This window comes from Natronospira proteinivora (genome assembly GCF_024170465.1).
GTDB lineage: Bacteria > Pseudomonadota > Gammaproteobacteria > Natronospirales > Natronospiraceae > Natronospira > Natronospira proteinivora.
Window position 1 is genome coordinate 456,995 of the sequence record NZ_JALJYF010000001.1, and the last position, 454,981, is coordinate 911,975.

At 59.0% G+C, this 454,981-nt stretch carries 426 protein-coding genes, 5 tRNA genes, 1 other RNA gene, 6 pseudogenes and 1 riboswitch (2 of these 439 cut by a window edge); of the genes and pseudogenes, 284 read left to right on the forward strand and 154 right to left on the reverse strand.

Going from position 1 to position 454,981, the window contains the following annotated elements; translation table 11 throughout:
* The 3 genes in view from J2T60_RS02140 to J2T60_RS02150 are tightly spaced (at most 26 nt apart) and all read left to right on the forward strand, a layout consistent with a single transcriptional unit that may run on beyond the window.
* A protein-coding gene (locus J2T60_RS02140; protein WP_253444781.1) for a chemotaxis protein CheW crosses the window boundary here: on the forward strand, positions 1-292 show its 3' portion. The gene continues 242 nt to the left of window position 1, outside the view; only the last 292 of its 534 coding nucleotides appear in the window; its start codon lies off the left edge, out of view; it ends in the stop codon at positions 290-292.
* 21 nt (positions 293-313) lie between these two features.
* Positions 314-535: a hypothetical protein gene (locus J2T60_RS02145; protein ID WP_253444784.1), complete on the forward strand. Its 222-nt coding sequence runs from the start codon at positions 314-316 to the stop codon at positions 533-535.
* Between the two features lie 26 nt (positions 536-561).
* On the forward strand, positions 562-957 hold the full coding sequence (locus J2T60_RS02150; protein ID WP_253444787.1) for a DUF2802 domain-containing protein: 396 nt from the start codon (positions 562-564) through the stop codon (positions 955-957).
* 9 nt (positions 958-966) lie between these two features.
* Here the strand turns inward: J2T60_RS02150 and J2T60_RS02155 are convergent, their stop codons facing one another.
* Entirely contained in the window at positions 967-1,272 is a 306-nt protein-coding gene (locus J2T60_RS02155) for an EscU/YscU/HrcU family type III secretion system export apparatus switch protein (RefSeq protein ID WP_253444789.1), read from the reverse strand.
* Complete coding sequence (gene fliK, locus J2T60_RS02160) at positions 1,269-2,576, reverse strand: flagellar hook-length control protein FliK (protein ID WP_253444792.1); 1,308 nt, start codon at positions 2,574-2,576, stop codon at positions 1,269-1,271. The genes J2T60_RS02155 and fliK overlap by 4 nt, the downstream gene beginning before the upstream one ends.
* 325 nt (positions 2,577-2,901) lie before the next feature.
* On the opposite strand from fliK, the gene J2T60_RS02165 reads away from it, so the two are divergent.
* From J2T60_RS02165 to J2T60_RS02220, 11 genes are all read left to right on the forward strand, one after another.
* Positions 2,902-3,429 carry a chemotaxis protein CheW gene (locus J2T60_RS02165; RefSeq protein ID WP_253444795.1) on the forward strand — a complete coding sequence of 176 codons (528 nt, stop codon included), beginning with the start codon at positions 2,902-2,904 and terminating at the stop codon, positions 3,427-3,429.
* Between the two features lie 86 nt (positions 3,430-3,515).
* Positions 3,516-5,312 (forward strand): methyl-accepting chemotaxis protein, encoded by a 1,797-nt coding sequence (locus tag J2T60_RS13285; protein WP_301288294.1) that lies wholly within the window; start codon positions 3,516-3,518, stop codon positions 5,310-5,312.
* A gap of 162 nt (positions 5,313-5,474) precedes the next feature.
* A complete protein-coding gene (locus tag J2T60_RS02180; protein ID WP_253444798.1) occupies positions 5,475-6,299 on the forward strand; it encodes a CheR family methyltransferase in 825 nt (274 codons plus the stop codon).
* An 88-nt stretch (positions 6,300-6,387) separates the two neighbouring features.
* The gene (locus J2T60_RS02185; protein ID WP_253444801.1) at positions 6,388-7,038 is read left to right on the forward strand and encodes a chemotaxis protein CheD; all 651 of its coding nucleotides are present in this window, start codon (positions 6,388-6,390) and stop codon (positions 7,036-7,038) included.
* The gene (locus J2T60_RS02190) at positions 7,035-8,141 is read left to right on the forward strand and encodes a protein-glutamate methylesterase/protein-glutamine glutaminase (RefSeq protein ID WP_253444803.1); all 1,107 of its coding nucleotides are present in this window, start codon (positions 7,035-7,037) and stop codon (positions 8,139-8,141) included. The genes J2T60_RS02185 and J2T60_RS02190 overlap by 4 nt, the downstream gene beginning before the upstream one ends.
* Before the next feature lie 173 nt (positions 8,142-8,314).
* The gene (locus J2T60_RS02195; protein WP_253444807.1) at positions 8,315-9,364 is read left to right on the forward strand and encodes a class I fructose-bisphosphate aldolase; all 1,050 of its coding nucleotides are present in this window, start codon (positions 8,315-8,317) and stop codon (positions 9,362-9,364) included.
* 62 nt (positions 9,365-9,426) lie between these two features.
* The gene (locus J2T60_RS02200; protein ID WP_253444810.1) at positions 9,427-10,242 is read left to right on the forward strand and encodes an ABC transporter ATP-binding protein; all 816 of its coding nucleotides are present in this window, start codon (positions 9,427-9,429) and stop codon (positions 10,240-10,242) included.
* Positions 10,239-11,021, forward strand: a complete 783-nt coding sequence (mlaE, locus tag J2T60_RS02205) for a lipid asymmetry maintenance ABC transporter permease subunit MlaE (RefSeq protein WP_253444814.1) — start codon at positions 10,239-10,241, stop codon at positions 11,019-11,021. Before J2T60_RS02200 ends, mlaE begins: the two co-directional genes overlap by 4 nt.
* A gap of 3 nt (positions 11,022-11,024) precedes the next feature.
* Positions 11,025-11,483: an outer membrane lipid asymmetry maintenance protein MlaD gene (gene mlaD / locus J2T60_RS02210; RefSeq protein ID WP_253444817.1), complete on the forward strand. Its 459-nt coding sequence runs from the start codon at positions 11,025-11,027 to the stop codon at positions 11,481-11,483.
* Between the two features lie 3 nt (positions 11,484-11,486).
* Entirely contained in the window at positions 11,487-12,194 is a 708-nt protein-coding gene (locus tag J2T60_RS02215) for an MlaC/ttg2D family ABC transporter substrate-binding protein (RefSeq protein ID WP_253444820.1), read from the forward strand.
* Positions 12,187-12,495 carry an STAS domain-containing protein gene (locus J2T60_RS02220; protein ID WP_253444823.1) on the forward strand — a complete coding sequence of 103 codons (309 nt, stop codon included), beginning with the start codon at positions 12,187-12,189 and terminating at the stop codon, positions 12,493-12,495. The genes J2T60_RS02215 and J2T60_RS02220 overlap by 8 nt, the downstream gene beginning before the upstream one ends.
* 7 nt (positions 12,496-12,502) lie before the next feature.
* Here J2T60_RS02220 and J2T60_RS02225 read toward each other — a convergent pair whose 3' ends face one another.
* On the reverse strand, positions 12,503-13,255 hold the full coding sequence (locus tag J2T60_RS02225; RefSeq protein ID WP_253444826.1) for an MlaA family lipoprotein: 753 nt from the start codon (positions 13,253-13,255) through the stop codon (positions 12,503-12,505).
* A 238-nt stretch (positions 13,256-13,493) separates the two neighbouring features.
* Here J2T60_RS02225 and J2T60_RS02230 point away from each other — a divergent pair, with 238 nt between their 5' ends.
* Positions 13,494-16,079: a M14 metallopeptidase family protein gene (locus tag J2T60_RS02230; protein ID WP_253444829.1), complete on the forward strand. Its 2,586-nt coding sequence runs from the start codon at positions 13,494-13,496 to the stop codon at positions 16,077-16,079.
* 109 nt (positions 16,080-16,188) lie between these two features.
* Here J2T60_RS02230 and J2T60_RS02235 read toward each other — a convergent pair whose 3' ends face one another.
* Complete coding sequence (locus J2T60_RS02235) at positions 16,189-17,709, reverse strand: M48 family metalloprotease (protein WP_253444832.1); 1,521 nt, start codon at positions 17,707-17,709, stop codon at positions 16,189-16,191.
* Between the two features lie 226 nt (positions 17,710-17,935).
* Complete coding sequence (locus J2T60_RS02240) at positions 17,936-19,288, reverse strand: OmpP1/FadL family transporter (RefSeq protein WP_253444835.1); 1,353 nt, start codon at positions 19,286-19,288, stop codon at positions 17,936-17,938.
* A gap of 190 nt (positions 19,289-19,478) precedes the next feature.
* Between J2T60_RS02240 and J2T60_RS02245 the strand changes: the two genes are divergently transcribed.
* Positions 19,479-20,558 (forward strand): AI-2E family transporter, encoded by a 1,080-nt coding sequence (locus J2T60_RS02245; RefSeq protein ID WP_253444838.1) that lies wholly within the window; start codon positions 19,479-19,481, stop codon positions 20,556-20,558.
* A 37-nt stretch (positions 20,559-20,595) separates the two neighbouring features.
* Here J2T60_RS02245 and J2T60_RS02250 read toward each other — a convergent pair whose 3' ends face one another.
* The 3 genes from J2T60_RS02250 to J2T60_RS02260 are packed head-to-tail and all read right to left on the reverse strand — an operon-like array spanning position 20,596 to position 23,066.
* Positions 20,596-21,996 carry a PhoH family protein gene (locus tag J2T60_RS02250; RefSeq protein ID WP_253444841.1) on the reverse strand — a complete coding sequence of 467 codons (1,401 nt, stop codon included), beginning with the start codon at positions 21,994-21,996 and terminating at the stop codon, positions 20,596-20,598.
* 36 nt (positions 21,997-22,032) lie between these two features.
* Positions 22,033-22,512, reverse strand: coding sequence for a peroxiredoxin (locus J2T60_RS02255; RefSeq protein ID WP_253444844.1), 480 nt, complete (start codon positions 22,510-22,512; stop codon positions 22,033-22,035).
* Positions 22,513-22,535: 23 nt separating this feature from the next.
* Positions 22,536-23,066 (reverse strand): glycine cleavage system transcriptional repressor, encoded by a 531-nt coding sequence (locus J2T60_RS02260; protein WP_253444847.1) that lies wholly within the window; start codon positions 23,064-23,066, stop codon positions 22,536-22,538.
* A gap of 268 nt (positions 23,067-23,334) precedes the next feature.
* Between J2T60_RS02260 and dapA the strand changes: the two genes are divergently transcribed.
* The 10 genes from dapA to J2T60_RS02310 all read left to right on the forward strand — a co-directional run bounded on the left by dapA (position 23,335) and on the right by J2T60_RS02310 (position 31,167).
* Positions 23,335-24,210 (forward strand): 4-hydroxy-tetrahydrodipicolinate synthase, encoded by an 876-nt coding sequence (dapA, locus tag J2T60_RS02265; protein ID WP_253444850.1) that lies wholly within the window; start codon positions 23,335-23,337, stop codon positions 24,208-24,210.
* Between the two features lie 72 nt (positions 24,211-24,282).
* Entirely contained in the window at positions 24,283-25,689 is a 1,407-nt protein-coding gene (locus J2T60_RS02270; RefSeq protein WP_253444852.1) for an alginate export family protein, read from the forward strand.
* Between the two features lie 75 nt (positions 25,690-25,764).
* A tRNA-Ser gene (locus tag J2T60_RS02275) sits at positions 25,765-25,855 on the forward strand.
* 230 nt (positions 25,856-26,085) lie between these two features.
* The gene (locus tag J2T60_RS02280) at positions 26,086-27,012 is read left to right on the forward strand and encodes a class I SAM-dependent methyltransferase (protein ID WP_253444854.1); all 927 of its coding nucleotides are present in this window, start codon (positions 26,086-26,088) and stop codon (positions 27,010-27,012) included.
* A 122-nt stretch (positions 27,013-27,134) separates the two neighbouring features.
* Positions 27,135-27,232, forward strand: an RNA gene (ffs, locus tag J2T60_RS02285) — signal recognition particle sRNA small type.
* Between the two features lie 253 nt (positions 27,233-27,485).
* Positions 27,486-29,231: a DNA polymerase III subunit gamma/tau gene (gene dnaX, locus J2T60_RS02290; RefSeq protein ID WP_253444857.1), complete on the forward strand. Its 1,746-nt coding sequence runs from the start codon at positions 27,486-27,488 to the stop codon at positions 29,229-29,231.
* 8 nt (positions 29,232-29,239) lie between these two features.
* A complete protein-coding gene (locus tag J2T60_RS02295) occupies positions 29,240-29,569 on the forward strand; it encodes a YbaB/EbfC family nucleoid-associated protein (protein WP_253444859.1) in 330 nt (109 codons plus the stop codon).
* Between the two features lie 9 nt (positions 29,570-29,578).
* Complete coding sequence (recR, locus tag J2T60_RS02300; RefSeq protein ID WP_253444862.1) at positions 29,579-30,175, forward strand: recombination mediator RecR; 597 nt, start codon at positions 29,579-29,581, stop codon at positions 30,173-30,175.
* A gap of 30 nt (positions 30,176-30,205) precedes the next feature.
* Positions 30,206-30,553 carry a histidine triad nucleotide-binding protein gene (locus J2T60_RS02305; protein ID WP_253444865.1) on the forward strand — a complete coding sequence of 116 codons (348 nt, stop codon included), beginning with the start codon at positions 30,206-30,208 and terminating at the stop codon, positions 30,551-30,553.
* Complete coding sequence (locus J2T60_RS02310) at positions 30,538-31,167, forward strand: M15 family metallopeptidase (RefSeq protein ID WP_253444867.1); 630 nt, start codon at positions 30,538-30,540, stop codon at positions 31,165-31,167. The genes J2T60_RS02305 and J2T60_RS02310 overlap by 16 nt, the downstream gene beginning before the upstream one ends.
* Positions 31,168-31,179: 12 nt before the next feature.
* Here J2T60_RS02310 and rsgA read toward each other — a convergent pair whose 3' ends face one another.
* Positions 31,180-32,097 carry a ribosome small subunit-dependent GTPase A gene (gene rsgA / locus J2T60_RS02315; protein WP_253444871.1) on the reverse strand — a complete coding sequence of 306 codons (918 nt, stop codon included), beginning with the start codon at positions 32,095-32,097 and terminating at the stop codon, positions 31,180-31,182.
* A gap of 74 nt (positions 32,098-32,171) precedes the next feature.
* Between rsgA and orn the strand changes: the two genes are divergently transcribed.
* The 4 genes from orn to J2T60_RS02335 all read left to right on the forward strand — a co-directional run bounded on the left by orn (position 32,172) and on the right by J2T60_RS02335 (position 36,032).
* Complete coding sequence (gene orn / locus J2T60_RS02320; protein ID WP_253444875.1) at positions 32,172-32,738, forward strand: oligoribonuclease; 567 nt, start codon at positions 32,172-32,174, stop codon at positions 32,736-32,738.
* The gene (locus J2T60_RS02325) at positions 32,738-33,343 is read left to right on the forward strand and encodes a DUF938 domain-containing protein (RefSeq protein ID WP_253444877.1); all 606 of its coding nucleotides are present in this window, start codon (positions 32,738-32,740) and stop codon (positions 33,341-33,343) included. The genes orn and J2T60_RS02325 overlap by 1 nt, the downstream gene beginning before the upstream one ends.
* A gap of 8 nt (positions 33,344-33,351) precedes the next feature.
* Entirely contained in the window at positions 33,352-34,308 is a 957-nt protein-coding gene (locus J2T60_RS02330) for a threonine ammonia-lyase (RefSeq protein WP_253444880.1), read from the forward strand.
* Positions 34,309-34,442: 134 nt separating this feature from the next.
* A complete protein-coding gene (locus J2T60_RS02335; protein ID WP_253444883.1) occupies positions 34,443-36,032 on the forward strand; it encodes a bifunctional GNAT family N-acetyltransferase/carbon-nitrogen hydrolase family protein in 1,590 nt (529 codons plus the stop codon).
* A 15-nt stretch (positions 36,033-36,047) separates the two neighbouring features.
* Here J2T60_RS02335 and J2T60_RS02340 read toward each other — a convergent pair whose 3' ends face one another.
* From J2T60_RS02340 to ppsA, 5 genes are all read right to left on the reverse strand, one after another.
* On the reverse strand, positions 36,048-39,056 hold the full coding sequence (locus J2T60_RS02340; protein ID WP_253444886.1) for an ATP-binding protein: 3,009 nt from the start codon (positions 39,054-39,056) through the stop codon (positions 36,048-36,050).
* Between the two features lie 81 nt (positions 39,057-39,137).
* On the reverse strand, positions 39,138-39,683 hold the full coding sequence (locus tag J2T60_RS02345) for a hypothetical protein (protein ID WP_253444889.1): 546 nt from the start codon (positions 39,681-39,683) through the stop codon (positions 39,138-39,140).
* Positions 39,680-41,275 (reverse strand): aldehyde dehydrogenase family protein, encoded by a 1,596-nt coding sequence (locus J2T60_RS02350; RefSeq protein WP_253444891.1) that lies wholly within the window; start codon positions 41,273-41,275, stop codon positions 39,680-39,682. Before J2T60_RS02350 ends, J2T60_RS02345 begins: the two co-directional genes overlap by 4 nt.
* Before the next feature lie 5 nt (positions 41,276-41,280).
* A complete protein-coding gene (locus tag J2T60_RS02355; protein WP_253444894.1) occupies positions 41,281-42,090 on the reverse strand; it encodes an SDR family oxidoreductase in 810 nt (269 codons plus the stop codon).
* A 502-nt stretch (positions 42,091-42,592) separates the two neighbouring features.
* Positions 42,593-44,965 (reverse strand): phosphoenolpyruvate synthase, encoded by a 2,373-nt coding sequence (gene ppsA / locus J2T60_RS02360; RefSeq protein WP_253444897.1) that lies wholly within the window; start codon positions 44,963-44,965, stop codon positions 42,593-42,595.
* A gap of 168 nt (positions 44,966-45,133) precedes the next feature.
* Between ppsA and ppsR the strand changes: the two genes are divergently transcribed.
* Positions 45,134-45,973 (forward strand): posphoenolpyruvate synthetase regulatory kinase/phosphorylase PpsR, encoded by an 840-nt coding sequence (gene ppsR / locus J2T60_RS02365; protein WP_253444900.1) that lies wholly within the window; start codon positions 45,134-45,136, stop codon positions 45,971-45,973.
* 212 nt (positions 45,974-46,185) lie between these two features.
* A complete protein-coding gene (locus J2T60_RS02370) occupies positions 46,186-47,139 on the forward strand; it encodes a hypothetical protein (protein WP_253444903.1) in 954 nt (317 codons plus the stop codon).
* 123 nt (positions 47,140-47,262) lie between these two features.
* Here the strand turns inward: J2T60_RS02370 and J2T60_RS02375 are convergent, their stop codons facing one another.
* From J2T60_RS02375 to J2T60_RS02400, 6 genes are all read right to left on the reverse strand, one after another.
* Positions 47,263-48,033, reverse strand: a complete 771-nt coding sequence (locus J2T60_RS02375) for an alpha/beta fold hydrolase (protein WP_253444905.1) — start codon at positions 48,031-48,033, stop codon at positions 47,263-47,265.
* Positions 48,008-49,705, reverse strand: a complete 1,698-nt coding sequence (locus J2T60_RS02380) for an amino acid ABC transporter ATP-binding/permease protein (protein ID WP_253444908.1) — start codon at positions 49,703-49,705, stop codon at positions 48,008-48,010. Before J2T60_RS02380 ends, J2T60_RS02375 begins: the two co-directional genes overlap by 26 nt.
* Positions 49,695-51,428, reverse strand: coding sequence for a thiol reductant ABC exporter subunit CydD (cydD, locus tag J2T60_RS02385; RefSeq protein ID WP_253444911.1), 1,734 nt, complete (start codon positions 51,426-51,428; stop codon positions 49,695-49,697). The genes J2T60_RS02380 and cydD overlap by 11 nt, the downstream gene beginning before the upstream one ends.
* Before the next feature lie 41 nt (positions 51,429-51,469).
* The gene (gene cydB / locus J2T60_RS02390) at positions 51,470-52,474 is read right to left on the reverse strand and encodes a cytochrome d ubiquinol oxidase subunit II (RefSeq protein WP_253444913.1); all 1,005 of its coding nucleotides are present in this window, start codon (positions 52,472-52,474) and stop codon (positions 51,470-51,472) included.
* Between the two features lie 32 nt (positions 52,475-52,506).
* Positions 52,507-53,904 carry a cytochrome ubiquinol oxidase subunit I gene (locus J2T60_RS02395; RefSeq protein WP_253444916.1) on the reverse strand — a complete coding sequence of 466 codons (1,398 nt, stop codon included), beginning with the start codon at positions 53,902-53,904 and terminating at the stop codon, positions 52,507-52,509.
* Between the two features lie 75 nt (positions 53,905-53,979).
* Positions 53,980-55,605, reverse strand: coding sequence for an alpha-D-glucose phosphate-specific phosphoglucomutase (locus J2T60_RS02400; RefSeq protein WP_253444919.1), 1,626 nt, complete (start codon positions 55,603-55,605; stop codon positions 53,980-53,982).
* Positions 55,606-55,654: 49 nt separating this feature from the next.
* On the opposite strand from J2T60_RS02400, the gene J2T60_RS02405 reads away from it, so the two are divergent.
* Positions 55,655-56,128 carry a DUF1249 domain-containing protein gene (locus J2T60_RS02405; RefSeq protein WP_253444922.1) on the forward strand — a complete coding sequence of 158 codons (474 nt, stop codon included), beginning with the start codon at positions 55,655-55,657 and terminating at the stop codon, positions 56,126-56,128.
* 64 nt (positions 56,129-56,192) lie between these two features.
* On the forward strand, positions 56,193-57,275 hold the full coding sequence (locus J2T60_RS02410; RefSeq protein ID WP_253444925.1) for a hypothetical protein: 1,083 nt from the start codon (positions 56,193-56,195) through the stop codon (positions 57,273-57,275).
* 79 nt (positions 57,276-57,354) lie between these two features.
* Here the strand turns inward: J2T60_RS02410 and J2T60_RS02415 are convergent, their stop codons facing one another.
* Positions 57,355-59,532, reverse strand: a complete 2,178-nt coding sequence (locus J2T60_RS02415) for a carboxy terminal-processing peptidase (protein WP_253444928.1) — start codon at positions 59,530-59,532, stop codon at positions 57,355-57,357.
* 202 nt (positions 59,533-59,734) lie between these two features.
* On the opposite strand from J2T60_RS02415, the gene J2T60_RS02420 reads away from it, so the two are divergent.
* Positions 59,735-60,019 carry a hypothetical protein gene (locus tag J2T60_RS02420; protein WP_253444931.1) on the forward strand — a complete coding sequence of 95 codons (285 nt, stop codon included), beginning with the start codon at positions 59,735-59,737 and terminating at the stop codon, positions 60,017-60,019.
* A 65-nt stretch (positions 60,020-60,084) separates the two neighbouring features.
* On the opposite strand, the gene J2T60_RS02425 is transcribed toward J2T60_RS02420, so the two are convergent.
* Entirely contained in the window at positions 60,085-60,375 is a 291-nt protein-coding gene (locus J2T60_RS02425) for a hypothetical protein (protein ID WP_253444933.1), read from the reverse strand.
* 16 nt (positions 60,376-60,391) lie between these two features.
* Positions 60,392-61,780, reverse strand: coding sequence for an SLC13 family permease (locus tag J2T60_RS02430; protein WP_253444936.1), 1,389 nt, complete (start codon positions 61,778-61,780; stop codon positions 60,392-60,394).
* Between the two features lie 95 nt (positions 61,781-61,875).
* Here J2T60_RS02430 and J2T60_RS02435 point away from each other — a divergent pair, with 95 nt between their 5' ends.
* Together J2T60_RS02435 and J2T60_RS02440 are read left to right on the forward strand one after the other, a co-directional pair.
* On the forward strand, positions 61,876-62,970 hold the full coding sequence (locus J2T60_RS02435) for a Gfo/Idh/MocA family protein (RefSeq protein ID WP_253444937.1): 1,095 nt from the start codon (positions 61,876-61,878) through the stop codon (positions 62,968-62,970).
* Positions 62,970-64,064, forward strand: coding sequence for a DegT/DnrJ/EryC1/StrS family aminotransferase (locus J2T60_RS02440; RefSeq protein WP_253444940.1), 1,095 nt, complete (start codon positions 62,970-62,972; stop codon positions 64,062-64,064). Before J2T60_RS02435 ends, J2T60_RS02440 begins: the two co-directional genes overlap by 1 nt.
* Positions 64,065-64,113: 49 nt before the next feature.
* On the opposite strand, the gene J2T60_RS02445 is transcribed toward J2T60_RS02440, so the two are convergent.
* A complete protein-coding gene (locus J2T60_RS02445) occupies positions 64,114-64,569 on the reverse strand; it encodes a hypothetical protein (protein WP_253444944.1) in 456 nt (151 codons plus the stop codon).
* Between the two features lie 173 nt (positions 64,570-64,742).
* On the opposite strand from J2T60_RS02445, the gene J2T60_RS02450 reads away from it, so the two are divergent.
* Entirely contained in the window at positions 64,743-66,347 is a 1,605-nt protein-coding gene (locus tag J2T60_RS02450) for an AbgT family transporter (RefSeq protein ID WP_301288295.1), read from the forward strand.
* Between the two features lie 83 nt (positions 66,348-66,430).
* On the opposite strand, the gene J2T60_RS02455 is transcribed toward J2T60_RS02450, so the two are convergent.
* On the reverse strand, positions 66,431-67,045 hold the full coding sequence (locus tag J2T60_RS02455; RefSeq protein ID WP_253444947.1) for a hypothetical protein: 615 nt from the start codon (positions 67,043-67,045) through the stop codon (positions 66,431-66,433).
* A 186-nt stretch (positions 67,046-67,231) separates the two neighbouring features.
* Between J2T60_RS02455 and J2T60_RS02460 the strand changes: the two genes are divergently transcribed.
* Positions 67,232-68,206 carry a hypothetical protein gene (locus tag J2T60_RS02460; protein WP_253444950.1) on the forward strand — a complete coding sequence of 325 codons (975 nt, stop codon included), beginning with the start codon at positions 67,232-67,234 and terminating at the stop codon, positions 68,204-68,206.
* A 27-nt stretch (positions 68,207-68,233) separates the two neighbouring features.
* On the opposite strand, the gene J2T60_RS02465 is transcribed toward J2T60_RS02460, so the two are convergent.
* The 3 genes from J2T60_RS02465 to J2T60_RS02475 all read right to left on the reverse strand — a co-directional run bounded on the left by J2T60_RS02465 (position 68,234) and on the right by J2T60_RS02475 (position 70,018).
* A complete protein-coding gene (locus tag J2T60_RS02465) occupies positions 68,234-68,704 on the reverse strand; it encodes a hypothetical protein (RefSeq protein WP_253444953.1) in 471 nt (156 codons plus the stop codon).
* Positions 68,701-69,240, reverse strand: coding sequence for a hypothetical protein (locus J2T60_RS02470; RefSeq protein WP_253444956.1), 540 nt, complete (start codon positions 69,238-69,240; stop codon positions 68,701-68,703). Before J2T60_RS02470 ends, J2T60_RS02465 begins: the two co-directional genes overlap by 4 nt.
* A gap of 91 nt (positions 69,241-69,331) precedes the next feature.
* On the reverse strand, positions 69,332-70,018 hold the full coding sequence (locus J2T60_RS02475) for a zinc metallopeptidase (protein ID WP_253444960.1): 687 nt from the start codon (positions 70,016-70,018) through the stop codon (positions 69,332-69,334).
* A 75-nt stretch (positions 70,019-70,093) separates the two neighbouring features.
* On the opposite strand from J2T60_RS02475, the gene lipA reads away from it, so the two are divergent.
* The 4 genes from lipA to J2T60_RS02495 are packed head-to-tail and all read left to right on the forward strand — an operon-like array spanning position 70,094 to position 73,297.
* Positions 70,094-71,098 carry a lipoyl synthase gene (gene lipA, locus J2T60_RS02480; RefSeq protein WP_253444963.1) on the forward strand — a complete coding sequence of 335 codons (1,005 nt, stop codon included), beginning with the start codon at positions 70,094-70,096 and terminating at the stop codon, positions 71,096-71,098.
* A 12-nt stretch (positions 71,099-71,110) separates the two neighbouring features.
* Positions 71,111-71,512, forward strand: a complete 402-nt coding sequence (locus J2T60_RS02485) for a fluoride efflux transporter FluC (protein WP_253444966.1) — start codon at positions 71,111-71,113, stop codon at positions 71,510-71,512.
* Positions 71,499-71,969, forward strand: coding sequence for a fluoride efflux transporter FluC (locus tag J2T60_RS02490; protein ID WP_253444969.1), 471 nt, complete (start codon positions 71,499-71,501; stop codon positions 71,967-71,969). Before J2T60_RS02485 ends, J2T60_RS02490 begins: the two co-directional genes overlap by 14 nt.
* Positions 71,966-73,297: an MATE family efflux transporter gene (locus tag J2T60_RS02495; protein ID WP_253444971.1), complete on the forward strand. Its 1,332-nt coding sequence runs from the start codon at positions 71,966-71,968 to the stop codon at positions 73,295-73,297. The genes J2T60_RS02490 and J2T60_RS02495 overlap by 4 nt, the downstream gene beginning before the upstream one ends.
* A gap of 43 nt (positions 73,298-73,340) precedes the next feature.
* Here J2T60_RS02495 and J2T60_RS02500 read toward each other — a convergent pair whose 3' ends face one another.
* Both J2T60_RS02500 and J2T60_RS02505 read right to left on the reverse strand, forming a co-directional pair.
* Positions 73,341-73,598 carry a hypothetical protein gene (locus tag J2T60_RS02500; RefSeq protein WP_253444974.1) on the reverse strand — a complete coding sequence of 86 codons (258 nt, stop codon included), beginning with the start codon at positions 73,596-73,598 and terminating at the stop codon, positions 73,341-73,343.
* A 73-nt stretch (positions 73,599-73,671) separates the two neighbouring features.
* Positions 73,672-75,207, reverse strand: a complete 1,536-nt coding sequence (locus tag J2T60_RS02505) for a flagellar assembly protein A (RefSeq protein WP_253444977.1) — start codon at positions 75,205-75,207, stop codon at positions 73,672-73,674.
* 300 nt (positions 75,208-75,507) lie between these two features.
* Here J2T60_RS02505 and J2T60_RS02510 point away from each other — a divergent pair, with 300 nt between their 5' ends.
* Positions 75,508-76,731: an EAL and HDOD domain-containing protein gene (locus J2T60_RS02510; protein WP_253444980.1), complete on the forward strand. Its 1,224-nt coding sequence runs from the start codon at positions 75,508-75,510 to the stop codon at positions 76,729-76,731.
* Positions 76,732-76,800: 69 nt separating this feature from the next.
* Here J2T60_RS02510 and J2T60_RS02515 read toward each other — a convergent pair whose 3' ends face one another.
* Positions 76,801-78,669, reverse strand: coding sequence for a phosphoenolpyruvate carboxykinase (GTP) (locus J2T60_RS02515; protein WP_445376031.1), 1,869 nt, complete (start codon positions 78,667-78,669; stop codon positions 76,801-76,803).
* Between the two features lie 46 nt (positions 78,670-78,715).
* Between J2T60_RS02515 and yoaA the strand changes: the two genes are divergently transcribed.
* The 11 genes from yoaA to phoU all read left to right on the forward strand — a co-directional run bounded on the left by yoaA (position 78,716) and on the right by phoU (position 92,955).
* Positions 78,716-80,695 (forward strand): DNA repair helicase YoaA, encoded by a 1,980-nt coding sequence (gene yoaA / locus J2T60_RS02520; RefSeq protein ID WP_253444986.1) that lies wholly within the window; start codon positions 78,716-78,718, stop codon positions 80,693-80,695.
* Positions 80,692-81,375 (forward strand): tRNA (adenosine(37)-N6)-threonylcarbamoyltransferase complex dimerization subunit type 1 TsaB, encoded by a 684-nt coding sequence (gene tsaB, locus J2T60_RS02525; protein WP_253444988.1) that lies wholly within the window; start codon positions 80,692-80,694, stop codon positions 81,373-81,375. The genes yoaA and tsaB overlap by 4 nt, the downstream gene beginning before the upstream one ends.
* 96 nt (positions 81,376-81,471) lie before the next feature.
* Entirely contained in the window at positions 81,472-82,173 is a 702-nt protein-coding gene (phoB, locus tag J2T60_RS02530; RefSeq protein WP_253444991.1) for a phosphate regulon transcriptional regulator PhoB, read from the forward strand.
* Complete coding sequence (gene phoR, locus J2T60_RS02535) at positions 82,170-83,459, forward strand: phosphate regulon sensor histidine kinase PhoR (protein ID WP_253444994.1); 1,290 nt, start codon at positions 82,170-82,172, stop codon at positions 83,457-83,459. Before phoB ends, phoR begins: the two co-directional genes overlap by 4 nt.
* 28 nt (positions 83,460-83,487) lie before the next feature.
* On the forward strand, positions 83,488-84,591 hold the full coding sequence (locus J2T60_RS02540) for an OprO/OprP family phosphate-selective porin (protein ID WP_253444997.1): 1,104 nt from the start codon (positions 83,488-83,490) through the stop codon (positions 84,589-84,591).
* A gap of 152 nt (positions 84,592-84,743) precedes the next feature.
* Entirely contained in the window at positions 84,744-85,853 is a 1,110-nt protein-coding gene (locus tag J2T60_RS02545) for an OprO/OprP family phosphate-selective porin (RefSeq protein ID WP_253445000.1), read from the forward strand.
* 264 nt (positions 85,854-86,117) lie between these two features.
* Entirely contained in the window at positions 86,118-87,089 is a 972-nt protein-coding gene (locus J2T60_RS02550; RefSeq protein WP_374728464.1) for a PstS family phosphate ABC transporter substrate-binding protein, read from the forward strand.
* Positions 87,090-87,353: 264 nt separating this feature from the next.
* Positions 87,354-89,600, forward strand: a complete 2,247-nt coding sequence (locus J2T60_RS02555; RefSeq protein ID WP_253447561.1) for an ABC transporter permease subunit — start codon at positions 87,354-87,356, stop codon at positions 89,598-89,600.
* Between the two features lie 35 nt (positions 89,601-89,635).
* Positions 89,636-91,300, forward strand: a complete 1,665-nt coding sequence (gene pstA / locus J2T60_RS02560) for a phosphate ABC transporter permease PstA (protein ID WP_253445002.1) — start codon at positions 89,636-89,638, stop codon at positions 91,298-91,300.
* Positions 91,301-91,397: 97 nt separating this feature from the next.
* A complete protein-coding gene (gene pstB, locus J2T60_RS02565; protein ID WP_253447564.1) occupies positions 91,398-92,210 on the forward strand; it encodes a phosphate ABC transporter ATP-binding protein PstB in 813 nt (270 codons plus the stop codon).
* Positions 92,211-92,235: 25 nt separating this feature from the next.
* Complete coding sequence (gene phoU / locus J2T60_RS02570; protein ID WP_253445004.1) at positions 92,236-92,955, forward strand: phosphate signaling complex protein PhoU; 720 nt, start codon at positions 92,236-92,238, stop codon at positions 92,953-92,955.
* Positions 92,956-93,067: 112 nt separating this feature from the next.
* Here phoU and J2T60_RS02575 read toward each other — a convergent pair whose 3' ends face one another.
* On the reverse strand, positions 93,068-93,970 hold the full coding sequence (locus J2T60_RS02575; protein ID WP_253445006.1) for a bile acid:sodium symporter: 903 nt from the start codon (positions 93,968-93,970) through the stop codon (positions 93,068-93,070).
* A 12-nt stretch (positions 93,971-93,982) separates the two neighbouring features.
* The gene (locus tag J2T60_RS02580) at positions 93,983-95,728 is read right to left on the reverse strand and encodes an AMP-binding protein (protein ID WP_253445008.1); all 1,746 of its coding nucleotides are present in this window, start codon (positions 95,726-95,728) and stop codon (positions 93,983-93,985) included.
* A 152-nt stretch (positions 95,729-95,880) separates the two neighbouring features.
* Between J2T60_RS02580 and J2T60_RS02585 the strand changes: the two genes are divergently transcribed.
* Positions 95,881-96,390, forward strand: coding sequence for a disulfide bond formation protein B (locus tag J2T60_RS02585; RefSeq protein ID WP_253445009.1), 510 nt, complete (start codon positions 95,881-95,883; stop codon positions 96,388-96,390).
* A gap of 27 nt (positions 96,391-96,417) precedes the next feature.
* On the opposite strand, the gene J2T60_RS02590 is transcribed toward J2T60_RS02585, so the two are convergent.
* On the reverse strand, positions 96,418-97,293 hold the full coding sequence (locus tag J2T60_RS02590; protein WP_253445011.1) for a pirin family protein: 876 nt from the start codon (positions 97,291-97,293) through the stop codon (positions 96,418-96,420).
* Between the two features lie 152 nt (positions 97,294-97,445).
* Between J2T60_RS02590 and J2T60_RS02595 the strand changes: the two genes are divergently transcribed.
* The 3 genes from J2T60_RS02595 (at position 97,446) to J2T60_RS02605 (ending at position 100,439) form a co-directional block, all read left to right on the forward strand.
* Positions 97,446-98,351 (forward strand): LysR family transcriptional regulator, encoded by a 906-nt coding sequence (locus tag J2T60_RS02595; protein WP_253445013.1) that lies wholly within the window; start codon positions 97,446-97,448, stop codon positions 98,349-98,351.
* A 131-nt stretch (positions 98,352-98,482) separates the two neighbouring features.
* Complete coding sequence (locus J2T60_RS02600) at positions 98,483-99,907, forward strand: SLC13 family permease (protein WP_253445016.1); 1,425 nt, start codon at positions 98,483-98,485, stop codon at positions 99,905-99,907.
* Between the two features lie 22 nt (positions 99,908-99,929).
* Complete coding sequence (locus J2T60_RS02605; protein ID WP_253445019.1) at positions 99,930-100,439, forward strand: SixA phosphatase family protein; 510 nt, start codon at positions 99,930-99,932, stop codon at positions 100,437-100,439.
* Positions 100,440-100,444: 5 nt separating this feature from the next.
* Here the strand turns inward: J2T60_RS02605 and J2T60_RS02610 are convergent, their stop codons facing one another.
* The gene (locus J2T60_RS02610) at positions 100,445-101,902 is read right to left on the reverse strand and encodes an MFS transporter (RefSeq protein WP_253445022.1); all 1,458 of its coding nucleotides are present in this window, start codon (positions 101,900-101,902) and stop codon (positions 100,445-100,447) included.
* 212 nt (positions 101,903-102,114) lie between these two features.
* Positions 102,115-103,086, reverse strand: a complete 972-nt coding sequence (locus J2T60_RS02615) for an integron integrase (protein ID WP_253445025.1) — start codon at positions 103,084-103,086, stop codon at positions 102,115-102,117.
* Between the two features lie 568 nt (positions 103,087-103,654).
* On the opposite strand from J2T60_RS02615, the pseudogene J2T60_RS02620 reads away from it, so the two are divergent.
* The 16 genes and pseudogenes from J2T60_RS02620 to map (J2T60_RS02690) form a co-directional block, all read left to right on the forward strand.
* A pseudogene (locus J2T60_RS02620) lies at positions 103,655-103,834 on the forward strand (HigA family addiction module antitoxin); the annotation flags it as partial.
* 23 nt (positions 103,835-103,857) lie between these two features.
* On the forward strand, positions 103,858-104,130 hold the full coding sequence (locus tag J2T60_RS13455) for a DUF3024 domain-containing protein (RefSeq protein WP_445376032.1): 273 nt from the start codon (positions 103,858-103,860) through the stop codon (positions 104,128-104,130).
* Positions 104,131-104,659: 529 nt separating this feature from the next.
* Complete coding sequence (locus tag J2T60_RS02630) at positions 104,660-105,844, forward strand: alpha/beta hydrolase (RefSeq protein WP_253445031.1); 1,185 nt, start codon at positions 104,660-104,662, stop codon at positions 105,842-105,844.
* A gap of 430 nt (positions 105,845-106,274) precedes the next feature.
* Positions 106,275-108,032: an ATP-dependent nuclease gene (locus tag J2T60_RS02635; protein ID WP_253447567.1), complete on the forward strand. Its 1,758-nt coding sequence runs from the start codon at positions 106,275-106,277 to the stop codon at positions 108,030-108,032.
* A 97-nt stretch (positions 108,033-108,129) separates the two neighbouring features.
* Positions 108,130-109,719 (forward strand): RNA-directed DNA polymerase, encoded by a 1,590-nt coding sequence (locus J2T60_RS02640; protein ID WP_253445034.1) that lies wholly within the window; start codon positions 108,130-108,132, stop codon positions 109,717-109,719.
* A 54-nt stretch (positions 109,720-109,773) separates the two neighbouring features.
* Entirely contained in the window at positions 109,774-110,271 is a 498-nt protein-coding gene (locus tag J2T60_RS02645; protein WP_253445037.1) for a hypothetical protein, read from the forward strand.
* A gap of 488 nt (positions 110,272-110,759) precedes the next feature.
* Entirely contained in the window at positions 110,760-111,917 is a 1,158-nt protein-coding gene (locus J2T60_RS02650) for a hypothetical protein (protein WP_253445039.1), read from the forward strand.
* Between the two features lie 100 nt (positions 111,918-112,017).
* Positions 112,018-112,551, forward strand: a complete 534-nt coding sequence (locus J2T60_RS02655) for a hypothetical protein (protein ID WP_253445042.1) — start codon at positions 112,018-112,020, stop codon at positions 112,549-112,551.
* Positions 112,552-112,623: 72 nt separating this feature from the next.
* Positions 112,624-113,418: a hypothetical protein gene (locus J2T60_RS02660; RefSeq protein WP_253445044.1), complete on the forward strand. Its 795-nt coding sequence runs from the start codon at positions 112,624-112,626 to the stop codon at positions 113,416-113,418.
* 87 nt (positions 113,419-113,505) lie between these two features.
* Entirely contained in the window at positions 113,506-114,381 is an 876-nt protein-coding gene (locus tag J2T60_RS02665) for a hypothetical protein (RefSeq protein ID WP_253445047.1), read from the forward strand.
* Between the two features lie 61 nt (positions 114,382-114,442).
* On the forward strand, positions 114,443-115,267 hold the full coding sequence (locus J2T60_RS02670; RefSeq protein ID WP_253445050.1) for an FRG domain-containing protein: 825 nt from the start codon (positions 114,443-114,445) through the stop codon (positions 115,265-115,267).
* Between the two features lie 562 nt (positions 115,268-115,829).
* Positions 115,830-116,618, forward strand: a pseudogene (locus J2T60_RS02675) (phytanoyl-CoA dioxygenase family protein).
* Positions 116,619-116,695: 77 nt separating this feature from the next.
* Entirely contained in the window at positions 116,696-117,163 is a 468-nt protein-coding gene (locus tag J2T60_RS13370) for an SRPBCC domain-containing protein (RefSeq protein WP_366518272.1), read from the forward strand.
* 131 nt (positions 117,164-117,294) lie between these two features.
* On the forward strand, positions 117,295-117,573 hold the full coding sequence (locus J2T60_RS02680) for a type II toxin-antitoxin system RelE/ParE family toxin (RefSeq protein WP_253445056.1): 279 nt from the start codon (positions 117,295-117,297) through the stop codon (positions 117,571-117,573).
* Between the two features lie 10 nt (positions 117,574-117,583).
* Positions 117,584-117,871 carry a HigA family addiction module antitoxin gene (locus tag J2T60_RS02685; protein WP_253445059.1) on the forward strand — a complete coding sequence of 96 codons (288 nt, stop codon included), beginning with the start codon at positions 117,584-117,586 and terminating at the stop codon, positions 117,869-117,871.
* A gap of 112 nt (positions 117,872-117,983) precedes the next feature.
* Entirely contained in the window at positions 117,984-118,742 is a 759-nt protein-coding gene (gene map / locus J2T60_RS02690) for a type I methionyl aminopeptidase (RefSeq protein WP_253445062.1), read from the forward strand.
* 180 nt (positions 118,743-118,922) lie between these two features.
* On the opposite strand, the gene J2T60_RS02695 is transcribed toward map (J2T60_RS02690), so the two are convergent.
* On the reverse strand, positions 118,923-119,744 hold the full coding sequence (locus tag J2T60_RS02695; protein WP_253445064.1) for an SDR family NAD(P)-dependent oxidoreductase: 822 nt from the start codon (positions 119,742-119,744) through the stop codon (positions 118,923-118,925).
* 98 nt (positions 119,745-119,842) lie between these two features.
* On the opposite strand from J2T60_RS02695, the gene J2T60_RS02700 reads away from it, so the two are divergent.
* The 3 genes from J2T60_RS02700 (at position 119,843) to J2T60_RS13375 (ending at position 122,159) form a co-directional block, all read left to right on the forward strand.
* The gene (locus J2T60_RS02700; protein ID WP_253445067.1) at positions 119,843-120,742 is read left to right on the forward strand and encodes a LysR family transcriptional regulator; all 900 of its coding nucleotides are present in this window, start codon (positions 119,843-119,845) and stop codon (positions 120,740-120,742) included.
* Positions 120,743-120,910: 168 nt separating this feature from the next.
* The gene (locus J2T60_RS02705) at positions 120,911-121,615 is read left to right on the forward strand and encodes an aspartate/glutamate racemase family protein (RefSeq protein WP_253445070.1); all 705 of its coding nucleotides are present in this window, start codon (positions 120,911-120,913) and stop codon (positions 121,613-121,615) included.
* Positions 121,616-121,769: 154 nt separating this feature from the next.
* Positions 121,770-122,159, forward strand: coding sequence for a GFA family protein (locus J2T60_RS13375; protein WP_445376033.1), 390 nt, complete (start codon positions 121,770-121,772; stop codon positions 122,157-122,159).
* A 21-nt stretch (positions 122,160-122,180) separates the two neighbouring features.
* Here the strand turns inward: J2T60_RS13375 and J2T60_RS02710 are convergent.
* Positions 122,181-122,463 (reverse strand): annotated as a pseudogene (locus tag J2T60_RS02710) (alpha/beta hydrolase); the annotation flags it as partial.
* A gap of 231 nt (positions 122,464-122,694) precedes the next feature.
* On the opposite strand from J2T60_RS02710, the gene J2T60_RS02715 reads away from it, so the two are divergent.
* The 5 genes and pseudogenes from J2T60_RS02715 to J2T60_RS13460 form a co-directional block, all read left to right on the forward strand.
* Entirely contained in the window at positions 122,695-123,009 is a 315-nt protein-coding gene (locus J2T60_RS02715; RefSeq protein WP_253445076.1) for a cupin domain-containing protein, read from the forward strand.
* Between the two features lie 123 nt (positions 123,010-123,132).
* Entirely contained in the window at positions 123,133-124,458 is a 1,326-nt protein-coding gene (locus J2T60_RS02720) for an amidohydrolase family protein (protein WP_253445079.1), read from the forward strand.
* A gap of 165 nt (positions 124,459-124,623) precedes the next feature.
* On the forward strand, positions 124,624-124,986 hold the full coding sequence (locus tag J2T60_RS02725) for a hypothetical protein (RefSeq protein ID WP_253445083.1): 363 nt from the start codon (positions 124,624-124,626) through the stop codon (positions 124,984-124,986).
* Complete coding sequence (locus J2T60_RS02730; protein WP_253445087.1) at positions 124,973-125,332, forward strand: hypothetical protein; 360 nt, start codon at positions 124,973-124,975, stop codon at positions 125,330-125,332. The genes J2T60_RS02725 and J2T60_RS02730 overlap by 14 nt, the downstream gene beginning before the upstream one ends.
* Positions 125,333-125,489: 157 nt before the next feature.
* Positions 125,490-125,636, forward strand: a pseudogene (locus tag J2T60_RS13460) (SDR family NAD(P)-dependent oxidoreductase); the annotation flags it as partial.
* 34 nt (positions 125,637-125,670) lie between these two features.
* Here the strand turns inward: J2T60_RS13460 and J2T60_RS02735 are convergent.
* On the reverse strand, positions 125,671-126,678 hold the full coding sequence (locus J2T60_RS02735; protein WP_253445090.1) for a LysR family transcriptional regulator: 1,008 nt from the start codon (positions 126,676-126,678) through the stop codon (positions 125,671-125,673).
* 27 nt (positions 126,679-126,705) lie between these two features.
* Between J2T60_RS02735 and J2T60_RS02740 the strand changes: the two genes are divergently transcribed.
* The 8 genes from J2T60_RS02740 to J2T60_RS02775 all read left to right on the forward strand — a co-directional run bounded on the left by J2T60_RS02740 (position 126,706) and on the right by J2T60_RS02775 (position 132,492).
* Positions 126,706-127,110: a rhodanese-like domain-containing protein gene (locus J2T60_RS02740; RefSeq protein WP_253445092.1), complete on the forward strand. Its 405-nt coding sequence runs from the start codon at positions 126,706-126,708 to the stop codon at positions 127,108-127,110.
* A 150-nt stretch (positions 127,111-127,260) separates the two neighbouring features.
* Positions 127,261-128,001: an SDR family NAD(P)-dependent oxidoreductase gene (locus J2T60_RS02745; protein WP_253445094.1), complete on the forward strand. Its 741-nt coding sequence runs from the start codon at positions 127,261-127,263 to the stop codon at positions 127,999-128,001.
* Positions 127,998-128,435, forward strand: coding sequence for a DMT family transporter (locus tag J2T60_RS02750; protein ID WP_253445097.1), 438 nt, complete (start codon positions 127,998-128,000; stop codon positions 128,433-128,435). Before J2T60_RS02745 ends, J2T60_RS02750 begins: the two co-directional genes overlap by 4 nt.
* A gap of 12 nt (positions 128,436-128,447) precedes the next feature.
* Complete coding sequence (locus J2T60_RS02755; protein WP_253445100.1) at positions 128,448-128,765, forward strand: DMT family transporter; 318 nt, start codon at positions 128,448-128,450, stop codon at positions 128,763-128,765.
* Positions 128,766-129,012: 247 nt separating this feature from the next.
* Positions 129,013-129,558 (forward strand): Spy/CpxP family protein refolding chaperone, encoded by a 546-nt coding sequence (locus J2T60_RS02760; RefSeq protein ID WP_253445103.1) that lies wholly within the window; start codon positions 129,013-129,015, stop codon positions 129,556-129,558.
* Positions 129,559-129,839: 281 nt separating this feature from the next.
* Positions 129,840-130,250, forward strand: coding sequence for a VOC family protein (locus J2T60_RS02765; protein ID WP_253445106.1), 411 nt, complete (start codon positions 129,840-129,842; stop codon positions 130,248-130,250).
* A gap of 80 nt (positions 130,251-130,330) precedes the next feature.
* Positions 130,331-130,981 (forward strand): glutathione S-transferase family protein, encoded by a 651-nt coding sequence (locus tag J2T60_RS02770; protein WP_253445109.1) that lies wholly within the window; start codon positions 130,331-130,333, stop codon positions 130,979-130,981.
* Between the two features lie 38 nt (positions 130,982-131,019).
* The gene (locus J2T60_RS02775) at positions 131,020-132,492 is read left to right on the forward strand and encodes an FAD-dependent oxidoreductase (RefSeq protein WP_253445112.1); all 1,473 of its coding nucleotides are present in this window, start codon (positions 131,020-131,022) and stop codon (positions 132,490-132,492) included.
* Positions 132,493-132,512: 20 nt separating this feature from the next.
* On the opposite strand, the gene J2T60_RS02780 is transcribed toward J2T60_RS02775, so the two are convergent.
* A complete protein-coding gene (locus J2T60_RS02780; protein ID WP_253445115.1) occupies positions 132,513-133,007 on the reverse strand; it encodes a MarR family winged helix-turn-helix transcriptional regulator in 495 nt (164 codons plus the stop codon).
* 79 nt (positions 133,008-133,086) lie between these two features.
* Here J2T60_RS02780 and J2T60_RS02785 point away from each other — a divergent pair, with 79 nt between their 5' ends.
* From J2T60_RS02785 to J2T60_RS02825, 9 genes are all read left to right on the forward strand, one after another.
* On the forward strand, positions 133,087-133,971 hold the full coding sequence (locus tag J2T60_RS02785) for an EamA family transporter (RefSeq protein WP_253445118.1): 885 nt from the start codon (positions 133,087-133,089) through the stop codon (positions 133,969-133,971).
* Positions 133,968-134,615, forward strand: coding sequence for an NAD(P)-dependent oxidoreductase (locus J2T60_RS02790; RefSeq protein WP_253445121.1), 648 nt, complete (start codon positions 133,968-133,970; stop codon positions 134,613-134,615). The genes J2T60_RS02785 and J2T60_RS02790 overlap by 4 nt, the downstream gene beginning before the upstream one ends.
* 83 nt (positions 134,616-134,698) lie before the next feature.
* Positions 134,699-135,271, forward strand: coding sequence for a Rossmann-fold NAD(P)-binding domain-containing protein (locus J2T60_RS02795; protein WP_253445124.1), 573 nt, complete (start codon positions 134,699-134,701; stop codon positions 135,269-135,271).
* Between the two features lie 104 nt (positions 135,272-135,375).
* The gene (locus tag J2T60_RS02800; protein ID WP_253445127.1) at positions 135,376-136,482 is read left to right on the forward strand and encodes a DNA glycosylase AlkZ-like family protein; all 1,107 of its coding nucleotides are present in this window, start codon (positions 135,376-135,378) and stop codon (positions 136,480-136,482) included.
* A gap of 516 nt (positions 136,483-136,998) precedes the next feature.
* Positions 136,999-137,322, forward strand: coding sequence for a DUF1801 domain-containing protein (locus J2T60_RS02805; RefSeq protein ID WP_253445131.1), 324 nt, complete (start codon positions 136,999-137,001; stop codon positions 137,320-137,322).
* A 326-nt stretch (positions 137,323-137,648) separates the two neighbouring features.
* Positions 137,649-138,548, forward strand: a complete 900-nt coding sequence (locus J2T60_RS02810; RefSeq protein ID WP_253445134.1) for an arylamine N-acetyltransferase family protein — start codon at positions 137,649-137,651, stop codon at positions 138,546-138,548.
* Positions 138,549-138,665: 117 nt separating this feature from the next.
* Positions 138,666-139,151 (forward strand): GNAT family N-acetyltransferase, encoded by a 486-nt coding sequence (locus tag J2T60_RS02815; protein ID WP_253445137.1) that lies wholly within the window; start codon positions 138,666-138,668, stop codon positions 139,149-139,151.
* 134 nt (positions 139,152-139,285) lie between these two features.
* On the forward strand, positions 139,286-139,534 hold the full coding sequence (locus J2T60_RS02820) for a hypothetical protein (RefSeq protein ID WP_253445140.1): 249 nt from the start codon (positions 139,286-139,288) through the stop codon (positions 139,532-139,534).
* A gap of 78 nt (positions 139,535-139,612) precedes the next feature.
* A complete protein-coding gene (locus J2T60_RS02825; protein ID WP_253445142.1) occupies positions 139,613-140,509 on the forward strand; it encodes a DMT family transporter in 897 nt (298 codons plus the stop codon).
* Positions 140,510-140,539: 30 nt separating this feature from the next.
* Here J2T60_RS02825 and J2T60_RS02830 read toward each other — a convergent pair whose 3' ends face one another.
* The gene (locus tag J2T60_RS02830) at positions 140,540-141,397 is read right to left on the reverse strand and encodes a substrate-binding periplasmic protein (RefSeq protein ID WP_253445144.1); all 858 of its coding nucleotides are present in this window, start codon (positions 141,395-141,397) and stop codon (positions 140,540-140,542) included.
* Between the two features lie 118 nt (positions 141,398-141,515).
* Here J2T60_RS02830 and J2T60_RS02835 point away from each other — a divergent pair, with 118 nt between their 5' ends.
* The 4 genes from J2T60_RS02835 to J2T60_RS02850 all read left to right on the forward strand — a co-directional run bounded on the left by J2T60_RS02835 (position 141,516) and on the right by J2T60_RS02850 (position 144,090).
* Positions 141,516-141,881: a DUF1801 domain-containing protein gene (locus J2T60_RS02835; protein WP_253445146.1), complete on the forward strand. Its 366-nt coding sequence runs from the start codon at positions 141,516-141,518 to the stop codon at positions 141,879-141,881.
* 13 nt (positions 141,882-141,894) lie between these two features.
* Positions 141,895-142,215 (forward strand): antibiotic biosynthesis monooxygenase family protein, encoded by a 321-nt coding sequence (locus J2T60_RS02840; protein ID WP_445376034.1) that lies wholly within the window; start codon positions 141,895-141,897, stop codon positions 142,213-142,215.
* Between the two features lie 111 nt (positions 142,216-142,326).
* Positions 142,327-143,661 carry a glycosyl hydrolase 53 family protein gene (locus J2T60_RS02845; RefSeq protein WP_253445150.1) on the forward strand — a complete coding sequence of 445 codons (1,335 nt, stop codon included), beginning with the start codon at positions 142,327-142,329 and terminating at the stop codon, positions 143,659-143,661.
* Between the two features lie 39 nt (positions 143,662-143,700).
* The gene (locus tag J2T60_RS02850; RefSeq protein WP_253445153.1) at positions 143,701-144,090 is read left to right on the forward strand and encodes a hypothetical protein; all 390 of its coding nucleotides are present in this window, start codon (positions 143,701-143,703) and stop codon (positions 144,088-144,090) included.
* Here the strand turns inward: J2T60_RS02850 and J2T60_RS02855 are convergent.
* Positions 144,078-145,085 (reverse strand): serine hydrolase domain-containing protein, encoded by a 1,008-nt coding sequence (locus J2T60_RS02855; protein ID WP_253445156.1) that lies wholly within the window; start codon positions 145,083-145,085, stop codon positions 144,078-144,080. The genes J2T60_RS02850 and J2T60_RS02855 overlap by 13 nt on opposite strands.
* Positions 145,086-145,260: 175 nt before the next feature.
* Here J2T60_RS02855 and J2T60_RS02860 point away from each other — a divergent pair, with 175 nt between their 5' ends.
* A complete protein-coding gene (locus tag J2T60_RS02860; RefSeq protein ID WP_253445159.1) occupies positions 145,261-145,983 on the forward strand; it encodes an MBL fold metallo-hydrolase in 723 nt (240 codons plus the stop codon).
* A gap of 87 nt (positions 145,984-146,070) precedes the next feature.
* Here J2T60_RS02860 and katG read toward each other — a convergent pair whose 3' ends face one another.
* Complete coding sequence (gene katG, locus J2T60_RS02865; protein ID WP_253445163.1) at positions 146,071-148,299, reverse strand: catalase/peroxidase HPI; 2,229 nt, start codon at positions 148,297-148,299, stop codon at positions 146,071-146,073.
* A 207-nt stretch (positions 148,300-148,506) separates the two neighbouring features.
* On the opposite strand from katG, the gene J2T60_RS02870 reads away from it, so the two are divergent.
* On the forward strand, positions 148,507-148,881 hold the full coding sequence (locus J2T60_RS02870; RefSeq protein ID WP_253445166.1) for a nuclear transport factor 2 family protein: 375 nt from the start codon (positions 148,507-148,509) through the stop codon (positions 148,879-148,881).
* Positions 148,882-148,943: 62 nt separating this feature from the next.
* Complete coding sequence (locus J2T60_RS02875; protein WP_253445169.1) at positions 148,944-149,453, forward strand: GNAT family N-acetyltransferase; 510 nt, start codon at positions 148,944-148,946, stop codon at positions 149,451-149,453.
* Here J2T60_RS02875 and dapE read toward each other — a convergent pair.
* The 9 genes and pseudogenes from dapE to map (J2T60_RS02920) form a co-directional block, all read right to left on the reverse strand.
* Positions 149,450-150,592: a succinyl-diaminopimelate desuccinylase gene (gene dapE / locus J2T60_RS02880; RefSeq protein WP_445376035.1), complete on the reverse strand. Its 1,143-nt coding sequence runs from the start codon at positions 150,590-150,592 to the stop codon at positions 149,450-149,452. The two genes, J2T60_RS02875 and dapE, sit on opposite strands and share 4 nt — an antisense overlap.
* Before the next feature lie 12 nt (positions 150,593-150,604).
* Positions 150,605-151,555 (reverse strand): pirin family protein, encoded by a 951-nt coding sequence (locus J2T60_RS02885; protein WP_253445171.1) that lies wholly within the window; start codon positions 151,553-151,555, stop codon positions 150,605-150,607.
* Positions 151,556-151,582: 27 nt separating this feature from the next.
* Positions 151,583-152,170 carry an NADPH-dependent FMN reductase gene (locus J2T60_RS02890; protein ID WP_253445174.1) on the reverse strand — a complete coding sequence of 196 codons (588 nt, stop codon included), beginning with the start codon at positions 152,168-152,170 and terminating at the stop codon, positions 151,583-151,585.
* Between the two features lie 31 nt (positions 152,171-152,201).
* The gene (locus J2T60_RS02895; RefSeq protein WP_253445177.1) at positions 152,202-152,549 is read right to left on the reverse strand and encodes a Spx/MgsR family RNA polymerase-binding regulatory protein; all 348 of its coding nucleotides are present in this window, start codon (positions 152,547-152,549) and stop codon (positions 152,202-152,204) included.
* Positions 152,546-153,370 (reverse strand): 2,3,4,5-tetrahydropyridine-2,6-dicarboxylate N-succinyltransferase, encoded by an 825-nt coding sequence (dapD, locus tag J2T60_RS02900; RefSeq protein WP_253445180.1) that lies wholly within the window; start codon positions 153,368-153,370, stop codon positions 152,546-152,548. Before dapD ends, J2T60_RS02895 begins: the two co-directional genes overlap by 4 nt.
* Before the next feature lie 116 nt (positions 153,371-153,486).
* Positions 153,487-153,867 (reverse strand): annotated as a pseudogene (locus J2T60_RS02905) (GxxExxY protein).
* A 158-nt stretch (positions 153,868-154,025) separates the two neighbouring features.
* Positions 154,026-155,228 (reverse strand): succinyldiaminopimelate transaminase, encoded by a 1,203-nt coding sequence (gene dapC / locus J2T60_RS02910; RefSeq protein ID WP_253445183.1) that lies wholly within the window; start codon positions 155,226-155,228, stop codon positions 154,026-154,028.
* 60 nt (positions 155,229-155,288) lie between these two features.
* Positions 155,289-158,003: a [protein-PII] uridylyltransferase gene (glnD, locus tag J2T60_RS02915; RefSeq protein WP_253445186.1), complete on the reverse strand. Its 2,715-nt coding sequence runs from the start codon at positions 158,001-158,003 to the stop codon at positions 155,289-155,291.
* Positions 157,993-158,793: a type I methionyl aminopeptidase gene (gene map / locus J2T60_RS02920; protein ID WP_253445190.1), complete on the reverse strand. Its 801-nt coding sequence runs from the start codon at positions 158,791-158,793 to the stop codon at positions 157,993-157,995. The genes glnD and map (J2T60_RS02920) overlap by 11 nt, the downstream gene beginning before the upstream one ends.
* A 296-nt stretch (positions 158,794-159,089) precedes the next feature.
* Between map (J2T60_RS02920) and rpsB the strand changes: the two genes are divergently transcribed.
* From rpsB to dnaE, 16 genes are all read left to right on the forward strand, one after another.
* The gene (rpsB, locus tag J2T60_RS02925) at positions 159,090-160,154 is read left to right on the forward strand and encodes a 30S ribosomal protein S2 (protein WP_445376036.1); all 1,065 of its coding nucleotides are present in this window, start codon (positions 159,090-159,092) and stop codon (positions 160,152-160,154) included.
* Between the two features lie 60 nt (positions 160,155-160,214).
* Entirely contained in the window at positions 160,215-161,096 is an 882-nt protein-coding gene (gene tsf, locus J2T60_RS02930) for a translation elongation factor Ts (protein WP_253445193.1), read from the forward strand.
* Positions 161,097-161,296: 200 nt separating this feature from the next.
* Positions 161,297-162,034: a UMP kinase gene (gene pyrH, locus J2T60_RS02935; RefSeq protein ID WP_253445196.1), complete on the forward strand. Its 738-nt coding sequence runs from the start codon at positions 161,297-161,299 to the stop codon at positions 162,032-162,034.
* 32 nt (positions 162,035-162,066) lie between these two features.
* Positions 162,067-162,588 carry a ribosome recycling factor gene (gene frr / locus J2T60_RS02940; RefSeq protein ID WP_374728480.1) on the forward strand — a complete coding sequence of 174 codons (522 nt, stop codon included), beginning with the start codon at positions 162,067-162,069 and terminating at the stop codon, positions 162,586-162,588.
* Positions 162,589-162,709: 121 nt separating this feature from the next.
* The gene (uppS, locus tag J2T60_RS02945; protein WP_445376048.1) at positions 162,710-163,471 is read left to right on the forward strand and encodes a polyprenyl diphosphate synthase; all 762 of its coding nucleotides are present in this window, start codon (positions 162,710-162,712) and stop codon (positions 163,469-163,471) included.
* Positions 163,464-164,267 (forward strand): phosphatidate cytidylyltransferase, encoded by an 804-nt coding sequence (locus J2T60_RS02950; protein WP_253445205.1) that lies wholly within the window; start codon positions 163,464-163,466, stop codon positions 164,265-164,267. The genes uppS and J2T60_RS02950 overlap by 8 nt, the downstream gene beginning before the upstream one ends.
* Positions 164,264-165,445, forward strand: a complete 1,182-nt coding sequence (locus J2T60_RS02955; RefSeq protein WP_253445210.1) for a 1-deoxy-D-xylulose-5-phosphate reductoisomerase — start codon at positions 164,264-164,266, stop codon at positions 165,443-165,445. Before J2T60_RS02950 ends, J2T60_RS02955 begins: the two co-directional genes overlap by 4 nt.
* The gene (rseP, locus tag J2T60_RS02960) at positions 165,442-166,806 is read left to right on the forward strand and encodes an RIP metalloprotease RseP (RefSeq protein WP_253445213.1); all 1,365 of its coding nucleotides are present in this window, start codon (positions 165,442-165,444) and stop codon (positions 166,804-166,806) included. The genes J2T60_RS02955 and rseP overlap by 4 nt, the downstream gene beginning before the upstream one ends.
* Positions 166,807-166,854: 48 nt before the next feature.
* A complete protein-coding gene (gene bamA, locus J2T60_RS02965) occupies positions 166,855-169,233 on the forward strand; it encodes an outer membrane protein assembly factor BamA (protein WP_253445217.1) in 2,379 nt (792 codons plus the stop codon).
* Between the two features lie 108 nt (positions 169,234-169,341).
* Positions 169,342-169,860 carry an OmpH/Skp family outer membrane protein gene (locus tag J2T60_RS02970; protein WP_253445219.1) on the forward strand — a complete coding sequence of 173 codons (519 nt, stop codon included), beginning with the start codon at positions 169,342-169,344 and terminating at the stop codon, positions 169,858-169,860.
* Entirely contained in the window at positions 169,860-170,894 is a 1,035-nt protein-coding gene (gene lpxD, locus J2T60_RS02975; protein ID WP_445376049.1) for a UDP-3-O-(3-hydroxymyristoyl)glucosamine N-acyltransferase, read from the forward strand. The genes J2T60_RS02970 and lpxD overlap by 1 nt, the downstream gene beginning before the upstream one ends.
* Positions 170,895-170,917: 23 nt before the next feature.
* Positions 170,918-171,355 carry a 3-hydroxyacyl-ACP dehydratase FabZ gene (gene fabZ, locus J2T60_RS02980; RefSeq protein ID WP_253447573.1) on the forward strand — a complete coding sequence of 146 codons (438 nt, stop codon included), beginning with the start codon at positions 170,918-170,920 and terminating at the stop codon, positions 171,353-171,355.
* Positions 171,355-172,125, forward strand: coding sequence for an acyl-ACP--UDP-N-acetylglucosamine O-acyltransferase (lpxA, locus tag J2T60_RS02985; protein ID WP_253445224.1), 771 nt, complete (start codon positions 171,355-171,357; stop codon positions 172,123-172,125). Before fabZ ends, lpxA begins: the two co-directional genes overlap by 1 nt.
* 31 nt (positions 172,126-172,156) lie before the next feature.
* On the forward strand, positions 172,157-173,329 hold the full coding sequence (gene lpxB, locus J2T60_RS02990) for a lipid-A-disaccharide synthase (RefSeq protein WP_253445227.1): 1,173 nt from the start codon (positions 172,157-172,159) through the stop codon (positions 173,327-173,329).
* On the forward strand, positions 173,326-173,943 hold the full coding sequence (rnhB, locus tag J2T60_RS02995) for a ribonuclease HII (RefSeq protein WP_253445230.1): 618 nt from the start codon (positions 173,326-173,328) through the stop codon (positions 173,941-173,943). The genes lpxB and rnhB overlap by 4 nt, the downstream gene beginning before the upstream one ends.
* Positions 173,940-177,464, forward strand: a complete 3,525-nt coding sequence (dnaE, locus tag J2T60_RS03000; protein WP_253445233.1) for a DNA polymerase III subunit alpha — start codon at positions 173,940-173,942, stop codon at positions 177,462-177,464. The genes rnhB and dnaE overlap by 4 nt, the downstream gene beginning before the upstream one ends.
* Positions 177,465-177,540: 76 nt before the next feature.
* Here the strand turns inward: dnaE and J2T60_RS03005 are convergent, their stop codons facing one another.
* Positions 177,541-178,764, reverse strand: coding sequence for a TolB-like translocation protein (locus tag J2T60_RS03005; RefSeq protein WP_253445236.1), 1,224 nt, complete (start codon positions 178,762-178,764; stop codon positions 177,541-177,543).
* Positions 178,765-178,991: 227 nt separating this feature from the next.
* On the opposite strand from J2T60_RS03005, the gene J2T60_RS03010 reads away from it, so the two are divergent.
* The 7 genes from J2T60_RS03010 (at position 178,992) to ispD (ending at position 186,477) form a co-directional block, all read left to right on the forward strand.
* On the forward strand, positions 178,992-179,948 hold the full coding sequence (locus J2T60_RS03010) for an acetyl-CoA carboxylase carboxyltransferase subunit alpha (protein WP_253445239.1): 957 nt from the start codon (positions 178,992-178,994) through the stop codon (positions 179,946-179,948).
* Positions 179,949-180,019: 71 nt separating this feature from the next.
* A complete protein-coding gene (gene tilS, locus J2T60_RS03015) occupies positions 180,020-181,357 on the forward strand; it encodes a tRNA lysidine(34) synthetase TilS (RefSeq protein ID WP_253445242.1) in 1,338 nt (445 codons plus the stop codon).
* A gap of 159 nt (positions 181,358-181,516) precedes the next feature.
* Positions 181,517-183,175 (forward strand): CTP synthase, encoded by a 1,659-nt coding sequence (gene pyrG / locus J2T60_RS03020; protein WP_253447576.1) that lies wholly within the window; start codon positions 181,517-181,519, stop codon positions 183,173-183,175.
* A gap of 22 nt (positions 183,176-183,197) precedes the next feature.
* The gene (kdsA, locus tag J2T60_RS03025) at positions 183,198-184,034 is read left to right on the forward strand and encodes a 3-deoxy-8-phosphooctulonate synthase (RefSeq protein ID WP_253445244.1); all 837 of its coding nucleotides are present in this window, start codon (positions 183,198-183,200) and stop codon (positions 184,032-184,034) included.
* A gap of 67 nt (positions 184,035-184,101) precedes the next feature.
* Positions 184,102-185,394: a phosphopyruvate hydratase gene (gene eno / locus J2T60_RS03030; RefSeq protein WP_253445246.1), complete on the forward strand. Its 1,293-nt coding sequence runs from the start codon at positions 184,102-184,104 to the stop codon at positions 185,392-185,394.
* 74 nt (positions 185,395-185,468) lie between these two features.
* On the forward strand, positions 185,469-185,801 hold the full coding sequence (gene ftsB / locus J2T60_RS03035) for a cell division protein FtsB (RefSeq protein WP_253445248.1): 333 nt from the start codon (positions 185,469-185,471) through the stop codon (positions 185,799-185,801).
* Complete coding sequence (gene ispD, locus J2T60_RS03040) at positions 185,794-186,477, forward strand: 2-C-methyl-D-erythritol 4-phosphate cytidylyltransferase (protein ID WP_253445250.1); 684 nt, start codon at positions 185,794-185,796, stop codon at positions 186,475-186,477. The genes ftsB and ispD overlap by 8 nt, the downstream gene beginning before the upstream one ends.
* Here the strand turns inward: ispD and J2T60_RS03045 are convergent.
* Entirely contained in the window at positions 186,474-186,971 is a 498-nt protein-coding gene (locus J2T60_RS03045) for a VOC family protein (protein ID WP_253445252.1), read from the reverse strand. The genes ispD and J2T60_RS03045 overlap by 4 nt on opposite strands.
* A 133-nt stretch (positions 186,972-187,104) precedes the next feature.
* On the opposite strand from J2T60_RS03045, the gene ispF reads away from it, so the two are divergent.
* The 4 genes from ispF to J2T60_RS03065 all read left to right on the forward strand — a co-directional run bounded on the left by ispF (position 187,105) and on the right by J2T60_RS03065 (position 189,619).
* Positions 187,105-187,599, forward strand: coding sequence for a 2-C-methyl-D-erythritol 2,4-cyclodiphosphate synthase (gene ispF, locus J2T60_RS03050; RefSeq protein WP_253445254.1), 495 nt, complete (start codon positions 187,105-187,107; stop codon positions 187,597-187,599).
* Complete coding sequence (truD, locus tag J2T60_RS03055) at positions 187,599-188,648, forward strand: tRNA pseudouridine(13) synthase TruD (protein WP_253445257.1); 1,050 nt, start codon at positions 187,599-187,601, stop codon at positions 188,646-188,648. Before ispF ends, truD begins: the two co-directional genes overlap by 1 nt.
* A complete protein-coding gene (locus J2T60_RS03060; protein ID WP_253445260.1) occupies positions 188,641-189,396 on the forward strand; it encodes an enoyl-CoA hydratase/isomerase family protein in 756 nt (251 codons plus the stop codon). The genes truD and J2T60_RS03060 overlap by 8 nt, the downstream gene beginning before the upstream one ends.
* Positions 189,397-189,472: 76 nt before the next feature.
* Positions 189,473-189,619: a DUF3096 domain-containing protein gene (locus J2T60_RS03065; RefSeq protein ID WP_253445263.1), complete on the forward strand. Its 147-nt coding sequence runs from the start codon at positions 189,473-189,475 to the stop codon at positions 189,617-189,619.
* A 16-nt stretch (positions 189,620-189,635) separates the two neighbouring features.
* Here J2T60_RS03065 and J2T60_RS03070 read toward each other — a convergent pair whose 3' ends face one another.
* Complete coding sequence (locus J2T60_RS03070) at positions 189,636-190,181, reverse strand: Smr/MutS family protein (RefSeq protein ID WP_253445266.1); 546 nt, start codon at positions 190,179-190,181, stop codon at positions 189,636-189,638.
* A 144-nt stretch (positions 190,182-190,325) separates the two neighbouring features.
* Between J2T60_RS03070 and surE the strand changes: the two genes are divergently transcribed.
* From surE to rpoS, 5 genes are all read left to right on the forward strand, one after another.
* Entirely contained in the window at positions 190,326-191,111 is a 786-nt protein-coding gene (gene surE / locus J2T60_RS03075) for a 5'/3'-nucleotidase SurE (RefSeq protein WP_253445269.1), read from the forward strand.
* The gene (locus tag J2T60_RS03080; protein ID WP_253445272.1) at positions 191,108-191,767 is read left to right on the forward strand and encodes a protein-L-isoaspartate(D-aspartate) O-methyltransferase; all 660 of its coding nucleotides are present in this window, start codon (positions 191,108-191,110) and stop codon (positions 191,765-191,767) included. The genes surE and J2T60_RS03080 overlap by 4 nt, the downstream gene beginning before the upstream one ends.
* Positions 191,767-192,348 carry a YqaA family protein gene (locus tag J2T60_RS03085; RefSeq protein ID WP_253445275.1) on the forward strand — a complete coding sequence of 194 codons (582 nt, stop codon included), beginning with the start codon at positions 191,767-191,769 and terminating at the stop codon, positions 192,346-192,348. Before J2T60_RS03080 ends, J2T60_RS03085 begins: the two co-directional genes overlap by 1 nt.
* A gap of 68 nt (positions 192,349-192,416) precedes the next feature.
* Positions 192,417-193,178, forward strand: coding sequence for a peptidoglycan DD-metalloendopeptidase family protein (locus tag J2T60_RS03090; protein ID WP_253445278.1), 762 nt, complete (start codon positions 192,417-192,419; stop codon positions 193,176-193,178).
* Positions 193,179-193,227: 49 nt separating this feature from the next.
* Positions 193,228-194,211, forward strand: a complete 984-nt coding sequence (gene rpoS / locus J2T60_RS03095) for an RNA polymerase sigma factor RpoS (RefSeq protein ID WP_253445281.1) — start codon at positions 193,228-193,230, stop codon at positions 194,209-194,211.
* Between the two features lie 26 nt (positions 194,212-194,237).
* Here the strand turns inward: rpoS and J2T60_RS03100 are convergent, their stop codons facing one another.
* Positions 194,238-194,621, reverse strand: coding sequence for an Mth938-like domain-containing protein (locus J2T60_RS03100; RefSeq protein ID WP_253445284.1), 384 nt, complete (start codon positions 194,619-194,621; stop codon positions 194,238-194,240).
* Between the two features lie 25 nt (positions 194,622-194,646).
* On the opposite strand from J2T60_RS03100, the gene J2T60_RS03105 reads away from it, so the two are divergent.
* The 4 genes from J2T60_RS03105 (at position 194,647) to lysS (ending at position 200,213) form a co-directional block, all read left to right on the forward strand.
* Positions 194,647-195,690, forward strand: a complete 1,044-nt coding sequence (locus tag J2T60_RS03105) for a hypothetical protein (RefSeq protein ID WP_253445287.1) — start codon at positions 194,647-194,649, stop codon at positions 195,688-195,690.
* On the forward strand, positions 195,687-197,435 hold the full coding sequence (gene recJ / locus J2T60_RS03110) for a single-stranded-DNA-specific exonuclease RecJ (protein ID WP_253445290.1): 1,749 nt from the start codon (positions 195,687-195,689) through the stop codon (positions 197,433-197,435). The genes J2T60_RS03105 and recJ overlap by 4 nt, the downstream gene beginning before the upstream one ends.
* 103 nt (positions 197,436-197,538) lie before the next feature.
* A protein-coding gene (gene prfB, locus J2T60_RS03115) for a peptide chain release factor 2 (RefSeq protein ID WP_253445293.1) occupies positions 197,539-198,646 on the forward strand; the annotation gives its coding sequence in 2 pieces (ribosomal slippage) (positions 197,539-197,622 and positions 197,624-198,646; 1,107 coding nt in all).
* Between the two features lie 58 nt (positions 198,647-198,704).
* Entirely contained in the window at positions 198,705-200,213 is a 1,509-nt protein-coding gene (gene lysS, locus J2T60_RS03120) for a lysine--tRNA ligase (protein WP_253445296.1), read from the forward strand.
* A 66-nt stretch (positions 200,214-200,279) separates the two neighbouring features.
* Here the strand turns inward: lysS and J2T60_RS03125 are convergent, their stop codons facing one another.
* The 3 genes from J2T60_RS03125 to ygfZ form a co-directional block, all read right to left on the reverse strand.
* Complete coding sequence (locus tag J2T60_RS03125; RefSeq protein ID WP_253445299.1) at positions 200,280-201,107, reverse strand: universal stress protein; 828 nt, start codon at positions 201,105-201,107, stop codon at positions 200,280-200,282.
* A 158-nt stretch (positions 201,108-201,265) separates the two neighbouring features.
* Complete coding sequence (locus tag J2T60_RS03130) at positions 201,266-201,703, reverse strand: hypothetical protein (protein WP_253445301.1); 438 nt, start codon at positions 201,701-201,703, stop codon at positions 201,266-201,268.
* 102 nt (positions 201,704-201,805) lie between these two features.
* Positions 201,806-202,750: a CAF17-like 4Fe-4S cluster assembly/insertion protein YgfZ gene (gene ygfZ, locus J2T60_RS03135; RefSeq protein ID WP_253445304.1), complete on the reverse strand. Its 945-nt coding sequence runs from the start codon at positions 202,748-202,750 to the stop codon at positions 201,806-201,808.
* Between the two features lie 157 nt (positions 202,751-202,907).
* Between ygfZ and J2T60_RS03140 the strand changes: the two genes are divergently transcribed.
* The 7 genes and pseudogenes from J2T60_RS03140 to J2T60_RS13380 all read left to right on the forward strand — a co-directional run.
* A complete protein-coding gene (locus J2T60_RS03140; protein ID WP_253445307.1) occupies positions 202,908-203,111 on the forward strand; it encodes a DUF1674 domain-containing protein in 204 nt (67 codons plus the stop codon).
* 46 nt (positions 203,112-203,157) lie between these two features.
* Positions 203,158-203,556: a succinate dehydrogenase, cytochrome b556 subunit gene (gene sdhC / locus J2T60_RS03145; RefSeq protein ID WP_253445310.1), complete on the forward strand. Its 399-nt coding sequence runs from the start codon at positions 203,158-203,160 to the stop codon at positions 203,554-203,556.
* A gap of 14 nt (positions 203,557-203,570) precedes the next feature.
* A complete protein-coding gene (sdhD, locus tag J2T60_RS03150) occupies positions 203,571-203,933 on the forward strand; it encodes a succinate dehydrogenase, hydrophobic membrane anchor protein (protein WP_253445313.1) in 363 nt (120 codons plus the stop codon).
* 5 nt (positions 203,934-203,938) lie between these two features.
* Positions 203,939-205,729 (forward strand): succinate dehydrogenase flavoprotein subunit, encoded by a 1,791-nt coding sequence (gene sdhA / locus J2T60_RS03155; protein WP_253445316.1) that lies wholly within the window; start codon positions 203,939-203,941, stop codon positions 205,727-205,729.
* A gap of 48 nt (positions 205,730-205,777) precedes the next feature.
* Entirely contained in the window at positions 205,778-206,560 is a 783-nt protein-coding gene (locus J2T60_RS03160; protein WP_301288300.1) for a succinate dehydrogenase iron-sulfur subunit, read from the forward strand.
* Positions 206,560-206,817, forward strand: coding sequence for an FAD assembly factor SdhE (locus J2T60_RS03165; protein ID WP_253445319.1), 258 nt, complete (start codon positions 206,560-206,562; stop codon positions 206,815-206,817). Before J2T60_RS03160 ends, J2T60_RS03165 begins: the two co-directional genes overlap by 1 nt.
* Positions 206,780-207,160 (forward strand): annotated as a pseudogene (locus J2T60_RS13380) (hypothetical protein); the annotation flags it as partial. The gene J2T60_RS03165 and the pseudogene J2T60_RS13380, both read left to right, overlap by 38 nt.
* Here the strand turns inward: J2T60_RS13380 and nadB are convergent.
* On the reverse strand, positions 207,134-208,873 hold the full coding sequence (nadB, locus tag J2T60_RS03175; RefSeq protein WP_253445325.1) for an L-aspartate oxidase: 1,740 nt from the start codon (positions 208,871-208,873) through the stop codon (positions 207,134-207,136). The pseudogene J2T60_RS13380 and the gene nadB sit on opposite strands and share 27 nt — an antisense overlap.
* A 204-nt stretch (positions 208,874-209,077) precedes the next feature.
* Between nadB and rpoE the strand changes: the two genes are divergently transcribed.
* From rpoE to acpS, 14 genes are all read left to right on the forward strand, one after another.
* On the forward strand, positions 209,078-209,650 hold the full coding sequence (gene rpoE / locus J2T60_RS03180; RefSeq protein WP_253445329.1) for an RNA polymerase sigma factor RpoE: 573 nt from the start codon (positions 209,078-209,080) through the stop codon (positions 209,648-209,650).
* A 14-nt stretch (positions 209,651-209,664) separates the two neighbouring features.
* Positions 209,665-210,276: a sigma-E factor negative regulatory protein gene (locus J2T60_RS03185; protein ID WP_253445332.1), complete on the forward strand. Its 612-nt coding sequence runs from the start codon at positions 209,665-209,667 to the stop codon at positions 210,274-210,276.
* Positions 210,273-211,286: a MucB/RseB family sigma factor regulatory protein gene (locus J2T60_RS03190; protein ID WP_253445335.1), complete on the forward strand. Its 1,014-nt coding sequence runs from the start codon at positions 210,273-210,275 to the stop codon at positions 211,284-211,286. Before J2T60_RS03185 ends, J2T60_RS03190 begins: the two co-directional genes overlap by 4 nt.
* Positions 211,283-211,750 (forward strand): SoxR reducing system RseC family protein, encoded by a 468-nt coding sequence (locus J2T60_RS03195; RefSeq protein ID WP_253445338.1) that lies wholly within the window; start codon positions 211,283-211,285, stop codon positions 211,748-211,750. Before J2T60_RS03190 ends, J2T60_RS03195 begins: the two co-directional genes overlap by 4 nt.
* A gap of 72 nt (positions 211,751-211,822) precedes the next feature.
* Positions 211,823-213,028 (forward strand): S1C family serine protease, encoded by a 1,206-nt coding sequence (locus J2T60_RS03200; RefSeq protein ID WP_253445342.1) that lies wholly within the window; start codon positions 211,823-211,825, stop codon positions 213,026-213,028.
* The gene (locus J2T60_RS03205) at positions 213,018-213,263 is read left to right on the forward strand and encodes a glutaredoxin family protein (RefSeq protein WP_253445345.1); all 246 of its coding nucleotides are present in this window, start codon (positions 213,018-213,020) and stop codon (positions 213,261-213,263) included. Before J2T60_RS03200 ends, J2T60_RS03205 begins: the two co-directional genes overlap by 11 nt.
* Before the next feature lie 269 nt (positions 213,264-213,532).
* Positions 213,533-215,326: a translation elongation factor 4 gene (gene lepA, locus J2T60_RS03210; RefSeq protein ID WP_253445348.1), complete on the forward strand. Its 1,794-nt coding sequence runs from the start codon at positions 213,533-213,535 to the stop codon at positions 215,324-215,326.
* A gap of 104 nt (positions 215,327-215,430) precedes the next feature.
* The gene (gene lepB / locus J2T60_RS03215; RefSeq protein ID WP_253445351.1) at positions 215,431-216,222 is read left to right on the forward strand and encodes a signal peptidase I; all 792 of its coding nucleotides are present in this window, start codon (positions 215,431-215,433) and stop codon (positions 216,220-216,222) included.
* 35 nt (positions 216,223-216,257) lie between these two features.
* Entirely contained in the window at positions 216,258-216,626 is a 369-nt protein-coding gene (locus tag J2T60_RS03220) for a DUF4845 domain-containing protein (RefSeq protein ID WP_253445353.1), read from the forward strand.
* Positions 216,627-216,644: 18 nt separating this feature from the next.
* The gene (rnc, locus tag J2T60_RS03225) at positions 216,645-217,304 is read left to right on the forward strand and encodes a ribonuclease III (RefSeq protein WP_301288301.1); all 660 of its coding nucleotides are present in this window, start codon (positions 216,645-216,647) and stop codon (positions 217,302-217,304) included.
* Positions 217,294-218,193 (forward strand): GTPase Era, encoded by a 900-nt coding sequence (era, locus tag J2T60_RS03230; protein WP_253445356.1) that lies wholly within the window; start codon positions 217,294-217,296, stop codon positions 218,191-218,193. Before rnc ends, era begins: the two co-directional genes overlap by 11 nt.
* A complete protein-coding gene (gene recO / locus J2T60_RS03235) occupies positions 218,190-218,996 on the forward strand; it encodes a DNA repair protein RecO (protein WP_253445359.1) in 807 nt (268 codons plus the stop codon). The genes era and recO overlap by 4 nt, the downstream gene beginning before the upstream one ends.
* 11 nt (positions 218,997-219,007) lie before the next feature.
* Positions 219,008-219,745, forward strand: coding sequence for a pyridoxine 5'-phosphate synthase (gene pdxJ / locus J2T60_RS03240; protein WP_253445362.1), 738 nt, complete (start codon positions 219,008-219,010; stop codon positions 219,743-219,745).
* A gap of 5 nt (positions 219,746-219,750) precedes the next feature.
* On the forward strand, positions 219,751-220,155 hold the full coding sequence (acpS, locus tag J2T60_RS03245; protein ID WP_253445364.1) for a holo-ACP synthase: 405 nt from the start codon (positions 219,751-219,753) through the stop codon (positions 220,153-220,155).
* Positions 220,156-220,189: 34 nt separating this feature from the next.
* Here acpS and J2T60_RS03250 read toward each other — a convergent pair whose 3' ends face one another.
* From J2T60_RS03250 to J2T60_RS03260, 3 genes are read right to left on the reverse strand one after another with little or no spacing between them, the layout of a single operon-like run.
* Positions 220,190-222,949, reverse strand: a complete 2,760-nt coding sequence (locus tag J2T60_RS03250) for a response regulator (RefSeq protein WP_253445367.1) — start codon at positions 222,947-222,949, stop codon at positions 220,190-220,192.
* A gap of 1 nt (position 222,950) precedes the next feature.
* Positions 222,951-223,940 carry an ABC transporter substrate-binding protein gene (locus J2T60_RS03255; protein WP_253445370.1) on the reverse strand — a complete coding sequence of 330 codons (990 nt, stop codon included), beginning with the start codon at positions 223,938-223,940 and terminating at the stop codon, positions 222,951-222,953.
* A gap of 19 nt (positions 223,941-223,959) precedes the next feature.
* Complete coding sequence (locus tag J2T60_RS03260; RefSeq protein WP_253445372.1) at positions 223,960-225,954, reverse strand: TonB-dependent receptor plug domain-containing protein; 1,995 nt, start codon at positions 225,952-225,954, stop codon at positions 223,960-223,962.
* Positions 225,955-226,083: 129 nt separating this feature from the next.
* On the opposite strand from J2T60_RS03260, the gene J2T60_RS03265 reads away from it, so the two are divergent.
* Genes J2T60_RS03265 through J2T60_RS03300 form a run of 8 tightly spaced genes read left to right on the forward strand, consistent with a single transcriptional unit; the run spans position 226,084 to position 232,718 of the window.
* A complete protein-coding gene (locus J2T60_RS03265; RefSeq protein ID WP_253445375.1) occupies positions 226,084-226,920 on the forward strand; it encodes a 3'-5' exonuclease in 837 nt (278 codons plus the stop codon).
* Entirely contained in the window at positions 226,898-228,220 is a 1,323-nt protein-coding gene (gene rlmD / locus J2T60_RS03270; RefSeq protein ID WP_253445379.1) for a 23S rRNA (uracil(1939)-C(5))-methyltransferase RlmD, read from the forward strand. Before J2T60_RS03265 ends, rlmD begins: the two co-directional genes overlap by 23 nt.
* 2 nt (positions 228,221-228,222) lie before the next feature.
* Entirely contained in the window at positions 228,223-228,729 is a 507-nt protein-coding gene (locus tag J2T60_RS03275; protein WP_253445382.1) for a CYTH domain-containing protein, read from the forward strand.
* The gene (locus J2T60_RS03280; protein WP_253445384.1) at positions 228,719-229,198 is read left to right on the forward strand and encodes a L,D-transpeptidase; all 480 of its coding nucleotides are present in this window, start codon (positions 228,719-228,721) and stop codon (positions 229,196-229,198) included. The genes J2T60_RS03275 and J2T60_RS03280 overlap by 11 nt, the downstream gene beginning before the upstream one ends.
* A 2-nt stretch (positions 229,199-229,200) precedes the next feature.
* Positions 229,201-230,229, forward strand: coding sequence for a beta-N-acetylhexosaminidase (gene nagZ / locus J2T60_RS03285; RefSeq protein WP_253445387.1), 1,029 nt, complete (start codon positions 229,201-229,203; stop codon positions 230,227-230,229).
* Complete coding sequence (locus J2T60_RS03290) at positions 230,229-231,368, forward strand: mechanosensitive ion channel family protein (RefSeq protein WP_253445390.1); 1,140 nt, start codon at positions 230,229-230,231, stop codon at positions 231,366-231,368. The genes nagZ and J2T60_RS03290 overlap by 1 nt, the downstream gene beginning before the upstream one ends.
* A complete protein-coding gene (locus tag J2T60_RS03295) occupies positions 231,352-231,951 on the forward strand; it encodes a hypoxanthine-guanine phosphoribosyltransferase (protein WP_253445393.1) in 600 nt (199 codons plus the stop codon). The genes J2T60_RS03290 and J2T60_RS03295 overlap by 17 nt, the downstream gene beginning before the upstream one ends.
* A gap of 26 nt (positions 231,952-231,977) precedes the next feature.
* Positions 231,978-232,718: an S-methyl-5'-thioinosine phosphorylase gene (locus J2T60_RS03300; protein WP_253445396.1), complete on the forward strand. Its 741-nt coding sequence runs from the start codon at positions 231,978-231,980 to the stop codon at positions 232,716-232,718.
* Between the two features lie 48 nt (positions 232,719-232,766).
* Here the strand turns inward: J2T60_RS03300 and J2T60_RS03305 are convergent, their stop codons facing one another.
* From J2T60_RS03305 to J2T60_RS03325, 5 genes are all read right to left on the reverse strand, one after another.
* Positions 232,767-233,597, reverse strand: coding sequence for a CsiV family protein (locus tag J2T60_RS03305; protein ID WP_253445399.1), 831 nt, complete (start codon positions 233,595-233,597; stop codon positions 232,767-232,769).
* Positions 233,598-233,599: 2 nt separating this feature from the next.
* Positions 233,600-237,100 (reverse strand): transcription-repair coupling factor, encoded by a 3,501-nt coding sequence (mfd, locus tag J2T60_RS03310; protein ID WP_253445403.1) that lies wholly within the window; start codon positions 237,098-237,100, stop codon positions 233,600-233,602.
* An 83-nt stretch (positions 237,101-237,183) separates the two neighbouring features.
* On the reverse strand, positions 237,184-238,068 hold the full coding sequence (locus J2T60_RS03315) for a carbon-nitrogen hydrolase (protein ID WP_301288302.1): 885 nt from the start codon (positions 238,066-238,068) through the stop codon (positions 237,184-237,186).
* Positions 238,065-239,156 carry an agmatine deiminase family protein gene (locus J2T60_RS03320; RefSeq protein WP_253445406.1) on the reverse strand — a complete coding sequence of 364 codons (1,092 nt, stop codon included), beginning with the start codon at positions 239,154-239,156 and terminating at the stop codon, positions 238,065-238,067. Before J2T60_RS03320 ends, J2T60_RS03315 begins: the two co-directional genes overlap by 4 nt.
* A 9-nt stretch (positions 239,157-239,165) precedes the next feature.
* Positions 239,166-239,468 (reverse strand): hypothetical protein, encoded by a 303-nt coding sequence (locus J2T60_RS03325; RefSeq protein ID WP_253445409.1) that lies wholly within the window; start codon positions 239,466-239,468, stop codon positions 239,166-239,168.
* A 145-nt stretch (positions 239,469-239,613) separates the two neighbouring features.
* Here J2T60_RS03325 and sfsA point away from each other — a divergent pair, with 145 nt between their 5' ends.
* The 3 genes from sfsA to lolD all read left to right on the forward strand — a co-directional run bounded on the left by sfsA (position 239,614) and on the right by lolD (position 242,305).
* Positions 239,614-240,318 (forward strand): DNA/RNA nuclease SfsA, encoded by a 705-nt coding sequence (gene sfsA, locus J2T60_RS03330; protein WP_253445411.1) that lies wholly within the window; start codon positions 239,614-239,616, stop codon positions 240,316-240,318.
* Positions 240,319-240,381: 63 nt separating this feature from the next.
* A complete protein-coding gene (locus tag J2T60_RS03335) occupies positions 240,382-241,632 on the forward strand; it encodes a lipoprotein-releasing ABC transporter permease subunit (protein ID WP_253445414.1) in 1,251 nt (416 codons plus the stop codon).
* On the forward strand, positions 241,625-242,305 hold the full coding sequence (lolD, locus tag J2T60_RS03340) for a lipoprotein-releasing ABC transporter ATP-binding protein LolD (protein WP_253445417.1): 681 nt from the start codon (positions 241,625-241,627) through the stop codon (positions 242,303-242,305). Before J2T60_RS03335 ends, lolD begins: the two co-directional genes overlap by 8 nt.
* 6 nt (positions 242,306-242,311) lie before the next feature.
* Here the strand turns inward: lolD and J2T60_RS03345 are convergent, their stop codons facing one another.
* Positions 242,312-242,842 (reverse strand): DUF2062 domain-containing protein, encoded by a 531-nt coding sequence (locus J2T60_RS03345; RefSeq protein ID WP_253445419.1) that lies wholly within the window; start codon positions 242,840-242,842, stop codon positions 242,312-242,314.
* 197 nt (positions 242,843-243,039) lie between these two features.
* On the opposite strand from J2T60_RS03345, the gene J2T60_RS03350 reads away from it, so the two are divergent.
* The 7 genes from J2T60_RS03350 to kdsB all read left to right on the forward strand — a co-directional run bounded on the left by J2T60_RS03350 (position 243,040) and on the right by kdsB (position 250,013).
* Positions 243,040-245,091, forward strand: coding sequence for a ComEC/Rec2 family competence protein (locus tag J2T60_RS03350; protein WP_253445422.1), 2,052 nt, complete (start codon positions 243,040-243,042; stop codon positions 245,089-245,091).
* Positions 245,092-245,211: 120 nt separating this feature from the next.
* On the forward strand, positions 245,212-245,829 hold the full coding sequence (locus J2T60_RS03355; protein WP_253445425.1) for a MotA/TolQ/ExbB proton channel family protein: 618 nt from the start codon (positions 245,212-245,214) through the stop codon (positions 245,827-245,829).
* A complete protein-coding gene (locus tag J2T60_RS03360) occupies positions 245,826-246,272 on the forward strand; it encodes an ExbD/TolR family protein (protein ID WP_253445429.1) in 447 nt (148 codons plus the stop codon). Before J2T60_RS03355 ends, J2T60_RS03360 begins: the two co-directional genes overlap by 4 nt.
* The gene (gene msbA / locus J2T60_RS03365) at positions 246,269-248,047 is read left to right on the forward strand and encodes a lipid A export permease/ATP-binding protein MsbA (protein WP_253445432.1); all 1,779 of its coding nucleotides are present in this window, start codon (positions 246,269-246,271) and stop codon (positions 248,045-248,047) included. Before J2T60_RS03360 ends, msbA begins: the two co-directional genes overlap by 4 nt.
* A 9-nt stretch (positions 248,048-248,056) precedes the next feature.
* Positions 248,057-249,052 (forward strand): tetraacyldisaccharide 4'-kinase, encoded by a 996-nt coding sequence (lpxK, locus tag J2T60_RS03370; protein ID WP_253445434.1) that lies wholly within the window; start codon positions 248,057-248,059, stop codon positions 249,050-249,052.
* Positions 249,053-249,054: 2 nt separating this feature from the next.
* Positions 249,055-249,243, forward strand: coding sequence for a Trm112 family protein (locus J2T60_RS03375; protein ID WP_253447589.1), 189 nt, complete (start codon positions 249,055-249,057; stop codon positions 249,241-249,243).
* On the forward strand, positions 249,240-250,013 hold the full coding sequence (gene kdsB, locus J2T60_RS03380; RefSeq protein WP_253445437.1) for a 3-deoxy-manno-octulosonate cytidylyltransferase: 774 nt from the start codon (positions 249,240-249,242) through the stop codon (positions 250,011-250,013). The genes J2T60_RS03375 and kdsB overlap by 4 nt, the downstream gene beginning before the upstream one ends.
* 17 nt (positions 250,014-250,030) lie before the next feature.
* On the opposite strand, the gene J2T60_RS03385 is transcribed toward kdsB, so the two are convergent.
* Positions 250,031-250,306, reverse strand: a complete 276-nt coding sequence (locus J2T60_RS03385; protein WP_253445440.1) for a hypothetical protein — start codon at positions 250,304-250,306, stop codon at positions 250,031-250,033.
* A gap of 96 nt (positions 250,307-250,402) precedes the next feature.
* Here J2T60_RS03385 and J2T60_RS03390 point away from each other — a divergent pair, with 96 nt between their 5' ends.
* The gene (locus J2T60_RS03390; protein WP_253445443.1) at positions 250,403-250,876 is read left to right on the forward strand and encodes a low molecular weight protein-tyrosine-phosphatase; all 474 of its coding nucleotides are present in this window, start codon (positions 250,403-250,405) and stop codon (positions 250,874-250,876) included.
* Between the two features lie 106 nt (positions 250,877-250,982).
* Here J2T60_RS03390 and rne read toward each other — a convergent pair whose 3' ends face one another.
* Positions 250,983-253,865, reverse strand: a complete 2,883-nt coding sequence (gene rne, locus J2T60_RS03395; RefSeq protein ID WP_253445446.1) for a ribonuclease E — start codon at positions 253,863-253,865, stop codon at positions 250,983-250,985.
* 502 nt (positions 253,866-254,367) lie between these two features.
* Here rne and J2T60_RS03400 point away from each other — a divergent pair.
* Both J2T60_RS03400 and J2T60_RS03405 read left to right on the forward strand, forming a co-directional pair.
* The gene (locus tag J2T60_RS03400; RefSeq protein WP_253445449.1) at positions 254,368-255,315 is read left to right on the forward strand and encodes an RluA family pseudouridine synthase; all 948 of its coding nucleotides are present in this window, start codon (positions 254,368-254,370) and stop codon (positions 255,313-255,315) included.
* Positions 255,312-255,968, forward strand: coding sequence for an HAD-IA family hydrolase (locus J2T60_RS03405; protein ID WP_253445451.1), 657 nt, complete (start codon positions 255,312-255,314; stop codon positions 255,966-255,968). The genes J2T60_RS03400 and J2T60_RS03405 overlap by 4 nt, the downstream gene beginning before the upstream one ends.
* A 13-nt stretch (positions 255,969-255,981) precedes the next feature.
* On the opposite strand, the gene J2T60_RS03410 is transcribed toward J2T60_RS03405, so the two are convergent.
* The gene (locus tag J2T60_RS03410) at positions 255,982-256,575 is read right to left on the reverse strand and encodes a Maf family protein (protein ID WP_253445453.1); all 594 of its coding nucleotides are present in this window, start codon (positions 256,573-256,575) and stop codon (positions 255,982-255,984) included.
* A gap of 162 nt (positions 256,576-256,737) precedes the next feature.
* Here J2T60_RS03410 and J2T60_RS03415 point away from each other — a divergent pair, with 162 nt between their 5' ends.
* From J2T60_RS03415 to J2T60_RS03430, 4 genes are all read left to right on the forward strand, one after another.
* Positions 256,738-257,310 (forward strand): YceD family protein, encoded by a 573-nt coding sequence (locus J2T60_RS03415; RefSeq protein WP_253445455.1) that lies wholly within the window; start codon positions 256,738-256,740, stop codon positions 257,308-257,310.
* Positions 257,311-257,411: 101 nt separating this feature from the next.
* Entirely contained in the window at positions 257,412-257,618 is a 207-nt protein-coding gene (gene rpmF, locus J2T60_RS03420; protein WP_253445457.1) for a 50S ribosomal protein L32, read from the forward strand.
* 118 nt (positions 257,619-257,736) lie between these two features.
* On the forward strand, positions 257,737-258,765 hold the full coding sequence (gene plsX / locus J2T60_RS03425) for a phosphate acyltransferase PlsX (protein ID WP_253445459.1): 1,029 nt from the start codon (positions 257,737-257,739) through the stop codon (positions 258,763-258,765).
* Positions 258,762-259,730 (forward strand): beta-ketoacyl-ACP synthase III, encoded by a 969-nt coding sequence (locus J2T60_RS03430; RefSeq protein WP_253447592.1) that lies wholly within the window; start codon positions 258,762-258,764, stop codon positions 259,728-259,730. Before plsX ends, J2T60_RS03430 begins: the two co-directional genes overlap by 4 nt.
* 12 nt (positions 259,731-259,742) lie before the next feature.
* On the opposite strand, the gene J2T60_RS03435 is transcribed toward J2T60_RS03430, so the two are convergent.
* The 5 genes from J2T60_RS03435 to gspC form a co-directional block, all read right to left on the reverse strand.
* Positions 259,743-260,567: a bifunctional nuclease domain-containing protein gene (locus J2T60_RS03435; protein WP_253445460.1), complete on the reverse strand. Its 825-nt coding sequence runs from the start codon at positions 260,565-260,567 to the stop codon at positions 259,743-259,745.
* A 112-nt stretch (positions 260,568-260,679) separates the two neighbouring features.
* Positions 260,680-261,918, reverse strand: coding sequence for a type II secretion system inner membrane protein GspF (gene gspF / locus J2T60_RS03440; protein WP_253445462.1), 1,239 nt, complete (start codon positions 261,916-261,918; stop codon positions 260,680-260,682).
* Complete coding sequence (gene gspE, locus J2T60_RS03445; RefSeq protein ID WP_374728465.1) at positions 261,918-263,501, reverse strand: type II secretion system ATPase GspE; 1,584 nt, start codon at positions 263,499-263,501, stop codon at positions 261,918-261,920. The genes gspF and gspE overlap by 1 nt, the downstream gene beginning before the upstream one ends.
* On the reverse strand, positions 263,488-265,539 hold the full coding sequence (gene gspD, locus J2T60_RS03450) for a type II secretion system secretin GspD (protein ID WP_253445464.1): 2,052 nt from the start codon (positions 265,537-265,539) through the stop codon (positions 263,488-263,490). Before gspD ends, gspE begins: the two co-directional genes overlap by 14 nt.
* Positions 265,540-265,591: 52 nt before the next feature.
* On the reverse strand, positions 265,592-266,515 hold the full coding sequence (gspC, locus tag J2T60_RS03455; RefSeq protein WP_253445467.1) for a type II secretion system protein GspC: 924 nt from the start codon (positions 266,513-266,515) through the stop codon (positions 265,592-265,594).
* A 300-nt stretch (positions 266,516-266,815) separates the two neighbouring features.
* Here gspC and J2T60_RS03460 point away from each other — a divergent pair, with 300 nt between their 5' ends.
* The 3 genes from J2T60_RS03460 to clpA all read left to right on the forward strand — a co-directional run bounded on the left by J2T60_RS03460 (position 266,816) and on the right by clpA (position 271,874).
* Positions 266,816-269,098, forward strand: coding sequence for a CHASE2 domain-containing protein (locus J2T60_RS03460; protein WP_253445470.1), 2,283 nt, complete (start codon positions 266,816-266,818; stop codon positions 269,096-269,098).
* A 135-nt stretch (positions 269,099-269,233) separates the two neighbouring features.
* The gene (clpS, locus tag J2T60_RS03465) at positions 269,234-269,566 is read left to right on the forward strand and encodes an ATP-dependent Clp protease adapter ClpS (RefSeq protein ID WP_253445473.1); all 333 of its coding nucleotides are present in this window, start codon (positions 269,234-269,236) and stop codon (positions 269,564-269,566) included.
* 40 nt (positions 269,567-269,606) lie between these two features.
* Entirely contained in the window at positions 269,607-271,874 is a 2,268-nt protein-coding gene (gene clpA / locus J2T60_RS03470; protein WP_253445476.1) for an ATP-dependent Clp protease ATP-binding subunit ClpA, read from the forward strand.
* 122 nt (positions 271,875-271,996) lie between these two features.
* Here clpA and infA read toward each other — a convergent pair whose 3' ends face one another.
* The 6 genes from infA to trxB form a co-directional block, all read right to left on the reverse strand.
* Positions 271,997-272,215, reverse strand: coding sequence for a translation initiation factor IF-1 (gene infA, locus J2T60_RS03475; protein ID WP_253445479.1), 219 nt, complete (start codon positions 272,213-272,215; stop codon positions 271,997-271,999).
* A gap of 95 nt (positions 272,216-272,310) precedes the next feature.
* Complete coding sequence (locus tag J2T60_RS03480) at positions 272,311-273,036, reverse strand: arginyltransferase (RefSeq protein ID WP_253445482.1); 726 nt, start codon at positions 273,034-273,036, stop codon at positions 272,311-272,313.
* Between the two features lie 88 nt (positions 273,037-273,124).
* Positions 273,125-274,999 carry a methyl-accepting chemotaxis protein gene (locus tag J2T60_RS03485; protein ID WP_253445486.1) on the reverse strand — a complete coding sequence of 625 codons (1,875 nt, stop codon included), beginning with the start codon at positions 274,997-274,999 and terminating at the stop codon, positions 273,125-273,127.
* Between the two features lie 127 nt (positions 275,000-275,126).
* On the reverse strand, positions 275,127-275,858 hold the full coding sequence (gene aat / locus J2T60_RS03490; protein WP_253445489.1) for a leucyl/phenylalanyl-tRNA--protein transferase: 732 nt from the start codon (positions 275,856-275,858) through the stop codon (positions 275,127-275,129).
* Positions 275,855-277,012, reverse strand: a complete 1,158-nt coding sequence (locus J2T60_RS03495) for a GNAT family N-acetyltransferase (RefSeq protein ID WP_253445492.1) — start codon at positions 277,010-277,012, stop codon at positions 275,855-275,857. Before J2T60_RS03495 ends, aat begins: the two co-directional genes overlap by 4 nt.
* A gap of 5 nt (positions 277,013-277,017) precedes the next feature.
* Positions 277,018-277,995, reverse strand: a complete 978-nt coding sequence (gene trxB, locus J2T60_RS03500; RefSeq protein ID WP_253445495.1) for a thioredoxin-disulfide reductase — start codon at positions 277,993-277,995, stop codon at positions 277,018-277,020.
* A 286-nt stretch (positions 277,996-278,281) separates the two neighbouring features.
* Between trxB and ald the strand changes: the two genes are divergently transcribed.
* From ald to J2T60_RS03530, 6 genes are all read left to right on the forward strand, one after another.
* Positions 278,282-279,337 (forward strand): alanine dehydrogenase, encoded by a 1,056-nt coding sequence (ald, locus tag J2T60_RS03505; protein ID WP_253445498.1) that lies wholly within the window; start codon positions 278,282-278,284, stop codon positions 279,335-279,337.
* A gap of 269 nt (positions 279,338-279,606) precedes the next feature.
* Positions 279,607-281,907 (forward strand): DNA translocase FtsK, encoded by a 2,301-nt coding sequence (locus J2T60_RS03510; protein ID WP_253447598.1) that lies wholly within the window; start codon positions 279,607-279,609, stop codon positions 281,905-281,907.
* Between the two features lie 27 nt (positions 281,908-281,934).
* Positions 281,935-282,591 carry an outer membrane lipoprotein periplasmic chaperone LolA gene (lolA, locus tag J2T60_RS03515; RefSeq protein ID WP_253445501.1) on the forward strand — a complete coding sequence of 219 codons (657 nt, stop codon included), beginning with the start codon at positions 281,935-281,937 and terminating at the stop codon, positions 282,589-282,591.
* Between the two features lie 56 nt (positions 282,592-282,647).
* The gene (locus J2T60_RS03520) at positions 282,648-283,925 is read left to right on the forward strand and encodes a replication-associated recombination protein A (protein WP_253447601.1); all 1,278 of its coding nucleotides are present in this window, start codon (positions 282,648-282,650) and stop codon (positions 283,923-283,925) included.
* Positions 283,926-284,016: 91 nt separating this feature from the next.
* On the forward strand, positions 284,017-285,297 hold the full coding sequence (serS, locus tag J2T60_RS03525) for a serine--tRNA ligase (protein ID WP_253445504.1): 1,281 nt from the start codon (positions 284,017-284,019) through the stop codon (positions 285,295-285,297).
* A 50-nt stretch (positions 285,298-285,347) separates the two neighbouring features.
* Complete coding sequence (locus J2T60_RS03530; protein ID WP_253445507.1) at positions 285,348-285,791, forward strand: CBS domain-containing protein; 444 nt, start codon at positions 285,348-285,350, stop codon at positions 285,789-285,791.
* 12 nt (positions 285,792-285,803) lie between these two features.
* On the opposite strand, the gene J2T60_RS03535 is transcribed toward J2T60_RS03530, so the two are convergent.
* The 3 genes from J2T60_RS03535 to J2T60_RS03545 form a co-directional block, all read right to left on the reverse strand.
* The gene (locus tag J2T60_RS03535; RefSeq protein ID WP_366518293.1) at positions 285,804-287,747 is read right to left on the reverse strand and encodes an ATP-binding cassette domain-containing protein; all 1,944 of its coding nucleotides are present in this window, start codon (positions 287,745-287,747) and stop codon (positions 285,804-285,806) included.
* Positions 287,728-288,612, reverse strand: a complete 885-nt coding sequence (locus J2T60_RS03540) for a vitamin K epoxide reductase family protein (protein ID WP_253445511.1) — start codon at positions 288,610-288,612, stop codon at positions 287,728-287,730. Before J2T60_RS03540 ends, J2T60_RS03535 begins: the two co-directional genes overlap by 20 nt.
* A 146-nt stretch (positions 288,613-288,758) precedes the next feature.
* On the reverse strand, positions 288,759-289,433 hold the full coding sequence (locus tag J2T60_RS03545; RefSeq protein WP_253445514.1) for a Bax inhibitor-1/YccA family protein: 675 nt from the start codon (positions 289,431-289,433) through the stop codon (positions 288,759-288,761).
* A gap of 248 nt (positions 289,434-289,681) precedes the next feature.
* Here J2T60_RS03545 and J2T60_RS03550 point away from each other — a divergent pair, with 248 nt between their 5' ends.
* The 4 genes from J2T60_RS03550 to gloA all read left to right on the forward strand — a co-directional run bounded on the left by J2T60_RS03550 (position 289,682) and on the right by gloA (position 298,310).
* Positions 289,682-292,054 carry a helicase-related protein gene (locus J2T60_RS03550; protein WP_253445517.1) on the forward strand — a complete coding sequence of 791 codons (2,373 nt, stop codon included), beginning with the start codon at positions 289,682-289,684 and terminating at the stop codon, positions 292,052-292,054.
* 114 nt (positions 292,055-292,168) lie between these two features.
* Positions 292,169-294,397: a cyclic nucleotide-binding and patatin-like phospholipase domain-containing protein gene (locus tag J2T60_RS03555; RefSeq protein WP_253445520.1), complete on the forward strand. Its 2,229-nt coding sequence runs from the start codon at positions 292,169-292,171 to the stop codon at positions 294,395-294,397.
* Positions 294,398-294,464: 67 nt separating this feature from the next.
* Complete coding sequence (locus J2T60_RS03560; protein ID WP_253445523.1) at positions 294,465-297,761, forward strand: EAL domain-containing protein; 3,297 nt, start codon at positions 294,465-294,467, stop codon at positions 297,759-297,761.
* Positions 297,762-297,773: 12 nt separating this feature from the next.
* Positions 297,774-298,310, forward strand: coding sequence for a lactoylglutathione lyase (gloA, locus tag J2T60_RS03565; RefSeq protein WP_253445526.1), 537 nt, complete (start codon positions 297,774-297,776; stop codon positions 298,308-298,310).
* A 62-nt stretch (positions 298,311-298,372) separates the two neighbouring features.
* Here the strand turns inward: gloA and J2T60_RS03570 are convergent.
* Positions 298,373-298,460 (reverse strand) — tRNA-Ser (locus J2T60_RS03570).
* A 96-nt stretch (positions 298,461-298,556) separates the two neighbouring features.
* Here J2T60_RS03570 and J2T60_RS03575 point away from each other — a divergent pair.
* On the forward strand, positions 298,557-300,104 hold the full coding sequence (locus tag J2T60_RS03575; RefSeq protein ID WP_253445529.1) for an alpha/beta hydrolase-fold protein: 1,548 nt from the start codon (positions 298,557-298,559) through the stop codon (positions 300,102-300,104).
* Between the two features lie 9 nt (positions 300,105-300,113).
* Here J2T60_RS03575 and J2T60_RS03580 read toward each other — a convergent pair whose 3' ends face one another.
* The 9 genes from J2T60_RS03580 to J2T60_RS03620 all read right to left on the reverse strand — a co-directional run bounded on the left by J2T60_RS03580 (position 300,114) and on the right by J2T60_RS03620 (position 309,108).
* On the reverse strand, positions 300,114-301,757 hold the full coding sequence (locus tag J2T60_RS03580) for a complex I subunit 5 family protein (protein WP_253445532.1): 1,644 nt from the start codon (positions 301,755-301,757) through the stop codon (positions 300,114-300,116).
* The gene (locus J2T60_RS03585; protein WP_253447607.1) at positions 301,754-303,229 is read right to left on the reverse strand and encodes a proton-conducting transporter transmembrane domain-containing protein; all 1,476 of its coding nucleotides are present in this window, start codon (positions 303,227-303,229) and stop codon (positions 301,754-301,756) included. The genes J2T60_RS03580 and J2T60_RS03585 overlap by 4 nt, the downstream gene beginning before the upstream one ends.
* A complete protein-coding gene (locus tag J2T60_RS03590; protein ID WP_253445535.1) occupies positions 303,229-304,707 on the reverse strand; it encodes a complex I subunit 5 family protein in 1,479 nt (492 codons plus the stop codon). Before J2T60_RS03590 ends, J2T60_RS03585 begins: the two co-directional genes overlap by 1 nt.
* On the reverse strand, positions 304,697-305,011 hold the full coding sequence (locus tag J2T60_RS03595; protein ID WP_253445538.1) for a cation:proton antiporter subunit C: 315 nt from the start codon (positions 305,009-305,011) through the stop codon (positions 304,697-304,699). Before J2T60_RS03595 ends, J2T60_RS03590 begins: the two co-directional genes overlap by 11 nt.
* Positions 305,008-305,985, reverse strand: a complete 978-nt coding sequence (locus tag J2T60_RS03600) for a hydrogenase subunit MbhD domain-containing protein (protein ID WP_253447611.1) — start codon at positions 305,983-305,985, stop codon at positions 305,008-305,010. Before J2T60_RS03600 ends, J2T60_RS03595 begins: the two co-directional genes overlap by 4 nt.
* A complete protein-coding gene (locus J2T60_RS03605) occupies positions 305,985-306,278 on the reverse strand; it encodes a cation:proton antiporter (RefSeq protein WP_445376037.1) in 294 nt (97 codons plus the stop codon). The genes J2T60_RS03600 and J2T60_RS03605 overlap by 1 nt, the downstream gene beginning before the upstream one ends.
* Positions 306,279-306,283: 5 nt before the next feature.
* Complete coding sequence (locus J2T60_RS03610; RefSeq protein WP_253445540.1) at positions 306,284-306,556, reverse strand: MrpF/PhaF family protein; 273 nt, start codon at positions 306,554-306,556, stop codon at positions 306,284-306,286.
* A complete protein-coding gene (locus J2T60_RS03615) occupies positions 306,553-307,044 on the reverse strand; it encodes a Na+/H+ antiporter subunit E (protein WP_253445543.1) in 492 nt (163 codons plus the stop codon). Before J2T60_RS03615 ends, J2T60_RS03610 begins: the two co-directional genes overlap by 4 nt.
* Before the next feature lie 75 nt (positions 307,045-307,119).
* The gene (locus J2T60_RS03620; RefSeq protein WP_253445546.1) at positions 307,120-309,108 is read right to left on the reverse strand and encodes a hypothetical protein; all 1,989 of its coding nucleotides are present in this window, start codon (positions 309,106-309,108) and stop codon (positions 307,120-307,122) included.
* A 176-nt stretch (positions 309,109-309,284) separates the two neighbouring features.
* Here J2T60_RS03620 and J2T60_RS03625 point away from each other — a divergent pair, with 176 nt between their 5' ends.
* Both J2T60_RS03625 and J2T60_RS03630 read left to right on the forward strand, forming a co-directional pair.
* Positions 309,285-309,566 carry a hypothetical protein gene (locus tag J2T60_RS03625; RefSeq protein ID WP_253445549.1) on the forward strand — a complete coding sequence of 94 codons (282 nt, stop codon included), beginning with the start codon at positions 309,285-309,287 and terminating at the stop codon, positions 309,564-309,566.
* Positions 309,567-309,598: 32 nt separating this feature from the next.
* On the forward strand, positions 309,599-310,207 hold the full coding sequence (locus J2T60_RS03630; protein WP_253445552.1) for an inorganic pyrophosphatase: 609 nt from the start codon (positions 309,599-309,601) through the stop codon (positions 310,205-310,207).
* A 117-nt stretch (positions 310,208-310,324) separates the two neighbouring features.
* On the opposite strand, the gene J2T60_RS03635 is transcribed toward J2T60_RS03630, so the two are convergent.
* From J2T60_RS03635 to J2T60_RS03670, 8 genes are read right to left on the reverse strand one after another with little or no spacing between them, the layout of a single operon-like run.
* Entirely contained in the window at positions 310,325-310,954 is a 630-nt protein-coding gene (locus J2T60_RS03635) for a hypothetical protein (protein ID WP_253445554.1), read from the reverse strand.
* 9 nt (positions 310,955-310,963) lie between these two features.
* A complete protein-coding gene (sufT, locus tag J2T60_RS03640; RefSeq protein WP_253445557.1) occupies positions 310,964-311,512 on the reverse strand; it encodes a putative Fe-S cluster assembly protein SufT in 549 nt (182 codons plus the stop codon).
* Positions 311,513-311,523: 11 nt separating this feature from the next.
* Positions 311,524-311,967, reverse strand: coding sequence for a Fe-S cluster assembly sulfur transfer protein SufU (sufU, locus tag J2T60_RS03645; protein ID WP_366518273.1), 444 nt, complete (start codon positions 311,965-311,967; stop codon positions 311,524-311,526).
* Positions 311,967-313,217 (reverse strand): aminotransferase class V-fold PLP-dependent enzyme, encoded by a 1,251-nt coding sequence (locus J2T60_RS03650; protein ID WP_301288304.1) that lies wholly within the window; start codon positions 313,215-313,217, stop codon positions 311,967-311,969. Before J2T60_RS03650 ends, sufU begins: the two co-directional genes overlap by 1 nt.
* Positions 313,214-314,560, reverse strand: a complete 1,347-nt coding sequence (gene sufD / locus J2T60_RS03655) for a Fe-S cluster assembly protein SufD (protein ID WP_253445560.1) — start codon at positions 314,558-314,560, stop codon at positions 313,214-313,216. The genes J2T60_RS03650 and sufD overlap by 4 nt, the downstream gene beginning before the upstream one ends.
* The gene (sufC, locus tag J2T60_RS03660) at positions 314,557-315,312 is read right to left on the reverse strand and encodes a Fe-S cluster assembly ATPase SufC (protein WP_253445563.1); all 756 of its coding nucleotides are present in this window, start codon (positions 315,310-315,312) and stop codon (positions 314,557-314,559) included. The genes sufD and sufC overlap by 4 nt, the downstream gene beginning before the upstream one ends.
* A gap of 52 nt (positions 315,313-315,364) precedes the next feature.
* On the reverse strand, positions 315,365-316,825 hold the full coding sequence (sufB, locus tag J2T60_RS03665; protein ID WP_253445566.1) for a Fe-S cluster assembly protein SufB: 1,461 nt from the start codon (positions 316,823-316,825) through the stop codon (positions 315,365-315,367).
* Positions 316,826-316,849: 24 nt separating this feature from the next.
* On the reverse strand, positions 316,850-317,314 hold the full coding sequence (locus tag J2T60_RS03670) for an SUF system Fe-S cluster assembly regulator (RefSeq protein WP_253445569.1): 465 nt from the start codon (positions 317,312-317,314) through the stop codon (positions 316,850-316,852).
* Between the two features lie 150 nt (positions 317,315-317,464).
* Between J2T60_RS03670 and rarD the strand changes: the two genes are divergently transcribed.
* Together rarD and J2T60_RS03680 are read left to right on the forward strand one after the other, a co-directional pair.
* The gene (rarD, locus tag J2T60_RS03675) at positions 317,465-318,376 is read left to right on the forward strand and encodes an EamA family transporter RarD (protein WP_253445572.1); all 912 of its coding nucleotides are present in this window, start codon (positions 317,465-317,467) and stop codon (positions 318,374-318,376) included.
* A 9-nt stretch (positions 318,377-318,385) separates the two neighbouring features.
* Positions 318,386-318,928 (forward strand): nuclease-related domain-containing protein, encoded by a 543-nt coding sequence (locus J2T60_RS03680; RefSeq protein ID WP_253445575.1) that lies wholly within the window; start codon positions 318,386-318,388, stop codon positions 318,926-318,928.
* A gap of 214 nt (positions 318,929-319,142) precedes the next feature.
* On the opposite strand, the gene J2T60_RS03685 is transcribed toward J2T60_RS03680, so the two are convergent.
* From J2T60_RS03685 to J2T60_RS03695, 3 genes are all read right to left on the reverse strand, one after another.
* The gene (locus J2T60_RS03685; protein ID WP_253445578.1) at positions 319,143-320,552 is read right to left on the reverse strand and encodes a M20 family metallopeptidase; all 1,410 of its coding nucleotides are present in this window, start codon (positions 320,550-320,552) and stop codon (positions 319,143-319,145) included.
* 243 nt (positions 320,553-320,795) lie between these two features.
* Positions 320,796-321,614 (reverse strand): TatD family hydrolase, encoded by an 819-nt coding sequence (locus J2T60_RS03690; protein WP_253445581.1) that lies wholly within the window; start codon positions 321,612-321,614, stop codon positions 320,796-320,798.
* Positions 321,615-321,687: 73 nt separating this feature from the next.
* On the reverse strand, positions 321,688-322,470 hold the full coding sequence (locus J2T60_RS03695) for a M90 family metallopeptidase (RefSeq protein WP_253445584.1): 783 nt from the start codon (positions 322,468-322,470) through the stop codon (positions 321,688-321,690).
* A gap of 64 nt (positions 322,471-322,534) precedes the next feature.
* On the opposite strand from J2T60_RS03695, the gene J2T60_RS03700 reads away from it, so the two are divergent.
* Positions 322,535-322,951 (forward strand): DUF4389 domain-containing protein, encoded by a 417-nt coding sequence (locus tag J2T60_RS03700; protein WP_253445587.1) that lies wholly within the window; start codon positions 322,535-322,537, stop codon positions 322,949-322,951.
* Positions 322,951-323,358 carry an MAPEG family protein gene (locus tag J2T60_RS03705; RefSeq protein ID WP_253445590.1) on the forward strand — a complete coding sequence of 136 codons (408 nt, stop codon included), beginning with the start codon at positions 322,951-322,953 and terminating at the stop codon, positions 323,356-323,358. Before J2T60_RS03700 ends, J2T60_RS03705 begins: the two co-directional genes overlap by 1 nt.
* Before the next feature lie 133 nt (positions 323,359-323,491).
* On the opposite strand, the gene J2T60_RS03710 is transcribed toward J2T60_RS03705, so the two are convergent.
* Positions 323,492-326,698 (reverse strand): amidohydrolase family protein, encoded by a 3,207-nt coding sequence (locus J2T60_RS03710; RefSeq protein WP_253445593.1) that lies wholly within the window; start codon positions 326,696-326,698, stop codon positions 323,492-323,494.
* A gap of 152 nt (positions 326,699-326,850) precedes the next feature.
* Here J2T60_RS03710 and J2T60_RS03715 point away from each other — a divergent pair, with 152 nt between their 5' ends.
* The 3 genes from J2T60_RS03715 to J2T60_RS03725 are packed head-to-tail and all read left to right on the forward strand — an operon-like array spanning position 326,851 to position 329,091.
* A complete protein-coding gene (locus J2T60_RS03715) occupies positions 326,851-327,540 on the forward strand; it encodes a DUF4097 family beta strand repeat-containing protein (RefSeq protein WP_253445596.1) in 690 nt (229 codons plus the stop codon).
* Positions 327,540-328,235 carry a M48 family metallopeptidase gene (locus J2T60_RS03720; protein ID WP_253445600.1) on the forward strand — a complete coding sequence of 232 codons (696 nt, stop codon included), beginning with the start codon at positions 327,540-327,542 and terminating at the stop codon, positions 328,233-328,235. The genes J2T60_RS03715 and J2T60_RS03720 overlap by 1 nt, the downstream gene beginning before the upstream one ends.
* Positions 328,236-328,245: 10 nt before the next feature.
* Positions 328,246-329,091, forward strand: coding sequence for a sulfurtransferase (locus tag J2T60_RS03725; protein WP_253445603.1), 846 nt, complete (start codon positions 328,246-328,248; stop codon positions 329,089-329,091).
* A 172-nt stretch (positions 329,092-329,263) separates the two neighbouring features.
* On the opposite strand, the gene J2T60_RS03730 is transcribed toward J2T60_RS03725, so the two are convergent.
* Positions 329,264-329,998, reverse strand: coding sequence for an SIR2 family NAD-dependent protein deacylase (locus J2T60_RS03730; protein ID WP_253445606.1), 735 nt, complete (start codon positions 329,996-329,998; stop codon positions 329,264-329,266).
* A gap of 320 nt (positions 329,999-330,318) precedes the next feature.
* Positions 330,319-333,078 (reverse strand): aconitate hydratase AcnA, encoded by a 2,760-nt coding sequence (gene acnA / locus J2T60_RS03735; RefSeq protein ID WP_253445609.1) that lies wholly within the window; start codon positions 333,076-333,078, stop codon positions 330,319-330,321.
* Positions 333,079-333,646: 568 nt separating this feature from the next.
* Between acnA and J2T60_RS03740 the strand changes: the two genes are divergently transcribed.
* Positions 333,647-334,270 (forward strand): hypothetical protein, encoded by a 624-nt coding sequence (locus tag J2T60_RS03740; RefSeq protein WP_253445611.1) that lies wholly within the window; start codon positions 333,647-333,649, stop codon positions 334,268-334,270.
* Complete coding sequence (locus tag J2T60_RS03745) at positions 334,270-334,953, forward strand: hypothetical protein (RefSeq protein WP_253445615.1); 684 nt, start codon at positions 334,270-334,272, stop codon at positions 334,951-334,953. Before J2T60_RS03740 ends, J2T60_RS03745 begins: the two co-directional genes overlap by 1 nt.
* A gap of 12 nt (positions 334,954-334,965) precedes the next feature.
* Here the strand turns inward: J2T60_RS03745 and J2T60_RS03750 are convergent, their stop codons facing one another.
* The 3 genes from J2T60_RS03750 to J2T60_RS03760 all read right to left on the reverse strand — a co-directional run bounded on the left by J2T60_RS03750 (position 334,966) and on the right by J2T60_RS03760 (position 336,553).
* Entirely contained in the window at positions 334,966-335,886 is a 921-nt protein-coding gene (locus J2T60_RS03750; protein ID WP_445376038.1) for a glutaminase, read from the reverse strand.
* Positions 335,887-336,060: 174 nt separating this feature from the next.
* Positions 336,061-336,363, reverse strand: a complete 303-nt coding sequence (locus J2T60_RS03755; protein ID WP_253445622.1) for a hypothetical protein — start codon at positions 336,361-336,363, stop codon at positions 336,061-336,063.
* Positions 336,317-336,553, reverse strand: a complete 237-nt coding sequence (locus tag J2T60_RS03760; RefSeq protein WP_253445624.1) for a hypothetical protein — start codon at positions 336,551-336,553, stop codon at positions 336,317-336,319. The genes J2T60_RS03755 and J2T60_RS03760 overlap by 47 nt, the downstream gene beginning before the upstream one ends.
* Positions 336,554-336,787: 234 nt before the next feature.
* Between J2T60_RS03760 and J2T60_RS03765 the strand changes: the two genes are divergently transcribed.
* Both J2T60_RS03765 and yghU read left to right on the forward strand, forming a co-directional pair.
* Complete coding sequence (locus tag J2T60_RS03765) at positions 336,788-339,619, forward strand: AMP-binding protein (protein ID WP_253445627.1); 2,832 nt, start codon at positions 336,788-336,790, stop codon at positions 339,617-339,619.
* Between the two features lie 99 nt (positions 339,620-339,718).
* Entirely contained in the window at positions 339,719-340,597 is an 879-nt protein-coding gene (gene yghU / locus J2T60_RS03770; RefSeq protein WP_253445630.1) for a glutathione-dependent disulfide-bond oxidoreductase, read from the forward strand.
* 17 nt (positions 340,598-340,614) lie between these two features.
* Here the strand turns inward: yghU and J2T60_RS03775 are convergent, their stop codons facing one another.
* Entirely contained in the window at positions 340,615-341,814 is a 1,200-nt protein-coding gene (locus J2T60_RS03775; protein ID WP_253445633.1) for an RtcB family protein, read from the reverse strand.
* 723 nt (positions 341,815-342,537) lie between these two features.
* On the opposite strand from J2T60_RS03775, the gene J2T60_RS03780 reads away from it, so the two are divergent.
* Positions 342,538-343,086 carry a GNAT family N-acetyltransferase gene (locus J2T60_RS03780; RefSeq protein ID WP_253445636.1) on the forward strand — a complete coding sequence of 183 codons (549 nt, stop codon included), beginning with the start codon at positions 342,538-342,540 and terminating at the stop codon, positions 343,084-343,086.
* A 15-nt stretch (positions 343,087-343,101) separates the two neighbouring features.
* Here the strand turns inward: J2T60_RS03780 and hflD are convergent, their stop codons facing one another.
* The 7 genes from hflD to purB are packed head-to-tail and all read right to left on the reverse strand — an operon-like array spanning position 343,102 to position 348,854.
* Positions 343,102-343,722: a high frequency lysogenization protein HflD gene (hflD, locus tag J2T60_RS03785; protein ID WP_253445639.1), complete on the reverse strand. Its 621-nt coding sequence runs from the start codon at positions 343,720-343,722 to the stop codon at positions 343,102-343,104.
* A complete protein-coding gene (mnmA, locus tag J2T60_RS03790) occupies positions 343,719-344,870 on the reverse strand; it encodes a tRNA 2-thiouridine(34) synthase MnmA (RefSeq protein ID WP_253445642.1) in 1,152 nt (383 codons plus the stop codon). Before mnmA ends, hflD begins: the two co-directional genes overlap by 4 nt.
* A 46-nt stretch (positions 344,871-344,916) precedes the next feature.
* Positions 344,917-345,378 carry an NUDIX hydrolase gene (locus J2T60_RS03795; RefSeq protein ID WP_253445645.1) on the reverse strand — a complete coding sequence of 154 codons (462 nt, stop codon included), beginning with the start codon at positions 345,376-345,378 and terminating at the stop codon, positions 344,917-344,919.
* 31 nt (positions 345,379-345,409) lie between these two features.
* Complete coding sequence (locus tag J2T60_RS03800; RefSeq protein ID WP_253445648.1) at positions 345,410-345,907, reverse strand: DUF7931 domain-containing protein; 498 nt, start codon at positions 345,905-345,907, stop codon at positions 345,410-345,412.
* Positions 345,904-346,347 (reverse strand): GNAT family N-acetyltransferase, encoded by a 444-nt coding sequence (locus J2T60_RS03805; RefSeq protein WP_253445649.1) that lies wholly within the window; start codon positions 346,345-346,347, stop codon positions 345,904-345,906. Before J2T60_RS03805 ends, J2T60_RS03800 begins: the two co-directional genes overlap by 4 nt.
* Complete coding sequence (locus J2T60_RS03810) at positions 346,340-347,497, reverse strand: JmjC domain-containing protein (RefSeq protein ID WP_253445651.1); 1,158 nt, start codon at positions 347,495-347,497, stop codon at positions 346,340-346,342. The genes J2T60_RS03805 and J2T60_RS03810 overlap by 8 nt, the downstream gene beginning before the upstream one ends.
* Complete coding sequence (gene purB, locus J2T60_RS03815) at positions 347,487-348,854, reverse strand: adenylosuccinate lyase (RefSeq protein WP_253445653.1); 1,368 nt, start codon at positions 348,852-348,854, stop codon at positions 347,487-347,489. Before purB ends, J2T60_RS03810 begins: the two co-directional genes overlap by 11 nt.
* 143 nt (positions 348,855-348,997) lie before the next feature.
* Here purB and J2T60_RS03820 point away from each other — a divergent pair, with 143 nt between their 5' ends.
* From J2T60_RS03820 to J2T60_RS03850, 7 genes are all read left to right on the forward strand, one after another.
* Positions 348,998-350,386, forward strand: coding sequence for a class II fumarate hydratase (locus J2T60_RS03820; RefSeq protein WP_253445655.1), 1,389 nt, complete (start codon positions 348,998-349,000; stop codon positions 350,384-350,386).
* Between the two features lie 78 nt (positions 350,387-350,464).
* Positions 350,465-351,115, forward strand: coding sequence for a CoA pyrophosphatase (locus tag J2T60_RS03825; protein ID WP_253445657.1), 651 nt, complete (start codon positions 350,465-350,467; stop codon positions 351,113-351,115).
* Between the two features lie 36 nt (positions 351,116-351,151).
* The gene (gene mazG / locus J2T60_RS03830; RefSeq protein WP_253445659.1) at positions 351,152-351,931 is read left to right on the forward strand and encodes a nucleoside triphosphate pyrophosphohydrolase; all 780 of its coding nucleotides are present in this window, start codon (positions 351,152-351,154) and stop codon (positions 351,929-351,931) included.
* Positions 351,924-352,781, forward strand: coding sequence for a DUF432 domain-containing protein (locus tag J2T60_RS03835; RefSeq protein WP_253445661.1), 858 nt, complete (start codon positions 351,924-351,926; stop codon positions 352,779-352,781). The genes mazG and J2T60_RS03835 overlap by 8 nt, the downstream gene beginning before the upstream one ends.
* A 17-nt stretch (positions 352,782-352,798) precedes the next feature.
* Entirely contained in the window at positions 352,799-353,644 is an 846-nt protein-coding gene (locus tag J2T60_RS03840) for a mechanosensitive ion channel family protein (RefSeq protein WP_253445663.1), read from the forward strand.
* Positions 353,645-353,650: 6 nt separating this feature from the next.
* Positions 353,651-357,517: an ATP-dependent RNA helicase HrpA gene (gene hrpA / locus J2T60_RS03845; protein WP_253445664.1), complete on the forward strand. Its 3,867-nt coding sequence runs from the start codon at positions 353,651-353,653 to the stop codon at positions 357,515-357,517.
* A 215-nt stretch (positions 357,518-357,732) separates the two neighbouring features.
* Positions 357,733-358,668 carry a DegV family protein gene (locus J2T60_RS03850; RefSeq protein WP_253445666.1) on the forward strand — a complete coding sequence of 312 codons (936 nt, stop codon included), beginning with the start codon at positions 357,733-357,735 and terminating at the stop codon, positions 358,666-358,668.
* Between the two features lie 82 nt (positions 358,669-358,750).
* Here J2T60_RS03850 and J2T60_RS03855 read toward each other — a convergent pair whose 3' ends face one another.
* Positions 358,751-359,509 carry a slipin family protein gene (locus J2T60_RS03855; protein ID WP_253445668.1) on the reverse strand — a complete coding sequence of 253 codons (759 nt, stop codon included), beginning with the start codon at positions 359,507-359,509 and terminating at the stop codon, positions 358,751-358,753.
* 40 nt (positions 359,510-359,549) lie between these two features.
* Positions 359,550-360,947, reverse strand: a complete 1,398-nt coding sequence (locus J2T60_RS03860) for an NfeD family protein (protein WP_253445670.1) — start codon at positions 360,945-360,947, stop codon at positions 359,550-359,552.
* A gap of 56 nt (positions 360,948-361,003) precedes the next feature.
* Here J2T60_RS03860 and J2T60_RS03865 point away from each other — a divergent pair, with 56 nt between their 5' ends.
* Both J2T60_RS03865 and J2T60_RS03870 read left to right on the forward strand, forming a co-directional pair.
* On the forward strand, positions 361,004-363,319 hold the full coding sequence (locus J2T60_RS03865) for a patatin-like phospholipase family protein (protein ID WP_253445672.1): 2,316 nt from the start codon (positions 361,004-361,006) through the stop codon (positions 363,317-363,319).
* Between the two features lie 59 nt (positions 363,320-363,378).
* Positions 363,379-363,897 (forward strand): asparaginase domain-containing protein, encoded by a 519-nt coding sequence (locus J2T60_RS03870; RefSeq protein ID WP_253445674.1) that lies wholly within the window; start codon positions 363,379-363,381, stop codon positions 363,895-363,897.
* 138 nt (positions 363,898-364,035) lie between these two features.
* Here the strand turns inward: J2T60_RS03870 and J2T60_RS03875 are convergent, their stop codons facing one another.
* Together J2T60_RS03875 and amaB are read right to left on the reverse strand one after the other, a co-directional pair.
* A complete protein-coding gene (locus tag J2T60_RS03875; RefSeq protein WP_253445675.1) occupies positions 364,036-365,262 on the reverse strand; it encodes an ATP-grasp domain-containing protein in 1,227 nt (408 codons plus the stop codon).
* A 154-nt stretch (positions 365,263-365,416) separates the two neighbouring features.
* The gene (gene amaB / locus J2T60_RS03880; protein WP_253445677.1) at positions 365,417-366,958 is read right to left on the reverse strand and encodes an L-piperidine-6-carboxylate dehydrogenase; all 1,542 of its coding nucleotides are present in this window, start codon (positions 366,956-366,958) and stop codon (positions 365,417-365,419) included.
* 195 nt (positions 366,959-367,153) lie between these two features.
* On the opposite strand from amaB, the gene J2T60_RS03885 reads away from it, so the two are divergent.
* Positions 367,154-368,533 carry a class II 3-deoxy-7-phosphoheptulonate synthase gene (locus J2T60_RS03885; protein ID WP_445376039.1) on the forward strand — a complete coding sequence of 460 codons (1,380 nt, stop codon included), beginning with the start codon at positions 367,154-367,156 and terminating at the stop codon, positions 368,531-368,533.
* Positions 368,534-368,581: 48 nt separating this feature from the next.
* Here J2T60_RS03885 and rssA read toward each other — a convergent pair whose 3' ends face one another.
* Both rssA and J2T60_RS03895 read right to left on the reverse strand, forming a co-directional pair.
* The gene (rssA, locus tag J2T60_RS03890; RefSeq protein ID WP_253445680.1) at positions 368,582-369,571 is read right to left on the reverse strand and encodes a patatin-like phospholipase RssA; all 990 of its coding nucleotides are present in this window, start codon (positions 369,569-369,571) and stop codon (positions 368,582-368,584) included.
* The gene (locus tag J2T60_RS03895) at positions 369,568-370,488 is read right to left on the reverse strand and encodes a LysR family transcriptional regulator (RefSeq protein ID WP_253445682.1); all 921 of its coding nucleotides are present in this window, start codon (positions 370,486-370,488) and stop codon (positions 369,568-369,570) included. The genes rssA and J2T60_RS03895 overlap by 4 nt, the downstream gene beginning before the upstream one ends.
* Before the next feature lie 131 nt (positions 370,489-370,619).
* Between J2T60_RS03895 and aceB the strand changes: the two genes are divergently transcribed.
* The 38 genes from aceB (at position 370,620) to J2T60_RS04085 (ending at position 409,238) form a co-directional block, all read left to right on the forward strand.
* Positions 370,620-372,236 (forward strand): malate synthase A, encoded by a 1,617-nt coding sequence (gene aceB, locus J2T60_RS03900; RefSeq protein ID WP_253445684.1) that lies wholly within the window; start codon positions 370,620-370,622, stop codon positions 372,234-372,236.
* Positions 372,237-372,244: 8 nt separating this feature from the next.
* Positions 372,245-373,567, forward strand: coding sequence for an isocitrate lyase (aceA, locus tag J2T60_RS03905; protein ID WP_301288306.1), 1,323 nt, complete (start codon positions 372,245-372,247; stop codon positions 373,565-373,567).
* Positions 373,568-373,754: 187 nt separating this feature from the next.
* Entirely contained in the window at positions 373,755-375,086 is a 1,332-nt protein-coding gene (icd, locus tag J2T60_RS03910) for an NADP-dependent isocitrate dehydrogenase (protein ID WP_253445688.1), read from the forward strand.
* A gap of 94 nt (positions 375,087-375,180) precedes the next feature.
* Positions 375,181-375,849, forward strand: coding sequence for a UvrY/SirA/GacA family response regulator transcription factor (uvrY, locus tag J2T60_RS03915; RefSeq protein WP_253445690.1), 669 nt, complete (start codon positions 375,181-375,183; stop codon positions 375,847-375,849).
* Between the two features lie 3 nt (positions 375,850-375,852).
* Positions 375,853-376,506 carry a uracil-DNA glycosylase gene (locus J2T60_RS03920; RefSeq protein ID WP_253445692.1) on the forward strand — a complete coding sequence of 218 codons (654 nt, stop codon included), beginning with the start codon at positions 375,853-375,855 and terminating at the stop codon, positions 376,504-376,506.
* Positions 376,507-376,518: 12 nt separating this feature from the next.
* The gene (gene uvrC / locus J2T60_RS03925) at positions 376,519-378,336 is read left to right on the forward strand and encodes an excinuclease ABC subunit UvrC (protein ID WP_253445694.1); all 1,818 of its coding nucleotides are present in this window, start codon (positions 376,519-376,521) and stop codon (positions 378,334-378,336) included.
* A gap of 13 nt (positions 378,337-378,349) precedes the next feature.
* Complete coding sequence (gene pgsA, locus J2T60_RS03930) at positions 378,350-378,913, forward strand: CDP-diacylglycerol--glycerol-3-phosphate 3-phosphatidyltransferase (RefSeq protein ID WP_445376050.1); 564 nt, start codon at positions 378,350-378,352, stop codon at positions 378,911-378,913.
* Between the two features lie 77 nt (positions 378,914-378,990).
* Positions 378,991-379,066, forward strand: a tRNA-Gly gene (locus J2T60_RS03935).
* A 122-nt stretch (positions 379,067-379,188) separates the two neighbouring features.
* A tRNA-Cys gene (locus tag J2T60_RS03940) sits at positions 379,189-379,262 on the forward strand.
* 58 nt (positions 379,263-379,320) lie between these two features.
* Positions 379,321-379,408, forward strand: a tRNA-Leu gene (locus tag J2T60_RS03945).
* Between the two features lie 66 nt (positions 379,409-379,474).
* Positions 379,475-380,149 (forward strand): cytochrome c biogenesis heme-transporting ATPase CcmA, encoded by a 675-nt coding sequence (ccmA, locus tag J2T60_RS03950; RefSeq protein WP_253445698.1) that lies wholly within the window; start codon positions 379,475-379,477, stop codon positions 380,147-380,149.
* Positions 380,146-380,811: a heme exporter protein CcmB gene (ccmB, locus tag J2T60_RS03955; RefSeq protein ID WP_253445700.1), complete on the forward strand. Its 666-nt coding sequence runs from the start codon at positions 380,146-380,148 to the stop codon at positions 380,809-380,811. Before ccmA ends, ccmB begins: the two co-directional genes overlap by 4 nt.
* Before the next feature lie 113 nt (positions 380,812-380,924).
* Positions 380,925-381,689 carry a heme ABC transporter permease CcmC gene (gene ccmC / locus J2T60_RS03960; protein ID WP_253445702.1) on the forward strand — a complete coding sequence of 255 codons (765 nt, stop codon included), beginning with the start codon at positions 380,925-380,927 and terminating at the stop codon, positions 381,687-381,689.
* On the forward strand, positions 381,686-381,856 hold the full coding sequence (gene ccmD, locus J2T60_RS03965) for a heme exporter protein CcmD (protein WP_253445704.1): 171 nt from the start codon (positions 381,686-381,688) through the stop codon (positions 381,854-381,856). Before ccmC ends, ccmD begins: the two co-directional genes overlap by 4 nt.
* Positions 381,853-382,323 (forward strand): cytochrome c maturation protein CcmE, encoded by a 471-nt coding sequence (gene ccmE / locus J2T60_RS03970; protein WP_253445706.1) that lies wholly within the window; start codon positions 381,853-381,855, stop codon positions 382,321-382,323. The genes ccmD and ccmE overlap by 4 nt, the downstream gene beginning before the upstream one ends.
* Positions 382,323-384,272, forward strand: a complete 1,950-nt coding sequence (locus J2T60_RS03975) for a heme lyase CcmF/NrfE family subunit (protein ID WP_253445708.1) — start codon at positions 382,323-382,325, stop codon at positions 384,270-384,272. Before ccmE ends, J2T60_RS03975 begins: the two co-directional genes overlap by 1 nt.
* Positions 384,272-384,811 (forward strand): DsbE family thiol:disulfide interchange protein, encoded by a 540-nt coding sequence (locus J2T60_RS03980; protein WP_253445711.1) that lies wholly within the window; start codon positions 384,272-384,274, stop codon positions 384,809-384,811. The genes J2T60_RS03975 and J2T60_RS03980 overlap by 1 nt, the downstream gene beginning before the upstream one ends.
* Entirely contained in the window at positions 384,804-385,253 is a 450-nt protein-coding gene (locus tag J2T60_RS03985) for a cytochrome c-type biogenesis protein (protein WP_253445714.1), read from the forward strand. Before J2T60_RS03980 ends, J2T60_RS03985 begins: the two co-directional genes overlap by 8 nt.
* Positions 385,250-386,452, forward strand: a complete 1,203-nt coding sequence (ccmI, locus tag J2T60_RS03990; protein WP_253445717.1) for a c-type cytochrome biogenesis protein CcmI — start codon at positions 385,250-385,252, stop codon at positions 386,450-386,452. Before J2T60_RS03985 ends, ccmI begins: the two co-directional genes overlap by 4 nt.
* Before the next feature lie 95 nt (positions 386,453-386,547).
* The gene (locus J2T60_RS03995) at positions 386,548-387,390 is read left to right on the forward strand and encodes a DUF6279 family lipoprotein (RefSeq protein ID WP_253445720.1); all 843 of its coding nucleotides are present in this window, start codon (positions 386,548-386,550) and stop codon (positions 387,388-387,390) included.
* Between the two features lie 135 nt (positions 387,391-387,525).
* Complete coding sequence (locus J2T60_RS04000; protein ID WP_253445723.1) at positions 387,526-388,446, forward strand: MaoC/PaaZ C-terminal domain-containing protein; 921 nt, start codon at positions 387,526-387,528, stop codon at positions 388,444-388,446.
* Complete coding sequence (gene cobT / locus J2T60_RS04005; protein ID WP_253445726.1) at positions 388,418-389,560, forward strand: nicotinate-nucleotide--dimethylbenzimidazole phosphoribosyltransferase; 1,143 nt, start codon at positions 388,418-388,420, stop codon at positions 389,558-389,560. Before J2T60_RS04000 ends, cobT begins: the two co-directional genes overlap by 29 nt.
* Positions 389,557-390,330 carry an adenosylcobinamide-GDP ribazoletransferase gene (locus tag J2T60_RS04010; RefSeq protein WP_253445729.1) on the forward strand — a complete coding sequence of 258 codons (774 nt, stop codon included), beginning with the start codon at positions 389,557-389,559 and terminating at the stop codon, positions 390,328-390,330. Before cobT ends, J2T60_RS04010 begins: the two co-directional genes overlap by 4 nt.
* On the forward strand, positions 390,327-390,884 hold the full coding sequence (cobC, locus tag J2T60_RS04015; protein ID WP_253445732.1) for an alpha-ribazole phosphatase family protein: 558 nt from the start codon (positions 390,327-390,329) through the stop codon (positions 390,882-390,884). Before J2T60_RS04010 ends, cobC begins: the two co-directional genes overlap by 4 nt.
* Positions 390,881-391,468 carry a bifunctional adenosylcobinamide kinase/adenosylcobinamide-phosphate guanylyltransferase gene (gene cobU, locus J2T60_RS04020; protein ID WP_253445735.1) on the forward strand — a complete coding sequence of 196 codons (588 nt, stop codon included), beginning with the start codon at positions 390,881-390,883 and terminating at the stop codon, positions 391,466-391,468. The genes cobC and cobU overlap by 4 nt, the downstream gene beginning before the upstream one ends.
* A complete protein-coding gene (gene cbiB / locus J2T60_RS04025; protein WP_510184474.1) occupies positions 391,465-392,427 on the forward strand; it encodes an adenosylcobinamide-phosphate synthase CbiB in 963 nt (320 codons plus the stop codon). The genes cobU and cbiB overlap by 4 nt, the downstream gene beginning before the upstream one ends.
* Positions 392,400-393,398 carry a threonine-phosphate decarboxylase CobD gene (cobD, locus tag J2T60_RS04030; RefSeq protein ID WP_253445741.1) on the forward strand — a complete coding sequence of 333 codons (999 nt, stop codon included), beginning with the start codon at positions 392,400-392,402 and terminating at the stop codon, positions 393,396-393,398. The genes cbiB and cobD overlap by 28 nt, the downstream gene beginning before the upstream one ends.
* A gap of 72 nt (positions 393,399-393,470) precedes the next feature.
* Positions 393,471-395,708, forward strand: a complete 2,238-nt coding sequence (locus J2T60_RS04035) for a sensor domain-containing protein (protein ID WP_253445743.1) — start codon at positions 393,471-393,473, stop codon at positions 395,706-395,708.
* A gap of 35 nt (positions 395,709-395,743) precedes the next feature.
* A riboswitch (cobalamin riboswitch) is annotated at positions 395,744-395,983 on the forward strand.
* A gap of 151 nt (positions 395,984-396,134) precedes the next feature.
* The gene (locus J2T60_RS04040; protein WP_253445746.1) at positions 396,135-398,009 is read left to right on the forward strand and encodes a TonB-dependent receptor domain-containing protein; all 1,875 of its coding nucleotides are present in this window, start codon (positions 396,135-396,137) and stop codon (positions 398,007-398,009) included.
* Positions 398,010-398,012: 3 nt separating this feature from the next.
* Complete coding sequence (locus J2T60_RS04045) at positions 398,013-402,365, forward strand: cobaltochelatase subunit CobN (protein ID WP_374728466.1); 4,353 nt, start codon at positions 398,013-398,015, stop codon at positions 402,363-402,365.
* A gap of 6 nt (positions 402,366-402,371) precedes the next feature.
* Positions 402,372-402,812 (forward strand): MotA/TolQ/ExbB proton channel family protein, encoded by a 441-nt coding sequence (locus tag J2T60_RS04050; RefSeq protein ID WP_253445749.1) that lies wholly within the window; start codon positions 402,372-402,374, stop codon positions 402,810-402,812.
* Positions 402,809-403,105 carry a hypothetical protein gene (locus J2T60_RS04055; protein ID WP_253445752.1) on the forward strand — a complete coding sequence of 99 codons (297 nt, stop codon included), beginning with the start codon at positions 402,809-402,811 and terminating at the stop codon, positions 403,103-403,105. Before J2T60_RS04050 ends, J2T60_RS04055 begins: the two co-directional genes overlap by 4 nt.
* 41 nt (positions 403,106-403,146) lie before the next feature.
* Positions 403,147-404,010 carry a cobalamin-binding protein gene (locus J2T60_RS04060; RefSeq protein WP_366518275.1) on the forward strand — a complete coding sequence of 288 codons (864 nt, stop codon included), beginning with the start codon at positions 403,147-403,149 and terminating at the stop codon, positions 404,008-404,010.
* A 25-nt stretch (positions 404,011-404,035) separates the two neighbouring features.
* Positions 404,036-405,016 (forward strand): FecCD family ABC transporter permease, encoded by a 981-nt coding sequence (locus J2T60_RS04065; protein ID WP_253445754.1) that lies wholly within the window; start codon positions 404,036-404,038, stop codon positions 405,014-405,016.
* Between the two features lie 2 nt (positions 405,017-405,018).
* Positions 405,019-405,786, forward strand: a complete 768-nt coding sequence (locus tag J2T60_RS04070; RefSeq protein ID WP_253445757.1) for an ABC transporter ATP-binding protein — start codon at positions 405,019-405,021, stop codon at positions 405,784-405,786.
* Positions 405,787-405,805: 19 nt separating this feature from the next.
* On the forward strand, positions 405,806-407,131 hold the full coding sequence (locus J2T60_RS04075; protein WP_253445760.1) for a cobyrinic acid a,c-diamide synthase CobB: 1,326 nt from the start codon (positions 405,806-405,808) through the stop codon (positions 407,129-407,131).
* A 15-nt stretch (positions 407,132-407,146) separates the two neighbouring features.
* A complete protein-coding gene (gene cobO, locus J2T60_RS04080) occupies positions 407,147-407,758 on the forward strand; it encodes a cob(I)yrinic acid a,c-diamide adenosyltransferase (protein ID WP_253445763.1) in 612 nt (203 codons plus the stop codon).
* A 16-nt stretch (positions 407,759-407,774) separates the two neighbouring features.
* Positions 407,775-409,238: a cobyric acid synthase gene (locus J2T60_RS04085; protein ID WP_253445765.1), complete on the forward strand. Its 1,464-nt coding sequence runs from the start codon at positions 407,775-407,777 to the stop codon at positions 409,236-409,238.
* Positions 409,239-409,247: 9 nt separating this feature from the next.
* Here J2T60_RS04085 and J2T60_RS04090 read toward each other — a convergent pair whose 3' ends face one another.
* Together J2T60_RS04090 and J2T60_RS04095 are read right to left on the reverse strand one after the other, a co-directional pair.
* The gene (locus J2T60_RS04090; protein ID WP_253445768.1) at positions 409,248-409,463 is read right to left on the reverse strand and encodes a lipopolysaccharide assembly protein LapA domain-containing protein; all 216 of its coding nucleotides are present in this window, start codon (positions 409,461-409,463) and stop codon (positions 409,248-409,250) included.
* A gap of 75 nt (positions 409,464-409,538) precedes the next feature.
* Positions 409,539-411,047, reverse strand: a complete 1,509-nt coding sequence (locus J2T60_RS04095; protein ID WP_253445771.1) for a hypothetical protein — start codon at positions 411,045-411,047, stop codon at positions 409,539-409,541.
* Positions 411,048-411,201: 154 nt separating this feature from the next.
* Here J2T60_RS04095 and J2T60_RS04100 point away from each other — a divergent pair, with 154 nt between their 5' ends.
* Both J2T60_RS04100 and J2T60_RS04105 read left to right on the forward strand, forming a co-directional pair.
* Entirely contained in the window at positions 411,202-411,612 is a 411-nt protein-coding gene (locus J2T60_RS04100; RefSeq protein WP_253445774.1) for an antitoxin Xre/MbcA/ParS toxin-binding domain-containing protein, read from the forward strand.
* Positions 411,605-412,291, forward strand: coding sequence for an RES family NAD+ phosphorylase (locus J2T60_RS04105; protein WP_253445777.1), 687 nt, complete (start codon positions 411,605-411,607; stop codon positions 412,289-412,291). The genes J2T60_RS04100 and J2T60_RS04105 overlap by 8 nt, the downstream gene beginning before the upstream one ends.
* A 190-nt stretch (positions 412,292-412,481) precedes the next feature.
* Here J2T60_RS04105 and J2T60_RS04110 read toward each other — a convergent pair whose 3' ends face one another.
* The gene (locus J2T60_RS04110; protein ID WP_253445780.1) at positions 412,482-413,606 is read right to left on the reverse strand and encodes a phospholipase D-like domain-containing protein; all 1,125 of its coding nucleotides are present in this window, start codon (positions 413,604-413,606) and stop codon (positions 412,482-412,484) included.
* A 32-nt stretch (positions 413,607-413,638) separates the two neighbouring features.
* On the opposite strand from J2T60_RS04110, the gene J2T60_RS04115 reads away from it, so the two are divergent.
* The 6 genes from J2T60_RS04115 (at position 413,639) to J2T60_RS04140 (ending at position 419,586) form a co-directional block, all read left to right on the forward strand.
* A complete protein-coding gene (locus tag J2T60_RS04115; protein WP_253445784.1) occupies positions 413,639-414,376 on the forward strand; it encodes an endonuclease/exonuclease/phosphatase family protein in 738 nt (245 codons plus the stop codon).
* Between the two features lie 75 nt (positions 414,377-414,451).
* On the forward strand, positions 414,452-415,162 hold the full coding sequence (locus J2T60_RS04120; RefSeq protein WP_253445786.1) for a hypothetical protein: 711 nt from the start codon (positions 414,452-414,454) through the stop codon (positions 415,160-415,162).
* A 188-nt stretch (positions 415,163-415,350) separates the two neighbouring features.
* A complete protein-coding gene (locus J2T60_RS04125; RefSeq protein ID WP_253445788.1) occupies positions 415,351-416,067 on the forward strand; it encodes a TetR/AcrR family transcriptional regulator in 717 nt (238 codons plus the stop codon).
* A complete protein-coding gene (locus J2T60_RS04130) occupies positions 416,067-416,975 on the forward strand; it encodes a YiiX/YebB-like N1pC/P60 family cysteine hydrolase (RefSeq protein WP_253445791.1) in 909 nt (302 codons plus the stop codon). Before J2T60_RS04125 ends, J2T60_RS04130 begins: the two co-directional genes overlap by 1 nt.
* A gap of 57 nt (positions 416,976-417,032) precedes the next feature.
* On the forward strand, positions 417,033-419,060 hold the full coding sequence (locus J2T60_RS04135; RefSeq protein WP_253445794.1) for a 3-hydroxyacyl-CoA dehydrogenase NAD-binding domain-containing protein: 2,028 nt from the start codon (positions 417,033-417,035) through the stop codon (positions 419,058-419,060).
* Positions 419,061-419,136: 76 nt separating this feature from the next.
* Positions 419,137-419,586, forward strand: a complete 450-nt coding sequence (locus J2T60_RS04140) for an acyl-CoA thioesterase (RefSeq protein ID WP_253445797.1) — start codon at positions 419,137-419,139, stop codon at positions 419,584-419,586.
* Positions 419,587-419,720: 134 nt separating this feature from the next.
* Here J2T60_RS04140 and pgsW read toward each other — a convergent pair whose 3' ends face one another.
* From pgsW to fabD, 13 genes are all read right to left on the reverse strand, one after another.
* Positions 419,721-420,872 (reverse strand): poly-gamma-glutamate system protein, encoded by a 1,152-nt coding sequence (gene pgsW / locus J2T60_RS04145; RefSeq protein WP_253445799.1) that lies wholly within the window; start codon positions 420,870-420,872, stop codon positions 419,721-419,723.
* A gap of 19 nt (positions 420,873-420,891) precedes the next feature.
* Positions 420,892-421,467: a poly-gamma-glutamate biosynthesis protein PgsC gene (gene pgsC / locus J2T60_RS04150; protein WP_253445802.1), complete on the reverse strand. Its 576-nt coding sequence runs from the start codon at positions 421,465-421,467 to the stop codon at positions 420,892-420,894.
* The gene (pgsB, locus tag J2T60_RS04155; protein ID WP_253445805.1) at positions 421,464-422,666 is read right to left on the reverse strand and encodes a poly-gamma-glutamate synthase PgsB; all 1,203 of its coding nucleotides are present in this window, start codon (positions 422,664-422,666) and stop codon (positions 421,464-421,466) included. Before pgsB ends, pgsC begins: the two co-directional genes overlap by 4 nt.
* 5 nt (positions 422,667-422,671) lie before the next feature.
* The gene (locus tag J2T60_RS04160) at positions 422,672-423,025 is read right to left on the reverse strand and encodes a PilZ domain-containing protein (protein ID WP_253445808.1); all 354 of its coding nucleotides are present in this window, start codon (positions 423,023-423,025) and stop codon (positions 422,672-422,674) included.
* Positions 423,026-423,038: 13 nt separating this feature from the next.
* On the reverse strand, positions 423,039-424,112 hold the full coding sequence (locus J2T60_RS04165) for a DNA polymerase III subunit delta' (RefSeq protein ID WP_253445811.1): 1,074 nt from the start codon (positions 424,110-424,112) through the stop codon (positions 423,039-423,041).
* On the reverse strand, positions 424,109-424,774 hold the full coding sequence (tmk, locus tag J2T60_RS04170; RefSeq protein WP_253445814.1) for a dTMP kinase: 666 nt from the start codon (positions 424,772-424,774) through the stop codon (positions 424,109-424,111). Before tmk ends, J2T60_RS04165 begins: the two co-directional genes overlap by 4 nt.
* Positions 424,767-425,801 carry an endolytic transglycosylase MltG gene (gene mltG / locus J2T60_RS04175; protein ID WP_253445817.1) on the reverse strand — a complete coding sequence of 345 codons (1,035 nt, stop codon included), beginning with the start codon at positions 425,799-425,801 and terminating at the stop codon, positions 424,767-424,769. The genes tmk and mltG overlap by 8 nt, the downstream gene beginning before the upstream one ends.
* Positions 425,798-426,637: an aminodeoxychorismate lyase gene (gene pabC, locus J2T60_RS04180; protein ID WP_253445820.1), complete on the reverse strand. Its 840-nt coding sequence runs from the start codon at positions 426,635-426,637 to the stop codon at positions 425,798-425,800. The genes mltG and pabC overlap by 4 nt, the downstream gene beginning before the upstream one ends.
* Before the next feature lie 4 nt (positions 426,638-426,641).
* Positions 426,642-427,997 carry an aminodeoxychorismate synthase component I gene (locus J2T60_RS04185; protein WP_301288308.1) on the reverse strand — a complete coding sequence of 452 codons (1,356 nt, stop codon included), beginning with the start codon at positions 427,995-427,997 and terminating at the stop codon, positions 426,642-426,644.
* Between the two features lie 23 nt (positions 427,998-428,020).
* Entirely contained in the window at positions 428,021-429,265 is a 1,245-nt protein-coding gene (gene fabF / locus J2T60_RS04190) for a beta-ketoacyl-ACP synthase II (protein ID WP_253445823.1), read from the reverse strand.
* Between the two features lie 94 nt (positions 429,266-429,359).
* On the reverse strand, positions 429,360-429,602 hold the full coding sequence (acpP, locus tag J2T60_RS04195) for an acyl carrier protein (protein ID WP_253445826.1): 243 nt from the start codon (positions 429,600-429,602) through the stop codon (positions 429,360-429,362).
* Positions 429,603-429,899: 297 nt separating this feature from the next.
* Positions 429,900-430,631 (reverse strand): 3-oxoacyl-ACP reductase FabG, encoded by a 732-nt coding sequence (fabG, locus tag J2T60_RS04200; RefSeq protein WP_253445829.1) that lies wholly within the window; start codon positions 430,629-430,631, stop codon positions 429,900-429,902.
* Positions 430,632-430,664: 33 nt separating this feature from the next.
* The gene (fabD, locus tag J2T60_RS04205; RefSeq protein ID WP_253445832.1) at positions 430,665-431,600 is read right to left on the reverse strand and encodes an ACP S-malonyltransferase; all 936 of its coding nucleotides are present in this window, start codon (positions 431,598-431,600) and stop codon (positions 430,665-430,667) included.
* 347 nt (positions 431,601-431,947) lie between these two features.
* Here fabD and gspG point away from each other — a divergent pair, with 347 nt between their 5' ends.
* The 8 genes from gspG to J2T60_RS04245 are packed head-to-tail and all read left to right on the forward strand — an operon-like array spanning position 431,948 to position 437,558.
* Positions 431,948-432,376, forward strand: coding sequence for a type II secretion system major pseudopilin GspG (gene gspG, locus J2T60_RS04210; RefSeq protein ID WP_253445835.1), 429 nt, complete (start codon positions 431,948-431,950; stop codon positions 432,374-432,376).
* 11 nt (positions 432,377-432,387) lie between these two features.
* Positions 432,388-432,927: a type II secretion system minor pseudopilin GspH gene (gspH, locus tag J2T60_RS04215; protein ID WP_253445838.1), complete on the forward strand. Its 540-nt coding sequence runs from the start codon at positions 432,388-432,390 to the stop codon at positions 432,925-432,927.
* Positions 432,928-432,930: 3 nt separating this feature from the next.
* Positions 432,931-433,437, forward strand: coding sequence for a type II secretion system minor pseudopilin GspI (gene gspI / locus J2T60_RS04220; protein ID WP_301288309.1), 507 nt, complete (start codon positions 432,931-432,933; stop codon positions 433,435-433,437).
* Positions 433,434-434,099 carry a type II secretion system minor pseudopilin GspJ gene (gspJ, locus tag J2T60_RS04225; RefSeq protein ID WP_253445844.1) on the forward strand — a complete coding sequence of 222 codons (666 nt, stop codon included), beginning with the start codon at positions 433,434-433,436 and terminating at the stop codon, positions 434,097-434,099. Before gspI ends, gspJ begins: the two co-directional genes overlap by 4 nt.
* Entirely contained in the window at positions 434,096-435,046 is a 951-nt protein-coding gene (gene gspK / locus J2T60_RS04230) for a type II secretion system minor pseudopilin GspK (RefSeq protein WP_253445847.1), read from the forward strand. Before gspJ ends, gspK begins: the two co-directional genes overlap by 4 nt.
* 18 nt (positions 435,047-435,064) lie before the next feature.
* Entirely contained in the window at positions 435,065-436,300 is a 1,236-nt protein-coding gene (gene gspL, locus J2T60_RS04235) for a type II secretion system protein GspL (protein ID WP_253445850.1), read from the forward strand.
* A 2-nt stretch (positions 436,301-436,302) separates the two neighbouring features.
* The gene (locus J2T60_RS04240; protein ID WP_253445853.1) at positions 436,303-436,803 is read left to right on the forward strand and encodes a type II secretion system protein M; all 501 of its coding nucleotides are present in this window, start codon (positions 436,303-436,305) and stop codon (positions 436,801-436,803) included.
* Positions 436,800-437,558: a type II secretion system protein N gene (locus tag J2T60_RS04245; protein ID WP_253445856.1), complete on the forward strand. Its 759-nt coding sequence runs from the start codon at positions 436,800-436,802 to the stop codon at positions 437,556-437,558. Before J2T60_RS04240 ends, J2T60_RS04245 begins: the two co-directional genes overlap by 4 nt.
* A 42-nt stretch (positions 437,559-437,600) precedes the next feature.
* Here J2T60_RS04245 and J2T60_RS04250 read toward each other — a convergent pair whose 3' ends face one another.
* The 4 genes from J2T60_RS04250 to J2T60_RS04265 all read right to left on the reverse strand — a co-directional run bounded on the left by J2T60_RS04250 (position 437,601) and on the right by J2T60_RS04265 (position 442,601).
* Positions 437,601-438,425, reverse strand: coding sequence for a hypothetical protein (locus J2T60_RS04250; RefSeq protein WP_253445859.1), 825 nt, complete (start codon positions 438,423-438,425; stop codon positions 437,601-437,603).
* Positions 438,426-438,571: 146 nt separating this feature from the next.
* The gene (locus tag J2T60_RS04255) at positions 438,572-439,072 is read right to left on the reverse strand and encodes an alpha/beta hydrolase family protein (RefSeq protein WP_253445861.1); all 501 of its coding nucleotides are present in this window, start codon (positions 439,070-439,072) and stop codon (positions 438,572-438,574) included.
* Between the two features lie 30 nt (positions 439,073-439,102).
* Entirely contained in the window at positions 439,103-442,180 is a 3,078-nt protein-coding gene (locus J2T60_RS13385; protein ID WP_253445864.1) for a two-component regulator propeller domain-containing protein, read from the reverse strand.
* A 151-nt stretch (positions 442,181-442,331) separates the two neighbouring features.
* The gene (locus J2T60_RS04265; protein WP_253445867.1) at positions 442,332-442,601 is read right to left on the reverse strand and encodes a late competence development ComFB family protein; all 270 of its coding nucleotides are present in this window, start codon (positions 442,599-442,601) and stop codon (positions 442,332-442,334) included.
* Between the two features lie 161 nt (positions 442,602-442,762).
* Between J2T60_RS04265 and J2T60_RS04270 the strand changes: the two genes are divergently transcribed.
* Entirely contained in the window at positions 442,763-443,962 is a 1,200-nt protein-coding gene (locus tag J2T60_RS04270; protein WP_253445869.1) for an EAL and HDOD domain-containing protein, read from the forward strand.
* A gap of 9 nt (positions 443,963-443,971) precedes the next feature.
* Here J2T60_RS04270 and J2T60_RS04275 read toward each other — a convergent pair whose 3' ends face one another.
* From J2T60_RS04275 to fabB, 7 genes are all read right to left on the reverse strand, one after another.
* Positions 443,972-444,796, reverse strand: coding sequence for a GGDEF domain-containing protein (locus tag J2T60_RS04275; protein ID WP_253445872.1), 825 nt, complete (start codon positions 444,794-444,796; stop codon positions 443,972-443,974).
* 159 nt (positions 444,797-444,955) lie between these two features.
* Positions 444,956-448,063: an efflux RND transporter permease subunit gene (locus J2T60_RS04280; RefSeq protein WP_253445874.1), complete on the reverse strand. Its 3,108-nt coding sequence runs from the start codon at positions 448,061-448,063 to the stop codon at positions 444,956-444,958.
* Positions 448,064-448,099: 36 nt separating this feature from the next.
* Positions 448,100-449,299 (reverse strand): efflux RND transporter periplasmic adaptor subunit, encoded by a 1,200-nt coding sequence (locus tag J2T60_RS04285; RefSeq protein ID WP_253445877.1) that lies wholly within the window; start codon positions 449,297-449,299, stop codon positions 448,100-448,102.
* Between the two features lie 133 nt (positions 449,300-449,432).
* On the reverse strand, positions 449,433-449,951 hold the full coding sequence (locus J2T60_RS04290) for a phosphatase domain-containing putative toxin (protein ID WP_253445880.1): 519 nt from the start codon (positions 449,949-449,951) through the stop codon (positions 449,433-449,435).
* 38 nt (positions 449,952-449,989) lie between these two features.
* On the reverse strand, positions 449,990-451,420 hold the full coding sequence (locus tag J2T60_RS04295) for a phospholipase D-like domain-containing protein (protein WP_253445883.1): 1,431 nt from the start codon (positions 451,418-451,420) through the stop codon (positions 449,990-449,992).
* A 22-nt stretch (positions 451,421-451,442) separates the two neighbouring features.
* Entirely contained in the window at positions 451,443-451,976 is a 534-nt protein-coding gene (locus tag J2T60_RS04300) for a macro domain-containing protein (protein ID WP_253445886.1), read from the reverse strand.
* Between the two features lie 64 nt (positions 451,977-452,040).
* Positions 452,041-453,258, reverse strand: coding sequence for a beta-ketoacyl-ACP synthase I (fabB, locus tag J2T60_RS04305; protein ID WP_253445889.1), 1,218 nt, complete (start codon positions 453,256-453,258; stop codon positions 452,041-452,043).
* A 208-nt stretch (positions 453,259-453,466) separates the two neighbouring features.
* Between fabB and J2T60_RS04310 the strand changes: the two genes are divergently transcribed.
* Positions 453,467-454,897, forward strand: coding sequence for an aldehyde dehydrogenase family protein (locus J2T60_RS04310; RefSeq protein WP_253445892.1), 1,431 nt, complete (start codon positions 453,467-453,469; stop codon positions 454,895-454,897).
* 5 nt (positions 454,898-454,902) lie between these two features.
* Positions 454,903-454,981, forward strand: partial view of a pyridoxal phosphate-dependent aminotransferase gene (locus tag J2T60_RS04315; RefSeq protein ID WP_253445895.1) — the 5' end (the start) only. It continues 1,100 nt past the right edge of the window; 79 of the gene's 1,179 nt are visible here — the first part of the coding sequence; it begins with the start codon at positions 454,903-454,905; its stop codon lies off the right edge, out of view.

Below are 454,981 nucleotides of genomic sequence, written 5' to 3' on the forward strand. Positions count from 1 at the left end.
CGTGACCGTGGTTGATACTTGCAAGCGTTTTGGGCTTTCCAGGCCGGAAAGCGATACCATTCAGCAGATCATCGTGGTGGAAGCCGATGATCAGACCCTGGGATTGCAAGTGGATGATGTGACGGAAGTGATTGATATCCGTCCCAGCGAGGTGGAAGCTGCCCCCCAGTTTGAAAGCGATCAGGTGGCCCGTCATATTCAGGGCGTGGTACGCCGGGATCGGAATCTGGTTGTGCTGGTGGATGTTCGCCGGCTCATGCCCCAGCGAAGCGAGAAGCAGGCGGCAGTCTGAGCCGCGTCGGGAGGCCTTGCCATGGCAGATAATGTGGGTCCCACCAGTCCCATTGCTCCTACCAGCCCTGCCAGACGGGAGCTGACGGATGAAGAACGTCGCCGCCGGGAAGAGGCTCGTCGTCGGCGCAATGAACCACGGCAGGAAAAAGCGCCGGAGGAGGAAGGTGGAGAAGCACCTTCCGAAGGGGATTCGGGGCGGCATGATGACGACGATGGGCCCCATATCGACGAATACGTCTAAGCTTTTTTCACTGACCGGGGAATTCCATGTCCATTGACTGGACAGTCATCATAGGTGGCTTGATCATCGGCATCATGGGCTTGGCCCTGGCCTTGTTTGTGGTGGCCATCCGACGGTTGCGGACCGCTGAGCAATTGATGCGGCGTGTCCGGCAGGAGCTGGACAAGGGCGGCCGGGAGCAGGCGGAAATCAAGCCCTATGTCCTGCAATTGGGGGAACGCCTGTCCGGCATGGAGAAACGCCTGCGACATCTGGGGGAAAGAATGAGCCAAGTGGAATCGCGCGCCCAATCCGGCCCGGATTACGATCAGGCCATTCGCATGGCCCGCAACGGGGCCGGTCCCGATGAACTCATGCGCCAATGCGGACTGGGCCAGAGTGAAGCCAAGCTGGTGGTGGCGATTCACGGCGTCCAGAAATAGCAGTACTGTTCAGTCGCTGTCATTCTGCCAGCGATCTTCTTCCCTGGGGTCCCGGCCCGATACCCAATAGGCGAAGGCAATTACCTCGGCCACCGCCACATAGAGCTCTCGCGGAATCGTTTCCCCCACTTCCAGGCGGGTCAGAAAGCGGGCCAGATCTGGATCCTGGTGGATGGGGATGCCGTATTCCTCAGCCAGGGCCGTGATCTCGCGGGCCAGTTTCCGCCGGCCCTTGACTGAGACCGAAGGGGCCTGATTGCCGTCATAGTGCAGGGCCACCGCCATTTCGTTTTCCCAATGCCGAGACTCACTCATGCTTCACTCCGCCAGGCCCGCATGGGGAGGGCGGTTAGTCCCGGGGGCGGTGATCCCGCGCTGACACCGATTCGGTCCAGCCTGAGTTGCTGGGCCCGAAGTCGTTGCCGGAATTCCCCCAGGTGTCGCCTTAGTTTCTCGATGGTTTCGCCCGTCTCGGCATACAGAAGGACGGAGAGCCGCTCGCCCTGTAGTCGCAATTCCGCATAAAAAGGACCCAGTTCCGCCAAATGAACCGCCAGTGTGGCCGTCCAGGCATCCTCGCCGTTGCGCTTTGAGGCTTGTTCTTCGCGTTGTAGATAGAATTGCCAGAGATCGGAGCCGTCCTGGCGCTGGACCGGCACCTCAAACCAGAGCTGGGTCCGGCCCCCCTCGCTGTCGCCGCTTTGGGAGGCGGCTTGCTGCAGTTCACTGCGGCCCAAGGCCCCTTCGATTTGTCGGATAATGATTCGCAAGGCTTCCGGCAAGGACTGCAGCAATTGCCCCTGCTGCCCGGCGACCGGGCTCTGGAGGAGGGGGCTGTTGCCCGGTGGGGCACTGTTCCAGCCATTCCCGGGGGGAGGTGGGACGGCCCCGGCACGCAGGGTGGCCGGATTGCCGCTGTTTGGCGGGCTTGGTGGTGGCAAGCGCCCGGCGCGCACGGTCTCTCTCAGGTTCAAAAGGCTGCGCCCCAGGGCGATCTTCCAATCACGCGCCAATGGATCATGGCCACCAAAGCCCCCGGTTGTTGGAATTGAGGGTGTATTGGGGTTCAGCATGAGCCGGTTTTCGGCGAACAGGCCGCTATCCCGCAGTGCCTGGCGAACCCCATTGGCAGAGGACAGCTCGTTGACCGAGCGCATGGCCGTCAGCAGGGGAGCCAGTGCTTGTCTCAGGGCTTCTGGGGGACGGTTGATCTCGCCTGCCGACGGTTGGATGATCAGGCGCAGGCTTTGCAGCAGGTTGCGGCTGTCCAGCTGTCGAGCCAGACCTTCCCGAGCCAGGGTTTCCCGGGCCAGGGCCAGGCGGTCGGGGTTCGGTCGATTGCTCTGGCTTTGCCCCGATTGTTCCAGGATGCGCATGTCCAGCGCCGGTCGGACTTGGATCACCTCTAGTAGCAGACGGCTGCCGGGCGCGGGTCGGACATCGCCTCTCAAGGGTAGCGTGATCTCGCCCACTCTCAGACGAGCCCCTTCCGGGGTCGAGATGACACGGCCTTCCAGGATCTGTCCGGGCCTGAACCACGATGCTGGTCCCGACGCGCTGCCGCGGTGAAGTCCAGACGGGGCAGGGCGATGAGGGTCGGTGGGGCGAATCTCGGACATGGCGCTGTTCATCCAGAGAGTGATACCGCCAGTGTAATCCATCCCCGCAGGGTGGACCCAACTGGTTACAATTCGGGCACCGGGGTGCTTGGGATACCGGCTTTATTCAACATAATGCAAGAATGTACCTTTTCTCACATGACGGGCGGGTGGCTCAATCTGGCATGGATTGTGCTGTGATCTTGTCAGGGACGGGTGAAGGCCACTCATTTGACGGAAAGATGGCGCTGCAAGCTCAAGCTTTTCAGTCATCTGCCGTCAACGTTGATGACAGCGCTCAACCGTCGGGGCCAGACCGGGTCCCGTGAAGCAGGAGCCGAGATTGATGGCTGAACAAGACAGCTGGGAAGAAGGTGATAACTCCATGCTGGCCGGATTCGAGGAAGATGGCCGGCAGTTTCTCAGTTTCTCACTGGGGGGCGAGGACTACGGCATCGATATCTTCCGGGTGCAGGAAATCCGCGGCTGGTCGGAAGTCCGAAAGATTCCGGGATCACCGCCCTGGATACTGGGCATCCTGAAACTGCGCGGCAATATTATTCCCATCGTGGACATGCGGCTTCGCTTTGACCTGGAAGTCAACGACACCAATGAACGAACCGTGATCATCATTCTCAATCTCGGGGATGAAGAAGACAGTCAGGATGTGGGCATTGTGGTGGATGAGGTGGCCGATGTGATGGGAGCGGCCGAGGATGATATCCGGCCGGCTCCGCGCATGGGGGGCAATGTGGATACGGAGTATCTGGAAGGGATTGCCACGGTGCGCGATAGCATGCTGATGCTGTTGGACGCCCCGCGCCTGTTCCGGGGCTGGGAGCTGGAAGAGCTGCGCCAGCTGGGAGAGTTGTGATGCATAAGTGCAACCATTTTGAATCCAGCCCTCGGGTGGACTGGATGACTATCCAAACGGATTAGATAACGGTCAGGGGAATTGTGATGAGACTCAAGCTTTCCATTCGTGCCCGGCTGATGCTGTTCATCGCCATCGCCGCCCTTGCGTTGCTCATTGTTGGGGCCTTGGGCCTCAATGGCACCCGAACCGGGGAGCTCACGCTGGATCGGGTGATTGAAGAGAGCTATCTGCCCACCACTCAGATTTATGACATTTATGTCCTGAACAACGACCAGATCAGGGCTGTGGATCGGGCCCTGATTGAGGAAAATCCCAGTTTTGCCGAATCACAGCGCGAGGAGATTGAGGAGCGGGAAGCGGAAATCAATACCCTGCTGGCCGAGTATCGCGAGCGAGATATCTCAGCCGAAGAACAGCCGTTGTTGGATGCATTTTCCGAGGCCCGGGAGAATCAGCTGGATTCCATTCACCGGGTGCTGGATGCCATTGCCGATGAAAACATCAATCTGGCCATGAATCTGGAGTTCAATCAATTGGGGCCGGATTCTCGAGAAGTGGCAACGGCGGTGGAAAGTGTCGTGACCTACCAGCACGACGCGGCCCAGCGCTTGGATCAAGAGTCGGATCAGCAGCTGCGGAACCTGAACATCATCGCCGCCATTGCTATTGCCATGGGCCTGGCATTGTTGATCCTGGTGGGCTGGAACACCGTCCGCAATATCCGGGCAGCCATTATCAAGGCCAGTGATCTGGTGGATCGGATATCCGAGGGCCACCTTAATAACAAGGCGACGGTTGAGGTCCGTGATGAGATTGGTCTCATGATCGAGGACCTGGGTCGCATGGACAATCAGTTGGCCGATATCGTCGGCAAGGTGCGGGATTCGGCCACCGCCGTGGATACGGCTGCCCAGCAGATCGCCACAGGCACCGACGACTTGGCCCAGCGGACTCAGGAACAGGCGTCCTCCATTGAAGAAACCGCTTCCAGCATGGAGGAAATGACCTCCACGGTGAAAAACAATGCCGATAATGCTCAGGAGGCCAATCAATTGGCGTCCGGGACGCGCGACGAAGCTGAACGCGGTGGGCAGGTTGTCCAGCAGGCGGTGTCTGCCATGCGGGATATCGACGAAAGCAGTGGCAAGATTGTCGAGATCATTTCCGTCATCGACGAGATCGCCTTCCAGACCAACCTGCTGGCACTGAATGCCGCAGTGGAGGCCGCCCGGGCCGGTGAGCAAGGGCGCGGCTTTGCGGTGGTGGCCACTGAAGTCCGGAACCTGGCCCAGCGCAGTGCCAAGGCGGCCAAAGAGATCAAGGATCTGATTAATGACAGCGTGGGCAAGATCAAGAATGGTTCCCAGCTGGTGGAAGAGTCAGGCAAGACCCTGGAAGGCATTGTGGAGAATGTCCGAAGGGTGACCGAGATCGTGGCCGAAATTGCCGCTGCCAGCAATGAGCAGGCTTCCGGGATTGATCAGGTCAACCGGGCAGTGATGCAGATGGACGAGGTGACCCAGCAGAATGCCTCCCTGGTGGAGGAGACGGCGGCGGCCAGCCGTTCCATGCAGGAACAGGCCGCTCAATTGCTCGAACGCATGGCCTTCTTTAGCCTGGATGGCGAGAGTGGCGAGGCGCTGGTGGAAATGGGCCAGCGGGCGAGGCATCAGGCTCAGCGTCGGGAAGAAAAGGTCCAGGCTCGGCTGGAAGATACGGCCCAGGGTAGCGTGATTGATAATAATGAAGCCCGGCCGGGTCAGAGCCAGTCCCGTCATGGGGGACGGAAAGATCGAGATGGTAAGCATTCCACTGCTGCCGCTTCCTCTTCCACGGGCAAGTCCTCTGCTGGCAGTGATGACCATTGGGAAGAGTTCTGATGCCGTTCGAACGGCTTAAGGCTGTATCCTGATGGGAATGTTGCTTTAGGCTGACGGTGGCCGCTTCTATCGGCTACCGTCAGCTTTATAGGAAGAACACAAGGCTAGGCAATTATGCGAGGTTGATCGCAATCACTGTCGGAGGTCATGGTCGAGCCGCCTATGCAATCGTATTCCTTCTCCGACGCCGAGTATGACGAACTGCGGCGCCTGATTGAAAATCAGGTCGGCATTGCCCTTTCAGGCGGCAAGCGGGACCTGGTCTATAGTCGGGTGTCCCGTCGTCTGCGTTCCCGCAATCTGTCCTCTTTTGCCCAATACCTTTCCCTGCTGCGAAGTGGTGACGAGGAAGAACTGTCCGAGCTGGTCAATGCCATGACCACCAATGTGACCCAGTTTTTCCGTGAATCCCATCATTTCGATTACCTGAACCAGAAATTCTTTCCCGAGATGGTCGCCAGCAAGGGGTCGGATAAAACCATCCGCATCTGGTCGGCGGGCTGCTCCAGTGGTGAAGAGCCTTATTCCATTGCCATTGTGCTGGCCGAGTTTCTCGAGAACCATCCCGGTTGGAAAGGGGAGATCTGGGCCACCGATGTGGACGGGGCCATTCTTCGTCAGGCCGAGGACGGCATCTACGCCATGGATCGCCTTAAGAGTGTCTCGCGGGAACGCCTGCGCCGATTCTTTCTACGGGGAAGTGGGCCCAATGAAGGCAAGGCCCGTGTCGGCCGCACGCTACGTGACCTGGTCAGTTTTCAGCGCGTCAACCTGATCGAATCCTGGCCGGTTCGAACTGCCTTCGATGCCATCTTCTGCCGAAATGTCATTATCTACTTTGATCGTGGGCATAAAAGCCAGGTGGTGGATGGCTTTGCTGATCATCTCCAGCCCCATGGTTATCTTTTTCTGGGGCATTCCGAATCACTGCACGGCCTGTCCGAGCGCTATCAGTTGATCGGCCAAACCATTTACCGGCGCCGCTAGGAAGGTAGCTCGTGTGTGTGAGCTTGCCATGATGTAGGCTCAAGGAAAGCGACTCTGATCCGACCGCACACTGGCCGGGAGGGAAAGGATGCAACGAGTATTCGGTGGTAGTTCGGATGGTTTTTGCAGCTTTGACCCGCTGCTGGACCGTGAAATCACCCGCATTCACGCGGGTGGATACTGCGTGGTTCAGGGAGAAGCCGTGCTGAGTACCTTGCTGGGCTCCTGTGTCTCGGTTTGCCTTCGGGATCCGAAAGGCCCGGTAACGGCCATGAATCACTTTTTGTTGCCCGGGGAGCAGGCAAGACATTCCCTTGGGGGCGCCGGCAATAATGGTGATTACCCAGTTTCCCGTATGTTGGCGATGGCAAGACCGACGCCAGAAGGAGATTGTCGTTACGGGATTTATGCCATGTCGGCCATGATCGATAGCATGCTGCTCATGGGGGCGTGCATGGAACGGCTGGAAGCGAAGATTTTCGGGGGGGCCATGATGATCAATGCATCCCGGGATATCGGCGGTGTGAATGTGACGTTCGCCGAGGAAAAGCTACATAGCCTGGGCGTTCCGATTCTGGCCTCCGATGTGGGTGGGAAATACCATCGGGTTATACGCTTTTTCTCGGAAAGCGGTCGAGTGCTGGTGAGCCGGGGTAACGAGTCCCGCACGCTGGGCCGCTATACTGCGGCGGTGACGAATGCCCGGGGCGTTCAGACAGACCAGAGGAGAGAACATTGAGTGTCAGCGGCAAGATAAAAGTGGTGGTGGTTGATGACTCGGCCCTGGTCCGCAAGCTGCTGACCAGGATGCTGGAATCCGATCCCGGTATAGAGGTGGTGGGGGCGGCTCCGGATCCTTTCGCCGCCCGTGATCAGATCAAACGCCTGAATCCGGACGTGATCACCCTGGATGTGGAAATGCCGCGGATGGATGGCATCACCTTCCTGGAAAACCTCATGCGTCTGCGGCCCATGCCGGTGGTGATGGTCTCCTCCCTGACCCATAACGGCGCCAAGGTAACCCTGCAGGCCATGGAGCTGGGCGCGGTGGATTTTGTCACCAAGCCCGCCCGGGAATTGTCGGTCAAGCTGGAAGACTATGCTGCCGAAGTGGTTGAAAAGGTCAAGAATGCTGCCCGGGCCAGCATCCGCCCTCTGAGCACCTTCTCTGGGGAAGATCGGGACCGTTTCCGGGATCGGGTTCGCCAGTCCCTGCGCGAAGCGGGTGCTTATGAGGCGCGTAGCGCCGGCACCCGACAGAAGCTCGTGGCCATCGGTGCATCCACCGGCGGAACGGAAGCCATTCGGCGAGTACTCGAGTGTCTGCCGCCCAATTCGCCACCTATTGTCATCAGCCAGCATATTCCAGCCAATTTTAGCGGACCCTTTGCTGAGCGCCTGGATGCCTGTTGCAGCTTGTCGGTGAAGCAGGCCGCCGACCGCATGCCCATTTTGCCCGGGCATGCCTACGTGGCGCCCGGGGATTACCATCTTCGGGTGCAGCGGGATGGCGCCCGGCTGATCTGCCGCATCGACCAGTCGGCGACCGTGAATCGTCACCGGCCCAGTGTGGATGTGATGTTTGATTCCGTGGCCGAGGCCGCAGGCAGTGAGTCGGTGGGGGTGCTGCTCACGGGCATGGGGCGGGATGGCGCCCAGGGCTTGTTGCAAATGAAGCAGGCCGGGGCAGCGACCTTGGTCCAGGATGAGGCCACTTCCACCGTCTGGGGCATGCCGGGGGCGGCCAATCAGTTGGGAGCGGCGGACGAAGTCCTGGCGATTGAAGAGATTCCCGCCAGAATGCTCACCCTGGCCTCAGGAAAGGGTGCCCGCAGTGCCTGAAGGGTGGGCTTTGCCCCCCTGTCCGGGGGAGTACCGGCTCCTGCTCGGCATCTGATAAACTATCCAGATTGAATTCAACCGCCCCGGGTCGGGACATGGTCCCGTCTGTGGTGCCAAGGCCCGGCAAGGCTGTGGCCCGGGGTCAGTGGAAAACTCATTCTGGAGGAATAGGCATGAATGCGGAGCTTGCAAGCAAGTTGGATCAGCTCAAGCGGGTGGCGCGGGAGCTGGTGGCTCCCGGCAAGGGGATTCTGGCAGCCGACGAGAGTACCGGCACCATCAAAAAGCGGCTGGATTCGGTGGGCGTGGAATCCACCGAAGAAACGCGCCGTCGTTATCGCGAGATCCTGCTGACCACGTCGGGTGCGGAAGAATTTATCAGCGGTGTAATTCTGTTTGATGAGACTCTTCGTCAGTCCACCCGGGATGGGGTGCCGTTTTCCCAGCATCTCAAGTCCCAGGGCGTGATCCCCGGCATCAAGGTAGATGCCGGTGCCAAGCCCCTGGCGGGCCACCCGGGCGAGAAAGTCACCGAGGGGCTGGATGGTCTGCGGGATCGCTTGTCCGAGTACGCCGACTTGGGCGCCCAGTTCGCCAAGTGGCGGGGCGTGATCACCATCGATGCCGCCAAGGGCCTACCTAGCGACTACTGCCTGACGGCCAATGCCCATGCCCTGGCCCGTTATGCTGCCCTTTGCCAGGAAGCCGGTATCGTGCCCATTGTAGAGCCGGAAGTGCTGATGGATAGTGACAACAGCATTGAGGTCTGTGAAGACGTGACCAACCGGACTCTGAATACCGTGTTCCAGGCCCTATTCGAGCATGGTGTGGCCCTGGAAGGGATCTTGCTGAAGCCCAATATGGTTATTGCCGGCAAGCAGGCAAAGCGCCAGGCGGGGCCCCAGGAAGTGGCTGAAGCCACCGTGCGTTGCCTGAATCGTCATGTTCCGGCGGCAGTGCCTGGGATTGTCTTCCTCTCCGGCGGCCAGAGCGACGAGTTGGCCACCGAGCATCTGAACCTCATGAACCGCATGGGCCCCCATCCCTGGGAGCTGAGTTTCTCCTACGGCCGTGCCCTGCAGGCACCCGCGCTCAAGACCTGGGCCGGTGATGAGGGCAAGGCCGAGGCCGCACAGCGAGCCTTTTATCATCGGGCCCGCTGCAACGGTGCGGCTCGCCACGGTGAGTGGTCGGCCGAGCTGGAGAAAGAGCGGGCCGCCTGATCCGAAGGCCCCGGGCGTGACCCGGGGCTTTTTTTTGCCCTTGTCATGGAGCGTCAGCAAGCATGCAGGCAGAATCATCCAGTCCCCATATCGTCATGAAACAGGTCCGTTTCAGCCGCGGGGAACGTCCGATTTTCGAGGACGTGAGCCTCAGCGTGCCCCGCGGGAAGGTGACCGCCATCATGGGGCCCAGCGGTACCGGCAAGACCACCTTGCTGCGCCTGGTCACCGGTCAGCTTCAGGCGGATGCCGGCCATATTGAAGTGGATGGTCAGGTGGTGGATCGATTGGGCTTGAAGGATCTTTATGCCCTGCGCAAGCGGATAGGCTTTCTATTCCAGGCCGGCGCCCTGCTGACGGATCTGGACGTCTATGAAAATGTGGCTTTTCCCCTGAGAGAGCACACCCGGCTGCCGGAGGCGGTGATCCATCACTTGGTGATGATGCGCCTGCAGTCGGTGGGCTTGCGTGGTGCCGCGCGCCTGATGCCGGCGGAACTTTCCGGTGGCATGGCGCGTCGGGTAGGGTTGGCCCGGGCCATTGTGATGGACCCGGAACTCGTGCTCTATGATGAGCCCTTTGCCGGCCTGGATCCCATCTCCATGGGGGTGATCGTGCGCTTGATCCGCCAGGTCAATGAAGCCCTGGGCTTGACCAGCGTGATCGTGTCCCATGACATTGAGGAAGTCTCTCAGGTGGCGGATTGGGCCCATATCATTGCCGACGGTCGTATCGTGGCCAGTGGCACACCGCAGGAACTGCATCAGGAGGATTCCCCCTGGGTGCGCCAGTTCATGCATCGCCAGTCCGATGGCCCCGTGCCTTTTCACATGCCCGCCCCGGACTACGTCAGTGATCTGATGGAGGTGGGGGAATGACCACCATGTTGCAGGATTTGCGGGACAGTGGCCGGGGGTTTTTACAGACCCTGGGGGCCATGACTTGGTTTCTGTTACGGCTGTTGCGGGAAACGCCGTCGGCATTGCTGCGTTTTGGACTGATTTGGCAACAACTGTATCGACTGGGCGCCCATTCCCTGTTGATTATTGGAATATCGGCGGTTTTCGTGGGCATGGTGTTGGCCCTGCAGGGCTATCACATACTCAGCCAGTTTGGTGCTACCGAGTCCCTGGGGGTTATGGTGGCCATGACCTTGGTCCGTGAGTTGGGTCCGGTGCTCACCGCGGTGCTGTTTGCAGGCCGGGCGGGGACATCCCTGGCATCGGAAATCGGCTTGATGCGGGCCACCGATCAGCTATCCGGCATGGAAATGATGGCGGTGGATCCGGTCAAACGGGTTATCGTGCCCCGCTTTTTGGCGGGTGTGATCGCCGTGCCGCTGTTGACGGCCATCTTCAGTGCCTTGGGTATTTTCGGGGGCTATGTGGTGGGGGTGGGATTGCTGGGCGTGGACGCCGGGCCATTCTGGTCCCAGATGAACAATGCTGTGCAGGTGGGTACGGATGTAATGAGCGGCATCTGGAAGAGCGTGGCCTTTGGGGTCACCGCCAGCCTGGTGGCCGTGTATGAAGGCTACAAGGCACCGCCCACCGCCGAGGGCGTTAGCCGGGCTACCACCCGGGCGATTGTGATTACCGCGGTGGCCGTATTGGCCATCAATTTCCTGATTACGGCAATGATTGTGGGTGAGGGATAAGCCATGCGTCATAACAAGGCGATGGATTTCGGAACCGGTCTGTTTGTCTTTCTCGGCATTCTGGCCATATTCTTTTTGGTGACTCAGACCACCGGCATGCGGGGTCTGGGCGCGGGGGATGGCTACGAAGTCACCGCCCGCTTTGATGATATCGGTAACCTCAGGACCAGGGCCCCGGTTACCATGGCCGGGGTGCGGTTGGGGCGTGTGACGGATATTGAATTTGACGGGGATCGTCTGGATGCGGTGGTGACCATGACGATCAATGACCGTTACGATAATCTTCCTGCGGACACCACGGCTTCCATCCGAACCTCCGGCTTGCTGGGTGAACAGTTCATCGCTCTCGAGCCGGGAGGGGATGTGGAGGCTCTGGCCCAGGGGGATCAGATCATTCACACCCAATCGGCCTTGGTGCTGGAAAACCTGATTGGACAGTTTCTCTACTCGCAAGGAGAGTAAGCCATGCGGACCTGGAACAAGTTCACGTTGATGTCTGCTGTTGTTTCCATCTTTAGCGCCTTGACGCTGCTGGCCTGGACGCCGCCGGCCAAGGCCGAGTCCTTGCCGGATCCGGCCGAAATGGTGGAGCGGACGGCCAATGAGATACTGAATGAATTGAAAGAACGCCGGGAGGAAATGCAGGAAGATCCCCGGGAAGCCTATGAGTTTGTTGAAGAGATCCTGTTACCGGTGTTCGATGTTCCCTATGCCACCCGTCTGGTGATGGGGCGGCATGGTCGGGATGCCAGCCGGGAACAACGCCGTGCTTTCGGTGAGGCCTTTTATAGTTTTCTGGTCCGCAGCTACGCCGATGGCCTGATTGAGTACGACATCTCCGATGTGGATATTGAGGTAAGACCGGTTCGCGGTGAACCGGACCCGGACCGGACCCGGGTTCGCACGGTTATCAAGCGTAGCGATGGCGGGGATATTCCCGTGGATTACAGCCTGCGTTATACCGACGATGGCTGGAAGGTCTTTGATGTCACCATCGAGGGCGTGTCCTATGTCACCAACTATCGCAATTCCTTTGATAGCGAAATCCGTCAGCGTGGCCTGGATACCGTGATCGAGCGCCTTGAGGAGCGAGCCCGCAAGGCCGGGGAAGAATTGGAAGAGTCCATGGAAGAAGGCGCTGAGGATCAGTCCGACGAGGATTCCGATGAGTGAACCCAAAGGGGCCGAGCTGGCGCTGGAAAATGTCTCGGAAGGGCGTTACCGACTCAGTGGAGAGCTGAGCTTCAAGACTGCCGAGCAGGCACTTGCCACCGGGCGGGATTTTCCGCTGGCGCAATCCCTGTGCCTGGATGTATCCGGGCTCGAACGCGTGGATAGTGCCGGTCTGGCGGTGATTCTGGAATGGTGGCGGCTGTCCCATTTGGCGGGAGGAAGCCTCAGCCTGGAAGGGCCCTCTGAGCAATTAAAAAAACTGATTGCCATTAGTGAATTGGAACCGGTATTGCTGGGTTGAGCCGGGCTTACCAATCCCAGTCATCGTCATCATCGTCGTCCCAGTCCAATTCCTCCGGTGGCGGATCGCCGTCATAAATCAGATGGCGCCGCCGCTGGAGGTAGGCTTCCCGCATGGAAACGTAGGGATCGTACTCCTCTTCCAGGAAGCGGTCCGCCTCCAGCAATTGGGCCCGGGTATCCACGGCGCGCAGGAGATAAACGCCGTAACGTTCGGGCAGTGGAATCACCGAGTAGGTCGGGTCGATATAGGTGTCCACGGCCAGTCCCGAGGTATCCCGGACGGTGGAAGGCCCCAAGGCCGGTAATACCAGATAGGGCCCGGGGCCCACGCCCCACACCCCGAGTGTCTGGCCGAAATCTTCATTGGCGCGCTCCAGGCCCAACTTGCTGGCCGGATCGAACAGCCCGCCAATACCGATGGTGGTATTGATCAGGAAACGTCCCGTTCCCGAAAAGGCCTCACCAAACTTTCCTTGCAGGGCACTGTTGGCGATGACACCAGGATGGGAAAGATTATTGATGAAATTCCGCGTGCCCAGGCGGGCAGGGCGGGGCACATAGTCCCGGTAGGCCACTGCTACCGGCCTGACAGCCGTTCGGTCCACGGCGTCGTTGAAGGCATAGATCTTGCGATTGAAGCCCTCATAAGGGTCCCGGGGGTCCCTTTCTTCCTGAGTCTGGTTCCCGGCGCAGCCTACCAGGAACAGGGCAATGAAAAGCCCGCTGATCAGGCGGGAAACATTGTGATGGACGTCCATGGGTATTGGCTCGATACGAAAAAGAGTGCAAATGGTATCACGCTGTCTGGTATCTGACAGCGGATGACGCAAGCCTTGGACAATGCGAAAATCAGGGGTTCAGTCCGTGACCTGCTTAAGGGGTGGCGGATGAGGGGAGGGCACTACCCTGGTGGTGCGAGAAGGGGGAATACGCGGGGCCCCGGGTTCCGGAATGATCGGAGCATGGTGGCACTCTTCAGAAACCGAAGGAGTTGCAATGAAGATTCATCGCTATTTCCTCGCAGCCTGCCTGTTGGCGTTTGCGGGCAGTCTGCATGCTGAAAAAGATATTATGGAATGGTATCTGCCCTGGTCGGCGGATTATGACGAATCCATTCCCACGCCGGAGTCCGTGCTCGGTTATGAGCCCGGGGAATGGCATGTCAGTCATGATCAACAGATCCGATATTTCGAGCGTCTGGCCGCGTCCTCGGACCGGGTTAGCCTGGTGGAGAAGGAGCGGACCTACGAACAGCGCCCCATGCTTGTGGTCAAAATCAGCGCCAGTGAAAACCAGTCCCGACTGGACGAAATCCGCGAAGAGCGTTTGGCTGCTCTGGAGCCGGGTTCCGATGCAGATCTGAGCGAGCAGCCGGTGGTGAACTGGCTGGGCTACAGTATCCATGGGGACGAGGCCAGCGGCGCCAATGCCGCACTGGTGGTGGCCTGGCATCTGGCTGCGGCTCAGGATGACAAGACTCGTGCATTGCTTGACGACAGCATCATTCTCATTGAACCGGCCATGAATCCCGATGGGGTTCAGCGCTTTGCCAGCTGGGTCAATTCCCATCGTGGCCATACCCTGGTGGGGGACCCCCAGAACCGGGAGCACCGCCAGGCCTGGCCCCGGGCCAGGACCAATCATTACTGGTTCGATCTGAACCGGGATTGGCTGCCGGTTCAGCACCCGGAATCCAGAGCCCGTGTGGCCGGCTTCCACCACTGGAAACCCAATGTGGTGGGGGACTGGCATGAGATGGGGCGTAACAGCACCTATTTCTTCCAACCGGGTGACCCGGAGCGGAACAATCCCCGCACGCCGGAACGCAACTACGAGCTCACCGCCGATATCGCCGAGTACCATGGCCGGATCCTTGATGAACACGGGGAGACCTATTTCACCAAGGAAGTGTTCGACGATTATTACTATGGCAAGGGTTCTACCTTCCCCGATATCAATGCGGCGGTAGGGATCCTGTATGAGCAGGGTAGTGCAAGGGGTCATCTGCGAGAGACCATTTATGGCGAGCGCAGTTTCAAGGACGCCGTCCGTAATCAGGTGCTGACATCCTTCTCCACTTTGGAAGCGGCCTACGAGATGCGCGAGGAATTGCTCAGCTTCCAGCGGGAGTTTTTCGAAGACGCCCTGGAGGAGGCCTCGGGGGATCGTCGCAAGGCATTTGTCATTGGCGAACCGGGAGACCAGGCTCGCACGGCCGAGCTGGTGGAAATACTGCTCCGCCAGGACGTGGAAGTCCGCCCGCTGGGTTCTTCCATTGAGGCAGATGGACAGCGCTTCAATCCGGGTGAAGCCTGGGTGATTCCGCTGGAACAGCCTCAGTACCGTTTCATCCTGGCCATGATGGAACGCCAGCTGGAGTTCCCCAGCACCCGTTTCTATGATGTCTCAACCTGGACGCTGCCCCTGTCCTTCAATATGCCCATCGCCGAACTGTCGGCCCGCCAGTTGCGCCAGGTGGATGCCGGTGAACCGCTGACCCAGGCGCCGGATTTCGGTGGCATGGCGGATCTGAGCAGTGACAAGCCGGTGGCCTGGGCCTTTGATTGGGAGCCCTACTATGCGCCCCGCATGACCCAGCGTCTGCTGGAGGCCGGTGCCCGTCTGCATGTGGCCACGGAGCCCTTTGAGTCTCCGATTGGCGATGGGGAAACCCGCCGCTTTGATCGTGGTTCGATCATGATTCCAGTGGGGATGCAGGAAGACGGCGTGGCCGAGAAAGTGGAATCCATTATTCGCCGCAACTGGGCCCGGGATGGTGTGTCCGTTTCCAGTATCCAGGGCGGTTTGTCCCGGGATGGCGTGGACCTGGGTAGCCGGAGCTTCCAGCCGGTTGAAAAGGTTCGTCCCATGATCCTGGTGGATGATGGCGTGAACATGCAGGAAGCCGGGGAAATCTGGCATCTGCTGGATTTCCGATACGAAATCCCGGTGTCCCTGGTGAATCGGGATGAGGTTTCAAGCGCCGATCTGGATCGCTACACCCACATCTTCATGGTGAACGGAAACTGGTCCGGTTTCAGTGAGGAGGCAGAGAAAGCCCTTCATGAATGGGTCCGTGAAGGGGGCACCCTGGTGGCCCAGAAGAGTGCGGTGGAGTGGGTCTCGGATACCGGCCTGTATGAACTGGAATTCCGCGAACGGGATCAGGGCGAAGAGACTCGCAAGCCCTATGAGGCATTCAGCCAGGACATCGCCGCCCAGGTCATCGGGGGATCCATCTTCGAAGCGGAACTGGATTTGTCTCATCCCATGGCCTATGGCTATGCCCGGGAAAGTCTGCCCATATTCCGCAACAGCACTCGCTTTGTGGAGCCGGTGGAAAACCCCTATGTGCAGGTGGCCCGTTACACGGATGAACCGCTCCTGAGCGGCTACGTGTCGGATGAGAACCTGGAACTGGCCGGGGGTAGTGTGCCGGTGCTGGCCGACCGAGTGGGTTCTGGTTCGGTGGTGCTGTTCGTGGATAATCCGAGCTTCCGGGCCTTCTGGTTCGGCACCAATCGCCTGCTGCTGAACAGCCTGTTCTTCAGCGAGGCCTTTGGCCATACCCGTCGGCCGTAGGGCTTGGCAGGGTTGTTGACCCAAAAAAGCCCCCGTTCATTCGAACGGGGGCTTTTTTTTGGTTCTTCGCGCAGTTCCGAATAGGGTGGACCTTGTTCGGATGGCTGACTTAGTCGCGCTCGGGGTTTCTGGGGCGCGGGTCCTGGGCGCGTCTTACCTCTTGGGGCAGCATCTCCCATTCCCGCCGCAGCTGTGCCATCCGCTGCTCGAAACGCCGTTCTGCCCGGGGATCGATTTGCGGTTGAGCGAAGGCGAGCTGCATCTGGGTCAGTGCGGCAAAAATATTGCCCTGCTCCAGGTGAAAGCCAGCCATGTGGTAATGGGATTCTGCCTGACGGCCCATTTCGCTATGGGCACGGGCCATCAAGCGGTGGTGACGGGGCTGGACGCCGGGGCGCTCCACCAGCCGCTCGAGAACCTTCAGGGCGGCTCCGATTTCGTTCATATCCAGCAGGGAGCGGGCATAGCTTTCCATCAGGGTCTCATTATTGGGGAAAAGCCGTGCCGCCCGCTCATACACTTCCTGCGCTTCCTCCATTTTGTCCTGGGAAACCAGGTTTTCCGCCCAGCCCAGGTGATAGCTGATGATGTCCGGCGAAGCATTGGCCAGCTGAGAGAAGATGTGTGCCGCCTGCTCGTGGCGTGAACGGAACTGATGCACCAGCGCCTGTTGATATCGTTCCAGCTGGTGGGTGAAGTCCAGCTCCAAGGGGGAGCGGGCCGGGTTGAGTCGCACCAGCTCCCGTTGGCCTCGGGCGGCCATTTGGGCATTAATCCTTTCCCGGATCAGGTAGAAGCGACGGCTGGAGTCCCGGTGCTCACCATCCGCCTCATCTGCCCGATTACGGGCTTCCGTGATTCGGGATGAAGTCAGGGGATGGGTTCTCAGGTATTCAGGCATCGCGGCCCCGGCGGTGTGCTGGGTTTGCCGGTGCAATTTCTCAAAGAAGCGAACCATGCCCTGTGGGTCAAAACCGGCCTCGGTCAGTATACGAATCCCGACACGATCCGCCTCGTATTCGTGGGCCCGGGTATAGTTGATCTGCCGTTGCATCTGCAGGGCCTGGGCCGAGAGGGCCCCGGCCATGGCCGCATCGCTGTTGCCTGTTTGGCTTGCCACCAGTACGGCGGCGATCATGGCCCCCACCGTCGCCAAGCCGGAACCCCGCATGGCGTCCATCTGGCGGGCAATATGCCGCTGGGTCACGTGGGCGATTTCGTGAGCCATTACCCCTGCCAGTTCAGCTTCGGTGTCGGCGGCCAGGATAAGGCCGGCATTGATACCAATGTAGCCACCGGGCAGGGCGAAAGCATTGATGCCATCACTGCGCATGATGAAAAAACGATAGTGTTCACCGGGGCGGGAGCTATGAGCGGCCAGGTGTTGGCCCACGCTTTGGATATATTCCTCCACGTCCGGATCTTCCAGCATCAGCCCGGCATCACGAATCTGGCGCACGATATCCTTGCCGATTCGGGCCTCTTCCCGGGGACTGAAAATCTGGCTGCTGGCATCACCCAGATTGGGCAGTTGGGAAATATCGAAACCACTGCCTCCATGGGCGGTGCCGGCTCCAGCCAGCAGGCCGATGCCAACCAGGCTCAGCAGGCTTTGTCTTAATGCGCGCATGAGGTGCCCTGTCGTCTCCCTGTGGACGTCCTGCAGAAATCGCGGATCGCTATAGAGCTTGGGACAAGTTTTCTCCAGTCCGGTTTCATGCGGGGCCCCCTCCGGGGCAAATATCGCTGAATAGTCTCAGTCTAACAGCTGTGGGATGCGGTGCCAGAAAGCCGACCGACATGAAAAAAGCCCGCGGTAGCGGGCTTTTTTCATGCTCAGGCAAGCGTTTTCAGTCTCAGTCGAACAGGTAGCGGTAGGAAACCCCCACGATATTAGCGGAAACCTCGTAGGTCCCGACGATATTGTCGCCCTGGCTTCCATCATGATCCAGAGAGATGTCGTCATCCAGCATCAGATGGGTGTAGGCGAAATCCCATTCACTGTTGGGGGACTGCTTAAAGGTGGCACCGAAGGAGAACCAGGTCCGGTCGTCGTCCGGCAGGCGCGGCGTGCGGTACTGGTCGTCCACGGGGCTCTCGTCGTAGGCCAGACCGGCACGGAGGGTCCAGCGGTCATTGTGCCGGTAGTCAAAACCCACCGAATAGCGCATGTCATCCTGGTAATTCTGTTCTTCTACGGTGTCCTCACCACCCTGGGTTTCGGGGTTTCGGTATTCGACTCGTAGTTCGTCGAAGGTGCTCCAACCCATCCAGGTGACATCCCCCAGCAGGGTCCAGCGATCATCCAGTTCGTGGGCCACGCTGACAGAGAGGCTGTCCGGTGCTCGGAATCCAGCATCCACGCGGCCATCGGAGAAAGCAGCGGCGATCTGGGGTGGCACCTCTTCCGGTACGCCGAAGCGGGCGTCGCCGGTCAGATCATGCTTGACCTGGCTGCGGTAGTGAATGCCCACCCGGGTCTGGTCGCCTTCCCACAGGGCCCCCACGTTGAAGCCATAACCCACGCCATCGCCCTTGATTTGGGCACTGCCATCGGCTTCCTGAGGGCGCAGACCCAGGGCAGAGCAGGTGGTGGGGTCCACCTGGTCAAAGCACACGGCCCCGAAATCTACTGCATTGGTCAACTCCACTTCCATGTATTGGACGTTGAGGCCAAAGCCCAGAGACCACTGATCGTCAATCTTGTAGGACAGGGAAGGGTTGACGTTAATGATGGATACGTCCGAGAGCCTGGCCTGATAGCGGAAGATGGAGTCGTCATCGTAGCTGGTGGCCAGGCCAAAGGGTGCACCGATACCCAGGCCAAAGTTCCAGTCGTCATTGATGACGCGATGGTAGTAGAAATTGGGAACCGGGCTGGCTCCATCCCCCACATCACCGCCTTCGCCCCCCGAGAGTGGCTGGCCGGTGGCGTCGGTAGCGCTTTCCTTGGTGAAATCGCCCTGCAGGTCGATTACGGCAACCCCGAAAAGCAGCTCATCCCGATCCAGCCGGCTCATGGCGGCCGGGTTGAAGTAAATGGTGCTGGCGTCGTCGCCGAGGGCAGCGCTACCGGCGTAGGCATGGCCCAGACCCCGGTTGCCTTGTTCGATCAGGTGGAAACCAGCGGCCGAAGCCGTCATGGGGGCGGCCAGGGCGGCACCAAGCACAACGGCGATACTGCGGCGTAGCGTGTTCTTGTGCATCATTTTTCCTTCCTCAAGGTCGATTCCAAGACTCCTGAGCCTGATTTAAGCACAGGGAAAGCGAAAATGAAACGCCCGTTTACAACAACTGTCTTGTTGTGCCGCGGCGGGGGTGCAATCATCTGTGGGTCCTTTACAACAGATGTGGAAAAGGCCATGATTCTCCCTCAAATCCGGCGGGTGTGACGGGCAAATGATGGACGTCATCAGACAGTGGTTCCAACGGCATTTTTCCGATCCTCAGGTGGTGATTCTCGCCACGCTATTGCTGACCGGTTTTCTGGCCGTCATTTTTGCCGGCCAATACTTGGCGCCGGTGATGGCCAGTATTGTCATCGCCTATCTGTTGGAAGGTGTCATCAAGCCCATGCAACACTGGGGCATTCCTCGATTGCTGGCGGTCTTGTTCACCTTTACCATCTTTTTCGTGGTGTTACTGGCCATCCTCTTCGGCCTGTTTCCCGTGCTGACCCGCCAGGCCACCCAGTTTCTGGGGGAAGTGCCGGAGATGCTGACCGAGGGCCAGCGTCTGATCCTGACTTTGCCTGAACGCTACCCCGCGCTGTTCAGTGAAACCCAGATGGAAGAGTTTGTGGGCCAGATTCGTTCCGAGGCGGCCCGTTTCAGTGAGGATATGCTGCGCCAGACCATTTCTTCGGTGGTGGGGGTGATCACCTTTACGGTTTATATCATCCTGATGCCGTTGCTGGTTTTCTTCTTCCTCAAGGACAAGGAAGCCATCCTGGCCTGGGCCCGCAGTTACATGCCCCGCGAGCGGGGTCTGGCGACCCGGGTGTGGCAGGAAGTGGATGCCCAGCTGGGGAATTTTATTCGTGGCAAGTTCTGGGAGATCCTGATTGTATGGGTGGTTAGCTATGCCACCTTCCTGTTCATGGGACTCAATTTCGCCATGCTATTGGGCTTTCTGGTGGGTATTTCGGTCCTGATTCCCTATATCGGTGCCGCGGTAATGACCTTCCCGGTGGCCATGGTCGCCTATTTCCAGTTTGGTTGGAGTGCGGAACTGGCCTGGATTCTGGTGGCTTACGGCATCATCCAGATGCTGGACGGCAATGTGCTGGTACCGATCCTCTTCTCGGAAGTCATCAATCTCCACCCCATTGCCATTATTGTGGCGGTGTTGTTCTTCGGGGGGATCTGGGGCTTCTGGGGGGTCTTTTTTGCCATCCCCCTGGCCATTCTGATCCAGGCCATTCTGCGGGCCTGGCCAAGAAAGGGAGATGAGGAGGCAACCGCCTCCGAAGGGGCCTGATTGGCCCAGCGTTTCCCGGAGGTGGTTTTCCGAGGTTCTATAGTACCTCGGAGGCGTAATCCGCGAGCCGGGATCGTTCGCCGCGCATCAGGGTCACATGACCGGAATGGGCCCAGGTTTTGAAGCGGTCCACCACAAAGGTCAGGCCCGAAGTGGTCTCGGTGAGGTAGGGCGTATCAATTTGAGACACATTGCCCAGGCAGATGATCTTGCTGCCTGGACCCGCTCGGGTAATCAGGGTTTTCATCTGCTTGGGGGTGAGGTTTTGGGCCTCGTCCAGAATGATGTAGCGATTCAGAAAAGTTCGGCCTCGCATGAAGTTGAGCGAGCGGATCTTGATGCGGCTCTGGAGTAGATCATTGGTGGCCGCCCGGCCCCAGTCTCCACCCTCCTCGGAGCGGGTCAACACTTCCAGGTTATCCATTAGGGCCCCCATCCAGGGCGTCATCTTTTCTTCCTCCGTGCCCGGCAGGAAACCGATATCTTCACCCAGCGGTACGGTTACCCGGGTCATGATGATTTCATTGTATAGATTCTGTTCCAGGGCCTGGGTCAATCCCGCCGCCAGGGTCAACAGGGTCTTGCCAGTACCCGCAGCGCCGAGCAATGAAACAAAATCCACTTCCGGGTCCATAAGCAGATTGAGGGCGAAATTCTGCTCTGTGTTACGGGCGGTGATTCCCCAGACCCCATTGCGGGGAGTGCGGAAGTCCCGGACCATTTCCAGAGTGGCGGAGTCACCTTCAACGTGTCGTACGATGGCATGAAAGTCATCGCCGGCTGATACGAACTGATTGGGTTGCCATTCACTCACATTAGGGCCCTGGAGGCGATAATAGTTACGTCCTCCTTCGGTCCAGGAGTCCATGGCTTCCCCATGGGCTTCCCAGAAATCATCCGGAAGCTCGGCAAAGCCCGAGAACAACAGGTCCACATCCTCCAGGACCTTGTCGTTGTAATAATCTTCCGCACGAACCCCGACCACCGATGCCTTGATACGGAGGTTGATGTCCTTGGTGACCAGGATGACCTGGCGGTCCGGGTGCTTTTCCTGCAAGCCCAGGGTGGTGGCCAGGATGGTATTGTCCGGCTTGTTGCCGGGCAATGAATCCGGCAACTTCCCCGGTAAAGGTTCAGTCTGGAAGAACAGCCTTCCGGAGGGGACCGTGTCCGCGCCGGCCGAACGACTGATCATGGGTAGGGGCAGGCCACTGGCCACATTGCTTTGCCCGGCCTCATGCATGATCTCGTCCAGAAAGCGGCTGATCTGGCGTACGTTCCGGGCGGACTCGGACATGCCTTTCTTGTGGGCATCCAGTTCTTCCAGGACCACCATGGGGAGGAATACATCATGCTCCTCAAAGCGAAAGATGGCGGTGGGGTCGTGCATCAGTACGTTGGTATCCAGCACAAAACGCTTTTTCACATCGGCTCCCATGAGTCGCCTCTTGAGCGGAACAAATACAAGCCTGCCTTAACCGGCGGCTTCCAGTTCTTTTACTGCCTCCAGCACCTCTTCCACATGCCCCTTGACCTTCACCTTTCGCCATTCCCGGCGCAAGACGCCTTTTTTGTCTACCAGGAAGGTGCTGCGTTCCACTCCCAGACTCTTCTTGCCGAACATGTTTTTTTCCTTGATGACATCAAACTGGCGACAGAGGGTCTCTTCCTTGTCTGAAAGCAGCTCAAAGGGGAATTCCTGTTTCGCCTTGAAGTTCTCATGGGACTTAATGCCGTCCCGGGAGACGCCGAGGATATCGGTGTCCAGCTTCTGGAAGGCCGCATAGCGGTCGCGGAAATCCTGGCCTTCCGTGGTGCAGCCCGGCGTGCTGTCCTTGGGATAGAAGTAAATCACCAGGTTGCGGCCCTTGAAATCCGACAGGGACAGGGTCTGGTCTCCCGTGGCGGGCAGGCTGAAGTCTTCGATTTTCTTGCCAACTTCCAGCGTACTCATGGTGCGCATCTCCTTGTTTATTGCTAGTGCTTGATGGGTTCCATCAGGCCATCCAGGTTGAGCCGGTCGCAGAGTTCCATGAACTGATCCCGGATAACGGTCAAGGGCTGGACATCGGGGATGTGGACCGTCATCTGTATGGTGGCCATGGGTGTGTCGGTGTGGTCGGAGACATAGCTCTGGGTCACAACCTCGGCCACTTCAATCTGATACTGGGAGAAAAAGCCCAACACCTCATTCAGGGTACCGTTTCGGTCCCGTGCCACGATATCCACCGTGTAGGGCAGTTGCAGGCGGTTCTCCGGCGGGGCTTCCACCCGCCGTATCTGGATGGCCATGCCCAGTTCCCGCTCCAGGCGCTCACTGGCGGCTTCCACCCGGGCCAGGGTGTCCCAGCTGCCGGTCAGGCGGGCCACGAAGAGGATATGGCCATCAATCAGGGAGCCACGGCTATGGTTGACGGAGCAGCCGCTTTGGCTGATCTGGCGGGTCAGGGCTTCCAGCAGGCCCGGGCGATTGCTGCCGAGTGCGGAAATGATCAGTGACTGAGTCATAGCGTGTTCTTTGGCTCATCCGTGCCGGGTCGGGCCCGTCGGGTGGTCTCGGGCCGCCTCCGACCGTGGGTGCGAGCAGGTAGGCCGTCATGGGCCCAGATGCTCGCAGATACCGTTCAGTCTAACCCGGCGCCGATGCCCTGAAAACGGCTCTGGCCGCTTTTCAGGAGAACTCGGGGGCTATACACTGGCCCGGCTCAAGAAAACGGGAACCCCAGCGGACCCGATTTGTCCTGTGTAGGAATGCATATTTTCTGGGAGTCGAGCGATGTTTGGCGGAAGCATGGTGGCCCTGGTCACGCCCATGCGGGCGGATGGTGAGGTTGATTATGACGCGCTGGAGCGCCTCATCGAGTTTCATGTGGACGGGGGAACCGAGGCCCTGGTGATCGCGGGAACCACGGGGGAATCCCCCACCCTGCGAACCGAAGAGCATGCCCGCCTCATCGGTGAGGCCGTACGTTTGTCCAATCGCCGTATTCCCATTATTGCAGGCACCGGCTCCAACTCCACTCAGCAGACCCTGGAATTGACCTGCAAAGTGGAACGCATGGGGGTGGATGGCTTTCTGATGGTGGTGCCTTATTACAATAAGCCCAGTCAGGAGGGTCTCTACCGTCATTTCCATACCGTAGCTTCGGCGGTGGAGAAACCGGTGATCCTGTACAATGTGCCAGGGCGAACCAGTTGCGATCTGCGACCGGAGACGGTGGCGCGCTTGGCGACGTTGGACAATGTGGTGGGTATCAAGGAGGCCACCGGCTGCATGAACCGTCTGGCTGATCTTTGCCGGGAGTGCGGTGACAGTCTGGAACTCTATACCGGGGATGATGCCACTGCCCTGGATTTCATGCTGGGGGGCGGTATCGGTGATATCTCCGTGACGGCCAATGTGGCGCCCCGACAGATGCGCCAGTTGTGCGATGCGGCCAGGGCCGGGCGCGAGGACGAGGCCCGAGCCATTAACGAACGCCTCATGCCGCTGCATCGGGAGCTTTTCGTCGAGGCCAACCCGGTTCCGGTGAAGTGGGCGCTTCAGCAGATGGGACTGATTGATTCCGGCATTCGCTTGCCCCTGGTCCCCCTGGACGAGGCGCACCATGAGCGGGTCCGTTACGCCATGACGCATGCGGGCATCATCTGACATCACTCGGACGTCGTGCTCCACCCAGTTTGGTGGGGCTCCGTAACACTTGACTAAAGATCTTTTACATCCATGCCTATTCGATTTGCTTTCGCACTCCTTGGAGTGACGCTGTTTCTGAACGGCTGTGCCGGCACTTTCCAATGCGATGAGGATCGCGTGGAGCCTTATATGGAGGTGGACCGGGGCAGTGAGCTGGATCCAGGAGACCTGGATTTTCAGCCCGATCCCCGTGGACGCTTTGATATCCCTGGAGAGGAAAGGGTGGATCGTGCCCGGGCCAATCCCTGCCTGGCTCAGTCACCACGGATCGTGGATCCACCGACGCCGGAAGAGCGGGAAGTGCGTGAGGCGCAAGCTTTTGCGGATCTGCGCGTGCGGGTTGAAACATTAAGCCAGGATGGTTTTGACTTGGGTTCAACCGCCAACACCATGCGACTGCGCCTGGGGGGCACCACGCCAAGGGTGGCTGGCTTCGATGCTGGCATTGCCTTCCAAACCAACCAGGTTCTGGATGATATCCGCTATGCCGACAGCACCGGGGCGCAGCCGAATCGTCCGGTGATTCGTGACCCGGCGGATACCGGGGTTTCGGAAGGCTGGGGCCGTTATGTCACCGCTGGTGACGGGTTCGAGGTCAAGGTGGGTCGTCAGGCCTTGCGCCATGACAATCAACGATTCGTGGGCAGCAGTTCCTTCCGTCAGTTGGAGCAGACCTATAACGCCGCAGCCTTTCGCTTCGGCACTGGCGAGACCTGGCAGCTGGATGCTCAACATCTGAGCCAGGGCATCACGCCACTGGGCCCCAATAACCCGGACCGCTCTTTGGGCAAGATGGACGTGGGCGCAACATTGCTGGACTTCAGTCGCCAGATTGGTGACAGTCAGCTGGGTCTCTACGCCCATCATGTGGATTTTGATGATCAGCGCGTTTCCCATCAGAACTTGGGTTTGAGATTACATGGCCGCTTGCCCTGGACTGAACGTTTCGATTATCGCCTGGAACTGGCAGAGCAGAGCGATCTCCGTGGCACGGGCCCGGAGGACGGTCTTGGCTATTATCACCTGAAACTGGGGCAGTCCCTGGATGATTGGCGCTGGTACGCCGGCCAGGAACGCCTGGAAGGTGATGGCGAGCTCGGATATCAGACTCCCTTGGGCAGCACCCATGAATTTAATGGTTGGGTGGATCGTTTCCTGACCATTCCTTCCCTGGGCCTGGTGGATAATTACGCCGGTGTGGTGGTGTCGCGCTGGGGCTGGGATTTCGAGTCCCGCATGCATCAGTTCCGTGTCGAGAACGGTAGCGGTGGCTATGGCGAGGAACTAGGCATTAGGGCAGGGCGTAGCTTGGGAGACAATCTCCGGGTGGATATCGGTTATAGCCGATACTTCGGTGAAGACAACGATGCCCACGGCTATGAGGATTTGAGAGGTGATTCCCGTCGCAGCTGGATCAGTCTCGGTGCCGAGTTCTAAACTGGAAGCATTTTGCCGGATGGTCGCTGCCCTTGAGGACCGGTTCTTATACCGGTATGATACGCAGCTTCCTTCGGAGAGGTGTCCGAGCGGTCGAAGGAGCGCGCCTGGAAAGCGCGTGTACGTCACAAGCGTACCGAGGGTTCGAATCCCTCCCTCTCCGCCAGTCATAAAAAAAAGCCGCCCAACCGGGCGGCTTTTTTTATGACTGGCGGAGAGGGCGGCCCGACAATCCCGGGAGTGAGATTAACCCAAGTGGTTGGGTAGAAGCCTTCAGGGGTAGAATGTTTTCCGGATGGACAGAGGCCCCAAGCCCTGCTTAACTGATGGGACTGTCAGGGTACGCCTCGTCAGTCAGCCGGGGTAAGGCGGAGCGCCAGGAGCCATGGGTTCAGTATGAGTGAAGTATCCCAAAAACGTTTTAGCGGTATGGTTATTGAAAATCGATCTGCCAGACCGAATGACGCCTCGGCTTCCTACTATACTCCCCCATCCGGAAGAATCGACTGGGCGGCTCAGCCATTGCCTGATGCCTGGACGGATGGGCCAGAAGGGCGGGGCCTGCGAGGGTTTTGGCGGTTGATTACGCATCCCTTCCGGCGGCGGGGCAAGGTTCAATTGCCTCCCGGGCTGCCCGGTGCCGAGCGAATTCCCAAGTACGTCCTGCTGGAATTTCATCACTTGCCCAACGGCAACTATTCAAAACGTCTCACCCGCGGCTATGTCAAGGGTTTTGAAGCCTCTATGTTGGGAGAGATGAAGAAAACCCGGTCGCGCATGGCCCGGGATCTGGTGGCTTGCCAGTCCGTGGTGGATATTGGCTGTGGTGGTGCTCGCCTTGCCGGTCAGCTGGCGACGCAGGGGATTGATGATGTCCATGGCCTGGATCCGTCACCCTATATGCTGCAATACGGGGCCGAAGCCCATCCCTCTGTGACATTCGCACAGGGAGTGATGGAGGCCATGCCCCATGAAGATAATCGTTTTGACGGGGCCGCGGTGCTCTTTGTCTTCCACGAAATGCCACCTCGCTACATCCATCAAGGCCTGGCGGAAGTGGCTCGGGTGCTTCGTTCTGGCGGTTGTCTGGTGGTGGCCGAACCCTCACCGTTGCATTATCAGTCCGGCCTGGTTTCCGCCTGGCGGCATTTTGGCTGGCGAGGCTTGTATTTCCGAATCCTGGCCCATCTGGTACATGAACCCTTCGTCAAGGCCTGGCATCGTTTCGACCTGGTATCCGCAGCCGAGGCGCATGGCTTGAAGCTTGAGCAGGTGGATGAGGGAATGCCTATCAAGTACTGGCGATTTCGTTTGGCGGAGTGAGTTCTGATGCATCGATATGCTGCCCCGGGGGGGCAGCATTATCTTCCTCCCTCATGCTAGAATGCGCGTCCGCGTTCACCGGCCGTCGGCTGCTGAACGCCCACAGTTTCAATGGTGACCCGTATCGGCTCCCCCGCGACGGCCAGCCGCGAACCCCGTCAGGCCCGGAAGGGAGCAGCGGTAGCGGTGACGCCGGGTGCCGGGGTGCTAGCCGGTGCGGGTTGCCACCCTTTTTTTTGGGGGAGCCTCTCCTAGTCGGTTTTCTGCCTCTGAGGCGCATTCAGCGCCGCCGCTTCTGCGTTGCAAGCCTTGCTCGTAGCGTTGCTACTGTGCGGCGGCTTGCGCCTTGAATCGACGACGCTGAATGCGCCTCAGAGGCAGAAAACCGGCCAGGAGGGATGCGCTTTTGGGGCAGGCAAGGGGGTGGGCTGTGGTACAGTATTCGGCCATTTCCAAGTTGGCGAAGTGTCCCGATGACGTATCAGGTCCTGGCTAGAAAGTATCGTCCAGCCACCTTCCCGGAACTGGCGGGGCAGGAGCATGTGCTGCGGGCTCTGATCAACGCCCTGGACAATGACCGCCTGCATCATGCCTTTCTGTTTACCGGCACCCGCGGGGTGGGCAAGACCACCATTGCCCGCATTCTGGCTAAATCCCTGAATTGCGAGGAGGGCATCAGCTCCCAGCCCTGTGGTGTCTGCAGTGCCTGCCGGGAAATTGCTGAAGGGCGGTTCGTGGATCTGATCGAGGTGGATGCCGCTTCCCGTACCCGGGTGGATGATACCCGGGAACTGCTGGATAACGTTCAGTACGCGCCCACCCGGGGGCGTTACAAGGTCTACCTGATTGACGAAGTCCACATGCTCTCCAGCCATTCCTTCAACGCTTTGTTGAAGACCCTGGAAGAGCCGCCGCCCCATGTGAAGTTCCTGCTGGCCACCACCGATCCCCAGAAGCTGCCGGTGACGGTGCTGTCCCGTTGTCTGCAATTCAACCTCAAGCGTTTGCCGGTGAGCGTGATTCGCGATCAACTGGACCGTGTCCTGGCGCAGGAATCGGTGCAGGCGGATCCGCCGGCGGTGGACCTGCTGGCCCGGGCGGCGGATGGCAGTATGCGGGATGGTCTGAGCCTGCTGGACCAGGCCATCGCCTTTGGTGGCGGTGCCCTGGGCGAGTCCGATGTGCGGGCGATGCTGGGTACGGTGGAGCGGGATGATGTGTTCCGCCTGCTGGAAGCGTTGGCTGATCGTGACGGGGCCGTGGTTTTGGAGACTGTGGAAGCCTTGGATACCCGCGCCCCGGATTACCTCAGTGTGCTGGATGAGCTGGCCACTGCGTTGCAGCGGATGGCGGTATTGCAGATGGTCCCGGAGGCCGGTGAGGAATGGGATGGCCGGGAGCGCTTGGTCCAGTTGGCGGATCGCTTGAGCCCGGAAGATGTGCAGCTGTTCTATCAGATTGCGATTCTGGGTCGTCGTGACCTGCCTCTGGCACCCGAGCCCCGAGCCGGACTGGAAATGTGTCTGCTGCGCATGCTGGCTTTCCAGCCTGGGGACATGGCTGCGCCGCCCGTGGCTTCAACGAGCGAGCCTGGCGATCGGCCTGCCTCGCGATCGGCGCCGGCTGCCAAGGCGCAAACCGTGGCCCGATCCGAGCCGGGCCGGAGCCTGAGTGATGCGATGGCTGAGGTCACAGAAGGCCCTTCGGAGAAGCCCGGAGCGGTAGACTCCCAGAATCGCGCAGACGAGCAGGCGGACGAAGCGCCGGCATCGAATCAGGGATCGGAACCGTTGTTGACCGGGGGTGGTCAGAACTGGTCCGCCCTGGTGGACGGTCTGAGTCTGAAGGGGCTGTCCCGTCAGCTGGCCGACAACTGCGAGCTGGAGGGTTGGGAAGGTGACACCGTGTTATTGAGATTGGATGCGGTGGGGGAGCAGTTGCGTACGCCCACCGCCATCGAACGTTTGGAAAAGGAACTGGGCCGGTTTTTTGGAAAAACCGTCAAGTGCCGGATTCGGATGGGCGAGCAGGTCTCGGGAACACCCGCCCAGAAGCAACAGGCTCGCAAGGCCCAGCGTCAGGAGGAGGCGGAGGCCTCCATCCAGCGGGACCCCAATGTGCGGGCTCTGGAAGAGCAGTTTGGGGCCCGCGTGGAAATGCGTACCGTACGGTACCGCTCCGGAGATAGCGCGCCGGAGAATGCGCCAAAACAGCAATGAGGTGAAACATGAAAGGTGGATTGGGTGGTCTGATGAAACAGGCCCAGGAAATGCAGGAACAGATGAAACAGGCCCAGGAAGAGCTGGGTAAACTGGAAGTCATCGGCTCCGCAGGTGGTGGCATGGTGGAGGTGACGCTGACGGGCAAGCACGAAGTCCGTTCCGTGAAGATTGATGACAGCGTGGCCGGGGACGACAAGGACATGTTGGAGGATCTGGTGGCCGCTGCCTTTAACGATGCGGTTCGCAAGGTGGAAGCGGAAACCCAGGAGAAGTTCTCGGGGATGGCCGGTGGTCTGGGGGGCATGATGCCGCCGGGCATGAAACTGCCGTTCTGATTCAAGCCCATGTTCTCACGTCATGTGGATGCGCTGATCGATGCATTCCGGGTATTGCCCGGTGTGGGGCCTCGCTCGGCCCAGAGAATGACCTTCCACCTGCTGGAGCGGGATCGGGAAGGCGGTCAAGGCCTGGTTGAAGCCCTGCAACGTGCCCTGGAGCACGTGGGGCAATGTCGCCAGTGCCGCATGCTCAGCGATGAGGATATCTGTGGTATCTGCCGAAGTGAACGCCGGGACGCTTCCCTTCTTTGCGTGGTGGAGAGTCCAGCAGATGTGATGGCCATTGAGCAGGCCACGGATTATCGGGGGCGATACTTCGTGCTGATGGGGCATTTCTCGCCCCTGGATGGCATCGGGCCGGATGAATTGGGGCTGGATCTGCTGGAACAGCGTCTGGACAGTGGGGAGGTCGCCGAGATGATTCTGGCCACCAACCCCACCGTGGAAGGCGAGGCCACGGCCAGCTATCTGATGGATATGGCTCGCAGCCGCAATGTCCGAAGCAGCCGTATCGCCCATGGCGTTCCCATTGGCGGGGAGCTGGAATACGTGGATGGCGGAACCCTGTCCCATGCCTTCCAGGGGCGACTGGAAATCAAGTAGGGTCAAGCAGAAACCGTGAAGGGAGCAAAGATGAGTGACGATACCATTTTCGGCAAGATTGCACGGGGCGAAATGGATGCCGACATCGTGTATGAGAACGAGCGGATCGTGGCCTTCCGGGACATCAACCCCCAGGCCCCCACTCATGTGCTGATTATTCCTCGCAAGTCCATTCCCACCCTCAATGATATTGAGCCGGATGATGCTTCCCTGATGGGAGAGTTGTTCCTCGCTGCCAAGGAAGTAGCGCGGCTGGAAGGCTTGTCCGAATCCGGCTATCGTGTGGTGATGAACTGTGGTGAAGGGGCAGGGCAGAGTGTTTTTCATGTCCACCTGCATGTCATGGGTGGGCGTAAACTGAAGTGGCCGCCTGGCTGATGCGCTTTTTGTTACTCGCGCTCTGGCTGGCGCTGACCTCGAGCGTGGCCCTGGCCGGTGAACGCCAGACCCTGGAAGGGCAGTTCGAGTATCTGTCACACGTCGCCAGCAGTCATCAGCTACTGGGCATTCCCGCCCGTCGAGCCGCCGATTATCCCCTTTCCCTGCAATGGGAGGCGGAGGCGCTCGTGTCCGTGGGCCGAGGCCTTCACGGCCGAGAGCATTTTCTGGCACCCGAAGCGGCTGTGGCCTGGCGGGCGCTGTCTAATCGAGCGCGATCGGAAGGGCTGGCCCTGCATCTGGTTTCCAGTTTTCGCTCGGTCAATTATCAGACACGCCTGATCCAGCAACGTCTGGATGAAGGTCGTTCCCTGGAACGGATTCTGATCGGAACTGCACTGCCTGGCTACAGCGAGCATCACAGCGGTTGTGCCATTGACCTGGCCACTCCGGATAAACCCACGGTGCGCCAGTCATTCCGGGAAACCGAGGAATATGCTTGGCTACAGGCCCATGCCGATGAGTACGGGTTTCGTGAAAGTTATCCTCTGGGCAATGATAGCGGCTTGATCCCGGAACCCTGGCACTGGTTTTTTGAGGCCTGTGAACGTTGACTGGGCGGTGGCCTAGAGAAGGTCGGGATTTCTTTCCTTGAGTTGCCGCATCTGTTCCCGAAGGCGGAGGTAGCTCCGGTAGCGGCGGGCGCTGATCTCCCCGCTCTCCACGGAAGCACGCACCGCGCAACCGGGTTCCGCATCATGCTGGCAGTCGTTGAAGCGGCAGCCGACACTGGTTTCACGAATTTCCCGGAACAGCCCGGCCACTGATTCCGGCGCGATGGGCCAGAGGTGGAAGTCCCGTACCCCTGGGGAGTCAATGATTCCACCGGCTCCGCTGGGCAGGTCATGCAGGTAAGCGGTGGTTGTGGTATGGCGTCCCTCACCGTGTTTCTCGGAGATGGCTGCGGTTCGGGCTACCGATTCGCCCAGCAGGGCATTAAGCAGGGTGGACTTGCCCACGCCGGATTGCCCCACCAGGGCTGCGGTGTGTCGGGCCAGATGGGCAGTCAGGGACGACAGGCCATCCCCCCGGGCGGCGGAGACGGTAAAGACCGGATACCCCAGAGCTCTGAACTCGGATAACCAGTCCGGCGGGCCGTCCGGGGCCAGTTCCTCCTTGTTGAAGACCACGGCGGCATCCAGCCCCAATGCCTCGGCGGCGGCAAGGTAGCGATCCACAATACCCGGCTCCGGCGCCGGTTCGGGGGCGATCATGACCACCAGCAGATCCAGGTTGGCCGCCAGTACCTGCTTGCGGCGGCCCCCCCCGCTTTGCTTAGCCAGTTCCGATTGGCGAGGGAGGATTTCGCTGAGTACCGCCTCGTCCTTGTGGCCCAGCACCACCTGGACTCGGTCTCCGGCGACCGGGCGTAGCCGCTTGCCCTTGATGCTGCATTCTCGGGCCTTGCCATCGGCTAGTCGCACCAGGGCATGACTGCCGTAGCTGGCCAGTACCTGTCCCGGTTGTTGCTTTTCATGCCCCATTAAACTTGCCCCTTTACGGCGCTTGTGGCCTGTTAGAATGCAGACAAGCCTTTCACAATGAAATGGAGATTGTCATGGCTCAGGACGCGGAGAACCTCATCTGGATCGACCTGGAAATGACCGGTCTGGATACCCAGCGCGACAAGATCATCGAAATTGCCACCATCGTCACTGACAAGCATCTTAACACCCTGGCCGAGGGACCAGTGTTGGCCATTCACCAGCCAGCCTCCGTCATGGATGCCATGGATGAATGGAATACCCGGCAGCATGGCAAATCCGGTCTGACCCAGCGGGTGCTGGACAGCGATGTCACGGTGGAGCAGGCCGAGGGCGAGACCCTGAACTTCTTGCAGCAGTGGGTACCCGAGCGCAGCTCTCCCATGTGTGGCAATAGCATCTGCCAGGATCGCCGTTTCATGGCCCGGCTCATGCCGCGCTTGGAGGCCTACTTCCACTACCGTAATCTGGATGTGAGCACTCTGAAGGAACTGGCGCGTCGCTGGGCGCCCGAAGTGGCGGCCAGCTTCAACAAGGAATCCAGTCACCTCGCGCTGGATGACATCAAGGATTCCATTGATGAGTTGAAACATTATCGGGAGCACTTTCTTCGCATCGGTGTGCCCCATCTGGAGCCCTGATGAGCGTTGACATGGACCCGCCGGTTTCCCCGGCCTGTGAGCGCAACCGGGGCCCCATACTGGCGCATTTGCAAGCGGTATTCGACCAACCCGGTGAGGTACTGGAGATTGGCAGTGGCACGGGGCAGCACGCGGTTTATTTTGCCCGGCATCTGCCCCATGTGATCTGGCATGCCAGTGACCGGCCCGAGCATCATCCGGGGATCCGGGCCTGGATAGCAAAGACGGGACTTGCCAATCTGCGGGGGCCGCTGACGCTGGATGTGAATCAGGCTCACTGGCCCTTGCCCAGCGTGGACGGGGTTTTTTCCGCCAATACGGCGCACATCATGCACTGGCCGGAAGTAGAGAAGCTGTTTTTCGGCACCGGGACTTGTCTGCGAACGGGGGGTGCCTTCTGTCTCTATGGGCCCTTCGCCTATGACGGGGTACATACCAGTGAGAGCAATCAGCACTTCGACGCCAGCCTCAGACAGCGGGACCCGGGGATGGGTATTCGTGATCGATCCGATCTGGTGACTTTGGCTCGAAGTCATACCTTGATACTGGAGGCGGACCATGCCCTGCCGGCCAACAACCGGCTCTTAATCTGGCGAAAGGAGTAAGGAATCGTATGTCTTCCACCGTGACCTGGCCCAGCCCGGACTCCGTTCGCGAGGCCGAACGTCGAATTCGGCCCTGGATTGAAGAAACCCCGCTGCGTTGGGAGCTGGGTCTGGAGCGAGCATTGGGACGGCCGGTGGCGCTCAAGTGCGAGAACGAACAGGCGGTGGGGGCGTTCAAGTCCCGGGGCGCTTGTAACGCCGTGTTTGCACTGGACGATGCGGTGGCATCCCGGGGTGTGGCAACCCATTCCTCCGGTAACCATGCCGCTGCCCTGGCCCGGGCAGCGCATTTGCGGGGCATTCAGGCTCATGTGGTCATGCCCGAGGGGGCCGCGCGTCCCAAGCGGGAGGCCGCAGCGGCCTGGGGGGCGGAGATCGTCACCTGCCCCCCCACCATGGCGGGACGCATCCAGGCCCTGGCCCGGCTAGTGGAAGCCACGGGCGCCCATGTGGTTCATCCCTACGAGGACCATCATGTGATGTCCGGGCAGGGGACGGTGGCATTGGAATTGGAAGCCGCCCTTGAGCCCGGGGATACCCTGCTGGTCCCGCTGGGGGGGGGTGGCCTGATCAGTGGCATGGCCTGCTACCTGGCAGAACGCCAACCCGCCGTGAATATCGTTGGTGTGGAGCCGGCGGGCGCCGATGATGCTTTGCGTTCCTGGCAGGCCGGAAAGGTGATCGCGGTCGAGCCGAATACAGTGGCTGATGGCCTCAGAGCGACCATCGGACAGACCAACCTGGATATTGTTCGACGTCACGTGTCCAAGATTATAACGGTACCGGAAGAGGCGATCCGGGAGGCCATGGGCTTGATCTGGCACCATTCCGGCATGCGGGTGGAGCCTTCCGCCGCAGTATCGGTGGCGGCTCTGCTGGATAATGCCGCCCTTGCCCCGAATCGGGCACTCTGTGTGTTGACCGGTGGTAATGTGGAAGTGAATCGCTTCGATGTCTGGTCATGAAAACAGCGGGGAGGGTCGCTGACTATGCTGGCATGATCCTTCTGGCTCTGCTGCCGCCAATCTGGCGCCGAGCCATGGACCTCCGAGCCGAATAATACGGCCGGGAGGTTCTATATCTATGAAAGGAATGAGCAATGAGTGATAAGAATGACACGCGTGATTATGAAGAGCATCATCTTAAGCTACGCAATCTGAATCATGATGATTATGCCGATGTGGTGGAGATCATGGATCAGGTTTATGCCGGCATGGGGGGTGCCTGGGACCGGGATGAATTCAATGCTCTTTTGGCCCGGTTCCCGGAAGGTCAGATCGGCGTGGAAGACAAGGGAAAGATTATTGCCGCGGCCATCACCCTGATCGTGGATTACGGCCGTTATGGGGATCATCATAGCTACCGCCAGATTACTGGTAACGGTACCTTCTCCACTCATGACCCCAACGGGGATGTGATGTACGGGGTGGATGTCTTTGTTCACCCCGAATACCGGGGGATGCGTCTTGGCCGGAGACTGTACGATGCCCGAAAGGAGCTTTGCCGTAATCTCAACCTTCGCGCCATAGTGGCCGGCGGACGGATTCCCGGTTATCGGGCCCAGGCGGGGGATATCTCGCCGGAAGAGTATATTGAACTGGTCAAGCGCCGGGAGCTTCGCGACCCCATTCTGAGTTTCCAGCTGGCCAATGATTTCCACGTGCGGCGAGTGATCCGTGATTACATTCCGGATGATGATGCCTCCCAGGGTTTTGCGACCATTCTCCAATGGAACAATATCTTCTATGAGGACAAGAGTCCCTCGCTCATCGGCGAACAAAAAACCAATGTTCGGGTGGGGACCGTACAGTGGCAGATGCGCCGGGTGCGTTCACTGGATGAGCTGATGCAGCAAGCAGAGTTCTTCGTGGATGCCATGGGTGGCTACAATGCCGATTTTGTGGTCTTCCCAGAGTTGTTCAATGCGCCGCTACTGGGCTTCTTTGATCAGGGCAATCCGGCGGAAGCTATTCGTGGCCTGGCAAGCTATACCGAGGAGATAGCCGAGGAGATGCAGCAGCTTGCGGTTGCTTACAATATCAATATTGTCGGTGGCTCCATGCCTGTCTACGAAGATCAGAAACTTTACAACGTAGCCTTTCTGTTTCGAAGGGATGGGACCCAGGAGCGCCAGTATAAGCTCCATGTAACGCCAGACGAGAAAGCCTATTGGGGTACAGTGGGTGGCAGCTCGTTGAAGGTCTTTGATACCGATGTGGGAAAGATTGGCATTCTGGTCTGCTATGACTGTGAGTTTCCGGAACTGTCACGAATTCTCATGGACAAGGGCATGCAAATCCTGTTTGTACCCTACTGGGTGGATACCAAGAACGGTTATCTGAGAGTACGCCGCTGTGCCCAGGCACGGGCAGTGGAGAATGAGTGCTATGTGGCTATTACCGGCAGCGTTGGCAATCTGCCCAAGATCGAGAACGCCGATATCCAGTATTCCCAGACGGCCGTCTTCACACCGGCGGATTTCGCCTTCCCCCACGACGGGGTGGCCGCTGAATCCACACCCAACACGGAGATGACACTGATCGTGGACCTGGATCTGGAAAAGCTCAAGCAGCTGCGTAACGAAGGCTCTGTCCGAAACTTTCGGGATCGACGGCTGGATCTGTATCGCATCGACTGGCTGGGCCGGAATGAAGACGAGGAACGGGATCTGGGTGGCACCCAGCACTAGTGCTCCATTAGTGCTTCAGGTAGTGTCCTGTTGCCTCATCAGTTGACGGATCTTGCCCAGTAGTCGGCCAAAGTCGATGGGTTTGCTTTCATATTCATCGCAGCCGGCCTCCAGCGCCTGTTTTCGGTGGCTGTCCATGGCGTGGGCGGACAGACCGATGATGGGAACATGGTGCTGTCGTTTATTCGCTCGCAGTTGCCGCGTGGTTTCCCAGCCATCCATGGCCGGCAGACTCATGTCCATCAGGATTAGATCCGGGTGCTGTTCGGCCACCATTTCAAGGCAACGTTCCCCGTCAGGTGCCAGGTGCACCTCATAGCCTTCCAACTCCAGATGGCGGGCCAGCATATCGCTATTGACCGGGTTATCCTCCACTACCAGCAAGCTTCCCCGGGGTTGGCTTCCCAGGCTCGGAGCATTTTCTGCATGGTCACGGTTTTCCTGTCGCGTATTTTGGATCGTGTCATTATCTCCTTGGCTTGTATTGGCGGGCGGCTCCAAGGGTAGGGTAACTGTAAAGCGGGACCCATTGCCTGGCTGGCTCTTGACTGAAATATCACCGCCCAATAGCTGGCAAAGCCCCCGGCTCACCGACAGCCCCAGGCCGGTGCCACCGAATCGGTGGGAGATGCTCTCATCCGCCTGGGTAAAGGAATCAAAGACCCGCCGTGTCTGTTCCGGTGTCATGCCGATACCATTGTCCATCACTTCAAACAACAGATGATGTCCCTCTTGCCTGCTGTTCAGGCGGATTTCTCCATTTTCGGTAAACTTGGCGGCGTTCGCCAGGAGATTGAACAGGATTTGGCGGAGACGGACGGGATCGGTGTGGATTTTTTCAAGTGTCGGGTCCGTCTCTACAATCAGGCGGTTACCGTTTTCCTCCACCTGGGGCTGGATCATGCCGCAGACATCTTCCAGCAGTTGAGGGACTCGCGTTTCCACAACCCGGATTTCTGTTTTTCCCGCCTCGATTTTGGACAGGTCCAGCAGTTCGTTGATCAGGGTCAGCAAATGCTGTCCGGCTGAACGTATCCGCTGGGCATCACTAGTGAAGGCGGGTAGGGAACGACGATCCAATTCCCTGGTGAGCATTTCACTGTAGCCGATAATGGCATTCAGTGGTGTTCTCAGTTCATGGGACATGCGAGCAAGGAACTCGCTCTTGATGGCGTTGGCCTTTTCCGCATCTTCCACCGCCTGCTTGAGATTGCGCTCAGCGATTCGCAGGCGACAAATGGCCTCCTCGGCTCGCAGGTTTTCATCCTTAAGATGTTCCATGTGCCGGGCACGGCTCAGAGCGGAAATGGCATGCTCCCGAATTCGTGCGAAGCGTTCCGCATCACCTGGCCGGAAGGCAGACTGGTCTTCTCCATTGGTCAGCAGCAAAAAGCCCTGAATGCGCTGATCAATGGTGATGCTCATGGCCACCATGGAAACCGGGGGTGGTTTTACCCCCATGGTTTCTTCCTCGGTAATCGGTGGCCGGGGGTCATGCAGGAACACGCCTTCTGCAATTTCCTCCGCCCCTCGGCTATAGCGGTCCACCGCACTGTCATAGTCCAGGATAGTGGGATTGATTTCTGAGGAGAGAATCCCGTAGCTGCTGGCCACCTGAAAATGCCGGGTCACAGGATCCAGAACCAGAATCAGGCCTTGGTCCGAATTTCGGAAGAAGGACACCGTGCGCTGGAGCAACATCGCGAGCACATCACTGAAGTCTTCCCGGGAGTTAATGGCCGCTACAATGCTATCCAGGGTTGAGAGTTCCTTGTTCTTGCGTTCAATGGTGCGGTTGGCTCTGACCTTGAGCCGGTATCGGTTATAGGTAACGCCAATCAGCACCAGCATCAGGGCACTGCCGCCGATGGCGGTATTCCGGACCAGGGTGTCGAAACGGCGTTCCTCCTGAAGCAGGGCGATCTCTCTTTCCTTTCGGCTGGTTTCGAAGCGGGCGCTCATGGCCTCCATTTCCCGCTGGCGTTCTACATCAAACAACTCTGCTCGAAGCTCGCTGACTTTGCGGCTGTAATTCAGGGCGGCCTCGAAATCCCCTTGTTCTTCATTGAGCATGGACAGGGCGTTATAACCGACCCGCATCAGCTCCAGTGCATTGTGTTCTTCGGCAATCTCAATGGCATCATAGAAAAGACCCCGGGCCGTGTCCGGCTCCGTGGTGCGCTGGACTTGTGCCATGTTCAGCATGGAGCGGGCTTCGGAGACACGGTCGCCTACCTGACGTTGAAGCGCGACGGCTCGCTCCATCCATTCAAGGGCTTGTTCGGCTTGGTCCTGAAAGTGATAAAGAACGGCAATATTATTATAGGTTCCGGCCATGTCCCGTAGATTGCCGGTCCGTTGGCGGATGGCAATGCTGCGTTCATAGGCCGCCAGCGCTTCATCTACATTGTCATTCTGGCGCTGAAGGGTGCCTATATTGTTGAGCTGGGTGGCCATGCCGTCCAGGTTGCCGGCGGCCTCATGCTGGTCCAGGGATTGTTGGTAGTAGTCCAGGGCCCGCTTACTATCACCCTGAGCATCATGGATACGACCGATACGATTCAATGCCTCGGCCCGGCCACTCAGATTGCCGCTTTCCTCGAAATGGGCATAAGCCTGGTGAAATATCTCAAGTGCTTCACTGTACTGACCAGTGTAATAGAGGATCGCGCCCCGCTGGATGAGACTGTCGGCCAGACCATCAACATTGCCTGTCGCTTCAAAATGCGCTTGCGCATCATCCAGCAGGAGCAGCGCCTCGTCATAGCCACTCAGAACCTCGAGAGAACGGGCCATCTCGATACGAGCCAGGGCAGCTGTATCTTCATCGCCCTGGGCCATACTGTCTTCCAGAACATCACGGGACAGTTCCAGAGCATTGGCTGGCTCGCTATCCCTCAGCTCGGCGGCCTGATCCAGCCGCTCATCCGCCAGCAAAGCCGAAGGTGCGGTGGCAACGGAGAGCATGAAAAAAGCGATCAAGGGCATCCAGGCCATGCCTGATCGAGAAACTGGGTGGTGCATCCGCATCTTGTCTCCCTGGATGAAGGATGGCCATTATCTTTGGTATCCGACCACTGACAATACCATGGCCTGATTGTGCCATTACTGCAAGGGTTTACCGAGCCCCTGAAAGCCGAGGACCTGGACCTCCAAGATGGTGTGATTCCAGCGTTTGCGAACACTTTCCCCCGGCGGAATCGGAGGCAGAGGTAGGGGGTGGAAGCGGTCCTCTCCGGCCACTAGCTGCTCCGCCTGCAGGAAGAGTGGCCGATCCAGGGGGTTTTGTAATCGAAGTTCGGAGAAGAATAGGCCTTCTTCATTCACTTGCTGCAGTTTAATGCGAAATCGTGCCTCAGAGGGGGCAACAGCCGGTGCCCAACTGGGATGGATTCGCCCCGCCTTGTCTTCCATGAGTACAAGCGCATGTTGCTCCCCGCTAATCACGCTCAACCAGCCGCCGGCAAAGATGGGGCCGGCTGGCACCTGGACTGGATGGGGTTCGCCCGATTGATCCTGAAGCTGGATGACGGTGGCCGGGCGACAGGGTTGCCGCTCGCAGACACTGGACAGCATTTCCTCCCGGGGCGGCATTTGCTGGCAGGCCCCGAGCAATGACAGGCAGATCAAAAGGAACAGCCAACGATTCATGAACGCTGAAACAAGCTGGGCAGAAGTCGCAGGAAGCGGCCAAGGCCCTTGATGCGCGTTATCGGGCCCTGACCGTGGAAGCCGGTGACGGCCCCGGCCAGTCCTTGACGGGCGCGTTCACTGTAGGGAAACCACCAGGGTGCCCGTTGAGCCATGATCAGTCGTTCATCCACCACATTCTGCTCCCGGCTCATGCTCATGAAGCCGCTATAGCCATGGGTCCGTCCCAGTCCACTTTGACCGGGTCCCCCCCAGCTGATTTCCGGCATGCCGTGACTCATGAGGTGATCATTGAGAGTGACCGTGCCGGCCTTCAGACGTTGGGCAAGCTGACGGCCACGCCGGCGTTTGCCGGTCCAGATGGAGGCGGTCAGGGCGAAGGGGCCATGGTTGGCCTGGGAGATGGCTTCTTCCAGGCTGCTCACTTTCTGCACGGCAATAATCGGCCCGAAGGTTTCTTCCCGCATCAGGGCCATATCATCGTCAACGTCCGTCACCAATGTGGCCGGAAACCAGAAGCCGTTTTCAGGCAGCTGGGAGGACAGGGGAGACTGGGCCATAATGCGCGCCCCCTGGGCCACCGCGGCATCCAGTTGGCCCTGTACCTTGTCCCGTTGCTGCGCCGTGCTCATGGGACCCAGGTCCACGTCCGGATCGTCCGGTCGACCAACACGAATCCGGCTGACCTTCTCTGCCAGCGCTGAGACAAAGTCGTCATGGATCTTGTCCTGCACATAGATCCGTTCAATGCCGGCGCAGGCCTGTCCGCTGTTCTGGAGGCTGCCCCACAGGGCCCCATTCACACTTCTCGCCAGGGGTGCGTCGTCACAGACGATCATGGGGTCCTTGCCACCCAACTCGGCGCTCATGGGAATCAGGCGATCGCCGGCTTCCCGGGCCAGCAGCCGCCCCACGGGCACCGAGCCGGTGAAACAGAGTTTGTCCACGCCATGCCTGTCGTCCAGCAGGGCCTCACCGGCCGCCGATCCCGGCAGGATCAGATGCTGGAAAAGCCCCTCCGGTAGATCCAATTCGGCCACACCACGGCTCAGCGCCTCACCCACGGGAACCGTTTCCGGGGCGGTTTTGAATATAACTGCATTCCCGGCAAGCAACGCCGCACTGATTTCGTGCAGGGGGATGCCCAGGGGATAGTTCCAGGGCACGATAATCCCCACCAGCCCATGGGGCACATGGTGGATGCGGGTACGTTTGCCCAGATAGGCCGGATTGCTGAGCGCCGGCTTTGATTCGGCCAGCCAGCGGGGCGCCATTCGGGCGTAATAGCGAATGGCGTCGGCACCGGGCAGGATTTCGGTGGCGATGGCATCCTGCAAGGGCTTGCCGTTGCAGCTGGAGATGATCCTTGCCAGATTCTCCTGTTCCCGGGCCAGCCAGGCGGACAGGGGGCGGATCCGTCGGCTGCGTTCCCTGGCTGTCAGGGCGGCCCATTCCGGCTGAGCGGCGCGGGCGGCGGCAAAGGCTTTGTCCACGGCCGGTTGGGTCATCCAGGGATGTCGGGAGAGCACGCTGCCGTCACTTGGATTAAAGACCACGGCTTCGGTTTCGGTCTCCGATACCTTGCTGTCCATGGGGCTTACTCCCTGGGTTTACGGCCGGTGAATGCGTCCATGGTTTGACTGACACCGAGAAAACGCATCAAGCGATCGAACCATGCAAGCGGCAGCAGGCGGGCCGGCCAGGCGGTGTAGACCAGCCAGGGCATGATCAGCCGGGTCCGGCTCTTTTCGATGGTTTTCAGGGTGCGGCGAATGACCACATCCGGCTTGAGGATGGGTAATAGCCAGGGCCAGCGGGTTTGGACCCCTTCAAACATGCCGGTATCGATGAAAAAGGGGCAGATGATGGTGGTGCGGACCCGGCTGCCCCGGTGTTTCAGTTCCATCCGCAGGGCATCGTCAAAGCCCACGGCGGCGGCCTTGCTGGCGGAATAATCCACCAGGCGGGCTGTGCCGACAATGCCCGCCGCCGAAGCAACGGTCACCACATGCCCACGGTCCTGGGCCAGCATGCCGGGCAGTAGGCAGCGGGTGAGGTGAATGGGGGCCAAGGCATTGATCCGGAAGGTGGTTTCGATGGCTTGCCCCTCGGTTTCGTCCAGCCAGGTGCCGTTCACTACGCCGGCGTTGTTGATCAGGATATCCACGGGGCCCAGTGTGTCCTCCACCCAGGCGGCCAGGGCCTCGATGGCGGCCACATCGCTCAGGTCACAGACCCGGGGGTGGAATTCGCCGCTCATCTCAGCGGCCAGCTTGTTGAGTCCGACTTCGTCGCGGTCGACGCCGATTACCCGGGCACCGCGCTGCCCCATTTCCCGGCAAAGCCCGCGTCCGATACCGCTGGCCGCGCCGGTTACCAGCACCAGTGAGTTGTTGATCGCCGTCATGAGGGGGCTCTTTGTGTGAATGGCGGAGACGGTAGATTACACAGGCTGCCAGCCTTTTTGCCAGCAGCATAAGAAAGGGCTTCGCAGATTTCCGCAGGAAATAGCCGGGCCAGCATTATTGGGGACTTTCTACTTGGGCAGTTCGAACGAAACCGAAGCCAGCTCACCACCACGACTGCTTAAATTCAGGAGGATCGAGTGCAGGGTGGGACTGGCCAGGGCTGCGAGCGCGTAGGGATCTTGGCGAGTGGCCTAGCCCCGGAAAACCCCACCATGCGCTCGACCCTCCAGGCTGAAAGTGGTGGAGGAGGTGAGCTGACTTCGGCTTCGATAGGCTCGCCAAGGTAGATCGCTAGTCGAATCTTGCTCTAGGGATTCATTGTGAGCATCGTCATGGTCTGAGACTTTAGGGGAAACCAAAAAAACGCCGAACAGCTGAGTACTGTTCGGCGTCTGGCTTTACAGTTATTTCCAGAAAGTCCGGCCTTTATGGAAGGCCGGCTTATTTTTCCAGGGTCTGACCGGCCAGGTGGAGCCAGGTCTCGATCACCGTGTCCGGGTTCAGGGACACGCTTTCGATTTCCTGCTCCAGCAGCCACTTGGCCAGGTCCGGATGATCCGAGGGGCCCTGGCCGCAGATGCCGATGTACTTGCCCTGGTCCCGGCAAGCCTTGATGGCCATGGACAACAGTTTCTTCACCGCCGCATCCCGCTCATCGAACAGGTGGGCGATGAGACCGGAATCCCGGTCCAGACCCAGGGTCAGCTGGGTGAGATCGTTGGAGCCGATGGAGAAGCCATCGAAATATTCCAGGAACTCATCCGCCAGCAGGGCATTGGAGGGCAGCTCACACATCATGATGAGCTTGAGATTGTTGGTACCCCGCTTGAGGCCGTGTTCGGCCAGCAGCTCGGTTACCTGATGGGCTTCTTCCACGGTGCGGACGAAGGGAATCATGATCTGGACATTCTCCAGGCCCATGTCCTCGCGCACCTTCTTGAGTGCGGCCACTTCCAGATCGAAACAATCCCGGAAATCCTCAGAGATATAGCGGGAAGCGCCCCGGAAACCCAGCATGGGGTTTTCTTCATCCGGTTCGTACTGACTGCCACCCACCAGGTTGGCGTACTCATTGGACTTGAAGTCCGACATACGCACGATCACCGGCTCCGGCGCGAAGGCCGCCGCCAGGGTGGAGATGCCCTCGGCCAGCTTGTCGATATAGAACTGCACCGGGTTGGCATAACCGGCGGTGAATTCGCGAATGGTTTCCTGGGTCGCTTCATCCTGCCGGTCGAAGTTCAGCAAGGCCTTGGGGTGGACCCCGATCATGCGGTTGATGATGAACTCCAGGCGGGCCAGGCCGATGCCCTTGTGGGGGATGCTGGAGAAATCGAAGGCCCGGTCCGGGTTGCCCACATTCATCATGATCTTCAGCGGAATGTCGGGCATGGATTCCAGATCGATTTCATTGCGATCGAAGTCCAGCTCACCCTCATAGATGTATCCGGTATCGCCTTCGGCGCAGGAAACGGTAACGCCCTTGCCATCCTGGATGGTGCGGGTGGCGTTGCCGCAGCCCACCACGGCGGGAATACCCAGTTCCCGGGCAATAATGGCGGCATGGCAGGTACGGCCACCGCGATTGGTGACAATCGCTGCGGCCCGCTTCATGATCGGTTCCCAATCCGGGTCGGTCATGTCGGTGACCAGCACATCGCCGGGCCGGACCTTGTCCATCTCACTGATATCGGAGACGACCCGGGCCTTGCCGGCACCGATCCGCTGGCCGATGGCCCGGCCTTCGCAGACCACCCGGCCCTCGGCATTGAGCACATAACGCTCAATGGACTGGCCGGCCCGGCTTTTCACGGTCTCGGGGCGGGCCTGGAGGATGTAGATGCGACCGGTTTCCCCGTCCTTGCCCCACTCGATATCCATGGGGCGCTGGTAGTGCTTCTCGATGGTCACCGCCTGGCGGGCCAGTTCGTTCACATCCTCATCGCTGATGCAGAAGCGCTTGCGGTCGGCCTCACTCACATCCACCGTCTTGACGGACTTGCCGGTGCTGGCGGTATCGCCATAGACCATTTTTTCCATCTTGGTGCCCATCATGCGGCGCAGGATGGGGTCTTTTTTCCGCTCCAGGGACTGCTTGTAGACGTAGAACTCGTCCGGGTTCACCGCGCCCTGGACCACCATCTCGCCCAGACCATAGGAGGCGGTAATAAAGACCACGTCCGGGAAGCCGGATTCGGTATCCAGGGTGAACATCACGCCGCTGGCACCGGTGTCCGAGCGCACCATGCGCTGGATGCCGGCGGACAGGGCCACGTCCTCATGGGCGAAGCCGTGATGGACCCGGTAGGCGATGGCGCGGTCATTGAACAGGGAGGCGAAGACCTCCTTCATGGCCGTGAGCACATTGTCGATGCCGCGGATATTGAGGAAGGTCTCCTGTTGACCGGCGAAGGAGGCATCCGGCAGGTCCTCGGCGGTGGCCGAAGAGCGCACCGCCACGGTGGCTTCCTGGCCATCCACGGCCATGGCCTCATAGGCTTGGCGTACCGCCTCTTCCAGCTGGGGCGGGAAGGGGACTTCCATCACCCACTGGCGGATCTCGCGACCCACCCGGGTCAGCTCGGCCACATCCTCGGTGTCCAGGTTTTTGAGGGCCGCATTGATCCGGTCAGCCAGGCCCTTGTGCTTGAGGAATTCCCGGTAGGCCTCGGCGGTGGTGGCAAAGCCCCCCGGCACCGATACCCCCAGATCCGACAGGCTGCTGATCATTTCACCCAGGGAGGCGTTCTTGCCGCCCACCTGTTCCACATCGCCCATGCCGAGCGATTCCAGGCCGATAACGTACTCGTTCACTGGTCCTTAACCCCTTGTTACGAGATGGAAAGACTGGAAGACTGGCGCATTCCGGGGATTCAAGCCCACCGTCACTGAGTGGGGCGGGGCGAATCCATTCACTGTATTCAGAAGCCTGGCGCCGGCCGCCTGTCGGGCCGCGCCCATGCGCCGGGTGGGAGACCTGTCGTGACCGATACCCGGGAAAATACCCGTCGTACCGTCTTTTTCGTCTCTGACCGCACCGGGATCACCGCCGAAACCCTCGGTCACAGTCTGCTGACCCAGTTTGACGGCATTGATTTCAGGCCGGTGACTGTGCCATTTATCGGCAGTAAAGACAAGGCGGAAACCGTGGCCCAGCGGATCAATGAGACCGCCGCAGCCGAAGGGGTTCGGCCACTGGTATTCTCCACTCTGATTACCGACGAGTGCCGGGAAGTAATCCAGGCCGCCGACGGCATGTATCTGGATTTTTTCGATGCCTTTATCGGGCCCCTGGAAAAAGAGCTGGATAAAAGCTCTTCACACGCTGCCGGCCGGGCCCACGGGGTCTTTGACGCCGAAACCTACACCCGCCGAATCGACGCCATGAACTATGCCCTGGCCAATGATGACGGGGTCAGCACCCGACACTATGACCGGGCGGAAGTCATTTTGGTGGGGGTGTCCCGATCCGGCAAAACCCCCACCTGCCTGTATCTGGCTCTGCATTACGGGGTCTATGCCGCCAATTATCCCCTCACCGAGGATGATCTGGAGGATGGCATGCTCCCCAAGAGCCTAAAGACCCACAAGGACAAGTTGTTTGGTCTCACGATCGACCCCAAGCGGCTGCAGGACATCCGCCAGGAGCGCCGACCGGACAGCCACTACGCCTCGGTCCGTCAGGTTAATTACGAGGTGCGTGAAGCTGAAATCCTGTTCCGTCGCTATGGCATTCCCTTTCTCAATACCACCACGTCTTCGGTGGAGGAGATTGCCACGACGGTGATCCATAGTGCCGGGCTGCAGCGTCGTTTCTACTGACAACTCGATGATTCCCGCATAATGGGGGCCCTATTTGGGGGGTTGCCGGGTGTACGCAGATGCCGACAATGGAAGTCGCTGATCGTTGATGGCGAAGTCGCCTATCCATGTCCATACTGATTGGTGTGTCCTTGAGATTAGAGTAGACAAAACGATTTTGGGACTTTTAACGCAACGTTAAGGGCCGCTTGCACGGTCTTTTGGGAGGAACGATGAAGATTCGATTGATTCTGGCCATGATGGCTGCACTGTTTCTGATGGTGGGCTGTTTCAGCAGCTCCGATGATGACGATAATGGTTCATCGGATTTGGGCGATCGGGATCGGGCTGAAGCGGCTGCGTCTGCCAGTGTCCTGTCTGGTGCGCTGAATGACCCGGAGGATGACGATGATGATGACGGAGAGGGCTATGGGCCCATGGGTCAAATGGCTGGTGCTGCTAACACCATGAACCAGCGCTGTGATAGTGGCACGCTGGATGAAGGCGAGACTCCCGGCAAGGATGTCGGTTCCCCCTACACCGAGGGTGGCACCGTGGACGTGAGCTGGACCTACTATGATTCCTGTGTTCAGGGAGAGGGTGAAGACTTTGAGATGACCACCGATGGTTACCAGGAGCAGAATGCTCAATTCGGTGATGTGGGTTACTTCCGCTGGGCCGCCACACCGGACGACCCCATGGGGGAGGAAGGCCCCTTCATGATGGATTCCGGTTTCGGCTCCTTCCAGTTCAGCGGTTATATGCACGATTGCGAACAGTGCAATGGAAACCAGTTTGGTTCCGTGGGTGCTGTTACCTGGGAAATTGAGTCAGAGGGTGAATCCGTGGTCTTCGAATTCGGCCGTTCGGATGATCCTTTCGAAGTGGAGGGTCAATGGCTCTCTGATAGCGATGCTGAGCAGAGTGTCAGTGGCTACTACGGATTGAACTGGGAAGGTACCCCCTGCAATCTGGATGTGGAGTATGAAACGGTGGAGCCCCTGTACTTCCAGGATTATCAGACCTCGTCGGAGCAGATCATCTCGGGGCAGATGAACCTGAGCATCGGCGATAGCACCTTCCATGTGGAATATATTGATGGTCAGGCCTATATTGATGGCGACCTGGTGGAGCCGGATGTGGACAACCCCTGCGCCGGGGCCTTCCAGATCTCCATCGGCATGTAAGGATTATCCGGGCTTTTACGGCTCGAATTGGCAACCCGCTTGCCAATGATCGAAAAACAGCCCCCGTCACGGTGAATCCGGGACGGGGGCTGTTTTTGTGGGGTCATTTGATGGGTTTTTGGATTACATCACTTGGTGCAGGGCGTCGCTCAGGGCCTGATTGAACAGCTCGGGGCATTCACGATGGATGAAGTGCCCGCTGTCGGGAATGATGGTCTCGCTCATGAGGGAAGCGAGGCGTTGGCGGGTACTGTCAGCCACCAATGGGCTATTGATGGCGTGAATAGGGGCTTGGCCGTGATGGAAAGCCGATCTTGGGTCCCACTGGACCATGGCTTTCCAGAGACGGCGGGCCCGGTCGGCATCCATGGAACGCATCTTGTCCAGGATGGCTTTCTTTAGCGTAGCGGAGGCTCTCGCCCCACAGCTGCGTTCCACCATATTCTCCATGGCTTTGGAAAAATCCCCATCAAAGGCCGTGCCCAACCGTTCAATCGTGGATTTGCTCATGCCACCGTAATCAATCAGAAAACTATCCACCAGTACCACCGCCGCAACCCGGTCGGTTTGCCGGGCCGCCATTTCCAGAGCCACCGGTCCCCCCATGGAATGACCGATCAAAACAGCCTTGTGGCTTTTTGCTGCTGCCAGTACCGCCAGGGCCTGTTTTGCCAATTGCGGAATATTGTCTGCTTCCGGATGACCCGCCGGGGTCTGACCGTGCCCTGGCAGATCTGGCGCCAGGATCTCGTGTCGGCCTTTGAAATGTGCGATCTGCTGCTCCCAGTCAGCACCGTCACAGCACCAGCCATGGAGAAAGATCAGGGCAGGGGCGGGACCGGGGTGATGTCTGAGGCTGTCTGCGGTATTACTGCCTGTGGTGGAATTGTCCATTATGAATTTCCACGGTGCGATGAAGGAATGAAGTGGAGACCCAGCGGTCGGGTGCTTGGTGATCAAGCAGGACTAGCCCCCGTCCCTTCAGCTGTTGTTCCAGCCAGAACAGAACCCGTTCTCGGGTGTTGGCATCCAGGCCACGGAAGGGCTCATCCAATATCAGGGTTCGAGCCGGTGAGAGCACGATGCGGATCAGGGCTACCCGGCGTGTTTCACCCCCGGAGAGCGGCCGGGTTTGCTCGCCGACCCAGTCATCCAGGCCCAGGCCAGCCTGGTCCAGGCCGGTGGCGGACATTGCCGCCAACAAGGTGCTATCCGACAATGTGGGGTTGGCCATGGACAGATTATGGCGAAGAGTGGCCTCCAATAACGTACTGCGCTGCTCCAGCACTCCGATACGGGCAAATCGCTGCGCTTCGGGCCAATCCCCCACGGGACGGCCATTGAGATGGACCGAGCCGCCATCCGGCTCGATCAAGCCGGTCAGGAGTTGGGCAAAACGGGACTTTCCGCTGCCGCTGGGCCCCACCACGGCCAGTCTGCGTTCAGGCGGGATGGTCAGCGAGGCTTGGTCGAGAATAGGTCGGTCGGTCAGGCCACGGCGCAGGCTGACCGACGTCAGCGACCATTCTGCCGGTGGGGCTGACTCCTTGTCGGCCGTGCTCTGATCGGGCCCCCTATCGATAATCGGCATCTCATGACTGGCTGGGGAAAGGCGTCGGCAGGCAACCTGAATCCCTCCCCAGCGGCGCATGGCTGGTCCCAGGCCGCTGAACAGACCGCCAAGCGCCAACAGGCCCAGCACACTCATGGCCAGCCAGGCGGGTTCGCTGTTGTCCCGAAGCGCCAGTACCAACAAGCCCAGAAGGCCCAAGGCCGGAAGCAATTGCAGGGCCGCATCAAGCCGGGCGGCCTGCCTGGCCAGCCGGGACTCTCGCTGTTGAATCCGCTCTTCGCGCCGGATGACTTTTTGTAGCCAGCGTTCATCGGGATCGCTGAATTGCAGTTCCCGGTGAGCCGCCAGGACGTCACTGAGTTGACTGCGCTGATTGGCTTGATCCAGTGCCTGACGGGCCTCGCCATCGCTCTGTCGGCGCAGAAAACGGCGGATGAGCCCCATGGCCAGCAGCAGGGTGGCCAAAATCAGCAGACCCGCTGTCGGTCGGTCCAGCAGGGCCACAAACACAGCAAGGATTAATCCTGTGGCCAAGACCGTCAAAAGCGGGATCAGCAGACTGGCATGGAAATGCTCCAGGCGCTGGACATCGCCCATCAAGCGGGCCAGCAAGGGACCATCCCGCAATTGCGACAGCTGTTGAAAGGGGAGGCGGGCATGACGGAGAAAGATGCCCTGGCGCAGACGCGCCAGAATTCGGAATACGGCTTCGTGAACCAGCAATCTTTCCAGATAGCGGCCCACGGTCCGGCTCACGGCAAACAGGCGAATCAGGGCCCCGGGGGCGAAGATCTCCAGGGTGATAGCAGCGCCCAGCGCGGCCGCAGCGCCGGCCAGGCCACTGGCCGTGATCAGCCAGCCGGCGGTGGCCACCAGGCCCACCGAGGAGAGCCCGGCGATCAGCGCCAGGGCAAAGGCCGCCCATAACCAGCCTTGCCGGCCCCGGGGGAGGGTGCGGAGCAGGAAATCCAGTCTTGCCCGTTCAGTCCGCATGCCGCAGCCTCCCGTTCTCAAGCCACAGGCGACGGTGGGCGTGTTCGGCAGCGCGCGGGTCATGGCTGAACATGACCAGCGTGATTGAACCGGCGAGACGCTCCAGCTGCGACAGAATGGCCTCGGCATTGTCTGGATCCAGGCTGGCGGTCGGCTCATCCAGGATAATCAATCCGGCGCCACTGAGCAGAGCGCGGCCCAGGGCGATGCGTTGTGCCTCACCACCGGAGATGCCGGCGCCCCGTTCTCCCAGGACATGATCCAGACCGCCAGCGAGCTGTGCGGGCAGGCTTGCAAGCCCGAGTTGTGCCAGCACTTGCCGAAGCCGGTTTTCTTCGTGGTGCAGCCCGGGATCCAGGTTCCGGCGCAGACTGGTGGGTAGCAAATGCGGCTGCTGACCCAGCCAGGCAATGGCCGATTTGTGTTCGCCTTTGGTCCATTGGGCCAGCGGCTTTTTGCCAAGTGACAATGTGCCGCCTCGCGGCGGCAGCCAGCCCATCAGGCAGGCCGCCAGGGTACTTTTTCCGCTGCCCGAAGGCCCCTGAATGGCCAGCCACTCACCCGCCTGGACATTGAGCGAAAGCGATTGGAAGAGGGGGCGGGGCGCATTGGGCCAGGCAATTTCAGCCTCATCAAGCGCCAGGGAGAGTGGCGCAGGATTCCGGGGCTGCTGGATACGATCGGAGGCCGATTCAGCGGCCATCTCCACCAGGCCACGAACACGCGGGGCGGCGGCCAATGCCGCGGCCCGCTGGTGGTAACCGGCTGCCAGGCGTCGTAGCGGCTGAAAGAAATCGGGGGCGAGCAATAGAATGCTTAATCCGGCGTGGAAGCTCAGGGCCGTGGCTGGGCCGAATTCGATATAGCCCAGCAGAGCCAGACCGACATAAACAGCCAGGCTGGCGATGGCAATGGCACTGAAAAACTCCAAGACCGCCGAAGACAGAAAGGCAATACGCAAGACCTGCATGCTGCTTTCACGATAGCGTTCAGCGGATTGTCCAACCGCCTGGCCCTGGTTTTCGGTCTGGCTCGCCAATCGCAAGGTGGGCAGGGCCCGGACCCGATCGAGAAATTGATGGCCCAGGCGACGCAGCGTTTCCTGCTGAGCCTCGGCCAGACTGGCCGTACCCAGGCCAATCAGTGCGCTGAACAGTGGGATCAGTGGCGCGGCCAGGAGCAATAGCAGGCCGGCCAGCCAGTCCAGGTAGAAGGTGATGGCCAAAATGACCGCAGGTTGAACCATGGCCTGCAGCCGGGCCGGACGATACTCCCGGTACCAGGGGCTGATGTCGGCCATGGATTCACTGACGTCCGCTCCCAGGTCCGCATCACTACGCCCAAGCGCCAGTCGACGGGCTGGGTCCATGGCTGTTTTCAGCGCTTGACGGTACAGGCGTTGGCTAATGCGCTCGGACTGGATGGCAGCCCGGTGATCGGCCACGCTGCGAAGGCCGGCTCGCAGACAAGCCAATAAGGCCAATGCCGATAGCATGGGCCAAAAGGCAGAGGTTCCGGCATTCTGCAGCTCGCCCAGGGCTATCTGGACCAGGGCATGGGCCAGTAGTACCAAAAAGGCAATATGTGCCAGGCTCTCCGCCACGGTCAGGATCTGAACCGGCAGGGATTCCCTTGGCTCGGCCTGCTGGTTTAGCCAACGAGATTCCTGGCGTCTTTGTTCGCGGCTGGCCCGGTCCTGTTGTATTGCATCTGCCGCAATCATGCCTGGTCTTGGCTCCCGGCCGGGCCGATCAATGAAGGGGCCTAATGACCGTAACCATTTTGTCCACTAACTTTGCCGCGGAAGACCCAGTAGGTCCAGGCGGTGTAGCCCAAAACCACCGGAATGACGAAGAGAAAGCCCAGCAGCAGAAAGAGTTGTGAGCCCGGGTCGGAGGCGGCATCCCAGAAGGTGTGTTCTGGGGGCACCGCATAGGGCCACATGCTGATCAGCAGGCCGATATAGAACAACACGAACAGAGCCATGGTGGCCACGAACGGGATTCCTTCCCGGCGTTTGCGGATACTGTTGTAAAGCCAGGCCGAGACCAGCAAGGTTGCTAGGGGGAACATCCAGAGTATTTGAATATTGCTCATCCAGCGGTCAAATACCCGTTCATGGCTGAGGGGGGTCCAGATACTGACCACTACAAAAAAACCGAGCATCCCGGCAAGCAACCAGGGCGTCACCCGCCAGGCCCAGCGCTGGGTTTCCCCTTCGGTCTTGAGAATCGTCCAGGTGGCGCCCAGCAGGGCATAGCCGGTGACCACGCCAAGCCCCGTCATCACCGTAAAGGGCGTCAGCCAGTCAAAGGGACCGCCCACGTATTGAAAGCCTTCCACCTCAAAGCCCTGGATATAGGCACCGACCACCGCGCCCTGGGCAAAGGCGGCCACCGTGGAGCCGATATTGAAGGAATGATCCCAGAGATAACGTGATTGCTGGGCCTTGAAGCGGAATTCGAAGGCGATGCCACGAAAGATGAGCCCGGCCAGCAGCAGGAACACGCCAATATAGAGAGCGGGCAGGAAGACGGCATAGACCATGGGGAAGGCAGCCAGCAGTCCGGCACCGCCCAGGATGAGCCATGTTTCATTGCCATCCCAGACAGGGGCTACGGAATTCATCATGTCATCCCGGGCCTGGTCATTGGGGGCAAAGGGAAAAAGAATGCCCACACCCAGGTCGAAGCCGTCCATCAGCACGTACATGAGTACGCCGAAGCCCAGGATCACGATCCAGATCAATGTCAGGTCGATCAGTTCCATGTCGCTTGTCCTCTGCCAGAGGCCCCGGGGTATTAGCGTCGGGGCGCATCGTCCAGGCTGGTGTGTACATTCGAGAAAGGCCGCTTGGCTGTACCTTCGTCCTCGTCTTTCTGCGTGAACGACTCCGGTCCCGCCTTCATGACCCGTGACAGGTAGTACACGCCAGCGATGAACACCACCGAGTAGACCAGTACGAAACCCACCAGGGTGAACAGGGCCATTCCACCGGTCAGAGAGGGAGTTACCCCATCCTCCACGCGCATCATGCCGTGGACCAGCCAGGGTTGGCGGCCCACCTCGGTGACGAACCAGCCTGCCAGCACGGCAATGAAGGGTGCCGGAATCATCCAGGTATAGAGTCTCAGCAGGCGGTTGGACTGAAACAGCTTGCCCCTGAGCAATTGAACCAGCCCGGCCACGGCCGCAATGATCATCAGCAAACCCAGTCCCACCATGATTCGGAAGCTCCAGAACACCGTGGGCACATGGGGCCGGTCCTCCGGCGCCCATTCCTTGAGTCCCGGGACCTCGCCATCCAGTTCTTGGGTGAGGATCAGGCTGGCGCCCTTGGGAATGCCCACCTCCAGATAATTGCGTTCTTCGGTCTGGCTGGGAATGGCGAACAGCAGCAGAGGAGCGCCTTCCTGGGTTTCCCAAACCCCCTCCATGGCGGCGACTTTCTCGGGTTGATGTTCGAAAGTATCCAGGCCATGGAAGTCCCCCACCACCAGCTGGGTCGGAGCGATCAGGGCCATCAGCACCACGGTCATGGTCAGCGCCTTGCGGCTGGAAGTGAGTGCCTTGCCCTGGCGCAGGTACCAGGCGGAGATGCCCAGGACCACAAAACCGGCAGTGAGGAAGGCCGCCAGGGCGAAATGGGCAAAACGCCAGCCGAAGGAGGGATTGAAGATGGCCTCCAGCCAGGAAGTCATCTGGAAGATACCGTCCTGCACTTCCACACCCGCCGGGGTTTGCATCCAGCTGTTGGCGGAGAGGATCCAGAAGGAGGAGATGAAGGTTCCGATGGCTACCATGCAGGCTGCGAACAAATGGGTTCCGCGCGGTACCTTGTTACGACCGAACAGTAATACCCCCAGAAAGACTGCCTCCAGGAAAAAGGCCGTGACTACCTCGTAACTGAGGACAGGGCCCAGGAAATTGGCGGTGGCATAGGAAAAGACGCTCCAGTTGGTACCGAACTGGAAGGCCATGACGATGCCCGAGACCACGCCCATGCCGAAGACCACGGCGAAGACCTTGGTCCAGAAGCGGGATAGTTCCTCGTAGACCGGATTGCCAGTGCGATAAAGCAGGGCTTCCAGGGAGGCGATGAAAGCGGCAAGGCCGATGGTAAAGACCGGGAAAATGGCGTGGAAGCTCACCACAAAGGCGAACTGAATACGTGACAGGAAGACCGGATCAAGTTCCATGGCATCTTCTCCCATCAGACACTGGGCATCTTGCCATGACGCCCAGTGAGTCAATTAGTAATGGCTAATACTCTATCAAATAATTACATCGGCTGTCTCGCGTCCGGCAAGCGATTTCAGGCCGGCCACTTCTGCCGCCTTTTGCGCCAGAGGTGCCAGCACGGTTTGGCGGTCGCGGCGCCAGTCACCGTCGGCGGGCACAGGCTGTTCCAGGTAGATCCTCAGTGTAGCGCCTTTCGTCCCCGTGCCGGAAAGACGGAATACCACCCGGGCCCCGTCCGGGCAAGACAGCCGGATGCCCTGGTTCTCCACCCGGTGGCCGCTCACCGGGTCGGTGTAGTGGAAGCGGTCCATAAGGTGGCCGGGAGATTCGGTGTCAGGATGGCCTTGGTCGGCCTGTTTGCCCAGGTACTGGATAACTGCCTCGCCCTGTTCACTGTTCAGGGCAAAATCATGGCGGACGAAATAATGCCGTCCAAAGCGGCGCCAATGGGCTTCCAGGAGCTCGTCCACGGACAGACCCCGAGCCGCCATCATCTGCATCCAGGCCAGCACGGCCCACAGGCCGTCCTTCTCGCGGACATGATCGCTGCTGGTGCCGAAGCTCTCTTCTCCACAAAGGCGGATATGTCCGCCCTCCAGCAGACTGGCGAAGAAGCGCCAGCCGGTGGGGGTCTCATGACAGGGAATCTCCAGGGACCGGGCCACCTCATCCAGGGCCCGGCTGGTGGGCATGGATCGGGCAACACCCTTGAGATTGCCGGCCAGCGCCGGGATGCAGTCATGATTGGCCGCGATCACGGCTAGGCTGTCACAGGGGGAGACCATGCGATGGGGGCCCAGGATCATGTTGCGGTCCCCGTCACCGTCGGAGGCCGCGCCCAATTCGGCACCAGAGGTCTTGCGGAAGCCTTGCACGAAACCCGCTGCATCATGGGGATTGGGGTCCGGGTGGCCCCCGCCAAAGTCGTCTTTGGGCTGGCTATTGAGTACCGAGGCCATCGGCGCACCCAGGCGTCGGCAAAAAATTTCCCGGGCATAGGGGCCGGTGATCGCGTGCAGGGCGTCAAAAACAAATCGTTCCGGCTTTTCGGAAAGCCATTGGCGAATCCGGGGAAAATCAAACTGGGCCTCCAGCAGATCGGCATGGGCGCTGACCGGGTCCACCACGTCCAGGACCATGCCATCGATTTCATGTTGCCCGGTCTCGTCCAGGGAGGGCAGGGATAGCTCACTGATCCAGTAGCGCTCAATGGCCTGGCTGATGGCATGGATGCGATCGGTGAGTTCGGCGGAGGCCTGACCACCACCGGCCACATTGAACTTGATGCCGAAATCGCCATCAGGACCACCCGGGTTGTGGCTGGCGGTCAGTAGAAAACCGCCGGTGGCTTGCTCCTGGGCGATGAGGTGGGCGGCGGCGGGAGTGGAGAGAAGAGCACCTTGACCGACCACTACTCTCTGTACGCCATTGGCATGGGCCATGCGGATAATGCTGGCGGCCGCCTCCCGGTTGTAGAAACGGCCGTCTCCCCCCAATACCAGAGTGTCGCCCTTGAGTGCCGGGACGGCATCAAAGACGGATTGGACAAAGTTTTCCAGGTAATGGGGTGTTTGAAAGCGCTTGACTGATTTTCTCAGGCCCGCGGTACCCGGCTTCTGGTCATCGAATGCGATGGTGTCTACTTCCTTGAAAGACAAAGGATTCTCCCCGTGATATTGCGATTTTGGCCTGTGGTATATTGACCCCATGATCATCGAAAACGACAAGCAGGGTATCAAGCTCATCCCGCGCCGTAGCTTCGCCGGGCTAATGAGCCTGTATGAGGCCAATTATCGCAGATTGGGGATGCTGATTAAGCCCCTGGCCCGGGTTCCGGACTATGACCGCTCGCGAGTGGACGGGGATATGGATCTGCACCTGGAGTGCCTGGAGCGCTGCCGCTATACCAGTACCCTGCGCCTGACCTACTGGTTTGAGCAGGAGCGCCAGTGGCTGCCGGATCCGGATGTGATTGTCCGGGTCTATCACGATGCCCGAATGGCGGAAGTCACCTCCTGCTGCGAATACCATCAGCATCAGTTATTGCGTCCCTGGATCACGCCGGGTGGCGAAGAGATCCGTGAGCGCTGGGCGCGCAATCAGATGTTTCACAAATGGCTGGAGTTCTGCCTGGATAAAGGCCATGCCTTGGGTGAGACGGAAGAGATCGTGATGGGATAGGTTGGTAATTCCCAATTCCCGTACGATAATGGAACATTGAGAGGACCTCACAAGGAATGAGCGGATGCGGGATTGGTTGAGCAGTTTGCCCTGGGTCGGGTCTTGGTTTCAGCGCAAGGTTCCCGAGGAACGCCGAATCCAGGCGCCAAGCAATCCCCAGCTGACGGCGGAAAGACGACGCAGTGAACAGCTGGAGGAAGAGCTTGGTGCATGCCGGGAACGGGAATCCGTGCTGCGCAAACAGCTGACGGTGCTGGAAGATAGCAGCCAGTCTGATCGCCAGACTCTGGCCGCCCTGGAAGATATGCTGCGGGACCCCAACCGTGCCCAGAATGCCATCGTCTACTACCAGCTGCGGGAAATCTGGTTTGCCTGCCACCGGGAGTTGGTCAAGCTGGTTGAAGAGCTGGCCGGCAATATGGAGGAAGAGGAGCGTTATTTCCATCTTGAGCGCTTCCGTCAGGCCCAGGCGGATGAGCTGGGGCGTTTGGAGCGGACCTTGAGCGATGTTCAGGAAGAGTATCAGCTTCTGAATGAACGGCGCCGCAAGAAGCAGGAGGAACTCCACCGGTCCCAGCGCATCTGGCATTACTTCAAGCGAAAACGGCTGGAGGCGGTGGTCTCATCGCTTTCCGATGAGCTCAAGCCCATCCAGCAACAGATCAATGACACCCGTGAGCACATCAATGAAGTCCGGATGCGGGAAGCGCCACCCTATGCCGGTTTGAGTCTGGAGGGACGTCGTCGGGTGAATCTGGCGGCCATTGCCCTAGCCCAGTATCTCTACCTGCGATTTCGAAAGGATAATCTTGCCGATATGGCCCGTGGTGCCCGTATCAAGCCGGTGCATGAGGCTCATTTCGGCCCCCCCGAGGAATGCCTGACCATCATGAGGCAGATTCGGGAGGTGGAAGGTCGTTGGCGGTCGGATAAGGACCGCTCCGGCAAGGTACGTCGCCGGGCCCGCTTTTTGGCCAAGAAGGCGGTTTACAGCCGCGAGGGGCAAACAGTGCCGGACTTGCGTTGCCTGGATGATATTCAGCCGAGCATTTCCCAGGAAGGGGGTGAGGTGGTGGGCGATGCTGCGCCCTTGCCGGTCAACGTATTGGACATGGATCTCTGGGATCTACGAGAAGCCATGCGCTGATAAAAATGACTCAACGATGCTGGATACAAAAAAGGCCGCCCCAAGGGCGGCCTTTTTTGATGCGCATTCGATCCTTGGGTTAGCGATCTTCCCGGCGGGCCGAGAAGCGACTTTCATGATCCGCGTACTCCGGGAGCAGGGCGGCAAAGTCGGCCAGGATCCGGGCACTCTCGGTGAGCAGGATGTCTGGGTCGCCCGTAGCTTCCTCATCGCCATCCAGCTCACTCAGGGCAGCTTCCCCCCGGGCTGCCCGACGCACATTTTCCTGGGCCAGTCGGCGTTCACGAGCATCCTCCTGTGACTCCCGGCGCTTATCCAGGTTGAGCGACAGGGTACGGCGCTCCTGGACTTCACGGTAACGGCGAATATCATCCAGAAGATTGTTGAAATCCAGATCCTCACTGACCCGCTCACTGTGCATCTCGGTCAATTGCTCGACCAGGGAGCGGGGCAGGGGGTCACCGTCATATTCCAGGCTGGCGATTTCATCCCAGGCCAGGGCATTGGGTTTGGTGCTTTCACCAAAATCCTCCAGGGAAATAGCAGACGGCAATTCCAGATCGGGGATGACCCCACGATGCTGCATGCTGCCGCCGCTAACCCGGTAGAACTTGCCGATGGTGAATTTCAGCTGACCCACATCGTCGTCCTCGGAGAACCAGCGGTCCAGGTCCAGTAGATTCTGAATGGTCCCTTTGCCATAGGTGGGGGAGCCAATGATGACCCCGCGACCATAGTCCTGAATGGCCCCGGCGAAGATTTCCGAGGCTGAAGCGCTGAAGCGGTTGACCATGACCCCCAGGGGGCCATCCCATTCGGCGCCGTTATCGGGGCCTTCAGCCACTTCCAGTTCACCCTGGGTGTCCAGCATTTGCACCACCGGGCCGCCGTCCAGGAAAACACCCGCCAACTCGGTGGCTTCGATCAGGGAGCCGCCACCGTTGTTGCGCAGGTCCACCAGGACCGCGTCCACACCTTCCTCCTGTAGTTCACCGAGAAGTCGACGAACATCGCGGGTGGTACTGCGGTAATCCTCCCGGCCTTCCCGGCGCCCCTGGAAGTCCATATAAAAAGTGGGGATCTGGATCACGCCCACCCGGTAGCTCTGATCGCCCAGTGTCACATCCTTGATCTCTTTCTTGGCGGCCTGTTCCTCCAACTGGACCTCACTGCGAACCAATTCGATGGTCTTTTCCGGATCCCCCGGGACAGCGTCACCCGGCAGGTAGCGCAGCCGAACCTTGCTGCCTTCCGGGCCTCGAATCAGCTGGACGGCATCATCGACCCGCCAGCCGACGATGTCTTCCATGTCGCAATCCTCATGGGCGGCGACGCCGGTAATCCGGTCTTGAGGCCGGAGAGTACCGTCCTGGTCCGCCGGCCCGCCGGGCAGAATCTCGGTGATGGTGATGTATTCATCATCCGACTGCAGAGCCGCACCAATACCCTCCAGGCTGAGACTCATGCGAATCTCGAATTCCTCCACATTGCGGGGGGAGAAATAAGCTGTATGCGGGTCCAGGGCATTGGCATGGGCATTAATGAAAAGTTCGAATACCTCGTTACGGTCACTGTGACTGATATTGCGGCGCAGGTTGTCGTAACGACGAAGCAGGGTTTCCCGGGCATCATCCCAATCACGTTCAGCCATGATCAGGCCGATCACATCATTGGTGACCCGTTTTTCCCAGAGGGTGTCCAGTTCGGCCTCGTCTTTCGCCCAGGGTGCGTCTTCCCGGTCGACGGCCAGTTCATCCTCCCCTTCCAGGTCAGGCTTCTCATCCAGGTAGGACTGGGCAAAGCGAATTCTGTCCTCGCCCCGCTCACGGAATCGCTGGAAGGTTTCGAAAGCCAGTTTGATTCGCTCACCGGTGCCGTGACCATCACTATTGGCTACCAATTCGCGATGACGCTCACGAAATGCTTCCACATCCTCCGCCAGCAGGTAATGGCGGCCCGGGTCCAGGTTGTCGAGGAAATTATCGAAAACCTCCTCGGCCATTTCGGCATCGAATTCGTGGGTGTCCAGATGATGCCGTTCCAGCAGCCCTGCAATCAGGCGATCCAGGAACAGCTGCCGGTCACTGGGCTCCAGCGGCGCCCCGTTGCCATTGTCGGCGTCATCCATGTCATGGATGGAGCAGGGGCGTTCTTTAGCCTCCGAGCCACTGCTCTCGGCGAATGCAACCGGGGTGGCGGAAAGGGTGAGAAGGCCTAAAGCAATGAGGGTTGCAAAAAATCGCGTAAAGGTCAGCATCAACGTGGGACTCCCGTCCTGTGTGCGTGAAGCAATGTTTTCCATTGTTCCCAGCATATTGGAACCTGACGGGGATTTCGAGTTCCTTGGCTTTTCAGCTCCGCGCCAGGGCCGGCTTGGCAGCGGGGCGAGGAAGTCGGATAATGCGCAGCTGCTTCGCCGCTATTTCAAATCACACAGCCGATCCAATTGAGGGTTTTTCATGCGTCCGCTTGCCGTTTTGACCGGTATTATCCTGGGCTCCTGCTTTTCCATTTTCGTGGGCCTGTTGGTGGTGGTCTTGCTCTATTGGTTGAACGCGGAATACGACTACATTAGCCGGGACATCCCGCTTCTTCTGGGACATAGCGGCATCTTCTTCGGTTTGACGCTGCTGGCAGCGGCGGGTTTGTGGTCCCAGGTCAAGGATTCTGCCTGGCGTTGGTACGCCCAGGCCGCGTTGTGGGCCGCATTGGCGGCTACGGTGGTCTATTATTGGCCGGACTGAGCCGTCGGAGGTCGGGGCCGGCTGTGAGTCAGGGGGTTGAGCCGGCGTCTGCCACCGTGGCTGCCTTAAAGACCCAAACGCTTTTCGTAGATCTCCGCTAATATGCCGGTAACCGCCAGCCCCAGTTCCTGCAATCGTTCATCATCCAGATACCAGCGTTGCTGAAAGGCGATCTGCTCGGCCAGTTTCCGAGCTCGGTTCGGCGGGTGTCCCATCCGTTGGTATGAGCGGTAATCTCGGGCCAGTTGCGCCAAGGCCTCCACATCGGAAAGATTCTCCTCCGTCAGGGCTTTGAGCACCTGCTCATGAAGCGCTTTGAGAATCTTTTCCTGTTCAGCGTCCAATTGATATGGCATGGCGATGTTTGTCTTCTCAGAGTATGTAAGGCAGTAACACGGCGCAGAATGCCGTGATCAGTCCGGCGGCAATGAAATTGAGACCGAAGCCGCGTCGGGCCATCACCTGGATGGGGATGCGGCGGGTGCCGAAAACCACCGCATTGGGGGCCGTTGCCACTGGCAGCATAAAGGCGCAGCTGGCACTCATGGCGGCCGGAATCATCAGCAGGGCCGGTTCCAGTCCGGAGGCCAGGGCGGTGGCCCCGAGAATGGGCATCATCAGGGTCGCCGTGGCGGTATTGGAAGTGGTTTCGGTCATAAAGGTGATCAGGATACAGATGCCGAAAATCAGGGCGAGCAGGGGCCAATGGGTATAGTTCGCCAGGGCTTCGCCCAGGCTGGTGCTCAGTCCGCTGCTTTCAAAAGCCATGGCGATGGCAATCCCGCCACCAAACAGGATCAGCAATCCCCAGGGGATCTTTTCTGCGGTGGACCAGTCCAGCAGGCGACCACCGCGCCCGTCCGGTATCAGAAAACAGGCCAACACCGCGGACAGGGCGACGGTGGCATCTCCCGCATAACCATCACCGGGCAGCCAGGCGGACCAGCCGCCCAGGGGGGCGGATCGGGTCATCCAGGCTAATGCCGCCAGGGCAAATACCACCATCACTCGACGTTCGGCGATGGTCCAGGCGCCCAGGTGAGGAATCTCCACGTTCCGGCCAGGCCCCATGCGCCAGGTAAGGTAAACCCAGGTGGTGAGGATCAGCGTGATGGACAGGGGCACGCCCAGCCTCATCCACTCCAGGAAAGAAATCTCCCGGCCGGTGATCTCGCTATAGACCCCCATGAAGATCACATTGGGCGGTGTTCCGATGGGGGTACCAAGGCCGCCCACGCTGGCCGACCAGGCGGTTCCCAGCAACAGGGGGGTGGCCAGACCTTTCTCCTCGCTGGATTTGAGCACGGCCAGCACCACCGGTAACAGCATCAACAGAGTGGCAGTGTTGGATATCCACATGCTCAACAGGCCACTGGCCAGCATGAAGCCCAGCACCAGTCGAGGTCCGCCACGGCCCCCCACGGCATTGACCATGCCCAGGGCCAGGCGCCGGTGGGCATCATTCTTCTCCATGGCGGTGGACAGGATGAAACCGCCCAGGAGCAAAATAATGAGGGTATGCCCGTAGGCACCGGCCACCTCTCCATGGGGGAGGACACCCAGCAGGGGAAAGGCGGCGAAGGGAATCAGGGAGGTGGCCGGAATGGGCAGGGCCTCACTTATCCACCAGCTGGCGCAGAGCGCCGTTATGGCGGCGGTCCAGCAGGCCTCTATGGGTAGGCCCTGACGGTGGGCCAGCAGAAAGGCAAGTGCGGCCAGTAGCGGCCCAATAAACAGTCCCAGCCTACGTCGATCCCACATGACAGCCTGGCTCCTCCCAACCCCATGTCTCTGATCAATCAGTCGCGTATAATGCCGAGGTTTGGGTATGCAGCACAAACCGGGCCGGAGCAGGCATGAGTGAAAGCAGTCAAAAAGTACTGAAAGCCGCCGTGGTGGGGGTGGGCTATTACGGCTCCTTCCACGCCGAGAAATACGCCACTCTGCCGGGGTGCGAGCTGGTGGCAGTATCCGATCATAATCCAGATCATGGCGAGCGGGCCGCTACCGAGTATGAAGTCCCATATTTAAGTGACCACCGGGATCTGATCGGCAAGGTGGACGTGGTCAGTGTAGTGGTTCCGGCCAATGGTCATTATCAGGTGGCCCGAGACCTGCTTGAAGCCGGCATTCATGTGTTGGTGGAAAAACCCATTACCGAATCGGAGGACGAGGCCAAAGAGCTGATTGAACTGGCCCGGGAGAAGGGCCTGGTATTGCAGGTAGGGCATCTGGAGCGCTTTAATCCCGCCTTTCAGGCCTTGCCGGAGAACCTGCGCGCCCCCGATTATATTGAATCCCATCGACTCACTCCTTTTCCCAAGCGGAATGTGGATGTGAGCGTGGTGTTGGATTTGATGATCCATGATATCGATCTGGTACTGGCACTCACCCGTTCACCGGTCACCCGGGTGGAAGCCAAGGGGGTCTCGGTTTTCTCTGACACCCTGGATCTGGTCAACGCCGTTTTGCATTTTGAAAGTGGTGCGGTGGCTAATCTGACGGCTAGCCGGGCCAGCACTCAGCCCCAGCGGACCTTGCACCTGTTCCAGCAGAACGCCTATACCGTGCTGGATCTGCACAGCAAGGATCTGGTGATGCAGCACCGCCGGGAAGGGGGGGATGACGGTATCGCGGTGGAAGAATTGCGTTGTGACAATGCCGATATACTGCGAACCGAGGTAGATGCCTTTCTGTCTGCTGTTCGGCAAGGCAATGCACCAGTGGTGAGTGGCGAGGATGGCCTGGCGGCCCTGGCAACCGCCCACCGGATCATGGAGGTGGTGCGTCCGGATCAGGCCCCCATGGAGCCCCTGTCCATTACCAGGGTTAAGAATGGGGATGGCTACCAGAGCCATGTCACCCATGATGAGCACCCCGAGACCCGGGAAACCGTGTTTTCCCGAAGCTCCCTGGTCAAGGGGAAATCCGATTCCAGCAAGGAGTCCTGATGGTTCCGCTTTTCGACCCTAAACCCCAGCACGCCCAGGTGGCGGATGAAGTCCATGCCCAGACCCGCGCGGTTCTGGATAGTGGCCAATTTATTCTTGGTCCCAATGTGCAGGCCTTCGAGGAGGAAGCCGCCCGCTTCCATGATCTGTCCCATGGTATTGGCGTGGCTTCCGGTACCGATGCATTGCACCTGGCCCTGCTGGCTGCCGGCATCGGGCCCGGGGACGAGGTGATTACTTCGGCCTTTTCCTTTATTGCCGGGGTTGAAGCCATTTTCTATTGCGGGGCCAAGCCTGTTTTCGTGGATATCCGCGAAGACAGCATGAACCTGGATGAATCCACCATTGAAGCGGCCGTCACCGAGCGGACACGAGCCATCATGCCGGTCCACCTCTTCGGCCTGGCCTGTGACATGGACCAGATCATGTCGGTGGCCCAACGGCATGATCTGAAGGTCATTGAGGATTGTGCTCAGGCCTTTGGTGCCCGCTTCAAGGACAAGCCGGTGGGAGCCTTCGGCCATGCCGGCTGTTTTAGCTTCTTCCCCACCAAGAACCTGGGTGGCTATGGAGATGGCGGGCTGATTACCACGGCGGATGCGGTGTTGGATGAACAGGCCCGAGTACTGCGCAATCACGGCAGCCGTGAGCGGTATCACCACCATTGCGTGGGCTTTAATAGCCGTCTCGACGAAGTGCAGGCGGCGGCATTACGGGTCAAGCTCCGTCATCTTGAGGATTTTAACCAGTCCCGCCGAGATATTGCCGCGATTTATGATCAGGGCCTGGACGGATTGCCGCTCCAGACGCCTGCTGTTCCCGAGGGTTGTTACGCTGTCTACGGCCAGTACACGGTTCAGCTGGATCAGCGGGACAAGGTGCGGGAGGCACTTCAGGAGAAGGGAATCGCTTCGGCTATCTATTACCCCATTCCCCTGCATCGCCAGGCGGTTTGCGGGGATGAATACGCGTCGATTTCCCTGCCGGTCACCGAGCGGGTCTCGGAGCGCTGCCTGTCACTGCCCATGTTCCCCGGCATGAGCAAGGATCAGGCAGAGGAAGTGATTGCGGCCTTGTGGACGATTCTCACCTAGCCCGGGATAAGGCTGTCGTCCCAGGCGGGGCCCGCCTGGAACGACAGCCTTATTCGCTGGTCTTGCCCAGCCAGTGGGCATATTCCTTGATGAAGTCCCGGATAATGTCATCCATGCTCAGGGTGGCGGCGTCCTGACCCGCTGGCCCTTCCCGGTTGAGGGTGATTTCCGCCCGGCCAATTCGGGTATCCTTACCCGGGTCGCCGAATTCCGGGAAGGCAAAGAACATGCGGTGGTAGGCGCGGCCGCGGACCACATAGGAAAATTCCTCCCGGTCCCCGTGATAGACAGTCATGCTCACCTGATAGTCGCGGCGCTCAATCTCGCAGCGGCGATCATACTGCTCCAGCTCGCCTTTCAGGGCCTCAAGCGCGGGCAGGGCCGTGCGACTGATGAAGCGGGAGATGTCCCGGCGAGCCTTCTCCACAGAAGCATGGGACATCTCCGGCGGTGTGCTCATTTCCTTCTGGATTACCTGTTTCAGCTTCTCGCGCCAGTTGCTCATTGTTATCTCCTTTTTCCAGGCGTCGGAACAGTTCAGGAATCCGCTTGGCGTCGGACGCCCTTTGCATTCCATTCTAACCGCCCGACCCAATCCCGACCAGCGGGGCAGCGCTTGCCGAGAAGGGCCCCCGCCGGTAGCATCCCGCTTTTGGTCCAAAGCGCGGAAAAGGCCCCATGAGCAAGCAAGGCAGTGATTCCCCCGAGCCGTCCCGTCAACGCATGGAGGAGCGGGGCTGGTTTACCCGCTTTCTGGATACCGTGGAGTGGCTGGGCAATCTGCTACCCCACCCGGTGACCCTGTTCGCCATCCTCTGCGTGATCATGATTTTCATCAGCGGCGTGGCGGGCTTCTTTGACCTGTCTGTGCAGGATCCGCGACCCGGTGAGGACGGGGAAATCCGCACCAACAGCCTCCTGAACGGGGACGGCCTGCGCTGGTTGGTGGAGAACCTGGTTTCCAACTTTGTCGGCTTTGCGCCCCTGGGCGTGGTGCTGGTGGCCCTGCTGGGGGTTGGGGTGGCCGACAAGTCCGGCTTGCTGAGCGCAGTGATTCGCTCCATCGTTATCAAGGCCCCGCCGAAGCTGATCGTGGCGGCCCTGGTGTTCTCCGGGATTATTTCCAATACCGCCTCGGAGATGGGCTATGTGGTGCTCATTCCCTTGGCCGGGCTGATCTTTCTGGGCCTGGGGCGGCATCCCCTGGCGGGTATGGCGGCCGCCTTTGCGGGTGTCTCCGGTGGTTACAGCGCCAATCTGCTGTTGGGCACCATCGATCCCTTGCTGGCCGGTATTACGCAGGAAGCCGCCCAGCTCATTGATCCCAGCTACCGGGTGGATGCCACCGCCAACTATTTCTTCATGATTATCTCCACCTTCGTGATCACGGCGGTGGGGACCTTTGTCACTACCAAGATTGTGGAGCCGAAGCTGGGTAGCTATGACCCCTCGGTGGCCTCCGAGGACCTAAGCGACGAGACCAGCCTGGATCCCATTTCCGACACCGAGCGCCGGGGCATGAAATGGGCCGGGATCGCGGCGTTGGGCATGATTTTCCTCTTTGCCCTGTCGGTGGTGCCCGAATGGGGGGTGCTGCGGCATCCGGAAACCGGCGAAGTGGCCCATTCTCCCTTCCTCAACGGGATTGTGGCGCTGATCTTCATCTTCTTCCTGGTGCCCGGGGTGGTGTTCGGCGTGGTCACCGGGGAGATGCGCAATGACCAGGATGTGGTCAATGCCATGGCCAGTGCCATGAGTACCCTCGGGCTGTATATCGTGCTGGTCTTTTTTGCCGCCCAGTTTGTCTCCATCTTCGGGGAAACCAATCTGGGCCGGATTCTGGCGGTGTTGGGCGCCAATGGCCTTCAGAATATCGGTCTCACCGGGCCGTTGGTCTTCCTGTTCTTTATCCTGATGTGCGGCATGGTGAATCTCAGCCTGGGCAGTGCGTCCGCCCAATGGGCCGTCACCGCACCTATTTTCGTGCCCATGCTGATGCTCATTGGCTACAGCCCCGAAGTGATTCAGGCCGCTTACCGGATTGGCGACTCCACCACCAATATCATCACGCCGATGATGAGTTACTTCGGGCTTATCATGGCCTTCATGGTGAAATACGACCGCAATACCGGTATCGGCACCATCATTGCCATGATGTTGCCATTCAGTATTTTCTTCCTGATTACCTGGATCTGCCTGTTCTTTATCTGGGTATTCTTGCTGGGTATGCCGGTGGGGCCGGGGGCACCCACCTATTACGATATCGGTGGAGCCACGCCCTAAGCGTCAGGGATAGTCCGAGTGGCAGAAATAAAGCGGAGCCTGATGGGCTCCGCTTTTTTTTGGGGGGTGAGGAGAGCCTTGGCCTAGCGAATTGCGTCCCAACCCCAGGGGGCTTCGGGGGGCTCTACTGACTCACTCAGGTCAAAGGTAAGATGGAACACGCCTTCCCGACCTTCACGCTCTACCTGATAGTGGAGCGTATCGTCCTCCGTCGAGAGGGTCCAGAACCCGCCCACACTATTGGGTAGCATGGCGAGAGTTTCATCATCCACCGGGAATCTCAGGGTGTATCCGTCGGCCGGGGGGCGTGCCAGCCCACCGTAGCGGGATACCGTTTGTGGCGAACCGTCAGGGTCGCGGTGCTCATGCTTGAGACTAACCCCCCAGGCGTGGCGCTCCAGCACCCAGGTGCGGGAATGGTCATCCCCCACATGCAAGGGGATCAGCAAGCGGCTGTCTTCACAATGTTTGATATGCACAATCACGGTTTGATCCCTGAAGCCGTCATCTCCCTCCCGTCCAGATACCAGTTGACCCTCGTAGGCTTGGCCGCAATGGGGTTGAATGGCGGACCAGAAGGCCTGACCGGGTGCTTGAACCGGGGCAATGGCATCCTCACTCTGGGTTGGCGGGGCCCCGCCGCAGGCTGACAGGGCGATGCCGATGGATGCAGCAAGGGGGAGCAATCTCAGGGTCATAGGACCTCCTTATGGCTAAAATATGCCCTCATTGGGGCAGGGGGCTGTGGAGTCAGCTATCTTGACGGGTATAATAGAGACTCTTGGAACACCATGCATTATCAAGAACGGCACCACGGTGCGCCGTCGGCGCCGTTTGGCCTTTTCTGAATCCGCTTGTTCCACCGAATACAGGAACTCTTCCAAATGACCAAAATCGCATTCCAGTCCGCTGCCGATTCCGATTCCCGAGAGAATCTGGAAAAGACGCTACTGAACCCAGTGGTTCTGTCGGAGCTTGAATCCATTCGCGGAACGGGTATTGCCGAAGAGCTGGCCAACATCTATCCCGGTGACATGGCTCGGGTGGGAGCGGTCAAGCAGGGCAAGGAAGGCGAGCAGAAGGCCGAATGGGAAAAGCTCCAGCGCGGCGATGTGGTTCTGTTCATGCGCGATGACATGGTCTTTCTTTCCGGGATTGTCACCTATCTGGTGAAAAATCCGGATTTGGCCCGGGAACTTTGGGGCGACGATGAGCGCGGCCATACCCCCGAGTGCGTTTATTTCGTGGACGAGGTCAAGGATCAATTTATTCCCTGCAGTACGATCAATCGCATGATGGGGTTGGAGGAGACTTACCCGTGGCCGGGCTTCCAGGTACACCTGGAAGACGTCTCGGCGCCGGTGGTGTATGGCTATCAGCTGGAAAGCCATGTCTACTTTCCCATCGTCAGCGAGGATGAGTACAAGGAGATTGTTCAGGAGATCGACCGCACCCGTCCGCTGGACACGAAAGGCTGGAGCCGCCTGAGAAAGGAGGATGGTTTTCTCCGGGATCAGCTTTTCCGGGGCAAGGTGGTGGAAGAGTGTGGTATTTGCGGCAACAAGTATCCCACCCAGTTTCTAATTGCGGCCCATATCAAGGATCGCTGGCACTGCACCACGGAAGATCGCCTGGATTATCAAAACATTGCCATGCCGATTTGCAAGCTGGGTTGTGAGGAACTCTATCGGCGAAACTATGTAACGGTGATTGATGAGCGTGTGGCCGTTACCAAGGCACGGGTGGACAGTAAGGATCTGAAGTCCATTCTGGTCCGGCTACAGGGGCGGGTCTGCCCCTGGTTCAAGGGCAGCCGCAAATACTTCGATTGGCACACTCGCCTGGGTAAATACTTCTGAAGCAAGTCTGAATGGTGGGCCTGGTGTCTATTCCAGGCCCACATCACTGCGATAACCCCGCCACCAACGGAATTCATGCTGATTGGAGTAAAACCAGTCGGTAAATTCCGCCAGTGTCTCCCTGGGGTCCTCCCTCCCTTCGATTTCACCGGTTTGGTAATAGCTTCGCAGGCCCCTGAGTGAGCGCATATAGTCCAGCCGGAAACGACTACCTAAATCAGGGTGTGCCTTGGTCAGCACCGTATTCTGGACCTGGCTTGCCTTGATAAGGGCATCGTCCAGCGCATCGATTACAGGGGCTACAGCGTCGCCGTCGGGGTCCCAATCCGCGGGTAGCTGATTGGCCGCATCGGCGGCTCGCCGGGCATCTTCGAGCGATTCGAAGATCAGTTGGGCATTGGCCTTTTCACTGCCGCTCCAGGATACGCCCAGTTCGCAGGCTGTCAGCATCAAGGCCATGACCAACGCAACGCTCAGACCAGGCAGGGAGGGTTTCATGGGGATTCCTCGCAGTCGATGGTCGCCCGGGCAGTGATGCGGGCACCGCCTAGAGGCAGACTTTGGACACGGATCAGCCATTCTCCGTTGATACTGTCGGTTTCCAGGTTCGGATCACCGAATACCTGCCCCTGAATCTCTTCGATTTCCACCTCAATCACTGGACGACCTGATGGGCAATCCGGTTGTTCCACCCGATCACCCGATCGTTCATACCGGGCGTCCTCCACCCGGTCATCCACTTCCACCGCCACCACCCGGGGGGCTTCGGTTAAGCGGCCATCACTTTCACGGTCCATGTAATTGAACAGCTGATACCCCACCACGAACAGCAGCATGATGCCGTAGAGGAAGATCTCAAAGCTGCCACGGCCCTTGCTGATGGGGTCTTCGCTTTCTCCCTCGGCACGCTTGCGGCTGGGACGTAAGGTCTTGTCGGCTGTCTCCGGCGTCAGGTCACCTTGCTTGGGCGCCGACAGGTGACGGTTTTTGCCGTCCTTCGGAACCAGATCCCGGGGCTTTTGGCTGGGGTCCATCGGCGTCCTCTCATTATGACCATTAGAGTGCTATCTCATAACAGATGGTGGGTGTATGGCAAGGGCAATGCAAGCCCTTCCGTTTAGGGGCTCACGGACGCAGGATTCTCAGCCAGATACCCAAGTTGAGCAGGGCCCCGAGCGACTGGGCAACGTAGGTCAATGCTGCCGCCTGGAGGATTTGTCGCGCGGACGACTGGTCCTCCGGATGAAGGTAGTCACCTTTTTCCAGCAGGGGGAGTGCCCGCCCGAAGCTGGCATCCACTTCTACCGGGAGGGTGATCAAGTGGGTAAGCGCCAGAATCAGCATGCATCCCAGGCCCGCCACCACGCCCCAAAGCATGATACCCGGGCTACGAAGTAGCATGGCGAGGATGGGGGCCACCATGATCAGGCCGACGCCGAGGCGTTGAAAGGGCTGGGCCAGGCGAACCAGGCGCTGACGCCACTGAAACAAAGCCATGCCGTCCGCATGCTGAATGGCATGGCCCAGTTCATGGGCGGCTACAGTGATTGCGGTCAGGGAGCGGCCGTCATGGTTGTCCGGGCTCAATCGAATGGTGGCGGAGCTTGGGTCGTAGTGGTCCTGGCCGGGCCCGGTCCGTTCGACTTTCAGAGCCTCCAGGCCCAGCCGCTCGGAGAGGTGGTGGATCAGTTCGGCTCCGGTGCCGGGGTAGCGCTCCTTCGGTTCATGGTGACGCGCCATCACTCGTCTGACCCACCAGCTAGGCAGATAGGCGATGGCAAGGAATAGTAGTAGCAGGATAGGAACGATCATGTGGGTGGCAAGTTACCGCTGTGAATGAGAAAATACGAGTCCCGCAAAATCATCAAGACGCTATTGGAGCTCCCCATGAGCGATTTCAAGGGCATCCCGATTGTTCGCAGTGGTGAAAAAGTCCGTAAACCACAGGGCTTTACCGCGATCAAGGACGGCATGAAGGCGCGCAAGGAAAGCAAGCCTCTGCCCCGGGGTGGCAAACCCAGCTGGCTGCGTGCCCGGATTCCGGGCGGTGAAAAATACCAGGAAGTGCGCCGCAACGTGAAGGAAAATCGCCTGGCCACGGTCTGCGAGGAATCCAAGTGTCCGAATGTGGGTGAGTGCTGGAACAACGGCACCGCCACCATCATGCTCATGGGGGATGTCTGCACCCGGGCCTGTCGCTTCTGTTCGGTGGATACCGGCAATCCCCGCGGCTGGCTGGACCCGGAAGAGCCTGCCAATGCCGCCCGTTCGGTCAAGATCATGGACCTCAAATACGTGGTTCTGACCTCCGTGGACCGGGATGATCTGGATGACGGCGGTGCCCAGCACTACGCCGATTGTGTCCGGGAGATCAAAAAGATCAACCCCAAAACCGCCGTGGAGGCCCTGACGCCGGACTTCCAGGGCCGCAAGCATGACGTGGAAACGGTGGTGGATTCCGGCATCGAGGTCTTTGCCCAGAATGTGGAGACCGTCGAGCGCCTGACGCATCCGGTTCGGGACCGCCGGGCCGGCTATCGTCAGACCCTGGACATGCTGGCCCATGCCAAGCAATACAATCCCAAGGTGCTCACCAAGACCAGCCTCATGTTGGGCCTGGGCGAGACCGAGGAAGAAATCGATCAGGCCATGGAGGATCTGCGGGCCGTGGGCGTGGATATCGTCACCTTTGGCCAGTATCTGCAGCCCACCGCCAACCATCTGCCGGTGGAGCGTTTTGTCCCGCCGGCGGATTTCAAGAAATACCGCGAGTGGGGCTTGGCCAAGGGCTTTCTGGAAGTGGTTTCTGGTCCCCTGGTCCGTTCCAGCTATCGCGCCGACCGGGTCCTTGAGAAGAATAACGTGGGCATGGACGACGAGTCCGTGGCCTAAGGGCTTCGGCAGATGGGATTCTGGCTTTCCATCGCCCTTGGGGGCGCACTGGGTGCTATTAGCCGCTATTGGCTCGGTCACTGGTTCAATCATTTTCTGGGGCGGCGGCTTCCCTGGGGCACATTGAGCGTGAATGTCCTGGGGGCGGGCCTGCTGGGGTTTTTTGCTGCCTGGCTTCTGGGGCATCCGGGCGAGACACTGCTGATTCACTCCGAGAGCCCGCTCTGGGCCGGACTGGGCGTGGGTTTCTGTGGCAGCCTGACCACCATCTCCTCCTGGAGTCTCGAAAGCCTTCGATTGGCGCTTGATCGGCGCGCCGGGGCACTTTTCACTTACATCGCCCTGACACTCATTCTCTGCCTCATGGCCGTCACGGTGGGCTTCATGCTGGGAGGGCAACTTGTCCCGGATTAAGCGCCAAGCACCATTATCGCTCTGGATTGGTCTCGGCGGTGCCCTGGGGGCCTTGAGCCGCTTTTCGGTGGACCAGTTGTTGCATGACTGGGTGCTTGCCGGCTGGCTACCTGCATTTTCGGCCACGCTGGCGGTGAACCTGCTGGGCAGTTTTCTCATTGGTCTGGTGGCGGTGCTGACAGCCGAGCAACGCCGCGGTGGCCCGTCCATTCACCGGGCCCAATGGCGAGCCTTCCTCATGACCGGCTTTCTCGGTGGCATGACCACGGCATCACTTTTCAGCCTGGAACTGCTCTGGCATCTGCAGGCCGGCCTGTATCTGTTTGCCGGTGGCTATGCTCTGGCAACCATTCTGCTTTGTCCCACAATGGCCTGGCTGGGCTATCGCCTTGGCCGTCGCTGGCATCTTCGGCATCTTCGCCGCACCCGCGGCGCGCTGCCGGAGGCGCCGGAATGAATGCCAGCCTGTATTGGCGCTGCCGACATGCTCTGATTCTGGCGCTACCCGTGCTGGCGGCCATGGTGTCCCAGAACATCATGAACCTGGTGGATACCGCCATGGTGGGGACCCTGGGGGATACCGCGCTGGCCGCCGTGGGGCTGGGCGGGTTTGCCATCTTCATGTTTCAGGCCTTGGTGCTGGGGGTGGGGACCGGCGTCCAGGCCATGGCGGCCCGTCGCATGGGGGCCGGTGAGCAGACAGGCATGGCTGAACCACTCAACGCCGGATTGTTGTTCTGCCTGTTTGCCGGTCCGCTGTTGTCACTGCCGCTGTTTTTCGCCGTCCCGGCAATCTATCCCTGGTTGAACCCGGATCCTGCCGTGATAGAGGAGGGGAGCCCCTATCTTCAGTGGCGGGTTCTGGCGATTACCTTTATGGGGATGAACTGGGCCTTTCGCGGCTACTGGAATGCCGTGGACCGGGCAAAGATGTATCTGTTCACCCTGGTCACCATGCATGTCCTGAACATCATCCTGAATTTCCTGCTGATTTTCGGGAAGTTCGGTTTTCCGGAACTGGGCGTGACCGGGGCTGGCATGGGGACGGCGATTGCCACCGCCTTTGGCACCCTGATGCATTTTTATCTCGCTTACCGCCATGCCTTTCATGCGGGATTTGCCCGAATCTGGCCAAGGCCGGCGGTGATGAGCCGTCTGTTTCGGATATCCGCTCCCAGTGGCATTCAGCAGCTTTCCTTTTCCACCAGTTTCGTGGTCCTTTTCTGGATTATTGGCCAGATCGGTACCCGGGAGGTGGCGGCCGCCAGTGTGCTTATCAATATCATGCTGCTGGCCATCCTGCCGGCTATGGCCCTGGGACTGACCACGGCCAGCCTGGTGGGGCAATCACTGGGCCAGGGCTCGGTTCGATTCGCCCACCGATGGGGATGGGATGTGGTGCGTCTGGCACTGGTCATGCTGGGGGTATTGGCTTTACCCATGTGGCTGGTGCCTGAGTGGCTGTTATCCGGTTTCATTCATGATGAACAGACCCGGGCACTGGCCGTGACGCCTATGCGCCTGGTGGGTGTGTTCATGGTGGTGGAGGCCTTTGGGATGATTCTCATGCATGCCCTGCTGGGGGCCGGGGATGCCAAACGAACCATGATCACGGCGGTTTCCCTGCAATGGTTGGGATTTTTGCCGCTGGCCTGGCTGGTGGGGCCGGGTCTGGGTGGTGGCTTGCTGGCGGTCTGGTTGACTCAGGGAGGCTATCGCTTGGTGCAGGCGGTGGTCTTTGTCGGGCTCTGGCAGCGATTAAAGTGGGCCAGGGCAAAGGCCTAGTCCGGTGGTCTGCTTGCTGACGGAGAATCTGGAGTGGGTCGGTTCAGGCCCGGGTATCAATCAGTTGTCCAAGCGCTTCCTGGCTTTCACTGGCTGATTCCACCACGCGTACACCGGCCGCGGCCTGGGCTTCGTAACTGATATTGCCAACCAGGGCATCCGTGATTTCCTGGGGCTGGGACTGGCTCGCCTGGGTGCTACTGGTACTGGCGCTGGCAATGGTCCGGGCCGAAGCTGTCATACCAACTTCGGCTCGTTGAATGGCTTGCGCCCCGTTGCTGAAACTGTTGCCGATTTCCATACGCACCTCATCCGCCGGAAGCGGTTTACGCCCTCAGTATAGACCAAAATGTCAGCGGACAAGGGTTTCCTTCTCAGGCATTGGGATCGATTTCGATGCGGTTCAGCTTGCGTCGATAGGTGCCACCGCCGGCATCTGTGGTGAACTGCCGGGAAGCGGTCTCAATATGCATGAAAACCCTTGTGCAGACGGCTTCCTTGGCGATGATGGCGGCCTTTTCCTGCAGTCGGCGACGGATCATGTTCAGTCTTGCCTGTCGTTCCCGGTAATCTTCCGTTTCCTCGGGGGAAAGTTTGCCACTGGCCAGATGGGTTTCAATGGCCCGGATCGTCTTTTTCAGTCGGAACTGGTTGGCGACTTTCAGCTGGGTTTCGGCCCCGGAGGGGCTTCCCAGCTGGATGGCGCTGATGATTTCAAACGCTTCGTAGGTGCCCCCCAGAATGTGGCCTTTGCGGGTTCCCTGGGCGCCGACGATGATCCTTTCTCCGGCTTCCACATCACAATGAGCGAGCAAATCCTTCACCATCAGGTCGCCGCCACAGCGGACTTCCACATGCTCCAGAAAACGAGCTTCCACCGAGCCCTCGCAGTGGATGCAGGCGTTGTAACTGCTTCTTCCCGCTCGTCGCTGACCGATGACTCCACCCCGGATGGTGACATCACCACCCGCTTCCAGGGTGGCACCATCCACCATGCCGTTGACCTGGATATCGTCCCGGGCCCGGACCCGCATGCCCTGTTTGACTTCACCCCGAATGCGAACTGTGCCGTTGAAATCAATGTTGCCCGTGGACAAATCTACAGCGTCCAGGTCCAGCGTTGGGCTGACCATGACGGTGTCCTGCTTCCAGATCGGTTGTCCGTCGATGCTGGCCCGGAGAATATCTGGATCCGAGTCATCCAATTCCACGCCCTTGGCGTGGCTTTTGAATCGCTTGTCCTTACCTGGCTTGGGCGGAATGGGAAGGCCGTGTATGTCGGTACCGGGGGTACCTTCAGTGGGTGAGTGACGACGGATCAGATTCTGGCCCGCGGTGACGGTAATCACCCCGCCAAGATCCCGGAAGTCGGCTCGCTCGGTATCGTCAATACGTGGCCGTCGGTCTATCATGTCGGGCACCAGAGGCTCGAAGAAGGCCTCAGCGCCATCCTCCGGGGCCGTCCCTTCCGCCACCAAATGTTCCTTGTCGTCGGCATTACGAACGATGGTGGCGACTCGATCCATGTTCAGTCCATGATGAATATCTCTTTCTTTGAGTGCTTCCTTGACCGATTCAAGCGAGACGGGGTCTCCACCTGCCGATGGTGTCACTCGCAAATAGGCCTTGAGTCCATCGTCCTCCACACGCAGTTTGAACTCGCCATCCTGAGTATCACAAAGGGGGAAGTTTTCCACCGGGCCTTCAAGCACCTTGGTCAGGAAGGCCTTGACTCGGGATTCCGGCAAGGCGCAGTGACGAAAGCGACCGGTCTTGATGACCTCGTATAGTTGAGCCAGGGTCATTGTGGGCAAGGCCTGGCTGGTGCTGGCAAGCAGTTCTTTTTTCTCTGTATCCACTGTCAGATGGATATCTCCCGCTTCTGTATTTCTGTCCGATGGTGATTCCATAATGTCCCCGGTCTGATTGGGTGGCTTTCCCCAAAATGCGACAATCAAGGCAAGCTTCCTCACACGCAAGTTTAGGAGAAATACTACATATTGCAGCTATTTAAGCTACACTACGTTTGTCATAAGGAAGTAGTATCGCTGGTCTGGCAGGTTGTGAAAACCTGAAACCAAGGAGGGCTTATGATACGTGCACTGGTCGCCCGTTTTCGATCTGTTGGCAGGTCCGAAGTGCCCAAATCAGTTGACTCGTCAGGCCATGCTTCGAGGGAAGTTGCGCCACCGCGTCGTGGTGTTCCCGAATTGTTTGTAGGTCGCCAGCCCATCGTGAACAATCGACGGGAGATCGTCGCCTATCAATTGCTGTTCCGCTCTGATCTCGCAACCGACGTTGCCAATGTCCATGATGATATGGCGGCAACCGGTGATGTCCTGCTCAACACCCTGAACAACATCGGTCTGGAAAGGGTGCTGGGAAATGCGGTGGCCTTCGTCAAGGTCCCCGTGGACATGCTCGAGCATACGTTGTTGGAGATTCTGCCTCAGCGGAAAATCGTCTTGGAATTACCCCCCGATATTCGAATTGATGAGCCACTACTGAATCGTATGGTGGAATTGAAGCGCATGGGTTATCGATTTGCCATGGCGCACTTCCGCTTTGATCGCAACAAGAAAGCCTTTCTTGATCTGCTGGATTTCGCCAAGCTCAGCGTGGGAGAGTTGAGTGAAGCGGAACTGAAGCAAGAAGTAAAAGCGCTACGGGGGTATGGTCTGCGTTTGATTGCGGAAATGGTGGAGAGCGAAGAAGCCTTTGGCCGGGCCCGCTCCCTGTTCATGAATTATTACCAGGGCTATTTCTTTGCCCGTCCGGAAACCCTCCACATGAGGCGGGTGGATCCCCAGGCTCAGCGGGTGGCGCGACTGTTCAACCTGGTGCTGTCCGATGCCCCACGGGATGTTATCGAGATGGAGTTCAAGCAGGATGTTGCCTTGAGCTTCAATATTCTTCGCTACATCAACAGTCCCGGCATGGGTGTCCCCGAGGAAGTCCAGACCCTGCAGCATGCTCTGGTGATGCTAGGGCGGAATCGTCTCGCTCGCTGGTTGAGCATGATGATGATCCGTGACAACAAACAGTCCATGGCGCCCAAGGCCTTGTTGCGGACCGCCCTGATTCGTGCCCGGGCCACCGAGCTCATGGGCGCCCCGCAGGTTGGGGCCGCTTATCGAGACCACCTGTTCATGACCGGCATGTTTTCCATGCTGGATGTACTGTTCGGCATGAGTCTGGAAGAGGCGGTGGGGACACTCAATCTGCCGGGACCCATCCGGCAGGCCTTGGTGGAGAAATCAGGTCCCTATTACCCTTACCTTGAGCTGGCCCGGGCCTGTGATCATTTTGATGTGGAAGCCATCCGCGCCGGCTCCCGTCGTCTGGGTATTCCCTTGAGGCAGATCAACCGCATGCAGTCGGAGGCCATGAGCTGGGCCTGGCGAATGGATGAGGATATCAAGGCCGATGAATGACCGGGCCGGGAGGCACAAAAAAGGCCGGCGTTATGCCGGCCTTTTTTATGGGGAGAGCATTTCAGCGGGTCATGAACCGGACGCGGCTTTCCTGGCTTCCAGGGCGTCCACCACCTTGCGGAATTCCTTCATCAGCTGCTCCGGGGTCCGCTCTCCGAATTGACCCATGAAATCACCGATCTCGGCCATTTCCGCCCGCCACATGCCTTCATCAATGCTGAGCAACTCCTCCATGGCCTCGCGGCTCATGTCCAGTTCGGTCTGGTCGATGCCTTCCAGCGTGGGCAGGTAGCCAATGGGGCTGTCCACCGCCTCGGCATCACCATGGCATCGGTCCAGCACCCAGCGGAGCACCCTCAGGTTCTCGCCAAAGCCCGGCCAGATAAAGCCCCCATCGGCATCCTGGCGGAACCAGTTCACATGGAAGATGCGTGGCGGCTGACTGAGCTTCTGGCCGATGTTCAACCAGTGGGCAAAATAATCGGCGAAGTTGTAGCCGCAGAAGGGTTTCATGGCCATGGGGTCCCGGCGAACCACACCCTGGGCACCGGTAGCGGCGGCGGTGGTCTCGGAGGCCATGCCGGCACCCACCAATACGCCGTGGTTCCAGTCATGGGCCTCGAAAATCAAGGGAGCCACATCCTTGCGTCGGCCACCGAAGAGGATGGCCGAGATGGGCACACCGCCGGCGGCTTCGGCCTCCGGGCTCTGGCTGGGATTGCGGCTGGCGGATACGGTGAAGCGGGAATTGGGGTGGGCCGCTGCGCCCCGATTGGCGTCGAAGGGCCGGCCTTGCCAGTCAATGGCCGGTTTTCCTTCTTTCTTGCCTTCCCACCAGGGTTGATTGTCCTCGGTCACCGCCACATTGGTGAACAGGGTGTCCTCGGTAATCATGTCGTAGGCATTGGGATTGGTCTTTGGGCTGGTGCCCGGCACCACCCCAAAGTAACCGGCCTCCGGGTTGATCGCCCAGAGACGGCCGTCCTTGCCCGGGTGTAGCCAGGCAATGTCGTCGCCCACGGTCCAGATCTTCCAGCCCTTGTGGGAGGTGGGCGGGATTAGCATGGCCAGGTTGGTCTTGCCGCAGGCTGAGGGGAAGGCCGCGGCCACGTAATGGGTTTCACCCTGAGGGTTCTCGATCCCCACGATCAACATGTGCTCGGCCAGCCAGCCTTCGCTGCGGGCCTGGTGGCTGGCAATCCGCAGGGCGTGGCACTTCTTGCCGAGCAGGGCATTGCCCCCATAACCCGAGCCGTAACTCATGATCTCCAGGTCTTCCGGGAAGTGCATGATGAAGCGGCGTTCCGGGTCCAGTTCGCCGGTGGAGTGCAGGCCCTTGACGAAGCTGCCCTCCCGTTCAATCCGCTCCAGGGCCGCCTTGCCCATGCGGGTCATGCGGCGCATGTTCACCACCACATAGGGGCTGTCGGTAATCTCCACCCCACAGCGGGACAGGGGGGAGTTCACCGGGCCCATGCAGTAGGGCACCACGTAGAGGGTGCGGCCTTCCATGCAGCCTTCGAACAGGCCCAGCATTTTCTTGCGCGCCTCACCCGGTTCCATCCAGTGATTGTTGGGGCCGGCATCATCTTCCTGCCGGGTGCAGACGAAGGTCAGGTGTTCCACCCGGGCCACATCAGCCGGGTCGGAACGGTGCAGGTAGCAGCCGGGATGGCTGTCCTGATTCAGTTCCAGAAGATCGCCGCTTTCCAGCATTTGATCAATCAGTTGGCGATCCTCGGCTTCACTGCCGTCACACCAGTGAATGCGGTCGGGGCGTGTCAGGCGGGCGACCTCGTCTACCCATTGGGCGAGCTGGGGGTTGGATGTTGACATGGAGACCTCTGAATTCCTTGGTGACTTCCAAAAGACGCGAGGCTGCCGAGTATAGCGGGCCGGGGGGTGACCTAGCCAGTCTGTGTGACAACTCTGTGACAACCATGCGACGAGCGGTGAAGGGGGGCGGCCTGTTAGAATGCCGGATATGAGTGAGCAGCCCGCCCAAACCATCACCGGCCTGCTGGGGGAGCAAGGGCCCCTGGCCCGGGCCATCCCCGATTTTCGCGTTCGCGAGGAGCAGCAGATCCTGGCCGATGCCGTCGCCGAGGTTCTGCGGGACAGCGGGCATTTGCTGGCCGAGGCGGGCACCGGCGTGGGCAAGACCTTTGCGTATCTGGCTCCCGCCCTGGCCAGCCGTAAGCGCACCATTATCTCCACCGGTACCCGCCACCTTCAGGATCAGCTATTCCACCGGGACCTGCCGCTGGTCATGGAGGCCCTGGGCCAGGAAGGGGAGGCCGACCAGGTGGCCCTGCTCAAGGGCCGCAGCAATTATCTCTGCCTGCATCGTCTGGAGACCGCCCGGGAACGGGCGGATCTGGGGCGGCGTGAACACGAAACGCTGGGTGACTTGGCGATTTGGGGTCGGCAAAGCCGTAGTGGCGATCTCGCCGAGGGCCCGGAGATCAGCGAGCGCTCCCGGCTCTGGCCCATGGTCACCTCCACCGTGGACAACTGCCTGGGTCAGGATTGCCCCCAATACGAGAACTGCTTTGTGCTCAAGGCCCGGCAACGGGCCATGCAGCGGCGGGTGGTGGTGGTCAATCATCATCTGCTGCTGGCCGATTTTGCTCTGCGGGAAGACGGTTTCGGAGAGTTGCTGCCCGATGCCGAAGTGGTGGTGGTGGACGAAGCCCACCAGCTGCCCGAGACCGCCGCCCGCCATTTCGGCACCGGAGTCAGTGCCCGGCAACTGCGGGACTTCGCCGGTGATACCCTGGCCGAGGCCCTCAAGGCCGGGGCCGGTGTTGGGGGCTTTCGTGACGCCCTGGATCGCTTCAATACCCGGATCATGGCGGTACGCACCGCCTTGCCCAGTGGTGAGTTTCGCGCCCGCTGGAATCCGGCCGAGCAAAGCGTGGCGGTGGAAGCCATGCAGGATCTGGACGCGGCTCTGTCCACGGTCAATGAACAACTGGAGACCATCGGCAGCCATTCCAAGGGCCTGGACAATTGCCGGCGCCGTGGCTTGAATCTGCGCGAGCGCCTGGCCCTGTTCATGGTTTCCGATGAGGAAGCCGAAGAGGCCCTGGTCCGCTGGATGGAAGTCAGTGAGCGGGGGTTCATTCTCCATGCCACGCCCCTGTCCAGCGCCGATCGCCTGGGTCAGTGGATCGGTCAGGTGCCGGCCAGCTGGGTATTCACCTCTGCCACCCTGGCGGTGCGGGGTGAGCTCAGCCATTTTCGCCAGCGTCTGGGCCTCACCGAGGCCGAAGAGCTGGTGGTGGGCAGTCCCTTTGATTACGCCCGCAATGCGGTGCTCTATCATCCCAATGATTTGCCCTCCACCCAGTCTCCAGACTATACCCGGGCCCTGGTGGAAGCCGTGCTGCCGTTGGTGGAAGCCGCGCCCGGGGGGAGTTTTCTTCTGTTCACCAGCCACCGCGCCCTGCGGGAAGCGGCGGAGCTGATCGAGGATAAGACCGATCGAACCCTGCTGGTGCAGGGAGAAGGCCCCCGGGCCCGCTTGCTGGAGGCCTTTCGGGAAGATGGGCAAGCGGTGCTGCTGGGTACCCAGAGTTTCTGGGAAGGGGTGGACGTGAAGGGCGATGCCCTGAGTCTGGTGGTGATCGATAAATTGCCTTTCCAGTCCCCCGGCGATCCAGTCATCGAGGCTCGGATTGAAGCTATCAAGGAGCAGGGTGGCTCCCCCTTCATGGAGTGGCAGCTGCCCCAGGCAGTGATTACCCTCAAGCAGGGTGTGGGGCGATTGATTCGGGATACTGCCGACCGGGGCGTAATGGTGATCGGCGATCCCCGCTTGTTACAGAAAGGTTATGGGCGAATCTTTATCGACAGCCTACCGCCCATGGCCAAGACCCGGGACGACGAAAAGGTGCAGCGTTTTCTGCAAAGCCTGGCACCACCCCCCCAATCCCCCTCGGAAGGAGTGAAAGAAGCGTGACGGCCCTGGCCATTGATACTGCCACCGAGGCCTGTTCGGCAGCCCTGCTCCACGATGAGCAGGTCTATCGGCGTTTTGAAATGGCCCCCCGCCAGCACGCCCGCCTCTTGCTGCCCATGCTGGAATCCTTGCTGGATGAAGCAGACTGCCAAAGACAGGATATCGAATGGATTGCCTTCGGCCAGGGCCCGGGAGCCTTCACCGGAGTGCGAATTGCCGCCGGGATTGCCCATGGTCTGGCCCAGGGACTGGGTTGTGGCCTGTTCCCGGTATCCACCCTGGCGGCATTGGCGGCCCGGGCCCAGGACGAGGCGACGGCGCCGGTTCTGGCTTGCCTGGATGCCCGCATGGGCGAGGTGTATTGGGGGTGCTATGAGGCCAGCGGCAATGGGCCACATTTGTTGGGACAGGAGCGAGTCTGTGCGCCGGAATCGGTGACCGCTAATGGTCTGGCGGTTGAGCAGTGCATCGGTATTGGCCCCGGCTGGGCCAGCTATGGCGAGGCATTGCCCGCCGCACTCGGCCAGGCACCGGCCCGGGTGCTGCCCGAGGTTTTTCCGGATGCGGCTGATATGCTGGCTATTGCTAGCCGTCGTCTGGCGGCGGGCGAGCCGCTGAAAACCGCCCGCGAGGCCCAACCGGTTTACTTGCGAGATAATGTGGCAGTGCCCGGCAAGTAGGGCCTGTGTCATCGTTTCGGCATTAAATTGTCATGGGAATGTCATATTGTCCTGTTGTAATCGCGGCCAATTGAAGCAGACAGGATTGTCCAGCCCATGAGTGAAAAGCGGATATTGGTGGTGGAAGATGACGCGGCCATTCGAGAGATGGTGGCCTTTGCATTAAGGCGGGCAGAATTCGAGGTGGTAGAGGCCGAGGATGTGGCCGAAGCCCGAATCAAGGTGGCCGAGCAACCCCCCGATCTGCTGGTACTGGACTGGATGCTGCCGGATATGAGCGGCCTGGAATATGCCCGCACCCTGAAACGCGACGAGGCCACCCGCGAATTGCCCATCATCATGCTCACCGCCCGCGCCGAGGAAGAGGACAAGCTGCGCGGCTTTGAAAGCGGCGTGGATGACTATGTCACCAAACCCTTTTCCTCGCGGGAGATGATTGCCCGGATCCAGGCCGTGCTTCGACGAGCCGCCCCTGACAGTGAGCAAGAGCGGGTGAGCGCCAATGGCCTGGAAGTGAATCTCGCCAGTCATCGCGTGCTGGCCAATGGCCAAGCCGTGGACCTTGGCCCCACCGAGTATCGCTTATTGACCTTCTTCATGACCCATCCCGACCGGGTCTATACTCGAACCCAGTTGCTCGATCGGGTCTGGGGCAACAATGTCTATGTGGAAGAGCGCACGGTGGATGTGCATATTCGCCGCTTGAGGAAAGCGCTGGCGCCCAGCGGCCATGATGATTTTGTCCAGACCGTCCGGGGTGCGGGGTATCGCTTCACCCCCGCCGAGGGAGGCGCGTGAAGTCCATCTGGCCCCTGGAAGCCCTCCGACTGATCCTGTCGGTACTGCCGGCCACGTTGCTGGGCTGGCTGACGGTAGGCGCCGGGGTCGGTTTCACTATTGGTTTGATGGCCTACACGGCCTGGCATCTATGGCAACTCTATCGCCTGGAACGCTGGTTTCGCCTGGATCGCAAGCGTAATCCGCCGGAAGGCTCGGGTGCCTGGGGCGAAGTCTTTGACCACTATTACCGCCTTCAGCAACGACACTTGAATCGTAAACGTCGATTGGCCCGGGTCTTGCGGGAATTTCGCAACTCCACCGAAGCCATGCCGGATGGGACCGTGGTGCTGGATCGGGAAGCCCGCATTATCTGGTTCAATCAATCCGCCCAGACCTTGATAGGCCTTCAGGGCAATCAGGATCTGGGCCAGCCCATCGGCAATCTGCTCCGATTGCCCGAGCTGGGTGAATCCCTGGAATCAGAGGGATATCCCGAACCCATGGAGGTTACTTCTCCGCTCCACCCGGATCGTTATCTCAATCTCAACCTGATTCCTTATGGGGAAGGGCAGCGGCTCTTGCTGATTCGGGATGTGACCCGCTTGCGGCGCCTGGAAAGGATGCGACGGGATTTTGTGGCTAATGCTTCCCACGAACTCCGTTCTCCCCTCACCGTGGTCCAGGGCTATCTGGAGGCCCTCTCGGAAGACCGTAAGATCACCGAAGAATGGCAGCGGCCCATTGATGAAATGCAACGCCAGACCCAGAAGATGACCGCCATCATCAACGACATGCTCGAGCTTTCCCGGCTGGAGACTGAAGCCCCGGATGCTGACCGTGAGCGAGTGGATGTATCCGGTATCAGCGCCAGAATCCGGGAAGAGGCCCTCGCGCTGGGCTATGGCCCGCGGGATGTCAGGATCGATGTGCCGGCGGGCAGTTGCATTTTAGGAGCCGAAGCCGAGCTTTACAGTGCTTTTTCCAACCTGGTTTTCAATGCCATGCGCTATACTCGTGCTGACGGCACTGTCTGGATTAGCTGGACCCAGGGAAGGAATGGTGGTCTGTTTTCAGTCAGAGACAATGGAGTTGGCATCGAGCCCAAGCATATCCCCCGCTTGACCCAGCGTTTCTATCGGGTGGATTCGGCACGCGCCCGCAAGAGTGGCGGAACGGGGCTGGGTTTGGCCATCGTCAAGCATGTCATGCAGCGCCACGGAGGCCGGCTGGAGATCGAAAGTAGCCCGGGGCAGGGAAGCTGTTTCAGCTGTAGGCTGCCGGTGAACCGTCTCGTAACTGAATGATTTGTCTATTTGGCGTTGGAGTGTGTGAATGAAAGGATATATTGTCGGTTTTCTTGCTGCCTTCCTGGGAATAGCTGCAAGCCAACTCATGGCGGACCCAGACCCCAGGGGACGTATCCACCTGGATTATGTATTTCATGATGAAGATAATGCGAACTTGCCCGATGGGCACCGAATTCGCCGTGCTTGGCTGGGTTTGACGGGCGAGGTTGACGAAGATTGGTCCTACATACTGGAAGCGGATATCACCGAAGGCAACCTTGGTTTTGTGGATACCTACCTCCGTTATAGCGGCTTGGATGCAGGTGATCTGACCCTCGGTCATTTCAAAGTGCCATTCGGCATGGATTTCATTACCGCCGCCGACCATCTCCTGTTCCCGGAGCGACCGCTGGCCAATGCCTTCGTGCCGGGACGCCGGGTTGGCCTTGGTTTCAGTCATAGCGCTCAAAACTACGGTTTTGATGCCATGCTCTACGGTCAGTCAGCGGGCAGCCATGACCAGAGGGCCGCAGAGCAGGGTGACGAGGGTTTTGGTATTGCAGCCCGAGTCTATACGGATCTTCTGAACGACGGGGAGCAACTGGTCCATCTTGGCGGCGCCTTTACCAGCGAAGATTCCCCCAGCAGTGAGAATGAGACCGCACGTTTTAGCAGCTTCCCCGAGTCCCGAGCCACCGGGGTCCGCCTGGTGGATACCGGAACCATCGAACAAGTTGACCGTATTCATCGTGCCGGCCTGGAAGCGGCCTATCAACGTGGTCCGCTGGTGGTCCAAGGGGAATACCTGGCCTCCAGTCTGAACCGCCATTCCGGTGCCGAAAATCTGGATTTCGACGGTTACTATGGTCAGGTCAGCTATGTAATGAATGGCGGGCAGCGAAGTTATCAGGGCGGCACTTTCCGAAATCCTGCGCCGGGTTCCTGGGAGCTGGCCTTCCGTTTTAGTGAAATCAATCTGAATGATGGTGATATAGAGGGCGGTGACCAGACCAATGTCAGCCTGGGCGTAAACTATTATCCGGTGGATCGGGTGCGTTTCATGCTGAGTCTGATCAATGTGGACAGTGAAAGGGCAGGGGTGAGCGACGATCCGACCTTGCTTCTTTTCAGGACGCAAGTCTCATTCTAAAGCTCGACCAGATTGATTTGAAAAATGCCCTGCGAAAAAGCGGGGCATTTTTTTATGCGTTTCATGAAACTGCAATATAGCCTTCACGTATGTGACATGACCGCGCCGTAGTATTCCTCTTGTATTCCAATAACCATCCAGGAGTGAATGAAATGCGAGTACGAAGCTATGGTGTTGTAGCCCTTGCGGCAATTGCAGGAATGGCAGTCAGTGTGGATGCGTTTGCCAAGCCAGAGCCCCGCGGACGGATTCATCTGGATTATGCTTTTCATGATGAAGATAATGTGGAAATGGCCGATGGTCACCGTCTCCGTCGGGCCCGCCTGGGTGTCAGCGGTTCCATTGATGACGATTGGTCCTATCAGTCCGAAATAGACTTTGCCGAAAATGGCGTCGGTTTTCGAGATGCCTATCTGCGCTACAATGGTCTGGATAACGGTGCCATTACCATCGGTAATTTTAAAGTACCGTTTGGCATGGATGAGCTGACCAGCTCCAATCATCTTGCCTTCATCGAGCGGTCCCTGCCCACCAGCTTTGCCCAGTCCCGCCGTGTGGGTGTTGGCTACTCTACGGGTGGCGATAACTTCGGTTTCTCAACCATGCTTTTTGGTCAGGGTGTCGGTACCAACAATGACCGAGTCGCTGAAGGGGCTGATGAAGGTTTTGGTTTTGGTGCCAGATTCTACGGGACCCCGATCCGGACCGGGGACAATGTCTTGCACTTGGGGGCGGCATTGACCACCGAAGACACGGCATCCAGCGAAGACGAGACTGCCCGATTCCGGGCTCGACCGGAGTCTCGCGTTACGGGCATACGGCTTGTGGATACGGGTACTATTGAAAATGTAGACCGGATTAATCGTTTTGGTCTGGAAGCGGGCTATCAGGCCGGCCCTCTCACCCTGCAGGGTGAATATTTGTCTGTTAATGCAGACCGCCAGAGTGGTTTCAGTAGTTATGATTTTGATGGTTACTATGCTCAGGCCAGCTATGTTTTCGGCAGCCAGCGGAACTATCGTGGCGGAGCCTTTCGGAATCCGGAACCGGGCTCTTGGGAAATGGCCCTGCGGTTCAGCAGCATCAATCTGGATGATGCCGATATCCTCGGCGGTGAGGAGGACAATGTCACCTTGGGCCTGAACTACTATGCGGCTCCCAATGTGCGCTTTATGTGGAACTACATCAGCGTGGACAGCGAGCGCGCTGGTGTATCGGAAGACCCGAACATCTTCCTGTTCCGTACCCAGGTCTCTTTCTAAAACCAGAGCTTGAGCGTTTCGTCAGTACAACGAGGCCGAAGCATAAAAACCAGAACGGTAACTCAAGGCCCCGCCAAGCGGGGCCTTTTTTTTTGTGTCAGGGCGTTTCCCGGAACATGGCAGCAGTTCTCGGTGGTTTTGTCACAGAACCGTCAAGAATGGTTCGCACTCTTGTCATCCTGAGATTCAACAATAGGTCTGCCATTTAGGGGAAGGTACGTTCCCCATGAGCATTTCCACTAGCCGATTCGCGAGGAAATAGACATGTTGAAGAAATTGATGACAACCAGCCTGGCCGCCAGTTTGGTGATGAGTGGCTCAGCCATCGCTTCGGGTGCCGAAGTGGATCCCGATATGCCCAAGTATGAGGCTGTTTCCGGTATCTCCGGGAATCTCTCTTCCCAGGGTTCAGACACACTGAATAACCTGATGACGCTGTGGGCGGAGGAGTTTCAGGATTTCTATCCCAATGTGAATATCCAGATTCAGGGGGCCGGTACTTCCACTGCACCGCCCGCCTTGGCCGAGGGTACTGCCAATTTTGGCCCCATGAGCCGGACCATGCGTGACAGTGAAGAGGCCGACTTTGAAGATGCCCACGGTTATGCACCGACTCTGGTGCCGGTGGCCATTGATGTCCTGGCCGTTTATGTGAATCGAGACAACCCCATTGAGGGTCTGAGTATTCCCCAGGTGGATGCCATTTTCTCTGATACCCGCCGTTGCGGTTACGACAGCGATATCAATCGCTGGGGCCAGCTGGGCCTCGACGGTGCCTGGGAAAATCGGGATTTTACGCTGTACAGCCGTAACGCAGTATCCGGCACCTATGGCTATTTCCGCCAACATGCCCTTTGTGACGGTGATTTCCGCGATGAGATCAATGAGCAGCCGGGGTCGGCTTCCGTGGTACAGGGTGTGACTGAGTCCCGCAATGGGATCGGCTATTCCGGTATTGGCTATCTGACGTCCGGTGTGAAGGCCATCAAGATTGGCCGTGAAGATGGCGAACTGTATGAGCCCAATGCGGCGAATGCGGCTTCAGGGGACTATCCGCTCGCACGGTTTCTCTACCTGGCCATCAACAAGCATCCCAATGAAGAGCTTCCGCCGCTGGACCGTGAGTTTCTGAAGATGGTCTTGTCGGCTGAAGGGCAGGATGTGACGGTTCGCGATGGGTTTATTCCGCTGCCCGAGCAAGTGGCCGCCCAATGGCGTGAACGCCTCGGCCTCTGAAGTAATCTTGGTAAGCGTTTGGCATGCACGCCCGGTCACCATGACCGGGCGTTTTTTATGCACAGGCATTTAGTTGTGTCCAGAAAATGTAATTCGATCAGTGGTTTGAAATTGTCAAAGGTCTGTCTTTGAACTGTCACGGGACTGTCATATGCGCCGCTTACCATTCGCCTCGTCTTCCAGCACTTACGGGCTAATCGTGCAATGAGCGAAAAACAGCATATCAGTGGGGCGGGATCAGGCCGTTCAGGGAATGACAGTCTCATGCCGGGGCCGGAGGCCCGGAAGCGATTGCGGCGCTGGCGCCGGATCAAGGATATGTCGGCGAAGGGCTTTGTGGCCACCGCCGGTGTCGGTGTCATTATTTCCCTGGCCACCATCTTTGTCTATCTCTTCAGTGAAGTCACTCCCCTGTTCACGGGGGCGGATATGGAAGAACCCGTTCAGTACGAGATGCCGGGTTTTGATCAGGCTGAGACGCTCTATCTGGTGACCGAACGATACAACGCGGTCAGCGCTCGCTTCACCAGTGATGGACAAGTCATCTTCTTTAGCCCGGAGAGTGGCGAGGTCGTCAAGACCGTGATGCTGGACATTCCCCTGGGTGTGGAAGTCACCAGCTTTGCCACTGGGGAGCCCCGGTCCGGATTTGCCGCGTTCGGCTTGTCAGACGGCACAGCCCTGGTGGTTAAACACGAATATGAGATTTCATACCCGGACGATCAGCGGCAGGTGAGCCCCAAGGTTAGCTTCCCGCTTGGCGAAGAGCCAATTCGGGTCGCCGAAGAGCGCATGCCTGTCCGTAACATTGCCGTTCAGGACGGTCGCCGTGGGGTTGGACTGGTCACGGAAACCACCGACGGAACCCTGACCTATGCACGCTATGAGGGGGAGCGTCACTTCATGACCGGGGAGCTTGAGCTCACCCGGAGTATTCATCGACTGCCGACCCCTGAATTCGAGATCAGCCGGATGCTGGTGGACATCACCCTCCGGAACCTGGTTATCGGTGACACGGAGGGGAATCTTCATTACTACAATATCCACCGTCCAGAGCAAGCCCGTTTGGTGGATTCAGTCAGCGTGGTGGAGGGTGTTGAAGGTGGCGTCACCGAACTGGAGTACCTCCTGGGTACGGTTTCCATCATTGTTGGTGGTGCGGATGGCTCCCTGACTCAATGGTTTTTGGTCCGGGATGATGAAAATCAGCGTCGTTTGACCGAGATCCGCAGTTTCGATTCACACCCGGGTGCCATCACCCACATTTTCCCCGAGCATGCCCGGAAGGGTTTCATGGTGGCTGACGACGCCGGCCATGTGGGTCTTCATTATGCAACCTCGGCGCGAACGCTCAAGATTGAGAAGAAATCCGATAAGCCCATTAATCGGGTTTCCCTTTCACCTCGGAATAATGCTTATTTGTTCACTGATTCTCCGGATACCCTGAGTTTTGGGCGGATGAGCAATCCCCACCCGGAAATTTCATTCAACGCGCTGTGGAATCGGGTTTGGTATGAGGGAAGAGACCGCCCGGAGTACGTCTGGCAGTCATCGTCGGCCACCGATGAGTTCGAACCCAAGTTCAGCTTCGTGCCCCTGTCGGTTGGAACTTTGAAAGCGGCATTCTACGCCATGCTCTTTGCCATGCCGTTGGCGATCATGGGTGCGATATACAGCGCCTACTTCATGACCCCGAAACTGAGAGGCGTGGTAAAGCCCACCATCGAAGTGATGGAAGCCTTACCGACAGTCATCCTGGGTTTTCTGGCAGGTCTCTGGATGGCGCCTTTTGTGGAAAACCATCTTCCGGCGGTATTCAGCATTTTGATCCTGATGCCTTTTCTGATGCTGCTCATGGCCGTTTTCTGGACCCGGATTATGCCTGCTGAGCTGCGCGATAAAGTCCCGCCTGGTTGGGAAGTGGTGATTCTGATCCCGGTGGTGCTTTTTGTGGGCTGGGTGTCGGTGCAAAGCAGCCCCTGGATTGAGCTGGCCTTGTTCGATGGAGACATGCGCCAATGGTTTACCAATCAAGGCATTGCCTATGATCAGCGCAATGCCTTGGTGGTCGGCATGGCCATGGGTTTCGCCGTGATACCCACCATTTTCTCGATCGCCGAAGATGCCATTTTCAATGTGCCCAAGCATCTGACCCAGGGGTCACTGGCACTGGGGGCTACGCCCTGGCAGACCATGGTGGGGGTTGTGTTGTTGACTGCCAGTCCCGGTATTTTCTCGGCCGTGATGATCGGATTTGGCCGGGCCGTGGGCGAAACCATGATTGTTCTGATGGCTACGGGGAACAGTCCGGTGGTTAATTTCAATATCTTCGAGGGCATGCGCACCTTGTCCGCCAATATCGCGGTGGAGATGGGCGAGGCCGCACGGGGAGGTAGTCATTATCGAATCCTCTTCCTCGCGGCACTGGTGCTGTTCATGGCGACCTTTGTTCTCAACACCATTGCTGAAATCATTCGCCAGCGGCTGCGTCGCAAGTACAGCTCGCTATAAGGCTTCAGGACAGAGATGCATTCAGAGGCTCAAGCATGAATAACTGGTTTAAAAGTGGCACACCCTGGATCTGGCTGAACGCCGGTGCAGTCGCCATATCCATGGTCATGGTCATCGGTTTGATCGGGCTGATTGCGGTTCGGGGTCTTGGCCACTTCTGGCCTTCTCCAATCGTGGAAATAAGCTATACCGACGAAATGGGAGAGGAAAAGCGGCTGCTGGGTGAAATCCGGCAAAGCGAAACGCTGACTGCTGCCGCCATGCGGGAAACCGGACTTGAGGTTCCCGAAGAGCAGGAATTGGTTACCCGCCATCTATTGAAGCAGGGTAACCGGGATATATTTACCCGGGACTTCCAGTGGTACCTGGACGACAACATGGGTGAGTGGGATTACCCGGCGGAAGCCGTGATGCTGGAACGTCAAGAGTGGGGTGATTTCTACGGCTACCTCAGGGAGGTTCGGGAAGGGGGAATTACCGTAGCCACCGGTAAAGGTGCCTTGGATACGCTGCAGGAACTGGCCGCCGATAGTGCTGCCTTGATGGCTGAAGTGGCCCAAATGGATCGCTATGACATCGGGGCCATTAATCGTCAGATCGAGCAATTGCGGCTGGAAAGGCGTCGGGTGGACATGAATGACCGGCTTAGTGACGAGGAAAAGCAGGCCCGTTTTGATGATATCCAGAGTCAGCGCGAGGCCCTGGAGGACGAATACGAAGAACTCCGATCCCTGCGTAATGAGAAACGACAACAGGCGGCCAATGCCTCGGCAATTTTCGAAGTCATGGACGGACGGATGGTCGAGATCAATTTTTCCAATCTGGTTCGGGCCACAACCCCCAATGTGATGTCCGCCCGGGAAAAATTTGCTGAGTATTTTTCACGCTTCTGGAGTTTTCTCTCAGACTATCCCCGGGAGGCGAATACAGAAGGCGGCATTTTCCCGGCCATATTCGGTACGGTGACCATGGTCATCATCATGTCTATATTCGTGACGCCATTCGGGGTGCTGGCGGCCATCTATCTGCGCGAATATGCCAAGCAGGGCCCGTTGACTCGCGCCATCCGAATTTCAGTAAATAACCTGGCGGGTGTGCCATCCATCGTCTTCGGTGTGTTTGGGCTTGGTTTCTTTGTTTATTTCATCGGCGGAAATATTGACCAGATCTTTTATCCGGAATCTCTACCATCGCCCACCTTCGGTACACCTGGCTTGATCTGGGTATCGCTGACCCTGGCGCTTTTGACCCTGCCGGTAGTGATTGTCTCCACCGAAGAGGGCTTGTCCCGGATTCCAAAAACAGTTCGGGAAGGCAGCTTGGCCCTGGGGGCCACCAAGGCGGAAACCCTGTGGCGCACGGTGGTGCCACTGGCATCCCCGGCCATGATGACGGGGTTGATTCTGGCGGTGGCCCGGGCCGCCGGCGAAGTGGCCCCCTTGATGCTGGTGGGTGTGGTCAAGCTGGCACCCAATCTGCCGGTGGATGGCCAGTTCCCCTATGTGCACTTGGAACGCAGCATCATGCATCTTGGTTTCCATATCTATGACGTCGGTTTTCAAAGTCCCAATGTAGAAGCCGCCCGACCGCTGGTTTATGCCACCTCGCTGGTTCTGGTAACCATCATCATCATTCTGAATCTCACTGCCATCGGCATCCGAAACCATCTGCGCGAGAAGTACAAGAGTGAAAGCGATTAGTATTCGCTGAGTCCCTCGCGCTGACATTGAATCTGAACAACGTAGGTAACGCGTCATGACCGAACAAAATCAATCCCGTGAGAGCATCACCCAGGCGATGGACCCAAGAAGCTTTGTCCAGCCAGAGGGCAGCAAGCGACTTAACCTGAAAAATGAAACAGCAGGCATTGAGGTCCAGGACCTGAATCTCTGGTATGGCCAGGATCATGCCCTTAAGGGAATCAATTTGACCATTCCGGCACGGCGAGTCACGGCCTTCATCGGGCCCAGTGGCTGTGGGAAGTCCACCCTCTTGCGTTGCATGAATCGAATGAATGATCTGATCGATATCTGTCGGATTGAAGGAAAGGTGGAAGTGGAGGGCAAGGACATCTATGCCCCGGGGGTGGACGTGCCGGAATTGCGCCGTCAGGTGGGCATGGTATTCCAGAAACCCAATCCCTTCCCCAAGAGCATCTATGAAAATGTGGCCTACGGCCTGCGTCTGCAGGGTGTAAAAAGCCGGCGCAAGCTTGACGAGGTGGTGGAGCATTCATTGAAGCGGGCCGCCCTTTGGGATGAGGTCAAGGGGCGACTCCATGAAAATGCATTTGGTCTCTCCGGCGGTCAGCAACAACGCCTGGTGATTGCCCGGGCCATTGCCATTGAACCAGAAGTCTTGCTGCTGGATGAGCCGGCCTCGGCCCTGGATCCCATTTCCACCGCCAAGATCGAAGAACTTATCTATCAGCTCAAGAATGATTACACCATCGTCATTGTGACTCACAACATGCAGCAGGCGGCCCGGGTCTCCGATTTTACGGCCTATCTCTACATGGGTGAGCTGGTGGAGTATGACGATACGGTGAGCATCTTCACCAACCCGAAAAAGAAAGCTACTGAAGACTACATTACCGGGCGCTATGGCTAATGGGCGCCGACCTGAGAGGTGAACTATGGATAAATTGAATCTCGATCAACATATTTCCGGGCAGTTCAACCGTGAGCTGGATGATGTTCGTCATCGTGTTCTGACCATGGGCGGTCTGGTGGAACAGCAGGTGGGGAAAGCCGTTAAGGCCCTGGTTGATAATGACATGGAGCTTGCGGAATCGGTAATTGAGGGGGATCGCAAGGTTAATCACATGGAAAAGGCCATCGATGAGGAGTGCAACCTCATTCTGGCCCGCCGCCAGCCGGCCGCCAGTGACCTGCGGCTGGTGATTTCCATTCTTAAAACCATCACGGATCTGGAGCGAATTGGCGACGAGGCCGAGCGGATTGCCCGCTTGGCGGTGCGCCTTGGGGACAGCGACCGGGGGGGCAGGAATTACCGGGAGATCGAGAGCCTGGGTCGGCATGTGCAGGCCATGGTAAGAGATGGCCTGGACGGATTTGCCCGCATGGCACCGGAAATCGCGGTGAAGCTGGCCCGGGAGGACGAAACCGTGGACAGCGAGTATGACGCCATCCTGCGTCAGAACATCACCTATATGATGGAAGATCCGCGCAATGTCCGCCGGACCCTGGATGTGAGCTTCGCGGCCCGCTCCCTGGAGCGTATTGGTGACCACGCCAAGAATATTGGCGAGTATGTGGTGTACCTGGTGGAAGGCAAGGATCTCCGCCATGCCCCCATTGAGGAAATGGAAAAAGAACTCAACAAGCCGGAATGAGTTCTAGGGTCGGGGCTGGAAAGCCCCTCCCACAGCCAGGCCTTAATCAAGCCATCGGGTGATTACACCTACTGTGGGAGGGCCATTTCTGGCCCGACCTGAAATAAGGCACTTATTTTGCAGGCTCCACCTTGGCCCTGTCCCGAGCGATTTCTTCCCGATTACTCCGGGCCCGATAATAGAGGGTGATGAAGGTGGAATTGATCACAATGAACAGGGAATACATCACGGGAATCAGCATTACTTCCTGCTGCAGGACTTCTTCGTCGAAGGTCAGGGCCACGATCAGAATCGCCAGGGGACCATTCTGAATGCCGGTTTCCAGTGAGACGGTTCGGGCCTTGCGGCGGTCCAGGCGAAAGGTTCGGCTGAAGAAGTAGCCGATGATAAAGCCGCAAAGCCCCAGGAAGATGGCAGCCCCGTAGACGCTGAAGCTGGTTTCCAGTAGCAGGTCCCAGTTACGGGGAATCCAGGTGACCAGCAGGAATATGATTACAATCACCCCCAGCAGCCCGCCGATCAGTTCCGTCACCGCCCCGAAATTGGGATTTTTCTTTCGTACCCACATCCCGATCAGGGTGGGGATCAGCAGCACGAAAAGAATCCGGGCAATATTATCCGGCGGAATCCGCAGGGCCTCGTCAATACCCCGGGTATAGACTTCCATCACCAATGGCACCATCAAAAACGCCGCGATGGTAGAGCAGATGGTCATGAGAATACTCAGGCTGAGCATGCTCTTGGAAAAGTAGGCAAAGATGTTGGAGGTGGTGCCCCCGGGTACACAGCCCATCAGCACCAGACCAATGGTCTGGGGCCCGCTGAGATTGAAGGCCTGGGCCAGCATGAAGGCAATCAGGGGCATGAAGAGATACTGGGAGGCGAAGCCGATGCCGATGGCCTGGGGATTGCGCAGGGCCATGCGGAAATCCTTGAAGGTCAGCGAGGCTCCCATGCCCAGCATGATGACCACCATCATGATGGCAAGTAGTTGTTCCTCGAGTGGTGTCAGCATGTTTTAAGCCCCTCAGGCCGCCTGTTGTTTTTTCTGTTGGGATTTCAGTTCCGCCCGCAACTCCTTGCGAAGTACCTTGCCGACGGGGGTCTTGGGGAGCTCATCCCGAAAGATGAATTTCCTGGGTCGCTTGTAGCCAGCGAGATTGGTCTTGCAATGGGCGGCCAGCTCCGATTCGGTCAGGCTGTCATCCCGCTTGACCACAAAGGCCCAGACTGCCTCACCCGATTGTTCATCCTCCACGCCTACCACCGCGGATTCATGAACCTTGTCCAGCTGGGCCAGGCAGTCCTCTACTTCATTGGGATACACATTGAAGCCACTCACCAGAATCATGTCCTTCTTGCGGTCCACAATCCGGAAAAAGCCGTCTTCTTCCATCTCCGCCACATCCCCGGTGTAAAGCCAGCCGTCCCGGAGAGTATTGGCGGTCTCCTCCGGCCTATGCCAGTAGCCTTGCATGATCTGTGGCCCTCGGGCGATCAATTCCCCCGGCTCGCCCAATGGCACACATTGACCCTCATCATCCACCAGGCGAACTTCGGTGCCCGGCGCGGGAATGCCGATGCTATCCTTTCGAGGCCGGCTGATGGGATTGAAGCAGAGCAGGGGAGAGCTCTCAGTCAAGCCATAGCCTTCCACAATGGGGCAGCCCACCACCTTCTGCCAGCGCTCGGCCACCGATTGGTGCAGGGCGGTGCCACCGGCCAGGGCCACTTTCATGGTCTTGGGCGGGTAGACGTTGAACCACTCCTCATTGAGCAGGGCGTTATAAAGGGTATTGACCCCGGTGATCCAGTTGACCGGGTAATTCTCCAGCGCCCGCTGGCAGTTCTGGATGGGCCGGGGGCTGGGTACCAGCACATTACGACCGCCATGGTGGTAGAACAGCAGCAAATTCACCGTGAAGGCGAAGATGTGATACATGGGCAGGGCGGTGACCACGCAATCCTTGCCGGCCTCCACATAGCCCAGGGAGATGAGATCCAGCTGGCGCATGTTCACCAGCAGGTTGCCATGGCTGAGCAGGGCTCCTTTGGCCACCCCGGTTGTGCCGCCGGTGTATTGGAGCACTGCCCCTTCATCCAGACCCAGGTCTGCCGTGTAATCGGCCACCTTGATGTCCTGTTCGGCTTGGCGACGGCGGCCCATCTCCACCGCCCGGACAATGGGGGTGGCGGCCATTTCATAATCGGGAATGGCCCGGTTCCAGTAACGCAATACGAATTTCATGATCCCCCGTACCACCGTGGGGAACCACTGGGCCACGCTGGCCACCACCACATGCTCCACCGGGGTCTCGGTAATCACCGATTCCAGCTTGTCCATGAACATGTCCATGATGACCACGGCTTCCACCCCGGCATCATTGAACTGATGTTTCATTTCCGGGGCGGTATAGAGGGGATTGGTATTGACCAGAACGCAGCCGGCCTTGAGCACTCCGAAGGCGGCTACCGGAAAAGACAGGCAGTTGGGCATCTGTACCGCCACCCGGGCCCCGCGTTCCAGGCCCAGCTCTTCGCGCAGATACACGGCAAAGGCGTCGGACATGGCTTCCACTTCCGAATAACGCAGGGAGCCGTTCATGCCATTGGCCATGCAGGCGGTGAAAGCGATGTGATCGGGGTACTTTTCGGCGGCTTCACGAATCAGTCCAGGGAGATTGTCGTAGCCGGCCACCACATCCGAGGGTTCAAACGGTTTTTCATACTGATCGGACCAGGGCGCCTTGTCATAGGCCTGGCAATCACTCATCGGATTTCCCCTTCATTCAAACGATCGTTCCAGCGTACCACCGGAATGGAAAAATGGGGATACCCCAAGCCCCCTGGATTGCTTTTCCCTGAGGGAACCCCGGCTTTGCTAGAATGCCCAAGTTCAGGAATCTGCCAAGAGACTCAAGCATCGTGATCAACCGTCTGCTGGAAGCCCGACCCTTCAATGCTGCCGCCGCCGCCGTCTGCGCGGTGTTGCTGGCCTATGCCTACTACAGCCAGTTTGTGGTGGGCCTGGAGCCCTGTCCCCTGTGCATCTTTCAGCGGGTGGCGATGATTCTCTTGATGCTGCTGTTCATTGCCGGGGCCATTGTCGGCGGGGGCCAGATCCGTTCCCGGATCATCGCCGGGTTGACGGGGCTGACCGCCCTGGGCGGGGCCAGCATCTCCGCCTGGCATATCTATCAGCAAAACCAGCCGGCGGAAGAATGGGCCAGCTGCGGCGGTGACCTGAGCTACATGTTTGAGGTCTTTTCCTTCTGGGAGGCCCTGGAAATGGCCTTTACCGGCACCGGGGACTGTGCCGAGGTGGACTGGGCCTTTCTGGGTGTCTCCATGCCTGCCTGGGTGGGGCTCTGGTTCCTGGCCCTGGGCGCGGTGGGCGTCTGGGCCAACTGGCGGGCCGCCCGGCCACCATTCTAGCGGTAGCCGGACGTCGCTTTTGCCCCATTAACCGGCCGTGGGCGGCACCCGGCCAAAGCGGCCACTACGAAAATCCTCGATGGTTTGCTGGATCTCCGCCTGGCTGTTCATCACGAAGGGCCCGTAACCCACGATGGGCTCGTCGATGGGCTCCCCGCCAAGGACCAATACCAAGGCCTCATTATTGGCCTCCACCAGGGCGCCTTCGCCCTCCGTGCCCAGCACCGCCAGTTCGCCCTCGCGGACCACGGTGTCCCCATTAACTTGAACCGTGCCCTTGAGCACCACCACCAGTCCGGACCAGCCTTCCGGCATGGGCAGGCGGGTGCCGGCGTTGGGTTTTAGCCGCAGGTCCCAGACATTCATGGGCGTGAAGGTCTTGGCCGGGCCCTGGTGACCCTCGTAGTCCCCGGCAATTACCCGCAGCTGACCGGCCTCATCGGCCAGGTCCACCCGGGGAAAGTCGGCGTCCAGCAGGGTCTGGTAGCCGGGCTGGGTCATCTTGTCCTTGGCCGGCAGATTGACCCAGAGCTGGACCATTTCCAGCCGCCCGCCATTGCGGGTGAAGGTTTCGGAATGAAACTCCTGGTGCTGGATGCCGCCACCACTGGTCATCCACTGCACATCCCCGGGCCCGATCTTGCCGCCGGCCCCGGTGGAATCCAGGTGCTCCACCTCGCCGTCATACACCAGGGTGACCGTCTCGATGCCCCGGTGGGGGTGTTCGCCCACGCCCCGCGGGGTGTCGGCGGGCTCGAAATCCATGGGCCCGGCATGGTCCAGCAGCAGAAAGGGGCTGATGTCATGCCCGTGGCGGTCATAGGAGAACAGCGAACGAACGGGGAAGCCGTTGCCCACCCAATGCCGGGGCGGTGCGCTGTAGGTTGCTTGAATCTGTTTCATGATGTCCTCCCGGCCCGTCGGCGGCTGCCGTTTACAGCTCGCCTGGGGCCTACGTCGGTTGCCAAATGTCACGGACAGTGTGGGCCTGGAACGCTGGCAGCGGTAGGGGTCAGAATCTATACTCACCGTTCCATTTATGGAACGATAGAGCCATGCAAGACCTTAACGACCTCTATTACTACGCCCAGGTGGTGGACCACGGCGGCTTCGCCCCGGCGGCCCGGGCCCTGGGGGAAGCCAAGTCCAAGCTCAGCCGCCGCGTGGCCGCGCTGGAGGCCCATCTGGGCGTGCGTTTGCTGCAGCGCTCCACCCGCCATGTCACCGTCACCGAGATCGGCCGCGTCTATTATGACCATTGCAAGGCCATGCTGCTCCAGGCCGACGCCGCCCAGGAAGCCATCGACAGCCGCCGCTCGGCGCCTTGCGGGGTGGTGCGCCTGAGCTGCCCGGTGGCCCTGCTGGACACCCGCATCAGCCCCATGCTGGCCGAGTTCCTGGATCGTTACCCCCAGGTAACCCTGCATGTGGATGCCACCGACCGCCGGGTGGACCTGGTGGAGGAGGGTTTTGATTTGGCCCTTCGGGTACGGCCCCTGCCCCTGGAGGACAGTGATCTGGCCCTGCGCCGGCTCTCGGAAAGCGAGCAATGCATCCTGGCCAGCCCGAAATTGCTTCGTGAGCGTGGCCGGCCCCGCGCGCCCACGGATCTCTCCGAATACCCCAGCCTGGCCCTGGGTGTGGCCCGGGAACGTTATGTCTGGCATCTTCAGGGCCCGGACGGCGACGCGGTTCGGGTGCCGCATCAGCCCCGCCTGGTCACCCAAAGCATGCCGGCGCTTCAGGCCGCGGCCGAAGCGGGGCAGGGCGTGGTCCAGCTACCCCGCATGATGGTCGCGGATGCCCTGGCCGAGGGGCGCTTGCTGAGCGTGCTGGGCGAGTGGGCACCGCCCCGGGAAATGCTGCATGTGGTTTTCCCCTCCCGCCGCGGCCAGCTGCCCGCCGTGCGCACACTAATCGACTTCCTGGCAAAGGGCTTTGCTCGCCTGGATGAGGCGTGAATACCAATCGATAAACACTTAACCGGGAGTGTATTGAATGATCCTGACCCACCAACGGCTCGTACTGATCCCGCCGGTCCAGCCCAAGGGCCCGGGCTATCTCTACTGAGGCATCGAACAAGGGAAGCACCATGGCCAAGCGATTCCGCCGGGCGCTGAAACTCGCTCTGGGCCCGGCGGCCTTTCTCATTACCCTGCTGACGCCGGCTCCCCTGGGGCTGGATACCGCCGCCTGGCTGGTCTGCGGCCTGGCCGCCTGGATGATGATCTGGTGGATTGGAGAAGTCCTGCCCCTGGCGGTGACCGCCTTGTTGCCGGTGCTGGTTTTGCCGCTGAGCGGGGTGGTGTCTCTCAGCGCGGCCACCGCGCCCTATGCCAACCCCGTGGTTTTTCTGTTCCTGGGGGGCTTTCTGTTGGCCCTGGCCATTCAGTCCAGCGGCCTGCACCGGCGCATGGCCCACAAGGTGGTCGCCCTGGGCGGCGCTCGGCTGGATTACCTGGTGGCCGCCGTCATGGCGGCTACTGCCGTGCTCAGCATGTGGATCAGCAATACCGCGGCCGCCGCCATTCTGCTGCCCATTGCCCTGTCCATTCTGGCCCTGGCCCGGCAGGGGGAGGCCAGCCAGCCTAAAGACCCGCTGGCCCCGGCCCTGCTCATCGGCGTGGCCTTTGCGGCCAATATCGGCGGCATGGCCACGCTCATCGGTACCCCGCCCAATGCCATTCTGGCCGCCTATCTGGGCGAGCAATACGACATCCATGTCAGTTTCGCCGGATGGATGATGGTGGCCCTGCCCATCAGCCTGGTCTTGCTGGCCCTGGCCTGGTGGACCCTGGTGCGCGTCTGCTTCCCCGTGGGCCAGATTCCAGTGGCCGGCCTGGCCGAACGTTTCGCCGAGCAACGCCGTGAACTGGGCCCCTGGCGTGTGTCCGAAAAACGGGTGGCGGGGGTCTTTCTCCTGGCGGTGCTGGCCTGGATGTTTCGTCCGCTGTTGGAAGGGCTTCTGCCGGGGATCGACGATGCCATCATTGCCCTGGCCGCCGCCATGTTGCTGTTTATCCTCCCCAGCGGTGATGCGGCAATGCCCCGGCTGCTGGATTGGGAACAGACCCGCAATCTACCCTGGGGGGTGTTGATCCTGATCGGTGGCGGTTTGAGTCTGGGGATTGCGGTGCAGGAAACCGGCCTGGCCGATGCCATTGCCGAAGGCCTCAAAGACCTCAGCGATCAACCCTTGGTCATCCTGGTGGTGCTGGTGGCAGTGATTGCCATGCTGGTGAGTCATGTCACCTCCAACACCGCCGCCGCGGCCACGCTCATTCCCGTGGTGGCCGCCGTGGCTGCCAGCATTGAAGTGTCACCGTTGATCCTGGCCATGCCCGTGGCCCTGGCCGCTTCCTGCGCCTTCATGCTGCCCAACGCCACCCCACCCAATGCCATTGTCTTCGGCAGCAATCGCCTGCGCGTACCCCAGATGCTCAAGGCCGGGGCCGTGCTGAGCGGATTGAGTATTGCGCTGATGCTGCTGGTGGGGCTTATCCTTTACCAATTCTAAAGACAGGAGCCCAACCGCCGCCATGCAAAGCCAAGCCACAGCCAGACGATTGATCCTCATGCGCCACGGCGAGGCCGGCACCGCCTCGGCCATGGGTGTGGCCGGGGATTATGAACGCCCCTTGACCCAGCGTGGCGCAGTGGATGTACAGCAAATGGCTGGGTGGCTGAAAGCCCAGCAATGGGCCCCGGAAGCCATCCTCTGCTCCCCGGCACGGCGCACCCGGGAGACGGCCCGATTGATTCGGGAGGGCTTGTCACTGCCGGAACACAGCGAGCAGGTGGATGAACAACTCTACCTGGCCGAGGAAAGTACCCTGCTGTCGGTGCTGGCCGAGCAATCCGCCAAGATCCAAACCCTGATGCTGGTGGGGCATAACCCGGGCCTGGCCGACCTGATCGCCCGCCTGAGCGGGCAGGCCCATCCCGTTCCACCCGCCACCATGGCATTGCTCGAAGCCCACACCCCGGACTGGCAACTCTCAGGCCAAATCCTCCAGGTCCATGCCGTGCAACAGCCGGGGCTGGAATAGGCGATTTATTGCCCGGCGCTGCGATACCGCCGTCCCGGCATCCGAATCGCCAGGGCGGCCAGCAGGGCAATGCCGGTGGAGACGGCGGCGAGCAGGAAGGTATCGGAGTAGGGCGCGGCAGCCTCGCTGGCGGTATAAAGCGGGTTCAGGCCCGAGCCGGCGGCGGCCTTTCGAAAGGCCAGAAAGGCCCCCACCGTGGCTGCCCCCATGCCCGCGCCCAGAAAGAAGAACAGCTGATAAATCCCCGAACCAATCCCGGCGATATCCTTGGACAGGGCGGTGGAAGCCGCATTGGCATTGGGCGACATCACCCCCGCAAAGCCAATCCCCATGACAAGCAGGCCCGCTGCAATCACCACTGGCGAGGCATCCGCCTGTGCGGAGAGAAACACCAGCCCGGCCAGTACCGCCACCAGACAGCTCATCAACAACCGCCGGGCGCCGAAGCGATCCGACAGCCGGCCCGCCAGCGGCGAAAAAAGGAAAATCGCAAAGGCACTGGGTGCCAAGACCAGCCCGGCTCCCAGGGCCGTGAGTCCGTGCTGCTCAATCATCAACAGGGGAATCAGAAACAGTCCCCCGCCCAGGAAAGCCGCCTGGGCGAACAGCGCCAGAACACAAGCCGCCACAAAGGTCCGGTTTCGAAACAGGGCCGGCGGCGCAAAGGGCCGGGGGGAATAGCGAACATGCCGGGCAAAGGCCAGACCGCTTAACACGGCAATCAATAACGGCCCCCAGGTTTTCGGCGAGGCCAGGCCCGATTGCTCAATACCGGTCACCCCCAGCAAAAACGAACCGGCACTCAGTGAGATGAACAGCCCACCGGCCAAGCCGAAATCCCGCAGCGTGCCCTTGGCCCGTTCACTGGGGTCGGTATCCGGCATATGCCGATAGGCCGCCCCCGCCAGTATCACCAACAGGCCCAGCGTGCCCAGAAACAGCCATTGCCAGCCCCCCAGGCTCACCACCACGCCACCAATAATGGGCCCGGCCGCCGCCCCGATCCCTACACTGGAGACCACCGTGCCAAAGGCCTGCCCGCGCTGTCCTGCTGGAAACAGCCGAGTCACCGAGCCCAGGGCCAGAGCCGGAATCGCCGCCGCCCCCGATGCCTGCAATACCCGTCCGCTCACCAGCACTCCGAAATTGGGGGCCAGGGCGCACAGCAGGGAACCGCAGGCAAACACCGCCAGGGCCACCAGAAACGTCAGCCGCAGGCTCACAAAATCCGTAATCCGCCCGTACAGGGCTGTACCCACCGCAAAGACCAGGGCATAGGCGGTAATAATCCAGCCAATGGCACTGGCCGAGACCCCCAGATCTACCCGGATCTCGGGAATGGCCACATTGATCATGCTGTTATTGAGCACACTGACAAACACCGCCAGCGCCATAATGACCAGCAACGCCTTTCCCCTGGCCCGGCTCGCACCGGCCCCCTGTGTCTGATCATCGCCCGTCATGAAGGCCTCGGCTTGATGGGGCAGAAGACCAAAAGCAGGAAACCATGGCCCGGGCCCCGAAGGATGGAATGCGGTAAAACAAACCCATTTTAGCAGCCAGCTCCCGTAACTCGAAATTCCACCCCAAAACGACTAGGCTTGAACAAGCGCCAAAGAATCACCGCACAAGGAGCCGTGCCATCCAGCCCCAGCCCCCCATACCCGGCCAGCACTCAGCCACCTCCCAAGGGGCTGCGCACCCCGGCAAAACCGCTGCCCAGCACATGGGTGTAAATCTGGGTGGTCTTCACATCCGAGTGCCCCAGCAGCTCCTGAACGGTGCGCAGGTCCGATCCCCGGCGCAGCAACTCCGTGGCAAAGCTATGCCGAAAGGTATGACAACTTGCCGGTTTGCTAATACCGACGGATCGGATCGCTTGCTTCACCACCCGCTGAATCGCACTGGGATGGATGTGGTACCTCACCGCGCAACCATCGTCATCACTGCAGATGGAGCTGGAGGGGAAAAGCCACTGCCACGCAAAGCTGGTGCCCGCATTCGGATATTTTCTCGCCAAGGCAAAAGGAAGGCTGACCGGGATCCGCTTCTCTTGGGGTACCGCTTGGAAGTGCTGGCGCAGATCGGTGATTCGGCACTCGAGCGATATAATCAAGGGTTCCGGCATCAGGGTCGTGCGATCCTTACCCCCCTTACCGTCCCGGACAGTGATAACCCGTCGGGAAAAGTCGAGATCCTTAACGCGGAGCCGGGCACATTCGGTAACCCGCAACCCGGCGCCATACAGCAAGGAAACCATCAAGCGGTAAGGATCCGGTACCTCCCGAATGATGGCCATCGCCTCCTCATGACTCAGCACCACTGGCAGCCGGGCCTGGCGCTTGGCCCGTGTCACGGCGCCAATATCGCCCAATGGCCGATCCAGGACCTTGGCATAAAGAAAGACCAAAGCATTCAGTGCCTGGTTTTGGGTGGCTCCCGCAACATTTCGCTCCGTTGCAAGCCAGGAAAGAAAGGCCCGAACCTCCGGCTCCGCCATCTCATTGGGGTGCCGCATATTGTGAAAACGAATGAAAAAGCGGATCCAGTACCAGTAAGTTTTCTCGGTCCGGCGGCTGTACCGCCGCAAGCGAATCACACGCCGAACCTGCTCCCTCAACCGCGGTTTCCCGTCCCTGTGACTCATGCGAACCTCCCTATCCACTCGAAAGCTGTATGGATATACAGTATTATTGGCGGAGACAGGAGCTGCAGTCAAGCGAATACAGGGGATGAGGGTATGCGCGGTGTTAAGCGATTGAAATCTGGAGAAATTAAGCCGTGACCTCCCAAGAATCACTGGAAAGTTATACTGCAGGCAAGTTCATTCAATATCCTTGCCTGCAATCTAATCACTGTTAAACGGGCCAGCGAGATCGGGCGGTTTCGGTAGCGCCAAGAGGTCGGGATTGGACGTAGGCGCTTTGTGGAAAGCGCCCAGAAAGGCACGGGAATTTGCCCCCGGATGTGTTATGCGCGATGCAATCACAACTGGTTTGATATTCGCTTTGATGCTGATATTGGGGCCCGTGGATCCGCAGTGGTATCACTGGCTGGGCGTCGTCGGGCTATCCATTCTCGTATTCTTCGTAGGGGATACAGGGCCCGGAGGTGGTGGAGGGGCCGGCGGCGGCGATGGTGGCGGAGGTGGGTGTTAGCTCTGTCGAGCATCGCTCCCGACGCGGCTGCCTGGCGAGGTCATTCTGGCGACATACATGGAGCCTTATGGTCTGAGCTGCCGCTATTTGGCCGAGCGGCTGGATGTGTCGCCATCTACTTTAAGCCGGGTTCTGAAGCAGCAGAGCGGTGTTAGTCCGGAAATGGCGTTGCGACTGTCGAAGGCACTAGGTCGTACGCCGCAGAGTTGGCTCGCAATGCAGGATGCTTATGACCTATTGAGCGTGTGGTTTCCGGCTTTATGGACCGGAAGCGCCCGCCGCCGCACATACGGCCAAAGCTGGACCTGGGGTACCGAATTGAAGGGCAAAGCCTGGAGCTATTCGAAATACGTCCGTTCTGGGCGGATCCTTCGCAAATTATGGAATCGGCAGTCGCGAAAGCGACCTATGTAAAGCGGACCGGGCGATGGAAGGTCTATTGGCAGCGGGCGGATTTTAAGTGGCACCGGTACGATCCCGATCCGGAAGTAGGTTCGATTGAAGATGTTCTGAAAGTGGTGGAGGCGGATTAATATGCCTGCTTTTTCGGTTGAAACAGACTGCAATTCGCCTGACGCCGCTCCAGGCCTATTTGGGCCTGCGCCAGCCGGGCTTTCCGCTCCGCTTCAAGCTCGCCGCTCAGATCAGAGGTATCGCTTATCTTGAAAACCCGAAGTTTGGGTAGTGGTCGAGAGACTTATGGACGCCGATCAGAAAAAATCGAGAGCCACGCTGCGGCTGTTGCTTGCTGGCGTCGGAGTTGCGCTTGCCGGGCTGGTCGGTTGGAATGAGGGTGTTGGCGCTGCGTTTACGGTCCTGTTGGTTATGGCCCCCTTGCTATTGTTCGGCTATTTGCTTCTGGGTCGGTTTGCTCGTTGTCCGTCCTGTAGAGAGCCGTTTGCGCTTGAGCCCGGAGAACAAGGAGCTCTGTTGACGACGCACACTTGCCGATATTGCGGTCACCAAGTCGAACGTATCAATGGCGGTCGCTAAGTTTGGGGCTGTTTCTGATGGTTGGGAGAAGGATGTGCTGCTGTGAGTTCAAAGCATTGGATCAGATTGGTGGCATCGCTGCTTTATATGTCTGCCGCAGCGGCGCCCATGGCTCAGCCCGCCCATTCTGTGGGTGCCTTTGATGAATTTCTCGCGCTTTACGAAGATGCTGCCCCAGACGAAAGGCGATCGCTCGCAGAATCCTTTATTGCGGATCAGCAGGCCGCTGGCGGTTTCCCCATCACCCCTGGGAATGGCGAAGCCATCTTTTTCTACCTTGCCGATTCCGAGACCGAGTCCGTCCACTTGCGGGGTGACTGGCTGCCCCGCAATACGTCCACCCCTTATTGGTCGGAAACCGGCCAGGCCATGGTTCGAACGGGCAATCTCTTTCATGCCCGGGTGCAGTTTGAACCGGATGCGCGCCTGGACTATGCATTCCTCATTGACGGCGAAACCCGGCCAGACCCGAACAATCCCAGGCGCTTGTTCAGCGGGGTAGGGGGTGGGGTCGTCTCCGAACTGCGCCTGCCGGCCCATGAGCGCCCTGATTATCTGGATACGCTGTCTGAACCGGGTGACATCCCCGAATCACGCCTGATTTCCCTTGAGCAAGACTGGGTGGGGCCTGCCATTTCGGTATACTTGCCACCCGGATACGACAGGGCCAATCGTTACCCTGTGCTCTATACCGCCGACGGCAGTGCTTGGCTCGATCTGATCAATCTCCCCGGTATCCTGGATGCCCTTATCAAGCGGGAAGCGATCCAGCCCGTCATCGCGGTGATGATCGATGCCCGTACCGATCGCCGCCACTGGTACCAGTACAATCCCGACTATTTGGATTACCTGGAAACGGTCGTCCATTTCATCGATCGGGAATACGCCACCAAGGCCGACCCGGAGCATCGGATCCACGCCGGCACCTCTGCCGGCGGCCGCGCCGCGCTTTATGCCGGTCTGGAGCGCCCGGACCTCTTTGGCCGGCTGGCGCTCCTGTCCCCATCGCTCACCGGGCCCATTCACTACCTCGCGCCATTTTTCAGCCAGCAACGCCTGCCTGACACCAATCTCAAAATCTGGTTGAGCGCCGGAAGCTATGAGGGCAACATCCACAAAGACGCCAAGATCCTGGAAGCCTATTTTGAAAATAGCGACATAGCGATCGAAGCCATCTACCCCCACCAAGGTCACAGCTTCGGCGCCTGGCAGGAGCAAAGCGACCAGTTTCTACGCTATTTTCTGGCGGAATGACACGCACCATCAAGGTAAGCTGCTCTCAAAGCGAGCAAAAACCTGCCACCCATGAGGGACTTGGATTTTCCATAAGTTCGTCTATGCTAAACCTAATGAAGCCAAGGAGCGGCTGAATGCCCGCCAGAAAAACACTCAACAGACCAATCGCCTCTTCCCAGCGTCGCGCGACCGCAGCCGGCGCCGAAAGCCCGTTGGCAACGAGAAGCAAGCGAATCCCGAACCATGAGCAAAATTCAGACTGCTTCATAACACCGGGAGGGGTAGTCTCAGGTTCCAATTGTAAGTTACTGATTAGGGGAAGGGTATTCGGATTGAACCGCGATCGACGGGCGAGTGTTATGAGGAAGTCACGTTTATTCAATCATTGTGACTTCCGCCTAATCAGCTGTTATAACCTTTTAGATTCTGGAGATAGATTTTGCCAGAGGTGAGAATAAGCTCAATAAAATTTAAAAATTTCAAAGCACTGAGCAATTATTCTGTCTCCTTGAGCGAGACAAATATATTGGTCGGTCCGAATAATGCGGGAAAGTCAACGGTTATTAGTGCCTTCAGAATGCTGGATGTCGCCCTCCGGAAAGCAAGAAGGCTTCGGGCTGAACGGGTTCCCCTTCCTAATGACAGCGTCGGGTTTGGTCACCGCGTTCCAGAACAACAAATCAGCGTATCGTTAGAGAACGTAGCTACAAACTACAATGATGAAGACAGCAGTATTGAATTTCGTTTAACAAATCGAAATAAACTATTTCTTTATTTCCCCAATGAAGGGGGGTGCATTCTACACTGGCAAACCGTAGGACAACCAGTTACTACGCCAGGGAGATTCAGGAATTCTTTCCCGGTTGTAATTCAGGTGGTGCCAGTTCTGGGCCCTCTCGAACATGAAGAGAAATACGTTAACGAAGATACTGTAAAAAATTCCCTTAACACTCATAGAGCTTGCCGACATTTTAGAAATTATTGGCATTATTTTGATGAGGGCTGGGATGAATTCTCAGAAATGATTTCATCCACATGGCCTGGTATGTCCATGTCACAACCCGAACTGGATACGGCTAACAGAAAGCTTGATATGTTTGTCAGCGAAGATCGACTTGATCGTGAAGTATATTGGTCTGGGCTCGGCTTCCAGATTTGGTGCCAATTGCTGACGCATTTGTCGAGAGCCAATGAAGCGAGCATCGTTGTAATAGACGAGCCAGAAATTTATCTCCATCCAGATGTTCAAAGACAACTTTTGAGTATTCTTAGAAATCTTGATGCCGATGTTCTTTTGGCAACTCATTCTGTTGAAATTATGGGGGAAGCTGATCCATCTGAGCTACTTCTAATCAACAAAGCTTTTCGATCAGCTAGGAGGCTTAGAGATATTGAGGGAGTTCAACTTGCCCTTGAGTCATTAGGGTCAGCTCAAAATATTACATTGACACATCTTGCACGCACTAAAAAAATCCTCTTCGTCGAAGGTTTAAACGATTATAAAATCATAAGAAGATTTGCAAAGAGTATCGGCTTTAGTGAGCTATTTTCAGGAAACGATGTTACAGCTTTTGAATCAGGAGGTTTTTCGTCATGGGAGAAAATAAAATCGTTTGCTTGGGGTGTAAAAAACACGATTGACGCAAAGATGAAGCTGTTTGCGGTTTATGATCGCGATTATTACTGCAGTGACGAAATTGATGATATTTTGAGCAGCCTTCAGGCAGAATTAACTCATGCTCATATCCATCGTAGGAAAGAAATTGAAAATTATTTTTTAGTTATTCCGGTATTAGAGCGAGTTTTAGATAAACAAATAGATGCTAGAAATCGGAGGTCCGGCGAAAATATAGAGGTTAAAAAGGGAATCGTCGACTATTTGTATGAGATTACAGAAGATCTTAAACTGGAGGCTCAGTCTCAATATATAGGAAAACGTATTGCCTATCATCAAGGTAGTGGTAAGGACGGCGGAACAATCAGTCATGAAGCGATTAAAGTATTTGAAGAGCTATGGAGCGATATTAACTCACGAATGGAGATTGCTCCTGGCAAGGTCACGCTGAGGAGTTTACGTGCTAAGGTACAAGACGATTACAACGTTAATTTATCTGATGTCCAAATTATTGACGAATTCGATTTGGCAGAAATTCCAGAAGACCTCCGCAGCCTGATTGATGATCTGGAAGCATTCCGTGCTGGATAGGTATAACCATTGGCTGCACAGCGACCGATTTTCCGCCGCTTCGCGGCTCCAAACCGGCGCGTGAGCCCGGCGTTATACGGAAAGGTGAGGCAAGTTGATGACTCTAGATGATGCGATAGAACTCAGTATAGCCAACCTGTCTTGCCATGGATTGAGTGATATATCGGACGCCAATCTCGAAAAGGCATTGATGGAGCGGTTTTCTGACAGACTGCATGAAAGCGTACGAAAAAGCTTGAAGAAAGATAACGTCTACGAGATGGAGTTTAAGCCCGCGCAGTATATGCTTTCTCCAAAGAATCGATATATTTTCGACTATAGAAAAGCGGCGATTATAGAGCCCGAGTGCCTCGTAAAGTATACAGCGCTTGTCCTTATGGCGGCGGAGCAAATAGAAAATAACCGAATTCCGGTGTCGGAAAAAGTCGTTTTTTCGGCAAGATATATGCCGCAGTCACCAGATCTATTTAATGCCGACGTGAATTATTCCTCTTGGCGCGAAAGGACTAAAGAGCTCGCTGAGTCTAGTGACTGTGCATTTATTGTTTCATGTGATATTGCAGCATTCTACGATAGGGTTAATATTCATAGGGTCGAGTCTACATTAGATAGCATTGGCGTCGATCAAAAAGTAGTTAAAAAGATCAATGATCTACTGTTGTTCTGGTCGAGAAAGGATAGCTACGGGTTGCCGGTTGGGAATGCAGCTAGCCGAATTCTTGCGGAAGCAGCTCTTATCGATATAGATCAATATTTGTTAAGTGAAAATATAAGATTCACAAGATACGTTGATGATTATAGGCTTTTTGCGCCAGACATCGTAACTGCGCAGAGATGGATGAATAAGTTGAATACGCGGCTATTCCGTGATGGGTTAATGCTTAACACCGGAAAAACGAGGTTGGCGAAGGCCAAGAAATCTGAAGATGGTGAGGTGACCGAAGGCGATGATAGTGACGAGGAGGCGGCTGAACGTGTTTTGAAAGAGGTAACCAAACTAACCGGCGGCTATAACAGGATTGCTCGTCGGTTCATAATGCCTTCTGAGGATAAGCATCATCTGTTTAAGGCAGTCGAAATTGATGCCGAAATCGAGTCCCTAATGGATGAGGCGATCATTGAGTTCAGAGGGGTTCAGCAGCTTGTTATAGCATGTCTAGTGCAAAAGAGCTTCAGTAAGTTAATCCAAGTCGCTGAGCTTTGCTCTAGATATATGTATAGCCTGGATTACTTTGTTGATATGCTTCTTAAGAACAAAGCGTTCATTCCGGTGGAGCAGCGCGATGAAATAGCGGATTTCTTCGCCAGGTTGTCCATGGATCGCGAGTTTTATTCATTTGAATGGCATCAGGCTAGCGTGGCGAAGTTGTTAAGCGACGACGCTTATTTTCGTAAGAATGCTCTGATAGAGATTTTTCGTTCTTCCAGCAAGGACATGCCCTCGTATCCCTCGGTCGTCGCATTAGATGGTCTCGAGGGGAGAATCACGAGGTCTGAGTTTAGAACTATGCGGGAGTGGTTCGACCGTTGTGATGATTGGGAAAAGCGGCGGTTGATGCGGTTGTCGAACTCGCTGCCTACCGACGAACGTAAGGCCTGGGCTCGCGCGGTCAGGCCATCGATACGAAACGATGTGCTTGGCGGGGAATTTTCGAAGGTGCTGGCTAATGGCAAAGACCCAGTCTAACAACCGGCTCCACAAGGACGGCGAGCTCTCCGCTATGCTCCGAGCCCGCCGCCTGTGAGCCGTGACGTTATGCAGAGTGCTATGGAAGAAATGCTAAACATTAATCCAATCGGCAATAAAGTTTTTAAAGCTCTTAGTCGTTTTTTGGAGCAAGATTTTGAATTGCTGGAAATAGACGCGAATGAGCGCACATTGACTCATAGGGTAGCGATCTATCTACAAGATCTGTTTCCTGACATGAATGTAGATTGTGAATACAATCGTGATGATCATGACCCAAAGGATATGTTTCTTCCGGGTGGGGACGGAGATGTTTACGACACTGATGCTCAGACGGTTTACCCAGACATTATCGTCCATAGACGTAAAACCGGTGAGAATTTGTTGGTTATGGAATTCAAGAAGACCTCATCAAGAGTCGATGACAAAAAAGACTTCTTGAAGCTTCGTGAATACAAAAGCCAATTACATTATCACTACGCCATATTTGTAGAATTTGACGTCGGGTGTTTATCTAGTGGCGTCACTCGAGTTGAGTGGGTAAATGCATAACCAAGCTAGGCACAGCGACGGCTTTTCCGTTACGTCTGGGCCTTCACTACAAAGCCGCGCGTGCTAGCGGCGTTAAAACTCTATGCAAGAGATTACGGTAACAACCCGAAAGGGAGAGCTTCTCACTCTGCACAAGGAGAGCGATGACCTTTGGTATTGTCCGGTATGTGGCTCTCTAGAATTAAGGTGTCCGCCACAGACAAGCGAAGGTGCGTCGTTCGAAATGTGTAGCTGTGGCTTCGAGTTTGGATTCGATGACGATCCTGGCGCTTCTGCTAACGCGTTGAAGGGCATATCTGAAAACTGGTCTCGGTGGCGGAAAATGCTTTTTCGAAAACACAGCCACCAGCCTGAGAAGCTAAATCACCTGAAGTCGCAACTGGCCAAAATAGGGTGCGAGGTTCAGTTTTAACCAGTCACTGCACCGGATGCCAATTCCGCTCACGCTTCATGCCACCGGTGAGTTCAACGTTGGGAGAGGTAAGCTCATGGCAATATGGTCAGCGTTGATACTGGCTGCTGGGACAATAATAGCAGCGGTATGGCTACGGCCGGTGCTTTGGTATCGCACGCTTCATGAAGCGATTAATGACCAGTTGGAGTCTCGCAGACGCCATAATGCCAAGCTGCAAGCTTATGTCAAAGACATAATGCGATCGCTTGATCAAACTTCGAATAACACAGTTCTCAATAGGCCGTCTTCGCCCAATGATTATTCGGACTCGTTAAAGCTAGTAGAGGGAGCACTTGATCGCGCTATTGGGTGCAACGAAGCGGTGGCGACATACTGTGTTCTTTTCGAGCGGACTCTATCTCCATTGCGAAGGGCGCCTGGCTCCAATAGCCAGCCGAACCTCGTATTTGTGAATTTGCACTATTACTTGTCACGCGGGGCGGCCACAATTGAGAATGCAGCTTCCAATTATATTGAGCTCCCGGACAAGTTAAAAGTAGGCCAATTTAACCCGATACGAAAGAATCTTCGCGGGTTTGTTGGGAAGTCGAGACTTAAGCATGTCCCGGGCTTAAGTCGTGGCCTGGATATTTCACCGCTTTCACCTTACGTTCTAGACTTTTACGCGGACGTTATTTCTCGGACATTTCGGGATAATCCAGAGTTTTTTCGTTCCTTCTTTCAGGTGATTGGGGATAACGCCCTGATGGGAGTGATCTTGTATCAGCAAGGCTTCTATTATCCACTGACAATCAAACTGCCCCCGATCCCTCTCTTTGGGCAGTATGACGGCCTTTTGATTGGCTTCAAGCTGCAAACGCATTTTAGTGAAGAAGGGGGGCGGCCTGAGGTCGTACTCTATTATTCTCACCTGAGTTCATCTGCCAATTTTATGGCTGGATACGCTAAGAATGGGAGTGTGCAGCAATCATTTGTCGATACGAATCTGTGTCCACAGTTTGACTTCAAGTCCCATATTAGAACTGTTGAGTACGTAACGGACGAAGTCGTGGCCGTATATATTTCTCAGAAGTCTGGTGAGGACGCATTTGAGTTATGCAGGCCTTCCCTGCAGGATTGGCTTATTAGGAAGGCCGGTCGGTGGTGGCCAAAGGAAAAGGCTCAGATTTGGCTAACCGATCGCATTCGGCGTCGACCTGCGCTTTCGAGAATCCTCGGTATCTCTGAATGATCGAGATAAAAATCCCAACAATAGCGTGAACACGGACGGCTCTACCCTCCGCTTCGCTACGGGTAAAGCCGCCGGTTACGCTAGACGTTAGGGCTAAGAAATGGCACATCCATTGAAAGTAGGGAAGTCAGTGAGATCAGGGCCTGGCATATTGCTGGAAAGGCCTGATCTTGCGGCCCAAATTGGAAGTATCTGTGCTGACTGGGCAAGTCTTGAGGATGGCTTAGCGAGTTTCTACGCTCATTTGATGGGGATATATCTTCCCTCTATTCCGGGTTTTGAACCACCAACTCATCCAGTTGCATTCCAGATTTTTGATGAGGTGCAAACTATTCATTCACGAGTGCAACTGGTAAAGAAGCTGGCTGAGTGGGCCATCAAGGACGAGGACTTAAAAAAGCGTGCTGTGGACATTCTTGATAAGGTGAAAAAATCAGGAAAGGGTAGAAACAAGATTGCTCACGCAGTTTGGGGTATCTGTGATGAAGAATCCGACGCGTTAATATTGTTGCCGAACTTCGGGTCCCAAATGATATATAAGCTTAATGACTTCAAAGAAATTGCAGAACAAATTTATGTTTCAAAAGCGGAGCTTGGGAAAGTTCATCATGAATTTTACAAAAGCCGTAAATGAAAGCCCTAACAAGTGCGTCAAAGGCGACGCTCGTGCCTCGCGCGCTTTACGCGGGCGTTAAGCAGGAGGCGTATGTCCAAAGCACACAAGCCGAAAGCACCGGACTGGGCGCTTTCGCCACTCGAAGAATTTTTGAACCGGAGCGAGCATTTGGCGACCGTGGTTAGGCTAAGCGTCCAGGGCATGAGTATGGCTAAGGCGTTACCAAAAGCCATGGAAGCGCTGAGGCGCGCAGATGGAGAAAACTTAGATGCTGAGTTACACGAAAAGGCAGTTCGCGATGCCGAATTTGTGGAGAAAGAACGATCAGAGGGCTTCCCAGTTGTTCATGGGCAGGCAGTGCTTTCACTCTGGTCTCTCCTCGAGCTTGCAGTTAAAGACCTGGTTGCCGCCTGGATAAAAAACAATCCAGATCTCCTGCTTGCCCCACCGATTAGCAGCCTGAAAATGAAGATTGGTGATTACCTTATGATTGAAGAGGATGAGAGGTGCCTGTTTTTTGTAGATGTTATTGAGCGGGATGTTGGGGCCGGAATTAAGAATGGTATTAATAGATTCGAATCGCTCACTAGTACTGTGGGATTATCAGGGGTGACTCCCCGGAAAATGAATGAAATCTTCTTTGAGTTCGGCCAAGTGCGGAACGCGCTAGCACATCAAGGTAATCGGGCAGACAAAAAGCTCATAACCAATTGTCCATGGCTTGACCTCGAAGCGGGAAAGGATTTGCGCATAAGTTCGGAAATGTTCCAAAAGTATCATAAGGTATCATTAACATACGCGACTCTATTGATTTGCCGCACTGCGGAGCGCTTTGGGGTAGATATGCAATCCGAGAGGGAAGGGTTGTTTGATGCCTATGCTTAACAAAGCCATGCACCGGATGCCAAATCCTCCGCTTCGCTGCGGATTTGCCACCGGTGATGGCGGGCGTTATATTTCAAAGGAAGCATCGTGCAATCAGCTATAGAACTCGCTAGGGTTGAAGGGGATAGCATAAAAGCAATTCGATCTTTGAATGACGAAGAAGTCCAAGAAGTCAGGGATTGCAATAAAGAAATATTCGATTTCAATAGACACTTCAAACTTGTCGAATATGTGCTCCACAATTTTTCATGCTTAAAAAACGGCGTTGAAGATGCGCTTCAAGAGTTTGCAGAAAGCTCTCATGCAATAGGCCGCTATGATTTAGACTCATTTGGTCATGAAGTAAACATTAACTTATTGAATCTGATGATGTCAGCGAGAACTTTTCTTGACCATATGGAGACTTTTATAAAAAGGGAGTATGGGAAAAAGTCAGAGCCTGTAGAGCTGTTCAAAAAATTAACCGAAGAAGAGTTCGATAGTAGGTTTTCATATAAATTTATGTATAAGCTTCGTAACTATGTTCAGCACTGCGGTATGCCTCCATTAAGTTATTCGAAGAGTAAAAGTTTTGACGAACAAGCCCCTTATGTTGGCATAACTCTAATGTTTGATAGAGATGCATTAATATCAGGTTTTGATGGTTGGGGGGCTATCGTTAGACCACAGCTAGAATCTCAAGATAATAAATTCGATGCATTCGGAATTATTGAAGAATTTGTTCTATCCATATTAAGAATATACATCCGCTTTTACGATGAAACAAAATTTCAGAAAACCCTTGAAGCTAGAGCACGAATAGCTGAGATCATCGAACAAAGTGAGGTATATTTTGAAGATGATTATTGCTTGTTCTGCGCATCAGAAAAAGATGGTGAAAAGGTAACTTTCAACATGTCTTGGATACCAGCATCGCTTTTTAGAAAAGTGGAGCATTACCTAAGACTGAGAAGGAAAATATAACAAGCGCCTGCAAGGTGACGCGCAAGCGCGCACTTGAGGCGGGCGTTAGAAGGAGAAAGTTTTGGGGCAGTCGATAACTTCGCTGGAAGGTTTCATTCGAAAAATTCGGTATGTTCAACCCAAAGAAGATGAAGTACTCCTGTACCGGGGCCATGCAAAACGCCAGGGCCGAAAAGTGCACCCGTGGGTTCTTAGAGAAGAGGATCTCGCAGAGAAAGAGCACAACATGATCAGGGAGATCATAGCCACTCATCCATCAGAGTTTGACCATGACACTACGGCCTTGGAGCGCCTCGCACGAGCGCAACACTACACTCTACCAACGAGGCTTTTAGATGTATCGTGGAATCCTTTGGTTGCACTTTATTTTGCTGTAAGTGGGCGGCACTCTGGAAAGCCAGCGCAAGTCATCGTATTTCGGGTCAAGAAGGACCATCTGAAATACTTTGATAGCGATGCCGTGAGTTGTATTGCCAATCTTTCCCAGTTGAAGAAAGCTGAGAAAGACAGTATCGATTTTAGTCTCCCAAATAATCAGTTCAACCAACAGGATGCTGTTGATCGCCTTCTACAATTTGTGAGGGCGGAGAAACCGCACTTTAGGCCTGAAATTGAGCCGAGTCATTTGCAAAGTGTTTTTTGTGTAAAGCCAAAAATGAACAGCCGACGAATTCTCGCGCAGTCAGGGGCATTTATGATCTTCGGAATGACCGGCGATCTTGACACGAATTCGGTTCCGGGCATTTCGATAGAGAGAATCAATATCAATGGTAATAAGAAGGATATAATCCTTAGGGAACTGGACCACATGGCTATCAATGACAGTACAATGTTTCCCGAAATCGACAAGGCTGCAAACTACATTCGACAGCAGTCATTCTTCTAACAAAAGGCTGTTGTCGGACGTACCTACGCTGGCGCTCCGGTACGCCGCAAAGCCAAGCGTTATGTGATTGAGGGAGTCAGGGGAATTGTCAGATAACAATAAAATGCCAAATAAAGACGAAGAGGAAAGGAAAGCAGGGGAAATCTGCTTGGAAGTCATGATTTTGTTGGTGGCTTGCTGTTTTGCCGTTGCATCATATCTTTTCAGTCACGCAACTGGTGAGCCGCATTGGTTTGGTAGGTCGGGAGCAGTCGTAGTGCTTCTATCTGTCTGGGTAGAGACACGGAATTATGCAGCTCAGCAACGTCTGAATGATTGCAGGCAATCTGCTGCTGGGTTCGTTGGTGGGTCACCGCAAGATTGGAGTATGCCAAGACGAAGGAAAATCTTGGAATATGTGACCTTGTTCATCGTTCTAGTGGGCACCTTGATTTGGGGATATGGGGATCTCGTAGCGTGAAATCACATAACAAAGCCATTAAATTCGCTCCCTACGGTCGCCGGACGCTCGTTCCTCGCGCCGTTTATGGCGGGCGTTATACAGAATGCTAGAGAACGAGTAATGCTTACTGAAAATCAAATTAACCAGTTTGTGACTAATGGATTTGTTAAGCTTGAGAGCGCTTTTTCTCCAGAGCTGGCAATAAAGTGCTGAGACATTCTGTGGGCCGATACCGGATGTGACCCAAACGACCCATCCACATGGAACCAGCCAGTGGTCTGGCTGTGGGATTACGACCACGAGCCGTTCGTTGAGGCTGCTAACACCCCTGCACTGCACGAGGCTTTCGATCAACTGGTAGGGGAAGGCCGTTGGGAACCACGCTACAGCCTGGGCACATTTCCTGTTCGCTTTCCTGCAGAATCTGATACCGGTGATACAGGTTGGCATGTGGATGCCAGCTTCCCCGGACCAGACACAGATCCTGACGATTTCTCCGGTTGGCGCCTTAACGTCAACTCGCGTGACCGGGCTCTATTGATGTTATTCCTGTTTTCCGATGTAGGGGCTCTGGATGCACCGACGCGCATTCGGGTGGGCTTACATCAGGAAGTAGCGCGTATCCTCGCGCCCGCTGGGGAAGCGGGTTTGAGTAGCTTCGATCTCAGCGCAACGGAGCAATATGACGAAGTTTTGGCAACCGGGCGGGCAGGGACCGTATATCTGTGCCACCCGTTTCTCGTCCACGCAGCCCAAGTAAACCGGGGGGCTGCGCCAAGGTTCATGGCTCAACCGCCTCTTTACCTGGAGGAGCCCTTTCAGCTCGAAGGGAAAGTCGAGGGAGCTTATGTCCCGGTAGAGGAAGCGATTCGCCTGGCATTGGGTAAATCTGATGCTCATAATGTATAACACTGCGCTCCAGCCGACGCTCGTTCCTCGCGCGCCACAGCTTTTCGTTATGCGTCCCTGCCAGGTCCAGGAGAAACATGAGTCAGAGAATTGATACGTCATCCCGCCTGATTTGCGCCCCCGCATCGGAGGTTTACGAGGCCTTTGCTAAGCCTGGTGCCATGGAGAAGTGGTTGCCACCAACAAGCATGACCGGAAAGATGCTTAGCTTCGACTTCCGAGCCGGTGGAGGATACCGGATGCGCCTCACATATGAGAATTCGAATGAGGGCCAGGGTAAGACGTCCGCAGATTCTGACGAGACCGAGGTCCGATTGGTCCGAATCGACCCAGGACAACGCATTGTGCAGGAGGTCGATTTTGATAGTGATGACCCGTCCTTAAAGGGGACTATGCGGATGACTTGGATATTTGAAGCTTCTGACGGAGGAACACTGGTCCAGGTGCATGCCGAGAACGTACCGGAGGGAATCCGACCGGAAGACCACCAGGCGGGGCTCGACTCATCTCTCGCCAACTTGGCGCACGTCATTGAGGCACGGTAGATATTTACCTATAACAATCACTTACACTCGGACAGCAAAAATGCCGCTCGTATCTCGCTCTGCTTTTTGCTGCCGGTGATGTGGGGCTTATGTTCGTTGACACCTGATACGTTATAGGTTACACTCAAGAAATGATTCGAAGCTTCAAACACAAGGGCTTGGCGAAGTTCTTCAAGTCCGGGAGCACAGCAGGGATTCAGGCGGCTCATGCAAAGAGGCTTCGGCTGATTCTCGGTAGACTGAATGCAGCATCAGACGCCAAGGATATGGACTTGCCAGGCCTTCGACTGCATGAGCTCTCAGGAAATCGAGCCGGAATTTGGTCAGTACCGGTGAGCGGTAACTGGCGAGTGACCTTCCGGTTCGAGGATGGAGATGCCGAGATCGTGAATTACGAGGATTATCATTGAGGTGTCGCCAATGTTGATGCACAACCCTCCCCATCCTGGTGAAGTATTGCGAGAGCTCTGCCTGGAACCCCTTGGCCTGTCTGTAACTGCGGCTGCGGAGGCATTGGGAGTAAGTCGCAAAACTCTGAGTGCTGTCCTGAACGGCAAGGCTGGTATTAGCCCTGAGATGGCGATTCGTCTTTCTATCGCGTTCGATACCTCGGCAGAAAGCTGGTTGAACCAGCAATCCCAGTATGAGCTCTGGCATGCCGAGCAACATCGTAAAGATCTCAAGGTTAAGAAGCTTGTTGCCGCCTAGGGCAGCACATAACCAGGCCATGCATCGGTTGCCAAAATCCACCGCTTCGCTCCGGTGTTGTCACCGGTGATGACGGGCGTTAGCCGTCAATCGAAATAATCAAGGTACATCTATGACCATAGAAAACCAGAGCGATGTGGATGGGATCATGAATGCCGGGCGGGTCGTTGCCAAGGTGCGCGATGCAATGCTAAGTGCGGTTGAACCGGGAATGACAACAGCTGAGTTGGATGAGCTGGGTGGTGCACTTCTGGAAAGCATGGGAGCCCGATCAGCACCCAGGGTTACCTATAACTTCCCCGGTGCGACCTGCATCAGCATCAATGAAGAGGCCGCGCATGGTATCCCTGGTAAGAGACTTGTTCAGGCAGGGAATGTCGTGAATATTGATGTTTCCGCTGAGCTGGAAGGCTATTTCGCTGATACCGGTGGTACGATCGTTGTTCCGCCTGTCACGAAAACTAAAGCGCGACTGTGCCATGCCACGCAATTAGCCTTAAAGCATGCGCTAGCGGAAGCCCGATCAGGTACCCCCATAAATCGAGTCGGAAAAGCGATCCAGCGTACTGCGAAGTCACATGGGTTTAAGACGATCAAGAATCTTGCCGGTCATGGAATAGGCCGAAGTTTACATGAAGAGCCTGAAGGCATCGTCAGCTACTTTGACCGTCAAGACACACGGCGACTGCGACTCGGTCAAGTAATAGCAATAGAGCCGTTTTTGTCTACGAAAAGTACATCTGTAACCGAGGCCGATGATGGATGGACCCTCGTTGGCCATCCCGCGAATCTATCCGCGCAATATGAACACACTGTCATTGTGACGAGAGGTGCACCAATTATTGCGACACTTTCCGAAGCCCACGGCTAACAACAGCATCAACTCGGACATTTTCTTCGTTCGCGCCGGTTAATCTGGACGTAAGAGTAGAGAATAGCAAATGGCACGGATGGTTCATTCTGAGTGTGAGTGGGCAACGCTAGTTGGCCAGCTGCTCATTGACTTACTAAGTGGAGATGGTCACAAAATCAATGACTCTGATTTTATTGATTAAATTCCCTTCGCGATATTAACCGACTGTTCGAGCTCCATTTGGAGGCGATTTACCTTGTTGGTGGCCCACTCCTGTGCATCGTCACCAAAGACGAAGCGGGCGGGTGGCTCGCTCGACATGCCGAGGGAGACTATGCGTTCTGCGAGCATGACCGGGTCACCAGGCTGGTTGTGATTTGCGGCCGCGATGAACGAGCGAAACTGCCGGGTCGCCTCGGCATAATCGGGAACGTCGATATCACCGTGCGCGGCTGATTTGTCGTCGAGGAAATCCGTACGCAGCATGCCCGGCTCAACCACCATCGATTTGATGTTGAGGGGAGCCAGTTCCTGTGCAAATCCCTCTATCCAGCCCTCAATTGCAAATTTTGACGATGAGTAGATGGATCCTCCCGGGTTTGCGAGCAAACCGTTAACGGAAGAGATGGTTACGATGAGGCCTGACTGGCGCGCACGCATGTGTGGCACCACAGCACGGGTTACGTTCATCGTGCCGAAGACATTCACCTCGAACTGGCGCTGCACTTGTTCGCTGCTGATCGTTTCGAACCAGCCGAGCAGTGCCTGGCCGGCGTTATTGACCAACACGTCGATTGTGCCAACCAGATCCATTGCCTCTTGTGCCACGGCGACGGCCGCACTTTCGTCCGTAATATCGAGTGCCAGCGCGTGAAGTCTGCTGTTTGTTCCGAGTGCTTCCGTAACGTCGTTGGCAGACCGAGCCGTAGCGACGACGGTTTCACCAGCAGCAAGCGCGGCACGGGCGATCTCCATACCTAATCCACGGCTGGCGCCCGTGATGAGCCAGTTTCTAGACATAAGTTGCTCCTTATCTGAAATGTAGTTACATAGTATATGTACTAATAAATCATGATAACCTGCTTATTAATTATAGGGTCTATAAGGAGAGCTAACGAATGCGCCCAAGCCTGCTCGGCGATCTGGAAATTTTCCGCGTCATTGCTGCTGAAGGCAGTTTTACGCGCGCCGCTAAGCGGCTGGGCGTTACTCAATCGGCGCTCAGCCAAACGCTCAAGCGGTTGGAGGAAGACATTGGAATCAGGCTGCTGGCGCGCACGACGCGCAGTGTTTCGCCGACCCATGCCGGCGCCCGTCTGCTGACAAAACTGTCCCCCGCGCTCGACGAGGTGACCAATGAAATCAAGTTGCTCACCAGCCTGCGCGATGAACCGATTGGTACGGTCAGGGTGAGTGCCGGAAAACACGCGGCCGACACGATTCTCTGGCCGGCACTGAGTTCCTTGATTCGACAGCATCCGGGTATTGACGTTGAGGTCTCCGTCGAAAACGACTTCGTGGATCTCATCGCGGGCAGGTTTGACGCCGGCATCCGACTGGGCGAAAGGCTTGAGAACGATATGGTGGCACTGCCAATTGGCCCTCAAATGCGGGTCGCTGTTGTCGCCGCGCCCTCTTATCTCTCGCGACACGGCACACCGAAACAACCTTCCGAACTGTCCCAGCATTCCTGCATCAGCTTCAGAAATCGCAGCGGGGAGCTATCACCTTGGGATTTCGAAAAGGATGGGCGCAACCTCACAGTCAAGCCTGGTCGAGGTCCGATTTTCAACGATAGCGATTTGATGGTTGCCGCTGCAACCGAGGGGCACGGCTTTGCGTACATCCTTGAGGACATCGTTAGCAGGCAAATCGCTTCTGGTACGCTGGTGCGCGTGCTGGAAGAATGGTGTGAGCTGTTCGCTGGTTACTACCTTTACTACCCGAGTCGCCGACAGCAGACATCCGCCTTCACACACTTCAAGAATGCACTGCGCGATGTGGTTTCGTTGAATTAGTGGGGGTGTTAAAGTCTGTTGGTTATCAAGCCTCACATCCGCGCTCAGAAGGCCAGAAAATAAAAGATGTATACACCTTCTACTGCTACGATTGACGAGCCAGCTTAACAAAAAATTGCACCGGACAAGCCGGTGATGGCGGGCGTTAGCCGCCAAGGAGTCTAGCCTATGCCACTACACGTCGGAATTGTTGGTTGCTCGGCCGAGGGTGCGGCGCTCTGTTATCGAACCATCTGCACGGAAGGCGAAGCTCTGCTTGGGCCCCATGCACATCCAGAAGTTTCTATGCACACGCCCTCGCTCTCAGACTACGTAACGTGCCTCAATCATGCAGACATGGTGGGGGTCGGAGAAATCATGCTGACTTCGGCACGAAAGCTGATAAATGCCGGTGCCGATTTCCTGATCTGCCCCGATAACACCATTCATCAAGCATTCTCTTACGTTGAGACTCGCTCCCCGCTGCCTTGGCTCCACATAGCCGAGGTCGTCGCTGCGGTGGCCTCTGAGCGTGGATTCAAGCGGCTAGGTCTCACGGGCACTCGCTGGCTTGTTGATAGCGAAGTTTATCCACAGAAGCTAGAGCAGAAGGGTCTACAATGCATTAGGCCATCCGCGTCCGAACGAGATGAAATGAATCGAATCATCATGGATGAACTCGTCTATGGAATAGCCAAACCCGATGGAATCGCTTTCTTCAAGTCGGTTATTCAGCACTTCAAGAAGCAGGGCTGCGACGCCGTGGTGCTCGGGTGCACTGAAATCCCGTTGATCATAAATGATGCGAACTCTGGCTTGCCGACCTTGGATTCGACGCGACTGCTGGCCCGGGCTGCACTTCAACGAGCAGTTGACACAGGTGGCACACAATGAGGGCTAACAAACAGGTTAACGAGGACACTTCGCGCCAACGCGCTCGAGCCTGTTACCTAAAACGTTAGGAGACACGTGCCCAACCTACCGCTTAAGTCGAACTGGGCTATAGGAGGCTCAAAATGATCTCTGTCTCTATTCGGATCAAGAGAAAATGACTAAAGAATATCAAGGAGCCTGTATGTGCAGGTCCATTCGATTCTCTTTCTCTGGCCCGCCAAGGTTCGTCTCCGACTGTGTGTGCGATTCGTGCAGGCTAGCCCACGGTGCACCGGCGGTCACCTGGGTAGGTGTAAGGGACGGTCAGTTCCGAGTTGATCAAGGTGATGATTCCCTCTCCTGGTATTGCTCGAGTGCCGAATCAGAGAGGGGGTTCTGCTTGAAATGTGGAACCAGGATTCTATTCCGATCTAGCAAATGGCCCGGTGAAATTCATATGGCCCTCGCTTGTCTGGCGACGCCCCATGATCTGGTATCGACGGGCGTGGACTTCAAGGAAGAATTCCCCGCATGGACCTCGCTAACCTGGGCCGAGGAAGACTAATGATTTTTATGAAGCAGCCGGAAGTGCTGCCAGTTCCTTGTCTTTTGATGCCGCCCGGCCGTAGATCTCCAGGCCTATCGCGATAGGCTCCGAAGCCGCCGGGCTTGTCGCCTATCACGACCAGTAACGGCTGGGTTAGCAGCACCTCGGCGAGGTGGAAGGCATCCCAGTCGACTGCCGCTGCACGACGGGAAAATAGGAAGCTGGTCTTGCCTTGTGGGGCCTGGCCGCGAGGTGTCTTGTAGTAGTCGGTGGCCTCGAGGACATCAATGTCGGTAATCCCGGCCTTTTTGGCGTCCTCCACGCGCTGGCCCCCTGGTAGCTGGCATCAAAGGCGATCACAAAGAGCTGGAGTCCGGAGAGCTGGTTGAAGTGCTTGGCGAGTGGCGCAAAACATTCGAGCCCTACCATCTTTACTACCCAAGCCGTCATCACGCTTCGCCCGCATTTTCGCTGCTGTCGCCGGTGCCGCGACGCCTGCGGGAATGACTGTCCTATTAGTGGATACCTACGAGGATTGGCCTGGAGGATTCAAATGATGCGAACCGGGAATTTGTTTTCCGATGCGGATCCGCCTCCCTCTGGAGAGCGGTTCGAAACGCTGTTGCGGCATCGAAATTTGGTTGTCGAGCGGATTTTAAGTTCGGCTGATATTGATTCCGAGGAATATGTTCAAAGGCAGGATGAATGGGTGGTGCTCGTGCAGGGGGAGGCGACGCTTCAGGTGGACGATGAAGCGGTTGAACTCAGTGCTGGTGACCATGTGTTCATTCCCGCCGGGGTTCCACACACGGTCGAGCGCGTTTCCGAGGGGGCGCTTTGGCTCGGGGTCCATCTACACCCGGAGTAGGGGGAATGACCTAGTGGCTTTACACGGCTTGACATTTCCGCCATTGCAGGCAATGCATGAGCTTGCTTGACTTGTAGGCGGATGTTCATGCTATTGCGCAACCAGAATTTGGAGACAAGAAACATGCGACGCGATCTTGGATATGCCCTGGGGATATTGCTGATCTTGGCGACGCCCGTGGCGAATGCCGCAGAGTGGCTAGTGCTGGAGAATCTGAAGCTGATTGATGGGACGGGTTCGGAGCCTCGTACAGTGTCATCGTTGCTGGTACGGGATGGCGTCATCGCTTCCATTGATGGGGAACCCTCGGTTTCAGACCCGAAGCCCATGGATAAGGTGACGCGAATCGATCTGGATGGGGCGTGGGTCATGCCGGGGCTGGTGGATGCCCATGTGCATCTTGCTCATTATCCCCGTGGCCACAATCAGCTTGCGGATCGTCTGGACTGGGCGGTTCGCGGCGGGGTGACAACCGTTCGCGACATGGGTGGCGATGCCAGGGTGTTGGCGGAAGCCCGGCGGGCATTAGAGGCGGGCGAGCTTGTCGGGCCGACCGTTCGTTTTTCGGCCATTCTGGGTGGTGAGAGCATGTTTGACCATCCAGTATTGGCTCAGGCTGCACGAGGCTATGGCCCCGGAAATGCGCCCTGGCTCCGGGCGATCTCGGACGATACCGATCTTACGAGAATGATGGCGAAGGCTCGGGGTGCGGGTGTTTCTGGAGTCAAGATCTATGGTGACCTGGACGCGGCGCAGCTGCGTCGTGTCGCCGAGGCGGCTGAGGCGCAAGGCCTTATGCGTTGGGCGCATGGCACTGTATTTCCTGCGCGACCCAGCGAGCTGGTTGCGGCGGGTGTCCAGTCCCTGTCCCATGCGCCCTATCTGGTCTGGGAGGCGGTGGACAGTGTGCCGGCGGACTATCGCAAGCGAACGCAGGGGCCATATTCGGACATTCCTCCTGACCATCCCCGTATTCTTGCCTTGCTGGAGCGCATGGCCGAAGAGGGCGTGGTGCTGGACACCACGCTGTCCCTGTACCGTGACATGCATCGCTATCGGCCACCCGAGGGTATCGAGTGGGCCAGCGAGGCTTTTGATTGGGGTGTCGAACTGGTGCGCCTCGCTCATGAGCATGGGGTGATGGTGGCGGCAGGTACCGACGCCTTCGAGCCGGTGAATTCGATGGCCCCGCCGAATACTCATGTTGAGCTGTTTACCTTAGTCGAAGATGTGGGCATGGCGCCCATGGAGGCGCTGGTGGCGGCGACGCGGAACGGCGCGATTGCCACCGGCGTGGATCAGGAGCGGGGAACACTGACCGTCGGCAAAGCTGCAGATCTGCTAGTGCTTGATGCGAATCCACTGGAAAACATCAGAAATACACTGGAACTGCGCTTGGTTGTGACCAACGGTCAGATCGTGCAGCCCGGCATGCCTGGCCTGGAATGACCGAGATGTGACTATTCCCAATCCGTTCTATCGAGTGATAAGCAGGTTGTTTTTTGATATCGAAGAATTTGCAAATATTTATCAGGCCGAATTAAAGTCAGAGGTTGAACGCGGCTCTTGATACAGCTGAACTTGACGTTGAGCGGATACCGGGATGATGTATTGATGAGAATGGCACTGTTGGTGGGTTTTTTGCTTACATCGGTCCCCGCGTTAGCCTCGCAGGATCGAGTGGTTGGCTTACTGACCTTGCCGGAAGTTTTTGGGGATGGCCCCTGCCATGAGTTCCAGCCGAGGGACGTGTCTCTCTATGCAGGGCTTGGCGCTGAGCAAGTGATGGGCGTCCTGCGCGTGGATCGCTACTGGACGTTCCCGGAGGCCGGTGGGTGCGAAGGGCTAGTGGTGAACGCCCATACTGATCAGGGCGAAAGCGTCAAAGAATTGCCATCGGAAGAATACGACTATCAATCTCCGGCGGTTATTGTTCTGCAAGCCCAGGATCCCTGGTTTCAAGGTGCGACTTACTGATGGAGCGGCATGGATTGAGGCTCAGGGAAAGAGTGAGTACTTTCCGCTTGAAGCTTTGCTTAAGAACCGCCTGACCTATATTGCGAACGCATCGGATGCGCAATTGTTGGACCATCCTCGTACCGTAGCCGGTGCTGGTGAGGGCGGCCAGTTGGTATCAAGAGGTGACGAAGTGCGCGTGGTGGAGTTTGATGAGATTGAAGGCGAGCTGTGGATTCATATCGAGGTGATGAGCCATTCGATCTGTGAGCCGGGAGAGGAGCCGACAGTCACAGATCAGGGATGGCTTCCAGCATATGGGCCGTCGGGTGAACTGACGCTATGGTTTCATTCGCGTGGTTGCTGATTTACCGGAGATATAGCAGAAACTGGCTGTACCACCTCATGATCATATCATTTCGGTTTGACATAGGCGTGAAACTGAAAGGGGGTTCGATCCATGAAATTGATGGTCGTTGGTGCAAGCAGAGGCCTCGGTCGGGCGTTTGTAGAAGGGTTATGTACCGCTAGATGAGGCGGCTCGGAGAGGTGATGGTCAGCTAGTGCCGGTTCATGATGTAGTCAGTATCGTGAGAACAATCCTTAGTATGTCTAGCGCACCTTACGTTCGTGAACTAGTGCTTCCTGCGGTACGTGATGATCGGTTTTGAATTTATCTTGTATGAAAGCCTAGCCAAGATGGTATCAGGATATATCAATCATAAACTTCACAAAAGCCTGAACCTTAGCTGGTAGATCCCGGCGAGAAGGGTAGAGTACGGTGAGCATGGCACCGGGTGCACTGTCGTCCGTCCATAAGGGAATTAGATCCCCACGGAGAATAGCCTCTTCGAGGAAGAGTCGGGGCATGCGGAGGATGCCCAGCCCATCAAGGGCAGCTTGACGCAGGAGGTGGTCATCGTTGCTCTGGATGCTGCCGTTCACTCGCACTGCATAGCGGTTTCCATCATTGTCGATATAGGTCCAATCATGTGCACGCGGGGATCCAGTGTAAACAAGGCATTCGTGCTCATTTAGTGCCTCTTGTGACGAAGGTCTACCATGGCGACTTATATATGTGGGGGAGGCGCATGTGACAATGGGAATGTCCTTGAGCTTGCGCATTACTAGCGAGGAGTCCCTAGGAGCCGATAATCGGATGACGGCATCGAACCTCTCTTCCACAAGATCAACCAGGCGATTATCAAGGATGAGATCCAGGCTGATATCTGGATAACGGCGCCTGAACTCCTCGAGATGTCTGGACAAAATTTCGGCACCGTAGAAGGTTGGGGCACTGATCCGGAGATGACCCCGTGGTCGGTCTGCGTGCTCAGTTACTTCCTGCTCTGCCTCCAAAAGTTCGGCAAGTGCTCGTGAAGCCCGTTTATAGTAGGCATCGCCAGCCTCCGTTAATGCTAGCCGTCGGGTCGTTCGGTGCAGGAGCCGTACACCCAGGCGGCTCTCGAGACGGCCGATGTATTTGCTCACAGCCCCTTTCGATAGATCGAGTGCATCCGCAGCGGCAGTGAAGCTGCCCCTCTCCACCACCTGACAGAAAACAGCGCCGTCTGACGCTAAAGGTCTTATCTGTTTTGATTGTTTCTTCATAGAAACGATGATATTCCAAATAGGTGGATTATAGCAATAAAAGAAACGAATAGACTGCTCACTCCATCGCGATTCTGGGCTGAAGGCAGACGCGATGGACATTCAGCGCAACCAAGGAGGAATAACCCTATGAGTCTGAATACCTACGATTTCGATCTCGCTAGACGATTTTTCGAGGATCGCATAGCTTTCACAACGGGTACCCATGAGCTCAGCCTGCTACTCGATGGTGAGGCGGATTCTGATAGCTACCAGGTTCTTGATGTGCGTTTTCCGGAAGACTACGCGAAAGGTCATGTGCCAAGTGCAATCAACCTTCCCATGCCGAAATGGGAAAATAAACGTCATATCGAGAAGCACCTTAAAAAAGATGCAACGCTATACCTCTACTGTTACACAGCTACCTGCCACTTGGCCGCTCAAGCAGCGCTAAAGCTCATCAGCTTGGGTTACCGTGTGGTTGAAGTGGAAGGTGGCTGGGAGGACTGGGTGGAACACGGCTTTTCTGTTGAGACGAAAGTCGTCGAATCTTAATCGAGGCAGAAAGGGTTCCGCATCTGAGGCCCCATAAACTATTTCTGCTTTCGGATCGGAGCCCTTTTACTCATGAATTACTGGGTATCGAGATATCGAGTACATCGTTCCCCAGCGAATCGTTGAATTAGTTCTTCTGGAGTCAATAATATGGGTTCACTTGAAGGAAAATCCGTTTTAGTCACCGGCGGAAGTAGGGGGATCGGCGCGGCGATCGCTACACGCGCGGCAGCCGAGGGTGCCGCAGTTGCCTTGACTTACAACAACTCTCCCGACCGGGCCAAGGAGGTTGTTCGCGCTATTGAGGCGTCGGGCGGTAAAGCATTTGCCCTTCACGCCGATGTTGCTGACCCATCGTCGGTGTCCACAGTCGTTGACCAAGCCGCCGACTGCCTGGGCGGACTGGATATCCTGGTAAACAACGCGGGGATTTTTCCATACGGTACGATTGATGAATTTACTCTCGAGGACTACGAGAACACCATGGCGATCCACGCCCGGTCCGTATTCGTCGCCGTGCAGGCGGCCCTCCATCATATCGGCGAAGGAGGACGCATCATCAGTATCGGCAGCAGCCTGGTGGAACGGGTGCCCGTGCAGGGGATTAGCCTATACGCAATGAGCAAATCAGCCTTGACCGGTTTTACCAAAGGTTTGGCGCGAGACCTGGGTCCGCGAGGCATCACCGCTACTGTGGTCCACCCCGGCTCTACCGATACCGAAATGAATCCGGCCGATAGTGAAGGGGCCGATGAGGAACGCGCCTTAACTGCGCTGGGCCGCTACGCGGCCGCCACCGATATTGCTGCTACGGTTGTCCACCTCTCGGGTCCTGGTGGCGCCTACATAACGGGAACCTCCATCACCGTTGATGGCGGTGTGACAGCATGACGATCAATCAGAAAACGGCTTACCCGCGTGAGCGAAAGGTCGATCGCCGTCCACTTCCACGCCGAACGGCCGCCTGGGCTATCCTTCTTGCGGCCGGTCTGCTTGAGATCGCGTGGTCGCTCGCGCTAAAGGAAGCCGGTGGCTTGGAACGGCCCGAATGGGCGGCAGTCGGCATTGGATTGGCGATGATTAGTCTTGGAATGCTCGCTTACGCACTGGGGAAACTGCCCGTGGGTACGGCTTACGCAGTCTGGGTGGGTATCGGCACAGTCGGAGTCACCTTAGCCGGTATGCTCTTTTTGCAAGAGCCCGTGGAGTGGCCCCGGCTAATCTTCCTTGCCTTGATCATCGCGGGGGTGATCGGGCTCGGCCTGGACGAACAGCCCGGCGAGGCGGAGGGCTCAGAAGATGCCTCTCGCGCATCGCACTCTTGAGAAGGAGCGCTTATGGTGTGGAGTGTTCTCGTCGCGGCGGGCCTGCTGGAAATCGTATGGTCACTGGCCTTGAAGAAAGCAAACGGCCTGACTCGGCCCGGGTGGGCGGTGACTGGCATCGTAGTGGCGATGATCAGCCTGGGAATGCTCACCTATGCGCTGCGGTATCTGGCCGTCGGTACAGCCTACGCGGTATGGGTCGGTATTGGCGCCGTCGGAGTCGCCACCGTTGGTATGCTGATCTTTCAGGAGCCAGTGTCTTGCCGGCGTCTACTCAGCCTAGGGCTGATTATCACAGGCGTTATTGGTCTCAACTTGATAGGCGGGTGAACAATTGTGGGAAGATGGTGTGCTCTCGCTTATTGGGGGCCACGCGGCAGACCGCTTACTGAATCGGGTTAGGGTGGATCCTCAAGCGGTACGTGGACACCCACGACTTATGGCAATGGTAAGTTGGAAGAGGGAGGTGCATTTCCACGTTCTTGACGTTCTTTTTGTACCAGTTAGGATACGATGTTCTGGAAAGAAAACATTTTGTGGGACATGCAGTTTTCATTGCAAGCCGGAGAGGAATTACATGAAGCGTACAGTATGGGTAGCGTCTGTTCTGGTACTAATCCTTCCTGGTATGGGGGTGTGGGCCTTCGAGGAAGAGGGGCACACTGGACAACAGGCGCGAGAGATCAAAGCTCTTTCCGAATCCGATATAGACGGTCTCCTGGCGGGTGAAGGTCTGGGCTACGCTATCACGGCTGAGCTCCACGGTTACCCTGGACCTGCACATGTGCTGGAGCTTGCCGATGAGCTGGATCTAAGCGACGATCAGCGGGCAGATACCCAGGCCATCTTTGACCAGATGCTGGCTTCCGCGAAAACGCTTGGGGCTCAACTGGTCGAGGCGGAACAGACCCTGGATAAACACTTTAGCGAAAAGACCATCGACGAGGCTTTATTGAAAGAGCTCACCGCGAAGATCGCGGATATAGAATCACGCTTGCGTGCCGTTCACCTTAATGCCCATTTACAACAGACGGAACTAATGAGCAGGCGCCAGATTCACCAGTACATGATCTTGAGGGGGCATTCCGGCGATGGACATGAGAGTGGTCACCACCATGATTAAGGAGGATGAGTTGCGGTGGACAGTCCAGCCAGCCTCGCTGCTGTCTGGTGTTCAAGGTTTAAGGAAGGGTTGATGCCAGAAGGGGCGCGGTACACTGTCATCTCCGTGTACGCTCAGTCGATGGAAGGGACGTTTTAGCACTTACCTGTGGCATAGGTGGCATGTCTTATTCATCCACTTTCATCGTGCTAGTCCATACGAGGTATCAGGTGATACCGGTCTCTAGTTGGGATCAGAGGATATGAGGAAACTCTTGTCCCTATCAGCTACGGAGTAGATAGATGGATATAAAGTTCATTGCTGGTTTTGCTTCAATAACGAAAGATCCCGCGGCAAGTGCCTCTTTATTTCAGGATGCGCTTGGGCTGCCGCTGGAGAAGATGGACGATTATCGTTTTATGGACAACTTTCCTGGCGCGCATCATTTTGGGGTATGGCCACTTTCCATGGCGGCTCAGTCTTGTTTTGGGCAGGATGAGTGGCCTGGGGATGTGCCGGAGCCCACAGCAACCATTGAATTCGAGTTGGCGGATACTGCTGCTGTGGAGGCAGCGGTTGAAGAAATGAAGGGAAATGGACACACGTTTGTCCACGAAGCCCGGACTGAGCCGTGGGGGCAGACGGTCGCACGATTCATGAGTCCCGAGGGCGTGTTGATTGGGCTCAGCTATGCGCCGTGGCTTCATGAATGATTCTTGCACGAAATTGAGCTAGTTGGGTGCAGTTTCGTATTATGTCAGGTGGGAGTCCTGAAAGGGGCGGCGGGGTTTCCATGAGTAATGGATTGATTATTTTCGGCCGTCGGAGCTCACATTACACGCGGATGACGCGTATCTTCGCTGAAGAGCTCGGGCTTGCATATGGCTTTACGCCAATCTTCGATCTGATGAGCCACAATTCGGAAACCTTTGGCGGGAATCCGGCGCTGAAATTGCCGATCTTGAAGATGGGCGATGAATTCATCTACGGCAGCGTGAACATCTGCAGAGCCCTGTCACGTGTGGTCGAAGGCCGGCTGCGTATCATTTGGCCGGAGGACGTGGACACACCCCTGCTTATGAATGCCCATGAGGTCCTGGCCCATGCTATGGCGGCGCAGGTGGAGGTGGTCGTTCACGAGATCGTAGAGAAACGCCCCGAGGACACGGCTTCGAAGAAGCGGCGGCAAAGTCTGATGAATTGCCTGGCTTGGCTGGATGCGAATCTGGACGGGATTTTCGCGGGGTTGCTGGAGCGGGATTTGAGTCTGTTCGAGGTTGGCTTGTTTTGCCTTGTTACCCACTTGCCCTTTCGCAATCCATTGGTTCTGCCGGTGATGCCCCGGTTGCAGGCCTTCGAGGCAGATTTCGGCCAACGGCCTTCGGCACAGGCCACGACCTATCGTTTTGACAAGCCTGAGACGACAGAGGGATTGGGTGGTTAAGCCAGTCTGATAAGCTCTGTCGCGCCAAGGAGAATGCCATGACTGAGAGATGTGATGTATGCATTGTGGGCGCGGGGATCTCCGGCTTGAACGCGCTATTCGTCGCCAGGCAGTATCTCTCCCGCGACCAGCGAGTTGTCCTGGTGGATCGCCGGACCCGCGTGGGCGGCATGTGGCTCGACACCTACGATTACATACGCCTCCATCAGCCGCATCCATTCTTCACTGCGGGGAACATCGAGTGGACCCTTAGCAAGAAACGTGAGCATCTGGCAGCCAAGGATGAAGTCCTTGACCATCTAAGCCACTGCCTGGCCGTGATCAAGCGTCACATCCGTGTCACCGAGTTGTTCGGCTACGAGTTCGAGAAAGCGGAGGAGCTCGATGGGAAAGTACGAATAAGCTGCAAGGCGGGTGAAGGGTACCCAATTGAGATTGAGGCCGACCGTCTGATCAAGGCATATGGGCAAGGAGTTGAAACGAACGCCCCGCTTAAACTTTCGAGCGCATGTGCTCGCTCGGTCTCTCCGGATTACTTTGACGTGGGCGGGCCGGAGATGCGAGTGAGCAATGCGCCAGTGTGGATTGTCGGCGGGGGAAAAACCGGCATGGACACAGCCCACGTATTGATCACCGAGCAGCCTGGCCGGGAGGTCAATTTGGTCGCGGGGCCGGGCACGCTCTTCATGAGTCGTGATCGTTTGTTCCCCAGAGGGGCTCGCCGGTGGCGCGAGGGCGATCTTATGAGCTCGATTTTCATCGAGATGGCACGCCGTTTCGACGGCTTCAATGAGGCTGATGTGCTGGGATGGTTCTACGACAACTACGGCATTTCCTTGACACCGAAAACCGGCAACTTCTTGCTCGCGATCCTTTCAGAGGCTGAGAAAGAAACCATTGCGGCGGGTCTGAATGAGGTCGTCATGGACTATCTCACTGATGTGGTCGATTGCGATGGCGGTACCGAGGTGGTACTTCGGTCCGGGGAGACGCGGTCCTTCGAGCCGGGCAGTTGGGTCGTTAATTGCACCGGATCCCTGATTCGCGGTGAGCACCCATACGAGCCTTACGCGTCGGCAAGTGGCAGGGTCCTGTCAATTCAGAATCGCTCCGTGACGATTCCCTTTCCTCCGGCCGGCGCCGCCGCGTACTTTCTCACGCACCTGCTGTTCCTGGACAAGCTGGCCGAAGTGCCGCTATACGCAATGGACCTCGAGGCTCTCCGTCGAAAAGCCCCTCAATACGTGATGGGCGCCGGGCTCGGACCACTTCAGTTGCACAACCTGAGCCTGATTGCGGAGGCGGTCCCGGCAAGACAGTTCGCGAAAATCTTCTACCAGAGCGGCTTCGATCTTGATCGCTGGTTCCCCATACCGCGGCGCCTGAGGGCATCGGCCGGTTTCATGCTCACCCACAAGCGCGATCGCAAGCACCACCGGCGGACACTGGACACACTCGCGGAGCGTTTCGGCATTCGATGTGAGCCTGTGGTTGGTACCGGCCAGGCATAACTGTCTGATGCGTCGCCGTGTTAGTGCTCGTCTTCTTCGAAAGCGGCCAGCCATTTGGCGATGAGCCTGTCGAATGCCTGTTGCTCTTCCTCGGTGAGTGCGGCGGTGAGGTGGTGTTGATTGGCGACGTGGGCGGTGATGGCCTCTTCGATCAGTGCCAGCCCCTTGTCGGTGAGCCCAATCAGAAATCCACGCTTGTCATCGGGATTGCGACGCCGTTCGACGAGTCCGGCCGAAACGAGCCGGTCGATTCTGTTGGTCATGGTGCCCGAAGTGACCATCGTCCATTCGATCAGCGTCGACGGATTGAGCGCGAAGGGCGCCCCTGAGCGTCGTAGCGTTGCAAGGACATCGAACGACGCACGGCTAAGCCCGTATTCTACAAAGACCTTGTCCATTCCCTCCCGCAGATACCGGAAAAGTCGGCTCATTCGCCCGAGCGTCCCCATCGGGCCGACATCAAGGTCCGGACGTTCGCTGCGCCACTGCGCGAGGATACGATCTACTCTATCCATGCCTACCCATCCTGCCTGAATTGTATCTTGACATCAAGAGATATTGGTGTATCTTGACGTCAAGATACAGGAGGTTTGTATGACTCGCTCTCTTGATTTGTTGACCACGGCAATGGTCCCGGTCGTCTGGGGTACGACCTACATCGTCACCACCGAGATGCTGCCTGACGGGTTTCCGATCACCGTTGCCATGCTGCGCGCGCTGCCTGCGGGGTTGCTGTTGCTTTTGATTGCGCGGCAGTTGCCGCCGCTCCGCTGGGTGCCAAAAGTGTTGGTGCTGGGTGCCCTCAATATTTCAATTTTTCTGACATTGCTGTTCGTTGCGGCCTACCGTCTGCCGGGTGGGCTTGCCGCAACGCTTACGGCCATCCAACCGCTGATGGTGCTTGTGTTCTCCCGCATTCTCCTGGGTGCACTCATCCAGCCGGCCGGAGTGGCTGCCGCACTGGCAGGAATTGTCGGTGTCGGGCTTCTGGTGCTCGGGCCAGAAGCATTCCCAGATCCCATTGGTATTGCCGCAGCACTTGGTGCAGCCCTCTCCATGGCAGCCGGCAATGTGCTTGCCAGCAGATGGCAACCGTCGGTTTCTCCACTCACTTTCACAGGCTGGCAATTGACTGCCGGGGGGATGCTGTTATTACCGCTTGCGCTCCTTATCGAGCCTGACTTTCCGGTACCCGACCCAGCGAATCTTGCAGGCCTCATATGGCTCGGGCTGATTGGAGGCGCGCTGGCCTATGTCTTCTGGTTCCGCGGCATCGCGCGGCTGGGGCCGCCAACCGTGACGGCTTTCAGCTTTCTCAGCCCGTTAAGTGCCGTCGTCCTTGGCTGGGCAGTGCTGGGTCAGGCGCTAACGCCCCTTCAGGGGCTCGGTGCCTTCATCATTCTCACCAGTGTGTGGTTCGGCCAGCGGGCCGGACGGCGCGCGACCGCTACTGCAAACGCAAAAGGAGCAACAGCATGAAACTCATCGTATTTGGCGCGACCGGTGATGTCGGGCGCATGATCACGAGCGAGGCCCTGTCTCGCGGTCACTGCGTGACGGCCGTGGCCCGCAAGACGAAGCCCCTCGCAGATATTCCAGGGTTATTTGAGAGGGCGGATGCCGATCTCCTTGCTAATCCCGGACGGGCTACTGAACTGATCACCGGGCACGACGCGGCAATCTCGGCGCTGCGGCCACCCCAGGGGCGGGAGCCGCAACTCGTTGATCTTACGAGGGCGGTACTTGGTGGCGCCACCGCCAACGACGTGCCAGTATTCGTGACCGGCGGGGCCGCGACGCTCAAGCTCCCCGATGGCAGCGGCCATACCGTGCTTTCGGCACCGGCATTCCTACCCGACTCCGTCCGGCCCATTGCAGAGGCGTGCGCGGCGCAGCAAGCACTATTGGACCCCACTGAAGGGGTTGCTTGGTTCCATCTCTTGCCACCCCCGATATTGATCGACGGGCCGCGAACCGGTACTTATGGTTGGGGAAGGAATACCCTCGTGACTGATGCCGAAGGCACCTCGCAGATATCTTATGCGGATTTCGCCGCCGCGATGATCGACCTCGTCGAGAGTCCTCCCCCGGCTCCCATGCGGGGCACTGTGGCATGGCAGTAACTTGAGCGGACCGGCAGTGTTTCCGCAAGGCTATCTAAGGAGTGTTGACCAGTTACCGTAGACATGTTGCTTTGAAGGTAGAGATGGATATGCCAGTTGATATATACCGACACACGCTTTCGATTGGTGGAACTGGAATGTTGCGTTTTGCTTCGTTGAAACTGGCCTCGTGCTCTGCACGGTTTACCTCCGTGGCACGTACCAGAAGCTCCCTCTCTCGTCTTGATGATGCGCTCGGAAATTGCTCCACACGCCATCACCAACTACAGCTGAATTGGTCACATTCAGATGATTTTTTGGCCCAGATCGAGAAACATGCATCCAATACAGAGCTGCCTGACCTAGTCGTTGCCTGGATTCATGATGATCAGCTCACTCTGAGATTGGCACAAAATCTCGCCGAGATGGGTATGGTATCTTACTTCTTCCATATTATTGGAAGTGCTACAGTTAACCCAGAAAAAATTGCAGGTACATTGCTGGATGCATTCGATCCCCCACCAAACCTGGCTTACCATCAAGTTATTCTTGGCGCTCAGGATACAGGATATAGATCACGCTGGCTGACTGATCAAGAAATATCGGAGGGGGTGCTTGAAGCGATCCGCCGTATGGATGCGCAGTTTGTTGTCGGAACACTGGATCGATACAAGTGATGCCGATATCGGGTCCGAGTTTTTCGTGTTTACGGTAAGGAAATGTGAATGCTTCCTCGTATTGAGCGGATCACTCAGTTTTCGTTAAGGTTCGAGATCATCGCATGCCTAACAAGCTAACCCTGAACCACCTATGCCGCTACGCCATTACGCGCACCCTGTTCAAGCCGACGAGCTTGTCGCGCGCCGTCAAGAAGCTGGGTTTTGTCCAGTTCGACCCGATACGTGCACCCGCAAGGGCGCAGGACCTGACGCTTCGCCATCGTGTTGATGATTACCGGGCGGGCGATCTGGAGGCGCGCTATTCGCGCCTGGCCCTCGAGGAAGATTTCTTCGTCAACTACGGTGTTCTGCCGCGTGTCACACAGCGCCTGATGCATCCACGTACAGCCCGCAAAGCATGGCCGCGCTCACGTTGGAAACAGGCGGAAGCCGTTTTGGCGTTCGTGCAGAGCCGTGGCGTGGTTCACCCGCGGGAGGTGGATGCTGCCTTTGAGCATGGCGCCACCCGGAACTGGTTTGGCGGAAAAAGCCGGGCCAGCACCCAGCTCCTGGACGGTATGCACTACCGTGGCCTGCTGCGGGTGGCGCGGCGCGAGGGTGGGGTGCGCCTGTATGCACAGCAGCTTGCCCATGAAGGTGACGGCCCGACGGACCCAGACGCGACCTTGGATGCATTGATCGACGTGGCTGTGGCCAAGTACGCGCCACTACCTGCGGCCACGCTCAGCCGTCTTGTCACGTGGGTGTGTTCTTCGGCGGTTCCCCAGTGGCACGAGCATCGCCGTGTCGCCCTGGCGCGTACCAAGGCACGGCTGCCCCAGGCCACGGTGGACGGTTGCCGCTGGTACTGGCCGGCCGGTGAGAACCCCACCAGTCGGCGTTTTGCCCACGGTAATGTGCTGGAGGACCGTGTCCGTCTGCTGGCACCCTTCGATCCACTCGTCTGGGACCGGGAACGCTTTGAGCGCTTCTGGAACTGGTCCTACCGATTCGAGGCCTACACGCCCGCCGCGCAGCGTGTGCGGGGCTATTACGCCTTGCCCATGTTGTGGCGCGGGTCGGTCATCGGCTGGGCCAATGCCGCGGTCCATGACGGGCAGTTACAGTTGCAGCCGGGCTATGTGAGTGGGCGTGCGCCGCGTGATGCCGCCTTCAGGTCCGCGTTGCAGGAAGAACAGGCAGCGTTGGAACGGTTTTTGAAGCTGTAAGTGGCACGGTTGGTAAGGTAGCTATGGCGCCTTATGGGAGTGCATGGTTATGACTGAAAAATGCTGGAATTTTCCCTCTTGGCCCGCTATTTTTTAGGAACCATGGACTAAGGTTACCCCAGCGGTCCTCTGGTGCCCGCAAAACGATAGTAGGGCCAGCAGTGTCTAAATTGTTTAGGAGAATCCACGATGAATAGTGTTTTGAAACCCTAACATCCTGGTAGACGATATCGAGTCTGCTGTGAATGCAGCAGAGGAGGCCGGTGGTGAGTTCGCGATGCATTCTACCGAGATCCCGGGGCATGGCAAGTTTGCCATCTATTTCCAGGGAGGAATTCAATACGGCCTCTGGGAGCTGTAAAAGAGGCAGGCCTGATTTTAGTGAAGCCCAAGCTAGCGGTGAACTGCCGGGCCTTATCAGAGCAAGGAACCCATGATATGCCAAAGACGCCAAAGCCCAATGCGAACCGCAGGCCGCCAGTGCCGGCCGATGGCCATGGAGATGTGGAAGATTGGATGCGCCGCCGTGTCATGCCGGACCTGAACCCGTTGGTCAAACGGCTGGACGAACTGATCCGTGAAACTCTGCCCGGATTGCAATACGCCATTAAGTGGGGAAAGGTCTATTACGGCTTACCGAACCTCGGGTGGATTATCGAGTTAGCCGCCTATGATGTTTCCGTCAATGTGGTCTTTCTGAGCGGCACTGATTTTGAAAACCCACCACCACTTGGAGAGGGTCGCTCTCGCTACGTCAAGCTGAAGAGCCCGGGGGAGGCTGAGGCCCTGGAAATTCGCCAGTGGATTGAGCAAGCAGGACGTATGCCTGGCTGGAAATGAGCATTGAGGGAATGCAATCCACTCCGGAAATACGTCCGTGATTTCTCAGAGCGGAATGCCGGTCCGCTGCACCACTTTCATTGTGGTGGATATTGATCAAGCCCCGCGATTGGAAACCATTGCCGATGGTGAGGTCTACCTGCCCTGAATCAGAATTTTGCCCACTCCTGTGATCTCTCTTGACCTCAAGTGAACTTCACGTTCTAGACTCGCTGTCATCATATTTCAAGCCATGGTAGAGCAGCATGCTTGTCGCAGCAGGTCCTACCACCAGGTTTCTGGAGCCCCTTGTTCGTGAAGTATCCATACACTAGAGAGTAGATAGCATGAGTACTCAGACAAAGACTGATTCTTCAACCCAGGAGGCGCAATGGGGGTCTCCATTGTTGGACCTCAAGGCCTACCTGGCGCGGATCGATTATCACGGCTCGATCAAGCCGGACGTCGAAACCTTGCGTGCCTTGCAGCGGGCGCATCTTGACGCAATTCCATTCGAGAACCTGGATATCATAAGCGGAGGTGATATTCGGCTTGATCTAGCCAGCCTGCAGGAGAAGCTGGTCTATCGCCGGCGAGGTGGTTACTGCCATGAGCAGAATATTTTGTTCGCCACGGTATTGGACAAGTTTGGGTTTCACGTCACCGGCCGCAGTGCGCGCATGCTGATGGGAAATGATGAAAGCAAGTTGGAGGCCCTCGGCCACACATGTCTCAATGTCAGGATCGATGGCGTGGACTGGCATGTGGATGTGGGAGTAGGGAACACCGGGCCTCGGGTTCCCATCCCTCTTGAGGAAGGGGTTGAATCCCGGCAAGACGGCTGGGCCTATCGCATGGATCGGACCCGGGAGGGCCGCTGGCTATTGCGCTATCACCGTCACGACGGCTGGTTCAACCTTTACCAGTTCAGTGAGGAGCCCTATTACCGGGTCGATTACCAGGAACACAATTATATTGCCTCTAAGCATCCGGAATCGCCCTTCGTCCGACGGATTGTGGCCCAACGCAACGGCAGTGATATCCGTTACGCACTGACCGACTGCGAGTTAAAGATCTTTCGGCCCGGGCAGCCGCCGGAGTATCGCCAGATCCCTCCTGCCGATATTCCCGAACTGCTCCAGAAGATTTTTAGCCTGGATCTAACGCAGGAAAACATGCGCACGATTGTGCGCCGGGCCCAGACTGCCTTTGATTCCACCTCGGAAGGGGAATCTCTCGGGACTTGATTGTGGCATGTCAGACGTAGCCAAAATCGGCGGCCTGACACGGTGATGGCGTAAGCGGCCCCATTATGTGGACAAGCGAAGATTAAATCCGGTCCTGATCTGTCGGAGGAGCCTCCATTGATAAGAGAAATTACGAAAAGAGATTTCGACGCGTTTTGGCCGTCATTCAAATCTATTATCCAGTCTATGGAAACATATGCTTTTGACCCCAATATGGATTTAGAGAAGGCCTATTATGTATGGTGTGAAGAACCTTTGAATACCTTCGTGTTTGAGGTCGATGAGAAGATTTTTGGCTCATACTACATAAAGCCGAATGGGAATGGGCCGGGTAGCCATGTGTGTAATTGCGGGTACATGGTTCCTGAATTCGCTCGGGGCAGAGGCATTGCAAGGGAATTGTGTATTCATTCTCAGGAAGTGGCGGTCCAGCTAGGGTTCAAGTCTATGCAGTTCAACTCAGTAGCTTCAAGTAATGTGGTGGCGTTGAGGCTATGGAGGAAGTTAGGCTTTGAAGTTATTGGAACAGCGCCAAATGCATTCCGTCACCCGAGACTAGGCTATATCGATAGCCATATTATGTATAAGCAGTTGGTGAAGTAGTAATGCCTTACGGATTTGGGGAAGAGTGTCGCTGGCTGAGGTCCAGTGGCTTGACAGGGGGTACGGTAATCGCAAATGTTGAATGGGGGCAAACGTGAACCCGCGTCGATAAATGGCTGGTGCCGGGGGGCGCTATGAACCGCTATTTGCGGTGGCAGCAGTTGAGGCGGATGGGCAGGGCGCGCTATATATTGCGCTATGGCATCCTTGGCTGGGCCTTGCCGGTGGCGGTGCTCGGCTTGCTGTTGCTTGGGCTGAGTGCCCGGGCGCTACCCTCGCTGGGTTTCATGCTGGTGATGCTGCTGGTGGTGACGCCGATTTTTGGTGCATTGGTCGGCCTGTGGGCGTGGGAGGAGAATGAGCGACGCTTTGGGGGTGAGTGAATACCTCTCAGTGTAGAGTAGCCGCAAGCACTGTCGCGGAAGGAACCCGAAGATTCCAATAAGAAACGAGGTTCAATCATGAATGCGAGCGCCGTGCTGGTGGCCATGGCAGCCCTTTTTTGGGGGCTGTCCGGGGGGATTGGCGGGATTCTGATGGCCGATGGTTGGGATGCCTTTGTGGTGTCGTTTTACCGGGGCTCTATCGGCCTGCTCTGCGTTCTAGTCTGGCTGGCTTTTCGGCCCGAGGGCAGTGGGTTAGGGAACACTCGCCTGTGGTTCTGGTCGGTGGTGGCTGGCTTGGGCGTGGCGGGGAACTTCTCCTTTTATTTTCTCAGCATCTCCCATGGCAGCGTGGCGGTGGCGGCGACGCTGATGTATTGCGCGCCGGTCTTCGTGTATCTGGTGTCTTTTGCATTCAAGCTTGAGCAACCCACCGCGGCGAAGTGGGCGGCCATTGTCATGGTGATGGTGGGAATTGTACTGCTCACCCAGATTTACGATGTGGGTGCCAGTGGTGTGACGGGCATTGGCCTGGGGGCCGGGCTGCTGGCCGGGCTCTCCTATGCGGTATTCATTTTCGGCTTCAAGTATGCGGCCCCCCACGGCAGCCCCCAGGCGATTCTCGCCATCGCCTTTGCGGTGCTGGCCATGATTCTGATCTGGCCGGGCGATACCGATCAGACCATTGCTGTTCTGAGTACTTCGGACTGGCCCCTGTTTGCCGCTCTGGGTATCTTTGGTGCCGGGTTATCCTTCTTCTTTTACATCAAGGGGCTGAACTTCACCGCACCGGCGGTGGCCTCCATCGTGGCCATGGTGGAGCCGGTCACCGCTTCGCTATTCGGGGTGGCGATTCTCGGCGAGAGCCTGGCTGCTACCCAGATCCTGGGCATGGGTCTGATTCTGCTTACCGTGACAGCCCTGAGTGTTCATTCCAGCACCAAGCGGTCGCCGCCCACCTTGCCAACCCAATGATGAGCGGCCGAGTCTGAGGTGTGGACTACTCTAGTGTGCCTCCAGCAGTTGCTCGGCGACGGTCTCTCCGAGGTGTTCGGTGAGGATGTCTTGCCAGGTTTCACTGCGGGTCCAACCGCCGTCGTGTTCGAAAAAGGCCTCCATAAGGGCTGCCCAGTTGCTGTCATGGGGCATGATGACGCCGAAGGCCTCGCCGGGATCGTCAAAGGCGGAGTGGTGACGCAGGGGTTCGCCGGCCTCCCGGGCACGGTGGTAGTTGTAGGCGTCGATATAGGCGAAGTAGTCACCTGACACCACCCGTTCAATGATCTCGTCATTGGACTCGGCCCGGGCCAGGGGGATGTCCGGGGCATGATCCTGTCGCAGTGCCTGCAAGCGTTGTTCGTGGAGGGTGTCGCGAAAGGCCAGTGCCGAGAGTGTGTCGGCCTGTTCGGCGAGCGTCTCCGGGGTCTCAAGCTCGGGATGATCGGCATGGGTGATGAGTACGGCCACGTTGGTGACATAGGGCGGTGAAAAGGCTAGTTCTTCACGCCGCGCTTCGGTAATGGTGACATTGCCAATCCCGAAGACACCGCCTTCGGCCTGGCGTACACGGTCATAGAATCGTGACCAGTCCGTATCCCTGACGAAATCCACCGCCAGCTCGATGCCATGCTCGCGTTCCACCCAGGCGGCAAATTCGCGCATCAGCTCAACCGTCGCCCCGGTGAGATCCTCGTCGCTGTCCCGGTAGGCCCAGCCGCCGGCCGGCACGTAGAGAATCTGAATCTCACCCTGGCCGGTTTCCCGGACATCTTCCCAGTTGTCACCACGGTCAGGCTCGGCTGAGAGGCTGGACGTAAACAGAATGGCTGCGGCCAGGGTGGCGATGGTGCGTGCTATTGGCATGAGTGCTTACCTGTTGTCTTGGAATCTCCAACCATGGAGTCTAGCCGCTTGTGCATGTGGATTGCTAGCGACACCGGAGCTCGATATTCTCTGGGGCTCAGCAAAAAAGGAGGTTGCAATGACAAAGGGAAAAGCGGATCGATTGCTGGACGATATTCGCCAACTGAGCGAGGCGCGTCATGCCATGACTCAGGCGGTTCGGGAGGTGGCCCTGTCAGTGGGGCCGGATGTCTCGGAGGAGGTCAAATACGGCGGCCTGCTTTTCTCCGCCCGGGATTTTGCCTTCTGCGGCGTGTTTGCCTATACCCACCATGTTTCTGTGGAATTTAGCGAAGGGGCGAGTCTGCCTGACCCGCATCAGGTTCTGGAAGGGCAGGGCAAGTATCGCCGCCATATCAAGCTGCGATCCAAAGCAGACATCACGGAAAAGTATTTACAGGCCTACATCAAGGCAGCTTATGAGGCCATTGAATCGCCCGAGTGATAGGGAGGGATATATGTCTGGAATGGCGAAAACACCGAAGCCGCCGTATTACGCGGTTATCTTCAGCAGCTATCGAAACCCGGGCGATGATGAAGGCTATGGGGCCATGGCCGATCGCATGGTGGAGCTGGCCGCCCAACAGCCGGGGTTTATGGGGGTTGAATCAGTCCGTGATGGTCTCGGCATCACCGTTTCCTATTGGGAAAGCCTGGATTCAATCAAGGCCTGGAAGCGTCACGCAGAACATCGTGAGGCCCAGAGGCTGGGGCATGAGAAATGGTATTCAAGCTTCAAGGTTCGGATCGCCAAGGTAGAACGCGATTATGGGATTTGAGCAGTGCGACCATCTTAATCATATTTCATTCCTTAACGATATTAGAGAGATTCGGGTTTACTGCCTACACTGATCTTATTCTCATCGGGATAAGTTCGTGAGGTGTGCGTGATGCGTCTTTCCTTGCCGTTGGTAACTCTTCTTTTTGTGGTGTTCAGCATCTTGTCTTGCGCTGATGAGACGGGAGGTCTTGAGGAGCCAGATGATCCCGGCGTGGACGTTCCGGATGATTTTCGCCTTGCCTTGTCGATTAGTCCGTTCTCTACTGCTTTGTTGAATGAGGGAGTGAGTTTCGACGGGGAGTCCGACTTGGTTGGATTGCAGTCGTTCTATGAAGGGCAGGGGGCGACCGAGATTTTTGCCCGGGTCTCCACCCAGGAGCAGTCGCCGGAGTCTGCTTTTGTTGATCGCAGTCTGGAGGGTGCTCTGGAGCGGGCAGGTGTTGCCAATACGCTCTCCATGCCGCTCAATGTAGAGATAAGCCTGTTTCGCAGCTATGGCGATGTCACCTGCCAGACACCACCGGATTTTTCCGATTATCCCGAGATTGACGTACCCGGGCCCTGGCATGAACTGAAACTCGATCAGATGACACAGGCGCTGCGTGCCTATGGTCGGCTGGTGGCTGAACGGGTGCTGGCGCAAGGTGTGGAGGTTAATGTCTGGAATATTGGGAACGAGGTGGATTTCGGCACGGCCGGTGTCGCACCCCAACCGCTGCCGGGTGCCTGTGATGCGGACGAAGGCGGGGCCGATTGGTATCGTTCGCCGGACTTGGTGAATCCGCGCATCGGTGAGCAGAGTATTGCTCACCTGATGGCCGGCCTGACTGTTTCCGAACGGGTCGACTGGCTTGAGTCGGAATTGTGGCCATATGCGGCCAAGCTAATGGCAGCGGTGGCGGACGGCGTTCGCCAAGTCGATGTTGATGCCCGGTTTTCGACCCATATTTCCAATTCCTACCAGCCGGATTTTTCCGTTGCATTTTATGATGCCATGTTCGAGCATGGCTTCGAGCCGGATCAGCTCGGCCTATCTTTCTACCCTTCGGCAGCGAGCGAGGAAATTAGCGCCATACAACGTGTTGTCGCCTTGCGGGACGCCGTTCGAAGGCTGAGTGAGCGATTCGATCGCCCGGTATTTATTGCAGAGTTCGCCTACCCTGCAGATGAGCCGTCGGATGGACCGTTTTCCGATTGGGGTCATGCCGTGTCCGGTTATCCATTGACGGATACCGGCCAGGAGGATCTGGCTCGTGATCTGGCAAGTTGGGCGGCCGCCAAGGGCGTGGTTGGCATTCGTCCATGGGCGCCGGATCTGATTACTGCCGGCTGGGAGGCTTTTGCCCTGTTCAATCGGCTTGAATCCGGGGAGGCGCAGGCTCGGCCAGCCCTTGAGGCTTTGCTTGAAGGGCTGGAGAATCCCGACCGGGAGGCTTTGCCATAAGGGAATTTGGCCCTCGGGGATCCACCAGGGGACTGCTGTATGAAAATCTGGCTGTTCGCCATTCTGTTTCTGTGCCTCGTTCTGGCCCTCGGTTTCGGACTCATGGGGGCGGGGTTTTTCGACGTTGTTTTTTTTAATGCCCCAGTGGTGAATCTGCTGATGTGGGCGGGCTTGGTTTGTCTTGCAGGCCTGGCCTTTACCGGTACGGGAGATCCGGGGATGCATCGCGCAGTAACGGGGCTGCTGCTGTTTCTGGCTGTGGCCTGGTTTCCTGTTAGTTTGCTGATTTTTGGCAATGCCCGCTTTTCCGGTACCAGTGAATTTCTATGGTCGATCTGGCTTGTTTACACTGCTGGCTTGCCTTTGCTGGCTCTGTTTTCCTTGTGTTTTAGTGGTGTCAGGTCTTACTTGAAGCATCACCCGAGCTGATTTTGTGCTTCTTCTCGAAGGGCGGGTATGAGCTGCTGCTCGAGAATGTGATGCAGTCGATCCACATCCCCGCCCCGGTCGGAGGGCGGGGTGGGGTCGGCAGTGATGACCACCGTCAGCGCCAGTTCGGGAATGACATAGAGCATCTGTCCGCCGTAGCCCCGGCCGTAATAGATATCCAGCCCCTGCGCCTGGCGAATGAACCAGCCGAATCCGTAGTCATCACCGCTCCAGGGAGAGCGGACCCGGGGCGTCCAGGAGGTCTCTACCCAGCCCTCGGCCAATACCCGCTCACCATTGGATACCCCGTCATTGCGGTACAGCTCGCCTAACTGAAGCAGGGCCCGTGGGCTGAGCCGCATGTTGTTGCCTCCGAAATAAATGCCCTGGGGGTCCCGGTCCCAGGCCGGAATGCGGATATTCAGGGGCCCGCCAATCCATTCTCGAGAAAGGGCCAGCAGGGTTTGGCCGCTGGCTTGTGTCAGTGCGGCACCCAGAATGTGGAAGTCGCCAGTGGAGTACTGCATGGCTTCTCCGGGCGCTTCCACGAAGGGCCGGGTCAAGGCATGTTCCACCCAGTTGGCACTGTTCACCCAGGCTCCGTAGCCGCCGCCGGAGGTTCTTTGCAGCCCGGAGGACATGGTGAGCAGGTGGGCCAGCGTGACTTCCTGTAGCTGTGGCTCACTCTCGTCGGGTAGTCGTTCACCCAGCAATGACACTACGGGGGTATCCATCGAATCGATCAGCCCTTGATGCAGGGCAGCGCCGGTCAGCGCACCCATGAAGGTCTTGGCCAGGGATTTGATGTTCACCGGCGTAGTGGTATCCGGGCCCCGGAAGACCTCTTCCAGAATGATCTCCCCGTCCCGGGCCACGATCAATGAATGCACACGAGGATGATCATTATAGGCGGAGAGAACATCCGTGACACGGGCATTATTCGAGTCTGCGGCAAGCGGCGGGGTGATCAATAGGCCGAGGATTAGTCCATGCATCAGCCACCGTTTCAGTACGAAGCGCAGATGAAGGGGGTCTATACGACCTTGTGATGTTTGGATTGAGGACATGTGTATCGACATCATTGTTATCGGGTAAGACGGGTCGGTCTCATAAAAATAATGACCACGAAGCGACTGGCTTCGTTCCGCTTCGGTTTTCCCGGCGGGGCACTTGACCTCAATATTACTTGAGGGACTAGGCTTCATGATGTCTATCATTATTTGGGAGAGCATCATGAAGCGTATTCAAGCTGATTTATGGGAAACCGAAATGGAAAATCCCGCGGAAGGCCTCTACACCCATGCCTATCTGTGGATACGGGAGGGCGGAAACGTTCTGTTCTACAACAGCGGCAATCGCGAGGAGATTGATGCGATGGCCGAATTGGGTGGTGTGTCGTATCAATTTCTCAGTCATCAGGATGAACTGGGGCCAACGCTACAGTACATCGCGTCCCGCTACCAGGCACAGCTGGGCGGGCATGTCCGGGAACAGAAGGAGTTCTCCCGTTTCCGCAATCCGGATATTCTTTTTGATCAGCGACAGACCTATCTGGAGAGAATTGAAATGATTCCGACACCAGGCCATAGCCCGGGCAGCATCTGTTTTCTGGTCGATTCCCCGCTAGGCAAACGGTATTTGTTTACCGGCGACACTCTGTACTTCAACGCCCGACGGGAACTTGGCGTCGGCTTTTTCCCAGGATATAGCGATTTCGATGAGTATGAGGCCAGCCTACAGGCTTTGCGCTCACTGGCACCTGATGTGGTGATCTCAAGCGCAACAGGAGGACAGGGCGGCTATCAGGAAATTGACCCCGCAAGCTGGCCTCACCGGGTCGATCAGGCACTGGAATCGCTGAGATCGAGATATGGCAAAGCGGTGGGGGGATAAGGGCCGTTCACCCCATGAGTACACAGAAAAGGCGGCACCCGGAATCGGGTGCCGCCTTGTTACTGGCATCGATGAATCATCTATTGATCAGATATCGAATCGATCCAGGGTCATTACCTTGCTCCAGGCGTCGATGAAGTCTTCCACGAACTTCTCGTCCGCGTCATCGGAAGCATAGACCTCGGCCACGGCCCGCAATTGGGTGTGGGAACCGAAGATCAGGTCCACCGGCGTGGCGGTGTACTTCAGCTCACCGGACTGACGGTCACGACCTTCGTACAGACCGTTCTGCTCCTCGGACTGGGACCACTCGGTGGACATGTCCAGCAGGTTGACGAAGAAGTCGTTGCTCAGTTCGCCCGGCCGATCGGTGAAGATGCCGTGCTCACTGCCGCCGGCATTGGCGCCCAGGGCCCGCATGCCGCCCACCAGGACGGTCATTTCCGGGACCGTGAGGTCCAGCAGCGCGGCCCGGTCCACCAGGGCCTGGGTTGGGGACAGACGATTGCCGTCACCGTAGTAGTTCCGAAAGCCATCAGCAGTGGGTTCCAGTACGGCGAAGGATGCTTCGTCGGTCTGCTCGGCGGTGGCGTCGGTCCGGCCCGGTGTGAAGGGCACGGTGACCTCATGGCCGGCATCGGCAGCCGCCTTTTCAATGGCAGCGGCACCGCCAAGGACGATCATGTCTGCCATTGAAATGCGCTTGTCGCCCCAGCGACGGTCGTTGAAGTCGTCCTTGATCTCTTCGAGCACGCCAAGTACCCGCTCCAGTTCTTCCGGATCATTCACCGGCCATTCGTTCTGGGGAGCCAGGCGAATACGGGCCCCATTGGCACCGCCCCGCATATCACTGCTGCGGTAGGTGGCGGCGGAGCCCCAGGCCGTACGAACCAGCTCGGCCACGGTCAGGTCCGAATCCAGGATCTCGCCCTTCAGGTTGCGGACATCGCGGTCGCTGACCAGGGTGTGGTCCACTTCCGGTACCGGATCCTGCCAGATGAGTGCCTCGTCCGGCACTTCATCACCCAGGTAACGGGAGCGCGGCCCCATGTCACGGTGGGTCAGCTTGTACCAGGCGCGGGCGAAGGCTTCCTGGAACTCATCCGGGTTTTCCCGGAAGCGCTCGGAGATTTCCCGGTACTTGGGGTCTTCCTTCAGCGACAAATCGGTGGTGAACATGATCGGTGCGTGACGCTCGTCCGGGTCATGGGCGTCCGGCACCAGGTTGGACGCGGCGCCATCCGCCGGCACCCACTGGATACCACCGGCCGGGCTGTAGGTCTGCTCCCAGTCGAAGTTGAACAGATTGTCCAGGAACTGATTGCTCCATTGGGTGGGGGTGGCGGACCAGGCGCCTTCCAGGCCACTGGTGAAGGTGTCGGCGCCTTTGCCACTGCCGCATTCGTTCTGCCAACCAAAACCCTGCTGTTCCAGGCCGGCGGCAGCCGGTTCATCACCGATGCAGTCAGCATCCACGGCCCCGTGGGCCTTGCCGAAGGTATGGCCACCGGCGATCAGGGCCACGGTTTCTTCATCGTTCATGCCCATGCGGGCAAAGGTGTCGCGAATCCGCTCGGCGGCGGCCACCGGGTCGGGTTCACCACCCGGGCCTTCCGGGTTCACGTAGATCAGGCCCATCTGGGACGCGGCCAGGGGACGTTCCAGTTCATCGGCTTCGTCATGGCGCTCATCATCCAGCCAGATGCCTTCCGGGCCCCAGTAGACCGTGTCCGGCTCCCAGTCATCAGGACGGCCACCGGCGAAGCCATAGGTTTCAAAGCCCATGGATTCCAGGGCCACATTGCCGGTGAGGATCATCAGATCCCCCCAGGAGATGCTGCGGCCGTACTTTTTCTTGACCGGCCAGAGCAGGCGTTGGGCCTTGTCCAGGCTGACGTTGTCGGGCCAGCTGTTGAGCGGCTCGAAGCGCTGCTGACCGCCCACGGCGCCGCCGCGGCCATCAAAGATGCGATAGGTGCCGGCGCTGTGCCAGGCCATGCGGATGAACAGGCCGCCGTAGTGACCCCAGTCGGCCGGCCACCAATCCTGGGAATCGGTCATGACTTCTTCGATATCGGCCTTGACTGCTTCCAGGTCCAGGCTTTCGAAGGCTTCGGCGTAATCGAAGTCATCGCCGTAGGGATTGGATTCCGGGGAATGCTGAAGGATGGGAGTGAGGTCCAGCTGCTCGGGCCACCAGAAGTCATTGGATTTTCCGGTGGGATTGCCCTTTTCGGCGAAGGCAAGTCCGCCCATCATGGCCGTCGACAGTGCTACCGTCGCGGCGGTCAAGATAGGAATCGCTCGATTAGTCATTCATTATGCTCCCTGATTGTGTGAACAACGATGAGGTAACGAGCGATAGCTTATGTGCAACAAGATAATCATTCCAATTGTTTTTTGCTATTATCCTTATTGGCCGGACCGAAAAGCTTTGTCTATCTGCCCTTACCGGATTCGATCAATCAAGACGCGTTCATACGAGACGCATGGATTGAGTGACATTGGAGATGGGAGTATCAGATGAAACTGGAAATACCCACCGCTTGCGGGAATGCCCCTCGGAAGGCTTTTTTGGTGGAGTTCAACGTGGCCTTAGCCGAGGGACGATTCGATGAAGTGATCGCGGCCGTGACCGAGGATGTGGTTTGGCAGGATGTTGGGAGGCAGCGGCTAGAGGGTAAGTCAGCGCTTGAGTCTTATCTGAACGATCACTCGTTACCCAAAATTCAGGTGTTGCGCTTGTTCCGGGTAATCACCCATGGCCGGGATGCGACGGTGGATGGAGAGATGGAAACAGCCTCCGGCGATATCCTGTCCTTCTGCCATGTTTACACCTTCAAGGACACCCGCAATAACTGGATCCGTTCCTGTCATTCCTATCAAATCGGTGGTTGATTATGGCGGAGCATTCCCGAGCGTTTCGCATTGTCGATTTGGCTGAGGCGACCCCAGCTCAAATGAGCCAGACCGCCCACTTGCTCCACGAGACATTTCTGGGCCGTTGTGAGGATTGGCAGGATATGGATTCGGCCCGGCGGGAAGTGACTGACGCCTTGCAAGAGGATCGCATCAGTCGGTTCGCCGTGGATGCCAACAATCAGGTGATTGGCTGGGTGGGTGGCATTCCCGAGTACGGGGGACGCGTTTGGGAGCTGCATCCGCTTCTCGTGGCACGGGTCTGGCGTGGACGCGGGGTTGGCCGGGCCTTGGTTCATGAGCTGGAAGCGCTGGCGCGTCGCCGGGGCGGGCAGACCCTCTGGCTGGGGAGTGACGACGAGAATAATGAGACGAGCTTGAGTGGCGTTGATCTCTATTCGGATATTCCCGCCGCCATCCGTAACTTCCGCAAGTTGTGGGGCGAGCATCCCTGTGATTTCTATTTTCTCCTGGGTTTTTGTATCACCGGTGTGATGCCTGACGCCAATGGCCCCGGCAAGCCGGATATTTTCTTTGCCAAGCGGCTTTAGTGCCGTAGGTGCTCAAGAATGGCTTGGTAGCTTTGCCGGAGGGTCTCCAGTTCATGCACGCCGATGCGTTCATCCACGGCGTGGATGGTGGCATTGGTGGGGCCCAGTTCCACCAGCTCGGTGCCGGTGGGGGCGATGAAGCGCCCATCGGAAGTGCCGCCGGAGGTGGAGAACTCAGGGTTGATGCCAGCCTTTTCCGTCACGGCCCGGCGAACGGCTTCCAGCAGCTTGCCGCCTCGGGTGATGAAGGGGCGGCCGGAATCCCGCCAGAAGAACGCGTGTTCAGGGGCGTGGCGTTGAAAGACTTCGCTGACCACGGCCTGTAGGCCTTCCGGAGTCTGGTGGGGGGAATAACGAAAATTGAACCAGGCTTCGGCGGTGCCGGGGATCACGTTGTTGGCACCGGTGCCGGCATTGAAGTTGGAGGTCTGGAAGCTGGTGGGCGGGAAGTCATCATCGCCTTCATCCCACTGGCGGGCGCTCAGCTCGGTCAGCGCGGCGGTCAGCCGTGGAATGGGGTTGTCGGCATTCTGGGGGTAGGCCACATGGCCCTGTATGCCCCTGACGGTCACTTGTCCGCTGAGCGAACCCCGCCGCCCATGGCGGACCACATCACCCACTTGCTCTCGGCTGGAGGGTTCGCCCACCACGCAGTAATCGATCTTGACGCCCCGTTCATTGAGGGTTTGCATGACCCGCTTGGTGCCGTCCTGGGCCGGTCCTTCCTCGTCACTGGTGATGAGAAAGGCCAGGCGCATGCCCGGGTCCGGGTAAAGTGCTAGAAAATCCCGCACGGCCACCAGCATGGCGGCCAGGCCGCCCTTCATGTCCGCAGACCCTCGGCCCCACAGCCAGCCATCGGCCTCCACCGGATCGAAGGGCGGGTGGGTCCAGTTTTCCGCCGGGCCGGTGGGCACCACATCGGTATGGCCGGCAAAGCAGAACAGGGGCCCGCTATCACCCCGCACGGCCCAGAGATTGTCCACCTCGCCATAGCGCAGGTGCTCGCAGTCAAAGCCCAAGGTCTCAAGATACTCGGCGATAATCTGCTGGCAGCCGGCATCTGCCGGTGTAATAGAGACTTGCCGGATCAAGTGCATGGCGAGTTGATTGGGGCTCATGCCCAGGGTGTCAGTCACGCTTGAATCCTTTTACTCATGGCCGGATCGTTTCCAGGGAATCGGTGGGGCGGTCATCCGGGGCCGATTGGGCTTGGGGATCTCACCGAATCGCGCATCACCGGCTTCCCAGTCATCCTGGGCCTGGGCGACTTCCTCGCGGCTGTGACCGACGAAATTCCACCACATGGTGATATTGGCGTCCATGGGTTCACCGCCAATCAGCAGTGCCCGGCCCGGCGCCCCGGTGCTCAGGGAGAGACGGTCCCGGCCCTGGCCCAGATAGGCCAGCTCATTGGCCTGGAAGGTTTCCTCGTCAATATTGAGACTGCCTTCCAGTGGCAGGATGCCGTATTCGAAATCGGTTCGTAGGGCCAGTTCGGTGGTGGCGGCCTCCGACCAGGCCATGTCCAGACCCATGAGGGGAGAGTAGTGCAAGGTGGGGGCCTGCTCGCCCTCGAATTCACCCAGCAGCAGGGTCAGATCCAGGTGGTCCCGGCTCAGGCGGGGCAGATCTGGATAATGGTCAAAGCGGGGTGCCATGTGGCGCTTGTCATGGGGCAAGGCAATCCAGAGCTGAGCGGCGTGCAGCTGCTCTTCCCCGTCGGGAGAGGCCTCGGTATGGCTAATGCCCCAGCCGGCGGTCATCAGATTGACCTGACCGGGACGGATGCGCTGTTCATAACCCAGGCTGTCCCGGTGAATCAGCTCCCCGGCAATCATCCAGGTAAAGGTTTGCAAGCTGGTATGCGGGTGGGGGCCTACCTGCATGCCATCCGAGCCCGGCTCAAAGTGGGCCGGGCCGGCATGGTCCAAAAAGCACCAGGCTCCGATACGCCGCTGCTTGCGGCTGGGCAGGGCGCGGGCCACCGGGATGCCGCCCACATCCGATTCCCGGGCCGCCAGCCGCCGCACGCAGGGGGCAGTATCGCCATTCGGTCCCTTGGGGTCGGCGGCTTCCCGGTTCTCGTCCTGGGTGCTCATGGGCGCTTCTCTCCGCTCAGGCTCGGCTCAGGATGGGCGCAGGGCACCAGACGCATCCAGCACTTCCCGAACCAGGCCTTCAATCTGCTTTTGTTGCTTGTCATTGGACAGGCGGGGGGCATCGGCCTCGAAAGCATCTCCCGCACCGCCCACGGCCACCTGGGTGGGGGCTACCCAGCTGCCCAGTTTGGCCAGGGCATCGCGTAGAATCAGCAGGCAGCGCAGTCCGCCAAGTCTACCTGGTGAGGCGGCGCTGATGCCGATTACCTTGCCCTTGAACAGAGCGGTGCCCGGGGTGCCGTCCTCCTGGGGGCGGGACAGCCAGTCGATCACATTCTTGAGCATGCCGGGAATGGACCCATTGTATTCCGGGCTGCTGATCAATACCGCATCATGCTCGGCCAGGAGAGACTGTAGCTTGCGGACGTTTTCAGGAAATTCCGCCTGTTCCAGATCACCGTCATAGACCGGCAGGGGGTAGTCGGCCAGATCCAGCTCGGTGACCTGAGCACCCTGGTCACGGGCGGCCTGGCTGACAACTCGCTGAAGGCGGCGGTTGACCGAAGCCCGGCGCAGGCTGCCGGCCAGGGTAAGAAGTTTGATGGCTTCGCTCATGAAGACTCCTGTTGTTGTGGCAGGCTGGGTGCTAGGCCTGGAAGCGTTCTTGCCATTCGCTGTCCCTGAAACCGACCGAAATAGTACGATTTCGTTCCAGTATTGGGCGCTTGATGACGGTTGGGTTGGCCAGAAACAGGGCAATCTCTCCATCGTTGAGACCTTTCTGCTCGTCGGGATCTAGCTTTCGCCAACTCGGTCCCCGCCGATTAATCAGGCTATGACTGCCGACGCCGTCGAGCCAGCGCTGTAACTGTTCTGCGGTGAGCCCGTCCTTGCGGATATCATGCCACTGGTATTCGATACCCTTGTCATCCAGCCAGCGGCGGGCCTTGCGGCAGGTATCACAGTTATTGATGCCAAAAAGGGAGATAGTCATTCCGCACTCCGCAGCAGTTCGTTGATGCCCACTTTGGCCCGGGTGGCGGCATCCACCCGCTTGACGATGATGGCAGCATACAGGCTGTGGCTGCCGTCCTTGGCAGGCAGGGTGCCGGGTACCACCACGGAACCGGCCGGGACCCGGCCCCGGATGACTTCTCCGGATGCCCGGTCAAAGATTCGGGTGCTCTGGCCGAGGTACACGCCCATGCTGATCACTGCGCCTTCCTCGACGATCATGCCTTCCACGATTTCCGAGCGGGCGCCGATGAAGCAGTTGTCTTCCACGATGGTGGGGGTGGCCTGCAGGGGTTCCAGCACGCCGCCGATGCCCACGCCACCGGAGAGATGCACATTGTTGCCGATCTGGGCACAGGAGCCCACCGTGGACCAGGTGTCCACCATGGTGCCCGAGCCTACCCAGGCACCGATGTTGATGTAGCTGGGCATGAGCACGGCGTCTTTGGCCACATGGGCACCAGCACGAACGGTGGCCGGGGGTACCACACGCACCCCATCGCGACGGAAATCGTCTTCGCTGTAGTCGGCATGCTTGAGCGGGACCTTGTCGAAGAAGCGGGTATAGCCGCCATCAATGACCCGGTTATCCCGCAGGCGGAAGGAAAGCAGAACGGCCTTTTTCAGCCATTCATTGACGATCCATTCCCCATCTTTCTTTTCCGCCACCCGGGCCTCACCTGAGTCCAACATCCTCAAGGCCTTATCCACCGCCTCAATAACGGCAGGGTCTGCTTTCCCGGGACTGATATCTCCACGGTTCTCGAATGCTTTTTCAATTATCGGCTTTAGTTCACTCATGACTCTTTATCCTGTATTTATTTCGGTCAATCGTTGGCGGGCGAGGATTGAAAAATCCTGCACGAAGAACACGAAGAAAGGCAGAAGGGCACGAAGGTTTTATTGTTTAATAATCGTCATCTTACCAGTCTCTTTATTCCATTTCTTAGAGATAGGTTGTTGAAATTGATTAGAAGGCCGACGCGGAAATGTGAGAGCCTAAGGTAGCTTAGGAGTTGTGCGCTATGAATCGGTAGCAATCTGTCTACCGTTTTCAGTTCCAAGACCAAGCGGCTCTCTACCAGTAAGTCAATACGGTAGCCTGTCTCTAGATCAACACCCTTTTACTCTACATTTACGGCCTGCTGGCGCCGAGCGCTCAGGCCTGCCAGTGTCAGCTCATGAAGCAGGGCGCGTTCATAGGCAGACTCAAGTAACCCCGGTCCTAGCTCGCTGTGCACTTCGATTGCGCAGCCAATAACACGACGCGACAGCTCATCAAACTGATTTGATGGCATCCTTGCCTAACCTCCAATGTTTTTCCTTCGTGACCTTCTGCCTTTCTTCGTGTCCTTCGTGTATGCCTTTCCAATTTTGATCCCGTTCGCATAGCCAATCAATGGATTGATGGCTTTCTGAGATGTAGGTAATTTTTGATCAGTAATCTACATCTCGATTACTGGCTCTGCCCCTCGATAAACTGGCGGATGCGGTGGGCGGCTTGGGTGCATTCTTCCACGGTGGCGACCAGGGAGATGCGGAGGTGGCCTTGGCCGGGGTTGCCCTGGGCGGTGTCGCGGGAGAGGTAGCTGCCCGGCAGGGCGGTGATGTTCTGCTCCCGGAAAAGCCCCTGGGCAAAGGCCTCGTCATCGCCGCCGGGGACACGGACCCAGAGATAGAAACCGCCTTCCGGGCAAGCGCAGGGCAGCACTGGCTCCAGGATGGGTAGCACCGCATCGAATTTGGCCCGGTAGGCGGCCCGGTTGTCCTTCACATGGGCATCATCGTCCCAGGCTGGAATGCTGGCCTTCTGGGCCGGCAGGGGCATGGCGCATCCATGATAGGTGCGGTACAGGCGGAAGGGTTTGATGATCTCGGCATCACCGGCCACGAAGCCGGAACGCAGGCCGGGGACATTGGAGCGCTTGGAAAGGCTGTGCATGACCAGGCAGCGCTTGAAGTCATGACGGCCCATGGACTCGCAGACCTCCAGCAACCCCGGTGGCGGGGTTTCGGTCAGATAGATTTCCGAATAACACTCGTCACTGACAATCACAAAGTCATGTTTGTCGGCCAGGGCAATGGCCTTTTTCAAATAGGCCGGGTTCATGACCTTGCCGGTGGGATTCCCGGGGGTGCAGAGAAAGAGCAGCTGGCAGCGGTCCCAGTCGGCCTCGCTGATTGCATCCAGGTCCGGCAGGTAGTCATTGTCTGCGGTGGTGTTGAGATAGACGGGCTCGGCGCCGGCCAGCAGGGCCGCCCCTTCATAGATCTGGTAGAAGGGGTTGGGCATCATCACCGCCGCGCCGGCCTTGTCTTCCACCACCGCCTGGGTGAGGGCGAACAGACCCTCCCGGGTGCCGGTGAGCGGCAGGATGTGGCGCTCGATGTCCAGGCGATCCTCGGCCAGCTTAAAGCGGCGGGTGAGCCAGCGGGCAATGGCGGCACGCAGCTCGGGAATCCCCGGCGCCATGGGGTAGCTGGCCAGGCCGTCCAGATTGTTTTTCAGGGTTTCGACCACGAAGGCCGGCGGTTCGTGCTTGGGTTCGCCGATGGACAGGGCGATATGGGTCAAGTCTTCGGGCGGGGTGATGCCGCTTTTGAGCTGGGTCAGGCGTTCGAAGGGGTAGGGGTGCAGTTTCTGCAGATCCGGGTTCATGGTTTCCCTTTGTGTGTACTTGGTGTTGCTGGGTTTACTGTGTATTCATGGCTGAGGCATTCAACGTCGGGCTTCGACACCCTGGTCTTCTTCCAGTTGATCCAGTAGCGCCTGAGCCAGTTCGTCCCGGCGGGCATCGCTGTCCAGAGGGCGGTCATCGGTTTCCGTAATGAAGAAGATGTCTTCCGCCTTTTCGCCCACCGTGGCCACCTTGGCGTTCTGTAATCGGATCCGGGCATCCAGCAGGGCACCGGCAATGCGGGTCAGCAGTCCGGGACGGTCACCGGTGGTGATTTCCAGGATGGTGCGCCCATTGCGCTCATCATCAGCGAAGTTGATCCGCGTGGGCGTGGAGAACATGCGGTGCTGGCGGGGCATGCGTCGATGAATATCCCGGGGATCGCCACCCAGGCGACCGGCTTCCTGTTCCATGATCCGGAGAATTTCCTGCTCCCGCTCGGCGGATTCGATTTCCTCTCCATCCGCTTCCATCACCACCCAGGTGTAAAGCGTTCGCTCATCCCGGGTGGAGACGATGCGGGCATCCAGCACGGTGAGCCCCAGCTGTTCCAGGGCGGCGGTACTGCGGGCAAAGGCCATATCGTCCCGAGGTGAACAGACAAACACAGCTGTGCCGCCTCGTTCGGTTTCTCGCCGGACCTGGACCAAGGGCTCGGTTTGTTCTCCGTGTGCCAGCATGGCCCGGGTGTGCCAGTCGATCTCCGAGGGGGAATGGCGCAGGAAGTAATCGCCGGGCAGGGCGGACCAGGTCCGGGTCACCGCCTCGGTATTCACACCAGCTGCATCCAGGCGCTCCATGCTGCTGCGCTTGGTTTCATTGATCAGTTCTTCCCGGGCCACCGGGTTCACCAGCCCCCGGCGCAGGGCCCGGCTGGTGTTCTTGTAGAGTTCGGCAAATAGCGTGGCCTTCCAGGAGTTCCAGAGTTCCGGATTGGTAGCCCGTACATCCGCGGTGGTGAGAATGTAGAGATAATCCAGATGCAGCTGGTCGCCGACCTTCTCGGCAAAATCATGGATCACCCGGGGGTCACTGATGTCTTTTTTCTGGGCAGTCAGGGATAGCAGTAGATGCTGGCGCACCAGCCAGGACACCAGGCGGGTGTCGTAATCACTGAGGCCGTGACGCTTGCAGAAACCCAGGGCATCGCTGGCGCCCAGCTCGGAATGGTCGCCGCCCCGACCCTTGGCAATATCATGGAAGAGCGCGGCGAGATAGGCCAGTTCCGGTTTCGGTAGACCGCGCATGATGCGGCTGCAGTCCGGGAACTCGTGGTCAAAGCGGGCCAGGGCAAAGCGGCGCAGATTGCTCAGCACGAACAGGGTGTGCTCGTCCACGGTATAGGTGTGGAAGAGATCGTACTGCATACGCCCGACGATATGCCCGAATTCGGGGATGTAGCGACCCAGGACACCGTAGCTGTTCATGCGCCGGAACTCGTGGGTAACGCCCTGGGGTTCGCGCAGAATGGCCATGAACAGGGCCTGGTTGCCCGGGTCCCGCCGGAAGCGTTCATTGATCAGGCGGCGATATTGGCGCACCAGGCGGATGGTGCCGGCGCTGACCCCTTCGGCTTCCGGGTGCTGCTGGAGCAGATGAAACAACTCCAGCAGGGCCGAGGGTTCGCGGCGAAAGACCTCCCGGTCCACCACATCCAAATAGCCGTTTTTGAGTTGGAAGCGTTCATTGATGGACTCAATCCGGGGTTCACCCTCCAGCAGGATGGCTTCCTTGAACAGCTGTAGCAGCATTTCATTGAGCCGGTTGAGCTCCATCACTGTGCGGTAATAGCGCTGCATGAACTGCTCCACGCCAAGGCTGTGGTCCTGGTCCTCATAGCCCATGGCCTTGGCCAGGTGCAGTTGGTGGTCAAACAGCAGGCGATCCTCGTGGCGGTCGGCGGTCAGATGCAACATCCAGCGCACCCGCCAGAGGAAACTCTGGCCTGCTACCAGACGGCGATGCTCTTCCCGGCTGAGGAAGCCGTAGTTGGCCAGATCCGCCAGGGTACGGGCCCCGAAATGGCGCTTGGCCACCCAGCCGATCATCTGGATATCCCGCAGCCCACCGGGGCTTTCCTTGATATTGGGTTCCAGCTTGTAGGCGGTGTCGTGGTATTTGGCGTGTCGCTCCCGCTGTTCTTCCAGCTTGCGCTCAAAGAAACTGCGCGAGGTCCATAATTCATCGGAAAAGGCCAGCTTCCGCAGGGCTTCATAGGGTTTGCGGGCACCGGCCAGGCGGCGGGCCTCAATGAGATTGGTGGCGATGGTGATGTCATCGCGGGCCGAGGTGCGGCATTCGTCCAAGGTGCGGACGCTGTGGCCCACATCCGGCCCGATATCCCATATTTCGGTGAAGAAGTGTTCCAGGGCCGTGGCGCGCTTTTCCCGCAGGGGGCCATCCACGAGAACCAGCAGGTCAATATCGGAATAGGGGTGGAGCTCGGAACGACCGTAACCGCCCACCGCCACCAGCACCAGTCCCCGGCTGCGCCCCAGGTGGCGGCGCCAGAGGGCCCGGATCAGGGTGTCCATCATGCGGCTGCGCCCGGCCACCAGGGCCGGCGCCGAGGCGCCCGCCGTGGCCAGTTCCGCCAGTCGGCTGCTACCGTGCTTGTGGGCGGCGCGCAAGTGCTGGGGTGTGGCTTCCCGGCCGGCCAGCAGTTCATTCAGCCAGGTCCCGTCAAAACGGGGGACCGAGGGGCGGCGTCGGGCCGGGGCCTTCGTGGGCGTGCTTGTGACGGGTTTAGCTGGCATCCCTGGCCAGCTTGTCGTCAATCAGATCGGTTTCTTCCTTGCGGGCGGTGAGTACTTCCACGCCATCGGCGGTGACCAGCACGGTGTGTTCCCATTGAGCGGAGAGGGAGTGGTCCTTGGTGACCACCGTCCACTCATCGGGTAGCACACGGGTGTGGCGTTTGCCGGCGTTGATCATGGGTTCGATGGTGAAGGTCATGCCTTCCTGCAGTTCCAGGCCCGTGCCCGGCTTGCCGTAATGAAGCACTTGGGGGTCTTCGTGAAACCCCCGGCCGATGCCGTGGCCGCAGTATTCCCGCACCACGGAGAAGCCGTTGCTCTCGGCGTGGCGCTGGATGGCATGGCCGATATCCCCCAGGCGGGTACCGGGCTTGACCATGCGAATTCCCACCATCATGGCCTCCCGGGCCACCCGGCTCAGCCGATCCGCCTGGATGGAGGGCTTGCCCACGTAGTACATCTTGGAGGTGTCGCCATGGAAGCCGTCCTTGATGACGGTGACATCGATGTTCACCACATCGCCTTTTTTGAGCTTTTTGGGGCCCGGAATGCCGTGGCAGACCACGTGATTCAGCGAGGTGCAGATGGATTTGGGGAAGCCGTGGTAATTCAGCGGCGCCGGCACCGCTTCTTGCACGTTCACAATGTAATCGTGACAGATGGCGTCCAGTTCCTCGGTGGTCACACCGGGGCGGACGTGTTCCTCGATCATCTCATGGACCTCGGCGGCCAGGCGGCCGGCGATGCGCATTTTTTCCTGTTCTTCCGGGGACTTGATGGTGACGGTCATGCTGTTACCTGTTGATTGGGGCTGAAGCCGGGCTTCGCCGAGCCTGCGGCCACGGCGGAAAAAAGCACCTGAACCGGACCGGAAATACGCCGGAGACGGCCGTCTGGCGCCATTTCCGCGTTGTGATTGCATCCCGCCTATGGTATAAAGCGCGCCCTGATTAAGCAAACCACACACACGCCGACACATACGGCTGGGTGCCTCGGTTGCCGCTGACCCTTTCCGAGGGGCCTGCGGGGCCGAGGTTGTCGTATGGGGCGTGTGGAGGCCCAACCCTCAAAAACTGGAGAAAAGGTATGTCCTCTAACGTTTCCATGCGCGAAATGCTGGAAGCCGGTGTCCATTTCGGCCACCAAACCCGCTTCTGGAACCCGAAGATGAAGCCCTTTATTTTCGGGGAGCGCAGCAAGATCCACATCATTAACCTGGAAAAGAGCCTTCCCCTTTACCAGGACGCCCTGAACTACGTGAGCAAAGTGGCCGCCGATGGCGGGCGCGTGCTGTTTGTGGGCACCAAGCGCCCTGCCCGCGAAACCATTGCAAACGAAGCCACCCGGGCCGGCATGCCCTATGTCAGCCACCGCTGGCTGGGCGGCATGCTTACCAACTTCAATACCGTGCGCAATTCCATCAAGCGTCTCAAGGACCTGAAGGAACAGGAGCAGGACGGCACCTTCAACGTGCTGGGCAAGAAGGAAGTGACCATGCTCCACCGGGAGATGGACAAGCTGGAGCGTGGCTTCGGCGGTATCAAGGACATGCCCGGCCTGCCCGATGTGTTGTTTATCATTGATGTGGGTTTTGAAAAGATTGCCGTAAAGGAAGCCCGGAAGCTGGGTATTCCCATCGTCGCCGTGGTGGATACCAATAACTCCCCGGATGACGTGGACTATGTGATCCCGGGTAATGATGACGCCATACGCGCCATTCAGCTTTATACCCGTGGTATCGCCGATGCTGTGATCGACGGCAAGGCTGCCGTGCCGCAGGTGCCGGAAGCCGCCGGCGATGACGAGTTTGTGGAGCTGGACGAAGCCGGCAAGCCCCAGGCGGCTGCAGAAGCGGCGCCGGCCCCGGCCAAGAAGGCCAGCAAGAAGAAGGCGGCCAAAAAGGCGGTCACCAAGGCCGAAGCCCCGGAAAGTAAGTCGGCTGAAAGCAAGCCGGCAGAGGGCAAGGCCGAGGAAGCCAAAGCCGAGGAAGTGAAGTCCGAAGGTGAGGAAACCGGCAGCACCGCCGCCAGCAAGAAGGCCACCAAGAAGGCAGCCAAGAAGGCCACTAAGAAAAAGGCGGCCAAGAAGACCGCCAAGAAAAAGGCCAGCAAGAAAAAGACTGCCAAAAAGACCAGCAGCGCTGCCGAGTAATCCCCAAGGGGATTACTGAGGCAAGTGCGGAAAAGTGAATGAATTGATGGAGAGAAGATAATGGCAATTTCTGCATCTCAGGTTAAGGAGCTGCGGGAGCGGACCGGCGCCGGCATGATGGAATGCAAAAAGGCGCTGACCGAGACCGACGGTGACATGGAAGCGGCCATCGAGCACATGCGCAAGACCGGCATGGCCAAGGCCGACAAGAAGGCGGATCGCGTGGCCGCGGAAGGCCGTATTGTGATCAAGGCCAAGGATGACAACAGTCGCGCCGTGATCCTGGAAGTGAACTGTGAAACCGACTTTGTCGCCGGTGGTGATGACTTCACCCAGTTTGCAGAGCAGGTGGCCGAGAAAATTTTGTCCGAGAACCCGGCCGATGTGTCGGCCCTGGACAGCATCAAGCTGGATAGTGGCGAGACCATTGACGAGGCTCGCCGTGCCATGATCGCCAAGCTCGGCGAGAACATGAGTGTCCGCCGTTTTGAGGTGGTGGATGCCGAAGGTGGCAAGATTGCCCATTATCTGCATGGCATGAAGATTGGCACCGTGGTGGCCATCAAGGGTGGTGACGAGGAATTGGGCCGTGACCTGGCCATGCATGTGGCGGCCAGCACGCCCATGTGCGTGTCCAAGGACGAGGTTCCATCGGAAACCATCGAGCAGGAAAAGTCCATTCTCAAGGCCCAGGCTGAGGATTCCGGCAAGCCGCCGGAGATCATTGAGAAGATGCTCACCGGTCGCCTGAACAAGTGGCTCGGTGAAATCACCTTGCTGGGTCAGCCTTTTGTGAAGGATCCGGACACCAAGGTGGAAAAACTGCTCGAGTCCCGTGGCGCCAGTGTCAGCCGTTTCGTCCGTTTTGAAGTGGGCGAGGGCATTGAAAAGCAGGAAGACAATTTTGTTGAGGAAGTGATGGCCCAGGCCAAGGGGTCCTGATCTTTCCCAATTTCGCTGTCGGCAGGGATGCTGATAGCGATGCTCCCCCAGGGGAGCGTTTGAACCTCTGGTTGGGTCGGAACTGCGCAGATGTGCGGTTGCGGCCTGATCAGAGGTTTGTTGCAAGGGATGTGTAGAATCGGGACCGGGCAGGCCAAGTGGCCGCCGGTATAATCTGACTCCGGCCAGGGGAGACGGGTATGACACAACCCGAATTTCGCTATCGACGCATACTTTTGAAGCTCAGTGGCGAGGCCCTCATGGGCAAGACCGACTACGGGATCGACCCGGAGGTGATCGGTCGTCTGGCGGGTGAAATTCGGGATGTCACCCGGGCCGGGGTGGAAATTGGACTGGTGATCGGGGGCGGCAATATCTTCCGGGGTGCCGGCTTGGCGGATGCCGGTATGGACCGGGTCACCGGTGACCACATGGGCATGTTGGCCACGGTGATGAATGCCCTGGCCATGCAAGACGCCCTGGAACGGCTGGGTGTATTCGCTCGAGTCATGTCCGCCATCCGTATCAATGAGGTCTGCGAAGACTATATCCGCCGTCGGGCGGTCCGTCACCTGGAAAAGGGGCGGGTGGTGATTTTCGCCGCCGGTACCGGCAATCCCTTCTTTACCACCGATTCAGCCGCCAGCTTGCGGGCCATTGAAGTGGGCGCGGATGTGCTGCTCAAGGCCACCAAGGTGGACGGTGTCTATAATGATGATCCAATGAAGAACCCCGAAGCCATCCGCTATGAGCAATTGAGCTATGATCGGGTTATTGCCGACAAGCTGAATGTCATGGATGCTACGGCCATTGTGATGTGCCGGGATAACGGCCTGCCGGTTCGGGTCTTTGATGTGTTTGAGCCGGGTAATTTGATGCGTATTCTGCGTGGCGGTACCGAAATCGGCACGCTGGTGAATAATGGAGAATCGGCATGATTGAAGATCTGAAAAAAGACGCCGCCGAGCGAATGAAAAAGAGTGTGGTATCCCTGCGGGAAGAGTTGTCCCGCATGCGTACCGGGCGGGCCAACACGAGCCTGCTGGAGCCCATTAAAGTACAGTATTACGGCGCGCCCACGCCGCTGAAACAGGTGGCCAATGTGGGTATTGAAGACGCCCGCACCTTGGTGGTTACGCCTTGGGAAAAGGATATGGTACCGGTTATTGAGAAGGCGATCATGAGCGCCAACTTGGGCCTGTCCCCGGTAACCGCTGGCACCGTGATTCGGGTGCCCCTACCGCCGCTTACCGAGGAGCGCCGGCGGGAGATGATCAAGCTGGCCAAGGCGGAAGCGGAGAATGCCCGCGTGGCGGTGCGCAATATCCGTCGGGACATCCTGAGTGACATCAAGGATCTCCTCAAGGAGAAGGACATCACCGAGGATGACGAGCACAAGGCCGCAGACGATATCCAAAAGGTGACCGATAAGTACGTTGGCGAGATTGATGAGGTTGTCGCCAATAAGGAAAAGGAACTTCTCGAAGTCTGAATCGGATCGCGGCGGGAGGCTATTCCCTGGGCAGTCGGCGGTTTAGCGGCTGCCGAGCGGGGGTGGCGTCCCGCCGCGGTTGCATTCTGGCCCCCTGACAGCGCATTGACTCGGCCGATCGATCATGTCGCAGAGTGAAGCGGAAAAACCGTCCAATAGCATCCTGCCCCGTCATGTGGCCATCATCATGGATGGCAATGGGCGCTGGGCCAAGGGACGTGGTCGCCCCCGCCACATGGGGCATCAAGCGGGCGCCCAGGCGGCCGAGGTGGTGATCGAATCGGTGGCGCGTCGCGGTATTCCGGTGTTGTCCCTGTTTGCTTTCAGCAGCGAGAACTGGTCCCGGCCCCAGGGAGAGATCCGACGCCTGATGGACCTGTTTCGTCGGGCCATGAAGCAGGCTGTGCCCAAGCTTCATGAAAACGGGGTTCGTGTCTCTTTCCTGGGGGATCGCAGTCGTTTTCCTGAAGATCTTCAAGTGAAGATGGGTGAGGCCGAGCAATTGACGGCGGCCAATAGCGGCTTGCATCTGAATATTGCGGCCGGTTATGGGGGGCGCTGGGATATTCTCCAGGCGGCTCGCGGAGCGGCACAGGAAGTTGCTGACGGCCGCATTCGGCCGGAGGATATCGATGAGGCCGCCCTGGGACGGAAACTGTCCCTGTCTGGATTGCCGGCACCGGACCTGTTCATTCGTACCGGCGGTGAACGCCGCATCAGTAATTATTTTCTTTGGGATCTGGCCTATACGGAGCTCTATTTCACGGATTGTCTGTGGCCGGATTTCGATGCCGACGCCCTGAATGCCGCGCTGGCTGACTTTTCCGAGCGCGAACGCCGTTTTGGGGGCGTGGGTCGAGAAGGAGCGGAATCCCTTGCTTAAACAACGTGTTATCACCGCTTTGATCGTTGGGCCCTTGGCCTTGGCGGGGGTATTCCTATTGCCTTCTTTCTGGTTCGGCCTGGCGCTGGCCGGGGCCATGGCTATTGCCGCCCAGGAATGGGCCGGTTTGGCCAGCCCCGGACGCAGGGGTGTAATGGCTGCTTTCGTCCCGCTGGTCTTTCTGAGTTGCCTGCTATTTCTCTGGCTTGACCTGGAGCTGGCCTGGGGCGCCTATCCCTTGTGGGCGGTGGTGCCGCTCTGGGTATTGGCGCTGATGTGGCTGGCAAGACCGGAGGCACGCCCGCCGGTGCTGGCCAAACTGGGTTTCGGCCTGTTTGCCCTGAGTGGCGCCTGGCTGGGTCTGTATCTCCTTCAAGGGCAGTCGGCCGGTCCCTGGTTGCTGATTCTGCTGTTCGGCCTGGTCTGGGGGGCGGATGTGGGCGCCTATTTTGCCGGCAAGGCCTTCGGGTGTCACAAACTGGCCCCCCGGGTGAGCCCGGGCAAGACCTGGGAAGGGGTGGCCGGTGGTCTGGCCCTTTCAGGGCTGGTGGCCGTGGTGGCCGTGCCGCTATTGGGTATTGAACAGATGGTTTCCTTTGTCCTGCTTTGTCTGGTCGCTGCCGCCATATCCGTGGCCGGGGACTTGGTGGAGTCCCTGCTCAAGCGTCAGGCCGGCATCAAGGACAGTGGCTGGTTACTGCCCGGCCACGGCGGGGTGCTGGATCGCATGGACAGTTTGCTGGTGGCGGCACCGATTCTGGTGCTGGGATTGTCGCTGATGGGTGAGTTGTCATGAAGTCCGTGGTGGTTCTTGGTGCCACCGGCTCGGTCGGTCGCAGCACCTTGAATGTTCTGGCCCGTCATCCGGATCGTTTCCGTGTGGCGGCGCTGACGGCGAATACCGATCACGAGGGGCTGCTGGCCCAATGCCTGGAGACCCATCCGGAACTGGCCGTGCTGGTGGATTCCGACGGGGCAGCGGCCCTGGAGGCCGGTTTGCGCAAGGCGGGTCTCAAGACCGAAGTACTCACCGGACCACAGGCGCTGGTTTCGGCTGCAGAGCTGGCCGGCGCCGATGTGGTGATGGCGGCCATTGTGGGGGCGGCAGGCCTGCTGCCTACCCTGGCGGCGGTCAAGGCCGGCAAGCGGGTGCTGGTGGCCAACAAGGAGCCCCTGGTGATGTGTGGCGGTCTGTTCATGTCCGCCGTGCGGGCCTCAGGGGCTGAATTGCTACCCATCGACAGCGAGCACAACGCCATCTTTCAATGCCTGCCCGGCGGTTATCGAACCGGCGAGATGCCCCGGGGGATCCGTTCGGTGTTGTTGACAGCCTCCGGCGGGCCATTTCGGGATTGGCCCCTGGCCGATATGGGCTCGGTGACGCCGGCGCAGGCCTGCAAGCATCCCAACTGGAGCATGGGGCGCAAGATTTCGGTAGATTCGGCGACCATGATGAACAAGGGACTGGAGCTAATCGAGGCCTGTCACTTGTTTTCTCTGGAACCTGAGGCCATTCGGGTGGTCCTTCATCCGGAGAGTATTATTCATTCCATGGTGGAGTACGCCGATGGTTCCCTCTTGGCCCAAATGGGACAGCCCGATATGCGCACACCCATAGCCTGTGGTCTGTCCTGGCCGGAGCGTATCGAGGCGGGCGTGGCTTCTCTGGATCCCATTGAAATCGGACGGCTGAATTTCCAGCCGCCGGATCATGAGCGCTTTCCGGCATTGAAATTGGCGGAGTCGGCCATTCGGGTCGGAGAGGGCATGCCGGTGGTGCTCAATGCAGCCAATGAGGTGGCAGTAGCGGATTTTCTCGCCGGTCGGCACGGTTTCATGCGGATCAGCGAGCGGGTGGACGAAGCCCTGAACGCCTTTGACGGGGCCCGCAGCCAGGATCTGGATACTGTTCTGGCTCTGGACACCGAGGTGCGCCATTGGATGGGTGTATCCCCGCGGGAGGGGAGCGCATGAGCATTCTGATCGCCATCGGCGGATTTGTGCTGGCCATTGGGGTATTGGTCACCGTGCACGAGTTCGGTCACTATTTGGCCGCCCGGCTGTGTGGCGTACGAGTGCTGGCCTTTTCCATCGGTTTTGGCAAGCCCCTGATTCGGCGCCGGGCCGGCCGTGATCAAACCCAGTATCAGCTTGGGGCCATTCCCCTGGGTGGTTATGTGAAGATGCTGGATGAGCGGGAAGGGGCGGTTGCCGAGGGCGAGGCCCACCGTTGTTTCAATCGTCAGTCCATTCCCCGGCGGGCCACCATTGTTCTGGCCGGCCCCGCTTTCAATTTCCTGTTTGCGATTCTGGCCTATTGGGCCATATTCGTGGCCGGCATTCCCGGTATCAAGCCCATTATTGGCGAGGTGTCCAGCCAGTCTCCGGCCGCCGAAGCCGGTCTGACGGCGGAGGATGAGATTCTGGCGGTGAACAGTCGCCAGACCCCCACCTGGAGAAGCGCCAATGTAGAGTTGCTGGACGGAATATTAAATGACCGTCCCATTGATCTGCGGGTCCTGCGGGATGGGCAGGAGTACGAGCTCTCCCTGTCGGTGGATCCGACTGATCGGCGGTCCCTGACGGAACCGGGGCAATTGCTCAGTGGTCTGGGATTGCAGCCCTGGTTTGAATCCCTGCCGCCGGTGATTGATGAATTGTCCGAGGATGGGGCGGCACGGGCGGCAGGCCTGGTTTCCGGGGATCGGGTGGAGGCTGTGGATGGCCAAGCGGTTGAAAACTGGCGTCAGTTTCGCGAGGCTGTTGCGGCTCGACCTGGTGAGTCCATTGATATTCGAGTAAACCGGGACGGGGAAACACGGAATATTAGCCTGACCCCCCGTGCCATTGAGGGGGAAGAGGGCCCGGAAGGTCGGATCGGCGCGGGCCCTAAGGTGCCGCCGGAACTGGTAGAGCGGATGCGCAGTGAAGAACGCTACGGTCCGGTGGCGGCGTTGGGCATGGGGGTAATGAATACCGCCGAGATGTCCCGCCTGACCCTGCGCATGCTTTGGCGAATGGTGAATGGTGAGGTATCGGTCAAGAATCTGAGTGGACCGATCAATATCGCCCATTATGCGGGTATCACCGTGAGCTCAGGACTGGTATCTTTCCTAGGTTTTCTTGCCATCGTCAGCATCAGCCTGGGCATCGTTAACCTGCTCCCCATTCCGGTATTGGATGGGGGGCATCTGGTTTATTTGGGCATTGAAGCCGTGACTCGGCGCCCTGTGCCGGAGCATATGCTGGCTGTTGGTCAGATGATTGGTCTTGTGATGATTGCCGGGCTGATCAGTTTTGCCTTGTACAACGATCTAATGCGAATCTTTTCATAGGCCGCTGAGTTTGCTTGGCGTCCTCCAGACGATAGACGAGGTCTAATTTTGAGAGTCGTAAGCACTCTGTTCCTTGGCTTGTCGCTTGCCGTTTCCTTCGCCCCGGTTTCGGCCCAGGTGGAGCCACCGGAGTCTCTGATTGAAGAATCACCTGACGGCTTTGTTGTGGAGAATATTCGCCTGGAAGGACTCCAGCGGATAGCCGAAAGCACGGTTCTCAGCTATTTGCCCCTGGAGCCTGGAGATCGGGCAGACCAGTCGGCAATCCGTGATGCCATTCGAGAGCTCTATGCCACTGGATTTTTCGATAATGTCATCCTGTCCCGCGATGAGAACACCCTGGTTGTAGGTGTAGAAGAGCGGCCAACCATTGCCCGTCTGGAGATATCCGGTAACCAGCAGATCGAGACCGAGATGCTTCGCCAGGCCATGCGGGAACAGGGGGTTGCTGAAGGCCGGGTACTCAATGAGCAGGTGGTGGAGCTGCTGGAACAGGAGTTGTATCAGACCTATTACGCCCAGGGGCGATATGGTGTCGAGATTTCCCCCAGTGTCAGGGAGCTTGATGCCAATCAGGTGGCGTTGAATATTGAAATCAAGGAAGGCCGGGTTGCACGTATTCGGCAGATCAATCTGGTGGGGAATGAGGCCTTTGATGATTCTCGATTGAAGGGCCAGATGGAATTGCGCCCGGCTGGCTGGAGAACCTTGATGTCGTCCCGGGACCAGTATTCCCGAGAGAAGATGACGGGTGATCTGGAAGCCTTGCGCTCCTATTATATGGATAGAGGCTATGCTGATTTCGGCATTGATTCGGTTCAGGTCTCCATTAGTCCGGATCGCCGGGATATGTACCTTTCCATTCATGTAGATGAAGGTGAGGTCTACACCGTCAGTGATGTGGAGCTGATTGGCGAATTTCCGGTTCCAGCGGAGCAGTTGGAAGCCTTTGTTCAAGTTCAGGCGGGTGAAACCTACTCCCTGGCCAAGGCCAATCGGAGTGCTGAGTTCATTGAACAGCGCTTGGGCGCCTCAGGCTATGCTCATGCCGAAGTCCGGCCCATGCCAGAGTTGGATCGGGAGAACCAGGAAGTAGCCCTGACTTTCGTTGTTGATCCCGGTCAGCGGATATATGTTCGTGAAATCCGTTTCTCTGGCAGTGATACCACCGATGACCAGGTTTATCGTCGAGAAATGCGCCAGTTTGAAGGTGCGCCACTTGCCAATGTGGATTTGGACCGCTCGCGTGTTCGCATGCAGCGACTACCTTTTGTGCAGCAGGTGAATATTGAAGAAGTACCGGTAGAAGGGTCCCCCGACACTGTGGACCTGGATGTGAATGTTGAGGAACGGAATTTTGGTCAGTTCCAGGTTGGTGTGGGCTATGGTGGGTTCACCGGGCTGTCCGCCAATGTTTCCGTTCAGAACAATAACCTCTTTGGTCTGGGTCACCAGGGGCAAGTACAAGTTCAGTCCAATCAGTTGGGTGAGTTCGTGGAACTCAATCATACTGATCCCTATGCCACCCGGAATGGGGTCTCAAGAACCATCGGTGGCTTCTACAATAGTCAGTCACTGTTTGCGGTTGGCCAGTCCCCGGTTTCCACTAAGAGTGCTGGTATGAATCTGCGCTTTGGCTTCCCCATTTCGGAATATGATTCGATTCGGGTGGGTGGCAGTGTTCGTCGCAGTGAGTTTATTCAGCAGAGCGGCACCTCGGATGAATATCGCAACTTCATCGTTAATCACGGTGAACAGTTTACCCGCGGACAATTCGCCGGTTCCAGGATGGATTCAGCAGAGCTGAATCTGGCCTGGGTCCGGGATACGCGGAACCGTGCTATCTTCCCTGACCGGGGTACTCGTCGGCTCGTGGGCCTGGATGTGTCGGTTCCTGGGTTGGACTTGGATTACTGGGTTGGTCGTGTGAACCAGACATCCTTCCTGCCCTTGGGTAATGAGTGGATACTGAAGATGGATGGTGAAGTTAGCTATGGTGAGCCCTATGGGAATGATACCCAAGAGCTCCCCCCCTTCCGCCGTTTCTTCAGTGGCGGCACCACATCCGTCCGTGGCTATGAAAACGCTCGATTGGGCCCGCTGGACTCTAACAATAGGCCCTATGGGGGTTCGGCCAAGGCAAACCTACAGACAGAATTGATTTTGCCCAACTTCTTTGCTGACGATGGTGGTGGGCAGGCCGCCCAATATAGGTTCTTTGTCTTTGCCGATACGGGGTATGTCTGGGACGACATCGATGATGTCAGCACGGATGAATTGCGTTCGTCGGTGGGTGTTGGCGCCAACTGGCTGACACCCATGGGTCTGCTTCGTTTCAGTTTGGCCAGGCCGATTAATGTTCGTGATGAAGATCGGGAGCGGGGTATTGTTGATCGCTTCCAAATTGATCTGGGTGGCAGTTTTTAAGTCAAATGGAGATGCCCGAATGCTGCCTAAGGGGCCGCGAGGGGGTACAATGGCGGGATAGGTGTCCTCGCCGTGAATGAATGCATACATGCTTCGGGAGAGTTGCCAATGAGACAGTTTCTAGCAGTCACGATTTTTAGCCTGACTTTTACCTTGTTCGCCAATGCGGCCATGGCTGAAATGAGTGTGGGCTTTGTTGATGTGAACCGGGTGATGGAACAAAGCCCGCAAGCGCAGAATGTATCCGAACAGCTGCAGCGTGAGTTTGAGCCTGCCCAGTCCGAGATGCGGGAGCGTCAGCAGCGCATGCAAAACATCCAGAATCGCCTGGAGCGGGATTCTGATGTCATGAGCTCGGATGAGCGGCGTGAACTGGAAGGCGAATTCCGTGATCTTCAGCGAAGTCTGCAACGAATGCAGAGTGATTTGGCCGAGGATTTCAATGCTCGCCGTAATGAGGCGCTGAGCAATCTTCAGCGGTTGATTATGACGGAAGTTCAGGAGTATGCCCGGGCCAACGATCTGGACCTGGTGGTGGGTGAAGGCGTTTTTTACGCATCCAGCTCGGTGGATATCACTGACACCATCCTCGAACGCCTTAGACAGCGCCACGAAGACAACAGCTGATTTCGGGGTCCGCAGTGACACTCGGTGAATTGGCTGACGCCCTGGGCCTTAGGCTGGAAGGTGACGGCGCAAAGGAAATAAGGCGGGTTGCCACCATTCAATCCGCCGGGCCGGGTGAGCTTTGCTTTCTGGCCAATGAGCGGTATCGCGCCCATCTTTCAGCTAGCCGGGCCGGGGCGGTGATTCTGGACGAGGGTTCTCTGTCAGCCTGTCCGGTGGATGCTCTTGTCAGCGATAACCCCTATGCCGACTATGCCCGGGCGGCGGCCCTGTTGCACCCCCCCCGCCGTCCTGAGGCCGGTGTTCATCCCAGTGCCAATATTCATCCCGATGTTACGGTCCCGCCCACCGCCCATGTGGCGGCAGGCGCCGTGATTGAAGAAGGGGTCATCCTTGGCGAGTCGGTGGTGGTGGGCGCAGGCGTGTATTTGGGGCACTTTTGCCAGCTCGGAGGGGGGTCTGTTCTGGCGCCTCGGGTGGTGATCGGGGCCCATTGCCGGGTAGGGAGGAACTGTGTCTTGCACCCGGGGGTGGTCATCGGAGCGGACGGGTTTGGCTTTGCGCCGGATAAGCAGGGTTGGGTCAAGGTGCCCCAGCTGGGCGGCGTGCAAATCGGTGACCGGGTGGAAATCGGGGCTAATACTACCGTGGACCGGGGAGCCATCGAGGACACGATCATTGAAGATGATGTGAAACTGGATAATCAGGTTCAGGTCGCACACAATGTTCAGATTGGTGCCCGAACCGCCATCGCCGGATGCACCGCCATAGCGGGTAGCAGCCGTATCGGAAAGGGCTGCATGATCGCCGGCGGGGTCGGCATTGCCGGGCATTTGAGTATCGTGGATGGCGCCGTGGTGACGGCCATGACACTGGTTAGCCGCTCCATCACCGAGCCGGGCGTCTATTCCGGTAGTTTGCCCATGGATGATTCTGCTGCCTGGCGGAAGAACAGCGCCCGATTTCGAAAACTGGACGATCTGGCCCGCCGGGTGACTGCCCTGGAGCGGTCGGAAAAGCAAAAGGGAGAATAAAAACCGTGAGTTCCCCAATTACAATGGATGTTCATCGCATCCAAGAATGGCTACCCCATCGCTACCCCTTTCTCTTGGTGGATCGGGTGGAGGAATGCCAACCCGGCGAGTTCATTCGTGCGCTGAAGAATGTCAGCGTCAATGAGCCCTTCTTTCCGGGACATTTCCCTCAGCGGGCCGTGATGCCCGGTGTTCTGATTCTTGAAGCCATGGCCCAGGCCTCCGGCCTGCTGGCTTTCGAGACCCAGGACAATCCCCCCGACGACAATATGTTGTTTTACTTTGTGGGCATCGACAAGGCTCGTTTCAAGCGGGTGGTTGAGCCGGGCGATCAACTGATGCTGCATTCCACCATCATCCGCAACAGCCGAGGGATGTGGAAGTTTGATTGCAAGGCGGAAGTAGACGGCCAGGTCGCCGCGGCGGCAGAGGTCATGTGTGCGGCGCGGGAGATTGAGTAATGATTGATCCGCGGGCAGTGGTTGATCCGGGAGCCGAGATTGGCGAAGGCGTGGAGATCGGCCCTTTCTCCATTATCGGAAAGGATGTACGTATTGCATCCGGCACCGTGGTGGGGCCCCATGTTGTGATCAAAGGCCCGACCACGATTGGTCATGATAATCATTTTTTCCAGTTTTGCTCCATCGGTGAGGTTCCGCAAGACAAGGGGTTCAACAACGAGCCCACTCGCCTGGAGATTGGAAACGGTAATACCTTCCGCGAGTGCTGCACCATTAACCGGGCCACGGTCAAGGATGATTGGGTCACGGCCATTGGTGACGACAATTGGATCATGGCCTATGTGCACATTGCCCATGACTGCAAGGTTGGCAGCCATACCATCATGGCCAATGCCGCCACTCTGGCCGGGCATGTGCATATCGGGGACTACGCCGTCCTGGGGGGATTCAGCAAGATTCATCAATTCTGTCGCGTGGGCGAGCATGCCTTCTGTGCCATGGATGCGGGGGTGACCCGGGATGTGCCGCCTTATGTGACTGTTTCCGGGATGCCGGCCGATCCCCACGGCCTGAATGCCGTGGGACTACGGCGCCGAGGCTTTGGCCGCGAGCAACTTCAGTCCATTCGTCATGCCTACCGGGTGCTCTACCGTTCCGGTTTGCGTCTGGAGGAGGCCTTGCAGGAGCTGGAGGAAGAGGCTCGAAAATCCCCGGAAGTGGATGCCATGGTGCGTTTCATTCGGGATACCAACCGCAGTATTGTGCGTTGAGGCGGAAGGTGGATTCTGCCGGGAGCTTGGCATGACATTGAGAGTGGCCCTGATTGCCGGGGAAGCTTCAGGGGATCAATTGGGTGCAGACCTCATGCGGGCCATCAAGGCTCAGCACCCGGATGTGAGCTTCGAAGCGGTGGCCGGTCCCAAGATGCGAGCCGAGGGTTGTCGGGAAATCGGTCATATTGATGAACTGTCCGTGATGGGCATCAGTGAAGTGGTCAAGCATTTGCCCCGACTACTGCGTCTGCGACGCGACCTGGTTCAGTATCTGATTGAAGACGAGCCGGATGTGGTTATCGGCATTGATGCCCCGGATTTCAACCTGGGTCTTGAGAAACGTGTTCGCAAAGCCGGAATCCCCACTGTGCATTATGTGAGCCCCACCGTCTGGGCCTGGCGGGCAGGGCGGGTGAATACTGTGGCGGAGGCGGCGGATCTGTTGCTGTGCCTGTTTCCCTTCGAGCCGGATTGTTACCGGGGCACCGGGCTGAAGGCCCTGTTTGCTGGTAACCCCTTGGCTGCCGATATTGAGGGCCCCATGGATCAAGCTGTGGCCCGCAAGACCTTGTCACTGCCGGTGGACGGGGAAGTGGTGGCGATGTTGCCGGGGAGCCGTTCGGGTGAAGTCAGCCGCCTGGGGCCCTTGTTCCTGAAAACCGCTCGTGCGCTCAGGGCCAAGCGCCCGGACTTGAGCTTTGTGGTACCCATGGCCGGGGAGAAAGCGGAAGCGGCCTTTGCGTCCCTGCCGGAATGGCGGCGGATGGACTTCCCCGTACACATGGTCCGCGGGAAGGCCCGGGAATCCATGGCCGCAGCGGATGTGGTTCTGGCCGCCTCCGGTACCGCGACCATGGAGGCCATGCTCCTGGAGCGGCCCACTGTGGTGTCCTATCAAGTCAGCCCCCTGACCCATGCCCTGGTGCGGGGCCTTAAATTGATCAAGACCCCATGGGTGGCCATGCCTAATGTGCTGGCCGGGCAGGCCATGTTCCCTGAGCATCTTCAGTCCGAGGCTACCCCCGCCAAGCTGGCCGGGAGCGTGGATGCCTTGCTGGCCGATCCGGGCCGCCGGACTGTCATGAGCCAGCAATGCCGGGATCTGGCCGACAGCCTGAGAGCTGCGGGGCCGGCTACCGCTGCCCGTGCCATTCTGGAACTTGCTGCTACCCGGCACTCCGCTCAAACCCCCGCCTCATGAGCGCGAGTCAGGCGCAGTTGGGGCTGGACTGGATGGACGGATGCCGTGTCTGCGGCGTTGACGAGGTGGGTCGAGGTCCACTGGCCGGGCCGGTGGTGGCGGCGGCGGTGATCCTGGACCCGGGTCGGCCCATTACCGGGCTGGCCGATTCCAAGAAGCTCACCCCCCGACGGCGGGATAGCCTGGACGCACTTATTCGGGAGCGGGCCATGGCCTATGCCATCGCCAGCATTCCCGCTGAAGGGATCGATGAACTCAATATCCTGCAGGCCTCTCTCCAGGCCATGTCGGATGCCGTGGCCGCGCTGGAACCGGCTGCCCAGGCCGCGCGGGTGGATGGCGACCGCCTGCCCAGGCTTTCCATTCCGGGAGAAGCCGTGGTGGGCGGGGATGCCCGGGTGCCCGAGATTGCTGCGGCCTCGATAATTGCCAAAGTGGCGCGGGACCGCTGGATGGAAGCGGCCCACAAGCGCTATCCTGAATACGGTTTCGCGGGACACAAGGGCTATCCCACCAAGGCCCATATGGCGGCCCTGGCCATCCATGGCCCCTGTGACATCCACCGCCGCAGTTTTGCCCCTGTTCGCCGTTTTTACGATGAGGTAAGCGGATGACGCCGGATTTCGTCCATCTTCGTGTTCATACCGAGTATTCCCTGGTGGACAGTGTCGTCCGGGTGGGAGAACTGGTGGATACGGTGGCCGAATCGGGTATGCCGGCGGTGGCCATGACCGATGAGGTCAATCTCTTCGCCCTGGTGAAATTTTATACCGCTTGTGAAGCCAAGGGCGTAAAACCCATCATTGGGGCGGATCTCTGGATTGACGAGCCGGACGATCGCGATCAGCCCAGCCGCATTACCCTGCTTTGCCGCACCAACAAGGGTTATCGCAATCTCACCGAAATTATTACCCGCGCCTATACCGAAGGACAGCACCGTGGGCGCCCTCTGGTTCATCGTGACTGGTTGGACCAGAAAAGCTGTGAAGGACTGATTGCACTGTCGGGGGGGCGTGACGGGGATGTGGGCCGGGCGCTATTGTCCGGGCGAACTCCCCAGGCCATGGAAGCGCTTTCCTTCTGGCAGGCTAGATTCCCCGAATCCTATTACCTGGAGCTGATTCGCACCGGCCGAGAAGGGGAAGAGGACCTCCTGCATGCCTCGGTGGAGCTGGCGGCCAATAGCGGCACCCCCGTGGTGGCCACCAACGATGTGCGTTTTCTGACCGAAGATGATTTCATGGCCCATGAGACCCGGGTCTGCATTCAGGAAAGCCGGACGCTGGATGATCCTCGCCGGCCCCGGCGCTACGCTCCCACCCAGTACCTGAGAACCCCCGCCGAGATGGTGGAGCTGTTCTCGGATATCCCCGAAGCCCTGGAGAACACGGTGGAGATTGCCCGCCGTTGTACGGTGGAGATCGAGCTGGGGGTGAACTATCTGCCGGATTTCCCGATTCCGGACGGCTATAGCGCTGAAAGCTACCTGCGGGACGAATCTCTCAAGGGCCTGGAAGAGCGGATCAAGGCCATATTCCCCCCGGGAACCCCGGAGCTTGAAAGCAAGATCAAGCCCTATTACGAGCGCCTGGACAGCGAGCTCGAAGTTATCAATTCCATGGGCTTTCCCGGCTACTTCCTGGTGGTGGCGGACTTCATCCAATGGGCCAAGGACAATGGGGTTCCGGTGGGACCGGGGCGGGGTTCCGGTGCGGGTTCCCTGGTGGCCTATGCACTCAAGATCACTGATCTTGATCCGCTGGAATTCGATCTTCTGTTCGAGCGCTTCCTCAACCCGGAACGGGTATCCATGCCTGACTTCGATGTGGATTTCTGCATGGAAGGGCGGGACCGGGTTATCGAATATGTGGCCGATAAGTATGGCCGCGAGAAGGTCTCCCAGATCATTACCTACGGCAGCATGGCGGCTCGCGCCGTGGTGCGGGATGTGGGCCGGGTCTTTGGCCACGGCTATAGCTATGTGGACCGGATTGCCAAGCTGATTCCCTTTGAAGTGGGCATGACCCTTGAGCGGGCGCTGGAAGAAGACGATGAGCTGCGTCAGAACTATGACGAAGACGAGGAAGTCCGCACCCTGATTGATCGGGCCCTGTCACTGGAGGGGCTGGCCCGCAATGCCGGGAAGCACGCCGGGGGGGTGGTGATCTCTCCGTCGGTACTGACCGACTTTACACCGCTGTATGTGGAACCTGGTGGCGGCAATCCGGTGACCCAGCTGGACAAGGATGATGTGGAAGCTGCCGGCCTGGTGAAGTTCGATTTCCTGGGACTGCGCACTCTGACCATTATCGACCGGGCCGTGAAGATTGCCGATGGGCAGCGCCAGCGGGAGGGGCTGGAACCCCTGGATATTGCCCGCCTGGACATGAATGACCGGCCCACCTTCGAGCTGCTCAAGGGTTGCAACACCACGGCGGTCTTTCAGCTGGAAAGCCGTGGCATGAAGGATTTGATCCGCCGTCTGCAGCCGGACACTTTCGAGGACATTATTGCCCTGGTAGCGCTGTTCCGGCCGGGCCCCCTGCAGTCGGGTATGGTGGATGATTTCATCAACCGCAAACATGGTCGGGCCGATGTGAACTATCCCCATCCGGACCTGGAGCCGGTGCTGGAGCCCACTTACGGGGTGATCCTGTATCAGGAGCAGGTGATGCAGATCGCCCAGGTCCTGTCGGGCTACACCCTGGGTGGTGCCGATATCCTGCGTCGGGCCATGGGCAAGAAGAAAATGGAGGAGATGGCCCGCCAGCGGAAGGTGTTCCAGGAAGGGGCGGCCGAGCGCGGGGTGGATGCCAAGACCGCCGAGTATATCTTCGACCTGATTGAAAAGTTTGCCGGTTACGGCTTCAATAAGTCCCACTCCGCTGCCTACGCCCTGCTGTCCTACCAGACAGCCTGGCTCAAGGCCCATTATCCGGCCGCCTTCATGGCCGCCACCCTGTCGGCGGATATGGACCACACCGACAAGATTGTGGTCCTGATCGAGGATTGCCGCAATGCCGGTCTGACCATCCATCCACCGGATGTGAACCACTCGGATCATCCCTTTACCGTGAATGAAGAAGGGCAAATCCGCTATGGTTTGGGGGCCATCAAGGGAGTAGGGCGCTCGGCCATCGATGTGATTTTGGAAGAGCGCCGTCAGGGTGGAGCCTATCAGAACCTGGAAGATCTCTGCCGTCGGGTGGACCTGCAGAAGGTGAACCGCCGGGTGCTGGAAGCGCTGATCCGGGCCGGGGCCCTGGATACCCTGGGTCCGAACCGGGCCAGTCTGACCGGTGCCTTGCCGGAATGCCTGCAGCGAGCCGACCAGGCCCGGCGGGCACGGGAGGCGGGCCAGAACGACATGTTTGGTCTGGCGGCCGGCCCGGATGTGAGCGAAGCCAGCGAGTATCCGCCTGTTCCCGAACTGCCTGAATGGGAGGAGCTGGATCGCCTGGCGGCCGAGAAGGAGACCCTGGGCCTTTACCTGACCGGACATCCAATTCGCCAGTTCGAGGAAGAGCTGGAAAAAATGGTCACCGCCCGTATCGGGACCCTGATCGCTGCCGAGCCGGATACTGAAGGCGGGGGTTATGGGCGCCGCAAGCAACGTTTTGTGACCGTCGCCGGCCTGGCGGTGGAAATGAAAAAACGAGGCGGGCGCATGTCCCTGGTGCTGGATGATCGTACCGGCCGGATTGAAGCCACCCTGTTCGAGGATACCTTCAATCGCTTCCGCCACTTGCTCTCCAAGGATGCCTTGCTGGTTATTCAGGGGCGGGTGGGCTTTGATGAGTTCATCAATGGCTGGCGCATCAACGTCAAGGAAGTCATCGATATGGATGAGGCCCGGGAAGCGGCGTTACGGGGCCTGGTTCTGCGTTGGCAGCCCGATACCGTGGATCGGGAATTTGTGGGACGGCTCAAGCGAACCCTGGAGCCACACCGGGAAGGCAGTTGCCGCATTACCGTTCATTACATCAACGGCATGGCGGAAGCCAAGATTCCTCTGGGCGAGGAGTGGCAGGTGCGGCCCACCACCACCCTGCTACAGCAGCTGGAGAAACTCCTGGGGGAGGGGCATATTCGTCGGGTCTATCGCCGCCCCAGCACGGAAGTGGAAACCGGATAGAAGCCTGGACAGCCCCGCCCGGCCTTGAGTTAGCCACCAAGGCCGGGTGGGTTGCTGAGATGGTTCGCGGTCCCGGCTAGAAGGTAAAGCTGGGGGCCGCAATCATGGATTCCGAGTCCTCGATGATCCGGGGGTCGTCACCGTTGAATCGCCAGATTTGCAGGGTCCCTTCGCCTGTGTCGGGGGATTGCTCCCGATGGGCCAGGGTTTCCCCATTCCGCGAAATAGCGACAATGGGCAGGCCGGCCACTACCGTCCGTTCGTGAATCTGGGTGGCCTGCTCCGGGTTGTTGAGCTCGACCGTGTAGCTGCGCCGAGCAACGTTCGCGCCATCATCGATTTCGCTGTAGGTCTGGATAAACATCCGCTGGCCGTTGCGGCTCATGTCCCAGCTCGAAAGGTAGGGGACGATCTCCTCTTCGATATTCAGTCCCACCTGCTGTGTTGCGCCGCTCTCCACATCGGTAATGAAAATACCAGTGGTGTCTCCGTCGTGGCTCCTGCCCGTGAAAGCCACGCGTTGACCGTCACCGCTCAACTGTATCCAGCAACGGTTGGCCGCATCCACGGTGGGTAGTAGCTCGCTGACCACATTCTCATCCAGGGGAATCTCGGTCATGGCGCCGCCACCTACCGGCATGTGGTACAAAGATTCTCCCACCGCAGCCACGACTCGGGCGCCGCCATCATCAATACGCGGGCAGACAATATCGCTCAGGTCTTCGGCAATAACCTGGGCATTGTCCTGTCCCGGATGCCAGATGGCGATGTTCTGATGAATGGGATCGCCCACTTCATCTCCCTCACCAATCTCGTAGCGATGTTCGGCAAAGGCCACGGTGCTGCCATCGGCATTGATGGAAGGGGAGAGTGCATCCCGCAGGAAGCCGCCTGTGGCGTCTTCTCGGGGGAGGGTTTCAATTGAATCTCCATCGAGGGCGTGGGCGTGCAGTTGACCCAGTTGGCTTCGGTCTCCCTCAAAGCGATGAGATTGCACATAGATCAGCGTCGCACCATTGCCGCTCAGCTCGGTGTTCATGCGGGAGACGTGGTGATCCGGGTCATCATCGGAAAGTTGTAGGATGAATTCGCTGGTCTCCAGGTCCCAGACACGTAGTTCGCGCCCGCCGATAATGATGTTGACGTCACTCCAGGCAATGAGACCGCTGTAGCCGCTGGTATCTGCTTGGGGGCCCGTCTCATTCATGTCAGCGCTGCTGTCGCTGGAATCCAGGCAGGCGGAGAGAGTGAAGGCCGCGAGGGCCGCCAGGCTGAGAAACAATCGTTGCTTGCAAGACATGAAAGTGGACTCCTGAATGTTGGGTTGCTTAGTCGAGGGCAATTGTCCACTGCCGCGCCTGGCGGGGTTACCCCCCGAACGTGGTACCACACGGGGTGATCCATTTGTCGGGCCCGGGGAGTGGTTCAAACAGCAAGAAATGATCCGGATGGCTGGCCGAGGCCGTAGCGTTTCCGGGCAAATGACCGTACAATTAGGAGCTTACCGCTCAGCCTGGAAGGATAGTGATGAATCTCAATTTTCTCGAATTCGAACAGCCCATCGCCGAGCTGGAAGCGAAAATCGAGGAGCTGCGTTATGTGGGTGATGACTCAGCCATTAATATCAATGAGGAAATCGCCCGCCTGAGGAACAAGTCCCGCTCGCTGACCGAGTCCATTTATTCTTCCCTGAGCGCCTGGCAGGTGGCTCAGGTGGCCCGCCATCCCCAGCGGCCCTACACGGTGGATTACCTGGAACGGGTGTTCACCGATTTCGAGGAATTCCATGGTGATCGGGCCTATGCGGATGATCCGGCCATCGTGGGCGGGATGGCCCGCCTGGAAGGGCATCCGGTGATGGTCATCGGTCATCAGAAGGGGCGGGATACCAAGGAAAAGGTCTATCGCAACTTCGGTATGCCGCGGCCCGAGGGTTATCGCAAGGCACTGCGCCTGATGAAAATGGCCGAGCGTTTCCAGGTGCCGGTGGTGACCTTGATTGACACCCCGGGCGCCTATCCCGGTATTGGGGCAGAAGAGCGGGGCCAGAGTGAGGCCATTGCCCGCAATCTGTTCGAAATGTCGCGGCTACGTACCCCGATCATCTGCACCGTGATTGGTGAGGGTGGTTCCGGTGGTGCCCTGGGTATTGGCGTGGGTGATCGGGTGACCATGCTGCAGCACAGCATCTATTCGGTGATTTCACCGGAAGGCTGTGCCTCCATTCTCTGGCGCAGTGCGGAGAAGGCCTCTGATGCCGCCGCCGCCATGGGGATTACCGCCGAGCGGATTCGGGAATTGGAGTTGATTGACAATATCCTGGAAGAACCATTGGGCGGTGCCCACAGGGACTGGGATGCCATGGGCGAGACCCTGAAGCAATCCTTGTCCGGCGCCCGCCAGAAGCTGGATCAGATTCCCATGGATGAACTGCTGGAGCGACGCTACAAGAAGCTGATGGGCTTCGGTCGTTTCAAGGAGTAAGTTCTCGGCTTATTCAATGATTGAGGCCGGCGGCATCCGCCCCGCCGGCCTCAATGGGCGGGGGGATCGCGATGTGGTGTGAATCCGATCAGATCATCGCCCGCGTACTGGCTTTTCTCCAGGAAAAGAGTCCTTTCCGGCGCGCCTTTCTGGCCCTCTCAGGGGGCCGGGATTCCACGGTTCTGCTGCACCTGCTGGCCACCTACGGCGACGAATTCCCACTGACTGCCCTTCATGTTGATCACGCCCTGCATCCCCGCTCGGCGGATTGGGTCGAGCACTGCCGTGTGTTGTGTGACCACCTTGGCGTGGCTTTCGAATCACGTCGTGTCCAAGTCAATCACGGTGCCGGGGAGAGCCTGGAGGCGGCGGCCCGCTCCGCCCGCTATGCTGTACTGGCCGACTTCCTGGGGCCGGATGATGTGTTGATGACGGCTCATCACGCGGATGATCAGCTGGAGACCCTTTTGTATCGCCTGGTCCGGGGCACCGGTGGCCGCGGCCTGGCCGGGATTCGGGCTGAGCGTTCACTGGGCCCTGGCCGCCTCTTGCGACCCATGCTGGCGGTGGAGGGGGAAGCGCTGGCCCATTATGCCGAGCGGCATCATCTGAGCTGGTTGGAAGATCCCAGCAATGAACAAGCCCGTTTTGATCGTAACTATCTGCGCCACCAGATTCTGCCGCGCTTGAAAAAGCGCTGGCCCGCAGCGGCGGCCCTGGCCGCGGGTACAGCAAGGCACTTGGCCGAGGAAGCCGAGTTGCTGGAGAGCTTGGCCGGGGAAGACCGGCGGACAGCCGCCTCGGGCGGAGGGCTCTCGGTAGCGGCATTACACGGGATGAGAGCGGCCCGACGGCACAATCTGCTGCGTTACTGGATTCGTGATCAGGCCGGTGAGTTTCCTTCCAGCGCGGGCCTGGCGAGATTGGACCGTGAAGTGCTCCAGGCGCGGGTGGATGCCCAGCCGGAACTGTTGTTGGCCGGTCTGCGGCTGCGTCGCCATGGCGGGCGGATATATTGTGTGCCGGAAGCACCCGCATCCCGATCCGTGCCGGCCCAGAAGGACGATCGGGAATGGAAGGATTTGTCCGCCCCGCTGGCATTGCCGGGCAATGGCGAATTGCTGCTTGAGTCCACGGCCTCGGGGGGGCTGGATGTGAGCAAGTTCCGTGGCCCGCCCACGGTTTGTTATCGCCAGGGTGGTGAGCAATATCACGATGGTCGCCATCATCGACGACTGAAGGAATGGATGCGGCTTGCGGAAATTCCGCCAGAGCAGCGAGATTGGCTGCCCATTCTTCGGGATGGGGAAAGAATTGTCGCCGCCGGTGAAAACCTCCTGGACCCCTCTTATGCCGCCGAAAACGGGCTTTTCGGGTACCGGATCGTGTGGCGCAAAGCCCCGGCTTGAGCGCCTTTCGCATTGAGGAAAGGGGGGTGTTCTGGTAAGTTTGCGTCCCGATTCTGGCCCGTCTTGCAAGCACGCGACGAGGCCGCTTGTCTCGCCTTGTCGGCCACCCTGGATTGGGGGTTCGGCAAACGGGTATCTCCAGAAATTCGGGACCCCCTCATGACCCATTTTATTTTCGTAACCGGCGGTGTTGTTTCTTCCCTGGGCAAGGGAATCTCGGCCGCCTCCCTTGGTGCCATCCTCGAATCCCGGGGACTCAACGTGACCATGGTCAAGCTGGATCCCTATATCAATGTGGATCCCGGTACCATGAGCCCCTTCCAGCATGGTGAAGTTTTTGTTACCGAAGACGGTGCCGAAACCGATCTGGACCTGGGCCATTACGAGCGCTTTATTCGTACCACCACCAGCCAGAAAAGCAATTTTACCACCGGCCGTATTTACGAAAGCGTGATACGCAAGGAGCGCCGGGGGGATTATCTCGGGGGGACCGTGCAGGTGATTCCCCATATCACCGATGAGATCAAGCGCTCGGTACTGGAAGCGGCCGGTGATGCGGACATTTGTCTGGTGGAGATCGGCGGCACGGTGGGGGATATCGAATCCCTGCCTTTCCTGGAAGCCATCCGACAGCTCAGTGTTGAACTGGGCAAGCAGCGCACCCTGTATATGCATCTGACATTGGTCCCATATATCGCCACCTCCGGCGAAATCAAGACCAAGCCCACCCAGCATTCGGTCAAGGAACTGCGCTCCATCGGTATCCAGCCGGATATCCTGTTGTGTCGGGCCGAGAATGCACTGCCGGAGGACGCGCGCCGCAAGATCGCCCTGTTCACCAATGTGGAAGAAAGGGCGGTGATCTCCGCGGCCGATGCAGCGGATATCTATGAGATTCCCATGCATCTGCGGGACCAGGGTCTGGATCAGCTAGTGGTGGAGAAGTTCGGTATCGAGGCTCCCAAGGCCGATCTGCATGAATGGGAAACCGTGATCAAGGCTTTACGCGCCCCCGAGGCGGAAGTGAACATCGCCATGGTGGGCAAGTATGTGGAATTGGCCGATGCCTATATCTCACTCAACGAGGCCTTGAAGCACGCCGGTATCCACACCCGCACCAAGGTCAATATCCATTACTTCGATTCCGAGCAATTGACCCGCGAAGGCGGCCATGTGCTGGATGGAATGGATGCCATTCTGGTGCCCGGCGGTTTTGGTGAGCGGGGCATTGAAGGCAAGATCGCGGCGGCCCGTTATGCCCGGGAAAACAAGGTCCCCTATCTGGGAATTTGCTTGGGCATGCAAGTGGCGGTGATCGATTTTGCTCGTCACGTGGCTGGTTTGGAAGGTGCTCACAGCACCGAGTTCGCGCCCCACAATGAACACCCGGTGGTGGGTTTGATTACCGAGTGGCTGGACCGGGAAGGGTCCACCAAGGAGCGCAGCGAAGGCTCCGATCTCGGTGGCACCATGAGGCTCGGTGCCCAGACCTCTCACATCAAGGAAGGGACCTTGGCGAATCAAGTCTATGGGGCGACCCAGATCAATGAGCGACATCGACACCGATTCGAGTTCAACAACAATTATCGTCAGCAGCTTGAGGGCAAGGGGCTGATCTTCTCTGCCGTGTCTGTGGATGATCTGGTGGAAATTGTGGAGTTGCCGGACCATCCCTGGTTCCTGGGCGTGCAGTTCCATCCGGAATTCACCTCCACGCCCCGGGATGGTCATCCCTTGTTCCAGGGCTTTGTGACGGCAGCCCGGGAACATGCGCAAGTGGGCAAGACCGAGGCGTCCGTGGCATCGGACAAGGCCTGAGCATCACTCAAGGAGACAAGGTATGAATATTGGTGATTTTCAGGTAGGTCTGGATCAACCCTTTTTCCTGATTGCCGGCCCGGACACGCTGGAAAGTGAGTCTTTGGCGTTGGAAGTGGCAGGCCATCTGAAGGAAGTCACGCAACGACTCGGAATTGGCTATGTTTTCAAGGGGTCCTTTGACAAGGCGAACCGCACTTCCCTGAACAGTTATCGGGGCCCGGGGCTGGAAGAGGGGCTGCGAATCCTGGAAAAGGTCAAGAAGGACATCGGTGTGGCGGTGACCACCGATGTTCATGAATATACTCCCATCGATGAAGTGGCCTCGGTGGTGGATGTGATTCAGACCCCGGCTTTTCTGTGTCGGCAAACAGACTTCATCACCAATGCCGCGTCCCATAATGTGGCCGTGAATATCAAAAAGGGCCAGTTCCTCTCGCCCTGGGAAATGAGCAAGGTGGTGGAAAAGGCCCGCAGTACCGGCAATGAGCGCATCATGGTTAGCGAACGCGGGTTTTCCTTCGGCTACAACAATCTGGTCTCCGATATGCGGGGCCTGGCCATCATGCGGGAAACCGGCGCGCCGGTGATTTTCGATTGCACCCACTCCGTCCAGTTGCCGGGCGGGCAGGGTGGCAGTTCCGGCGGGCAACGCCAGTTTATTCCTGTTCTGGCCCGTGCGGCCGTGGGGGCCGGTGTCTCTGGATTGTTCATGGAAACCCATCCCAAGCCGGATGAGGCCCTGTGTGACGGGCCCAACTCCATGCCTCTGGATCAGGTTGAGGCCCTGCTGACTTCCTTGAAGGCATTGGATGATGCGGTCAAATCCGGGCCCTTCCTGGAAGACGCTCTATCCTGAATAATTCACCGCGTTCGCGGTGACAGTTTTTGAAATCATCTGGTATCTCGATTCGGAAAAAATGACTATGGCGACCATCAAGCACATCATTGGCCGGGAGATCGTGGACTCCCGAGGTAACCCCACCGTGGAAGCGGATGTGATTCTGGATTCCGGCACCCTGGGCCGAGCCGCTGTGCCCTCCGGGGCCTCTACTGGCGTGAACGAGGCAGTGGAGCTGCGGGATCAGGACAGCAGCCGTTATCTGGGCAAGGGCGTGACCAAGGCCGTCGGGCATGTGAACGAGGAAATCCTGGATCGCCTCAAGGGTTTTGAGGTCAGTGATCAAAAGGCCCTGGATCAAGTCCTGATCGAATTGGACGGGACCGAGAATAAGGGCCGGCTGGGCGCCAATGCCATTCTCGCGGTCTCCATGGCCGCCGCCAAGGCGGCGGCTGAAGACAAAGGCTTGCCGCTGTACCGCCACCTGGGCGGCGATCAGGCCACCGGCATGCCCGTGCCCATGATGAATATCGTCAACGGGGGCGCCCACGCCGATAACAGCGTAGATATTCAGGAGTTCATGATCCTGCCGGTGGGCGCCGAAAGCCTGTCCGAAGCAGTGCGCCAGGGGGCGGAGATTTTCCATCACCTGAAAAAGGTGCTCAACATCCGCGGCTTGAGCACCGCGGTGGGGGATGAAGGGGGCTTTGCACCCGATTTGCCCTCCAATGAAGCCGCCCTGGAAACCATTATCGAGGCCATCGAGAAGGCCGGTTACAAGGCCGGTGAGGACGTGATGCTGGGTCTGGATGTGGCCAGTTCCGAGTTCTACAAGGATGGGGTCTATGAGCTGGCCTCAGAGAACAAGCGCTTTGATGCAGAAGGTTTCGCCGGTTTCCTGCGGGATTTGGTGGATCGCTATCCCATCGTTTCCATTGAAGATGGCATGGACGAGAACGATTGGGCCGGCTGGGAAGTGTTGACCCGGGAGTTGGGCAACAAGGTCCAGTTGGTGGGGGATGACCTGTTCGTGACCAACACCAAGATATTCAAGGACGGCATTGACCGGGATGTAGCCAACAGCATCCTGATCAAGCCCAACCAGATCGGTACACTCACCGAAACCTTGGCCGCCATCGAGATGGCCACCAAGGCCGGTTATTCTGCTGTGGTCTCCCATCGTTCCGGTGAGACCGAAGATGCCACCATCGCCGATATCGCGGTGGCCACCACGGCGACCCAGATCAAGACCGGCTCTCTCTGTCGTTCGGATCGCATGGCGAAGTACAATCAATTACTGCGAATCGAGGGTGAGTTGGGCAAACGGGCCCGATATCCGGGGCGGGATGCCTTCCCGGCTCGTGTGAAGATTGGCTGATAATAGTCAATGAGTGGGCCCATGTGGGCCCTGTGCATGCGGCGGGCCATTGATTCGCCGGGAGTGTTGTCCTGATGCGGACCCTGCTAGCCATCCTGTTGTTGATCCTGATTGTGCTCCAGGTACAACTCTGGACCGGGCGGGGTGGCTTGCCGGAAATCTGGGAACTCCGCCAGCAGATCGAGGCCCAGGAGGAAGAGAATCAGGCGTTGCGCACCCGTAATGAGGCCCTAGAAGCGGAAGTGGAAAATCTGCGTGAGGGTTCCGCAGCCATTGAGGAACGGGCCCGTAGTGAGCTGGGTCTGGTGCGGGAGGGCGAGGTCTTTTACGAAGTGATCGAACTGGACCGGCCCTTGCGGGAAGCGGAAGAGGCCTTCGAGGAAGGCCAGGAGCCAGAGGATGGGTGATACGGCCCGGCTTTGGGGCTTGGTACCTGCCGCCGGTATTGGCCATCGTTTTGGTGGTGAACGGCCAAAGCAATATCAGCTGCTGGCCGATGGCCGCAGCTTGCTGGAGGCCAGTGTTCAGGCCTTGCTGGAAGGTGCCGAGCTGAGTGGCGTGATGGTGGCGCTGTCGGAGCCCGATCCATTCTGGCCGGATCAGGCCATTGCCGATGATGACCGGGTGATGCATTGCGCCGGCGGTGCCGAGCGGGCCCATTCGGTTTATCAGGGATTGGTGGCCTTGCTGGATCAGGGGGCCGAGGCCGCTGACTGGGTGTTGGTTCATGACGCTGCCCGGCCCGGACTGTCCGCCGAGGCCCTGCAACGGCTTATCGCCCAATGCCGGGAATCGGGTGAAGGGGCCATCCTCGCATTACCGGTTCGCGATACCCTCAAGCGCGGCGATGGCAATGGCCGCATCACCGCGACTCTGTCCCGTGAAGACCTGTGGCAGGCTCAAACGCCGCAGATGTTTCCCCTGGGAGCCCTCAAGCAGGCGCTGGAAGAGGCTCTTTCCGGATCAAGCCTGCCCACCGATGAAGCCGCGGCCATGGAAGCGGCGGGCGGGCCGGTTCAGCTGGTGATGGGTGAGCCCGGCAATCTCAAGGTGACCTATCCGGAGGATTTGGCCTTCCTCTAGCGCGAGTGACTGTCGCTGGCTGGTCGAAAGCCAAAGGGGCTCCAGCGCTGCAGTTCAATGATGTTGCCTTCCGGGTCGCTCAGGTAGCACCAGGTGACCCGTGCCGAGACGCTGGGCGAGAGGGTGACCACATCCCCCACCGGCTGCCCGCCATTGTTCAGAATGGCTTCGCGAGCCTGTTCAACATTGCCCACCTGAAAACAGATGTGGCCGAAACCGGTGCGGTTGACCTGCCGGGGCGGGTCATTGCCTTGCGGGTCATACTGAAAGATTTCCAGCGTTGGTCCACCACCCTCCTCGTAACCCGGCAGGCGAAGATGAACACCCCGAAGCCGGGCGCCGGGAATACCGGTTCCCCGCTCCAGCTCCCGGCCGGCGTAATCCCGTTCGGGGGGGAGCGGCGTGCAGCCCAGAGCGCGCTCATAGAAATCCGCCAGCCGCCGCCAGTCTCTTGCCACCAGATTGACATGTGCGAAACGCAGGCGCTGGGCCATGATGGACGCTCGTATTGGGGGATCAGAACCGCAAGACTCTACCATCCAATCACTCGAAGGCCCAGTGAGCCCATGCGTGAAGACGTCTCCCGTGGGATAATGCCGCCTTTGGCGCAGCGGTCGGGAGCTTTTGATGCTGGATTTACGGATTGGGCACGGTTATGACGTCCATGCCTTTACCGGAGGCGATCATGTCATGGTCTGCGGGGTGAGGATTCCCTACAGTCGCGGGGTCCGGGCCCATTCCGATGGTGACGTGGGATTGCATGCTCTGTGTGATGCCTTGCTGGGGGCGGCTGGCATGCCGGATATCGGCCAGTTGTTTCCCGATGACGCCCCCCAATTCTCCGGTGCCGATAGTCGGGTGTTGTTGCAGCAGGTGATGAATCGTCTTGCCGAGGCGAGCCTGTCGCCAATCCACGCCGATATAACCCTGGTGGCCGAGGCACCGAAGATGAAGGCCCATGTGGCCGAGATGCGTCAGGTGCTGTCCGGAGACCTGGGCTTGCCCCGAGAGCGGGTCAATGTGAAAGCCACCACCACGGAACGCCTGGGGGCCCTGGGCCGGGAAGAGGGGCTGGCTGCCCACGCGGTGGTACTGCTTGCGCCGAGTGAGGGGAAATGCTGATGTCTGTGGAGGAAGCAAGTCAGCAGCCGCCGGTTTTTGAAGACAGCAAGCTGCCCCACGCCCATGGCGGTCCCTTGGGCAGTGGCCGGATCCGGGTCAGCCAGAGTGATTTCCGGGTGGAGGAGCAGCTCTCCTTCGAACCGGACGGGGAGGGGGGGCATTGTTTTCTCTATGTGGAGAAGTGGGGGGCCAATACCCCCTGGGTGGCGGGACAGCTGGCGCGGCTGGCGGGCGTGGGCAAGGGTGATGTGGGCTATGCTGGTCTCAAGGACCGTCATGCGGTGACTCGCCAGTGGTTCAGTGTGCCCGCCGGTGATCAGGATCCCATGAGCTGGTCCCTGGAAGATGCCCGGGTGCTCAAAGTGGTCCGTCATCGCAAGAAACTCCGGACCGGCAGCCTGTCGGGGAATCACTTCAGTTTGGTGGTACGCGATGTCGAGGCCGGCGAGGACGAACTGGATCGTCGACTGGCGGTGGTGGCCAGCCTGGGCGTGCCCAACTATTACGGCCCCCAGCGATTCGGCCGGGATGGGGATAATGTATGCCGTCTGTTGAATGGCAAGCTGCCCCGCCGTAATCCCCTACGGGGCATTCTTCTGTCCGCAGGTCGTTCCTGGCTGTTCAATACCATTTTGGCTGAAAGAGTCGAGGCGGATACTTGGTGTCGGCCGGTTCCCGGTGATCTGATGATCCTGGATGGTAGCCGCAGCCATTTTCAGGCGGCATCAGACGATACGGCCCTGGCGGACCGCTGCCGTCGTGGTGATGTGCATCCCAGTGGTGCCTTGTGGGGTGAAGGGGACAGTCCGGCCGGGGAGGTTGTGGCCCAGCTGGAAAATGCCGTGGCCTCGCGTTGGCCGGCCGTGGTGGCCAAACTTGAGACGGCCCGCATGAAACAGGATCGCCGCCCCTTGCGTTTGCCGGTGCGGGAGTTGCAATGGACGCGAGATGGGGAGGCCCTGAGGCTCCGTTTTTTCCTTCCGGCCGGTGGCTTTGCCACCACCGTTCTGCGAGAAATTTTTGACATAGAGGAAGCCGAGCATGATTGAAAGCCATGAGCATGGAGATGTGGTCGAGCTGCGACTGAATCGGCCGCCGGTGAATGCCTTGAATCCAGACCTGATCCAGGCCCTGGATCAGAAACTTGCTGATGCAGTGGCCCAGGGGGCCCGGGCGGTGGTGTTGTCCGGTGGCGAGAAGATGTTCTCGGCAGGGCTGGATGTGCCCATGTTGTTACGCCTGTCTCGTGACGAGATCACCACTTTTTGGGGGGATTTCTTCGGGCTGATGCGTCGGCTGGCGGAATGCCCGGTGCCGGTTTCGGCCGCTATTACCGGGCATAGTCCGGCTGGGGGCGCGGTACTGGCGATTTTTTGTGATCAACGGGTGATGAGCCGGGGGGAGTTTCGCATCGGCCTCAACGAGGTTCAGGTGGGGCTTCCTGTTCCGGATGTAATCTGTCATGGTCTCAAGCGACTGGTGGGGGGTGGAACGGCCAATCGGTTGCTTACTGCCGGGGAACTGATTTTGCCGGAGGAAGCCTTGCGTATCGGCTTTGTGGATGCCCTGGCTGATGATCCCGGGGCCACCCGACAGTCAGCCCTGGATTGGGCCACTCACGTTGCGGCCCAGCCGCCGGTGGCGGTGGCTGCCACCCGTCGCGTAGCCCGGGCCGATTTGGTGGACCTGTTCGGCGCGGTGGACAGGGAGACCTGTGAAGCCATGAGCGATGTCTGGTTCAGTAGCGAAACCCAGGGTGCGATGCATGCCCTGGTGGAGCGGCTTGCGTCCAAGTAGCCACCGTTCTGTCCTGTTCGAAACCCTGCCCCTTTCGGGGCAGTGTGATTGAAATGTGTGTTGTCAGGAGAAGGCTATGAATATTGATGTGAATCTATTGTTGGGCTTGCTCGCGATCATCGCCGGGATTCTGATCCTGGTGAAGCCCAAGCTGCTCAATTACGTGGTGGCGATCTTTCTGCTGGTCTATGGGGTGCTGAAGATCCTGCCCTATGTGACCTGAGCGGAAAGTCAGTGGGCTAGCTGCGGGTCGCCAGCAGGATATAGGCGGCCCCGGTTCCTCCGTCATCGGGCCGTGCCGAGCAGAAGGCCAGCACATCTTCGCGTTTTCTCAGCCAGCTGTTGAGCTTGGATTTCAGTACCGGCCCGGTATTGCCCGAACGAAGTCCTTTGCCGTGGACAATACGGACACAATTGATGTCCAGTTCCCGGCAGTCGGCCAGAAAGTAGGCCACACATTCCCGGGCTTCCTTCCAGTTCATGCCATGCAGGTCCAGCTCATCCTTGACCGGAATTCGGCCCTTGTGCAGGCGTTTGAGAATGTCGTCCCGCAGACCCGCCCGGGCAAAGCGCAGTTCTTCGCCGGTCTCCAGTGGCTGATCCCAGTCACCATTGAGTGATTCGTCCAGCACAGCCGCATCATCACGGCGCCGAAAACGGGCTTTGGCGGGCGGCCGCGGGGCTTCTATTTCAGCCGCATCGTCCCGTATGGGCTTGATATCACCCACGCTTTCACGAAACAGGGCGATCTCGTCCTCGGAGAGGGGTGTCTTGCGCTTGGCCATGACAGCATCTCCATGGGGACTGGAACGACGAAAATACCGCACAAGACGGCATTGGGAAAGCACCCCCCGGTATCCAATAGATGCGGGACCGGGGCGGTTTCCAGTATAGTGTGGCGCGTTTATGCGCCGATTCCGGAGACGGTATTGAAGATCCTAGTCAGCAACGATGATGGTTACCTGGCCACCGGCATCAATGTGCTGGCAGAAGCCCTGTCGGCTGTGGGTCAGGTCACGGTGGTGGCGCCGGATCGCAATCGCAGCGGTGCCAGCAATTCCCTGACCCTGGATACGCCGCTTCGGATTCACCAGACCGGGGAACGTCGATACTGCGTGGAAGGGACCCCCACCGACAGCGTCCACGCGGCCATTACCGGCCTGCTGGATGAGCAATCGGATATGGTGGTATCCGGTATCAATGAAGGGGCCAATCTGGGTGATGATGTCCTCTATTCGGGGACTGTGGCGGCAGCCATGGAGGGACGTTTTCTGGGCCTGCCGGCCATTGCCGTCTCCCTGGTGCTGGGGGAAGGGCAGCATTATCAGACCGCGGCCCGGGTGGTTATCGAACTGCTAGCGCGGATGCGCGCCGAACCCTTGCCGGCGGATACCATTCTCAATGTGAATGTGCCGGATCGCCCTTATGAGGCACTCACCGGTTTTCAGGCCACCCGCCTGGGCCACCGTAAGCGGGCCGAGGCCCTGGTTCGTGACACCGATCCACGGGGCCGGCCCCTGTACTGGATTGGACCGGCCGGTTCGGAAGAAGATGCCGGGCCGGGAACCGATTTTCACGCCGTCCGGGCCGGGGCGGTGTCCATCACCCCCCTGCAGGTGGATCTGACACGCTATGCGGCGCTGGATCAGATTGCCGGCTGGCTGGACTCGGCGCAGAATGATTCGAACAAGCGGCAAAAGGGAAGCAGTGCATGACCGCACCCATTGACGGTATCGGCATGACATCGGCGCGGACTCGTGATCGCCTGGTCAAACGTCTTCAGGAAAACGGCATTCGTCATCCCGGGGTGCTGGAAGCGATTCGCAATACGCCACGACATCTTTTCGTGGATGAGGCACTTTCCAGCCGGGCCTATGAGGATACAGCGCTGCCCATCGGCCATGGCCAGACTATCTCCCAGCCCTGGGTGGTGGCGCGTATGACCGAGGCCATTGTCGAGACAGGCCGGCCCGGCAAGGTACTGGAGATCGGTACCGGCTGTGGCTATCAGACCGCAGTGATGAGTGGATTGGTGGATCAGGTATTCACCCTGGAGCGAATCTCGGCCCTGCTGCAACGGGCCCGGAAAACCCTGCGCCAGATCGGGATTCGTAATGTTCGTTTCCAGCATGGTGATGGTTTCGAGGGCTGGGCGGATCACGCTCCCTTTGACGCTATCCTGGCCGCTGCTGCCCCCGAGCAGGTCCCCGAGAGTCTGCTGCATCAAATGGCTGACGGTGGCGTGCTGGTGATTCCCGTGGGTCCGGCAGGGCGTCAGGAACTGCTGCGTATCCACCGTGTGGGCAATCAGCTGGAGCAGGAGAACCTGGGGCTGGTGAGTTTCGTGCCGCTGCGGGGCGGACGGATCTGATGCGGATTTTTTCCTTTCTTTACGCCCGGGTGATGCGTTGGTCGGCCCATCCCAAGGCACCCTGGTATCTGGGTGGGATGAGCTTTGCCGAATCCACCTTCTTTCCCGTGCCCCCGGATGTGATGCTGGCCCCCATGACCCTGGCCCGACCGGATCATTGGTTCCGGTTTGCATTGATCACTACCCTGGCTTCGGTGGCCGGGGGGATCGTGGGCTGGTTGATGGGATATTTTGCCGTCGAACTGGTCATGCCCATGATTGAGCAGGCCGGCTATGCACCGGCCTATGAACGGGCCCGAGACTGGTTCCTGGACTGGGGTTTCTGGGCCGTGCTGCTGGCGGGGTTTTCCCCCATTCCCTACAAGATCTTTACTATCGCCGCCGGGGTGCTGTCTCTCAATCTGCCCCTGTTCATTCTGGCTTCCTGCCTGGGGCGGGGGGGGCGATTCTTCCTGGTGGCTGGCTTGATAAGCTGGGGCGGGCCGCCGGTGGAGGCACGGATTAAGCAGCACATCGACATTATCGGTTGGTTAACGGTGCTGATACTGGTGCTGGTTTTTGTCTGGTGGCGTTTGACTTGATGCTTTCCGCTGGCAATGGCCCTGGTGTAGCCTTGAGGGACCAGACAGCCACGGTGCCTGATCAAACCATGCCCAAGCGGCCCTTTCACTGCATTGCCTTTATCCTGCTGCCGGCGATTTTGTTGGCGGCTTGTTCGGGTGCCCTGCGTTGGGAAGAGCAGAGCTACACCGTCCAGGAAGGGGATACCCTGTATTCCATCGCCTTTGATCATGATCTGGATTACCGTGAACTGGCGGAATGGAATGACATAGGCCAGAACTATCTGATTTTTCCGGGCGATGAACTGGCCCTCAGTGAACGTGCTGCTCCCCATGTAAGTCGCACCCAAAGCAGCAGTGCTGTCTCTGCCTCGCGTGATACCAGCGGTTCTCAAGCTCGCAGTGAGCGTGACGGCGATGGCGGAAACGGAGCTGAGCCCGAGTCCCCGCAGCCCTCTACGCCCAGCGAGCCACCGCAACGTCGCGACGATATCAACTGGGCCTGGCCAGTGGAGGGGGATATTATCAACCGCTTCGGTGAAGGCAGCCGGAACACAGGGCTTCAGATTGCTGCCGAGGAGGGCACCGCAGTTAATGCCGCAGCCTCGGGACGCGTGGTCTATACGGGCAGTGGACTGATCGGATACGGTAAGCTTATTATCATCAAGCATGATGATATCTTCCTAAGTGCTTACGGGCACAACCGGGAGATTCTGGTGGAAGAAGGAGATGAAGTGGATGAAGGGCAGCGTATTGGACGTGTTGGCCTTGGAAGAGGCAACCGTTCCATGCTGCACTTTGAGATCCGCTCCGAAGGGGAAGCCGTCGATCCAGAGGGCTATCTTCCTTGATGACTTGCAGGCATGATGTCTGACAGTGTCTGAGCCAGTGAGGGGAGTTATGGGGGTACGGTACTCACAAGACGCCGACGAGGCCGTCAAGACCAAGCCTTCCGATCTGAAAGAGGCCGAGCCATCCTTTGGGCAGCCGTTGGGCGGGGCCGAAAGCAACGATGTGGATTTGGCTGCCACGCCGAGTGCTTTTCCCGAGGAGCAGCTGGATGCCACTCGGATGTACCTCAGTGAAATCGGTTTCTCCCCCCTCCTGACCCCGGAAGAAGAAGTCTATTTTGCCCGCAAGGCCCTGGCCGGCAATGAGGCCGCTCGCAAGCGCATGATCGAGAGCAATCTTCGCCTGGTGGTAAAGATTGCCCGCCGCTATAACAATCGTGGATTGCCGTTACTGGACCTGATTGAGGAAGGCAATCTGGGCTTGATTCACGCCGTTGAGAAGTTTGACCCAGAGCGGGGTTTTCGTTTCTCCACCTACGCCACCTGGTGGATCCGCCAGACCATCGAGCGGGCCATCATGAATCAGACCCGCACCATCCGCCTGCCCATCCATGTGATCAAGGAAATCAATCTCTATTTGCGGGCGGCTCGCAAGCTGACCCAGACACTGGACCGGGAACCCACGGCCGAGGAAGTGGCCGAGCACATGGGCAAGCCTCTGGAAGATGTGGAAAAGATGATTGGTTTAAACGAACGGATCGCCTCGGTGGATACTCCCATCGGCAAGGACGGTGACCGTTCCCTGCTGGATGCCATTCCGGATGACGGGGAGAGTGATCCCTTCCAAATGCTCCAGGACCAGGACCTTTACTCGGTGGTGGATGTCTGGTTGAGCCGATTGACGGAAAAACAGCGGGAAGTGGTTCAACGCCGATTCGGCCTTAACGGTTTTGAAAAAGCCACGCTTGAGGAAGTGGGCAATTGTATCGGCGTGACCCGGGAACGGGTCCGGCAGATCCAGATGGATGCCCTCAAGCGCCTGCGCCGTTTATTGGAGAAGGAAGGTCTCTCGGAAGAATCCCTGTTTGAATAATCCAGCAGCCGATCACCGGTTTGGGTTTATTTCTCAATCATCAGCATGGCAGCCACCACCGGTCTTTCCTCGGCCACCAGGACATTGAAGGTCCGGCAGGCCGCGCCGGTATCCATGAATTCCAGACCAATGCCTTGCCCTAGAACATGAGCCAGAATTTCCTGCGGGGGAATGCGGTTTTCCGACCCCGTGCCCAGCAGGATCAGCTCCGGTTGATTCTGGATCAGGGCATCGAAGTCCCCGGTTTGCAGGTCCTCGAAGCGCTCCGGACGCCAGCTGGTGTCCGTCCGTGTGGGCGTCAGCACAAAGCTTTGCGTGATAACATGATCGTTCACTCGCACCTGACCCGGTTCGTAGCCCCGGATGATCTGGCGGGTGTCGTCGGCCAAAAAGTCTTTTTCAACGCGCATTGCTCGAGACCACTCCCGGATTGCCGTGACAGCCCATCAGTCTAACAGCCCCCAAGAGTCTGCTCCCAGTGTATTGACCCTGGATTTGTCCGGCAGCCTGGAATCCAGCCGCCTGTTGGTGGAGGATCTGGCGCAGCAGGCGCCCCATTGGCCGGCCTTTGCGCGGGTTTTGTCGCGTGGGGAATGGCTGGCGCCAGGCCCCTCGATTCCCCAGATACCGTCACCGGCCCCCCTGGCTTTGCTGGGGGAGGGTGAAGATCCTGCCGATGCCTTCTGGCTGCGTGCCGATCCCGTTCATTTGCGCCCGGACCAGGACTTTCTATTGCTGTGGGATGCCTCGGCCCTGGACCTGAGCGACGAGGAGGCCCGCCAACTGGCGGAGACTTTCAACGGTCATTTTCAGGCGGACGGTTTCCTGCTCAAGACACCCGCTCCGGGGCGCTGGTACCTGCGATGCGCTTCCACTATAGAGGGCGAGACCACGCCGGTGGACGAGGTTACGGGCCGCAATATTGCCCATTTCATGCCCCGGGGGAAGGATTGCCAACGCTTGGCGCAATTGATGAACGAAACCCAGATGCTGTTTCACGAGCACCCGGTCAATCAGGCCCGGGCAGCCAGTGGGCAGTGGACGGTCAGCGGCGTTTGGCCCTGGGGCGGCGGCCGTTTGCCCCCAGCCGAGCCCCATGACGGTTTGACCATTTTCAGCGACGACCCCCTTCACCGGGGCCTGGCCCGTTGGCAGTCGGCGACGGCCCATGCGGTGCCCGGGGACTATGATCAATGGAAACTCCGGGCCGGGCAGCGCAATCTGGTCCGCTTGGATCAGCCCGCGATTCCGGCCCGCCACGGTGATGGACCGGCATGGCAAACGGCCTTGGCGGATATTGAAAACCGTTGGCTGCTGCCGGCCTTGGCCGATGGTCAATCCCTGTTACTGAATCTGGGTCGCCTGGGTCGAGTCCGCTATGCTCCGTCCATGGGTTGGCGGTTTTGGCGCCGCTCCCGTCCCCTCTGGTATTGGCTGACGGTGACTTTGGATCAGACCTCGGATGAGTCTACTCAATGAGCTCGCAGCCCCCTGAATATGCCAGCCGGATTCGACGCCGTTCTGTGGATACCCTCCGGGGCTTGTCCGGCGTGGGGCATCCGGTGCTACGGCGAGTCTATGCTGCCCGCGGTATCCAGAGCGAGAGCGAGTTGCGTTACAGCACCGATCAGCTGGCCAGCCCCGACTCCCTGGCCGGCCTGTCCGACGCCGTCCGGGTTCTGTTCCGTCATTTGCGCAAGGGCCGTATTCTGATCGTCGGTGATTTCGATGCCGATGGGGCCACCAGCACGGCCTTGCTGCTGTCCGCCCTCAAGGAGGGTTTTGGTGCCACCCAGGTGGATTACCTGGTCCCCAACCGCTTTGAGTTTGGCTATGGCCTGTCACCGGAACTGGTGGATGTGGCCGCGGAACAATCGCCCACGCTGATCATTACCGTGGACAATGGCATCTCCAGTATCGAAGGGGTGGCCAGAGCCAAGCGCCTGGGTATGGAAGTTCTGATCACCGATCACCACCTGCCGGGGGAAAACCTGCCCGAGGCCGAGGCCATCGTGAATCCGGTGTTGCCCGGCAGTGATTTTCCCAGCCCCAACCTGGCTGGGGTGGGGGTGGTTTTCTATCTTCTATTGGCCCTGCGCCGCTATATGCGGGAGAAGGGCGCCTTCCAGGAGCGTGGCCTGAGTGAGCCGCGCCTGGCCGAATGGCTGGATCTGGTGGCCCTGGGCACGGTGGCCGATCTGGTGCCCCTGGATCGAAATAACCGCCTGCTGGTGCATCAGGGGCTGCAGCGGATCCGAAGCGGTCGGTTACGGCCGGGGCTGGATGCCCTGATTCGCGTGGCCGGCCGAAATCGGGCCGACCTGGCCGCCTCCGATCTGGCCTTTGCCGTCGCCCCCCGGCTTAACGCGGCGGGTCGTCTGGATGATATGTCCCACGGCATTGAGACCCTGCTGTGTCAGGATGCGGACCGGGCCTGGGAAGGGGCCATGGCCCTGGACGCCATGAATCATCGACGGCGGGATATCGAGCAATCCATGCAGACCCAGGCCGAGCGGGCCATCGAACGGCTCAAATTGCCGGACAGCCAGGGATTGCCGGAAGGCCTGACCCTCTACCAGCCCGACTGGCACAGCGGGATTGTGGGGCTGGTGGCCTCGCGGATGAAAGAGCGTTTTCACCGGCCGGTGGCGGCCTTTGCGCGCAATGAGAACGGCTCTCTCAAGGGCTCCTTGCGTTCGGTGCCGGGGATTCACATCCGGGATGTGTTGGCCGATATCGACACCTGCCACCCGGGTTTGATTGAGCGATTTGGTGGCCATGCCATGGCCGCCGGCTTGACCCTTGCGCCGGAGGGATTGTCCCGTTTTCGCGAGGCGTTTCAGTCCGGCGTCGCCCAGCGAGCCGATGCTGACAAGCTGGCCGGGGTCATTCTCAGTGACGGTGAATTGGCGCCCAATGAGTTTTCTCTGGAACTGGCCGAGCAGCTGCGCCGGGGCGGACCCTGGGGGCAGGGGTTTCCCGAGCCCCTGTTCGATGGCGAGTTTTTCGTGCTGGAACAGCGGATTGTCGGGGAACGCCATCTCAAATGCCGTCTCCAGCATCCCGATGTGGCCACCCCCATTGATGCCATTGCCTTCAATCCGGATCCCTTCTGGCTGGATGCCCTGCCGGAGCGTATCCGGATTGCCTACAGCCTGGATGTAAACGAATGGCGGGGGCTTCGCCGTCCCCAGCTTCTGATCAAACATATCGAGCGGATATGATTGCCCGCGTGGGCTGCAGCCTACGTTTCGCGGTTCATGCCGGAAGTCTGATCGTGTAGCATAGGCGCGTTTATCCCAACCTTCAGTTTGGAGTAGTGAGACCGTGTCCGAGGCCGTAGAAAGCAATCTGATTCACCGCCAGATCAATGACCTCAAGGAGCGCATCGAAGCGCTGAGGGGGTATCTTTGACTACGCTGGGCGCAAGGAAAGGTTGACCGAGGTTACCCGGGAGCTGGAAGTGCCTGAAGTCTGGCAGGATCCGGACCGGGCCCAGGCCCTGGGTCAGGAGCGGGCCCGTCTGGCCGAAGTGGTGGGACGCCTGGAAGACGGCACCCAGCGGATTGAAGACGCGGAAGCGCTGTTCGACATGGCCCGGGAAGAGGGCGATGACGACACCCTCCAGGAACTCCCTGCGGAGCTGGATTCCCTGGCCAAGATCGTGGAAGCCATGGAGTTCCGTCGCATGTTCTCGGGAGAGATGGATGAGAATAATGCCTTTATGGATATTCAGGCCGGTTCCGGGGGCACCGAGGCTCAGGACTGGTCGGAAATGCTGCTTCGCATGTACCTGCGCTGGGGGGAACAGAAGGGCTTCAAGACGAGTCTGATGGAGTGTTCTGCCGGAGATGTAGCCGGGATCAAAAGTGCCACCATCAAGTTCGAGGGTGAATACGCCTTCGGCTGGTTGCGCACGGAAACCGGCGTGCACCGCCTGGTGCGCAAGTCCCCCTTTGATTCCGGCAATCGCCGGCATACCTCTTTTGCTGCTGTGTTCGTATCACCAGAGATTGATGAGACCGTTGATGTGGAAGTGGATCCTTCGGATCTGCGGATTGACGTCTATCGCGCCAGTGGTGCCGGTGGCCAGCATGTGAACACCACCGAGTCGGCGGTGCGGATTGTGCATGAACCCACCGGCATTGTAGTCCAGTGCCAAACGGAGCGCTCCCAGCACAAGAACAAGGCCACGGCTATGAATCAGCTGCGGGCCAAGTTGTATGAGCACGAGATGCAGCAGCGGCGGGAAAAGCAGGCGGCGGTGGAAGAGGGCAAGTCGGACATCGGCTGGGGCAGTCAGATCCGCTCCTATGTGCTGGATCAATCCCGCATCAAGGACCTGCGTACCGGCGTGGAAATTGGCAATACTCAGGGCGTGCTGGATGGCAATCTGGATCCCTTCCTGCAAGCCAGCCTGAAGAAAGGTTTGTAATTGCCGGTATTCGTTAATCCATTATTCCCAATAATTCGGCCCGGAGGAGTCTCGGCCCATGAGTCAGGATCAGGAACACAAGCTCGTCCAGCATCGCCGCGAGAAGCTCAACGCCTGGCGGGACAGCGGTCGGGCTTTCCCGAACAATTTTCGGCGGGATTCTCTGGCCGAAGAGTTACATGGCCTTTATGGCGAGCGTAGCAATGAATCCCTGGAAGGCGGTGAGATTCAGGTCCATGTGGCCGGACGGATGATGGAAAAGCGGGTCATGGGCAAGGCCAGTTTTGCGAAATTGCAGGACAGCAGTGGCCGTATCCAGTTGTTTGTCCAGCGGGATGCCCTGCCCGAGGGCTATTACAACAGCGAGTTTAAGAGCTGGGATGTGGGCGATATCGTCGGTGCCACCGGGACCCTGTTCAAGACCAAGACCGGTGAGCTGTCGGTGAAGGTGGAGGATATTCAGCTTCTCACCAAGTCCCTGCGCCCGCTCCCGGAGAAGTTCCATGGCCTGCAGGATCAGGAGACCCGATACCGCCAGCGCTATCTGGATCTGATTATGAACCGGCAGGTGATGGAAACCTTCAAGACCCGGACTCGCCTGGTCCAGGCCATTCGGGATTTCATGACCGCCTCCGGCTTTATGGAGGTGGAGACCCCCATGATGCAGTCCATTCCCGGTGGTGCCGCCGCGCGGCCTTTCAAGACCCACCACAACGCCCTGGATATTCCTCTCTATATGCGAGTGGCCCCCGAGCTGTATCTCAAGCGTCTGGTGGTGGGTGGCATGGACCGGGTCTATGAGATCAATCGCAACTTCCGGAATGAGGGTGTCTCAACCCGCCACAATCCGGAATTCACCATGATGGAGTTCTATCAGGCCTATGCCGACTACCATGACCTGATGAATCTGACAGAGCGTCTGTTCCGCACCTTGGCCGAGGTGATCAATGGCCATGACATCGTGGAATACCAGAGTGAGCAGTATGATTTCTCAAAGGATTTCGAACGTTTGACCGTGGAAGACGCCATAATCCGCTTTGTGGATGGGGTGCAAGCGGATCGTCTGCGTGATCGAGATTACATGGCCGGGCTCTGCGAACAGCTGGGCATCCAGGTGGAAGATAACTGGGGGCCGGGCAAGATGCAGATCGAGGTGTTTGAAAAGACTGGCGAACATCAGCTTATCCAGCCTACTTTTATCATTGATTATCCCACCGAAGTCTCGCCCCTATCCCGGCGCAAGGATGATGATCCCTTCCTTACAGAACGCTTTGAGCTGTTCATTGGTGGCCGTGAGCTGGCCAATGGCTTCTCCGAGCTCAATGATGCAGAGGACCAGGCCGAACGCTTCAAGGAACAGGTTGAAGCCAAGGAAGCAGGGGATGATGAAGCCATGTTCTACGATGCGGATTTTGTACGTGCCCTGGAATATGGTCTACCGCCCACGGCAGGCGAGGGGATCGGTATCGATCGGCTTGTGATGCTGTTCACCGATTCACCATCCATTCGCGATGTTTTGCTCTTTCCTCTGATGCGCCCGGAAGTTGCGGCGGACAGGGAGGGCTGATCAGGCATGCCAAGGCCCGGCAGCTGGAGAGGCTGCCGGGCTTCAAGGCGAATCGTTTGGGGAGTGTCAGCCTTTCTGTTCCTTGCCGGGTACCAGCAGAACAGGGCGGTTGGCGTTGCGGCAGATGTTCTCGGCGGTGGAGCCCACGCGGACGCCCCGGACGCCTTCCCGACCCCGGCGACCGGTGATGATCAGCGAGGCCCGTTCGGCGGCGGCTATCTGGGGGATGACATGTTCCGCTCGCCCCAGGTCCACACTACGCACCAGGCGGACACCGGCTTTCTCCGCAGACTCGGTGATCCGTTCCAGGCGGCGCCAAGCCCGGGCAATGTCGTTGCTGGAACTGACGGTGATGACCCGCAGGTGCTTGTCCTTACCCAGCATCTGCAGTGCATCCTTCTCGGCGGCTTCGGCCGCACTGGAGCCGTCGGTGGCCAGCAGGGTGGGGCCGTCACGGCGGGGGACATTATCTTCCCCCTCATCTGCATCCCGAACGTCTTCCAGCAACAGGGGGCGATCAGCCTTGCGCACCAGCCCGGAGGCCGTGCTACCGATCAGGAGTCGCTTGGCTGGGCTGTGGGCCCGGGATCCGGTCACAATCAGGTCCAGGTCTTCATCCTTGGCCAGGGTCAGAATTTGCTCCACTGGATCCCCCGACATCAGCCGGGTTTCCACTTCAAACTGCCCGGCCAGAACCTCGGCATGCTCGGCGAGTTTTTCCTTGAGTTCTTTAGAGCTGAGTTTCGGGCCGTCGCCTCCGCTGCCGCTGGCAGTGGGCTTGGTGTGGGCCAATACGACCTTCTTCACGCCCATTCTCTCCATGTAGCCGAGACGCTTAAGCATGGGCAAGCTGGAACGGGAGAAGTCCACGGCGATCAGGGCGCTTTCGTACATTGAGGTCTCCTTGGTTATTTTGAACGTGTCGGCCAGCGTGCTTCCGCCGGCGACCTTTCCTTACTGTACATCATGATGACATGGGTACATTACCAAGGTATTTCAAGACCTATTTGATCTGGGTCATTCGCTGGCATGACAAGGGCCGGGATGGGTGCTCAGTAGGCCAGGGCGGGGAAACGGCGTCGATCCAGGGGCAGTTTCATGGTTCTGCGGGAGGTCAGGGCGAACCAGCCCTCCACATGGGCCAGGAGTTGTTGGGGATTCTCCGTCTCCTCGCCTTCCCGGACCAGTTGGGCCAGTGCCTTCAGGTAATCCGTGAGCTGTGGGGAGTAGCCGTGGTCATAGGGCATCCAGGCGTCTGGGATTTCTCCGGTGGCCACGGTGGCCAAGCTGGGTTGAAGCGGGTCCAGGCGCACGGTTACCGAAATGACGGTGCCATAGTCATCCCGGAGCATTTCGCCAATCAGGCCTGCCACATCATCCAGGGGGATGTGATGGAAGCATCGCCCGGCCCGGGAAATGCCCCGAAACAGGCCACCATCCGCCCGCGGTAGGCTCGGCCACTGATTCCGGCTCAGATTCGCTTCCTTCATCATCTCCCCCCGATGTGTTCTGGCTGGCCAAGGACCGTTGCCCAAAGGATTGCTGACATTGATCCCTGTAACGGCCATTGGAGGGAGAACTTTAGGTGCTTGTCAGGCCAGTTCCAGGGCCGGTTTGCCTGCCTGGTCCAGATGCAGGCCTTGCTGGGATTTGTCCTGGCGAATTACCAACTGGACCAGCCAGCTACCTTCCTCGGTCGGGGCCCCGTCCAGGGCATGGCCGAGGCGGCGTCCATCGCCATCACGCACATCACAACCGGGTTCCGGTGCTTCTGGGCAGTTGGCCTTGGCCAGATACTGCTTCACTTTGCCCAGGTAATGGGTGCGGGCAATCACTTCCTGGCCGATGTAGCAGCCTTTCTTGAAGTTCAGGCCCTCGAAGCGTTCCAGGCCCAGAAACTGGGGCAGGAAGCGGCCGCTGGTGGCGGGTCTCAGGCTGGGGATATCGGTCAGGATTTCCTGTCTTCTCCAGGCGGCGTAACCGGCTGGCTCGAAGCCTGCTGCCCGGGCCCGTTCCCAGCTTCCGGCAATTTCATCAAAGCCGGCGCAGGCCAAGGCCCAGTCCGGCGCGCCGCTTAGGGGCTGAAAACCATCGGGACGCTGCTGCTCGGGACTATGAACGCCGAGTACTGTCTTATGAGCACTGAGATCGTCAATGGTCACCTTGGAGCGCAGCACGAACATGCGCAGCTTGGGCAGGATTTCGCCCATCAGGGTGCGGGGCATCAGGCAGGTGTAGCCCTCGGCATGGCGTTGAACATGGAGCAGCGTCCGGGCCCGGCCCTTGGGATCATGCCAGGCCGTCAGAATCCAATGGCCGGCGCTCAGCTGGCGAATGGCGGCACTGAACTGCCCGTCCAGAAAAGCCTCCGCATCCTCGCCGCTGATTTCCAAGCAGGCCAGGTGGAGCAGGGGGGTGAGCATGGGCGGCTGGCCCGGTTCCGAATCAAAGCGACTTATTTCGCCGCCCTCGATGACCGCGCCGAAGCCGCGCAGTTGCTCCATCCATTGTTCTCGGCTTTGAGTGTTCTCGTGCATATCAGTCGCTCGGGTTTGCCAAGGGCGTCTCAGCGTATAGAATACAAGGGTCTTCGGAAAGGGGTTGGCGAGGGATTTCGGTGTTTCCCCGGCCTGGCCAGACCATCTTTTTCGGAACGCATCACACCATCTTGCCGGATTGCCTGTTGGAGGGCTGATGTCCCAAAGGGATACGAACAATCGAGAAAACAGTAACCCACCCTCCAAAGCATCCAAGGGCGCGGACAGGGCGGCGCCTGACTCCCCGGATCATGAAAGGGATTCCCAGGTAGAACGGATTCCGGAGATCGGCGGCCCCAAAGGGCCCGAGCCGACCCGCTATGGTGATTGGGAAGTAAAGGGGCGCTGTTCGGATTTCTGATTCCGTCCCTGGGAAAACGTTCATACATTCAATCGAGGTGACTCGCATGGCGGCACAAAACCGGCCGGTTTCACCCCATCTTCAGATTTACCGTTTTATGTGGACGATGGCGCTGTCCATTACGCACCGCATGACCGGCATGTTTCTGACGATTGGGACCATTTTTCTTGTTTATTGGCTGGTCTCGATAGCGGCGGGGGAAGCGGCCTATGCCACCGCCCAGGGCCTGATTGTCTCCTGGCCCGGCCGTTTGCTGTTGTTTGCCTGGACGCTGGCCTTTTATTTCCATTTCTGCAATGGCCTTCGCCACCTTTTCTGGGATGCCGGCCAGGGTCTGGAGTTGTCCCAGGCCCGCCTGTCCGGCTATCTGGCGGTTGTGGCGGCCATTATTCTGACGGTGGTCACCTGGGTGGCGGCTTATTTGGTTGACGGAGGTGCACTGTGAGTTTGAGAACGCCTTTGAAAGAAGCCCGCGGTCTGGGTTCTGCCAAGGACGGCGTGCATCACTGGCTGGTCCAGCGGCTCACGGCCATCGCCCTGATCCCCTTGTTCGTGTGGTTCATTGTCTCCCTGGTCAGCATGATCGGTGCGGACTTCGCCACCGTGCAGCAATGGATCAGCAACCCCCTGGTCACCGTGCTGCTGCTGGTGTTTTTGGTGAGCCTGTTCTACCACTCGGAACTGGGTGTTCAGGTGGTCATTGAAGATTATGTGTCCAGCAAGGGGTCACGCCTGGCCGCCCTGATTCTGTCCCGTTTTGTCCACTTTTTCCTCGCAGCCGCCGCCATCGTGGCCGTGCTGCGTGTTGCTTTCGGAGCCTGAATTCCATGTCGAAGGCCTACGAGATTATCGATCATCAATACGACGTTGTGGTGGTGGGTGCCGGTGGCGCCGGCCTGCGTGCCACTTTGGGTTTGGCGGAGAAGAATCTCTCCACCGCCTGCATCACCAAGGTTTTCCCCACTCGCAGCCATACCGTGGCCGCCCAGGGGGGCATCAGTGCCTCGCTGGGGAATATGGGTGAGGACGATTGGCGCTGGCATATGTATGACACGGTCAAGGGCTCCGACTGGCTCGGGGACCAGGATGCCATTGAGTACATGTGCAAGGAAGCGCCCAAGGCGGTGATCGAGCTGGAACACTACGGTGTGCCGTTCTCCCGCACGGAAGAGGGCAAAATCTATCAGCGCCCCTTCGGTGGCATGACCACGCACTTTGGTGAAGGTACTGCCCAGCGAACCTGCGCCGCCGCCGATCGCACCGGCCACGCCATGCTGCATACGCTGTATCAGCAGGCCCTGCGCAACCATGCTGAGTTCTTCATCGAATACTTTGCGCTGGACCTGATCATGGATGAGGAGGGCAACTGCCGGGGTGTAATGGCCTGGAACCTCCAGGATGGCACCATCCATCGTTTTCAGGCCCATACCGTGATCCTGGCCACCGGCGGCTACGGCCGGGCCTATTTCTCCTGTACTTCCGCCCATACCTGTACCGGTGACGGCAACGGCATGGTGTTGCGGGCCGGATTGCCCCTGCAGGACATGGAATTCGTTCAGTTCCATCCCACCGGCGTCTACGGTGCGGGTTGCTTGATTACCGAAGGGGTGCGAGGGGAAGGCGGCTATCTCACCAACTCCGAGGGTGAGCGCTTCATGGAGCGCTACGCGCCCAACGCCAAAGACCTGGCCTCCCGGGATGTGGTCTCCCGTTCCATGACCATCGAGATTCGCGAAGGCCGCGGGGTGGGGCCGGAGAAGGATCATATTTATCTGCACCTGGAACACCTGGGTGCGGATGTGATTAACGAGCGTTTGCCGGGTATTGCGGAAACCGCCCGTATCTTCGCCGGGGTGGATGTGACCAAGGAACCCATTCCCGTGTTGCCCACGGTGCACTACAACATGGGCGGTATTCCCGCCAACTACCATGGTGAAGTGCTGACCCTGAAAGACGGCAATCCGGATTATGCAGTGCCGGGTCTGATGGCCGCCGGCGAGGCCGCCTGTGTCTCCGTGCACGGGGCCAACCGTCTGGGCTCCAATTCCCTGCTGGATCTGGTGGTCTTCGGTCGCGCCGTGGCCGACCGCTGTGCCGAGCTGGTGGAGCCGGGCCAGGCCCACAAGCCCCTGCCCAAGGATGCCGGCGAGGCCTGCCTGGAACGCTTGGATCGTCTGCGTAATGCTGATGGTTCCCGCAAGACGGCCGACATCCGGCTGGAAATGCAGAAGAACATGCAGAACCACGCCGCGGTGTTCCGTACTGGCGAGGTGATGCAGGAGGGCATCGACAAGCTCAAGGAAACCATCAAGTCCTTTGAAGATGTTTCAGTGTCCGACCGTTCCCTGGTCTGGAACTCCGATCTGGTGGAAACCCTGGAGCTGGATAACCTGCTGGGCCAGGCCATGGCCACCATTCAGTCGGCAGTGAATCGCCAGGAAAGTCGCGGTGCCCATGCTCGCGAGGATTTCTCCGAGCGGGACGATGACAAATGGATGAAGCACACCTTGGCCTGGTACGACGGCAAGGGTGGGGTGGACCTGGACTACCGTCCGGTGCATATGAACACCCTGACCGATGAAATCGATGTGATTCCGCCCAAGGCGCGGACCTACTGATCAACCCGGCGCCGGTTTGACCGGCGCCTGTAATCGGAGAGGCATGACATGGCTGAGTTCCGGCTGCCCAAAAATTCGCGTATCAAGAAGGGTGAAACCCATACGGCGGACAATGCCGATGGCGATATCAAGCGGTTCCATGTATATCGCTATGATCCCGATGGTGGGGGCAATCCCACCATGGATACCTATGAAGTGAACATGGACGAATGCGGTCCCATGGTTCTGGACGCCATCATCAAGATCAAGAATGAGATGGATCCCAGCCTGACTTTCCGGCGTTCCTGCCGGGAAGGAATTTGCGGCTCTTGTGCCATGAATATTGACGGGGTAAATACCCTGGCCTGTACCAAGGCCTGTGATGAAGTGAAAGGGGATGTGAAGATCTACCCCCTGCCGCATATGGATGTGGTCAAGGATCTGGTCACAGACATGACCCACTTCTATGCCCAGCTGGCCTCCGTGGAGCCTTGGCTCAAGACCGATACCCCGGCGCCGCCCAATCAGGAGCGCCTGCAATCCAAGGAAGACCGGGCCAAGCTGGATGGTCTTTACGAGTGCATCCTGTGTGCCTGTTGCCAGACCTCCTGCCCCAGCTATTGGTGGAATGGGGATCGCTACCTGGGTCCGGCGGTTCTGCTTCAGGCCTATCGCTGGATTGTGGACAGCCGTGACGAAGCTACCGGCGAACGTCTGGATGATCTGGAAGATCCCTTCAAGATCTATCGCTGCCATACCATCATGAACTGCACCATGGCCTGCCCCAAGGGACTTAATCCAGCCAAAGCCATTGTGGAAACCAAGAAATTGCTGGCCGAGCGCAAGCACTGATGGAGGCCGGCGATCCGCGAGAGCTGTCTCGCCTGCGCTGGTTCTGTCGGCGGGGCATGAAGGAACTGGATGTCATGCTCTCGCGCTATCTGGATGAGCAATGGCCGCAGGCTCCCCAATCGGAGCGTGCGGCCTTTGCCCGTTTGCTGGATTGTCAGGATCCAGAGTTATGGGACTGGCTGACAGGGCGCTCTCAACCCGGCGAGAAGGATCTTGCCCATGTGGTATCACGGATTCGGGAATCGAATAACGGTTGAGTTGAGCAGTTCAGCTACCGGGCTGTTGGTATTCCTTTTGATACATCTTGTTCTGGCCGTGGCCATCCTTCAGACCAATCTGGGCCATGGCTGGGCTTTTCTGCTGCTTTTTCTCAATGCCCTGGCGCTTCGCCGTCATCTCCTGCTGTGGGGCTTTCCGCAATTGGATCAGGATGCCGATTGCGTGACGCTCAATGCACAGGGAGAAGTGGTTCTGCATCCGCTGCATGCCGTGGATGAAGGGCGAGTGCACCATCTCGTGAATGTGGTCTGGCTCTCTCCAGGGCGGGCTGTGCTGAGGCTGCGACCCGCCGGATCATGGGTCCTTCGCTGGCTGCTTGTCTCCGCCGACAATGGCAATGCCCGGGACTTCCGTCGCCTGCGGGTCTGGCTGCGGTACGGTTCTATCCGGCGCCAGGGACCATTGGGGCGCCTGGGCCCGACCCGGCCAGTTGTTCGGGACTAGGATGGTGTCCCGGGCCTGATCCGCGGGCAGGGTATGGGGATAATCCAGGTTGTAATGCAGACCGCGGCTCTCCCGGCGGGCTTGGGCGCAGCGGATGACCAGTTCGGCGACTTCCGCCAGATTACGCAATTCCAGCAGATCGGCATTTACCCGGAAATCGGCATAGTACTCCTGAATCTCTGATCGGAGCAGGGCAGTGCGCGCGGCTGCTCGTCGCAATCGTTTACGGCTTCTGACGATGCCCACGTAATCCCACATGAAGCGGCGCAGTTCCAGCCAGTTGTGGCGAACCACGATTTCCTCGTCGGAATCGGTGACCTGGCTTTCATCCCAGTCGCGCAGCTGCTTCGGTGGTTCCGGCAAGGAGGTATTGGCCATGTCCCGGGCGGCCGTCCGGCCCATGATCAGGCATTCCAATAGGGAATTGCTGGCCATGCGATTGGCACCGTGTAAGCCCGTGTGTGCGGTTTCGCCGGCCGCGTAGAGACCGGGTAAATCAGTTCGTCCGGCCAGATCCGTGATCACTCCGCCACAGGTGTAATGTGCCGCCGGAACCACGGGGATGGGCTCGCAGGTCAGGTCAATCCCCAGGGCTTGCAGGCGCTGGTCTATGGTGGGGAACTGTTGCCGGACCCGTTGGGCTGGTTCGTGGCTGATGTCCAGCCAGACATGCTCCAGGCCCAGCCGCTTCATCTCATGGTCAATGGCCCGGGCTACCACGTCACGGGGGGCTAGTTCCGCCTGAGGATGAAAGCGATGCATGAAACGCTCGCCGTTGGGCAAGCGTAATATCGCCCCTTCGCCTCGCAGGGCCTCGCTGATCAGGAATGAGCGGGCCCGGGGATGAAACAGGCAAGTGGGGTGGAATTGCATGAATTCCATATTGGCCACTCGGCAGCCCACGCGCCAGGCCATGGCGATACCATCACCGGTGGTGCCGTCGGGATTGCTGGTGTAGAGATATACCTTGTTGGCACCTCCGGTGGCCAGCATGACCCGGGGAGCGGATAGAGTCTCCACTTGTCGGCTTTCATCATTGAGGGCATAAACACCCAGTACTCGATTGTCGCCAGCCAGTCCCTGACGCCGGCTGGTGATCAGATCAACAGCGGTTCGCCGGGTCAACCAGTGGGTGTGGGGTCGCTGATTGACTGCCTGCTGAAGGGTGTCCTGGATGGCCCGCCCGGTGGCGTCGGCCACATGCAGCACACGTCGGTGACGGTGCCCTCCCTCCTGGGTCAGGTGGTAGTGATTGTCCGCATCCCGGGTGAAAGGGACGCCGAGTTCGGACAACCAGCAGGCAATTTTCGGTGCCTGGCGGGCAATGTACTCCACCACGTCGGCTTGTCCCAGGCCGGCGCCCGTTTCCAGGGTGTCATTGACATGGGATTCAATACTGTCGCCGGCATCGATGGCGGCCGACATGCCCCCCTGGGCCCAGGCCGTGCTGCCGGCGTCCACCGGTCCCTTGGAAACCAGTGCCACATGCCAATCCCGTGGCAGACTGAGTGCAGCGGCGAGACCGGCCGCGCCGGTACCCAGAATAATGGCGTCATAGGATCGCCGAATCGACGCGGATTGCCCAGCCATGGCCACTCCCGAGCTCTGTTACAATGGCCGCACAGTTTACTGGCCCGACTGCTGAAACGACAAAGAATAATCGCTGATGGGGGCATTGGTTTGGCCCCCGTCTCGGCAAAAAATGGTTTTATTGGCGAACTCCCTGCCCCCGCATTGGTCACAGGGCACAGACGGGGTGAGGGAGCGCCGCCTCAGCGAGAGGATTGGCCCCGGATGGGCAATAGGAAAACCGACCAATTGCTGGTGGAACGTGTGCAGCAGGGAGACCGTGCTGCCTATGACGTTCTGGTTCGAAAATACCAGCACAAGATTGTAAAACTGATCTCGCGCTATGTGCGGGATCAGGCTGACGCCCTGGACGTGGCTCAGGAGGCCTTCATCAAGGCCTACCGGGCCCTGCCCAATTTCCGGGGTGACAGTGCCTTCTATACCTGGCTGTACCGGATTGCCATCAATACGGCGAAGAATCATCTAGTGGCCGAACGTCGACGCCCCGTGGATCAGGATGTGGATCTCCAGGATCCGGAACAATTCGAGATTCAGTCGCGTCTAAAGCATGTCGATACACCCGAAGGCATGGTGCTGACGGATGAGATTCGAGGGACGGTGGAAGATGCCATCGCCGCCTTGCCGGAGGATCTGAGAACCGCGATTGTGCTTCGAGAGCTGGAAGGCATGACCTATGAGGAAATCGCCGAGGCCATGGATTGTCCCGTTGGAACGGTTCGATCGCGGATTTTCAGGGCCCGAGAAGCCATTACAGAACGGCTTCGCCCGTTGTTGTGACAGGAGTTAGGGGAATGACTGACAAGCTTCGTGAGCAGCTTTCGGCACTGGTCGATGGTGAGCTGGACGAGGGGGAGGCCAAACTGCTGGTCCGCCGTTTCGAGCGGGATAACTCGCTGAAAGAGGTTTGGGACCGCTATCAGCGCTGTGCCCAGTTACTGAATGTCACGGATCATGCCGGCGAGGATATCGCCGTGGTGGATCAGAGCTTTACTGAGGGCGTGATGGAGGCCATCGCCGAAGAGCCTGGAAAACCGGTCCCGTCATCTTGGTGGCAAGAATGGCTCAAGCCAGTGGCCGGCGTGGCTGTGGCTGCGGGTGTGGCGACAGTCGCCTTGGTGGGTATGCAGGGAGGGCAGTTTGCCGACGACCCGGAATCGGTGGAAGTGGTGCCGGCGGCGGGAGTAGAATCCAGTCCCTGGTCCAGCCCGGCCCGTATCTCACCGGCCGCTGCCGGTCGGTCCCTGGAGATTGACCAGGCGGAATCCTGGCAGCGTCTCAATCATTATCGCCTTAACCATACCGACCACGCTGCCGGCGTTCAGCGCCTGGATGCGGAGGAAGCGGACAGTGAGGCTGGCATGGAAGACGAACCGGAGCGAATTCAGCGGAGTCGGGATCAATGAAGGGATTGTCCCTGCCTGGTTTTCTGATTCTCGGTCTGGGTCTGACGGCCCATCACGGGGCGTTTGCCGTACCGCTTGAAGATAGATTGAACCGGATGGGAGAGGCCGTCGCCCAGTTGAGCTATCAGGGGACTTTTATCCAGGTCCAGGATGGCGAAGTAGAAACCCTGGAGGTGGCTCACCGGGGTGGTGAGGAGGATTCCCGGGAGCGCCTGATGAGTCTGACGGGTAGTTTGCGGGAATTGATTCGCGATGATGATACGGTCAAATGTATTCATTCCCGGGATAGTGGGGGGGAGGTGGATCTTCGCCAGTCGGCCGCTCGTTTTCATGCACACCTGGGACGAAAGCTTGGGGAGATGGAAGGAGACTTTTATTCCCTAGTCGCCTTGGGACATGACCGGGTTGCCGGTCGAGACACCAAGGTTGTAGGTGTTCGTCCCAATGATCAGTTCCGCTATGGATTCCGTTTTTGGATCGATGAAGAAAACGGCATGCCGCTGCGTAGTGACATGGTGGACCCAGAAGGCGCCGTTATTCAGAAGGTCATGTTCACCCAGATTCGCTTTCGAGGCGATATTGAGGATGAGCACTTGAATCCGGTTCTGGACGCGGAGGGGGAAGAGTTTGCCACTCGCCGGGCCAAGTACTCCCGGCCCAAAGCACCCGAACGGCAAGCACCGGATCATGACTGGGAACTGGGCGAGTTGCCGGCCGGTTTTGAATTGATATCGGTCCGCGAAAAGCCACGGTCTGGAGATGGGCGGCTTTATCACTTCATTGTTTCGGATGGACTGGCCCAGGTTTCGGTCTTTCTAGAGCCGGCGTCTGAAGCGGGGGATGGCTTTGAAGGGGAATCCCGAATGGGTACTGTCCATGCCTTTGGTCGGCATCTGGATCGCCATCAATTGACGGTGGTGGGTGAAGTTCCGGAAGCCACTGTCAGTGCCATCGCACGTTCTTTTGAATCGGCTCCCGAACGCCTGCCGGATGGAGATTCCGCTCATTGATCCGAGAGCAGGGACGAATTGTGCGCACTCAGGCCGGGCGAGCCTGGATTGAAGCCCGTAGCCGCCTGGATTGTCCCCGTTGTGCCGAAGGTCGGGGTTGCGGCGGTGGGTTGTTGGGCCGCTGGCTGGGGGATCGCCTGAACCGGGTGGAAGCCGCCAACCCTGACAATCACCCCTCTGGCAGCTGGGTTGAGCTTGGTCTGGATGAACGCGATCTTTTTATCGCAGCATTGTTGGTCTATCTTCCTCCCCTGTTTGGATTATTGCTTGGGGCTACCCTGGCTCAGGTGTTTCTGGGGCTGGCCGAAGGCTGGGTCGTGCTGTTGGCTCTGCTTGGTTTGGCTCTGGGCCTGCTGCCGGGCCGGGCGCTACTATCCGGTGGAGGACGTGATAGGCGTTTTGCACCGGCGATTCTCCGTCGCCTGAGTGGGCCACCTGAAGGCTGCCAAAAGCGGTCGGTCTAGCCACTGGCCAATACTCGAGCTAGCGGGTATCTTGATGGCCGGTTCCCTCAAATCTCAATATCTGCAGCCCCAATGCCCTCACCAATTGTTCTGCTTGCTCCTTTCCTGATGCTACCCGGCCTGCTCCCTGGGATGGTTCTGGCCCAGCCAGACTGCCTGGACTTGAGTGAGCATTATCCCGAGGTAGTGGCAGAGGTGGTCAGAATCCAGGCAGACTCGGAGGGGGAAACCCTGGGAAGCGGCTTCTTTTACCGGGGAGAAGGGCGTGGCAACGGGCCAGATGAAGGGACCTGGGTGGTGAGCAATGCCCATGTGGTGGCCGGACGGGATACGGTTCAGCTCAAGGCCCAGGATGGCCGACGCTGGGAGGCTCAGGTTCTGGATCGGAACGAACGCTTGGATCTGGCCGTTCTCACGGTTGAGGCCGGACCTTCCTCCGGAGGCTTGCGCTTTCGTGAGCAGACTGCAAGGGTTGGTGAGCCGGTATGGGCCGTGGGAAGTCCCTTTGGCCTTGCAGCTTCGCTCACCAGCGGGCACCTGGCAGCCGAGGGACGCTACTTCACTGCCGAGCCCAGCATTCCCTATCTTCAAATAGACATGTCTCTGAATCCTGGCGGATCCGGCGGGCCCTTGCTCGATGGTAACGGCCGGGTTGTGGGCATTAATACGCAAGTGGTGGGCCGTGGTGAGGGACAAGCCGGCTTGGCATTTGCCATCCCGGCCTGGGTGGTGCGGCGATACGTGTCGGGGCTGGAGGCCAATGGTGGAGAAGCGGGGTATCTGGGCGTGGGCCTGGTGGCAGGGGGCGGTGCTCTGGTGGTATCCCGGGTGATTCCGGATTCCCCGGCGGAGCGGGCCGGAATTCAGCCCGGGGATCAATTGAGCGGGCAGAAGGTGGTCGATGGCCCGCAAGGGTATCTGCGCCATCGTTTGCTTAAACCTCTGGCAGGGGAAATCATTGCCCTGGTCCGGGAAGGTCGAGACGGGGAAGTGGAAGGATTGTTTCTGGAAGCCGAGCCCTTCAGTCGCACCAATCGGCAGATAGACTGGCTGGCCATGGAAGCGCGGCGTCATGTTGAGGGTGGGGTGGAAGTGGTAGCGCTGGATGAGCCGGATAGTCGCCTTAGCGTCGGGGACCGGATTCTGCGCCAAGGTAGCCGGAGTGTGGATCACCCCTTCGACTTGACCCGGCCGAGCACCCGCTCTGCACCCCTGCTGGTGGAACGCGAGGACCAGCGCTTTTTTGTGGCAATCAGAGTATTGGAAAATGAGCGATAGCGTGGAACTGACACTGTATTCCCGGGAAGGCTGCGGTCTTTGCGACGAGATGCTGAGCGAGTTACACAAGCGCTATGGCAGCAGAGTGCGCGTCCGGGTGGTGAATATCGCCGAGGACCGGTCGCTGGTGGCCCGCTATGGGGAACGGATTCCGGTGCTGGTCCATGAAGGCGAGGAGCTGTGCTTCGGTCGCTTGAATCCGGATCGCCTGGCTCCGTTGCTGCTCCGGTCCTAAGTCACCGCCCGCACGGCCGGGTTCGTCTTACTTCGCAGTTCCTTCCCAAGGCGGGTATAATCAATGGCTTCGCGTTGATGCCGAAATCCGGGCTTCCGGATGGGCGGCATCCCAGGTATCGGCCTTCGCCGATCTCCCCCGACGGGCCGGATCAGGTCCACTGTCGTGGAGGGGATTTGGACGGGGAATCATTCGTATTCGTGGTGGCGGCGGGCAGGGACGCTGTCCGTTCGAGCTTATTCGGCCACAAAACCGCCTTCGGGTCCTCAATGAAGCATATCCGCAATTTTTCCATCATCGCCCATATCGATCACGGGAAGTCCACCCTGGCCGACCGTTTCATTCAGGTCTGCGGTGGTCTGACGGACCGGGAGATGAACGAGCAGGTTCTGGACTCCATGGATCTGGAGCGAGAGCGGGGCATTACCATCAAGGCTCAGAGCGTGACTCTCAATTACACCGCTCGGGATGGCCAAACCTACGAGCTCAATTTCATCGATACCCCCGGCCACGTGGACTTCTCCTATGAGGTCTCCCGATCCCTGTTTGCCTGTGAGGGAGCCTTGCTGGTGGTGGATGCGGCGCAAGGGGTTGAGGCCCAGAGCGTGGCGAATTGTTACACCGCCATCGAACAGGGCCTGGAAGTGATTCCCGTGCTCAACAAGATTGACCTGCCGGCGGCGGAACCTGAGCGGGTAAAGGAAGAGATAGAGGATATTATTGGCATCGAGACGGATGAGGCTATTTCGGTAAGTGCCAAGACCGGCAAGAATGTGGACGAGATTCTGGAGCAACTGGTTCAGAAGGTACCGCCACCCCAGGGCGATCCGGAGGCCCCCCTCAAGGCCCTGATTATTGATAGCTGGTTTGACAATTACGTAGGGGTGGTTTCCCTGGTACGGATCGTGGATGGTCGATTAAACAAAAATGACAAGATTCGCGTGATGGCCACCGGCAAGGCGCATCTGGTCTCGGAAGTGGGCAGCTTCACGCCCAAAAAAACCCCCCGTCCGTTTTTGGACACAGGCGAAGTGGGTTATGTCATTTCCGGCATCAAGGAAATTGATGGCGCGCCGGTGGGTGACACCCTGACCCTGGATAACCGGCCCTGCGATCAGCGCTTGCCGGGCTTTCAGGAGGTCAAGCCCCGGGTCTTCGCGGGCCTCTTTCCCGTGGACAGCAGTGACTATGAGGATTTTCGGGATGCCCTGTCCAAGCTGCGCCTGAATGATTCAGCCATGTATTACGAGCCGGAAGTGTCGGATGCCCTGGGCTTTGGGTTCCGCTGCGGCTTCCTCGGCATGCTCCATATGGAGATTATTCAGGAGCGCCTGGAGCGGGAATACAAGCTTGATCTGATCACCACGGCGCCGACGGTTATCTATGAAGTGCTCACCACTGATGGTGAGGTCAAGAAGGTGGACAATCCTTCCCGCTTGCCGGAGTTGAATCTCATTGATGAGATTCGAGAGCCCATAATCGTGGCCAATATCCTGGTGCCCCAGGATTTTGTGGGCCCCGTGATTACCTTGTGCGAGGAGAAACGGGGTAATCAAAAGAAGATGATGTATCACGGCAAGCAGGTGCAGCTCACCTACGAGCTGCCCATGAGTGAAGTGGTGATGGATTTCTTTGATCGCCTTAAATCTTCCAGTAAGGGCTTTGCCTCATTCGAGTATGATTTTGACCGTTTCCAATCCTCCCAATTGGTTAAGCTGGATGTGCTCATTAATGGCGACCGGGTTGATGCCTTGTCCACCATCGTCCACAAGGACCAGTCCTATCATCGTGGCCGCGACCTTTGTGAGCGGATGAAGGAAATCATTCCCAGGCAGATGTTTGATGTTGCGATCCAGGCGGCCATTGGTAACCATATTATTGCTCGAACCACAGTGAAGGCATTGAGAAAGAATGTGACTGCCAAGTGCTATGGTGGGGATGTGAGCCGGAAGCGCAAGTTGCTTGAGAAGCAAAAGGAAGGTAAAAAACGGATGAAGCAGTTGGGGAAAGTGGAAATTCCCCAGGAAGCATTCCTTGCCGTGCTTCAGGTTGACAAGAAGTAACGATGTCTAGCCAGAGCGATAATAAGCATGTGCTTGTGAGTGATGGCTGATGGAATCATCATGAATAAACTAGGGGAGAGAGAGCCTTAGAGCTCGAGACTGCCATGAATCTTGCACTGATACTGGTTATTGCGACCTTGGTGACGGGCCTGGTATGGGCACTGGATCGCCTATGGCTGATTCGCCTACGGAGTGACGATGCTGACGAGCCCACTGTGGTGGAGTGGTGCCGTGCCTTTTTCCCTGTTCTGCTGATTGTTCTCGTGCTCCGTTCATTCATAGCCGAGCCCTTCCGGATTCCTTCTGCCTCCATGATGCCCACCCTGGTGGTAGGCGATTTTATCCTGGTCAACAAATTTGCCTATGGGCTGCGTCTGCCGGTACTGGAAACCAAGATTCTGGATCTGGGCCAGCCGGAGCGGGGGGAAGTGGCGGTATTTCGCTATCCCCCAAACCCATCCAAGGATTACATCAAGCGGGTTATCGGGGTGCCAGGGGACCATGTGGCCTACCGGAATAATACCCTCTACATTAATGGGGAAGCGGTTAATCAGCAGGTTATGGGGGAGTACGAGCCCAGAGAAGTGGACCGTCGACGGGATCGTGTTCTTGACGGAAGCATTCTCATGGAGGAAACCCTGGGGGCGCAGGACTACGAGATCTTGGTGAGTCCGAGGGCGTCCGGTATGCCCAGTCAGGAGTTGGAGCAGGGTATTCGAGTACCGGAGGGGGAATATCTCATGTTGGGGGATAATCGGGATAATAGCCTTGACGGACGTCATTGGGGATTTGTTCCAGAGGATCATCTGAGAGGGCGGGCCATGGTGATTTGGCTGAGTTGGGAAGCCTTTGGCGCAGCTCCGCAGTGGGGGCGGGTTGGTCAGGTGATTCGCTAGACTGACTGGATTCTTCTTCATAGAGGGGAAGTTTTATGCGTTTGAGAAAACGACAGCAAGGCTTGACTGCCCTGGGTTGGGTACTTGCCTTTATGGTGGGCGGATTGATTGCCATGGCCGGTGTGCGGCTTGTTCCGGTCTATATCCAATCGTTTAGCCTGAATTCGATTATGCAAAGTGTGGCTAGCGATGTGGATTATCAGGATACCCGGGCCGTGAATCGTGCCCTCCGGCGGCAGATGCAGGTCAATGATGTGCGTGCGGTCGATGTGGATGATTTCCAGATTGAAGAAATTGATGGCCGTCGTTACCTTACATTGGAATATGAGCATCGGGTTCCCTATCTCGCCAATATTGATTTAGTGGTCAGTTTCGAAAAGCAGCAAGCTTTCCGGGGGCAATAAACGTTGATATCTGCTTCTTTGGGCGAAAAGCTGTCTTATCGCTTCTCCGACCCTGCTCTGTTGGAAATGGCATTAACCCATCGAAGCATGGGTCGGCAAAATAATGAGCGCCTGGAGTTTCTGGGGGACTCGGTACTTGGTCTGTGCATTTCAGAGCAGCTTTATGAAAAGTTTCCGGATGTGGAAGAGGGCGATCTCAGCCGTCTGAGAGCGAGCCTGGTCAACCGGGATACACTCGCCGAGATTGCCGGCGAGCTTGAGCTCGGCCAGCAATTGTATCTTGGCGGTGGAGAACTCAAGAGTGGTGGTTTCCGCCGTGCATCCATTCTGGCGGATTCATTGGAAGCAGTGATGGGGGCGGTCTACCTGGATGGCGGCTTCCAGGCAGCCCGGTCCTTGATTCATCGTTTGTATGCGGATCGCCTTTCCCGCTTGCCGCCACCGCAACAACTCAAGGACCCCAAGACTCGTTTGCAGGAACGGCTGCAAGGGCAGGGTTACCAACTTCCTGTTTACGAGGTCATCGGCATCACCGGAAAGGAACATGATCAGTCTTTCCAGGTGGCTTGTCATGTCCCGGATACTGATTTGAAAGCCCGTGGACGTGGACAGAGCCGTCGAAAGGCGGAACAGGCTGCGGCTACCGGCATATTGGAGCGGCTCGATCATGAGCAATGAAGTGCGTTACGCCGGCCTGGTTGGGGTTGTGGGTCGTCCCAATGTGGGCAAGTCGACCCTCGTGAATGCCCTGGTTGGGGAGAAAGTCAGTATTGTCACGGCCAAGCCTCAGACCACCAGACATCGGATCATGGGGGTGAGTACCCGGGGAGACCGTCAGTTTGTCTTTGTAGATACCCCCGGTATTCACAGTGATACCCCTCGCCGTATGAATCGGGATATGAACCGTACGGCCCAGGATGCGGCGCGTGATGCGGATGTGGTGCTGTTTCTGATACAGGCAGGGCAATGGAATGAAGAAGATCAGGCTATTCTGAAAGGCCTGAAAAAGCTGTCGGTACCCGTGGGCCTGGTGATTAACAAGGTGGATCGCCTGGATGATCGCAAGGAATTATTACCCTTCATGGAAGAATTGACACAGGCGGCGGATTTTCATTTTGTGGTGCCCCTGTCTGCCCTCAAGAAGGAGAATCTTGAGCCTTTAATGGATGAGCTTTCGGTTTTTCTCCCGGAGTCCCCAGCCTTCTTTCCGGCTGACCAGCATAGCGATCAAAGCCCGCAGATGGTGGCCGCGGAGGTGATCCGGGAAAAACTCATGCTTCGTGTGCACCAGGAAGTGCCTTACGCCTTGGCCGTGCAGATTCAAAGCTTTAAGCGGGAAGGTCGCTTGCGCCGTCTGGAAGCGATTATCTGGATTGAGCGTGACGGCCAAAAGGGTATTGTCATCGGCAAGGGCGGTCAGGTTTTGAAGGCCATCGGCACCGCCGCTCGAAAGGAACTCGAGTCGCTTTGGGATTGCCGGGTTCACCTGGATCTATGGGTCAAGGTCCGGGCCGGCTGGCCGGATGATCCCCGCCTCTTGGGTAGCATGGGGATCGGCGGGGAATGAGCCCTCCGGTGGACCGGCCCGAATTGGAGGCCGGCTATGTCTTGCATCAGCGAGCTTATCGCGATTCCAGTCTAATTGTGGATGTATTTACCCGTGAGGCCGGCCGCCTGGCCCTGGTGGCCCGGGGGGCAAGACGGCCCCGGGCCCGCCAACGTGCCTTGCTCCAGGCCTTCCGACCCCTGCGCCTGTCCTGGCGGCTGGGGGGCGAAATGGGAACCCTGACGGCCGTGGAAAGTGATGGCCAAGCGCTCAATTTGAGTGGCGAGCGATTGCTCTCGGCCTTCTATCTCAATGAACTTATTCTACGTTTGGCCGGACGTCATGATCCACACCCGGTGCTTTACGATACCTATTCAAGTGCCCTGTCGGCGCTTTCCCGGCATGCCGAGGATAATTCCGATGAAGGGGCTTTAGGATCCCGGAATGAGGCTTCCCTTACCGCGGTTATCCTGCGTCGATTTGAGCGTGAAGCCTTGGAGTGTCTGGGGTATGGTTTGCCTCTGGATGACAATTGTGTTGATGGCAGTCCGATTCGGGCCGAGGGTCGGTATCGTTTCGATGCCCAGGCGGGGGCCTATTCCCTGGCCGACGCCCATAACCGGGACCAGGAACGGGGGGTGTCAGGGCGTGCCCTGCTGGCCTTGATGCATGATGATTGGTCGGATCCTTCGGTGTTACCGGATATCCGAAGGCTGTTGGCGGCCGCGCTGAGCCCCCATCTTGGAGGGCGGCCTCTGAAAACCGCCCGAGTTCTGAGGGATTTGCGCCGGAGGCAGGGGCGGTCGGGGGAGAATGAGTCTTGAAGGAGAATAGGATGCGGCAGTGGATTGATTTAGGCGTCAATGTGGACCATGTGGCGACTTTGCGCCAAGCCAGGGGTACGGTCTATCCGGACCCGGTTCAGGCGGCCATGCTCGCTGAGCAGAATGGCGCGGATGGAATTACCATTCATCTGCGTGAAGACCGTCGCCATATCCAGGATCGAGATGTAAGCCGGATGATGGAGAGCATTGAAACCCGCGTGAACCTGGAAATGGCTATCACGCCTGAAATGCTAAGCATTGCCTGTGCCCATAAACCTTTTGCTTGCTGCCTGGTGCCGGAGAAACGGGAGGAGTTGACCACGGAAGGGGGATTGGACGTCCGTGGGCAGCAGAAATCGGTGACCCAGGCAGTCCAGCGCCTCTCTGACGCCGGCATTCGGGTTTCCTTGTTCATCGATCCGGATCCCGAGCAGATCCAGGCTGCTGCGGACTGTGGTGCCGCCGTGGTGGAATTGCATACCGGAGACTATGCCGAGGCCCGGGGCCATGACCAGGCAAAGGCCTTGACTCGAATCCGCGCGGGCGCGGAACGGGCCGCTCAGGCCGGTCTTCTGGTGCATGCGGGCCACGGTCTGCATTATCACAACACCGCCCAGGTGGCGGCGATTCCTCCCATCAGCGAGCTCAATATTGGACATGCCATTATTGCCCGGGCGGTGATGGTGGGCCTGCCCCAAGCGGTTCGCGACATCAAGGCCCTGATGCTTGAGGGCAGGGAGTTGGCATGATTGCCATGGATACACCATTGTACGGGGTGGGGACCGATCTGGTTGAGGTAGCCCGGATTGAACGGGCCTACAAGCGTTGGGGTGAACGTTTTGTTGACCATCTCCTGATGGATGCCGAGCGTGAAGAGTTTGAGCGCAGCAAGCGGAAGGTACGCTATCTGGCCATGCGCTTCTCCGCCAAGGAAGCCCTGGTCAAGGCCTTGGGTACGGGGTTTCGGCAGGGGATGTGGTTAAGGGATGTTGGCTGCTGCCAGGCGGGGTCGGGCAAGCCTTACCCCATATTCTCGGACAAGGCGGAAGCGCTTAGAGAGGAACGTGGTGCGGGACAGGCCGAGATCAGCCTCACCGATGAAGCCGGCCTGATCGTGGCCTTTGCTGTGATGATGCGGCGTACCGAAACCTTTGGATAAAATGCTGGTAAACCCTTTCGGCCGGGAATTATGACTAACGGTCCCTGCCTGATTCGAGCTGATACTGGATATCCTTTAAAACGGCATCAACTTCTTTCTGCATTTGTTGAATTTTCCGGGAGAGGCTGACTGGATCGCTGCCTTGGTCGATGCAAGCACGAATGCTTTCGCAACACTCTGCGAGCGCATTAAAACCACAGAAGGCGGCAGTACCTCGCATCCGGTGTACTTCCGCGTCCAGATGGTCCCAATCCTCCGATGACAGATACTGTCGAGCCTTGTCACTTTGCTTGGGTAGGTCATCCAGGACCATGGCAGCAATCTCCGGTTTTAGGTTACCACCGTTTTCCCGTCCCATGGGTTGTGGGGGGGAGTTGGACACCTTTCCGCCATGACTCGGACTCTGATCCGTGCTGCTGCCGTTGGCGAAATGACTGGGGCGTCTCAGGCGCAAGGCTCGTCGGATACGCTCCACCAAGGTTTCTGCCGGCACCGGTTTGACCAGGACATCGTCCAAGCCGGCCTTCTGACAGCGTTTTCGCTCACCTTCGCCGGCACTGGCCGTCAGTGCCAATACCGGTGTGTTGGAGAAGCCGTAGCGCTCCCGAAGAGCCAGGGTGGTTTCAAGACCATCCATGCTCGGCAATTGAATATCCATCAGGATCAGATCAGGTTTCCAGTTGTTCAATTGCTCCAGAGCATCGGGTCCGTCAACAGCGGTTCTTACCACGGCCCCGGCTACTTCCAGGAATTCTCGTGTCAGGTGGCGATTGATGCGATTATCTTCCACCACCATTACATTCAGCCCGAATAAGCTCTGTTGAGTTGCGTGTCGCACACTCGTGGGCGTTAGGGATTGAGGTTCGTTTAAGTACTCATGCAAGGTCTCCAGCAGCTGTTTGCTGGATATGGTTCTCGGCAGAGCAGGCTGATGAAGCCAACTCTCAATTCGCTGAAGGATATCCCGATCCAGACTGCTGATCAGTACCAGAACGCGAGCGTCGTTGGGTAGTTGGGCCTGAATGCTTTCCAATCGCTCCCCCTGTTCCAACATGCCCTGACTAATCTCAATGATAATCAGATTTCCACCGGTCCCGGCTGCCCGTATCTTTTGTTCTTCATCAATATGGTTGACTTCAGCGCCCCAGGCCCGCAGGCGGCGGGAGAGGGCTTCGGCCATCTCCCTTTCAGGAGAGAATAAAACCAGACTGTGATTAGCCAAGGGAAGCCCCCGTTCCGGGGTAAGCACTTTGACCGGAAGTTGAATGGTAAAGTGGCTGCCCAAGCCAGGCTCACTCTCTACGTTGATTTGGCCTCCCAGCAATTTGGTAAGTTGCTCGCAGATGACAAGACCCAGTCCGGCCCCCTGGTGACGGCGGGCGGAGGAACTATCCAATTGAGAAAAAGCCTGGAAAAGCTTCCAAGTGTCGTCCTTATGTATACCGATGCCTGTATCAATGACATCAATGATAAGCCAGCTATGGCTATCCTGGTTAATTTCCAACTGGGCATTGACCTTTACATAACCCTCATCCGTGAATTTTGCGGCGTTGGACAAGAGGTTGCTCAGGATTTGGCGGAGCTTGACCTTGTCGACTAGAATTTCCGCGGGGAGCCGGTGGAGCGGGGCCCAGATTAACTCCAGGCCCTTGTGAAAAATGCCAGGCGCCATCATGGCCATGGTGTCTTCAATTAGCTCGGCCGGTTGACAGATGGTCTCTTCTACTTCAACCCGTCCAGCTTCGATGCGGGAAAGATTTAGCACGTCTTCCAGTAAGGCGAGTAAGGATTCAGCTGATCGTTGTATAGTGCCCAGGTATTCTTTCTGATTAGCTTTTAGTTGGGTGCGACCCAATAACTGGGTATAGCCAAAGATGGCATTCATTGGGGTCCGGATTTCATGGCTGATATTAGCCAGAAATTCGGATTTAATCTGATTGGAAGCTTCCGCGCGTTTACGCGCCAGATCTAATTCTACATTCTTGATCTCAACTGCCTCTAGTGTTTCTCGTAGTTCCGCCGTGGCTTTTTCAACCTGGGATTCCAGGTATTGGTGGGCAGTCTGAACTTCATCAGCCAATTCATTAAAGCCTTTTTCCAGCAGGCCGGCTTCACCCCGACTATTGAGCGGAACGCGAGCGTCCTGCTCACCCTGGCGAAAGCGGGTGATAGCATCCACGACCTGATTAAGGGGACGTACCATTTTCAGTCCGGCCTGGACGGCCATCAGCCATACGATGAAAAGACCGCCGAGGATCATCACCAGGCCGCGGCCAAGTACTTCGGTTTGCCGTTCCATGAGGGGCAGGGGTGAAAGCTGTAACTCTACTTGGCCGATGATTCGTTCATCACCGGGTAGACCCTCACCCGGTTGATCGGCAAAGAGAGATTCGAATTCGCCGCCGGGCTCATCACCTATTTCAATGGGAGCGGAGAATTGCAGGTCTTCCTCGGCCACCGGGTATAGTCGACTGAACAGACTGCTGCTGTCTGTCTGGGCATCAGACAAGGCTTCGCTGATAACCACGCCATCTGCATCCAGAATCCTGAGTTGGCTTACGGAAGGTTCGGCTACCAGGTTTTGGCTGAGTCGATCCAGGGCCTGCTGGTTGCCGGAGAAAACTGCATACTCACTGGCCGGTGCCAGATGCCGGACAATATTTTCGCCGTACTCTTGCTGGGATTCACGCATGTCCGCAATACGGGTGGCCAGCAGATAGCTGCCGATGGTCAATGTCAGCAGGGCGGCCGGTAACAGTGCTATCAGTAGAATTTGATTTCTTAATCGCAGCATCTTAATGGTCCGGTGAGTCCAGTTCTTGCAGGGATTGAAATAGCGTCTCCCGTGGGGGAATGCGAACATTAAGGGACCGGCCCACTTCCCGGTTTGTGCTTATCTCGAAATGAGCAGGATAGACTGGGTCTGGCCAATCTTGGCCCGTACTACCTCTCAGAGCCATCAGTTTCTCAGCGGTTTCTTCACCCAACCGCCGGGGTATTGTATGAGCCGCCATCAGACTACCAGCAGATACCAGACCTGGAGAATAGGAGAAAACAGGCAGATTGCCACGGAAACTTTGCAATAGCAGTGCCCTTAGATTTCTGGCGTCCTGGGTGATATGGGAGGGGGGAAGCAACAGGACATCTGCTTCCCTAGAGAAGGTGCGGACCGATGTGATGAGAGAATCTCGGTCACTGGCTTGGTGATGAATTAACAGAAGATCACTTTTTTCAGCTTCTTCATCAAACATGGCTCGTAGAGCGGATTCATCCGGGGCCGTGATGATACCTACCCTTGTGGCCTCTGGCAGTACCTGGCTGATCAAATGCAGATGCCTAAGTGGTGGCTGATCGATATATAGTCCTGAGATATGACGGTCCGGATGAGCCTCCAAAAGCCGATTCAGGCTGAGGGCCGGTACCATGGTGGCGAGTATCGCTTCTTCATGTTCGCTCAGATTCCAGTGTAAGGCCTTCATGCCCACGGCAACCCAGTAAGCATTATCGCCTTTTGATTCTGGATCAGGAAAATTTTGTGTGCCGGTGTGGACGCGCAGCCTCTCAAGCAGTGACTCATCTGCTGCCTCAATGAATCCTGATTCAAAGGCTCGGTAATGTCCGCCTTCGCTGCTGAGCATAAGATGGATAAGGCGAGCATCATCCTCTGCATGGGCGAGGGGCATGATCAGGCAGACCAGAGAAACCAGTCCCGTAAACCAGGCGACGAAGGGCGGACCAGTAATGGCTTCCTGCCCTTGTCCGTTTGTTGTTCTTCCCTGATTCATATCCGTCTTACCGCTTAGTTCAGAATGGTATGCGAATTTCCCCAAAGATCCTTCGGTGGAATCGATTGCGTGGCCAGGTATCTCGGTAATCACCGCTTAGACTCTGGATCACCAGTGCCAGTCGAGGGGCGTTGTCATCACTTCCCATGGTGTGGGCGATACGCATATCCGCCCTCCGGGTGTGGTTCACTCGGGCGCCGAGATTCATGAGTTGATACTCACTATAATAGAAGTAGCTGAGGCTGATCCTAGTCCTGTCATTGAATTCATATTGTCCCAGCAGGCTCATGCTGTGACGGGGGGCGCTGTCATTGATGGTTCCTGATTGGTCCGGGCTATCAATCTTCTTATAGGCATAAGAGGTGTTCAGCCGTATCCGCTCCATGGGGCGCCACTCCAAGGAGGTTTCCAAGCCGGTTATTCTGGCATTTTCCAAGTTGGCGAAGTCCACGGCTTCACCATCAAAAGGGTCCTCGGGAACCGGTGACGAGATATACATGATCATATCCTGAATATGATCATGATGGATTCGGGTATCGATGGTCAGGGAATGTGTCGGCGATTCATAGAGGTGGCCCAACTCGACGCTATCCACCGTCTCCCGTTCCAGCCCCCCTGATGCCAGTACCACTTGTTGATACGCCAGGGGCATGTCGATGGACCAGTCTCCGAGTTCCTCGATAAGAACCGGGGAGCGAGTGGCACGACTGGCCGACAAGCGCAGGGTGTGATTTGTCCCCAGGTGACGATTAAGGGCAAGTCGGGGAGAAAAGGCTCCATCCACGATTTGATCATCCTCATACATGGCCCCCAGGTTCATGGTGTAATCGGGTGTGGGTTGCCATTCAAGCTGGGTAAAGACGCGTCCGGAGCGATTCTTTTCGGGGCCATCCGGGAAATAGGCTTGCGGTGACTCCACTTTATCTTCGCGGGCACCCAGACCCCATAAAATGCGGCTGGTTTCTGACAGCCTCAGGGTATGCTGGAACTCAATGTCACTGCGGCTGCTGACCCGTGACTCGTCCACCGGGACTTCGGCGAAGTCCAGTTCCACGATGGGACGGGTGTGAAAAGTTTCATCGATGTCTTCTTCACTGTGATGGATGCGAAACTCCAGCAACTGGCCGGAGTCGGTCTGATACTCCCAATTCAACTGCCCGAAATGATTTTTCCAGTACTGATCCCTCGGCGGTTCAAAGGCCGGGTGGTCACGTCCCCATTCCTGTCGGCCCCGGCTGACACCCGCCCGGGCATGTAAATTGCTGTTGGGGCCGGTGTGGTAGCGAAGCTGGGTATTGATGAAACGATGACTCTTTCCGTCAAACTCCAGTCGTTGATTATCAAATCCGTTATCACCCCATTGAGCAGTGGAAATGCTCCAGTCCGTGCGGTCACTGGAGCCAAATTGGCGATATTGGGCACGGTGGGCGTAATCATCCCCGGCCAGCACTTCAATCTCGCCACCGCTGCGATCGGCCGGATCACGGGTAATGATATTGATGGTGCCGAGAAAGGCGTTGGTACCAAAGGCGGAGGTGTTGGGGCCACGGGTCACTTCAATTCGCTCGATGTCACTGACCGAATACGGCAGGGAAGGCCAGGGGACACCACCAAAACTGGGGGTGTAAACACTGCGACCATCCACCAGGACTTCCAGCCGACGAGAATAGGATTCCGCCCCAAAACCCATGACCACGGAAGACCAGTGCCCGGAGGTGTAACTCACTACGGCACCCGGTACATAACGTAGTAACTCCTGAATTTCCCGGGCACCGGAAGCCTTGATCATTTCCCGGTCAATTACCGTCACGGAAACGGGTGAATCGTCCCGAGCCTGCCGAAGGCGGGAACCGGTCAATACCCGGGCTGGACTTTCCAGGTAGGCGTCCTCGGTCAACAAGCCCTGGGCGTCATCCTCATTTCCAGCGTAAGCAGGGTTGGTCCAGGCAGTCAGGGCGGCCAGGATAACGGGGCTTGAGAGAGCCGTCCAATGGTGGCTGACACTGGCAGTCATCGAGCCCTGCCTGTCTGTTTACGGTCATTATTTCTCATGGCCCTAAAGATACCCGTTCAGGGCCTTCCAGGTCCATTTCCCCCGGCAGGGGTCTGGTACACTCACGCTTGGTTGAAACAGGAGCGGAATGTGAACGTTCTGGCCTTTGACATTGAGACCGTTCCAGATACTGAGACGGGCCGGCGACTGCTGGATCTGGGCGATCTGGACGATCAGGATACCGGGCGGGCCATGTTGCATCGGCGGCGCCAGGAAACCGGGGGACGGGATTTTCTGCCCCTGCATTTGCACCGGGTGGTGGCCATCTCCGTCGCCTTGCGTCAAGGGGATCGCTTTCGGGTCTGGACCCTGGGTGACCGAGACGCCGGCGAAGCCGAAATGATCGCTCGTTTCTACGAAGGGCTGGAGCGGTTTCAGCCGGATCTGGTGTCCTGGAACGGAGCCGGCTTCGATCTGCCGGTTCTGCATTACCGGGCCTTGTTGCACGGGGTGCCGGCACCGGCCTATTGGGAAACTGGTGACAATGCCCAGGCCTTTCGCTGGAACAATTATCTCAACCGTTTTCACTGGCGGCATCTGGACCTGATGGATGTGATGGCCGGTTTCCAGGGGCGAGGCACTGCCAAACTGGAAGAGGTGGCGGTGATGCTGGGTTTGCCCGGCAAGCTTGGCATGCATGGCAGTCTGGTCTGGGACCGCATTCTCGATGGTGATATCCAGGCGGTGCGAGATTACTGTGAAACCGATGCCCTGAATACCTATCTGGTGTATCTACGCTTTGAAGTGATGCGCGGTCGCCTGGATGCCCAGGGCTATGCCGATGAGCAGGCCCGGGTTCACCGTTTCCTGGAAACGGCCGAGGGCGAGCATTTTCAACAATTTCTGGCCGGCTGGGAGGCGCGCCCCCTCTGGCAAGGGCACAACAGTCAAGACAAGGATTCCCGTGGTACGCAAGAAGAAGACTGATATCCGCCTGACCCTGGATATACGGGACCTGTCCCATGATGGCCGGGGTGTGGGCAGTGCCGATAGTGGCAAGACCTTTTTCGCCCATGGTGCCTTGCCGGGTGAGCAGGTGGTGGCCCGCCGGGAAAAGAAGCGGCGGGATCTGGATGAGGGGGTGGCTGAAGAGATTTTGCGGCCGTCCCCTGACCGGGTAGAACCCCGCTGCCGTTTTTTTGGCCAATGTGGTGGTTGTGCCCTGCAGCACCTGTCCATCGAGGCACAGCGCCGGATCAAGGCGGACAGCCTGCTAGAGCAGCTTGAGCGACTCGGCCAGGTCCAGCCGGAAGAACGGATTCCCACTCTGAGCGGCCCGGCCTGGGGCTATCGTCGCCGAGCCCGGCTCGGGGTCAAGGACGTACCCAAGAAGGGGCGGGTGCTGGTGGGCTTTCGTGAACGACGAACGCCCTATGTGACGGACATGACCCGCTGTGAGGTATTGGTGCCCCAGGTGGGCGAGCGGCTTGAGGCCCTTTCCCGGTTGGTTGGCCAGTTGTCGGTGCGCGCCCGCCTGCCCCAGATTGAAGTGGCGGCCGGCGATGAGGACACGGCCCTGGTTCTGCGCCATCTGGATCCACTGAGTGACGAAGACCTATTGCACCTGTCTCGCTTTGAGCAGGAGAGCGGGTTCTGGATCTATTTGCAGCCCAAAGGACCGGATACCGTCCATGCCCTGAGCGATCAAGCCCCGCCGCTTAGCTATCGGCTGCCGGCCCATGATGTGGAAATTCGTTTTTTGCCCACGGATTTCATCCAGATTAACCGGGATATCAACCGAAGCATGATTGATCAGGCCCTGGCCTGGTTGGACGCGGGAGAAGGAGACTCGGTGCTGGATCTGTTCTCGGGGCTGGGCAATTTTGCTCTGCCCATTGCCCGCCAGGGCGCTCGGGTAACCGCTGTGGAAGGCGAAGCCGGTTTGGTGGGACGAGGCCGGGATAATGCCATCCGCAATGGCTTGGGCGAGGTGGTAGATTTTCATGTGGCCAATCTCTTCGAGGACGTGTCCGATCAGGCCTGGGCCCGGCGGGACTATCGCCTGGCGGTGCTGGATCCTCCACGCAGCGGCGCCCGGGAAGTGATCCCGAGACTCGGACGCATGGGCGTGGAACGAATCGTCTATGTTTCCTGCCATCCGGCCACCCTGGCCCGGGATGCGGGCCAGTTGGTTCACGAGGAAGGATTTACCTTGCGTGCCGCCGGCATCATGGACATGTTTCCCCATACCGGCCATGCCGAGGCTATGGCTGTGTTCGAGCGATAACCATGCCGCGAGAGATTGAGCGAAAGTATCTCCTTATTGATGAGCGCTGGCGAGAACAAGTGCTGCGAAGCCAGCCGTTCAGGCAAGGTTATCTGAGTGACCACCGCAGTGGGCGGGCCTCGGTACGGGTGCGGCTCAAGGGTGATCAAGGGGAGCTGAATATCAAGAGCCTGGAGCTGGGCAGCAGCCGTCAGGAATACGAATACCCCATCCCTGCATCGGAAGCCCGGGAGATGCTGGAGACCCTCTGCCAGGGACCCTTGATTGAAAAGACACGGCATTGGGTGGATTATCGGGGACAGGTTTTTGAGATTGATGAGTTCCACAGTGACAATGCCGGTCTGGTGGTGGCGGAGCTGGAACTGGACCGCGAGGATCAGCCAGTGGAAGCCCCGGCCTGGCTCGGGCCGGAAGTGACCCACCTGCCGCGCTATTTTAATGTGGCGCTGGCCCAGCGGCCCTATTGTCAGTGGTCGTCGGCGGAAAAGGCGGGTGAGGATGCGGATTGAAGTGGATATCAGCTGCCAGCGTTTGACCCTGTACACACCGGAAGGGCGGCGGCAAGACCAGTGGCCCGTGTCCACGGCAAAAAATGGTCCGGGCGAGGGCCATGGCAGCGGCTGTACGCCCCGCGGGCGTCATGTCATTCGCGCCCGCATTGGGGATGGACAGGCTGTGGGCACGGTCTTTGTGGGCCGGCGCCCCACGGGCGAAATCTGTGACGAGGCCCTGTTCCGAGCCCAGCCCGAGCGGGATTGGATTCTCACCCGTATTCTCTGGCTTTCGGGCCTGGAGCCTGGCAAGAACCGTCTGGGCGATGTGGACACCATGCGCCGATATATCTATATCCATGGTTGCCCGGATGCTTTTCCCATGGGTAAGCCCTTGTCTGCCGGTTGCATTCGCATGCGCAACCATGCGGTGATAGCCCTTTTCGAGCAAGTGTCGGTGGGCACAGAAGTCCTGATAAAGGAATAAACATGGTTGCAGGCCCGGTGATGATGGATCTGGAAGGGACCAGCCTCAGTCGCGAGGAATCGGAGCTGCTGGCTCATCCGGCCGTGGGCGGGGTGATTCTCTTTAGCCGTAACTATGACTCACCGGGGCAGCTGTCCCGGCTGACTAGCGCCATTCGAGCCAGTCGGGAAACTCCCCTTTTGATTGCGGTAGACCAGGAAGGAGGGCGGGTGCAACGCTTTCACCAGGGATTTACCCGCCTGCCCCCCATGGCTCGTTTGGGGGAGGCATTTGATGCGGATCCATCCCAGGGTCTGCAGCTGGCCGAGCTCTGTGGCTGGGTCATGGCGAGCGAATTGCGGGCTCATGATCTGGATCTGAGTTTTGCCCCGGTGGTGGATCTGGACTTCGGCGCCAGTGCGGTGATCGGTGATCGGGCTTTCCACGATGATCCAGAGACGGTATTTCGTCTTGCCAGGGCCCTGGTGACCGGCATGCGGGCCGGTGGCATGTCTGCTACCGCCAAGCATTTTCCCGGCCATGGGGGGGTGGTGCTGGATTCCCATGTGGATTGCCCGGAGGAAAGCCGTTCACTGGATGATTTGCGTGAATGGGATATGCAACCCTTTGCCCGTTTGATTCGCATGGACCTGCCATCGGTGATGATGGCCCATGTGGTTTACTCGGCAGTGGATTCCCGGCCGGCCAGTTTTTCCCGTCCATGGATTCAGGATATTTTGCGAACCCAATTGGGTTTTGCCGGTGCCGTGGTGGCGGATGATTTGTGCATGGCAGCTGCTATTGTGTTGGGAACGCCCGCCGAGCGGGCCCGGATGGCCCTGGAGGCCGGTTGTGATCTCATCCCGGTTTGTAATGACCGGGCGGCGGCGGTGGAAGTGATCCAGGCGGTGGGTGGTGATACCCCCCCGGCTACGCGGCATCGCCTGGCGCGTCTTCGGAGCAAGGCCCGTCAAACGGCCACGCCCAATATTGCCATTGATTGGGAAGCCGCCCGCCGGAAGGTGGCCCAACTCAGCAAAGGAGAGGCCTGATGGAGGAAGCCGGTGACGTACTCGAGATAATCAATGAGGTGATGCCGCTGGACTGGATCACCATGGTTCAGATTGGTGTGGTCATCTTTGTGACCGCGTTGGCGGATCTGGTGGTTCGCCAGATTTTTGTTCGGCTCGAGAGAAAGGCCCTGGAAACCCACCGGGTCTGGGATGATGCCTTTGCCCTGGGTTGTCGGCGGCCAGCCCGCTTTGCCATCTGGGTGATCGGGCTGAGCATCGCCATCGGCTTGATCGGCGAGGATATTCGCGCCGGTATTTTCGAGCCGGTTGCGGATGCCCGCAACGTAGCCCTGATTGCGATCGTGGCCTGGGCCCTGATCCGCATGGTCCGTCGGATCGAGATCAACCTGGTCAATCAGTGGTACCAAGAAGGGGAAGCGGTGGACCAGACCACTGTGGATGCAGTGAGTAAGCTGGTTCGTATCACCATTCTGGTGACGGCGGCCCTGGTCACCCTGCAGACGCTGGGTTTCAGTCTCACTAGTTTGCTGGCCGCGGGGGGGATTGGTGGTTTGGCTATTGGCTTTGCCGCCCAGGACCTGCTGTCCAACTTCTTTGGCGGGTTGACCATTTATATGGAGCGGCCATTTTCCGTCGGTGACTGGGTGCGCTCACCGGATCGGGAAATTGAAGGCACCGTAGAGGAAATCGGCTGGCGTCGAACGGTGATCCGGACCTTTGATCTGCGTCCCCTGTATGTGCCCAACGCGGTATTCAATCAGATATCTCTAGAGAACCCATCACGGATGTTTCACCGGCGTATTTTCGAAACAGTGGGTGTTCGTTACGATGACTTTGACAAGATTGAAGGGATTCTTAAAGATGTGAGGCAAATGCTTCATGACCATGAGGAGATCACCAAGCAAAGGACACTGATGGTGTACTTCAATACCTATGCAGACTCCTCCCTGGACTTCTTCATCTACTGTTTCACCGAAACCAAGGTCTGGACGGAATTCCATTCCGTTAAGGAAGATGTGCTGTTGAAGGTGGGGCAGATTATTGAAAAGCATGGCGCGGAAATCGCCTACCCCACACGCACCTTGCATGTGCCTGAGGGATTGGTGACACAAGGGGCGGCCACTGAAGCAGGAGGGGCTGATGAGCCAGGCAGATGAGCCCAAGTCGCTGCCTTCAAGCGAGAATGGGAAATCGGTTCGACAGGGCCCGGCAGAGGCCTGGAGGCCTCTGCCGGAGACCGCAGAACTCATTCATGATGGAGCCACTGTCCAGGCGGCTTTTGATTCCATGGCCCAGGCGATTAACCGGGACTGGTCGGGCACGGAGCCGTTGGTAATGCCGGTATTGCTGGGCGGACTGATACCAGCAGGACAGCTTTTGCCCCGGCTGCTGTTTTCATTGCAACTGGAGACGATCCACGCCACCCGTTATGGAGGCGGGACCGAAGGGGGGCAGCTTCGCTGGATGGCGGAACCTCGAGTGCCACTGAAGGGCCGCCACATTTTGCTGATTGACGATATCCTGGACGAAGGTCTGACTTTGAAGGCGCTGGTGGACTACTGTCGTGAGCACGGTGCGGAGCAGGTGGGTACGGCGGTGCTGGTGAAAAAGCAGGGTAAGCAGCCACCGGCCATGGAGGCTGATTATGTGGGGTTGAAAGTGCCCGACCGCTACGTATTTGGCTGCGGCATGGATCTGTATGAATACCATCGTCAGCTGCCTGGTATCTACGCAATCTGATCATTGGATAACAACGGGATTCTCAAATGGCCGAATTGGCAATTATTGGTGGTACGGGGCTGACGGAGCTGGATGGTCTGGAAATTACCCACCGGGAAGTGGTTGCCAGCCCATTCGGTGAGCCTTCCGGACCCGTGGTTCATGGTCGTTTCTGCGGCACGGAAGTGACTTTCATGGCCCGGCATGGACATGGGCATACCATTCCACCCCATCAGGTCAACTATCGTGCCAATCTCTGGGCTTTGCGACGGGTTGGCGTGCGGCGGGTACTGTCCGTAGCCGCGGTGGGGGGCATTCGGGAAGATATGATCCCCGGGGGGGTGGCCATTCCGGATCAAATCCTGGACTACACTTGGGGACGGGATCACACCTTTTTTGAGGGAGAGCTCAAGGGCGTGACCCATATCGACTTCACCCAGCCATATTGTCCCGAACTGCGCCAATGGTTGCTAGTCGCGGCCAAGGAGGCTGATATACCGGTGAGTGACGACGGGACCTATGGCGCGACACAAGGCCCGAGGCTGGAAACGGCCGCCGAGATCGACAAATTGGAACGGGATGGTTGCGACATCGTGGGCATGACCGGCATGCCCGAAGCAGCCCTGGCGCGAGAGCTGGGCTTGTCCTATGCTTGCTGTGCCGTGATTGCCAACCATGCCGCCGGTCGGGGTGAGGCGGATATCCATGCGGATATCGAGGCCAACCTCAATATTGGCCTGGACAAGGCGCGTGCCATCATGGGGGCCTTGTTGAAAAACGGGGCCTAGAGGGCCATGGCGTTCATGGCCCTCTAGGCTTGGATTCGGTACTGCGGATTATTCCGGCCGGCCCACCCGGACGATGACACCGAAGCGGGGATGGTCCAGATAATGCAGTTCGCCCAATCGTCGCACGCGACGGCGTTCATTGAGACGATATCCAATAAAGGGTTCCAGCTGCTCCCGGCTTCTCAGGCTGTCGAAATCCCCCTGACCTGAGAGCAGATCCTGCAGTTGCTGGCGCCGTTCCTGGGCGGCATCCTCCGCTGCTCGGCGGTCATCCAGCTCCGGGTTGAAGATTAGATCGGCAGCGGCATGAAAGAAGCGGTTCCGGTAGACCGTCAAGGTGCCGTCCAGGGGGCGGGCAAGGTCCAGTTGCTCTTCGTCCTCGCGGCTTATCTCAGACTCGCCGCTTTCTCCGGCCTGGCCCAAGTGTTCATCCTGAAAGGTGGCTTGTTGGGGTTCTTCCGTTGCGTCTGAATCGGCATCACGGCCCTCCTGGGCCCGGCGATCCACATAAAGACGCAGAACCGGGGCATCGTCTCTTTCCAGTTCCGGCAACTGGTAGCGATGATGGGTCAAAACCTCATAACGATCATCGGAATCCAGGCGGTCCAGCACATCCCTCAGTCGGCTACCGGATACAGACCGTATATCCAGCTCCCGGGCTTCTTCGCTGTCCAGCTCCACGGCAGCCTCCAGCGTCGGCGGCATGCCGGGGTCATTTATCCATCGTTCTTCATCATGGCCGGTATCGCCATTGCGCTGAAATACAATGACCTCCACATCCAGCTGCCTGATATCCGTCTCGGCCTGGGCCGCATTATGGGACAGGCCCAAAAGGGAGAATGTGAGGGTGACGCCGGCAAGGGCGAGCAATCGTTTCATGGTCAGCCTGCCTTTCTCTGTTCATCATCGGGTTTGAGCCGGGCCAGAATATCCCGCAGATAGCTTACGCGATCATCCCGCTCGGGTAATTCCTCATGAAAACGCAAGCGGGTCTGGCCGTCCAGTTTGAAGCGGTTGGGTTTGCTTTGCACCAGATCAATCAGTGCCACCGGGTTGATATCGGGTTCTTCCTCGAAGTCCAGCCGTCCACCCTCCGGACCCATTTCCACCCGGCGGATTCCCAGGGGCTGGGCCAGCAGTCGGACCTCTGCGGTCAAAAACAGGTTCTTGGCATAGTCCGGTAACAGACCGAAGCGGTCAATCATCTCCACTTGCAGCTCCCGCAATGTCTCACTGTCCTTGGCGCTGGCAATACGTTTGTAGAGGGTCAGCCGGGTGTGCACATCGGGCACATAATCCTCCGGTAGCAGTGCAGGGACCCCAAGCTCCACTTCCGGGCCGTGGTTGAGCGGCTTGTCCAGTTCCGGCTCCTCGCCCGCTTTGAGGGATTTAACGGCTCGTTCCAGCAGTTCGGTATAAAGGCTGAAGCCCACTTCGTGGATTTGACCGCTCTGTTCATCCCCCAAGAGTTCCCCGGCACCCCGGATTTCCAGGTCATGGGTGGAGAGGGTAAAGCCGGCTCCCAGGTCTTCCAGGGACTCGATGGCCTCCAGGCGTTTGACGGCATCGGCGGTCATGGCGTTCCGGGGCGGGGTGAGCAAATAGGCATAGGCCCGATGATGGGAACGACCTACCCGGCCACGGAGCTGATGCAACTGTGCCAGGCCGAACTTGTCCGCCCGGTTGATGATGATGGTGTTGGCCGTGGGTACGTCAATCCCGCTCTCCACTATGGTGGAGCAGACCAGGATGTTGGCCCGTCGATGGTAGAAATCCAGCATCACCCGCTCCATCTCCGATTCCCGCATTTTGCCGTGGGCCACTTCCACCTGGGCTTCCGGTAGTAGTTCGCGCAGTCGGCTGGCGGTTCGATCGATGGTTCTGACCTCATTGTGCAGGAAATAGACCTGTCCACCCCGGCGGATTTCCCGCAGACAGGCCTCCCGAATCAGTCCATCGGACCACTCATTCACGAAGGTCTTGACCGACAGGCGTTCCGCCGGGGGGGTGGCGATGATGGACAGGTCCCGGATGCCGGCCAGGGACATATTCAGCGTGCGGGGAATGGGCGTGGCGGTGAGGGTCAGCACATCCACCTCGGCTCGCAATTGCTTGAGTTGTTCCTTGTGCCGGACACCGAAACGGTGTTCCTCATCGATGATCACCAGCCCCAGGTCCTTGAACTTCACATCCCGGGACAAGAGCTTGTGGGTGCCGATGACGATATCTACGGTTCCCTCCGCAAGACCTTCTAGGGTGGTGGTCTTGTCCTTGCCGCTGCCCATGCGGGACAGAGACGCAATCTTGATGGGCCAGTCGGCAAAGCGGTCCTTGAAAGTATCCAGATGCTGGCGACCCAGCAGGGTGGTGGGCACCAGTACCGCTACCTGCTTGCCGGCCTGCACCGCCACAAAGGCGGCCCGTAGGGCGACCTCGGTCTTGCCAAAGCCCACATCGCCACAGACCACCCGGTCCATGGGCTGGGTGGACTTGAGATCGTCCACCACTGCCTGGATGGCCGTAGCCTGGTCGGGGGTCTCCTCAAAGGGGAAATCCTCCTCGAAGGCCCGGCGTTCCTTTTCCTCCACCTTGAAGGCGGTGCCCTGCCGGGCCGAGCGGCGGGCATAGAGATCCAGCAGCTCGGCGGCCACATCCCGGGCCTTTCTGGCAGCCCGTTTGCGGGCCTTGTCCCACTGGTCCGAGCCCAGGCGATGGAGGGGGGCATTTTCGGGGCTGGTTCCGGTGTAACGACTGATCAGATTCAGCGAGGCCACCGGTACGTAGAGCTTGTCGCCGCCGGCGTATTCCAGTGTCAGGAACTCGGTGGGCTCATCGCCCATATCCAGGGTTTGCAGGCCCAGGTAACGGCCCACCCCGTGTTCCTCATGGATCACCGGGGCGCCTTCGCTGAGATCGGTGAGGTCCCGGACAATGGTTTCCGGGTCCTTGACCGCTCGGCGTCGTCGGCGCTGTTGGGCCCGTTCTCCGAACAGTTGAGGCTCGGCAATCACCGCCAGGCCTTCGTCCGGCAGGATCAGGCCCTCGGTCAATTCCGCCACGCAAATGGCCAGCGGTGGCGTTTGTTTCAGAAAGCCCTGCCAGTCACCGACCTGCACAGGCTTGCGTTGCCGTTCCGAGAGCATGTCGATCAGGGCTTCCCGTCGGCCGGGGGATTCGGCGGTAATCAGGATGGCACCGTCAAAATCATCCAGGAATTCGCTCAGGGCCCGGGCCGGGTCCTCGGCCCGGTGATCCAGGGGCAGGCGGGGCGGCGCCCGGGTGGCAAAGTTGTCCACCGGCAGGGCTTCTGGGTCGTGGGCGCCTTCCGGGCGTTCCAGGTAGACCTGACCATGACGTTCCAGGGCGGCTTGTACCGCTTCCGGGACCAGGGCGATGCGCGCCGGCTCCAGCAAGGGGCGTTCCCGGTCGTGGCCTCGCTGTTGGTAGCGTTCCTGGATTTCCTGCCATTGTCGTTCCAGGGCCGGAAAGGCCCCATCGGTCATGGCCACCGTGGCCACATCCGGCAGGTAGTCGAACAGGCTGGCGGTCTCGTCAAAGAACAGGGGCAGGTAATACTCAATCCCGCCCGGCTGATTGCCGTCGCTGATGGCCCGGTAGATCTCGCTTTGCTGCGGGTCGCCTTCAAATTGCTGTCGATACCGCTGGCGGAACTGTCGAATAGCCTCCTCCCCCAGGGGGAATTCCCGCGCCGGCAGCATTCGGATCTGCTCTAGTTTTTCGGTGGTCAGCTGGGTGTCCGGGTCAAAGGCGCGCAGGGATTCGATTTCGTCATCGAACAGATCAATGCGGAAGGGCTGGCGGCTCCCCATTGGAAACACGTCCACCAGCGAACCCCGCACTGCGAACTCCCCGTGTTCCATAACCTGGGAGACGGCCCGGTAGCCGGCGGTTTCCAGGCGTAGCCGGAGTTGATCAATATCCAGTCGCTGCCCGGTGTCCAGCATCAGGGCACCACCACTGACATAGCTTACCGGGGGCAGGCGTTGCATCAGGGTCTGGGCCGCAGTGATCACCACACCCCGTTCCATGTCCGGCAGCGTAGCCAGCGTCGCTAGCCGGTCGGAAATGATGTCCTGGTGGGGGGAGAAGACATCGTAGGGCAGTGTTTCCCAGTCAGGGAAAATGGAGACCGTTAGATCCTCGGCCCGGGCAAAGAAGCGCACCTCATCGGTCAGAGCCTCGGCCTCCTGCACGCTTTCACAGATCAGTAGTAGCGGGCCGCGGGCACGGGCGGCTGCGCGGGCAGTGATCAGACTGCGAGCAGAGCCATACAACCGGCCCCAGCGGCGGCGGTCGCCGGGACCATCTGGGAGTGAGGGGCGGGACAGGGAGGCTTTGGCGATGTTTTCGTTGACGGCCATGTGAATTCAGCTAGGGGACTCTGCAGCTTGGATGATCGACAAACCCCCATTATCGCATACACGGCTACAGAGGCGTGTGCGCTTTACTCATCCCTGAAACGGCGGAAAAGGTCGCCATAGGCATCCACGCGGCGGTCCCGAAAAAAGGGCCAGATACGGCGGACCTGCTCATTGTGCCTCAGGTCCAGCCGGGCCTGGATCAGAGCCGCCGTCTCGTCCGCCTCGGCCAGCAATTCGCCCTGCGGCCCGCAGATGAAGCTGTGTCCCCAGAACTGGATGCCCGGTAGATGGGGTTCCGGGTGGGCTTCGTAGCCGACGCGATTAGAGGCCAGTACTGGCAAGGCATTCGCCACGGCATGGCCTCGCTGAACGGTCCGCCAGGCGTCCAGCTGGCGGGCTTGTTCGTCTTGGTCGTCCTCGGCGGACCAGCCAATGGCGGTGGGATAGAGGAGCAGATCAGCGCCGGCCAGGGCCATCAGGCGGGCCGCCTCCGGATACCACTGGTCCCAGCAGACCAGCACCCCCAGTCGGCCCACGGCGGTGTCGATGGGCTCAAAGCCCAGGTCTCCCGGCGTGAAATAGAACTTCTCATTGAAACCGGGGTCATCGGGGATGTGCATCTTGCGGTAGCGGCCGGCCAGGCGTCCGTCCCGGTCCAGCACCACGGCGGTATTGTGGTAAAGGCCGGCGGCGCGCCGTTCGAACAGGGAGCCAACGATCACCGTGCCGGTTTCCCGGGCCAGGCGGCTCAGCCGCTCGCTACTGGGGCCGGGAATGGGCTCGGCGAGATCGAAGACCGCCGTGTCCTGCTGCTGGCAGAAATAGGGGCTGTTGTGGAGCTCCTGCAGCAAGACCAGCTGCGCCCCCTGTTGGGCTGCCTTGCGAACCTGCGCCTCGATTTGCTGCAGATTGGCTTGGACGCTGCCCCGGTCTCGATCCTGGATCAGCGCCACATTCAATTCCGTCATGCTCCACCTTCCTGGGCGGGTAGGCCCGCGTCTGCCGGTACCACACCATCCGGATATTGCATGGTAACGCAATGCAGGCTGCCACCCTGGCGAATCAGGGCCCGGCAATCGATGCCGCGGACTTCATGCTCGGGAAAGGCCGCGCCAATCTTCAGTAAAGCGGTTTCATCGGCCGGATCCTGGTAGGTGGGCACCAGTACTTGCTGATTGGCTACCAGGAAATTGGCATAACCGGCGGGCATGCGACGCCCCTTGCTGTCATGGATGGGGCGGGGCAGGGGCAAGGGGATCAGGGCCCTTTCCCGGCCTGTCGGGTCAAGCAGGCCCCGCAGGGCGTCCGCCATGGCAGCAAGGGGCTCGAAATGAGGATCTGTGGCGTCGTCACAGCTCTGATGCAGCACCGCCCCCTGGGGGCCGAAACGAGCCAGGGTATCGATATGGCCGTCGGTGTCGTCACCGGCCAGATTCCCCGTGCTCAGCCAGTGAATCCGCTCGGCACCCAGCCATTCCTGCAGGGCCTGCGCCATGGCGGAATGGTTCATGCCGATATTGCGATTTTCGTTCACGATGCAGCTTTCACGAAGCAGAAAATGCCCCTGGCCATCGGTTTCGATAGCGCCGCCCTCCAGGATCAGTCCGCTCTCAATGAGCGGGCATTTCCCGAATACGCCTTGCGAGTGCAGTGCTTGCGCCAGTTGATTGTCCTTATTCGCGGGATGCCTTCCGCCCCAGCCATTGAAGGTGAATTTGATCAGTGCCGGGCCTTGCGGCGTGGTTACAGTAAGCGGGGCATGGTCCCGGGCCCAACTGTCATCACTGGGGGCGAGCACAAAGCGGCACCGGGGCAGGTGGGCGCCGGCTGCTGCCAGCGCCCGGCTGATGGCATGCCATTCGCCGTCGTCCCGAGCAACGATCAATACGGTCTGGTAGCGGGACAGGGCGGTGGCAATTTGGGTAAAACAACGGCGGGCCGGTTGCAGGTTGTGTGCCCAATCACCCTCGTCATGGGGCCAGGTTAGCTGGACCGCACTCTGACAGGCCCATTCCGCCGGCAGGCGGCGGCTGGGTGGAGGAGGGGATTCAGCCATCAATGAAGGTCAGTCTGTGGCTTCCAGTACCGTGTGAAGCACCAGTTCGTGTTCAAAATACACGCTGTAATCCTCGTAGACCCAGCGGGTAATGGGGGGATCCCCCACCGGGCCCTCGATGTCCCGGGGCTCACCATGGACATTGCGGACATTTTCCATGTTCATACCACGGCTCGGCACATCAATGTCATGGGACTCGGCATCCTCGATCCAGAGCCGGTCGCCACCGGAGCGGGGTTCGGCCATGACGCTGCCATGGGACAGCAGGGCAATGGCCACTGCGGACAGGCAAATCTTGCTTCGGGAAGTCATGACCAATCCTCTAGGTTTATTGCTTAAGTATTTGAATATAGCAGGCCTGCCCCCGCCTGGAAAGGCCCGGCCCCAGGGGGCGGGCGTGATAGGCTCGGTTCTGTTGCCACTGCCAGAATCACAACAACGGGAGAGTGTCTGCTGCGTGGAATTCGAAACACCCTTGCTGGCTGGACGTCTGATCCGGCGTTACAAGCGCTTTCTTGCTGATGTGGTGCTGGATGACGGACGTCATGTCACGGCCCATTGTCCCAATACCGGTTCCATGTTGGGTTGCCGGGCCCAGGGTCTGCGGGTCTGGCTGAGTCCGGCGGACAAACCAGGGCGGAGGCTGAAATGGACCTGGGAGCTGGTTCAAACGGGTACCGGGGCCCTGGTGGGTATTCATACCGGTCGCAGCAATGCGTTGGTGACGGAAGCCATTAAGGCCGGCTGGGTGAAGGCGCTGGCTGGTTATGACTCCCTGCGACGGGAGGTAGCCCATCCCTCCGGCGGGCGTACCGATCTGCTGCTGGAATCCGGGGATCGGGCGGCCTGCTGGGTGGAGGTGAAGAATGTCACCGCCGCTGCCCGGGGGCGGGAGGCGCTGTTTCCGGACGCGGTCAGCGCCCGGGCTGCACGCCATCTGGATCATCTGGTGGATTCAGTGCGAGCCGGGGAGCGCGCCGTATTGTGCTTCTGTGTCCAGCGGGAGGACATCGATCGAGTGGTGCCGGCCCGGGAGATTGATCCGGTCTATACCCGGGCGCTGGCGAGAGCGGCGGAGGCCGGGGTAGAAGTATTGGCCCTGGGAGCCCGATTGAGTCCTTTTGGGATCTGCTTGGAACGACAGCTGGAGGCTACGGTCTGACAAGCACAGAGATTCACGCGGTCCGCTATAAAAGTCCGCCCCGGTATGGTTTAATCCCGCCCCATGTTCAGACCTTACGAGTTTTTTGTCGGCCTGCGCTATCTTCGCGCCAAGCGCCGCAACCATTTCATCTCCTTCATTTCCGTCACCTCGGTGCTGGGAATCACCGTTGGCGTGGCGGCTCTGATTACTGTCATGTCGGTGATGAACGGTTTCGAGAAAGAACTGCGGGATCGCATTCTCGGGATGGTCTCCCACGCCAGTATCACCAGCTATGGCGGGCGGGTGAGTGACTGGGAATCCCTGCGGGAAGAGATTCGCGGTGATGAACGTGTCCTGGGCTCAGCGCCCTTCATCGAGCGGGAGGGCATGCTGGCCCGCCAGGGAGAGCTGACCGGTGGCATGATCCGGGGCATCCTGCCCGATGAAGAGCCGGCCGTGTCCGATGTGGGCAATGAAATGCTCGAGGGGCAGCTGGAAAACCTGGCAGCGGGGGAGTATCGGGTGATTCTCGGTAGCGAACTGGCTCGTTCCCTGCGGGTATCAGTGGGAGATCAGGTTTTTCTCATGGTGCCTGAAGGTAATGTGACGGTGGCCGGCTTCAGGCCCCGCATGCGACGGTTTGATGTGGCCGGCCTGTTCGAGGTGGGCATGTATGAATACGATCGCAGTCATGCCTTCATTCATCTTGATGACGCAAGAACCCTCTACCGCTTCAACGAGGGCGAGGTGGGCGGGATTCGCCTGAAACTGAACGATATGTTCGAGGCACCGGCGGTGGCCCGGGATATCGCCGCCAATCTGGGCTCCGGATATTTCGTCCGGGACTGGACCCGCCAGCATGCCAATTTCTTTGCGGCTCTACAGATTGAGAAGACGGTGATGTTCATCATTCTCTTTCTGATTGTTGCCGTGGCGGCCTTCAATATTATCTCCACCCTGGTGATGGTGGTGAACGACAAGCGTTCCGATATCGCTGTTCTGCGTACCATCGGCACCTCACCGGCTTCGGTGATGGGGATATTTATTGTGCAAGGCACGGTGATCGGGATTGTAGGCACCCTGGTGGGGCTGGGTCTGGGCGTGGCCCTGGCCAGTAATGTGGAGTCGATCGTGCCCTGGCTGGAGGATGTGTTCAATACCGAGTTCCTGCCGGCGGATGTTTATTACATCAGTGATCTGCCCTCGGACCTGCAGTGGTCTGATGTGACTCGAATTACGGGCTTGGCCTTCGTGCTGACCGTGTTGTCGACTATCTATCCGGCCTGGCGAGCATCCCGGACGCAACCGGCGGAGGCCCTGCGCTATGAGTAAGCATGCCGTTATCGCCTGCCGCAATCTCAGCCGTTCCTTTACCGATGCCGGGCGTACCGTGGAAGTGCTGAAAGGGGTGTCGCTGGATATTCAGTCCGGGGAGACCGCCGCCATTCTGGGGGCTTCCGGTTCCGGCAAGAGCACCTTGCTGCATTTGATGGGTGGCCTGGATCAGCCCACCGAGGGGGAGGTCTGGGTGGATGGCCAGGGCATGCATGCCCTTAAGGATGCCGAGCGGGGGCGTTTGCGTAATCAGGCCATTGGCTTTGTGTATCAGTTTCATCATTTGCTGCCGGAGTTCACGGCCTTGGAAAACGCGGCCATGCCGCTTCTGATCCGTCGTGTACCAACAACCGAAGCCAGGGAAGCGGCGGCCGAAGTGTTGGAGCAGGTGGGTCTAGGTCACAGACTTGAGCACAAGCCGGGGGAGCTCTCCGGCGGGGAGCGTCAGCGTGCAGCGGTGGCCCGTGCCCTGGTTACCCGACCTCAATGTGTGTTGGCGGATGAGCCCACGGGCAATCTGGATTCCCGCACCGGCGGCCAGGTGGCGGATCTAATGCTGACGCTCAATGAACGGTTTAACACCGCTTTGGTGATGGTTACCCATGACCGGGAGCTGGCGGCCCGAATGAATACCATCCATGAACTGGAAGACGGTATTCTGAAAGTCTGAGTTGTATTATTCCGATTTCCGAGGTTCGTCTGCCTTGCTTGCCCTGGGGCGACGCTTGGGCCGTCGAAAGCGAATCCCCAGAAGCCGGCGTCTGGCTCTCCGGCGCCGAAACTGCCGCATCAGTGAATATTGCCAGGTGATGTTGATCACGGTGGCGGCGATTAATGCCGTGATGACGCCCAATGTGATCGAGCCCAGCAGCAGCGGTGTTCCGATTCTTTCTATTTCCTGCAAAATCATGCCGAGGCTCAAGCTGTCTTCTTCCATTTTGGGCGAGCGCTGCAACATCCAGTTGCCAAGCATGTAAGCGGAGACCATCATTGGCCCCATCGAGAATGGGTTGGAAATGAAACTGGCAAGAATGGCCACGGGTAGATTGACCCGAAGCCAGACGGTCAGCGTCAGGACCACAAGGGTCTGGAAGGGGATGGGAAGCCAGGCACAGAAAACACCAATGCCAAAGCCCTTGGCAGTGCTTCGGCGGCTCAATGCCCACACGCCCGGATCCGTCATGAGGGCGGCAAAGGGACGCAACAAGCGAAATTTCGCCAGCTGTTCCCGCCGGGGTATGTGTCGCTTAAAGAATGACCTGGGCATACCTCATCCTTCAGATGGCCATTTCCCCTAGCCTGGGTTGCCAATGACACCGGAAATTCGACATTGTAACCTCCCAAGAGTTTTTCGGCTTCGGTAAAATCGGTTCTCAATCATAAGGGCGGCAAGGAAGCTGTCACATGCAGGGATTTGCAATCGGCCTGTTTCTTGGTTGTTTTCTCCTGGTCTGGGCACCGGCCGGTGTTCAGCTCCCCTGGTTGATGCTTTCCGCCGGCTTGTTGTTGGCCGCGGTTCTATGTCTGCGCCCGGCACTATGGGTGGTATCTGGGTTCCTGCTGGGCTTGTTGCTCAGTGGTGTTACCGTCCACCAGCAACTCAATCATGGGCCGCATTGGCAACCCGGACAGACTCTGACTATAGAAGGTCGGATCAGCGGTCTGGTGGTGGAAGAGTCGGGAAGACTGCGATTCGAATTCCAGCCCCTGGATGAAACAGGACAGTCATGGGGGGGACCCTTGCGCCTTAGCTGGTCCCAACCGGCGCTGGCACCCCGAAGTGGGGAAGTATGGCGGCTGCCCTTGCGGTTGGATGGGAGCGAGGGCGAGCCCTTGCCCGGTGCTTTTGACCGTGACCGTTGGCTTTTCAGGCAGGGATTGGCCGGCTCGGCACGAGTGGATGTCCAGGGTACCGCCATTCGACTGCGGACGTCGCCAGCGGGTGTGAGCGAGCTGCGTCGCAGTCTGTCCCAGGCCGTCAAGCAGTTTTTGGAAAGTCGTCCGGAAGCTGCCTTGATTCGCGGCGTGACAGTGGGGGATCGCAGCGGATTCTCCGAAGAACATTGGCGGGTGCTCAACGCCACCGGAACGACCCATCTGGTTGCGATTTCCGGTCTGCATATCGGACTTGTGGGGGGAATGGTCCTGGGCCTGGGACACCTTCTGGCCCGATACCGGCCGGGGCGGACCCCAGCCACCGTGGCAGCTGCCGGTCTAGCCCTGGTGACGGCCGCCGCCTACGCCACACTGGCCGGTTTTGCCCTGCCCACACAACGGGCCCTATTGATGTTTTCGGTGCTGGTGTTGCTGATCCTGACCCGCCGCCAAACAGGACCCGCCGCAGGCTTGTCCCTGGCTGCTGTCGGGGTGCTGCTGCTCGACCCTCTGGCGGTCATGGATGCGGGGTTTTATCTGTCCTTCGCGCTTGTGGCCATGGTGTTGATGGTGGTAGCGGCTGGTGACCGCCCTCGGCCCTGGCTGGTGTTTGTCCGGGTTCAGTGGGTAACCGGTCTGGCCGTTTTACCCCTATTGATGCTCCTATTTGCATCTGGCCCAATTACCGGGCCGGTGGCAAATGCACTGGCCGTCCCTGTATTCAGCCTAGTGGTGGTCCCGATATCCCTGCTGGGAGCGCTGTTTTGGGTCATGGATCTGACAGTTCCGGCCCAGATGGCCTGGATGATGGGGGCCGAGGTGCTGGAATGGCTGTGGCGGATTCTTCGGGTCCTGGCGGAAGGACCAGTCCTGACGGCGACCATGGAGCCCCGTCCGGTGTGGGTATTTACCGGCTTGCTAGCCATGGCGGCCATTCTATTGCCCGGCCCGGTGTGGACGCGCGGTCTGCTGCTATGCGCCCTGCTGCCGGTAGTGCTGGGTCCCCGGCCGGAGCCGCCTGGTCAATGGCAGCTGCAACATTGGGGCCTGCCGGGCGGCGGGCATGCTTGGTCCATCCATGGCTCGGGTGATCGATTGATCTGGCTGGATGTGGGTCGCCCGGATCTGCGAGCCAGCCTGAATCATTGGTTAGCGGCTGAACTCCGAGACGAGTCGGCGGGGTTGTTGTTGAACCCGAGAGGCAGCATGGGCCCTGCTTCCCTGGATCCTGTGCTGGCCCTGATGCCCGGCCATGTGAAGCCCCAGTCGGGCTGGCCGGCTTTGATGCCGGAGCCCGGTAGGGCCAGTCCGGGCCCGGCGCGTCATTGTGACGGAATCCAGCTGGATGGATGGCGATTCGAGCGCAAAATGGATGCGGCGGGGGAGTCATTCTGCCAGGTTACGGGGCAGGGTATGATTGGCTCGCTGGTTCTGGGGCGGGACGATCTCCGTATTCTTGATCGGAACGGCGATTCCGTCTGGGCGGCCAGCGCCGAGGCGTGGTCCGGGACCGCCAGAGTGGAAATCAGCGGCGATCGTATACGGATTGAATCACCGCGCCCCTACTGGTGGCGGCCCTGATTTCGGGCCGGGGGCCAAATCAAGTATCATGCAGCGGTCAATTCTGGCTGATCATTAACTCATATTGCGTCACTGACAGCCCCTCGGGGCAGGGCGCCCGGAAAGGAGCATCTGGCAACAATGCTTGAACTGATTCAGGCCGGCGGCTGGTTGATGCTGCCCATCATCCTCTGTTCCGTCATCGCCTTCGGTATTGTCGCTGAGCGTCTCTGGACCCTTCGCACAAGCAGAGTCACCCCGCCGCATCTGGCCGCGGAAGCCTGGCAATGGCTGCAGAGTGGTGAGTTGAGCGATGAGCGCATCAAAGCGTTGCGGAACAACTCACCCCTGGGGCGCATTCTGGCTGCCGGACTCATGCATCGTCACGGCGATCGACAGCTGATGAAGGATACCGTGGAGGATACCGGTCGCCACGTGGTCCACGACCTGGAACGCTACCTCAATACCTTGGGGACCATCGCCGCCATCACCCCGCTTTTGGGGTTGCTGGGCACCGTGGTGGGCATGGTGCGGGTCTTTACTGCTATCACGGCCCATGGGGTTGGAGATCCCGGCGCCCTGGCCGGTGGTATATCCGAAGCCTTGTTGACCACAGCGGGCGGCTTGACCGTGGCCATTCCTTCACTGATCGCCTATCGCTATCTGAGAGGCCGGGTGGATGAGCTGGTGGTGGACATGGAACAGCAGGCCATGAAGCTGGTTGATGCCTTGAGTGGTCATGCGGGGAGGCAGGGATGAATCTCCGGCCTCGCCGTTCGGAAGAACCGGAAGTCAATCTCACGCCATTGATTGACGTGGTTTTCCTGCTGCTTGTGTTCTTCATGGTTTCCACCACCTTTGTCAGGGAGGCAGATCTGGAGATCATTCTCCCCGAAGCCTCGCTGGAAGGTGTGGAGGAAGCCCCGGATCGCCCCTTGGAAGTGGTGGTGTCAGCGGACGGGGTGTACTACGTCAATGGCCGGGAACTGGTAAACAGTCGCCCCGAAACCCTGGATACCGCCATCCGGCGGGTGATCGGGGATGATCGGGACGTGCCGGTAACCATTCGGGCCGACGCTAATGCCCGTCATCAGTCCGTGGTAACGGTTATGGATGTGGCCGGAAAACTGGGGTTCAGCCAAATTCAGGTGGTGACGGCGGAAGAGACGGAACCCGACGCGGTTGACGAGGAGAGACCATGACTGGGGACGCCAACCGCCAAAGTGCGCCGGGTATCGAGCACGAAAAGGAAGCCTTCCAGGTCTATCGGCGTCTTTTGGGCTATGTGGCCCCCCATTGGCGGATATTTCTGGTGGCAGTGGTCAGTATGGGTCTGTTTGCTGTCTCTCAGGCCGGTTTCCCCGCCATCCTCAAGCCCCTGACCGATGAGAGCTTGGTGGCTCGGGACCCGGAAGCCATCCGTATCATGCCGCTGTTCCTGATGGGCCTGTTCATCCTCCGGGGAATCACCGGCTTTCTCTCCACCTTCTATATGAACTGGGTGGGGCGCCGAGTGATCAAGCAGTTGCGCACCGAGACCTTCCGTCAGATGCTGGCGCTGCCAGTGAACTATTTTGACCAGTCTTCCTCCGGGGTGCTGGTTTCCAAGCTGACTTACAACATCGAGCAGATTGCCGAATCGGTGACCAATGCCATTACGGTGCTGGTTCGGGACTCCCTGACGGTTCTGGCCTTGTTGGCCTATATGCTGTGGATCAGCATTCCCCTGACGGCCTTCCTCCTGGTAACCGCCCCCTTGCTGATGGGGCTGGTACGTTTTGTCAGCAAACGGTTTCGAAAGTACAGCGGCCGGATTCAAAACTCCATGGGGGATGTAACCCGGGTGGCCGAGGAGGTGATCGGTGGCCAGCGGGTGGTGAAGGTATTTGGTGGACAGGATTATGAAGCCCGCCGTTTTGAATCCATTAATGAGCATAACCGACGCATGCATATGCGCATGGTCGCCACCAAGGCCGGCAGTGTCCCGGTGGTGCAGTTGATTGCCGGTATCGGTATCACCGGCATCATCTATTTCGCCACCTTGCCCGGGGTTCTGGACCAGATCACGGTTGGGGCCTTCGTGGCCTTTCTGGGGGCCGCCATGCTGCTCATGGCGCCGCTGCGGAATCTGGCCAATGTGAACGCGGTTCTGCAGAAGGGGATTGCCGCAGCCCACAGCGTGTTCGCCCTACTGGATACCGAGCCGGAAGACGAGGGGGGTAGCCGGACCATCAAGCGCGCCGAAGGTGAAGTGAGATTCGACAACGTCTCTTTCAGCTATGGCGAAGGCAAGGAAACCGTGCTCAAGGACATCAATCTGGACGTGAAGGTCGGGGAGGTGATTGCCCTGGTGGGTCGTTCCGGCAGTGGCAAGAGTACATTGGTAAGTCTGCTGCCCCGTTTCCATGATCCGGACAGCGGACAAATCACTCTGGACGGGGTGCCTCTGCAAGAATACCGGCGTGCCGATCTGCGCAATCAAATTGCCATGGTCAGTCAGGATGTGGTCCTGTTCAATGACACGGTAGAACACAATATTGCCTATGGCAGCCTGGAAGAAACTGATCGCAAGGCAGTGCTGGAAGCGGCTCGCAAGGCTTATGCTCTGGATTTCATAGAGCGTTTGCCGGAAGGGCTGGAGACCGTGGTGGGGGATCGAGGCGTATTGCTGTCCGGGGGGCAACGCCAACGTATTGCCATTGCTCGGGCCTTGCTCAAGGATGCGCCCCTGTTGATTCTGGATGAGGCTACATCGGCACTGGACACCGAATCGGAACGTCATATCCAGCGGGCTCTGGCCCGACTAATGGAAAACCGGACCACCTTTGTCATTGCCCATCGTCTGTCTACCATCGAGAACGCCGATCGCATCCTGGTATTGGATCAGGGGCGTATCGTGGAGGCGGGCAGCCACAGTGAACTGCTGACAAAGGGCGGCCACTACGCCATGCTGCATCGCATGCAGTTCGAGGAATAATACCAAGTCATGGGGACCGGACTGCGCCCAAGACTGGAAGCTTGGCTGAATCGCCGCTGGTACGGTGACCGCAGGCCGGAATGGCCTCTGCGGCTGCTGGCCCGTCTGCAAGGGTGTTTGGTGGACGTGAACCGACGCCGCGCCGAAGGGGCCTGGCAGGCGCCTGTGCCGGTGGTGGTGGTGGGCAACCTCACCGCCGGCGGAAGCGGCAAGACGCCCCTGGTGGCCTGGCTCGCCAGCCAGCTGAAAGCGCGTGGGCTGAGGGTTGGTATCGTCAGCCGGGGGTATGGTCGCCGTCGGCAAGACCTGCGCCTGCTGGGGGAGGATGACGACTGGCGAAGCGGGGGAGACGAGCCTCTGTTGCTGCACCACCTGACAGCCTCTCCAGTGGCGGTGGGCCGGGATCGTGTGGCCGCTTGCCAGTTGTTGCTTGCCCACCATTCCATCGATCTTATTCTCAGCGACGATGGCCTGCAGCATTACCGTCTTCATCGAGACCGGGAGCTGCTTGTCATCGACCGCAGTCGGGGGTTTGGGAATGGGCGATTGCTGCCTGCCGGCCCCCTTCGGGAACCGGTGGACCGGGCCCGCCTGGTGGACTGGACAATCTGGAGCGGGGGCGTGCCCGCCGGCGAGACGGGCCTTGCTATGACCCTGTCGGTGGATGAGGCGGTTCGTCTTGCCGACGGTAGCAGTCGGCCGCTCGGCGCCTTTGCGCCTGGTCCGGTTCGGGCGGTAGCGGGAATCGGTGACCCCGCCCGTTTTTTTGATAGTCTGGAGGCGTATGGCCTGAAACTGTTCCGGGAAACGCCGGGCGACCATGGGCAATGGCAGCCCGGGGAAGAGGACTACCTGCCGGTCTTAATGACCGACAAGGACGCCATTAAACTGCATGGGCAGTCCCAGGGGGACTGGTGGCGGGTGCCGCTCAAGGCCCGAGTGAGTCCTTCAGAGGCATTGCTGGACGATATTCAGTCATTGATTTCGAATGAGGAAACACCATGAGTGTGGATCGCAAGACCCTGGAGCTACTGGTTTGCCCGGTCTGCAAGGGGAAGCTGATTTATCAACGAGGGGATGAGGAGCTGATCTGCAAGGCGGATCGCCTGGCGTTTCCGGTTCGGGACGGGATTCCGGTGATGCTGGAAGAAGAGGCGAGAAGTATCAGTCTTGAGGAGAGGGACGCGCTGAAATGAGTTTCAAGGTGGTCATTCCGGCTCGCTATAGTTCCATCCGGTTTCCGGGCAAGCCTCTGACGCGGATTGCGGGCGAGCCTATGGTTCGTCATGTCTGGCAACGGGCGGTGGATGCCGGGGCCGAGTCGGTGATTATTGCAACCGATGATCACAGTATACGAACTCATTGCGAGCAATTCGGCGCCCGGGTTTGCATGACCAGCCCCGCGGCTTCATCGGGAACGGACCGGGTGGCGGAAGTGGTTTCCCAACTGGGATGGCCGGATGAGGATGTAGTGGTCAATCTTCAGGGGGATGAGCCCTTGATGCCCGTGTCTGCCATTCGTGATGTGGCGGATCAGTTGCTCAACGAAGCCTCGGCGGATATCGGTACCCTTTGCTGGCCTATCGATACGGCTGAAGAGCTGATGAACCCTAATGTGGTGAAGGTGGTGGTGGCTCGTAGCGGTTCGGCCCTCTACTTCAGCCGTGCACCCATCCCCTGGAACCGCGATGAGCCGGTCAACCGTCATGCCGGTGACGGGGCGGCCCCTCGGGCCGTGTACCGACATATTGGTCTGTATAGCTATCGGGCAGGGGTCCTGGCCCGCCTGGCCAATGAACCGCCTTGTGAGCTTGAACAGATTGAACAGCTGGAGCAGCTCCGGGCTCTATGGATTGGACTGCGTATCCAGGTGAGACAGGCCGGGGAGATGCCGGGGCCGGGCGTGGATACGCCGGAAGATGCGGAGCGGGTGGAGCAGCTCTTGAATGATGCCGAAGCCGGCTGAGCGGATTGGCTTGGCGCCTATTGATGGGGCGGGTCCAGAACTTCCATATTATTGAGCTCAGGGTTTAGGCCCTCGCCTCGGGGGTTCTTGATGCCGAGACCCAGTACATCGGGCAGGGCACGCACTGGTTCACCATGGGCATTACTGAGCACCCGTTCGCTGTCATCAGCGGCCTGGAGTACGATCTCCATCTCTTCATCCAGCACTTCGATGATGTGCCATTCATGATTGAGATAACGCACTCGGCGGCCGATCAGCGCTTCCAGTTCCTCGATTGAAGGGATTTTGTCCATAATGCTCGCATGATGGCCTGTGTCCGGCCTATGGTCGCGCTAAACTCCATCGCTGGCAAGGGCTTTGCATTTGGATGATGGCTGAGGAAAACTGAAATGAGCAAACGTATCTTGTTTGTCTGCATGGGCAATATTTGCCGTTCACCAACGGCGGAGGCGGTTTTCCGTCATCGTCTCACGGCCCATGGTCATGCCTTGTCGCTGGTGATCGATTCGGCCGGCACCCATGGCTACCATGTGGGGCATCCGCCGGATGGGCGGGCTGTTGAGGCGGCAGCCCGCCGCGGGGTGTCGCTGGAAGGTATTACCGCCCGCCGGGTGGAGGAGGGGGATTTTCACCGTTTTGATTTGATCCTCTGTGCCGATGAATCCAATCTGCGCATGCTCGAAGAAATGCAGCCACCGGGCAGTCCTGCGCGCCTGCAGTTGCTACTGGAATTCGCCGATAGTTCGGAAAGGGAAGTTCCGGATCCCTATTATGGTGGCGACAAGGGCTTTGAGAAGGTGCTGGACCTGATTGAGTCAGCTTGTGATGGCCTGATCCACCGACTGGCTTCCAGCAGTCGGTGATCAACTTTCTCTAGCAATCCGAACGAAGCCCAAGCCAACTCATCTCCTCCACAAAAAAAAGGCCGGTCATCGACCGGCCTTTTTTGTTATGGCTTATCGTGAATGGCTAGTCCCTGGAATCATCATCATTCTTGTGATTGTCACCATTGACGGATTCGGGCCGTTGCGGCTCCCGGGGTTTTTCTTGGGAATCTACCGGACGTCCCTGGCCCTGATCGGGGTTGCCTTTTCCGGATTCTGCCTTGCCGGCATTGTCATCGGATTGCTTGTCAGTGGCCGGGGCACTGTCGCGCTTTTCTTCACGCGGCTTGTTCCGCTGAGCTGGCGGCTCATCGGCCGTCGGCGTCCGATCGGCTACGGATTCCGATTTTGGCTTATTCTCCGGGGCTTGCTCCCGCGTCGGGCGTGCCTCCTGCTCTGGACCCGTGGCGGGCGAGGGTGTCTGAGTATCGGGCTGACCCCGTTCCTGGGATTTCAGGTTTTCCTTTTGCTGGGCCTCATAGGCGCGCTTGGTTTCTTCCAGGCGAGCCGCACGGGCCGCACTCAGGCGGCTTTCTTCCGCGTTGGTACCTTGATTGGGTCCTGACTCGGCGGGTTGATGTCGTTCCGGGCCATTGCCAGCGGTATTTGAGTCGCCACGGCTCTGGGCCTGGGATTGATCCCGTGCGGGTTTTTCAGCGGCCCGGTTCTGGTCTCGGTTCTGGTCTCGGTTCTGGTCTCGGTTCTGGTCTCGGTTCTGGTCTCGGTTCTGGTCTCGGTTCTGGTCTCGGTTCTGGTCCCGGTTCTGGTCCCGGTTCTGGTCCCGGTTCTGGTCCCGGTCCTGGCCCTGGCCCTGGCCCTGGCCCTGGTCCCGGTTTCGCTGACCACCGCGACGCCGACGGCCGCCGCGGCGGCCACGCCGGGTGCTTCGGCCGCCGCGACCGTCACCACTCTTGCGTTGTTCATCGTCCTGGCGCTGCTCCGGCTTGCCATCGGTTTTCGAGACTTGACCGTCCGCATCGTCGCTCTTGCCTTTCTGCGGTTGGGCATCCTGAGGTTTGTTCTGGCGCTTGTCCGGGCCTGGCTTGTTGCCACTGGGCCTTGTCTGGCGGTCCCCGCCGTCTTCACGGTTGCCTCCACGGCGGCGACGGCCTCGGCCCCGACGGCCACGTCGGTTGCCACTGCCATCCGAGCGGCGCTTGTCACCGTCCTCGCGACGAGGCTCTCCTCGTTGCCCCCGCTGACGACGGGGCTGACGTTTGGACTTGTCTTGCTGCTCATCCCCGCTGCTGAACAGCCATTGCCACAGGCGGACCAGTAGCCCCGGCCCCTGGGGCGCTGCAACGGCCGTGGGTTTGGTTTTCTCACCATCGGCCGGGGTAGGGGCCGGACTGTCCGGTGCGATGCTCTTCACCGCCGGCGTTTCGCCCGAGGCGACCTTGCGGATTTCTCCCCGCTGATGGGGTTTCTTGATTTCTTCCTGTTCCTCGAAACGGATCTGGTAGCTGGCAGAGCTTTGACTGAGTTCGGTGACCTCGTCATGCCGCATTCTGTGGATGGTGTAGTCCGGGGTTTCCAGTTGCCGGTCCGGCACCAGCACCAGTTCTACCTTGCAGCGTTGTTCCACCTCGGCAATACGCTCCCGTTTCTCATTGAGCAGGTAGGTGCCAACGTCCACCGGCAACTGGGCTACCACCCGTGCCGTATTCTCCTTCATCGCCTCTTCTTCCAGGATGCGGAGAATGGACAGCGCCAAGGAGTCCACGCTGCGGATCCGGCCTTCGCCCTTGCAGCGCGGGCAGATTTCCTGGCTCGATTCACCCAGTGACGGTTGCAGACGTTGGCGGGACATTTCCAACAGCCCGAAGCGGGAAATGCGGCTGACTTGGACCCGGGCCCGGTCCATCTTCAAAGCATCACGAAGGCGTTGCTCCACATCCTTCTGGTGTTTGACGGGGCCCATATCGATGAAGTCGATCACCACCAGACCACCCATGTCGCGGATTCGCAGTTGACGCGCGATTTCGTCGGCGGCCTCGAGATTGGTGTTCAGCGCTGTCTCCTCGATATCGCCCCCCTTGGTGGCGCGAGCCGAGTTGATATCGATGGCAGTCAGGGCTTCGGTGTGGTCCAGCACCACCGAACCACCGGATGGCAGGCGCACCTCCCGGGTAAAGGCCGATTCGATCTGGCTTTCAATCTGATAGCGGGTGAACAGGGGAACGTCATCGTCGTAATGCTTGAGCTTGTCCAGGTTGTGGGGCATGACCTGGGCCATGAAGTTATGCGCTTCCTGGTAGATTTCGGGGCTGTCCACCAGGATTTCACCAACGTCCGTACGCAAATAATCACGGATGCAGCGGATAATGACATTGCTTTCCTGGTAAATCAGGAAGGGGGCCTTCTTTTCTTCCGCCGCCTGTTCAATGGCGCGCCAGACCTGGAGCAGATAATCCAGGTCCCATTGCAATTCCTCGGTGCTGCGACCGACACCCGCCGTACGAACGATCACCCCCATGCCTTCGGGGATGTTCATTTCACTCATGGCCTTGCGCACTTCCGCCCGGTCGTCCCCTTCGATGCGGCGGGAAACGCCACCGGCCCGGGGATTATTGGGCATGAGCACCAGGAAACGGCCCGCCAGACTGATGAAAGTGGTCAGGGCGGCGCCCTTGTTGCCGCGTTCTTCCTTGTCCACCTGGACCACCACTTCCTGACCTTCCTGAATGGCGTCCTTGATGTTGACTCGGCCAGGATTGTCTCCGGTTTCGCCCTTGAAGTAGCCGCGGGCAATTTCCTTGAGAGGGAGAAAACCGTGCCGCTGGGCGCCGAAATCGACGAAGGCGGCTTCCAGGCTGGGTTCCACCCGGGTGACCTTGCCCTTGTAGACATTGGCCTTTTTCTGTTCCCGGGAAAGGACTTCGATATCCAGGTCGTAGAGGCGTTGGCCGTCCACCATGGCCACGCGCAACTCTTCCGGTTGAGTTGCGTTAATTAGCATTCTTTTCATGAAAAAATCCCGCTAGCGCTCAACCGGCAGCTGGCAGGGTCTGGGAAGGCCGTTGTCGTGGACAGGTCTCATCTTAGCCACGGAAACAGAATGAATCCGTGCCGCACGGGCGCCGCCCGCTTTCGGCGGCTGCCTGAAATCCTGCCATTCATCACTCGGCGCTTCCAGACCACGCTGCTGCGTGGGAGCGCATTTCCAAGTCGCCCATCCGCGGTACATACCGCCGGAGGGTCGAGCGATGAAAACATATGGAGCCCCGGCATGTTCTCGCCGGCCTGGCTCCCCCTGAACTCTGTTCGCAGAGTTATCCTTCTTTCTCTTCACTGCTGCGCAGTCTTGTCATGTCTGCGTCCGGATTCACCCGGTTGGTCTCCTGCATTCCGGCGTGCCGCTTGGCAGGGTTGTGCCGGCCAGGGCCCAGGATTTGGGCGGGGCGAACCTCTCCGGTAATATATCAGCGATACCCGCCTGACTCAATCAGCGCAATTCCCGGGAGTATTTCATGACAGATGGCCCGCGTCTCGTGGAGGCCGGCGAGGATGATGCCGGGCAGCGGATCGACAACTATTTGCGCCGGATTCTAAAGGGCGTGCCCAAGGGGCTGGTTTACCGACTGCTCCGCACCGGTCAGGTTCGGGTCAACAAGCGTCGAACCAAGCCCCACTACAAGCTGGTCAGCGGCGATCAGATCCGTATCCCGCCGGTGAGCGGCCGGGCCAGCCGGGCGGGAAAGGTCCCGGAGCGGCTGCAGCATCGCCTGCAACGCCGGATTCTATACGAGGATGACCGCCTGATCGTGCTGAACAAGCCTGCCGGTGTGCCGGTACACGGGGGCAGTGGTCTGCATTTCGGCCTCATAGACGGCCTGCGCCAGGCCCGGCCGGACAGTCATTATCTGGAGCTGGTCCACCGCCTGGACCGGGAGACCAGTGGCTGTCTGCTGATCGCCAAGCGGCGTTCCACGTTACGTCGTCTGCACGCGGCCCTGCGGGAGAATCAGGTCAAAAAGACCTATCAGGCGCTTGTCTTCGGTCACTGGGAGGCGGCCGAGTCGGTGCGGGCTCCGCTCCAGCGGAGCGCCCGAGACAGTGGTGAAAACCGTATGTACGTGAGCGAAACGGGCAAGGCCTCGCGGACCGATTTCCGGCCCCTGGCCCATTTTCCAGGCTGGACCCTGGTGGAGGCCCGTCTGCATACGGGGCGGACCCATCAGGTCCGGGTTCATGCCGCCCATCGCGGGCACCCGCTGGCAGCGGATAATCGTTATGGCCATGCCGAGGCAGACCGGGCGAGTCAGGCCCTGGGCCTAAAGCGCCTTTTCCTGCATGCCTCCGCCCTGAGTTTCCAGCATCCCGATCGTGAGGGTCAGGTGGTTTCGGTGGAGGCGCCCCTGGATGATGACCTAGCCTCGGTCCTGGCGCAGCTGAAATCGGGGCAGGGCGGCGAATGAAGCTCGAGCAATTGCAGCTGGTGATCTTCGACTGGGATGGCACCCTGATGGACTCCACCGGCCATATTGTTGCCTCCATACAGGCTGCGGCCCAGGACCTGGGTCTGTCGCCGCCTTCTGAAGCCAAGGCCCGATCTGTCATCGGACTGAGTCTCGATCGGGCCCTGTCCACTGCCATGCCCGGGCTTTCTCCAGAGACGGCGCGGGCTTTCGCCTTGGCCTACCGGGAACGCTATCTGGCTGAAGACCGGGATGAGGGCGCCTTGTATCCGGGGGCCGGGGCATTGCTGGATCAGCTGGATGCGGCCGGGCTCTGGTCCGCGGTGGCCACCGGCAAGGGACGGGTGGGGCTGGATCGGGCCATGCGGGAGATGGGCGTGGAGGCGCGGTTTGTGGTCACCCGTTGTGCCGACGAGTCCCGTTCCAAGCCGCATCCGCAAATGCTGGAGGATATTCTGACTTTCACCGGCCTGGAAGCCACTCAGGCGTTGATGGTGGGGGATACCAGCTACGATCTGGATATGGCCCGGGCCCTGAACATGCCGGCGGTGGCGGTTTGTGAAGGCGCCCATGAGCCTAAACGGCTTCGGGAAAGCCGGCCCATGGCGCTGTTGGATCATGTGGGCCAGCTGGCGGACTGGCTGGGCATATAGCCGGGCTGCGTGATCATTGGAGGGGGTCGAAGCCCAGGCTGCGCAGCCCCCGGGCCACCGCAATCAGGGGCAAGCCGATCAAGGCCGTGGGATCCTGGTTATCGATGGCTTCAAATAGGTTGATTCCCAACCCTTCGCAACGAAAGCCGCCGGCACAGTCCAGTGCCGGCTCGCGTTGCAGGTAACGCTTGGCTGTTTCGGCCGAAAAATCCCGAAAGTGGACGCGGGTGAGGTCACGATAATTGAAGGACTGTCCGGAAACGGTATCCAGCATATGCAGGCCAGTGTAAAAGGTGACCTCCCGGCCGGCGGCACGACTCAGCATCTCAATGCCCCGCTTCAGACTGCCGGGCTTGCCCAGAATCTCTCCATCCAGCACCGCGGCCTGGTCGGAACCGATGACCAGGCAGGGATGGGACTCATGGTGGGCTATTGCCTCGGCCTTGCGGTGACTGAGGCGGTCCACATAGTCCTCGGGTCTTTCACCGCTCAAGAGGGATTCATCCACATCGGCAGGCCGCTGGCTGAAACTTGGGATCAACCGTTGCAGCAATTCGGCTCGGTAAGGCGAGCGGGATGCGAGTATGATGGTGGTGGCTGCAGTCATGCTGTAATCCAAGGTAATGGGTCTTGAGCCCGGGTGAAAAAGTCCGGACAATTCTAGCGCTTAGGGCAAGCAGCGGCCAGGGTGATGAGTGCAGCAAAAACAACAAGTTGCCGCAGCCCTGCTTTTGACAGCTAGGCTTGATTAGCGTAGGATTGAGCGTTTATGTCGGAAAGCCTGATCGAACCGGTGGATCCGGAACAGCTGGCAGCGGCAGGGGAGTCCCTTGTCGGACGTCTGTCGATGGACCAGCTGCCCCGCGTCAAGGCCCTGCTGGGGAGTTCCGGTGAGGCTGCGCGCGCCCTTGAGGCCGAGTGCCATTTCCGCTTCGGGCGGGATGAAATGGCCCGTCTGACCCTGGAGGGGGAAGTCAGCACCCGCATTCCCATGGAATGTCAGCGCTGCCTTGAGCCGGTGTGGCTATCCCTGACCACCTCGTTCTCCCTGGTCATTGTGGACTCGGAGGCGGCAGCAGAGGCCTTGCCGGTGGAAAAGGATCCGCTTTTCCGGGAACGCCGGCTGATCAAGCTGGCCACGGTGGCGGAAGATGAGTTGTTGGTGGTGATGCCCCAAGTGGCGCGTCACCCCGATGTGCAGGAGTGCGGGTCCTTGGCCCGTGATGATCGTCTCTTTGTGGACGAAGCAGTGGATGCCCCCACGGTATCCGATCAAGCGCCCAAACAACGTCCCTTTCAGGTCCTTGCCGGACTGAAGGGGGAGAAGGGAAGGCGCCGTTAGCCGGAATGGCAATAGTGCCGGCCGGCAAGGGTTTTCGAGGGAAATCCAGTGGACGGATTTTCAACTTAAAGCATTCAGTAGCCTGAATTTGGAGCATAACCATGGCCGTTCAAAAACATCGTAAAACACCGTCCAAGCGTGGCATGCGCCGCGCCCATGACAGCCTCAAGAACCCCACTGTCTCCGTGGACCCCACCACGGGGGAAAGCCATCGTCGCCATCATGTGAGCCCGGATGGCTATTATCGGGGGCGCAAGCTGGTTGCCACGCCGGTGGATGAGATCGATCTGGACGAAGACGAGGACTGAGTATCCCCGTCATCTCCCTGGAAGTATGCACCGGCCGCGGCCTGATACCGGGTCCGCGGCCGGCTTTTTCCGGATCGAGCTTTGCGTCGCCCTTTGGGTGGCGGCTGGAGTTTAAGGCATGAGCGGTCGGGTAACACTGGCACTGGACAGCATGGGAGGTGACCACGGCGCAGGCGTTGTGGTGCCGGCCGCGCTGTCCATCCTCAAAAAGCGGGATGATATCGATCTCATCCTGGTGGGAGATGAGCAGCTTTTGGCTGAACATCTTTCGGATGTGGAGCCCGCCATTGGCGACCGTATTCGTGTTCACCATGCCAGCCAAGTGGTGGGCATGGACGAATTGCCGTCCCAAGCCCTCCGGGGCAAGAAAGACTCTTCCATGCGGGTGGCCATCAACCTGGTCAAGCAAGGAGAGGCCCAGGCCTGTGTCAGTGCCGGCAACACCGGCGCGCTGATGGCAACCGCCCGTTTTGTTCTCAAAACCCTGCCGGGGATTGATCGTCCCGCCATCATCTGTCCCATTCCGGCCAAGGGTGGGCACACCCATATGCTGGACTTGGGGGCCAATGCCGACTGTACGGCGGAGCACCTTGTGCAGTTCGCCGTCATGGGGTCTGCACTGGCCAACGCCGTACACGACATGGATTCACCCCGGGTAGGTTTGCTGAATATCGGCGAAGAGGAAATCAAGGGCACGGAAACCGTTCGAGATGCCTCCCAGTTGCTGGGTGAGAGCAGCCTCAACTACATTGGTTATGTGGAAGGCAATGACATCTTCTCCGGCGATGTGGATGTGGTGGTGAGCGATGGTTTTGTTGGTAATGTGTCGCTCAAGACCATGGAAGGGGTGGCAAAGATGATCGGTGCCTATATCCGGGAAGAATTCAGTCGCAATCTGTTTACCAAGCTTTTAGGACTGATCGCCATGCCGGTCTTGAAGGCCTTGCGTCGACGAACAGATCCGCGGCGTTATAATGGGGCCAGTCTGGTGGGGCTCCAGGGCATCGTGATCAAGAGTCATGGTGGTGCCGACGTGGTGGCTTATGAGAATGCCATCCGTATTGCCGCACTGGAAGTGGAGAAGGATGTGCCGGCTCGAATCAGCCGGCTTCTGGCGAATGAAGAAAAAGAGAGGCAGGGCGTCTGATGTATTCACGCATAGCCGGCACGGGCCGTTACCTCCCCGAAAAGGTCCTCACTAACTTTGATCTGGAAAAGATGGTGGAGACCAATGACCAATGGATTCGGGACAGGACGGGTATCGAACGCCGGCATATTGCGGCGGATGACGAAACCACCTGTGATCTTTGTGAGCACGCCTCGCGAAAAGCCATGGAGGCGGCCAGCGTCACCCCCGATGATATCGACATGATTATCGTGGGGACCACAACCCCCGATCAGATTTTTCCCAACGTGGCCTGCCTGCTACAGGAGCGTCTTGGCAATCGCGGGGTTCCCGCGATTGGACTGGAAGCGGCCTGTAGCGGTTTTATTTACGGCATGAGCGTGGCGGACAAGTTCATCCGGACGGGTGCCGCTAAGCGGGTACTGGTGGTGGGGGCGGAAACCCTCTCACGTTTTGTTGACTGGACGGATCGTTCTACCTGTGTGCTGTTCGGTGACGGGGCCGGTGCCGTGGTGCTGGAAGCCAGTGATGAAGCAGGCATTGTCTCCACCCATATCCATGCCGATGGCGGTTACAAGGATCTCCTGTATTTCCCTTCTGGGGTTTCCAAAGGCTTCAATGACCTGAAATCCGGCAAGGATTTCGTTCAGATGAAGGGCAATGAAGTGTTCCGGGTGGCTATCACAACCCTGGGTCGGATTGCCAGGGAGACGCTGGAATCCAACGGCATGACCACTGATGACATTGACTGGCTGATCCCCCATCAAGCCAATCTGCGTATCATCGAAGCCACGGCCAAGAAGCTCAAAATGCCCATGGAGCGGGTCATTCTGACCGTGCAGGATCACGGCAATACCTCGGCGGCCTCCGTTCCCATGGCCTTGGATGTAGCGATTCGGGATGGCCGGGTCAAACGGGGCCAGACTCTCCTGCTGGAAGCTTTCGGGGGCGGTTTCACCTGGGGGTCGGCGCTGATTCGTTACTAACAGCGGCGACCCTTACAAACGTTCCTGTTCTCGCTCCCGGGTAGCCGGGATATCCGTGGGCACGGTTATCTCCAGCTCCGCACCATCCCGCCAGATGGTTAAAGTGGCCGAATCACCGGCTGCCCGGATCGCATCCAGAAAGGCCAGTGGGCTATCCGGCCTGACCTCATCCACCGCCAGAATGAGGTCACCAGGTTGGATCCCCTGGTCGGCCGCAGCCCCTTCCACACGACTCACCAGCATGCCTTCGTCTTCCGGCAGTTCCAGTTCCTGGCGCAATTCGCTGTCAGCCGCGACGACGGTAATGCCGGCGGCCCGTACCACATCCTGTGAGCCTTCCGGAGCTTCGAAATCGAAGTCCAGATCGGCTCGTAGAATCTTGCGCGTGACTTCGATGCGCGACCCCGTTCGCACAGCCAGTGCCAGCCCGTCGCTGGGGCGGCTGTCCACCCGGATGTTGTCTTCCCCCGACCGGGATAGCAAGAGCCGCCCATGATAGGTGCCGTTTCTCAGATCGTGGACCTGGAGGGCCTCCAGTTGGGCATCCAGGGATTGGATGGTGTTGGCCAAGAGATCATGGGTCATGGGGCGTGGTGCATCCACCTCGTGCAGGCCTTGAAGAATGGCCTGGGCTTCCACCACGCCAATGAAGATGGGGACCACCTCTCCGGATTCCGGCTCCCGCAGTAGGGCCACGGGGGTTCCGGACTGTCGGTCCAGGCCAACGGTGGATAACTCCACGGTCACCAGCTCATCGTCCTCTTCCGAGGCAGCATGTCCGAACACGAGGAGCCCGGCCAGACTAAGGGTGAGCAGGGCGAGCAGGGCAGGTCGCATGGGCTGAACCTCCGGTATTCAGGGAAGAGCCAAAATGCTCGTGACCCTAAGTGTACGCCTGCGGGTGGTCTGGATGAAAGCGCGGCCAGCCGCGATGCCGGGTTGGACGCTGTCAGGCGACCATGCGATTGAGATCCAGAATGGGCATCATCAGGGCCAGGACAATCATCAGCACAATCACGGCCATTACCATGATCAGAATGGGCTGAAGCAGCGACATAAGGGTGCTAGTCAGGGATTCCATTTCCCATTCCTGGTTACTGGCGGCCCGTTCCAGCATCTCCTCCAGTTCCCCCGAGGTTTCGCCACTGCGTATCAAGTGGATGGTCATGGGTGGGAACAGGCGACTGGCCTGCAGGGAGCGGCCAATGGGAGCCCCCTCCCTGACTCGGTTGGTGGCTTCGGCGATGGCATCGCGCATGGGTAGATTGCTGACTACCTCGCCGGAAATGCGCATGGAATCCAGCACTGGGACACCACTGCCGGCGAGAATGCTCAAGGTGCGGGCGAATCGGGCGGTGTTGAAGCCGCGGGTGATACGACCGATCAGCGGCAGGGTCAGCAGGAAACGGTGGTATTTTCGTTTTGGTCCTTCCCGTTGAAGGATCCGCTGACCAATGTAGTAAGCCGCCCCCAGTATGAGAATCAGCCAGATACCGTTCTCCTGGAGAAAGTCACTGCTGTTGATCATGATCTGGGTGAGCTGGGGTAGTTCCTGTCCGGTGTCTTCGAAGACCTCAACCACCTGGGGCACCACATGAACCAGGAGGCCCACCACGATCAGTGCTGCGACCACGGTGAGTACAATGGGGTAGACCATGGCCTGGGACAATTTCTGGTGCAGTTTCTGGCGGCTCTCGGTATATTCCGCCAGCCGCCCAAGAACACTGTCCAGGTGACCGGACTGTTCCCCCGCAGCCACCGTGGAACGGTAGATTTCAGGAAAAGCCTGGGGGAATTCGGCCAAACCATCCGCCAGGCTATGGCCTTCCATGACGCGAGATCGGACGGCCATGAGGATACTCTTGACCCGAGGTTTTTCCGATTGCTCGGCCACCGCGCTGACGGCTTCTTCCAGGGGCAGGCCGGAGCGAATCAATGTGGCCAGCTGCCGGGTCAGCAGGGCCAGGTCCCCGGCGTTGATGCCCCGTCCGAATCGAACCGCCGGCCGCGTGTATTGCGATTTGCCATCGCGGCCTTTGGGCTTACCGCCGGCCACCTCCGCCACATCCAGAGGAGTCAGGCGCTGTTCTCGCAGCTGTTGGCGGATATGGCGGGCGGTATCGCCTTCCAGCACACCTTTTTTCTGTTTGCCCTGGGGGTCAAGCGCGGTGTATTCAAAGGCGCCCATCAGTCTTCCCGTGTTACCCGAACAACTTCTTCGATGGTGGTTTCCCCGGCCAGAATCTTGCGACGACCGTCATCCCGAATGCTGGGGCTCAGCTTGCGGGCGTAGGCTTCCAGGTCTTGCTCGGCGCTGCCGTCATGGATCATGGTACGCATGCGATCATCGACGGGTACCAGCTCATAGATACCCATCCGGCCACGGTAGCCGGCATGGTTGCAGGCTTCACAGCCCTGGGGTTTGTAAAGTGTCAGGGGCTCGTTGGCCGGAAAGCCCAGCATCTCCCGTTCCCGCTGTTCCGGCTGGTAACCGGTTTTGCACTCGGGGCAGAGCTTTCGCACCAGGCGTTGGGCCGCGAGACCCAGCAAGGAAGATGAGAGCAGAAAGGGTTCCACACCCATGTCCCGAAGCCTGGCCACTGCACCGACCGCGGTATTGGTGTGCAGGGTGGAGAGTACCAGGTGACCGGTAAGACTGGCCTGGACCGCAATCTCGGCGGTTTCAAGGTCACGAATCTCACCTACCATCACTACATCCGGATCCTGACGCAGAATGGCGCGAAGTCCACGGGCAAAGGTCATGTCCACCTTGGTACTCACCTGGGTCTGGCCAATACCATCCAGGTAATACTCAATGGGATCCTCCACCGTCATGATGTTTCGACTGGTCTCGTTGAGCCGGGTAAGACTGGCGTAGAGGGTTGTGGTTTTACCCGAGCCGGTGGGCCCGGTAACCAGGATAATCCCATGGGGTTTGTGGATGAGCTCGTCCATCAATGCCTGGGCCTTGGATTCCATGCCCAGGTGGTCCAGGTTCAGCCGGCCTGCCTGCTTGTCCAGCAAGCGCAGCACCACTCGCTCCCCGTGTCCGGAGGGCAGGGTGGACACACGCACATCCACGGCGCGACCAGCCACCCGCAGGGAGATTCGGCCATCCTGGGGAATCCGTTTCTCGGCAATGTCCAGCTTGGCCATCACCTTGACCCGGGATACCAGAAGGGGTGCCACCGCCCGTTTTGAGGTGAGTGCCTCACGCAGAACCCCGTCCACCCGGAATCGGACAACCAGGCGGTTTTCGAAGGGTTCAATGTGAATATCCGAGGCGCTTTCCTTGACCGCTTCGGTGAGTAGTGCGTTGATCAGGCGGATGATAGGGGCATCATCATCCGCCTCCAATAGATCCTCGGGTTCCGGTAGGGACAGGGCGACGCTGTTAAGGTCCACGTCGTCTTCCAGGCCCTCCATCATCTGGGTGGCCGAGTTGGCGTCTTCGTAGGCTTGCTGAAGGATCTGGTCGAATTCCTCTCCCGAGACCTTGCGCAGGGCCAGGCCAACACCCGCGAAGCGGCGCACTTCAGCCAGGGAAGCCGGGCTCAAATTAGGCCGGCAGATCAGCTCGGTACGGCCGTCATCCAGCGTTTCACCAAGCAATACCCCGTGGCGGCGGGCAAAGGCAAAGGGCAGGCGACGATGGTCGTCTGCCTCACTCATCATTTCGCCGTCATCACTGCCTGAAACCGATGCCTCACCACCCTCGAATTGGCTGGCCAGGCGATCGGTTTCCTCGTTTAATGGGTTACTGCTCGCCATTGCCGGCTTCGTCCTCATCTTCCAGGTCGAGATGGGGGGCGCGTCCACGGGTGCGTCCCTCATCATCATGGTGGGGGGTGCGGCGGAACTGTTCCAGGGGTTCCAGCCGGGGCCGTTCAACACCGTGAACCCGAGGCACCCGGTCCGTATCCCCTTCCTGGAGATCGCGCATGCGGGTGTATTTGGCCTCGGTGTAGTGTCGGGCATCGTCCGGCCCCCGCAAAATCATGGGCTTGAGAAAGACCATGAGATTACGTTTCTCCGAGTCGGTGCTGGTACTCTTGAAGAGGTTGCCCAGTACCGGGATGCTGCCCAGGATCGGGACGCGCTGCTCCTGTTCCCGGAGTTGTTCGTCGATCAGGCCGCCCAACACGATGACTTCACCATCTTCCACAATCACTCGGGTGTTGATGGCACGGCGGTTGGTGATCAGGTCGGCCGCACCACTGACGCCACCGGCAATGCTGGAGACTTCCTGTTCGATATCCAGAAATACGGCATCCCCTTCGTTGATTCTTGGTGTGATCTTGAGGGTAATGCCTACGTCTTCCCGTTGAATGGTCTGGAAGGGGTTGACCATGCCAGCTCCACCGCCAGGCTGCTGTCCATCGCGCTGGTCACCCCGTTGGCCGCCACCACCCACATTGGAGTAGCTACCGGTCAGGAAGGGGACCTGCTGACCAACGGTGATTTCCGCCTCTTCATTGTCCATAGTGAGCAGTGTCGGGGTGGAGAGGATATTGGTCTTGGAATCACCCGCCAGGGCTCGAAACAAGGCGGCGAAGTCCAGGCCGCCGGCACGGGTGCGGCCCAGGCCAAAGACCAGCCCGTCACCCATGGACTGGAGGGCCTGCTCAGAGGCCCCGGCGGCAGCCGCGCCACCGATGGTGCCGATATCGGCACCGGACTGGGGGAAGCGGGTCAGGCCGAAGGGATTGGAACCATCCTCATCCATGGCTGCCCAGGTCACGCCCAACTCACCGGTCCGGTCTTCACTGACTTCCACGATGATGGCTTCCACCAGTACCTGAGCCCGGCGGATATCCAGCTTTTCGATCACCGAGGTGATTTCCCGCATCTGTCGCGGCGGTGCGGTGAGGACCAGGGAGTTGGTGCCTTCATCGGCGACGATGCTGACGCGGTCCTCATCCCGTTCGCTGGCCCCATCCTCCACATGGCTGCGCAAGACATCTGCCATGGTGGTGGCATCGGAGTAATGCAGGTAATGGACCTTGGAGTTTCCGCCTTCCTCCATGGGGGTGTCGAGATGGGAAATCAGGGCCCGCATGCGCAGGCGGTCCGAGCTGGCCCCCCCCAGCAACACGCTGTTGCTGCGTTCATCCGCCACCAGGCTCAGCGGGGCACTGCCATCACCCCGGTCCCGACGTTCCATGGAGCTCAGGACCCGAACCACTTCATTGGCGGAGGCGTGTTCCAGACGGATGACCTCGATTTCATCGTCCTTGGCTCGGTCAATGCGGTTAATCAGCTGACGAACCCTTTCAATATTGGCGCGCCGGTCCGCGATCACAATCATATTGGACACATTGACAGCCGCCAAGTGTGAATGCTGGGGTACCAGTGGTCGGAGAATGGGGACCAGCTGAGCTGCCGGCACATGTTCGAGCTCGATGACCCGGGTCTCGATCTCGTCACTGAACTCGCCGTCGGACAGGCTCAGTTCTCCACCCGGCATCTGGCGGGCATCGGAGGAAGGGACGATCTTGACGGTATTGCCGCTTTCCATGGCGGCGAAGCCATGTACCTGAAGAATGGACAGGAAAGTATCGTAGACCGCTTCCGGGGGAATCGCTCGTGACGAGGTGACGGTAATTCGTCCCTTCACCCGGGGGTCAACGATGAAGTTGCGACCCGTGACCTCGGAAATGGAATTGGCCACCTCCCGGATATCCGCTTCCTTGTAGTTGAGGGTGACCTCTTCGGCCCAAGCGAGAGACATGCTCAACAGCAGGAGTAATGCCACGCCTAGACTACGAGCGGAAAACGATGAACAATGGAATGTCGCCTTGTCAGTCATGGGTATGTCCAATGTCGAAAATCAGTATCCTGGTTCGGTGCCGCAGCATTCATTAGTCCAGGGAGATAGTGACCTGTATTTCCCGGCCACCTCGCTGAATGGTCAGTTCTACCGATGAGGCATCTTGCAGGTCATTCATTAATTGCATGCCTGCTGCGGGAGAATCCAGATTCTGGCCATCGACCGCAGTGACGATATCTCCAGCTCTCAAGTCCATGGCCTGAAAAGCCTCCCGCATGCTGCCGGGAAAAATACGAAAGCCCACCATTTCTCCGTCCACATGATGGGGAGTCGGGCGAATAACATCGGTAATGCGTTCAGGGTCTTCTTGAATGGCCGAGCGTAGATCGGCCACCTCATCCGGCACGGTAACCTCGCGGTCGTCCTGGTCGCCCCCGTCCCCATTGGCGCGTTGGCTCAGAGTCAAGCCCTCGTCATCGTCCCGTGGCAGGCGAAGGGTTTCCAGTTCACCGCCGCGCTCCAGAATGACCCGGTCCCGGTATATGGCCCGTACCGAGGCCCCTGAGCCGATACTGTCACCAACACTGTAGCTTTCATCATCGTCTGTGTCAGAGGCGATGATGGCTCGCGCCATTTCCGGGATCTCGGTGGCCAGTACCCCCCGCAGTTCCAGGTTCAGTTGGGTTTCCGGGGCATCCACTTCTGCCAGGTCCAGCTCCTGGGTTGGATCATCCTCAGGGTCCGGGTCCCCGAATACGGACTGGGCCAGCAACTGGTCCAGATCCGCGACACCCCGACCCTCTCCATTGGCGTTCGCCGGTGATTGGGCGGGCGGGGCGGCGTCGGCGGCCTCGTCATTCAGGGGGATCAGCTTCCAGGTGGTATCCGCCAGGGCATAGGCAATGGCGATGACCAGGAGAAGGGAAACGAACACGGGGAGCCGTCGGCCCAGCCGTTGAAGCTGCTCCTGGTCCGGATTGCGCCACTGCGCGATATTGGCGAGTCGAAAAGCCATGTTTGCTGTCGCCTAAGCTGCGGCGACCTTTCCCCCCGTTGGAAATGGTCCCAAGCGATGCATCATACGGATAATAAGACCACAGGCTCAAGCATTTGTCTCCCCTGAGCCTGTTGGATTCCACGGCAGCGCCTATCGGGCGCCAGCGGATTTGGGCCGCGGGCGCGACTTTATCGCGGTTGCCGGTGGTCTAGTATGGGGCAAAACCTCATCCTTGGTGTAGAGTTGTTCGCCCCATTCTCCATTTTTGGACGTCATAGGCACAGCGGGGCTGGGAATGACAAAGGGCGCTTACGCGAAATGACAGAGGCAGGGGAGTACCGCCGTGGCACGCGCCGGCGGGACAAACGGGAGCTGCGCTGGCGGGTGCTGATTTCGGCAACCCTGCTGGGCCTGTTTTCCGCCCATGTTTCGGGGCTGCTGCCCATTGGGGCCATTTCCCATCTGGAGAACCTGGCCTATGACAGCCGGCTCCGCGCCACCATGCCCTTTTCCGTGGATGAACGAATCGTCATCGTCGGTGTGGATGAGCCCAGCCTTGCCCAGGAGGGACGCTGGCCCTGGCCGAGAGAGCGGATCGGGACCTTGGTGGATCGTCTTTTTGATCGCTACGGCGTGCGTAGCGTGGGGCTGGATATTGTTTTTGCCGAGCCCCAGGACGGTCGCCGGGTTTCCTCTGCCGGTGGCCGGACGCACGGTCAATGGCGGGCACTTGGGGGATGGCTTGAGTCTGGAGAGCAACTGGAGCAGGAGCAAACCCCGGATGAACGCTTGGCGGAGGTGCTCCGGGGGCGTCCGGTTACCACAGCCATGATCTTCCGGGATGCCAGTGATGCCCGCTCGGTGGGCGTGTTGCCGGAATCGGTCATGCGCTGGGAGGATCTGCCCCAGGGTCTGGCGCCTGAGGAATCGCTGAGTTTTACTGCCAATCTGCCCGTGGTGGCCGATGCCGCGCCCAGTGGTTTTACCGATAATGTGTTGTTGGACCGGGACGGTCATTATCGGCGAGTGCCGTTGTTTCGGGCCCATCGCGGTGAGATTTACCCGTCCTTTGCTTTACAGATGGCCTGGACGGAGAAAGGGGGCAAGCCTCGGACGCTTGATTTCGAGCACGGCGGTGGCTCTGGCTTGTTCTCGGGCCATGGTCTGGGCTTGGGCGAAAATTGGGTCCCCATGGATCGCCAAGCGGCAGTGAATGTCCCGTTTCGAGGACCTCGCTTTAGTTTTTCCTACTTGTCGGCAGCGGAAGTGCTCAATGAGAGTGCCCCGGAAGATCTGCTGGAGGATCGAATCGTTCTGGTGGGTGCCTGGGCTTCCCGTCTGACGCAGGTCTACGCGACCCCCGTCGCCCAGGCCATGCCCAGCGTGGAGGTTCAAGCGAATATTCTTTCCGGTCTGCTTGAGGGCCGGGTTTTGCACCAGGCGCAGAATCCCGTGCTTGCCGAATTGACGACGCTGTTGCTGGTAGCGGCAATTCTGACTGCGGTATTCTTCTATTTGGGTGGTTGGTGGGCCGCGGGCGCCACCTTGCTGATACTGATGATTTACAGCGCCCTCAATGTCGGGGCCTGGGTCACGATGTCACTGGTGCTTCCCTATGCTTCGGTGGCCTTATTCATCGTCAGCTTGTTCGTACTGCATCTTCTCTACAGTCAGATCATCGAAGCCAGGACACGTAGTCAACTTTCCACGGTATTCGGCCAGTACGTGCCGCGGGAGCTGGTGGATGAGCTCTCCGAGCGTCCCCAGAATGCAAGTCTGGAAGGCGAAAGCCGGCACATGACCGTGCTGTTTTCAGATATTCACGGCTTCTCCGGGATTGCCGAGGCCCTGGCGCCCCGTGAGCTGACTCGACTGATGAACGAGTTTCTCACCGGTATGACCCGGGTTATCCAGAATCACCGGGGGACCATCGACAAGTACATGGGTGACTCGGTGATGGCCTTTTGGGGGGCACCACTGGATGCGCCTGATCATGCCCGGCGAGCGGTGCTGGCCGCACTGGATATGCAGCGGGAAATGGTCCGTTTGAACCGACAGTTCGGTGAGCGTGGCTGGCCCCATCTGCGGCTGGGCATCGGCATTAACACCGGTCACATGAGCGTGGGGAATATGGGCTCCGAGTTTCGCATGGCGTACACCGTCATGGGCGATGCGGTGAACCTGGGATCCCGCCTGGAAGGCCTGACTCGTCAGTATGGGGTGGGCATCATTGCCAGCCAATTCACGCGCAATGCCGTTCCCGAGGTGCGCTTCATGGAGTTGGGGCCGGTGGCCGTGCGTGGTCGTGAAGGCCCCGTCACGCTCTATGAGCCGCTGGGATTGCCGGACCAGCTTAGTCAGCAGGAGCAGCATCGGGCCGAGCGTTTTGAAAAGGCCCTGGATGCCTTGCGGGCTGGTCGTGACTGGGAAGTGGAGATGCTGGTCGAGACCCTGTTGGTGGACGATCCGCTCAGGCACCGCCTATACCGCTGGTTGCTGGGGGAACTCCGGGGCCAAGACACCGCCCAAAGTGGAGAGAAAGCGGAAACGGAGCAGGAAATCGCGGGCCGGGGAGAAAGCCGGCGGGAAAATGGTCTATAGCTGGGGCGGAGAGGACAAATCCGGGTGAGAGGCCCCGCGCCCCTTCGGAAAGGACAGGAATTGGCCAGCCCCGGAATCAGGTCGATCCTGCCAAAGGGGTTCGGAGCAAGCGCTGAATGGGCTAAAATAGGGGGCATGAACGAGATCAACGGACAAAAGGATACCTCGCCCGGCAATCCCGGCGTGGCAGTGGAGGAAGCTCGGCCAGAGGTGCGCCGGCCACCCCTCTACAAGGTGCTCTTGCTGAATGACGACTTCACCCCCATGGATTTCGTGGTGGAGGTTCTTCAGAAGTTTTTTCGCATGGATCGAGAAAAGGCGACCCAGGTCATGCTGAATGTACATACCAAGGGGAAAGGCGTCTGCGGTGTGTTTACCTTCGAAATTGCGGAAACCAAGGTGGCCCAGGTGAATGACTACGCCAAAAAACACCAGCATCCGCTGCTTTGCACCATGGAGCAGGCCTGAATGGCTCTGCTGATCTTTAAGCCTCAAGCAAAGGTGCGCCATGCTCAGCAAGGAACTTGAATTCTGTCTCAACGCCGGCTTTAAGGAAGCTCGCCAGAAGCGTCATGAATTCATGACCGTCGAGCATCTCTTATTGGCACTGCTGGATGCGGCTCAGGTCATGGAGATTCTTCAGGCCTGTGGTGCGGACCTGGAAAGTCTGCGTCAGGAGTTGGCCCATTTTATCGACGAGACCACCCCGCGTCTGGAAGAGAGTGAGGGTGATGATGTCCAGCCCACATTGGGCTTTCAGCGGGTTCTGCAGCGCGCGGTTTTCCATGTCCAGTCCTCGGGCAAGAAGGAAGTCACCGCTTCCAATGTCTTGGTCGCCATCTTCGGTGAGAAGGAAAGTCACGCCGTCTATCTGCTGGGCAAGCAGACCATTACCCGTCTGGACGTGGTCAACTACATCTCCCATGGTATCTCCAAGATTTCCGGGGAGGAGAGTCCGGAAGCCCAGAGCGAGGAAGAAGAGGGGACGGTGGAAGAGGGGGATGGTAGCCCTCTGGAAAAATATGCCACCAATCTTAACCGTCAGGCCCGTGAAGGGCGCGTGGATCCCCTGATCGGTCGGGCGGATGAAGTGGAGCGCACCGTCCAGGTGCTGTGCCGACGTCGCAAGAACAACCCCCTGTTCGTGGGGGAGGCTGGCGTGGGCAAGACCGCCCTGGCGGAAGGCCTGGCCAAGCGTATTGTGGACGGTCAGGTACCGGACCCCCTGGAAGACAGCACCATCTATTCCCTGGATTTGGGTGCGCTGATCGCCGGGACCAAGTACCGGGGGGATTTCGAGAAACGGCTCAAGGGCGTCATCGCCGAACTCAAGCGTCGACCGGGCTCGGTGCTGTTCATCGATGAAATCCACACCATTATTGGTGCCGGGGCCGCTTCCGGCGGTGTCATGGATGCTTCTAATCTGATAAAGCCGGTGCTGACTTCGGGGGAACTCCGCTGCATCGGTTCCACCACCTATCAGGAATACCGGGGCATCTTTGAAAAAGACCGGGCTCTGTCTCGGCGTTTCCAGAAAATCGATGTGCCCGAACCCTCGGTGGATGAAACGGTGGAGATTCTCAAGGGGTTGCGTGGCCGTTTCGAGGAACACCACGATGTGAAGTATCCACTGCGTTCCCTGCGGGCGGCGGCGGAGCTGGCTTCGCGCTACATCAATGATCGTTTTTTGCCGGACAAGGCCATCGACGTGATCGACGAGGCGGGGGCCAATATGCGTCTGCGCCCGGTCACCCGGCGGCGCAAGACCATCCATGTCAGTGATGTGGAGGATATTGTGGCGCGGATTGCCCGGATTCCGCCGAAAACTGTGTCCTCCACCGACAAGGATGTGCTCAAGAACCTGGATCGCAACCTGAAATTGGTGATCTATGGTCAGGATAAGGCCATCGGAACCCTATCCTCGGCGATCAAAATGTCCCGCTCCGGATTGGGAAATCAGGACAAGCCTATCGGCTCCTTCCTGTTTGCCGGCCCCACCGGGGTGGGTAAAACGGAGGTGACCCGCCAGCTGGCCCAGGTGATGGGAATTGACTTCATCCGTTTTGATATGTCCGAGTACATGGAGCGTCATACCGTGAGCCGCCTGATTGGCGCGCCGCCGGGTTATGTGGGTTACGACCAGGGAGGCTTGTTGACCGAGGCGGTTACCAAGAAACCCCATGCCGTTCTGCTGCTGGATGAAATCGAGAAGGCCCATCCCGAGGTCTTCAATATTCTGCTGCAATTGATGGATCATGGCACGCTAACCGATAACAATGGCCGCAAGGCGGATTTCCGCAATGTGGTGCTGGTGATGACCACCAATGCCGGCGCTCAGGAACGAGCCCGGCCGTCCATGGGCTTTATCGGCCAGGACAACAGCAGCGACAGCATGGAATTGATCCGTCGCATGTTCACGCCAGAGTTCCGTAATCGTCTGGATGCCATCGTGGAATTCGAGGGCCTGGATCAGCGGACCGTGGCTCAGGTGGTAGACAAGTTCCTCATCGAGCTGGAAGCCCAGCTGGAAGAGAAGGGGGTCAGCCTGGATGTGGACGAAGCCGCCCGGGCCTGGATGGCGGAGCGGGGTTACGATCCAACCATGGGGGCACGCCCCATGGCCCGTCTGATTCAGGACAGTATCAAGCGTCCCCTGGCCGAGGAGCTGCTGTTTGGCAAGCTGGTGGCCGGCGGCACGGTGACGGTAGGGGTTCGGGATGGCGAGCTGGACCTTAGCATCAAGGCAGCCGAAGACAATCCCGTGCTGGAGAAATAAGCCAGGCAAGACCAGCCACAGGTCTCCCGTCCCCCGTACACGGTATCAATGGCGTGTTGGGGGCGGGGGAGCCGTTATGGCGCAGGGGTGCTGGCAGTCGGAAGTAACCGCAGCGGGCGGGATTAACGGCCGCGGTAGACGATGCGACCCTTGTTCAGATCGTAGGGGGTCAGTTCGACGGTGACCTTGTCGCCGGTCAGGATTCGGATATAGTTCTTGCGCATCCGACCTGAAATATGAGCCGTCACCATGTGCCCGTTTTCCAGTTCTACTCGAAACGTGGTATTGGGCAGGGTTTCCACGACCCGGCCTTCCATCGTTATATGATCTTCCTTCGCCATTGGACCTCACTCATTTTGGGAAAACGCGGATTTTGACTGATCCGCCGGTGGCTAATCAACCCCGGGGAAGGATTCAGCCGTTGTTTTCAGGCCGCTCAGTCGGCAAGGAGGCGTTTCCAGCGCCCGCCCAGCATCAATTCCGCCGGTTTGTATTCCGTTTTGTAGGCCATCTTTGGGCTGTCCTGAATCCAGTAGCCCAGATAGACATAAGGTCGGTTTTGCGCTCGCACCGCCTCAATCTGCCAGAGGATGGTGTATTGCCCCAGGCTGCGATGGGACTGGGACGGTTCATAGAAGGAATAGACCGCCGAGGCGCCGTCCTCAAGCCAATCCACGATAGCCACCGCTACCAGCTCACCATCTCCATAAAAGCAGATCATTCGGGTATCCGCCCATTGGGATTGGATAAAGCCCAGGTAGTCCTGTTCATCCCCCTCGGCCATGGGGCCTCCGGGGTGGCGATGTGCCTGATAGCGCTGATAGAGCTGGAAGGCTTCAGGATCGAAGCTTGTATCCCTTTCCTCTACCACGAGATCCTTGTTTTGCCGCCAGCAACGTCGATAACGACGACGCCAGTCGAATTCCGCCACCGGCACCCGAATAGGGATGCAGGCCGAGCAGGCGCTGCAGTGGGGGCGATAGAGGTATTCACCGCTGCGCCGGAAGCCGATGCTGGAAAAGGCAGTGTGATCACTCCGTCCGCGCACCGAACCCGGCTCCACCACGATATTCCGGGACAGTTGGTCCTCCCGGTAGGGGCAGGGGTGCTCCCCGGTGAGCAGCAAACGGGGGGCATTGGCTGCCGGTGTGTCACGTTGCATGGGGCGCACTCCAAGCCTTGAGATGGAGGGCCCCATTCTAGCAGGCTGTGATTATCTCCGATGTTTCGGACCACCCGCCTCTTCTGTTTCAGAGCTGGAATCGGCGAAGCAGTCCAGCCAGATCCTGGGCCTGATCATCCAGAGAGCGACTGGCCGTAGAGGCCTCTTCCACCAATGCTGCATTCTGCTGGTTGACCTGTTCCAGCTGGCTGACTGCCTGATTGATCTGGTCAATGCCCGAAGACTGCTCATTGGCGGCAGCGGCGATTTCGCTCATGAAGGTATTGACCTGCTTTACGCCTTCTCCGATTTCGTGCAGCCGTTCACTGGACGTGGCAACCAACTGTTCGCCGTCGTCCACCTTGTCGACGGTGGACTCCACCACGGTCCGGATACGCTTGGCTTCATCGGCACAACGTCCGGCCAGGGAACGGACTTCCTGGGCCACTACCGCAAAGCCACGGCCGTTTTCCCCGGCCCGGGCGGCTTCCACCGAGGCATTCAGGGCCAGGAGGTTAGTCTGGAAGGCAATACCGTCAATGGCCTCAATAATGGAGGTGACTTCCTCATTGGCCTTCTTGATCTCCCCCATGGCCTGGGCTGCCTTCTGACCGACCGCTTCCGCTGAGTTGGTTTTTTCATTCAGCCCTTCGGTCAGTTTTCGGGCATGGCCGGCGGACTCAGCGGTTTCCTTGACGGTGGCACTGATTTCTTCAACGCTGGTAGCGGTTTCCGATAGGGATGAAGATTGTTCCTCGGTTCGACTGGCCAGATCGTCGTTACCCTGGGAAATTTCATTGCTGGCTGTGCTCACCGACTCGGCTGATTGCCTTATGTCTCCCATCATTTCACGGAGGTTTTGCTGCATCTCATTAATATGAGCCAGCAGGCTGGTGGTATCGCCTTTGCGTACGGGCACATTTCGGGTGAGGTCGCCATCCACCACCCGCCGAACCACCTCGGAGGCTTGTTGGGGGTCACCGCCCAGAACACGAATAACGGACCGAACCACAGCCAGGCTGGCCCCGACGGCAATCACCACGATGATTACCGTGATGCCCACCAGCAACCAGAACATTCGATTGACATCCGCCAGGGCCTCGGCTTCTGGAATTTCCACGATCAGGCCCCAGTCCAGCCGGGGCAGATAGCTGAAGCTGCCAATAACCGGTGTACCTGCCGCATCTTGGTATCGATCGACGCCATCTTCACCGGCCGCCACGGCTTGTGCTGCCCGCGTCTCGATGGTGGTGTCTTGCCCCCTCAGGGCGGCGATCGGAGTGATGGGGGTCCCGTCACTGGCCAGCAAAAAGGTATCCGATTCCCCACCCAGGGACAGATCTTCCATGCGATCAAAGAGCACGTCCAAGCGGACGGCGGCCCGCACCACCCCGGCTACCTGCTGGGCATCGTCATAGACGGGGATTACAACATTGCTGACTCGATTGCCTGTGGCACGGGAGACAAGGGGCTGGGAGAATACCGCTTCCCCTCGGATAGCCTGTCGGAACCAGTCCCGGTCAGCCACATGGAAATCGTTGGCTTCTTCCGGTGACATGATTCGGGCGTCACCGTCATGGCTTACGCCGGACAGGCCCCGGCCATTGGGGGAGACAAAGAAGATGGTATCAAAATAGCCGTCCTGGTCGGCTAGCTGCGCCAGAAAGTGATTGATCTGATCCACTTCCAGGTTGCGAACCGGGGCTAGGCCAGCAATGTAGCGTACTTCGTCCTGACGGGCATTCAGCCATTGGGCGAATGACTCGGTCATCATCTCGCCGGTACCCTGAAGTTGGTTCACCGTGGCCTGGGTATAGGAATCCCGGTACTGCATGTAGACCAGACTGGCCACCAGAATGACCGACGCCAAGACCAGCGACACAATCATCAGTGTCAGTCGGCTGCGAAAATCGAGCCGCTTGAGAATGCTCTTTGGCCGAGGGGGCGAAGCAGTTTCCCGCATTACGTAATTCCTGTGCTGGTCATTTGGACGATTTTCAATGGTCTTTCCAACGATATCGGCATTACAGACGCAGACTTGAGTCTAGAGCGTGGAGAAAACCGGGCGGGGAAGAATGGGCCGGTAGGGATTAAAGGCAGGATGGGCGGTGCTGGAGGGGCCAGTGCCCCTGGTCAGTGGGGGCCAGGCCCCCACTACCGATAGCCATGGAGACTCGTCTGAGGAATGTCTGACGTGGGATTTCCCGAGCGCCCATGCGCAGCAGGTGAGGGCTGCTGACCTGACAGTCCATGAGTTCGAACTGCCAGGCGGCCAACTGGGCATCCAGCCAGGCCATGGCGATCTTGGAACCATCCCGGCGCCGGCTGAACATGGATTCACCGAAAAAGACCCGGCCCAGGGAGATACCGTAAAGGCCGCCGGCCAGCTCGCCATCCATCCAGACCTCAATGGAGTGGGCATGGCCCCGTTGATGCAGTCTCGTGTAGGCCTCAATCATGGCCGGCGTGATCCAGGTACCTCCTTGATCGGGCCTTAGGTCCACATCGGCACAGGCATGGATAACCGATTCGAAGGCCTGATCCAGGCTCACCCGGTAGTTCTGCTGACGCAGGGTTCTCCGCAATCGGCGACTGATATGCAGCTGGCCCGGCTCAATGACCAGGCGGGGGTCCGGTGACCACCAGAGGATGGGGTTGCGATCATCAAACCAGGGGAAGATGCCCTGGCGGTAGGCCGCCAGCAGCCGCTCTGGAGAAAGATCCCCGCCGGCGGCCAGCAGGCCGTTGGGTTCCTCCAGGGCCTGGCTGGGGTCGGGGAACTCAGCGGGAGCCCCTTTGGGAATCCAGGGAAGCTGGGTCATGGGCCGAGCGCCTGTTCGCGGTGGAAGGGGAGATGGGCCCGGGCGCTGGCCATATAGGCGGCGTTATGGGCTCTTTCTTCCTCGGCGAAGCGGCTAACGGCGGCATGGAAGCGTGGGTCGGGAATCCAGTGCATGGAGCAGGTGGTCACCGGTTCGAAGCCGCGCAACAGCTTGTGTTCACCCTGGGTACCCGGATCAAAGTAATCCAGGCCGTTCGCAATGCAATATTCGATTCCCTGGTGGTAGCAGGTTTCGAAATGCAGGCCATCAAGTTCGCGGGTGCAACCCCAGTGCCGGCCATACAGGGTTCTCTCGCCGCGCAGGCAGAAAGCCAATGCCAGCAGTTCACCATTCCGGTCCCGACCTTCGATCAGTACCACGGAGTCGGATTGCTGCTGGCACAGCTGCACGAAGAAGGACTTGGGCAGATAAGGGGTTTGGCCCCGTCGCCAATAGGTTGCGGCATAGAGGGGATAGTATTCATCCCAGTCGAGATCACGCACGGCGTCCCCATCCTGCCATGTGAAGCGGATTCCAGCGTCCCGAACGGTGCGCCGTTCCCTTCGCAGGTTCTTGCGCTTCTTGGCGCGAAAGCGGCCCAACCAGTCGTCGAAACTGGTGTAGCCCCGGTTATGCCACTGGAAACGGCAGCCTTCACGGCGGATCCAGTGGCGTGCCTGCATGGCTTTGGCTTCATCCTCCCGGCAGAAGAGGGCATGGGCAGTGGAGCAGCTTCGTTGCCCGGTCTCTGCTTCCAGAGCCGCGATCAGGCGCTCTTGTTGTTGACTGTCTCGGGCAGGGATTCGTGGCCCTACCAGGGGGCTAAAGGGAATGGCGCTGACCAGTTTCGGGTAGTAGGCCAGCCCGTTCCGATGCCAGGCATCAGCCAGGGCAAAATCAAAGACGAATTCCCCGAAGGAGTGGCTTTTCTCGTAGAGGGGGAGGGCCGCGTTCAACCGTCCCTGGGCGTCATCCAGGCCCAGATGGCGGGGAATCCAGCCTGTCTCGGGGCTGGCGGCGCCGCTGCTTTCCAGCAGTCTCAGAAAACCATGCTGCATGGCCGGCTGGTCCGTTCCCACCAGCTGGTCCCAGTCCTCGGCGGGCACATCCGCCAAATCCATGGTCCGGATTGTGCCCGCCTCGGTGTCCTGCATTTCTATCAGGCCGCCTGGCCGTCTTTAACCGCCTGTGCTTCCAGGAATTTCTCGCTGTCCAGGGCCGCCATGCAGCCGGTGCCGGCCGAGGTGACCGCCTGCCGGTAGACATGGTCCATCACATCCCCAGCGGCGAAGACGCCGGGAATGCTGGTCTGGGTAGCATTGCCCTGGGTGCCGCTCTGGACAGTGAGATAACCGCCTTCCATGTCCAGTTGTCCCTTGAACAGCTCGGTATTGGGCTGGTGACCGATGGCAATGAAGACCCCCTGCACCTTGAGCTCTTCAGTCTTCTCGGGGTTATCCCGGTCACGGATGCGCATGCCGTTGACGCCCATGTCATCGCCCAACACCTCATCCAGGACCGAGTTCCACTTGAAGCTGACCTTGCCTTCTTTCTCCTTCTGGAACAGGCGATCCTGAAGAATGGCTTCTGCCCGCAGCTTGTCGCGGCGATGAACCACGGTCACGTGATTGGCGATATTGGACAGATACAGGGCTTCTTCCACGGCGGTGTTGCCGCCGCCCACCACGGCTACGTCCTGCTCACGGTAGAAGAAACCGTCACAGGTGGCGCAGGCGGAGACCCCCTTGCCCATGAAGGCTTCTTCGGATTCCAGTCCCAGGTATTTGGCCCGGGCGCCGGTGGCGATGATCAAGGCATCGCAGGTGTATTCACCCTGGTCACCCTTAAGCCGGAAGGGGCGCTGCTTGAGTTCCACTTCGTTGATGTGATCGAAGACGATTTCGGTCTCGAAGCGCTCGGCATGCTGGCGCATGCGATCCATGAGTGCCGGCCCCTGGAGGCCGCTCACATCCCCCGGCCAATTATCCACATCCGTGGTGGTCATGAGCTGGCCCCCTTGCTCCACGCCCGTTACCAGGACCGGATTAAGGTTGGCGCGGGCCGCGTAAACGGCGGCAGTATAGCCGGCCGGGCCCGAGCCCAGGATCAGAAGGCGGCAATGCTTGGCTTCGCTCATGTATAATGGCTCCCGATTGGATGCTGGACCGTGTCGTGTGACCGGTCCGATTGAGTATTTCCTGAAGTGTTCCAGTCCGGCAGGGCCGCATTGGCGTCCATCTCTGCTTAGCCGCCCAGGCGGAATCCCCAGTAACGCATGATCGTGGGCCGATGAATCGGCCCGGATTCGCGGCTGGGGAGCGCGCGATCAGGGGGCGGCCGACGGTATCGTCGGGGCGGGTCACCGAACTGGCACGCGAAACCCTAATGGTAAATTGAAGTCCCAGCACCGTAAAGGAGGCAACATGCGCATTGGCATTCCCCGCGAGCTCAAGCCGCTCGAAGGCCGGGTCGGCCTGATTCCCGCCGCCTGTGGCGAGCTTGTCCGTCAGGGGCACGAGGTATTCATCGAATCCTCGGCTGGCGTGAAAAGTGGTTATACTGACGATCAGTACCGGGAATTGGGCGTAACGGTGCTGGACACCGCCGATGCGCTGTTTGAAAAAGCCGAGATGATCATCAAGGTCAAGGAGCCCATTGAGCCCGATCTCAAGCGCCTGCGCAAGGATCACCTGCTGTTCTGCTACCTGCATCTGGCCGCCGAGCCGGAGCTGACCGCCCGTCTGAAGAAAATTGGTCTCACCGCAGTGGCTTTTGAAACCGTGGAAGAAGGCGGTAATTTGCCCCTGCTGGCACCGATGAGCGACATTGCCGGGCGCATCTCCATTCAGGTGGCCACCCATCTCCTGCACCAGCCGGAAGGCGGCAAGGGGATTCTGCTGGGCGGCGTGCCGGCCGCCAAGCGCGGCAAGGTGGTGATCATCGGTTGTGGCATGGCCGGGGGCAATGCCGCCCAGATGGCCGCAGGTTTGGGTGCCGAAGTGGTGGTCTTTGATAAGGACCCGGCCAAACTGGCCTGGGCCCGAACCTTCGGTTCTAACGTGACTGCCCTTTATCCCCATACCGATGATGTAATTGATCAGCTCAAGACTGCCGATATCGCAGTGGGGGCAGTGTTGGTGGCCGGTGCCCGGGCGCCTCACGTGATTTCCAAGGAAGCCGTGCGCCGGATGCAGCCGGGCAGTGTGGTGGTGGATATCTCGGTGGATCAGGGTGGCTGTGTGGAAAGCACCCGCCCCACCACCTACGATGATCCCACCTATGAGTGGGAAGGCGTGACGCATTTTACCGTCACCAACATGCCCGGGGCGGTGCCTCGGACGGCCTCCCAGGCTCTGTCCGCCGCCATCGCGCCTTATTGCGTGCGCTTGGCCAATGGTCAATGGCGAGATTATGAGCCGCTGATCAAGGGCATTAATGTGGAAAACGGCAAGGTAGTTCATCCGGCTATTGAAGGCTGAATTAGTCGTTTTTACTCGCCCATTGGCACTTGTTTGGGGACCGGTCGGCAGCTACTGTCGGCCGGTTTTTGCTTGTGCTTGCGGTCCGGGCTTGTTTCCTGGGCCGGAGGCAACGAAAATAGGGAAATTGCTCCGTTGGGGCAGCGTGTAATTTTCCGGTGCAGCAAGAAGTTGCGTAGGTCTTTTGAGATGAATTCTCCATAGGGGGCAGGGACTTGGCTCAGGCGAAGACAAAGAAAGGTGAAAGCCGGGTTTCCCGGCAGCGCCTGATGCGCGGGCTGCGGGAATCGGCTTTCTGGATCTGCCTGGCCTTAGCGCTGGTTCTGCTGGCCGCCCTGGCCAGTTATTCTCCTGCTGATCCCGGTTTTTCCCACACCGGCGGCTACGAGGCTGTGAACAACTGGGTGGGGCCCACAGGGGCCTGGTTGGCTGATTTTCTCCTGTTTCTTCTGGGGTACCCTGCTTATCTCCTGCCGGTGTTGGTGGTCTGGAGTGGTTGGCTGATTTTTCGGGCCCGGGATGACAATGACGAAGGGGTCGATGGTCTTACCCTGGGCTTGCGTTTTCTGGGCCTGGTGCTGGCCGTGGCCACGGCCAGCACCCTGTGCGCCATGAACTGGGCCGTGGATCCCGCCCGGGTGCCTCTGGAAGCTGGTGGTGCCGGAGGGGTGCTTGGGGTTTCTCTGGGGGAGTTTGCCGAACAGACTCTGGGCTATCTGGGTAGCACCCTCATTCTGTTGGCCCTGTTCTTCACTGGTGTGACCCTGTTTACCGGTCTCTCCTGGCTGGCGGTGATGGATGCCACCGGCCGTTTCACCATGGATCTGACCGAGAAGCTGCGTAATCGCTGGGCCCGTTTCCTTCAATGGTGGCAGGATCGCCGCAAGCGCCGTGAGCAGGTGGCGGAGGTCCGGGAGAAGACCCGGGAAGCCAAGAAACGCAAGCCACCCAAGATCGAACCGGTACTCAGTGACGTCAAACCCAGTGCCCGGAGCGAGCGGGAACGCCAGAAACCCCTGTTCGAGCCGGCCCCGTACAAGGGCGGAGAGGCCCAGCTGCCGGCCTTGTCCTTGCTGGATAGCCCACCGGCTCGCAAGGGCGGGTATTCGGAAGCCTCTCTGGAGGCCATGAGCCGCCTGGTTGAGCATAAGCTCAAGGACTTCGGTGTGGATGTGGAAGTGGTGGCGGTCAATCCCGGCCCGGTGGTCACCCGTTTCGAGTTGCAACCGGCTGCCGGGGTGAAGGTCAGCCAGATTAGCAATCTGTCCAAGGATCTGGCCCGGGCCATGTCCGCCATCAGTGTCCGGGTGGTGGAGGTGATCCCCGGTAAATCCGTGGTGGGTCTGGAAATCCCCAATGAGGACCGGGAGCTGGTCACCCTGGGCGAAATCCTCAAATCCGAGGCCTATGATGCCTCCAAGTCACCCCTGACCCTGACCCTCGGCAAGGATATTAGCGGCCGGCCCATGGTGACTGATCTTCAGAAGATGCCCCACTTGCTGATTGCCGGGACCACTGGCTCGGGTAAGTCGGTGGCCATCAATGCCATGATCCTGAGCCTGCTGTACAAGGACACGCCGGAAAACATGCGCCTGATCATGATCGACCCCAAAATGCTTGAGTTGTCGGTCTATGAGGGCATTCCCCATCTCTTGTCGCCGGTGGTGACGGACATGAAGGACGCCGCCAATGCCCTCAAATGGTGTGTGGGGGAAATGGAACGGCGTTACAAACTGATGGCGGCTCTCGGGGTCAGAAACCTGGCCGGTTACAATCGCAAGATTCGTGATGCCCGCAGTCGGGGCGAGCCGATAAAGGATCCCTTTGCCCATCAAGGGATGCCGCCGGATGCCGCCCCCGAGGATTTGCGCGAGCCGGAAGAATTGGAAACCATGCCCCACATCGTGGTGGTGATCGATGAGCTGGCCGACATGATGATGATTGTCGGCAAGAAGGTGGAGGAGCTCATCGCCCGCCTGGCTCAGAAGGCCCGGGCCTCCGGCATCCATCTGGTGCTGGCCACCCAGCGGCCATCGGTGGATGTGATTACCGGTCTGATCAAGGCCAATATCCCGGCCCGGATTGCTTTCCAGGTCTCCTCCCGGGTGGATTCCAGAACCATTCTGGACCAGATGGGGGCCGAAGCCCTGCTGGGTCACGGGGATATGCTTTTCCTGCCGCCCGGGACCTCCATGCCGGAGCGGGTGCATGGGGCCTTTGTCTCCGACCAGGAAGTGCACCGGGTGGTGGATGAATTGAAGCAGAGCGGTAAACCGGATTATGACGAGGATATTCTCAAGGGTCCTTCGGAACCGGTGCCGGGTATGCCCAGTCTACCGGGTGAGGGTAGCAACGGCGGGGATGAGAGCGACCCCCTCTACGACCAGGCCGTGCGCTTGGTGACGGAAAGCCGTAAAGCCTCAATCTCAGGGGTCCAGCGACGGCTCAAGATCGGTTACAACCGGGCGGCACGTATGATCGAAGAAATGGAAGAGGCCGGGATTGTCGGGCCGCTTCAGCCCAATGGCTCCCGTGAGGTAATCGCGCCGCCCCCCCCGGACGCCAACTAGGATCCCCTTTATTGCATGGAGATTTCGATGCCACGTTTTCAGATCAGTCGATGGACACACGGCTTGGCCCTTGCCCTGGTCCTGCCGGCGCTCATGTTGCCAGGCACGGTCTTGGCCGAGTCCGAAGCGGGTGATGCGGCCCCATTGAAACAGGCTCTTGATCGTCTGGAGACCTTGCAGGCCGGCTTTGAGCAGACGGTGCTGGATTCGGAGTTCACCGTGGATGAGGTTTCCTCAGGGACCTTTGCCATCAAGCGGCCGGGGCGGTTTCGCTGGGATTATCAGACGCCTTTCGAACAGTTGATCATTTCCGATGGCGAGGAAATGTGGATCTATGAGCCTGACATGGAGCAGGCCAGTGTTCAGCCCATGGACGAGACCCTGGCCACCAGCCCAGCCATGTTACTGACTGGCCGCGGTGACCTGGAAGACAGCTTCCGGATCGAGGACGACGGTGTGCAGGGGGAACTGCACTGGTTCCGCTTGACCCCGCGTGTGCAGGACAGTGAATTCGAGGTGGTGCGGATTGCCCTGGGGGATGAAACTGTGGAACTGATGGAACTGCGGGACAATCTGGGACAGACCACGCGCATCGAGTTTCACAGCATTCAGCACAATCCCGACTTGGATGACTCATTGTTCCAGTTCACCCCGCCCGACGGCGTCGACGTCATTGGCCGGTGAAGCCTGCAAACCATAAGGCGGGTATTGGCGACACGGTCACCCCCCTGGCCGAGCGCATGCGTCCCACCACCGCGGCAGAGCTGGTGGGGCAGGAATCCCTGCTCAAAGAGAATGGCCCCCTGCGTCAAGTACTGGAAGGGGGCCGCCCCCATTCCATGATCCTCTGGGGCCCGCCCGGCACGGGCAAGACCACCATTGCGCGCATGGTGGCGCGGGCTTCGGGGGCGGAATTCGTGGCCCTGTCGGCCGTTATGGCCGGGGTGAAGGATGTCCGGGCAGCCGTGGAAGCCGCCAAGGCGCGCCGCGATATGGAAAATCGGGCGACGTTGCTGTTTCTGGACGAGGTCCACCGCTTCAATAAGGCCCAGCAGGATGCCTTCCTGCCCTGGGTGGAGGACGGCACTCTGGTTTTCGTGGGTGCCACCACGGAAAACCCCTCTTTTGAGCTCAATAATGCCCTGTTGTCCCGGGCCCGGGTGTATCGCCTGGGCGCCCTGGATGAGACCGGCCTGGTCGATCTCCTGCAGCGGGCCCTGGCGGATCAGGATCGGGGGCTGGGTGCCCTGGCTATCGAAGCGGAGCCCTCGGCCCTGGAAGAAATCGCCCAGCTGGCCGATGGTGATGCCCGTCGGGCGCTGACCCTGCTGGAAGTGGCGGTGGAGGGTCTGGGGCAGGGCGGTCACCTGGACCGGGCCGTGGTCGCCTCGGTGGCGGTGGGTGGCGAACGGCGCCGCTTCGACAAGGGCGGTGACGATTTCTACGACCAGATATCGGCCCTGCATAAGTCCATCCGTGGCTCGGCCCCGGATGCCTCCCTGTATTGGCTGGCCCGCATGTTGGACGGCGGCTGTGATCCCCTGTACATTGCCCGCCGTCTGGTTCGTGTCGCCTCCGAGGACATTGGCAACGCCGACCCCCGGGCCCTGGATCTGACCCTCAATGTCTGGGAGGTGCAGTCCCGACTGGGGAGTCCGGAAGGGGAGCTGGCCCTGGCCCAGGCAGTCAGCTATCTGGCGGTGGCGCCCAAGAGCAACGCGGTCTATACCGCCTGGAAAGCGGCTTGCCGGGATGTCCAGTCGGAAGGCTCCAGACCGGTGCCGGTTCACCTTCGCAATGCCCCCACCAAGCTTATGAAGGAATTGGGGCATGGCCGGGCCTACCGCTATGCCCACGATGAAGCGGATGCCTATGCTGCTGGCGAAGTCTACATGCCCGAGGGTATGGAAGGGCGGCGTTATTACCGGCCCAGTGACCGGGGCCTGGAAGCCAAGATTGCCGACAAGCTCCAGCGTCTGCATCAGAAAGACTTGGAATATAAGAGAAAAAACAAGTAGTTAAATTATATATTTAATGTAGTTTCTCACGCGTGTCTGCGTGAGCGTATCCTTCAATTTTCCGTTCAACTGGCAAAAGACTGACAAGACCATGCTGGATAACAAACTGCTTCGCAGCGACCTAGAGGGCGTGGCGGCCAAATTGGGCCGTCGTGGATATGCGCTGGATACGGCGCGCTTCGCCGAGCTGGAAGGGGAGAGGAAGTCCCTCCAGGTTCGGGTCGAGGAGCTGCGTAATGAGCGTAATACCCGCTCCAAATCCATTGGCAAGGCCAAGGCCGCGGGCGAAGACATTGAACCGCTCAAGGCCGAGGTGAAACAGTTGGGGACCTCCCTGGATGCGGCCCAGGAACGACTGACGGAATTGCAGGGCGAGCTGCAGGACTGGCAGCTGTCCATGCCCAATCTGCCGGATGATTCGGTGCCGGACGGGGCGGATGAAGAGGAGAACGAGGAGGTTCGCCGCTGGGGCACACCGGGGAGTTTTGATTTCGAGCCCAAGGATCACGTGGATGTGGGGGTGGGGCTCAATGGTCTGGATTTCGAGTTGGCTGCCAAGCTCACCGGCAGCCGCTTTGCGGTCATGACCGGCCAGGTGGCCCGGCTGCACCGGGCGGTGACCCAGTTCATGCTGGATCTCCATATTGACGAACATGGTTACCAGGAAGTCTATGTCCCCTACATCGTCAATCGGGAATGCCTGGTGGGGACCGGGCAGCTGCCCAAGTTTGGCGAAGACCTCTTTCATCTGGAGGACGATCGGGATTGGTATCTCATTCCCACCGCCGAGGTGCCGCTGAGCAATTTTGCCCGGGACGAGATTCTGGACGCCGAGCAGCTGCCCCGCCGCCTGGTGGCCCACACGCCCTGTTTCCGCTCCGAGGCCGGCTCCTATGGCAAGGACACCCGTGGCATGATTCGCCAGCACCAGTTCGACAAGGTGGAGCTGGTGCATCTGGTCAAGCCATCCGAGTCCTGGCAGGCGCTGGAGACACTCACCGGCCATGCCGAGACGGTTTTGCAAAAGCTGGAGTTGCCTTACCGGGTGGTGAACCTGTGTACCGGGGACCTGGGTTTCGGTGCGGCCAAGACCTATGACCTGGAAGTCTGGTTGCCGGGGCAGAATCGCTACCGGGAAATCTCCTCCTGTTCCAATACCCTGGATTTCCAGGCCCGCCGCATGAAGGCCCGCTGGCGGAATCCGGAGACCGGCAAGCCCGAATATATCCACACCCTGAACGGTTCCGGGGTGGCCAGTGGCCGGGCCCTGGTGGCCTTGCTGGAAAACGGCCAGCAGGCCGACGGTTCGGTGCGGGTGCCGGAGGTGCTCAGGCCCTATCTGGGCGGTGTCGAAGTGCTGCAGCCGGCCTGATTTGCGCTATGATGGCCGTATGATCCTTATCTAACGTGGAGGCTTGAACCATGGAAATGACCCTGCGATCGATCCTCAGCGGCAAGCCAAGCAAGCTGCATGTGGTAGGGCTCAATGACACGGTTCGCGAAGCGGTGCGCATTATGGTTGCGGGGGATGTGGGCTCGGTGCTGGTAATGGACGAGGGCGGATTGCGGGGCTTGTTCACCGAGCGTGACTTGATGCGCCGGGTGGTGGCCGAGGGCCGGGACCCAGGGCATCTGCTGGTGGAGGATGTGATGACCCGGGAGATTGTTACCGTGAGTCCGGATATCACCATCTCCCAGGCCATGGCCCTGTGTACCGAGCGCCGTATTCGCCACCTGCCCATTTATGATGGCGAGACGCTGATGGGGATGGTCTCCGCCGGGGATCTGACCAAGGCGGTGGTCCAGGACAAGCAACACACCATTGATGATCTGATCAGCTATATCTACGGCGGTGAGACCATCTAGGGAATCCCTGCACTAGGCCCCGGCCTTTTCCTCCAGCGCCAGCCAGCGTTCGGTTTTTGCCTCCAGCCGCTTTTCAATGGTCTCCATCTCATCAAGGGTGTCCCGAATGGTTTGCTGGTCCTGTTGATAGAATTCCGGGTCAGCGACTTTTTCCTGTACACGAGCCAGCTTGGACTCCAATGTCTCGATCTCGCCGGGCAGGGCATCCAGTTCCAGCTTCAGTTTATAGCTGAGCTTGGCTCGCTTTGGGGGGCTGGACTTGTTTGCTTTGCTACTCCCCCCTTTGTCCTGCGTCTGCGTAGCGGGTGACGCCCCGGTTTGCTGCTCGTAGGCGGCAAGACTGCCGCCTTGGTCGATCCAGTCGCTGTAGCCACCCACGTATTCCCGAACCATGCCGGGGGCCTCGAAGGCCAAGACGCTGGTTGCCACCTGGTCGATAAAGTCCCGGTCGTGACTGACCAGCAGCAATGTGCCGGCGTAGTCCACCAGTCGGTCTTCCAGTAACTCCAAGGTTTCCAGGTCCAAATCATTGGTGGGTTCGTCAAGCACCAATAGATTGGCCGGCTGGCTGAACATCCGCGCCAGCATCAGGCGATTGGATTCACCCCCTGAGAGTTTATCGATGGGTGCCCGTGCCTGTTCCGGGCTGAACAGGAAGTCGCCCAGATAGCTGATGACATGCAGCTGCTTGCCGTTGATGTCGATGAAATCCCGGCCTTCACCGACATAATCAATGGGGGTCTGGCCGGGCTTGAGGGCCGCGCGCTGCTGGTCGAAGTAGGCTAGCTCCAGCTTGCTGCCGTGACGAAGTCGGCCTTGGTCAGGCTCGAGTTCTCCCAGCAGTAGGCGGAGCAGGGTGGTCTTGCCGCAACCATTGGGCCCCACCAGGGCGATCTTGTCGCCCCGCATCACCCGCAGGTCCAGCGGTTCAAGATGCCAGTCCCCTTGTTGATGGCTCAATTCCCGGGCCTCCAGCACCAGCTTGCCCGAACGTTCCGCGGCCTGGATATCGAAGTCCGCATTGCCGCTACGTTCCCGCCGCTGGGCGCGTTCCTGCCGCATGGCTTTCAGTGCCCGCACCCGGCCTTCGTTACGGGTACGCCGAGCCTTGACGCCCTGACGAATCCAGCGCTCTTCCTGAGCCAGTTTCTTGTCGAATTCAGCTTGATGTCGGGCTTCCACTTCCAGGCGATGGGCCCGCTCCCGCTCGTAGGCGGCATAATTGCCGGGCCACAGGCTGAGCTTGCCCAGGTCCAGCTCGAGAATGTCGGTGGCCAGGTTCTTTAGAAAGGCCCGATCATGGGTCACGAACAGCAGGCTGCCGCCAAAGGCCTTGAGATAGCCTTCCAGCCACTCAATGGACAGGATATCCAGATGGTTGGTGGGCTCATCCAGCAGCAGCAGGTCCGGCTGGGCCACCAGGGCCCGGGCCAGGGCAGCCCGGCGACGCCAGCCCCCTGACAAGGCTGACAGGGTCTGATCCCCATGCAAGTCCAGGCGGCTGAGTACATGCGCTACCCGTTGGTCGGCCGCCCAGGCATCGGCGGCATCCATGGCCTCCTGAACCCGGCCCAGTCGGGTCATGGAGGCTTCATCGGTCTGCATGGAGAGCTCATGAAACTCCCGGATCAGGGCGGCTTCATGGCCCAGGCCTTCACTGACAAACTCCCAGACCGTGCGCTCATCCGCCGGTGGCAGGGCCTGGCCCAGGAAACCGATTCGGGCTTCCGGGCGGCGCCAGACTACGCCTTCATCCACCGCCATTTCCCCGGCGATGATCCGCATCAGGGTGGATTTCCCGGCCCCATTCCGGCCCAGCAGGGCGATTCGGCGCCCTTCTGGGATGGAAAGATCGGCCTTGTCCAGCAGGACATGGTTGCCAAAGGCCAGCGAGGCCTGGTCAATGCGTATCAGGGATTCCGTGCTTGCGATGGTCCTATTCCTCCCAGTCGAAATTGGAGAGCCGTGCCAGCTCCTCCGGTGTCAGGATGCCTTCATGCTGTTCGCCATCAATGACCCAGGTGGGGAATTGCTCAATCCCGGCATTGACGCAGGCTGAGGCCATGAGCCCACTGCGCCCCTGGGGGTGGCATTCCACGAAAGGCAGGCGCTCGCTGGAGGCGCCGAAAAGGTCTTCCTGTTCCTGGCAGGCCGGGCACCAGGACGCCCCATAGTAGCGGGCACCTTCTTCATCCAGATGTGTGGCCAGGGCTTGCAGTTGGGGGTCTTCCCGGCCCATGCCGGGGCCGAGCAGGCCGCTGTAATGCAGATGCATGACCGCCAGGATGACCAGGGTGGTGGCGCCGGTGTTGAGCAGCCAGTCACGCCAGGGTTGTCCGGGGCCGGCTGCTGGTCGTTTGATGGTCAGCCAAATGAAAATGGCGCTGATGGTGGCCAGGGAAATCAGGCACCAGAAGCACACCGCCTGAAGCTCAATCAGGCCAATGGCGGTGAGGTAAAGACTGACCGCCAGCCCCACCAGGGAGATGAACCACTGTCGCCGCCAGCGTTTGGTGGCCGGGCGCATCTCAAAGCTGATCAGGGCGATTGCGGCATAGGTAAGGAAACCGAACAGGGCCACCGGGATGCCGAACAGGGTGGACCAGCGGCTCGCCTGAATGATGTCACAGCCGGAACCCTCGGCACACAGCGGCATACCGGAAGTGGTGGATGCAGCCAGGGTCAGCCAGGCCGTTACCAGCATTCCGAACAGGGCCAGGCCCAGCACCGGCCAGTCCGGCTGGCGCTGGGTCTTGCGCTGTTCCATGGCACGTCGGGTATCTTTCTTCGCCTGTCGACGTTTTGCTTTCTGTTTGGACATGGGACCACCTTTTGCAATGTTTTTCGTCGCCGCCAAGAATACGGTTAACGCTACATGACGTCCATCTGGCGAACTGTTTTTTTATACTCATGACGAAAAAGGCCGGCCCACATCGGGCCGGCCTTTCCACCGTGATTCAGACCCAATCAGTCGTTGGCAAAGCCCAGCAGATGCAGCAGGCTTAGGAAGAGATTGTAGATGCTGACAAACAGCGACACGGTGGCGTGAATGTAGTTGGTCTCGCCCCCGTTCACGATCCGGCTGGTTTCAAACAGGATCAGGCCGGACATCAGCAGTACAAACATGCCGGATACTGCCAGGGACAGGGCCGGCATCTGGAAGATGACCGCCGCCAGGCCTGCCAGGAAGGCGGTGATGATGCCGACGAATAGGAAGCCACCCATGAAGGTGAAATCCTTCTTGGTGGTCAGCACATAGGCCGACAACCCCAGGAAGATGGCGCCGGTGCCACCCAGGGCCATCATCACCAGTTCGCCCCCGTTGGCCATGCCGGACACATAGGCATTGACGATGGGGCCGGCGGTGTAACCCAGGAAGCCGGTGAAGGCAAAGACAGAGAGCAGGCCCCAGGCGCTGTCCGCCGTCTTATGCGTCAAAAACAGCAGACCGAAGAAACCGGCCAGGGTCACCAGCATGCCCGGATGGGGCAGATTCATCATCATGGCCACGCCGGCCACACCGGCGGCCCACATCAGGGTCAGAGCCAGCAGGCCATAGGTGTTTCTCAGTACCTTGTTACTTGCAAGGACCGACTCCTGCCGACTGACGGCGGAATAGGGATCTTGACGAGTCGTGCGCATGGTCGCGTATCTCCGTTCTTTGTGGCATTTTCCTGTGGATACGCCGCCCGGGGCGGTCAGACCCCGGGCGGCAGTCTCACTGCTCATTGGACCGGGGCTGGCTGAATTTTCTCCCGACTTGTGCTGGGAAAAGCCAGCCCGTTCATGTATCGATTCATGCTAACACAGGCCTTAGCCCCGGGTGACAATCAATCGCGGTCTTCGCATGACTTTCGAGCCGTGTCCGGGGCTTGTAAAATCCCCATCCCATGTCCGATACCCTTCCCATTGATAACCTAGAGAATGATTTCCGGCAGGCCCTGGAAACGGGCCATGTGGTGGTGTCCGCGGCCACCGGTTCCGGCAAGTCCACCCGTTTGCCGTTGTGGTGCCGTCAGGCGGGCCGTGTGCTGGTGATCGAGCCCCGGCGGGTGGCTTGCACCGCACTGGCCACTTTCCTGGCCGAATCTCTTGGCCAACGGCCCGGGCAGAGCGTGGGCTATGCCATCCGTTTTGACAGTTGCTTTGGACCGGAGACCGAGGTGGTTTTCGTGACCCCGGGGATTGCCCTCAGGTGGCTGGCCGAGGATGGCCTGGCGAATTTTGCCGTGGTGATGTTGGACGAGTTCCATGAACGGCGCTGGGATACGGATCTTCTGCTGGCGCTTTTGAAAGCTCGACGGCAGCATCATTTGGTGGCCACCTCGGCCACCCTGTCAGGACCAGCGCTGGCGGATTATCTCGACGCCCGAGTGTTGGAGGCGGAAGGCCGAAGTTATCCGGTATCAGTGAACTATGTGGCGGGTGATGTCCGTGGCATGCCCGACAAACGGGGCCTGGAGGCGCGAACACGGGCCGCGGTGGAGCGAGCGCTGTCTGAGACCGACGGAGACGTGCTGGTGTTTTTGCCAGGGCGAGGTGAGATCCAGTCGGTGCAGGCTGCCCTGGGCGGATTGGACGCTGAATGCCTGACACTGCATGCCGGTGTTCCGGCCAATGAGCAGCAGCGGGCCCTCAAACCGGGCCGGGGCCGGCGGATCATCCTGGCCACCAATGTGGCGGAAACCTCCCTGACGATTCCGGCGGTGACGGCGGTGGTGGATGCCGGACTGGAACGGCGTACGGCACGGCGTAACAATCGCACGGTGTTACAGCTCGCCCCGATCGCCCAGGCCAATGCCGAACAACGGCGGGGCCGGGCCGGCCGGGTGGCGCCGGGCCATTGCTACCGGCTTTGGGGGCGTCAGGCGCCCCTGGACTCCTTTCGGCCACCGGAAATACAGCGTGAGGATCTGACCGAGATGATGTTGGCGGCGGCCAGTGCCGGCTATCGCTTGGCGTCGCTATCATTCCCCGACCGCCTGCCGGAAAGAGCCCTGACCACGGCCCGGGCCCGTCTGGAGAGCATGGGCGCGGTGGACCAGGAAGGCCGAATCACCGCCCACGGACGGGCCCTGTTTGCCCTGCCCATTGACACGCTGTTTGCCCACCTGATTTCGGCCATGCCGGATGAATCTAGCCGGGCGGCGATGGTGGATCTCACTGCAGCCCTGAATGTCAGCCCGCCTTTGATGCGTTTGCCGGAGGCGGCGGTTGCCCGGGTGGAATTGGCGGATTGGCAACCGCTGGCCTGCGACGCCACCACGCTTCTCGCCGTGATCCGCGGGCGAGCGCCTGAGTCGCTTAATATCCGGCCCGGCGCACGCAAGGAGGCCCGACGCCTGGCCGAACAGATGCGCATGGCCCTGGGTCTCCCCCGGAACATCCCCGAGGTTCTGACGGTGGATCGGGCGGCCTGGCTCAAGGCCATGGCCAAGGCGGCCCCGGAGTTACTGTATGTGCGGCGTCAACGCCGGCCCTCTGCCATGGGCAACGGTTGGGATGAGGTCATCATTGATGAGCGCTCCCGAATGGAGGACGAGGCCCTGGCGGCCCTGGTTCTGGATGATCACAGTGTGCCCGGCAAACGGGGGACCCGGGAGACCCGTACCCTGGCCACCTGCCTGGCACCGGTGCCCTTGTCCCTGATTCAGGATTTGGACCTGGGACAGGTCACCCTGGATGAGGTGCGACTGGAATCGGGGGAACCCCGGGTCCGGGAGAGGCGTGAATATGCCGGGCGTACCGTTGCTCGGGAAGAAACCCGGCCAAGCGGCACCGCTTTGCGACAGGCGGTCGCCGAGCTGGTGTTGGCGGATCGTATGTTGATACCGGCCGGCTCGCATCTGAAGGAAGATCTGCAGCAGTGGGCTCTATATGTGGCGCTGGGCAAGCATCGGGAAAGCATGGCGCCGGACATGCCGGATCAACCGGAGGTCCCCGAGGTCAAGCCCTGGCTGATAGCACGGTTGGAAACCCTGGGGCTGAATCTGATGGAGGATCTGGCCTTGATTGAGCCGGATGATCTTAAGTTCAAGGGCATACCGGATTGGGAGCGGGAAGCCTTTGACCGGCAATATCCGGCACGCTTCTTTCTGGGTGATCTGGTACTCCGGGTCTTGTACGATGTGTCTCGTAAGCAGATTATGCTGGAGCCGGAATCCGGGCAACGCAAAACGGTGCCCAAACGCTGGGAGTTGCCTGCCTGGTCTGGCTGGGAAATTCAGTATCGCCGTGACAGCAAGGTAGAAGATGTTCGTTGAAGGGTGGTCGTGGGGGGCTCCACATGGGCGATTGCCCCCCCTGGGGTGACCGTTTAGTCTACTTGGAGGTTTTCGGGGCCCGGTTAATGCTTGGGCCCCTTGAGGGAGTGATGCATGATTGATGCCCGGCTTCGGGCTGTTCTGCGGGATTCGGCCCTGTTCGAGGGTGTCGATGGGGAGGTGTTTGGTCGCCTCATCGAACAGGTTTCCGAGCAGCACCTATCGGTGGATCAGGTCCTGTTCCAGCAGGGGGACGACGGCGATGCCCTGTATATCGTGATCGATGGTCTGCTGGAGGCGGTTCAGCATCGTGATGGCGGTGGGCATCGGCGGCTGGGGCTGATTCGGCCCGGTGATCCGGTAGGGGAGCTGGCCGTGTTGCTGGAAGGCCGGCGCGGCGCCACGGTTCGGGCGTTGGAAGAGACCCGTTTGGTACGACTGGAAGCTGAATCGCTGACTCCCTTGCTGTGGCAGTCGCCGGAAATGCAAGCGGCACTGGAGGCCCAGGTTCAGGCACGGATCCGTCGCAATGAGCTGGGCGATATCATAGAGCATTATTTTGGCGACTTGGCTGAGTCGGACCGAAGCATGCTGTCCGAACGCCTGGACTGGGTGGCCGTGGATGGTGGCGAGATCCTTTTTCGTCGCGGCGATCCGGGCGACAGTCTCTATTTCATCGTCAGTGGTGAATTCTGGGCCCTGAGTCAGGGCCTGGATGGTGAGGACGTACCCATCGCCACCCTGGGCCGGCGGGAAGTGGTGGGGGAGATGGGATTGCTTTCCAATCAACCCCGCAGTGCGGCCGTGGTGGCCGCCCGACCCAGCCTGTTGGTGCGCCTTTCCCGAACAATCTTTGAATCCCTCAGCGCCGAGCATCCGCAATTGATGCTCAGTATTACCCGTGAGCTGATCGGTCGGCTTCAGACCACTCAGAGAAAACGAAGCGGGGAGCGGGGCGGGTGCCGACGAATCGCCGTGGTTGCGGCGGAGCCTTCTATCGATCTGGATGAGGTCTTGACCTCGCTTTGCGAGCCTTTGAGCGGGTTGGTGGGCATGGTCTCCCGCCGGAAGGCTGCCCAAGGGCTGGGCGATCAGGCCCTGCGGGATGCCGAAAAGGAAGATCCCGCCCGGGTGGGGTTGACCCTGTGGCTGGAAGAGCAGGCCGCACAGCATGAACTGTTCTTCCTGGCAACAGACGGGGTGGAAGCAGAAGGAATGAGTGCATGGTCTCGATGCTGTCTGGCCGAGGCCGATGAAGTCCTGGTGGTGGCTGACAGCCGTGGGGATCCCCGTCCCCGGGGGCTGGAAGCTGAAATCCAGAAAGTCGGTGGCACGTCCAGACGGCAACGATTGCTGCTGATGCACCAGACGAGCCTGGCCGTGCCGGTGGATACCCATCGCTGGTTGGCGCCCCGGTCGTTAGACAGCCATTATCACGTCCGCTGGGGACACGGTGAGGATCTGGCACGGGCGGCTCGCTTGCTCGCCCACCGGGGTGTGGGACTGGCACTGGGAGGGCATGGACAGGGGGCACTGGCGCAACTGGGCGCGCTTCAGGCACTGGATGAAGTGAATGTGCCCGTGGATATGGTAGCCGGCAGTGGTGTCGGTGCGGCCGTAGGCGGCATATTCTGCCAGGCCCGATTGGGCGATGCGCTGGCCCACTATGGGGATTGGCAGTGCCTGGACTCGGCTCGCCTTGATGATGCTACGACCCAAACATTATTCGGTGAGACGAGTATTGAGGATCTATGGCGACCCTTTTGCTGTACGTCCACCAATCTTTCCCATCAGTCCTTGAGCGTCCATCGTCAGGGGCCGTTATGGCGTGCCGTGCGTGCCAGTATGGCGATCCCCGGACAGGGCGCGGCCGCGCGGTTTGATCAGGATATCCATGTGGATGGTGCTATCCTCAATAGCTTGCCGGCGGACCTGTTGTCCGGGCAGACGGCCTACACCATCGGTATTGACAGCTATCCAGGCCCTTTTTTACTGGAAAATGGCCTGTCCGAAAGCCAGACGAGACATCCCGGAAGCGTGCAACGGCTTCGTCGGGCACTGGCGGCCTGGCGCGGAAAGGGGGTAGAGGACGTGGAGGGGCCCAGTAGAGGAAGTCATGACAGGATTCTGCTGACCGCCTTGATGGCAAGGACCCGCAAGGACACTACTACGGTCCGGAATCAACTGGACTTGTCGCTCTCCATTCCGGATGATAGCCCGGTATTTGATGGCCGCCGTCCCATTGGGGAAATCATTGATTTCGGCTATACCACGGCCCAGGAAGCACTGTCGGATATGAATGTGTCGAACCTTCGGGCCCAGTTGTTGGGTACTGCTGGCTAAGCGCTCCTAGATTCAGTCGTCAATGATATAGTGCATGGTATCGCCTATTAGTCAGCGGGAGACCGGATTGACTGGATCGTATGCCTTGAAGCGGCTGGGGCTCTGGTTGGGGATTGGTCTGGCGTACGTGCTGGCCGCATGGGTCTCCCTTCAATTGCCCCGGCCGGATGATTTCATCACCCCGGTCTATCTGCCTGCTGGCATTGCTCTTGCCGCCATCCTGGTCTTTGGTGTTCGGTCCTGGCCAGGTATTTTTCTGGGTGCTCTGGCATGGGGTGCAACAGTCAGTCATTGGGGCCGTGAGGATGAGATTGTTGTTCTTTGGGCCTTGTTCATCAATCCGGTTTCGGTCACCTTGCAGGCCCTGTTGGGCGGCTTGCTGGCCCGCAAGCTGCTTGACTGGCCCCATCCCCTGGATAGCCTCCGTTCTGTTCTGACCTTCATTCTGGTGGTAGTACCCCTTTCTTGTTTGATCAACGCCAGTGTTTCCGTGCCCATGCTGTGGAACGAGGTATTGCCCAGCGAGCGTGGCCCGTTCATTTTGTGGTTGCAATGGTGGCAGGGAGATATGCTGGGCAGTCTGTTGCTGATTCCCATTGCCCTCGTCTTTTTTGGTCAACCCCGAGAGGTCTGGCGACCCAGGAGGCTGGGCTTGAGCATCCCCCTGTTGGCCACGGGACTGTTGACGATTCTGGTATTCCGTCAGGTAGCCCTGGTAGAGGACGGCAATCGGGAATCCAGTTTCCAGCTGGACGCGGAAAGGACAGCCCATCAGGTAGAGCGGCACTTGTTCGCCCAACTGGACATGATTCGGGTGTTGCAGAGGTTTCTGGCCATTTCCCCTGAGCTGGACAGGCAAACATTCCAGGCATTTGTAGCGCTGTTTCTTGAGCGTCATCCGGGTGCGCAGAATTTCAGTTTCAACCCACGGGTCAGCCAGCAACAGCGACTCGCCTTTGAGCAACGCCAGGCTGAAGTGATGGGCTTCCCCTACGCCATCCGGGATCGACGGCCGGATGGTGCCCTGCATCCTGCCGAGGATCGGGAGCAATACTTTCCGATTCTTTTCGTGGAGCCCATGGCATCCAATCGGCTCGTTCTGGGCCTGGATCCCGTTTCCATTTCTGCTCCCCGGCGTGCCATCGATGAAACCATTGACACAGGCGAACCCATTGCCAGCGAGCCATTTCGTTTGACTCAGGAAGCTGAAGATCAGCTGGGCGTGGTGGTATATGCCGCCGTACACCGGAGTCGTGCAGTGCATGGTGAAGTGGACGATGATGGGGTGATTGGTTTGGCCACGGCAGCCTTTCGGATGGACCATGCGATTCAGTCCATGGTGGAGGACGGTCTGGCGCGAGGTATGCAGCTGTGTTTGCTGGATCGTACTGGAGAGGGGGAGATTCAAGGCCTGGCCGGAGAAGGGGAATGCCTTCAGGATGATTGGTCAAAAAAACATGCGTTGTCCCGAAGCCAAACTATTGACTTCGCCGGTCGTGAATGGGAATTACGGCTGGTGGGTACCCCCCAATACACCGGTGTTGCGGAAGGCTGGCCCATGTGGACGGCGGGGCTGGCTGGATTGTTTTTGACCGGGACCTTGGGAGCCTTTCTGCTGCTCTTTACTGGTCAGGCTCGACGTGTTTCCAATATTGTGGATCAGCGTACCCGGCAGTTGGCTGTAGCAACCGACGAGCTCAGGGAGCAGCAGGAGGCACTCAATCGGGCCCAGGGCATTGCTCGCATGGGGAGTTGGGAGGTGGATTTGAATGATGGAAGTTTTCATGCTTCCCAAGGGCTAGCTCGAATCCTCTATTGCGGGCAAAGCGAGCTGCAGTCCATGAAGGACCTTTTGGAACAAATTCATCACCAGGATCGTGATTCCACACGTCAGATCATTGATCGTGCTGAAGTTGAAACCGGCATGTATCAGATGAATTGCCGCCCTGAATCCGCATCGGATCGTGTTTTGCGTCTGGTGGTGGAAAGCGATTGGCGAGGTGGTCAAGCATGGCGATTGCGTGGTATCGCCCAGGATGTTACCGAGGCAAGGGACGCGGCGGAGAAAATCGAGCGCCTGGCCCATTATGATGAACTGACCGGATTGCCCAATCGCAGTCTGTGGTTGGAGTGTACTCGGTCAGCCCTGGAGTCCGCCCGCCGCCATGAGGATTCACTGGCCGTGATGTTTTTGGACCTGGACGAGTTCAAGACCATCAATGATTCCCTGGGACATAGCGTGGGGGATCTTCTCTTGACTGCGATCGCAGAACGGCTTCGCGATAGTATCCGATCCGAGGATATTCTCGCCCGGCTAGGGGGGGATGAGTTTGTTCTGCTGCTGCCTCGTCTCAAGGAGCAGGGCTCGGCACAGTTGGTGGCGGAGAAAATGATGGCATCCTTGTCTGAGCCAGTCGCCATTGGTGGGCATGAGCTCAAGTTGACGGCCAGTATTGGCATTGCACTGTATCCGAATCATGGTGATTCGGTGGAAGCGCTACTGCAGCATGCTGATACCGCCATGTACCGGGCCAAGGAAGCGGGTCGGAATAATGCCAAGTTCTTTGAGCCCGGCATGAGCGATGACGCCCGGGAGCGATTGTTCATCGAAAGTGGCATCCGGAAGGGCTTGGATGATTCCCAGTTCCTGCTTCATTTCCAGCCCCAGATCGATTGTAATACGGGGCGGACAGTGGGACTGGAATCCCTGGTCCGTTGGGCCCATCCTCAGGAAGGCTTATTGATGCCAGTCCGTTTCATTGCCGCAGCGGAACGTTCCGGGCTGATTATCCCCCTGGGTGACTGGGTTTTGCATGAGGCTTGTCGACAACAGGCGGCCTTGGCCAAACAGGGATATGGTGATGTGACCGTGGCCGCCAATATCTCGGCTCTGCAGTTCCGGCGTGAGGTCTTCGTGGATCGAATGGGGAGTTTTCTGGAGCAGACCGGGGCGAATCCGGAGCGGATTAAGCTGGAGATTACCGAAAGTACCTTGATGGACCTCTCCCAGAATTTATTGGGACAGCTTAGGGCGCTACGCGAGATGGGCTTGACCTTTGCTCTGGATGACTTTGGCACGGGCTATTCGAGCCTGAGCTATCTCAAGCGATTACCCATTTCCCAGATAAAACTGGATCGTTCCTTCGTCATGGATCTGCCGGATGACAGTGACGATGCGGCCATCGCTGAAACAGCCATTGCCATGGCTCGCAACTTGGGTATGCAGGTGGTGGCGGAGGGTGTGGAAACCCAAGCCCAGAAGGAATTTCTCCTGGCTCGAGGCTGTCACATTATGCAGGGCTTCCTTTTCGCCAAGCCCATGCCGCTAGAAGACCTTGATCTTTCTACCAGTTACATGAAGTAAGGAGTTTTCCCAATGGCGTTTAATACGGAACAGTATCCGGGTGTGAGTGAATCGGTGCGAGATCAAACTCAGGGGTTTCGCTTCAATCACAGCATGCTGCGAATCAAGGATCCGAAACGTTCGCTGCACTTTTACAGTCATGTGCTCGGCATGCGGGTATTGCGCCGTCTGGATTTTGAGGAAATGTCCTTTTCCCTGTATTTCCTGGCAAAACCTGATAATGATGAGACCATTCCGGAAGACCGTGCTGAACGCACACGCTGGACCTTTAGCCAGCGCGGCATTCTTGAGTTGACCCACAACTGGGGCACCGAGGATGACCCGGATGTGGCTTATCATGATGGTAATAGCGAGCCCCAGGGATTTGGCCATATCTGTTTTGCCGTGCCGGATCTGGACGCCGCCATTCGCTGGTTTGATGAAAACCAGGTGGCCTATGTGAAGCGCCCGGAAGACGGCAAGATGAAGGATATTGCCTTTATCAAGGATCCAGACGGTTACTGGATTGAGATTGTCGAGCCTGGGCGGATGGCCCGCTTGGGGGGATAGTGCTTGGGCCTCCCTCTCCGCCAGACATAAAAAAACCGCCCATCGGGCGGCTTTTTTATGTCTGGCGGAGAGGGAGGGATTCGAACCCCCGGACCCTTGCGGGTCAACGGTTTTCAAGACCGCCGCATTCGACCACTCTGCCACCTCTCCGATTCACACTGGGCCACTCACTCCCAAGGAGCGGTTGAAAAGGATAACATGAGGAACTGTATTTTGTGGAATGCCATTGCCGATTGGAGAGCCGGGATGAGGAAAATCTGGAGACTGGGCGGGGTGTTGCTGGCGATTGGGGCCGGTGGATTGCTATTGGGCGCCTGTGAAAGAGAAGCGGAACCGGAAGCATGGGCCACCGTGGCCCCACCGGAAGACGGTCTGGATGATTTCCGTGAGGAGGGGCGTCTATTCGTAGTGTTCGCCCCGGAGGATGCCGAGATTCCGCACCATCACATGGGCTTCCCGCCCATGGCGGATTCCGATCCCTTTTTCGCCATGGATGTCTCCGATTGGTCCGGCGAATCCCCTCTGGATTTGTTTGAGGATATGGCGGGTTTTCCCCGGGAGGCGCTCTCGGAGGTTCCCGAGGGTCGCTACCAGCTTCAGGCCGTCTACAAGACGGACTTTTTCTTCCATCAGGTAGTGAGTGAAGGCAGTTGGCTCTCGGAACCGGTGTCCGTGGAATGGCCGGCGGATCGGGGGGGAATTGAACTGCAGTTGAGCGATTACCGGCCGGATGAATTGCCGGCGGACCGTCCCAATCTACGTTTTGTACGTATCCACAGTGAGCATTTGAGCGAGTTTTGGGAAGAGGACATTTATCTGCGTGCCGCGGTGATCCTCCCCACGGACTGGGAAGACGGTGATGAAAGCTATCCCGTTCGCTACAACATTGGTGGTTATGGTTCCCGGTACACGCGGGCACTGGAGCTCATGGAAGCTGGCAGCGAATTCAGGGATGACTGGTATGATCCGGCCAATCCCAAGTTCATCATGGTGCTCCTGGATGGCACCGGGCCCTTTGGGGACCCTTATCAGATCAATTCGGCCAATAGCGGGCCCTGGGGAGATGCGGTGGTGGAGGAATTGATTCCCCATATTGAAGAGCGCTTCAGGGCCATCGGAGAGCCCGAAGCCCGTTTCCTCGATGGTGGTTCCACCGGTGGCTGGGCCTCATTGGCCATGCAGCTGTTTTATCCGGAGCAGTTCAATGGTGCCTGGTCTTTCTGTGCCGACAGTCCGGATTTCCGTCGGTTCCAGCTCATCAATCTGTATGAAGATGATAATGCCTACCACAACCGGCATGGTTATCTGATCCCCAGTAAACGTTCCACCGAGGGGGATCCGGAGTTCTCCATCGAGGCCGAGATTGCCATGGAACGGGTCATGGGGCGAGGTGATACCTTCCTCACCGGAGGCGAGCAGTGGGGCGCCTGGCATGCCCTTTACGGGCCTCGCGGCGAGGATGGTCTGCCGGTTCCGGCCTGGGATGAACATACGGGGGAAATCAATCCCGAGGTGGTGGAGCACTGGACCCAGTATGATCTTCGCCGTTATGTGCGCGACAACTGGGATGAGATCGGCCCTGATCTCCAGGGTAAGCTCAATATCTGGATGGGGGATATGGATGACTACTACCTCAATCCGGGCATGTATCGCTTCTCCGAGTTGCTGGAGTCACTGGAAAATCCGGATCCCGAGGCTAGTTTCACCTGGGGCCGACTGGAGGGCCATTGCTGGATTCCCCTGAGCCATGCGGAAATCCTTCAGCAAATGGCACAGCGCCTGGAGGAAGACTGATAGCCAGTGTCAGCGCAAGAGGAAGATGAGGACCAGCAGACCAAGCCAGAGCAGCAAGGCGGTGCCCAGGTCGGTCAGGCGGGTTTCCAGATAAGCCGACCAGTTCCCTGTCCTCGGTTTCCTTGGCCAAACCGGTGGGATGAGTACCGGGATTGACGGTTTCCATCGGAACAGCACAATTAGATCGCCGGGAGGAACTCTCGGATGGACTCCGGTCGGCCACCATCGCCGGGCCATGGCGGCTATTATCAGGCCGGCGGCAATGGGGGTCACGGTGTCTAGCAGATACGGGTGCTGGAAGGGCAGGGCCAGCTGAACCTCGGCGATCTGGGTGGCCGTCAGCCAGGGTAGCGACAGCCCTGCAAGCAGGAGAAGAAGCCAGGGCCAGGGCAGCCGGGTTTGCTCACGATTGGGGTTGTTGCTGGCGGTAATCAGGCCGTAGCGCAGCATCAATAGAGTGGTGGCTACCGAACTGAGCAGTAGGCCGGTTTCCAGTGTGGACAGGGCCTCGGGCCAATGCCCCTTGAGACTGACCTTGGCCAGGGCCCCGGAAGTCAGGGGTGCACCGGCCAGGGCCAAGGCCGGTAGCCAGCGCAGGGCGTGGATCCAGGATCTTGGCTGATCCAGCACATCCACCGACATGAAAAGCGCTGCTTTGGCCAGGCCGTGGTGGAGGGCGAAGAGCACTACTATCGCCAGCAGGGGGCCGGCCTGTTCCGGAAAGGCCAGGGCGGCACCCACACCAGCACTGATCAGCCCCATTTGACTGATGCTGGAGTAGGCTAGCAAGGGCTTGGCCTTCTCCTGGCACAGCCCCAGGATGACAGCAATAAAGGCAGTGGCCAGGCCCAGACCCAGCAATGTCTGCCCGGGCAGTTGGAAACCTGTTTCGCCGATGGGCAAAAAGCGCAGCCAACCCATCAGGCCGGCAACGAGGATAACGCCACTGAGCACGGCACTGGCGGCTACCGGTGCCCTTGGGTGGGCCAGGGGTAGCCAGATATGCAGCGGCACCAGACCCATCTTGACGGCAAAGCCGGCCATAAAAAGCCATACCGCCAGACTTGCCTCTTCCAAGCCTTCCACCCCGGGCTGAGCCATTCCCAGCGCCGCATTGCCCAGTTCATTGCCGAGCAGCAGCAGACCGCTGATGATCAGTCCCTCCCCCAGTAGCGCCATCATCAGATAAATGCGCCCGGCCCGGTAATCCTCCGGACGGCGATAAAATACCACCAGCCCGTAGGCCGAGAAGGTCATCATGGCGTAGGCGGCATAGAAGCTGGCCGTATCCAGGGTGATGAAAACACAGAGATTGCCGGTCCAGCTCAACAGCCAGAACAGGAAAAAGCGCTGACGACCCTCGGCCTCCATGTGTCGACAGGCGTGCCAGCCAGCCAGGGTCCAGGCTGTGATGGCCAGTATCAGCAAGGGTGCCGAGAGGCCGTCGATGCCCACTCGAGCGCCCAGCAGCAGCCAGGGTAAATCCACGACCATTCCCTGGAGCCCCAGCAAGGGCAGGGCCGTGAGAGGCGCCCAGGGGGCCAGGGTGAGAGCGGTCTGGCGAAGCCTTGGAATGTAAAGCCCCATGGCCAGCAGGAGTGGCAAGCAGGGAAGGCAAAAGGCCATCAGTGTTGAAAGGCTGGGCAGACTCATTCGTACACCCGCTCGGTAATCAGTATGGCCCACTCCAGGGGGCTGAAGGGCATGCCGGCCAGAATGCCTGCACCAATGGCTAGCGCCGCGGTAAACAGCGACGGCCAGAGCAAATGCAGGGAAGCTTCCTGTACGCCAGTGGGGCGATCATCAGGGGGTGGGTCAAACCAGGCCCGCTTCAGAACCGGCAGGAAATAGGCGGCATTCAACAGGGTACTGGCTACCAGCACTGCCACCACCCAGTAGTGACCAGCCTCAATGCCGCCCAGGCCCAGATACCACTTGCTGACAAACCCCGCAAGCGGCGGAATACCAATCATGCCTAATGCCCCAACAGTAAAGGCCAGTGTGGTCCAGGGCATGGTGCGACCAATGCCGTTCATGTCAGAAACCTTCTTGATGCCATGGGTCTCAGCTAAGTTGCCGGCACAGAAGAAGAGGGTGATTTTCATCAAGCCCTGGTGAACCAAGTGAACCAGCCCGCCGATGGTGGCCAGCGGACCACCGATCCCTACACCCAGTGCGATATAGGAAACCTGGCTGACAGTGGAATAAGCCAGGCGTCGCTTGATGTCATTCTGTCGCAGTGCCATTACTGAGCCGTAAATAATGGTAAAGGCCGCTGCACCCGCCACCAGCATGTTCATGCCAAGTTGGGCCGTCAGCTCCAGACCGTAGACGTCATAGACCAAACGCACGATGCCGAAGGCCCCGGCCTTGACTACCGCTACTGCATGCAGCAGGGCGCTCACCGGCGCCGGTGCCACCATGGCCCGGGGTAGCCAGACATGCAGGGGAACGATGGCGGCCTTGACCCCAAAGCCGATGAAGAGCAGGAGAAAGAGTCCCTGGAGGAGGGCGGCCGGGGCATGGTCCTTATTCAAAAAACCACCCGGGAGAAACTCAGTGGTACCGCTGATGACCTGCAGGCCGACAATACCCAGTAGCATCAAGGCACCGCCGCCCAGGGTGAAGGCCAGGTAAAGGGTGCCGGAGCGAAGCGACTCACGAGTCCCTCGGTGAACCACCAGGGGCCAGGTGGCCAGTGTTAGTAGTTCGTAGAAGATGAAAAAGGTGAATAGATTACCGGCGGTGGCGACCCCCATGGTGGCTGCCACGCAGAGGCCGAAAAAGCCGAAGAATCGGGCCCGATTGGGCGAGGTCTCCAGATAGGCAATGGCATACACCGTAGTCAGCAGCCAGAGGATGGCTGACAGGGTGGCCAGCAACATGGTCAGGGCATCGGCATGCAGTTTCAGTTCAAGTCCGGGCAACAGGGCCAGGGTGAAGTGGAATTCATGACCTCGGGCCACCCCCCAGAGCATGATGCCCACCAGGACGAGTTTGGCGATTGCGGCACCCAGATTGATGGCCACACGGGTCCGATGCCAGGGCTCGCCCAGCACCAGAATCAGCAGCCCGGCCACCAGCGAGGCCAGCACTACCCACAGCGGCATGGCGGTATAGGCCATCATGGCTGCAGCCTCCCATTAGGGGCTCCGATCTCCAGGAAAGGCGCCAGCAGCTCACCGGCGAAACCCAGGAATACAGCCAATAGGGCGAGAATGACCGGTGGCCAGACCAGGGCTCGGGACAGCTTTCCATCTGCCTCTCGCAGGGGAGATTCCGCATAGGGGTCGGGCAGGAAGAATGCGTGGCGAAGAATGCGGAAGATATAGGCAGCAGCCAGCAGTCCGCCCAGGCTGATGAGCAGGGCCCACCACCACTGCCCCTGTTCCAGGGCAGCGGAAATCATCCACCATTTCGCGATGAAGCCGCCGGTGGGTGGTAGGCCAGCGATGGAGACACCGGCAATACCGATGGCCATGATGTTCTTGGACAGCATTCGATCGCAGCCGGCCAGATTCCGAAGCCGGTCATTGCCCAGCACCATAATCAGATTGCCGGCGGCCAGGAACAGGGCAGCCTTGGCCAAACCATGGCTGAGAGCGTGGTAGATCACCCCGTTCCAGGCCATGAGCGAGGCCATGGGGATCAGCAGGAGCAGATAGCCCAGCTGGGCGACAGTGGAATAGGCGATAACCCGCTTGAGCCGGTTCTGGCGCAGGGCCTGGTAGGAGCCATACAGAATGCCTATGGCCCCGATCAGGCCCATGGCTTGGGCCAGGGACGGGGTCCAGGCCTCCGCCAGGGGACCAAGCCAGAGTCGAAGAATTAGATAGACACCGGCCTTGGCCACGATGGCCGACAACAGGGCACTGGCGGGGCTGGGGGCGGCACTATGGGCCAAGGGCAGCCAGCTGTGAACCGGGAACAGGGCGGCCTTCATGGCCAGCCCGGCGGTCATGAACAGTAGGGCGGCGGTGGCGGCGGGTCCGCTTACATCGGATTCCGCTAGCAGCGAAAAGGAAAGGGTGCCCGCATGACCGTAGATCAGGGCCACCCCGAGCAGGAACAGTATGGAGCCCACCAGGGCGAAGAAAAGATAGCGTTGGGCGGCATCCAGGGGGGCTGCCCCCCGGCTGAGAATTACCAGGGGCACGGCGGCCAGTGTGGTGATTTCCAGGGTGACATAGAGATTGAACAGGTCAGCGGAGAGAAACAGAGCATTGAGACCGGACCAGAGCAGTAGCCAGAGCACTCGGTATTCACCGCCGGCGGCCGGCTTTTGTTGCCGGATCCAGGCCCGGGCATAAATGGCAACCACCAGGGCCAGAATGCTGCACAGCCAGAGCATGGCCAGGCTGAGCCCGTCCACCTGTAGGGGGATGGCAATCCCTTCCGGGTGACCGCCGAGCTGATAGAGCAGAGGGCCTTCAAGCAATACCAGGCCGCTGAAGGGAATCAGCAAGGCCAGGAAAACCGTGGCTATCAGGATGCTCAGGTAGTCGGCTACAGCCGGGCGCTGTAGGAGGAAGGCCAGTACCCCGGTCAGCAACGGGCCGAAGATCAATGCGGTCACCATGGCGGGACCAAATTCAATCGCCACCACGGTGACCCCCTTCCGGCTGATCCGATTGAGCGTCGGACAAGGCGTGGAAGTAGCGAATCAATGCCAGGGCAAAGGCGGTAAGGCTGACGGCAATGACAATGCCGGTCAGGACCATGGCCTGGGGAACAGGATCAGGGTCTTCGGGATGCTTGGCTGAGAGCACAATCAGGAACAGGAAAACCGCTGTGGCCATGATATTGGCCCCTAGGAGCCGATGTATCAGGGCTTGCCGGGTCAATACCCCGTACAGTCCCAGGCCGAACAGGGCAGCAGCAGTCAGGGTGAACAAGGCGGCACTCATGATTGATTCCCCCCTTCACCCGGCTGCCGTGTCATGGCAAGCCCCGGCGTGGCGGAGAACATGAGCATGAGGGTCAGGGCAATGGAAATCATCAGGGCAAACTCGATGCCCAACACCAGTCCGTAGGCAAGGGTCTCGACGGCCGGATAACTGAGGGGCATGCCATCAATCCACAAGCCCCATACCGCAAACAATGAGAACAACCCCAGACCGACAATTAACAATAGCCGGATCAGCGGACTGGCATGATCGCGGGCCGCCATCCGGCCGGTCAGGCGATACATGACGCCCAGGGCACCAAGCAGGGCACCGGCCTGGAAAGCACCACCGGGGGAGTGGCTGCCCGCCCAGAAAAGGTAAAAGGCGGTGAGCAGCATCAGTGGGGTGGCGGCGGCTACCAGTGGTGCCACCATGGGCGGGTCACTTTGCCGGGGCGGGTGCAGTGATGGCAGATGCGTTTGATGAATGAGAATACGAGCCCCCATGATGGCCAGGAGCAGGACCACCATTTCCAGCAGGGTGTCGTAGGCCCGGTAATCAAGCAGTACCGAAGTCACCGGGTTGCCCAGGAAGTGGTCTGCCTGGGCGGTAGTGACCGCATCGGCCGTGGGCCCGCCTGTGCCGGGCATGGGCAGCATCAGCCAGGCCAGGCCGGCGGACAGCAGCAGACAGAGTACGACACAAGCGCCTCTATACAGCTTCCCCGGGGGTGTTTCAGAGGCCGGTTGTGACTGTGTGTAGCTGGCCTTGCAGGCATTGAGCAACAAAGCCCCGGTGATACCGGACCCGATGGCGGCTTCCGCCAGGGCCAGATCCGGGGTACCCAGCCGAGCCCAACAGGCGGCCATGAGCAAACCGAAGACCATGAACAGTACGGTGGCTCGGAACTGGCCCGGGGAGATTACAACCTGCCAGGCCAGCCAGAGCAACCCCAGGCAAAGCAGTCCATCAAAGACAAGGCCGGCCTCCATCATCACGACTCGTCCCCTGAGTGCGCCTGGTGCCAGCGGGCGATAAGAAAGGCCGATAGGGTGGCCGAGCAAATGGCCAGCAACCAGATGAAGAAGAGCAGCAAAATGCCCGAGGCGGTCCGGTCATGCAGGGCCAGGCCCAGGCAGATCAGGCCCAGACCCACATTGTCGGCCTTGGTCAGGGCGTGTAATCGACTGAGGGTGTCGGGAAAGCGCAGCACCCCGACGGTTCCGGCAAGAAAGAACAGACAGCCGAAGCCCATGATAATCACCGCGATCATGTCCATCCCATTCATTCCGATTAGCGCTCCTGGTCGGGACGAATACGGGTGGGTAGCTGGACAAAGGCGATACTTCCGATGGCCGCCAGCATGACAAAGACCAAGGCCACGATGGCCAGGGCGGGCATGCTCTGGACGTAGGCCAGCAGCAACATGGTGGCCACCGTGGTGGTGGCGAAAAGCAGCAGGGCCAGCATGCGATCAGCGGGGTTGGGGCCCTGATAAACGCGAAGCAGACCGACAATTAGATTACCCAGGAGAAACAGGGCCATGAGCATGAGGATTTGATTCATGGTTGCTGTTCCTGTACCAGGAAGACCCCCTGGGCCCGCTGTTCCAGGCGTCGACATTCATGAGCCACATCGCCAGAAATACTGTGGACGGTGAGCTGGTCGCCGTCCTGGGATACGGACAGGGTGCCCGGCATGAGACTGAGGCTGCCGATGATGATGGTCCGGGCCGGACCATCAACCTCAAAGCGATGGACGTGCTGGCGAATATCCAGGGGCATCTTCGGGTGCAGGGCCCGCCAGGCCACATCCAGCCCTCCCAGAATAGAACGCTGGATGAAATAGAGGGAGAAGCTTAGAAGGCCGGTCAGGGAGACTGGCTTCAACGTTTCCGGGAGCAGCCAGTGACTGGCAAACAGAATGAGGATAATGGCGGGCAGGGCGGTCCACCACCCTTGTCCTCCGGACAGGGCAAACCACAGCAGCGTGAGCACGGCGGCCAGTAAGAGCTTATTGGTCCATGCATGGCGGTCCAGACGGATTGGTGACATCGAGGATCGACCCATTACGGTGCTGAGAATACTTAAGGATGATGAACCATGGCTGAATAGTGGTCGGATAAGGCCTTAGGCCTGGACCACATCATGCCAGTCCTTTTCCGCGGCCCAACTGTTCCGGGCCATTTGTATAATGGCGGCCACTGATTCCTCGGATACCGACTGCACATCGCCGATTTCCCTTTCATTGTAGTGGTAGACATACAGTCTTGATACAAACTGGTCAAAGGGCAGGGAAGACTCGCCGGGGATCTCTCCATGACCTTCCGTGGACGTGACAACCCCCTGGCCCCAGTCCTGGCGGCTTTCATTGTTGGGGTTGAAGAAGTAGACCCGCATCTCACCATCTGGGTCCAGCGTGACACGTTGGATGGCAATGGCATGCCAACCAATGAAGTGTCCAAAGGAATCCGTGGCTACCACGCCAGCCGGTTGAGGGTAAATGAGTTCGGCGCCCCCATTGTAAAGGGGATGGTAGGTGGCAAAGAAGCGACGCATGAAGCCCTCGAAATCGATGACGGCGCCGGTGCTGTACTGAATGCAGCTGGCAAAGCCGCGGTTCACCCACCAGCCGTGAAACTCGGGATTGATCCATCGATGGCCGTCTTCCCCCCGACCCATGATCCGTCGTCCCATTTCCCAGTAGATTTTGTCCAGGTGGGGAACCAGCAACAGAGAAACCATATCCAGTTCGGTATGAAAGTCTTCGATCAGCCCTTCACTCAGTTCACTGGAACGGATCAGGGCGCCTTCGAAATGCATGTCGATCTCTCCGTCCCGGGCGGCCCACATGATCAGTTCCAGCAGATAACCTGGATCACATTGGGACCAAAGGCTGATGGCCCGTGCTGACTGGCAGGTGGGGTTATTGCCCTGGCCGATACCCAGTGGTTGGCCCAGAACGCTGATTACGCCGGCCAATAGAAGGCTATGTCCGGAACGATGCTCACTGGCCCCGGACTCCCGGTGGAGCATGTCGGATATTTGGTCATTGGGAACAAAGCGGGTTAACCGCCAGAGGGCCGGGGCAATGGGGGGGAAGAAGAGGATGCCCCGGTTCAGAAGACAATGCAGTCCATAGGCAGATTGAGCCGTTTCGGCGGAAATCGCTTCACGGACCAGCCTCCGGCACAGGGATTCATAGGCATCCAGGCTGTCCCGACCTACATTGTCCAGCCCCAGGAGGGTGGCTAGTTCGTCCAGAGGGGCATCGGCAAACTGCTCCAGTAAGCCGCCATGGGCCCGGCAGGCCAGACCGCTGGCTGCCAGGCTGGTGCCCAGACGCTCCAGTTCCGGCTGACGTTCCTCCCGGGGCAGGGCTTCCACTGCTTCGGTGTACGCCGCCGTGTCTTGATGATGGTGCTGGGCCAACGCGGTGGGACCTCGCCAGGCGGAAACCATCTTCCGTGCCCGCCGGGCCAGGGTCTCATCCTCGATGTCGCTCAGGCGGGGTTCAATCCGCTCCAGCATATGCCAGACCGGCGCTACATCAATGGGGCGTTGCTTGAGGATCTTTTCTGATTCTTCCACCAAGGTAGCCACCACCCCTGCATTGCCCAAGTGGTTGAGCAGGAAGTCCAGGTGGTGGCGGACGGCTTCTCGTTGGCCATCTACGACATCTCGGCCAGCCTCAGAGTGATCGGGCAGCACCAGGTTGATATTCAGGGCCAGTACCCGCTCCAGAAAGCCCCGTGCCTGTTCTGCCGACAGTTCCGAATACTCGGACTGTCCCTGGCTGATGGCGAGCATGCGCAGCTCACTCAGGCATTCCAGGGCGGCGGTTCGGGCCGGGCCGGTCAGGGCGCCACGGACCAAATCGGGTTGCAGTCGTTCCGGGTAATGCCAGTCTGTCCCGTAGAACACGCCGGCATCCTGGAAGCGGGGCGCAAATTCGAACAGACGATCAAGGCCACCAGGCAAGCGCATGAGACGACTGGCTAGATCCAGCAGCTGGGTCTGGTAATTGATCTTGGCAAAATCTCGGGCAGAATCCAGGCGGCTCAAAGCTTGGTCGAAGCGATCCATATTGCGTTCCAGCAGAGCCGAATCATTATCCATGGGACCGCGTTCCTGTCTGTTCATAGATTGTTTCTCGCCCGAACGGGCCTTGGTGGCGTTATCAACCCACATTACCTGATGACCGGGTTCCCGGCTAGCCGTGCCACCCGAGGATTCGCGCAGCGGGCCTGTCTCGGTTAGAATGGCGCCCCTGCGCGCGCCCAGGGAGGCTCTGTATGTCGCGTCCCCTGAACGGGAATCCATTGATCAAGGCATTGGCCGCCATCGGGGCTGTTCTGGTGACGGCATTTGCCATTTTTCTGGGGGCCATGGCGTTTCTGGCCTTTCTCGGTTTGGCGATCATCGCCTTCATTGCCTTTCAGCTTCGCCTCTGGTGGCTAAGGCGGCGCGTGGCTGCTGCCCGCCGTCGCCGTGGTGGGCAAGCAACACGGCGCCCACAGGGGCGGGTTATTGAGGGTGAGTATTCCAAGCGCGCTCAAGACGACAAAGACCATTGAATCCATTTCTAATGCCTTAATAGAGGTTGCACATGTCCAAGGATTTCTCCCAGTACCGCGCCCATCCCTGGCACGGCATTGAAGCCGGTCCTGATTTGCCCGGGATCGTAAATGTATTCATTGAGATCACTCCCGCCGACCCCATCAAGTACGAGATCTGCAAAGATACCGGCTATCTGGTGGTGGACCGGGTACAGCGTACATCGGCTCTGCCGCCGGCCGTCTATGGCCTGGTGCCGCGTACCTATTGCGGGAGCCGGGTGGCGGCCATGACGGGTGATAATCTGGAAGGGGATGGCGATCCGCTGGATGTGGTGATTTTCAGCGAGCGCCCCATCGGCCAGGCCGATGTTCTGGCCGAAGCCAAGGTGGTGGGTGGTTTGTGCACCGTGGACAAGGGCGAGGCAGATGACAAGATTGTCTGTGTTCTGCCTAGTGACCGGGTGTATGGCGGCGTGGAAGATGTTTCGGAATTGCCGGAGGTCTTTATCGAGCGCCTGCGCCACTACTTTGAGACATACAAGTGGATTCCAGGCATGGACAAATCACCCTGTTTTGTGAAAAGCGTCTATGGCCGCGAACAGGCCCACAAAGTAGTAGAAGCGTCCCTGGAAGATTACCGGGAGCTGGTGGGCCAATAAGCAGCCCACAGCCGTTGACCCACTCAAAAAAAGCGTCCCCTTTTGGGGACGCTTTTTTTATGAATCTACATTGGCAATTTTATGAAGCCAGAGAACCTAGAATGTTGGGGCAGGGGGTCAATCCGCCTCGTTCCAGCAGAGCTCGCGACCTTGCTGGAAAGGACGGGCAAGAATGGCGGATTCCAGTGCCGCATGGTCCTTGGCGCTTTGGTCCTGGAAACGGAGGGTGGCACCTTCTTCCAGGGCCGTGTTCAGGCTGCTGCGGGGCAGGGACGAAGCCACGAGATTACTGGCGGGGCGCCAGTAAATGCTGTCTGCCGCAATCCCTAGATATTCGTCCTCAGCGATTCGAGCTTGGAGTTTCTGCCAGCTCAGGCCCTCTGCCTCATTCCAGTTCAGGCTCAGCTCCAACGTGACACCGTTAATGCTCAAGCGGGCATTTCCGGACAGGCCGTCGGCGGTTTCCTGAATCACCAGGTAGTCGGGCGGGGTGGGGATGGCCCGAAATTCTGGGTTTCGAAAGCTGTCCACTCTCAGCTCGGACGCGGACTCCGGCCAGCGTTCATGTCCTTCGCCCTGAGTGTCACTGGTGAAAGGCTGGCCATTGAGATAGGTCCCATCCCGACAGACCGTGATGGTGTCGAGTGTCTCATTCAGCACCGGCACAGCCTGGGCCGCCATGGGCAATGCCAAGAGCAATGCCAAGCTAACCTGGGGCCGGAGCTGGGAAAGGGAGGTTGGCTTCATCGCCCCGTCTCAGAGCATTCCAGTTTGCAGTTTGGCTTCATCGGACATCATATCCCGGTGCCAGGGCGGATCAAAAGTCAGTTCCACATTGGCCTGTTCAATCTGGGGGATACGTTCCAGCTTGATTTTAACGTCCTGGGCAATCACATCCCCCATGCCGCAACCGGGTGCCGTCAGCGTCATCATCACGTTGACGTGATACTGCTTGTTGCCGATGGGCGTGAGATCACATTCATAAACCAGACCCAGATCCACGATGTTGATGGGGATCTCCGGGTCGAAGCAGCTCTTCATGCGATCCCAGCAGAAGGCTTCCACGTCTTCCTCGCTGGCATCGGCGTCCAGTTCCGGCTCCGGTTCCGGTTCGATGCCCAGGGCATCGGCATCGAAGCCCTCGATGCGAGCCATGTTGCCGGAGACATAAACGGTGTAGCTACCGCCCAGGGCCTGAGCAATTACCACTTCGGTGTTCTCCGGAATCACCACGCGACTACCGGAAGGAATCAAAGTGGCTTCGCAGTCTCTGGTCAGTGCAACAGGATCACCGCGGGTATACATAAGCCGTCCTCTTACTCGGTTGTCGCAATTTCTTCGCCCTCAAGGGCGGCATGCAGGGTGTGCCAGCATAGGGTGGCGCACTTGACGCGGGAAGGGTAGGCCTTGACCCCTTCCAGTGCCGCCAGCTTGCCCAGGGCCTCCACATCCACCTCTTCGCCTTGGCCTGTCAGCAGGCTGTGCATCTGGCCGAACAGGTCTTCCGCTTCCTTGGCCGGCTTTCCCTTGAGTCGTTCGGTGAGCAGGGAGGCCGAAGCCATGGAGATGGCGCAGCCCGAGCCTTCAAAGGCCACGTCCTCGATCACACCATCCTTTTCCACCACATAGAGCCTGAGTTTGTCGCCACAGAGGGGGTTGTAGCCCTCGCTGACGCGGGTGGCCTTCTCAATCCGGCGAAAATTCCTGGGTCGCCGATTATGATCCACGATAATTTCGTGATACAGATCCTTCAAATCCATCAGCCCAGTACCTCTTGTGCTTTTCTAATGGCCCCGGCCAGGGCATCGATTTCTTCCTGGGTATTGTAGAAGGCCATGGAGGCCCGGGCAGTGGCCACCAGATCCAGCTTTTCCATCAGGGGCATGGCACAGTGGTGCCCGGCCCGGATGGCCACACCATCGCTATCCAGAATGGTGCCCAGATCATGGGGATGGACATTGTCCACCACGAAGGAAATCACTGAAGACTTCTTCTCGCTGGTGCCGATAATACGGACACCGGGAATGGCTTCCAGGGCTACGGTGGCATACCGAAGCAGTTCATTCTCCCAGGCGCCAATGGCATCGATCCCTAGCGATTCAATGTAATCAGCGGCTGCCGCCAGGCCGATGGCCCCGGCGATATTGGGGGTGCCGGCTTCGAACTTGTGGGGTAGATCATTCCAGATGGAGCGATCCAGGCGCACCATCTTGATCATTTCTCCGCCCCCTTGCCAGGGGGGCATTTCCGTCAGCAATTCCCGTCTGGCCCAGAGCACACCGATGCCGGTGGGCCCAAACATCTTGTGGCCGGAGAAGGCATAGAAATCACAACCCAGGGCCTGAACATCCACGGCCATATGGGGTGTGGCCTGGGCCCCATCCACCAGTACGGGCACACCATGGGCGTGGGCCCGCTCCACCAGATGCTTGATCGGGTTGATGGTGCCCAGGGCGTTGGAGACATGCCCCACGGCGAACAGGCGAGGGCGGCGGGCAATAGCTTCTTCAAAGCTATCCAGATCCAGTTCGCCATTCTCCTTCACGCTGACGGCCCGAATCTTGGCGCCGGTCTGTTCGCAGACCAGCTGCCAGGGCACGATGTTGGAGTGGTGATCCAGCTCCGTGATGAGAATCTCATCACCCGGCTCCAGCCGAGGACGGGCCCAGCTCTGGGCCACCAGATTGATGGCTTCGGTGGTACCCCGAAGGAAGATCACTTCTTCTTCCGAGGCCGCATTGATAAAGCGGGTCATGCGCTCCCGGGCGGCTTCATAGGCCTGGGTAGCCCGTTCCGCCAGGGTATGAACGCCACGATGGATATTGGCATTATCCATTCGATAATAGTGGTCCACCGCCTCGATTACCTGTCGCGGCTTCTGGGAGGTGGCCGCATTATCCAGATACGCAAGCGGTTTGCCCTGCACGCTCTGATGCAGGATGGGAAAGTCTTCACGTACAGCTGCCACGTCCAGTGGCTGGGTACCGAGTTTGTCAGCCGCAGTGCTCATTCTTCCATGGCCTCCAGGTCAGCCAGTCGTCCTTCCTCCGAGACCCGGTTCACCACCAGGGCGCTGAGCCAGTCCCGGACTTCCGCGAGCGCCATTCGCTCAATGACGGATTCTGCAAAGGCATAGGTGAGAAGGTCGCGCGCCTTGGCTTCATCCACGCCACGGGAGCGCAGGTAAAACAGCGCATCTGGATCCAGTTGGCCAATGGTGGCGCCATGGGAGCAGGCCACATCATCGGCGTAGATTTCCAGCTCCGGCTTGGTATCCACTTCCGCCAGCTTGGTGAGGAGTAGATTGTCGTTCTTTTGCCCGGCATCAATCTTCTGAGCGTGTTTGTGAACCACCACCCGGCCGTTGAACACCGCCCGGCCACGACCATCCAGCACGCCCTTGTAGGTCTCGTCACTATTGGTATGGGGGGCGGCATGATCCACGCAGGTGTGGTTGTCCACGTGCTGGCGGTCGGAGACCAGATACAGACCATTGAGAATGGCCTCACTGCCTTCCTCCGCCAGGCGGGCATTGATGTCATGGCGGACCAAGGCACCGCCCAGGTTCACATTGTGATTCACATAATGGCTGTCGCGTGCTTGATGCACATGCACGCCACCGATGTGATAACCAGCGGAGGATTGGCGTTGAAGCAGATAGTGGTCCAGGCGTGATTGGGCCGACAGGGCAATCTCACTGACCACATTGTTGAAATTGGCAGCTCCATCCAGCCCTACATGATGTTCCAGGACCGTGGCTTCACTGCCCTGGTTCATCTGGATCAGTACCCGGGGGTGAAAGACAAAGGCCTCGTCACCGGGGGCGGAGATGAACAGCAGTTCAATGGGCGTCTTGCACTGCACATTCGCGGCGATCTCCAGCAGGGCCCCATCCCTCACAAAGGCATTATTGAGTGCCGTGAAAGGGGTGTAATCCAGGCCGGATTGACGACTGAGGCGTGCTTGAAGCGCCTCGGGATCGTCCTCCATAGCCTGGGCAATGGAACGCAGTTTGACCCCGTCCGGCAGGCCGGCGGTGTCGGACAGTTCCGCCTGGTAACGGCCATTCACAAAAACCAGTCGGGCTGCATCCAGTTCAGGTACCCGGGCATTGTCCACCTGCTCGGCGCTGACCGAGGGGGCGGTCTTGGCCAGGGCGAAGCGGCCCTGGCTGATGGGGCGCAGACTGGTGTACTTCCAATCTTCGTCCTTTTGGCTGGGCAGGCCCTGATCCTGAAAACGGGTCAGGGCATCCCGGCGGAAAGTGGACAGCCAGCCATCACCCGGCAGTGTATCTACCGCCCGGTCGAACTGGGTCAGGAAATTGTAGCGTGCGGTATCTTCTCCGCTCATGCCTCAGCTGCCTCCTTCTGGATGCCTTCATAGCCGTCACGCTCCAGCTCCAGTGCCAGGTTCTTGTCGCCGGTCTTGATGATCTTGCCATCGGACAGCACATGCACCTTGTCCGGCTCCACATAGTTCAGCAGGCGCTGATAGTGGGTGACCATGACAAAGGCCCTTTCCGGATCACGCATCTGGTTGATGCCTTCAGCCACTAGCTTCAGAGCATCAATGTCCAGGCCGGAGTCCGTCTCGTCCAGAATGGCCAGGGAGGGTTCAAGTACCTGCATCTGGAAGATTTCATTGCGCTTCTTCTCACCACCCGAGAAGCCGGAGTTCACGCTGCGGCGGATGAAACTTTCATCCATGCCCATGCGCTTCATCTTCTGCTTGACCAGCATCAGGAAGTCGGCCGAATCGATGGGCTCCTCGCCGCGATGCTCGCGAATGGCGTTCAGTGCGGCTTTGAGCAAGTAAACATTGTTCACGCCCGGAATCTCCACCGGATACTGAAAGGCCAGAAAGACGCCCTCATGGGCTCGCTCTTCCGGCTCCATCTCCAGCAGGTTCTTGCCGTGCCAGGTGGCGGAACCGCTCACTATTTCATAATCGCCGCGTCCGGCCAGGATGTGGGCCAGGGTACTCTTGCCGGAGCCGTTGGGCCCCATGATGGCGTGCACTTCCCCGGGCTTCACTTCCAGGCTCAGGCCCTTGAGGATTTCCTCGTCACCGATTTTGACCTTGAGATTGTCAATCTTGAGCATGTCTTTGTACCTGTTTCTCTAAAAAATGTGTTCGGTAGCAGGGCTGTGCGCTTTAACCGACCGCGCCTTCCAGTGTGATGCCCAGCAGGGCTTCGGCTTCTACGGCAAACTCCATGGGCAGTTCCTTGAAGACATCCTTGCAGAAGCCGTTGACGATCATGTTGACGGCGTCTTCCTCGGAGATGCCGCGCTGCCGGCAATAGAAGAGCTGATCCTCGCTCACCCGGGAGGTGGTGGCTTCGTGCTCCACCTGGGCAGAAGGGTTACGGGCTTCGATGTAGGGGAAGGTATGAGCCCCACAACGATCGCCGATTAGCAGGGAATCGCACTGGGTATAATTGCGCGCCCCCTCGGCCTTGGGCGTGATCCGCACCAAGCCGCGATAGCTCTGATCCCCTTGCATGGCCGAGATGCCCTTGGAGATGATGGTGCTTTTGGTGTTCTTGCCGATGTGAATCATCTTGGTGCCGGTATCCGCCTGCTGGTGATTGCTGGTCACCGCCACGGAATAGAATTCCCCCACCGAGTCGTCACCACGGAGAATACAGCTGGGATACTTCCAGGTGATGGCGGAGCCGGTCTCCACCTGGGTCCAGGTGATCTTGGAGCGGTCACCGCGGCAATCACCGCGCTTGGTGACGAAGTTGTAGATACCACCCACACCGTTTTCGTCGCCCGGATACCAGTTCTGCACCGTGGAGTACTTGATGGTGGCGTCGTCCAGGGCCACCAATTCCACCACCGCCGCATGCAGCTGGTTTTCGTCCCGCTGGGGCGCGGTGCAGCCTTCCAGGTAGGACACGCTGGCGCCTTCCTCGGCCACGATCAGGGTCCGCTCGAACTGACCCGTATTGGACGCATTGATGCGGAAATAGGTGGACAGCTCCATGGGGCATTTCACGCCCTTGGGCACGAACACGAAGGAGCCGTCGGTAAACACCGCAGAGTTGAGGGCGGCGAAGAAGTTGTCCCGGTGGGGCACCACGGTGCCCAGGTACTGCTGAACCAGTTCCGGATACTTGTGCACCGCCTCGGAGAAAGAGCAAAAGATCACGCCGGCTTCGTGCAGCTTGGCCTTGAAGGTGGTGGCCACGGAAACTGAATCAAACACCGCATCCACGGCAACCCCGGCCAGTTGTTCCTGTTCGTGCAGGGGAATGCCCAGCTTTTCATAGGTCTCCAGCAGCTTGGGATCAACCTCGTCCAGGCTCTTGGGGGCTTCCTCCTTCATCTGCTCCTTGCTCTTGGGCGCGGAGTAGTAGGAGATGGACTGGTAATCCAGGGGCGGATGCTTGACCTTGGCCCAGCTGGGATGCTTCATCTCTGTCCAGGCACGATAGGCCTTCAGCCGCCATTCCAGCAGCCACTCCGGCTCATCCTTCTTGGCGGAAATATGCCGGATGACGTCCTCGTCCAGCCCCGGCGGCAGGGTGTCCTGCTCAATATCGGTGACCCAGCCGTGCTTGTATTCGCGGCTGACGATTTCGTCCATTTCTTTTTGATTGGTCGCCATGGGTATTCCTCCTAGCCAGCGAGCTCAGGCGTCCTGTTGTCGGTCGTCATTCGCTTCCGGTCGGCTGGGAAACCAGCGCAAGGGAAACTCCGGTCGAATGAGCTCGTCCAGGGTGATTTCGGTCAGGGTATTGCGGATGACGTTGTTGATCTTTTGCCAGCCTTGGCCAACGCCGCAGATCGATTCCAGGCTGCAATCCCCGTCCTCGTGACTGCATTCGGTCACCGCCACCGGTCCTTCGATGGCGTCGATAATGTCGGCGGCGCTAATGTCGGTGGCGTGTCTGGCCAGGGCATAGCCGCCGGCGGCACCCCGGGTGCTGGTCACCAAGCCGCCTCGGGCAAGGGCTTTGAGCACCTTGCTGACGGTGGGGCTGCCCAGGCCGGTCCGCTGCGCCACATCCGCCGCCGAGTGGCGCATTTCCGGGTGTCTGGCCAAATGGGCCAGCACCACGGTGGCGTAGTCTGTCAATTTGCTCAGTCGCAGCATTTGGACCGCCTCCAATGAATGTGGACTATTTTAGTCCGAATTCATTCCTGGGGCAAATCCAGGCTGGCTGGTCAGACCGGAAGATGGGGGGTAGTATGCCGCAGCTTGAACGCCCGCCCAGTTCAACCCCCTGGCCAGACAGGAAGCCGCATGTTCAGAGATCACAACGAGCGGATCGGGGTCTTCTTTGCCACCGCTACCTTCTGCTTTTACGGACTGACACCGCTGTATTTCAAGGCCGTTCAGCATGTGCCGGCCCTGGAGGTTCTGGGGCACCGCATTTTCTGGTCGGTGCTGTTTCTGGTGGGGCTGCTGTGGTGGTGGGGTGGCTCCCGGGCGGCGGCCCGTTCGCTCATGTCCTGGAAGGTGCTCCCCTGGCTGTTCCTGAGTGGCGCCATCATCGGTTTCAATTGGGGTGTTTTTATCTGGACGGTGCATGCCGATCGGGTGCTGGAAGCCAGTCTGGGCTATTACATCAACCCACTGGTCAATGTGCTGCTGGGCTTGCTGTTTTTTGGGGAACGGCTGCGTTGGCCTCAATGGGTGGGGGTAACTTTGGCGGCGGCCGGAACCGTTAATATGGTAGTTGCCCAGGGGGTTCTGCCATGGGCGGGTCTGGCACTGGCCTTCAGTTTCGGCTTTTACGGCCTGGTGCGAAAAAAGGTGGCGGTCAAGGCCAGTATCGGCCTGCTGGTGGAAACGGCGATGCTGTTACCCCTGGTCTTGCTGGCTGCGGCCTGGGCCTGGCAGGCGGATATGCTGAGCTTTGCCCACGGCGACCTGAAGACGGATCTGTTGCTGATTTCAGCCGGGGTCATCACCACGCTGCCCCTGATCTGGTTTGCCAATGCCGCCCGTCGTTTGCCCCTGTCGGTGATCGGATTTTTCCAGTACATCGCGCCCACGGTCACGCTGTGCCTGGCGGTCTTTTTATTTGGGGAAGACTTCACGCCTGCTCATGGGGTGACCTTTGCGCTCATCTGGATCGCCCTGGCCCTGCTAATGGCTGATACAATTCGCTACCGTCGTCTCAGTCGATCATCCCTCGAACGGAAGGATTAAACCCCCAACATGGCGTATTCGGATACCTGGTTGCTGGTCGCCGCCGGCGTACTCACCCTGATTCTGCTCATGGTCCTGTGGTGGTTTATTCGCCGCCGCCACCAAAATCTCAGACATCTACTTAAACGCCATGCCTGGCGACAGGCTCGGGATGTGGTGATCCCGGATGGCATGGATGGGCATGTGCATATCGATTATGTCCTGCTGACCCGCCGCGGGTTGGTGATTCTGGAGACCAAGGAGCTCAGCGGAGCGGTATTCGGTGCCGAGAAGATGGATGAATGGGTGATGCTGGATCGCAGTCGTCGCTACGGCTTTCGCAATCCCCTGGCGGAGCTGGATGATCGGGTGGCGGCACTGAAAAGCTTTGTCGAAGGCATTCGGGTGGAGGCTTATGTGCTGATCACCGGGCCTGTGGAGTTTCCCAAGGGACGCCCGGTGCGCACCCTTCGCATTGATGACCTGACCGACAGACTGGAACCGGTGAGCGGTGAGGTCCCGGATGGTTGGCGCGGGCTGTGGAACAAGATTGCCGGCCGCGCTGAAGGCTAATTCCAGGGTTCCGACACGCGCCCGGAGAGAATGAGTTTCTTTCAGCGCTTCACGGCTCGAGTACAGGGTGGAACTGTCCCAGGGCGCATGGACCCATCCCTGGGGCTCTGGGCGCGACATCCTTGTCGCGCCCAGCCCTGGTCAGCCCCACCCTGTACTCGATCCTCCTGTCTGAAAGCAGTGGAGGTGTTAGCTGGGTTTTCCTTCAAGGGACCTATTGCTTCGCGTGGGCCGCCAGGACCTCTGCGACGCAGGCGGTGAGTTTCTTGCCGGTATCGATGTGCAGAAACTCATTGGGCCCGTGGGCATTGGACTTGGGGCCCAGCACCCCGGTGACCAGGAACTGGGACTTGGGAAACTTCTCCGCTAAAAGTCCCATGAAGGGAATACTGCCGCCCATGCCCATGTACATGGCGTCCCGCCCGAAATGATTCCGTGAAGCCTGCTGCATGGCTTCATCCAGCCAGGGATCAATGGCGGGGGCGTTCCAGCCGCCCTGGGGGGAATCAATGCTGAAGCTCACCTTGGCCCCATAGGGTGGATCGCTTTCCACTTTCTGTTTGACGGCCTCGCCCGCGGCATGGGCATCACAGGTGGGGGGCAGTCGGAAGGAAACCTTGATCGCGGTATAGGGGCGCAGCACATTGCCCGCATCGGAGAAGGGTGGAATGCCGTCCACGCCGGTGACCGAAAGGGTGGGGCGCCAGGAATTATTGAGCAGCAGCTCGTAGGAATCGTCGGCGACCGGACGCATCCCCTCGGCTGCGAAGGGGTATTTCTTGGCAATGGTGTCGCCCAGGGCATCGGCGGCTTTGCGGGCCTGTTCAAGGCGCTCCTCGGGCATGGCCACATTCATCTCATCAATGTGGATTTGGCCGGTGGCCGGGTCTTCGATGCGTTCCATTACCTCGCGCAAGATCCGGAAGCTGGAAGGCACAATGCCGCTGGCGCTGCCCGAGTGAACCCCTTCTTCCAGCACGTCCACCCGCAGGGTGCCCACCAGATTGCCCCGCAGGGAGGTGGTGGTCCACAGCTGCTCATAATTGCCGCATTCGGCATCCAGGCAGACCACCAGATCCGGGGTACCGATGCGCTCGGCCAGGTGATCGATATAAGGGGGCAGGTCGTAGCTGCCGGATTCCTCACAGGTCTCGATCAGGAGCACGCAACGGGCGTGGGGGATGCCCTGCTTCTGGAGGGCGGCAATGGCGGTCAGGGAGCCGAACACGGCATAGCCGTCGTCGGCACCGCCCCGACCATACAGCTTGCCGTCCCGGATCACCGGTTTCCAGGGCCCCAGGTCCGGCTCCCAGCCGGTGAACTCTGGCTGCTTGTCCAGGTGGCCGTAGAGCACCACCGTGTCGTCCTTCTGGCCCTCCACTTCCACGTAGAGCAGTGGTGTGCGGCCTTTGAGCTTGACCACCTCCACATGCATGCCGTCCACCGGCTGTTTTTTGCACCACGCTTCTGCCTGGGCAATGGCCTCGTCGATATAGCCGTGTTTTTCCCAGTCGGCATCAAAGTGGGGCGATTTAGCCGGAATCTTGATGTATTCCTCCAGCTCCGGAATGATCTCCTCATCCCATTTGCTGTTGACGAAGTCTTTCAAAGCATCAGTATTCATAAGTAACCTCATTGTCTGTTGTGACTCTTTTTGGAGTGACACAGAGGGGTGTTATTTGAATAGATCACCGTAGGAGCGAATTCATTCGCGATAGGCTCGGGCGGCTCTACCAGAGGTGTCCAGAAATCGCGGATAAATCCGCTCCTACGGCAATCTAACCATTCCCGAATAAATAGTTCCTCTGTGTCCTCTGCGGATTCTCCGCGCCCTCTGCGTCAAAAATTCCAGCCCCTCTACAGCCGATTAACTCGATGGTAGAGCAAAGAACCGCTCAGCGTTTTCGGTGGTTTGGCGGGCCAGGGTTTCAGGCTCCACGCCGCGGCATTCGGCCACCCGGGCCAGGATATGGGGCAGCCACTTGGGTTCGTTGCGCCGGGTCTTGGGCTTGGGCTTGAGATCCCGGGGCAGGAGATAGGGGGCATCGGTTTCTACCATGATGCGATTATCCGGAATCAGGCCCACAATATCCCGCAAATGCGTACCCCGTCGCTCATCGCAGATCCAGCCGGTGATGCCCACGTAGAGATCCAGCTCGAGATAATGTTCCAGCTCTTCCCGCTCACCGGTGAAGCAATGGATGATGGCGCGGGGCAGATCCGGCAGATACTCCTTGAGGATGGCCAGAAAATCCTCGTGGGCATCCCGTTGATGCAGGAAGACCGGGTAGCCGATGTCGCAGGCAATCTCCAACTGGGCACGGAAGGCCCGGTGCTGGTCTTCCGGTTCCGAGAAATTACGAAAGTAATCCAGGCCGCATTCCCCCACCGCCACGCAATTTTCGGACGCCAGAAAGTCCCGCAAAAGGCCGGTGGTTTCCTCCACATAATGCTTGGCCATATGCGGATGGACACCCACCGTGCTCCAGAACTTGCCCGGCCATTGCTCGGCCAGGGCCAGGGCCTGTCGGCTGCCCTTGACGCTGGCGCCAGTGAGAATCATGCGGGTCACATTGGCGTCATCGGCTGCCTGGATGACCGTTTCACGGTCGTCGTCAAAGCTGTCGTGGCTGAGGTTGGCGCCGATGTCGATCAGGGGCGCCGGGGAGCGGGTGAGGGCGGTCATGCCTTGGAGGTCTCCTTCGCGTTGCTTGGGATCGGGAACGAGCCGGGAATTCTGAGGGAGATTGCCCCTGGCCTCAAGGGCCGGGGCGATGACTGGGCTGGACGGGGTCCTGGCGATAAAAGCGGCGGAGCTGCTCGTAGACCTCGGGCCAGGTCTGTTTCAGGCGCTCCGGTGCTTCGAAGAAGGTTTCACTGACCACCGAGAAAAATTCCCCCGGGTTTTCCAGGGCATAGGGGTCCACCGGCGGCTCACGGTCGTCGGCTTCTACAATGGCTTGAAGGGATGCCCAGGCGGCCGTGAATACCCGCTGCCACTGGGCGGCATCCATATCCTTGTGCAGGGGCGGCGAGCCATTGGGCCCGTCGGCCAGCATGTCCAGTTTGTGGGCCAGCTCGTGGATCACCACGTTGTAACCGCTTTGACTGTCCGTGGCCTGGACATCCTCCCAAGAGAGAATGACCGGACCCTGGCCCCAGGCTTCCCCGCTCAAGGGATGCCGGTCCCGGTGAACCACGCCGAAATCATCCTCATACTCGTGTTGGGGGATGAATTCCGCAGGGTAAACGATTACCGAATACCAGCCCTCATACCAATCCAGGCCCAGCTCCAGGATGGGTACCACCGCCATGGTGGCAATGCGCAGCTGCATGGCATCGTCGAGGTGCAGTCCGCCGCCCGACTCGAATTGTTTTCTGAGAATAAAGCGCAGGGACAGGGATTTCAGACGTTCCCGTTCCGCGCCCTGGTAACGCCGGGCCACCGGCCAGTCGGCGATGGCCGACTCCCATTGGGCGTGATTCACGGGCAGTCGTTTGAGACGATAGTCTTCTCGCCAGCGGCGTAAAATTCCGAACATGAGTTAAATGAGCTTTTTGCGCTAGACTAGGTCAGGATACTACGTCACAAACCTGGGAGGCTCCATGAGCACAGATGAATTTGATACGGATGAGCTGAAAGAGCATGTGACTGCACGCCAGACCTGGCTGCGTTTGGTGTATATGGTTATTTTCCTGTTTTTTGCCTGGGTGGCCAGTTTTGTTTTCGGGGTGGTCATTCTGGTGCTCTTCCTTTGGCATCTGTTTTCCGGCAAGCCCAACCCCCAGGTCAAGGCCTTTGGCCAGAGTATGAGCAGTTGGGGTTATCAGGTGTTGCGCTTTCTGAGCTATAACAGCGAGGAACTTCCCTTTCCCTTTGATGCCTGGCCCAGTGGTCCGGTGGACGGTGCTGCAGCGCCCCGGAAGAAGGCGACCCGCAAAAAGGCCGCCAAGAAGAAGAAAACCGCAAGCACCGGGACCGGTGGCAGCGACAATGAGTCGGATGAAAGGAAGAACAGCTGATGGCCGCCGAAATTTGGGCCCTGGTGTTCATGTGCCTGTTTGTCGCCCTGGCCTGGTTTCCGGCCTCGGTGGCCAAGAAACAGGCCTATGGACTTCGCTGGCTGGCCTCCAACCGGGAAAGCGAGGGCCTGCCGCCCCTGCCGGAATGGGGTCAGCGGGCCATGCGGGCCCATGACAATCTCCGGGATAACTTCCCGGCCTGGGCGGCCTTGGTGCTGCTGATCATCGTCATGGACTGGAGCTCGGCCACCAGCGCCTGGGCGGCAACATTGTTTCCCATCGCCCGGGTGGGTCATATGGTGAGCTATATCGGCGGCTGGTTCATGCCCCGGTTCATCTGCTACACCGTTGGCCTGATCTGTACCCTGGTGCTGGCCGGCGTGGCCATCTGCGGCTTGCTGGCCTGACAGATACTATCGCTTGGGGGTTTAACACGGAGACCACGGAGAAAAGCAGGAATGATGTCTCCGCTTAGGCAGGCATAAAAAAACGGCGGCCCTCGGGCCGCCGTTTTTCTGCTCACGGTTCACTGGGAATTGTTCACTCTCTTTCCCACCAGAACAACCCCCGTTCCTCGGGGTGGTTGCCGATCTGGTTCATGGTGTGGGCATCAAAGAGACGGCCATTGACCATGACGTAATCCACAAACTCCGTGTTGCGGATGTTTTCCAGGGGATTGCGGTCCAGCACGATGACATCGGCCAGTTTGCCCGCTTCCAGGCTGCCCAGATGCTCGTCCATGCCCAGATAACGGGCGGGATTAATGGTGGCGGTCTTGAGCGCCTCCATGGGCTCCATGCCGCCTTGGGCAAACATCCAGATCTCCCAGTGGGCCGCGAGTCCTTCCCGCTGACCATGGGCACCGATGTTCACATCCACGCCCCGTTCCATCAGTTGGCGGGCATGGTTGGCGATGTCGAATTGGACGTATTCCTCCGCTTCCACCTTGGCCCGGCGACGGGCCGCCGGGTCAATGATTTCCCGCGGCACAAAGCGAGTCAGGCGTTCGTGTTCGAACACATTGGTGTGCTGATACCAGTAGTTCTCACCACGAAAACCGCCATAGCCAACGCCCAGGGTGGGGGTATAGCCCACATTGGTCCCCCCCCAGAACTGCAGCACATCCTCATAGGTATGGGGCACGCTCAGCGAGTGCTCGATACCGGTATGCCCGTCCTGGACCATGGTCATATTGTGCTGGAAGAGGGCACCGCCCTCAGGGTGCACATGCATGTCCAGTTTGCGGGCCGCTTCCATGATCTGCTGACGCTGGTCCCGACGTGGCTGGTTATAGCTCTTCACGCTGAAGGCACCGGATTTTTGCAGGCGAGTCAGGTGATCCCGGGCATCATCCAGGCTGTCGATCTCCACTGTGAAGTCCGTGGTAGCGCCATACAGGATACGACCGGTGGAGAAGATCCGCGGTGCGGTGATCTTGCCGGTGCGGCCCATTTCATGGGCGGCGAATACCGTATGGGTGTCATTGGAGGGATCATGATAAGTGGTCACTCCAAAGGTGAGACTGGCGTGGTTGATCCAGTTTTCTTGCGGGATGATCTGATTGTTGCCCTGGGAACCGTGCCAGTGGGCATCGATCAGACCCGGCATCACGGTCTTGCCGGACACATCCTGCACATGGGCCCCATCCGGCACATCTACTTCATCCGCCGGGCCCACGGCCACGATGCGATTGCCTTCCACAACCACCGTGCCGTTGTCGATGACTTCCATATCATCGTTCATGGTGATGACCTGGCCACCCACAAATGCCACGCTGCCTTCCGGTACGTCGGCGGGGGCGCTGTAGCCGATGTCGCGGCCATCGGCCACCGGCATGTCCACTTCGTCGATCTCGCCGTTGAGGAAGTCAAAGACCTCATCCAGGCCGGCGCTGTAGAGTTCGGGTCCGGTGGACCAGTGGAGGTTCTCCGAATCGGACCAGTGAATGAAATCACCGGTTTCCTTGGAGACGCGTTGCAGGGGCAGGGCACGGGTATCCGGGCCCAGCTGTACGGTCTGGCCGGAGACGGCAAAGGGCGCCACATAGGCGTTGTAGCGTTCCTGGAAGGCTACCCATTGCTGGTCCGGTGAGACCCGGAAGTTGCTGGCCCAGGTGGTGGTGAAGTGGGTTCTTTCCTCGCCACCGTCCAGATTCACGCTCACCAGGTTACGGGTGTCATAACCGGCATAGCGCATTAAAAAGACCCGATCATTGTCACGTCCGAAGTGGGCGCTTTGACCGTTATCGGTGATCTTTTCCACATCACCGCCCCGGGCGCTGGCCCGGAAGAGGCCGGTGGTTTCACCCCACCAGGGGGACCGCTGCATATTACCCGAGAGCTTGCGGAAGACCACCGTGTCCCCGTCCGGGGAAAAGGCCGGCTCAATGTAATGGCCCGGCTCCTCGGTGATTTCCCGGCCTTGGCGGCCACCCCGGGCACGAATCACCCGCACCGCACCCAGGTCTTCGTCACTCCAGCTCACATAGGCGATATGGCGCCCATCCCGGGAGTAGGTGGGGTAGAACTCGAAGTGATCATCCTGGCGGGTGAGCCGCTCGGGCTCGCCGTCGGGCAGGTTGCGGGTGTAGAGATGGCCGCGGGATTCATAGACCACTTGATCCCCATCGGGGGAGGCGGTGACCCAGCGGAGCATCTTGGCGTCCACGCTATCCGGGGCCGGATCGATGGGCGGGCGTTGGGCGGTGCGGATCTCACGCTCATCCTGCACTTGGAAGGCGATTTCCTCCGCCTCACCGCTATTTACATCCACTTCATGGATTTTGCCGCCGGCCCAGTAAATGATGGATTCACTATCGGGGGCCCAGGCCATATTGGCATAGACGCCATGGATGGCCCAGATTTCCTGCATGTCCCGTTCCAGGTTATCGATGACCTTGTGTTCGCGGCCGGATTGCTTGTCCTTGATGAACAGGGCGGTGTCGGCGCCCACCCGGCGAACGAAGGCAATGGACTCTCCGTCGGGGGAGGGGCGCGGATGAATGGCGCCACCCGTGCCGGAGATGTAGGTGCTTAGCTCGCCGGTTTCACGATCCAGGCGGCGGATGTCATAGATACCCGGATGGGGGTCCTTGTCATATTGGAAGGTGTCCCCCTCGGTGGTGTCCTGGCTGAAATAGAGATAACGGCCGTCCCGGGAGAAAGCCGGTTCGTTCAGGTCTTGTTGGTCGTTGGGCCGTTCCACCATCTGCATGCCGGCACTGGTGCCGCTGCGATGGTAGAGCCACATCTCCCCGGCCCCCAGGGAGCGGGTCCCGGTGAAGTGCTTGCGGGCGGCAATGTATTCGCCATCCGGGCTCCAGGTGGGGTTGTTCAGAAGACGAAAGCTCTCGTCAGTGATCTGGCGCGGATCGCTGCCATCGGCGCGCATGATCCAGATGTTGTCACCGCCATTGCGATCGCTGGTGAAGGCCAGCCATTCCCCGTCGGGGCTGTAGCGGGGCTGCATGTTCCAGGCCATGCCCGAGGTCAGGGCCTCGGCCTCGCCGCCGCTGCGGGGCATGCGATAGATATCGCCCAGCATGTCGAAGACGATGGTTTCACCATCCGGGCTCACATCCAGATTCATCCAGGTGCCCTCGGTGACCTCCAGGGGAACGGTCTCACTGGGGCCGGGGGGATTATTGACATCCCACTCCTCATTTTCCTCGGCAACCGCCGAGCCTGAGGCAAGCACGGCTGCCAGGCTTAAGCCGGCGGCCAGTGTCAGCGCCTTTCGATATCGCATGGAATACTCCTTCGTGGGGGAAAATAAGGGGTTCACCCGGCCAGCTTGTAGCCGATACCGGATAAAGGCATAGACTACCTAAAATGGGCAATTGAATCTAAACTGTGACCGAAGGGAACCAAGGGGGTTCCTTCATCGGCGAGGTAGGGGCAATGAACGTAAAAGCAGTGGGATTGATAGTGGTACTCTTTTTGGCAGGCTGCGGCAACGGGGTTAATCAATCCGTGGATATCGATCCCGGCAGTGAACGACACCAGGATTTTCGCACCGTCAATGGCACCATTACCGTGGGTGAAGCGGCCCGGGTGGAGGGTGTGCTGGAGACCGTGAATGGGGGCATCCGAGTCGGGCCTGAAGCGGAAATAGGCCGTGCTGAAACCGTCAATGGCAGTATCCGTGTGGAAGATGGGGCGACTACCGCCCACCTCACCACAGTCAACGGCAACATCCGCATTGCTTCCAATGTGGTCATCGACGGCAATCTCAAGACGGTGAATGGTGCCATCGGACTTGGTCAAGGAAGTCGCTTGAACGGGGATCTTAGCAACTTCAATGGTGGTATTACCATTGAAGGGGGGCATGTGGCCGGCAATGTGAGCACCCGAACCGGGGATATACGTATTATCGACGGCGCCCGGATTGAAGGGGACGTGCATGTTCAAGCCCGCAGCCGCGGTGATGTGCAGCGGGATGTGCGTGTGGTCATCGGTCGAGAGGCGGTGGTGGAAGGGACCTTGCGCATGGACCGGCGGGTGCAGTTGCTTGTGCATGAAAGCGCCCAGGTGGGGGATATTCAGGGGGCCGAGGCTGAAACCTTCACTGGCGACGAACCACGTCGGTGATGAGACAGGCATTACCCAAAATCCAGTGGCGGCGAAGCCGCAGGGCTCGGCGTCTTAAGCTTGCTCTCTGTCCCTGGCGGGGTATCGAACTGGTTCTGCCTCCGGGGGTCAGCGAAGCCCAGGGGCAGGCCTTTCTCGATAGCCGTCGCGACTGGATGGAGGCGGCCTGGGGACGTATTCGGCGAAAGGTCCCGGAGGCTTTTCAGGAGAACGCACCTGAGTCTTTGCTATTGGCGGCCATCGGTCGCCGTTATGACTTGCAATACCGGCCTCTGGGCGATCGCCTTGAGCAGCGGGGCAATGTGCTGCTGGTCCCGGGGCCGGCGACACAGAGCAATGCTCGCTGTCGGATCAAGCCCTGGCTGATTGCCCAAGGTCGGGAGATCCTGCCCCAGTGGGTGGCTCGAGTCGGTGAGCGCACCGGTTTGGCTCACCAGCGAGTCCAGGTCCGTGATCAACGTACCCGTTGGGGCAGTTGCTCGGCCCGGGGCACCATCAGTCTCAACTTTCGAATCCTCTTCCATGAGGCCCGGGTAGTGGATTACCTGATTCTGCATGAACTCTGCCATACCCGGCACATGAATCACGGCCCCCAATTTCGGGCGCTGGTGGCCCGATTTGAGCCCCAGTGGCAGTCACTGGATCGGCAGCTCAGCCAGGCGGCGGGGGGCGTGCCCGGCTGGATTGGCTGGTAAGGAGTGTTTTATGTCGGAATGGCCCCTGCTCATCACCGCTGAAAGACTCAGGCAGGAAGGGGGTGTGGTTCAGGTCCTTGACTGTCAGGCCCAGCTTTCCGATCCGAAGGCCGGACGCCGAGCCTGGTTGGCAGGGCATATCCCCGGGGCCGTACACCTGGACCTGGAAAAAGACCTCAGTGCGCCGGTCAGTGAGCGTACCGGCCGCCATCCCTTGCCGGATCCCCAGCAATTGATCCGCACCCTGGGTGAGAAGGGTATCCGCCCGGATCGCCCCATTGTGATCTATGACAACAGCGGTGGCGCCTTCGCCGGCCGTGCCTGGTGGTTGCTGCGCTGGCTCGGCCATGAGTCGGTGGCGCTGCTGGATGGGGGGCTCGCGGCCTGGCAGGCGTTGGAGGGGCCGCTGGAGGAAGGGGCTCAGTCTCGGCCGGTCACCGAATATGCGGGGCGTCCCGGGCAGATGCCGGTGGTGGATGCGACGACCGTCCAGTCCCGTCTGGCAAGTGATGAATTGCTTCTGCTTGATGCCCGGGGCAGTGCCCGATTCAAGGGGCGTGAGGAGCCCATTGATCCGGTGGCAGGGCATATCCCCGGGGCGGTTAATCTGCCTTTCATGGACAATCTGGATAAGAATGGCTACTGGCGTCGCCCCGAGGAGCTTCGAGATCGCTTTGAGGCGGTTCTATCCCCATTCGATCCCGAGCAGTCAGCTCATATGTGCGGCTCCGGCGTGAGCGCCTGTCATAATCTGTTCGCCATGGAGTTGGCGGGCCTTAAGGGGTCGGCGCTGTATGCCGGCTCCTGGAGTGAATGGATTCGGGATCCGTCCCGGCCATTGGCAAGAGATCCCTGAGGTCCTCATATAGAGGGTGGGGGGATTAACACGGAGATCACGGAGAAGCACGGAGGGTCACGGAGGGTCACGGAGAAAAGCATAATGTCAGAGGGGGCAGCCTCGTAGGAGCGGCTTTAGCCGCGATTGGGCGGACTGAGTTCTGAGCCAGGCACATCCGTTCCGTTCTTACTTAGCGTCCTTGGTATGCCACCAGCAGGGCCGGCAGGGCTTCGGCGGCGCGGGCCCGGATGGCGATATCCACCGTGTTCATGTCGCTGGTTTGTGGGTTGATCTCGGCGGTGGTGGCGCCGTGTTCCCGGGCCAGGTCGGCCAGGCTGGCGGCCGGATAAACGGTGGCCGAGGTGCCGATGGCGATGAAAAGCTCGGCCTTCCGGGTGGCGGCTAGGGAACGACTCAAGGCGGTCTCGGGAATGGATTCGCCGAACCAGACCACCCCAGGGCGAACCAGGCTGTCACAGATACGGCAACGGGGCGGTTTATCCGGATAGTCCTCCACCCGCATCATATGGCCATTATCCAGGCAAAGATTGCGATGGATATTGCCGTGGAACTCAATCACGTCTTCATGTCCGGCCCGCTGATGCAGGCCATCCACGTTCTGGGTGACCAGGGTGAGTGAGGGATGGCTGTGGGCGAGTTCAGCCAGGGCCTTGTGGCCGGGATTTGGTTCCACCGACAGCACTTTCTTCCGCCGCCATTGATACCACTGCCAGACAAAATCCGGGTCTTTCAGAAAGGCATCCGGGCTGGCCAGGTCCTGGGGCTGGTACTTGGCCCAAAGGCCTTCCTGAGGATCGCGAAAGGTAGGCACGCCGCTGTCGGCGGAGATGCCCGAGCCGGTGAGTACCGTGACATGCTCGGCTTGCTGCAAGGACTCGGCCAGTTGTCGAATGGTATCGCTCATGATGTGGGCTTGTTATGTGCATTAGGAACGTCATTTTTTAACATGAAGACCATGGGGAGTTCACCTGTGCTTGTGGGAGGGCCATTCCTGGCCCGACTGGGTCAAGGCTGTAGAGGGTTAGGGTTTGAACACGGAGATCACGGAGGAGCACGGAGAGTCACGGAGGGACGGGCAATGCATGGAAGGAAACGCCGTAGGAGCGGCTTTAGCCGCGATTGAATGGGGGCGTAATCTTCTGATGCCGGGGGCATCGCCCGGCTCCAAACAAAAAAAGCCCCGCCGAAGCGGGGCTTTTTTGTTCAACCAAATCACCAAAGTGATCAGGCCGTTTCGGTTTCCTGCTTCTTGATGAGCTGTCGCAGCACATAGTGCAGGATGCCACCGTGCTTGAAGTAATCCCGCTCCTTGGGCGTGTCCAGACGGACAACGGCCTTGAAGTGGATCGGGTCACCACTTTCCGGCGTGGCCTTCACGTCCACTTCGGTGGCATTGCCATCATCCAGACCGGTGATTTCAAAGGTTTCCTTGCCGGTCAGACCCAGGCTTTCGGCACTGTCGCCGTCCTTGAACTGCAGGGGCAGCACGCCCATGCCGATCAGGTTGGAACGGTGAATCCGCTCATAGCTCTCGGTGATCACGGCCTTAACGCCCAGCAGGCGGGTGCCCTTGGCCGCCCAGTCACGGGAGGAACCGGTGCCGTATTCCTTGCCGGCGATGACCACCAGCGGCACATCGTTCTCCTGGTACTTCATGGAGGCATCGTAGATGCTCATCTCTTCGTCATCGGGCTGGTAGCGTGTCCAGCCACCCTCGGTGCCGGGGGCCAGCAAGTTGCGCAGGCGGACATTACCGAAGGTGCCACGCATCATCACCTCATGGTTACCACGACGGGAACCGAAGGAGTTGAACTGGGACGGTTCGACGCCTTTCTCCATGAGATATTCGCCGGCCGGGCTCTTCTTGGGAATGGCACCGGCGGGGGAGATGTGGTCGGTGGTAACGGAATCGCCCAGCAGGGCCAGGCAACGGGCCCCCTTGATATCTTCCACCTGGGACGGCTCCATGCTCATGCCCTCGAAGTAGGGCGGGTTCTTCACGTAGGTGGAGTTGTCGTCCCAATCGAAGAGGTCGCCTTCCGGCACATCCAGGCTGTTCCAGTTATCGTCGCCGGAGAAGACTCCGGCGTAGCTGGAATGGAACATGCCGGAATTGATGGTGCTGGTAACCAATTCCTGGATCTCGCCGGAGTCCGGCCACAGATCCTTGAAGTAGACCGGCTTGCCGTCCTTGTCCTCGGCCAGCGGATCGTTCATCAGATCGATGTCCAGGGTCCCGGCAATGGCGTAGGCCACCACCAGGGGCGGTGAGGCCAGGAAGTTCATCTTGATGTCCGGATGAATCCGGCCTTCGAAGTTCCGGTTGCCTGACAGCACGGAGGTAGCCACCAGGTCATTGTCATGCACGGCCTTGGAGATCTCCGGACGCAGCGGGCCGGAGTTGCCAATGCAGGTGGTGCAGCCATAACCCACCAAGTGGAAGTTCAGAGCTTCCAGGTCTTCCAGCAGGTCGGTTTTCTTCAGGTAATCGGTGACCACCTTAGAGCCGGGGGCCAGGCTGGTCTTTACCCAGGGCTTGACGTTGATGCCGCGTTCGCGGGCCTTGCGGGCCAGCAGACCGGCACCGATCATCACCGCCGGGTTGGAAGTGTTGGTGCAGGAGGTGATGGCGGCGATCAGCACGTCACCGTCCTTGATGGTGAACTTCTCACCGTCCATCTCCACTTCGCCCACACCGTTCTGCTGGGTGTTGGGGCTGCCCACACCGGTGGAGCCGCCTTCACCCTCGAAGGCCGCCTCGCCATTGGACTTCTGGGCTCGCTCTTCCAGCAGCGGTTCCAGGTGCTTGTTGAAAGCCTGCTGAGCGGATTTGACCGCAATCCGGTCCTGCGGGCGTTTCGGCCCGGCAATGGAGGGCTCGACGGTGCCCATGTCCAGCTCGAGCACATCGGTGTACTCGGGGTCGGCATCACCGTCTTCCCGCCACATGCCCTGTTCCTTGGCATACTGCTCCACCAGCTCGATCTGTTCTTCGCTGCGGCCGGTGAGTTCCAGGTAACGGATGGTTTCCTTGTCCACCGGGAACATGGCGGCGGTGGAGCCGAACTCGGGAGACATGTTGCCCAGAGTGGCCCGGTCGGCCAGGGGCATATTGGACAGGCCGTCGCCGAAGAACTCCACGAACTTGCCCACCACGCCCTTCTTGCGCAGCATCTCGGTGACCGTCAGCACCAGGTCGGTGGCGGTGGCGCCTTCCGGCAGTTTGCCATTGAGCTTGAAGCCAATGACCTGTGGCACCAGCATGGTCACGGGCTGACCCAGCATGGCGGCTTCTGCCTCGATGCCGCCCACGCCCCAGCCCAGCACACCCAGGCCATTGACCATGGTGGTGTGGGAATCGGTGCCCACCAGGGTATCCGGGTAAGCCTGCAGCACGCCGTCGTTCTTCTTGCCAAAGACCACCCGGGCCAGGTGCTCAATATTCACCTGGTGGACAATGCCGGTGTTGGGCGGCACGACCTTGAAGTTGTCCAGGGACTGCTGGCCCCAGCGCAAAAAGGCATAGCGTTCCTTGTTGCGCTCGAATTCGATTTCATTGTTCTGGGTCAGGGATTGGGCCGTGCCGTAGTTGTCCACCTGCACGGAGTGATCGATGACCAGCTCGGCGGGGGAGAGCGGGTTGATGCTACCGGCCTTGCCGCCCAAGGCCTTCACGGCATCCCGCATGGCAGCCAGGTCGACCACCGCCGGTACCCCGGTAAAGTCCTGCAGAATGACGCGCGCCGGTGTGAAGGCGATCTCATCGCTGGGCTTGGCTTTCGCGTCCCAGTTGGCGATGGCCTCGATGTCCTTGGCTGTAACGGTCTCGCCGTCTTCATGGCGGAGCTGGTTCTCCAGGAGGACCTTCAGCGAAAAGGGCAGGCGGGAGATGTCGAACTTATCGGCCAGTGCGTCCAGGCGATAGATCTCGTAATCCTTGTCGCCCACCTTGAGGGTGGAGCGTGCCTTGAATGTGTCGGTCATGGGGCCTCCCGGTTTGGAGATATTGGAAATGTTCTTTTGGTCAAACGCCCCGCCAGACTGGGCGGGGGCTCTGAATTAAGAGCGGAAAGCCGGATTTCGGCCACCGAAGGCAGCCTTTCTCGACTTAGACCCCCCATTATACGGAATCCAAGCTGGAACTTCACGCCTGGGGCCAGCGGCATGGGCGGCTTCGCGACGCTGCCGGCCATTTGACGGCAATACCCCGAGCTTGCCCCACGTCATGTCAAATGAATGGCCTGATGGGCCATGGGATGAGCGGTATCAACTTTGGGATGGTTGTTTGTCAGCCATCGAGGGGGACTGCTAATTGAATAGCCTTAAAGGCCTTGATGGAGGTGTGTAAGCGCCTGATTGAAAAGGTCTTATAGCTATCGCGGGGGGGAAGACTTTGCGTCCGTGGCAAAGTGAAGGGAAAGACCCTTTTTATAACACGATGAGAAAGCCTGTCCAAGGATTCTCTTGGGCATGGCGGCGGCTGTGTTTGCCATTTCCATTGGGACGGTTCTTAAATGAGGCATGAGCGGCTTGAATAACGGAGGACACCACCATGAACCGTCGTTCCGATCTGGAAACCGTGACCGATCTGCGCCAGTGGTTCCAGGGTTCGGTCCACGAAGCCATGCACCGCAATGCGCTCAGTGCCGGTCGTCTTACCGAGCGTTATGTGGCGGATCTGCTGGTCCAGTACAGCCGCTCTGAGCGGCTGTATGAGGTGACCGAAGAGGGTTCCGGACTCAAGCCCCTGGCCTTTATGTACCAGGATGCCATGGAGTCCCCATCCGAGGAGGTCCGCCGTCAGAATCTGCAGCGCTTGGGGGATATTGCCTTGTTCATCGCCGGCTATTTTGCCGAAAGCCTCAGCCGAAAATCCGTGGACGTGGACTATTACGCCGGCATGGGCGGTGCCGCCTACAACAGTCTGGCGGAAACCCCGCCTCGCAATTTTGATGCTCTGGAGGTTAATGAGGTCTTCCGGGAGCTGGCCGAAAAGTTCACCGCCTTCATGGACGTGCTGGCGGAAGTGGGGCATATGGCCCATGGCAACGGCGATCAGAGTATTCTGCGCTTGTATGAAACCTGGATGCACACGGGCAGCCCGCGAGCCCGTCGTAAGCTGGAGGCCATGGGCGTGATTCCCAATGAATCCAGCACCAGCCGGAGGCATCACTAATGGCTGCCCAGGCGTGGGCCGCATCGGGGGCCCGCTTGTCCGGCTGGCAGGGGATGCTTGAGCGCTTGTACGAGGTGGAAACCGGCTTTGATGTAAGCAAGTTTTTGCTCACCGATCGTCGATTCGTGCAGCTCATGGAAGGGCGCCGGTACCGGCCCGCCCGGGAAAAACTGCTGATCCATGAGATTGATGGCGAACTCAATGTTTCCCTGTACCTGGACCCGGAACTGCTAAGGCGACTCGAGGCCCAACCACCGGAGCAGTTACTGGACGGACGTAATCTGACGGATTTCTGGATGGCCCTGGAAGGGGTCAGCCATTTTGTTTACCTGGGCCATAACGCTCGCTATGACCGTCCCGTGAGTCGTCTGGAAATGGAGTTGCAGGCCGAGGTGGACAAGTTCGTGTTGGCCAATCTCTTTCTGGCTCGACAGCAGGGCCACAGTCCGGGGAAACGCCTACATCGGGCGCTTTTTCATCAGCCTCATTTCCATAGCCAGCTGAGCCATGAAGAAGCACGGCGCTACGTCCGGGCCAGCCGGTATGCGGGCCGCTATTGTCAGCATCTTATCCACGGCATGCGACGGCCGGGCCGTGGGCCGTTAAGCCGCGAACTGCGGCGCTTTTACCGTCTGCACCGACACCGCAAGTTGGAGTACATCGACACCGCCCATTCCCACTAGTGGTGCGATTTTCTAATGCCCGAATACGGACCAGCCGGTGTTCTGGGTGAACATCTCCAGGGCCTTGGTACCCAGCAGGCTATTGCCCACGGTATCCAGGCCGGGTGACCACACGGCGATAGAGCCTTTGCCGGGAGCGATGGCCAAAATCCCGCCACCGACGCCGCTTTTGCCCGGCAACCCGACCCGATAAGCGAATTCGCCGGAGCCATCGTAGTGCCCGCACATCATCATCAGGGAATTGATGCGTCTCGCTCGCTGGGCGGAGACCACGCGGCTGCCGGAGACTTGGTTGATACCATCCGAGACCAGGAACAGCCCGGCTCGGGCCAACTGCTCGCAGTTCATGGCCAAGGCACATTGGTGGGAGTAGGTGCCCAGGATCTTGTCCACATCGTGCTGAAGCTTTCCGAAGGATTTCATGAAGTGGGCCAATGAGGCATTGCGATGTTTGTGTTCAAGCTCGGAAGCGGCCACTTCATGATCAAAATAAATACTGGCATCGTCGGAAAGGAAACGGATAAAGCTGAGGATCTCCGCCAGCACTTCCTTGGGCTCATGGCCCATCATGATGGCATCTACTACGGCCAGGGCACCCGCATTGATGAAGGGATTACGCGGTTTTCCGGATTCGTGCTCCAACTGCACAATGGAGTTGAATGGATCACCCGAAGGTTCACGGCCCACATATTCCCAGATACCATCCCCGCGTTTGCCCAAGGCTAGGGTCAATGCGAACACCTTGGAGATACTCTGGATGGAAAATGGCTGGCTCACATCACCGGCGGAATACAGCGCCCCCTCCGGGGTGGCTACACTGATTCCGAAATGCTGTGGACTGACTTGGGCCAATTGCGGGATGTAGTCCGCAACCTGGCCACGAAGGTCATGGTCGGCCAAATCGCGGGTGATGTTATTGAGCAATGTCTGCATCTGAGGTAGTTAAACTTGAATGTTTGAAATTGGGAAGACCCAATCAGTCTGGGTTCCGCCGTTTCTACCGCATTTTTGCTGGAAGGTCAGGCATACCGGTCGGCATCGTGCTCGGCTATAGACCACCGCGTGGCTCCACCGGCCGTGAGAGCCAGATAATCGTTCCGGCGGGATTCATCCAGGCCTTCGCTGGCGAGACTCTCGGGTTCCCAGCTCATCGATGGTGGTATCGCCGCTTCGGGCCCCGCTACGCGTGGGGGCATTGGCTCGCAGATAATAGTCATGCTGGTCCTGGTCACTGCTGTAAGTACCGGCCAGTTGGCTTACCTGACCTTGTTCCGTGACCATGGGGCGTACTGGCATGAGGCTGGCTCGAAAGGAATCCCCCAAGCCGGATACAATCCAGACCAGCGGCTGGGCTTTCACCAGTTCAAACAGATCCTGGTGGGATTGCGGGCCATAACGTTTTCCGGCCATGGGTGTACCCTTTGATCTTGAACGCGTTTCTTTTGATGGTGTGGATGAGCAGCGAATCAAAAATCCCGGCATTCTTGTACAGCGGGGCCGAATCATAGCAGTGGGTGAGGGTAGTGATCGCGTTGACCCGGACCGTCACATCACACTTGATGATGATCATACCATTTTGCCCGGCTTCATCGACTTGCATACCCATTACCATGTGGACCTGTTTGATGCGGGGCGGGTGGATGAAACCAAAGCCTATCCCTTGCTGTATTCAGGAAACGGAAGGCCGGATTGGTCTCCAATTCGAAAGCGATTGTCCTGACTGGAAGCCCAGAAAAGATTGATTTTCCGGCCGCGATACGGGCTTATTGGCAGGTGACCGGAGTCATTCCGGCATTGGAACAGTCATAATCGACAGGCCAGACCGGAGCAGCTTATGAGCAAGCGGCATTCCGTCTCGGAATCTGAGTTGCTGGACCTGATCCGCACCATCTCGGCGGAGTTGAACCCTCGGCAATCCCCTCCTGAGTTGAGCCTGGATAGCGCCCTGGAGCGAGAGGCGGGCCTGGACAGCCTGGGCCGGGTGGAATTGATGCTGCGCATCGAACGGCGATTCGGGCTGAGAATCCCGGATGAGAAGGCGGTTTCGGCACGGACGCCCAAGGAGCTGCTGGCGCTTCTATCGGATGGCAACATGGCCGAAGCCAATGATCCGGGGCAACGGGACCCGGCACTTGGCCAAGCACAGGGGGAGGAACCGGTGGAGCCACGTTCGGCGGCCACCCTGAGCCAGGTGTTGGAATGGCATGCCGACCGGGTGGGGGATCGCCAGTGCCTGAGTCTCTATCAATCCGGCGGCGAGATGAGCCATCTGAGCTATGCCGAGCTTCGGGATGGAGCGGCCGAGCTCGCCGCCGGGCTACGCGACAAGGGCGTGGGTCCGGGGGACCGGGTTGCCTTGATGTTGCCGACCAGTCTGGAGTTCTTCTTTGCTTTTCACGGTGTCATGTGGGCGGGTGGTGTGCCGGTCCCCTTGTATCCGCCGGTACGGGTCAGTCAGGTAGAAGACCATTTCCGTCGCATTGCAGGCGTGGTGGAGAATGCCGAGTGCCGTTGCTTTATTGCTTCCCGTGAAACGGCCCAGGCCGGTCAACTGCTCAAGAGTCTTGCACCCTCACTGAGTCATGTGTTGACCGTGGACAAGCTGCGCCAGGGGGTGGGGATCGCCCGGGTACCCCGGCGAAGCGATGATCTGGCCTTCTTGCAATATACCTCTGGCACCACTGGTGACCCCAAGGGGGTGATGCTCAGCCATGCCAACTTGCTGGCCAACATCCGCTCCATCGGTAGTGTGGTTGACGCCTCTCATGAAGACCGTTTTGTCAGCTGGTTGCCCCTCTACCACGACATGGGTCTAATCGGCGCCTGCCTGGGGACGCTGTACTACGGCATTCCCCTGTTTCTCATGTCCCCCCTGCAATTCATGGCCCGGCCACAGAGTTGGCTATGGGCTATTCACCGCCATCGAGCCACCCTGTCCGCGGCGCCTAATTTTGCCTACGATCTCTGTGCCAATCGCCTTGAGAGTGAAGAGCTGGAAGGGCTGGATCTTTCCAGTTGGCGGGTGGCCTTCAATGGTGCTGAGCCCATCAGTCCGCAGACGCTGGATGGCTTCGAGCAGCGCTTTGCTCACTATGGTTTTCATCGGGAGACCATGAAACCGGTTTATGGTCTGGCGGAGTCGTCGGTGGGCTTGACGTTTCCCCCGACCGATCGTGCCCCCAAGCTGGATCGTATCGAGCGAGATCGCTTCGACCAGCATGGTGAAGCCCGTCCTGCGGCGGACACGGATGAAACCCCGCGCCTGTTCGTGGCCTGTGGCAAGCCATTGCCAGAGCATGAAATACGGGTGGTAGACGAACAGGGGCAGCCTCTGCCGGATCGTCAGCAGGGGCATCTGCAGTTTCGCGGACCTTCCTGCACCCGGGGCTACTTTCGCAATCCCGAAGCCACCGACGCGCTGATCGACAACGGCTGGCTCAGCTCGGGGGATTTGGCCTATCTGGATGAGGGGGAGCTGTATCTCACCGGGCGGGTCAAGGACATGATCATCCGGGGTGGGCGAAATTATTACCCCTATGAGCTTGAGCAAGCCGTCTCCCGGGTTTCCGGGGTGCGGCGCAACAATGTGGCGGTATTTGCCAGTTCTGACCCGGATGGTGGATCGGAACGCCTAGTGGTGGTGGCCGAGACCCGGGTCACGGATCGCGCCGAGCGGGAGCGTATTCGCCAAGCCATTGTGGACGCCAGCGTGGATCTGATGGATTCCCCGCCGGATGCCGTTTCCCTGCAGCCACCCCAGGCCATCCCCAAGACCTCCAGCGGCAAGATTCGTCGTCCGGCCTGCAGGCGCCTGTTCGAGGAAGGCCACCTGGGCCGGCCCCAGGGCCTGCTGCGTCAGATGGCTCACTTGTTGCTGGGCGGTATCTGGCCAATGATTCAACGCCTGCTTCGGGCAACAGGGCAGGGCCTGTTCGCGTTCTGGATGTGGCTGTTTGGATTGCTGATCGGGATTCCAGCCGCCCTGTTATTGCTGCTGATGCCGGGTCGCCGATTGCGTGTTGCCCTGGCCCGGGGGAGCAGTCGACTGATTTTCTCGGCAGTCCGTATGGGGCCGCGAGTCCAGGGGCTTGAGCATCTTCCCGATGGGCCCTGTGTGCTGGTGGTCAACCATGCTAGCTATCTGGACGGTGCCGTCCTGCGGGCAGCATTGCCGGGGCCGCTGTATTTTGTCGCCAAGCGCGAGCTGAGCAAAGGCATGGCGGGACGTCTGCTCAAGCGGATTGGGGCCGTGTGGGTGGCCCGTTTCGATCACAAGCAGGCCTTGAGTGACTTGGAACAGGCCATGGCCCATCTGGCCAAGGGGGAGCGGCTGCTCTTCTTCCCGGAAGGGACCCTTTCAGCCGCACCGGGACTGCGCAATTTCCGGATTGGTGCCTTCATGGCAGCGGTACGTCAGCAAGTGCCCGTGGTTCCGGTGGTATTGCGGGGAACGCGCCAAGCCTTGCCGGGTGAGTCTTGGCGTCCCCGGCCCAGCCGCATCGAGATCCGGATTGGCCGCCCAATTGAAGCCAAGGGTGAGGATTGGGATGCGGCATTGGATCTGCGTGACCGAAGCCGTGTCTGGGTGCTTGAGCAATGTGGTGAAGCGGACATTGCCGGGGAGGATGGCGGTTTGCTGGGTGGCCGGGAGCAGGGCCGGCTTTAACCGTTCATTTGTCCACACCGCTTGAATGTTTCCGAGCCCGTCACCAGCATGCAGGGCAGATTCATTCCTTTCTGCGTCCACCCATACCGGAGTTTTTCAATGACAGAACAACAATACACACTGCCTCGAGTCTGGACAGCAGATCAGGCCGGGGGCGGCAAATTTGCCGGCATCAATCGCCCCGAAGCGGGGGCCACCCATGACAAGGCATTACCGGTGGGCAAACACCCGCATCAGCTCTATTCCCTGGCCACCCCCAATGGCGTGAAGGTCACCATCCTGTTCGAGGAGTTGTTGGCGGCGGGCCATGGGGATGCGGAATACGATGCCCATCTGATCCGGATTCTGGACGGCGAGCAGTTTGGCAGCGGCTTTGTGGAAGTTAATCCCAACTCCAAGATTCCGGCTATGGTCGATTGCAGCACCGAGCCCCATACGCGAGTCTTCGAATCCGGGGCCATCTTGCTCTACTTGGCCGAGAAGTTCGGCGCCTTCATCCCCACGGATCACTCGGGCCGGACAGAGACGCTCAACTGGCTGTTCTGGCAAATGGGCAGTGCTCCGCTGGTGGGTGGGGGCTTCGGGCATTTCTATGCCTATGCCCCGGAATACTACGAATACCCCATCAACCGTTACACCATGGAAACCAAGCGCCAGCTTGATGTGCTCAACCGGCAACTGGCCGACCAGGCCTATATCGCCGGTGAAGACTACTCTATTGCTGATATGGCCATCTGGCCTTGGTACGGACAGTTGGTACTGGGCCGGCTTTACGATGCTGCCGAGTTCCTGGCCGTGCATGAATACCCGCATGTGCTGCGCTGGGCCGAAGCCATCGACCAGCGCCCGGCGGTCAAGCGGGGCCGCATGGTGAACCGGACCTGGGGCGAACCTCAGGAACAGCTCCATGAACGCCACGATGCCGGTGATTTCGACACGCGCACACAGGACAAGCTGGATGAGCAGGCGGGGGCTTGAGACAGGGGGTTCTTGGTTTAGCCCTTGACGCAGACCACCTGCTTGAGCCGGTGTAGGACGTCCACCAGATCGGTCTGATTGGCCATGACGCGGTCAATGTCCTTGTAGGCGCCGGGGGCTTCATCCAGCACGCTTCGATCCTTGCGGCATTCCACGCCCCGGGTGGTGGCGCGGAGTTGGTTGAGGTCAATCTGTTTCTTGGCCTGGCGGCGGCTCATGCGCCGTCCGGCCCCGTGGGCGCAGGAGTCCAGGGCCTCGGGCGGCCCACCCCGGCCGCGGACGATGTAGGAGCAGGCGCCCATGCTGCCGGGGATAATGCCCAGATCACCCCGGCGGGCGCGAATGGCTCCCTTGCGGGTGACCCAGACCTCACTGCCGCCGTGGCTTTCCCGGGCCACATAGTTGTGGTGGCATTTGATGGCTTCCTCGGTGACCCGGAAGGGCGGCAGAACGCCCTGCAAGGCCTCCAGAATCGCGGCCATCATGGTTTCCCGGTTGTGGCGGGCATAGTCCTGGGCCCAGCCCACTGCCTCCACATAGTCATCGAAGCCGGTCGTGCCTTCCCGCAGGTAGGAGAGGTCTTTATCCGGCAGGTTGCGCTGGTGGATGCGCATGTCCTCGCGGGCGTATTCGATGAAATAGCGGCCAATGGCATTGCCGATGCCCCGGCTGCCGGAGTGGAGCATCACCCAGACCCGCTCGGACTCGTCCAGGCAGAGTTCGACGAAGTGATTGCCGCCGCCAAGGGTGCCCATCTGGCGGGTAAACTTGCCGCGCATGTTCTTGCCCATGCGGGCGATGGTGGGGTGGCGTTCCAGGATCCGGTCCAGGCCCCGGGCCAAGGGTTCGCAGGCCGAGTAGGGGGCGTGGGCGGCATCATGGCTGTCAAAGCCCACCGGCACCACCCGCTCGATGGCGCGGCGAACGGCCTTGAGGGATTCGGGCAGCTGGTCTGCGGTGAGGTCCAGACGCCGGGCCATCATGCCGCAGCCGATGTCCACGCCCACCGCAGCGGGGATGATGGCTTCCCGGCTGGGAATGACCGAGCCCACCGTGGCGCCTTTACCCAGGTGCACATCCGGCATGGCCGCGACGGAGGGGCCCACCACGGGCAGGGCCGCCACCCGCTTGAGTTGCTCCAATGAGGCCGCGTCCACGTCCTCGGTAAAGATATGGACCGGCACCCGCTCGCTGTTCAGGTGTTGTCGAATGGGCATGGTTGGGCTACCCGTAAAATAGCCTTCAAGGCATACTTTAACAAAGGGGTGAGCCCTAGGAGGAAGGGTCTTTTCCATCGACAGGCCCTGAAATGGGACATCGTGGAATTCCGTGGAGAATGGTGAGGCCTATCACTGTCTGGAGCTGTCTATATAGCAATTTGAACGAAGCCCAAGCCAACTAACCCCCTCACTACTTTCAGTCTGGAGGATCGAGTGCATGGTGGGATTTGCCGGGGCTGTGCGCGACAGGGATGTCGCGCCCAGAGCGTCTCAGGGACGGATTCACAGCGTCCCCGGAAAATCCCACCATGTAATCGAGCCGTGAAGCTCTGGAAGAAGTCTACTTCTTTCGGCTGACCCAGCTTGAATCTTTTCGTAAGGTTTTGACAGAACTGTGCTGCGGCATTGAGCCATAGGAACCCTGTATTGTGTACCAACTGGGCCTGTTCGGTGTGACGTCCATTAGCTACTTCCGAAGCCGTTCAAGCTACAGCCAGCGGAGGGTGTTAGTTTCTGTTTAAACTTCACGGCTCAAGCACAGGGTGGAACTGTCCAGGGACGCGTGGACCCATCCCTGGGGCTCTGGGCGCGACATCCCTGTCGCGCACAGCCCTGGCCAGTCCCACCCTGTACTCGATCCTCTAGTTGGAAAGCAGTGGTGGGATGAGCTGGCTTGGGCTTCGTTCCAATTGCCGAGGTAGGTAGCTCCGGAGAATGTGGATGCGACCACGCTCCACGGAATTCCACGAAGAACCGAAAAAACGGGTTAGCGTAATCATGGAGATAGTAAAGGTCAGCGGCGAGGATGATATCGCTGAGGTGGCGGCTCTGGCTCGCAAAATCTGGACGGCACACTACACCCCGATCATTGGCAAGGCCCAGGTGGATTACATGCTCGAGCGCTTCCAGAGCGAGCAGGCCATCGCCCAACAAATAAGAGATGGGCAGGAATACTATCTGCTCCGGGATGAGGGAGAGGTGGGCTATCTGGGCCTGGTGCCGGATTCGGCCCAAAAGACCTTGATGATCAGCAAGATCTATGTGGATGGTGAGCAGCGAGGCAAGGGCTACGGCTGGCACATGCTGGATTTCGTGGAGTCGCTATGCCGAGAGCGGGGCCTGGAATCCATCTGGTTGACGGTGAACAAACATAACCAAGACTCAATCTACTGGTATCAAAACCGTGGATTTAACAAGACCGGCGCCCTGGTCCAGGACATCGGCGGCGGTTTTGTCATGGATGACTATCGCCTGGAGAAATCGCTTTGAGTGCGGCTTGGCGTCTTAAGTTTGCCGGGTCAGTCGCAAGGCCTCCTGGGCCAGGGCCTTGCGGCGGAAGATGAGACTGAAGCGATTGCCCCCCAGTTGATGCCAGAGGACCGCCGCCCGGATCGCCGCCAGCAATAGGCTACGGATCTGGTTGACCACGCGTGGGTTTTGAAGGTGGTTGTCATTGCCGGAGACCATGATGCGGGGGTGAATATTGCCGGCGGTTTCGGAATAGGTATCGGCCAGGGCGGCGAAGACATTTTCGTGGTCGCTGCCGAAATGACTGACCGAGCGCTCGGCCTTGTCGATGCCGCTTGACAGGGCATCCATCAGCGCCGGTTTTTTGCGCAGCTTCTTGGCGATATGCATGACTCCCACGGCATAGCGGGTCAGGGCCATGTCATCGGCGGGTACTTGTTCGGTGAGCAGGCGATGGAATTGGCGCAGACCCGGCAGCAGGGCTTGGACACCGCCGAAGATGGCTTCGGTGCTCTCGGCATCCCGGGTCAGGGTGCTTTTCACGGCCGCATGCAGGATGTCCTTGTCGGCCTGACCGTTTCGGGCCAGTTGATGGACGCCGGTGACGGCCTGGAATAGGGCGGCCAGGGCAATGACGCGGTCGCTGAGTTGACTCATGAGGCTTGGTTTTCCGTCTTGATGGCGGTTTCGTTTTTATCCTGGGCCAGCAGGGCCTGGTGGATGACCCCACCCCCCAGGCATTCCTCCCCCTGGTAGAAGACCACATATTGGCCCGGGGTCACGGCCCGCTGGACCCGATCGAAATGAACGTCCAGTTTGCCGTCCGGACGTGGGTGAATTTCGCAGTCCTGGTCGGCCTGGCGATAGCGGGTCTTGGCCCGGCAGCGCAGGGGCAGTTCAGGCCTTGCGTTCAGCCAGTGGGGCTGGTCGGCGATCAGGCCCTGGTGTTGCAGCAGGGGGTGGTCATGGCCCTGGACGGCAATCAGGGTGTTGTCCTGCACATTCTTGTCGGCCACATACCAGGGCCGCTCATCGGTGCCGGGGACACCGCCGATGCCCAGACCCTGGCGCTGGCCGATGGTGTAATACAGCGCCCCCTGATGCTCGCCGATTTGCTGCCCCTCCGGGGTCAGGATAGGGCCCTTGTTGGCGGGGAGGTAGTTGGCCAGAAATTCCCGGAAGGCCCGCTCGCCGATGAAGCAGATGCCGGTGGAGTCCCGCTTGGCATAGTTGTGCAGACCGGCCTCCACGGCGATTTCCCGGACCCGATCCTTTTCCAGCTCGCCCACCGGGAACAGGGTCTTGGCCAGGGCATCGCGCTCGATGGCGTGCAGGAAGTAGCTCTGGTCCTTGTTGTTGTCCAGGCCCTTGAGCAGGTGAGCGCCGTTGTCATCCCGACGGACCCGGCAGTAATGGCCGGTGGCGATCCAGTCGGCGCCCAGGCGCATGGCGTAGTCCAGAAAGGCGCGGAACTTGATTTCGGTATTGCAGAGTACATCCGGGTTGGGGGTGCGACCGGCGGAATACTCGTCCAGGAAGTAGCTGAAGACCCGCTCCCGGTACTCGGCGGCAAAGCTCACCCGCTGGATGGGGATTTCCAGTTCCTCGGCCACCCGCCGGGCATCCTGGAAATCCTCCGCCGCCGTGCAGTAACCGCCGGCATCCCCCTCGGCGTCCGCATCCCAGTTATCCATGAACAGGCCACGCACGTCATAGCCTTGCTCCACCAGTAGATAGGCGGAGACGGAGGAGTCCACGCCGCCGGAGAGGCCGACGACAACGGTTTCGCGGGTCTTGGTATTCATGAAGTCAATTGTAACCTGTGGCGGCTTCAGAGGTCAGCCAAGGCGGCTATTCCTCAAAGCCATCCGCCATGTGGGTGAGGGCGTCCAGGGGGTAGCGGCGGCCGGCCAGGTAGTCGTCCACGCAGCGCAGGACCAGGGGGCTGCGGGCGCGGTGCATTTCGGCGGCGATTTCCTCGCGGCTGAGCCACAGGGTTCTCTGGATGCCGGTATCCAGCGGCTGGGTGGGATCGAATTCCGGGGCATGGCCGAAGAAGTTAACCCGCAGAAAGGTCTTGTCGGCACCGGGGTTCTTCCAGAGATAGATGCCGGTGATCGCCTCGGGAACAAAGTGGCGGGCGGTTTCTTCCTGGACTTCGCGAATCACCGCATCCACCAGGCTTTCGTCTTCTTCCAGGTGGCCGGCCGGGTTGTTGAGCTTGAGCTCACCGCGAATGGTTTCTTCCACTAGCAGAAAGCGGCCATGATCTTCCACCACGGCGGAGACCGTCACATGGGGTTTCCATTCCATCCCTTGCTACCTTTTTTCGGCTTGCAGTGGTCTAAACGCCCAGGCGGCGGAATTCGCTTTCCGGCTTGCTGCGCTCCCACAGGGCATCGAAACGTTTGCGGAGTTGTCGGGCCCGGACCGGATCATATTCGCTCCAGCGGCCCTCATAGCGATCGGCAAGGGTGCGGTAGAGATAGGCTGTCTCATCGGCCACGATGAAGGTGTCCCGCGCGTCGGCATCGTCCTCGTGGGGACGGTGCATTTGAATATGGGTCGGAAGCCGCTGGGCCAGGCGAACCAGGCCATGACCATCCCGCAGGGCCCGGACCGGATCGACGGTAAGCACCCGAATCCGGGTGTGTCGGCTGGCCACCACGAACTGGCGAAGGGGGTCGATGATCTCGGCATGGTCGAGTACCGGGGGTTCCAGATTATGGCTGAAAATGATGAGTTCCCGACGGACCAGTCCGGCCAGGGTGGCAGCGGCTTGGCGACTGTCGTCCCGGCTCTCCAGTGGCTGGCTTTCGGCGTCCTGGGTCTCCTCGCTCATGAGGCATCCTCCGAAATCCGAAGCCGCATCAGGTAATGGGGGATGCCGGCTTCCATGAATTCCTCGCCTTCGGCCTTAAAGCCATAGCGGTTGTAAAAGCCCAGCGCCGAGGTTTGGCCATGCAATCGGCATTCGGGGATGCCGGCCTTGCGGGCCTCATCCAGCAGGGCTTGAAGAATGGCGCCACCGACGCCATGCCCGCGCCAGGGCTTGAGGACCGCCATGCGGCCCACCTTGCCGTCCCGGGAGAGGCGGCCGGTGCCGATGGGACGGCCTTCGCCATCGTGGGCCAGGACATGGATGCACTTGGGATCGTCCTCATCCCATTCCAACGCCAGGGGCACCTGCTGCTCCTCCACGAAGACCGGTTCCCGTACTTCACGCAGGGCGGGGACGTCATCCGGCCATTGGGCGGGGCGTACCGTGAATTGTTTATTCATCGTCCATCCACTCCAGTCGGCCTTTCACGATCCAGTCGGCAATCAGCTTACGATCATCCGGGCCCGGCTCAAAGTCCTCCGGCAAGGGTTCGCGGCTTAAGAGGCGGTCCAACAGCGCCTTGCAGACCTCCGGCCAGACTTCCATGTCACCGTCCACGAAGACATGGGGGCGGCCATCCGGGCCTTCCCGCCAGACCGCCAGTACATCGCTGCGCAGCAAGGGGCTATGGCCCTGGGCCAGGCGCTGATCCACGGTGTCGGCCTGGGCGGGATCGGCCTCGGTCTCGAAGCGCAGCCAGGGTTTGGGCTCGGTGATATAGCGCCCGAACCAATCCCCCAGTTCCTCATTGCTGGAATTGACCAGATGGTCGAAGAGGCCGCGCAGGCGTTCGATGGTCTTGGGATGGATCCTCGGGCCGGCCTCCTCGGGGGCCAGGTCCGGGTCCTGGTAACGGCTGTCATCCGGCAATTGCTGGGTGACGAACTCGGAAAAGTCGGAAATCATGCCGGGGGTGTCGGGGGCGCGCAGCCCCACCGAGAAGGTCATGCAATCAGGGCCGGCGATGCCGAAATGGGCGACCCCGGGCGGCAGATAGAGCATGTCGCCCGGCTCCAGGACCCATTCCTGCTCGGCTTCGAAGTGGGCCAGCACATCCAGCTCGCAGTCATCCCGGCGGCTCAGGTCGGTGGGCTTTTCATTGATGGCCCAGCGACGGGTGCCGCGGGCCTGGAGCAGGAAGACATCATAGGCGTCCAGGTGCGGGCCCACGGAGCCACCCTCGGGGGCGTAGCTGATCATCAGATCATCCATCCGCCAGCGGGGCAGGAAGTCGAAGCTGTCCAGGATCTTGGCCAGTTCCGGCAAGTGCTTGTCCACATCCTGGACCAGCAGGGTCCAGTCCCGCGCCGGCAGGGCTTCGAAGTCCGCCGCGCTGAAAGGCCCCTGGCGTAGGGTCCAGGGACCCTCCGGCGGGCCCTCGACCAGGCGGCTTTCCACATCCGCCTCACAGGCCAGCCCGGCCAGTTCCTCCGGGCTCAAGGGGGATTGGAAGTCCTCGATCACCTGGCGGAACAGGGCCGGTTTTTTCTGCCAATAGCGGGACAGAAAGCGGACCGGCTCCAGTCCCTTGAGATTGAGTTTATACCGCACGGGCCTGCTCTGCTGCGTTGCCGATGTAAGTGGCCGGGGTTAGTGCCCGGAGCCGCTGACGGGCCTCTTCGGGCAGGTCCAGGCCGTCGATGAAGGCCTGCATGCCGGCCTGGTCCACCCGGGTGCCGCGGGTCAGTTCCTTGAGCTTCTCATAAGGAGACTCGATGCCGTAGCGACGCATGACGGTCTGGATGGGCTCGGCCAGGACTTCCCAGTTGGCGTCCAGGTCGGCGGCCAGCTTGGCCGGTTCCGCCTCCAGCTTGCCCAGGCCCTTTTCCAGGGCGGCAAAGGCGATCTGGCCGTAGCCGAAGGCCGTGCCCACATTGCGCAGCACGGTGGAGTCGGTGAGATCCCGCTGCCAGCGGGAAATGGGCAGCTTGTCGGCCAAATGGCGGAACAGGGCATTGGCGATGCCCAGATTGCCCTCGGCATTCTCGAAGTCGATGGGATTGACCTTGTGGGGCATGGTGGAGGAGCCCACCTCGCCGGCCACGGTCTTCTGCTTGAAGTAGCCGAGGGCGATATAGCCCCAGATATCCCGGGACAGATCGATCAGGATGGTGTTGATGCCGGCAGCGGCGTCGAACAGCTCGGCCATGTAGTCATGAGGCTCGATCTGGATGGTATAGGGGTTCCAGTCGATTCCCAGGCTTTCCACGAAGCCTTGTGCCAGTTTGGGCCAGTCCACCTCCGGGTAGGCGGAGAGATGGGCGTTGTAATTGCCCACCGCGCCATTGATCTTGCCGAGAATGGCCACGTCGGCCAGGCGCTGGCGTTGGCGGCGCAGCCGATGGACCACATTGGCCAGTTCCTTGCCCAGGGTGGTGGGCGAGGCCGGCTGGCCGTGGGTGCGGGAGAGCATGGGCACATCGGCATATTGATGGGCCATGCTTCGCAGCTTCTCAATCAGGCCGTCCACGGCCGGCAGAAGGACCTGGTCCCGGGTGTCGGCCAGCATCAGGGCATAGGACAGATTGTTGATGTCTTCCGAGGTGCATGCGAAGTGAAAAAACTCAGATTTATCATTGAGTTCCCGATTATCCTTCACGCACTCTTTTAAGTAATATTCCACCGCCTTTACGTCATGGTTGGTGGTTTTCTCAATGGCCTTGACCCGGGCGGCATCAGCCGGGCCAAAACCCTGTATCAGGGCTTCCAGCCAGGTCTTGGCATCGCTGCTGAGTGCGGGCAGCTCGGGAATTCCGGGTTCATCGGCCAGGGCGGCCAGCCAGCGCAGCTCCACCAGGGCGCGATAGCGGATCAGGCCCGCTTCGCTGCAGAAGGGTTTGAGGGCTTCGGTCTTTCCGGCGTATCGGCCATCCAGGGGGGAGAGTGCGGTGAGGGCATGCTCGCTCATCAAAATCCCTTAATCAGCTGTAAATGGTAAAATCAGCATTTTACAGGAAAAGGCCTTCAGGGGCTGCCCGCCAGCGGGCTCTTGTGGGCCGTGACAATGATCATTTGTACCTAACCCCAGATAAACAACCTTAGGAGTCAGTGATGTCGAGCAAGGGTTTCCGGATCGAGAAGGACAGCATGGGCGAGCTTCAAGTGCCGGAGGAGGCACTCTGGGGCGCGCAGACTCAGCGTGCCGTGGAGAACTTCCCCATCAGCGGCCTGCACATGCCGCGTGCCTTTATCCGAGCCCTGGGTCTGGTGAAATGGGCGGCGGCGGCGGCCAACCGGGAACTGGGTTTATTGGATGACGCCCGCGCTGATGCCATCCAGGCGGCCGCGGAAGAAGTGGCTTCCGGTCGTCACGATGCCCATTTTCCGGTAGATGTTTTCCAGACCGGTTCCGGCACCAGCTCCAATATGAACGCCAATGAGGTGATTGCCCGCCTGGCCACCGACAAGCTCGGCGACAAGGTGCATCCCAATGACGACGTGAACATGGGACAGAGCTCCAATGACGTGATTCCCACCACCATTCACGTCAGCGCCGCGCTGGAAGTCAACGAACGCCTGCTGCCCGCTCTGCGCCACCTGGCCGGTACCATTGAGCGCCGGGCCGGCGAACTGTCCAATGTGGCCAAGACCGGCCGCACTCATCTGATGGATGCCATGCCGGCCCGCTTTGATCAGACCATGGGCGCCTGGGCCACCCAAGTGCGTCGGGGTTGTGCCCGGGTGGAGGCCACCCTGCCGCGCCTGTACGGACTGGCCCAGGGCGGCACCGCGGTAGGCACGGGCATCAATGCCCATGAGCAGTTCGCCGATAGCTTCGCCAAGCACTTGGCAGAACGCACCGGCGTGGCCTTCGAGTCTGCCGAAGACAAGTTCGAGACCATCGCCACCCAGGACACGGCGGTGGAACTGTCCGGTCAACTCAAGACCGTGGCGGTTTCCCTGATGAAGATTGCCAACGATCTGCGCTGGATGAACAGCGGTCCTCTGGCCGGCCTGGGCGAGATCACCCTGCCGGCCCTGCAGCCGGGTTCCTCCATCATGCCCGGCAAAATCAACCCGGTGATCCCGGAAGCGGTCTGCATGCTGTCGGCCCAGGTGATCGGCAATGACAGCACCATTACCGTGGGCGGGCAGTCCGGTAATTTCGAGCTCAATGTCATGCTGCCGGTGATCGGCTACAACCTGCTGCAGAGCATTGAATTGCTGTCCAATGGTAGTACCCAGCTGGCCGACAAGGCCATCGATGGCTTTAAGGTCAATGAAGCCAATCTGCGGGAAGCGCTGGCGAAAAACCCCATTCTGGTAACGGCCATGAACCCGGTGATCGGCTATGAGAAGGGCGCGGCTATTGCCAAAAAGGCCTATGCCGACGGCCGCCCCATCATGGATGTGGCCCGGGAAGAGACTGACCTCCCGGATGAAGAGTTGGCCCGTCTGCTGGATGCGGTGGAACTCACCAAAGGTGGTATCAAAAGCTAGCTAGCACAGAACCCGCCATGGGTGGCGTCAAGCTGCCACCCATGGCGACCATTCACGGCTTGTCAGGAGGCCATTGGCATGGCGGTCAGCATGAATACCGGAGGCGGGACCCTGTTGGCGCGGTTGCTGGGCCAGCTGGACCAGTCGGGTCCACCCAAGGATTTGGCCGCCGAGGCCCGTTATGGCGTGCATGGGGATGTGCCGGCCAGTCTTCAGCGACCGGTCAAGCCCCGGCCCGCTGCCGTCTTGATTCCCATCGTGGCGCATGAACAGGAGCCCACCATCCTGTTGACCCGCCGAACCGATCATCTGGCGGATCATCCCGGCCAGATCTGTTTTCCGGGGGGTGGTTGCGAGGTGGGTGATCCGGACCTGGAGGCCACAGCGCTTCGGGAAACCCGGGAAGAGGTGGGCATTGACGCCGACCGAATTCATATTCGCGGTTATCTGCGCCCCTATATGACCATCACCGGATTTGCCGTCGCGCCCGTGGTGGGCTTGCTTCAACCGGGTTTTGCCGTGGCACCGGACCCTTTTGAAGTGGCCGAGGTCTTTGAAGTGCCATTGGCTCATCTCATGGACCCCGCCAACCATGCCCAGCAGCAGGCTGATTTTCGCGGTCATACTCTGAGTTACTACCAGATCGATTGGCGGGGTTATCGCGTATGGGGAGCAACGGCCGCTATGCTGGTGGGCATGAGTCAGATACTGGAAGAGGACGGAACATGAAAGGTAGGTCGATCAATGAGCCGAAATGAGAATCCCATGGAACGACTGCGTGCCGTCATGGCCAGGCTAAGGGCACCGGACGGCTGCCCCTGGGATCGGGAACAGGATTTCTCCAGCATTGCCCCCTTTACCATCGAAGAGGCCTATGAAGTGGATGAGGCCATTCGTTTGGGGGATCGCCAGGCCTTGAAGGATGAATTAGGCGATCTGCTGTTCCAGGTGATTTTTCATGCACGCATGGCCGAGGAAGAAGGGGTCTTTGATCTGGATGATGTGGCCGAGGGCATGACGGAGAAATTGATTCGCCGACATCCCCATGTTTTCGGCGATGGGCATTACGATTCGGAAGAAGCCCAGACAGCCGGCTGGGAAGCCATCAAGGCGGCTGAACGGGCTGAAAAAGGCGAGCACTCGGCCCTGGACGATGTTCCCCTGGCCCTGCCGGCCCTGGCCCGGGCCACCAAGTTGGGCAAGCGGGCCAGCCGGGTGGGCTTTGACTGGCCGGATCGTTCCGGCCCACTGGATAAGGTGCGCGAAGAGCTGGATGAGCTGCAGGAAGCCATGGACGAGGACCAGGGCAGAGCGAGGCTGGAAGCGGAGCTGGGAGATCTGTTGTTCGCGGTGACCAATGTGGCCCGGCATCTCAAACTGGATCCGGAGAAGGCCCTGCGCCAATGCAATGCCAAGTTTGAACGTCGGTTCCGCGCCGTGGAATCGGGTTTAAAGGCCGAAGGCCGCAATACGGCCGGTGCCAGCCTGGCGGATATGGACGCCCTCTGGGATGCGGCCAAACTTAAAGAGACGGGTAATGACTGAAACCGAACAGCAGCAGGATGCATTACTGGCCATGGCCGATGCGGACGCGGCCACCAAAACCCGGCCCTGGTGGGGTGATTACCCGATGGATCCTGAGCAGCGGGGCATGAGCTGGCATATCGGCCCCCTGCGACTGCAGGCACGCTGGTGGCCCCAGGAGTGGCGGCTGGCCTGGCATTATGGTGACGATCCCTTGGATACGTCAGTGGAACATGCCGGCCTGGACGATATTGAGGCGTTTCCAGACATGACCCTGGCTCGTTATGCCTTGGGTAAGGCGCCGAGCTGTTTGCGTTTGGTGCCAAGAGTGGCGGATCGCTCGGTAGTGGTGCGTCCGGACATCCCTTTGTATGTGCCGCCCGGGGAGGAGACGGTGATCCATGTCAGTACCTCCGTCTGGGTGCAGGTGCAAGCAGTGGAAGGGGAGAAAGTGGTGGCCCTGGGGGAAATGCCGGGGTACCGGCCCTCCGATTCCTTCTTCGGTGCCAACACCCGGGAAGGGGATGTCTGCTATGCCAGCCGCAGCCTGGCAAGGCTTCGCATGGAAGACGTGGTACAACGACCACATCGGGTGTTGACACCGGTGACGGTCCGCAACAAGGGGGAGGACTCCTTACTGATTGAACGGATCAATGTGCCCTTGCCGATCCTGACCCTTTACGCCTCGGCCAATCACCAGTTGTGGACACAGCCGCTGACACTGGAGCGAGGCCGTGACGGCAAGGAAGGGGCGTTGAAGCTGGAAGAAATGCGATTGCCGGCTTCCATGCAAGTGCGGGTTCTATCGGAGCCACGGGAAGTGCCGGACAAGCAGGGCCTGTTCCGCGCGCTGGATCGCCTCTTGGGCTGATGCCACTGGAGTTTTGAATGGATTTGATTGAGTTTCTAACGTCTGAGCGAGGGCTGGACACCCTCAGGGCAGTGATTATTGTCCTGATGGGCCTGTTGGTGGCCAAGCTGACTTCGGCGATTACCCGGCGAGTTTCGGAGAAATATCTGGAACCACAGCAGACGGCCTTGCTGGGTCGTTTCATCTTCTACGGCATCATTATTCTGGCTGCTACCTCTGCCTTGCACCAGCTCGGTTTCAGCTTAACCGTGATTTTAGGGGCGGCGGGGATTCTCTCCGTAGCCATCGGTTTTGCCTCCCAGACGTCTGCTTCCAATCTTATCAGCGGTTTATTCCTGATCGGTGAGAAGCCGTTCAAAATTGGCGACTTCATCCGTGTGGGCGAAACCGTGGGAGAAGTACTCGCCATTGATCTGTTGTCGGTGAAGTTGCGAACCTTCGATAACCTCTATGTCCGCGTACCCAATGAAACCCTGATCAAGTCTGAAATAATCAACCTGACACACTTTCCTATCCGGCGCTTTGAACTCAAGGTGGGTGTGGCCTACAAGGAGAATCTTAAGAAGGTTCGCGAAGTTTTGCTCAATGTGGCCGACGAATATCCTCTCTGTTTGACCGAACCCAAGCCCAATGTCTTGTTCCTCGGCTTTGGAGACTCCTCGCTGGACCTGCAATTTAATGTCTGGTCCACCAGGGAGAACTTCCTGGAGCTTCGCAACAATATTCCGGAAATGGTGAAAAACGCCTTTGACGAAGCGGATATCGAGATTCCTTTCCCCCATCGCAGCCTTTATACGGGTTCGGTTACCGAGCCTTTTCCCATTCGCCTGGTTGGGGACGAAAACAAGAACGCCGACGACTGAGTATTCATGAAGGAAATCATCAAGGCGCTGGCATCCGAGCTGGATGAATGCATGCTGGCGGATGCCGCTCGCCTGGGAAAAAAACTCCAAGGGATCAAGAAGGGCCGTGGTGGGCGGCCCGATGAATTGGCGCGCCTGGAGCAGCGAATCCAGGCCTCCCGCCAGCGTGCCCAAGCGCGTCGGCGTCGCCAACCGGTACCGCGATATCCCGAGGAATTGCCGGTCAGTGAGCGGCGGGAGGATATTCGCAAGGCCCTGGAATCCCATCAGATCGTGATCGTGGCCGGGGAGACCGGCTCCGGCAAAACCACCCAGTTGCCCAAACTGTGTCTGGAAATGGGTCGCGGGGTCCGGGGGCAGATTGGTCACACCCAGCCTCGCCGGGTGGCGGCTCGAAGCACGGCGGCCCGGATTGCCGAGGAACTGGAAACGCCCTTGGGGGATCTGGTGGGCTACCGGGTTCGCTTCGCCGACAAGGTCAGCGCCGATACCCAGATCAAGCTTGTGACCGACGGCATGTTGCTGGCTGAGAGCCAGTCCGACCGGGATCTGCTGGCCTATGACACGCTCATCATCGATGAGGCCCATGAGCGCAGCCTCAATATCGATTTCCTGCTGGGCTATCTGAAGCGACTGAGTCGCCGGCGCCCGGATCTCAAGATCATCATCACCTCGGCAACGCTGGATACCGAGCGATTCTCGCGGCATTTTGACGATGCCCCGGTGATTGAAGTCTCGGGCCGAACCTATCCGGTGGAGGTTCGTTATCGCCCCCTGGCCTCGGAGTCGGAGTCAGACGCGGAAGACTTAAGCGTCTCCCAGGGTATCGCCCAGGGCTTAAAGGAGCTGTGGCGGGAGGGACCGGGGGATGTGCTGGTATTTTTGCCGGGGGAACGGGAAATCCGGGATGCGGCGGATTACCTGTCCAAGCAGTCCTTTCGCGATACCGAAATTCTTCCCCTTTATGGGCGGCTGTCGTCCCGCGACCAGGACCGGGTCTTCAAGCCCGGGGGACCGCGCCGGCGAGTAATCCTGGCCACCAATGTGGCCGAGACCTCCCTGACGGTGCCGGGCATCCGCTACGTGATCGACAGCGGCCTGGTTCGGCTCAGTCGCTATAGCTACCGCAGCAAGGTTCAGCGTCTACCCATTGAATCCATTTCCCAGGCCAGCGCCGCCCAGCGGGCCGGACGCTGTGGTCGCCTTGGGCCGGGGATCTGTCTCCGTCTCTATGGGGAAGAGGATTTCGAATCCCGGCCGGCCTTTACCGAGCCCGAGATCCAGCGCAGCAATCTGGCCAGTGTGATTCTGCAGATGCGTCTGCTCAAGCTGGGTGATCCGGACGATTTCCCCTTTGTGGACCCGCCGGAGGAAGGCCTGATTCGGGACGGGTTCCGGCTGCTGGAGGAATTGGGGGCCCTGGATGAGCGCCGGCGAGTCACCGAGACCGGTCGTCGCATTGGCCGTTTGCCCGTAGATCCCCGTCAAGGTCGCATGCTGCTGGAAGCAGCACGTCTCGGCAGTTTGAGCGAGGTTCTGGTGATTGTCTCGGCCCTGAGTATCCAGGATCCCCGCGAACGACCGGCCAATGCCCGCGAGGCAGCTGACGAAGCCCATGCTGAGGACCAGGACAAGCAGTCGGACTTTCTCTCCCTGTTCAATCTCTGGCGCCGCTATCGCCGGGAAACCGAGGGCCTGTCCCGCAACCAGCGGCGCAAATGGGCCAAGCGCCACTTTCTGGCACCCCTGCGCATGGAGGAATGGGGCGATCTCATGCGCCAGCTGCGTCTGGGCTTGCGAGACATGGGGCTTCGCATGAACGAGCAGTCGGCGGAGTACGCTGAAATCCACAAGGCCCTGTTGTCAGGGCTGCTTACCCAGGTGGGTCGCAAGGGCGAGCAGCATGCCTACGAAGGGCCTCGCGGCCTGCAGTTCTGGATATTCCCGGGCTCAGGCCTGTTCAAAAAAGCCCCAAAGTGGGTGATGGCGGCAGAGTTGGTGCAGACCTCAAGAACCTTTGCCCGCAATGTGGCCGGTATTGAGCCGGCCTGGCTGGAAGAGGCGGCCGCCCACATCGTTAAGCGGGAGTATTTCGAGCCCTTCTGGCAATCCCGGAAGGGGCGGGTGGCCGGCTACGAGCGGGTGAGTCTCTTTGGCCTGGACCTGGTGGCCCGGCGCCGGATCAACTACGGGCGGGTCGAGCCGGATGCCGCTCGTGAAATATTTATTCGCGAGGGCCTGGTGGCCGGCGATTTGCCCCGAAAGCCCGCCTTTCTCAAGCACAACCTGGCTTTGATTGAGGAGGTTCGGGACCTGGAAGCCAAGCGGCGCCGCCGGGATTTGTTGAAGGAAGAGGGTGAGCTGGCGGCTTTCTATGAGGCGCGCTTGCCGGACACGGTACGGGACCTGGCCTCCTTGCAAGGCGCTTTGAAGCAGGGGGGGAAGCAACTGGATCAGAGCCTGCGGATGCAGCGATCCGATGTCATGGCCCGGGAAGCGGAGGCCCTGGAAAAGGCCTTCCCGGATCATGTTCGCATTCAGGGGATTCCCGTCTCGGTGGAATATCACTTTGAGCCCGGCGGTGAACGGGACGGGGCCGTGCTGTTGCTGCCCCTGGCCTTGATCAATCAGCTCCACCCGGCCGATCTGGATTGGATGATTCCGGGCTGGCGGGAAGAGAAGGCCACCGCCTTGATCCGCTCCCTGCCCAAGGCCCAGCGGCGGAATTTCGTCCCGGCGCCCGATTTTGCCGGCGCGGCACTGGATGCCATGGAGCCGGGCCAAGCCATGCCCCAGGCATTAGCCCGCCAGCTTAGCCGGATGACCGGAACCACCGTGGAGCCGGAAGATTTCCGCCTGGATCAGCTGCCGGATTATCTGCGCCTGACCATTCGCTTGCTGGATGGCGAGGGTCGGACGGTGGCGGAGAGCAGTGACCTCAAGGCACTAAAAGGGGAGTACAGCCATCGTGCCAGTGAATCGGCCGGCACCGCCGGCACCCCCGAATGGCCGGACCGGGAAACCCGGCGCTGGGATTTCGGCACCATGCCCGAGCAAGTGGAAGTGGAGCGCCACGGGGTTCGATTGAAGGTGGCCCCGGCGCTCAAGGATTGCGGCAATGGGGTGGCTCTGGTGCTCCACGATGACCCGGAAACGGCCGAGGCCATGAGCTGGGCCGGTGTCCGGCGGCTGGTGAGTTTTCGCTTGCAGCAACAGGCCGAGCAGGTAAAGAAGCTGCCCGGCGTGAATAAGATTGTTCTTCGTTACCGCAAGTTTGGAGGGGATGCGGCCTTCCGCGAGGCCTTGCTGGCACTTGCCATCGATGCGGCCATTCTGGCGGATCAACCCTTGCCGCGGGGCCATGAGGACTTTGAAGCCCTGTGCCGTCAGAGAGCGGCGGATTTGATTCCCGCGGGGGAACAATGGCGGGATCTGTGCGGTGAGATCCTGGAGCGCCATGACGGGTTGCGGCGGGAACTGGGGGGCAAAATGAACCCGGTGCTGCTCAAGGCCGGCAAGGAGATCGCCGAGCAGCTGGATTACCTGATCTTTCCGGGGTTCCTTCAGTCTGTGCCCCGGGACAGGCTACGATCCTATCCGCGCTATTTGCAGGCCATAGAAAAGCGACTGGAAAAGCTCAAGCAGGGAAACCCCCGGGATACCCGGCTTTCCGCCGAGATTCGCCCATATTGGCAAAAGCTGCGTCAGCATCTACCTGAGCCGGGGCCGGCGGGGGACAATCCGGCATTGGCCCATTATCGCTGGCTGATCGAGGAATATCGAGTCTCCCTTTTTGCCCAGGAACTGGGAACCGCGGAGCCGGTATCTCCAAAACGCCTGAATGCGGCGTGGGAGTCACTTCGTAAAGCGTGACGCCGAACCTGAAGAAAGCGCGATAAATTGCGATTTTCAGGGTGGTTTATGATGAAATTTGGGACGTTGCGCAGTAAGCTTGAATCAGCTGAAGACGTTTGATGCGTCTGTCTGCTCTTGCCCAACCAAATCCGTCAGCAATGTTTCCGGGCTGTGCTCCCCCCCGGAATGACCGTTTCGACGAGGGCATTGAAACCGATGCAAAGGAGATGGGAATGAAAATCGGCGTCGTGATCGATTCCGCCTGTGACCTGCCGCGCAGCTACATCGACAAGTACGGCCTAAACATCGTGCCCATCAATCTTCGCTTCGGGGGCGAACTGTTCGTGGATGAACGAGACCCCCAGGCGACCATGCGTTTCTACCAGCGTTATTTGGCCAACAAGAACACGGAGGCTGAGACCGAACCGCCGGAGCCTGAGAAGATCAAGGCGCTTTTTCTGGAAAAGCTGGTGCTGGAGTATGATCGAGTCTTGATGGTCACCCTCTCCAAATCCCGCAGCGAGACCTTTGAGAATGCCAACCAGGCTTCTTACGGGGTGATGAATGAGTACAAGGCAGTGCGAGAGAAGAAGGGAATCGATGCCCCTTTTGCCATGCGTGTGCTGGACAGCAAGACCCTATTTACCGGCCAAGCCGTGCTGGTGCATGAAACCCTGCGCCTGATTCGCAAGGAAAATTTGCCCCTGGAAAAGCTGCGGCCCGCCGTGGATACACTCAGTGAAAAGGTCTATGCGCACCTTATTCCGGAAGACCTGCACTTTGTTTATCACCGGGCCCGGAAGAAGGGCGATAAGAGTGTAGGGTGGCTGAGTTTCAAGCTAGGCTCGGCCCTGGACATGAAGCCCATTATCCTCATGAATCAGGGCGAAAGTAGGGCCATCAAGAAAATTCAGGGCTTTGAGAACGCGGTCAATGTTCTGTTGGATGACACCATAGAGCTAGTCAAGGCAGATAAGCTTCTGACCAATACCATCTGTATGAGCTATGCGGGTAATCCAGAAGTCATCAAGCGCTATGCCAAATACAAGGAGCTCTGTCGGATTGCGAAAAAGCACGGTGTGGAAACCATGCTCTCGGTGATGAGCACCACCGCCGGCGTCAACGTGGGGCCGGGCTCCTTTTCGCTGGCCTATATCAAGGATGAGTAGATAAAAACTCTCTGAAGTTTTTAGACACAAAAAAGCCGCGCCTTCTGGCGCGGCTTTTTTGTTGATCAGGCGACACTGCCGTTTACTTGTCGCCCTTGAGTTTCTTCATTAGCGGTTCGATCACATCCATGGGCAGGGGGAATACAATGGTGGAGCTCTTCTCGCCGGCCACATCGGTGAGGGTCTGCAGATAACGCAGCTGCAGAGCCTGGGGGTTGGTGACCAGTTGATCGGCAGCCTGAACCAGTTGCTCGGCCGCCTGCTGCTCACCCTGGGCGTGGATGACCTTGGCCCGCCGGTTACGCTCGGCTTCTGCCTGCTTGGCGATGGCCCGAATCATGCTTTCGTCAATATCCACATGCTTGATTTCGACGTTGGTCACCTTGATGCCCCAGGCATCGGTGTGTTCGTCCAATATCTCCTGGATATCAGAGTTCAATTTGTCCCGCTCGGCCAGCATCTCATCGAGATCATGTTTGCCCAGCACGGAACGCAGGGTGGTCTGGGCCAGCTGGCTGGTGGCATCAAATACATTGGCCACCTGAATCACGGCCTTCTCAGGATCGATAATACGGAAGTAGATCACCGCATTGACCTTAACGGAGACATTGTCCCGAGAGATCACATCCTGGCTCGGAACATCCAGAACAATGGTTCGCAGATCCACCTTGACCATTTCCTGAATGAGAGGGATGACGATGATCAGGCCAGGCCCCTTTACCTTGTAGAACCGGCCAAGCATGAAGATCACGCCACGCTCGTATTCGTTCAGAATCTTGAACATGCTCACCAGAAGCAGGACGATGATCCCGACAATGGTGAGAAGAATATAGGTACCCATGATCCGCTCCCGTTGAGTCCGAGTCGTACAGTCTAGTGTTTCAATTCTGGTCTTCGTTATCCAGAGGTTCCACCTGGAGGACGAGACCGTCAATGTCGACCACCCGAAGTTTATCACCCTTGGAAACCGGTCGGCTGCTTCGGCCTCGCCAGATTTCACTGCGGACCCAGATTTGCCCGCTTTCGGTGAAATCTTCCCGGGCTGTGGCAATCAGGCCAATCATCTCCTCGTGTCCACTTACCACGGGAGACTGCCTCGCTCGCAGAGCAAAACCAATAATGGAAAAGGTCAGCAAGCCGCCGATGATACTGACGGTGGCAATTAGGGGTAAGGGGATGCCAAAGCCGGGTACATCCGTATCCATGAGAATAATCGATCCGATGACAAAGGAGATAAGCCCACCAATCCCCAGGATACCAAAGCTGGGTACAAAGGCCTCGCTGATTATCAATGCAAGACCCAGGGCAATGAGCGCGAAGCCGGCATAATTGACCGGCAATACCTGAAAGGCGAACAGTGCCAGGAGAAGACAGATGGCCCCGACAACGCCGGGTACGATGGCTCCTGGGTTGTAGCCTTCGAAGATCAGTCCGTAAATGCCGATCAGCATCAAGAGATAAGCCACAGTGGGGTTTGTCAGGACACTGAGCAGTTCGGTGCGCCAGTCCGGGTCCTGGCGTTCCAGGGAGAGGTTTTCGGTATTGAGGCGGATGGTGCCCACCTCGGTGTCGACTTCCATTCCATGAACCTGGCTCAGCAGATCGTCCAGATCAGTGGCCACAATATCGATGACGTTCTCTTCCAGGGCTTCCCGGGAATTGAGTGTGGCGGCTTCACGGACCGCACGCTCGGCCCAGTCGGCGTTACGGCCGCGTTGCTCGGCCAGACTGCGAATATAGCTGACCGCGTCATTAATGGCCTTGCGTTCGGCATCGCCCTGGGGTTCCGGCGCATCCTCCTCACCGTTTTCCTCTTCGGCGTCTTCGGGATCCATGGGGGCGCCACCGATCTGGACCGGGGTGGCTGCGCCCAGGGAAGTGGCCGGCGCCATCGCCGCCACGTGGCTGGCATACATGATGAACGTGCCGGCGCTGGCGGCCCGGGAGCCGGAAGGAGAGACATAGACCACTACCGGCACCCGGGAGGAGAGAATGGCCTTATTGATCTCCCTAGTGGTATCCACCAGGCCGCCTGGTGTGTCCATCTCGATGATGATCAGGTGCTGATTGTCGTCTCCAGCATTGCTAATGCTCCGGCGCAAGTAGTCCAGGGTGGCGGGGCCGATGGCGCCATCGACACGCAGGATAACCCCCTGGCCGCCTTCGCTCTGGGCCTGGACATTACTGCTATCATCTTGGGCCAGGAGGGCCGGACCCGAGATGAGTAGTATCCCCAGCAGGATGCAGACGAGCGCTGTGATGAATCGTATGCTTGTCATCGTTGATTTCTATTCTGTCGCCATCACGACTCCATCAAAGCACATGGAAGAAGACAATGAAAGCCCCCTATCTGCCCCGCCTTCTGAATAGGCTTGCTTCTACCCCTGGCTTGGGATGCTGGCTGATTCCTTTTTGCGGCTTGTTGCTGCTGTTCCCGGCAATAGCCCTGGGGGATCCGGCCCTGGAGGGTGATCGGGATTCCAGCTCTGCATCGGCCGAACGACCGCGGATTGGATTGGTTCTTAGCGGCGGTGGCGCCCGGGGCGGTGCCCATTTGGGGGTATTGCGGGTACTGGAGGAGCTGGAAGTGCCGGTGGACGTGGTGGTGGGCACCAGTGGTGGGGCCATTGTTGGGGGCTTGTATGCCAGCGGTTGGTCTCCGGATGAAATCGAGACGTGGCTTCGGGAAATGGATTGGGACACGGCCCTGTCCGATCGATTGCCTCGACGATCACTCGCCTACCGGGCCAAGGAGGATGATGAGCGTTTCCTCTTTGATTTGGAGGTGAGCTGGGCCGATGGTGTATTACACCTGCCTCAGGGCCTGATTGAGGGCCGGAACCTGGCCTTTCTTCTGGAACAGGCCTCCCTGAGAACAGCGGATGTCCGGGATTTCAACGACTTGCCCATTCCCTTCCGGGCCGTGGCAACGGATCTGGAGTCCGGCAGCAAGAAGGTGCTGGACTCGGGGCGTCTCTCCAAAGCCATTCGGGCCAGCATGTCCGTCCCGGGCGTATTTGCGCCAGTTCTGGTGGATGACCATCTTTTGGTGGACGGGGGACTGGTGGAGAACCTCCCGGTTGAAACGGCCCTGGATGAAGGAGCGGATATCATCATCGCGGTGAATGTGGGTTCCCCTCTGCAGGAGCGAAGCGAGCTGAACGATATCTTTGCTCTCTCGGTTCAGGTGACGACCCTGGTTTTACACAACAATCTGCAACGGGCACTGGGTTTGCTGGCGGAATCCGATATTCTCATCGAACCGGAGCTGGATGGCCTGAACGCCCAGGATTTCCATCGGGCGGCCGACGCCGCAGCCGCCGGGGAGAGGGCGGCCTGGGACAAGCATCTGGCTTTGCGGGGGCTGGGCATTGCTACCTCGGACCATCAGCGCTTTCTGGAGGACCAGCGTCTGGATCCGGATGATTTCGGTGAGGTTTATGCCATTGAGTTTCGCGGATTGCGGCGGCTGTCGGTACGGCGCTTGGAGGCCCTGATGGAAACCCGGGAAGGCGAGCCGCTGGCCCTGAATGTCTTGCAGGGGGATATTAGCCGCTTGCAGCAGCTGGGGGAAATCGAGAGTGTCGATTTCCGAGTGGATAGTCGGGACAATGACTCGAAACTGATCCTGGACGTGGTGGAACGGGATCAGGGCCCCCACCATCTTCGTCTGGGTCTGGAAATGTTTGATGATTTTGATGGTGGGGCCCATTACAACCTGCGTATTGGGCATACCCGGCCGAGTATCAATCGCCTAGGTGCCGAATGGCGAAATGAAGTCCAATTGGGACAAATGCGCGCGATTCGGACAGAGTTCTTTCAACCATTGTCGCCAGCCGGGCGTTTTTTTCTCTCCGGCCTGCTTTCCCACGAAGCATCCGTTATCTCCGCCTTCGATGATGGTGATCGGCTGGCTGATATCAGTACGCGAAATTCCCGGGCGGGGATGGATGCTGGGCTTCGTTTCGGGGCTCACGGGGAGGCCCGACTGGGGGCATGGCGAGTGCGCCAGACCAACGAGGCCCGAATCGGCCAGGCTGGCATGGACGGGGAAGCTCTCTATTTGAGCGGTAATCGCCTGTTGCTGCGTTATGACAGGCTGGATCATGCGGAATGGCCGAGTGAGGGGCAGTTCTTTGAAGGCCACCTGGAACAGGCCGCCGAGTCCATGGGCAGTGATCGGGAATTCCGGCGGGAATCGGCACAGCTGGCCCATTTCTGGAAGCGTGAGCAACATCGTTTCATGCTGGCCGGGGAATGGGGGCAGGGTGATCGCCCCCTTGGGTTTCAGCAGCAATTCCCCCTGGGTGGGCCCACCTCGCTGAGTGGTTATCGAAGTGGTGAGTTGCGGGCAGACCGGGTGGCCGGTTTGCGTGCGGTGTGGTTTCGTCAAATGGGAGCCCCGGAACTGGGTTCCGGGGCAGGGGCATTCTATGCCGGCGCCGGCATAGCCGCCGGGGCGGGCTGGGACCACGGCCAGGGCACCCCCAGTGATGAGATCGCTTATGGCGGCAAGCTGTTTATGGGGGCAGCCACCCCACTGGGACCAATTCTCTTTGGCGCCGCCCAGTCAGACAAGGGGAAACGAGAGTTCTTTTTGACCCTGGGCTTGCCCATTCACCGGCCCCGGCCGCAGTCCTGGCCATGGTAGGATTCCGGACCCGGCGGTAAATCAAATTTGTGATATCGGTTGCTCAGGAGGTGTAAAGGGTGAATCAGCCAACGGCTCAGGAAAGCGGTGCTCATGACGGTATTCGAATCATTACCACCGGTGGGACCATCGACAAGATCTATTTTGATGCCCGCAGTCAGTTTGAGGTGGGGGATCCGGTTATCGGTCATGTACTGGAAGAGGCCTTGGTGAAGCACCCCTGGACCGTTCAGGAATTGATGCAGAAAGACAGTCTCGAGATCGATGACGCGGACCGTTTGAGGATTCGGGAAGCCGTTCAGTCCGCGCCGGAAAAACGGATTCTGATTACCCATGGTACTGATACCATGGCCAAGACGGCTGAGGCCATCGCCGAGACTGGAGATCGTACGGTGGTGCTCACTGGTTCCCTGAGTCCGGCCCGTTTCCGCTCCAGTGATGCGATTTTCAATATTGGTGCCGCCTTTGCCGCGACCCAGTGCCTGCCGGCTGGAACCTGGTTGTTCATGAATGGACAGGTTTTCAAGGCCGGGGATGTGAAGAAGAACCTGGACAGCAATTGCTTTGAAGCCTTGTGACAGCTTGGGGAAATCGAAGGGGAGGGGGATGGGCAGCACTGACCTAGCCAGGCTGGGAGGCTATCACCACTAGGGAGGATCCTTAAGGCGTATCTCATGAAGAAGCCGGCCGGGCCCCAGACCCGGCCGGCATTGAGCTTATTGATAGTAATCCAGGTCTTCCTGCTTCTTGAGAAGATCCCGCAGCTTGATGGGGTCGTCACCGAAGAAATACACCAGCCCCCAGTGGGTACCAAAGGCCGTCCGTTTGGTGACCGTGTTTTCCAAAGGCTGAGCCAGGTCGTTCCACTCGTAATAGGGGTGGTTTTCGGTCTCTTCTGGAATGTTCAGCTGGCTGACCACGCGGCGACGCGGATAGACCCCGAAGCAGCCGGCATAGCCCTTGGCGTCCACCACTTCCCGGGGAAAGAAGGCGTTGACCTCTTCCTCGGTGCTCTTGGGATCAAAACACAGCACCATGGCTTGGTAGGCATTGAAGCCATAGGCCCGTTCCAGTAGCTCAAACACTTTGAACCCCGGCGGCCGGTAAGCTACCTCTCCGAAATACATGGTGCCGTCACTGGTAACGAAGTATTCCGGATGGATGAAGCCGAACTGGATGTCGAAGGTCTTGATCAGTTTCTCGATCTCTCGACGAATACCTTCGCGCCAGCTTTCCAGTTCCTTGGTGGCCGGCACGAAGACTGAATAACCCAGGGTGACGTATTCGGAGATGTTGAGGAACTTGATCTTGCCATCGTGAATCCAAGCTTCCACCGCGAATTCCCAACCATCCAGGTGGCTTTCCATGAGCACCGGGAATTCTTCCTCGGGAATCAGGTCCACCTCATCCGGCGTACGGATGACCCGGTGCCCCAGGCAGCCGGCCTTGTCGAAGGCCTTGAGATGAATGGGATCGTTGGGATCCCCATCCAGTTTCAGCAGGGTCTGGTTGACCCGCTTGAGGAAACGGATCACATCTTCCCGATCATGGGCCTCTTCAAAGATACCCACCCGAATACCCCCAAGCTGGGCACGGCGCTTCATCAGCGCTTTGTCCCGCATGAGAATGGCCTGGCCATAGAGGCGAGGGTTATCCATTAGAACCGAGTTGATGGCCCCGGCCCATTCCACGGTTTCCTCGAATAATGGAATCGCCACATCCACCCCCATTTCCTTCAGGGTTTGGGCGATCTCCATGGAACGGTCGTTGAGACGCTCGAAGTCCCAAGGGGTGTAGGGAATGTCGTGCTTCTCGCAGTATTCTTCGGCCCAGGGGGGAGCAACCACCACATAGCGTCGGTCGAAGTTGTCCAGTGCTTCGATGGCGTTGAGACTCCAGCCGAGCAGGGCCACGTAGCCCTTATTTGGGTCCTTCTCTGCCATGGGTTCTCTCCCGTGAGAGTGAAATGGGTGCGAAATCGCAGGTGTGCCATGAGCATACACCTCAAATGGGCCGATTACACAGGCGTCTCTGTCTACCCGCATAAAAAAGGGCCCGTCGTGGACGAGCCCTTTATTACGCCATTATCCTTCAAAATCAGCCCAGATCGAATTTGATCCCCTGGGCCAGAGGCAGGTCGCTGCCGTAATTGACCGTATTGGTCTGGCGGCGCATGTACTGCTTCCAAGCGTCAGAGCCGGACTCTCGGCCGCCGCCGGTGTCTTTCTCGCCCCCGAAGGCACCACCAATTTCAGCACCGGATGTGCCGATATTGACATTGGAGATGCCGCAATCGCTGCCTTCCGCGGAAAGATAGCGCTCGCCATGCTGCAGCTTGTCGGTGAAGATGGCGGAGGAGAGGCCCTGGGGCACATCGTTTTGCATCTCAATGGCCTCATCCAGGGTCTTGTAAGACATGATGTAGAGGATGGGCGCAAAGGTTTCGGTCTGGACGATCTCCAGATCGTTTCGGGCCTTGACGATGGTGGGCTCAACGAAATGCCCGTCACCGTCCAGGCGCTTGCCGCCACAGAGGATTTCAGCATCCTTCTCGGAGTCAATCACCTTGATGGCGTTTTCGAAGTTCTTGACTGCGGTTTCATCGGCCAGGGGCCCCATCAGGGTGTTTTCATCCAGGGGATTGCCGATACGCACGGTCTTGTAGGCATTAACCAGCTTCTCGGTGAGATCATCCACGATGCTCTCGTGGGCGATCACCCGGCGGGTGGAGGTACAGCGCTGGCCGGCGGTGCCCACCGCACCAAAGGCAATGGCCGGAATGGCCATGTCCAGATTGGCGGTCTCGTCCACGATGATGGCGTTGTTGCCCCCGGCCTCGATCAGATAGCGGCCCAGGCGGCTGGCTACGGTGGGCGCTACCTTCTTGGCCACTTCGCTGGAGCCGGTGAAGGAGAGCAGGTTGATCCGCTCATCGGCCACGAACTTCTCAGCCAGTTCATTGCGATCATCGGTAATCAGGGTGAAGATCGCCGGAAAACCATTTTTCTCCAGTACCTCGTTGCAGAGCTTCTGGACGGCCACGGAAATCAGCGGGGTCTTGGGGGAACCTTTCCAGATATTCACATTGCCACAGACGGCGGAAATGAAGGTGTTCCAGGACCACACCGCCACCGGGAAGTTGAAGGCAGTGATCACGCCCACCACGCCCAGGGGATGCCACTGCTCGAACAGGCGGTGGTCCGGGCGCTCGGAGTGGGTGGTCATGCCGTAGAGCATGCGGGACTGGCCCAGGGCAAAATCGGCGATGTCGATCATTTCCTGGACTTCGCCGTCACCTTCCTGCTTGATCTTGCCCATTTCCAGGGAAACCAGGCTGCCCAGGGCGTCCTTGTTCTCGCGCAGTGCCTCGCCCATGAGGCGAATGGCCTGGCCGCGTTCCGGGGCGGGCAGCTTGCGCCACTCCTTGAACAATTCCCGGGCTTCGCTGACCACGGTCTCGTACTCGGCCTCGGTGGTCACCCGGACCTTGCCCAGCAGCTCGCCAGTGGCAGGGTTGTAGGACTCGAGAAAGCGACTGTTCTTGTCTTCCAGCCAACCGGATTTGGCCGAATAGGTACCGGCATTTTCGGCTTCCAGGCCGAAGGCGGCCAGAATGGACTTGGGATCCAGCTTGCTCATTTGATTTTCCTCCCGGAAATGCGTTGGAGCGGCGTCCTTGGCGGGTCTTGCCCCACTTCGCCGATCGCAAAAATAAAGACGGATTCAATCAGGTTCGGGAACACCCCTTATTCCCGAATGATCTGACATGATTCTTGTATTGTCTCAAGAAGACGCTTATAAGGCCAGTGGTTAGCACTCTCAACTCGGTGTAAGATGAAGCCCATGGCAACTGATAATCGGACAAATTGGCATCCCGAAAGCTGGCAGGCCAAGACCGCCGGCCAGCAGCCCCTGTATCGTGATACCGAGGCTGTGAAATCGGTGGTGGATCGGCTCGGGCGTCTGCCGCAGTTGGTGACCCATGGCGAGGTCGAGGCTCTGAAAAAACAGATCGCCGAGGCCGCCCGGGGTGAACGTTTCCTGCTGCAGGGGGGCGATTGTGCGGAGAGCTTCGATGATTGCACTGCCGACAATATTGCCAACAAGCTCAAGATCCTCCTACAGATGTCCCTGGTCTTGGTCACGGGCATGCGCAAGCGGGTTACGCGGGTAGGTCGTATAGCAGGTCAATATGCCAAGCCCCGTTCGGCGGATATGGAAACCCGGGGCGGTCAGACCCTGCCCAGCTATCGGGGAGATCTTATCAACCGCCCCCCGTTTACGCCGGAGGACCGGGAGCCGGACCCGGAATTGATGTTGCGGGGGTATGAGCGTGCAGCGCTGACCCTGAATCACATTCGTGCATTGGTGGATGGTGGCTTTGCCGACCTGCATCATCCCGAGAATTGGGATCTGGATTTCGTTCGTCAATCCCCCATGGAAAAGGAATATCGCGAAATCGTGGATTCGGTTCGCGACTCCCTGCAATTCATGGAGACCATTGCCGGCAGTCGGGTCTCCGGCAGCGGTCGGGTGGATTTCTATACCAGTCACGAAGCCCTGCATCTGCTCTACGAGCAGGCTCAGACCCACCAGGTGGGTCATGACGGTCGCTGGTACAATATGGCCACCCATTTCCCCTGGATCGGCATGCGCACCGCCGAACTCGATGGTGCCCATGTGGAGTATTTCCGGGGTATTGCCAACCCGGTGGCTGTGAAAGTGGGCCCCGGAATGTCTGCCGAGCATCTCAAGGCCTTGATTGAGGTGCTCGACCCGCATGACGAACCGGGCCGCTTGACCCTGATTCACCGCCTGGGGGCCAACAAGATCGAGTCGGGCCTGCCGCCCTTGATTGAGGCTGCCCAAGCCACTGGTCGTACCGTGTTGTGGAGCTGTGACCCCATGCACGGGAATACGGAAAAGACCCAGTCCGGTATCAAGACGCGTCGGGTGGAAAATGTTTTCTCGGAGCTGGAACAAGCCTTCGATATCCACCAGAAAATGGGCAGTCATCTGGGTGGGGTGCATATCGAGCTGACCGGGGAAAATGTCACTGAGTGCATGGGCGGGGCCAGCGGTCTCACCGAGAAGGACCTGGAGCGGGCCTACCGTTCCCAGGTGGATCCGCGCTTGAATTACGACCAGGCGCTGGAGCTGGCCATGCGAGTGGCAGGTTATCGCCTGCGGAGCAGCAAACACCGCGTTGCCTGATGAGCGCTTCCCAATGGGACCGGCTTGCTATTCCTTGGTCGCCGGTGACTAGCGATTGTCTGTGTTAGGTCCCAGGGCCTGGAGATCTTCCCGGGCCCGTTCTACTGCTTTTTCCCCACCCAGAATGGCTTCCGAGGCCCGATCAAACTCCATCAAGCGGATGTGGGCCAGTCGGGGCGTGATGAGTATATCCGGGGGGTCGCCTGCCATCCGGCTGCGGGTAATTCGATCCTGAACCACATTGACCGAGCCGGCCAGGACGTCGAAAAGACCCGGTTCGCTGGTTTCCTGTTTGCGGGCGGCGGAAGAAATCAGACGATCTACTCTTACCCGGAGCCCGCTCTTCAGGTGGCCCACGATTCGGCTCATCACATCGGAGCCCGGGTCTTTTTCCTCGGTGGTCAGTTTGTCGACATCTTGTTCGGAAGGCTGGTTCCCGGGAATGGCGCGGTTGTCAAAATTGCGGCCCATGATGTCACCGTTGAGGTTCACCGCAATCACCACATCGGCGCCCATGGCGCGACAGAGAGAAACGGGCACCGGATTCACCAGACCACCATCCATGAGCCAGCGGCCCTCCTGCTGGACCGGGGCAAACAGGCCGGGGAGGGCAATGGAGGCCCGTACGGCATCCAGCAGGGAGCCTTGATTCAGCCAGATCTCGCGACCGCTGTTCAGGTCGGTGGCCACGGCGGCGAAGGGGGCCGGCAAGTCTTCGATATTCACATCCTTGACCCGTTGTCCGATGGCGTCCATGAGCTTTTCACCCCGCATGAAGCCGCCTCCGGATAGGCCGTAATCCAGTAGCCGCAGGATATCCATGCGCTCAAGACCCCGCACCCATTCTTCCAGCGTATCCAGCCGATCCACCCGATAGGCGCCACCCACCAGCGCCCCAATACTGGTGCCGGCGACGATATCGGGGCGAATACCCTGTTTTTCCAGGGCGCGAATGACGCCGATATGGGACCAGCCCCGGGCCGATCCACTACCCAGCGCCAGGCCGATCTTGGTCCGACGGTGTTGTTTGCTGCTCATGCTGGATTGCCACTCCTGCTGAAGAAACGCTCATCCATTAAGCGAATAAAGGCCTTGGCCTGGGGGGAGAGGAATTTACCTCGCCGCGTGACCACGCCATAACTGCGACGTTTGAAGTAGGCCCCCATGGGTCGAACATGGAGGGACTCGCCACCATCCAGGCAGATATCGGTGACAATGGAGATGCCCAGGTTCATTTCAACGTATTTCTTGATGACCTCCCAGCCACCGGCTTCCAGTTTCACATCATAGGCCAGCTCATGCTGCTCGAATACACTCTTGACCATTCTCCAAGTACTCAAGTGGCGGGGCGGCAGAATCAATCCATAACGACTGATGTCTTCCAGGGACACCGTCTTCCTTTTAGCCAGGGGGTGGGCAGGGGCGGTGATGAGCATGGGTTCGTAGTGGAAGATGGGGCGATAACTGAGGTCGTCGGGCACATCCACCATGGAGCCAACGGCGAAATCCACTTCATCCGCGCGCAGCATGTTCAGGCCATCCCGACCGGTGACGTTGTGCAGTCGGAACTGGACTGCCGGATATTCATGGGCAAAGCGCTCCACGAATGTGGGCAACAGATAGAGCAGGGTGGATTCACCGGCAGCAATATCCAGGTCGCCATGGGCCGGATTCCCGCAGCGTGCGGCAAAGGTCTCCGGCAGGGTATCCAGGCTCTCCACCATGGGCAGGGCAATCTCCAGCAGGTTTTCTCCCTCCGGAGTCAGCTGGATTCTGGGCCCTCGACGTTCAAACAAGAGTGTGCCGAATTCCTTCTCCAGGGCCTGGATCTGCATTGATACTGAGGGCTGACTTAGCTCCAGCTTGTCGGCGGCGGCACTGATGCTGCCAAGCTGTGCGGTGGCACAGAAACCCCGTAGTTGAGTGAGACGGTTGGCTCGGCTGCGTTGCTTCATTGCTTCTCCCGGCAACAGAGGGGCAGGCTTAAGAATTAGAAAAAACAATAATTCAAATAAGAAAGATTGTGTTGTTCGATATTAAACAATCGTTTTAATGTCCCTGCAAGCCTGATTGGAGGAACAAGCGCATGTCGAGCGCACACGCAGCAGAAAACACCCAGTCATCGGCATCCGTGGAAATACGCGGGCCGATCACACCGGAATGCGAGGCACTGTTGAGTAGCGAGGCCATGGATTTCCTGGCTGAGCTGGTACGGGCATTTTCCCCAAGAATTCGAACCCTGCTGGATGCCCGCCGCGCCCGGCAGGCGCGTTTTGACCGCGGGACAGTGCCGGATTTCCTCCCGGAAACCCGGAAAATCCGGCAGCAGGACTGGCAGGTGGCGCCGATTCCGGAACCACTGCTGGATCGCCGGGTGGAGATTACCGGGCCGGTGGACCGGAAAATGGTCATCAATGGTCTCAATTCCGGTGCTCGGGTCTTCATGGCGGATTTTGAAGATGCCTCCACCCCCAGCTGGTCCAATATGATCCAGGGGCAGCGCAATCTCTACGATGCCGTGCGTCGCCAGATCGATTTCAGCGATGAGCGAGGCAAAGCATATCGCCTGAACCGGGACACGGCGCTTTTGCTGGTGCGGGTACGGGGGCTGCATTTGCCCGAGAAAGACTTGAGAGTGGATGGAGAAGCGGTCCCCGGGGCCTTGATGGACTTTGCCCTGCATTGCTTTCACAACAGCGAGGCCCTGCTGGCACAGGGGGCCGGGCCCTGGTTCTATCTACCCAAGCTGGAGCATTGGCGGGAAGCGGCCCTGTGGGCCGAGGTCTTCGATTGGGCCGAGCAACGGCTGTCGCTGGAGAAGGGCAGTATCCGGGCGACTGTCTTGATCGAAACCCTGCCAGCGGTCTTCCAGATGGACGAGATTCTGCATGTGTTGAGGGACTACGTGGTGGGGCTCAATTGTGGTCGCTGGGACTATATCTTCAGCTACATCAAGACCTTCCATGCCCACCCGGACCGCATTCTGCCGGATCGGGAAACGGTGGGGATGACCGTGCCCTTTCTGCGCGCCTACTCCCGATTGCTGATCGAGACTTGCCATCGTCGCGGGGCTCTGGCCATGGGCGGCATGGCGGCGCAAATCCCCGTGCGTGATGACCCCGAGGCCAATGCCGCGGCCCTGGCCAAGGTTCGTGAAGACAAGGAGCGTGAGGCGCGGGATGGTCATGACGGCACCTGGGTGGCGCATCCGGGCCTAATCCCCGAGGCCATGGCGGTATTCGATGCCGTACTGGCGGGGCCGAATCAACTGGACCGGGCCGTACAAGACCACGGCATCGGTCGGGCGGAACTGCTGGCACATCCGGAGGGGGCGATTACCGAGGCGGGTTTTCGCCGAAATGTGGAGGTAGGCCTGGCCTATACCGCTGCCTGGCTGTCGGGGCGGGGCTGCGTGCCTATCCATCATCTGATGGAGGATGCAGCCACCGCCGAAATTGCCCGGGCCCAGCTCTGGCAATGGCTGCACCATTCCGACGCCCGTTTCGAGGTGGGTGGGGCCATCACCTTTGCGTTCTTTTCCCAGGTCCTGGAGGAGAGCCTGGCGGCTCTGCTTCAGGGGGAGGGAGAGGATGGCCCGGATGCGGGCCATTACCGGGCGGCGGCGCGATTGTTCCACCGTCTTACGGAAAGTGAGCAGTTTGCTGACTTTCTTACCTTGGAAGCCTACGACAGCATCGCCTGACAGGGGGTATGAGCATGAGCACCGAGCAAGCCAACATCGAAGCATTGAGACGGGACTGGGATCACAATCCGCGCTGGACCGGAGTTGAGCGGGATTATGGTCCCGAGGACGTGGTCCGTCTGCGTGGCAATGTCAGCATCGAACACACCCTGGCAAGGCGGGGCGCGGAGAAGCTCTGGCGTTTGCTCAAAGAGGAAGATTTCGTCAATGCCCTGGGGGCCCAGACCGGGAACCAGGCCATGCAACAAGTGAAGGCGGGGCTAAAGGCCATCTATTGCTCCGGCTGGCAGGTAGCGGCGGATGCCAATACCGCTGGCCAGATGTATCCCGACCAATCCCTTTACCCGGTGGACAGCGTCCCCAACCTGGTGCGCCGGATTAACGGGGCCTTCCAGCGCCTGGATCAGGTCAATTGCATGGAAGGCCGCCACGATGAGGATGTTTTCGCCCCCATCGTGGCCGATGCCGAAGCCGGCTTCGGCGGGGTGCTCAACGCCTATGAGCTGATGAAGCATATGATCGAGGCGGGTGCCGCCGGGGTTCATTTTGAGGATCAGCTGGCCTCGGCCAAGAAGTGCGGGCATATGGGGGGCAAGGTATTGGTGCCCACTCAGGAGGCGGTTCAGAAACTGGTGGCCGCTCGCCTGGCCGCCGATACCCTGGGCGTGCCCACATTGATTATTGCCCGCACTGACGCCAATGCCGCCGGACTGATCACGTCCGACCTGGACGAGCGAGACAAGTCCTTCTGCACCGGTGGCCGCACGGTGGAGGGTTTTCATGAAGTCAATGCGGGTATTGAACAGGCCATATCACGGGGGCTAGCCTATGCACCCTATGCCGACCTGCTCTGGTGCGAGACGGCCCATCCTGATCTGGAAGAGGCCCGTCAGTTTGCGGAGGCGATTCATGCCCGTTACCCCGGCAAGATGCTCGCCTATAATTGCTCACCTTCCTTCAACTGGCGCAAGCATCTGGATGACGCCACCATTGCTCGCTTCCAGCAGGAATTGGCTGCCATGGGCTACAAGTTCCAGTTCATCACTCTGGCCGGCTTCCATGCCTTGAGCCACAGCATGTTCCAGCTTGCCAAGGGCTACCGGGAACGGCAGATGAGTGCCTATGTGGAACTGCAGGAAGCCGAGTTCGAAGCCGAGGGGGACGGCTATACCGCCACCCGTCATCAGCGGGAGGTGGGAACCGGTTACTTCGATGCGCTCAGTCAGGCCATTGCCGGTGGAAAATCCTCGCTGACGGCCTTGAGTGGGTCCACTGAAAGCGAGCAGTTCCAGCCCGACACGGCCGAGCCGTCCGTGGCTCGCCTTGGTTGATGACCTCACCCCCAGGAATGGTGCCGGGCTGACTGTCCGGCACCATTCGACTAAAGTCCCAAGCCCGTCCACCACCCCCTAGCCCCTGTGCCGACTCGCCTGTGCTAAGATACTGCGCCGTCTGATACGCCAATGATGGGCGCGACCGAAGTCCCCGCGCCCGCCCCAATCGCGCGCGAGGAGTCCCATGCAATTTGAAAAGATTTCGGTTCCCGAGAAAGGCGAACGCATCCAGATCAACACTGATAACAGCATCGAAGTACCGGACCATCCCATTATTCCCTTCATCGAGGGTGACGGGATCGGTATCGACGTGACACCAGTGATGAAGCAAGTTGTGGACGCGGCGGTGGAGAAGGCCTATGGCAGTGATCGCAAGATCCACTGGATGGAGATTTATGCCGGTGAGAAGGCCCTGGCGCAGTATGGCGAAGGTCATAACCTGCCGGAGGAAACCCTGCACGCCATGAAGGATTTCGTGGTCTCTATCAAGGGGCCCCTGGGAACACCCATCGGCGGCGGTATCCGTTCCCTGAACGTGGCCATCCGCCAGTTCATGGATCTGTATGCCTGCGTACGCCCGATTCAGTACTTCCCACCCGTTTCCACCCCCATCAAGACTTCCGAGCTCACCGATATGGTGGTGTTTCGGGAAAATACCGAAGATATTTATGCGGGAATCGAATGGCCGGCAGGCAGCGATGAGGTCCGTCGGGTGATTGATTTCCTGACCCGGGAAATGGGCGTGACCAATATCCGCTTCCCGTCCAGCTCCGGGATTGGTATCAAGCCGGTCTCCCGGGAAGGTTCCCAGCGCCTGGTACGCAAGGCCCTGAACTACGCCGTGGAGAATGACCGGGTGTCGGTGACCCTGGTGCATAAGGGCAATATCATGAAGTACACCGAAGGGGCCTTTTGTGACTGGGGTTACAAGGTGGCCATGGAAGAGTTCGGCGCCACGCCCATTGATGGCGGCCCTTGGTGTGAATTCACCAATCCCCGCAATGGCGAGAAGATCGTGGTCAAGGACGTGATCGCCGACAATTTCCTCCAGCAGATTCTGCTGCGCCCGGAGGATTATGACGTGATCGCCACTCTGAACCTGAACGGGGATTATATCTCCGATGCCCTGGCGGCGCAGGTGGGCGGGATCGGCATTGCCCCCGGAGGCAACATCGGTGATGGTGTGGGGGTGTTTGAAGCCACCCACGGTACCGCCCCCGGTTTTGCCGGCAAAGACCGGGTCAATCCGGGTTCTATTATCCTGTCCGCCGAGATGATGTTGCGATATATGGGCTGGAACGAGGCGGCTGACAAGATTCTCTATGGCATGCGCGATACCATTGCCAGCAAGACCATGACCTACGATCTGGCCCGCCTGCGGGAGGCCATTCGTCGTCCCAAGCGGGAGCTGGCCGGTCGCAAGAACGTGGAAGAAAGCATGCAGGACCTGATTCCGGGGGCCACATTGGTGGGCACATCCGGATTTGGCGAGGCGGTGATCGCCAATATGAAATAAGCCTGTTTTATCGGAGACAGGTTGGCAGGGGAGAGGCATCCGCCAGGGGCTTGCTCCTCAAAATCTGGGCACCTTCTGAGACAGAGGGGGAAAGATGTCAATTGAAGTGCTGCTGGTGGATGATCACGCCCTGGTGCGAACCGGGATACGACACATCCTGGATGAAGCGCCGGGATTAACGGTTATTTCCGAGGCTTCGTCCGGGGAGGAAGCCGTTGAAATCGCCCGGGAGAAGCAACCGGATGTGGTACTCATGGATGTGAACATGCCCGGCATTGGCGGTCTGGAGGCCACCCGGAAGCTGGCCCATGTGGCACCGGATGTGAAAGTGATCGTGGTATCGGTCCATGCCAAGGACCCTTATCCCTCACGGCTGATGGAGGCAGGAGCCCAGGGGTATCTGACCAAGGATTGTTCCGGTGACGAGATCATCGCAGCGGTAAAGAAGGTGCACGCCGGGGAGCGGTATCTGGCGGCGGATATTGCCCGACAACTGGCCGACAGCCTGCTGTCAGGTGGCAAGGGCACGCCGCTGGACCAGCTTTCTCAACGTGAACTTCAGGTCATGCTGATGATCATCCAGGGCCATACCGTGCAATCCATTTCGGACAAGCTGTTTCTCAGTCCGAAAACCGTCAGCACTTATCGCCACCGGCTTTTTCAGAAACTGGATGTGGACAACGATGTGGGCCTGGCCCGCTTTGCCATTCGCCATGGTTTGCTGGATGAAAGCGCCATGGACAGTCCCCCGGAAACCCAATAGGACATGGCGGCATCCCCACTTCCAAGCCGGCCCTTTCGACCGGATTGCCGGGCCTGTCCACGGCTGCGTCATTTCCTGGCCCGGGTGCGTGATAAACACCCGGATTACCATGCGGCACCGGTTGCCCCCTTCGGGCCTGAGAAGGCTCCGCTGCTGATCGTGGGGCTGGCACCCGGTATGCATGGCGCTAATGCCACGGGCCGCCCCTTTACCGGGGATTTTGCCGGGATTCTGCTTTACAAGACCCTGCATGAACTGGGCCTGGCCAGTCGTCCGGTATCCGAGCATGCCGATGACGGTCTCAAGCTCAAGAACTGCCGTATCACCAATGCAGTGAAGTGCCTGCCACCGGAGAACAAGCCCACTGGCAATGAAGTGAAGCAATGTGCCCCCTATTTGCGCCATGAGCTGGAGCGCATGCCCCGGCCCGGGGTGTTACTGGCCCTGGGCAAGGTGGCCCATGACGCAGTATTGAGGGTGCTGGGTTACAAGCTTAATGCCTTCAAGTTTGCCCATGGTGCCGAGCATGTTCTGGATGATCGGTTGCGGTTGATTGATTCCTATCACTGCTCCCGCTACAACACTCAGACCGGTCGGCTCACCGAGGCCATGTTCCGCCAGGTGGTGAAAAAGGCCCGCTCCCGGATTGAATCCTGAATTTGATATCCCATGGCCGATTCGACCTTTGACCACAAGGCCTTTCTCCGTAGCCTGACCACCGGCCCCGGGGTCTATCGTATGCTGTCTGACGACGGCACCATTCTCTACGTGGGCAAGGCCAAAAACCTCAAGCGCCGGGTTTCCAGCTATTTTCAGAAGACCCATGACAGTCCCAAGACCCGGGCCTTGATGCGACAGGTGGAGAAGGTGGAGGTCACGGTGACCCATACCGAGACCGAAGCCCTGATCCTGGAAAATAATCTGATCAAGGCGCATCGGCCCCGTTACAATGTGTTGATGCGGGATGACAAGAGTTATCCTTATATTCATCTCAGTGATCATCTCTATCCCAGACTGAGCTTTTACCGGGGGCAGCGTAAGGAGAAGGGGCGTTTCTTTGGTCCCTATCCCAGCGTCTCCGCCGCCCGGGCAGCCATCAATGAGCTGCAGAAGCTGTTTCGTATTCGACCCTGTACCGACAGCTATTTCCGGAATCGCTCCCGACCCTGTCTGCAATACCAGATCAATCGCTGCACCGCCCCTTGTGTGGATTACATCTCGAGCCAGGAATATGCGAAGGATGTGGACAACGCCATGCTGTTTCTGGAGGGCAAGAATCAGCTGGTGATTGATCGCCTTATTAACAGGATGGAGCAGGCCTCCGAATCACTGGACTTTGAAAAGGCAGCCGAGCTCAGGGATCAGGTGGCCCGCCTGCGCCAGGCTCAGGCAAAACAGTATGTGAGCGGGGATGAAGGTGAATTCGATGTGCTGGCCGTGGCCCGCCAGGGTGATCTGTTCTGTATTGCCATTATCTATATACGGGGTGGACGCAATCTGGGCAGCAAGACGTTTTTCCCCCGTGTCACCATGGACCATGAGGAGCGGGAAGTGCTGGCCGCCTTCATGCCCCAGTATTACCTGGATCGGGATCCCCCCAGGGAAATCATTACCGCCGCAGCCATTCCCGAAGCCGAGGTGCTGGCCGAGACCCTGAGTGAGCAGGCGGGGCGGAAAGTGGCGGTCCGGCATCGGGTGCGCGGTGATCGGGCCCGCTGGTTACAGATGGCGGCGGAGAATGCCAGCCAGGCCATCGCCAGCCGTCTGGCCACGGATGAACACGCCCGCACGGCCATGGAGGCCTTGGGTCGGGCTCTCAAGCTGGATGAGCCACCCATGCGAATGGAGTGTTTCGATATCAGCCATACCAGCGGAGAGTCCACGGTGGCCAGCTGTGTGGTGTTCGAGAACGGCGCTCCTCTGAGCAGCGATTATCGTCGTTTCAATATCAAAAAGACGGAAAGCGGAGATGATTACCAGGCCATGCAAGAAGCCCTGGAAAGACGGTATACCCGATTGCAGAGGGGGGAGGGCAAGCTGCCGGATCTGTTGATCGTTGATGGTGGCAAGGGGCAGTTGGCCATGGCCGAGTCCGTATTTGAAGCCCTGCAGGTGGAGGGGGTTAGCCTGCTGGGGGTGGCCAAGGGGGCGGATCGCAGGCCCGGTCAGGAACAGCTTTTCTTGTCGGGGGGCAGGGCACCACTTATACTTTCTCCGGAATCTCCGGCATTGCATCTCATCCAGAGAATCCGGGACGAAGCGCATCGCTTTGCCATTGCAGGCCATCGCCATCGCCGGGCCAAGACGCGTCGGCAATCCCCCCTGGAGGATATTCCGGGGCTGGGCCCGAAACGGCGTCAGCAACTGCTCAAGGCCTTCGGCGGTCTGCAGGGTATCCGTCAGGCCGGTGTGGAAGACCTGGTGGCCATTAAAGGGATCAGCCGGAGTCTGGCCCAAAAAATCTACGATCAATTCAAACTGGAATGACGTCCTCATGCGGATGAATGTGCCGAACAGCTTGACCCTTGCCCGGATCGTGATGATCCCGGTGTTCATGTTGCTGTTCTTTCTCCCGTTTCACTGGGCGGCTCCCGCCAGTGCGATCATTTTTGGCCTGGCCGGCCTGACCGACTGGCTGGACGGTTATCTGGCCCGTCGACTCGAGCAGTATTCCAATTTCGGTGCCTTTCTCGATCCGGTGGCGGACAAGCTCATGGTGGTGGCTGCCCTAGTCCTGCTGGTCCAGCATGACGCCAGCCCACTTCTGGCCATTCCGGCGGTGATTATCATTGGCCGGGAGATCGCCATCTCCGCATTGCGGGAATGGATGTCCGAGCTGGGGGAGCGGGCCAGCATTGCCGTGAGCTGGTTGGGCAAGGTGAAAACTACCGCCCAGATGGTGGCCATCTTCCTCATGCTTTGGCGCCACGATATTGCCTGGATCCCCACTTATACCCTGGGTATGGTCCTGCTCTATGCCTCCGCAGGGCTGACCCTCTGGTCCATGTTCAACTATCTGAAAGCCGCTTGGCCGACCCTTAAGGATGATGATCGGCTGCTTTGATCAGCGGTTGAATTTAAAAGAATTTTGCCTGACCCCTTGACACTTTTCTGCGGGTCCATAAAATAGGCGCCTCTTCAGCGGGAATAGCTCAGCTGGTAGAGCACAACCTTGCCAAGGTTGGGGTCGCCGGTTCGAATCCGGTTTCCCGCTCCAGATCAAAAAAGCCCCGGTGTTTTCCACCGGGGCTTTTTTGTGAGAAGCCGAACCGACTTGTGAGCCTTACGCAGGCTCGGAATCTGTGATAAAGTTCGCGCCCTGAAAAGCCGCACCCGTAAGGCTCGGTGGCAGAGTGGTCATGCAGCGGCCTGCAAAGCCGTTTACGTCGGTTCGATTCCGGCCCGAGCCTCCATTTTCTCAATGGGTTTTGATTGTCGGCACGCCGCTCAGGAAAGGGCGAGCCAGCTATGGCCCGGGTGGCGGAATTGGTAGACGCAGCGGACTTAAAATCCGCTGGCCCTTTGGGCCGTGCCGGTTCAAGTCCGGCTCCGGGCACCATTTTCCGCCCAGGCTGGATACCGTGACGGGTGCTCTCAACGCCCCCTGGATGTGGCAGCCCCCTGGATGTCTCAGTCAGTCTCCGACAGCACCTCGAATCGCACAACCTCCCTGGAGCTACGGGCCCATGGCTTGGAGATCTGGCGGGGAGAGACCTGTCTTTTCCACGATTTTTCCCTCAATCTTCAAGCCGGAGAAACCGTCTGGCTGCGTGGTCCCAATGGCATCGGCAAAACCACCCTCATGCGGGTGTTGCTCGGTCTTAGCCATCCGGAAGCAGGTGAAATTTCCTGGTGTGGTCGGTCGCGAGAAGTCGATTTGGAGGCTTTTCGTCGGGAGGTGGCCTGGCTGGGCCACCAGACAGGGATCCGCGGGGAGTTGACCCCCCGGGAAAATCTGGCGGCCTGGCAGCCCCTGATGGGGCACTCCAGCGAATGCAGCCTGACCGATGCCCTGTCGGCGGTGGGGCTGTCTCAACGCGCGGATCAACCCTGCCAGACCCTGTCCGCCGGCCAGAATCGACGAGTCGCGATGGCCCGCTTGCTGATGGACGGGGCGCGTCTGTGGTTTCTGGACGAACCCTTGACCAGCCTGGATGCCCAGGGCCAGGACCTGATTGGGCAGCTGGTGGCCTCCCATCGGGCGGCCGGGGGCGCCGCGCTGGTCAGCAGCCATCAGCCCCTGCCGGCGTCCGCGGGGACAGCGCGCATCCTGTCACTGGACGAGGCGGTGGCAACATGAACAGCGTATTGTTGGCCACGTTTCGGCGGGAATTGTTATTGGCGATCCGCAATACGGCGGATGTGGTCACGCCATTGTTCTTTTTCCTGTTGGTGGGGCTTCTTTTCGTCTTAGGGCTGGAGCCGAGGCCGGAGCTGCTGGTGGCGGTGGGTCCGGGTGTGGTCTGGGTGGCGGCATTGTTGGCCTCCCTGCTGGGGGCAGAGCGCCTCTTTCGTGCGGACTTTCAAAGTGGTGCCCTGGAGCTGGCGGCACTCAGCCCTCAGCCGCTTAGCCTGCATGTGCTGGGAAAGCTGCTTGGCCACTGGTTGATGGCCTCTCTGCCGCTGCTGCTGTTGTCGCCGTTGCTGGGCTTGATGATGAACCTGCCGGGCCAGGCCTTGTCCATGCTTTTGCTGGTCTTGCTGCTGGGCACGCCGGTATTCACGGTTCTGTGTGCCCTGGGCGCTGCTTTGACGGTGAGCTTGCGGGGTGGGGGCAGTCTCCTGGCCCTGCTGGTATTGCCGTTGACCATTCCGGTGTTGATTTTTGGCAGTCGGTCCGTGGTCCAGTCCGTGGGTGGTGAGGACGTGACCGGGCTTTGGGCCCTGGCCACTTTGACCATGCTAGCCATCAGTCTGGGTCCCTGGGCGATCGCCGCCGCACTACGGATTAGCCTGGAATAAGGGTGGGGGTTTGATTCAGGTCAAACGTCACAGTCTGGAAACTGGGAAAATACATTCTCTGGCGATCGTCCGAGATCGCCGGTGTTCCAAAAAGACCGTAACGAGAGTGAAACGTGGCTAAAGAACGTTGGCGCTGGTTCCATAAATTGGCTTCACCTCCCCATGTGTTCGGCTTGGCGGGCACGCTGGCCCCCTGGTTTGGCGGTCTGGCATTGCTTTGTCTTTTGATCGGCACCGTGGGTGGTCTGGGTTTCGCGCCGCCGGATTCAGAGCAGGGGGATGGCTATCGCATCATCTTTGTTCATGTCCCGGCGGCCTGGCTGTCCCTGTTCGTCTACACCATGATGGCCGTTGCCTGTGCCGTGGGGCTGATCTGGCGAATGAAGGTAGCTTTTGCTGTCGCGGTGGCTGCGGCGCCGATGGGTGCGGCATTTACTTTTCTGTCTCTGGCCAGCGGCTCGATCTGGGGGCAACCCATGTGGGGGACCTGGTGGGAATGGGATCCACGGATGACTTCCCAGCTGATCCTCTTTTTTCTCTACATGGGTTTCATCGTACTCAACGGGGCCTTTGCTGATCAGCGCAGCGGTGACAAGGCCAGTGGTTTGCTGGCCGTTGTAGGGGTAGTAAATGTGCCCATTATCCATTTTTCCGTGGACTGGTGGCATAGCCTCCATCAACCAGCCACGATTATGAAGTTTGATACACCGTCCATTGATTTGGAAATGCTGATTCCCCTGTTGATCATGGCAGTGGGTTTCAAGCTCTTCTTCGCCTGGGCTCTGATGTTGCAGCTGCGTACCGAACTGTTGCGTCGGGAACGCCGGGCCAGTTGGCCGGTCCGACTCGTCGTGGGTGATGGGAAAGAGGTAAAATGACAGATTCCTTGATCAATTTTCTTTATATGGACGGTTTCGCCGTCTGGGTATGGGGCGCCTTCGGATTGACAGCGGGGGTGATGGCCAGCATGGCATTTCTGGTGCATCGTCGGCATCGCAAGGCCCTGGACAGAATTCGCAGGATCTCCAAGGGAGGGCGGTCATGACGCCTCGTCGCAAGCGCATGTTGTTGGTTCTTTCTGCCGTGGGTGGTGTGGCCATTGCCGCCGCCCTGGCCCTGAATGCCTTTCAGGAAAACCTGCTCTATTACTACAGCCCTAGCCAGGTGGTCGCTGGTGAGGTGCCCCTGGACGACCAGCGGCGTATCCGCGTTGGGGGGCTGGTGGTCGATGGTTCCATTCAGCGGGAAATGGGAGAGCTGGGTGTGGTTTTTGAGGTGACCGATGAAGCGGAATCGGTGACCGTGGCCTACGACGGCATCCTGCCCAATCTTTTCAAGGAAGGGCAGGGCGTGATTGCTCACGGGCGTTTTGATGATGATGGCCTGTTTGTGGCGGATCAGATTCTCGCCAAGCACGATGAGAACTATATGGCGCCGGAGGTAAAGGATTCCCTGCGGGAAACTGAATGGCAGCGCCGCCAGCATGAACAAAACGAAGGGTCTGATTACTGATGCTTGCCGAACTTGGACAGATCGCGCTGATCCTCGCCCTTTTGATCAGCGTGAGCCAGGCCTGGCTGGGGTTCGCCGGCGCCACTCGGGGACGACTGGACTGGATGCAGGTTCTGCCCATGGTCGTCATGGGGCAGTTGGTCTTTACTTTACTGGCTTACCTGCTGCTCAGCTGGGCCTTTGTGGTCAATGATTTTTCCATTGCCTATGTAGCCAATAATTCCAACACGGATCTACCGCTGATCTATCGCCTGACGGCGGTTTGGGGTGCCCATGAGGGTAGCCTGATCCTCTGGTGCATGTTGATGGCCCTCTGGACCGTGGCTGCTGTCTGGTTCAGTCGTAATCTGCCCCGGGTATTCACCAGCCGCGCCATTGGTATTCTGGGAGTGATCAGTGCAGGTTTCATTCTCTTTACCCTGCTGACTTCCAATCCTTTTGAGCGGATATTCCCGATTCCAGAGCAGGGCAGGGACCTCAATCCCATCCTGCAGGACCCGGCCATGATCCTGCATCCGCCCATGCTGTATCTGGGGTACCTGGGCCTGTCGATTCCCTTTGCCTTCGCCGTGTCCTCCTTGATTGGCCTGGAGTCCAATACCACCTGGGCGCGTTGGACCCGGCCCTGGGCCACCATTGCCTGGGTCTGTCTGACCATTGGTATTGCCCTGGGGAGCTGGTGGGCTTATTACGAGCTCGGTTGGGGCGGCTGGTGGTTCTGGGATCCGGTGGAAAACGCTTCCTTTATGCCCTGGTTGGTGGCAACCGCGCTCATTCATTCCTTGGCAGTGACCGAGAAGCGCGGGGCCTTTAGAAACTGGACGGTGCTGCTGGCCATTTCCGCTTTTGCCCTGGCGTTGCTGGGTGCATTCCTGGTTCGTTCGGGCGTATTGGTCTCCGTGCATGCTTTTGCCACGGACCCCACCCGCGGGGTGTATATCCTGATTTTCCTGGCGGCAGTGGTGGGCGGCTCCCTGGCCCTGTATGCCTGGCGGGCGCCGCATATGGCATCCGGCGGTGGCTTCAAATTATTGTCCCGTGAAACCTTTCTGTTACTGAACAACCTGTTGCTGGTGGTGGCCACCGCCGCCGTGCTCCTGGGTACCTTATATCCGCTTTTCCTGGATGCACTCGGGCTTGGCAAAATTTCGGTGGGTCCGCCTTACTTCAATGCGGTATTCATTCCCTTGATGTTGCCCTTGCTGTTGTTCCTGGGTTTTGGGCCCTATGCCCGCTGGAAGCGACAGGACGGTCTGGGATTGGGCAATCGCATGTGGCCGGTGATGGCCGCGGCGGTGGTGCTCGGTGTGGGTGGTACCTTGTTGCTGGCCGGTCCCACCGGCGTGATGGTCCTGTTGGGGATGGTGTTGGCCCTTTGGGTGGTGCTCTCGGTGTTGGTGGAACCCATTAGCCGTTTCCGCAAGCGAGGCATGAAAGGCATTACCGGCATGCCCGTTTCCCTCTGGGGCATGTTGATTGCCCATGCGGGGGTGGGGCTGCTGGCCCTTGGTGTGGTTGGTGTGACCACCTGGTCAGTGGAGCGCGATCTTCGCATGGCCCCCGGGGACAGCTACGAAGTAGCCGGCTACACCTTCAAGTTTGATGGTGTCCGGAGCCTGGAGGGACCCAACTGGGATTCGGTTCAGGGGCAGTTCATCGTGACCCGTAACGGCCGCGAGGTGACCCGCATGTATCCGGAAAACCGGGTTTACCGGGCCCGTCCGGATCCCCTAGCTCAGATTGCCCTGCACCCACGCCTGAGGCGCGATCTCTACGTGGCCATGGGGGATTATCTGGGCGACGATTACTGGAGCGTGCGTATCCACTACAAGGCCATGGTGCGCTTTATCTGGCTGGGTGCCCTGGTGATGTCCCTGGGCGGCTTGTTGGCGGTCTTTGACCGACGTTATCGCATTCGTCGTCAACCCCGTCAGGAGGAGCAGGGCTGATGTGGCGGTATCTGCTTCCATTGGCCGTGCTGGGCGTGCTTCTGGTTTTTTTCTGGCGCGGTCTTTCCCTGGATCCGAGTGAGGTGCCTTCGCCATTGGTGGGTCGAGGGGCGCCGGAGTTTACCCTGCCCAGTCTGCACGATTCGGAACAGCTGGTGAGCAATCTGGATCTGGCAGGCGAGGTGACCCTGTTCAATGTCTGGGGCACCTGGTGTCCCGGTTGTCATGAAGAGCATGATGAACTCATGTATCTGGCAGAGGAACAAGGAGTTCGAATTGTAGGCCTGAACTTGAGGGATGACCGGGATGGGGCCATTCGATGGCTGCGCCGGGTGGGCAATCCCTTTGAAATGTCGGGTTTTGACCAGGATGGTCAGGTGGCCATCGACTGGGGCGTGTACGGCGCACCGGAAACCTTTGTGCTGGATCACAGAGGTCGTATTCGACACAAGCATATTGGCCCAATCAGCCAAGCGGATATCGATGAGCGATTACTGCCATTGATTCGAAGCCTGGAGGAGGAAGCGCGCAATGAGTAAGCAATTGAGGGCCTTTCCGCTTGGGCTGCTGTTATTGGTTTTGATGGTTTTGACCGTGCCGGTGATGGCTTTCGATACCCATGAACCTTTTGAGGATCCGGCGCTGGAGGCACGCTATCACCGTTTGATCAACGAGCTTCGCTGCCTGGTCTGCCAGAATGAATCCATTGCCGAATCCGATGCGGAATTGGCTCAAGACCTGCGTGCCCGGACACGGGAGATGCTGGCCCAAGGCGCCAGTGATGAAGAGATTAAACGGTATATGACGGATCGCTATGGGGATTTCGTCCTTTATCGCCCCCCCATGCGGGGTGACACCATGGCCTTGTGGTTCGGGCCGGCCATACTGCTGTTAATTGGGGCCATTGTGTTGATTGTGACCTTGCGCCGCCGGGCTCGCCTGGAAGCCGAAGAAGAATCGTCCCTGGAGGATGAGCGATGAGTCTTTTCATCAGTCTGTCTGGCTTGCTGGTACTGGCTGCACTGCTGTTCGTGGCCATGCCTCTGCTGTCCCGCCGAGGCGGCACGGTGGACCACCAGGCGGTGGACGCGGTCGCCGAGACCCGTCGTCAGCAACTGGCGGATCTGGAGCGTGAGCTGGAAGACGGCGATATCGATAATCGAACGTATGAGCTTTCACGCCGTGAAATCGAAGGTGAAGCCAGCGACCGTCAGGCCCATGCCGAGTCCGGTCAGGCGAATCGGGGAGGCAAACCGCTTTCCGCCATCGCCTTCCTGATTCTGATTCCCGTGGCAACGGTGGGCCTGTATCTGCATGTGGGTGAACCTGAGGCCATCGATGGACCAGTGGCAGAGCCTAGTTTTGATCAGGGCGACATGGCGGCCGCCGTCGAGGAGCTGGAGGCCAGGCTGGCTGATCAGCCGGATGATCTGCAGGGCTGGATGATGTTAGGGCGCAGCCGGGTAGCCCTTCAGCAATACGATCGGGCGGTTGAAGCTTTCCGGCAGGCAGTGGAAATTGCCGGGGAAGACAATCCCCAGGTATTGGCCAATTATGCCGAGGCCATTACGCTGCGTGACCCCTCGGAAATGATCAGTCATGCCGCTCCTCTGTTCCGGCATGTGTTGGAGATGGATCCGGATCAACCCAAGGGACTTTGGTACAGTGGTTTGATCGCCTTTGAGCAGGAGCAGTTCAGCCAGGCCCGGGATCATTGGGAACGCTTGCTAGCACAAGACCCGCCCGAGGACTTTCGCCGTGTGGTCGAGGATCGCGTCGCCGTTGCTCGGCAAGCCATGGGGGACGACACGGTGAGCCAGGAGCCGTCGGATGAGGGAAGGGTACTTGTGCGTATCCGACTGGCTGATGCCCTGTCCGATGCGGTGTCCGGTGACGACACCGTATTCTTGGTGGCCCGGGCCGTGGAAGGGGAAGGCGCACCATTGGCCGGCGTGCGTCTACCCGCAGACGCCGTGCCGGGAGAATTTCATCTGAGTGACGAGCATGCCATGATTGAAGGCCAGCGTCTCAGCGACCATGCCCGGGTTGAACTGATTGCGCGGGTATCCAAGTCGGGTGAAGCCACGCCCCAATCCGGAGATTTGCGGGGATCGGTGATCATCGAGGTGGAAGATCATCGCGATGAACCGGTGGAACTGGTCATTGATAGTGAGCTGTAGTCATTGGCCTGCCATGGGACCTGATGCTGGATTGATTGCCTGACTCGAGGACTGGGCGTAAGCTGCCGTTACAATCATCGTGACTGGAGCGGTGGATGCCCGGGCCTCGTCTTATCCTGCTATTGTTACTTACTGCACTGCTCTTGGCAGCCTGCAGCCGGGTGCAGTTTGTCTATGACCGGGCCGATTGGCTGGGTGCCCGCTGGGTTGCCAATTATCTGGATCTGGACCGGGAACAACGCCGTTGGATCCGTTCTGAAATCGACAGCTATCGGGATTTTCATCGCCGACAGCGACTCCCCGAGATTAATGCCTTCCTGAACACACTGATCGATGATATCGAGCAGCAGCGCTTTCGCCGTACAACCCTCGTCGATCGCTTGGGAAATGCCGAGACCATGTTTCGTCAAACCGCCCGGGATGTCCTGCCGACCTCCGCTGAAGTACTGGCCGATCTTAACGCCGAGCAACGACAAAGCCTGGCCCAGCGGTTCCAGGACCGCCAGGAAGAGCAACAGGAACGACAGCGTGAGCGAGAACAGATGGACGAGCAGGAAAGGCGACAAGCCCTGCGCCAGGGTGCCGAGTCTTGGCTGGGTTCGGTAAGCGAGGGCCAGATTGACCACCTGATCAGCTGCCGTGATCAACTGCCGGAGGTCGGTTTGCTGCAGCAAAGCTGGGAAACCGCGCGGCAGAAAGAGTTGCTTGAACGGATGGAGAACAGCGAATCCGTTGAATCCCTTGGCAGCTATTTGGAAGACTGGTGGTTGGACTACCGGGAGCAACCCCCAGAGCTAGCCGGAGCCCGGGCCGTGAGACGAGTTGTCACCGTGGATTGTCTGGAAGTATTTCTACCCACCCTCAGCGAAGACCAGCGCGGGCACTTGCTGGACCGGCTGAAATCCTACCAGCGAGAGGTATCCCGCCTGTTGGAGTAGGGCGGGGCAATAGACTCGCTGCCTGATGAAGGAAAATGTGAGCCTGGGAGGCAAAGCCCACTGGCCTGCTGGTATCATGGTCTCATCGAATCCGTCTTCACGGATGCCAGTCGGATCCATTGTGGGAACCTCAACATGATCAGCGAAGAAAGCGAGCCGGCCTCTGATTCCTTGACGCGAGCCTACGCCCGTCTTCTCAGCAATGAGCTTCTCCCCAGCCGCAGTGGAAGCCTGAAAGCCTCGGATTATCCCTTGCATTGCCGCGGGCCCGTGGCGGTCAGCAAAAGTCGGGTCAAGGCCTACCGGGATATCTGTGGTCTTGCCGATAGTGATGATTTACCGCCCTTGTACCCCCAAGTGGCCGCCATGCCCTTGCATTTGCAGCTGTTGTCCACGCCAGGCCTGCCGGGCCGTAGTGTGGGCGTGGTTCATGTGGGCCAGCGCGTAAAATGGCATAGGCCCATGCCGGGGAGCGTGCCTCATCTGGATATTGAAGCTATTCTGCGTCCCGGCAAGGCACATCCGCGAGGGCAGCTGTTCCATATGGACACCCATCTCTACGATGAAGAAGGCGCGCTTTTGTGGGAAGGGGAGAGTCTTTTTCTGTTCCGGGGCGTGGTGCCCGACCTGGCTGATGATCCGCTTGATCGTGTCCCACCATCGGCCCCGGGGATTCCAGAGGCGAGCGAATCCCGTGATTTTAAATGCCCGGCCGGTATTGGCCGCAGCTATGCCCGCATTTCCGGTGACTGGAACCCCATTCATCTGAGCAGCATGTCAGCACGCTTGTTTGGCTTTCAGTGCCCCATTGTGCATGGCATGTGGGCCTTGGCCCGTGCCCTGGCTGAGGTGGGCGAGCAGGCGGATCACTCGCTGATCGGGCAGGAGCTTGAGGCCTGGTTCAATGCCCCCTTGTTCTGGCCCTCGGAAACACGATTGCATGTCAGCCCTGGAGGGGGGTGGTTCCAGGTGGATCGGGCTGGTCGTAGGCCGAAACCGGCACTATGGGGCCGGTTGACGCCCATCCATGAGTACGCATCGGCAAAGCGGGGGTAACGTGGACGAAACACCGATTCCGGGTCTGGCCACTTTGCCGGCGATTTCGCCAGCGCATGCCGAAGCCGCTGCCACCCGTTGGGATAGCGTAGCCAAGCCGCCCGGGTCCTTGGGGCAACTGGAAGCTGTGGTCAATCAACTGGCCGCCATACAGCATCAAAGTTCTCCCCGGACGGAGTCGGTTTCCTTCTATCTCTTTGCTGCAGATCACGGCATGGTCAACGATGGGGTCAGTGCCTGGCCCAGCATGGTAACCGGGGCCATGCTGAGTACCTTCGCGCTGGGGCGAGGTGCCATCAATCGTCTTTGTGAACGGAATAATGTCCGCTTGCAGGTAGTGGATGCCGGTGTGGCCCATCGGCCGGCTGCTTTCTACTATGCGCATGCGCCGAGCAAGGACTCGGCAGTGGTTTGTCCGATTCTGGATCTGAGCCAGGGCCGTGGAACGCAGAGCGCCGTCAGGGATTCTGCCATGTCCCTTGAGACGGCTCATTCGGCCTTGTTGGCAGGCTATGAGCTAATCCGCCAACAAGCCTTGCCGACCGACATGGTGGGTCTGGGGGAAATGGGGATTGGCAATACGGCGTCCGCCAGCCTGATTAGTCACGCCCTGAGCGGTCATTCCCTGGATGCCTGTATCGGGCGAGGGGCTGGTCTGGATGACGAGGGGCTTGCCCGTAAACGGGATTGTCTGGAGCAATCGATCAAGCGGGCCCCGCTACCCAAAGCGCCCATGGAGATCCTGGCCCGTTTTGGTGGCTTTGAAATTGCCATGATGGCTGGGGCTGCTTTGGGTGCTGCCAGTGATGGTCGGGCCGTGCTGGTGGATGGTTTTATTGCCACGGCTGCAGTCGCACTCGCCTGTCGCATGGTGCCAGGCCTTCGTGATTATTGCCTTTTTTGTCATGAATCCACGGAACCGGGGCACCGTTTGTTGCTGGATGAACTGGGTGCGCGGCCCCTGCTAGATCTTTCTCTGGCGCTGGGGGAGGGCAGTGGTGCCGCCATGGCCGTGCCACTGATTCAAAATGCCGCCGCCTGCCACGCAGAGATGGACACCATCGAGTCGGTTCTGACCCGTGCCGAGACCGATCCCGATACAAGCCAGGCATGATGCGACCAAGCAATGATTTCCTTCTCGCGGTCAGTTATTTCACCCGCCTGCCAGTGGCGGGCCTGGTGGTCTATTCCGGCGCGGGCCTGAGTCGCGCGGCGGCCTGGTTTCCCTTTGTTGGCTGGTTGAGTGCCGCTGCCATGGTCACGGTGCTGTTATCAGTCCAGTGGTTCTTGCCATCGGCCCTGGCGGTATTACTGGCCATGCTGGCCGGTGTCTTGATAACAGGTGCCTTCCATGAGGATGGCCTGGCCGACACTGGGGATGGGTTCGGGCCGGTGGCGGATAGAGACCAGGCGCTGGCCGCCATGAAAGATGCCCGTCTGGGCGTCTTCGGTCTTCTGACATTGCTCTTTGTGCTGGGGGGTAAGTATCTCTCGCTTAGCAGTGTGGCGGTGATGCCCGAGGCAGCGATCATGATCCTGGTGGCTCAGCCCCTGAGTCGCCTGCCCTCGGTATGGGTCATTGCCCGGCAGGACTATGTCAGCCAGTCTGCCAGCCGGGCCAGAGCCGTCGCCGAGGCCGTACCCCGGGCGGGATGGTTGATTGCGGCCCCCGCGGCCCTTGTGCCCTTGTTCTTCTTCTTCCCCTGGCATCAGGCACTGATGGTTCTGCTGCTGCTGTTTCTGCTGACTGCTGGCTTCAGTCAGCTGTGCCAAGCTCGTTTCGGTGGCTATACAGGCGATACCCTTGGCGCCTTACAGCAACTGTCAGAGCTTTTAATTCTCATCACATTGTTGGTCTTTCTCACTTTGGGCGATGCGGCATGAACCCGGATATTGTGGTGATGCGACATCCCCGGCCTCTGGTGGCCGAGGGTCGATGTTACGGCCAGCTGGATATTCCCCTGGCGCCGGACTGGGAAGCAAGCCTTGAGGCTCATCTGCCGCTGCTTCAACAATGCCGGGCCATTATCAGCAGCCCGCTGCACCGATGCCGCCGTCCTGCTGAATGGTTATCGGAGCGGCTTGATCTCGCCCTGACACTGGACCCGGGCTTGATGGAATTGAATTTCGGCCGCTGGGAAGGTCAGAGCTGGCAGGCCATTGATGGCCCCGAAGCGCGGGCCTGGGGGGATGATTTCATCAACCGCGCCCCACCGGGGGGAGAGAGTTTTCGAGCCCTGGCCCGGCGGGTTCGCCAGAGCTTCACCGCTTATCGGGATCGCGTCGGTCCGCTGCTGATAATCAGCCATGGCGGGCCGATTCGGGTGCTGAAGGCTGATGCCAAGGGTGCAGATCTGACAACTGCCTTTGAGGAGCCATTGAACTTCGCTGAGCCGCAGCGGCTAAGCGATTCACGCTTGTTCTGGAGACAGCCATGAGCCAGAAGATCAGGGGGGCTGCATCTGGCGGCGGTTCCCGCTATCTCATCCTGGGCGGCGTCCGTTCGGGAAAGAGTGCGCTCGCCGAGCGCGCCACGGAGCGATTGCAGAGCGAGATATCCCATGCCCCAGCCCAGGTGCATTATGTGGCAACGGCCGAAGCCCGGGATGGGGAGATGGCGGATCGGATTCATCGTCATCAGTTCCGACGCCCCGGGCACTGGGGACTGATTGAAGAGCCCCTTGCATTGGCACAGGTGCTGAAGTCGCAGGATGCGCCCGGGCAGATACTGCTCATTGATTGCATGAGTCTGTGGGTCAGCAATCTGCTCCATGCCGGCGAGTCCCGGTGCTTGAGGGAGGAGGAAGCCTTTCTGGATGCCTTGTCTGTTTATGCCGGTTCAGTGGTCATTGTCAGCAATGAGGTGGGTTGGGGGCTGGTGGGCATGGACCCCCTCAGTCGTCGTTTTGCCGATGCCCTGGGCTCCTTGAATCAGTCGTTGGCAGCTCGTTGTGACCATGTCTGGATGAGCGTGGCGGGCTTAGCCATAACGCTCAAGGGGCAGGGGCCACCGGCATGTTGATGGCCGTTCTGCTTTGCGTGTTGGCCTTGGTGGTGGATCATTATCTCGGCGAGCCTCGCAAGGCACATCCTCTGGTGGCCTTTGGTTGGCTGGCAGGCAGGCTGGAACGCCTTGTGAATCCGTCGGCACGGACTGATTCCAACGCTCAGGGCCAGATTGGGCGGGGCGCCCTGGCCGTTCTTGTTCTGGTATTGCCGCCCACCTTGCTGGCCTTGTGGGTCAGCCATTGGCTGGTCGGGCCGGTACTTTGGGTCGTTGAACTCATCGTGCTCTATTTCGCCCTGGGCCGTCGCAGCCTTCGTGATCATGCCCGGGCGGTGGTCCTTCCATTGCAGGCCGGAGAGCTGGATGTGGCCCGGGATGCGCTCGCCCGGATGGTCAGTCGGGACGTGGCAGCGCTGGATGAGAACGGTATCTCCCGGGCTGCCACTGAATCGGTTCTGGAGAATGGCTCCGATGCGGTGGTCGCCTCCCTGTTCTGGTTCCTGTTGGCCGGTATTCCTGGCGTGATTTTACATCGCCTAGTGAATACCCTGGATGCCATGTGGGGGTATCGGAATCCACGATTCAGGGGCTTCGGTCGCTTCGTCGCCAAGCTGGATGATGCCCTGGCTTACTGGCCGGCCCGACTGACGGCCCTGGCCTATACCGTGTCGGGGAAAATACGACCGGCCCTGGGTTGCTGGCGTACCCAGGCTGCTCAATGGGACAGTCCCAATGCCGGGCCGGTCATGGCCAGTGGCGCCGGTGCGTTGAAACTCGGTCTGGGCGGGCCGACGCCGTACCATGGTCAATGGCAGGATCGACCGCGTTTGGGGGTTTGGGCCGTTAATGGTCCGTCGGTGTCAACCGATTCCGCTCTCAGAGCGTTGAGGTTATTGGACCGTGCCTTGATGATCATTCTGGCCCTGGCTTTTGGTGGAGCAGCGTTATGGCACTGGAGCATGGTGGGCGCATAAAGGCGGCGGCCCGAGCCATCGGTATTCCCGAAGACCAGTGGTTGGATCTATCCACAGGAATCAGCCCCTGGAGTTGGCCACCACCGCCCATTCCTGATTCCGTCTGGCGCCGTTTGCCGGAGGATGATGACGGCCTGGAAGACCAGGCCCGTCATTGTCTGGGGGTGCCGGATGCGGCCGGCCTCCAGGCACTGGCGGGTAGTCAGCAGGCCATCATGCGACTGCCTGAACTTCGTCCCTTTTCCCGAGTCGGGGTGCCCATGCCAGGCTATCGCGAGCATGCCCATTGTTGGCAGCAGGCGGGGCATCAAGTAGTGGATCTGAGCCGTGAGGAAGTCCCTCAGGCCTTGCCGGAGCTGGACGTACTCGTCTGGATTCACCCTAATAACCCCAGTGGTGAAATCGTCCCGGTGGAGACCTTGCTGGCTTGGTGGGAACAACTCCAGGTTCGGGGTGGCTGGCTCATCGTTGATGAAGCCTTCGTGGAGGCCAGTGACGCCGAGAGTCTGATCTCCCAGACAGGCCGGGAAGGCTTAATTGTCCTTCGTTCCGTGGGAAAGTTCTTCGGTCTGGCGGGGCTCCGGGGTGGCTTCATGGCAGGCCCGCCGTCGCTTTGCCAGGCGCTTGCCCAGGCCATCGGGCCCTGGGCAGTGAGTGGTCCGGCCCGCTGGCTGATGAGACAGGCCTTGACGGATAAAACCTGGCAGGTGATGCAGAAAAAACGGCTCCAGGATGAATCCCGGGCCCTGGTGAGCCTTTTGATGGAAAAGGGGTTTCATCCGGTTGGGGGAACGGCGCTTTTCCAGACCGTGCGTCATGATGATCCCCGGCATGTGGAGGCGGCATTAAGGCAGCAGGGGGTATTGGTTCGCGCCTTCGATGAGGCACCGTGGCTGCGTTTTGGCTTGCCCGGCGGTGAGGCCCGGATGCTCAGGGCGGCCCGGGCGCTCGATTCAGTCTTGCCTTCGTGAATTGCATGGTGCGTCCGGGACAGTCTGCTAGGATTAAATGATGGAAGAGAATAGGTGACAAAGCGTGGATCAATGAACCGGCTATCGGATTTCGAGGATGGATTTTACCGGACATTGATTGCCAGTGTTCCGGATGCGGTCTATGTCCACGACATTGATGGTCAGATCCTGGAAGCCAACCAAGCAGCCACTCGCCAGACTGGGTATGAACAGACTGAGTTGTGCCGGATGACGATCATGGACTTGAACCCGTTCAGACGTCCGGATGATATCCAAGAAATGCTTTCCTCCTTGTCGAGGAACTGTTGCGCCAGTCAGGTGTTTCGAACGAGGCACCGCCGGGCGGATGGTGAGGCGATTCCCGTGGAGGTCCATGTAACCCCGGTGCGTCAGGAGGGTCACGTTTTTTTCCTTGCCGTGGTAAGGGATATGAGTGATCGGGAACGTCTGGAAATGGACCTTCAGGATAAGGTGGAATTTGATCAATTATTGCTTGATATCTCTTCCCGACTAGTCAATATCGACCCTGAGGATATTGATCAGGTCATTCATCAGCTTTTGGCCGATATTGGGGCCTTTTTCCAGGCCGGCCGCAGTTATGTATTCACCATCGATCATGACGCAAAGACCTTCAGCAATACTCATGAATGGTCGGATGACGGCGTGGCACCGGAGATAGACCATCTGCAGCGGCTGCCCTTTGATGCCTTCCCATGGCTGATGAAAAACATCCTGAACCGGCAGGTCGCCCATGCGCCGAATATCCTTGACCTCCCAGATGAAGTGGCTCATGAGAGGGAGGAATATCGTCGACAGCGGATTCGGTCCCTGATCATCGCCCCCATTGTTCGTGGAGATATGGTAACCGGGTTGTTTGGCTTGGATACCGTTCGGGACAAACGTTACTGGAATGAGGATATTCGCAACAATCTCCGCTTATTGGGTCAGCTGCTAGCCAACGCCATGGATGCTGCAGGCCTGGGTCGTCAGCTCAAACACCTGGCCTACCATGATTCCTTGACGCAGCTTCCCAATCGACAGCTTCTGAAAGACCGGATTGAGCAGGGCATTAGCCGTTGTCAGCGGGAATCCTTGAGGCTAGCTGTTATGTTGCTGGATCTGGATGACTTTAAATTGGTTAACGACACCTTGAGCCATAGTGCAGGGGATGAACTTTTATGCCAGGTGGCCAAGCGTTTGACGGAGATCCTGAGGGATACGGATACGGTTGCTCGCCTGGGTGGCGATGAGTTTGTCCTGGTAACCCAGGTTCGTGATGCAGATGAAGCAGCGGAATTGGCCAAAAGAGCCCTGGATAATGTAAGCCGACCGATTCGCCTCCAGGGACAAAGGATTGTAACTCACCCTAGCATCGGGATTTCCCTTTTTCCTGATGATGATCACAATCACGACACCTTGATGCGCAACGCAGACCTGGCTATGTACGCTGCCAAGGCTGCTGGAAAGAACCGTTTTGCTTTCTATGATCAAAGCATGACGGATCATGCGCGTAATATGCTTCATCTGCGTCATGAGCTCGTTCAGGGCATACAAGAGGGGCAATTGCTACTGCATTTTCAACCCCGGGTGGATCTAAGAAGTCGTCGTGTATGCGGAATGGAAGCGCTGGTTCGTTGGCAACATCCTGAGCGGGGATTGTTGATGCCGGGGATGTTTCTGCCACTGGCGGAACGGTCCGATTTGATCTGCCTGATTGATCATTGGGTATTGGAAACAGCCAGAAAGGAAATGCTGCCCCTGGCCGAATTCATGGGTTCGATTCGGATTGCTGTTAATCTGTCGGCCAGGGATTTGTATGATTCAGAGCATCTTGATCATCTGCTTTCAATTTTAAAACAGAATTTCAGCCATGGTGGTGTACTCCTGGAACTTGAGATTACGGAATCCACTCTGATGCAGGATGTTGATGCGGCCATTGCCCAGCTGCATCGGATAAAGCAGGTGATCCCCGGTGTTCGAATTGCCATTGATGATTTTGGGAGTGGCTACTCATCGCTGAATTATCTGCGACGTTTGCCCATCGATATTCTCAAGATTGATCAGTCATTTATTAGAGACCTGGGCGGGGAGAACCCCAGTGCCGAGGCTATTATCCGCTCCATTATTGAGTTGGCGCGGAACCTGGGCATGCGGGTAGTGGCAGAGGGGATCGAAACAGAGAGCGAAGCTCTTCTGGTTCAGGGGCTGGGCTGTGACGAAGCCCAGGGTTATTTCTATTCCCAGCCCGTGCCTATGGACGAATTGATTGGGCGATTAGATAGAAATCTGACCTTGTCCCAGGCTATATAGCAAGGCTCTATTTGACCTGATTCCCAGGTCCTGTTACTTTTTGCGCCGCATCAGGTGTCCCCAGGACCCATCCGGGTCGGGGATTAAACGGGAAGTCGGTGATCCAGTCCGACGCTGCCCCCGCAACGGTGATTGAGCGAGTCGCCTCCACAAGCGACTCAGGGCGACCACCCCTAGCCACTGTGCCAACGAGCATGGGAAGGCGGTCGTCTCGGCCTGTCCTGACGGACATGCCACTCATCAGCCCGTAGACCGGCCTGTTGCAGGAGGAGGCATCAAGCCCCTCCAGCCGCGCGTTGCGGAGGGCGACGTCGGGCTGGTCAAAGCGTACCGCTTATAGTCCCTGACTGCCCGAACACTCCCTTTCCGCATGCACATTTCTCATGCCAGATCCGTGCGGTGGGCACGGCAAAGGGAACAATCGATATGAAGCTTTTCCATTTTTCGGTGCTGTGTGCAGCGCCCGTCTATCTTGTGACTGCGGTTTCACTTCATGCAGGTCAGGCGCAATCCGCCCCCCAGGAACTGGATGAATTGGCCTACCTGGATGCCGAAGGCATGGTGGCCGGGGAGGCTTGGCTAAACCCGGTGGTGGTTACCGCGACCCAGACCCAACGTTCTGCGGAAGAGAGTCTTTCTTCTATTTCGGCCATCGACCAAGACAGCATTCGCCGTCAGGAGCCTCGGGAGTTCGGGGAACTGCTCAGAGCGCGCCCCGGAATTGATGTTATATCCAATGGCGCCTTTGGGAAGGCGACGAGCCTCTTTATTCGGGGTACCAGCAGTGATCAGAGCTTGTTGTTGGTGGATGGAATTCGTATGGGGTCGGCAACCACCGGCGGGGCTTCATGGCAATTTTTGCCCACCACAATGATTGACCGTGTGGAAGTGGTACGTGGTCCGCGAAGCAGTGTATACGGAGCGGATGCCATTGGGGGCGTGGTGCAGGTATTCACACCCCAGGGCAGTGATGAAACCGAACAGTGGTTCAATCTTGGAACAGGCTCCTTTGGAAGCCATGAATATGGCCTGGGCGCCCAGGGCGGAGGGGAAACCACCCGGTTCAGTGTGGGTGCAAGCCATTCCCATACCGACGGTATTGCACTGCAAGAAGGGGGAGAACGCCGTGGTTACTACAATACCTCTGCCATGGCTCGGGTTACCCAGGAGCTGGGGGCCATGGCAAACCTGGGGTTCACCGGACTTCGCTCTCAAGGTCGTACCGAGTTCCTGGATGGCAAAACAGACTTTGTCCATCAGGCGGCCGGCACCAGTTTGGAAATGGCGCCCAACCCCTTCTGGGATGTGGAGCTGAGCCTGAGCGAAAGCCGGGACGAAGCGGATAACTATGACGACGGCGCCGATGAGCCCACGCGCTTTGATACCCGCCGCCAGATGGTGGCCTGGCAAAACCGGATTCATACCGGCAACCACGAGTGGGTGCTGGGGGTGGATTATCGAGACGACAAGATCGAATCCACCACCGACTACGCAGAGGATAGCCGGGATAACATCGCCGTCTTTGCCCAGGCATTGCTTGATTTCAACCCGGTGAGCTTGGAAGTCGGACTTCGTCATGATGACAACGAAAGCTATGGTACTGCCACCACCGGCAGTTTTGGGGTGGGCTATCGCCTGAATGACCATCACCGCTTACGCATGACCTGGGGCGAGGGTTTTAAAGCACCCAGTTTCAATGATCTTTATTTTCCCGGGTTTGGTAACCCGGAGCTGGGTCCGGAAGAATCCGAAAGTGTGGAGATTGGTATATCGGGTCACTATGAACGTTGGTTCTGGGACGGGGTCGCCTATCGCACCCGGGTGGATAACTTGATCGAGTCGGTTTTGGTGGATGGTGTATTTTTGCCCGAAAACGTGGCTGAGGCCCGGATGGAAGGTCTGGAGATTTCTGCGGGCCTGGATCTGGACGACTGGGTTATCTACGGCAGCTGGAGTTATCTCGACCCCGAGAATCGTGAAAGCGGAAATCGGCTTCGCCGCCGGGCCAAGCAAAGCTTCCGCCTGGAGGTGGATCGTGAGATTGGCGACTGGTCGTTGGGTGGCACGGTGGTGGCCCAGGGGCACCGCTTCAACGATGCCGAGGGGGAAGAACGCCTGGCCGGCTTTGGGCTGCTGAATCTGCGCGTGGGTTGGACCCTGTCCGAGAACTGGCGCACACGCCTGACGGTGAATAACGCCCTGGACAAGGACTATGTCACGGCTCGGGACAGTTTCAACGATTTCGACTATCAACAACCGGGGCGGAACGTCTTTCTGAGCCTGCGCTACGGAGACCGCTAAGTCATGCGTGCCATGATCTTTGCGGTGTTCGTCCTGCTCTTGCTGGGCGGCTACCAGCCCGCATGGGGTAAGACGGTGGTGGGTGTGGTGTCGGAACGCTCGGCCGCCGAAGTGGCGGCCGGGGCCCACCGCTTTCTGGAGGAGGTCCCTGAGAGCCGGATACAGTTGCGGACGCCGGAGCAGATTGCGGAGATGGCGGATTCCGAGGTCCGCGATTTCCTGGGCCAGGGCGATGCCATTTTCCTGGCGGCCGTGTTCGGCGATCAGGTCTCGCGACTGCAGCGCCTGGTCCAGGAAGGCCCAGTGGCCGATGGCAAGCCGATCCTGGCCATCAACAGTGATCGGCGAATCACTCGACTCTCTCGCCTTGGGGGAGAGGCAGTTCTTGATGAGCTGGACGCCGATGAGCTGTCTCGCCTGACTGCCAATCCGGCACCAGGCGAGGACCCGGAAGCCCATCTGGCCGAGCAGCGCCAAACCTTCTCCCGGCAATCGGAATGGTTGAAGGGGCGGGCCTTCTATATGGGACGGAGTCCGGAGCATATGTCGGGTTTGATGGCCTGGCTCTTGTCCCAGGCCGGGCATTCCCTGGATGTGCCCGAACCTTCCCCTCGGGAAGCCGTTCGTTACTATCGCGACGGTGAATCCTTCTCGAACCCGGAGAAATTGGATCTGGATGAGGGCCCGGCCGTTGTCTTGCTGGACCTGGACCGGGGCGATCGCCCCGGTGACCGGGCCTTGCTGGATAACAGCTGTGAGGCGGTGGAAGCCCGGGGCATGCAGTGTTTTGCCGTTCTTGCCCGTTGGGGTGGGGGTAGCCGTGAAGCCGTGGAGACCCTGACCGAACGCATGGCGTCGGCGGAGCTGACGGCGGTGGTGAGCCTTCAATTCTTTGCCGTTGGCGGTGGGGAAGGGCGTCAGGCCGTCACCGAGGCCTTCGAAAACCTGGATGTCCCTGTCATCAAGGGGATTCGCCTTGCCGGCAGTAGCGAGGAAGAATGGCGCCTGTCGCTGGATGGTATTCCCCAGGACCAGGTCTATTTCCGCGTGGCCATGCCGGAGTTGCAGGGCATCAGTCAGCCGCAAGTACTGGCCGTCGCCGAGCCGCCACAAGTGGATCCGCAGACCGGAATCCACTATGTGCTGACCCAACCATTGACTGAACAGGTGGCGGGGCTGGCGGATCGCCTTAAGCGTTGGCAACGGCTACGGGCAATGGATAACAGCGAAAAGCGGGTGGCCATGGTTTACTACAACCACCCGCCCGGTCGTCATAACATCGGTGCCGATAAGCTGGATGTGCCCGAGTCGCTGATGGAATTGCTGCGGCTGATGAAGGCCGCCGGCTACGATACCGGCCCCTTGCCCGAAGATGCCGAAGCCCTGCTGGACAAGATCCAGGACCGGGGTATCAATGCCACCGACGATGGTGAGCAACTGGCTCGAATGCATGGCCAGGTGGCCAGTCTTTCCGCCTCGGATTACCAACAATACTTTGAAACCCTGCCCGAGGTGATTCAGGGCGAGTTGCAGCATGGGCCCTTGGGCTATCTCCATGCCCGTTTGGAAGCTGCCTATTCAGAAGCTGAACATGAGCACGGTCGGCGCTTGCTGGAGCGGACCCTGGCGGATTTGCGCCACCTGGTCGAGAACCACCAGCATGAGGCCCAGGAAAGGGCATTGTCCTTGCTCGACCAGTATGAAGCCGCCTGGTCGGAGCGCTTGGCTGGCCGGCAAGCCGATCAGGACCCGGAGTCCATTCGCGATGCCCTAGTGCGTACGGGTATGCCGGGTCTGTCCGGTTGGGGTGCGCCACCGGGCGAGGCCATGGTGCATGAAGGGGAAATGCTTTTCCCGGGCATTCGCTTTGGCAATGTCTTCATCGGTCCGCAACCACCGCGGGGCTGGGAGATTCGCGAGTCCCTGCTGCACGCCAATACCAGCTTCCCGCCCACCCACCAGTATGTGGGGTTTTACCACTGGATCAGGGATCATTTCGAAGCGGATGCTCTGGCTTATATCGGCCGGCATTCCACCCGTGAGTTCCTGCCCCGACGGCGGGTGGGGTTGGGCGATGATGACTATCCGGCTCTGCTGGGTGGGGATTTGCCGGTGATCTATCCCTACATCGTGGATGGGGTCGGCGAAGGTATCCAGGCCAAGCGCCGGGCCATGGCGGTGATCGTCAGTCACCTGACCCCACCGTTGGCCACCACTGAACTGTATGACGAGTTGCTGGAGTTACGGCAACTGGTGGAAACCTACGAATCGGCGACGGACCCGGACAGCCCCACCCGCCGCCGGGCGGCCGAGACCCTGCGGGATCGCATCGAAGCCCTGGAACTGACCGATGTCATTGAACGGGAAATCGCCGACGACTTGGGTGTGACCGTCAGCGAAGTGTCTCTGGAAGAGGTCTCCGAATCCCTCCTGGTCCATGAAGCCGGCCATTACGTCACCCACATGCAGGAGCATTTCATGCCCCTGGGCCTGCATGTCTTCGGTCGGGATTGGGATGAAGAGGCCCTTGAAACCATGCTCAAGTCCATGGCCGGGGACGGGGAAGTGGACGCCGAAGCCGAGCAGGCATTGCGGGATTCGCCGGCGGCTGAAGCGGCCCATTTCCTGGGCGCCTTGTCGGGCCGTTTTGTACCGCCGGGGCAGGGCAATGATCCCATCCGCACGCCCCAGGCCTTGCCCACGGGGACCAATTTCCATGCCCTGTCCAGTGATTTGATCCCCACCCGGATCGCCTGGCGCTTGGGCCAGGAGCTGGCCGCCGAGGCCCGGGATCGGGGCGCGCCGGAGGCCGATGGCAGCGAGGCTTTGGTACTCTGGGCCTCCGATACCGTCCGTGATGAAGGCGCCATGGTGGCCTTCGGCCTGGACATGATGGGGCTGACGCCGGAGTGGAATTCCCGCGGCATCGTCAGTGGCGTCGCCCGGCAGGACCTTGAGACGCTGGACCGCCCCCGCCAGGATGTGCTGTTCACCACCTCCGGTCTGTTCCGTGATCTTTATGCCGACCAGCTGGTGTTGCTGGACCAGGCGGTCAAGGTGGCCCTGGATGGGGCCTATGAAACCATCCAAGCCGAGTACCCGGCCTTGCAAACCGCTCTGGACGCCAGTCTCGAGGAACTCCCGGAGTCCATGCGGGACCCCGGCAGCGAAAGCCTGGCGATGAATCGGGTGGCTGCCCAATGGGTAGAGGATACCCGGGGGCTGATTGCCCAGGGCATGAACGCAGACAAGGCCGGTCGCCAGGCCAGCCTGCGTATCTTTGGGACAGCCCCCGGTGCCTACGGGGCCGGTATCACCCGCCTGACTGAACGTTCCAGTGCCTGGGAGGATCGGGACCAGTTGGCCGAGGCCTATGTCCGCCGCATGGGGCATGCCTACGGCATGGTGGCACAAGGGGAGCCAGCCCATGCGGCCTTCGATCAGCGACTCTCCACCGTGGGCCGAACCTATCTGGGCCGAGCCAGCCATATCTATGCCTTGCTGGATCGGGATGATGCCTTTGATTTCCAGGGCGGACTATCCCTGGCCGTGGAAAAGGCCCGGGGAGAGGCCCCCGCCAATCGGGTTCTGATGCATGCGGACCCGGACAATCCCTATGTGGATAGCCTGGAAAGGGCGCTTTTGACTGAGTTACGGGCCCGAAATCTCAATCCTCAATGGTTGCAACCGCTGATGGACCACGGCTACGCCGGGGCGAGAACCATGGGCCGGGATTTCCTGGATAACCTTTGGGGTTGGCAGGTAACCGCCCCGGAGGTGATTGATTCCTGGGTCTGGGACGAAGTCCATGCGGTCTATCTGGAGGATCGCCATGGCCTGGGTCTGGATGAATTCCTGGCCCAGGATCATAACGTCCATGTGAAGACCCATATGCAGTCAGTGATGCTGGTGGCCGCCCATCGGGGCTACTGGGAAGCAGACGCCCAGGTGCTGGCCGATCTGCAGGAAGACTTTGCCGCCCTGGTAGCCGAACATGGCCTGCCGGGCAGCGGTCATTCCCGGCCGGATCACCCCACCATGGACTGGGTGGCCGATCAGATCGACCCCGAGCTGCGCGAGGCTTTTGAAGCACGGCTTGATGCGGCCCGCATGGAGCAGGCCGAGGCGGAAACGGACCCAGCCCGGGTGATGGAGATCGCACCGCGACTGGATGAGGCGAGCGAAGACATCGAGGCCAGCGATCAGGATTCGGCCGAGCGCGATGAAGGCGCGCAATCCGAGCAGGATGAAGGCCAGGAAGAGGGGCCGGCACAGAGCCTCTATCTCTGGGCTATTGTGGCGGTGGCCCTTCTGCTCTTGATCGGTGGCATTCTGACCGGTCGCCGGGGGAGGTAGCACGACATGATCTCGATCAGTCTGGACTTGATGAGTACGGTGGTGAACGGGCTGTTGTTCCCGGTGGTCATCACCTTGTTGGCGCTGGTCCTTTTGACCCTCTGGGAAAGCGGACTGGCGATCGGCGAGCGCAGCGGTGGCCTGGCCCGGATTGAAAAGGACGGTTGCCTGGAGACCATGGCGGCCCGGGCCCGGCGCCGAATCGATCGAGCCGACTTGCTGGCCCGTATCGGACCCATGCTGGGCCTGATGGGCACTCTGATTCCCCTGGGGCCGGGGCTTGCCGCCCTCAGCCGGGGGGATCTGGAAGTGTTGGCGGAGGCGGTGACTGTGGCCTTCAACACCACCGTTCTGGGTCTATTGATCGGCATCCTGGGTTTTGTCATCGGCCGTCTGCGCCGTCGCTGGTATGACGCCGCCATGGGTCGGTTGGAGGCTCGGTCATGAGCACCCCGGCTTACCGTCAAAGCCGCTTTGATACCGACGACGGAGATCCCATGGGGCCGCTGGCCAATCTGGCGGACATCATGCTGGTATTTGCAGTGGGATTGATGGTGGCCCTCGCCGCGGCACAGGGTGGGCTGGAGGACAGCCACGGCGGTGTGGAAGTGGAAGCCGGCCAGGAGCTGCCGGATGTGCCCCAGGGTGTGGGGGAGGCCGGCAGTGGTTATGAATCCATGGGCCGTGTTTATCGTGATCCCGAGACGGGTGAAATGGTACTGATTGGAGGCGATGACTGATGAAGCGCTACTCTCAAGGCTCTGTATGGAGAGTCGTCCTGTTGTCGCTATGCTTGCTGGCAAGCGCAAACCTGTTCGCCGAATCCGAGCGCTGCGTGGTGGACGACATGGAACGGCTGGTCTGCCTTGACAGACCAGCGGAATCAATTGTGACCCTGTCTCCCGGTATGGCGGAGTTGATGTTTGAAGCGGGCGGCGGGGATGCCATTGTCGGGACCACCTCCTTTAGTGATTACCCGGAGGCGGCCGAGGATATCCCCCGGATCGGGAGCTTCAAGCGGCTTGATCTGGAGGCGGTCCTGGCCCGTGAACCGGACCTGATCGTTGCCTGGATCACGGGTAATCCCACCGAGCAGGTACTCAAGCTGGAAGAGATGGGCCTTCCGGTCTATTGGGGCGAGCAGCGCGACTTTGATGATGTGGCGGCTACCCTGCGCCGTTTCGGGGTCTTGGCCGGTAGCGAGAACATTGCCAATGCGCGGGCGGATGAATTTGAGTCCCAATTAGAGGCCCTGAGGGACCGTTACCGTGATGCCGACCCGGTTGAGGTATTCTATCAGATATGGGATGACCCCATCATGACCATCAACGGGGAGCATCTGATCAGTCGCGCTATTGGCGTCTGCAGTGGCCGGACCCTGTTTTCGGATCTGGAAAGACTCACCCCGCGTCTGGACACCGAGTCCATTCTGGCGGCAGACCCGGAAACCATCATCGCCGGTGGCATGGGGGAGAACGATCCCAGCTGGCTGGAATACTGGGAACAGTATGAAAACATGACGGCTGTGCGACGGGATCAGCTCTATTTTGTGCCCCCCTCAACCTTGCAGCGGCCAACACCCAGAATTCTGGATGGGATAAAACAGGTCTGTCATCATCTGGACGAAGTTCGTGAGCGCCGTTGATCCCACCACAGCGCGAGGACGTGTCATGAGGCCGGCCCTGCCGCGGCTTTGGCCGCCCCTCTTGCTCTTGTCCTTAGTTGGCGTGGTGTCATTGTGCCTGGCGGTGGCCATCGGCAGTGTCTCGATTGCCCCCATGGACCTGTTGGCGGTGTTGGGCGGCGAGGGCAGCCAGTTGCACCGCACCCTGATTTTCGATCTGCGCCTGCCTCGGGCTTTGGCGGCCTTTGCCGTGGGCGGTTTGCTGGGCGTTGCCGGTGCCCTGATGCAGGTCCTGCTGAGGAACCCCCTGGCCGATCCCTATGTACTCGGACTTTCAGGCGGTGCGGCGGTGGGGGCCCTGTCCGCCATGTTGCTGGGGGCGGGCGTGGCCTGGGTCTCCGGCTCGGCTTTCGTCGGCGCCCTGATTTCCATGGTGCTGGTCTTCGGCCTGGCCCATGGAACGGGCAGCTGGACCCCGACCCGTCTCTTGTTGACTGGTGTGGTGGTTGCAGCCGGTTGGGGCGCGGTCATTACCTTCATGTTGGCGATCAGTCCGGCTGAGCGAATTCCCGGGATGCTTTACTGGTTGATGGGGGATTTGGCCTATGCCAGAGGACCCGGGCCCGCCACGACCGCCCTGATCCTGGTCTGCTTGCTGACCATTCCCCTGGGGCGCAGCTTGAATGTACTGGCCAAGGGGCCGTTGCAGGCGGCTGCGCTGGGCGTCTCGGTCCGGCCCTTGACCTGGTCGGTGTATATCGTGGCCAGCCTGATTACCGCGGTGGCGGTGACCACTGCCGGCAGCATCGGCTTTGTGGGGCTGGTGGTCCCGCATATGCTCCGGCTCATACTGGGCAATGATCAGCGCCTGATCCTGCCGGCCTCGGCATTGGGCGGCGGTATCCTGCTGACCCTGGCGGATACCCTGGCCCGGACCATGCTGGCCCCGGAGCAACTCCCGGTGGGGGTGATTACCGCCATGCTCGGCGTGCCCACTTTCCTCTATTTGCTCTACAGAAGCCGCTGATCATGGCTGTGCTCAGTACCGACAAATTGCAGATCGATATTCCGGGGCGGGCCGATGGCTCACCGCTGGATATCAGCATTCAGCCGGGGGAACTCTGGGGCGTGCTGGGACCCAATGGGGCCGGCAAGACCACCTTGCTGCACACCCTGGCCGGTCTCAGGGCGCCCCGTCATGGGGGCGTGAGCCTGGACGGGACCGACCTTCGCCGGCTCAATCGTCGCCAGGTGGCCCGTACCCTGGCCGTGGTCTTTCAGGATCATCAGGACAGTTTCCCCGCCACCGTGCTGGAAACGGCCCTGGTAGGCCGCCATCCCCATCTGTCGCCCTGGGACCTGGACACGGCGGAAGATATGAATATCGCCCTGGATGCTCTGGCACGCCTGGAGTTATCGGGGATGGAATCCCGGGTGATCAGCACCTTGTCCGGTGGCGAGCGCCAGCGCCTGGCGATTACCACGGCCCTGACCCAGCAGCCGGCCATCTGGCTGGCCGATGAGCCCACCAACCACCTGGACTTGCATCACCAGGTGGCCATCATGCGTTTGCTCCGGGACCAGGCCCACTCCGGCCAGGCGGTCTTCATGTGCCTGCATGATCTGAATATCGCCGCGCGCTGGTGCGATCGGTTACTGCTTCTACAGCCGGACGGCCAGGCCTGCTGGGGCCGGGCTGAGGAGATGCTGGTGCCGGACGCCCTGGAGCGTTTGTACGGTCAGCGCCTACAGGTGGGGACTATTAACGGGGCGCGGGTGTTCGTGCCGGTGGAATAGCGAGGAGAACGTGGGATCCATGAGTGATTCAGGAGAGACCATTCAGGCACGGGTAGCGGCCGCCATGATTACTGCCCCCGGCTCCGGCCAGGGCAAGTCCATGGTGACCGCGACCCTGGCCCGGCTGCACCGCAATGCCGGGCGCCGGGTGCGGGTCTTCAAGCACGGGCCGGACTATCTGGACCCGATGGTGCTGGAAAAGGCCTCGGGGGCACCCGTCTACCAGCTGCATCCCTGGATGACCGGGGAGGCAGAATGTGCCTGGCGCTTGGCCGATGCGGCTTCGGAGGCGGACCTGGTTCTGGTGGAGGGCTCCATGGGCCTGTTTGACGGCAATCCCTCCAGCGCCGATCTCGCCGTACTGGGTGGCTTGCCGGCCCTGCCGGTGATCGATGCGGCCGGCATGGCCCAGACCTTCGGCGCGGTAGCCCTGGGCCTGGCCCGCTACCGCGAGGATGTCCCGGTCCATGAGGTGATCGCCAACCGGATCGGCAGCCCCGGCCATGGCCGCATGCTGGCCGAAAGCCTGCCCGAGGGGATTCGGTTGCTGGGTGCGGTGCCTCGTCACGAGGCCATGAATATTCCCGATCGTCATCTGGGCATCGTTCAGGCCCAGGAGATCCAGAATCTGGATGAGCAGCTGGATGCCGCCGCCGAGGTATTGCAGGCCGCCGGGCTTGATCAACTGCCCAAAGAAATCCAGTTGAGCGCTCGGCGCCCGGCGCCACCGCCCCGCCTGCTGGAAGGGTGCCGCATTGCCATTGCCCGGGACCGGGCCTTTGCCTTCATCTACCGGGCCAATACCGAACTGCTGGAGGCCATGGGGGCCAGCCTGGATTATTTCTCTCCCCTGGCCAATGAAACCGTGCCCGAGGCCGATGCCATCTGGTTGCCGGGCGGCTATCCCGAGCTCCATGCCGCCAAATTGGCCGGGCAGTCGGCCTTTCGCGACTGGCTGCAGGCCCATCATCAAGCAGATCGCCCCATACTGGCGGAATGCGGCGGCATGATGGCCTGCATGGAAGCGCTGGTGGATGGCGACGGCGAGCGCCATGCCATGGCCGGTCTGCTCCCCGGGGAAAGCATCATGGTGGGGCGGCTCATGGGGCTGGGGATTCAGTCCCTGGAGACAGCGGCCGGCAGCTTGCGGGGGCATACCTTCCACCATTCCCGGCTGGAGACCCCATTAGAGCCCCTGGCCCATACTCGCCGGCAACGGTTTGATAGCGCCGGTGAAGCGGTCTATTCCGACAAATCCCTACTGGCCAGCTATTTCCACAGTTACTTCCCGTCCAGCCCGGCGGCTGCGGCCGCCCTGTTTCGACGGGATGAGCCCCTTTTCTGACAGGAGCCGAATCCCATGCGAGAAAACGCCAAACATCCCGAACGCCATGCCGAACGGATGCGCAAAAAGCAGGCCGTGATGCGAGAGCGCATCGAACGGGCCGACAAGGACCAGGGGGTCCTGTTGGTGCTCACCGGGCCCGGTAAAGGCAAGAGCAGCTCCGGTTTCGGCATGCTGGCCCGCAGCCTGGGCCACGGCTACAAGGTGGGGGTGGTTCAGTTCATCAAGGGCAAGTTCGTCACCGGCGAGGATCGCTTTTTTCGTGACCATCCCCAGGTGGATTACCACGTGATGGGGCAGGGCTACACCTGGGACACCCAGGACCGGGAACGGGACGTGGCAGCCGCCGAGGCGGCCTGGGTGGAGGCCCGGCGCATGCTCAATGATGACAGCTACCACCTGGTGCTCCTGGATGAATTGAATATCGTCCTTCGCAATGAATACCTGGACCTGGACACCGTACTGGATGACCTGATGAACCGTCCCGCCATGCAGCATGTGGTGGTCACCGGTCGCAATGCCAAACAGCCGCTTATCGATATCGCCGATACCGTGACCGAAATGCAGGTGGTCAAGCACGCCTTCAAGGACGCCGGCATCCGGGCCCAAAAAGGGGTCGAGCTTTAATGCAGGCAAGCCAGCCATGAGCGCGCTGATGATTCAGGGCACCACCTCGGATGCCGGTAAATCCACGGTGGTGGCCGCCCTGTGCCGCTGGCTGGCACGCCAGGGCGTCTCTGTAGCCCCCTTCAAGCCCCAGAACATGGCCTTAAACAGTGCGGTGACGGTGGAGGGGGGCGAGATCGGGCGTTCCACCGCCCTCCAGGCCCTGGCCTGCGGCCTGGAACCGGAAAACGACATGAACCCGGTCCTGCTCAAGCCCCAGACGGACGTGGGCGCCCAGGTGATCCTGCGGGGACAGGTTCACGGCAATATGCAGGCCCTCGACTATCACCGTTTTAAGGCGGAAGCCCGAGAGACCGTCATGGCCGCCTGGCAGTCTCTAAGACGGCGATATGACGTGATCATCGTCGAGGGGGCGGGCAGTCCGGCCGAGATCAATCTTCGTGAGAACGATATCGCTAATATGGGCTTTGCCGAGGCCGCCGACATTCCGGTGGTGCTGGTGGGCGATATCGACCGGGGTGGGGTTTTCGCTCAACTGGTGGGCACCATGGCCCTGCTGAGCCCCTCGGAACAGGCGCGGGTCAAAGGCTTTGTGATTAACCGTTTTCGGGGGGATCTAGGACTGTTGCAAGACGGGCTGGATTGGCTGGAGGAATATGCCCAGCGCCCGGTGCTCGGGGTCTTGCCCTACCTCCAGGACCTGATGCTGGATGCCGAGGACAGCGTCCAGCAGGCGGGACAGGAGGAGGGTGATGGCCTTTTCCGGGTGGTCATTCCGGCCCTGCCGCGCATGAGCAACCACAATGATTTCGATCCCCTGCGCCTGCACCCCCGGGTGGCCCTGCGCTTTGCTCGTGATCCGGAAAAGGCCGGACCGGCCGATCTCGTTATCCTTCCAGGCAGCAAGCACACCCGCAGCGATCTGACCTGGCTTGAGCAGTCGGGCTGGCCCGAGTATCTGGACCGCCATCTTCGCTACGGCGGGAAGTTGCTGGGGATTTGCGGCGGCTTTCAAATGCTGGGCCGATCGGTGTCGGATCCTGAGGCGGTGGAGGGCGAAGCCGGAGAAACCCGTGCCCTGAGTTATCTGGACTTCGACACCCGTCTGGCCTCCAACAAGACCTTGCTAGAGGTGGAAGGCGGTTTTCTAGATCAGCAGGCCGGTTTTTCCGGCTATGAGATCCACAATGGTCTCAGCCAGGGCCCTGCATTCGACCGGCCCTGGCTCACCCTCGATGGTCATCCCGTGGGGGCGGAAAGCCGGGATGGACAAATCCGGGGCTGTTATATCCACGGCCTGATGGATCGAGCCGAGGCCTGTGATGCTCTGCTGCGATGGGCCGGTCTGCCGCCCAGCGAGGCACCCGCACCCGATTACCGGGCCCATCGTCTCACCCAGCTGGATCGCCTGGCCGATTCGGTGGAGGCCAACCTGGATACCGCCAAGCTGCACCAATGGCTGTTTACACTCAAAGGTTGAGTGCGGGCGCTATTGTTTGCGACGGCGGATGGCCGCGCCGCGGGCCAGCCAGCCGGCCGCCACCCCGGCGAGAAACACCGTGAACAGCACCACCGCCCGCGAGGCAGACCAGGTCCACAGCAGGAATTCCACATTGGCCGGCTCACGATTCTGGAAAACAAAGGCCACAACCAGGGCGACCAAAATGGCAGCGACCACCGCTTTGAGTTTTTGAGGGCCAGTCATAAGTCACCTTTTATCAGTTGCTTATCGAATCTTCCTATAAAACACTTTAATGTGGAACAATTGCAGAAAACTGCCTTAATCCGCCGATTCCAGGCTCTGCTCCAGTATATCGGGGTCGTCAAAATGCCGTCTCCCGGCGAAGGCGATGGCATGCCGTCCTGGTTGACGCATGGCGCCAGGAGACGGCACCCCCATGGTCCAGAGTAGCCAACGTTCTCGTCGTTCGCTGCCCGGAACCAGGCCCCGGTCACCATAAAGTCCCCGGCGCCCCTCAGGATGCGGGAGGCTGCGTAACGTCTCGGCCGGCGCCAGGGCCAGTTCTGTTCTGGAAGGGGCCTCCGACGGTACCGGGTCGATGTGGATCAGATAATGGCTGCGGCTCTCCCGGGTGAGGCGTAACCGCTCCTCTTCACCGATGGCGGGGAGTGGCGGACCGACGAATATGGGCTCTCCGCCGCTGGCTTGCTCGGCCGGCTCCAGGCCTTCACCGGGGAAGACCATGTAGTAACAACCGCAGACATGCAGGCTTTCGCCGGCGATGACCTGATTGTCTTGGTCCAGGGTCACCCGCCAGATGGCCCCGTCCAGGTGACCGCCCAGTAGGTCAAAGAACGTGTCCCGGGGCCGCTCGGGAAGCCAGACCATGTAATTCAGCTGAGCGTGAATCTCCCCGTTGAAACGGGTAAAACTGAGGTAGCGGTATTCCATGGGCGCGTCGGTGTCCACCTGGACTTCCCCATCCGGGCCCCAGAAAGGACGACCCAATTGGTCGAAATCACCGGACTGGTCGATACGCCAGACAGGCGTGTGGCGTTGAAAAAGATCAGCCCATTCCGACTTGTCTTTATGAGGTATCCCAAGCCCGTCCGAAACCCGTTTGGAGTAGGGCGGCTTCAGCCAGCCCTTCTCTTGTCGACCACTGGTGGCCTGATAGCTTCCCCACTCGCCAAGCTCGGCTTCCGGGGCACTCGCCAGGGCATTCGCTTGCTCTTCGTGCAGATTGTTGACGCCAGAGAGCACAAATAATCGGGTTATCGGGTAGAGCCCCATCCAGCGCCGCCCGATTCGATAGTCGTCGGGGACCCGGGCCGAGTTCTGGGCCATGGTCCTCAGTTCCGTTTTCCCGAGAACGCGCTCATTAAGGGCCGCCTGGCATTCCCTCAGGTCCCGGATTTCCCGTGACACAACGGTTGAATGCGGTTCTTCTCCGAGGAGGTTGGCCAATTCCAGGCGTCTGGCCTGAATGTCCAGTTCGGCCATGGCGTCCAGCCAGGCGTTCCAGGTCTCCTGCTCGGAAGCCGGGTCCAGCTCCTGGCCCAGTGCCGCCAAAAGGCGGTTGCTTCGTAGCCACGGTAGCCCCGGTAATCGTCGTTCCCCATGGTCACGCACCTCGGCTTGCCGGATCGCGGTATCCAGCTCCTCAAAGGTCTCAAGGCATTCCCGGGGTTCCGGCGCCAGCTCAGTCCGGTCGAGTCTCGGGCCGCTACAGGCGGTGGTCAGGGTCATCAGCAAGCAGACAAGGCCGACAAGCCAAAGCCCCTTGCACTCGCTAAGCCGGGGCAGGGCAAGATGGCTGCGGTTCAAAACGATGTCGTCCTCCCTAAGCAATTTGCTTTCCCCTAATCTAAGCACAGCCACCGTTCCGGGCCATGGCCTCTTCCGTTTCGCGCCAAATGGCGAACTTTATGGGCGCCAAATGGCCTGATATACTAAGTAATATGGAAAAGGAGGGACGATCATGCGCGAATCCACGCTTACCCAGCATAGCCGTTCCATTGGGCGAGCCATGCCCAATGCTTTTCAGGTTGCCGTGCGGGCCCTGAAAAGCTGGGGGTTCAGCAACGCTGAAATCGCCCGGGTACTGGGGTTGGCACCCCGCTCCCTGTCCCGCTACCTCTCGGACGGCCTCAGCGCCCGCGCTATCAGCCCCGATCTCATTGAGCGCGTCTCTTATGTGCTGGGCGTCGAGAAGGCCCTGGAGATCCTGCTGGGCAATGAGGCGGCCATTCGCCGCTGGATGAACAGCCCGTCCTATGGCCCGCCTTTCGGCGGGGATACGCCAAAAGCCCGTCTCCTGGGCGGCCTGGTGGCTGATCTGTACGTGACCCGGCGTTACCTGGACGGCTTGCGCGGGGGCGATTTTGCCTGAGATTCCGGCGATTTCCACCTGGCCTCAAGCCCGTCCCGAGCGTCAGAACTGGTACCGGGCCGTGCCTTCACGGCATCCGCCGGTTCAGCTCTGGGATCACTGCGCCAATCCGGAAGAGCTGCACGATGCGGCCATGGTGGAGAGTGTCACCAATGATCGCCTGCGCCAGGAGCTGGGCGAGATTCGGGCCGTCCCGGAAGCCGACTGGGTCTTCGGCGAAGGCGCTTCCCCGGTTATGGCGGCGTTCTGTCATGTGAACGAGCAGGGCAGTCGTTTCTCTCCGGGCGACTACGGCGTCTACTACGCCGGCAGCTCACCCCGGGTCGCGGCCCGGGAAGTGGCCTATCATCGCCGCCAATGGTATCGACAAAATCCCGCCGCCGAACCTCGTCAGACCATGCGGCTGTACCAGGGCAGCGTCACCCGGCCTCTGATCGATATCCGGGGAGAAACCAGGCCAGGCCTACTGCACGACCCGGACAGCTGGCACCATGCCCAACGATTCGGCCAGGCCGCCAAACAGGATCAGTCCTGGGGCATTCACTACCGCAGCGTCCGCCATCCCGGCGGGGAATGCGTGGCCTTGCTACGCCCGCCGGCCATCACGCCTGTCATCCAGACTCGCCATTTCCAGCTCCACTGGGACGGCGAGGATGTCCAGATCCTCGGCCTCGGCTAGCATTGGCGTGGTTCTTGGCCGGAAAGCGCCAATTTCACCATTTCTCCCCAGCAGACAGACCTTAAAAGGCTCGATTCAAAACCGCCATACACAATAACTTGTCATAATATATATTATGCGCATATTTGGGAGGGTCGAGGATAAGTGGTTTGGGTGAAATGGGTTTGCTGGGATACCCCCTCTTCGGGCATTAGAGCCATCGTCTCAGCCCCCAGGCGATGCGGCCCAGGACGCGCCAGAGCAAGCTGGGTTGGCTCAGGTTGCCGCTCTGAATCTTGTCGGATTGCGCCAGGTCGCGCTGGAACTGCGCGTCCAGTGTCTGGTTGATGGTGTTTCGGGTAGATACCAGGTTGAGTTCCAGGTTGTGGAAGAAGCTGCGGTAATCCAGGTTGGCGGTCCCTACGGTGCCCCAGCGGCCATCCACGGTGAGTGTTTTGGCGTGCAATACCCGGTTCCGGTATTCAAAAATATGAATGCCTGCGTCCAGCAGCTCGCGATACATGCTTCGGGCCAGGACTTGCAGGAGGCGTTGATCGCTCACCGCGGGTAATAGCAATTCGACACGGACACCCCGCCGGGCTGCTTTGATCATGTGTCGGCGCGTGAGCGGGTCCGGCGCGAAATACGGCGTGGTAATGCGGATATGCTGCTGTGCCTGCGCCATGGCCTCCCGGAAGACGCTCCTGAAGCGACTGCGCTCATGTTGACTTCGATTACTGACGAGCATGAGTCCGTCATGCACCGGGTGTTTTCGTGGGAGTCGCCGTTTGCGGTGTTCCCACAGTGCCTGGAAGATGGCCACCGCTTCCCGGGTGATTGCCGGGTTGGTCAGGCGTACATGGGTATCGCGCCAACGACGGGCGCCGCTTTGGCGGGCGGACGATGCATTGTGGATATTGAAGCCCCCAATGTAGGTAACTTTATCGTCTATAATCAATAGCTTACAGTGGTTTCTTGAGTTGTAACGCCAAGGGTCGCGCCAGGACCAGCGATGAAAATGCCGAACTTCGACGCCCTGCTGGCTTAACTGCCGAAAAAACCGGCTACTGGCCTCGAAAAGGCAGCCTACAGCGTCGACGTGGAGCCGAACGTGCACGCCACGGGCGACTGCGGTGGTCAGGGCCCGGGCAAAGCGATGTCCGAGGACATCTTCTGCAAAGATGTAGCTCTCCAGCAGTACCTGTTTCCGGGCATCCAGGATGTCCCCGATCATGGCGTCATAAAGCGGGTCACCCTCAAAAAAGAGCCGCGCGTCGGGGTCCGCCTGGTGGTGGCTTTCGCCTTCCGGATCAACTGCGTATGATGAATTGTTCACATTAATCATCCACGCTGGGAACCAAGCATTCGATGCGGGTATTGAATTACAACATACGCTACGCCACGGGGATTGGCCCAGGATTTCATTTCCCTCTGCCACTGGCGGGCTATCTGCGGTCCACAGCGAAGAATCTCGATCGAATTACCCGCTTCATTGAAACGGTGAAACCGGATTTGGTAGGCCTCACCGAGGTGGACATGGGGTCCTTTCGCACCAGCGCGGTGAATCAGGCGGAGTACGTTGCCAATGCCCTGGGGCATTTTCATTCCTTTGAATCCAAATATGCTGACCGTTCCCTGAATACCCGCCTGCCGGTGGTTAAAAAACAGGGTAACGCCATTCTCACCTCCCAGCCCATCGTCCAGGAACACTTCCATTATTTTGATGCAGGTATCAAGCGGCTGATTCTAGAGATAGAGCTTGATGACGTGGTGATGTTCCTGGTCCATCTGTCGGTTAAATATCGTCATCGTCATTATCAACTGCGGCATTTGCATAGCCTGGTAGGTCGCAGCCGAAAGCCGGTGATTGTGGCAGGGGATTTCAATACCTTCTGGGGGGATTATGAAATGCATCTATTCATGGAAGCCGCGGGCCTGAAAAACGTCAATGTTACCGGTGAACCAACCTATCCCAGCTGGGCCCCGAGCCGACAGCTGGATTTCATTCTTTATGGCCAGGGGCTGGAAGTCAGCCACTTTGAAATCCCGGATATTCGACTCTCCGATCACTTGCCGCTGGTATGTGATTTCCGGGTAATCGGCTGACGGCTACGCCAGTCCACGAGTACAGTAATCGGGTGTCAGTGCCCTTTTTTGCAGCAAGAGGATGACAGCTTCCGCATGGACTCCATTCCCTTTATGATTCTCACCGCCCTCCTCCTCACCGTGTTCGTGCTGGGCGGCGTAGTGCTGGTTCTGCGTCGTCAGCGGGACCAGCGGCCCTACACCACGGTCAAGGACCCGGATGTCACCATGGCACGGGTGTGGGCGGAATGGATGGAGGCCGATCTGGCGTCCTCCCACCACAAATTGCGGGCCGAAGCCCGGCGAATCCTGGCGTCCCACCAGCGACAAGCGATTTACGATGATCTTTTGACGTTTGAGGAAAAGATCCTCGGTGGCCAGTACCCTTTGACCAAGCTTCGCCAGGAGATGATGGCCAGTGTGGATAGGCGCATGATCAATGTGGAGATTCTGCGCTTGCCGGAAGACGACAAGAGTCGTCTCAGGCGGGAGCAGCCCGAGGTGATTCAAACGGATAACCATGCCCGGGAATACATTCTGGCCAATGAACTTCGGCTTGCCCTGTTGCGGGAATATGCGGCCAGACGCTATGGGGATCGGGCCGAGAACGACTGGTTGTATGTCTATGAGCGGGCGGCGCAGTACAAGCGCCGGCTCACCAAGGCCCGGATTCTTCAGGGGCTGGCAGCCAGTGAGGAAGGTGATGAGGATTCCCGCCAACAGGCGATTGATGTGGTCGATCGCCAGCTTCAGATTCGTTTGTTGCAGGTACCCCCCGGCACCACCTTCAAACAGGATGACCCATAAGGATCGATTCAGAGCCGGGAGTCGGCACCGCTTGCGTCGCCCCCGGGGGCCACAGTATGATTGAAACAGCTGTTTAAAACCGATCGGAAGGTGCCGCGTTTCGCGGTTTAGTGCGTTTGGCGCCCTACTCCTCCTTGTTTGCCATGTGCCTGGCGCCCTTACCGTAATGAGTGAAGCTGACAATCATCATGACTACTGTCTCCAGCCCGACCAAAGAACGTATCCTTTCCGCTGCGGAACTCCTTTTCGCAGAGACAGGCATCGCCACCACCTCCCTCAGGCAGATTACCAGCCGGGCCCGGGTGAATCTGGCCGCGGTGAACTATCATTTTGGTTCCAAGGATGGCCTCATTGATGCCGTTTATGAACGGCGTCTGGGTCCGGTAACCGATGGTTGGCTGGGCAATATTGAAACGCTGGAAAAGCAGTACGGCGACTCCGCCATTCCGGTAGAGGAAATCGTGGAATCCTTCGTCCTGCCGGTGGCGCGCTTGGCTGCGGATGAAGTCCGTGGTGGCCGGATCTTTATGCGCCTGCTGGCCCAGGGCTACAGTGAAGCCCGTCATTACTTCGAGAAGCTGTTTTCAAGCCAGTACCAGCATGTATTGGATCGCTACCGCCAGGCCCTGCGCCATGCCATACCCGATCTTCCCAGTGAGTCCCTTTGCTGGCGGCTGCAATTCCTGCTCGGTGCCCTGACTCAAGGCCTGTCGGGCGGTGAGCTCTTGCGCCTGATCGAAGGCCAAGCCGATCCGCGGGATACCAAGCGCGCCGTCAAGGAGCTGATTCCCTTTCTGGTGGCCGGCCTCAAGGCACCGCCGCCCCAGCTGGAAATGACGGTTGAGCTGGAAGATGGGGCATCGCCTTCAACCATGGATTCCTCGGTGCGAAAGGCCTCCGCATAATGGGCATCGGCAGCGGACTGTTCAAATTGGGGGTCAACTGGCTACGGGCCGATGTGGTCCCGCCCAGCCATCTGTACAGTAATTTCGCCCGCCTGTGTTTTGAAGTGGAGCCGGGGGATGTGGTTCTGGTGGAGGGCCGAACCCGGGTTTCCCAGGTCATAAAGACCGTAACCCAGACCAACTGGACCCATTCGGCCATCTATATCGGCCGTCTGCTGGACATTGACGATCTGGCCCTCCGGGAAGCCATTCAGGCCCATTATGATGGGGACCCCAGCGAGCAGCTAATAATCGAGAGCCTCCTGGGTGAAGGGACCGTGGTGGCCCCGCTCAGCAAGTACGAGGGGGAGCACTTGCGGATCTGTCGCCCCATGGGGCTGAGCAGTGAAGATCAGCAGCAGGTGATTCAGTATGCAACCCAGCAGCTGGGTGTCGAGTATGATGTCCGACAGCTTCTGGATCTGGCTCGCTTCTTCTTTCCCTATGCCCTGCTCCCCCGCCGCTGGCGTTCAACCCTGTTTGAACAGAAAGTGGGAGAAGCTACCCGGCATGTCTGCTCCTCCATGATGGCGGAGGCCTACAGTGCTGTGAATTTTCCGGTGTTGCCTTTCATCGAGCGCCGCCCGGATGGCAGCATGGTGCTTTATAAGCGGAATCCCCGTCTGTTTACACCCAAGGATTTCGATTACTCCCCCTACTTTGATGTGATCAAGTTCCCCTATCTGGACCGGGGAGATATCGCCGCTTATCGCGCCCTGCCCTGGTCCGACAGCGGCATGGTCTATAACGATGAGGAAGATTTCCGTCAACGTATCGCCGAACTGGCTGAAGCTGATGAATCCGAGACTGAATCAGATGACGGTGCGGAACCTCAGGACGAAGCATCGGAGCAAGAATCCAGTCGGTGAAGATTCAAAACGGCCGATAAACCATTCCAATGCATTCAATCAGAAATGGAGCATCCAATGAGCGAAGAGAGCAACCAGAACTGGCATCTTGAGATTGATGGCAGCCGGATTGGCTGGCTCAAGTTCGACAAGCCCGAAGCCAGCGCCAACACTCTGTCACGAGAGGTGATGGACGAGCTGGACAAGCGCCTGGCTGAGATCGAACAGGAGGAGCTCAAGGGCCTGGTGGTGTATTCCGCCAAGAAAAGCGGTTTTATCGCCGGGGCCGATATCAAGGAATTCACCACTCTGGAAAGTAGCGATCAGGCCTTGGATTTGATCCGGAATGGGCAGAAGGCCCTGGCACGTCTGGAAGCCCTCAAATGCCCCACTGTGGCCGTGATCCATGGTTTTGCATTGGGTGGTGGTCTGGAACTGGCCTTGGCTTGCGACTACCGGGTGGCGGCGGATGATGAACGCACCCAACTGGGCCTGCCGGAAGTGAAGCTGGGCATTCACCCCGGCTTTGGCGGCACGGTTCGCTCCATTCGTCTGGTGGGTGTTTTCAACGCCATGGACATGATGCTCTCCGGCCGCAGCCTCAAGGCAAAGGCCGCCGGAAAGATCGGTCTGGTGGACCGGGTGGTGGAGCCTGACGCATTGCATGAAGCCGCTCGCCAGATTGCCTTGACACCGCCCGGCAAGAACAAGGCACCCTTCGCCGCCCGCCTAGCCAATCTGCCAGGTGTTCGGAGCATCCTGGCTGGGCAAATGGAAAAGCAAGTAGCGCCCAAGGCCCCCAAGCAGCATTATCCGGCCCCCTACGCCATCATTGACCTGTGGCGCCGGCACTGGGGCAATGAAGAGAAGATGTATCTGGAGGAAGCCCAGTCCATTGCGCGTCTGATGATGACCGACACTGCCCGTAATCTGGTGCGTGTTTTCTTGCTGCAGGACACGCTGAAGGGCCAGGGCAACAAGAAGGACCTGGAGCTCAAGCGAGTCCACGTGGTGGGTGCCGGTGTCATGGGCGGGGATATCGCCGCCTGGGCTGCGCTCTCGGGTTTCGACGTCACCCTGCAGGATCGGGAAGAAAAATTCATTCAGCCGGCCCTGGACCGGGCCCGCAAGTTGTTCGAGAAGAAACTCAAAAAGGACGACAAGATCCAGGATGCGGTCAGCCGTCTACGCCCCGATGTCGAGGGGAAAGGGGCTGAAGATGCCGATGTGGTGATCGAGGCCATTTTCGAGAATGTGGAGGCCAAGCAAAAGCTCTACAAGGATCTGGAAGCTCGCATGCCCAAGGAAGCTGTGCTGGCGACCAACACTTCCAGCATTCGACTGGAAACCCTGCGGGAAGTGCTTCAGGACCCCGACCGTCTGGTGGGTCTGCATTTCTTCAACCCGGTGGCCAAGATGCCCCTGGTGGAGGTCATCAAGACCGACAGCACGCCGGATACGGTGCTCAAGAAAGCCCTGGCTTTCACCCGCCACGTGAACCGTCTGCCGGTGCCTTGCAAGAGCGCACCGGGCTTTTTGGTTAACCGAATTCTCATGCCCTACATGATGGAAGCCGTGTTGGCCTATGAGGACGGGGTTCCCCTGGAGGCCATCGATAAGGCCGCCAAGGACTACGGCATGCCCATGGGACCGGCAGAACTGGCCGATACAGTAGGACTGGATGTGGGGCTTTCGGTCGCCAAGATCCTGGGCAAGGAATTCGGCATGCCCGTACCCAAGCGCCTGGAGGAACTGGTTGAAGCGGAAAAACTGGGTCGTAAGAGTGGTGAAGGCTTTTACAAGTATGAAGACGGCAAGCCGGTCAAGGATCGCAGCAAGGCCTCGGAACAGCCTGCCGATCTCACGGATCGTTTGATCCTGCCCATGATCAATACTGCCGTGGCCTGTCTCCGGGAAGGCATAGTGGATAATGAAGAGATCCTGGATGGTGGCGTTATCTTCGGAACCGGTTTTGCACCCTTCCGGGGTGGCCCCATCAACTACGCTCGCAGTGAAGGCATCAAGGAAGTGAAAAGCCGGCTTGAGAAGCTTGAGAAGACCTACGGTGAACGCTTCAAGCCGGATGCCGGCTGGGAGCAACTCTAAGGTTTGATGGCGGGCAGGACTCCCCTGCCCGCTTCGCCCGTTCAAGGAACTATCTAAAAAAAGCAAGGAGTACCCCATGTACTGGGAAGATCCACCAGAGGACCGGGAAGCCGCGGTCCGAACCCTGGCAATGCCCAAGGATACCAACGGCCTGGGCGATATATTCGGCGGCTGGATCATGTCACATGCGGATGTGGCCGGTGCCATTCTGGCCTACCGCCGGGCCGCAGGCCGGGTCGTGACGGTTGCTGTCAATGATGTGAAGTTCCTGCGGCCGGTGTTTGTCGGTGATGTGGTGAGCTTCTATTGTGATGTGAAAAAAGTGGGCAACACCTCCGTCACCGTGGAGATTACGGTTTTCTCCGAACGGAATGACGGCGGTGTGGCCCGGCATGTCCGTGTGGCCACGGCCTCCATTACTTATGTCCATATTGATCTGGACGGTCGTCCCCGCCCTGTTCCCAGCGGCAAGGATCAGAGTCAGGCTGCCCGGGATCCGGATGGGCGTCCCCAGTCTCCAAAGTAAGCTTCCTTTAATGAGTAAATAAAAAGCCTCCAGTGTCACCACACGCTGGAGGCTTTTTATTCTTCGTAGAGTGGACAAACATTATTTGGACGAAGCCGACGGAGAACCTTTTGTCCGGTCGCAATCTGCCCTTGTCAAACCATGGGGCGGGTGGTGCCTTGGCCTTCACCAGAGCGACTCCACAGGGCGGTGATGCCGGCGGAGTGAACCATCAGCCATGTCAGGCCGATAAGAAACAGCCCCAGAACGGCCGCCATCCCCCGTCGATAGGTAGAGGCGCTGTAGATGCCACCGCTGCCCACCGGAACCGGTTCTTCCGAGGCAATGGGCAGGCCATGCCGTTCTGCCATATTGTTAATGCCGATGAAGTGAATGGCCGGTACCCCTTCCCGGAGAAAATACCCCATTACCGTTTCGACGGCGAAGGCCCGGGGCGGTGCGCTTCTTGAGAGGCCGGAAGAGAATTGACTGTCGATGCCCGGCGGGCCCACGATGGTGGCCCCCCCGCCCACGTTGACAAAGGCCTTGATGGGTTCGCCACCCGAATGCTCCCTGAACAGAGCAATTCGATCAGCCACAGCCTCTTGATAACTGCCGGGCTCAAGGAAGGGGATGCCTGCTCTCTGGATGCTGCGGCGAATGATGTTTATACCCTGGTCGGATAGATCGACCCCCCGGTCCTCTACCCCACCGATGGATGCCGCCACCGGTGTCAAGTTCAGGACATCGGCATTCCGAAGTTCTCGTTCCATATCAGTCCAGAGCATACCCGGTACATTGGCACCCCATTGGGAGGAGGACCCCGAGCTAATGATAATGGGTTCCACATCCATGGCCTGCAGCGCGGAATAAACCGCCAGATTCATGCCGGGGAATGACCCCGACACGGTCACGGCAACCTTATCCCCCGACTCAACCCCCGCATCCAGTAACAGTTTCACTGCCACTGCCCCCCAGTTCGGGTTCACTGTGGTTTGCTTGGATTGGAGACCGCCGCGGGTGGTGGTGACTTCACTGGAAGCGACACCGATCAGACCCGAACGCTGGGGATCGAATGTGGGGTTGATTGGCTCCACGCGGCCACGTATGGGGCGGATTACTTCAATGGCATCCCGCATGGTCCGAGAAGCAGCCACCATGGTGGCGTAGTTTTCCTCCACGACAGGGTCGCGTTTGAGGAAACCTTCGGCAATGCCCAGCACCAGCAAGGCGGCCCCGGCCAATAGGATTAAACCCCAGGCCGGTACCTTGGAAGAACGCCAATAAATTTTGGTCATACGGCTCATAGTGATTGACTCCTCACCGTTACCAGCCCGGCATCTGGCTGGCTTGCTGGGCTTCGAAGGCGGCCAGGGTATCGGGCATGATGACGATCAGGGCCAGACGAACCAATACCGCGGTTACCGCCAGACCACACAAGGTCTGTAGAATGCCCTGGCGGTCAAACCAGATGGCGATCAGTCCGGGGATGATGTAACCGATAACACTCATCTCCAGTACCGCCATGGTCAGAATGGAATCCATGGCTGCCACCTGGGCCTCGGCATCCCCGCCTTCTCCAATCATTTCCAGATCTGCCCAGGCGATTAGGCCACCCAAGAGCAAGTCCATGACCCCGGCGATCATATAGCCGGTGAGAATCATTAGGATGGTCTGACGTCGCCCGTAAATCACGGCATAACTGGCCACAAGGCGAACGATAAGAAAGGTCACCAAAGCAGCGGTCAGAGTCACGGCCACGTTCAAGGGATTGGTGAGTTGCAGCGCCATGTAACCTGGCACCACAAGTCCACCGGCCGCTAAACCAAATGCTTGGCTGAGTATCAGCGTAAAGAAAAGACCGATGCCGATTGCAGCGGCCAGAATATTCAGGGCAATCATAGATCTTCTTCCTTCATGGCCCGGTTTTGGAAGAAGCGGGCAACCGCCTCTCCCCCTCCATGGATATTGCAGACACCCACTACCAGGGACTTCTGGTTGCACTGCTCAAGAATGGTTTCGGTGATTTCCACCATGGAGCTCTGCTCCGCTACAATCAGTTTTTCAGGGTCAAGTCCCGCCTTGACCGCCATGCGGGCAAACAAGAGTGTTCCGGACCCCATGAGAATGTAACGGTCAGCAGCAGACCAGCTTGGAACAGCCTGTGCTAGTTGCTGGGATCGGTGCGGGCGATCGGCTCTGCAATTAATGAGCACGAGGCGCCGCCTGTCCTGGCCATGACGAGACACCATTTTTTCCCAGATACGCTCTGTGGATTGCGGGTCATTGGCAGCGAAGGCATTGACGAAAATCATGTCTCGTTCGAAATAGCGGACATGCAGGATTCTCATGGCCCCGGGTTCCGGCTCCAGACCCACCATGCCTTCCAGTGCGGTTTCCCGGTCCACACCCAGGCGTTCGCAAAGCTTGAGGGCAAGGGCGACATTCTCGGCATGCTCGCTATAACGAAAGCGATTGAGTGTGGCCTCGTCAATGGCTTCAACTTCGTCCAGTGTAACCGGATGCAAGTCACTGCCCCGGTCACGGGTGGAATGCTCGAAAACCGGTAGCAAATCTCGTTCAGCGGTGAACAATTCACCCTTGACCGGGGTGCTTCCGGCCAGGGCCAGAGCCACGTCCTCCTCTTCCGGTCCCATCACCTCCAAGTGGTCGGCCCTGGCATTGGTAATCACCCCGATGGTGGAGCGGACCATTTTCAACTCAGTGAGGGACTGATACTGCGGCTGCAGGGCCATGCATTCCATGACCGCGATCTCGGGGCGAAATGTCACCATCCGCCCCATGATGCGCATTTGTTCAATGATATTGGCACCGCTCAGGCGATAGAGGGGAAACTCCCGACCGTCCGGATCGGTAAGGGCGGCCGCGGACCCGGTGGTCTTGGCACATACACGCTTGCCGCCGGCACGCAGGCCTGCAGCAATAAGTCGGGTCACACTGGTCTTGCCGCGGGTTCCGTTCACGTGGATCCGAACGGGAATGCGTTGAAGGATCCAGCGATGGCGCAGCGCTTCCAGGGACAGCAGGAATACCAGGGCCAGCCAGAGACCGGCCACCACCATAAGCATCTGAGGCAACATGGCGCTTACATCGTATGGGTGGGACGGTCGGCACCCATGGCGCCGGCAAGATGGGTTTCGATCTTCTGCTGGGTCTTGCCACCATCCTTGTCGGAAAACTGCACCCCGATACCGGCAACGCGTTTGCCACCGGCACCCCGGGGTGTCACCCAGACCACTTTGCCTGCCACTGGAATCTTGTCCGGTTCATCCATGAGGCTCAGAAGTAGAAACACTTCATCCCCTAGGCGATAGGGTTTGCTGGTGGGAATGAAAATACCGCCATTCTTGACGAAGCCCATATACGCCACATAAAGGGCGCTCTTATCCTTGATGGTGAGGGTCAGAATACCCTGTTGGGGTCCCTTCGCTGCCGTCATGTTGCAACCTCTTCTACTGGGTGAAGGCCGAGCCATTGCCTTCTAGCCGCCCTTGAGCGAGCGACCGTTGATCGGGTGCACCCCTGATTATGCCACAAACTTGGGCCCATTGCCCCAATAAGGATTCCGCCAATAACTGGGGATTGGCACTGTCCAAGCGCCGCTCGGCGTGATCCACGGCAGAGAGCAGCTCGTGCAAGGCTTTCCAGTTTATTCGGCTTGCCAGCTTTTGCAACTCATCGCCCTGGACACTGCTCAGAGCATCGGCATACTGAGGGCCGGCCTGAAGCTGCCGACTCAGGGCCTGCAGCCAGACCCGCCACCAAGCGATCACGGAGGCAAGGTCCTGTTTTATCCACTGATCGGCGGCATTTACCACGGTTTCTCGCCCAGTGCCCACGGCCAATACCCGCCGGGCATTCTCACGCGCCTGCTCCACTCCGCCACTGTCCCAAAGAGAGAGGGCTTTCAGGGGTGAGCCTCCGGCCAGGGCGAGGGTCTCTCGCCAGTCCCCCTCCCCCTGCTCCGATAGCCAGGACAGTGCTTGCTGTTGATCCGGCCGTGGAATCATCACCTGTTGGCAGCGACTGCGGATGGTGGGCGTCAGTCGGCCGGGCAGGGAAGTCACCAGAATCAACAAGGCATTCCCAGCGGGTTCTTCCAGTGTCTTGAGCAGGCTGTTGCTGGCACCGGTGGTCATGATCTCTGCCGGGGCAATAATAGCGTGCTTGCCAGCTGACTGAGAAGCGGTAAGAGACATCCAGGCCGACAATTCCCGGACCTGCTCCACCCGAATGGTCTTGCGCTTGGCTTCCACAGCGAGGCGCCGCCAATCGGGGTGGGTCCCCGCCAGGAACTGCCGGCAACCATCGCATTTCCCGCAGGGGCTACCTTCGCTGTCCGGCTCGCGGCACAAGCGGGCTTGAACCAGGTACTCGGCAAACTGCAGCTTGCCCACCCCGCTGGGGCCGGCAATCAACAGGGCGTGAGGTAATCGCCCGCTTCTGATGCGGGCCATCAGCCCGTTCCAGGCCGTCTCATGCCAGGGCAGACGCTTTGGGGGAGGGAAGGTGCCTTCCTCGCTCATGATAATGCCTCGGGCAATTGTCGGATCCATTGTGCCAATTCGGTCTGGATCTGGGATTGCACCTGATTGAGGGACTGGCTGGCATCAATTCGCCGAAAACGTTCGGGCTCTGCTTCGGCCCGCTCGAGGTAGGTCTCGCGGATGGTCTGGAAAAACTGAACCGTTTCCTGCTCGAAACGATCTCGTTCCCCTCTTTTGTCCGCCCGCTCAAGCCCTATGGAGACGGGTGCGTCCAATAGTAGCGTCAGATCCGGGCGGCGTTCTCCCTGTATCCATTGTTCCAGCCAGGCCACGGCGGCCTCCCCCAGTTTTCGTCCCTGACCTTGGTAGGCATAAGTGGCATCGGTGAATCGATCACAAAGAACCCATTCTCCCCGTGACAGAGCCGGGAGGATGACATCCTGCAGGTGAGAGTCCCGAGCGGCGAAAATCAGAAGCAGCTCCGCTTTGTCCGTCAAAGGCGCGGCATCCCGTTTCACCAGCAATTCACGAACGGCCTCGGCAAAGGGCGTGCCACCCGGTTCCCGGGTACGGCAGACAGTAATATCCTGCTTTCGAAGATAGTCGGCAATGAAATCCATATTGGATGATTTGCCCACCCCTTCCCCGCCTTCCACGGTAATGAATCGTCCGGGCGGTGTTTGTTTCGTGGTCTCATTCACCATTATTCTCCAGGTCCACATCCTCTCCCAGCTGATATTTTCGAACCGCCCGGTTGTGTTCTGCCAGGGTGCTTGAAAAATGGTGGCTGCCGTCATTACGGGAGACGAAGTACAAATGATCTCCCTCTATCGGTTGTACGGCCGCCTCCAGAGATGCGCGACCCGGCATGGCGATGGGGGTGGGTGTAAGGCCATGGCGGGTGTAGGTGTTGTAGGGAGTGTCGGTTCTCAGGTGACGATAGCGCAGACGACCATCAAAGTTTTCATCCTCCACGCCGTAGATGACCGTGGGATCGGTTTGAAGACGCATACCCTCTCGCAAGCGACGGGTGAAGACACCGGCCACCTTGCGCCGTTCCCCCGCCACGCCGGTTTCCCGTTCGATAATCGAGGCCAGAATCAGGGCCTCATAGACCGTATCATAGGGCAATCCCCCATCCCGGTCTGCCCAGACTGCTTCCAGTGTCTCCTGCATGGCCTGGTGGGCACGCCCTAGGATCTCCAGGTCCGTGGTACCGCGGGAGAATCGGTAGGTTTCAGGAAGAAACCATCCTTCCGGATGCAAGGCCTCTGAGCCCAGGGTGGCCATCACGGCATGGTCATCCAACTCCCCAATGGTATGCTTAACGGCCTCATGGCGAGCCAGGGCCTCACGAAGCTGTCGGAAGGTCCAGCCTTCAACCAGGGTGAAACGGTGCAATACCACCTCTCCCCTTTCCAGGCGGTTTACCAGTTCCGGTATGGTCATATCTGGTGTCAAGCGGTACTCACCGGCCTGGATTCGACGTCCCCGATCGCTGAGTCGAGACCAAACGCGTACTGGACGGGCATCGTCAATAATGCCCTCATCTTCCAGCTCACGCATCAGCCCCATTAGGGAACTGCCCCGTTCAATCTCCACGAGATACGGCTCATTCAGGTCCAGCGTGTCGTTTTCCAGGTTGTACCACTGCTGCCAGACATAAATGCCCGTTACGCTGAGTGCCAGCATGAACAGTGCTGCCAGAATGAGCAGGAGATTTCTCATTGGGTCACGCCTTTTTCCTTAAGGACTGTCTGCAGTTGATGGGTGATTCGACCCGGTGGCCATTGGGCTTGAATATCATGTCCATGAAGTCCGACCACCGGGCGAATACCATTGAGGCTGTTACTTAGAAAGACCTCGTCTGCCAATAGAATATCCCTCAGCCGGAGTTCCGTCACCCGGGCATCGATACCCTGCTTTCGGCAGCTGTCCAGCACTTCCGCACGCATCACCCCGGCCACCCCACTGTGACTCAGCTCAGGCGTCAGGACCATCCCCTGGCCGACCAAGAAGATATTGGCGGCCACCGCTTCAATGATGCGGCCGTCTTCGTCCCTCAGCAGCCCTTCGTCCCGTCCGGCTTGATCCACTTCGCGCCGGGCTAGGACCTGGTCCAGGCGATTGCTGTGCTTAAGACCGGCCAGGGCCGCCTGTCGGCCCAGACGATGTTCACAAAGTTGCAACTGCAGCAATTGTCCGCTGGTGTCCGGGGCGGGGAAGCAGCCAAGATAACATTGGGATTCGGGCTCGCTGGGACGACGGTAACCTCGATCGCCGCCGGCTAGGGTCAGGATGAGCTTGATGACCCAACGCCCCTGCGGCGGACACATCCGGCGGATATCCTCCCGTAATGTTGCTTTGGGGGGGCATGGGATCTCCAGGCGTTCACAGCCCTGTCTCAGCCGCGCCCAGTGACGCTCCCAGAGTGGCAAACGGCCGTCCATGGCCAGCATGGTTTCAAATAGGCTTTCGCCAAATTGCAAACCCCGGTTGGGCCATGCTTCTGACTCCAGGGGGACTTCGTTCAGCTGCCATTGACCCTGAATCTTTTGCGCCATGGGTTCAATGCTCCAGTGCCAGCAACATGCCGCGGGCCTTGGCCCGGGTCTCATCCAGCTCCTGTTCCGGAATGGAATCCGCGACGATGCCGGCCCCTGCCAACAGCCTCAACGCCCTTCCCCGGGTTTCCATGGTTCGAATGAGGATGTTGCTGTCCATGCTGCCGTCCCGGTTGATATAGCCAAGGCTGCCGGTATAGGCGCCACGGGGTCGGGCTTCCAGTTCCGCAATGATTTCCATGCAACGAACTTTGGGGCAACCGGTGATGGTGCCGCCGGGAAAGACCGCGGCCAGAATCTGGCCCGGAGTAATGCCTGCATCAACCTGGCCCCTGACGTTGGAAACGATGTGGTGAACATGGGCATAACTCTCCAGCACCATGAGCTCGTCCACTTCCACGCTGCCTGGCTGACAGATGCGTCCCAGATCATTGCGCTCCAGGTCGATCAGCATAATATGCTCTGCCCGCTCCTTGGGATGGCCGATCAACTCGTCCAGCATGGCCTTGTCCTGGGATTGTACCGATCCCCGGGGTCGAGTGCCCGCTATGGGACGGGTATTGACCCAGCCTTGGGTCCGGCTGACCAGGCGTTCCGGAGAAGAGCTGATGACAGCCTGATCACCTCGTACTGCCAGTCCGGCGAAGGGGCCGGGATTGCTTGCTCGCAAGCGCTGATAGACATCGGCTGGCTCGATGCCGCTGCGAAGCCGGCCTTGCCAGCTTCGGGACAAATTGGCTTGAAATACATCGCCATCTCGAATATAGCGGCGCGTCCGGTCCACGGCGTGGCAATAGTGTTCGGGGGCTTCCTCTGTGAGTGCCTCTTCCAGCAGGAGGTGTTGATCACTGCCATCACGATCATGACTACGCTCGGCATCCTGAGCAAGATGTTTGATTCGACCCTCGTCGGGTTGCTCCGAGACCAGCCAGGTGCAGTTTTCATGATGATCAATAATGACAGCGGCGGGGATTCGAACCGCCCAGGCGATTTCCTGCGCGGGGTCGTGTGGCAAGCGCAGGCTCGGCTCAATCAAACCGGCCATTTCATAGGAGAGGTAGAAAAACCAGCCGCCGGAGAAAGGCAAGGAGCGATCCGCTTCGGCTAGGCGTTCCGACTGCCATTCCTCATCCAGCTGTTTGAGGAAATCCCTGGGCGGGTCACCGGCCTTGAGATCGATTTCTCGGCCTGGAAACGCGAATAGCAGGCTGTACCGGCCTTGTTCAGGACCGTGGGCGGCACTTTCCAGCAAGAAGGGGTATCGCTCTGGATTGGCTCGGTGCATGCCGAGCAGATTCGGCATGGTCTCAAGCTGGACCACTTCTGCCGCCAGGCTATCCTTGGGCTTGGCTTCGAGCATGATGTGCTCGCGGCCTCCCAGGCTCAGTCAAGCTTGCGGAAAACGAGAGTCCCGTTGGTCCCGCCAAAGCCAAAGGAATTGGACAGGGCCACGTTGATCTTGCGTTCCTGGGCGCCATTGGCCACGTAATCCAGATCGCAACCCTCGTCGGGGTTGTCTAGATTGATGGTGGGCGGGGCCACCTGATCACGAATGGCCAATACAGAGAAAACCGCTTCCACACCGCCGGCCGCACCAAGCAGATGCCCGGTCATGGACTTGGTGGAACTGACCGCAATTTTCTTGGCATGATCGCCCAGTAAATCCTTGGTGGCGCGGGTTTCCGCCAGATCACCCAGCTTGGTGGAGGTGCCGTGGGCATTGATGTAGTCCACTTCCTCCGGAGCAATGTCCCCGTCCTTGAGTGCGGACTCCATGCATCGTCGGGCGCCCTCACCGTCTTCCGGCGGTGCGGTCATGTGGTGCGCGTCCCCACTCATGCCAAAGCCGGACAGCTCGGCATAAATACGTGCGCCGCGCTTTTTGGCACTTTCATACTCTTCCAGCACCAGCACCCCGGCGCCATCGCCCAGCACAAAGCCATCCCGGTCCTTGTCCCAGGGCCGGCTGGCGGCTTCGGGATCATCATTGCGGGTGGACAAGGCGCGGGCGGCACAGAATCCACCCAGGCCTACCGGCGTGGTGCCCATTTCGGCCCCACCGGCGACCATGGCATCCGCGTCCCCATAGGCAATGGCGCGGGCCGCCACGCCGATATTATGGGTGGCCGTGGTGCAGGCCGTGACCAGGGCCAGATTGGGGCCTTTGAGGCCATACATGATGGACAGATTGCCCGAGATCATATTGATGATGGTGCCGGGCACGAAAAACGGCGAAATGCGCTTGGCATTGCCGTTGTCCAGATAGGTCTTGTGGGCCTTTTCGATACCATCCAGCCCACCGATGCCCGAACCGACAGCCACACCGATACGATCCGCATTCTCGTCGCTGGCTTCCAGGCCGGAATCCCGGAAAGCCTGAATGGAGGCAACCAGGCCATAATGAATGAAGGGATCCATGCGCCGCGCATCCCGCGGGTTCAGGTAATCACTGTGGTCAAACCCCTTCACCTCTCCGGAGAACCGGGTGGGGAACTGGCTGACATCGAACCGTTCAACCGGGCCGATACCACTTTTCCCCGCCAGGATATCCGACCAGGCGGATTCAACAGTACTACCAACCGGAGACACGATACCCAGGCCGGTAACGACAACGCGACGCTTAGCCAAACTGCACCTCTTGCGGACGGTGTTTTACAGCAGACGGGATCCGGCATCACATGGATGCCAGATCCCGTCCCGGAAGGACATCAAGGGACAGCGCTTAGCTGTCGCTCAGGTGCTCATTGATGTAATCAATAGCCTGCTGAACTGTGGTGATCTTTTCGGCTTCCTCGTCGGGAATTTCGCATTCGAATTCCTCTTCGAGAGCCATCACCAGCTCGACGGTGTCCAGGGAATCGGCGCCGAGGTCATCCACGAATGACGCTTCGCTTTTGACTTCGTCTTCCTTCACACCGAGCTGTTCAACAACGATTTTCTTGACCCGTTCTTCAATGCTGCTCATCTTGCTTAAATCCTCCCGTGGAAACAGGGTGCCTCTTCGCTTTCCCACTCTTTGGGCTAGAAGAGGCCCGAACTTATACGGGGGTGCCATGATGGCGCCCCCGTGACTGCGGCGGCTATTGTAGTTAAAACCTTCTGCCCATGCCACACCGTTACGAAAATCAAAGAAAAAACAAGCAAAAACAGTGCATTACATGGCCGGGGTCTGTTTGAATTGACCTTAATCCGCGCCCGTCGGCCCGCCTTTGGCGCATTTGAGCGGCTTTAAGGCAATTCCACCCCTGGTCCGGATGACGCTTCAGTCCATGTGCAGGCCGCCATTCACATGGATGGTTTCCCCGGTAATGTAAGCGCCTTCCGGTGAAACCAGGAAGCGAACCGCACCTGCAATGTCCTCCGGCTGGCCGAGGCGACCCAATGCCACGTCATTGAGCATGGCTTCCCGCTGGGCTTCGGGCAGTTCACGGGTCATGTCGGTTTCAATGAAACCGGGGGCTACGGTATTCACCGTGATATTGCGCGACCCCACTTCACGAGCCATGGCCTTGGAAAAGCCCACTACGGCAGCCTTGGCCGCGCAATAGTTCACTTGCCCCGGGTTCCCGGTAAAGCCCACTACTGAGCCGATATTGACGATGCGCCCTTCTTTGGCTTTCATCATCCCTCTCAGCAAGGCTTTGCTGAGACGGAAAACACCAGTCAGATTGGTGTCGATCACCTGATTCCATTCATCATCTTTCATCCGCATCATGAGGTTGTCGCGAGTGACCGCTGCGTTATTCACCAGGATGACAGGCGCACCAATTTGCTTGAGTTCAGCCAGGAAGGCCTCAATGGATTCCGCGGAGGAAACGTCCAGAGCCAGGCCTTGGCCGCCGTGGGCCTTGAGTGCCTCGGTGATGCCGGCAGCACCTTTGTCGGAGGTGGCGGTGCCCACTACCTGGGCGCCGGCTTCTGCCAGGCTCCGGGCAATGGCACTGCCGATGCCCCGAGAAGCACCGGTTACGACTGCGAGTTTTCCGTCAAGCATGCAAGCTCCTTAATAGCAGGGTTTATTGATAGATCAACTGGCGAACTGTTCCAGGGCTTTTTCCAGCGTCTTGGGGTCCATCACCGGCAAAGCGGGCATGCGCCGGTCAATGCGTCGGTTGAGACCGCACAGCACCTTGCCGGGGCCGGCTTCCACCACCGACTCCACACCGCGTTCCTGAAAGGCTTCGATGGTCTCCACCCATCGCACGGGATGGTTCAATTGGGCCACCAGGGCGTCCCGGATACCGCTGGGGGTAGGTTCCGGGGCCACATTGAAATTATGAATGACGGGAATTTTGGGTGCTTGAATATTCACCGAGCGTAGCCGTTCCGCCATGGCTTCAACGGCCGGCCCCATCAGGCGGCAATGGGAAGGTACACTCACGGGCAGGCGCATGGCGCGTTTGGCGCCAGCGGCCTCCGCCTCGGCAATGGCGCGGTCCACGGCTTCCTTGTTCCCGGCAATCACCACCTGACCGGGGGAATTGAAATTGACCGGCTCCACGACCTGACCCTCGGCGGCCTTGCCGCAGACTTCGGTCACTTGTTCGTCTTCAAGGCCCAGGATTGCGGCCATGGCGCCACTACCTTCCGGGACGGCCTTCTGCATGGCCTGACCACGAAACTGAACCAGGCGGACTGCCTCAGCAAAGTCCAGGGCACCGGCCGCCACCAGGGCGGCATACTCCCCCAGGCTGTGGCCGGCCAGATAGTCCGGCGTCGGGCCGCCTTGGTCGCGCCAGACCCGCCAGACGGCCACACCGGCCGCCAACAGCGCCGGCTGGGTCCATTCAGTGCGGTTCAGAGCCTCGTCAGGGCCTTCCTGGCTCAGCTTCCAGAGATCAGCGTCAAGGGCGTCGGAGGCTTCGATGAAGCAATCTTTGATCAGGCGCTGGGATTCGGCCAGTTCGGCCAGCATGCCCACCGACTGGGAGCCCTGCCCCGGGAAAATCATGGCAAATGGCATGGTGTGCTCCTTAGCGAAGGTCAATTTATGAGTACGGAATCCGGCTCCGGCCCTCTCGGCAGCGTTTGGCAATATCGGAGCTTGATGGCCGCAGGATTATAGCTTCTCCCACAATCATTACCACCCGGAACTCTGGCCCTCACCGCGGAATCAAAGCTTTTGCACCCTTCCGCGGCCGCCGCGCTCGCAAGCGACGGCATTGACGGCCAAGTGCGGTATCATGGATGCTTTGCTACGCGGCGGTCCAGGCCTGGCCCCCGGTGACTCCCGCCGGAGTCCGGGTGAGGCGGCCGTGTGATGGGGAAGTCCATTTCAAACAGTAGTCAACTGACGGGGTCGGAATCGCTATGTTTAATCGCTCAGCCAACCGAGGGTTCACGCTCATCGAGATCATGGTGGTGGTGGTCATTCTCGGTATTCTCGCCGGGATTGTAGTCCCGCGCATCATGGATCGGCCGGATGATGCCCGTATGGCCAAGGCACGCCAGGACATTCGCAGTATCGAGCAGGCACTGCAGCTTTATCGCATGGACAATTACGTCTACCCCACCACGGACCAAGGGCTGGAAGCCCTGGTGAGTGAGCCCAGCGGTTCTCCCAATCCACCCAATTGGCGCCAATATATGGATCGTATACCCAATGATCCCTGGGGCCGGGAATATCAATACGTCCAGCCAGGCGAGCATGGGGATTTCGACATTTATTCCTTGGGCGCCGATGGTCGTGAAGGTGGCGAAGGTGCCAACGCGGTTATCGGCAACTGGAATATCGACTGATCGCCGTCCCAATGCGTTTCGCCGGCCGGGGCTTTACCCTAATTGAAATCATGGTGGTGATTGTGATCATCGGCGTCCTGGTCACCATTGCCACGCTCTCGATTAACCGCCTGGGGGAGGATGATCAGGCAGCCGAGGAACGTTCCCGCCTGTATGCCCTTATTGGCCTGGCAGCGGATAGAGCCATGATCGAAGGGGGGGAATACGGGCTGTATATTGGCCGAAGCGGCTATCGCTTTCTTCAATATCGGGATGAAGGCTGGGCTGTGCCATCCGGCAGCGAGTTTCGCCACCGGGAGTGGCCGGATGGGCTTCAGGTTCATCTGGAAGTCGAGGGGCGTGGCGTGGATATGGAATCATTCAGTGAGGAGGATTCCCGACCCCAGGTTTATCTCACCGGAACGGGCGAAATGATGCCGTTCCGACTCTATCTGACCAACGAGGGAGATATGGACGGTCTCGTCCTGGAAGGCCTGCCAAGCGGCCGCCTGATCCGCTGGAATGAATCCGATGGCCGGCCGGATGATCGCGACTTGTCTGCCCAACGCTAGACCATGCCGGCACTGTTTCCCCATAATTCTGGCAAAGCGGCTCCCCAATCAGGGTTTACCCTGATGGAAGTACTGGTCGCTTTGGCTGTCATTGCCATTGCCTTGACGGCCATTCTGGGTAGTTCTGGACGGACGGTCAGTAATGCCGCCTCCCTCCGGGATACCACCCTGGCCCAATGGGTGGCCGAGAACCGTCTCTCCGAGGTCCGACTGGAAGCCGACTGGCCATCCACCGGTGGCAGCGAAGGCGAGACCGAAATGGGAGGCCGGGAATGGTTTTGGCGGATGGAAGTTGAGAACACGGATGACGAGGATCTTCGCCGCCTGGAGGTCTCCGTGTACACGGAACGGGATGCCGAGTACAGCGTGGCGACGGTTCTGGGCTTTGTAGGACGGCCACTTGCCTCGCAGCAGCTCCCCCGCTATCTGCCGGTGCCAATTCCTGATGAGGATGGCGGGCCAGGTGATCCAGGCGATCCGCCACCGCCGCCGGGAGGAGGCCCTAGATGATGAGACGGCGCAATCCTTCCAGGCAGCGTGGTTTCACCCTGTTTGAATTGATGGTGGCCATTGCGGTCTTTTCCATACTGGGCGTTATGACCTGGACGGCCATGGCTGGAATGATGCGTCAGCAAGAACTAACTTCCTCGGCCATGGACCGTTTCCGCGATATCCAGCATGGCATGACGCTTCTCAGCCGTGATCTGGAGCATATTCGGCCCCGGCCCATCCGGGGAGCCTCTCATGGGGACTTTATGCCGGCACTGCGGGGCGGAAACCATTTGGAGATGCCTTTGGAATTCACCCGGGGTGGCGTCCGCAACCCCTTGGAGCAACCGCGATCCACCCTGCAGCGTGTGGCCTATCGTCTGGAAGGCGAAACCTTGATTCGCTATAGCTGGCAGGCCCTGGACCGAGCTCCCGACAGTCAACCCACCGCTATGCCCCTGATGGACGATGTCGTTTCCATGGAACTTCGTTTTTTGGGTCCTCAGGGGGAATGGAGCGAGGATTGGCCGCCGGTGGATCGTGGCCAGATGGGAGGAGACCCCTATTTAATGCCACAGGCAGTGGAGGTTCGGCTGGAAACCGACGATATGGGCGTGCTGCGACGCTTGGTCACCGTGCCAGGTGTACAAGGCGCAGCCGAACGAGAGGATGACCTTCGATGATACGGTCGGGCCGAGCACGGCAAAGGGGCGTGGCCCTGGTCATGGCATTGGTGGTGGTGGCTATTTCAGCCATCATCGCCAGCGACCTGCTGTACCGGACATTTATTGACCAGCGTCGAACCGAATCGGTACTTCATAGCGCCCAGGCGCGTCAGTATCTATACGGAGCCGAGGATTGGGTCGGACATCTGCTGCGGCGGGACAGCGAGGAGACTGAGATAGACAGCCTGGATCAGCCCTGGGCTGAACAGCTCCCTCCCCTACCAGTGGATGGGGGGCAGATCACTGGCCGCCTTGAGGATCAACAGGGCCTGTTCAATTTGAATAATCTGATAACGGATGATGGTCGTGTCAACGAGATGGCGCACGGCCATTTTCAGCGTCTGCTGGCCTTGTTGGAAATCGATCCGGAGATTGCCGATGCCGTCCTCGACTGGATTGACGCGGATCAGGAGCCCCGTTTCCCAATGGGCGCCGAAGATGGCACCTATCTGGGGCAAGACCCGGCGTACCGTGCCGCGAACCAGGGATTTCAAAGCGTGAGCGAACTGCGATTGGTGGCGGGTTTCCAGGACCCGGAGGTTTACGATCGCATTGAGCCCTATGTCACCGCCCTGCCCAACTCTATCCCACTGACACCGATTAATGTGAATACGGCACCCGCTCCGGTATTGGCCGCCCTGGTGGAGAACCTGGCAATAGATCAGGTCGAAGGAGTTGTGGGAATGCAGGAAGCGGGCGGCTTCGAGAGCCCTCAGGCCTTCCTGGAGGCCATTGGTCAAAATCTGGACGTGGATCCGGAAGCCTATATCGCGGTTCGCACCAGTTTCTTCCGACTGACTGCAAGGGCGGATATTGGAAGTGCTTCGGTCACCATGTACAGTTTGATTTACCGTAATGAAAGCGGCGTTGCCGCACCCCTGAACCGCAGTTTTGGAACCTACTGACCCCGGATACCCCTTGGCATGAGCGAAACCTTAGTCATTCATTTCCAGGACCCCACTCAGCCGGTGGTGGATTGGTACATTCTGGATAACCAGGGCCAGCGGCTTGGGGCTGCGGGACATGGTCTGCTGCAGGATTGCGCCAGCGAGGCGGTGGAACGGCGGATTGTCGCTCTGATGCCGGGGGAACGGGTCAGTCTGATGGATGCCCAGATTCCGACGCGCAAGCGTCAACGGATTCTCCAGGCAGCGCCCTGGGTTTTGGAGGAAAGACTTGCTCAGGATGTGAGCAGCCTTCATTTCGCCTTGGGGCCACGCCAGCCTGACGATCAGGTACGTATCGCAGTGGTCGGGCGTAGTGATATGCAAGCCATGCTCGAGCAGCTTGAGAGCGCGGATCTGAAGGCAGATGCCATTGTGCCCGATTTCCTGGTGCTTCCCTGGCAGAGTGGCGAATGGGTTCTGGCTGTCGGCAGGGACAGAGTGATGGTGCGTACTGCTAATTGCCAGGGCTTCTCCATCGATCGAACCATTGCGCTGGAAATGCTTGAATTTCTGTTTCAGGACGAGGAACAGACGGCACCTGAGCGGTTGATACTGCTACGTCCTGAAAACGACCCGGATTTCCCCCAGGCCCTGGAAACACATCTGGGTGCTTCCATTGAAGTGGATGACCGTCCTTATCAGGAAGCATTGTCCCAGGCATTGGTTCCACAGCTTGAGCGCCGGCCGGTGCTGGATCTGGCTGAAGGGGAATTCCGTTTGCGCCGGGATGAAGATGAGTGGTGGCATCCCTGGAAGCCAGTGGTAGGACTGGCGGCGGCCTGGTTGATGGTCATGGCCTTGGCTGAGGGTGTTCATCTATTTCAGATGTCACAAAAGAGCCAGGCCCTGGATCAGGAAATTGAAACGGTATTCAGGGATGCCCTCCCCGATGCCGAGCGCATGGTGAATCCCAGGCTGAGAATGGAGCAGCGCCTCAATGCACTGAGAGGTTCGGATGTGGAAGGGTATTTCCTACCGGTAATGGCCGCCATGGGGAACGGCATGGCCAGCCTGGATAACGGGACATTGCGGGGGCTCAGTTATCGACCCGGGGTACTGGATGTAAATCTCCGGGTACAAAGCAGTGCTGCGCTTGACTCCTTCAAAGATACTGTGGAAGAAGACGAACAATTCGAGGCCACGATTCAGCAGGCCAATACTCGAGATGACTATGTGGATGGGCGACTCCAGGTTCGCCTGCGGGGAAGCTGATCATGCTGGATACCTTAAAAGAATGGTTTGAGTCGCTGGAACAGCGTGAACGCTTGATGGTTATTGTCTGCAGTGTGCTTGTAACACTCACATTGCTCTATCTTCTGGTCGTGGAACCGTATATCGAGCACCGGCAGAATCTGGAGCAACAGGTGAGTGAAAAGCAGGAGCTGATTGCCTGGATGCAGGGTGCCCATGCCGAGATACAGGCTCTGGAGGATGCCGGGCGTCAAACTACCGCCGGTAGCGGGCAAAGCTTGTTTGGTGTTGTGGACCGCACCTCCAAGGATGCAGAGCTTGACCGTGCTGTGCGGCAGATCACCCCTGATGGAGATGACGCAGTGCGAGTCAGGATGGAGGCGGCACGGTTTGATCACACACTGCAATGGCTGGAAGAGCTGGAACGGAATCACGGCATCGAGGTGTCCCGGGTGACGTTTGACCAGACTGATCAATCCGGCCGAGTTAATGTTTCTCTGTCCTTGGAAAGGAATGGATCATGAAACGGATTTTGCTTTTCAGCACCGTAGGGATGATTGCCTTTCTGGTCTTTTTTATGGCCAAGGCACCGGCCGCTTTGGTGCTTTACTTGGTTCCAGACAGGGAAGAGCTTGTGCTTATGGCCCCTAGCGGAACCCTCTGGAATGGCCGCATGGGACAGGTTCAAGCCGGCCCCCTGCGTTTAGGTCCCTTGGAATGGGATATTCGCCTAGGCCGGCTTTTAATGCTCCGCCTGGATGCTCAGGTGGATACTCGCCTGGATGATGGCCGAATATCGGGGCGTGTCATCCTTCGGCCGGGTGGCCGCATTCAGATTCCCCAGCTACAAGGTCAGGATCTTCCCCTCTCTCGTCTGGCCCCTCTCGCTTCTCAGGAAGCGGGAATGGTGGACGGAACGGCGGCTTTCCAGCTCAGTGAATTCGAATTCCGCGAGATGCGCCCGTGGTCGGGAGAAGGCCAACTACGGGTGTTTGATTTATCAGCCAATCTGGCCGGACAGGTGGAGCTGGGTAGTTATGGTGGGCAGATTACTGGCACGGAAGGCCGGTTTGAGCTGGATTTCACTGATGCGGGTGAAGCCACTCCCTTCGCACTGGCCGGAATCTTGAATTACCAGAGTGAAGAGCAACGGTATGAAGTGGATGGCCGTATCCGGGCTCGCCCGGAAGCCCCGAGCAATATAGCTCAAGGTTTGCAATATTTGGGGCAGGAAGATGAAGAAGGCTACTACCCCATTCGCTTTAGCGGACGTCTGTAACAGCGATTGCCGCCCAGTTAGTCGCTTTATGTCAACAATCACTTACATTGAGTACTCATCGGGCCATTCAATCTCTTTGGCCCGCACCGCCGCACCGGCAGCGATTCGTTGGCGTTGGCGGAGAGACAAACGATCCTGAGGCCACCACTGTCGAACCGATTCCCGATATTCATCCCGCATGGCCTTCAAGGAATTATACAGGGACCCGCTATAGGCGATTTTCACTAGTTTTCCGGCATACCGAATGGAGCCGGTAACAGTTCGTACACCCATTTCCCGCTTGATGATCCCCATGTGCAGGGTAAGCCGAAACAAGTCACCATCGTGGACCTTTCCAGCATAAGGTCGATTCAGGATCAGCCCCACATGATAAGACTGCCGAGTACTTCGGCGTTGAAACAAGGCATGGGGAACGGCAGAAACACCATTGGCCTGAAAGCGTTTCCCCCGATTTCCCATAATAGCTGCACTAACTAGGCGATATTCCGCCGAATCCAGCTCGAAGCGGGCGCAAATCTCATCCCTTTGTTTCAGTTTCATTGCCTGGATTCTTTGCCATGCGCCCAGGATGGCAAGAGCAAGACCAAGCAGAAAGGTGGCAATGATTACAGACTCTTTGCCAGCCAATGGCCGAAAGGAGGTAAGACGAAAGAGTTCGTTGATTGCAAGGCCGAGTGCAACAAGGCCAGCGACCAGCAGGAATGTCCAAATTACCGTCAACGGCTCAGGGTTCAGACTCAGGTCATCATCCCGCCGTTTTCCGATTGCGCCGCCCGCACCATCCAGTTGGCCACGCAGATTGCAGTAGCGAACGGGGTTATCCGCATACATGGCCAGCTGTTTTGCCCCCACATCTGAATTAGCCATGATGGAAATACCTTCTCCAGTTCTGGGCACCGTCCGCCGGTAACGCTTCCCAATTTAAATGCTTTACACCATGAAACAGGTAGTTAGCCTTATAAATTAAAGTAAAGTGTAGCTGATGAAATGGGGGATGTATTTGAAATCCAGGCTTAAGCGGCATTTTGGTTCAGAAATGCCTCGAAAAAACGGCTCAGAACATCATGTGAATTTGCCAGGCGGTGTCCGTCCGGGACTCGAAGCAGGCGGTCCTGGCCGCCCCGCAGGCGAGTTTCACTCTGGGAGACCGGCACCACCGCATCCTCGCTACCGTGAATGATCCAGGCGGGCAGTTTCCGGGGCAGGTGAGCTGGCTCATGGTCTGGCATTTCAAAGGCGGGCGCCATCAAAAAAAGCCCCTGACAACCTTGCTCTGATGCTGCCATGCAGGAGACCCAAGCCCCCATACTGGAACCCACCAGCAACTTTTTACGCGGATCATCGGCCAATCGCCGGCGGAGCTCAGTCAGGCGAGGCAAACCGTCCAGGCTAAACCGGTAGTCCGGGCTTTCCACGGCCAAACCACGACTGCGAGCAATATCCGCCAAAAGGAGAATTTTGCTTCCCCAGGGGCCACTCTCCTGACCGTGGGCAAAATAGATCACTCGGGCCATTGCCCCACCTTCATCCCTATTCCGTGGTGCTCAGTTTCTTTCGGCATGTAGGCTGACATTTTCCAATACCATCATGGACTGGGTCGCGGCCGCGGATAGAAGTAGTCGCTCGCGATAAGCAAAATCTTCAGCCTTCCTGGCGATGAAGAGCACGCCAAATTGCTCACCACTGGCTCTTAACGGCACCATGACAGCATAAGAGCCGTCTCCGTTGGGATAGCCTACGATTCTCAGTTCATCGCGATTGAGCGCTTCAACCATTTCAGATTCCCGGCAGCGCCGGATGGCGTCAGGCAGTAAGATAGGGGCTCGTTCCAGAGCGTGGTTTACATCGCTATCCCCACGCATTCCCAGTAACCGGAATTGTTCGGATTCCTCAAGAAATACGACGGCACCGTCGCTGTCTAGAAGCTCATCCAGCTCCAGCAGCAATCGCTCCATAGTTTGCTCGGGCGTTAAGGACCCGGCAAGATGGCTGCTAAGGTGATGCAGACGCTTGGCCCAGTAACGACGCTCCTGTTCCACTTCACGCGTCGTGTCCCGGTGGTGTCGTCGTGATATAGCATGCCAAACAAGTAGTGCCATCAAAAAGATGGCTGTCCCATAGGCGATCATGGCCAATGGGTGCTGCCAAGGAGCACGGGCTACTTCAACAGGAATACTTGCACCCTCTTCTGCCCAGCCGCCTAAGCGATCGGCCGCCTGAACCCGAAAACGATATTCCCCAGCCGGGAGATTGGTGTAAACCGCCTGGTTGTTACTATTGTTCTGTCGCCAGCTGGTCTCGAAACCTTCAAGTTTGAAGCGGTATTGATTATTTCCAGGGTTTCGAAAATCCAAGGCTGTGAAAGAAAATCTCAGCAGGTTCTCATCATGGGGGACATGAAGCTTGCCTTCATGGAAATCCCGTTCGGGATAGTTCAGAACCTCCTGGCCGATTTGTATTTCGGTGATTTGAATAGGCGGCGCCGGATGAGACACCATGACGTCAGATGGCCGAAAGACATTAATGCCGTTAACCCCACCGTAGGCCATTCGGCCGTCAGGGAAACGGGCAGATGCCCGAGCATTGAATTCCCTACTCTGAAGGCCGTCACTGGTTTCAAATACCTGAACGCGGGTGTTGTCACGATCCACGCGAATAAGCCCCTGGGAAGTTCCTCCCCAAAGATTGCCTTCCTCATCAAGCTGAACGGAGTAGACCATATCGGCGGGAAGCTGATTCTGGCTATCTAGATGAAGATATTCACCACTCTCCAGTTCTATTCGAAATAGACCCAGTTGGGCACCCAGCCATACCATGCCTCTGTCGTCCACGATGAGGTCATTGATGCCGCCATGATTAATATCAAGGTTCCGCTCGTCTCCGTCTCGTGGTGTGCCGGGCTCAATGCGAAGACTCACATGGTCCGTGGCCAAGTCGTAGAGAACAAGTCCATTGTCACCTGCCAGCCATAGCTGATCCGGGCCTGTAACCCAGATTCCGTTTAGATTGCGGAATCCATGATCTTCCTCATCAAGAAGAATATGCCATTGCTCTTGTCCCTCTTCCGGCGATGCCAGTCTCACAATAACCTTATCATTCAGGGTGAGGAAGAGATTATCCTGCTCGTCACCGACCAGGCTCATAATGATTTGATGTTGCTCCTGATCTTCCAGGTCTAGGGTTTCCAGCAGTGGGAACCTTTCGTATTCCGCTTCTTCCCCCAATCGGGCATCGGTATGCCATAGCCCATTGATACTGGCGACCCATAACCTGTCATCCGGACCCTTCTGCAACGCAGTTGCATGATGCTGGCCCGCGCCTCCATTTTCCGGTTTGCGGCGAACCACCTTCTGGATCCCCCTTCCTTCTGGCCACCGAACACCGGCCAATCCATCCTGGGTTGCCACCCAAAAGACATCGTCTGAAATGGGCAGAATGCTCCAGATATCCGGATGGGGAAGGCTTTCTTCCTCAATCGGGTGATGTCCGAACTGGCCAAAAGCCATGGCCCGGGGGTTGAGACGCTGGGCTCCCTGAGCATGGCTACCCGCCCAAACCAGCCCGCCCTGGTCCACGTGCACGGTCATCAGATTGGGTTCTGCCAATGTGTGTGGCATGGCAGGGTCTGATTGGAACTGGCGAAGCTGTCCGGATCCGGGATTAAAGTACAGCAGTCCTTCCCCATAACTGGCAAACCAGAGGCCACCATCCGGATCTTCTGCAATGTCCCATATTGCCACGTCCTCACTGATGTCTCCCAGCGGATGCTCCGAATCAAAACGATTCACAGCGCCACTGTCAGTGATATTGAACACCACGCCACCACCGGCAGCCCATAGCTTCCCATCGTGGCTCAGTTGAATGGCTGCAATGAAGGTATCGTGGGGCAGCTCGTTACCATTATCTGTCTTGTGCCAATTCAGCAAGGTTCGGTGCTCGGGGTCCACACGAACCAGACCGGCCGTTGTGCCAAAGACTATCCCGCCTGCTTGGTCTTCGGCGACGGCCAGAAAGGGGGAGCGAATGTCCTGCTCATCGCCGACCTCCAGACGCTGGAAATAGCGGTCTTCGGGGCCCAGTCGAAAAGCACCTTCATGGGTGGCGGCCCAGATAACGCCATTGGAATCAATGTGAAGATCCCAGACCATGCCGAGTGGGGTATCCGCACTATGGTCAATGGGAATGCGTTCCACGGTTCCTGCTATTGGATCCAAGCGGTGGATGCCTGTTCGGGTTCCAACCCACAGGAAGCCATCTTTGTCTTCGGCCAGAGCATTAGCGAAGTTGTCGCTTAAGGAAGCATCATCTTCTGGATTTTGTCGGTACAATCTGAATTGGTAACCATCATAGCGTTGTAGCCCGCCTTCCGTCCCCATCCAGATGAAACCGCGACGGTCCTGATGGATGCTGGCAACAGTGCTTTGAACCAGGCCATCCTCAATGCTCATATGCTCAAACCGGGTAAAGTCATTGGAGGCCAATGCCGAATTCAGGCATATGCCCAGCAGGTAGGCGAACAGAAATGCTTTCGGAATTGACAGCCACGACAAACAAAGAGTGAGATACGGCTTGTGCCGCGTCCCCTCCCCCAAAACAGACTTACTGTCATAAATACCGTTCACAACCGTTTTGCATTCCATTCAATGAATTGACATCAGCACATCGTTGTCCTCAAGACCCTGCTTGACCGACCTCGATGGGAGATTAAGCCCAAAAGCATGTCTGCACAGTGGACCCGTTAGCGGTGTCATTCCCCGATACCCCTCTACGGTTTCAATCTCGGTGCCGAGGGTGAGTCCTCACCTGTTCGATCGCCTTGTCAACCGCTTCGGCCACTTTGGACTCCATATCCGCAAAATCCTGATCCCCCAGGTGGGCGCCAAGATCCACGGTATGCCGCACATATCGGCATGGAAGGCGGTTCAGTGCCAGACAGGCCACATCCTCGAAAAACCCCTCCCAAGGCTCTTCCCGCTCTCCTTCCATGCGTTTCCAGAGGTAATCCTGGACCAGCTGTTCGTAAAAATTCTTGATCTGGAACACCGCAAAGCCCTCCCTCCCGACTTTTTAGGGGCCCATGATGAAACGCTCTGATGCCCATGTAAAGGCCTGTGCCGCTGCGGCTGCATTTTTGGCCTGTAACGCTTATACTTTCATCCCGCCGGACGAATAACAGGGAAAAGGACCAACCGAGGAGTCTATCCATGGAAAGTGTGTTCGTCGCGCGACAGCCCATATTCAATCGCAAGCTTCAACTCTACGCATACGAACTCCTGTTCCGTTCCGGTATCAAAGTCTCCGCAGATTTCAGTGACGGCGATGCTGCCACTTCGGAAGTTATTCTCAATACATTCACGGTTTTTGGTTTGGATGAGCTGGTGGGTAAAGCACCTGCCTTTATCAACCTCACCCGCCGTTTTCTCGTCCAGCAAGACCCCCTGCCCTTGCCCCAGGATCGAACAGTGATAGAGATTCTGGAGGATGTGGTTATTGATGAGGAACTGATTCGTTCGGTGGAACGACGAAAAAGGGAGGGGTATACCATTGCTCTGGATGATTTCTTTTATACGCCTCAGTCCGAGCCATTGCTGGAGATGGTGGATATCGTCAAGCTGGAGGTGCCCACATTGCTGGATGGGCAGGCCCCCAGCCTTATTGAGCACCTCAAACGCTTTAATCTGACTCTGGTAGCAGAGAAGATTGAAAACCAATCCCAATTGGATCATTGCCGCGAGCTAGGCTGTGATTACTTCCAGGGATACTTCCTCAGCCGGCCGGACATATCCTCCGGAACTCGTTTATCCAGTGAACGAATTGCCATGATGGAGCTGCTTGGACGCCTCCATGACCCCGAGGCGGATATTCTTGACCTGGAATCCGTAATCAGCAAAGACCTGGCCTTAAGCTACAAGTTGTTGCGATACATCAATTCCGCCTATTATCGGCGCGCTTTTGAAATCCGCTCCCTGCGACAGGCGGTGATGATGCTGGGAATGCGGGAACTCAGGCGCTGGGCCTCAATTGTCTCTCTGAGTCAGGCCTCGGAAAAGCCGGAGGAACTGATCAACCAACTCCTGGTGCGAGCAAAGATGTGCGAGTTGATCGCCGAGGAGATTGCACCGGACTACAGTGATGTGGCCTTTATTGCCGGCTTGTTTTCCGGCTTGGATGCCCTGCTCAATTGCACCATGGAAGAGGCATTGGAGAAACTCCCCTTGGCCGCCGAAATTCGGCAAGCCTTGTTGGAACGCGAGGGGCCAGTGGGTGAGTTTCTCGGCGCCGTGCTGGCCTATGAGAATGCCGATTCCATTGGCCTGAACGCATCGTTGGTAACACCAGACCGGCTACGGGAGCGTTACTTGGCGGCCCTGCAATGGCAACAGCGCCAGAGTACCCTGATCTAGCCAGCCATTTCAGGCTGCGGCCACTCCATCACGTCCCTGTCGTTTCACCCGATACATGGCCTGATCCGCCCGGCGAACTAGCTGATCCCTGGTTTCCTGTGGAATCCCTTCGGTAATCCCGATACTGACCTTGGGGGCACTCTTGGTCACCTCCAATTGAATTCGCACACGCGCCGCCACCAGTCGGGCTGCTTCCAGGTCTGTTTCCGGCAATATCACCAAGAACTCATCACCGCCGAAGCGGCCAACCACATCTGATCCGCGGGTCGCTGATTGCAGGACATCTGCCAGTTTGCAAAGCGCCCGATCCCCCGACTCATGACCCATTTGATCATTCAGCTGCTTGAGGTCATCCATGTCAATCATTAGCAGCGACAGGGGGGTCTGGTGTCGGCGACTTCGATGAAGCTCCTCAGACAGACGTTGCTCCAGACCTGTGCGATTGAGTATGCCGGTCAGAGCATCCACCATGGCACGTTGTTCCGCCTCCTGGATGGCCAGCAGTCGACTTGCCAGGGGGATTAGTACCGGGCTGAGACGACAGACCAGAGCGCCACCCTCAGCGGATTCATTGCCGCCTATCCGGAAACGCCCAAGGCCCCGACCCTGATGCTCAAGATCAGCGTCGATCAAGGGAAGTCCGCCCTGCCCCCAACTCCAACGGCCCAATCCCGGGCTGTCGATTACCAGCGACTGGATACCGCTGTCTTCCATGGTGTGGGACAAGGCTTGGACCGCTTCAACCAGGGCCGCTGGGGTCTCTACGCAAAGGAGGCGGCGAATTTGGGCAAGATCGGGATGGGTCGGCTCTCCAAAAGTCGACGTCAGGCTCATTGTCTCAGCTCACTCTTCTTGTCTTTGAGCAGAAAAGATAAGCAAGCCACATGCCAGGCAGGAAATTACACAGAAGATCAGTGAGATAGCAACTCAGGGGAAAGGAAGTGATTCCGTCGTCCGGCAAATGCTTGCCGGACGACGGAATCCCGACGCCCGTCAAGAAGGGGTGACCGCCGTTTCAGCCTCCAGCTCGTCATCCCGGCGATGGAAAATGGCGTAGATTACCGGGATGACCAGCAGAGTGGTGAAACTGGCGGACAACAGACCGCCAATGACGGCCCGGGCCATGGGGGCCTGCTGATCCGCCCCCTCACCAATGCCCAGTGCCAGCGGCAACATGGCGAAGGTCGTGGTCAGCGTGGTCATGAGTACCGGGCGCAGCCGTCGCCGTCCCGCTTCGGTGATGGCGGCATTCAGGCGCATCCCCTCCCCCCGCTGGAGCCGCCCGGTCTGATCCACAATCAGGATGGAGTTATTCACCACAATTCCCACCAGCATGATCATCCCGATCAGCGATTGCAGATTAAAGGTGGTGCCTGTGAGATACAGCATCACATTGACCCCGATAATGGCCAGGGGCACTGTGAACATCACGATGAACGGATCGCGCAGGGATTCATATAGAGATGCGAGAACCATGTAGACCAGAAGAACCGCCATGATCATGGCCAGGCCCAGCTCAGAGAAAGCCTCCTGCTGTTCCTCGAATTCCCCTGAGACAACCGCGTCATAGCCATCGGGCATGGGAATATCCCGCAATACATCCTGGACATCCGCCGCCACCGAGCCAAGGTCCCGGCCGCTGATATTGGCATAGACCACCGCGAGGCGCTGCTGATTCTTGCGGTCAATCTGCTGCGGTCCAACCCCCTCACCCACATCCACCAGGTTGCGCAAGGCAATCTGATCGCCTTCATCATTGCGCACGGTCAGATTCAGGATTTGAGACTGGGTCAACCGCTCGGAATCACGCATGCGGATGAACATGTCGTATTCCCGGCCCTCATCCGTAAATTCCCCGGCTCGGACCCCGCCGATGGCGGCTTCCAGGGTTCTGGCGGCCCGCTCCATGGAGACACCCAGGTCGGCGGCCCGGTCCCGGTTGAGCAGCATCAGTTCTTGCGGAATACCTTCTTCCCGGCTGCGTCGGGTATCACTAATCCCTTCCACGCCGGCCAGCCGCTCTTCCACGTCGTCAGAAAGGGCATCCAGGCGATCCAGGTCGAAGCCACGAACTTCCACTTCCATCTGCTCACCATCGCCACCGCCGGTGCCCATGCGGAGCAGGAACAGGCCCTGACCGGCGCGGGTACGGATGGTAGCGCCGGGGATATCTTCCAGCAGCGGGCGCAGGTCGGCCGCGATTTCAGCACTACTGCGATCCCGGTCCCTGACGCCCACCAGGCTGAGGCGGACCTCCCCGGTATGACCTTGTCCACGCCAGCCGGAAGAACCCAGACGGGTATAATTGGATTCAGCCTCGGGAACTTCCGGGATCACGATATCTTCCACCTGCTTCATGACCTCATCCAGGATCTCCAGACGAGTACCGGGTTCCATTTCCACACTCACCCGAACCTCACTCTCATCCGCCTCGGGCATGAACTCCGCCCCGATATGAGGCATGAGCAGCAAGGACAGAAGGAACACCAGACCGGCCAGGGACAGGGTCATGGGCTTGTGCCGCAGCAAGAGCTCCAGCAGCTCCTTGTAACGAAGCTCCATGGCGTCAAATCCACGTCCCATGGCGGCGGCCATCCGCTTGGCCAGGCTACGACCGCTGCCTCCGTTCTCGTCCTTGAGAATCTTTGAAGCCATCATGGGTACGACAGTCAGCGCAACCAGCAAGGAACAGATCAGCGCAAAGCCCACGGTATAGGCCAGTTGGCTGAACATTTCCCCGGACATGCCCTGGGCGAAGATCAGTGGTGCGAAAATCACCAGCGTGGTGATGGTGCTGGCAATGATGGCCGGTCCCACCTGGGATGTCCCCACAACGGCAGCCCGACTGCGATCGTCGGCCTCCTCCTTGCGGACCCGGGAGATATTTTCCAGGACCACAATGGCATTATCCACCATCAACCCGACGCCCAGAGCCAGCCCCCCCAGGGTCATGAGGTTGAGCGTGAAACCACCAAAATAGATCAGCGAGAAGGTGGCAATGAGCGAGGTGGGGATCGCTACCGCAACGACCAATGTGCCTCGTATATTTCGCAGAAAAACCAGTAGCACGAATACAGCCAGAATCCCGCCATACAGAATAGTGGTGGTCAGATTGTTGACCGAGTTCTGGATGTATTCGGACTGATCGACAATGGGCACCAGATCCAGCTGGGGATAGTCCCGCTGGATGCGTTGCATTTCGGCATTGACCTGGTCGGCGACATCAACTGTATTACTCCCGGCCTGCTTGCGCACAGCAATCCGGACACCGGGTTCCTCATTGATACGAATGAGCCGGGAGATGCGTTCATGCCCATCTTCCACATCCGCGATCTGGCCCAGTCGAACCTGACTTCCCTCCCGCCGGGCCACAGTAAGGTTACGGATTTCCTCCAGCGTGGAAAACTTGCCCGGGGTGCGTACCGCCACGTCCAGCCGGCCGCGCTCGACCTCACCTGCAGGCACCGTCACATTGGCTTCCCGAAGCGCGGTGCGAACCTGATCCAGTGTCAGGTCCAGGGCCCGAATCCGTTCCGGATCCACCTTAATCTGGATTTGGCGTTCCAGCCCGCCCCAGACATCCAGGGTGGCCACACCCGGGATGCGCTCAATGCGGTAGCTCAGGTCCTCGTCGATCAGGCTTCGCAGGGCAATGGGGTCCAAATCACTGGCAACGCCATAGATGAGGATGGGAAAGCTGGCCGGGTCAAACTTGCGCAGCTGGGGGCGATCGGCCTCTTCCGGCAGGGCGTTGACGATACGGTCCAGGCGGTCACGGATGTCATTGGCAGCCACATCCAGGTCTACCCCCCACTGGAAGGTGACGCGAACCTGGCTGCTGCCTTCCGAGGAAACAGAGGTGAGTTCTTCGATGCCGGCCACAGTGGCCACGGATTCTTCAACGCGCCGGGTGATGGTCTCTTCCACCTCTTCCGGGCTGGCGTTCTCGTAATTCGTAGCCACGGTGAGCGTGGGATAAGTCACGTCCGGCATCAAATCCAACGGCAGCCGGCTCAGGGCAAATAACCCCACCAGGACAGCGATGAGCGCCATCATGGTGGTAAAAACGGGCCGGTTGACGGTCAGTGTCGCGATTTTCATCGGCGTATCCTGGTGCTGTTGTAAAGGCGGAGCGGCTTAGTCGGACTCGCTGATTCGCAGGGGCGTCCCGTCCCCGAGCCGATGCTGCCCCAGGGTGACCACCCGGCCTTCAATGTCCGGCTCCAGGATCTGGCTGTATTGTTCGGTTTGAATGCCCAGTGTGATGGGAACAAAGCGGGCCTTGGGCCGCTCCTCGCCGGCGTCCTCGTCGGGTGCTTCCACGCGGAAAATACCCCGTTCTCCCGCATAGCGCGTAACCGCGTTGTTGGGGACCACGCGGGCATCGGCGACCTCTTCTACCTGAATACGCATCTTGACGAAGAATCCCGGGCTGAGCCGCCGCTCTTCGTTGGGTACGTCGATTTCAACACGGGCTTGTCGGGTCGCTTCCTGCAACTGGGGGGCAATACGCGCCACCGAGCCCTCAAAATGCTCCCCGGGCCAGGCGTCGCTCCGAATCTCCACCGTTTGCCCGCGGCTCATGCGCGCGAAATCCCGATCAGTGACGAAGGTGACGGCCCGCAGGGAACCGGTGTCCAGTACGGTAATCAGGGGTTCATTGGCCGGAACCATGGATCCCTCATCGACAAATCGCTCACCGACCAGGCGCTCGGTATTCTCATCACCACCATTCCATTCCGCACGCACCGTGGCATGGGAAAGCCGCAGACGAGCTGCCCCCAGGGCCGCTTCACGCTGCGCCACCTGGGCTTCATTGACCCGGACGTTGGCTCGGGCGGCATCGTACTCGGACTGGCCCACATCATATTCCGATTCGGAAGCCAGGCCCTGCTCCCGCAAATCCGCCAGCCGGCCGTATTCCCGCTCGCGAACCACCTTATTGGCCCGGGCATCCTCCAGCTGGGCCTCGGCAACCTGCAGAGCGGCTCGGGCTTCTGCCACCTCTTGCTCAAATTCTTCGTCATCCAATCGGGCAATGACCTGCCCCTGGCTGACCCGGTCACCGATATCCACCTCCAGGCTGCGCAGGCGTCCCCCTACCTTGGGCGCAAGATTGAAGCGGTGAGCTGCCTGCAAGGTTCCCGTGTATTCAGCAATATCCTGAATGGTCTGGTGACTGACCTGGCCGACTTCAACAGCAACTGCCTGGTCACGGTCGCCATCACCGGGCCAGCCACCGCCACCGGGACCGGAGCGTTCCCCCTGTCCCAACCACCAGATCAAGGCCGCGCCAAGCAGCACGGCCACGAAAATCAATAGCTTTTTTATGTTCATTACGACTCGCAATCCTTAGGGCTGGAATGAGAGGTGGCACTCCCTTTGATTCACTGCCGGGTCAAGAACGTCCGAAGTCGAACTATATACGGCTTCGGGCATTGTGACTGCCATGGCCGGGTTCAGTTCCATGCTATTTCCATTTCTGCGCCATCAGGTATTTAAACTGATCCTCGCTCTGAATCGCCCCAGGCCTGGCCTGTCGGACTTGCCGAATAGCCGTTTCCGGCTCAACACCCTGCTCAATCAGCAATCGGGCGGCCACCGTACCGGTGCGCCCCAAGCCTGCCAGGCAATGGATGGTAATGCGGTGCCCGGCAGCCAGCTCCTCCCAAATCGCCTGCCCGGCGCTCTGCCAGGCGGATTCGAAGGCTCGGCCGGGAGCACAGAAATCCGGAATAGGGCAATGCCACCAGGCCAACCCCATGGCGTGAGCTTGCGAGGGCAAATCGGAGAGACCCAGCCAGGACAGTTCAGTCTGTTCGTTCAAGGTCAAAAGGCCCACTGCCCCCCAGTCGGAAATGGCCCGGAGATCGTCATGAAGACGGCGATGTCCGGTACTCATAATCAGATCACCGGTACCAGGGCAACGGCTCAAGCCCAACACGCCCTTCAGTGCTGGCATGGGCAGACTGTCAATACTCAGATACATGCGCAAACAGCCCCTCCATAGGCCAAGAAGACCATGCCTCAGAGATAAGGCGTCAACAATCGAGCCAGGCCGTTGCGCAAGCGTCTGGCCAGCGTAAAACGCTTTTGCCAGGTGCTATCAACGGCCTGACTCTCTACAAGGCAGTCGCGAAAGTGGGATTCCAGGGATTGCACGAACCATTCGTCATAGCATTCCAGATTGCACTCAAAATTAAGCGAGAGGCTGCGGGGATCCCAATTAGCCGAGCCGATCATGGCCCACTGCCCGTCCACAGTGAACAATTTACTGTGATCGAAGGGGCCGGGCCGAAAATGAAACTGAACGCCCCAGCGCATCATCGGGGCCAATTGTGCTTCGATGGCCCAGGACACCAAGGAGAGATTATTCTTCTCCGGCAGAATGACGTCCACTTGGACGCCCCTCAATGCCGCGGCACCCAGGGCATCCTGCAGGCTGGCATCCGGCAGGAAATAAGGCGTCATGATGGCAATGCGGTGTTGGGCGGCATTGAGCGCGCCCAGCAGGATTTGGCGAAGCGTGTCGTAGTTCTCATCCGGTCCATCGGCCACGATCCGAGCCAATGATGCCCCGGGCGTGCGGGGGATGGGAAAGAAAGCACGGTGTCGAAGGTCTTCCCCGACGGCGAACAGCCAGTCCTCGGCAAACACCGCCTGCATTTCCGAGACCACCGGCCCTTCCACCTCAAAATGAATATCCCGAATGGGGTGGTGCGTTGTTTCGTCCAATACGTTACCGGCGGCAATATTCATTCCCCCGATAAAGCCCTTGTGCCCATCCACTACCAGCAATTTGCGATGATTGCGAAGATTCATGAAACGAACCAGCCAAGGCAGCCGGGCCGGCATGAACTTGGCGGTGGGAATGGAATCGCGTTTTAACAGCCCTTCAATGCTGGGCATGGAGTAACGAAGGCCTACCGCATCCACCAGCACCCGAATTGCCACGCCTCTCTGCCGGGCCTCGGACAAGGCATCGACAAATTCGCGCCCCACCCGGTCGCGATTGAAGATATACGTACTCAGGGTGATGCTCTCGCGCGCAGAACGGATGGCGGTCAGCATGGCCGGATAGGCTTGGTCACCATTATGCAGGACGGTCAGGGTGTTGCCGCCCAGTAATGGCTGGCGAGCAACCCGATTCGACAGGCGGGACAGGGGCAGCAGGGACTGGGGGACAAATTGTTCCAGTACATTGGGCAGGTAGGCATCAAGATCCCGCTCCCCCTGAATACGGGGCAGCGTGCCTCTCAATGCATGGGCCCGGCGACGAATCCGGTTGATACCGAGTAGCAGATACAGCAGCGACCCCAGCAGGGGAGCAAGCCAGATAACCCCCACCCAGGCCACTGTGGCCCGATTGTCATTCTTGTAGAGGATGGCATGCCCAGAGGCCAGCATGGCCACGATCAGGGACAGAAGGGCAAGCCAGGTTGTTGTCCCGCCTATCACAGGGCGGTCTCCCCTCCGTCGCTCAGGCCATGCCGGCCAGGATTTCCTGATGCACTTGCAGGTCTAATTCCGAAAACAGGACAAAGCGGACCAGGCGCAGGGATGTGAGCGAAGACGCCCGGCGAACCACGGTCTGAAGGGCAATTCCGGCCGCCTCTCGAATGGGATAGCCAAATGCGCCGGTGGAAATGGCAGGAAAGCCCACGCTGCCCAATCCGGCTTCTTCAGCCCGGTCCATGGCGGCCTCATAGCAACGGACCAGCAACTCATCGGCTGGCTCATCCACGCCATAGACGGGGCCCAGACAATGGATTACATGGGCATTGGGCAGTTTGAAGGCTTCGGTGATCACAGCCTCACCGGGTCGTATGGGCGCCAGGGGGCGACAGGCCGCATCCAGGTCGGGGCCGGCCGCTCGGTGGATGGCACCGGCGACCCCACCTCCGATGGCCAGCTGAGCATTGGCCGCATTCACCACGGCATCCAGATCGTCCTGGCGGGTAATATCACCCCGCACCAGTTGCAGGGTCAGATTGCCGAATTGTTGTTCCTGCATGCTCGTCTCCACTGCCCATGACCCAATGAATATTGGTTACGCAAGGGTAGCAGCCTCGGCGGTCTTAATCTTCGAAGCGGCGGAAGATCAAGCTGGCGTTGGTGCCGCCGAAGCCAAAGCTGTTGGACATGACCGTATTCAATGAGACGTTGTCCTGCCGCTCGGCCACCACGGGCCGCCCTTCCGCCTCCGGATCCAGATTCTCGATATTGGCCGAGGCGGCGATAAAGCCTTCCTTCATCATGAGCAGGCTGAAAATCGCTTCATGTACGCCGGCGGCCCCCAGAGAATGCCCGGTCAGGGATTTGGTGGATGCCACGGGTGGGATATTGGCCCCGAAAACTTCGGACATGGCATCCAGTTCGGTGATGTCGCCCCGGGGGGTGCTGGTGCCGTGGGCATTGACGTAATCCACTGGTGTATCCACCGTGGCCATGGCTTGCTGCATGCAGCGAACCGCACCTTCCCCGCTAGGTGCAACCATATCGGCCCCATCCGAGGTCGCCCCGTAACCTACCAGTTCGGCAATAATGGGCGCTCCGCGCTCTCTGGCATGCTCCAGAGATTCCAACACCAGAATGCCACCACCACCGGCAATCACGAAGCCGTCCCGGTCCCGGTCGTAGGGACGGGACGCCTTTTCCGGTGTGTCGTTGTACTTTGAAGAGAGGGCCCCCATGCCGTCGAACATCAGGGTCATGGTCCAGTCCTCGTCTTCCCCGCCGCCAGCAAAGACCACATCCTGTTTGCCCAGCTGAATCTGCTCCATGGCATTTCCGATGCAGTGGGAGCTGGTGGCGCAGGCGGAGGAAATCGAATAGTTGATGCCCTTGATACCGAAAGCGGTGGCCAGGCAGGCGGAAGTAGTGCTGCTCATGGCCTTGGGCACCGTAAAGCTGCCCACCTTGCGGATACCCCGTTCTCTCAGAGTGTCGGCCGCCTTGATCAGCCAACCCACCGAGCCGCCCCCGGAGCCGGTGACCAGGCCAATGCGGGGGTCGGACAGTTGTTCCGGGTCCAGTCCCGCGGAGCGGGCGGCCTCTTCCATGGCCACATAGGCATAACCGGCCGCATCCCCCATGAATCGCAGGGGCTTGCGGGGTACCCGTTCGTTAAGGTCAATCTCCGGTCGCGCGGAAACCCGACTTCGCAACCCCAGTTCTTCGTATCGTTCGTTGAAGCGGATGCCGGAGCGGCCCTCCCGAAGAGAGTCCGTCACGGTGGTCAGATCATTACCCAGGCAGGAGACAATCCCCATGCCGGTCACCACTACGCGTTGCACAAGCGCCACCTTTCTGTTTGAGGTTGGAGGAAGAATTAGCCCACTATGATAACGCCCTGTTGCGTTGGGTGATAGGAATACTGTTTAAAACAGTCCCAACGACCGTTTGAGTGGCCTGGTCCGGGCCAGCCTGGATTGACGCCGAGTGGGCATATACGTCAAGTTGAGGACGAAAGCCCATCCATTGATCCGATCCGGGAGGTGAACCATGAGTACCCGCACAAGCAAGGCACCCAAGGCCAACGGTCGGATCGATGTGCTGGACCCTCAGGACGGCAGCCTGGTGGAAAGTATTCCCCGCTATGATGCAAAGGGCATGCAGTCGGCCATTGACCAGGCTGACGCCGCCCTGCCCCGGGCCCGCCGCATGCCGGTGCATGAACGGATGCGAGTCCTTTACGATGCCGCCGATTATGTGGATCGCCATCGTGGCGAATTTGCCGAAACCCTGTCCCGAGAGGGGGTCAAGACGATCAATGAAGCACGGGCCGAGGTGGCCCGGACCGTGATGACGCTGCGCCTCTCCGCCGAGGAGACCCGGCGAATCGTGGGCAACACCATTGCCTTTGATCAACGCCCCGGCAGTGAAAACCGCTTTGGTTATTCCCGGCGAATCCCAGTGGGCCTGATTGGAGCCATTACCCCCTTCAATGACCCCCTGAACCTGGTGGCCCACAAGGTGGGTCCGGCCATTGCCGGTGGCAATGCGGTGATCGTCAAGCCCCATGAAGCCACCCCCCTGTCCGCCATCAAGCTGCTGGAGGCTTTTCACGCCGCCGGCGTCGAGGAAGGGATATTCCAGGTTATTCCAGGTTACGGGGCCGATGCCGGGGATGCCCTGGTGGTGGATGAACGGGTGAGGATGATTTCCTTCACTGGAGGTCGCGAGACCGGAGAGAAAATCATGCAGCGGGCGGGCTTGAAGAAGTTCGGCATGGAGCTGGGGAGTAACTCCCCCACCATCGTGATGAATGATGCCGATCTGGAGCAAGCCATCCCCGCCATAATCGGAGGGGCGGTGGCGGCCGCTGGGCAGAATTGTTTGCATGTGCAGCGTCTGCTTCTACACGAATCCATTTATGAGACGGCCCGGGATCAATTTGTGGAGTCCATGGGCCGGATTCGCTATGGCGACAAGTATTCGGAAGACATGGACATGGGACCCATGATTGATCCCCAGGCCGCTGAACGGGTGGACAATTCGGTGCAAAAAGCCCTGCGGGACGGCGCCCGGCTTCTAACCGGCGGTCAGCGGCAAGGCAACTTCTACGCGCCCACGGTGCTGGAGGCCGTTCCCGATAACCACCCCATGGTCAAGGAGGAGATTTTTGGTCCGGTCACCAGCCTCCACGCCTTTCGCGATGAGGATGAGGCGATTGCCATTGCCAATAATGTGGATTATGGACTTCATGCCGGTGTTTTCACCAGCGATGTGGATGCCGCTTTCCGGGTGGCCGATGCTCTGGAGTGTGGCGGTGTCATGATCAACGATAGCAGTGATTACCGACTGGATGCCGCACCGTTTGGCGGGGTGAAGGGTTCCGGCATTGGCCGTGAAGGCGTGGGCTATGTGCTCAATGAAATGACCGAACCCAAGGTGTACTGCTTCAATATCCGTTTCCCCAAAGGCTGGACCTGAGAATCATGCTGGAAAGAATCAGAAGTGAGCGGGTTGCCCACTTGGTGCAATCCGATATTCGCGCCATGACCCAGCGCTGCGTTG

What these genes read in the sequence shown, in the direction of transcription:
- J2T60_RS02475 (WP_253444960.1), bottom strand. Translation starts at nt 70,018, where the DNA reads ATGATCGTTCCTATCCTGCTACTACTATTCCTTGCCATCGCCTATCTG.
- J2T60_RS02725 (WP_253445083.1), top strand. Translation starts at nt 124,624, where the DNA reads ATGAGAATGGCACTGTTGGTGGGTTTTTTGCTTACATCGGTCCCCGCG.
- recO (WP_253445359.1), top strand. Translation starts at nt 218,190, where the DNA reads ATGAGCCCTCCGGTGGACCGGCCCGAATTGGAGGCCGGCTATGTCTTG.
- rnhB (WP_253445230.1), top strand. Translation starts at nt 173,326, where the DNA reads ATGAGCGCGAGTCAGGCGCAGTTGGGGCTGGACTGGATGGACGGATGC.
- J2T60_RS02745 (WP_253445094.1), top strand. Translation starts at nt 127,261, where the DNA reads ATGGGTTCACTTGAAGGAAAATCCGTTTTAGTCACCGGCGGAAGTAGG.
- ccmA (WP_253445698.1), top strand. Translation starts at nt 379,475, where the DNA reads ATGTCTCAGTCAGTCTCCGACAGCACCTCGAATCGCACAACCTCCCTG.
- mltG (WP_253445817.1), bottom strand. Translation starts at nt 425,801, where the DNA reads ATGAGAAATCTCCTGCTCATTCTGGCAGCACTGTTCATGCTGGCACTC.
- J2T60_RS02610 (WP_253445022.1), bottom strand. Translation starts at nt 101,902, where the DNA reads ATGACGGGCGATGATCAGACACAGGGGGCCGGTGCGAGCCGGGCCAGG.
- fabD (WP_253445832.1), bottom strand. Translation starts at nt 431,600, where the DNA reads ATGCCATTTGCCATGATTTTCCCGGGGCAGGGCTCCCAGTCGGTGGGC.
- gloA (WP_253445526.1), top strand. Translation starts at nt 297,774, where the DNA reads ATGGCGTTTAATACGGAACAGTATCCGGGTGTGAGTGAATCGGTGCGA.
- J2T60_RS03140 (WP_253445307.1), top strand. Translation starts at nt 202,908, where the DNA reads ATGTCCCAAAGGGATACGAACAATCGAGAAAACAGTAACCCACCCTCC.
- J2T60_RS03485 (WP_253445486.1), bottom strand. Translation starts at nt 274,999, where the DNA reads ATGCGGGAAACTGCTTCGCCCCCTCGGCCAAAGAGCATTCTCAAGCGG.
- J2T60_RS03800 (WP_253445648.1), bottom strand. Translation starts at nt 345,907, where the DNA reads ATGAGCGAGGAGACCCAGGACGCCGAAAGCCAGCCACTGGAGAGCCGG.
- J2T60_RS03290 (WP_253445390.1), top strand. Translation starts at nt 230,229, where the DNA reads ATGGAGGAAGCCGGTGACGTACTCGAGATAATCAATGAGGTGATGCCG.
- sufB (WP_253445566.1), bottom strand. Translation starts at nt 316,825, where the DNA reads ATGGCGACCAATCAAAAAGAAATGGACGAAATCGTCAGCCGCGAATAC.
- J2T60_RS02770 (WP_253445109.1), top strand. Translation starts at nt 130,331, where the DNA reads ATGAGTAATGGATTGATTATTTTCGGCCGTCGGAGCTCACATTACACG.
- J2T60_RS02235 (WP_253444832.1), bottom strand. Translation starts at nt 17,709, where the DNA reads ATGCGCGCATTAAGACAAAGCCTGCTGAGCCTGGTTGGCATCGGCCTG.
- J2T60_RS03220 (WP_253445353.1), top strand. Translation starts at nt 216,258, where the DNA reads ATGCGTTTGAGAAAACGACAGCAAGGCTTGACTGCCCTGGGTTGGGTA.
- J2T60_RS02260 (WP_253444847.1), bottom strand. Translation starts at nt 23,066, where the DNA reads ATGACTCAGTCACTGATCATTTCCGCACTCGGCAGCAATCGCCCGGGC.
- J2T60_RS02810 (WP_253445134.1), top strand. Translation starts at nt 137,649, where the DNA reads ATGAGTACTCAGACAAAGACTGATTCTTCAACCCAGGAGGCGCAATGG.
- J2T60_RS02705 (WP_253445070.1), top strand. Translation starts at nt 120,911, where the DNA reads ATGCCACTACACGTCGGAATTGTTGGTTGCTCGGCCGAGGGTGCGGCG.
- mnmA (WP_253445642.1), bottom strand. Translation starts at nt 344,870, where the DNA reads ATGAATACCAAGACCCGCGAAACCGTTGTCGTCGGCCTCTCCGGCGGC.
- lpxB (WP_253445227.1), top strand. Translation starts at nt 172,157, where the DNA reads ATGACATTGAGAGTGGCCCTGATTGCCGGGGAAGCTTCAGGGGATCAA.
- J2T60_RS03895 (WP_253445682.1), bottom strand. Translation starts at nt 370,488, where the DNA reads ATGAAGCAACGCAGCCGAGCCAACCGTCTCACTCAACTACGGGGTTTC.
- J2T60_RS02870 (WP_253445166.1), top strand. Translation starts at nt 148,507, where the DNA reads ATGAAACTGGAAATACCCACCGCTTGCGGGAATGCCCCTCGGAAGGCT.
- J2T60_RS02850 (WP_253445153.1), top strand. Translation starts at nt 143,701, where the DNA reads ATGAAAATCTGGCTGTTCGCCATTCTGTTTCTGTGCCTCGTTCTGGCC.
- sdhC (WP_253445310.1), top strand. Translation starts at nt 203,158, where the DNA reads ATGGCGGCACAAAACCGGCCGGTTTCACCCCATCTTCAGATTTACCGT.
- J2T60_RS02755 (WP_253445100.1), top strand. Translation starts at nt 128,448, where the DNA reads ATGGTGTGGAGTGTTCTCGTCGCGGCGGGCCTGCTGGAAATCGTATGG.
- J2T60_RS03410 (WP_253445453.1), bottom strand. Translation starts at nt 256,575, where the DNA reads ATGACTGCAGCCACCACCATCATACTCGCATCCCGCTCGCCTTACCGA.
- gspD (WP_253445464.1), bottom strand. Translation starts at nt 265,539, where the DNA reads ATGACTGACAAGGCGACATTCCATTGTTCATCGTTTTCCGCTCGTAGT.
- J2T60_RS02440 (WP_253444940.1), top strand. Translation starts at nt 62,970, where the DNA reads ATGGTTCCGCTTTTCGACCCTAAACCCCAGCACGCCCAGGTGGCGGAT.
- mfd (WP_253445403.1), bottom strand. Translation starts at nt 237,100, where the DNA reads ATGGCCGTCAACGAAAACATCGCCAAAGCCTCCCTGTCCCGCCCCTCA.
- J2T60_RS02155 (WP_253444789.1), bottom strand. Translation starts at nt 1,272, where the DNA reads ATGAGTGAGTCTCGGCATTGGGAAAACGAAATGGCGGTGGCCCTGCAC.
- dapD (WP_253445180.1), bottom strand. Translation starts at nt 153,370, where the DNA reads ATGAGTGAACTAAAGCCGATAATTGAAAAAGCATTCGAGAACCGTGGA.
- rne (WP_253445446.1), bottom strand. Translation starts at nt 253,865, where the DNA reads ATGAAAAGAATGCTAATTAACGCAACTCAACCGGAAGAGTTGCGCGTG.
- J2T60_RS03855 (WP_253445668.1), bottom strand. Translation starts at nt 359,509, where the DNA reads ATGGGTACCTATATTCTTCTCACCATTGTCGGGATCATCGTCCTGCTT.
- J2T60_RS03250 (WP_253445367.1), bottom strand. Translation starts at nt 222,949, where the DNA reads ATGCTGCGATTAAGAAATCAAATTCTACTGATAGCACTGTTACCGGCC.
- J2T60_RS03700 (WP_253445587.1), top strand. Translation starts at nt 322,535, where the DNA reads ATGAGCACAGATGAATTTGATACGGATGAGCTGAAAGAGCATGTGACT.
- J2T60_RS02825 (WP_253445142.1), top strand. Translation starts at nt 139,613, where the DNA reads ATGAATGCGAGCGCCGTGCTGGTGGCCATGGCAGCCCTTTTTTGGGGG.
- J2T60_RS04040 (WP_253445746.1), top strand. Translation starts at nt 396,135, where the DNA reads ATGAAGCTTTTCCATTTTTCGGTGCTGTGTGCAGCGCCCGTCTATCTT.
- J2T60_RS03480 (WP_253445482.1), bottom strand. Translation starts at nt 273,036, where the DNA reads ATGCAACGTGACACACCGGCAGCCAATGCCCCCCGTTTGCTGCTCACC.
- sufU (WP_366518273.1), bottom strand. Translation starts at nt 311,967, where the DNA reads ATGGATTTGAAGGATCTGTATCACGAAATTATCGTGGATCATAATCGG.
- rpsB (WP_445376036.1), top strand. Translation starts at nt 159,090, where the DNA reads ATGTCCTCTAACGTTTCCATGCGCGAAATGCTGGAAGCCGGTGTCCAT.
- J2T60_RS03300 (WP_253445396.1), top strand. Translation starts at nt 231,978, where the DNA reads ATGGCCGAATTGGCAATTATTGGTGGTACGGGGCTGACGGAGCTGGAT.
- recJ (WP_253445290.1), top strand. Translation starts at nt 195,687, where the DNA reads ATGAGCTCGCAGCCCCCTGAATATGCCAGCCGGATTCGACGCCGTTCT.
- cobD (WP_253445741.1), top strand. Translation starts at nt 392,400, where the DNA reads ATGGCACTGGAGCATGGTGGGCGCATAAAGGCGGCGGCCCGAGCCATC.
- J2T60_RS03435 (WP_253445460.1), bottom strand. Translation starts at nt 260,567, where the DNA reads ATGCGACCTGCCCTGCTCGCCCTGCTCACCCTTAGTCTGGCCGGGCTC.
- map (WP_253445190.1), bottom strand. Translation starts at nt 158,793, where the DNA reads ATGACCGTCACCATCAAGTCCCCGGAAGAACAGGAAAAAATGCGCATC.
- rseP (WP_253445213.1), top strand. Translation starts at nt 165,442, where the DNA reads ATGAGCATTCTGATCGCCATCGGCGGATTTGTGCTGGCCATTGGGGTA.
- J2T60_RS02780 (WP_253445115.1), bottom strand. Translation starts at nt 133,007, where the DNA reads ATGGATAGAGTAGATCGTATCCTCGCGCAGTGGCGCAGCGAACGTCCG.
- J2T60_RS03005 (WP_253445236.1), bottom strand. Translation starts at nt 178,764, where the DNA reads ATGTCTTGCAAGCAACGATTGTTTCTCAGCCTGGCGGCCCTCGCGGCC.
- ygfZ (WP_253445304.1), bottom strand. Translation starts at nt 202,750, where the DNA reads ATGCACGAGAACACTCAAAGCCGAGAACAATGGATGGAGCAACTGCGC.
- hflD (WP_253445639.1), bottom strand. Translation starts at nt 343,722, where the DNA reads ATGAGTCAACTCAGCGACCGCGTCATTGCCCTGGCCGCCCTATTCCAG.
- J2T60_RS02805 (WP_253445131.1), top strand. Translation starts at nt 136,999, where the DNA reads ATGCGCCGCCGTGTCATGCCGGACCTGAACCCGTTGGTCAAACGGCTG.
- J2T60_RS03835 (WP_253445661.1), top strand. Translation starts at nt 351,924, where the DNA reads ATGACTGAAACCGAACAGCAGCAGGATGCATTACTGGCCATGGCCGAT.
- J2T60_RS03060 (WP_253445260.1), top strand. Translation starts at nt 188,641, where the DNA reads ATGATTGAAAGCCATGAGCATGGAGATGTGGTCGAGCTGCGACTGAAT.
- J2T60_RS02895 (WP_253445177.1), bottom strand. Translation starts at nt 152,549, where the DNA reads ATGACTATCTCCCTTTTTGGCATCAATAACTGTGATACCTGCCGCAAG.
- dapA (WP_253444850.1), top strand. Translation starts at nt 23,335, where the DNA reads ATGTTTGGCGGAAGCATGGTGGCCCTGGTCACGCCCATGCGGGCGGAT.
- J2T60_RS03280 (WP_253445384.1), top strand. Translation starts at nt 228,719, where the DNA reads ATGCGGATTGAAGTGGATATCAGCTGCCAGCGTTTGACCCTGTACACA.
- J2T60_RS02655 (WP_253445042.1), top strand. Translation starts at nt 112,018, where the DNA reads ATGGCACATCCATTGAAAGTAGGGAAGTCAGTGAGATCAGGGCCTGGC.
- J2T60_RS03605 (WP_445376037.1), bottom strand. Translation starts at nt 306,278, where the DNA reads ATGAATGGGATGGACATGATCGCGGTGATTATCATGGGCTTCGGCTGT.
- J2T60_RS03085 (WP_253445275.1), top strand. Translation starts at nt 191,767, where the DNA reads ATGCGGATTTTTTCCTTTCTTTACGCCCGGGTGATGCGTTGGTCGGCC.
- nadB (WP_253445325.1), bottom strand. Translation starts at nt 208,873, where the DNA reads ATGGCTGGGCAATCCGCGTCGATTCGGCGATCCTATGACGCCATTATT.
- J2T60_RS03545 (WP_253445514.1), bottom strand. Translation starts at nt 289,433, where the DNA reads ATGCGCACGACTCGTCAAGATCCCTATTCCGCCGTCAGTCGGCAGGAG.
- J2T60_RS04310 (WP_253445892.1), top strand. Translation starts at nt 453,467, where the DNA reads ATGAGTACCCGCACAAGCAAGGCACCCAAGGCCAACGGTCGGATCGAT.
- J2T60_RS03695 (WP_253445584.1), bottom strand. Translation starts at nt 322,470, where the DNA reads ATGTTCGGAATTTTACGCCGCTGGCGAGAAGACTATCGTCTCAAACGA.
- cobU (WP_253445735.1), top strand. Translation starts at nt 390,881, where the DNA reads ATGAGCCAGAAGATCAGGGGGGCTGCATCTGGCGGCGGTTCCCGCTAT.
- J2T60_RS03360 (WP_253445429.1), top strand. Translation starts at nt 245,826, where the DNA reads ATGAATCTCCGGCCTCGCCGTTCGGAAGAACCGGAAGTCAATCTCACG.
- J2T60_RS03580 (WP_253445532.1), bottom strand. Translation starts at nt 301,757, where the DNA reads ATGAGTCTGCCCAGCCTTTCAACACTGATGGCCTTTTGCCTTCCCTGC.
- J2T60_RS03495 (WP_253445492.1), bottom strand. Translation starts at nt 277,012, where the DNA reads ATGCAGGACACCGAGGCGGGCACAATCCGGACCATGGATTTGGCGGAT.
- J2T60_RS03850 (WP_253445666.1), top strand. Translation starts at nt 357,733, where the DNA reads ATGAAAATCGGCGTCGTGATCGATTCCGCCTGTGACCTGCCGCGCAGC.
- J2T60_RS03765 (WP_253445627.1), top strand. Translation starts at nt 336,788, where the DNA reads ATGAGCAAGCGGCATTCCGTCTCGGAATCTGAGTTGCTGGACCTGATC.
- purB (WP_253445653.1), bottom strand. Translation starts at nt 348,854, where the DNA reads ATGAGCGAGCATGCCCTCACCGCACTCTCCCCCCTGGATGGCCGATAC.
- ccmI (WP_253445717.1), top strand. Translation starts at nt 385,250, where the DNA reads ATGAGTCTTTTCATCAGTCTGTCTGGCTTGCTGGTACTGGCTGCACTG.
- J2T60_RS02795 (WP_253445124.1), top strand. Translation starts at nt 134,699, where the DNA reads ATGGATATGCCAGTTGATATATACCGACACACGCTTTCGATTGGTGGA.
- J2T60_RS04160 (WP_253445808.1), bottom strand. Translation starts at nt 423,025, where the DNA reads ATGACGGCAGCGAAGGGACCCCAACAGGGTATTCTGACCCTCACCATC.
- rsgA (WP_253444871.1), bottom strand. Translation starts at nt 32,097, where the DNA reads ATGGGGCATGAAAAGCAACAACCGGGACAGGTACTGGCCAGCTACGGC.
- J2T60_RS02195 (WP_253444807.1), top strand. Translation starts at nt 8,315, where the DNA reads ATGAATGCGGAGCTTGCAAGCAAGTTGGATCAGCTCAAGCGGGTGGCG.
- J2T60_RS03070 (WP_253445266.1), bottom strand. Translation starts at nt 190,181, where the DNA reads ATGGCCAAGCGCAAGACACCCCTCTCCGAGGACGAGATCGCCCTGTTT.
- gspK (WP_253445847.1), top strand. Translation starts at nt 434,096, where the DNA reads ATGATACGGTCGGGCCGAGCACGGCAAAGGGGCGTGGCCCTGGTCATG.
- ald (WP_253445498.1), top strand. Translation starts at nt 278,282, where the DNA reads ATGCGCATTGGCATTCCCCGCGAGCTCAAGCCGCTCGAAGGCCGGGTC.
- trxB (WP_253445495.1), bottom strand. Translation starts at nt 277,995, where the DNA reads ATGAGCGAAGCCAAGCATTGCCGCCTTCTGATCCTGGGCTCGGGCCCG.
- J2T60_RS13370 (WP_366518272.1), top strand. Translation starts at nt 116,696, where the DNA reads ATGAGTCAGAGAATTGATACGTCATCCCGCCTGATTTGCGCCCCCGCA.
- ftsB (WP_253445248.1), top strand. Translation starts at nt 185,469, where the DNA reads ATGCGGACCCTGCTAGCCATCCTGTTGTTGATCCTGATTGTGCTCCAG.
- J2T60_RS02305 (WP_253444865.1), top strand. Translation starts at nt 30,206, where the DNA reads ATGAGTGACGATACCATTTTCGGCAAGATTGCACGGGGCGAAATGGAT.
- J2T60_RS03010 (WP_253445239.1), top strand. Translation starts at nt 178,992, where the DNA reads ATGAATCTCAATTTTCTCGAATTCGAACAGCCCATCGCCGAGCTGGAA.
- cydB (WP_253444913.1), bottom strand. Translation starts at nt 52,474, where the DNA reads ATGGAACTGATCGACCTGACATTGATCTGGATCGTGATCCTGGGCTTC.
- J2T60_RS03720 (WP_253445600.1), top strand. Translation starts at nt 327,540, where the DNA reads ATGAGACAGGCATTACCCAAAATCCAGTGGCGGCGAAGCCGCAGGGCT.
- uvrY (WP_253445690.1), top strand. Translation starts at nt 375,181, where the DNA reads ATGTCAATTGAAGTGCTGCTGGTGGATGATCACGCCCTGGTGCGAACC.
- tsf (WP_253445193.1), top strand. Translation starts at nt 160,215, where the DNA reads ATGGCAATTTCTGCATCTCAGGTTAAGGAGCTGCGGGAGCGGACCGGC.
- serS (WP_253445504.1), top strand. Translation starts at nt 284,017, where the DNA reads ATGCTGGATAACAAACTGCTTCGCAGCGACCTAGAGGGCGTGGCGGCC.
- J2T60_RS02345 (WP_253444889.1), bottom strand. Translation starts at nt 39,683, where the DNA reads ATGAATCGTTGGCTGTTCCTTTTGATCTGCCTGTCATTGCTCGGGGCC.
- mlaD (WP_253444817.1), top strand. Translation starts at nt 11,025, where the DNA reads ATGCGTCATAACAAGGCGATGGATTTCGGAACCGGTCTGTTTGTCTTT.
- J2T60_RS02185 (WP_253444801.1), top strand. Translation starts at nt 6,388, where the DNA reads ATGCAACGAGTATTCGGTGGTAGTTCGGATGGTTTTTGCAGCTTTGAC.
- J2T60_RS03690 (WP_253445581.1), bottom strand. Translation starts at nt 321,614, where the DNA reads ATGACCGCCCTCACCCGCTCCCCGGCGCCCCTGATCGACATCGGCGCC.
- J2T60_RS02280 (WP_253444854.1), top strand. Translation starts at nt 26,086, where the DNA reads ATGAGTGAAGTATCCCAAAAACGTTTTAGCGGTATGGTTATTGAAAAT.
- J2T60_RS03780 (WP_253445636.1), top strand. Translation starts at nt 342,538, where the DNA reads ATGCGACCACGCTCCACGGAATTCCACGAAGAACCGAAAAAACGGGTT.
- yghU (WP_253445630.1), top strand. Translation starts at nt 339,719, where the DNA reads ATGACAGAACAACAATACACACTGCCTCGAGTCTGGACAGCAGATCAG.
- ccmB (WP_253445700.1), top strand. Translation starts at nt 380,146, where the DNA reads ATGAACAGCGTATTGTTGGCCACGTTTCGGCGGGAATTGTTATTGGCG.
- J2T60_RS03295 (WP_253445393.1), top strand. Translation starts at nt 231,352, where the DNA reads ATGAGCCAGGCAGATGAGCCCAAGTCGCTGCCTTCAAGCGAGAATGGG.
- J2T60_RS03305 (WP_253445399.1), bottom strand. Translation starts at nt 233,597, where the DNA reads ATGAAACGATTGCTCGCCCTTGCCGGCGTCACCCTCACATTCTCCCTT.
- katG (WP_253445163.1), bottom strand. Translation starts at nt 148,299, where the DNA reads ATGACTAATCGAGCGATTCCTATCTTGACCGCCGCGACGGTAGCACTG.
- J2T60_RS03840 (WP_253445663.1), top strand. Translation starts at nt 352,799, where the DNA reads ATGGATTTGATTGAGTTTCTAACGTCTGAGCGAGGGCTGGACACCCTC.
- J2T60_RS04055 (WP_253445752.1), top strand. Translation starts at nt 402,809, where the DNA reads ATGAGCACCCCGGCTTACCGTCAAAGCCGCTTTGATACCGACGACGGA.
- pabC (WP_253445820.1), bottom strand. Translation starts at nt 426,637, where the DNA reads ATGGCGCAAAAGATTCAGGGTCAATGGCAGCTGAACGAAGTCCCCCTG.
- J2T60_RS03795 (WP_253445645.1), bottom strand. Translation starts at nt 345,378, where the DNA reads ATGGAATGGAAACCCCATGTGACGGTCTCCGCCGTGGTGGAAGATCAT.
- pstB (WP_253447564.1), top strand. Translation starts at nt 91,398, where the DNA reads ATGGACCCAAGAAGCTTTGTCCAGCCAGAGGGCAGCAAGCGACTTAAC.
- ccmD (WP_253445704.1), top strand. Translation starts at nt 381,686, where the DNA reads ATGACAGATTCCTTGATCAATTTTCTTTATATGGACGGTTTCGCCGTC.
- pyrH (WP_253445196.1), top strand. Translation starts at nt 161,297, where the DNA reads ATGACACAACCCGAATTTCGCTATCGACGCATACTTTTGAAGCTCAGT.
- J2T60_RS04000 (WP_253445723.1), top strand. Translation starts at nt 387,526, where the DNA reads ATGATCAGCGAAGAAAGCGAGCCGGCCTCTGATTCCTTGACGCGAGCC.
- cobC (WP_253445732.1), top strand. Translation starts at nt 390,327, where the DNA reads ATGAACCCGGATATTGTGGTGATGCGACATCCCCGGCCTCTGGTGGCC.
- J2T60_RS02830 (WP_253445144.1), bottom strand. Translation starts at nt 141,397, where the DNA reads ATGCCAATAGCACGCACCATCGCCACCCTGGCCGCAGCCATTCTGTTT.
- dnaX (WP_253444857.1), top strand. Translation starts at nt 27,486, where the DNA reads ATGACGTATCAGGTCCTGGCTAGAAAGTATCGTCCAGCCACCTTCCCG.
- J2T60_RS03725 (WP_253445603.1), top strand. Translation starts at nt 328,246, where the DNA reads ATGTCGGAATGGCCCCTGCTCATCACCGCTGAAAGACTCAGGCAGGAA.
- J2T60_RS04255 (WP_253445861.1), bottom strand. Translation starts at nt 439,072, where the DNA reads ATGGCCCGAGTGATCTATTTTGCCCACGGTCAGGAGAGTGGCCCCTGG.
- J2T60_RS03670 (WP_253445569.1), bottom strand. Translation starts at nt 317,314, where the DNA reads ATGCTGCGACTGAGCAAATTGACAGACTACGCCACCGTGGTGCTGGCC.
- J2T60_RS02955 (WP_253445210.1), top strand. Translation starts at nt 164,264, where the DNA reads ATGAAGTCCGTGGTGGTTCTTGGTGCCACCGGCTCGGTCGGTCGCAGC.
- J2T60_RS03685 (WP_253445578.1), bottom strand. Translation starts at nt 320,552, where the DNA reads ATGAATACTGATGCTTTGAAAGACTTCGTCAACAGCAAATGGGATGAG.
- J2T60_RS02700 (WP_253445067.1), top strand. Translation starts at nt 119,843, where the DNA reads ATGCGCCCAAGCCTGCTCGGCGATCTGGAAATTTTCCGCGTCATTGCT.
- J2T60_RS02350 (WP_253444891.1), bottom strand. Translation starts at nt 41,275, where the DNA reads ATGGACAGCAAGGTATCGGAGACCGAAACCGAAGCCGTGGTCTTTAAT.
- J2T60_RS02495 (WP_253444971.1), top strand. Translation starts at nt 71,966, where the DNA reads ATGAATGCCAGCCTGTATTGGCGCTGCCGACATGCTCTGATTCTGGCG.
- J2T60_RS02455 (WP_253444947.1), bottom strand. Translation starts at nt 67,045, where the DNA reads ATGACCCTGAGATTGCTCCCCCTTGCTGCATCCATCGGCATCGCCCTG.
- J2T60_RS04285 (WP_253445877.1), bottom strand. Translation starts at nt 449,299, where the DNA reads ATGAACATAAAAAAGCTATTGATTTTCGTGGCCGTGCTGCTTGGCGCG.
- rpoS (WP_253445281.1), top strand. Translation starts at nt 193,228, where the DNA reads ATGGGGGTACGGTACTCACAAGACGCCGACGAGGCCGTCAAGACCAAG.
- J2T60_RS02470 (WP_253444956.1), bottom strand. Translation starts at nt 69,240, where the DNA reads ATGGACCCCAGCCAAAAGCCCCGGGATCTGGTTCCGAAGGACGGCAAA.
- recR (WP_253444862.1), top strand. Translation starts at nt 29,579, where the DNA reads ATGTTCTCACGTCATGTGGATGCGCTGATCGATGCATTCCGGGTATTG.
- J2T60_RS03275 (WP_253445382.1), top strand. Translation starts at nt 228,223, where the DNA reads ATGCCGCGAGAGATTGAGCGAAAGTATCTCCTTATTGATGAGCGCTGG.
- J2T60_RS03585 (WP_253447607.1), bottom strand. Translation starts at nt 303,229, where the DNA reads ATGGCCTATACCGCCATGCCGCTGTGGGTAGTGCTGGCCTCGCTGGTG.
- J2T60_RS04185 (WP_301288308.1), bottom strand. Translation starts at nt 427,997, where the DNA reads ATGCTCGAAGCCAAGCCCAAGGATAGCCTGGCGGCAGAAGTGGTCCAG.
- lysS (WP_253445296.1), top strand. Translation starts at nt 198,705, where the DNA reads ATGAGTCAGGATCAGGAACACAAGCTCGTCCAGCATCGCCGCGAGAAG.
- fabZ (WP_253447573.1), top strand. Translation starts at nt 170,918, where the DNA reads ATGGATGTTCATCGCATCCAAGAATGGCTACCCCATCGCTACCCCTTT.
- J2T60_RS02415 (WP_253444928.1), bottom strand. Translation starts at nt 59,532, where the DNA reads ATGCTGACCTTTACGCGATTTTTTGCAACCCTCATTGCTTTAGGCCTT.
- cobT (WP_253445726.1), top strand. Translation starts at nt 388,418, where the DNA reads ATGAGTACGCATCGGCAAAGCGGGGGTAACGTGGACGAAACACCGATT.
- J2T60_RS02650 (WP_253445039.1), top strand. Translation starts at nt 110,760, where the DNA reads ATGGCAATATGGTCAGCGTTGATACTGGCTGCTGGGACAATAATAGCA.
- J2T60_RS02800 (WP_253445127.1), top strand. Translation starts at nt 135,376, where the DNA reads ATGCCTAACAAGCTAACCCTGAACCACCTATGCCGCTACGCCATTACG.
- J2T60_RS02845 (WP_253445150.1), top strand. Translation starts at nt 142,327, where the DNA reads ATGCGTCTTTCCTTGCCGTTGGTAACTCTTCTTTTTGTGGTGTTCAGC.
- truD (WP_253445257.1), top strand. Translation starts at nt 187,599, where the DNA reads ATGTCTGTGGAGGAAGCAAGTCAGCAGCCGCCGGTTTTTGAAGACAGC.
- J2T60_RS03650 (WP_301288304.1), bottom strand. Translation starts at nt 313,217, where the DNA reads ATGAGCACTGCGGCTGACAAACTCGGTACCCAGCCACTGGACGTGGCA.
- J2T60_RS02380 (WP_253444908.1), bottom strand. Translation starts at nt 49,705, where the DNA reads ATGCGGACTGAACGGGCAAGACTGGATTTCCTGCTCCGCACCCTCCCC.
- orn (WP_253444875.1), top strand. Translation starts at nt 32,172, where the DNA reads ATGGCTCAGGACGCGGAGAACCTCATCTGGATCGACCTGGAAATGACC.
- J2T60_RS03400 (WP_253445449.1), top strand. Translation starts at nt 254,368, where the DNA reads ATGACAGATGGCCCGCGTCTCGTGGAGGCCGGCGAGGATGATGCCGGG.
- J2T60_RS02695 (WP_253445064.1), bottom strand. Translation starts at nt 119,744, where the DNA reads ATGTCTAGAAACTGGCTCATCACGGGCGCCAGCCGTGGATTAGGTATG.
- J2T60_RS02580 (WP_253445008.1), bottom strand. Translation starts at nt 95,728, where the DNA reads ATGAGTGATTGCCAGGCCTATGACAAGGCGCCCTGGTCCGATCAGTAT.
- infA (WP_253445479.1), bottom strand. Translation starts at nt 272,215, where the DNA reads ATGGCGAAGGAAGATCATATAACGATGGAAGGCCGGGTCGTGGAAACC.
- J2T60_RS02575 (WP_253445006.1), bottom strand. Translation starts at nt 93,970, where the DNA reads ATGCTGACACCACTCGAGGAACAACTACTTGCCATCATGATGGTGGTC.
- J2T60_RS03320 (WP_253445406.1), bottom strand. Translation starts at nt 239,156, where the DNA reads ATGGCTGAATCCCCTCCTCCACCCAGCCGCCGCCTGCCGGCGGAATGG.
- J2T60_RS02215 (WP_253444820.1), top strand. Translation starts at nt 11,487, where the DNA reads ATGCGGACCTGGAACAAGTTCACGTTGATGTCTGCTGTTGTTTCCATC.
- J2T60_RS02760 (WP_253445103.1), top strand. Translation starts at nt 129,013, where the DNA reads ATGAAGCGTACAGTATGGGTAGCGTCTGTTCTGGTACTAATCCTTCCT.
- J2T60_RS02270 (WP_253444852.1), top strand. Translation starts at nt 24,283, where the DNA reads ATGCCTATTCGATTTGCTTTCGCACTCCTTGGAGTGACGCTGTTTCTG.
- J2T60_RS03065 (WP_253445263.1), top strand. Translation starts at nt 189,473, where the DNA reads ATGAATATTGATGTGAATCTATTGTTGGGCTTGCTCGCGATCATCGCC.
- pyrG (WP_253447576.1), top strand. Translation starts at nt 181,517, where the DNA reads ATGACCCATTTTATTTTCGTAACCGGCGGTGTTGTTTCTTCCCTGGGC.
- gspF (WP_253445462.1), bottom strand. Translation starts at nt 261,918, where the DNA reads ATGGGCGCCTTTGAATACACCGCGCTTGACCCCCAGGGCAAACAGAAA.
- cydD (WP_253444911.1), bottom strand. Translation starts at nt 51,428, where the DNA reads ATGATTGCGGCAGATGCAATACAACAGGACCGGGCCAGCCGCGAACAA.
- J2T60_RS03635 (WP_253445554.1), bottom strand. Translation starts at nt 310,954, where the DNA reads ATGAAGCCAACCTCCCTTTCCCAGCTCCGGCCCCAGGTTAGCTTGGCA.
- J2T60_RS03575 (WP_253445529.1), top strand. Translation starts at nt 298,557, where the DNA reads ATGAGGAAAATCTGGAGACTGGGCGGGGTGTTGCTGGCGATTGGGGCC.
- J2T60_RS02370 (WP_253444903.1), top strand. Translation starts at nt 46,186, where the DNA reads ATGAAGATTCGATTGATTCTGGCCATGATGGCTGCACTGTTTCTGATG.
- J2T60_RS03255 (WP_253445370.1), bottom strand. Translation starts at nt 223,940, where the DNA reads ATGAATCAGGGAAGAACAACAAACGGACAAGGGCAGGAAGCCATTACT.
- J2T60_RS02335 (WP_253444883.1), top strand. Translation starts at nt 34,443, where the DNA reads ATGAGTGATAAGAATGACACGCGTGATTATGAAGAGCATCATCTTAAG.
- J2T60_RS02325 (WP_253444877.1), top strand. Translation starts at nt 32,738, where the DNA reads ATGAGCGTTGACATGGACCCGCCGGTTTCCCCGGCCTGTGAGCGCAAC.
- J2T60_RS13455 (WP_445376032.1), top strand. Translation starts at nt 103,858, where the DNA reads ATGGACCGGAAGCGCCCGCCGCCGCACATACGGCCAAAGCTGGACCTG.
- J2T60_RS04065 (WP_253445754.1), top strand. Translation starts at nt 404,036, where the DNA reads ATGAGGCCGGCCCTGCCGCGGCTTTGGCCGCCCCTCTTGCTCTTGTCC.
- J2T60_RS04250 (WP_253445859.1), bottom strand. Translation starts at nt 438,425, where the DNA reads ATGGCTAATTCAGATGTGGGGGCAAAACAGCTGGCCATGTATGCGGAT.
- J2T60_RS03205 (WP_253445345.1), top strand. Translation starts at nt 213,018, where the DNA reads ATGAGCGATAGCGTGGAACTGACACTGTATTCCCGGGAAGGCTGCGGT.
- J2T60_RS02715 (WP_253445076.1), top strand. Translation starts at nt 122,695, where the DNA reads ATGATGCGAACCGGGAATTTGTTTTCCGATGCGGATCCGCCTCCCTCT.
- J2T60_RS03885 (WP_445376039.1), top strand. Translation starts at nt 367,154, where the DNA reads ATGAAGCCCATGGCAACTGATAATCGGACAAATTGGCATCCCGAAAGC.
- ccmE (WP_253445706.1), top strand. Translation starts at nt 381,853, where the DNA reads ATGACGCCTCGTCGCAAGCGCATGTTGTTGGTTCTTTCTGCCGTGGGT.
- phoB (WP_253444991.1), top strand. Translation starts at nt 81,472, where the DNA reads ATGAGTGAAAAGCGGATATTGGTGGTGGAAGATGACGCGGCCATTCGA.
- acnA (WP_253445609.1), bottom strand. Translation starts at nt 333,078, where the DNA reads ATGACCGACACATTCAAGGCACGCTCCACCCTCAAGGTGGGCGACAAG.
- J2T60_RS02445 (WP_253444944.1), bottom strand. Translation starts at nt 64,569, where the DNA reads ATGAGCAACTGGCGCGAGAAGCTGAAACAGGTAATCCAGAAGGAAATG.
- sufD (WP_253445560.1), bottom strand. Translation starts at nt 314,560, where the DNA reads ATGAGCGGAGAAGATACCGCACGCTACAATTTCCTGACCCAGTTCGAC.
- J2T60_RS04270 (WP_253445869.1), top strand. Translation starts at nt 442,763, where the DNA reads ATGGAAAGTGTGTTCGTCGCGCGACAGCCCATATTCAATCGCAAGCTT.
- plsX (WP_253445459.1), top strand. Translation starts at nt 257,737, where the DNA reads ATGAGCGGTCGGGTAACACTGGCACTGGACAGCATGGGAGGTGACCAC.
- J2T60_RS04280 (WP_253445874.1), bottom strand. Translation starts at nt 448,063, where the DNA reads ATGAAAATCGCGACACTGACCGTCAACCGGCCCGTTTTTACCACCATG.
- J2T60_RS03415 (WP_253445455.1), top strand. Translation starts at nt 256,738, where the DNA reads ATGTCGGAAAGCCTGATCGAACCGGTGGATCCGGAACAGCTGGCAGCG.
- J2T60_RS04035 (WP_253445743.1), top strand. Translation starts at nt 393,471, where the DNA reads ATGAACCGGCTATCGGATTTCGAGGATGGATTTTACCGGACATTGATT.
- J2T60_RS02640 (WP_253445034.1), top strand. Translation starts at nt 108,130, where the DNA reads ATGACTCTAGATGATGCGATAGAACTCAGTATAGCCAACCTGTCTTGC.
- era (WP_253445356.1), top strand. Translation starts at nt 217,294, where the DNA reads ATGAGCAATGAAGTGCGTTACGCCGGCCTGGTTGGGGTTGTGGGTCGT.
- J2T60_RS02255 (WP_253444844.1), bottom strand. Translation starts at nt 22,512, where the DNA reads ATGAGTACGCTGGAAGTTGGCAAGAAAATCGAAGACTTCAGCCTGCCC.
- J2T60_RS04300 (WP_253445886.1), bottom strand. Translation starts at nt 451,976, where the DNA reads ATGCAGGAACAACAATTCGGCAATCTGACCCTGCAACTGGTGCGGGGT.
- J2T60_RS04125 (WP_253445788.1), top strand. Translation starts at nt 415,351, where the DNA reads ATGACTACTGTCTCCAGCCCGACCAAAGAACGTATCCTTTCCGCTGCG.
- sufC (WP_253445563.1), bottom strand. Translation starts at nt 315,312, where the DNA reads ATGCTCAAGATTGACAATCTCAAGGTCAAAATCGGTGACGAGGAAATC.
- mazG (WP_253445659.1), top strand. Translation starts at nt 351,152, where the DNA reads ATGGAACGACTGCGTGCCGTCATGGCCAGGCTAAGGGCACCGGACGGC.
- J2T60_RS02720 (WP_253445079.1), top strand. Translation starts at nt 123,133, where the DNA reads ATGCGACGCGATCTTGGATATGCCCTGGGGATATTGCTGATCTTGGCG.
- rpmF (WP_253445457.1), top strand. Translation starts at nt 257,412, where the DNA reads ATGGCCGTTCAAAAACATCGTAAAACACCGTCCAAGCGTGGCATGCGC.
- J2T60_RS03190 (WP_253445335.1), top strand. Translation starts at nt 210,273, where the DNA reads ATGAAGGGATTGTCCCTGCCTGGTTTTCTGATTCTCGGTCTGGGTCTG.
- J2T60_RS03510 (WP_253447598.1), top strand. Translation starts at nt 279,607, where the DNA reads ATGCGCGGGCTGCGGGAATCGGCTTTCTGGATCTGCCTGGCCTTAGCG.
- mlaE (WP_253444814.1), top strand. Translation starts at nt 10,239, where the DNA reads ATGACCACCATGTTGCAGGATTTGCGGGACAGTGGCCGGGGGTTTTTA.
- J2T60_RS03740 (WP_253445611.1), top strand. Translation starts at nt 333,647, where the DNA reads ATGAACCGTCGTTCCGATCTGGAAACCGTGACCGATCTGCGCCAGTGG.
- gspG (WP_253445835.1), top strand. Translation starts at nt 431,948, where the DNA reads ATGTTTAATCGCTCAGCCAACCGAGGGTTCACGCTCATCGAGATCATG.
- J2T60_RS03715 (WP_253445596.1), top strand. Translation starts at nt 326,851, where the DNA reads ATGAACGTAAAAGCAGTGGGATTGATAGTGGTACTCTTTTTGGCAGGC.
- J2T60_RS04100 (WP_253445774.1), top strand. Translation starts at nt 411,202, where the DNA reads ATGCGCGAATCCACGCTTACCCAGCATAGCCGTTCCATTGGGCGAGCC.
- J2T60_RS02240 (WP_253444835.1), bottom strand. Translation starts at nt 19,288, where the DNA reads ATGATGCACAAGAACACGCTACGCCGCAGTATCGCCGTTGTGCTTGGT.
- amaB (WP_253445677.1), bottom strand. Translation starts at nt 366,958, where the DNA reads ATGAGCAAGCTGGATCCCAAGTCCATTCTGGCCGCCTTCGGCCTGGAA.
- gspH (WP_253445838.1), top strand. Translation starts at nt 432,388, where the DNA reads ATGCGTTTCGCCGGCCGGGGCTTTACCCTAATTGAAATCATGGTGGTG.
- J2T60_RS03680 (WP_253445575.1), top strand. Translation starts at nt 318,386, where the DNA reads ATGGCGTATTCGGATACCTGGTTGCTGGTCGCCGCCGGCGTACTCACC.
- J2T60_RS02220 (WP_253444823.1), top strand. Translation starts at nt 12,187, where the DNA reads ATGAGTGAACCCAAAGGGGCCGAGCTGGCGCTGGAAAATGTCTCGGAA.
- J2T60_RS02600 (WP_253445016.1), top strand. Translation starts at nt 98,483, where the DNA reads ATGGCCAAGCGATTCCGCCGGGCGCTGAAACTCGCTCTGGGCCCGGCG.
- J2T60_RS03160 (WP_301288300.1), top strand. Translation starts at nt 205,778, where the DNA reads ATGGCTGAGTTCCGGCTGCCCAAAAATTCGCGTATCAAGAAGGGTGAA.
- J2T60_RS02485 (WP_253444966.1), top strand. Translation starts at nt 71,111, where the DNA reads ATGGGATTCTGGCTTTCCATCGCCCTTGGGGGCGCACTGGGTGCTATT.
- J2T60_RS03995 (WP_253445720.1), top strand. Translation starts at nt 386,548, where the DNA reads ATGCCCGGGCCTCGTCTTATCCTGCTATTGTTACTTACTGCACTGCTC.
- J2T60_RS02545 (WP_253445000.1), top strand. Translation starts at nt 84,744, where the DNA reads ATGCGAGTACGAAGCTATGGTGTTGTAGCCCTTGCGGCAATTGCAGGA.
- J2T60_RS03730 (WP_253445606.1), bottom strand. Translation starts at nt 329,998, where the DNA reads ATGAGCGATACCATTCGACAACTGGCCGAGTCCTTGCAGCAAGCCGAG.
- J2T60_RS02550 (WP_374728464.1), top strand. Translation starts at nt 86,118, where the DNA reads ATGTTGAAGAAATTGATGACAACCAGCCTGGCCGCCAGTTTGGTGATG.
- J2T60_RS02295 (WP_253444859.1), top strand. Translation starts at nt 29,240, where the DNA reads ATGAAAGGTGGATTGGGTGGTCTGATGAAACAGGCCCAGGAAATGCAG.
- J2T60_RS03530 (WP_253445507.1), top strand. Translation starts at nt 285,348, where the DNA reads ATGGAAATGACCCTGCGATCGATCCTCAGCGGCAAGCCAAGCAAGCTG.
- lipA (WP_253444963.1), top strand. Translation starts at nt 70,094, where the DNA reads ATGAGCGATTTCAAGGGCATCCCGATTGTTCGCAGTGGTGAAAAAGTC.
- J2T60_RS03615 (WP_253445543.1), bottom strand. Translation starts at nt 307,044, where the DNA reads ATGTCACCAATCCGTCTGGACCGCCATGCATGGACCAATAAGCTCTTA.
- J2T60_RS04085 (WP_253445765.1), top strand. Translation starts at nt 407,775, where the DNA reads ATGAGCGCGCTGATGATTCAGGGCACCACCTCGGATGCCGGTAAATCC.
- J2T60_RS03460 (WP_253445470.1), top strand. Translation starts at nt 266,816, where the DNA reads ATGACAGAGGCAGGGGAGTACCGCCGTGGCACGCGCCGGCGGGACAAA.
- J2T60_RS02605 (WP_253445019.1), top strand. Translation starts at nt 99,930, where the DNA reads ATGCAAAGCCAAGCCACAGCCAGACGATTGATCCTCATGCGCCACGGC.
- pstA (WP_253445002.1), top strand. Translation starts at nt 89,636, where the DNA reads ATGAATAACTGGTTTAAAAGTGGCACACCCTGGATCTGGCTGAACGCC.
- J2T60_RS02970 (WP_253445219.1), top strand. Translation starts at nt 169,342, where the DNA reads ATGAGACAGTTTCTAGCAGTCACGATTTTTAGCCTGACTTTTACCTTG.
- J2T60_RS02590 (WP_253445011.1), bottom strand. Translation starts at nt 97,293, where the DNA reads ATGAAACAGATTCAAGCAACCTACAGCGCACCGCCCCGGCATTGGGTG.
- clpS (WP_253445473.1), top strand. Translation starts at nt 269,234, where the DNA reads ATGAACGAGATCAACGGACAAAAGGATACCTCGCCCGGCAATCCCGGC.
- J2T60_RS04010 (WP_253445729.1), top strand. Translation starts at nt 389,557, where the DNA reads ATGATGCGACCAAGCAATGATTTCCTTCTCGCGGTCAGTTATTTCACC.
- J2T60_RS03390 (WP_253445443.1), top strand. Translation starts at nt 250,403, where the DNA reads ATGAGCAAACGTATCTTGTTTGTCTGCATGGGCAATATTTGCCGTTCA.
- rarD (WP_253445572.1), top strand. Translation starts at nt 317,465, where the DNA reads ATGTTCAGAGATCACAACGAGCGGATCGGGGTCTTCTTTGCCACCGCT.
- J2T60_RS03825 (WP_253445657.1), top strand. Translation starts at nt 350,465, where the DNA reads ATGGCGGTCAGCATGAATACCGGAGGCGGGACCCTGTTGGCGCGGTTG.
- J2T60_RS03920 (WP_253445692.1), top strand. Translation starts at nt 375,853, where the DNA reads ATGGCGGCATCCCCACTTCCAAGCCGGCCCTTTCGACCGGATTGCCGG.
- acpS (WP_253445364.1), top strand. Translation starts at nt 219,751, where the DNA reads ATGGATACACCATTGTACGGGGTGGGGACCGATCTGGTTGAGGTAGCC.
- J2T60_RS03165 (WP_253445319.1), top strand. Translation starts at nt 206,560, where the DNA reads ATGGAGGCCGGCGATCCGCGAGAGCTGTCTCGCCTGCGCTGGTTCTGT.
- nagZ (WP_253445387.1), top strand. Translation starts at nt 229,201, where the DNA reads ATGGTTGCAGGCCCGGTGATGATGGATCTGGAAGGGACCAGCCTCAGT.
- J2T60_RS02820 (WP_253445140.1), top strand. Translation starts at nt 139,286, where the DNA reads ATGAACCGCTATTTGCGGTGGCAGCAGTTGAGGCGGATGGGCAGGGCG.
- hrpA (WP_253445664.1), top strand. Translation starts at nt 353,651, where the DNA reads ATGAAGGAAATCATCAAGGCGCTGGCATCCGAGCTGGATGAATGCATG.
- yoaA (WP_253444986.1), top strand. Translation starts at nt 78,716, where the DNA reads ATGAGTGAGCAGCCCGCCCAAACCATCACCGGCCTGCTGGGGGAGCAA.
- pgsB (WP_253445805.1), bottom strand. Translation starts at nt 422,666, where the DNA reads ATGTTGCCTCAGATGCTTATGGTGGTGGCCGGTCTCTGGCTGGCCCTG.
- J2T60_RS03625 (WP_253445549.1), top strand. Translation starts at nt 309,285, where the DNA reads ATGTCGCGTCCCCTGAACGGGAATCCATTGATCAAGGCATTGGCCGCC.
- J2T60_RS02200 (WP_253444810.1), top strand. Translation starts at nt 9,427, where the DNA reads ATGCAGGCAGAATCATCCAGTCCCCATATCGTCATGAAACAGGTCCGT.
- J2T60_RS02740 (WP_253445092.1), top strand. Translation starts at nt 126,706, where the DNA reads ATGAGTCTGAATACCTACGATTTCGATCTCGCTAGACGATTTTTCGAG.
- aceB (WP_253445684.1), top strand. Translation starts at nt 370,620, where the DNA reads ATGTCGAGCGCACACGCAGCAGAAAACACCCAGTCATCGGCATCCGTG.
- J2T60_RS02180 (WP_253444798.1), top strand. Translation starts at nt 5,475, where the DNA reads ATGCAATCGTATTCCTTCTCCGACGCCGAGTATGACGAACTGCGGCGC.
- J2T60_RS02410 (WP_253444925.1), top strand. Translation starts at nt 56,193, where the DNA reads ATGCGGGATTGGTTGAGCAGTTTGCCCTGGGTCGGGTCTTGGTTTCAG.
- gspC (WP_253445467.1), bottom strand. Translation starts at nt 266,515, where the DNA reads ATGGCTTTTCGACTCGCCAATATCGCGCAGTGGCGCAATCCGGACCAG.
- J2T60_RS03860 (WP_253445670.1), bottom strand. Translation starts at nt 360,947, where the DNA reads ATGACAAGCATACGATTCATCACAGCGCTCGTCTGCATCCTGCTGGGG.
- lepA (WP_253445348.1), top strand. Translation starts at nt 213,533, where the DNA reads ATGAAGCATATCCGCAATTTTTCCATCATCGCCCATATCGATCACGGG.
- J2T60_RS03185 (WP_253445332.1), top strand. Translation starts at nt 209,665, where the DNA reads ATGACTGACAAGCTTCGTGAGCAGCTTTCGGCACTGGTCGATGGTGAG.
- J2T60_RS04165 (WP_253445811.1), bottom strand. Translation starts at nt 424,112, where the DNA reads ATGAGCGAGGAAGGCACCTTCCCTCCCCCAAAGCGTCTGCCCTGGCAT.
- J2T60_RS03315 (WP_301288302.1), bottom strand. Translation starts at nt 238,068, where the DNA reads ATGACGGAATTGAATGTGGCGCTGATCCAGGATCGAGACCGGGGCAGC.
- J2T60_RS02595 (WP_253445013.1), top strand. Translation starts at nt 97,446, where the DNA reads ATGCAAGACCTTAACGACCTCTATTACTACGCCCAGGTGGTGGACCAC.
- J2T60_RS03820 (WP_253445655.1), top strand. Translation starts at nt 348,998, where the DNA reads ATGTCGAGCAAGGGTTTCCGGATCGAGAAGGACAGCATGGGCGAGCTT.
- J2T60_RS04070 (WP_253445757.1), top strand. Translation starts at nt 405,019, where the DNA reads ATGGCTGTGCTCAGTACCGACAAATTGCAGATCGATATTCCGGGGCGG.
- uvrC (WP_253445694.1), top strand. Translation starts at nt 376,519, where the DNA reads ATGGCCGATTCGACCTTTGACCACAAGGCCTTTCTCCGTAGCCTGACC.
- dnaE (WP_253445233.1), top strand. Translation starts at nt 173,940, where the DNA reads ATGACGCCGGATTTCGTCCATCTTCGTGTTCATACCGAGTATTCCCTG.
- J2T60_RS13285 (WP_301288294.1), top strand. Translation starts at nt 3,516, where the DNA reads ATGAGACTCAAGCTTTCCATTCGTGCCCGGCTGATGCTGTTCATCGCC.
- J2T60_RS03705 (WP_253445590.1), top strand. Translation starts at nt 322,951, where the DNA reads ATGGCCGCCGAAATTTGGGCCCTGGTGTTCATGTGCCTGTTTGTCGCC.
- gspL (WP_253445850.1), top strand. Translation starts at nt 435,065, where the DNA reads ATGAGCGAAACCTTAGTCATTCATTTCCAGGACCCCACTCAGCCGGTG.
- J2T60_RS02420 (WP_253444931.1), top strand. Translation starts at nt 59,735, where the DNA reads ATGCGTCCGCTTGCCGTTTTGACCGGTATTATCCTGGGCTCCTGCTTT.
- J2T60_RS03750 (WP_445376038.1), bottom strand. Translation starts at nt 335,886, where the DNA reads ATGCAGACATTGCTCAATAACATCACCCGCGATTTGGCCGACCATGAC.
- eno (WP_253445246.1), top strand. Translation starts at nt 184,102, where the DNA reads ATGGCGACCATCAAGCACATCATTGGCCGGGAGATCGTGGACTCCCGA.
- rpoE (WP_253445329.1), top strand. Translation starts at nt 209,078, where the DNA reads ATGGGCAATAGGAAAACCGACCAATTGCTGGTGGAACGTGTGCAGCAG.
- J2T60_RS03520 (WP_253447601.1), top strand. Translation starts at nt 282,648, where the DNA reads ATGCGTCCCACCACCGCGGCAGAGCTGGTGGGGCAGGAATCCCTGCTC.
- J2T60_RS02460 (WP_253444950.1), top strand. Translation starts at nt 67,232, where the DNA reads ATGACCAAAATCGCATTCCAGTCCGCTGCCGATTCCGATTCCCGAGAG.
- J2T60_RS02165 (WP_253444795.1), top strand. Translation starts at nt 2,902, where the DNA reads ATGGCTGAACAAGACAGCTGGGAAGAAGGTGATAACTCCATGCTGGCC.
- tilS (WP_253445242.1), top strand. Translation starts at nt 180,020, where the DNA reads ATGTGGTGTGAATCCGATCAGATCATCGCCCGCGTACTGGCTTTTCTC.
- acpP (WP_253445826.1), bottom strand. Translation starts at nt 429,602, where the DNA reads ATGAGCAGCATTGAAGAACGGGTCAAGAAAATCGTTGTTGAACAGCTC.
- kdsA (WP_253445244.1), top strand. Translation starts at nt 183,198, where the DNA reads ATGAATATTGGTGATTTTCAGGTAGGTCTGGATCAACCCTTTTTCCTG.
- J2T60_RS02875 (WP_253445169.1), top strand. Translation starts at nt 148,944, where the DNA reads ATGAGCCAGACCGCCCACTTGCTCCACGAGACATTTCTGGGCCGTTGT.
- J2T60_RS03325 (WP_253445409.1), bottom strand. Translation starts at nt 239,468, where the DNA reads ATGACTTCCCGAAGCAAGATTTGCCTGTCCGCAGTGGCCATTGCCCTG.
- J2T60_RS03550 (WP_253445517.1), top strand. Translation starts at nt 289,682, where the DNA reads ATGTCCGATACCCTTCCCATTGATAACCTAGAGAATGATTTCCGGCAG.
- J2T60_RS02855 (WP_253445156.1), bottom strand. Translation starts at nt 145,085, where the DNA reads ATGCATGGACTAATCCTCGGCCTATTGATCACCCCGCCGCTTGCCGCA.
- J2T60_RS03600 (WP_253447611.1), bottom strand. Translation starts at nt 305,985, where the DNA reads ATGATGGAGGCCGGCCTTGTCTTTGATGGACTGCTTTGCCTGGGGTTG.
- dapC (WP_253445183.1), bottom strand. Translation starts at nt 155,228, where the DNA reads ATGAACCCGGATCTGCAGAAACTGCACCCCTACCCCTTCGAACGCCTG.
- J2T60_RS03865 (WP_253445672.1), top strand. Translation starts at nt 361,004, where the DNA reads ATGAAAGCCCCCTATCTGCCCCGCCTTCTGAATAGGCTTGCTTCTACC.
- J2T60_RS02890 (WP_253445174.1), bottom strand. Translation starts at nt 152,170, where the DNA reads ATGAGCGAAGCCATCAAACTTCTTACCCTGGCCGGCAGCCTGCGCCGG.
- J2T60_RS03980 (WP_253445711.1), top strand. Translation starts at nt 384,272, where the DNA reads ATGTGGCGGTATCTGCTTCCATTGGCCGTGCTGGGCGTGCTTCTGGTT.
- J2T60_RS02500 (WP_253444974.1), bottom strand. Translation starts at nt 73,598, where the DNA reads ATGGAAATCGGCAACAGTTTCAGCAACGGGGCGCAAGCCATTCAACGA.
- ispD (WP_253445250.1), top strand. Translation starts at nt 185,794, where the DNA reads ATGGGTGATACGGCCCGGCTTTGGGGCTTGGTACCTGCCGCCGGTATT.
- J2T60_RS03875 (WP_253445675.1), bottom strand. Translation starts at nt 365,262, where the DNA reads ATGGCAGAGAAGGACCCAAATAAGGGCTACGTGGCCCTGCTCGGCTGG.
- J2T60_RS02885 (WP_253445171.1), bottom strand. Translation starts at nt 151,555, where the DNA reads ATGAGCACCCAGGACGAGAACCGGGAAGCCGCCGACCCCAAGGGACCG.
- J2T60_RS03710 (WP_253445593.1), bottom strand. Translation starts at nt 326,698, where the DNA reads ATGCGATATCGAAAGGCGCTGACACTGGCCGCCGGCTTAAGCCTGGCA.
- J2T60_RS02450 (WP_301288295.1), top strand. Translation starts at nt 64,743, where the DNA reads ATGAGCAAGCAAGGCAGTGATTCCCCCGAGCCGTCCCGTCAACGCATG.
- J2T60_RS03335 (WP_253445414.1), top strand. Translation starts at nt 240,382, where the DNA reads ATGTTCAGACCTTACGAGTTTTTTGTCGGCCTGCGCTATCTTCGCGCC.
- J2T60_RS02145 (WP_253444784.1), top strand. Translation starts at nt 314, where the DNA reads ATGGCAGATAATGTGGGTCCCACCAGTCCCATTGCTCCTACCAGCCCT.
- J2T60_RS03540 (WP_253445511.1), bottom strand. Translation starts at nt 288,612, where the DNA reads ATGTCCAAACAGAAAGCAAAACGTCGACAGGCGAAGAAAGATACCCGA.
- fliK (WP_253444792.1), bottom strand. Translation starts at nt 2,576, where the DNA reads ATGTCCGAGATTCGCCCCACCGACCCTCATCGCCCTGCCCCGTCTGGA.
- J2T60_RS02225 (WP_253444826.1), bottom strand. Translation starts at nt 13,255, where the DNA reads ATGGACGTCCATCACAATGTTTCCCGCCTGATCAGCGGGCTTTTCATT.
- lolD (WP_253445417.1), top strand. Translation starts at nt 241,625, where the DNA reads ATGAGTAAGCATGCCGTTATCGCCTGCCGCAATCTCAGCCGTTCCTTT.
- J2T60_RS03260 (WP_253445372.1), bottom strand. Translation starts at nt 225,954, where the DNA reads ATGACTGCCAGTGTCAGCCACCATTGGACGGCTCTCTCAAGCCCCGTT.
- J2T60_RS03080 (WP_253445272.1), top strand. Translation starts at nt 191,108, where the DNA reads ATGACCGCACCCATTGACGGTATCGGCATGACATCGGCGCGGACTCGT.
- J2T60_RS02150 (WP_253444787.1), top strand. Translation starts at nt 562, where the DNA reads ATGTCCATTGACTGGACAGTCATCATAGGTGGCTTGATCATCGGCATC.
- sufT (WP_253445557.1), bottom strand. Translation starts at nt 311,512, where the DNA reads ATGTATACCCGCGGTGATCCTGTTGCACTGACCAGAGACTGCGAAGCC.
- aceA (WP_301288306.1), top strand. Translation starts at nt 372,245, where the DNA reads ATGAGCATGAGCACCGAGCAAGCCAACATCGAAGCATTGAGACGGGAC.
- pgsC (WP_253445802.1), bottom strand. Translation starts at nt 421,467, where the DNA reads ATGATTGCCCTGAATATTCTGGCCGCTGCAATCGGCATCGGTCTTTTC.
- J2T60_RS03620 (WP_253445546.1), bottom strand. Translation starts at nt 309,108, where the DNA reads ATGGATAATGATTCGGCTCTGCTGGAACGCAATATGGATCGCTTCGAC.
- J2T60_RS02430 (WP_253444936.1), bottom strand. Translation starts at nt 61,780, where the DNA reads ATGTGGGATCGACGTAGGCTGGGACTGTTTATTGGGCCGCTACTGGCC.
- J2T60_RS02615 (WP_253445025.1), bottom strand. Translation starts at nt 103,086, where the DNA reads ATGAGTCACAGGGACGGGAAACCGCGGTTGAGGGAGCAGGTTCGGCGT.
- gspE (WP_374728465.1), bottom strand. Translation starts at nt 263,501, where the DNA reads ATGGCGAGCAGTAACCCATTAAACGAGGAAACCGATCGCCTGGCCAGC.
- J2T60_RS03555 (WP_253445520.1), top strand. Translation starts at nt 292,169, where the DNA reads ATGATTGATGCCCGGCTTCGGGCTGTTCTGCGGGATTCGGCCCTGTTC.
- lolA (WP_253445501.1), top strand. Translation starts at nt 281,935, where the DNA reads ATGCCACGTTTTCAGATCAGTCGATGGACACACGGCTTGGCCCTTGCC.
- map (WP_253445062.1), top strand. Translation starts at nt 117,984, where the DNA reads ATGACCATAGAAAACCAGAGCGATGTGGATGGGATCATGAATGCCGGG.
- J2T60_RS02355 (WP_253444894.1), bottom strand. Translation starts at nt 42,090, where the DNA reads ATGACGGCGATCAACAACTCACTGGTGCTGGTAACCGGCGCGGCCAGC.
- J2T60_RS04290 (WP_253445880.1), bottom strand. Translation starts at nt 449,951, where the DNA reads ATGTATCTGAGTATTGACAGTCTGCCCATGCCAGCACTGAAGGGCGTG.
- J2T60_RS02680 (WP_253445056.1), top strand. Translation starts at nt 117,295, where the DNA reads ATGATTCGAAGCTTCAAACACAAGGGCTTGGCGAAGTTCTTCAAGTCC.
- J2T60_RS03745 (WP_253445615.1), top strand. Translation starts at nt 334,270, where the DNA reads ATGGCTGCCCAGGCGTGGGCCGCATCGGGGGCCCGCTTGTCCGGCTGG.
- J2T60_RS03090 (WP_253445278.1), top strand. Translation starts at nt 192,417, where the DNA reads ATGCCCAAGCGGCCCTTTCACTGCATTGCCTTTATCCTGCTGCCGGCG.
- J2T60_RS02465 (WP_253444953.1), bottom strand. Translation starts at nt 68,704, where the DNA reads ATGAAACCCTCCCTGCCTGGTCTGAGCGTTGCGTTGGTCATGGCCTTG.
- J2T60_RS04240 (WP_253445853.1), top strand. Translation starts at nt 436,303, where the DNA reads ATGCTGGATACCTTAAAAGAATGGTTTGAGTCGCTGGAACAGCGTGAA.
- J2T60_RS04090 (WP_253445768.1), bottom strand. Translation starts at nt 409,463, where the DNA reads ATGACTGGCCCTCAAAAACTCAAAGCGGTGGTCGCTGCCATTTTGGTC.
- pgsW (WP_253445799.1), bottom strand. Translation starts at nt 420,872, where the DNA reads ATGAGCCGTATGACCAAAATTTATTGGCGTTCTTCCAAGGTACCGGCC.
- J2T60_RS02250 (WP_253444841.1), bottom strand. Translation starts at nt 21,996, where the DNA reads ATGGGAGCCGATGTGAAAAAGCGTTTTGTGCTGGATACCAACGTACTG.
- J2T60_RS03045 (WP_253445252.1), bottom strand. Translation starts at nt 186,971, where the DNA reads ATGGCCCAGCGCCTGCGTTTCGCACATGTCAATCTGGTGGCAAGAGAC.
- J2T60_RS03125 (WP_253445299.1), bottom strand. Translation starts at nt 201,107, where the DNA reads ATGTACGAAAGCGCCCTGATCGCCGTGGACTTCTCCCGTTCCAGCTTG.
- J2T60_RS03760 (WP_253445624.1), bottom strand. Translation starts at nt 336,553, where the DNA reads ATGCAAGTCGATGAAGCCGGGCAAAATGGTATGATCATCATCAAGTGT.
- J2T60_RS02395 (WP_253444916.1), bottom strand. Translation starts at nt 53,904, where the DNA reads ATGGAACTTGATCCGGTCTTCCTGTCACGTATTCAGTTCGCCTTTGTG.
- J2T60_RS03385 (WP_253445440.1), bottom strand. Translation starts at nt 250,306, where the DNA reads ATGGACAAAATCCCTTCAATCGAGGAACTGGAAGCGCTGATCGGCCGC.
- cobO (WP_253445763.1), top strand. Translation starts at nt 407,147, where the DNA reads ATGCGAGAAAACGCCAAACATCCCGAACGCCATGCCGAACGGATGCGC.
- J2T60_RS03405 (WP_253445451.1), top strand. Translation starts at nt 255,312, where the DNA reads ATGAAGCTCGAGCAATTGCAGCTGGTGATCTTCGACTGGGATGGCACC.
- J2T60_RS04075 (WP_253445760.1), top strand. Translation starts at nt 405,806, where the DNA reads ATGAGTGATTCAGGAGAGACCATTCAGGCACGGGTAGCGGCCGCCATG.
- J2T60_RS02735 (WP_253445090.1), bottom strand. Translation starts at nt 126,678, where the DNA reads ATGTCCATCGCGTCTGCCTTCAGCCCAGAATCGCGATGGAGTGAGCAG.
- phoU (WP_253445004.1), top strand. Translation starts at nt 92,236, where the DNA reads ATGGATAAATTGAATCTCGATCAACATATTTCCGGGCAGTTCAACCGT.
- J2T60_RS02505 (WP_253444977.1), bottom strand. Translation starts at nt 75,207, where the DNA reads ATGGAATCACCATCGGACAGAAATACAGAAGCGGGAGATATCCATCTG.
- J2T60_RS02540 (WP_253444997.1), top strand. Translation starts at nt 83,488, where the DNA reads ATGAAAGGATATATTGTCGGTTTTCTTGCTGCCTTCCTGGGAATAGCT.
- J2T60_RS02340 (WP_253444886.1), bottom strand. Translation starts at nt 39,056, where the DNA reads ATGCACCACCCAGTTTCTCGATCAGGCATGGCCTGGATGCCCTTGATC.
- J2T60_RS04140 (WP_253445797.1), top strand. Translation starts at nt 419,137, where the DNA reads ATGTACTGGGAAGATCCACCAGAGGACCGGGAAGCCGCGGTCCGAACC.
- J2T60_RS02330 (WP_253444880.1), top strand. Translation starts at nt 33,352, where the DNA reads ATGTCTTCCACCGTGACCTGGCCCAGCCCGGACTCCGTTCGCGAGGCC.
- J2T60_RS02840 (WP_445376034.1), top strand. Translation starts at nt 141,895, where the DNA reads ATGTCTGGAATGGCGAAAACACCGAAGCCGCCGTATTACGCGGTTATC.
- J2T60_RS02775 (WP_253445112.1), top strand. Translation starts at nt 131,020, where the DNA reads ATGACTGAGAGATGTGATGTATGCATTGTGGGCGCGGGGATCTCCGGC.
- J2T60_RS03100 (WP_253445284.1), bottom strand. Translation starts at nt 194,621, where the DNA reads ATGCGCGTTGAAAAAGACTTTTTGGCCGACGACACCCGCCAGATCATC.
- pdxJ (WP_253445362.1), top strand. Translation starts at nt 219,008, where the DNA reads ATGCGGCAGTGGATTGATTTAGGCGTCAATGTGGACCATGTGGCGACT.
- J2T60_RS02765 (WP_253445106.1), top strand. Translation starts at nt 129,840, where the DNA reads ATGGATATAAAGTTCATTGCTGGTTTTGCTTCAATAACGAAAGATCCC.
- lpxA (WP_253445224.1), top strand. Translation starts at nt 171,355, where the DNA reads ATGATTGATCCGCGGGCAGTGGTTGATCCGGGAGCCGAGATTGGCGAA.
- J2T60_RS02750 (WP_253445097.1), top strand. Translation starts at nt 127,998, where the DNA reads ATGACGATCAATCAGAAAACGGCTTACCCGCGTGAGCGAAAGGTCGAT.
- J2T60_RS04135 (WP_253445794.1), top strand. Translation starts at nt 417,033, where the DNA reads ATGAGCGAAGAGAGCAACCAGAACTGGCATCTTGAGATTGATGGCAGC.
- J2T60_RS02835 (WP_253445146.1), top strand. Translation starts at nt 141,516, where the DNA reads ATGACAAAGGGAAAAGCGGATCGATTGCTGGACGATATTCGCCAACTG.
- J2T60_RS04245 (WP_253445856.1), top strand. Translation starts at nt 436,800, where the DNA reads ATGAAACGGATTTTGCTTTTCAGCACCGTAGGGATGATTGCCTTTCTG.
- aat (WP_253445489.1), bottom strand. Translation starts at nt 275,858, where the DNA reads ATGACCCAGCTTCCCTGGATTCCCAAAGGGGCTCCCGCTGAGTTCCCC.
- J2T60_RS04120 (WP_253445786.1), top strand. Translation starts at nt 414,452, where the DNA reads ATGGACTCCATTCCCTTTATGATTCTCACCGCCCTCCTCCTCACCGTG.
- J2T60_RS03200 (WP_253445342.1), top strand. Translation starts at nt 211,823, where the DNA reads ATGCCCTCACCAATTGTTCTGCTTGCTCCTTTCCTGATGCTACCCGGC.
- glnD (WP_253445186.1), bottom strand. Translation starts at nt 158,003, where the DNA reads ATGCCAGCTAAACCCGTCACAAGCACGCCCACGAAGGCCCCGGCCCGA.
- lpxK (WP_253445434.1), top strand. Translation starts at nt 248,057, where the DNA reads ATGGGGACCGGACTGCGCCCAAGACTGGAAGCTTGGCTGAATCGCCGC.
- J2T60_RS02405 (WP_253444922.1), top strand. Translation starts at nt 55,655, where the DNA reads ATGATCATCGAAAACGACAAGCAGGGTATCAAGCTCATCCCGCGCCGT.
- J2T60_RS02790 (WP_253445121.1), top strand. Translation starts at nt 133,968, where the DNA reads ATGAAACTCATCGTATTTGGCGCGACCGGTGATGTCGGGCGCATGATC.
- J2T60_RS02685 (WP_253445059.1), top strand. Translation starts at nt 117,584, where the DNA reads ATGTTGATGCACAACCCTCCCCATCCTGGTGAAGTATTGCGAGAGCTC.
- msbA (WP_253445432.1), top strand. Translation starts at nt 246,269, where the DNA reads ATGACTGGGGACGCCAACCGCCAAAGTGCGCCGGGTATCGAGCACGAA.
- J2T60_RS04275 (WP_253445872.1), bottom strand. Translation starts at nt 444,796, where the DNA reads ATGAGCCTGACGTCGACTTTTGGAGAGCCGACCCATCCCGATCTTGCC.
- J2T60_RS13375 (WP_445376033.1), top strand. Translation starts at nt 121,770, where the DNA reads ATGACTAAAGAATATCAAGGAGCCTGTATGTGCAGGTCCATTCGATTC.
- J2T60_RS03350 (WP_253445422.1), top strand. Translation starts at nt 243,040, where the DNA reads ATGCAGGGATTTGCAATCGGCCTGTTTCTTGGTTGTTTTCTCCTGGTC.
- J2T60_RS02435 (WP_253444937.1), top strand. Translation starts at nt 61,876, where the DNA reads ATGAGTGAAAGCAGTCAAAAAGTACTGAAAGCCGCCGTGGTGGGGGTG.
- lepB (WP_253445351.1), top strand. Translation starts at nt 215,431, where the DNA reads ATGAATCTTGCACTGATACTGGTTATTGCGACCTTGGTGACGGGCCTG.
- J2T60_RS03630 (WP_253445552.1), top strand. Translation starts at nt 309,599, where the DNA reads ATGTCCAAGGATTTCTCCCAGTACCGCGCCCATCCCTGGCACGGCATT.
- ispF (WP_253445254.1), top strand. Translation starts at nt 187,105, where the DNA reads ATGCTGGATTTACGGATTGGGCACGGTTATGACGTCCATGCCTTTACC.
- J2T60_RS03985 (WP_253445714.1), top strand. Translation starts at nt 384,804, where the DNA reads ATGAGTAAGCAATTGAGGGCCTTTCCGCTTGGGCTGCTGTTATTGGTT.
- fabG (WP_253445829.1), bottom strand. Translation starts at nt 430,631, where the DNA reads ATGCTTGACGGAAAACTCGCAGTCGTAACCGGTGCTTCTCGGGGCATC.
- pgsA (WP_445376050.1), top strand. Translation starts at nt 378,350, where the DNA reads ATGAATGTGCCGAACAGCTTGACCCTTGCCCGGATCGTGATGATCCCG.
- J2T60_RS03595 (WP_253445538.1), bottom strand. Translation starts at nt 305,011, where the DNA reads ATGAGTGCCGCCTTGTTCACCCTGACTGCTGCTGCCCTGTTCGGCCTG.
- gspJ (WP_253445844.1), top strand. Translation starts at nt 433,434, where the DNA reads ATGATGAGACGGCGCAATCCTTCCAGGCAGCGTGGTTTCACCCTGTTT.
- J2T60_RS04050 (WP_253445749.1), top strand. Translation starts at nt 402,372, where the DNA reads ATGATCTCGATCAGTCTGGACTTGATGAGTACGGTGGTGAACGGGCTG.
- J2T60_RS03775 (WP_253445633.1), bottom strand. Translation starts at nt 341,814, where the DNA reads ATGCCCATTCGACAACACCTGAACAGCGAGCGGGTGCCGGTCCATATC.
- clpA (WP_253445476.1), top strand. Translation starts at nt 269,607, where the DNA reads ATGCTCAGCAAGGAACTTGAATTCTGTCTCAACGCCGGCTTTAAGGAA.
- J2T60_RS02785 (WP_253445118.1), top strand. Translation starts at nt 133,087, where the DNA reads ATGACTCGCTCTCTTGATTTGTTGACCACGGCAATGGTCCCGGTCGTC.
- rssA (WP_253445680.1), bottom strand. Translation starts at nt 369,571, where the DNA reads ATGAGCAGCAAACAACACCGTCGGACCAAGATCGGCCTGGCGCTGGGT.
- J2T60_RS02425 (WP_253444933.1), bottom strand. Translation starts at nt 60,375, where the DNA reads ATGCCATATCAATTGGACGCTGAACAGGAAAAGATTCTCAAAGCGCTT.
- gspI (WP_301288309.1), top strand. Translation starts at nt 432,931, where the DNA reads ATGCCGGCACTGTTTCCCCATAATTCTGGCAAAGCGGCTCCCCAATCA.
- J2T60_RS03755 (WP_253445622.1), bottom strand. Translation starts at nt 336,363, where the DNA reads ATGGCCGGAAAACGTTATGGCCCGCAATCCCACCAGGATCTGTTTGAA.
- J2T60_RS02555 (WP_253447561.1), top strand. Translation starts at nt 87,354, where the DNA reads ATGCCGGGGCCGGAGGCCCGGAAGCGATTGCGGCGCTGGCGCCGGATC.
- J2T60_RS03355 (WP_253445425.1), top strand. Translation starts at nt 245,212, where the DNA reads ATGCTTGAACTGATTCAGGCCGGCGGCTGGTTGATGCTGCCCATCATC.
- J2T60_RS02230 (WP_253444829.1), top strand. Translation starts at nt 13,494, where the DNA reads ATGAAGATTCATCGCTATTTCCTCGCAGCCTGCCTGTTGGCGTTTGCG.
- J2T60_RS03610 (WP_253445540.1), bottom strand. Translation starts at nt 306,556, where the DNA reads ATGAATCAAATCCTCATGCTCATGGCCCTGTTTCTCCTGGGTAATCTA.
- J2T60_RS04115 (WP_253445784.1), top strand. Translation starts at nt 413,639, where the DNA reads ATGCGGGTATTGAATTACAACATACGCTACGCCACGGGGATTGGCCCA.
- sdhA (WP_253445316.1), top strand. Translation starts at nt 203,939, where the DNA reads ATGTCGAAGGCCTACGAGATTATCGATCATCAATACGACGTTGTGGTG.
- J2T60_RS04130 (WP_253445791.1), top strand. Translation starts at nt 416,067, where the DNA reads ATGGGCATCGGCAGCGGACTGTTCAAATTGGGGGTCAACTGGCTACGG.
- J2T60_RS03130 (WP_253445301.1), bottom strand. Translation starts at nt 201,703, where the DNA reads ATGAAGGAAGCGAATCTGAGCCGGAATCAGTGGCCGAGCCTACCGCGG.
- kdsB (WP_253445437.1), top strand. Translation starts at nt 249,240, where the DNA reads ATGAGTTTCAAGGTGGTCATTCCGGCTCGCTATAGTTCCATCCGGTTT.
- J2T60_RS03975 (WP_253445708.1), top strand. Translation starts at nt 382,323, where the DNA reads ATGCTTGCCGAACTTGGACAGATCGCGCTGATCCTCGCCCTTTTGATC.
- J2T60_RS02375 (WP_253444905.1), bottom strand. Translation starts at nt 48,033, where the DNA reads ATGGACAATTCCACCACAGGCAGTAATACCGCAGACAGCCTCAGACAT.
- J2T60_RS04045 (WP_374728466.1), top strand. Translation starts at nt 398,013, where the DNA reads ATGCGTGCCATGATCTTTGCGGTGTTCGTCCTGCTCTTGCTGGGCGGC.
- frr (WP_374728480.1), top strand. Translation starts at nt 162,067, where the DNA reads ATGAAAAAGAGTGTGGTATCCCTGCGGGAAGAGTTGTCCCGCATGCGT.
- J2T60_RS02660 (WP_253445044.1), top strand. Translation starts at nt 112,624, where the DNA reads ATGTCCAAAGCACACAAGCCGAAAGCACCGGACTGGGCGCTTTCGCCA.
- J2T60_RS02245 (WP_253444838.1), top strand. Translation starts at nt 19,479, where the DNA reads ATGATGGACGTCATCAGACAGTGGTTCCAACGGCATTTTTCCGATCCT.
- J2T60_RS03805 (WP_253445649.1), bottom strand. Translation starts at nt 346,347, where the DNA reads ATGAATAAACAATTCACGGTACGCCCCGCCCAATGGCCGGATGACGTC.
- icd (WP_253445688.1), top strand. Translation starts at nt 373,755, where the DNA reads ATGCAATTTGAAAAGATTTCGGTTCCCGAGAAAGGCGAACGCATCCAG.